The organism is Glycomyces sp. NPDC049804 (genome assembly GCF_040674615.1).
In the GTDB taxonomy this organism is placed as follows: Bacteria; Actinomycetota; Actinomycetes; order Mycobacteriales; family Micromonosporaceae; genus Glycomyces; species Glycomyces niveus.
The window spans coordinates 159,568-497,019 of record NZ_JBFAMQ010000001.1 but is presented as its reverse complement, the minus strand read 5'-3'; the positions used below and the strand labels follow the sequence as shown (position 1 = coordinate 497,019).

General features: G+C 69.9%; 303 protein-coding genes, 2 tRNA genes, 1 other RNA gene, 5 pseudogenes and 1 riboswitch (1 of these 312 only partly in view). Of the genes and pseudogenes, 115 read left to right on the top strand and 196 right to left on the bottom strand.

The features are described from left to right. Positions 1–548: 548 nt before the first annotated feature. Both AB0K52_RS02290 and AB0K52_RS02285 read right to left on the bottom strand, forming a co-directional pair. The gene (locus tag AB0K52_RS02290; RefSeq protein ID WP_363524914.1) at positions 549–3,164 is read right to left on the bottom strand and encodes a bifunctional [glutamine synthetase] adenylyltransferase/[glutamine synthetase]-adenylyl-L-tyrosine phosphorylase; all 2,616 of its coding nucleotides are present in this window, start codon (positions 3,162–3,164) and stop codon (positions 549–551) included. Next, entirely contained in the window at positions 3,157–3,840 is a 684-nt protein-coding gene (locus AB0K52_RS02285; protein WP_363524911.1) for a type 1 glutamine amidotransferase, read from the bottom strand. Before AB0K52_RS02285 ends, AB0K52_RS02290 begins: the two co-directional genes overlap by 8 nt. 197 nt (positions 3,841–4,037) lie before the next feature. On the opposite strand from AB0K52_RS02285, the gene AB0K52_RS02280 reads away from it, so the two are divergent. After that, on the top strand, positions 4,038–4,184 hold the full coding sequence (locus AB0K52_RS02280) for a helix-turn-helix domain-containing protein (protein WP_363525066.1): 147 nt from the start codon (positions 4,038–4,040) through the stop codon (positions 4,182–4,184). Positions 4,185–4,384: 200 nt separating this feature from the next. Further along, the gene (locus AB0K52_RS02275) at positions 4,385–4,636 is read left to right on the top strand and encodes a zinc ribbon domain-containing protein (protein WP_363525063.1); all 252 of its coding nucleotides are present in this window, start codon (positions 4,385–4,387) and stop codon (positions 4,634–4,636) included. 130 nt (positions 4,637–4,766) lie between these two features. On the opposite strand, the gene glnA is transcribed toward AB0K52_RS02275, so the two are convergent. Further along, positions 4,767–6,119 (bottom strand): type I glutamate--ammonia ligase, encoded by a 1,353-nt coding sequence (gene glnA, locus AB0K52_RS02270; RefSeq protein ID WP_208495181.1) that lies wholly within the window; start codon positions 6,117–6,119, stop codon positions 4,767–4,769. A 138-nt stretch (positions 6,120–6,257) separates the two neighbouring features. On the opposite strand from glnA, the gene AB0K52_RS02265 reads away from it, so the two are divergent. Further along, on the top strand, positions 6,258–6,962 hold the full coding sequence (locus AB0K52_RS02265; RefSeq protein ID WP_363524908.1) for an MOSC domain-containing protein: 705 nt from the start codon (positions 6,258–6,260) through the stop codon (positions 6,960–6,962). A gap of 116 nt (positions 6,963–7,078) precedes the next feature. On the opposite strand, the gene AB0K52_RS02260 is transcribed toward AB0K52_RS02265, so the two are convergent. The 4 genes from AB0K52_RS02260 to AB0K52_RS02245 all read right to left on the bottom strand — a co-directional run bounded on the left by AB0K52_RS02260 (position 7,079) and on the right by AB0K52_RS02245 (position 11,383). Then, a complete protein-coding gene (locus AB0K52_RS02260) occupies positions 7,079–7,762 on the bottom strand; it encodes a hydrolase (RefSeq protein ID WP_363524905.1) in 684 nt (227 codons plus the stop codon). 61 nt (positions 7,763–7,823) lie between these two features. Next, positions 7,824–8,684, bottom strand: a complete 861-nt coding sequence (gene panB, locus AB0K52_RS02255) for a 3-methyl-2-oxobutanoate hydroxymethyltransferase (protein WP_363524902.1) — start codon at positions 8,682–8,684, stop codon at positions 7,824–7,826. A gap of 143 nt (positions 8,685–8,827) precedes the next feature. Then, a complete protein-coding gene (locus AB0K52_RS02250) occupies positions 8,828–10,564 on the bottom strand; it encodes an NAD+ synthase (protein WP_363524899.1) in 1,737 nt (578 codons plus the stop codon). A 60-nt stretch (positions 10,565–10,624) separates the two neighbouring features. Further along, entirely contained in the window at positions 10,625–11,383 is a 759-nt protein-coding gene (locus tag AB0K52_RS02245; protein ID WP_363524896.1) for a sulfite exporter TauE/SafE family protein, read from the bottom strand. A 31-nt stretch (positions 11,384–11,414) separates the two neighbouring features. Here AB0K52_RS02245 and rnpB point away from each other — a divergent pair. Continuing rightward, positions 11,415–11,801: RNase P RNA component class A (gene rnpB, locus AB0K52_RS02240), an RNA gene on the top strand. Positions 11,802–11,832: 31 nt separating this feature from the next. Next, a complete protein-coding gene (locus AB0K52_RS02235; protein ID WP_363524893.1) occupies positions 11,833–12,612 on the top strand; it encodes a hypothetical protein in 780 nt (259 codons plus the stop codon). Here AB0K52_RS02235 and AB0K52_RS02230 read toward each other — a convergent pair. The 3 genes from AB0K52_RS02230 to AB0K52_RS02220 form a co-directional block, all read right to left on the bottom strand. Beyond that, a complete protein-coding gene (locus tag AB0K52_RS02230) occupies positions 12,609–13,043 on the bottom strand; it encodes an NUDIX domain-containing protein (protein WP_363525060.1) in 435 nt (144 codons plus the stop codon). The genes AB0K52_RS02235 and AB0K52_RS02230 overlap by 4 nt on opposite strands. Positions 13,044–13,243: 200 nt before the next feature. Beyond that, positions 13,244–13,690, bottom strand: a complete 447-nt coding sequence (locus AB0K52_RS02225) for a cytochrome c oxidase subunit 4 (RefSeq protein ID WP_208495189.1) — start codon at positions 13,688–13,690, stop codon at positions 13,244–13,246. A gap of 10 nt (positions 13,691–13,700) precedes the next feature. Continuing rightward, entirely contained in the window at positions 13,701–14,621 is a 921-nt protein-coding gene (locus tag AB0K52_RS02220; protein WP_363524890.1) for a cytochrome c oxidase subunit II, read from the bottom strand. Between the two features lie 141 nt (positions 14,622–14,762). Here AB0K52_RS02220 and AB0K52_RS02215 point away from each other — a divergent pair, with 141 nt between their 5' ends. After that, positions 14,763–15,878 (top strand): aminotransferase class V-fold PLP-dependent enzyme, encoded by a 1,116-nt coding sequence (locus AB0K52_RS02215; protein ID WP_363524887.1) that lies wholly within the window; start codon positions 14,763–14,765, stop codon positions 15,876–15,878. Positions 15,879–16,044: 166 nt separating this feature from the next. Then, entirely contained in the window at positions 16,045–16,653 is a 609-nt protein-coding gene (locus AB0K52_RS02210) for a superoxide dismutase (protein WP_363524884.1), read from the top strand. 219 nt (positions 16,654–16,872) lie between these two features. Here the strand turns inward: AB0K52_RS02210 and AB0K52_RS02205 are convergent. Beyond that, positions 16,873–17,451, bottom strand: a pseudogene (locus AB0K52_RS02205) (TetR/AcrR family transcriptional regulator); the annotation flags it as partial. A gap of 62 nt (positions 17,452–17,513) precedes the next feature. Between AB0K52_RS02205 and AB0K52_RS02200 the strand changes: the two are divergent. Both AB0K52_RS02200 and AB0K52_RS02195 read left to right on the top strand, forming a co-directional pair. After that, positions 17,514–17,984: a GNAT family N-acetyltransferase gene (locus tag AB0K52_RS02200; protein ID WP_363524881.1), complete on the top strand. Its 471-nt coding sequence runs from the start codon at positions 17,514–17,516 to the stop codon at positions 17,982–17,984. Positions 17,985–18,134: 150 nt separating this feature from the next. Continuing rightward, entirely contained in the window at positions 18,135–18,557 is a 423-nt protein-coding gene (locus AB0K52_RS02195; RefSeq protein ID WP_363524878.1) for a hypothetical protein, read from the top strand. A 96-nt stretch (positions 18,558–18,653) separates the two neighbouring features. On the opposite strand, the gene AB0K52_RS02190 is transcribed toward AB0K52_RS02195, so the two are convergent. The 9 genes from AB0K52_RS02190 to AB0K52_RS02150 all read right to left on the bottom strand — a co-directional run bounded on the left by AB0K52_RS02190 (position 18,654) and on the right by AB0K52_RS02150 (position 29,210). Beyond that, positions 18,654–20,291 (bottom strand): hypothetical protein, encoded by a 1,638-nt coding sequence (locus AB0K52_RS02190; protein WP_363524875.1) that lies wholly within the window; start codon positions 20,289–20,291, stop codon positions 18,654–18,656. A 354-nt stretch (positions 20,292–20,645) separates the two neighbouring features. Further along, entirely contained in the window at positions 20,646–21,686 is a 1,041-nt protein-coding gene (locus AB0K52_RS02185; RefSeq protein ID WP_363524872.1) for a dipeptide ABC transporter ATP-binding protein, read from the bottom strand. Next, the gene (locus tag AB0K52_RS02180; RefSeq protein ID WP_363525057.1) at positions 21,676–22,701 is read right to left on the bottom strand and encodes an ABC transporter ATP-binding protein; all 1,026 of its coding nucleotides are present in this window, start codon (positions 22,699–22,701) and stop codon (positions 21,676–21,678) included. Before AB0K52_RS02180 ends, AB0K52_RS02185 begins: the two co-directional genes overlap by 11 nt. A gap of 17 nt (positions 22,702–22,718) precedes the next feature. Continuing rightward, positions 22,719–23,639, bottom strand: a complete 921-nt coding sequence (locus tag AB0K52_RS02175) for an ABC transporter permease (protein WP_363524869.1) — start codon at positions 23,637–23,639, stop codon at positions 22,719–22,721. Further along, positions 23,632–24,642 carry an ABC transporter permease gene (locus AB0K52_RS02170; protein WP_363524867.1) on the bottom strand — a complete coding sequence of 337 codons (1,011 nt, stop codon included), beginning with the start codon at positions 24,640–24,642 and terminating at the stop codon, positions 23,632–23,634. The genes AB0K52_RS02175 and AB0K52_RS02170 overlap by 8 nt, the downstream gene beginning before the upstream one ends. A 95-nt stretch (positions 24,643–24,737) precedes the next feature. Beyond that, on the bottom strand, positions 24,738–26,402 hold the full coding sequence (locus AB0K52_RS02165; RefSeq protein ID WP_363525054.1) for an ABC transporter substrate-binding protein: 1,665 nt from the start codon (positions 26,400–26,402) through the stop codon (positions 24,738–24,740). Between the two features lie 247 nt (positions 26,403–26,649). Continuing rightward, positions 26,650–27,354, bottom strand: coding sequence for a PfkB family carbohydrate kinase (locus AB0K52_RS02160; protein ID WP_363524864.1), 705 nt, complete (start codon positions 27,352–27,354; stop codon positions 26,650–26,652). 184 nt (positions 27,355–27,538) lie between these two features. Beyond that, positions 27,539–27,910, bottom strand: coding sequence for an iron-sulfur cluster insertion protein ErpA (gene erpA / locus AB0K52_RS02155; protein WP_208495201.1), 372 nt, complete (start codon positions 27,908–27,910; stop codon positions 27,539–27,541). 181 nt (positions 27,911–28,091) lie between these two features. Next, positions 28,092–29,210, bottom strand: coding sequence for a glycerate kinase (locus AB0K52_RS02150; protein ID WP_363524861.1), 1,119 nt, complete (start codon positions 29,208–29,210; stop codon positions 28,092–28,094). Between the two features lie 138 nt (positions 29,211–29,348). Between AB0K52_RS02150 and nadA the strand changes: the two genes are divergently transcribed. The 5 genes from nadA to AB0K52_RS02125 all read left to right on the top strand — a co-directional run bounded on the left by nadA (position 29,349) and on the right by AB0K52_RS02125 (position 35,299). After that, a complete protein-coding gene (gene nadA, locus AB0K52_RS02145; protein WP_363524858.1) occupies positions 29,349–30,515 on the top strand; it encodes a quinolinate synthase NadA in 1,167 nt (388 codons plus the stop codon). Positions 30,516–30,916: 401 nt separating this feature from the next. Continuing rightward, entirely contained in the window at positions 30,917–32,266 is a 1,350-nt protein-coding gene (murA, locus tag AB0K52_RS02140; RefSeq protein WP_363525051.1) for a UDP-N-acetylglucosamine 1-carboxyvinyltransferase, read from the top strand. Between the two features lie 93 nt (positions 32,267–32,359). Continuing rightward, positions 32,360–33,016 carry a DUF3043 domain-containing protein gene (locus AB0K52_RS02135; RefSeq protein WP_208495204.1) on the top strand — a complete coding sequence of 219 codons (657 nt, stop codon included), beginning with the start codon at positions 32,360–32,362 and terminating at the stop codon, positions 33,014–33,016. Positions 33,017–33,149: 133 nt separating this feature from the next. Then, positions 33,150–34,229: a WG repeat-containing protein gene (locus AB0K52_RS02130; protein ID WP_363524854.1), complete on the top strand. Its 1,080-nt coding sequence runs from the start codon at positions 33,150–33,152 to the stop codon at positions 34,227–34,229. A 74-nt stretch (positions 34,230–34,303) separates the two neighbouring features. Continuing rightward, complete coding sequence (locus AB0K52_RS02125; protein WP_363524851.1) at positions 34,304–35,299, top strand: aldo/keto reductase family protein; 996 nt, start codon at positions 34,304–34,306, stop codon at positions 35,297–35,299. Here the strand turns inward: AB0K52_RS02125 and miaA are convergent. Further along, positions 35,296–36,204, bottom strand: a complete 909-nt coding sequence (gene miaA, locus AB0K52_RS02120) for a tRNA (adenosine(37)-N6)-dimethylallyltransferase MiaA (RefSeq protein ID WP_363524848.1) — start codon at positions 36,202–36,204, stop codon at positions 35,296–35,298. The two genes, AB0K52_RS02125 and miaA, sit on opposite strands and share 4 nt — an antisense overlap. Positions 36,205–36,369: 165 nt before the next feature. Here miaA and AB0K52_RS02115 point away from each other — a divergent pair, with 165 nt between their 5' ends. The 5 genes from AB0K52_RS02115 to AB0K52_RS02095 all read left to right on the top strand — a co-directional run bounded on the left by AB0K52_RS02115 (position 36,370) and on the right by AB0K52_RS02095 (position 43,642). Beyond that, positions 36,370–37,587: a DUF349 domain-containing protein gene (locus tag AB0K52_RS02115; protein ID WP_208495208.1), complete on the top strand. Its 1,218-nt coding sequence runs from the start codon at positions 36,370–36,372 to the stop codon at positions 37,585–37,587. A 298-nt stretch (positions 37,588–37,885) separates the two neighbouring features. Next, the gene (locus AB0K52_RS02110; RefSeq protein WP_363524845.1) at positions 37,886–38,644 is read left to right on the top strand and encodes a tyrosine-protein phosphatase; all 759 of its coding nucleotides are present in this window, start codon (positions 37,886–37,888) and stop codon (positions 38,642–38,644) included. A gap of 280 nt (positions 38,645–38,924) precedes the next feature. Next, positions 38,925–40,718 (top strand): ABC transporter ATP-binding protein, encoded by a 1,794-nt coding sequence (locus AB0K52_RS02105; RefSeq protein ID WP_363524842.1) that lies wholly within the window; start codon positions 38,925–38,927, stop codon positions 40,716–40,718. Then, positions 40,715–42,574 (top strand): ABC transporter ATP-binding protein, encoded by a 1,860-nt coding sequence (locus AB0K52_RS02100; RefSeq protein WP_363524839.1) that lies wholly within the window; start codon positions 40,715–40,717, stop codon positions 42,572–42,574. The genes AB0K52_RS02105 and AB0K52_RS02100 overlap by 4 nt, the downstream gene beginning before the upstream one ends. Before the next feature lie 165 nt (positions 42,575–42,739). Then, positions 42,740–43,642 carry an NADP-dependent oxidoreductase gene (locus tag AB0K52_RS02095; protein WP_363524836.1) on the top strand — a complete coding sequence of 301 codons (903 nt, stop codon included), beginning with the start codon at positions 42,740–42,742 and terminating at the stop codon, positions 43,640–43,642. 31 nt (positions 43,643–43,673) lie between these two features. Here AB0K52_RS02095 and AB0K52_RS02090 read toward each other — a convergent pair whose 3' ends face one another. The 8 genes from AB0K52_RS02090 to AB0K52_RS02055 form a co-directional block, all read right to left on the bottom strand. After that, complete coding sequence (locus AB0K52_RS02090) at positions 43,674–44,480, bottom strand: methyltransferase domain-containing protein (protein WP_363524833.1); 807 nt, start codon at positions 44,478–44,480, stop codon at positions 43,674–43,676. Between the two features lie 34 nt (positions 44,481–44,514). Further along, positions 44,515–45,522, bottom strand: a complete 1,008-nt coding sequence (locus AB0K52_RS02085; RefSeq protein WP_363524830.1) for a HEAT repeat domain-containing protein — start codon at positions 45,520–45,522, stop codon at positions 44,515–44,517. 4 nt (positions 45,523–45,526) lie between these two features. Next, positions 45,527–46,192, bottom strand: a complete 666-nt coding sequence (locus AB0K52_RS02080; RefSeq protein WP_363524827.1) for a HEAT repeat domain-containing protein — start codon at positions 46,190–46,192, stop codon at positions 45,527–45,529. Positions 46,193–46,246: 54 nt separating this feature from the next. Continuing rightward, positions 46,247–46,684 (bottom strand): type II toxin-antitoxin system VapC family toxin, encoded by a 438-nt coding sequence (locus AB0K52_RS02075; RefSeq protein WP_363524824.1) that lies wholly within the window; start codon positions 46,682–46,684, stop codon positions 46,247–46,249. Next, on the bottom strand, positions 46,681–47,001 hold the full coding sequence (locus tag AB0K52_RS02070; RefSeq protein WP_363524821.1) for a toxin-antitoxin system HicB family antitoxin: 321 nt from the start codon (positions 46,999–47,001) through the stop codon (positions 46,681–46,683). Before AB0K52_RS02070 ends, AB0K52_RS02075 begins: the two co-directional genes overlap by 4 nt. Before the next feature lie 35 nt (positions 47,002–47,036). Continuing rightward, positions 47,037–48,542: a tRNA (N6-isopentenyl adenosine(37)-C2)-methylthiotransferase MiaB gene (gene miaB, locus AB0K52_RS02065; RefSeq protein ID WP_363524818.1), complete on the bottom strand. Its 1,506-nt coding sequence runs from the start codon at positions 48,540–48,542 to the stop codon at positions 47,037–47,039. Positions 48,543–48,609: 67 nt separating this feature from the next. Further along, positions 48,610–48,984 (bottom strand): cupin domain-containing protein, encoded by a 375-nt coding sequence (locus tag AB0K52_RS02060; RefSeq protein ID WP_363524815.1) that lies wholly within the window; start codon positions 48,982–48,984, stop codon positions 48,610–48,612. A gap of 142 nt (positions 48,985–49,126) precedes the next feature. Continuing rightward, positions 49,127–50,173 carry an aldo/keto reductase gene (locus AB0K52_RS02055; protein ID WP_363524812.1) on the bottom strand — a complete coding sequence of 349 codons (1,047 nt, stop codon included), beginning with the start codon at positions 50,171–50,173 and terminating at the stop codon, positions 49,127–49,129. A 90-nt stretch (positions 50,174–50,263) separates the two neighbouring features. Here AB0K52_RS02055 and AB0K52_RS02050 point away from each other — a divergent pair, with 90 nt between their 5' ends. Then, entirely contained in the window at positions 50,264–50,875 is a 612-nt protein-coding gene (locus AB0K52_RS02050) for a TetR/AcrR family transcriptional regulator (protein WP_363524809.1), read from the top strand. A 312-nt stretch (positions 50,876–51,187) separates the two neighbouring features. On the opposite strand, the pseudogene AB0K52_RS02045 reads toward AB0K52_RS02050, so the two are convergent. The 20 genes and pseudogenes from AB0K52_RS02045 to hemE form a co-directional block, all read right to left on the bottom strand. Then, positions 51,188–51,409, bottom strand: a pseudogene (locus AB0K52_RS02045) (transposase); the annotation flags it as partial. Positions 51,410–51,601: 192 nt separating this feature from the next. Continuing rightward, positions 51,602–52,846, bottom strand: coding sequence for a hypothetical protein (locus AB0K52_RS02040; protein ID WP_363524806.1), 1,245 nt, complete (start codon positions 52,844–52,846; stop codon positions 51,602–51,604). Beyond that, positions 52,836–53,597, bottom strand: coding sequence for a hypothetical protein (locus tag AB0K52_RS02035; protein ID WP_363524803.1), 762 nt, complete (start codon positions 53,595–53,597; stop codon positions 52,836–52,838). Before AB0K52_RS02035 ends, AB0K52_RS02040 begins: the two co-directional genes overlap by 11 nt. Positions 53,598–53,601: 4 nt before the next feature. Beyond that, entirely contained in the window at positions 53,602–54,093 is a 492-nt protein-coding gene (locus AB0K52_RS02030; RefSeq protein WP_363524801.1) for a hypothetical protein, read from the bottom strand. 2 nt (positions 54,094–54,095) lie between these two features. After that, the gene (locus AB0K52_RS02025; RefSeq protein WP_363524798.1) at positions 54,096–54,410 is read right to left on the bottom strand and encodes a YbaB/EbfC family nucleoid-associated protein; all 315 of its coding nucleotides are present in this window, start codon (positions 54,408–54,410) and stop codon (positions 54,096–54,098) included. Then, the gene (locus AB0K52_RS02020) at positions 54,407–54,700 is read right to left on the bottom strand and encodes a hypothetical protein (protein ID WP_363524796.1); all 294 of its coding nucleotides are present in this window, start codon (positions 54,698–54,700) and stop codon (positions 54,407–54,409) included. Before AB0K52_RS02020 ends, AB0K52_RS02025 begins: the two co-directional genes overlap by 4 nt. Positions 54,701–54,858: 158 nt before the next feature. Beyond that, complete coding sequence (locus AB0K52_RS02015; protein WP_363524793.1) at positions 54,859–56,523, bottom strand: hypothetical protein; 1,665 nt, start codon at positions 56,521–56,523, stop codon at positions 54,859–54,861. Between the two features lie 2 nt (positions 56,524–56,525). Next, entirely contained in the window at positions 56,526–57,266 is a 741-nt protein-coding gene (locus tag AB0K52_RS02010; RefSeq protein ID WP_363524790.1) for a hypothetical protein, read from the bottom strand. A gap of 15 nt (positions 57,267–57,281) precedes the next feature. Next, a complete protein-coding gene (locus AB0K52_RS02005) occupies positions 57,282–57,626 on the bottom strand; it encodes a hypothetical protein (RefSeq protein ID WP_363524787.1) in 345 nt (114 codons plus the stop codon). An 878-nt stretch (positions 57,627–58,504) separates the two neighbouring features. Next, positions 58,505–59,515 (bottom strand): ketol-acid reductoisomerase, encoded by a 1,011-nt coding sequence (gene ilvC, locus AB0K52_RS02000; protein WP_363524785.1) that lies wholly within the window; start codon positions 59,513–59,515, stop codon positions 58,505–58,507. Between the two features lie 18 nt (positions 59,516–59,533). After that, entirely contained in the window at positions 59,534–60,055 is a 522-nt protein-coding gene (ilvN, locus tag AB0K52_RS01995; RefSeq protein ID WP_205324813.1) for an acetolactate synthase small subunit, read from the bottom strand. Continuing rightward, positions 60,055–61,911, bottom strand: coding sequence for an acetolactate synthase large subunit (locus tag AB0K52_RS01990; protein WP_363524782.1), 1,857 nt, complete (start codon positions 61,909–61,911; stop codon positions 60,055–60,057). Before AB0K52_RS01990 ends, ilvN begins: the two co-directional genes overlap by 1 nt. Before the next feature lie 226 nt (positions 61,912–62,137). After that, on the bottom strand, positions 62,138–64,900 hold the full coding sequence (locus tag AB0K52_RS01985; protein ID WP_363524779.1) for an EAL domain-containing protein: 2,763 nt from the start codon (positions 64,898–64,900) through the stop codon (positions 62,138–62,140). Between the two features lie 136 nt (positions 64,901–65,036). After that, entirely contained in the window at positions 65,037–66,908 is a 1,872-nt protein-coding gene (locus AB0K52_RS01980) for a hypothetical protein (protein ID WP_363524776.1), read from the bottom strand. 104 nt (positions 66,909–67,012) lie between these two features. Continuing rightward, on the bottom strand, positions 67,013–68,857 hold the full coding sequence (ilvD, locus tag AB0K52_RS01975) for a dihydroxy-acid dehydratase (RefSeq protein WP_363524773.1): 1,845 nt from the start codon (positions 68,855–68,857) through the stop codon (positions 67,013–67,015). An 83-nt stretch (positions 68,858–68,940) separates the two neighbouring features. After that, positions 68,941–69,366, bottom strand: coding sequence for a S24/S26 family peptidase (locus AB0K52_RS01970; protein ID WP_363524770.1), 426 nt, complete (start codon positions 69,364–69,366; stop codon positions 68,941–68,943). Further along, a complete protein-coding gene (locus tag AB0K52_RS01965; protein ID WP_363524767.1) occupies positions 69,353–69,559 on the bottom strand; it encodes a hypothetical protein in 207 nt (68 codons plus the stop codon). The genes AB0K52_RS01970 and AB0K52_RS01965 overlap by 14 nt, the downstream gene beginning before the upstream one ends. After that, the gene (gene hemQ / locus AB0K52_RS01960; RefSeq protein WP_363524764.1) at positions 69,559–70,272 is read right to left on the bottom strand and encodes a hydrogen peroxide-dependent heme synthase; all 714 of its coding nucleotides are present in this window, start codon (positions 70,270–70,272) and stop codon (positions 69,559–69,561) included. Before hemQ ends, AB0K52_RS01965 begins: the two co-directional genes overlap by 1 nt. A gap of 12 nt (positions 70,273–70,284) precedes the next feature. Then, positions 70,285–71,694 carry a protoporphyrinogen oxidase gene (gene hemG, locus AB0K52_RS01955; protein ID WP_363524761.1) on the bottom strand — a complete coding sequence of 470 codons (1,410 nt, stop codon included), beginning with the start codon at positions 71,692–71,694 and terminating at the stop codon, positions 70,285–70,287. After that, positions 71,691–72,746: a uroporphyrinogen decarboxylase gene (hemE, locus tag AB0K52_RS01950; protein WP_363524759.1), complete on the bottom strand. Its 1,056-nt coding sequence runs from the start codon at positions 72,744–72,746 to the stop codon at positions 71,691–71,693. Before hemE ends, hemG begins: the two co-directional genes overlap by 4 nt. 256 nt (positions 72,747–73,002) lie before the next feature. On the opposite strand from hemE, the gene AB0K52_RS01945 reads away from it, so the two are divergent. From AB0K52_RS01945 to AB0K52_RS01925, 5 genes are all read left to right on the top strand, one after another. Continuing rightward, the gene (locus AB0K52_RS01945; RefSeq protein WP_363524756.1) at positions 73,003–74,217 is read left to right on the top strand and encodes an HRDC domain-containing protein; all 1,215 of its coding nucleotides are present in this window, start codon (positions 73,003–73,005) and stop codon (positions 74,215–74,217) included. Positions 74,218–74,405: 188 nt separating this feature from the next. After that, positions 74,406–75,596: a thiolase family protein gene (locus AB0K52_RS01940; RefSeq protein WP_363524753.1), complete on the top strand. Its 1,191-nt coding sequence runs from the start codon at positions 74,406–74,408 to the stop codon at positions 75,594–75,596. Next, positions 75,596–77,680: a 3-hydroxyacyl-CoA dehydrogenase NAD-binding domain-containing protein gene (locus AB0K52_RS01935; RefSeq protein WP_363524750.1), complete on the top strand. Its 2,085-nt coding sequence runs from the start codon at positions 75,596–75,598 to the stop codon at positions 77,678–77,680. Before AB0K52_RS01940 ends, AB0K52_RS01935 begins: the two co-directional genes overlap by 1 nt. A 243-nt stretch (positions 77,681–77,923) precedes the next feature. Then, positions 77,924–78,763 (top strand): hypothetical protein, encoded by an 840-nt coding sequence (locus tag AB0K52_RS01930; RefSeq protein WP_363524747.1) that lies wholly within the window; start codon positions 77,924–77,926, stop codon positions 78,761–78,763. Between the two features lie 265 nt (positions 78,764–79,028). Beyond that, the gene (locus AB0K52_RS01925) at positions 79,029–81,701 is read left to right on the top strand and encodes a proline-rich domain-containing protein (protein WP_363524744.1); all 2,673 of its coding nucleotides are present in this window, start codon (positions 79,029–79,031) and stop codon (positions 81,699–81,701) included. A 218-nt stretch (positions 81,702–81,919) separates the two neighbouring features. On the opposite strand, the gene dxs is transcribed toward AB0K52_RS01925, so the two are convergent. After that, a complete protein-coding gene (gene dxs / locus AB0K52_RS01920) occupies positions 81,920–83,824 on the bottom strand; it encodes a 1-deoxy-D-xylulose-5-phosphate synthase (RefSeq protein ID WP_363525048.1) in 1,905 nt (634 codons plus the stop codon). A 318-nt stretch (positions 83,825–84,142) separates the two neighbouring features. On the opposite strand from dxs, the gene AB0K52_RS01915 reads away from it, so the two are divergent. The 6 genes from AB0K52_RS01915 (at position 84,143) to AB0K52_RS01890 (ending at position 91,762) form a co-directional block, all read left to right on the top strand. After that, positions 84,143–85,042 (top strand): hypothetical protein, encoded by a 900-nt coding sequence (locus AB0K52_RS01915; protein ID WP_363524741.1) that lies wholly within the window; start codon positions 84,143–84,145, stop codon positions 85,040–85,042. Positions 85,043–85,322: 280 nt separating this feature from the next. Then, positions 85,323–86,363 carry a betaine/proline/choline family ABC transporter ATP-binding protein gene (locus AB0K52_RS01910; protein WP_363524739.1) on the top strand — a complete coding sequence of 347 codons (1,041 nt, stop codon included), beginning with the start codon at positions 85,323–85,325 and terminating at the stop codon, positions 86,361–86,363. After that, complete coding sequence (locus AB0K52_RS01905) at positions 86,360–87,259, top strand: ABC transporter permease subunit (protein ID WP_363524736.1); 900 nt, start codon at positions 86,360–86,362, stop codon at positions 87,257–87,259. Before AB0K52_RS01910 ends, AB0K52_RS01905 begins: the two co-directional genes overlap by 4 nt. 55 nt (positions 87,260–87,314) lie before the next feature. Continuing rightward, positions 87,315–88,226, top strand: a complete 912-nt coding sequence (locus tag AB0K52_RS01900; protein ID WP_363524734.1) for a glycine betaine ABC transporter substrate-binding protein — start codon at positions 87,315–87,317, stop codon at positions 88,224–88,226. Between the two features lie 333 nt (positions 88,227–88,559). Then, the gene (locus AB0K52_RS01895) at positions 88,560–90,236 is read left to right on the top strand and encodes an RICIN domain-containing protein (RefSeq protein ID WP_363524731.1); all 1,677 of its coding nucleotides are present in this window, start codon (positions 88,560–88,562) and stop codon (positions 90,234–90,236) included. A 380-nt stretch (positions 90,237–90,616) separates the two neighbouring features. Next, positions 90,617–91,762 carry a DUF5685 family protein gene (locus AB0K52_RS01890; protein ID WP_363525045.1) on the top strand — a complete coding sequence of 382 codons (1,146 nt, stop codon included), beginning with the start codon at positions 90,617–90,619 and terminating at the stop codon, positions 91,760–91,762. Positions 91,763–91,774: 12 nt separating this feature from the next. Here the strand turns inward: AB0K52_RS01890 and AB0K52_RS01885 are convergent, their stop codons facing one another. From AB0K52_RS01885 to AB0K52_RS01870, 4 genes are all read right to left on the bottom strand, one after another. After that, positions 91,775–92,554, bottom strand: a complete 780-nt coding sequence (locus AB0K52_RS01885) for a hypothetical protein (RefSeq protein WP_363524728.1) — start codon at positions 92,552–92,554, stop codon at positions 91,775–91,777. Positions 92,555–92,627: 73 nt separating this feature from the next. Continuing rightward, entirely contained in the window at positions 92,628–93,809 is a 1,182-nt protein-coding gene (locus AB0K52_RS01880) for a TRAM domain-containing protein (protein WP_363524725.1), read from the bottom strand. A gap of 94 nt (positions 93,810–93,903) precedes the next feature. Next, a complete protein-coding gene (locus AB0K52_RS01875; RefSeq protein ID WP_363524722.1) occupies positions 93,904–95,877 on the bottom strand; it encodes an APC family permease in 1,974 nt (657 codons plus the stop codon). A 139-nt stretch (positions 95,878–96,016) separates the two neighbouring features. Then, a complete protein-coding gene (locus AB0K52_RS01870; protein WP_363524719.1) occupies positions 96,017–97,057 on the bottom strand; it encodes an LD-carboxypeptidase in 1,041 nt (346 codons plus the stop codon). Positions 97,058–97,230: 173 nt separating this feature from the next. Between AB0K52_RS01870 and AB0K52_RS01865 the strand changes: the two genes are divergently transcribed. From AB0K52_RS01865 to AB0K52_RS01855, 3 genes are all read left to right on the top strand, one after another. Next, entirely contained in the window at positions 97,231–97,899 is a 669-nt protein-coding gene (locus AB0K52_RS01865) for a TrkA family potassium uptake protein (protein ID WP_363525042.1), read from the top strand. After that, positions 97,896–98,561, top strand: coding sequence for a TrkA family potassium uptake protein (locus tag AB0K52_RS01860; RefSeq protein WP_363524717.1), 666 nt, complete (start codon positions 97,896–97,898; stop codon positions 98,559–98,561). The genes AB0K52_RS01865 and AB0K52_RS01860 overlap by 4 nt, the downstream gene beginning before the upstream one ends. Positions 98,562–98,660: 99 nt before the next feature. Beyond that, positions 98,661–99,776, top strand: coding sequence for a lytic polysaccharide monooxygenase (locus AB0K52_RS01855; RefSeq protein ID WP_363524714.1), 1,116 nt, complete (start codon positions 98,661–98,663; stop codon positions 99,774–99,776). A gap of 47 nt (positions 99,777–99,823) precedes the next feature. Here AB0K52_RS01855 and AB0K52_RS01850 read toward each other — a convergent pair whose 3' ends face one another. The 4 genes from AB0K52_RS01850 to dut are packed head-to-tail and all read right to left on the bottom strand — an operon-like array spanning position 99,824 to position 102,185. Further along, positions 99,824–100,549, bottom strand: a complete 726-nt coding sequence (locus tag AB0K52_RS01850) for a DUF3159 domain-containing protein (RefSeq protein WP_363524712.1) — start codon at positions 100,547–100,549, stop codon at positions 99,824–99,826. Positions 100,550–100,583: 34 nt separating this feature from the next. Next, a complete protein-coding gene (locus tag AB0K52_RS01845) occupies positions 100,584–100,967 on the bottom strand; it encodes an OB-fold nucleic acid binding domain-containing protein (RefSeq protein ID WP_243900865.1) in 384 nt (127 codons plus the stop codon). An 8-nt stretch (positions 100,968–100,975) separates the two neighbouring features. Continuing rightward, on the bottom strand, positions 100,976–101,716 hold the full coding sequence (locus tag AB0K52_RS01840; protein ID WP_363524709.1) for a DUF3710 domain-containing protein: 741 nt from the start codon (positions 101,714–101,716) through the stop codon (positions 100,976–100,978). Beyond that, positions 101,709–102,185 carry a dUTP diphosphatase gene (gene dut, locus AB0K52_RS01835; RefSeq protein ID WP_363524706.1) on the bottom strand — a complete coding sequence of 159 codons (477 nt, stop codon included), beginning with the start codon at positions 102,183–102,185 and terminating at the stop codon, positions 101,709–101,711. Before dut ends, AB0K52_RS01840 begins: the two co-directional genes overlap by 8 nt. 66 nt (positions 102,186–102,251) lie before the next feature. Here dut and AB0K52_RS01830 point away from each other — a divergent pair, with 66 nt between their 5' ends. Then, entirely contained in the window at positions 102,252–102,731 is a 480-nt protein-coding gene (locus AB0K52_RS01830; protein ID WP_363524703.1) for a DUF3093 domain-containing protein, read from the top strand. A 118-nt stretch (positions 102,732–102,849) separates the two neighbouring features. Here AB0K52_RS01830 and AB0K52_RS01825 read toward each other — a convergent pair whose 3' ends face one another. Then, a complete protein-coding gene (locus AB0K52_RS01825) occupies positions 102,850–103,146 on the bottom strand; it encodes a DUF4193 domain-containing protein (RefSeq protein ID WP_208495249.1) in 297 nt (98 codons plus the stop codon). 348 nt (positions 103,147–103,494) lie between these two features. Between AB0K52_RS01825 and AB0K52_RS01820 the strand changes: the two genes are divergently transcribed. The 3 genes from AB0K52_RS01820 to AB0K52_RS01810 all read left to right on the top strand — a co-directional run bounded on the left by AB0K52_RS01820 (position 103,495) and on the right by AB0K52_RS01810 (position 106,352). Beyond that, positions 103,495–104,007, top strand: a complete 513-nt coding sequence (locus AB0K52_RS01820) for a LytR C-terminal domain-containing protein (RefSeq protein ID WP_363524699.1) — start codon at positions 103,495–103,497, stop codon at positions 104,005–104,007. Positions 104,008–104,223: 216 nt separating this feature from the next. After that, positions 104,224–105,813, top strand: a complete 1,590-nt coding sequence (locus tag AB0K52_RS01815) for an RNA polymerase sigma factor (RefSeq protein WP_363524696.1) — start codon at positions 104,224–104,226, stop codon at positions 105,811–105,813. A 299-nt stretch (positions 105,814–106,112) separates the two neighbouring features. Further along, positions 106,113–106,352, top strand: coding sequence for a hypothetical protein (locus tag AB0K52_RS01810; RefSeq protein WP_091053111.1), 240 nt, complete (start codon positions 106,113–106,115; stop codon positions 106,350–106,352). A 132-nt stretch (positions 106,353–106,484) separates the two neighbouring features. Here AB0K52_RS01810 and AB0K52_RS01805 read toward each other — a convergent pair whose 3' ends face one another. Then, a complete protein-coding gene (locus AB0K52_RS01805) occupies positions 106,485–108,197 on the bottom strand; it encodes a DEAD/DEAH box helicase (RefSeq protein ID WP_363524693.1) in 1,713 nt (570 codons plus the stop codon). 60 nt (positions 108,198–108,257) lie between these two features. After that, positions 108,258–108,680: a D-aminoacyl-tRNA deacylase gene (dtd, locus tag AB0K52_RS01800; protein ID WP_363524691.1), complete on the bottom strand. Its 423-nt coding sequence runs from the start codon at positions 108,678–108,680 to the stop codon at positions 108,258–108,260. 41 nt (positions 108,681–108,721) lie between these two features. Between dtd and AB0K52_RS01795 the strand changes: the two genes are divergently transcribed. From AB0K52_RS01795 to AB0K52_RS01775, 5 genes are all read left to right on the top strand, one after another. Continuing rightward, complete coding sequence (locus tag AB0K52_RS01795; protein ID WP_363524688.1) at positions 108,722–109,045, top strand: DUF3099 domain-containing protein; 324 nt, start codon at positions 108,722–108,724, stop codon at positions 109,043–109,045. A 145-nt stretch (positions 109,046–109,190) separates the two neighbouring features. Further along, complete coding sequence (locus tag AB0K52_RS01790) at positions 109,191–109,412, top strand: DUF3039 domain-containing protein (RefSeq protein WP_243900914.1); 222 nt, start codon at positions 109,191–109,193, stop codon at positions 109,410–109,412. An 82-nt stretch (positions 109,413–109,494) separates the two neighbouring features. After that, positions 109,495–110,127: a TRIC cation channel family protein gene (locus AB0K52_RS01785; RefSeq protein ID WP_363524686.1), complete on the top strand. Its 633-nt coding sequence runs from the start codon at positions 109,495–109,497 to the stop codon at positions 110,125–110,127. A 149-nt stretch (positions 110,128–110,276) separates the two neighbouring features. Then, on the top strand, positions 110,277–111,245 hold the full coding sequence (locus AB0K52_RS01780; RefSeq protein ID WP_208495255.1) for a sigma-70 family RNA polymerase sigma factor: 969 nt from the start codon (positions 110,277–110,279) through the stop codon (positions 111,243–111,245). Between the two features lie 180 nt (positions 111,246–111,425). Beyond that, positions 111,426–112,112 carry a metal-dependent transcriptional regulator gene (locus AB0K52_RS01775; RefSeq protein ID WP_363524683.1) on the top strand — a complete coding sequence of 229 codons (687 nt, stop codon included), beginning with the start codon at positions 111,426–111,428 and terminating at the stop codon, positions 112,110–112,112. Positions 112,113–112,372: 260 nt separating this feature from the next. On the opposite strand, the gene AB0K52_RS01770 is transcribed toward AB0K52_RS01775, so the two are convergent. From AB0K52_RS01770 to AB0K52_RS01760, 3 genes are read right to left on the bottom strand one after another with little or no spacing between them, the layout of a single operon-like run. Then, positions 112,373–112,984, bottom strand: coding sequence for a hypothetical protein (locus AB0K52_RS01770; protein WP_363524680.1), 612 nt, complete (start codon positions 112,982–112,984; stop codon positions 112,373–112,375). Continuing rightward, the gene (locus tag AB0K52_RS01765; RefSeq protein ID WP_363524677.1) at positions 112,981–113,793 is read right to left on the bottom strand and encodes a sulfurtransferase; all 813 of its coding nucleotides are present in this window, start codon (positions 113,791–113,793) and stop codon (positions 112,981–112,983) included. Before AB0K52_RS01765 ends, AB0K52_RS01770 begins: the two co-directional genes overlap by 4 nt. A 10-nt stretch (positions 113,794–113,803) precedes the next feature. After that, entirely contained in the window at positions 113,804–114,259 is a 456-nt protein-coding gene (locus tag AB0K52_RS01760) for a bifunctional diaminohydroxyphosphoribosylaminopyrimidine deaminase/5-amino-6-(5-phosphoribosylamino)uracil reductase RibD (protein ID WP_363524674.1), read from the bottom strand. Between the two features lie 250 nt (positions 114,260–114,509). Here AB0K52_RS01760 and AB0K52_RS01755 point away from each other — a divergent pair, with 250 nt between their 5' ends. The 5 genes from AB0K52_RS01755 to AB0K52_RS01735 are packed head-to-tail and all read left to right on the top strand — an operon-like array spanning position 114,510 to position 121,497. Continuing rightward, positions 114,510–115,778: an MCP four helix bundle domain-containing protein gene (locus AB0K52_RS01755; protein ID WP_363524671.1), complete on the top strand. Its 1,269-nt coding sequence runs from the start codon at positions 114,510–114,512 to the stop codon at positions 115,776–115,778. After that, positions 115,775–116,731: a glutamate ABC transporter substrate-binding protein gene (locus tag AB0K52_RS01750; RefSeq protein ID WP_363524668.1), complete on the top strand. Its 957-nt coding sequence runs from the start codon at positions 115,775–115,777 to the stop codon at positions 116,729–116,731. Before AB0K52_RS01755 ends, AB0K52_RS01750 begins: the two co-directional genes overlap by 4 nt. Positions 116,732–116,740: 9 nt before the next feature. Continuing rightward, entirely contained in the window at positions 116,741–119,227 is a 2,487-nt protein-coding gene (locus AB0K52_RS01745) for a tetratricopeptide repeat protein (protein WP_363524665.1), read from the top strand. A 12-nt stretch (positions 119,228–119,239) separates the two neighbouring features. Further along, positions 119,240–120,307, top strand: a complete 1,068-nt coding sequence (locus tag AB0K52_RS01740; protein ID WP_363524662.1) for a PP2C family serine/threonine-protein phosphatase — start codon at positions 119,240–119,242, stop codon at positions 120,305–120,307. Continuing rightward, positions 120,304–121,497 carry an FHA domain-containing protein gene (locus AB0K52_RS01735; protein ID WP_363524659.1) on the top strand — a complete coding sequence of 398 codons (1,194 nt, stop codon included), beginning with the start codon at positions 120,304–120,306 and terminating at the stop codon, positions 121,495–121,497. The genes AB0K52_RS01740 and AB0K52_RS01735 overlap by 4 nt, the downstream gene beginning before the upstream one ends. 49 nt (positions 121,498–121,546) lie before the next feature. Here the strand turns inward: AB0K52_RS01735 and AB0K52_RS01730 are convergent, their stop codons facing one another. The 5 genes from AB0K52_RS01730 to nrdR all read right to left on the bottom strand — a co-directional run bounded on the left by AB0K52_RS01730 (position 121,547) and on the right by nrdR (position 129,097). After that, entirely contained in the window at positions 121,547–122,371 is an 825-nt protein-coding gene (locus AB0K52_RS01730; RefSeq protein WP_363524656.1) for an alpha/beta hydrolase family protein, read from the bottom strand. Positions 122,372–122,453: 82 nt separating this feature from the next. Continuing rightward, on the bottom strand, positions 122,454–123,035 hold the full coding sequence (locus tag AB0K52_RS01725) for a TetR/AcrR family transcriptional regulator (RefSeq protein WP_363524653.1): 582 nt from the start codon (positions 123,033–123,035) through the stop codon (positions 122,454–122,456). 76 nt (positions 123,036–123,111) lie between these two features. Continuing rightward, positions 123,112–124,368 (bottom strand): Hsp70 family protein, encoded by a 1,257-nt coding sequence (locus AB0K52_RS01720; RefSeq protein WP_363524650.1) that lies wholly within the window; start codon positions 124,366–124,368, stop codon positions 123,112–123,114. A 162-nt stretch (positions 124,369–124,530) separates the two neighbouring features. Beyond that, entirely contained in the window at positions 124,531–128,559 is a 4,029-nt protein-coding gene (locus AB0K52_RS01715) for a vitamin B12-dependent ribonucleotide reductase (protein ID WP_363524647.1), read from the bottom strand. Between the two features lie 61 nt (positions 128,560–128,620). Beyond that, positions 128,621–129,097, bottom strand: coding sequence for a transcriptional regulator NrdR (gene nrdR, locus AB0K52_RS01710; RefSeq protein ID WP_363524644.1), 477 nt, complete (start codon positions 129,095–129,097; stop codon positions 128,621–128,623). 404 nt (positions 129,098–129,501) lie between these two features. Here nrdR and lexA point away from each other — a divergent pair, with 404 nt between their 5' ends. Next, the gene (lexA, locus tag AB0K52_RS01705; RefSeq protein WP_208495270.1) at positions 129,502–130,158 is read left to right on the top strand and encodes a transcriptional repressor LexA; all 657 of its coding nucleotides are present in this window, start codon (positions 129,502–129,504) and stop codon (positions 130,156–130,158) included. A 105-nt stretch (positions 130,159–130,263) separates the two neighbouring features. Here lexA and AB0K52_RS01700 read toward each other — a convergent pair whose 3' ends face one another. Then, positions 130,264–131,928, bottom strand: a complete 1,665-nt coding sequence (locus AB0K52_RS01700) for a hypothetical protein (protein ID WP_363524641.1) — start codon at positions 131,926–131,928, stop codon at positions 130,264–130,266. A gap of 71 nt (positions 131,929–131,999) precedes the next feature. Next, the gene (gene hflX / locus AB0K52_RS01695; RefSeq protein ID WP_363524638.1) at positions 132,000–133,400 is read right to left on the bottom strand and encodes a GTPase HflX; all 1,401 of its coding nucleotides are present in this window, start codon (positions 133,398–133,400) and stop codon (positions 132,000–132,002) included. A gap of 273 nt (positions 133,401–133,673) precedes the next feature. Between hflX and AB0K52_RS01690 the strand changes: the two genes are divergently transcribed. Beyond that, positions 133,674–135,062 (top strand): NAD-dependent malic enzyme, encoded by a 1,389-nt coding sequence (locus tag AB0K52_RS01690; protein ID WP_363524635.1) that lies wholly within the window; start codon positions 133,674–133,676, stop codon positions 135,060–135,062. Positions 135,063–135,256: 194 nt separating this feature from the next. Here AB0K52_RS01690 and dapF read toward each other — a convergent pair whose 3' ends face one another. Next, entirely contained in the window at positions 135,257–136,039 is a 783-nt protein-coding gene (dapF, locus tag AB0K52_RS01685) for a diaminopimelate epimerase (protein ID WP_363525038.1), read from the bottom strand. Positions 136,040–136,089: 50 nt separating this feature from the next. Here dapF and AB0K52_RS01680 point away from each other — a divergent pair, with 50 nt between their 5' ends. The 3 genes from AB0K52_RS01680 to AB0K52_RS01670 are packed head-to-tail and all read left to right on the top strand — an operon-like array spanning position 136,090 to position 140,750. Continuing rightward, a complete protein-coding gene (locus AB0K52_RS01680) occupies positions 136,090–137,217 on the top strand; it encodes a nicotinate-nucleotide--dimethylbenzimidazole phosphoribosyltransferase (protein ID WP_363524632.1) in 1,128 nt (375 codons plus the stop codon). Beyond that, a complete protein-coding gene (locus AB0K52_RS01675) occupies positions 137,214–137,996 on the top strand; it encodes a hypothetical protein (protein WP_363524629.1) in 783 nt (260 codons plus the stop codon). The genes AB0K52_RS01680 and AB0K52_RS01675 overlap by 4 nt, the downstream gene beginning before the upstream one ends. A gap of 39 nt (positions 137,997–138,035) precedes the next feature. Then, positions 138,036–140,750 carry an AAA domain-containing protein gene (locus AB0K52_RS01670; protein ID WP_363524626.1) on the top strand — a complete coding sequence of 905 codons (2,715 nt, stop codon included), beginning with the start codon at positions 138,036–138,038 and terminating at the stop codon, positions 140,748–140,750. A gap of 179 nt (positions 140,751–140,929) precedes the next feature. On the opposite strand, the gene AB0K52_RS01665 is transcribed toward AB0K52_RS01670, so the two are convergent. Continuing rightward, positions 140,930–141,646, bottom strand: a complete 717-nt coding sequence (locus AB0K52_RS01665) for an HAD family hydrolase (RefSeq protein WP_363524624.1) — start codon at positions 141,644–141,646, stop codon at positions 140,930–140,932. A gap of 79 nt (positions 141,647–141,725) precedes the next feature. Between AB0K52_RS01665 and AB0K52_RS01660 the strand changes: the two genes are divergently transcribed. Further along, the gene (locus AB0K52_RS01660) at positions 141,726–142,208 is read left to right on the top strand and encodes an NUDIX hydrolase (protein ID WP_363524621.1); all 483 of its coding nucleotides are present in this window, start codon (positions 141,726–141,728) and stop codon (positions 142,206–142,208) included. Positions 142,209–142,218: 10 nt separating this feature from the next. Beyond that, on the top strand, positions 142,219–142,695 hold the full coding sequence (locus tag AB0K52_RS01655; RefSeq protein ID WP_363524618.1) for an NUDIX hydrolase: 477 nt from the start codon (positions 142,219–142,221) through the stop codon (positions 142,693–142,695). 75 nt (positions 142,696–142,770) lie between these two features. Here AB0K52_RS01655 and AB0K52_RS01650 read toward each other — a convergent pair whose 3' ends face one another. After that, entirely contained in the window at positions 142,771–143,742 is a 972-nt protein-coding gene (locus AB0K52_RS01650) for a bile acid:sodium symporter family protein (protein ID WP_363524615.1), read from the bottom strand. 191 nt (positions 143,743–143,933) lie between these two features. Next, on the bottom strand, positions 143,934–146,387 hold the full coding sequence (locus tag AB0K52_RS01645; RefSeq protein ID WP_363524612.1) for a glycoside hydrolase family 2 protein: 2,454 nt from the start codon (positions 146,385–146,387) through the stop codon (positions 143,934–143,936). 221 nt (positions 146,388–146,608) lie between these two features. On the opposite strand from AB0K52_RS01645, the gene AB0K52_RS01640 reads away from it, so the two are divergent. Next, positions 146,609–147,658: a LacI family DNA-binding transcriptional regulator gene (locus AB0K52_RS01640; RefSeq protein ID WP_363524609.1), complete on the top strand. Its 1,050-nt coding sequence runs from the start codon at positions 146,609–146,611 to the stop codon at positions 147,656–147,658. 123 nt (positions 147,659–147,781) lie between these two features. After that, positions 147,782–149,191 carry a cellulase family glycosylhydrolase gene (locus AB0K52_RS01635; protein WP_363524606.1) on the top strand — a complete coding sequence of 470 codons (1,410 nt, stop codon included), beginning with the start codon at positions 147,782–147,784 and terminating at the stop codon, positions 149,189–149,191. Between the two features lie 79 nt (positions 149,192–149,270). On the opposite strand, the gene AB0K52_RS01630 is transcribed toward AB0K52_RS01635, so the two are convergent. Next, the gene (locus AB0K52_RS01630) at positions 149,271–149,480 is read right to left on the bottom strand and encodes a hypothetical protein (protein WP_363524603.1); all 210 of its coding nucleotides are present in this window, start codon (positions 149,478–149,480) and stop codon (positions 149,271–149,273) included. A 213-nt stretch (positions 149,481–149,693) separates the two neighbouring features. Here AB0K52_RS01630 and AB0K52_RS01625 point away from each other — a divergent pair, with 213 nt between their 5' ends. Beyond that, complete coding sequence (locus AB0K52_RS01625) at positions 149,694–150,923, top strand: hypothetical protein (protein ID WP_363524600.1); 1,230 nt, start codon at positions 149,694–149,696, stop codon at positions 150,921–150,923. Between the two features lie 489 nt (positions 150,924–151,412). On the opposite strand, the gene AB0K52_RS01620 is transcribed toward AB0K52_RS01625, so the two are convergent. The 4 genes from AB0K52_RS01620 to AB0K52_RS01605 form a co-directional block, all read right to left on the bottom strand. Next, complete coding sequence (locus tag AB0K52_RS01620; RefSeq protein WP_307792886.1) at positions 151,413–152,201, bottom strand: aminoglycoside phosphotransferase family protein; 789 nt, start codon at positions 152,199–152,201, stop codon at positions 151,413–151,415. A gap of 40 nt (positions 152,202–152,241) precedes the next feature. Beyond that, complete coding sequence (ftsY, locus tag AB0K52_RS01615) at positions 152,242–153,384, bottom strand: signal recognition particle-docking protein FtsY (RefSeq protein WP_363525034.1); 1,143 nt, start codon at positions 153,382–153,384, stop codon at positions 152,242–152,244. Positions 153,385–153,443: 59 nt separating this feature from the next. Then, complete coding sequence (gene smc, locus AB0K52_RS01610; RefSeq protein ID WP_363524596.1) at positions 153,444–156,989, bottom strand: chromosome segregation protein SMC; 3,546 nt, start codon at positions 156,987–156,989, stop codon at positions 153,444–153,446. A 198-nt stretch (positions 156,990–157,187) separates the two neighbouring features. Then, positions 157,188–157,376, bottom strand: a complete 189-nt coding sequence (locus AB0K52_RS01605) for a hypothetical protein (protein WP_208495287.1) — start codon at positions 157,374–157,376, stop codon at positions 157,188–157,190. 349 nt (positions 157,377–157,725) lie between these two features. Between AB0K52_RS01605 and AB0K52_RS01600 the strand changes: the two genes are divergently transcribed. The 3 genes from AB0K52_RS01600 to mutM all read left to right on the top strand — a co-directional run bounded on the left by AB0K52_RS01600 (position 157,726) and on the right by mutM (position 160,136). Then, on the top strand, positions 157,726–158,466 hold the full coding sequence (locus AB0K52_RS01600; protein ID WP_363524592.1) for a CAP domain-containing protein: 741 nt from the start codon (positions 157,726–157,728) through the stop codon (positions 158,464–158,466). A 173-nt stretch (positions 158,467–158,639) separates the two neighbouring features. Continuing rightward, complete coding sequence (locus AB0K52_RS01595; protein ID WP_363525031.1) at positions 158,640–159,263, top strand: response regulator transcription factor; 624 nt, start codon at positions 158,640–158,642, stop codon at positions 159,261–159,263. Positions 159,264–159,305: 42 nt separating this feature from the next. Then, the gene (gene mutM, locus AB0K52_RS01590; RefSeq protein WP_363524589.1) at positions 159,306–160,136 is read left to right on the top strand and encodes a bifunctional DNA-formamidopyrimidine glycosylase/DNA-(apurinic or apyrimidinic site) lyase; all 831 of its coding nucleotides are present in this window, start codon (positions 159,306–159,308) and stop codon (positions 160,134–160,136) included. A gap of 228 nt (positions 160,137–160,364) precedes the next feature. On the opposite strand, the gene rnc is transcribed toward mutM, so the two are convergent. The 9 genes from rnc to AB0K52_RS01545 all read right to left on the bottom strand — a co-directional run bounded on the left by rnc (position 160,365) and on the right by AB0K52_RS01545 (position 169,042). After that, positions 160,365–161,081, bottom strand: coding sequence for a ribonuclease III (gene rnc / locus AB0K52_RS01585; protein WP_208495291.1), 717 nt, complete (start codon positions 161,079–161,081; stop codon positions 160,365–160,367). Positions 161,082–161,093: 12 nt separating this feature from the next. Next, positions 161,094–161,267: a 50S ribosomal protein L32 gene (rpmF, locus tag AB0K52_RS01580; RefSeq protein ID WP_208495292.1), complete on the bottom strand. Its 174-nt coding sequence runs from the start codon at positions 161,265–161,267 to the stop codon at positions 161,094–161,096. Between the two features lie 33 nt (positions 161,268–161,300). Next, positions 161,301–161,870, bottom strand: a complete 570-nt coding sequence (locus AB0K52_RS01575) for a YceD family protein (RefSeq protein ID WP_363524585.1) — start codon at positions 161,868–161,870, stop codon at positions 161,301–161,303. Between the two features lie 155 nt (positions 161,871–162,025). Further along, positions 162,026–162,538, bottom strand: a complete 513-nt coding sequence (locus AB0K52_RS01570) for a hypothetical protein (RefSeq protein ID WP_363525028.1) — start codon at positions 162,536–162,538, stop codon at positions 162,026–162,028. 62 nt (positions 162,539–162,600) lie between these two features. Then, the gene (gene coaD / locus AB0K52_RS01565; RefSeq protein ID WP_208495295.1) at positions 162,601–163,092 is read right to left on the bottom strand and encodes a pantetheine-phosphate adenylyltransferase; all 492 of its coding nucleotides are present in this window, start codon (positions 163,090–163,092) and stop codon (positions 162,601–162,603) included. Then, positions 163,089–163,646: a 16S rRNA (guanine(966)-N(2))-methyltransferase RsmD gene (gene rsmD, locus AB0K52_RS01560; RefSeq protein WP_363524582.1), complete on the bottom strand. Its 558-nt coding sequence runs from the start codon at positions 163,644–163,646 to the stop codon at positions 163,089–163,091. The genes coaD and rsmD overlap by 4 nt, the downstream gene beginning before the upstream one ends. A 286-nt stretch (positions 163,647–163,932) precedes the next feature. Beyond that, positions 163,933–166,125, bottom strand: coding sequence for an ATP-dependent DNA helicase RecG (gene recG / locus AB0K52_RS01555; RefSeq protein WP_363524579.1), 2,193 nt, complete (start codon positions 166,123–166,125; stop codon positions 163,933–163,935). Continuing rightward, entirely contained in the window at positions 166,122–167,747 is a 1,626-nt protein-coding gene (locus AB0K52_RS01550; RefSeq protein ID WP_363524576.1) for a DAK2 domain-containing protein, read from the bottom strand. Before AB0K52_RS01550 ends, recG begins: the two co-directional genes overlap by 4 nt. Positions 167,748–167,869: 122 nt before the next feature. Beyond that, complete coding sequence (locus AB0K52_RS01545; protein ID WP_363524573.1) at positions 167,870–169,042, bottom strand: hypothetical protein; 1,173 nt, start codon at positions 169,040–169,042, stop codon at positions 167,870–167,872. Between the two features lie 377 nt (positions 169,043–169,419). On the opposite strand from AB0K52_RS01545, the gene rpmB reads away from it, so the two are divergent. Beyond that, positions 169,420–169,611: a 50S ribosomal protein L28 gene (gene rpmB, locus AB0K52_RS01540; protein ID WP_030157716.1), complete on the top strand. Its 192-nt coding sequence runs from the start codon at positions 169,420–169,422 to the stop codon at positions 169,609–169,611. 198 nt (positions 169,612–169,809) lie between these two features. Here rpmB and AB0K52_RS01535 read toward each other — a convergent pair whose 3' ends face one another. Beyond that, a complete protein-coding gene (locus tag AB0K52_RS01535) occupies positions 169,810–170,760 on the bottom strand; it encodes a thiamine-phosphate kinase (RefSeq protein WP_363524570.1) in 951 nt (316 codons plus the stop codon). 143 nt (positions 170,761–170,903) lie between these two features. On the opposite strand from AB0K52_RS01535, the gene AB0K52_RS01530 reads away from it, so the two are divergent. The 3 genes from AB0K52_RS01530 to AB0K52_RS01520 are packed head-to-tail and all read left to right on the top strand — an operon-like array spanning position 170,904 to position 172,269. After that, the gene (locus AB0K52_RS01530) at positions 170,904–171,137 is read left to right on the top strand and encodes an Lrp/AsnC ligand binding domain-containing protein (RefSeq protein WP_363524567.1); all 234 of its coding nucleotides are present in this window, start codon (positions 170,904–170,906) and stop codon (positions 171,135–171,137) included. Between the two features lie 8 nt (positions 171,138–171,145). After that, positions 171,146–171,685, top strand: coding sequence for a DUF3515 family protein (locus AB0K52_RS01525; protein ID WP_363524564.1), 540 nt, complete (start codon positions 171,146–171,148; stop codon positions 171,683–171,685). Further along, the gene (locus AB0K52_RS01520; protein ID WP_363524561.1) at positions 171,682–172,269 is read left to right on the top strand and encodes a DNA-3-methyladenine glycosylase; all 588 of its coding nucleotides are present in this window, start codon (positions 171,682–171,684) and stop codon (positions 172,267–172,269) included. Before AB0K52_RS01525 ends, AB0K52_RS01520 begins: the two co-directional genes overlap by 4 nt. Before the next feature lie 85 nt (positions 172,270–172,354). Here the strand turns inward: AB0K52_RS01520 and AB0K52_RS01515 are convergent, their stop codons facing one another. Next, positions 172,355–174,232: a hypothetical protein gene (locus tag AB0K52_RS01515; protein WP_363524558.1), complete on the bottom strand. Its 1,878-nt coding sequence runs from the start codon at positions 174,230–174,232 to the stop codon at positions 172,355–172,357. A 204-nt stretch (positions 174,233–174,436) separates the two neighbouring features. Between AB0K52_RS01515 and AB0K52_RS01510 the strand changes: the two genes are divergently transcribed. From AB0K52_RS01510 to AB0K52_RS01485, 6 genes and pseudogenes are all read left to right on the top strand, one after another. Then, complete coding sequence (locus AB0K52_RS01510; protein ID WP_363524555.1) at positions 174,437–176,083, top strand: Wzz/FepE/Etk N-terminal domain-containing protein; 1,647 nt, start codon at positions 174,437–174,439, stop codon at positions 176,081–176,083. Next, a complete protein-coding gene (locus AB0K52_RS01505) occupies positions 176,080–177,468 on the top strand; it encodes a hypothetical protein (RefSeq protein WP_363524552.1) in 1,389 nt (462 codons plus the stop codon). Before AB0K52_RS01510 ends, AB0K52_RS01505 begins: the two co-directional genes overlap by 4 nt. Next, positions 177,465–178,697, top strand: coding sequence for a hypothetical protein (locus AB0K52_RS01500; protein WP_363524549.1), 1,233 nt, complete (start codon positions 177,465–177,467; stop codon positions 178,695–178,697). Before AB0K52_RS01505 ends, AB0K52_RS01500 begins: the two co-directional genes overlap by 4 nt. Further along, entirely contained in the window at positions 178,697–179,581 is an 885-nt protein-coding gene (locus AB0K52_RS01495) for a sulfotransferase (RefSeq protein WP_363524546.1), read from the top strand. Before AB0K52_RS01500 ends, AB0K52_RS01495 begins: the two co-directional genes overlap by 1 nt. Then, on the top strand, positions 179,569–181,041 hold the full coding sequence (locus tag AB0K52_RS01490; RefSeq protein ID WP_363524543.1) for a polysaccharide biosynthesis C-terminal domain-containing protein: 1,473 nt from the start codon (positions 179,569–179,571) through the stop codon (positions 181,039–181,041). The genes AB0K52_RS01495 and AB0K52_RS01490 overlap by 13 nt, the downstream gene beginning before the upstream one ends. A gap of 214 nt (positions 181,042–181,255) precedes the next feature. Next, positions 181,256–181,588: pseudogene (locus tag AB0K52_RS01485) on the top strand (SAM-dependent methyltransferase); the annotation flags it as partial. A 198-nt stretch (positions 181,589–181,786) separates the two neighbouring features. On the opposite strand, the gene AB0K52_RS01480 reads toward AB0K52_RS01485, so the two are convergent. Continuing rightward, a complete protein-coding gene (locus tag AB0K52_RS01480) occupies positions 181,787–182,548 on the bottom strand; it encodes a WecB/TagA/CpsF family glycosyltransferase (protein ID WP_363524540.1) in 762 nt (253 codons plus the stop codon). 258 nt (positions 182,549–182,806) lie between these two features. Between AB0K52_RS01480 and AB0K52_RS01475 the strand changes: the two genes are divergently transcribed. Together AB0K52_RS01475 and AB0K52_RS01470 are read left to right on the top strand one after the other, a co-directional pair. Continuing rightward, positions 182,807–183,826, top strand: coding sequence for a sulfotransferase (locus tag AB0K52_RS01475; protein WP_363524537.1), 1,020 nt, complete (start codon positions 182,807–182,809; stop codon positions 183,824–183,826). Further along, positions 183,819–184,724: a glycosyltransferase family 2 protein gene (locus tag AB0K52_RS01470; RefSeq protein ID WP_363524534.1), complete on the top strand. Its 906-nt coding sequence runs from the start codon at positions 183,819–183,821 to the stop codon at positions 184,722–184,724. The genes AB0K52_RS01475 and AB0K52_RS01470 overlap by 8 nt, the downstream gene beginning before the upstream one ends. 63 nt (positions 184,725–184,787) lie before the next feature. Here the strand turns inward: AB0K52_RS01470 and atpD are convergent, their stop codons facing one another. From atpD to argS, 20 genes are all read right to left on the bottom strand, one after another. Next, entirely contained in the window at positions 184,788–186,215 is a 1,428-nt protein-coding gene (gene atpD, locus AB0K52_RS01465) for a F0F1 ATP synthase subunit beta (RefSeq protein ID WP_363524531.1), read from the bottom strand. A 2-nt stretch (positions 186,216–186,217) separates the two neighbouring features. Beyond that, entirely contained in the window at positions 186,218–187,156 is a 939-nt protein-coding gene (locus AB0K52_RS01460; protein ID WP_363524528.1) for a F0F1 ATP synthase subunit gamma, read from the bottom strand. A gap of 2 nt (positions 187,157–187,158) precedes the next feature. Then, entirely contained in the window at positions 187,159–188,793 is a 1,635-nt protein-coding gene (gene atpA / locus AB0K52_RS01455) for a F0F1 ATP synthase subunit alpha (RefSeq protein WP_363524525.1), read from the bottom strand. A 34-nt stretch (positions 188,794–188,827) separates the two neighbouring features. Further along, entirely contained in the window at positions 188,828–189,649 is an 822-nt protein-coding gene (locus tag AB0K52_RS01450; protein ID WP_363524522.1) for a F0F1 ATP synthase subunit delta, read from the bottom strand. Further along, positions 189,649–190,191 carry a F0F1 ATP synthase subunit B gene (locus AB0K52_RS01445; RefSeq protein ID WP_363524519.1) on the bottom strand — a complete coding sequence of 181 codons (543 nt, stop codon included), beginning with the start codon at positions 190,189–190,191 and terminating at the stop codon, positions 189,649–189,651. Before AB0K52_RS01445 ends, AB0K52_RS01450 begins: the two co-directional genes overlap by 1 nt. Positions 190,192–190,212: 21 nt before the next feature. Continuing rightward, entirely contained in the window at positions 190,213–190,419 is a 207-nt protein-coding gene (locus AB0K52_RS01440) for a F0F1 ATP synthase subunit C (RefSeq protein WP_208495318.1), read from the bottom strand. 131 nt (positions 190,420–190,550) lie between these two features. Further along, positions 190,551–191,363, bottom strand: coding sequence for a F0F1 ATP synthase subunit A (gene atpB, locus AB0K52_RS01435; RefSeq protein WP_208495319.1), 813 nt, complete (start codon positions 191,361–191,363; stop codon positions 190,551–190,553). Between the two features lie 33 nt (positions 191,364–191,396). Further along, positions 191,397–191,615, bottom strand: coding sequence for an AtpZ/AtpI family protein (locus AB0K52_RS01430; RefSeq protein WP_208495320.1), 219 nt, complete (start codon positions 191,613–191,615; stop codon positions 191,397–191,399). A 127-nt stretch (positions 191,616–191,742) separates the two neighbouring features. Next, a complete protein-coding gene (locus AB0K52_RS01425) occupies positions 191,743–192,144 on the bottom strand; it encodes a hypothetical protein (RefSeq protein ID WP_363524514.1) in 402 nt (133 codons plus the stop codon). Beyond that, on the bottom strand, positions 192,144–192,692 hold the full coding sequence (locus AB0K52_RS01420) for a phosphotyrosine protein phosphatase (protein WP_363524511.1): 549 nt from the start codon (positions 192,690–192,692) through the stop codon (positions 192,144–192,146). Before AB0K52_RS01420 ends, AB0K52_RS01425 begins: the two co-directional genes overlap by 1 nt. Then, on the bottom strand, positions 192,689–193,435 hold the full coding sequence (locus AB0K52_RS01415) for an L-threonylcarbamoyladenylate synthase (protein WP_363524508.1): 747 nt from the start codon (positions 193,433–193,435) through the stop codon (positions 192,689–192,691). Before AB0K52_RS01415 ends, AB0K52_RS01420 begins: the two co-directional genes overlap by 4 nt. Further along, a complete protein-coding gene (gene prmC / locus AB0K52_RS01410) occupies positions 193,432–194,250 on the bottom strand; it encodes a peptide chain release factor N(5)-glutamine methyltransferase (protein ID WP_363524505.1) in 819 nt (272 codons plus the stop codon). The genes AB0K52_RS01415 and prmC overlap by 4 nt, the downstream gene beginning before the upstream one ends. Before the next feature lie 38 nt (positions 194,251–194,288). Beyond that, positions 194,289–195,374 carry a peptide chain release factor 1 gene (gene prfA, locus AB0K52_RS01405; RefSeq protein ID WP_208495324.1) on the bottom strand — a complete coding sequence of 362 codons (1,086 nt, stop codon included), beginning with the start codon at positions 195,372–195,374 and terminating at the stop codon, positions 194,289–194,291. 92 nt (positions 195,375–195,466) lie between these two features. Beyond that, positions 195,467–195,700 carry a 50S ribosomal protein L31 gene (gene rpmE / locus AB0K52_RS01400; protein WP_208495325.1) on the bottom strand — a complete coding sequence of 78 codons (234 nt, stop codon included), beginning with the start codon at positions 195,698–195,700 and terminating at the stop codon, positions 195,467–195,469. A 196-nt stretch (positions 195,701–195,896) separates the two neighbouring features. Then, positions 195,897–197,843, bottom strand: coding sequence for a transcription termination factor Rho (gene rho / locus AB0K52_RS01395; protein WP_363524500.1), 1,947 nt, complete (start codon positions 197,841–197,843; stop codon positions 195,897–195,899). Between the two features lie 574 nt (positions 197,844–198,417). Continuing rightward, on the bottom strand, positions 198,418–199,320 hold the full coding sequence (gene thrB / locus AB0K52_RS01390; RefSeq protein ID WP_363524497.1) for a homoserine kinase: 903 nt from the start codon (positions 199,318–199,320) through the stop codon (positions 198,418–198,420). Further along, positions 199,321–200,376, bottom strand: coding sequence for a threonine synthase (thrC, locus tag AB0K52_RS01385; protein ID WP_363525025.1), 1,056 nt, complete (start codon positions 200,374–200,376; stop codon positions 199,321–199,323). Positions 200,377–200,397: 21 nt separating this feature from the next. Next, positions 200,398–201,675: a homoserine dehydrogenase gene (locus AB0K52_RS01380; RefSeq protein ID WP_208495327.1), complete on the bottom strand. Its 1,278-nt coding sequence runs from the start codon at positions 201,673–201,675 to the stop codon at positions 200,398–200,400. A gap of 35 nt (positions 201,676–201,710) precedes the next feature. Continuing rightward, positions 201,711–203,114: a diaminopimelate decarboxylase gene (gene lysA / locus AB0K52_RS01375; protein ID WP_363524494.1), complete on the bottom strand. Its 1,404-nt coding sequence runs from the start codon at positions 203,112–203,114 to the stop codon at positions 201,711–201,713. Further along, on the bottom strand, positions 203,114–204,763 hold the full coding sequence (argS, locus tag AB0K52_RS01370; RefSeq protein ID WP_363524492.1) for an arginine--tRNA ligase: 1,650 nt from the start codon (positions 204,761–204,763) through the stop codon (positions 203,114–203,116). Before argS ends, lysA begins: the two co-directional genes overlap by 1 nt. Positions 204,764–204,867: 104 nt before the next feature. On the opposite strand from argS, the gene AB0K52_RS01365 reads away from it, so the two are divergent. From AB0K52_RS01365 to AB0K52_RS01345, 5 genes are all read left to right on the top strand, one after another. Further along, on the top strand, positions 204,868–205,560 hold the full coding sequence (locus tag AB0K52_RS01365) for a DUF3105 domain-containing protein (RefSeq protein WP_363524489.1): 693 nt from the start codon (positions 204,868–204,870) through the stop codon (positions 205,558–205,560). Between the two features lie 152 nt (positions 205,561–205,712). Further along, on the top strand, positions 205,713–206,561 hold the full coding sequence (locus tag AB0K52_RS01360; RefSeq protein ID WP_363524486.1) for a DUF3105 domain-containing protein: 849 nt from the start codon (positions 205,713–205,715) through the stop codon (positions 206,559–206,561). Between the two features lie 89 nt (positions 206,562–206,650). Continuing rightward, entirely contained in the window at positions 206,651–207,271 is a 621-nt protein-coding gene (locus tag AB0K52_RS01355; protein WP_363524483.1) for a DUF305 domain-containing protein, read from the top strand. A 10-nt stretch (positions 207,272–207,281) separates the two neighbouring features. After that, a complete protein-coding gene (locus tag AB0K52_RS01350) occupies positions 207,282–208,028 on the top strand; it encodes a hypothetical protein (protein WP_363524481.1) in 747 nt (248 codons plus the stop codon). Positions 208,029–208,084: 56 nt separating this feature from the next. Next, a complete protein-coding gene (locus AB0K52_RS01345) occupies positions 208,085–208,429 on the top strand; it encodes an MmcQ/YjbR family DNA-binding protein (RefSeq protein ID WP_363524478.1) in 345 nt (114 codons plus the stop codon). A 49-nt stretch (positions 208,430–208,478) separates the two neighbouring features. Here AB0K52_RS01345 and AB0K52_RS01340 read toward each other — a convergent pair whose 3' ends face one another. From AB0K52_RS01340 to glmU, 17 genes are all read right to left on the bottom strand, one after another. Next, entirely contained in the window at positions 208,479–209,354 is an 876-nt protein-coding gene (locus tag AB0K52_RS01340) for a hypothetical protein (RefSeq protein WP_363524475.1), read from the bottom strand. 146 nt (positions 209,355–209,500) lie between these two features. Further along, positions 209,501–210,778 (bottom strand): sulfate adenylyltransferase subunit CysN, encoded by a 1,278-nt coding sequence (gene cysN / locus AB0K52_RS01335; RefSeq protein ID WP_208495336.1) that lies wholly within the window; start codon positions 210,776–210,778, stop codon positions 209,501–209,503. Further along, positions 210,778–211,689: a sulfate adenylyltransferase subunit CysD gene (gene cysD / locus AB0K52_RS01330; RefSeq protein ID WP_363525022.1), complete on the bottom strand. Its 912-nt coding sequence runs from the start codon at positions 211,687–211,689 to the stop codon at positions 210,778–210,780. The genes cysN and cysD overlap by 1 nt, the downstream gene beginning before the upstream one ends. A gap of 67 nt (positions 211,690–211,756) precedes the next feature. After that, positions 211,757–212,581: a 3'(2'),5'-bisphosphate nucleotidase CysQ gene (locus AB0K52_RS01325; protein ID WP_363524472.1), complete on the bottom strand. Its 825-nt coding sequence runs from the start codon at positions 212,579–212,581 to the stop codon at positions 211,757–211,759. A 107-nt stretch (positions 212,582–212,688) separates the two neighbouring features. Then, positions 212,689–213,228, bottom strand: a complete 540-nt coding sequence (locus AB0K52_RS01320) for a hypothetical protein (RefSeq protein WP_363524470.1) — start codon at positions 213,226–213,228, stop codon at positions 212,689–212,691. A 150-nt stretch (positions 213,229–213,378) separates the two neighbouring features. Next, positions 213,379–214,041: a hypothetical protein gene (locus AB0K52_RS01315; protein WP_363524467.1), complete on the bottom strand. Its 663-nt coding sequence runs from the start codon at positions 214,039–214,041 to the stop codon at positions 213,379–213,381. 1 nt (position 214,042) lies between these two features. Then, a complete protein-coding gene (locus tag AB0K52_RS01310) occupies positions 214,043–215,440 on the bottom strand; it encodes a type VII secretion target (protein ID WP_363524464.1) in 1,398 nt (465 codons plus the stop codon). Between the two features lie 20 nt (positions 215,441–215,460). Further along, entirely contained in the window at positions 215,461–215,823 is a 363-nt protein-coding gene (locus AB0K52_RS01305; RefSeq protein WP_363524462.1) for a YbaB/EbfC family nucleoid-associated protein, read from the bottom strand. Continuing rightward, positions 215,820–216,134 carry a YbaB/EbfC family nucleoid-associated protein gene (locus AB0K52_RS01300; protein WP_363524459.1) on the bottom strand — a complete coding sequence of 105 codons (315 nt, stop codon included), beginning with the start codon at positions 216,132–216,134 and terminating at the stop codon, positions 215,820–215,822. Before AB0K52_RS01300 ends, AB0K52_RS01305 begins: the two co-directional genes overlap by 4 nt. A 237-nt stretch (positions 216,135–216,371) precedes the next feature. Next, positions 216,372–218,120, bottom strand: coding sequence for a hypothetical protein (locus tag AB0K52_RS01295; protein WP_363524456.1), 1,749 nt, complete (start codon positions 218,118–218,120; stop codon positions 216,372–216,374). 2 nt (positions 218,121–218,122) lie between these two features. Continuing rightward, positions 218,123–218,848: a hypothetical protein gene (locus tag AB0K52_RS01290; RefSeq protein ID WP_363524453.1), complete on the bottom strand. Its 726-nt coding sequence runs from the start codon at positions 218,846–218,848 to the stop codon at positions 218,123–218,125. Between the two features lie 13 nt (positions 218,849–218,861). Then, entirely contained in the window at positions 218,862–219,197 is a 336-nt protein-coding gene (locus AB0K52_RS01285) for a hypothetical protein (protein ID WP_363524450.1), read from the bottom strand. Between the two features lie 163 nt (positions 219,198–219,360). Beyond that, on the bottom strand, positions 219,361–220,866 hold the full coding sequence (locus AB0K52_RS01280; RefSeq protein ID WP_363524447.1) for a sugar transferase: 1,506 nt from the start codon (positions 220,864–220,866) through the stop codon (positions 219,361–219,363). Between the two features lie 112 nt (positions 220,867–220,978). After that, positions 220,979–221,572 carry an aminoacyl-tRNA hydrolase gene (gene pth / locus AB0K52_RS01275; RefSeq protein ID WP_363524444.1) on the bottom strand — a complete coding sequence of 198 codons (594 nt, stop codon included), beginning with the start codon at positions 221,570–221,572 and terminating at the stop codon, positions 220,979–220,981. Positions 221,573–221,581: 9 nt separating this feature from the next. Next, positions 221,582–222,196, bottom strand: a complete 615-nt coding sequence (locus tag AB0K52_RS01270) for a 50S ribosomal protein L25/general stress protein Ctc (protein ID WP_363524441.1) — start codon at positions 222,194–222,196, stop codon at positions 221,582–221,584. Between the two features lie 201 nt (positions 222,197–222,397). Next, a complete protein-coding gene (locus AB0K52_RS01265) occupies positions 222,398–223,381 on the bottom strand; it encodes a ribose-phosphate diphosphokinase (protein ID WP_208495346.1) in 984 nt (327 codons plus the stop codon). Positions 223,382–223,483: 102 nt separating this feature from the next. Next, positions 223,484–224,923, bottom strand: coding sequence for a bifunctional UDP-N-acetylglucosamine diphosphorylase/glucosamine-1-phosphate N-acetyltransferase GlmU (glmU, locus tag AB0K52_RS01260; RefSeq protein ID WP_363524438.1), 1,440 nt, complete (start codon positions 224,921–224,923; stop codon positions 223,484–223,486). Between the two features lie 167 nt (positions 224,924–225,090). Here glmU and AB0K52_RS01255 point away from each other — a divergent pair, with 167 nt between their 5' ends. Genes AB0K52_RS01255 through AB0K52_RS01240 form a run of 4 tightly spaced genes read left to right on the top strand, consistent with a single transcriptional unit; the run spans position 225,091 to position 229,310 of the window. Further along, a complete protein-coding gene (locus AB0K52_RS01255; protein WP_363524435.1) occupies positions 225,091–226,188 on the top strand; it encodes a substrate-binding domain-containing protein in 1,098 nt (365 codons plus the stop codon). 9 nt (positions 226,189–226,197) lie between these two features. Next, complete coding sequence (locus AB0K52_RS01250) at positions 226,198–226,965, top strand: ATP-binding cassette domain-containing protein (protein ID WP_363524433.1); 768 nt, start codon at positions 226,198–226,200, stop codon at positions 226,963–226,965. Further along, positions 226,962–228,224, top strand: coding sequence for an ABC transporter permease (locus AB0K52_RS01245; protein ID WP_363524430.1), 1,263 nt, complete (start codon positions 226,962–226,964; stop codon positions 228,222–228,224). The genes AB0K52_RS01250 and AB0K52_RS01245 overlap by 4 nt, the downstream gene beginning before the upstream one ends. A 3-nt stretch (positions 228,225–228,227) precedes the next feature. Beyond that, on the top strand, positions 228,228–229,310 hold the full coding sequence (locus tag AB0K52_RS01240; protein ID WP_363524427.1) for an ROK family protein: 1,083 nt from the start codon (positions 228,228–228,230) through the stop codon (positions 229,308–229,310). A gap of 12 nt (positions 229,311–229,322) precedes the next feature. Here the strand turns inward: AB0K52_RS01240 and AB0K52_RS01235 are convergent. From AB0K52_RS01235 to AB0K52_RS01155, 17 genes and pseudogenes are all read right to left on the bottom strand, one after another. Further along, positions 229,323–229,394, bottom strand: a tRNA-Gln gene (locus AB0K52_RS01235). 86 nt (positions 229,395–229,480) lie between these two features. Continuing rightward, a complete protein-coding gene (locus AB0K52_RS01230; protein ID WP_363524425.1) occupies positions 229,481–230,164 on the bottom strand; it encodes a hypothetical protein in 684 nt (227 codons plus the stop codon). Positions 230,165–230,226: 62 nt separating this feature from the next. Then, complete coding sequence (locus AB0K52_RS01225) at positions 230,227–230,913, bottom strand: hypothetical protein (RefSeq protein WP_363524422.1); 687 nt, start codon at positions 230,911–230,913, stop codon at positions 230,227–230,229. Between the two features lie 76 nt (positions 230,914–230,989). After that, positions 230,990–231,859, bottom strand: a complete 870-nt coding sequence (locus AB0K52_RS01220) for a LemA family protein (RefSeq protein WP_363524419.1) — start codon at positions 231,857–231,859, stop codon at positions 230,990–230,992. Between the two features lie 80 nt (positions 231,860–231,939). Continuing rightward, entirely contained in the window at positions 231,940–233,268 is a 1,329-nt protein-coding gene (glmM, locus tag AB0K52_RS01215) for a phosphoglucosamine mutase (RefSeq protein WP_363524417.1), read from the bottom strand. Between the two features lie 148 nt (positions 233,269–233,416). Continuing rightward, positions 233,417–233,959 carry a 30S ribosomal protein S9 gene (gene rpsI, locus AB0K52_RS01210; RefSeq protein WP_208495356.1) on the bottom strand — a complete coding sequence of 181 codons (543 nt, stop codon included), beginning with the start codon at positions 233,957–233,959 and terminating at the stop codon, positions 233,417–233,419. A 25-nt stretch (positions 233,960–233,984) separates the two neighbouring features. Further along, positions 233,985–234,428 (bottom strand): 50S ribosomal protein L13, encoded by a 444-nt coding sequence (rplM, locus tag AB0K52_RS01205; RefSeq protein ID WP_208495357.1) that lies wholly within the window; start codon positions 234,426–234,428, stop codon positions 233,985–233,987. Positions 234,429–234,746: 318 nt separating this feature from the next. Next, entirely contained in the window at positions 234,747–236,345 is a 1,599-nt protein-coding gene (thiC, locus tag AB0K52_RS01200; protein ID WP_363524413.1) for a phosphomethylpyrimidine synthase ThiC, read from the bottom strand. 339 nt (positions 236,346–236,684) lie between these two features. Next, positions 236,685–237,524, bottom strand: coding sequence for a bifunctional hydroxymethylpyrimidine kinase/phosphomethylpyrimidine kinase (gene thiD / locus AB0K52_RS01195; RefSeq protein WP_363524410.1), 840 nt, complete (start codon positions 237,522–237,524; stop codon positions 236,685–236,687). Continuing rightward, a complete protein-coding gene (locus AB0K52_RS01190; RefSeq protein WP_363524408.1) occupies positions 237,521–238,309 on the bottom strand; it encodes a thiazole synthase in 789 nt (262 codons plus the stop codon). The genes thiD and AB0K52_RS01190 overlap by 4 nt, the downstream gene beginning before the upstream one ends. Position 238,310: 1 nt before the next feature. After that, positions 238,311–238,502, bottom strand: coding sequence for a sulfur carrier protein ThiS (gene thiS, locus AB0K52_RS01185; protein WP_208495361.1), 192 nt, complete (start codon positions 238,500–238,502; stop codon positions 238,311–238,313). Then, positions 238,499–240,319 (bottom strand): FAD-dependent oxidoreductase, encoded by a 1,821-nt coding sequence (locus AB0K52_RS01180; RefSeq protein WP_363524405.1) that lies wholly within the window; start codon positions 240,317–240,319, stop codon positions 238,499–238,501. The genes thiS and AB0K52_RS01180 overlap by 4 nt, the downstream gene beginning before the upstream one ends. A 200-nt stretch (positions 240,320–240,519) precedes the next feature. After that, a pseudogene (gene thiE / locus AB0K52_RS01175) lies at positions 240,520–241,137 on the bottom strand (thiamine phosphate synthase); the annotation flags it as partial. Continuing rightward, positions 241,128–241,238: riboswitch (TPP riboswitch) on the bottom strand. Its footprint overlaps the pseudogene before it by 10 nt. A 92-nt stretch (positions 241,239–241,330) precedes the next feature. Continuing rightward, the gene (locus tag AB0K52_RS01170) at positions 241,331–242,620 is read right to left on the bottom strand and encodes a family 1 glycosylhydrolase (RefSeq protein ID WP_363524402.1); all 1,290 of its coding nucleotides are present in this window, start codon (positions 242,618–242,620) and stop codon (positions 241,331–241,333) included. Next, complete coding sequence (locus AB0K52_RS01165) at positions 242,617–243,462, bottom strand: carbohydrate ABC transporter permease (RefSeq protein WP_363524399.1); 846 nt, start codon at positions 243,460–243,462, stop codon at positions 242,617–242,619. The genes AB0K52_RS01170 and AB0K52_RS01165 overlap by 4 nt, the downstream gene beginning before the upstream one ends. Next, complete coding sequence (locus tag AB0K52_RS01160; protein WP_363524397.1) at positions 243,459–244,409, bottom strand: sugar ABC transporter permease; 951 nt, start codon at positions 244,407–244,409, stop codon at positions 243,459–243,461. The genes AB0K52_RS01165 and AB0K52_RS01160 overlap by 4 nt, the downstream gene beginning before the upstream one ends. Positions 244,410–244,487: 78 nt before the next feature. Then, positions 244,488–245,744, bottom strand: coding sequence for an extracellular solute-binding protein (locus AB0K52_RS01155; RefSeq protein ID WP_363524394.1), 1,257 nt, complete (start codon positions 245,742–245,744; stop codon positions 244,488–244,490). A gap of 275 nt (positions 245,745–246,019) precedes the next feature. On the opposite strand from AB0K52_RS01155, the gene AB0K52_RS01150 reads away from it, so the two are divergent. Continuing rightward, the gene (locus AB0K52_RS01150; RefSeq protein ID WP_363524391.1) at positions 246,020–248,119 is read left to right on the top strand and encodes an RICIN domain-containing protein; all 2,100 of its coding nucleotides are present in this window, start codon (positions 246,020–246,022) and stop codon (positions 248,117–248,119) included. A 176-nt stretch (positions 248,120–248,295) separates the two neighbouring features. Here AB0K52_RS01150 and AB0K52_RS01145 read toward each other — a convergent pair whose 3' ends face one another. Continuing rightward, positions 248,296–249,309 (bottom strand): LacI family DNA-binding transcriptional regulator, encoded by a 1,014-nt coding sequence (locus AB0K52_RS01145; RefSeq protein WP_363524388.1) that lies wholly within the window; start codon positions 249,307–249,309, stop codon positions 248,296–248,298. Between the two features lie 165 nt (positions 249,310–249,474). On the opposite strand from AB0K52_RS01145, the gene AB0K52_RS01140 reads away from it, so the two are divergent. Beyond that, positions 249,475–250,944: a family 43 glycosylhydrolase gene (locus AB0K52_RS01140; RefSeq protein WP_363524385.1), complete on the top strand. Its 1,470-nt coding sequence runs from the start codon at positions 249,475–249,477 to the stop codon at positions 250,942–250,944. A 48-nt stretch (positions 250,945–250,992) separates the two neighbouring features. Here the strand turns inward: AB0K52_RS01140 and AB0K52_RS01135 are convergent, their stop codons facing one another. Next, complete coding sequence (locus AB0K52_RS01135) at positions 250,993–251,610, bottom strand: methyltransferase (protein ID WP_363524383.1); 618 nt, start codon at positions 251,608–251,610, stop codon at positions 250,993–250,995. A gap of 202 nt (positions 251,611–251,812) precedes the next feature. Here AB0K52_RS01135 and AB0K52_RS01130 point away from each other — a divergent pair, with 202 nt between their 5' ends. Together AB0K52_RS01130 and AB0K52_RS01125 are read left to right on the top strand one after the other, a co-directional pair. Beyond that, complete coding sequence (locus AB0K52_RS01130) at positions 251,813–252,805, top strand: hypothetical protein (protein ID WP_363524380.1); 993 nt, start codon at positions 251,813–251,815, stop codon at positions 252,803–252,805. A 458-nt stretch (positions 252,806–253,263) separates the two neighbouring features. Beyond that, a complete protein-coding gene (locus AB0K52_RS01125) occupies positions 253,264–254,292 on the top strand; it encodes a proprotein convertase P-domain-containing protein (protein WP_363524378.1) in 1,029 nt (342 codons plus the stop codon). Between the two features lie 81 nt (positions 254,293–254,373). Here AB0K52_RS01125 and AB0K52_RS01120 read toward each other — a convergent pair whose 3' ends face one another. The 16 genes and pseudogenes from AB0K52_RS01120 to AB0K52_RS01045 form a co-directional block, all read right to left on the bottom strand. Next, positions 254,374–255,447, bottom strand: a complete 1,074-nt coding sequence (locus tag AB0K52_RS01120; RefSeq protein WP_363525019.1) for a cytochrome d ubiquinol oxidase subunit II — start codon at positions 255,445–255,447, stop codon at positions 254,374–254,376. Beyond that, the gene (locus AB0K52_RS01115; RefSeq protein WP_363524375.1) at positions 255,447–256,928 is read right to left on the bottom strand and encodes a cytochrome ubiquinol oxidase subunit I; all 1,482 of its coding nucleotides are present in this window, start codon (positions 256,926–256,928) and stop codon (positions 255,447–255,449) included. Before AB0K52_RS01115 ends, AB0K52_RS01120 begins: the two co-directional genes overlap by 1 nt. A gap of 253 nt (positions 256,929–257,181) precedes the next feature. Further along, entirely contained in the window at positions 257,182–258,231 is a 1,050-nt protein-coding gene (locus tag AB0K52_RS01110; RefSeq protein WP_363524372.1) for a glycerophosphodiester phosphodiesterase family protein, read from the bottom strand. Positions 258,232–258,309: 78 nt separating this feature from the next. After that, positions 258,310–258,690 carry a group 1 truncated hemoglobin gene (locus tag AB0K52_RS01105; RefSeq protein WP_363524370.1) on the bottom strand — a complete coding sequence of 127 codons (381 nt, stop codon included), beginning with the start codon at positions 258,688–258,690 and terminating at the stop codon, positions 258,310–258,312. Between the two features lie 308 nt (positions 258,691–258,998). Further along, positions 258,999–261,053 (bottom strand): HNH endonuclease, encoded by a 2,055-nt coding sequence (locus tag AB0K52_RS01100; protein ID WP_363524367.1) that lies wholly within the window; start codon positions 261,051–261,053, stop codon positions 258,999–259,001. A 490-nt stretch (positions 261,054–261,543) separates the two neighbouring features. Further along, positions 261,544–262,368: a tRNA pseudouridine(38-40) synthase TruA gene (truA, locus tag AB0K52_RS01095; RefSeq protein ID WP_363524365.1), complete on the bottom strand. Its 825-nt coding sequence runs from the start codon at positions 262,366–262,368 to the stop codon at positions 261,544–261,546. A gap of 76 nt (positions 262,369–262,444) precedes the next feature. Further along, positions 262,445–262,792, bottom strand: a pseudogene (gene rplQ, locus AB0K52_RS01090) (50S ribosomal protein L17); the annotation flags it as partial. A 68-nt stretch (positions 262,793–262,860) separates the two neighbouring features. Continuing rightward, on the bottom strand, positions 262,861–263,907 hold the full coding sequence (locus tag AB0K52_RS01085; RefSeq protein ID WP_208495377.1) for a DNA-directed RNA polymerase subunit alpha: 1,047 nt from the start codon (positions 263,905–263,907) through the stop codon (positions 262,861–262,863). An 85-nt stretch (positions 263,908–263,992) separates the two neighbouring features. Beyond that, the gene (rpsK, locus tag AB0K52_RS01080) at positions 263,993–264,391 is read right to left on the bottom strand and encodes a 30S ribosomal protein S11 (RefSeq protein WP_091053358.1); all 399 of its coding nucleotides are present in this window, start codon (positions 264,389–264,391) and stop codon (positions 263,993–263,995) included. Positions 264,392–264,402: 11 nt separating this feature from the next. Next, on the bottom strand, positions 264,403–264,777 hold the full coding sequence (gene rpsM, locus AB0K52_RS01075; RefSeq protein ID WP_208495378.1) for a 30S ribosomal protein S13: 375 nt from the start codon (positions 264,775–264,777) through the stop codon (positions 264,403–264,405). Between the two features lie 170 nt (positions 264,778–264,947). Beyond that, complete coding sequence (gene rpmJ, locus AB0K52_RS01070) at positions 264,948–265,064, bottom strand: 50S ribosomal protein L36 (RefSeq protein WP_081913453.1); 117 nt, start codon at positions 265,062–265,064, stop codon at positions 264,948–264,950. Positions 265,065–265,091: 27 nt separating this feature from the next. Further along, entirely contained in the window at positions 265,092–265,313 is a 222-nt protein-coding gene (infA, locus tag AB0K52_RS01065; protein WP_026929479.1) for a translation initiation factor IF-1, read from the bottom strand. 324 nt (positions 265,314–265,637) lie between these two features. Continuing rightward, positions 265,638–266,282, bottom strand: coding sequence for a 30S ribosomal protein S4 (gene rpsD, locus AB0K52_RS01060; RefSeq protein ID WP_363524359.1), 645 nt, complete (start codon positions 266,280–266,282; stop codon positions 265,638–265,640). Between the two features lie 157 nt (positions 266,283–266,439). Then, a complete protein-coding gene (locus tag AB0K52_RS01055; protein WP_363524356.1) occupies positions 266,440–267,501 on the bottom strand; it encodes a D-alanine--D-alanine ligase family protein in 1,062 nt (353 codons plus the stop codon). Next, positions 267,498–268,499 carry an NAD(P)H-dependent glycerol-3-phosphate dehydrogenase gene (locus AB0K52_RS01050; RefSeq protein ID WP_363524354.1) on the bottom strand — a complete coding sequence of 334 codons (1,002 nt, stop codon included), beginning with the start codon at positions 268,497–268,499 and terminating at the stop codon, positions 267,498–267,500. The genes AB0K52_RS01055 and AB0K52_RS01050 overlap by 4 nt, the downstream gene beginning before the upstream one ends. An 11-nt stretch (positions 268,500–268,510) precedes the next feature. Then, on the bottom strand, positions 268,511–269,281 hold the full coding sequence (locus AB0K52_RS01045; RefSeq protein WP_363524351.1) for a lysophospholipid acyltransferase family protein: 771 nt from the start codon (positions 269,279–269,281) through the stop codon (positions 268,511–268,513). Between the two features lie 335 nt (positions 269,282–269,616). Here AB0K52_RS01045 and AB0K52_RS01040 point away from each other — a divergent pair, with 335 nt between their 5' ends. The 4 genes from AB0K52_RS01040 (at position 269,617) to AB0K52_RS01025 (ending at position 272,746) form a co-directional block, all read left to right on the top strand. Then, a complete protein-coding gene (locus AB0K52_RS01040; protein WP_208495383.1) occupies positions 269,617–269,844 on the top strand; it encodes a hypothetical protein in 228 nt (75 codons plus the stop codon). A 71-nt stretch (positions 269,845–269,915) separates the two neighbouring features. Beyond that, positions 269,916–270,128, top strand: a complete 213-nt coding sequence (locus tag AB0K52_RS01035) for a cold-shock protein (protein WP_363524348.1) — start codon at positions 269,916–269,918, stop codon at positions 270,126–270,128. Positions 270,129–270,202: 74 nt separating this feature from the next. After that, a complete protein-coding gene (locus AB0K52_RS01030; protein WP_363524345.1) occupies positions 270,203–271,120 on the top strand; it encodes an NUDIX hydrolase in 918 nt (305 codons plus the stop codon). A 342-nt stretch (positions 271,121–271,462) separates the two neighbouring features. Further along, complete coding sequence (locus tag AB0K52_RS01025; RefSeq protein WP_363524342.1) at positions 271,463–272,746, top strand: D-arabinono-1,4-lactone oxidase; 1,284 nt, start codon at positions 271,463–271,465, stop codon at positions 272,744–272,746. Between the two features lie 128 nt (positions 272,747–272,874). Here the strand turns inward: AB0K52_RS01025 and AB0K52_RS01020 are convergent, their stop codons facing one another. The 3 genes from AB0K52_RS01020 to leuC form a co-directional block, all read right to left on the bottom strand. Continuing rightward, positions 272,875–273,429, bottom strand: a complete 555-nt coding sequence (locus AB0K52_RS01020) for an HU family DNA-binding protein (protein WP_363524339.1) — start codon at positions 273,427–273,429, stop codon at positions 272,875–272,877. A gap of 240 nt (positions 273,430–273,669) precedes the next feature. Continuing rightward, positions 273,670–274,269 carry a 3-isopropylmalate dehydratase small subunit gene (gene leuD / locus AB0K52_RS01015; protein ID WP_363524336.1) on the bottom strand — a complete coding sequence of 200 codons (600 nt, stop codon included), beginning with the start codon at positions 274,267–274,269 and terminating at the stop codon, positions 273,670–273,672. Between the two features lie 15 nt (positions 274,270–274,284). Next, on the bottom strand, positions 274,285–275,712 hold the full coding sequence (gene leuC, locus AB0K52_RS01010; RefSeq protein ID WP_208495387.1) for a 3-isopropylmalate dehydratase large subunit: 1,428 nt from the start codon (positions 275,710–275,712) through the stop codon (positions 274,285–274,287). A gap of 67 nt (positions 275,713–275,779) precedes the next feature. Between leuC and AB0K52_RS01005 the strand changes: the two genes are divergently transcribed. The 3 genes from AB0K52_RS01005 to AB0K52_RS00995 all read left to right on the top strand — a co-directional run bounded on the left by AB0K52_RS01005 (position 275,780) and on the right by AB0K52_RS00995 (position 277,307). Continuing rightward, positions 275,780–276,466: an IclR family transcriptional regulator gene (locus AB0K52_RS01005; RefSeq protein ID WP_344469158.1), complete on the top strand. Its 687-nt coding sequence runs from the start codon at positions 275,780–275,782 to the stop codon at positions 276,464–276,466. Between the two features lie 179 nt (positions 276,467–276,645). Next, complete coding sequence (locus tag AB0K52_RS01000) at positions 276,646–276,903, top strand: type II toxin-antitoxin system Phd/YefM family antitoxin (protein ID WP_363524332.1); 258 nt, start codon at positions 276,646–276,648, stop codon at positions 276,901–276,903. After that, positions 276,900–277,307: a type II toxin-antitoxin system VapC family toxin gene (locus AB0K52_RS00995; RefSeq protein ID WP_363524329.1), complete on the top strand. Its 408-nt coding sequence runs from the start codon at positions 276,900–276,902 to the stop codon at positions 277,305–277,307. Before AB0K52_RS01000 ends, AB0K52_RS00995 begins: the two co-directional genes overlap by 4 nt. On the opposite strand, the gene AB0K52_RS00990 is transcribed toward AB0K52_RS00995, so the two are convergent. The 7 genes from AB0K52_RS00990 to hppD form a co-directional block, all read right to left on the bottom strand. After that, complete coding sequence (locus AB0K52_RS00990; RefSeq protein WP_363524326.1) at positions 277,291–277,560, bottom strand: hypothetical protein; 270 nt, start codon at positions 277,558–277,560, stop codon at positions 277,291–277,293. The two genes, AB0K52_RS00995 and AB0K52_RS00990, sit on opposite strands and share 17 nt — an antisense overlap. A gap of 187 nt (positions 277,561–277,747) precedes the next feature. Further along, complete coding sequence (hutH, locus tag AB0K52_RS00985; RefSeq protein ID WP_363524323.1) at positions 277,748–279,286, bottom strand: histidine ammonia-lyase; 1,539 nt, start codon at positions 279,284–279,286, stop codon at positions 277,748–277,750. Between the two features lie 9 nt (positions 279,287–279,295). Further along, the gene (gene hutI / locus AB0K52_RS00980) at positions 279,296–280,453 is read right to left on the bottom strand and encodes an imidazolonepropionase (RefSeq protein ID WP_363524320.1); all 1,158 of its coding nucleotides are present in this window, start codon (positions 280,451–280,453) and stop codon (positions 279,296–279,298) included. Next, positions 280,450–281,745, bottom strand: coding sequence for a formimidoylglutamate deiminase (locus AB0K52_RS00975; RefSeq protein WP_363524317.1), 1,296 nt, complete (start codon positions 281,743–281,745; stop codon positions 280,450–280,452). Before AB0K52_RS00975 ends, hutI begins: the two co-directional genes overlap by 4 nt. Then, positions 281,739–282,974 carry an allantoate amidohydrolase gene (locus AB0K52_RS00970; RefSeq protein WP_363524314.1) on the bottom strand — a complete coding sequence of 412 codons (1,236 nt, stop codon included), beginning with the start codon at positions 282,972–282,974 and terminating at the stop codon, positions 281,739–281,741. The genes AB0K52_RS00975 and AB0K52_RS00970 overlap by 7 nt, the downstream gene beginning before the upstream one ends. Positions 282,975–283,007: 33 nt before the next feature. Then, a complete protein-coding gene (hutU, locus tag AB0K52_RS00965) occupies positions 283,008–284,645 on the bottom strand; it encodes a urocanate hydratase (RefSeq protein WP_363524311.1) in 1,638 nt (545 codons plus the stop codon). Positions 284,646–284,675: 30 nt separating this feature from the next. Then, entirely contained in the window at positions 284,676–285,839 is a 1,164-nt protein-coding gene (gene hppD, locus AB0K52_RS00960; RefSeq protein WP_363524308.1) for a 4-hydroxyphenylpyruvate dioxygenase, read from the bottom strand. 161 nt (positions 285,840–286,000) lie between these two features. Here hppD and AB0K52_RS00955 point away from each other — a divergent pair, with 161 nt between their 5' ends. Then, positions 286,001–286,501: an Lrp/AsnC family transcriptional regulator gene (locus AB0K52_RS00955; protein WP_363524305.1), complete on the top strand. Its 501-nt coding sequence runs from the start codon at positions 286,001–286,003 to the stop codon at positions 286,499–286,501. Between the two features lie 167 nt (positions 286,502–286,668). Here AB0K52_RS00955 and fahA read toward each other — a convergent pair whose 3' ends face one another. Further along, positions 286,669–287,892: a fumarylacetoacetase gene (fahA, locus tag AB0K52_RS00950; RefSeq protein WP_363524302.1), complete on the bottom strand. Its 1,224-nt coding sequence runs from the start codon at positions 287,890–287,892 to the stop codon at positions 286,669–286,671. Further along, positions 287,889–288,683, bottom strand: coding sequence for a hypothetical protein (locus AB0K52_RS00945; RefSeq protein WP_363524299.1), 795 nt, complete (start codon positions 288,681–288,683; stop codon positions 287,889–287,891). The genes fahA and AB0K52_RS00945 overlap by 4 nt, the downstream gene beginning before the upstream one ends. 188 nt (positions 288,684–288,871) lie before the next feature. Here AB0K52_RS00945 and AB0K52_RS00940 point away from each other — a divergent pair, with 188 nt between their 5' ends. Further along, positions 288,872–290,062: a homogentisate 1,2-dioxygenase gene (locus AB0K52_RS00940; RefSeq protein ID WP_363524296.1), complete on the top strand. Its 1,191-nt coding sequence runs from the start codon at positions 288,872–288,874 to the stop codon at positions 290,060–290,062. Between the two features lie 35 nt (positions 290,063–290,097). On the opposite strand, the gene AB0K52_RS00935 is transcribed toward AB0K52_RS00940, so the two are convergent. Next, positions 290,098–290,382, bottom strand: a complete 285-nt coding sequence (locus tag AB0K52_RS00935; protein WP_363524293.1) for a MafI family immunity protein — start codon at positions 290,380–290,382, stop codon at positions 290,098–290,100. Between the two features lie 19 nt (positions 290,383–290,401). After that, positions 290,402–297,319 carry an RHS repeat-associated core domain-containing protein gene (locus AB0K52_RS00930; protein WP_363524290.1) on the bottom strand — a complete coding sequence of 2,306 codons (6,918 nt, stop codon included), beginning with the start codon at positions 297,317–297,319 and terminating at the stop codon, positions 290,402–290,404. Between the two features lie 211 nt (positions 297,320–297,530). On the opposite strand from AB0K52_RS00930, the gene AB0K52_RS00925 reads away from it, so the two are divergent. Both AB0K52_RS00925 and AB0K52_RS00920 read left to right on the top strand, forming a co-directional pair. Continuing rightward, positions 297,531–300,593 carry a LamG-like jellyroll fold domain-containing protein gene (locus tag AB0K52_RS00925; RefSeq protein ID WP_363524287.1) on the top strand — a complete coding sequence of 1,021 codons (3,063 nt, stop codon included), beginning with the start codon at positions 297,531–297,533 and terminating at the stop codon, positions 300,591–300,593. Beyond that, a complete protein-coding gene (locus AB0K52_RS00920; RefSeq protein ID WP_363524284.1) occupies positions 300,554–303,460 on the top strand; it encodes a LamG-like jellyroll fold domain-containing protein in 2,907 nt (968 codons plus the stop codon). The genes AB0K52_RS00925 and AB0K52_RS00920 overlap by 40 nt, the downstream gene beginning before the upstream one ends. 57 nt (positions 303,461–303,517) lie before the next feature. Here the strand turns inward: AB0K52_RS00920 and AB0K52_RS00915 are convergent, their stop codons facing one another. After that, complete coding sequence (locus AB0K52_RS00915) at positions 303,518–304,051, bottom strand: NUDIX hydrolase (RefSeq protein WP_363524282.1); 534 nt, start codon at positions 304,049–304,051, stop codon at positions 303,518–303,520. Positions 304,052–304,165: 114 nt separating this feature from the next. On the opposite strand from AB0K52_RS00915, the gene AB0K52_RS00910 reads away from it, so the two are divergent. Continuing rightward, complete coding sequence (locus AB0K52_RS00910) at positions 304,166–305,098, top strand: NADP-dependent oxidoreductase (RefSeq protein ID WP_363525016.1); 933 nt, start codon at positions 304,166–304,168, stop codon at positions 305,096–305,098. Between the two features lie 44 nt (positions 305,099–305,142). Here AB0K52_RS00910 and AB0K52_RS00905 read toward each other — a convergent pair whose 3' ends face one another. Further along, positions 305,143–306,354: a DUF418 domain-containing protein gene (locus AB0K52_RS00905; protein ID WP_363524279.1), complete on the bottom strand. Its 1,212-nt coding sequence runs from the start codon at positions 306,352–306,354 to the stop codon at positions 305,143–305,145. 128 nt (positions 306,355–306,482) lie between these two features. Here AB0K52_RS00905 and AB0K52_RS00900 point away from each other — a divergent pair, with 128 nt between their 5' ends. Next, positions 306,483–307,226 (top strand): TetR/AcrR family transcriptional regulator, encoded by a 744-nt coding sequence (locus tag AB0K52_RS00900; protein ID WP_363524276.1) that lies wholly within the window; start codon positions 306,483–306,485, stop codon positions 307,224–307,226. Here the strand turns inward: AB0K52_RS00900 and AB0K52_RS00895 are convergent. Continuing rightward, positions 307,213–308,115, bottom strand: coding sequence for a LysR family transcriptional regulator (locus AB0K52_RS00895; RefSeq protein ID WP_363524273.1), 903 nt, complete (start codon positions 308,113–308,115; stop codon positions 307,213–307,215). The two genes, AB0K52_RS00900 and AB0K52_RS00895, sit on opposite strands and share 14 nt — an antisense overlap. 86 nt (positions 308,116–308,201) lie before the next feature. Here AB0K52_RS00895 and AB0K52_RS00890 point away from each other — a divergent pair, with 86 nt between their 5' ends. The 3 genes from AB0K52_RS00890 to AB0K52_RS00880 all read left to right on the top strand — a co-directional run bounded on the left by AB0K52_RS00890 (position 308,202) and on the right by AB0K52_RS00880 (position 311,907). Further along, complete coding sequence (locus AB0K52_RS00890) at positions 308,202–308,621, top strand: hypothetical protein (protein WP_363524270.1); 420 nt, start codon at positions 308,202–308,204, stop codon at positions 308,619–308,621. Continuing rightward, positions 308,614–310,191, top strand: a complete 1,578-nt coding sequence (locus AB0K52_RS00885) for a multicopper oxidase domain-containing protein (protein WP_363524267.1) — start codon at positions 308,614–308,616, stop codon at positions 310,189–310,191. The genes AB0K52_RS00890 and AB0K52_RS00885 overlap by 8 nt, the downstream gene beginning before the upstream one ends. A 228-nt stretch (positions 310,192–310,419) precedes the next feature. Continuing rightward, positions 310,420–311,907: a non-reducing end alpha-L-arabinofuranosidase family hydrolase gene (locus AB0K52_RS00880; protein ID WP_363524264.1), complete on the top strand. Its 1,488-nt coding sequence runs from the start codon at positions 310,420–310,422 to the stop codon at positions 311,905–311,907. A gap of 53 nt (positions 311,908–311,960) precedes the next feature. Here AB0K52_RS00880 and AB0K52_RS00875 read toward each other — a convergent pair whose 3' ends face one another. After that, positions 311,961–315,731, bottom strand: coding sequence for a glycoside hydrolase family 2 TIM barrel-domain containing protein (locus AB0K52_RS00875; RefSeq protein ID WP_363524262.1), 3,771 nt, complete (start codon positions 315,729–315,731; stop codon positions 311,961–311,963). A 123-nt stretch (positions 315,732–315,854) separates the two neighbouring features. After that, complete coding sequence (locus AB0K52_RS00870) at positions 315,855–317,129, bottom strand: lectin (protein WP_363525013.1); 1,275 nt, start codon at positions 317,127–317,129, stop codon at positions 315,855–315,857. A gap of 283 nt (positions 317,130–317,412) precedes the next feature. Between AB0K52_RS00870 and AB0K52_RS00865 the strand changes: the two genes are divergently transcribed. The 3 genes from AB0K52_RS00865 (at position 317,413) to AB0K52_RS00855 (ending at position 321,192) form a co-directional block, all read left to right on the top strand. Beyond that, positions 317,413–318,087: an alpha-ketoglutarate-dependent dioxygenase AlkB gene (locus AB0K52_RS00865; protein WP_363524259.1), complete on the top strand. Its 675-nt coding sequence runs from the start codon at positions 317,413–317,415 to the stop codon at positions 318,085–318,087. Between the two features lie 130 nt (positions 318,088–318,217). Continuing rightward, entirely contained in the window at positions 318,218–320,158 is a 1,941-nt protein-coding gene (locus AB0K52_RS00860; protein WP_363524257.1) for a hypothetical protein, read from the top strand. Between the two features lie 149 nt (positions 320,159–320,307). Then, the gene (locus AB0K52_RS00855; RefSeq protein WP_363524255.1) at positions 320,308–321,192 is read left to right on the top strand and encodes a sulfotransferase domain-containing protein; all 885 of its coding nucleotides are present in this window, start codon (positions 320,308–320,310) and stop codon (positions 321,190–321,192) included. 515 nt (positions 321,193–321,707) lie between these two features. On the opposite strand, the gene AB0K52_RS00850 is transcribed toward AB0K52_RS00855, so the two are convergent. After that, positions 321,708–322,190, bottom strand: coding sequence for a TFIIB-type zinc ribbon-containing protein (locus AB0K52_RS00850; RefSeq protein ID WP_363524253.1), 483 nt, complete (start codon positions 322,188–322,190; stop codon positions 321,708–321,710). A 232-nt stretch (positions 322,191–322,422) separates the two neighbouring features. On the opposite strand from AB0K52_RS00850, the gene AB0K52_RS00845 reads away from it, so the two are divergent. Next, positions 322,423–322,776, top strand: coding sequence for a recombinase family protein (locus AB0K52_RS00845; RefSeq protein WP_363525011.1), 354 nt, complete (start codon positions 322,423–322,425; stop codon positions 322,774–322,776). A gap of 287 nt (positions 322,777–323,063) precedes the next feature. Here the strand turns inward: AB0K52_RS00845 and AB0K52_RS00840 are convergent. After that, positions 323,064–323,138, bottom strand: a tRNA-Gln gene (locus tag AB0K52_RS00840). Positions 323,139–323,363: 225 nt separating this feature from the next. Between AB0K52_RS00840 and AB0K52_RS00835 the strand changes: the two genes are divergently transcribed. Both AB0K52_RS00835 and AB0K52_RS00830 read left to right on the top strand, forming a co-directional pair. After that, positions 323,364–323,876 carry a SigE family RNA polymerase sigma factor gene (locus AB0K52_RS00835; RefSeq protein ID WP_363524250.1) on the top strand — a complete coding sequence of 171 codons (513 nt, stop codon included), beginning with the start codon at positions 323,364–323,366 and terminating at the stop codon, positions 323,874–323,876. A 20-nt stretch (positions 323,877–323,896) separates the two neighbouring features. Continuing rightward, on the top strand, positions 323,897–325,501 hold the full coding sequence (locus AB0K52_RS00830; protein ID WP_363524247.1) for a hypothetical protein: 1,605 nt from the start codon (positions 323,897–323,899) through the stop codon (positions 325,499–325,501). Between the two features lie 89 nt (positions 325,502–325,590). Here the strand turns inward: AB0K52_RS00830 and thpD are convergent, their stop codons facing one another. The 6 genes from thpD to AB0K52_RS00800 form a co-directional block, all read right to left on the bottom strand. Beyond that, the gene (thpD, locus tag AB0K52_RS00825) at positions 325,591–326,478 is read right to left on the bottom strand and encodes an ectoine hydroxylase (protein WP_363524244.1); all 888 of its coding nucleotides are present in this window, start codon (positions 326,476–326,478) and stop codon (positions 325,591–325,593) included. A 60-nt stretch (positions 326,479–326,538) separates the two neighbouring features. Beyond that, positions 326,539–326,952 (bottom strand): ectoine synthase, encoded by a 414-nt coding sequence (locus AB0K52_RS00820; RefSeq protein ID WP_363524241.1) that lies wholly within the window; start codon positions 326,950–326,952, stop codon positions 326,539–326,541. Next, complete coding sequence (gene ectB, locus AB0K52_RS00815; RefSeq protein WP_363524238.1) at positions 326,949–328,223, bottom strand: diaminobutyrate--2-oxoglutarate transaminase; 1,275 nt, start codon at positions 328,221–328,223, stop codon at positions 326,949–326,951. The genes AB0K52_RS00820 and ectB overlap by 4 nt, the downstream gene beginning before the upstream one ends. Before the next feature lie 116 nt (positions 328,224–328,339). Further along, positions 328,340–328,933, bottom strand: a complete 594-nt coding sequence (ectA, locus tag AB0K52_RS00810; protein WP_363524235.1) for a diaminobutyrate acetyltransferase — start codon at positions 328,931–328,933, stop codon at positions 328,340–328,342. 75 nt (positions 328,934–329,008) lie between these two features. Next, positions 329,009–329,959, bottom strand: coding sequence for a MazG family protein (locus tag AB0K52_RS00805; protein ID WP_363524232.1), 951 nt, complete (start codon positions 329,957–329,959; stop codon positions 329,009–329,011). Beyond that, on the bottom strand, positions 329,956–330,546 hold the full coding sequence (locus AB0K52_RS00800) for a hypothetical protein (protein ID WP_363524229.1): 591 nt from the start codon (positions 330,544–330,546) through the stop codon (positions 329,956–329,958). Before AB0K52_RS00800 ends, AB0K52_RS00805 begins: the two co-directional genes overlap by 4 nt. 230 nt (positions 330,547–330,776) lie before the next feature. Here AB0K52_RS00800 and AB0K52_RS00795 point away from each other — a divergent pair, with 230 nt between their 5' ends. Further along, a complete protein-coding gene (locus AB0K52_RS00795; protein WP_363524226.1) occupies positions 330,777–331,178 on the top strand; it encodes a hypothetical protein in 402 nt (133 codons plus the stop codon). 98 nt (positions 331,179–331,276) lie between these two features. Here AB0K52_RS00795 and AB0K52_RS00790 read toward each other — a convergent pair whose 3' ends face one another. Continuing rightward, the gene (locus AB0K52_RS00790; RefSeq protein WP_363524223.1) at positions 331,277–331,528 is read right to left on the bottom strand and encodes a hypothetical protein; all 252 of its coding nucleotides are present in this window, start codon (positions 331,526–331,528) and stop codon (positions 331,277–331,279) included. After that, on the bottom strand, positions 331,521–331,736 hold the full coding sequence (locus AB0K52_RS00785; protein WP_363524220.1) for a hypothetical protein: 216 nt from the start codon (positions 331,734–331,736) through the stop codon (positions 331,521–331,523). Before AB0K52_RS00785 ends, AB0K52_RS00790 begins: the two co-directional genes overlap by 8 nt. A 320-nt stretch (positions 331,737–332,056) precedes the next feature. On the opposite strand from AB0K52_RS00785, the gene AB0K52_RS00780 reads away from it, so the two are divergent. Then, complete coding sequence (locus AB0K52_RS00780; protein WP_363524217.1) at positions 332,057–332,869, top strand: helix-turn-helix transcriptional regulator; 813 nt, start codon at positions 332,057–332,059, stop codon at positions 332,867–332,869. Continuing rightward, positions 332,866–333,111 carry a DUF397 domain-containing protein gene (locus tag AB0K52_RS00775; protein WP_363524214.1) on the top strand — a complete coding sequence of 82 codons (246 nt, stop codon included), beginning with the start codon at positions 332,866–332,868 and terminating at the stop codon, positions 333,109–333,111. Before AB0K52_RS00780 ends, AB0K52_RS00775 begins: the two co-directional genes overlap by 4 nt. Before the next feature lie 53 nt (positions 333,112–333,164). Here AB0K52_RS00775 and AB0K52_RS00770 read toward each other — a convergent pair whose 3' ends face one another. Next, entirely contained in the window at positions 333,165–333,722 is a 558-nt protein-coding gene (locus AB0K52_RS00770; RefSeq protein WP_363524211.1) for a helix-turn-helix domain-containing protein, read from the bottom strand. 114 nt (positions 333,723–333,836) lie between these two features. Here AB0K52_RS00770 and AB0K52_RS00765 point away from each other — a divergent pair, with 114 nt between their 5' ends. Together AB0K52_RS00765 and AB0K52_RS00760 are read left to right on the top strand one after the other, a co-directional pair. Continuing rightward, complete coding sequence (locus AB0K52_RS00765) at positions 333,837–334,259, top strand: nuclear transport factor 2 family protein (protein ID WP_363524208.1); 423 nt, start codon at positions 333,837–333,839, stop codon at positions 334,257–334,259. A gap of 75 nt (positions 334,260–334,334) precedes the next feature. Further along, complete coding sequence (locus AB0K52_RS00760) at positions 334,335–335,618, top strand: hypothetical protein (protein ID WP_363524205.1); 1,284 nt, start codon at positions 334,335–334,337, stop codon at positions 335,616–335,618. Between the two features lie 44 nt (positions 335,619–335,662). Here the strand turns inward: AB0K52_RS00760 and AB0K52_RS00755 are convergent, their stop codons facing one another. Continuing rightward, a complete protein-coding gene (locus AB0K52_RS00755; protein ID WP_363524202.1) occupies positions 335,663–336,226 on the bottom strand; it encodes a helix-turn-helix domain-containing protein in 564 nt (187 codons plus the stop codon). A gap of 89 nt (positions 336,227–336,315) precedes the next feature. On the opposite strand from AB0K52_RS00755, the gene AB0K52_RS00750 reads away from it, so the two are divergent. Both AB0K52_RS00750 and AB0K52_RS00745 read left to right on the top strand, forming a co-directional pair. After that, on the top strand, positions 336,316–336,957 hold the full coding sequence (locus AB0K52_RS00750; RefSeq protein ID WP_363524199.1) for an NAD(P)H-dependent oxidoreductase: 642 nt from the start codon (positions 336,316–336,318) through the stop codon (positions 336,955–336,957). After that, positions 336,954–337,274 carry a multidrug efflux SMR transporter gene (locus AB0K52_RS00745; protein ID WP_363524196.1) on the top strand — a complete coding sequence of 107 codons (321 nt, stop codon included), beginning with the start codon at positions 336,954–336,956 and terminating at the stop codon, positions 337,272–337,274. The genes AB0K52_RS00750 and AB0K52_RS00745 overlap by 4 nt, the downstream gene beginning before the upstream one ends. Before the next feature lies 1 nt (position 337,275). Here AB0K52_RS00745 and AB0K52_RS00740 read toward each other — a convergent pair whose 3' ends face one another. Continuing rightward, a protein-coding gene (locus AB0K52_RS00740) for a hypothetical protein (RefSeq protein WP_363524193.1) crosses the window boundary here: on the bottom strand, positions 337,276–337,452 show its 3' end. Its footprint extends 423 nt past the window's final position; 177 of the gene's 600 nt are visible here — the last part of the coding sequence; its start codon lies off the right edge, out of view — the gene reads right to left on this strand; its stop codon occupies positions 337,276–337,278.

The following is a 337,452-nucleotide window of genomic DNA, read 5'->3' as shown; positions in this document are numbered from 1 at the left end:
CGGCCTCAACGCCTCAACGCCTCAACGCCTCAACGCCTCAACGCCTCAACGCCTCAACGCCTCAACGCCTCAACGCCTCAACGCCTCAACGCCTCAACGCCTCAACCACATCGTCACGGCTCCATGCGCGATTTTGCCCGCCGCCGACAGGCCGTCCCTAGCCCCCACCCACCACAAGAGGGGAAGATACTGTCACGGCGATCATCGCCCGCCCCACCGACAAGAACCGCCGCCAAACGAACCCTAGCGCCTGGAGTTCACCGGATCGGGTGAACGGTCAGGTCTCGTGGCAGCGGAACGGTTCCGAAGAAGCGCGGGCTCGCGGAAGCCGGCAGCGCAGTGCGCACCGCGGCGCCTGATCGCCACCGGCGAACGGTCGTCCCCGCGTTCCCCGGTCGCCGGCCGCTGGTCGCCAGTCGCCAGTCGCCAGTCGCCAGTCAGTGTTCCCGGTCCCCGGTCAGCGGTCGCCGGTCAGTGTTTCCCGGACCCCGGTCCCGGGTCAGCGGTCAGCGGTCAGCGGTCAGCGGTCAGCGGTCAGCGGTCAGCGGTCAGGATCCGTAGACGATGCGCTGGGCCGCGTCGTGGGCGCGGCGGGTGAGTCGGCGGTAGTGGTTGAGGAACTGCTCGGTGCCCTCGCCGAAGCCGAGGGTCTGGGCCAGCGCCGCGAGCTCAGGCCCCGAGCGCGGCAGGTCATCGCGCGGCACGCCGCGCGCGAGCGTCATGTCGTTGCGCACCCGCGACACGAACTCCCACGCCTCGCGCAGCGCCGCCAGGTCTTCGCCGCTCAGGTACCCTGCTGCCGCGGCGGCCTCCAGGGTCGGCACGGTCCGGGTCGTGTGCAGCGTCGCGTCCTCGCCGTGCTCGAGCTGGAGGAGCTGCGCGGTCCACTCGATGTCGACCAGTCCCCCGCGCCCGAGTTTGGTGTGGCCGTTGGGGTCCGCGCCGCGCGGGAGCCGCTCTGATTCGACGCGGGCCTTCACGCGCCGGAACTCGATCCGCTCATGCTCGCTGAGCCCGCCGGGCCGGTACCGCACCTTGTCGGCGAACGCCGTCCACGCCTCGCACAGCTCCGGGTCCCCCGCCACCGGCCGCGCCCGCAGCAGCGCCTGGCGCTCCCACAGCCGCGCCCTATCGGCGTAATACCGCTGGTACGCAGCGAAACTCGGCGTGATCGGACCGCCCTTGCCCTCGGGCCGCAGATCGAGATCGACCTGGAGCGGCGGGTCGGCGGTCGGCGCCGCCAGAAGGGTCCGCACCGCTTCGACGATGCGGGTGGCGGCCTTGCGCCCGGCGTCACTCGTTCCAGTGTGGATGAACACGACGTCGGCGTCGGAGGCGAAGCCGGTCTCGCGTCCCCCCAAGCGGCCCATGCCGATCACGGCGATCGGCGGCGCGTCGGGCACGTTCCGTGAGGCGATGTGGAGGGCCGAGTCGAGCACCGCGTCGGTGAGGTCGGAGAGGGCCAGTCCGACGGCCTGGTCGTCGAGGAGCCCGAGGAGGTCGGCGGCGGCGACACGGATGAGTTCGCGGCGGCGGATCGCGCGCACCGCTCCGATCGCGGCCGTCGGCTCGGCGTGCCGCGCGGCGGCCTGGCTCATGCCCATCGTCAGCTCGGCCCGCGAGCGCGGCGTCAGGTCGGCGTTGTCGGAGAGGTACCGGAGCGACTGCGGCACATGCAGCAGCAGGCTCGTGAAGTAGCGGGACGTGCCGAGGAGGCGGGCGAGCCGCACCGCCGCCGGGCCGCCGTCGCGCAGCAGCCGCAGGTACCAGGGCGTGGAGCCGAGCTTGTCGGAGACCTGCCGGTACGCGAGGAGTCCGCGGTCGGGTTCGGGCGAGTCGGCGAGCTCGTGGAGGACGACCGGCAGCAGCGCGCGTTGCACTGTGGCCGTGCGGGAGACGCCGGCGGTGAGCTGCTTGATGTGGGTGAGCGCGCTCGCAGGGTCGGCGAAGCCGAGCACGGCGAGACGCGAGGCGGCCTCGGACTCGGTCATGCGCAGCTCGTGCGTGGGCACGCGCGTCACGGCGTCGAGCAGGGGCTTGTAGAGGAGCTTCTCGTGCAGGCGGCGCGCGGTTGCCGCGTGCGCGCGCCACGCCGCGAGGAACGCCTCGTCGGTCTGGTATCCGAGGGTCCGGGCGAGGTGGTGGAGCGGTTCGCCGCCTTCGGGGACGCGGTGGGTGCGCAGGAGCCGCTGGAGTTGGAGGCGGTGCTCGACGGTGCGCAGGAAGGTGTACGTGTCGGCGAGTTCGTCGCCGTCACGGCGGGAGAGGAAGCCCGCGGCCACAAGGACTTCGAGCGCTTCCAATGTGGATCGCACGCGAAGGGTCGCGTCGCCGCGGCCGTGCACGAGCTGGAGCAGCTGCACCGCGAACTCGATGTCGCGCAGGCCGCCCGGACCGAGTTTGATCTCGAAGCGCCGTTCGGCGCGCGGCACCGACTCGGCGACCTTGCGGCGCATGTCGCGGATGTCGGCGACGACGCCGGGCCGGTCGGCCGCGCCCCAGATGAACGGCTGCACGGCCGCGAGCCAGTCGAGCCCGAGCTGCAGGTCCCCCGCGGCGGGCCGGGCCTTCAAGAGCGCCTGGAACTCCCAGGTGCGCGCCCAGTCCTTGAGGTAGGCGAGGTACGAGTCGACCGAGCGCACGAGCGCGCCGTGGCGGCCCTCGGGGCGCAGGCCCGCGTCGACGGGCCAGGTCGCGGGACCGACGATCTGGATCATGCGGGCGGCCTGGCGGGTGGCGAGGTCGAGGTCGCCTTCCGCGACGAACACGACGTCCACATCGGAGACGTAGTTGAGCTCCTCGGCGCCGGTCTTGCCCATGGCGACGACCGCCAGGCGGGTGTCACCGGGGATCTCGGCGCGCGCGAGTGCGAGGCCGCGGGCGAGCACCGCGTCCGCCAGTCGCGAGAGCGCGCCCGAGGTGGCCCGCAGGTCCGCGCCGCCGGTGAGGTCGCGCGCGGCGATCCGCAGCAGGTTGGCCTTCCACGCCCGGTTCAGCTCGGGCGCGGCCGCGTCCCGGATGCGGGCGAGGCCGGCGTCCTCGTCCTCGGTGAGCGCGGTCTCGACCTCAGGGTGGGCACGCAGGAAGTCGGCCAGCGCGTTGCTCGCCTCGACGACGGCTTGGCGGGCCTCGTCGGCCTCGGCGCTCTTCTCGGACTCAGGCATCGAGGACCGGCAGCGCCTTCCGCTCGCCGGCGGCGACGCGCGCGAACCGCTGGAGGATCGGCTTCCAGGTGTTGACGATGTGCTCGTCGACCTCGGCGGCCTTGGCGAGGGCGGATTCGTCGAAGTCGCCGAACCCGGCCAGCTGCTCGGGGGTGAACTCGAAGTGGGACTGGACGCCCCAGGCGGTGTCGCGGATGCGGAAGATCTCGAGCGCGCCCTGCGGGGAGGCGGCGAGGAGGGTGGCCTCCGGCGGGAGTTCGACGAGTTCCTGGCGGCGCCAGCGGATCACGTCGATCGTCATGGGCGCGGGGCCGAAGATGAGGTCGCGTCCGGCGGCGTCGCGCTTGGCGAGCATGCGCGGGCCGAAGGGCTCGTCGCGGTCCTCGACGACGCCGCCGAAGGCGGCGGCGAGCATGCGCGCGGAGGAGCAGACGGCGAAGACGGGGGTGGTGTCGGCGACGGCGGTCTCCATGAGCCCGCCGAGTTCGTCGCTCCAGTCCTTGCCGCGTCCGCCCCCGAGGGCGATGAGGGCGTCGTGCCCTCCGGCGGAGTTCGGTACGGCCTCACCGAGGTGGGGCCGTACCGTGTCGAGTTCCATTCCGGCCTCGGCGAGCCAGGCGGCGGCTCGGCCGAGACCCTGGGCGGGGTCGTTCTCGATGACGAGTGCGGTGCTCACCCGTCCATGCTAATCGGTTACCCGATCTATGCAATGCGGCTCCGGTGCGGGCTTCAGAGTCGAACTCTGGCCCGTGGTGCAAATTGCTTGAGCACGGCCATGACCCTGAATCCGCTTCACATCGCTGCGCTGTTCGTTAAGCAGTCGTGCAGCTCCGGTACCGATATCGGATCTACCCGACGAAACCGCAGCGAGCGATGCTCGCGCGGACGTTCGGGTGCGTGCGCACGGTTTGGAACGACGCTGTCGCTGCGAGGAGGAACGCGCATCGGCTGGGCCTGCCGTTTCCGTCGACCGCCTTCCTCGACAAGGCGTTGATAACGGCCGCGAAGCGTACCCCCTGAGCGAGCTTGGCTGGCCGAGGTCTCGGCCGTGCCGCTGCAGCAGGCACTGCGGGACTGCGGGACTGCGGGACTGCGGGACTGCGGGACTGCGGGACTGCGGGACTGCGGGACTGCCACTCGGCCTATCGCAACTTCTTTGACATGTCAAGGTCCCGGCTCGGGGGCCTGCGTCGAAATCGGTGCGTGACGCCGCGTTCGGCATGTTCCTGGCTCGGCTCGAATCGAAGTCCGCGAGGACAGGCCGGACCTTCGTCAAGATTGACCGGTTCTTCCCTTCGACCCGGTTGTGCTCGAGTTGTGGAGCGCTGGCCGGTCCCAGGGGGCCGGCGGGGCTCCGCATCCGCACTTGGGAACGCGGATGCGGAGCTCGACATGATCGGGATGTGAACGCCGAAATCAACATCAGACGCGAAGGCAAGCGTCTCGCGGCCGCCGGACAGGCGGACACGTAAAACGCCTGCGGAGTCTGCGTCGGACCCGGGAGACCGGGCAGCGGGCGTTGAACCAGGAACCCACCCGTAGACGGGCCGCGATCCACGGCCCGCAAGCCGGGAAAATGCCGTCGACTAACGGCAGAGGATGTCAAAGATTGATGTACCGCTTGCGTTCGAAGGCCGTCACCTGGGTGCGGTAGTCCTCCCACTCCTGGCGCTTGTTCTTCAGGAAGTAGTCGAAGACGTGCTCGCCGAGGATCTCGGGGACGAGCTCGGAGGACTCCATGGCGTCGAGGGCCTCGGAGAGGTTCGACGGGAGCGGCTGGTAGCCGGCGGCGGTGCGCTCCTTGTTGGTGAGCGCGGAGACGTCGTCCTCGGTGCCCGGGGGCAGCTCGTAGCCTTCCTCGATGCCCTTGAGCCCGGCGCCGAGGAGCACGGCGTAGGCGAGGTACGGGTTGGTCGCGGAATCGAGCGAGCGAATCTCGACGCGGGCCGAGTTGGGCTTGCCGTAGGCGGGGACGCGCACGAGCGCGGAGCGGTTGGCCTTGCCCCAGGAGACGTACGAGGGCGCCTCGGAGATCTGGCCGGGCTGCGGGCTGGTGAAGAGCCGCTTGTAGGAGTTGACCCACTGGTTGGTGATCGCGGTGAACTCGGGCGCGTGGCGCAGGAGCCCGGCGATGAAGGCCTTCGCGGTCTTGGAGAGGCGCTGCTCGTCGCCCGGGTCGTGGAAGGCGTTGTCCTCGCCTTCGAAGAGCGAGAGGTGGCTGTGCATGCCGGAGCCGGGCTGCGTGTTGTACGGCTTGGGCATGAAGGAGGCGGTGACGCCGGAGGTGAGCGCGACCTCCTTGATGGTGTGCCGGAACGTCATGATGTTGTCGGCGGTGGTGAGCGCGTCGGCGTAGCGGAGGTCGATCTCCTGCTGGCCGGGGGCGACCTCGTGGTGGGAGAACTCGACGGAGATGCCGATGCGCTCGAGGGCGAGGATCGCCTGGCGGCGGAAGTCGCGGGCCACGGAGTGCGTGGTGTGGTCGAAGTAGCCGCCGTCGTCGACGGGCTCGGGCTTGTCGCCGGTCTCCGGGAAGATGTCCTTGAACAGGAAGAACTCGATCTCGGGGTGCACGTAGAAGGTGAACCCGCGGTCGGCGGCCTTGGAGAGGGCGCGGCGGAGCACGTGGCGCGGGTCGGCCCAGGACGGTGCGCCTTCGGGGGTGAGGATGTCGCAGAACATGCGGGCGGACTCGCCGATGCCGCGGCCTTCGAACGGGAACACCTGGAACGTGGTGGGGTCGGGCATGGCGACCATGTCCGATTCGTAGACGCGTGCGAAGCCCTCGATGGCGGAGCCGTCGAAGCCGATGCCCTCGTCGAACGCGGACTCGAGCTCGGCGGGCGCGACGCTCACGGACTTGAGCGTGCCGAGGACGTCCGTGAACCACAGCCGCACGAAGCGGATGTCGCGTTCTTCGAGCGTGCGAAGCACGAACTCCTTCTGGCGTTCCATGGTGTCCTCCTAGATCCTGGGGCCGCAATTGTCTCACCTGTTTATGTCATCGACGTTAACCGGCCTGAGCGTGCTTGCGAGCGTGAACTGAATGTGGTAAACGGCGGCAGGAACGTGAGTCTAGGTACAGTTGCACGCATGTTCGCAGGCGAGATCAAAGGATTGTGGCGCTACCCCGTGACGGGCATGCGGGGCGAGTCGCTGCGGTCGGCCGTGGTCGACTTCGACGGACTGGCCGGGGACCGGCTGTTCCGGCTGTTCGAGCCGGGCGAGGACAAGTCCTTGTGGGGCGGCAGCCACCCGAAGCTCATGGGCTGGGAGGCGGCGTGGCCCGCGCAGTGCGGCTGCGCCGACGCGGTGTCGGGCGTGCCGGTGCTGTACGAGCCGGGCGGGGCCGCCTGGGCCTCCGATGAAGCCGGGCTCCCCGAGCGACTGGCCGAGACGATCGATGCCGAGAAGGGCGTCGAATTGCGGAAGGTCAATGGAGCCAACGGACGGATGCTCGTGGTCTTCGAGTCCAGCGTGCGGCGGTTGGGCGAGCAGCTGGGCCGCGAGGTCGACGTGATGCGGTTCCGCCCGAACGTGATCGTGGACGCCGATCTGGAGCCCTTCGCGGAGACGGCGATCGAGCCCGGCGCGGCGATCCGCTTGGGCGACCACGAGTTCACCCTCGACAAGCCGTGCGAGCGGTGCGTACTCCCGAGCTGGACCCCGGACGGCACCAACGTCCGCGACATGGGCCTGCACAAGCACATCATCACTGAGCTGGGCAATCACTTCGGCGTCTACGTGCGGACCAGCGATTCGGCCACGATCAGGGTCGGCGACCGGATCGCCGCGTAGCGCTCCGTGAAAGGCAAGGGCGCCCTGAGCCGGGGATCGGTCGGCTCAGGGCGCATTCCCAGCATAAGGCGTGGGTGCGACAAGCTGGGTTCACGCGGCGCGCTTCCCGGCGGGCCTCACTTCCGCTCGGTCACCCAGCGGTGGATGAACGGGTACAGCTCCTCAAGGGACGGCGCCGCCGCGGTGGCGCGCGGCCAGGGCCGCCCGTAGTGGTCGATGTACGCGGTCGCGCAGCCGCGGTCGGCGGCGGGGGCGAGGTCGTTGCGGGGGATGTCGCCGATGCTGAGCAGGGCCTCGGCCGGGCGCTCCTCGAGCAGCTCGTCGAGGATCGAGTCCATGCTCTCGGGCTTGCCCGCGTCGCCGATCACGTGGTCGAAGAGGCCGTCCAGCCCGAGGCGCTCGAGCGAGGGCTCGAGGCTCGACGCGGGAGCGTTCGTCACCAGCGCCACTTCGACGCCGCGCGGCAGGCCCCACACGAACTCCTGGAAGCCCTTCGGTGCCCAGATCGCGAACTCGCCGGCGGCCATGCGCTTGCGGGTCTCGGCGTACGCCTCGGCGCGGATCAGGTCGTCGACGCCGAACTCGCCCGCGAGGCGGCGCACGGCGTTGTCGGCGTCGTAGGCGTCGAAAGTGGAGGCGGTCGTGGGCTTGCCGGCGACGAACGCGGCGTGCGCGGCCAGGAAGGCGCGCTCGTCCTCGCGGTCGAGGTGGGAGGCCACGAGGCGGGCGTAATGGGTGGCGTGCTCGGTGCCGAGCCGCACGGTGCCGTCGTAGTCGAACAGCAGGATGGCGTCGTTCACGTACTGAGACGCTACGCGAAAGGCCGCCCCGCCCAAAGGGCAAGGCGACCAGACTCACGACTTATTCGAAGCTGTGGGCCTTCGTGGGGAACTCCCCGGCCCGCACCTCGTCGGCGAAGGCCTTCGCGGCGTTCTGCAGGACGTCGGCGACCTCCGCGTAGCGCTTGACGAACCGCTGCGGGCGGCCGCGGCGGAGCCCGGCCATGTCCTGCCAGACGAGGACCTGCGCGTCCGTGTCGGGCCCGGCCCCGATGCCGATGGTGGGGATCGGGATCTGCTTGGTGATCTCGGCGGCGACCGAGGCGGTGACCATCTCGAGGACCACGGCGAACGCCCCGGCGTCGGCCACGGCGTGCGCGTCGGCCTCGACCTCGGCGGCCTGGGCGTCGCGGCCCTGCACCCGGTAGCCGCCGACCGCGTGCTCGCTCTGCGGCGTGAACCCGATGTGGGCCATGACGGGGATGCCCGCGCTGGTGAGGGCCCGGATCTGGTCGGCCATGCGGCGGCCGCCTTCGAGCTTGACGGCGTGGGCGCCGGCCTTCATGAACCGCACGGCGGTCTCGAGGGCCTGCGCTGGTCCGGCCTCGTAGGAGCCGAACGGCATGTCGGCGACGACGAGGGTCCGCTCGGTCGAGCGGGCGACGGCCGCCACCAGCGGCACGAGCTCGTCGAGCGAGACCTGGAGGGTCGTCTCGTAGCCGTAGACGTTGTTGGCGGCCGAGTCGCCGACGAGCAGCGCCGGGATGCCGGCCTCGTCGAAGAGCGCGGCCGTGTACATGTCGTAGGAGGTCAGCATCGCCCACTTCTCGCCGCGCTCTTTGGCTTCGATGAGGTGGCGGGTGCGGACGCGTTTGACGTTCTTGCCCGGCCCGTACAGGCTCGGGATCTCGTCGGGGGAAGTGTTCGTCGATGCGGACGTCATCGTCGTGCTCCTGAATCTCCTCGTGGCCGGCCTCGCCGGTCCCCGGGCATTACCGATCCAAACTAACGCTCGTCGATGTCCTTGTCATCCGTCGAAGCGTTGCTGTGACAAATCACCCGGGGCGCCGGCCCCGGGTGAGACGACTACTTCCCGCGGAAGTGGTTGGTGATCGGGAGTCTGCGGTCGCGGCCGAAGGACTTCACCGTGATCTTCGTGCCCGGCGCCGACTGGCGGCGCTTGTACTCGGCGCGGTCGACGAGCCCGGCGATGCGCTCGACCACGTCGGCCGGGTAGCCCTGCTCGACGAGGTCCTCGCGGCCCGCGTCGCCGTCCACGTAGCCGACGAGGATGCCGTCGAGCACCGCGTAGTCCGGCAGCGAATCGGAGTCGAGCTGGTCGGGGCGCAGTTCCGCGCTCGGCGGCTTCAGGATGATGTTCTCGGGGATCGGCTCGGTCTCGCCCAGGCCCCGGGCCTTCTCGTTGCGCCAGTTCGCCAGCTCGTAGACCAGCGTCTTGAGCACGTCCTTGATCGGCGCGAAGCCGCCGCACGAGTCGCCGTACAGGGTCGAGTAGCCGACGGCGTACTCGCTCTTGTTGCCCGCCGCGAGCACGAGGTGCCCGTGCTGGTTCGACAGGGACATCCAGATCACGCCGCGCACGCGGGCCTGCAGGTTCTCCAAGGCCAGTCCCGAGACGGCGATCTCGGAGAGGTAGGTGTCGACGATCGGCTGGATCGGCTCCACGACATGGTGGAGGCCGCAGCGCTCGGCGAGGTCGGCCGCGTCGTCGAGCGAGTGCTGCGACGAGAACTGGCTGGGGTTCGCGACCGTGTAGACGCGGTCGCCGCCGATCGCGTCGCGGGCGAGTACCGCGGTGACGGCCGAGTCGATGCCGCCCGAGAGGCCGAGCAGGACCGACGGGAAGCCGTTCTTGTTCACATAGTCGGCCAGGCCGAGGCGCAGGGCCTCCCAGACCTCCTCGAGGCGGTCGAAGTCGGGCGCGAAGGACGGCTCGATGCGCGTCTCGACCGTCGCGGGCTCCTCGGAGAGGACGTGCAGCGACGTGCTCATCAGCGACGACGAGTGGTTCGCGATGCCGCGGCCGCCCGCGGCGGCGCATTCGACGTCCGTGACCAGCAGCTCGGAGGCGAAGCGGCGGGCGCTCGAGATGATCGAGCCGTCGGCGCCGACGATCATCGTGCCGCCGTCGAACACCAGGTCGTCCTGGCCGCCGACGGTGTTCAGGTACGCGACCGGGGCGCCCACCTGCGCGGCGCGCTCGGTGACGACGGCGATGCGCCGCTCGTGCTTGCCCTGCTCGTACGGCGAGGCGTTGATGTTGATCACGAGGCCGGCGCCGGCCTCCTCGGCGACGGTGAACGGCACGCCGCCCCACACGTCCTCGCAGACGGTGAAGGCCACGTCGACCCCGCCGATGCGGGCGAGGTGCAGCTCATGGCCCGCGACGAACCAGCGGTCCTCGTCGAAGACCCCGTAGTTCGGAAGATGGTGCTTGTAGTAGCGGAACAGGACCTTGCCGTCCTGAAGCAGCGCCAACGCATTGCGGATGCCGTGACCTGTGGTGGAGCCGACGGGGCCGTCCGCGTCCAGATATCCGACGGCGACGGGCAGCGATCCGTTCCCGTCCGCGGCGAGTTCTTCGGCGAGGCGGACGAGGCGGTCGCGGCTGGCCTCCACGAACGAGTGGCGCAGCGCGAGGTCCTCGACCGGGTAGCCGGTGAGGGACTGCTCGCCGGTCGCGAGCAGGTGCGCCCCGGCGGCCGCGGCCGCGGAGGCGGCCCGGCGGATGAGGTCGGCGTTGTGGTCGAGGTCGCCCACGATGGGGTTGTCCTGGGCGAGTGCGATTCGGAGCGTCGGCATAGGCCTATTCTTCCGCGCCCGCACCGGCCCCGTCACCGGAGTTCCGGGAAGTGGTCTGGATCAGAGCGAGCGGACCAGCAGGACCCCGGAGAGCACGAGGCCGTAGACGACGATCGCGATCCGAAGCGGCCGTTCGGGAATGCGCTGGAAGACCCGGGCCCCGACGTACCCTCCGATGAACGTCGCGGGCACGAGCACCCCGATCGCCCACCACGCGACGTCGGCCCAGACGCCGTACATGACCGTGGTCACGACGCCCACGAGCATCGTGCAGAAGTTCTTGAGCGCGCCCACGCGGCCGAGCGTCTCGGAGACGCCCATGGCGATCACGGCCATGAGGATGAGCCCCAGCGCGGCGTTGAAGTACGAGCCGTAGAGGCACCCGGCGAACACGCCGATGTGGAGGACCGCGGGGTGGAGCGCGCGGCCGCCGTTGAGCTTGGTGACCTTCCGGTTCACCCACGGGCCGATCGCCATGAGCACGGTCGCGGCGAGCACCAGGAACGGCACGATCGCCTCGAACACCGAGTGCGGGGTGTTGAGCAGCAGCAGCGCCCCGCACGCCGACGCGACGAGCGCGGTGGGGATGAGCAGCAGCGCCCGGCGCTTCTGGCCCCTGAGGTTCTCGCGGGACCCGACCGCGGCGGCGGCGTAGGCGGGGGCGACGGCGATGCCGTTCGTGGCGTTCGCCTGGAGCGGCGGGACGCCGACCGCCATGAGCGTCGGGTAGGTGATGAGCGAGCCGCCTCCGGCCACGGCGTTGAGGCCGCCGCCGAGGAGGCCGGCGAGCAGCAGAGCGGAGACCTGGAGCAGATTCATGGCTCAGGCAGCGTACGCTTGACCGCTGGAACGAGTCGGCCAGGCGGTCGCGGCGGATGCGGGAGACCACATCCGGCGAGGAACGTCCGGGCTCCACAGGGCAGGGTGGTTGCTAACGGCAACCCGGGGCGACCCGCGGGACAGTGCCACAGAAAGCAGACCGCCAGTCTCGACTGGTAAGGGTGAAACGGTGGTGTAAGAGACCACCAGCGCCGCCGGTGACGGCGACGGCTCGGTAAACCCCACCCGGAGCAAGGTCAAGAGGAGCCGCGAGGCTCTGCGTGAAGGTCCGAGGGCGGCCCGCCCGAACCCCGCCAGGGGTGCCTTCACGGGTAGACCGCTCGAGCGCGTCGGCGACGGCGCGCCTAGATGGATGACCGCTCAACGACAGAACCCGGCGTATCGGTCGGCTCGTTCCACTGCTTGTACCCCGAGTGTGAGGGCGGTTGATGTTCGAGGTCGTGGGTGCGAGCAGGGCCGGCGGGGCGGCGGCCAATGAGGATTCGTTTCGGCACGGGGATTCGTGGGCGCTGGTCCTGGACGGGATCACGCGGTATCCCGATGACGGTTGCGTGCATGATGTGCCGTGGTACGTCGAGGGGCTGGGGGCGGCGGTCGCCGCCCGGGTCGGGGACTCGCGGATCGGGTTGAAGGCGGTGCTGGCGGAGGCCATCGAGGCGGTGAGCGCCCGGCATGCGGGGACGTGCGATCTGGGGAATCCGGTGACGCCGGGGGCGACGGTGGGGATCGTCCGGGTCGCGGGTGCGAGCGTCGAGTGGCTGGTGCTCGGGGATTGCGAGGTCTCCAGGCGCGGGCGGGACCCGTACATCGAAGGGAAGTCCGACGGGAGGCTGCTGCGCGTGCCGGACCGGCCTGAGTCGGTGGACGTGGGCGGAGTCTGGCGGTGGCCGGTCGAGTACGTCGCGCGGGTGCGCAATCGCGAGGGCGGGTACTGGGTGGCGGCGGCCGATCCGGGGGCGGCGGCAATGGCGTTCACCGGGTCCTGGCCGGTGGAGTCGGCCGATGAGCTGCTGCTCTGCACTGACGGGCTGACCAGGTTGCATGCGCATCCGGAGTACACGTCGCACCTCATGTTCGAGGTGGCGGCGGCGGAGGGCGTGGAGGCGCTGATCGATCTCGTGCGGGAGTTCGAGGAGCACCACCCCGCGGCCGGCGGGTGGTCGAAGCGCCATGATGACGCGACCGGGGTGCTGGTGCGGCTCCGCTAGTCGGCCAGGGGGCCGAGGCCGTAGTGGGCGAGGAGTTTCGCGGTCGCGCGGGTCATGTCGGGGAGGTCGTCGACGGGGTGCCAGCCGGCGTCCCAGACCTCGTGGCCGTCGACGAGGATCTGGGTGGCCTCGGGGTCGCGTTCGAGGTGGAAGACGTTGTCGACCCAGCGTCCGGAGGTGTGGACGACCGCGCACGGGTTGGCGGGGACGAGCTCGGCGAGGTCGGCTTCGATGCCGGTCTCCTCGGCGAGTTCGCGGCGGGCGCCCTCGATGGGCTGCTCGCGGCGGTTGAGGAGGCCCGCGGGGAGCGTCCAGCGCTTGCCGGGGGGCTGGCGGAGCATGAGCAGCCGTTCGCGTCCGGCGTCCATGACGAGGACGACCGATCCGAGCGTGTAGGTCGGCGTGGCGATCCGCACGATCCGGCGCCGCATCGGGTGCGGCAGGTTGTAGAACACGACTCCGGCGAGGCGCCGCAGCAGCGGCGCCTTCCGGCGCTGCACAGAGGGAGTCACCGCCACACCCTACCCAGGGGGTCCGAAACGGTGTGCAGGCGGCGTGGCGGACCCGTTGGGGCGCCGGAAGACACGACGACGGCCCGGCGCTGTCGCGCCGGGCCGTGGTCGGAAGTGCGCTACTGCGGGCCGAGCTTGCGGGTGCCCGTGTAGTACTCGAAGGTGAGGCCGCCGACGGCGAAGAGGATCGCGACGCCGCCCGCGAACATCATCCACGGGAGCCAGAACACGACGCCGAGACCGGCGAACACGGCGGTGAACGCCAGGCCCAGCGGCCAGTACGAGCCGGGGCTGAAGAAGCCGACCTCGCCCGAGACGTCGGAGATCTCGCCGTCGGGGCGGTCCTCCGGGCGCGGGTCGATGCGGCGGGAGATCACCCAGAACACCAGCCACACCATGCCGGTGAGCAGGCCCGAGAAGATCAGGGCGACGGTGCCGACCCATTCGACCTCGCCCGGCACGCCGTAAGCGGGGTTCTCGTTGTACCAGGTGACGTACCCGTAGATGGCCGCGAAGATGAACATCGAGACCATCACGATGAAAAAGAGGCGGTTCTCAGTCTTCATTGGTGCTCCCCTAGCTCGCTTCGCCAGTGGCCTGGTCGGTGTCGAACGGGTGGGTCGTGACGGCGTAGGGCTCCTGGCCGATGGACTCCAGCGCCTCCGGCGTGGTCATGCCCTCGACGCGGGCGTTCACGAACGCCTCGTAGTCCTCGGGCGAGACGACGCGCATCTCGAAGTTCATGAAGGCGTGGTAGGCGCCGCAGAGCTCGGCGCAGCGGCCCACGAAGGTGCCCTCGGAGTTGAAGTCGACCTCCCAGCGGGTGGTCTGCGCGTCCGAGCCCGGGATGAGGTCGCGCTTGAAGAGCAGGTCGGGGACCCAGAAGGAGTGGATGACGTCCTCGGCGGTGCCGACGAAGCGGACATCGTCCTCGTTGGGGACCACGATGACCGGGATGTAGCCCGAGTCGCCGGTCTCGGTGACGGGCTGGCCGTCGGCGCCGACGAGCGGTTCGCACTCGCTGTCGGAGTAGGTGAACTGCCAGTTCCACTTGAACGCGGTCACGTTGGTGCAGGACTTGGGGTCCTCGCTCATCTCGGTGACGTTGTCCTGCACGACCACGGTGTAGTAGAAGAGGACGCCGATGAGCACGAACGGGAGCGCCGTGAAGGTGAGCTCGGCGGGCAGGTTGTACTTGGTCTGGCGGGGCAGCTCGGTGTCGCTGTCCTTCTTCTTGTAGGCGGCGATGCACCAGAAGGTCAGGCCCCAGACGATGACGCCGACCGCGAGCGCGGCGACCGTGGATCCGATCCACAGGTCGAACATCTGCTCGGACTGGGTCGTGGGGCGCGTGCGCGGCCAGCCCAGGTAGAACGCGTCGTCAAGGCTGCACCCCGCGAGCACGATCGGGAGCAGCGCGGCGATCCCGGTGAGACCTATCGCGCGGCGGGCTCGGCCGCGACGTTCTCGGGACGGTTTTCCGACCACCTGTCTCATGCCTTTCTCAGCGCTCGGCTCCGCGTCCGCCGCCGGGCGGGCGGCAAGGCGCAGATCTTGACGGCAAGAGCCTACTGCTTGGCCCGGGCCCGGGAGTGCAAGGGGTTGGGTTCGCGGCGGGATGTCTTCTACATTTGACAGGTGACCGACACGTACTTCGACGGCGCGACCGCGCAGCCGCCCCATCCGGCGGCCCGCGATGCTTATGCTGCGGCTTTGTCGGAGGGCTGGGCGGGGCCGGGCAGACTGTACACATTGGGCCGGCGGTCGCGGATGCTGCTGGAGGCGGCCCGCCAGTCGGCGGCCGCGTCCCTGGGCGTGAGCCCTGATGAGGTCACTTTCACATCGAGCGGGACACAAGCCGTGCATGCGGGCCTACTCGGCGTCATCGCCGCGCGGAGCGAGCCGGGGCCGCTGGTGCACAGCGCGGTGGAGCACTCGTCGGTGCTGCACGCGGCCGCGTGGCACGAGCGTTCGGGCGGGGCCGTCGTCTCGGTGCCGGTGGACCGGCTGGGGCGCGTGGACGCCGACCCGCTGGCCGGGATCGAGGACGCGTCGGTGCTGGCCGTGCAGAGCGCGAACCACGAGGTGGGCACCCGCCAGCCGATCGCCGAGATCGCGGCGAACGCCGACGGCGTGCCGCTGGTGGTGGACGCGGCGGCGAGCCTGCCGTGGGAGCCGGTGCCCGAGGGGTGGTCGGTGCTGGCCGCCAGCGCCCGGAAGTGGGGCGGGCTGGCGGGGGCCGGGATCCTCGTGGTGAGGAAGGGGACGCGCTGGCGCAACCCGTTCCCCGGGGAGGACGCTTCTATCCGGGAGGCGATCGGCGAGGTCGACGTGCCGGCGGCGGTGGCCGCGGCGGCGTCGCTGCGGGCGGTGGCGGCCGAGCGCGGGGAGCTGTCGAAGCGGGCGCGGGCGATGACCGAGCGGATCCGCGAGCACATCGCCGAGACGGTGCCGGAGGTGGAGCTGCCTGGCGATCCGGTGGACCGGTTGCCGCACATCGTCACGTTCTCGTGCCTCGGGGTGGACGGCGAGGTGCTGCTGACGGAGTTGAACCGGGCGGGGTTCGCGGTGTCGTCGGGTTCGGCGTGCGCTTCGACGCGGCTGCGGCCTTCGCATGTGCTGCAGGCGATGGGGGTGCTCAGTCACGGGAACGTGCGGGTGTCGCTGCATCGGGAGACCACTGAGGATGAGGTGGACCGGTTCCTGGAGGTGCTGCCGGGGATCGTGGAGGGCATTCGGCGGCTGTCGCGCTGAGCCCTGGTTGGGGTTGCGGGCCTTGGGTTTTCGAGGGTCGTTCGGACTCTGGTCCTAAGACGATGGGGATCACGGGGCGACCCGTGCCCGGTGCTATTGCACATGACTTGCAACTGTGAAAGTGTGGCGACAACATTCGCACCGCCGATGATTGAGAGAGGCGACGATGACCGTCTACACGCTGCCCGACCTGCCCTACGACTACGGTTCGCTGGAGCCGCACATCAACGGGCACATCCTGGAGCTGCACCACGACAAGCACCACGCCGCTTACGTCAAGGGCGCCAACGACATGCTCGAGCGCATCGACGAGGCGCGCGAGAAGGGCGACTTCACCGGCATCGTGGGCCTGGAGAAGACCCTCGCGTTCAACGTCTCGGGGCACGTGCTGCACTCCCTGTACTGGGAGAACATGAGTCCGGACGGCGGCGGTCGCCCGGAGGGCGAGCTGGCCGAGGCGATCGACGAGCACTTCGGGTCGTTCGAGGGCTTCCACGGGCAGCTCTCGGCGGCGACGACGCTCGTGCAGGGGTCGGGCTGGGGCGTGCTGTCGTACGAGCCGACCTCGAAGCGGCTCATCGTGGAGCAGGTCTACGACCACCACGGGAACGTCGCGCAGTCCTCGGTGCCGCTGCTGGCGTTCGACGCGTGGGAGCACGCGTACTACCTGCAGTACAAGAACGTCCGCCCGGACTTCGTGAAGGCGATGTGGGAGGTCGTGAACTGGCAGGACGTGGCGGCGCGATACGCGGCGGCGACCGCGAAGGCCGCTTAGCGGGCCTCGTGACGGGCCGCTTCGGGGCGGCCGTCCCCAACCCCCACCCTCCCGAGAGGGGCAGAGAAGGTAGGCCCAGCCTGGCAGCCGGGTCCGACAAGAATCCGCGCTGCCAGGCCGTTCCCGCCGGAACTTCACCCGGAGGCGGGAAGCGAGGCGAGGGCTCCGCGCCTTCCGAGCGCGTAAGGCCGGACCGAGTCCCAGTGCTTCGAGCATCTGGTCGAGCGCCGCCTCTTGGGCGGCCGGGCTGTAGGTCTGGGGGTCGAAGCAGGCGAGTTGGGCGGCGCCTTCGGCGACGCTCATCAGGGCGAAAGCGGCGGTGGCGACCCGTGCGCTCCCCCAGTCGGGGGCCGAGGCGGCCACGAGGCGGGAGACGCGGTCGCGCCGGGCCCGGTTGTTCTTGCGGTGCAAGCTGATGAGCTCGTTGTCGCCGACCGAGGCCGCGAGGAAGCCCGTCCAGACCAGGGCCTCCTGGGCGGCGTCCGCGTCGAGCGCCATGCCCTGGGCGAGAATCGCCCGGAGGGCCTCTCGCGGTGTCGCGGCCTCGGCTTCGAGGCGTTCGACACGGCCTCGGGTGCGCTCGTGCAGCAGGTCCCGGGCGTGGGCCAAGAGGGCCTTGCGGCCGGGGAAGCGGTGCATCACGAGACCCGTGGTGCATCCGGCCGCGGCGGCGACGGCGCGGATCGTGAGGTGCTCGATCCCCTTGCCTGCCAGGGTGCTCCAGACGGCCTCGGAGATCCGCTCCTGCTGCGCCTCGTGATCGGCTCGGCGTGCGATGGCCCGCTCCCCTCGTAGCATCCTGTCGTAACAAGTGTTACCGTAACATCTGTTACGACCACTGCGACGGCGAGGACCCCACCATGCAGACCACCGCCTCCTGGACCATCGAAGCCCGCGACTGGGAAGACCGGCAAGGCATCGCGCTGCGCGCCGGCCAGCGCGCCGAGCTCGACGAGCGCTACGGCTGCGACGACCACGAGCCCGGCCCGCTGCCGTCCGCCCAGGACGTCGCGGTGTTCCTCATGGCCTTCGGACCGGACGGCGCCGCGATCGGCTGCGGCGCGCTCCGCGAGCTCGACGCCGAGTCCGCCGAGATCAAGCGCATGTACGTCGTCCCCGGTTCGCGGGGCTCCGGCGTCGCCGCCGCCCTGCTCGCCGCGCTCGAGGACGCCGCCCGCGACCGGGGCTGGACCACCGTGAAGCTCGAGACCGGCGACGAGCAGCCCGAGGCGATCCGCTTCTACGAGCGCGAGGGCTACCACCGCATCCCGCGCTTCGGCCACTACGCCGACTGGGACATCTCGGTCTGCTACGCGAAGTCCCTCCGCTAGCGATCCGCTGCATCGCGGGCCGCCGGCCGCTTGCAGCAAGGCCGCCCATGACCTCCTCGAAGCCTGGGTGCGGGTACCGGGGAGCACCTAGGCTCGGCGGTGGGCCGCGCGCACCCGAAGGCGCGGCCGCCGAGCCGAGAGGAGCCGACCATGGGAAGACCCGACGCGCCGCGGCCTGAGGACGCCCCGAACCGACTCGACGACGAGGGCCGCAAGACCGGCCTGTGGGCCGAGGAGGACGCCCACGGCGGCTTCGTCGTCGGCGAGTACGTCGCGGGCCAGCGCGAGGGCATCTGGCGCCACTACGCGGACGACGGTCGCCTGCGCTCCGAGGGCGGGTACGCGGACGGGCTCCTGCACGGGCAGTGGACGTGGTGGCGCGCGAACCGCCAGCTGCTGCAGCGCGGCGACTTCGACCACGAGAAGCGCCACGGGCTCTGGGAGCGCTGGACGGCCGAGGGCGCGCTCATCGACAGCGGCCGCTACGAGCAGGACGAGAAGGTCGGCGAGTGGCACTACTACCACCCCGACGGCACGATCAAGAGGACGACGGTCCACAAGCCCCGCAAGTGACAGCGCCGCAGTTGACCGGGCCGCGAGTGCGCGGCGGCCGGTGTACGAGGGCGGCCCCGCCGAGGCGGGGCCGCCCTCGTGCACGGGCGGCGGTGCTCAGTCTTCCTGCGTCCCGGTGAGGACCGATCCGCGGCTCCCCTCCCCCATCGAGCCCACGTTGGTCCGCGCGCCCTCTCCCACCGCGCCGACGAACAGCGTGCCGCCCGCCTCGTTGGTCAGGGCGTACACGACCTTGATCTCCTTCGCGACCTTGCCGATGTGCTGCTCGAGATCCGTGGGGTCGATGGCCGTCCCGCAGTGCTCCTTCACGGTCTCCAGTGCGTGCCCGATCAGTTCCAGGACGTTGCGTTCGGCCTTGAACGGCTGGTTCATCAACGGCACGGGATCGGAGCCGAATTCGCGCAGTCCCTGGAGGGGCCCGCAGTCCTCGTAGCCCGGTTTGAGACTCCTGCCCGCCCAGCGCCCGGTCCGCTGCAGCCAGCCCCACACCGTTCGGCGGAGGCTGACCGGCGTTTGCGGAACCAGCAGCGGCGCAACGAGGAACCCGACCACCATGGAAGAGGCGACGAGTCCGATCCGCTTGCCCGGCCCGCCTCTGAACAGGTCGTAGCGGCGGTCGGTGCGGAACAGCGTGTGCGGCCGGAACTCGAGGTACAGCGATTCCGCGCTCACCAGGAACCGGCAGAGCACGTTGGTCACCAGCTCGCCTCGCTCGTCCGTCAACTGGAGCCGCAGGTACGCCCGCTGCCCCATTTCGGGGTCGGCGCGGACTTCGGCGAAGTCCTTGAACTTGCGCCCCTTGACCTTCCACCGCTTGAGCCAGTACACCGGTTTCGTGACAAGGGAGTCCGGCACCTGGATCTGCTCGATCACCTCCAGGCGGGTCGTGGCGCCGTGTCCCGCGTCCTCGTCGGTGAGCGAGGCGAAGCGGGCCTTGACGGCCGCGATGAGGCCCTCGACGTCCGGGGCGGGCTGCGGTCGCCCGGCGGCGTCGACCAGCGGCACGTGGATCTCCCGGCCGAAGGGTTCCTCCTTGCCGAAGCCGGTGAAGCGGTCCCCGGGGTTCCCGCGGTGGATCACGATCTCCGAGCGCTGGATGCGGTCGAGGTCGTCGGCCCGCGGGGACCAGAGCGACCACGGATCGCGCTTCTTCGGGATCCGGAGGATGCGGATCGCGCGGTACAGGGCCATCGCCGAAACGACCGCTCCCAGCGTGAGGACGTCGGGCCCGGGGAACTCGTACCGCCAGTTCAGGCCGAAGTACTCTCGCCACGTCGTCACGAGCGCCCAGGTGCTGACAAGCAGGAGGGCGAGCAGCGCCATGTCCTTGCGGTTGAGCATCCTGGCCACTTCGAACTGCACGGGCGAATGCAGCCGGGTCGCGGTTCGCTGGACCGCCCAGGCCACGATGAGCCAGCATCCCATCGTGAGGAAGAGGTTCATCCGTTCTTGGTCGGTGGCGCCGTTGACGCGCCAGACGAGGCAGGAGACGACGAGCAGCATGGTGACGCCGTCGATGGTCCGGGCGCGGCGGGCGTGCCGGGCGATCAGCGACAGGTCGACGCCGGGGCTGGGAGCGAGTGCGCGGTCGCGTCGCGAGCTGTCGTCGAGGACCTTGTTCCTGAACGCGGGGTCCGTGTACGAGGCCACGGAGAGATTGGTGGTCGCATCGCTCGCGCGATCCGACGCGGGCCCGCCGATCCCGAAGGGCCGGCGGGAGGTGGCGTTCTCCATCGCGAGACGGTCCGGTCACCGGCCTCGCGGTGCGGCTGCCGGGCGGATTATCGCGCCGATGGACCTGGACGGATGGCATTGGAGTTCGCACGATGCGTATCGGCGTGCAGTCATGAATCAACTCCCTGAGTCGGAACCCGATGAGGAACGCGCGCAACTGTTCGATCGGTAATGCCGAATCCACAACGCAGTAGAATGTTACCGACCAGTTTATTGTCACGCCTACAAAAGGTAGGGGCGTTCAGTCTATCGCGAGGATCGATCAGCTCCCTCTCGCGGTCGGGAAAGAATAGCAGCGGCCGACCCATCATCCTCTTTGGAGAGAACGAGCGGCGGCCGCCCAGCGCCCGCAGGCTATTTCACGGCGTGGGTGACGTCCCTCTCCTCGGCGTAGAAGCAGGCGGTCGGATGCGTGCCCTTGTCGCCCACCGCGAGCGTGGGGACCTCCTCGGCGCAGTCGGCGGCCGCCTTCCAGCAGCGGGTGCGGAAGCGGCAGCCCGAGGGCGGGTTGATCGGGGACGGGACGTCGCCTTGGAGGACGATCTCGTCGCGCTGGCCGCGCAGGTCCGGGTCGGGGACCGGGACGGCCGAGAGGAGCGCCTGCGTGTAAGGGTGGCGGGGGTGGTCGTAGATGTCGCGGCCGGTGCCGCGCTCGACGACCTTGCCGAGGTACATGACCGCGACCTCGTCGGCGATGTGGCGCACCACCGAGAGGTCGTGGGCGATGAACACGTACGCCAGGCCCAGCTCGTCCTGCAGCCGCTCCAGGAGGTTGATGACCTGCCCCTGGATCGAGACGTCCAGGGCGCTCACCGGTTCGTCGCAGACGAGCACCTGCGGGCGCAGGGCCAGCGCGCGGGCGATGCCGATGCGCTGGCGCTGGCCGCCGGAGAACTGGTGCGGGTAGCGGCTCACATGGTCGGGGCTGAGCCCGACCATGTCGAGCAGCTCTTTGACCTCGTTGGCGCGCTTGGCCTTGGGGATGACGTCGGGGTGGATCTCGAAGGGCTCGCCGACGATGTCGCCCACGGTCATGCGCGGGTTGAGCGAGGTGTACGGGTCCTGGAAGACCAGTTGGACGTCCTTGCGGAACGGCCGGATCCTGCGGGCCGAGAGGTTCCCGATCTCATTGCCGTGCAGTTTGATCGAACCCGAGGTGGGGGCCTCGAGGCCGACGAGGAGCTTCGCGAGCGTCGACTTGCCGCAGCCGGACTCGCCGACCACGCCGAGGGTCTTGCCCGGGAAGAGCCGCAGGTCCACGCCGTCCACGGCCTGCACCTTCCCGACGGTGCGCTTGACGACGACGCCGCGCTGGATCGGGTAGTGCTTCACCAGGTCCGTGGCCTCCAGGACCGGCTCGGTGCTCGTGTCCGCTTGGCCCAGTTCAGCGTTCATCGGCGTAGACCTCCTCGGCGAAGTGGCAGCGGCTGCCGTGGTTCTCAGACGGTTCGAGCCACGGCGGGACCTCCGCGGCGCACTGGTCCTCGGCGGCGAAGCAGCGCGGATGGAACGGGCAGCCGCTCGGCAGGCTCGCCGGGTTCGGCGGCAGGCCGCGGATGACCTCGAGCTCCTGGCCGACCGTGTCGACGCGCGGGACCGCCCGCAGCAGCGACTTCGTGTACGGATGGGCGGGGCGCTTGAACGCGTCGCGGATGCCGGCGCGCTCGACCACCTCCCCCGCGTACATGACCGCCACGTCGTCGGCGACGTCGGCGACCACGCCGAGGTCGTGGGTGATGAGGATCAGGCCCATGTGCCGCTCGGCCTGGATGCGCTTGAGCAGCCGCATGATCTGGGCCTGGACCGTGACGTCGAGGGCCGTGGTGGGCTCGTCGGCGATGAGGATCTCCGGGTCGAGCGCGAGCGCCATCGCGATCATGACGCGCTGGCGCATGCCGCCGGAGAACTGGTGCGGGTAGTCCCCGACCCGGCGCTTCGCGTCGGGGATGCCGACGAGGTCGAGCATCTCGACCGCCTTCTTCCTGGCGTCGGCGCGGCTGAGGCCGCGGTGGACGCGGAAGAGCTCGCCGATCTGGAAGCCGACCGACCAGAGCGGGTTCAGGGCCGAGAGGGCGTCCTGGAAGACGATCGCGATGTGGTTGCCGCGCACGGTCCGGCGCATGTCCTCGTCCTGCTTCAGGAGGTCGACGCCGTGGAGGAGGACGCGGCCGCCGGTGATGTGGCCGGGCGGCGTGTCGAGGATGCCCATGATCGCCTGGGAGGTCACGGACTTGCCCGAGCCGGACTCGCCGACGACGGCGAGCGTGCGGCCCTGCTCGAGGGTGAAGCTCGCCGAGCGGACGGCCGGGATCCGCCTGCCGCGCACCTGGAACTCGACGCGCAGGGCGTCCACTTCGAGCAGCGGGGCGTTCAGGTCGGCGCCCGGGAGGGTGTCGCCGATGACGCGCATGGTCTCTGCCACCGGTCTCACCTCAGCTTCGGGTCGAGGGCGTCGCGCAGGGCGTCGCCGAAGGTCGCGAACGCGAACACGGTCAGGATGAGCAGGGCGAGCGGCCAGGCGAAGAGGTAGACGTACCCTCCGCCGGCCCACTCGGTGCCTTTGGAGAGGAGCACGCCCCAGCTGGTGGCGGGCGGTTGGACGCCGATGCCGAGGACCGCCAGGGCCGCCTCGGTGACGATGATGCCGCCGATCGTGGTCGGGACGACGGCCGTGACCGGGACGATCGCGTTCGGCAGGAGGTGCCGGAACATGATGCGGCGGTCGCTCGCGCCGAGGCATTTGGCGGCGACCACGTAGTCCAGGTTCTTCGTCTCCAATGTGGCCGCCCGGGTGTAGCGGCAGAACTCCATCCAGCCGAACAGCGTGAGCGCGATCGCCGGGGCGGCGATCGTCCCCACGAGGGTGTCGGCCGACACGCGCCCGCGGAAGAGGCTCAGGATCAGGATGGCGCCCATGAGCATCGGGATGACGATGAAGACGTCGAGGGACCGCGAGATGAGGGCGTCGATCCACCCGCCGTAGTAGCCGGAGAGCAGTCCGAGCACCAGCCCGACCAGTACCGAGACGACGATGACGCTGAGCGCCAGCGCGATCGTGGGCCTCGTGCCGTGGACGAGGGTGGAGGCGAAGTCGCAGCCGAACGCGTCGGTGCCCATCGGGTGGTCGCCGGTGAACCAGGTGTCGGGACGCAGTTTCGCCTCGCGTCCCAGGCACACGGTCGGGTCCTTGTCGGTGAACAGCCCCGGGAACGCCGCCATGGCGAACACGAACAGCAGCACCGCGGTGGCGATGATGACATCGGGGCGCCGGCGCATGGTGCGGAAGGCGTCCGACCACAGGGACGCCTGGCGTTCCTGGGCGGCGATCGGCGCGGTCAGCTCACTCATAGCGGATCCTGGGGTCGAGTGCGGCGTAGAGGAGGTCGACGATGAGGCTCACGAAGACCACGACGAAGGCCGAGACGGTGAGCCCGACGATGACGAGGTTGCCCTCTTGGCGCTGCACCGCCTGGAAGATCATCCGGCCCATGCCCGGGATGCCCATGACGCCCTCGGTGAGCACGGCCCCGGAGAGCATGAACGCGAACAGGAAGCCGATGCCGGTGACGATCGGGATCATCGAGTTGCGGATGACGTGCACGATCGTGATGCGCATCGGCTTGAGCCCCTTGGCCTTCGCGGTGCGCACGAAGTCCGAGCCGAGGTTCTCCAGCTGGGCGGCGCGGATGAGCCGGGTCATGGTCGCGAGGCCGACGGTCCCGACGATGATGCCGGGGATGATGATCGTCGTCCACGGGTAGTCGGCGTTGTAGTTCGGTCTGAACACCTGGCCCATGAAGGATTCGGTGCCCCAGATGTCCCTGGCCCAGCGGGTGAGCGGCACCGCCACGATGTAGACGTAGGACAGCAGGATGAGGAAGACGGGGACGGAGTCGGCCAGGATCGTGGTCCCGCGCACGGTGTGGTCGATGAACTTGCCCCGGTGCCGGGCTGCCCAGGTGCCGAGCACCATCGAGACGACGACGAGCGTGATCGTCGCGAACACGAACAGCCGCAGCGTGTTCGGGATGTAGATCCCGAGGAGCTGGCCGACGTCGCGGTTGCCGTTGAGGGTGGTGCCGAAGTCGCCTCGGGCGAAGTTCTGGAGGCGGTCGACGAACGGCGCCAGGCACGGGTCGCCCACGCGCTCATAGCATTTGTTGTCGAGCCCGTAGAGCCGTTCGACCTGGGCGAGCATGCCCGGGTCGGGCGTGCGGTCCCCGCCGAAGAACAGCAGCGCGGGATTGCCCCTGACCTGGACGGACAGCGCCGTCAGGTAGTGCAGCAGGAAGAGCACGATCCCGAGGGTGAGGAGGGATTGGAGGAGGCGTCTGATGATGTAGCGTCCCATGGTTCTTTCCAAGTCCAGAGCCGCCGAGGGGGCCCGCCGCGGGTCTGCTCGCGCAGCCGCGGCGGGTGCCCCCGGGCGGTCTTCAGTTGTAGGCGCTACTCGACGACGGTGACTTCTCGGAGCTCGCAGTCGCCGCCCGGCCCGCTGTAGATCGGGTGGACGTACACGTTCTCGAGCCGGTCGGTGTAGAAGTAGTTGAAGCGCTCGCCGAAGACCGGGACGCTCGGCATGTCCTCGGCGAGGATCGCCTCGGCCTCGGCGTAGAGGGCCACGGCCTCGTCGAGGGTCGCCGCGGAGCCCGCTTCGGCGATCTTGGCGTCGTACTCGGCGTTCTCCCAGCCCTGGTCGTTGACCGAGGGGCCGCCGCCGTAGATCGGCTCCAGGTAGTTCTCGTTGAGGTTGTAGTCCGGGCCCCAGCCGGAGCGGAACGGCCCGTCGAGGTTGTGCTCCTCGCGGGTGGCGAGGAACTCGGGGAAGTCCATGGTGACGAGCTCGTACTCGATGCCGAGGCTGTCCTTGATGGAGTCGCCGATGGCGCGGAAGATGTCGACGTTGTCGTTGGAGTCGTTCACCCAGATCTTCAGCTTCTCGCCCTCGGGCCAGCCTCCGGCCTGTGCGAGCAGGTCGGCGGCGGCGGCGGGGTCGTAGACGCAGTACTCGCCGCAGGAGTGCGTGCCGCCGCCGAGGATGGAGTCGGGGACCCACTGGTCGAGCGGGTAGAAGCGCTCGGGGCCGACCACGTTCGCGACGCCTTCGCGGTCAATGGCCATCGAGAAGGCGCGGCGCAGGTTGACGTCCTGGAACTTCGGGTCGTAGAGCGGGAATCCGAGCATCAGGATGCTCGGGTCGTCCTGCTGGATGTGCCGCTCGCTCAGGTCGGGGTCGTTCATGGCGTTCTCGTAGTCGGCCGCGGTCGGGCGGCAGACGTCGATGTCACCGGTCAGGAAGTCCGCCCAGCAGTCGTCGCCTTCGAGGTAGACCTTCCAGTTGACCTGGTCGATCTGAGCGGGCATGTCGCCCTTGTAGTCCTCCCAGCGGACCACGGTGCCGCCGTTCTCGACGTCGTACGGCTCTTCGAACATGAAGGGGCCGTTGCCGATCGGCTTGGCCTCGCAGGCTTCGAGGTCGGCCAGGCACTCCTCGGCCACCGGGTAGAACGCCTCGTATCCGAGCATCGTGGGGAAGCCGATGAAGGGCGCGGTCAGCTTGACCTCGATGGTGAGGTCGTCGACCGCGGTCACGCCCGAGAGGTGGGTGGTCTCGATCGGCGCCCACTCGGGGACCTCGGGGTCGGCCCACTGGTCTTCGGGCAGCGGGTCGGGGTTCATCTCCGCCCAGCCCTCGAAGGTCCCGAAGAAGTAGTTCAGCGGGAGCGAGTTGGAGGCGTAGGCGGTGCGGTCCCAGGAGCGGATGAACGCGTCGGCGTTGACCGGCTCCCCGTTGTGGAAGGTCAGGCCGTCCTTGATCTTGATGGTCCAGGTCTGGTTGTCGGGAGAGGAGATTCCTTCGGCCACCAGGTTCTTCGGCTCACCGGTCTCACGGTCGTAGTAGACGAGGCCGTCGTAGACGTTCTTGATGATCCGGTAGCCCTCGGACTCGCCGGAGCCTCCGGGGACGAGGCTGCGGATCTCGCCGATCTGCATGTTGACGGCGCCGCCGCTGCCGCCGCCCTCACCGTCGACGTCGCCTTCGTCTCCGGCGCAGGCGGCGGTCGCCACCGTCATCCCGGCGGCGGCAAGCGCCGCCACCGTCATTCGCATTCGTTTCACGAGGGTCTCCAGAGCGTGTGAGTGGGTCGTGGGATAACTCACACCATGGCGCACAACACCATCAAAAGATAGAGTGCGTTGTGAAATCGTTACCATGCAGACGGTTGTCGGAGACCTTGGGCTGCAATTATTTCGTCCGTATTGCCTGCGGAATCCCAATTAATGAGACACGTGTTTCCGCTGTGCACCCTAGGGACGCTTGATCACTGCGCGTCCACACTCCATTGCGCTCGTGGACTCAATCCGGCAGGAGGTACGCCGACGCCTCAGCCGCGGCGGCCGGTCCGTAGGACTGCTCCAGGCGGTGGACGAACTCGACCGGGTTGACCGCATACCCTTGCGGCCCCACGGTTTCGAGGGCCAGCGCGGTCATCTGGGAGCCGACCTCGGCGGCCCGCCGCAGGCCCATGCCCCAGCCCAGTCCGGCCAGGAGGCCGGCGGTGAAGGCGTCGGCCGAGCCGGCGGGGTCGATCATCTCGCGGTTGCGCGCGAAGGGGACTCGGATGCGGTCCATGTCGTGGCCGGCGATCTCGACGCCGTCCTGGTCGAGCGTGGTGACGCGGACGCGCACGCGCTCGAGGATCTCGTCGTCGCTCAGGCCGGTGGTGGCCTGGAGGAGCTGGTAGCGCTCCTGGGTCGAGACGAGGAACTTGGCGCCGGTGAGGAACTCGACGGCTTCGTCGCCTTCGAGGTCGCCGGGGTCGGCGCTGAACTCGAGGCCGAGGTCGCGGCACTGGTCGGCGTAGGCGTGCATGGCCTTGGCCTCGCCGGGTCCGATGTGGACGAGGCGGAGGGTGCCGCCGCGCTCCATGACCTCGATGAGGTCGAGTTCGTCGCCGTCGATCACGACCGGCTCTTGGCCGAGCCGGGTCATGCCGTGGCCGACCGTCTCAGCGGTCGCTCCGGTGACGGCGGTCTTCATGCCTTGCAAGACGAGTGGCACTGGGATTGTCCTCGTTCAGTCGGGGACGCGAATGATGTGTCGGATGGAAGCGCCGCTGGCGCATCGAGATCGGGCGGTGGGGCCCGTGGTGGGAGCAGCCAGCCTAGCGCATGGCTCAGCCCGGCCGATCCGGAGATCGACCGGGCTGACGGTGCTCTGTAACGACAGCTCGAACCGATCCCTCTTAGTGGAAGGAGTCGCCGCAGGCGCAGGAGCCCTGGGCGTTCGGGTTGTCGATGGTGAAGCCCTGCGCGTCGATGCGGTCGGCGAAGTCGATGCTCGCGCCGATGAGGTAGGGGATGCTCATCTTGTCGACCACGACGCCGAAGCCCTCGTAGTCCTGGACGGTGTCGCCGTCGCGCACGTCGGTGTCGAAGTACAGGCCGTAGCGCAGACCGGAGCAGCCGCCGGGGCTGACCTCGACGCGGAGGCGCAGGCCCTCCTCGCCTTCCTGCTCGATCAGGGCCTTGACCTTGGTAGCGGCCGCGTCCGTGAGCACGACGCCGACCTTGGTGGCGTTGTCCTTGACGTCATCGGTCTGCTGAGTGGCGCTCACTAGCAACTCCCTCGTGGTGTGTGCGAGATCCGAGTCGATCGGGTCCCTTCGACAGGTCAACAGTACCCAACGGGTGGAGGGTCGGCGTTATTCCCACCGCGGAGCGAAGGGAATCTGCGACACAGTCCGGAGGTCACTCACCCGCAGGTGACGTGTTCTGATGACCAGTCCTCGACCGTACCTACTCCGGCCATTCCTTCGCCACCTTCTCGGCGAGGGAGGTGAGGCCTTCGACCGGTTCGCGCATGGCGGCCTCGGGGCTGCCGAGGAGGGCGGCGACGGAGTGGACGCCGGCGAGGTCGGGGTGCACGTCGTTGGAAAGCTCGGTGAGGTCGGAGCGGCCGGCGAGGACCAGGCAGGGCTTGCCGTGGGCGGCCGCGCCGGCGGCGACTTCGGCGGCGAGCTTGCCGCGCAGGCTCTGCGCGTCGAAGGAGCCTTCGCCGCTGATGACGAGGTCGGCTTCGGCGATCTTGGCGTCGAGGCCGATGGCGTCGCAGGTGAGGCGCGCACCGGATTCGCGGCGGCCGCCGAGGAGGAAGAACGCGAAGCCGAGACCGCCGGCCGCGCCGGCGCCGGGGAGTTCGGAGGCGCCGACCGGGCCGAGGCGGCGTTCGGCGAGTTCGGCGAAGGAGGAGAGGGACATCTCCAGGAACGGCAGCGCGGTGCCGGTGGCGCCCTTCTGCGGGCCGAACATGTAGGTCGCGCCGTGGGGGCCGAGGAGCGGGGAGTCGACGTCGGTGGCCGCGATGAACTCGACGCCGCGGGTGCGGGCGTGGCCTTCGATGCCGGCGGCGGCGGAGAGGACGCCGCCGCCGTAGGGCAGCGCGGCGCCGGTCGCGTCGAGGAGGGTGAGGCCGAGCGCGGTGAGCATCCCCGCTCCGGCGTCGTTGGTGGCGGAGCCGCCCAGTCCGACGACGATGCGGCGGGCGCCGGTCTCGACGGCGTCGGCGACGATGAGGCCGAGGCCGTAGCTGGTGGTGCGGCGGGGGTCGCGTTCGGCGGCGTCGAGGAGGTGGAGGCCGCACGCGGCGGCGGACTCGATGTAGGCGGTCTCGCCGTCGCGCAGGTAGTCGGCTTTGACGGGGCGGCCCAGGGGGTCGCAGGTCTCGACGGTGCGGCGGACCGCGCCGGGGAGGGCGTGGGCGAGGACGTCGACGAAGCCGGGGCCGCCGTCGGCGAGCGGCAGCGTGGTCACGGTGTCGCCGGGGCGGGCGCGGCGCCAGCCCGCGGCGACGGCGTCGGCGGCTTCGGCGGCGCTCATGGTGCCGGCGAACTTGTCGGGAGCTATGAGGATGCGCACACCCAGAGCCTAGCGGAGGCCCGGACGCTGGGTGTAACCGCTTTCCGACACTGGGGCGCGCCCACCCTGTGGACGGCTTGTCCGGATGGCGGATTCAGGCGTCCCGAGAAGGGCTCGAAAAGGATTAACATTGCCGCCATGACGGGCTTCAACGAACCTGCTTCCACTCAGACCGCGCTCCTGCTCCTGGGACGCGGCACCGACTCCGGCTCCGAGCGCGGCGTCGACTGCCCCGGTGAGCTGCCCGCGCCCTCCGACCCCGACCTGGTCGAGCGCGCCCGCGCCGCCAAGGAGGCCCTGGGCGGCAACGTCTTCATCCTGGGCCACCACTACCAGCGCGACGAGGTGATCCAGTTCGCCGACGTCACCGGTGACTCGTTCAAGCTCGCCCAGCAGGCCGCCGCGCGGCCCGACGCCGAGTACATCCTGTTCTGCGGCGTGCACTTCATGGCCGAGAGCGCCGACATCCTCACCGGCGACCACCAGCGGGTGATCCTCCCCGACATGGCCGCGGGCTGCTCCATGGCCGACATGGCCACCGCCTCGCAGGTCGAGCAGTGCTGGGAAGACCTCAAGCGCATCGGGATCGCCGAGACGACGGTGCCGGTGACGTACATGAACTCGACCGCCGCGATCAAGGGCTTCGTCGGCCGCGAGGGCGGCCTGGTGTGCACCTCCTCGAACGCCGAGCGGGCGCTGCGGTGGGCCTACGAGCAGGGCGAGAAGGTCCTGTTCCTGCCCGACCAGCACCTGGGCCGCAACACGATGGTCCGCGACATGGGCTACTCGCTCGAGGACTGCGTGCTCTACAACCCGCACAAGCCGAACGGCGGCCTCACCGACGAGGAGCTGCGGAACGCCAAGATCATCCTGTGGAAGGGCCACTGCTCGGTCCACGGGCGGTTCACGCTCGAGTGCGTCGAGGAGATGCGCCGCCTCGACCCCGAGGTCAACATCCTGGTGCACCCCGAGTGCAAGCACGAGGTCGTCGAGGCCGCGGACTACGTCGGCTCGACCGAGTACATCATCAAGAAGCTCGAAGCGGCCGAGCCCGGCTCGTCGTGGGCCATCGGCACCGAGCTGAACCTGGTGCGGCGCTTGGCGAACCAGTTCCCGGACAAGAAGATCTCGTTCCTGGACAAGACGGTCTGCTACTGCTCGACCATGAACCGGATCGACCTGCCCCACCTGGTGTGGGCGCTCGAAGAGCTCGTGGCCGGGCGGGTCCCGAACACCATCACCGTGGACGAGGCGACCGCCGCGCACGCGCGCGAGGCGCTCGACCGGATGCTCGCGCTGCCGTAACGCGCGCCGCACCGATGCAACCCCCGTCGCGGGCCGCGGCGTGTCTTCTGAGGGCGCGCTTCGGCCCGCGCGGGCGTTCGGCACACGCCTTGCACGGCCCGTCCGTTCACGGCTTCCGGATGCGGAGCCAGGTGCGCATGATCACCGTGGGTTATGTCGCTACCTGGGAGTTTTTCCCGTGGCCGTTCCGTTATCGTTGGTCCGCCGCGTAGATTAACGGCTTGCAGGCGCGGCCCGGAGTGTGAACCCCAGGCGTACGGCGCGATGCGGCCCGCACTCCAAGTTCCCGGCTTCAGTCCCAGAACTCCACCCACCGAGGAGACCTCTTGAGCAGCACCGACGCCACCCCCGAATCCACACCTTCCGAAACCGCCCGTGTCGAGGCTGCGCCTTCCGAGGACATGCTGATCATCCACGGCGGCACCCCCCTCGAAGGCGAGGTCCTGGTCCGCGGTGCGAAGAACCTGGTCTCCAAGGCCATGGTCGCCGCCCTCCTGGGCACCTCCCCCTCGGTCCTGCGCTCGGTGCCGGCGATCCGCGACGTGGAGGTCGTGACGGGCCTGCTGCGCGTCCACGGGGTCGACGTCGAGCTCGACGGCGACACGCTGTACATGGACCCCACCTCGGTCGAGTCCGCCGGCGTCGAGGAGATCAACGTCCACGCCGGGACCAGCCGCATCCCGATCCTCCTGTGCGGGCCCCTCCTGCACCGCCTGGGCCGCGCCTTCATCCCCGACCTCGGCGGGTGCAACATCGGCGGCCGCCCCATCGACTTCCACCTCGACGCCCTCCGCAAGTTCGGCGCGGTCGTCGAGAAGAGCGCCGACGGCACGCACCTGTCGGCCCCCAACGGCCTCCACGGCATCCGCTACGAGCTCGAGTACCCGTCGGTGGGCGCGACCGAGCAGGTGCTCCTCACGGCCGTGATGGCCAAGGGCACCACCGAACTGCGCAACGCCGCGATCGAGCCGGAGATCATCGACCTCATCTGCATCCTGCAGAAGATGGGCGCGATCATCAAGGTCCACACCAACCGCGTCATCGAGATCGTGGGCGTGGACGAGCTCAAGGGCTACTCGCACCGGGCCCTGCCCGACCGCATCGAGGCCGCGTCGTGGGCCTCGGCGGCGCTCGCCACCCAGGGCAGCGTGTTCGTGCGCGGCGCCCAGCAGGCCGACATGATGACCTTCCTCAACGTGTTCCGCTCCATCGGCGGCGCGTACGAGGTGGACGACGACCCGATCGAGGGCGGCATCCGCTTCTGGCACCCGGGCACCCCGCTCAAGCCCGTCGCGCTCGAGACCGACGTGCACCCCGGCCTCATGACCGACTGGCAGCAGCCGATCGTCGTGGCGCTCACCCAGGCCGACGGCCTGTCGATCATGCACGAGACCGTGTACGAGAACCGCTTCGGCTACACCTCCGAGCTGCGCCGCATGGGCGCCAACATCGAGCTGTACTCCGACTGCCTGGGCGGCACGCCGTGCCGCTGGGGCCGCCGCAACTTCCTGCACTCGGCCGTCATCGCCGGGCCCTCGAAGCTGCACGCCGCCGACCTGCAGATCCCGGACCTGCGCGCCGGGTTCAGCCACCTCATCGCCGCGATGGCCGCCGAGGGCACCTCGCGCGTCTACGGCGTCGACCGCTACATCACGCGCGGCTACGAGAACTTCGAGGCGAAACTCCTCGGCCTCGGCGCGAAGATCGAGCGGCCGGCCCCGGCCTCGGCGCAGCCTGCAAGCCGCAAGTGAGCCTGCGGACGAGCTGAGACGGAGCCGGTCGAGAACGCGTAGGTATGCTTGGGGAGCAGCATCCCGCAGCGAGTCGAGGAAGGCCTTAAGTCCGTGGCGAAGAAGTCCGTGCAGGCGGAGACACCTGCTCCCGAGGAGACCCAGACGGCTTCCGCCACCGACAAGAAGGGGAAGGCCACTCCCAAGCGGCCGAACCAGTCCAAGGCGCGCCCGCCGGTCAACCCGCCGCTGACGGCGAAGGAGAAGCGGGAGGCCCAGAAGAAGGCCGGCCCGCTCACCAAGGAGCAGAAGAAGCAGGCCCGGGAGGACATGCGCAACGAGCGCGCGCGCATCGCCGAGGGCCAGTGGAAGGGCGACCCGCTCTTCGACAAGTACCACCTGCCCCGCGACCGCGGCGCCGAGCGGCTGCTCGTGCGCGACATCGTCGACTCGCGCTGGTCCTTCGGCCAGTACTACATGTTCGGCGCGTTCGGCATCCTGATCCTCTCGACCTCCGGTTCGGTGCAGCTGCAGAGCTACCTGTTCATCGCGCTCATCGCGCTGACGGCCGTCATCGTGCTCGAGTCGGTGCTGCTCTCGCGGCGCGTGAAGCGCATCGTGTCGAAGCGCTTCCCGAAGTCCGAGCAGCGCAAGGGCGGCCTCTACTGGTACGCGATCCAGCGGAGCATCATGCCCCGCTCGATGCGCAACCCGCGCCCCCGCATGAGCTACAAGGCGAAGGAAGACGACCTCGGCAAGGTCGTCAAGTAAGGTGTGACGGGTCTGCCCGACCCGTCCGCCTTTGCACCGGTCCGGCCCGGGATCGTTCTGCTGTCGTCCCCGGGTCGTCCATGGCTTACCCTCGAAATGTCGTAGCCCTCTCTGACCCCGGAAAGTAGTCAACGTGGTGGATGTCGCGGCGGACTTGCGGGCGGGGCTGTTCCGCGCCCTCGGCCCACTCGATCGCGCCACCATGCGGCACGCGATCGCCGACACCGTAGCCCTCCAGCACCTCCGCGAGGAGGCCTCGATGCGGCTCGCCCGGGCCGCCGCCGAGGCCGACCAGTCCCGGCTGCTCGGCGTGCGGGCCGTGATCCTGCGCGTGCTCGGCGACTTCGACGGCGCCGAGGTGGACGCCGCGGCCGCCGTCAAGTACGCCGAGGCCGTCGGCGCCGACCTGCTCCTGGCCCCCGCACGGGCCCGCCTCGCGCAGGTGCTGCGCGTGCGGGGCCGCTACGAGGAGGCCGACCAGCTGTTCGCCCTCGCCGAGGCCGGAGAGCTGCCCCGGACGCTCACGGGCGCGGTGCGGGCCTACGCGGGGCTCTCGTGCATCGCGCAGGGGCGCATCACCGAATCGCTCATCCACGTGCAGCGCGCCTCCGAGCAGAACCCGCACGGGTTCGTCATGCAGATCGTCGAGACCGCGCTCTCGCTCATCGAGGAGCACGCCGCGAAGGCCGGGTTCGGGCCGTCGCCGCGCGGCTGGCCCGAACGCGCCGGCCACCCCGCGCCCGAGCGGTTCCAGGACCCCCAGACCGGCCGCTTCGGCTACCTCGGCGCGGACGGGCGGCCCGTCGTGCAGGCCGCGTTCAGCCAGGCCGGGGACTTCCGCGGCGGCGTCGCGGCCGTGTGCCAGGCCGACTGGGGCGCGATCGACCGCACCGGCACCGTCGTCGTGCCGATGCTCTACAGCTCCATGGAGAGCCCGACCACGGACGGGCGCACCGTCACCGGATTCGTCAACGGCGTCGCCGTCGCCTCCCAGCGCGGGCGCGTGCTCGTCGTCCACAAGACCGGGCGCGTGGTCGTGCCCCCGCGCTACCAGCGCGTCGAGGTGCACCCGTCCGGGTTCCTCGCCTCCGACGGGTACTCGTGGGGCGCACTCGGCCTGGACGGCAACGAGATCGTGCCGGTGCGGGTGGATCGGGCCGAGGCGCTGCGCACGCTGGACGCGGCCGTGTCGATCGACGACGGGCCACTGTAAACGCACAGCGTGCGCGCATCCTCTGTGATCTTGGAGGCTTTGACGCTAGCCGCTCGGCAGGTAATCTCTTTCGCATGGAGTTTCGTCATCTCGGCCGCTCAGGCCTCGTCATTTCCGAACTGGTCTACGGCAACTGGATCACCCACGGCGGGCAGGTGGAAGAGGACGCCGCCGTCGCGTGCGTCAACGCCGCCCTCGACGCCGGCATCACCACCTTCGACACCGCCGACGTCTACGCGCAGGGCGCCGCTGAGGAAGTCCTCGGCCGTGCGCTGAAGGACCAGCGCCGCGACGGGCTGGAGATCTTCACCAAGGTCTACTGGCCGATGGGCCCGGGCAAGAACGACCGCGGCCTCTCGGCCAAGCACATCAAGGAGTCCATCGACAACTCGCTGCGGCGCCTGCAGACCGACCGCGTCGAGCTCTACCAGGCCCACCGCTGGGACGTCGAGACCCCGCTCGAGGAGACCATGCAGGCGTTCGCGGACGTGGTCCACTCCGGCAAGGCCCACTACATCGGCGTCTCCGAGTGGACCGCCGACCAGATCCGTGCCGGCGCCGAGCTCGCCAAGGAGCTGAAGATCCAGCTCGTGTCGAGCCAGCCGCAGTACTCGGCCCTGTGGCGGGTCATCGAGGCCGAGGTCGTCCCGGCCTCCGAGGAGCTGGGCATCGGCCAGATCGTCTGGTCCCCGCTGGCCGGCGGCATCCTCTCCGGCAAGTACAAGCCGGGCCAGGCCGCTCCGGCGGGCTCGCGCGGCGCCGACCCGAAGTTCGGGCGGTTCGTCGAGGGCTGGATGAACGACGACGTGCTCGAGCGGGTCCAGCAGCTCGGCCCGATCGCCGAGGAGCAGGGCCTCACCATCGCCCAGCTGAGCCTGGCGTGGGTGCTGCAGAACTCGAACGTCTCGGCCGCGATCATCGGCGCCACCCGCCCCGAGCAGGTCCAGGAGAACGTCAAGGCCGTCGGCGTCAAGCTCGACGACGAGGTCCTGGAGAAGATCAACAAGCTCCTCGAGCCGGTCGCCGTGACCGACCCGAAGGAGACCACGGCTCCGAACCCCCGCGCCTAGCGCCGGGCGACGCCCGCGTGCGCTCGGATCGTCTCGAGGGCACGCGGCACGAGCTCCGGATCGGCCGCATCGAACCATTCGATGCGGCCGTCTCTTTTGAACCAGGAGCGCTGGCGGCGCACGAAGCGGCGCGTGCCCTGCACGGTGAGGCGGAAGGCCTCGGCCTCGTCGTACTCCCCCGCGAAGTGCGCGAGGACCTGCTGGTAGCCGAGGGCGCGCGACGCCGTACGGCCGTCGCGCAGGCCCTGTGACTCGAGTTCACGGACCTCGGCGAGGAGGCCGGCGTCCCACATGGTCTGGACGCGGCGCTCGATGCGCTCGTCGAGGACCGCCGTGTCGAGGTCGACGCCGATGCGGACCGCTTCGATGTGGGCCTTGGGCTCGGGCAGGCTCGCGGTGAAGGAGCCGGTGAGCTCGACGACTTCGAGCGCGCGCACCACGCGGCGGCCGTTCGAGGGCAGGATGGCCTGCGCGGCGGTGGCGTCGAGGGCCTTGAGGCGCTCCCAGAGGGCGGTCGAGCCCTCGCGTTCGAGGTCGGCTTCGAGGCGGGCGCGGATCTCGGGGTCGGTGCCGGGGAAGTCCATCTCGTCCAACGCGGCCTGAATGTAGAGGCCGGAGCCGCCGACGAGGACCGGGCGCTTCCCGCGGGCGCGGATGCCGGCGATCGCCTCGCGGGCGAGGCGCTGGTAACTGGCCACATCGGCCGGTTCGGTGACATCGAGGACGTCGAAGACATGGTGCGGGACACCGCGCTTCTCGGACTCGGTGATCTTCGCGGTGCCGATGTCCATGCCCCGGTAGAGCTGCATCGAGTCGGCGTTGACGACCTCGCCGTCCAGGGCTTGGGCCAGCGCCACCGAGAGGGCGGTCTTCCCCGCTGCGGTGGGGCCTACGACCGCGATCACCGGCGGCTGTAGGGTGGGGAGGCTGCCAGCGTGCGATGCAGAGCCCAACAGAACGACCCCTTCGGTTCAAGTGTCGGCACCACCCGGCTGGCGGCGACCCGTCAACCACCGTAAGGTACGGGAAGTACGTCCCTAAGTTCGTGTGAAGGATTTGAGATTACCGCGATGAGTGACCTCGGAGACTGGACCAGCTTCGGCCGCGTTGACGCCGACGGCACGGTCTATGTGAAAACCTCCTCCGGCGAGCGCGCGGTCGGCTCCTGGCAGGCCGGCTCCACCGAGGAGGGCCTCGCGCACTTCGCGCGCAAGTACGCCGACCTCGTGGTCGAAGTCGATCTCATCGCCGCCCGCCTGAACTCGGAGTCCGCCGACGTCGAGCAGGCCGCCTCGCAGCTGCGCAAGCTCCGCGAAGGCCTCGACACCGCGGCCGTGGTCGGGGACGTCGACGCCCTCGCCGCGCGCCTCGACGGCCTCTCGAAGCACGCCGAGGACAAGCTCGGCGAGTTCAAGGCCGCGAAGGACGCCGAGCGCGCCGAAGCGGTCGCCGCCAAGGAGGCCCTGGTGGCCGAGGCGGAGGAGCTCGCGGCGAAGGACAGCCACTGGAAGGCCTCGGGCGCGCGCTTCTCGGAGATCATCGAGGAGTGGAAGGCGATCCACGGGGTCGACCGCAAGACCGACCAGAAGCTGTGGCGCCGGTTCTCGGCCGCGCGCGACACCTTCACGCGCCACCGCGGCGCGTACTTCTCGCAGCTCGACGCCGAGCGCAAGGTCATCGGGTCGAAGAAGGAAGAGCTGATCGCCCGCGCCGAGGCGCTGTCGACCTCGACCGACTGGGGACCCACGGCCGACGCGCTCAAGGGCCTCATGGCCGAGTGGAAGGACGCCGGGCGGCTCGCGCCCGACGCCGAGCAGAAGGCCTGGAAGCGGTTCCGGGCCGCGCAGGACGTGTTCTTCAACGCCCGCTCGGAGGTGTTCTCGGCCCGCGACGCGGAGCTCGAGGCCAACCAGGCGGCGAAGGAAGAGCTCCTGAAGCAGGCCGAGGCGCTGGACATCGAGGCCGACCCGAAGGCCGCGCAGAACGCGTTCCGCGAGCTGCAGGCCGGCTGGCACGACATCGGCGCGGTCCCCCGCAAGAACCAGGCCAAGCTGCAGCGGCGCCTGCGCAACGTCGAGGACAAGCTCCGCGACGCGCTGGACACCGCCTGGCGCAAGGTCCCGGTCGAGAAGAACCCGCTGCTGCTCCAGATGCGCCAGCAGGTCGCCGAGGCCGAGGAGAAGCTGGAGCGCGCGAAGGCCGACGGGAACGCGGGCCGCATCAAGAAGGCGGAAGCGGACCTGGCGAGCAAGAAGCAGTTCCTGCAGCTTGCGGAAGGAACCAAGTAGCACAGCCTGCAGCTTGCGGAGGGAACCAAGTAGCACAGCCTGCAGCTTGCGGAGGGAACCAAGTAGCACAGCCTGCAGCTTGCGGAAGGACCGAGTAGCACCGCTTGCGGTCGGCTGAGGGCTCCGAGTAGGCGAAACCTGCCGTTGGCCCGGGGTTCGTGGAAACGCGTCAGCGCGTTCGCGGACCGATCGGGATAATGGGACAGGGCTACAACGGCGTGGACCGAGAGGTTCACGCCGTTCGCTTTGTCCCGGCCGTTCCCCGCAGCGCACCCCGTCGACAGGAAGGCAGCCGCACATGGTCCTCGAGCACAACCCGCTGGAGACGCTCCCCCCGCAGTTCATCCCGACCGAGAACATCTTCAACCTCCGCGACGTCGGCGGCTGGAACGCGGCCGGAGGCAAGAAGGTCAAGACCGGCCAGGTCTACCGCTCCGACAACTTCGGCAACGCGACCGAGGCCGATCTCGACCACGTCGTGAACCACCTGGGGATCAGGCACGTGATCGACCTGCGCCGGGCCGAGGAGTGGGAGGAGTCGGACCGCTTCCCCCACACCGACGGGGTCGATTTCCACCACTTCGAGATGCTCCACATCAAGTGGGAGCACATCGGCCTGCGGGCGACCGGCCTCTCGGACGAGGCGGAGCTCATCGAGTTCCTGCGCCACCGCTACACCGGGATGATGGAGTCCGGGTACAAGTCCGTGCGCGACACGCTCGAGGTGATCGCGAGCGGCGACCCGGTGGTCTTCCACTGCATGGCCGGGAAGGACCGCACCGGGATCATCGCGGCCGTGCTCCTCTCGATCCTCGGGGTCGACGACGAGGACATCGCCGCCGACTACCAGTTGACGCGCCACGGTTCGGCGCGCTGGCGCGTGTGGCGGGACGCCAAGTTCGGCAAGCCCACCATCGAGGGCGGCCTGGACGTCCCGGCGGAGGCGATGCGCCAGACGATCGCGGAGATGAACGCGCGCTTCGGTTCCCTCGAGCGGTACGCGGAGGCGACCGGCTTCAAGGACGCGGACCGCCTGCGAGCACTGCTGCTCGAGTAGCCGCTTTCTTGGTGATTGCCCCGACACTTTCGGTGTCGGGGCCTCGTTCTTGTCGGACCCGGGCCGCAGGATCGAAGCGGGCCGGGGGGCACTACCCACCCTGGGCGGGTGGAAGGCGCGGCTCGGCGAGCACGGCCGCCCGCGTCGCCCGCCACCCGCCTTCCGCGAACGCCCGTCGGGCCCCGTCACCTACCGGTCGGCAGGTGAAAATCGATTGCCCGGTGTCGTACCCTGCTCGTACGGTGGTCGGGTGGGCTCAGAGCGGTTGAAAACTCCAGAAGTGTCCGAACCAGACGATCTCGAGCCACAGGAACCGCCAACCGCCGAGAAGACGGCGCTGACGAACCTGTGGCGCATCAAGAAGTACCTCTACCCGTACCGGTACCGGCTGGCGCTGCTGTGGACGATGGTCCTGCTGAACATCGCCTCCGGCCTGGCCATCCCCCCGCTGGTGGGCAGGGCCATCGACGGCCCGATCCACGACGGCGACATGCAGGGCCTGTGGGTCATCGTCGGATGCATCGCGCTCCTGGGCGCGGCCGACGCCGTCCTCCAGCTCGTCCGCCGCTACATGCAGACCACGACCGCCATGGCGATCGAGGCGGACATGCGGGCCGGCCTCTACGAGCACCTCCAGCGGCTCCACACCGGCTTCCACGACCGCTGGCAGACCGGGCAGCTCCTCGCCCGCGTCACCTCCGACCTCGGCATGATCCGGCGGTTCTTCGCCGGCGGCCTGGTCTTCGCGATCACCTCGATCGGCATGATCGTGATCATCCTGGCGCAGCTGCTGTTCATCGAATGGCGGCTCGCGCTCATCGTCGCGGCCTCGGCCGTGCCGCTGTTCCTCATCGGCCGCAAGTTCTTCCGGGAGTACCTGCCCGCAGCGCGGTCCGAACAGGACCAGTCCGGCGAGGTCTCGAGCGCCGCGGAGGAGTCGGCGCTCGGCATCCGGGCGATCAAGGCGCTCGGGCGCGGGCCGCTCATGGCCGCGCGCTTCGAGAAGGAGGCCGCCGAGCTGCGCGACCGGGGCGTCAACAAGAGCCTCATCGCGTCCCGCTCCTGGTCGGGCTATGACGCGATCGCCACCACGGCGGTCGGCGCGGTCCTCGTCTTCGGCTCGATGATGGTCGCCGAAGGGCGGATGACCGTGGGCGACCTGACCGCGTTCGTCATGCTGCAGCTCGCGCTGCTGTGGCCGATCGAGGCCTCGGGCTGGGTCATGGCCCACGGCAACGAGGCCATGACCGCCGCCGACCGCGTCTACGAGGTCTTCGACACCGAACCGGCCATCAAGGACCGGCCCGGCGCGAAGGCCGTCGACCGCGGCGAAGTGCGCGGCGAACTCGTCTTCGAGGACGTGCGGTTCGGCTACGAGGACGACTCGCGCGACATCCTGCGCGGCGTGAACCTGCGGGTCAAGCCGGGCGAGACCGTGGCGATCGCAGGCAAGACCGGGTCGGGCAAGTCCACGCTCGTGTCGCTGCCGTCGCGTCTGAACGACCCGACCGGGGGCCGCATCCTCCTGGACGGCACCGACATCCGCGACCTGCGGCTCGCCAACCTGCGCTCGGTGGTGACCACCGCGTTCGAGGAGGCGACCCTGTTCTCGATGAGCGTGCGCGAGAACCTGGCGCTCGGCCGCCCCGACTCGGACGAGGCCGATCTCGAAGAGGCCCTTCGGGTCGCGCAGGCCGAGTTCGTGCACGACCTGCCGTACGGGCTCGACACCCGCATCGGCGAGCAGGGCCTCTCGCTCTCCGGCGGCCAGCGCCAGCGCCTCGCGCTCGCGCGGGCCGTGGTGGTGCGTCCGGCGGTGCTGGTGCTCGACGACCCGCTGTCGGCGCTCGACGTGCACACCGAAGAGCTGGTGGAGAAGGCGCTCGCGCAGGTGCTGCGCGGGACCACCGCGCTGGTCGTGGTGCACCGGCCGTCGACGGTGGCGCTCGCCGACCGCGTGGCGCTGCTGCACGAGGGCCGCATCGCGGCGTTCGGGAAGCATTCGGAGCTGATGGCCTCGAGCCCGGAGTACGTCGACGTGCTCTCGGCGGAGTCGGAGGAGGTGGCGGCGTGACGGTTACCGATAAGCCCGCCGACAAGCACGTGTCGTGGCGGGGCCAGGCGGAGTCGGCGGAGGCCGACCGCACGAGCGCCGAAGTGGACGACGCGGCGGCGATCAAGGAGCTGCGGGCGCAGTCGCGGCGCCTGCTGGGGTCGATGCTGCGGCCGCATAAGAAGGCGATCGGGTTCCTGTGCCTGATCCTGGTGGTGCAGAACTTCACGAGCATGGCGACGCCGCTGCTGGTGATGTTCGGGATCGACAACGCGATCCCGGCGATCAGCGAGCGCGGCGACTACTCGGTGCTGATCGGCATCGCCGTGGCGTTCGCGGTCGTCGCGATCACGAAGTACGTGTGCGTGCGGCTGTACATCGCGCAGTCGGCGAAGGTCGGCAACGCGATGCTGTTCTCGTTGCGGCTCAGGGTGTTCCGCAAGTTCCAGGACCTGTCGGTGTCGTTCCACGAGCGGTTCACGTCGGGCCGGGTGACGGCGCGGCAGAGCTCCGACATGGAGTCGATCCGGGAGATGACCGAGAACGGCGTCGACGACCTGGTGCTCGCAGGGTTGAACGTCGTCACGATCACCGTGGTCATGCTGGTGATCGACCCGCGGCTGGCGGCGGTGACGCTGCTGACGTTCCCGCTGATGTTCCTGCTGGGCCGCTGGTTCAACCGGGTGTCGACGCTGGCGTACCGGCGCGCGCGCGAGACCGTGGCGCTGCTCATCGTCTACTTCGTGGAGTCGATGGGCGGGGTGCGCGCGGTGCAGGCGTACCGGCGCGAGGAGCGCGACCGGGAGCTGTTCGCGGGGTTGAACATCGACAACCGCTTCGCGCAGGCCAAGGGCCACCAGCAGAACGCGTTCATGTCCGGCGGGATGCGGGCGATCGGCCACCTGGCGACCGTGGTGGTGCTGGTGTTCGGCGGCTGGCAGGTCATGCAGGGCAACACCGAGGTCGGTGTGCTCGCGGCGTTCCTGCTGTACATGAAGCGGTTCTTCGACCCGCTGAACGAGCTGGTGCAGTTCTACAACGTGCTGCAGTCGGCGACGTCGGCGCTCGAGAAGGTCTCCGGCGTGCTGGACGAGGAGATCGAGGTGGCCGAACCGGAGTCGCCGCGGTCGATCGAGTCGCCGCACGGCGAGCTGCGCTTCGACGACGTGCGCTTCCAGTACCGGGAGGACCAGGCGGTGCTGCCGGGCCTGGACCTGCGCATCCCGGGCGGGCAGACGCTGGCGCTGGTGGGCGCGACGGGCGCGGGCAAGACGACGATCGCGAAGCTCGTGAGCCGCTTCTACGACCCGAAGTCGGGCGCGGTGTCGCTCGACGGCGTGGACCTGCGGGATCTGAGCGAGCGGGACCTGCGCGAGAACATCGTGATGATCACGCAGGAGAACTTCCTGTTCAACGGCACGATCGCGGAGAACATCGAGCTGGGCCGGCCCGGTTCGAGCCGCGAGCGGATCGAGGAGGCCGCGAAGGTCGTGGGCGCGCACGAGTTCATCGAGGCGCTGCCCGAGGGGTACGACACGCACGTGCGCAAGCGCGGCGGTCGGCTCTCGGCGGGCCAGCGGCAGCTCGTGGTGTTCGCGCGGGCGTTCCTGGCCGATCCGCGGGTGCTGATCCTGGACGAGGCGACCTCCTCGCTCGACATCCCCTCGGAGCGGCTGGTGCAGCGGGCGCTGCGCACGATCCTGGCGGACCGGACGGCGATCATCATCGCGCACCGGTTGTCCACGGTGGAGATCGCGGATCGGGTGCTCGTGCTGGAGCACGGCCGCGTGATCGAGGACGGCCGCCCGGAGGAGCTGATCGACCGCGGCGGCGAGTACGCGACGCTGCACCGCCAGTGGGCGGACAGCCTCGTCTGATGCCGCGCCCCGCGGTTATTCCGCGGATCGCGAAGAGCGTGAGTGATCACGAACGGCGGCGCACCGGAATGCCCGGGGCCCGGCGAGGGGTTGGCACACGAGTAGTCAACCTCCCGCACGGGGCCCCGGGTTCTCCTGGGCCGCATACCGAAAGGCAAGTACGCCATGTTCGCCCTCACCTTCTCCGAATACGGACCCTCCGACGTGCTCGCCGTGACCGACGTGCCGGAGCCGCACGCCGGGCCGGGCCAGATCCGCATCAAGGTCCGCACCGCGGCGGTCAACCCGATCGACTGGAAGATCCGCGCCGGTTATCTCCAGGAGCTCTTCCCGGTCGACTTCCCCGGCATTCCCGGGTGGGACTCCGCGGGCGTCGTGGACGAGGTCGGCGAAGGCGTCACCGGCGTCGCGGTCGGCGACGAGGTCATCGGGTACGGCCCGACCGCGCAGGCCGAGTACGTGGTCGTGGAGCACTTCACCGCGAAGCCCGCGGCGATGAGCTGGGAGCTCGCGGCCGGCATCCCCACCGCCGCCGAGACCGCGGTGCGCTCGCTCGAACTGCTCGGGCTCGAGGCGGGCCGGACCCTGCTGATCGAAGGCGCGGCCGGGGCGGTGGGCAGCGCCGCGGCGCAGTTCGCGGTCGCCAAGGGCCTCAATGTGATCGGCACCGCGAGCGAGGGCAACCACGCGTATCTGCGTTCGATCGGTGTGCAGCCCACGGTATACGGCGAGGGCCTGGCCGAGCGGGTGGCCGCGCTGGCCCCTGCCGGAGTGGACGGCGCGATCGACGCGGTGGGCGCCGGCTCGCTCCCCGAGCTGGCGGCGATCACGGGCGCGCCGAAGCAGGTCGTGACGATCGCGGACTTCTCCGAGTCGGTTCCGGACGCCCAGGTGACGACCCGCTCCAGCGCGTTCCACGCGCTCGCCGAGGCGGTCGCGCTCTTCGAGGCCGGCAAGTTCGATCTGCGCATCGACTCGGTCCGCGAGCTCGCCGACGCGGCGAAGGCCCAGGACGCGAGCCAGTCCGGGCACGCGGCAGGGAAGATCATCCTGAACATCGCGCGCTAGGCCCAGGGGCCGGGGCGGAGGCGCCCCGGCCTCATCCGCGGGCGGTGACGAGGAAGTAGTCGACCCAGCCGTTCTCGTAGCAGCCCAGCCAGTTGCGGCCCCAGGAGTCGCGGTGCTCGGTCTGGGCGACCCATCGGTCGAACTGGCGCCACACGTGCTCGCCGATCGGGGTCACCGCGACCTCTTGGAATCCGGCGGCGGCGAGGTCGGCGGCGAACTCCCCCACCGGCCGCACGACGTCGACGCCGGAGGCGACGGTCTCGAGCAGGCCGGGGAGTCGCGAGGTGTCCGCGCCGTCGGGCGCGAAGAACGTCGCGGTGGCGAAGCGGCCGCCGGGGGCTAGGACCCGGTGGGCCTCGCGGGCCATCGCGGCGAGGTCGTCCACGTGCTGGAGCATCTCGACGGCGTAGACGCCGTCGAATTCGCCGTCGCCCCAAGGGATCGCGGTGACGGAGCCCTCGTGGTACGAGAGCCGGTCGGGCAGTTCGCCCAGGGCGGCGGCGTTGGTCTCGGCGGCCCGGGCGAGCTGCGCGGGCGAGCGGTCGAGCCCGGCGACCCGCGCGTCGAACTCGCGGGCGATCAGTGCGGCCCCGACGCCGATCCCGGAGCCGAGCTCCAGGAAGCGCTGCCCCGCTTGGGGTTCGAGGCGCGAGACGACTTGGCGGTACAACTCGGCCTGGCTCGCGGTGCGCTCGGCGAGGGTGATCTCCCGGCCGGGTTCGACCTCGCCCCAGTAGCCGTAGTTGATGAACGATCCCGAGAAGATCGTGAAGGAGCCGAGATCGAGCTCCCCGTACATGAAGTCGCGCTGCGCCTGGACGTCGGTTACGGGTTCCATACCGCTCGATTCTGGCATGAATCGCGCGCCCGGGTCAGTCGCCGTGCGGGGCCTGGGCTTCGATGACGCCGGCGAGGGCGGCGGCGGTGCGGGCGACCGTGGCGTCCGGGTCGTGGACGCGGGCGCGGAGCGATTCGAGGGCGATGGCGCGCGGCATCTCGGCGAGGGCTTGGACGAGTCGCAGCCGCGCGGCGGGGTCGGCGGCGGCGAGGGCGCCGTCAAGGAGTCGTTCGATCGCGGCCGCGTGCTGCGGCTCGTCTGCCAACGCCCCCAGCACTTCGGCGGCTTCGACGTCGTTCCCGCCCGCGACGATCATGGCGACCAGGGCCGGCGCGGCCCCGGCTTCGCCACGCGCGCCGAGTGCGAGCGCGGCGCGCCCGCGCACCTGCGGGTCCGGATCGGCCAGCGCGGAAGCGAGCAGTTCAGTGGCCGCGTCGGCGGGGATCTCGGCGAGCACCTGGACCGCTCGCCGCCTCACTTCGGGGTCCTCGGACGCCAGGCCCGGGGAGAGGCTGGCCACCGCGTCGGCGTCGGCGCGGGCCAGCGCCCAGCGGAGGGCGCCGGCCACGTGCGGGTCGGCTTCGGTGAGGAGCGCTTTGGCGAGGACCGGTGCGGGCGCGTCCGCCTCGGGGTTGAGGATCGCCTGCTGTCGTCTTGCGGCGCTGGGGGAAGCGAGGCCGCGCAGGAGTTCGACGATGCGCAGGACCGCCTCCCAGCCGGCGGGTTCGGACGCGTCGACCGCGCGGAGTCGATCGAGGAGCTCCTGCTCGCGGGCCAGGCGCCGTTCGGTCGCGCGGATGAGGTCGCCGATGAGCTCGGACGGGGCGAACTCCGGGTCGGCGAGGACCTGGCCGATCTGGCGCAGCGAGAGGCCCAGGGTCCGCAGGGACTCGACGTGGAAGATCCGCTGGATGTCCGCCTCGGCGTACTCGCGGTACCCGCCGACGGTGCGACCGGTGGGCCGCACGAGCCCCAGGGACTCGTAGTGCCGGAGCATCCGGGCGCTCACCCCGGAGCGGCGTGCGACCTCACCGATCAGCATCTGCTCAGCCTTCCCGTTCGACGCCGAGCGCGTGGATCCGCTTGGCTTCCTTCACGTCGGGTTCGAACGCGGCCTCGGGGTCGCGCAGGAGCCGTTCGGTGGCGGACGCATGGGCGGCGACGACCGGGTCGTCACTGTCCATGGCGCGCCGCAGGACCGGTTCGATGGTCTCGCCGAGGGCGGCGAGCGCCCGGCTGAGGCTGCGCTGCACGTCGCGGCCGCCGCGGCCGAGCTGGGCGGCCAGCGTCTCGGCGAGGTCCCGTTCCCGGCCTTCGGGGACGACCGAGACGGCGGCGCGCCACGCGGCCCGGGCGACCTCGTCGTCCTGGTCGCGCAGGAGTCCCGGGGTGATCGCGGGCCAGGCGCGCTCGTCCCCGATCTTGGACAGGGTGTGCAGCGCTTGGCTGCGCGCCTGGGGGATCGGCGACGCGGTTTCGGCGAGCAGGCGCGGGACGGTGAGGTCCGGCGGGAGCCGGGTCAGGGCCCAGGTGAGCATGTCGCGCACGTAGAAGTCGGGTTCGACGGCGCAGCGGGCCGTGAGGGCCTCGAGCAGGCCCGGGTCGGGATCGGTGCCGATCGCGAGCGCGGCCTTGAGGCGCGTCGACGGGGCGCTGGCGGCCAGTGCCGCGGTGAGCTGGGTGTTCGTGGTTTCCGTGTCGATGGGGACCACCTCCTGGACACCAGTGAACGCCTTGACACCGTGTCAATGTCAAGCCTCGGTGATCTAGACGAGGGTGAACCCGCGGAGTTCGGCCACGGCGGCCTGCTCCTTGTCCCGGGAGGCGAACGCGTAGGGTTCGCCCGCCGCGAGGTCGGGGAGCAGGAGGGCGGCGGTGGCGATGTGCCAGGCGTCCATGGCGCGGATGCCGTGGGTGGCGACGATCTCGAAGGCCTCGCGTTCGACCTCCTCCTGGGGCGCGGTGATGACGGTGATCGGGCCGTCGGGGCCCGTGTCAGCGCGCCAGATGTCGAGGAGCTGGTCTTTGTCCCGCCGTTTGGCGCGGGCGGTGCGCACGAGCGCTCCCGCGACCTCGATGCGGGTCCAGGAGCCCGTGACCACGACGATGTCGGGGTCGCGCAGGAGCTTCAGCGCCTCGCGGTGGCCGCGCTCGTCGGGCAGGTACGAGCGGGCCAGCACCGACGAGTCGGCGTAGACGATCACAGGAGGCGGTCCCGGTCCTCGTCGAGGATCGAGTCGAGGGTCGGGCCGACGCCCCGCATGGCGTCGAGGACGCGGGCGCGCAGCGCTTCGACCTCGCCTGAGGGGGTCGCTTCCTTCGCGATCTTCAGGTGCGGGGCCAGCATGCCGAGGGCGGCGGCCTTCGCCCGGACCTTCTCGGTCTCGGTGCGGCCGTCGGTCTCGCCGATGACGGAGAGGATCTCGTTCGCGATCGCGTTGACCGACCGGTGCTCACGCTTCGCCCGTTCGGTGAGGCGAGCGTGGAGATCGTCGTCAACACGCAAGAGCAGCTGTTTCATGACTCGATGATAGCACTCTCATGGAGGTGATATCACTAGCAGGCGCAGCCGGGTCCTTCCTGCTTCGGGAGCGGCTTCCGGCCGATGCCCGGCATGCCGAGGCTGACGCCGGGGAGCTTGGTGGCCTTGCCGGCGGCCCAGGCGTCGCCCGCCCTGGTGGCGCGGTGGGTCAGGACCTCGCCGTCGGCGACCAGGTGGTGCGGCGCGCCGTAGGTGACGACCGTGGTGACGACGTCGCCGGGGCGCACGCCTTCGGCGTTGCCGGTCGGGTCGGTCTCGCTGGGCGTGACCGCGAAGTGGACGAGGCGGCCGTCGCGGGCGCGGCCCGAGAGGCGGCCGGTGGCGGCGTCCTTGCGGCCGTCCCCGACGGTGACGAGGACTTCGACCTCGGTGCCCTCGAGCTTGCGGTTCTCCTCCCAGGAGACGCGCTCCTGCAGGGCCACCAGGCGCTCGTAGCGCTCCTGCACCACGGCCTTGGGGATCTGGTCCTCCATCGTCGCGGCCGGGGTGCCGGGGCGGATCGAGTACTGGAAGGTGAAGGCGCTGGAGAAGCGGGCCTTCTCGACCACGTCGAGGGTGGCCTGGAAGTCCTCCTCGGTCTCGCCGGGGAAGCCGACGATGATGTCGGTGGTGATGGCCGCGTCCGGCATGGCCTCGCGGACGTCGGCGATGATCTGCAGGTACTTCTCGGAGCGGTAGGAGCGGCGCATCTCCTTGAGGACCCGGTCCGAGCCGGACTGCAGCGGCATGTGGAGCGAGTGGCAGACGTTCGGAGTCTCGGCCATCGCCGCGATCACGTCGTCGGTGAAGTTCTTCGGGTGCGGGCTGGTGAAGCGCACGCGCTCCAGGCCCTCGATCTCGCCGCACGCGCGCAGGAGCTTGCCGAACGCGAGCTTGTCGCCGAACTCGACCCCGTAGGTGTTGACGTTCTGGCCCAGGAGGGTGACCTCCGAGACGCCCTCGTCGACCAGGGCCTGGACCTCGGCCAGGATCTCGCCGGGGCGGCGGTCCTTCTCCTTGCCGCGCAGGCTCGGCACGATGCAGAACGTGCAGGTGTTGTTGCAGCCCACAGAGATCGAGACCCAGCCGGAGTAGGTGGAATCGCGCTTGGTGGGGAGGGCGGAGGGGAACGTCTCGAGGGACTCGAGGATCTCGACCTCGGCCTCCTGGTTGTGGCGGGCCCGCTCCAGGAGCACCGGCAGCGAGCCGATGTTGTGCGTGCCGAAGACGGCGTCGACCCAGGGGGCGCGCTTGACGATCTCGCCGCGGTCCTTCTGGGCGAGGCAGCCGCCGACGGCGATCTGCATGTCGGGGTTCTCGCGCTTGGCGGGGGCGAGGTGGCTGAGGTTGCCGTACAGCTTGTTGTCGGCGTTCTCGCGCACCGCGCACGTGTTGAACACGACCAGGTCGGGCGCGGCGTCCGCTGCGGCCGGCACGTACCCGGCCTCTTCGAGCAGACCCCCGATGCGCTCGGAGTCGTGCACGTTCATCTGACAGCCGTACGTCTTCACCTGGTACGTCTTCACCGCTTGGTCAACCACCCACCTAGCTTAACGAGCGCCCGCGAGCGCCCCCATCGAGCGACCGGTGCTCACTGCCACAGCGGCGTCAGCCCGCGGCCTTCATGTTCTTCATGACCACGTCGATCGTCTGCTGCAGCTCCTCCGTGGGGCTGAACTCGACGAGCTCGGTGTCCTTGTAGATGACCGGCGTGTGCCCGGGGCCCACGTGGTAGGCGTCCCCGGTCGTGAAGGTCTCGTCGCCGTCGGCGGTCTTGTAGGTGACCTTGCCTTTGAACACGTAGCCCCAGTGCGGGCACTGGCAGCGGTCGTCGGGCAGACCCTTGAAGAACTCGGTGAGGTCCGCGTCGGCGGTGTACGCCTCGAAACCGATGGTGTAACCGGTGTCGAGTTCGGTGTAGTGGCCTTCGAAGCCCTGGTCGGAAATGGTCTCCGCGGCTTCGGCCTTCGATGTCTTCGGCATGGTCGCCCCTCCTCCGGATGCGGTCTGAGCGCGCGAAGCGACGCGCTGCGCGCTGGCGGATTCCCGGGAGGTACGCCTCCATCATCGGCCCGCGGGGAGGGGCCGGGCGTCGATCGGTGAAAACGCCCGGCCCCGTTCGCGGTCACTCGGCAGGAGGGATGAGCGGCGGGTTGAGGCGGGCGAAGCCCGCTTGGACCTCGTACGGGTAGTAGGGGTAGGGCGCGGTGCGGGCGCTGGCCTTGTCGAGGCGGGCGACCTGGTCGGCGGTGAGCTCCCAGCCGATCGCGCCGAGGTTGTCCTGGAGCTGGCGCTCGTCGCGGGCGCCGATGATGACCGAGGCGACGGTGGGGCGGCACAGGAGCCAGTTGAGGGCGATCTGCGGAACGGTCTTCCCGGTCTCCTCGCTGAGCTGGTCGAGGACGTCGACCACGTCGTAGAGGAGTTCGTCGTCGACGGGCGGGCCCCACTGGGCGGTCTCGTGGAGGCGGCTGCCCTCCGGGAGGGGCCTTCCGCGCCGGATCTTGCCGGTGAGGCGGCCCCAGCCGAGAGGGCTCCAGACGACCGCGCCCACACCCTGGTCATGGCCGAGGGGCATGAGCTCCCACTCGTAGTCGCGGCCGACGAGCGAGTAGTACACCTGATGGGCCGCGTAGCGGGTCCAGCCGTGCGCGTCGGCGGCGGCGAGAGACTTCATGAGCTGCCAGCCCGCGAAGTTCGAGACGCCGATGTAGCGGAGCTTGCCGGCCTTCACGAGGCCGTCGAGGGCGGCGACGGTCTCCTCCACGGGCGTGCCCGCGTCGAAGGCGTGGAGCTGGAACAGGTCGATGTAGTCGGTGCCGAGGCGCTCGAGGGCGTGGTCGACGGCGGTGACGAGGCGGGCGCGGCCGGTGCCGGCGTCCTGCGGGCCCTCCCCTGTCGGCAGCCCGGCCTTCGTGGAGATGAGGGCCTTGTCCCTGCGGCCCTTGAGGGCCTGGCCGAGGACGCGTTCGGATTCGCCGTCGGAGTAGACGTCGGCGGAGTCGAACATGGTGACCCCGGCGTCGAGGGCCATGTCGACCATGCGGCGGGCCTGGGCGGCGTCCGCGTCGCCCCAGGCGCTGAAGAGCGGGCCGCGCCCGCCGAAGGTGCCCGCGCCGAAGCTGAGGGCGGGGACGTGGAGGCCTGAGGCGCCGAGCCTGCGGTATTCCATGACGGTTCCCTTCTAAAGGTTCTGGAGTTCCGTTAAGAACTTCGACTAAGCTAGCCCGTGAACCGCCTTTAACGCAACTGGAGTCCCGTTATGAGTGACGAGCGTCCCGAACCCGGCACTGTGAGGCCCGGCGGCCGCACCGCGAAGACCCGAGAGGCCGTCCTCCGCGCCGCCGGCGACGCCCTCGCCGAAGACGGCTTCGACCGCCTCGACCTCGCCGAGATCGCCCGCCGCGCCGGCGTCGGCAAGACCACCGTCTACCGCCGCTGGGGCACCGTGCCCGGACTCGTCGCCGACCTCCTCACCGAGATGGCCGCCGAATCCCTGCCCCGCACCGAGACCGGCTCCCTCCTGGGCGACCTCACCGCCCAGGCCCGCCTCGTCCAGTCCACATTGAGCGATCCCCGCCAGGGCCCGCTCTTCAAGGCCCTCATCACCGCCGCCGCCTGCGATGCCCAGACCGCCGAGGCCCTCCACCGCTTCTACCGCACCCGCACCGAGGAGTGGGCGCCCTGCGTCACCGCCGCCGTCGAACGCGGCGAGGTCCCCGAGGGCACCGACCCCCACGAGGTCATCCGCGCGGTCTCCGCGCCGCTCTACTACCGCCTCCTGGTCGACGGCTCCCCCGTCGACCGACCCACCGCCGACCGAGCCGCACAAGCAGCTGTGACCGCGGCAAAGGCGGGAACCTTCATCGCCTGACGCAGGCCCGCCACGCGAAACTCGACCAGGCGCGAGGACGCCAGTCGATAGCCGTTGGCCGCCTTCCGCTTCGATGAGGTCGAACTTTGAGCGGGCAGCGACAAAGTGGTTCCTTATCCCGTAGGCGGCCGGACTTCGTCAGCCCGGCCCGTATCTATTGAGGTTCAATCGGGCGGCGACAAAGAGCCAGCACCAGATCGAGGCGCTGTTCCGGCTGCCAGCTCCGGTTCGGATGCGGTTCAGGCGGGCGGCGACAACGAGGTCTGAGGGAGGCGCGGGTGTGCAGTGCGGCCGCCAGGCAGCGCCTCGCAACCGGTCGCGCGGGTTGTCGAGTTCGACCAGGCCGACACCGGTCTGCACGGTCTTCTTCGGGGTGCCGTTGCGGTGGTTGCTGCGTCCGGTCGCGGCGGAGGCGGCGCCGTCGCTCTTGGCGAAGCCGAGGTGCTCGGTCATCTCCGCTTCAAGCGCGGCCTGGATGACGTTCTTCGTTTTCTGGGCGGGCAGCCCGTCCGGGCCGGTCAGGTCCAGGCCCCTCGGCCCGGGCCTACTCGACCAGTTCCTCGGCGATCCGCACGTCCAAGCCGCCACGCGAGGCAATGAGGTCGGTCTGAATTCCGTTGTCGTTCAAGATGATCCTTTCCCAGCCGAAGCAAGAGACTACTTCAGCATCTCTGGATTACCCTGCCCCCAACGTTTCCTACACTCCCCGTCAGCTGCGCGTCACCGCTATCGATTCGATTCGGCGATGAGTCGTTCTGACTCGGACCAGATCTGCACGGCTACGTCCTCGGCTATGAACTCGGACCCGAAGTGTGTCTGGCCGGCGCAAACGATGCGCACGACGTGCATGCTGTCGACCAGGAAGCTGAACTCGAAGCTGCCGCCGTCGAGCTCGGTCGCGTAGACCTGAGGTGACGAGGGGGCTGCTTCAACCGGCGCTTCGAAGATCTCTGAGGCCTCCGACCGCTCAGCGGCGAGCCCGGGCTCTCCCCATACCCACGGTTCAAGGTGCACCGAGACTGCGACGTCGAACCGCTCTTGCGATGCGGCAGGCGTTGTGCCATACGTGTACAGGATCTTCCAGGCGCGATAGCAATCGGAATCCGTGTCGAAGCGGTCTGACCAACTGGCGCCAGGAGCGTACTCGGCGATCTCGGTGTCGTCGAGAAAATCGGCTTCACGTTCGCGGAAGACCGCGTCCACAGCTTCCGTCACAACACACCAGTCAACGGCGCCGGTCTCGTCCTGCCGATGAGCGTCAGGATCGCCGAGCGCTTCTTCGAGCTGGCCAGGCACAGTACCGTCCGGGTCCAGCTGCTCCGCGTAGACCATGGCCGCGCGGTCCTCCAGGTACTCCAGCATGTCCAGTCGCACAGCGGGAGAGATCCAACCCTCCTGCTCTTGCGGCGGCGACTGCACAATGACGCTGATGCGGACCTCATCCCCGGATCTGACCAGACCCACCTCGGAGAAGGAGCGTTCCTCGTCGGTACTGAAATCCGGGTTCCGCCACACGCAGTAGGAGCCGAAGTCGGAGCTGTACTTCGTGGTCGCCCTGGTTGAGGGGAGCAGCAGTTCGCATTCACGCGCGTTCTCGTCGAGATCGCGCTTCTCAGCGTAGCCGCCGTCGTAGTCCGACCGCTCCACCGCGATTCGGATGGTCCACTCACCGGTCCCATTGCCGCCGTCTGCGAGCAATGATGCCCCGTGACATGCATCTTCGGCATCGGATTCCCCCGCCTTAAACTCGCCCGGCATCTCGGCGAGGATCACATCGATCCCGGCTCTGCAGTTGAACTCTCCTACACCGCCTAGCAGCCACGGATCATCGAACCGCGGCCCGATCATCAAGTCCCGTGCTACTGCACCGGCCGAGATGAGTAGGGCTAGCACGATCGGCACGCAAATCGCCAGCATCAGGCGCCGCTTCTCCAGCCCCGAGCTGGGTCGGCCCTCGCGGTCAGCCTTCACCGGTAACCTCTTCGGCGCTCCGCTCGCCCTCCCCGTCAAGCGGGTAGCTGTCGGTCGCACCGTAGGTGTGGTCATCCCAGTCGATCTCGTCGTCGGAGTCTGGCCCTCGTGAATCTCCTTCATAGGGAGTGCCGCCAACGGTGGGCACCCAGCTGGAGGTCATGAGGGATTCGTAGGTGCTCAGTGACGTCACTTCTGCCCCGAACTGCTCGGCAGTGGTCATCACTGCCTCGGTGAAGTCGGAGAGCAGTGCGTAAGGGTCCCAGAAATGGAAGAGCACCTTGATGTCGTTCCAGGCGGTCTTCCCGCCGAATCCCACGATGTGTTCACTGAAAGCGTTGTAGACGTCAGCTACGAGTGCTTCCAGACTGTCGATGTAATCGTCTATCGACCCGACATGGGCGGTGGCGGTGTCCTTGAGTGCCAGAAGGTAACTCCACAGTCCGGTCGAGGTTCCATCACCGCAGTAGCTGAGGAATGCCTCGGCGTCTCCGGTTGTCCAGGCGTCCTCAAGATCAGTGAAGCTCTGGTCGTTGAACAGGTACTCGAAGGCCGATCCGGCTTCGGAGAGCTGCCGAATGGTCTTGGCGCGTTCCTTCAAATTGTCGTAGTTGATGGCACCGAACCAGCCGAGAATCGTGCTGGGCACCTCGTCTTCGCTCAAGCCCATCTCATAGCCCCAGGCGTCCGCTGCGGCGATGTCTTCGATGTACTTCGCATCGCACATCGCCTCCGCAATCGGGTTTCCCATGCCGTCACCAGTCCCTATCGTGGTAGTCGATCTCGCTGTTCTGCGCCGCGATCTCAGTTGCGGCGGCGTCGTCGCTGTCGCGCCAGCTCTGCGCCACGGCGTACAGGTTTTCAGCCAGTCGCTCCAGCTCTTCGGCTGCCCGTTCGAGGTCGGTCACTCGGCCCATGACTCCCATGTTCCATTCATGCGACATCGCGTGGGCGAACGGGGATATGCCGGTATCTCCTGGTGATGCTCCGAGATCCACCCCGGGCGGAGGCCCTGCTTCTGCGGAGTACTGAACCTGTCCGAGGTCGAGCGGTTCGAATGCGAAGTCGGTTCCATCGGTCACCGCAGCTCGGGTGCCGACCGGAGGCTCTGGGTAGCCTTCACCTGCCAGGCCACCGCTCTCCATCGGCTTGCCGTCGAGGTTAGAGCGGTACTCCTTGAATACTGTCGCCATGACCTCGCAGTGTTCTGCAAAGACGTCGATCTTGTCGGGCTCGACATTCGCCATGGTCAGGCTCCATTCCTACGAGATTCGGAAAGTCCCCTCATCGCCTCGTCACGTTGCGCGCGAGCATCGGCGAAAGCGGTGTTGTAGGCCTGAACGAGCTCCCGCTCCAGCACGTCCCTGATGTCCTGCCCAGCGGGATGGATCTCGAAAGACAGCAGTTCAAGGTTCGGGCCGACGGAGATGGCGACGGCGCCGCTCGGGGACTCGTAACGGGAGCCGGGGAACACCTGAGCGCGCTCCGCGCGGATCTCAGCGATCCGGGAACGGGTTCGGCTCGCCCATGCGCCGATAGCTGCCGACAGGTCGGAGGATGTCATCGGCTTCCCAGCCTCTCTTGCAGCAGCCGTACGGTGGCGCGTTGCGCTGTCTGCCGCATCTCCTCCAGCAAGGCGGTGGTCTTCTCGGAGATCTCCTCCTCATACTCGAATACCGCTTCGGGCAGGCTGAGTTGAGTAAGGCGGCCGGTCAGAGACATGGTCGCTGAGACCGTCGGCGGCGGAGTCTTTCCGTGAAATTCGCAGGTATCGAGGTACGCGGCGAGATCGTTGACCTCGTCGGCACGAGCGGTGTCAGGCTCGTCGATGTAGACAGTATGCGTGGGGGCCATCTTGTCTTCCTTGCTCAGTTGCTGCTCATAAGGTCGAGGACATGTCGGGCAGCTCAGTGGTGGGGATATCCGTGCCCGCCCGGCGTGAGTTTGCGACGGAGCCGGGCGGGCACAGGCTCATGAGGCGGGGCCAAGAACTCATGGGGTTTGCTGCGTTGCTATGCGTAGGGGTCGTTGTCCTCGTCCGGCGCGCGACCCCAGACGTCTTCGTCCTCAGTGAGCCAGGTCCCCTTGCCGCTGGTTTCCTCCTCTGAAGCGCCCGGTGCGCCACGGCCCCCGCCGGACATCATTGAGGCCCCGCCTCGGCCCGTGCCTCCGGCTTTTCCGGGTGCACCGCGACCAGTCGCACCCGTGGTTCCAGCGCCACGGCCGCCTCCGGCTCCTCCGCCGACCATGCCTCCCATGCCACCGGCACCGCCGCCCATGCGGCCGCCGAAACCGCCGAGTGCCGTGCCGCCCATGCCGCCAGCGCCAGGTGCGGAGCCGAAGCTGCCTCCAGCGCCACCGAGACCGGTGCCGCCAGTGCTGAATCCTCCGGGGCCACCGCCGAGCCCGCCCGCACCACCGGAGGCGAGACCGCCGGAGACGTCGTCAGGGTCGGTACCTGCACTGTCCCAGGGGTTCTCGTCATTGAGTCCGGTGTCCGGGGTGGTGGAGTAGCCGTTCCAGCCAGTGGTTCCGCTGGGGTTGCTGGTGCTGTTGAGGGCAGACAGCGAGGAGGGTTCGGCGGGCGAGTTCATGGATGAGGTGCCACCGGTCCCCGAGGTGTCGGGGGCACCGCCGTAGTTGCCGGAGTCGAGCCCGCCTGAGCGGTTGAGGTTCGTGTCGTTGTTGTCGAACGTCGTCTCTTCGGCCGGTGCGTAGTCGGTCTGGAGTGTGGCCGCTTCAGTGGAGGCGGTGGACTCGCGAGTGGTGATCTCGCCGTTGACTTCGGCGGCACGGGCTTGGTAGTCGGCGGTGCCGGTCGTCCCGAGGTCGCTCGCATAGCCGTCGGCGTCTTCTTGTGCGCGTTCGGTAGCCATCTGCCGAGCTTCGGATTCCTCCATCCCGGCTGCGGTGTACTCGTTGTACCAAGACTGGTATTGCTGTTCCTGGTAGTCGTTCACCTCCTCGATAATGCCGGGGTCAAACCCGGCGGTCTCGAGCGCGTGCGCGGTCTCGTCGTTGGCGTGGACTTCGCAGGAGGGAAAGAACGGCGGCCGGATGTGGATCTTGTGCGAGCAGCCGGCGGCGTCTTCGAGCCAGAACTTCGGAGCGGGGTAGACGATCGCCTGCTCCCCTTGCTGCGCGTAGATCACATTCGATTTCTCGGTGAGTACACCGATGATGCCCTCGGACTCTGACTCGCCGATGTCCTTGACGACGGTCGCGAAGTTCCGGAGGACCGTAGATACTTCGTCTTCGAACGCGTCGTAGTCCGAGCCGGTCCAGTCCTCCGCGAGCGTCTCCAGGCCCGATTTCAGCGCTGCCCGGATCTCAATGATCGGGGTGCGGATCTCCATCCATTCGTCGGCGATCGTATCGAGCGCGTGATCTTGCGGGTTCGCGGGCCGGATCGAGGCGACGAGCGCGTTGATGTCCTGGTCGTTTGGCAGTGCGACGTCATCTCGGGCCGTCGTCAGGTTGGAGGTTCCGGCTCTCCTCGGAACCGCCGACATGAGGTTGACCCAGGCCGGTTCGGCTGGGTCCTGCACATGGTTAGGGCAGTCGCCGTTTTCACAAGAGGCGTTTACCAGCAGCGTCTGGCCGCCTGGGTCCGCGACAGAGCCGGAGGTGGTCTGGCCGTACGGGGTGGCGGTGAACTCGGCTTCTTCTCCTGCCATGGCTACTGCTCGCTTTCGATCTTGGCACGGAGGTCGGTCTGTATCTGGGACATGTAGTCGTTGACCACCCAGTCGACCAGTTCGTCCTCGGTAAAGGGGTATACCGCCTCTTGATCGGAGCTCAGGCCCGGATCGTCGTCGACGTACATCGAGATGTAGAGAATCCAGTCTCCGGACCTGCCATAGGCGTCGACGTACTTGCTGTTGTCGTCGCTGGAGGTTTCGTAGAAGCTCTCGTCCCACTCACCGGCAAGTTCACCTGTCGTGTCGACAACATGAGAGGTGCCCCAGTCGGTTGACTTCGAGTCTTCGTAGCGCTGCAAACGCTCGGCGAAGTTCTCTGAGGCGATCTCCTCGCTTTCCCAAGGCACGACGCCCATCTGTACCGTCGCGGTGCCAGTCTCGGAAACGCTGAGGTCGTCGTCTCCGATCGTGGCGGTCGCGAGACTGAGGGTGCCGGAACAGGTGAGGGCTTCGCCGTCCATGCCTTCGCCCATGGCGGCGTCAATCAGGCCGTCACCGTCGATTCCTTCGGCCCCAAGGTAGTCCTGGAGGGGTTGGAGGTTGTCGAGAGCCCAGCAGCCCTTCCAGTCATCCATCACGGCGACGGTTCCCGAGCCTTCGATTGGGGCGGAGGAACTATCAGTGCCGCTGGGGTCCTCGGCGCCGGAGCATCCGGTCAGGAGTAGCGCTGCGGCACCGGTCGAGGCGGCAGCTTTGAGCAGCATGGCATTGCGGGTCATCGAGTGCTCCTCGTTTTAGGGCAGCGGCGTCGCGCCGTCGATGTTGTTGTCGACCGTGTTCATGTCGGTCGCGGCGAGTTCGTCGGACTCGTCGGAGAGGTCGCCGGAGGCATTGAGGGTGTCGATGATGCCGTTCAGGGCACCGCGAAGCGCCTGAAGGTTGTTCCAGGTTCCTTCGTGGAAGGCGGTGTAGCTTTCGCGGGCGGCATCGGCACCGTCCATGGAGCCGAAGGCGGGCATCTTGCCAAGCTTTCCGGTCGTCTCAAGCTGGGTGATGACCTCGGCTTCGAGGCGTTCGAGCTGGGCCTGGACGGTGTCGCGGTAGGCGCGCAGGGCATCGCTGTCGAGTTGTCTAGCCACTGGTGGGGTTCCTCCAAGGATGGGGGAGTTTGGGGAGCGAACCACATTGTAATCACTTGCCGTCCGTCCGTGTGCCCGCGATAACGCGCGGGGCTCAGCAGTTCGTCCGCCTCCGTGGTCCGCTCACCGACCAGCCGTCGGCAGACAGCTTGGAGTCCACCTCATGTGGAATTGTAATTAATTGCGACAGTTTCAAAGTCATTAAATGTTGGCAAATGTCGTGAGTAGTGCCCCAAAGCGAAAGGCGGCGCTCCGCGCGACTTGACCGGTACAGGTGAGCATCCAGTGAACCTGAATCTTGCGATGCCCAGAAAACATCCTGGGAGCGTTCCCAAAATTGCCTATAGATAGTGAGCGATGTTTTTCCCGAGGCTCGTGGTGAGGTTGCCGGTTGCAGTTGACCTGGTGGTCTCGGAACGAGTGGGGGCGGACAGCTCTTGCTCGGGGAGGTTCGTGTTGAGACCTGCGGAGGGTCGCGAGCGTCGATACGGGACTGCTCGTGACCTGGTCAGTTGTCGTTTCTGGCTGTTTCGACGACTGGCTATTCGATGTGCTCTACAACAACGAGAAGGAGAATCCGGTGAGCACTTTCAGTGAAAGTAACATGCTCGCTCCGTTTAGGGGCGGGCCGGGGGAGGTTGCCGTGATGCTGTGGCCGGGAGGTCAAAAAACGACCCGAGGCCCGCTGCCGCCCTATTGTCGCTGCCCGCCGAATCCAGACCAAATCAGGCAATCAGGCAATCAGGCAATCACGCAAGCGCGGATGCCGACATAGGCAAGAGGCCGGGAGCCGCATTGCGGCTCCCGGCCTCTTCGGCCTGCTCAGATCTGTTGAGACTCAGGCGGTCTCGGTGCTGATCCTCTGGATCGCTCCGAGGCTACGCCGTCTCAGTGATCTTGCGCTGAACCCAGGGCATCAGAGCGCGCATCTTGGCGCCGGTCTCTTCGATCTGGTGGTCAGCCTGCTCCTGCTGGAGCTTCTTGTAGTTCTCGCGCTTCTCGGACTCGGCGACCCATTCCTTGGCGAAGGTGCCGTCCTGGATCTCGCCCAGGATGCGCTTCATCTCGGCCTTGGTGTCGGCGTTGACGACGCGCGGGCCGCGGGTGAGCCCGCCGTACTCGGCGGTGTCGGAGACGGAGTACCACATGTTGGCGATGCCGCCCTCGTAGATCATGTCCACGATCAGCTTGAGCTCGTGCAGGCACTCGAAGTACGCGGCCTCGGGGGCGTAGCCCGCCTCGACCAGGGTCTCGAAGCCGGCCTTGATGAGCTCGGCGGCACCGCCGCACAGCACGGCCTGCTCGCCGAACAGGTCGGTCTCGGTCTCCTCCTTGAAGGTGGTCTTCAGGACGCCCGCGCGGGTGCCGCCGATCGCCTTCGCGTAGGAGAGCGCCACGGCCTGCGTGTTGCCCGACGGGTCCTGCTCCACCGCGATGAGCGCGGGGACGCCCTTGCCGTCCACGAACTGGCGGCGGACCATGTGGCCCGGGCCCTTCGGGGCGACCATGGCGACGTTCACGTCCGCCGGGGCCTGGATCAGGTCGTAGCGGATGTTGAAGCCGTGGCCGAAGAACAGGCTGTTCCCGGCGGACAGGTTCGGGGCGATCTCGTCGGCGTACAGCTTGGCCTGCACGGTGTCCGGAACGAGGATCATGATGACGTCGGCCCACGCGGCGGCTTCGGCCGGAGTGAGCACCTTCAGGCCCGCCTCCTCGGCCTTCGGACGCGACTTCGAGCCCTCCTGCAGGCCGATGACGACCTCGACGCCGGAATCGCGGAGGCTCAGCGAGTGGGCGTGGCCCTGCGAGCCGTAGCCGAGGACGGCGACCTTCTTGCCCTGGATGAGGGCCAGATCGGCGTCGTCGTCGTAGAACACTTCAGCGGACATGTACTGCTTCCTTCGTTACTAGCTGTTCGGAGAGACGTATCGCGACAGCGACGCCATCGACTTGGCGCCGCGCCCGAGCGCGACCGTCCCCGACTGGACGAGCTCCTTGATCCCGAACGGCTCGAGGACTTCCAGGAACGCCTCGATCTTGTCGGAGTTCCCGGTGACCTCGAAGGTGACCGTGTCGGGTGTGACGTCGACCGAGCGGGCTTTGAACAGCTCGGCGGCGGCGATCACCTGGCCGCGGGTGGCGGCGTCGGCGCGGACCTTCACCAGCAGCAGTTCGCGCTGCACGGAGGAGCCCGCTTCCAGTTCCACGATCTTCAGGACGTGGATCAGCTTGTTGAGCTGCTTGGTGACCTGCTCCAGCGAGCCCGCCTCGACGTCCACCACGATGGTGATGCGGCTGACGCCGGGGTGCTCGGTCTCGCCGACGGCGAGGGAGTCGATGTTGAAACCGCGCCTGGAGAACAGGGCGGCCACGCGGGCGAGCACACCCGGCTTGTTCTCGACGAGGACTGAAAGGGTGTGGGTGCTCATCAGATCTGCCCCTCGTCGTCGAAGTTCGGGCGCACGTCGCGCGCGTACAGGATCTCGTCGTTGGAGACGCCCGCCGGGACCATCGGCCACACCATGGCGTCGGGCCCGACGGTGAAGTCGACCACGACCGGGCGGTCGTTGATCGCGTTGGCCTGCTTGATGACGTCGTCGACCTCTTCGACGGTGTCGGCGCGCAGGCCGACGCAGCCGAGGGCTTCGGCGAGCTTCACGAAGTCCGGCACGCGCGGCGAGGCCTCGGAGTGGTGCGTGGACAGGTTGGTGTTGGAGTAGCGCTGCTCGTAGAACAGGGTCTGCCACTGGCGCACCATGCCCAGGTTGCCGTTGTTGATGACCGCGACCTTGATCGGGATGCCCTCGACCGCGCAGGTCGCCAGCTCCTGGTTGGTCATCTGGAAGCAGCCGTCGCCGTCGATCGCCCACACGGTGCGCTCCATGCGGCCCATCTTGGCGCCCATGGCCGCCGGGACGGCGAAGCCCATGGTGCCCAGGCCGCCCGAGTTGAGGAACGTGCCCGGCTTCTCGTACTTGACGAACTGGCTGGCCCACATCTGGTGCTGGCCGACGCCGGCGGTCCAGATCGTGTCGTCGGGGGCGAGCGCGCCCAGGCGCTCGATCACGTACTGCGGGGCGGGCAGGCCGTCGTCGAGGTCGGTGTAGCCCAGCGGGTACCGGCCGCGCAGGTCGTCGAGGGTCTCCCACCAGGTCTTCAGGCGCTCCTTGCCGCCGTCCTCATAGGCCTCGATCATCGCGGCGATGGCGGCCTTGCAGTCGCCCACGATCGGCACGTCCGCTTCGCGGTTCTTGCCGATCTCGGCCGGGTCGATGTCGACGTGGACGATCTTCGCCTCGGGGGCGAAGGTCGCGAGCTTGCCGGTGACGCGGTCGTCGAAGCGGGCGCCCAGCGCCACCAGGAGGTCGGACTTCTGCAGGGCGTGCACCGCGGGCACGGTGCCGTGCATGCCGGGCATGCCCAGGTGCTGCGGGTGCGAGTCGGGGAAGGCCCCGCGCGCCATCAGGGTCGTCACGACGGGGGCGCCGGTGAGCTCGGCGAGCGCCAGCAGCTCGGCGTGCGCGCCGGACTTGACGACGCCGCCGCCCACGTACAGCACGGGCTTCTTGGCCTCGGCGATGAGCGAGGCGGCCTCGCGGATCTGCTTGCCGTGCGGCTGCGTCGTGGGCCGGTAGCCCGGCAGGTCCATCTTGGGCGGCCACGCGAACGGCGCGCTGCCGCTGAGGATGTCCTTGGGGATGTCGACCAGGACCGGGCCGGGGCGGCCGCTGGCGGCCACGTGGAAGGCCTCGGCGAGCACGCGCGGGATCTCCTCGCCCGAGGTCACCAGGTACGAGTGCTTGGTGATCGGCATCGTGATGCCCACGATGTCGGCCTCCTGGAACGCGTCGGTGCCGATCGCGGTCGAGGCGACCTGGCCGGTGATGGCCACGATCGGGACGGAGTCCATGTGCGCGTCGGCCAGCGGGGTCACGAGGTTGGTCGCGCCGGGGCCGGAGGTGGCCATGCACACGCCGACCTTGCCGGTGGCGAGGGCGTAGCCCTGGGCCGCGTGGCCCGCGCCCTGCTCGTGGCGGACGAGGACGTGGCGCACCTGCTCGGAGTCGAGAAGCGGGTCGTAGGCCGGGAGGATCGCGCCGCCCGGGATGCCGAAGACGGCCTCGACCTCGAGCTCTTCGAGCGCGCGGACGACGGCCTGCGCGCCGGTGAGGACGGGGGCGGCGGAAGCGCCGATGGGAGGAGCCGGCTTGGGGGCCTTCGGCCTGGCGGGCTGAGCTTTGGCAGCCTGCGGCCCTGGCTTCGGTGCCTTCACTGGTGTGCTCATGTCCTTCGTCCAATAGGGAGATGTGGCTGGTTCGACATGCGGTGTCGTTCCCCGGGCAGAAAAAATCGCCCGCGTGCTAGACGCACGGGGCGAGCGCACCGTCGGAGAACGACGGTGCGCTAGATAAGTACTACGACGAGCGGCCGCGCGGCGGGCGCGGTCGCGATGCTCAGGTCGTAGTTCTGCTTCGGCACGCTCCCCAGGATGCACGATTCCGGCCCGTGAGTCAACTTTTCTCAGACTCCGGGACGTCGTTCGGCGTGTCGTCGGGGGCGTCGGCGTCCGCCGGCGCGGTCGCGGGTTCGATCACGTCGGCGGGGGCGCGCTGGGCGGTCAGCGCGGGCGGCTGCGCCCGCGGGTCGTCGGCGAGCCAGCGCGTCAGGTCGTCCGGTTCCATCGGCTTGGCGAGCAGGTAGCCCTGCACGAGCGGGGCCTTGGCGGCGATCATGGCGTTGAGCTGGGTGTCGGTCTCGACGCCTTCGGCGATGACCTCCATGCCGAGGATGCGGCCGAGGGCGACGGTGATGGCGGCGAGGGGGCCGACGCCGCCGTCGTCCTTGGCGATGAGGTCGCGGTCGATCTTGATGATGTCGACCGGGAGGCGCTCGAGCTGGCCGAGGGAGGAGTAGCCGGAGCCGAAGTCGTCCAGGGCGATCCGCACGCCCGCGCCGCGCAGGGCGCTGAGCTGGGCGACGAGGGTGTTCAGCTGGTGGGAGAAGTCGTGCTCGGTCACTTCGAGGACGAGGCGGCGGGCCGGGACGCCGGCGGCGATGAGGGCGGTGTTGACCTCGGTGGCGAACAGGTGGGTGTGGAGCTCTTTGACGGAGACGTTGACGGAGATCCAGGCTTTGATGCCGGCGGCGGACCAGGCGGCGAGCTGTTCGGCGGCGCGGTTGACGGTCCAGACGGCGAGGTCCTGGGTGAGGCCGGACTCGGTGGCGGCGGGGATGAACTCGCCGGGGCTGACGTGGCCGAGGCGGGGGTGGTGCCAGCGCATGAGGGCTTCGGCGCCGACGATGGAGCGGTCGGCGGTGGAGAAGACGGGCTGGAAGACGAGGCGGAGCTCGTCGCGGCGGATGGCGCCGCGCAGTTCTTGGGTGAGTTCGTTCTTGCGGCGGACTTTGCGGTCGAATTCGGCGTCGTAGGTGGCGTGGCGGTTCTTGCCGGCCTGTTTGGCGGCGCGGAGGGCGAGGTCGGCGTTGCGGAGCAGGATCTCGGGGTCGCCGAAGCCTTCGGCGGCGGTGGCGATGCCGACGGAGCCGGTGGTGAAGACCGTGGACTCGTCGTGGAAGTCGTAGGGCTCGCCGAGGCGGGCGACGAGGGCTTTGGCGGTGGCGACGGCTTCGGACCAGCTGGCGCGCAGGAGGATCGCGAATTCGTCGCCGCCGAGGCGGGCGCCGACGTCGGTGGGGCGCAGGAGTTCCTTGATGCGGCGGGAGACTTCGACGAGGAGTTCGTCGCCGAAGTCGTGGCCGCGGGTGTCGTTGACGTTCTTGAAGCCGTCGAGGTCGAGCAGGAGCAGCGCGGTCTGGTGCTCTTCGGCGCTGACGCCGTCTTCGAGGCTCTGGAGGAGCGCGCGGCGGTTGGCGAGGCCGGTGAGGGGGTCGGTGTAGGCCATGCGGGCGAGTTCGGTCTCGAGGCTCCTGCGGGCGCCGACGTCTTCGACGCGGGCGACGAGGCCGCGCACTTGAGGCTTGCCGCGCAGGTCGGTGACGACGGTCTCGGTGTGGCGCCAGCGGCGGGCGGAGTCGCGGACGCGGAGGTTGAGGGAGACCTGGTTGGCGTGGCTGATGCCGTCGAGGAGGGTGCGGAGGTCTTCTTCGGCGGAGCGGCGGTCGTCGATGTGGACGAGGTCGAGGAAGGACGCGCCGATGCAGCCGCCGGAGTCGGTGGCGGGCCGCCAGGCGGAGTCCTCGGGGTGCCAGGTGACGGTCAGGTCGGGGTCGAGGACGAGGACGGTGTCGGAGGCGACGCCGACGATCGCGGAGAGCTTGCGCTGGCGGGCGGCGGCTTCGCCGGTGACGCGGCGGACGTCGAAGTAGGTGAGGACGAGGCGCGCGGCGAGGGCGCCGGCGGCGGCGAGGGCGAGGAGCGCGGCGTCGAGCGGGAGGGCGCCGGCGTAGGCGCCGTTGAAGAGGACCGCGGCGGCGGCGAGCCCGGCCGCGCCGCCCATGACGGCGTAGTGGACGCCGGGGTAGTTCGGTTTGTCGATGGGGGCGGGCTTCTGGGTGCGGGCGAGGTAGGTGACGCCGAGGAGGGCGGCGCAGGTGGCGACCCAGGCGACGGACCACCACAGGATGCGCACGTCGGGGCGGTCCCACTGCCAGGTGGTGAAGGTGGCCATGCCGGTGGTGTGGACGGCGAAGACGGCGAGGTAGGCGAGGGCGTGGCGGCGTCGCCAGCGCTGGATGCGGAAGGTGGTGGTGACGCCGACGCCGAGCATCACGATGCCCATCATGGACGGGATGACGATGGCGAGGTCGCCGTCGGAGAGGTGCCCGCGGTACTGCTGGAAGAGGGGCCGGGCGAGGAGGAGCCAGCACGCGAAGAGGAAGCAGAGGCCGACGAACGCGCCGTCGACGAGGCGGCGCTGCACCGCTTGCGGGTCCCAGCCGTTGTCGGGGAGGCGCAGGAGCGCGAGGGACCAGAGGACGACCGCGGTGCTGAGGACGATGCCCGCCGCGAGGTCGCCCGCGCCGCCGGGGAGCCAGCAGGCGGCCGCGATCCCCGCGGCGATGGACTGGATGCCGGCGGCGAGGAGCTGGTAGGTGACGCGGCGGCCGGGGGCGATGCGTCCGGCGGCGCGCCACATGAGCAGGCCGGCGCAGGCGGCGCCGATGCTGCCGAGGACGGCCGCGGAGGCGGGTTCGACGCGCTGGAGGCCGGAGTCGACGGCTACGACGACGGCGGCGGTGAGGACGGAGCACCACACGGCGGCGGTCGCGAACCACGACAGCAGCTGCCGGACGCGGCGGGGGGTTGGCGCCATCCACAGACCCAATCGTAGGAAACCTCGTGCTTAACAGGATGCCGCATCCTCGTACCGATCCGTATCGGCCCCTCCGAAAGTGCATGAGGCGGTGCGGCGGGCGGGTACGGGAGTCCGACTTGGCAGGGATCGGGGCTTACGCGGCCTGTCCGTCGGCGGCGGTCGGCGTGCCGGGCGGCGCGGCGAGGGCGTTCGGGGCCGTTGCGGCGGGCAGGGATTCACGGAGTCGGGTGAGGGCGGCGCGGACGGCGACGGCCTGTTCGGCCGCTTCGCGCTCCTTGAGCTCGGCGTCGTCGCGGGCCTTGACGAGGGCGGCGCGGGCGTCGGCGAGCTGCTCGTCGCGTCGGACGCGCTGCTGGGCGGCTTTGGCGGTGTCGCGGCGGTGGATCACGATCGGGAAGAGCGCGGCGAGGACGAAGATGAGGGTCGCGAACCACTGGCCGGGGATGAGCATGAGGAGGCCGACCAGGACGAGGCCCGCGGCGATCGACGCGGTGAGCGGCTTCGAAGGTCCGGCGGTGTCGAAGGCCTGGCCGATGCGGCGTTCGACGACGGCGAGCTGGTCGGGGTCGTGGCCGTCGCTGGTGACCGCGATGAGTTCGCCGCGACGGCGCACGGTGACGGTGGGCTTCTCGGTGGTGTCGAGCGCGGCTTCGATGCGGTCGAGGCGTTCGCGGAGGACCGGTGCGGCGAGGCCGAGGGCGATGCGGCGCAGCGGGATCGGCGCCTCGGGGTCGAAGAGGTCGCGGCGGACGAGTTCGGCGAGGTCCCCGACCGGGTCGGCCCAGGAGCGCTGGTCGTCTTCGCGCCCTTCGGAAGACGGGTCGAGCTCGGCCATCTGCCGGACCAGCGGCAGCTCGGCCGCGCTCGGTTCCTCGATGAGTGCTTGGAGGTAGGAGCGCCAGGCGGTGTCGTCGCGGTCGGTGGGCTCGTCGAGCGCCGGTTCGCCGTTCCCGGCCTCGGGCGCGCCTGCCGCATCGCTGAGGGCGGCATCGGTGGCGAGCGGTCCGGCCGGCGCGGCTGTGTCGTCGAGGCGCAGCGCGCCCGCTTGCGCGCTGAGCGGCCCGGCCGGTGAGGCGGTGAGGATCGAGGCGTCATGCGGCGGCCCGCTCGCGGCGTCGCCTTCGGCTCGAGCCTCCCGCTCAGGTACCTCGGTGAGATGGGCGTGCAGGGCCGTGAGCGCTTCGAGCCGCGTCGGCCGCTGCTTGCCGACCGCGCCGAACCGCGCGATCGCCTCGTCCCACGTCGCGAGTGCTTCGTCGTCGAGCGCGTCGGGGTCGAACCGCTCGGCCAGCAGCGGGGCGATCTGCGCTTCGGCGCCGGGACCGAACTCCCCCAGGGCCGCCTGCACCCACAGCGTCCGCCAGGCCCGGGCGATCTGGCCGGGTTCGGCTGCGCCGAGGTCGGCGGGCTCGCTCAGCAGTCGCAGTGCGGCCGCGTCGATGAGGGCGGGCTGGTCGAAGCATCGGCCGATCGCGAGGCTGAACAGCTCGGTCCGGACCGCGTCGCGCTCGCGCGCGGCCTCGAGGCCCGTTCTGAAGTCCGCGAAGGCGTTCCCGGCGGTCCGCTGCCGCGGCGCCCGGTCGCGCAGCACCAGCGGCAGTACAGCGGCCGCAGCGGACGGCAGCCAGTAGCCGGGCACGTCCTCGAAGCCGCGCAGGACCGGCTCGCGGCCCTCCGCCAGGGCGCGCACGGTGTTGCGGATCTCCTTGCGCGCCTGGTACTCGTCGAACTCGACCTGCTGGAACCGCAACTCGGTCCAGCGGAACAGCGTGTCGAGCCGCGAGTCCATGCGGGCGGCGGTCGAGGAGATCCGCTGGTCGAGCTTGGCCTCCGCGGCCCGGCGTTCCCGTTCGAGCCGGCGGGTCCGCGCGCGCTGCTGCTCGATCGCGGCTTCCTGCGCCCGCTCGCGCCCGGAGTCCGTCCAGTACCAGGTCTGCAGGGGCTCGCTGGTGTACGAGTAGTCGCTGGAGTACGAGGTGTCGCCTGACGAGTGGCTGTCGCTCATTGCGGGCGCTCCGGGGCAGAGGGGACCGTGGGCCGCTTCATTGTGCCCGGAGCGCGCCAACGGCGGGGTCCCCGAGAAGGGACCCCGCCGCCGACGGCCTAGCGCTAGTTCACTTTGCGGACCGCGCCGTCGCTGGCCGGGGTGGCCATCGCGGCGTACGCCTGCAGGGCGCGGGAGACCACGCGGTCGCGGGAGACCGGCGTGTACGGCTGCTCGCGCTTCTCCTGGGCCACACGGCGTTCGGCCAGGACCGAGTCGTCGACCTTCAGCTCGAGCTTCCGGGCCGGGATGTCGATCTCGATGATGTCGCCGTTCTCGACCAGGGCGATCAGGCCCTCGCCCGCGGCCTCGGGGCTGACGTGCCCGATCGAGAGGCCGGAGGTGCCGCCCGAGAAGCGGCCGTCGGTGATCAGCGCGCACTTGCGGCCCAGGCCGCGGCCCTTGAGGAACGAGGTCGGGTACAGCATCTCCTGCATGCCGGGGCCGCCCTTGGGGCCCTCGTAGCGGATGACGACGACCTCGCCCTCGACCACGGACTTGTCGAGGATGCCCTGGACCGCGTCGTCCTGCGACTCGAAAACGTGGGCCGGACCGGTGAAGGTCCAGTTCTCCTCGGGCACGCCCGCCACCTTGACGACGCAGCCGTCCTCGGCGAGGTTCCCGAACAGGACCGCCAGGCCGCCGTCCTTGGTGTAGGCGTGCTCGACGGAGCGGATGCAGCCGTCCTCGGCGTCCGTGTCCAGGGTCTTCCAGCGGTTCGAGGTCGAGAACGCCTGCGTGGTCCGGACGTTGCCGGGCGCGGCGTGGTACAGCTCGATCGCCTCGGGCGCGGGCGACTCGGCGCGGATGTCCCACTTGCCGAGCCATGCGGCCAGGGTCGGGGCGTGGATCGAGCCGACGTCCTCGTGGAGCAGGCCGCCGCGGTAGAGCTCGCCGAGGATCGCGGGGATGCCGCCGGCGCGGTGCACGTCCTCCATGTGGTACTTCGCGGAGTTCGGGGCGACCTTCGACAGGCACGGGACGCGGCGCGAGACCGCGTCGATGTCGGCGACGTTGAAGTCCAGCTCGGCCTCGCGGGCGGCCGCGAGCAGGTGCAGGATCGTGTTCGTGGAGCCGCCCATGGCGACGTCGAGCGCCATCGCGTTCTCGAAGGCCTGCTTCGTCGCGATCGAGCGCGGCAGGACCGACTCGTCGTCCTGCTCGTAGTAGCGGCGGGCCAGGTCCATCACGACGCGCCCGGCCTCTTCGAAGAGGGCGCGGCGGGCCGTGTGGGTGGCGAGGGTCGAGCCGTTGCCCGGCAGGGACAGGCCCAGCGCCTCGGTGAGGCAGTTCATCGAGTTCGCGGTGAACATGCCCGAGCAGGAGCCGCACGTCGGACAGGCGTTCTCCTCCATCTGGCGCAGCTGCGCGTCGGAGACGTCGTCGTTCGCGGCGGCGATCATCGGGTCGATGAGGTCGAGCTTCTGCGTGACGATCCCGTCGTTGTCGATCGTCTTGCCGGCCTCCATGGGCCCGCCGGAGACGAAGACGACCGGGATGTTCAGGCGCAGGGCGGCCATGAGCATGCCGGGGGTGATCTTGTCGCAGTTCGAGATGCACACGAGCGCGTCGGCGCAGTGGGCGTTGACCATGTACTCGACCGAGTCGGCGATGATCTCGCGCGACGGCAGCGAGTAGAGCATCCCGGAGTGGCCCATCGCGATGCCGTCGTCGACGGCGATCGTGTGGAACTCCTTGGAGACGCCCCCGGCCGCGGCGATGGACTCGGCGACGATGTCGCCCATGTTCTTCAGGTGCACGTGCCCGGGGACGAACTGCGTGTACGAGTTGGCGATGGCCACGATCGGCTTGCCGAAATCGGAGTCGGTCATGCCCGTTGCGCGCCACAGCGCGCGAGCGCCCGCCATCTGGCGGCCGTGAGTGGAAGTACGAGATCGAAGCGCTGGCATGGGTCAAGTCTGCCACGTCCCGAATGGCGGGAAGATTCGCCCGGACCTTAGGACTGCCTAAGGTCCGCGCAGGTGGACGCGGGTCAGAACGTGCGGATGACTGAACCAACGATCAGGTTCCCAGGGCACGGCCCGTGCCGGCGCGAGTCCTCCCCCGCCGGGTTGTCCGAGAGGAGGAAGTAGTGCCCGGGCGGGACCGCCTCGCCGGAGCCGGGCATCGGCTCGTCCGGCCCGGCTGCGACGCGTTTCACCCACCAGGGTGCTCGAGCGCGTTTCGCCTCGGCCCAGCCGAGCTGCGGATCGGGCGCGGCCACCACGACGATGTCGCCGGTCGCGATCCGGCTCGTGCGCTTGGCCAGCACCTCCTGGCCGTCGCGCAGCGCCGGCTCCATCGAGACGCCCTCGACCTTGACGAGCAGCCAGCGGCGCCGCAGCTGCCGCACCGACTCGGCCATGAGCGCCGCGACAACGACCAGCGCAACGACGAAGAACCAGCTAGAAGAGGTCATCGATGCCGCCGTCGTCGGACTCCTCCGGCCGCTTCTTGCGGAAGCGCTCGAACACCGAGAACGAGGTCAGGCCGAGCGCGGCCGTCATCGCGAGGATCGCGTACAGCGCCGCGACGATCAGCAGCCCGATGAACGCGAACTGGACGATCAGCAGGCCGCCGAACCCGGCGGCGGCTCCGTCTGCGAGCACCACTACGGCAGGTCGTTGATGATGTCGGTGATGCTCCGGCGCTTGCCCGTGAAAAACGGGATCTCCTCGCGCACATGGCGTCGCGCGCCGGAGGCGCGCAGCTCGCGCATGAGGTCCACGATGCGGTGCAGCTCGTCCGCTTCGAAGGCGAGGATCCACTCGTAGTCGCCGAGGGAGAAGGCCGGGACGGTGTTGGCGCGCACGTCCGGGAAGTCGCGGGCCATCTGGCCGTGCTCGCGCAGCAGGTCGCGGCGCTCCTCGTCCGGGAGCAGGTACCACTCGTAGGACCGCACGAACGGGTAGACGGACACGTAGCCCTTCGGGTCCTCGGTGAGGAACGCCGGGAGGTGGCTGCGGTTGAACTCGGCGGGGCGGTGCAGCGCCATGTTCGACCAGACCGGCGCGAAGTGGCGGCCGAACGCGGTGCGGCGGAAGTCCGCGTAGGCCTTCTGCAGCTGGTCGCTGGACTCGGCGTGCCACCAGACCATGAGGTCGGCGTCGGCGCGCATCCCGGTCAGGTCGTAGGTGCCGCGCACGGTCACGCCCTGGTCGCCGCAGTGCTTCGCGAAGAACGCCTCCGTGTCGCTGGCGAGGTCCTGCCGGATCGAGGGCATGGGCTCCTCGACGCGGAACACCGACCACAGCGTGTAGCGGATGGTCTCGTTCAGTTCCTTGATCCGCTGCGCGTTCGGGTTGTTCCCCTGGTGTTCAGCCACGTTGCGGCCCTTCTAGTGCGAGTGCGTCAACTGTTCTGCGATGGTAGTGGCCGCCTTCTGGCCCGACGCGATGCACGCCGCGATGCCGACGCCGTCGACGGCCGCGCCGGCGATGGCGATGTTCGGGTGCGCCGCGAGCGCTTCGCGGGCGGCGGCGACGCGGGCGACGTGGCCCGGCGCGTACTGCGGGAGGGCGCCGCCCCAGCGGTCGATGCGCTGCTCGACGGGTTCGGGCAGGCGCTGGCCGAGGTGCTCGCCGAGTTCGCGCAGGGCGGTCTTGGCGAGGGTGGCGTCGTCGTACTGGAGCAGGGCCTCCTCGCCGAGGCGGCCCATGGAGACGCGCACGATCTGGCGGCGGCGTCCCAGGTGCGGCCATTTCTTGCTGGCGAAGGTGGCGGCCTTGACGGTCTTGCCTTCCGATGCGGGGGTGAGGAACCCGGAGCGCTCGGGCAGGTCGACCTTGTCGAATGCGAAGGCGGCCAAGGCGACCGAGGCGTAGGCGACGCCCGAGAGGGCGGCGGCGGCCTGGGGTTCGACGGCGCGCAGGAGCACGGCGGCCGGGGACGCGGGCACGGCGAGGATCACCGCGTCGGCGGTGATCTTGATCGGATCGGGCACCGGTCCGGCGATGACCTCCCAGCCGTAGGGGGTCTGGCGGAGTTCGCGCACGGTCATGCCGAGGCGCACTTCGGCGCGGGCCGTGGCGGAGGTGGCGGTGACGAGCCGCTCGAGGCCGCCGTCGACCGTCGCGAACACGGGCGTGCGGGGGGCCTCGCTCGCCGGCCGCTTGATCTCGTTCACCGCATCGGTAAGGCGCGCATGGCGTTCGAGCGCGGCGGCGAGCTGGGGCATGACGGCGCGCACGGAGAGCCGGTCGACGTCGCCGGCGTAGACGCCGCCGAGCATCGGGGCGACGAGCCGGTCGAGCACTTCGTCGCCGAGGCGCGAGCGGACCAGCGCGCCGACGGAGATGTCCCCGCCCGCTTCGAGGATCGGGAGGCCGTTGTCGGGGCGTTCCTTGGCGTTCGCGATGGCGGCGACATCGGCCGGGTCGCCGGGGATGCCCATCATGTGCCCGGCCGGGAAGTCGAGGAGTTCGCCCCCGATGCTCAAGGCGGGCTTGGCGTCGGAGGGGTAGACGAGCGCGTCGCCCAGGCCGACGGCCTCGGCCAGCGCGATGGCCTCGGGCCGGGCGGCGAGGAGCGATTCGGCGCCGGTCTCGACCGGGCGTCCGGCGAAGTCGACGGTGTGGATCTTGCCGCCCAGGCGCATCGCCTGCTCGGCGACGATGATCTCGGCGTCGGGGCCGAGGAGGTCGCGGAGGCGGTGCGCGGCGGCGAGGCCGGTGATGCCGCCGCCGACGATGAGGACCCGGGTGCGGCCGGGCGTGCCCGTCACGCGGGCGGGCGTCATGGGGCTCATCGGGCGGTGACCTCGTGCACGTGGTCGACGACGAGCTTGAGCTTGGCGGGGTCGGTCTCGGGGAGGACGCCGTGGCCGAGGTTGAAGATGTGGCCCTTGGCGCCCTTGGCGGCTTCGAGCACGGCGTCGGTCTCGGCGATGAGGGCGTCGTCCTCGGCGAAAAGCATTGCCGGGTCGAGGTTGCCTTGGAGGACCTTGTCCGGCAGGCGCTTCGCGGCGAATCTTCTTGTAACACTGTCGAGGGGGATGCGGTAGTCGATCCCGAGGACTTCGGCGCCGGTCTCGGTCATCGCTTCGAGGAGGTGGCCGGTGCCGACGCCGAAGTGGATGCGCGGCACGGACTGCGCGACACCCATGAGGGCGGCGGTGGAGTGCGGCAGCGCGAAGCGGCGGTAGTCGGCCTCGGAGAGCGCCCCGGCCCAGGAGTCGAAGAGCTGCACGGCCTGCGCGCCGGCCTCGACCTGGACGCGGAGGAACTCGCCGCAGATGGCGGCGAGGCGGGAGGCGATGCCGTGCCAGATCTCAGGCCGGGACTTCATGAGCGCCTTGGTCTTCGCGTGGTCGCGGCTGGGGCCGCCCTCGATGAGGTAGGAGGCGAGCGTGAAGGGCGCGCCGGCGAAGCCGATGAGCGGGGTGTCGCCGAGTTCCTTGACGAGCAGGCCGATGGCCTCGGTGATGTAGGGGACGTCGCAGGGGTCGAGGTTGCGCAGGCGCTTGACGTCGTCCTCGGTGCGGAAGGGCTCGGCGACGACGGGGCCGACGCCGGGGACGATCTTGACGTCGACGCCGATGGCGGCGAGGGGCACGACGATGTCGGAGAAGAAGATCGCGGCGTCCACGCCGTAGCGGCGGACCGGCTGCATGGTGATCTCGGTGACGAGCTCGGGGGTGCTGCAGGCCTCGAGCATGGTGGTGCCTTCGCGGACCTGCTTGTACTCGGGGAGCGAGCGCCCCGCCTGGCGCATGAACCAGACGGGCGTGTGGGCCGGCGCTTCGCCGCGGCAGGCCGCGAGGAACGGGGACGCTGTGGGAACCGCTGCTGCGTTGGACACGGGGCAATCCTTTCACGCCGACCGCACGCCCGCCCGCAGCGGCGAGTGCGATGTGGCCCGCACCGGAGGGGTCGCGTTCGGTGGCGTCCGGCTGCGATGTGCCCCGCACTCGAACGCGGGGTGTGGCGGGGCACCCGTCCCGCGGCCGTCCATCATGGAGGGCAAATAGGGCGATTAGCCCACTATCGGGTGGAAATCGGTCTCCAGCGCGGCGGGGCAGTAGCGCGCGCAGGTTACCTGGCCGTACGGTGAACGTGTGACCGATCCCCAGCCCGAGACCGAAGCCGAACTCCTCACCGAGCCGCGTGAAGGCATGCCGCCGCTCATCCAGACCTCCGGCGAACTCGCCGAGGCCGCCGCGCGCCTCGAGGCCGGGTCCGGTCCCATCGCGATCGACACCGAGCGCGCCTCCGGCTTCCGCTACTCGGGCCGGGCGTACCTGATCCAGCTGCGCCGCGCGGGCGCCGGCTCGGTCCTGGTCGACCCCATCCCGATCGAGGACCTCGGGCCGCTGCGCCGCGCGCTCACCGGCCCCGAGTGGATCCTGCACGCCGCCAGCCAGGACCTGCCGTGCCTGGAGGAGCTCGAGCTGCGGCCGACGAAGCTGTTCGACACCGAGCTGGCCGCGCGCCTGTGCAACTTCGAGAAGGTCGGGCTCGCTTCGATCACCGAGCAGCTGCTCGGGTACCGCCTGGAGAAGCAGCACTCGGCGGCCGACTGGTCCTCGCGCCCGCTCCCCCACGACTGGCTCGTCTACGCCGCGCTCGACGTTGAGCTGCTCATCGAGCTGCGCGGCAAGCTCGCGGCCGAGCTCGCCAAGCAGGGCAAGGCCGTGTGGGCGGACGCCGAGTTCGAGCACGTGCGACTGGCCGGCCCACCGAAGCCGCGCAAGGAGCCGTGGCGGCGCACCTCCGGCATCCACAAGGTGCGCGGCGCGAAGGCCCTCGGCCGGGTGCGCGCGGTGTGGGAGGCCCGGGACAACCTGGCCCGCAAGCTCGACCGCGCCCCGGGCAAGGTCCTGCCGGACGCGGCGATCGTCGAGGCCGCCACCGCCGACCCGACCGACTTCGCGGAGCTGATGAGCCTGCCCGGGTTCCGGCGGCGCGGCGGGCGCACGAACGCGCGGCTGTGGCTCGCGGCCCTCGCCGACGCGCGCCTGGTCCCGAACGACGAGCTGCCGTCCACGACCCCGCCCCAGGACGGCCCGCCCGCGACGCACCGCTGGGCCGACCGCGACCCGGTCGCGGCCGAGCGCCTCGCCGCCGCCCGCGAGGTCGTCGCCGTGGCCGCCGAGCAGCACAACCTCCCCGCCGAGAACCTCATCGCCCCCGCGCTCGTGCGCGGCCTGGCCTGGGAGCCCCCGAAGAAGGTCACCGAGAAGCACGTCCGCACCGTCCTCACCGAAGGCGGCGCCCGCGCCTGGCAGGTGGACCTCCTCGCCGAAGGCCTCGCCAAGGCCCTCGAGGCCTGATCCCCCGCTCTGCCGGCCCGCTCGCGAGCGGGCCGTTCGGCGTGCCCGCCACCTGCGTTCATGCACGGTTCGCCGCCGCTTCGGCACTAGGCTGGGTGGGGCAGTGACATCGAACTTACTTGCGGGTAACATTCGTTGTGACGTTGCACTCTCAACAACGACGCTGCATACCCAAAGGAGGGGCTGGCGTGAACGACACCATCCGCGATGTCGTCTTCGTCGACGGGGTACGGACCCCGTTCGGCAAGGCGGGCAAACTCTTCGAAGAGACCCGCGCCGACGACATGATCATCCGCTGCATCAGGTCGCTGCTGCGCCGCAACCCGGGGCTGCCGCCTGAGCGGGTCGACGAAGTGGCCCTCGCGGCCACCACGCAGATCGGGGACCAGGGCCTCACGCTCGGCCGCACCGCCGCGCTCCTGGCCGGACTCCCGAAGTCCGTCCCCGGCTACTCCATCGACCGCATGTGCGCGGGCGCGATGACCGCGGTGACCAGCGTGTCCTCCGCGATCGCCGCCCGCCAGTACGACATCGCCATCGCCGGCGGCGTCGAGTCGATGTCGAACCACCCGATGGGCGAAGGCGTGGACCCCAACCCGCGCATCATCGCCGAGAAGCTGGTCGACCCCGAGGCGCTCAACATGGGCAACACGGCCGAGAACCTGCACGACCTCTACCCGCACATCACCAAGGAGCGGGCCGACGCCTACGCCGTGGGCACCCAGCAGCGGTACGCCGCCGCCGTGGAGCGCCTGAGCGCCGACGTCACCACCATGGCCGCGCGCTCCACCGACGACGGCTGGACCGTCGCCACCGCCGACGAGCTGCCGCGCCCGGGGACCACCCTGGAAGGCCTCGCCGGCCTGCGGACGCCGTTCCGCCCGCACGGCCGCGTCACCGCCGGCACCTCCGCGCCGCTCACCGACGGCGCCACCGCGTGCCTCCTGGCCGACGCCGAGACCGCCGCCGAACTCGGCCTCCCGGTCGCCATGAAGATGATCGGCTTCGCCTTCGCCGGCGTCGACCCCGAGACCATGGGCTCGGGTCCGATCCCCGCCACCGAGAAGGCCCTCGCGCGCGCCGGGCTCTCCATCGACGACATCGGCCTGTTCGAGATCAACGAGGCCTTCGCCGTCCAGGTCCTGGCCTTCCTCGACCACTTCAAGATCGCCGACGACGACCCGCGCGTCAACCCGTGGGGCGGCGCGATCGCCATGGGCCACCCGCTCGCCTCCTCCGGCGTGCGCCTCATGACGCAGCTCGCCCGCGAGTTCGCCGTGCACCCCGAGGTGCGCTACGGCATCACCACCATGTGCGTCGGCCTCGGCCAGGGCGGCACGGTCATCTGGGAGAACCCGAACTTCAAGGGGGCCAAGTAATGTACGCGACTCCGCTCGACCTTCCCGACTTCGAGGAAGAGGTCGTCACCGAGGCCCACGTCCGCTACCTGGAGCCCCGCGGGCTCGGCGGCAAGGCCGCGCTCATCACGCTCGACAACGGCTACGACCACACCAAGCCCAGCTCCTTCGGGCCCGGCGGCCTCAAGAACCTGTGGCTCGCCCTGGACGAGGTCGAGGCCGAGGCGGACGTCAAGCTGATCGCCGTGACCGGGAAGCCGTTCATCTTCCTGGCCGGGGCCGACATCAAGCTCATGCCGAACCTCAAGTCCCGCGAGCAGGGCCTGGCCCTGGCGCAGGCCGGACACGCGGTCTACAAGCGGCTCAAGGACTCCGCGGTCCCCACGTTCGCGTTCATCAACGGCGTCGCCCTCGGCGGCGGCTTCGAACTGGCGCTGCACTGCCACTACCGCACCGTCGCCGCCAGCGCGAACGGCCTGGGCCTGCCCGAGGTCTCCATCGGGCTCATCCCCGGCTGGGGCGGCTCGCAGATCCTGCCGAACCTCATCGGGGTCGAGAAGGCCGCGCAGGTCATCGTCGGGAACCCGTTGAACCAGAACAAGATGCTGCGCGGCACGGACCTCGTGCCGATGGGCATCGCCGACGCGCAGTTCGAGTCCGCGGACTTCCTGGAGGAGTCGCTCGAGTGGGCCGTCAAGGTCGCCACGGGCGAGACCGCCGTGGAGCGCCCGGAGATCGACCGCTCGGTGTGGCCGGCGGTGATCGCGGGGGCGCGGCAGCTGGTGGACGAGAAGGTCCACAATGCTTCGGCCGCGGCCGTGCGGGCGCTCGACCTGCTGGAGCTGGCGCAGACCGCCACGTTCGAGGAGGGCTCGCTCGCCGAGGACGAGGCGCTGGCCGATCTGGAGGCGGGGCCGCAGTTCCAGGCGAGCATCTACGCGTTCAACCTGGTCCGGGCCCTCGGCAAGCGCCCTGAGGGCGCGCCGAGCCCGGGGCTGGCGAAGGAGATCGGCAAGGTCGGCGTGGTCGGGGCCGGGCTCATGGCCGGGCAGATCGCGCTCATGTTCGCGCGCCGCCTCGAGGTGCCCGTGGTGATGACGGACCTGGACGAGGAGCGGGCCCAGAAGGGCCTCGCCTATGTGCGGGCCGAGATCGACAAGCTCGAGGCGAAGGGCCGCGCGTCCAGGCTGAAGGCCGCGAAGCTGCGGTCGCTGGTGTCGGCGAGCGCGGACAAGTCCGTGTACGCGGACTGCGACCTGGTGATCGAGGCGGTCTTCGAGGAGCTGGGCGTCAAGCAGGCGGTGTTCGCCGAGATCGAGCCGATCGTCTCGGAGGAGTGCCTGCTGGTCACCAACACCTCGGGGCTGTCGATCACGGCGATGGGCTCGAAGCTGTCGCGGCCGGAGCGCCTGGTGGGCATGCACTTCTTCAACCCGGTGGCGGTCATGCCGCTGGTCGAGGTCATCGCGACCGACAAGACCGACGACGCGACGCTGGCGACGGCGTACGCCGTGGCGAAGAAGCTGAAGAAGACCGCGGTGGGCTCGGCGGACCGGCCGGCGTTCATCGTGAACCGCCTGCTGGGCCGGATGCTGGCCGAGGTCACGGGCGCGGTGGACGCGGGTACGCCGATCGAGGTCGCGGACGTGGCGCTCGACGAGCTGGGGCTGCCGATGCGGCCGTTCGCGCTGCTGGAGCTCGTGGGCCTGCGGGTGGCCTGGCACCTGTGCCAGCACCTGAACGAGGACCTGGGGCCGCGGTTCCCGGCGTCGCAGAACCTGCGGCGCATGGCGGAGGCGGACTTCCCCGTGTTCGACGCTTCGGCGAAGGGCAAGGGGCGCCTGACCGACGAGGCGAAGGGCCTGATCGAGCTGGGCGGCGAGGCGTCCTCGGCCGCGGAGGTCAAGGAGCGGGTGCTCAAGGGCCTGGCCGAGGAGGTCAGGTTCATGCTCGACGAGGGCGTGGTGCCGTCGCCGAAGCAGGTGGACCTGGCGATGATCATGGGGGCGGGTTTCCCGTTCTGGCTGGGCGGGCTGACGCCCTACCTGGACCGCGAGGGGATTTCGGCCGCCGTGTCGGGATCGCCGTTCGCGGCGAACGCTTAGGTGAGCGCGGTCACATTATCTTTGCGCCGAGCCCCGACTCGTCCGAAAGGCTGAGCCGGGGCTCGTCCCGTGTCCGGAGGGGACCCGGGGGCACGTCGGATGTGCCCGCACACATACCGCGATAGAGTCGGTACCGGGCATTTGCCGTGGGCGCATATTACTGGCCGGTTACCCCGCGGCTCCTTCGGAAAACGCGGAACCGAGCGGCTTAGACCTGGCTTTCCGTCCCCCTACGGTTGCCCAGTGCAAATTCGCAAGATCATCGAAGGCGTGACCGGTTCGGTCCGGAGCGCCGCGGCCGGAATGTCCGAGCGGTCGAGCAGATTCTTCACCGGCAGCGAGGGCGAGCACCACCGCGTCCGCCGCCTCGCCGTCGTCGGCACCGCGGCAGCCGTCTTCACCGTCTCCGGCGCCACCGCAGCATGGGCCATCAGCAACAGCGGCGAGCAGGTGCCCGTCACCGAGATCGCCGCCGAAGCCCCCGCCGGGACGACCGAGGCCCCCGTCGCCACCAAGGCCCCCGCGACCACCAAATCCCCCGCCATCAAGGAACCGGTCCCCGAGGCGACCACCGAAGAGGCCCCCGCCGAGGAGCCGGCCGCGCCGGAGCCCGAGAAGGAGCCCACCGGGCCCGTCGACATCGAGGTCGGCGACCTCGACGACGAGCAGGAGGCCAACGCGGTCACCATCATCGAGACCGGCAAGGAGCTCGGCTTCGACGAGCAGGGCTGGGCCGTCGCCCTCGCCACCGCGATGCAGGAGGCGAAGCTCTACAACGCCGCCTCCGAGGCCGTCCCGGAGAGCTTCGACTACACCGACTCCGAGGTCACCTACTCCGACCACGACTCGGTCGGCCTGTTCCAGCAGCGCACCTCCATGGGCTGGGGCTCCATCGAAGAGCTGATGGACCCCGCGACCTCCGCGAGCAAGTTCTACAACACCCTCGCCGACGTCGACGGCTGGCAGAGCATGTCGATCGCCTCGGCCGCCCAGGCCGTGCAGGTCTCGGCCTTCCCGGACTACTACGCCCAGTGGGAGGGCCTGGCCTACGACATCATCGACGCTTACAACAGCGCCAGCTGATGGAGCGGCACTAGCACTTTTCCCTCCTCCCGATGGAACGGGGTCCCGCTGCTGCGAGCGGGGCCCCGTTCCTCTGTCCGTCCCCGCCCGAAGGCCCCGCGTCCGCGACACGGGGCCTTCGGTCGTCTCCGAGTGATCCGTTTAGAGGATTCCTGAAAGAATGACCTCGGATGCGGGGCCAGAATGCAATGCCCGTTGTGGCGGTCCTACAAAACGCGTCCGTTTTGCCCTGAACCGAAGTTGACAGGACTTGCACACTGTGCACATGAACACGTACAACTGCCCCCGCTGCGGCAGCCCTTCCACGGCCGACCGGTGCCCGGTCTGCGGCCGCGGACCCGAGCCGCTGCTCGCGCGGCTCGGGGAGCTCGACGCGGTCCTGGCGGCGATGCCCGTGACCCTCAAGAGCCGCGCGGCCGTCGAGGCCGAGCGCGTCGACGTGCTGCAAGGGCTCACGCAGGTCGCCGCCCGCCACCTCGCCGAAGCCGAACGCCAGGCCGCCCAGTCGCCCGCCCCCGCCGTCCCGAGCCCGGCGCCGCAGACGCCGGACGGGCCGGTCACCGGCCCGTTGGCCCCGCCCGTCACGGGGCCGCAGGCCGGTCCCGTCACGCCGGCGGGCGGCGCCCCGCGGGTGGCGCCGTCGACACCGCTGCCGCCCTACCCGGTGCTCCCGCAGGGACCGGCCGCGCACACGCCGCCCGCCGGGGCGTTCCCGCCCGCCCGCGAACGCGGCGAGGTCCGCTCCAAGACCGTCCAGACCGTGCTCCTCAGCCTCGGCGGGCTCCTCGTGGCCGCCGCGCTCATCATCTTCACCGCCGTCGCCTGGCGGAACATGGGCAACAGCGGACGCGCCGCCGTCCTCGGCGGCGTCACACTGCTGCTCCTCGCCGTCCCCTTCGCGCTCAAGCGCTACCGCCTGTGGGCGACCGCCGAGACCTTCGCGGCCCTCGCCTCCCTGGCGCTCTGGTGCACCACGCTCGCCGGGTACTACCTCTACCGGCCGCCCGGCGCCGACTTCGGCCCCGAGACGGTGGGGGCATGGACGGCCGGAGTGCTCGTGGTGCTCACCGCCTACCGCGCCGCCGCGCGCCTGACGGCGACCAGCTGGGCCATGCTGCCGCTCGCGCTCATCGGCGCCTCGTACGCCGCCGCCGGGAGCATCGGCACGGCCGTCGTCCTCATGCTCGCCATCGCCGCCACCCTCGGAGCGGCCTCCTGGATCACCGGGAAGCAGCCCGGCCATTACGCGAAGTCGGACCTGTGGGCCGGGCGGCTCCTCACCTGCGCCGCCGTCATCGCCGCCTGCTCCGCGGGGCTGCGCGCGGCCTTCGGCGTCGCCGACCCCGTGGTCCCGGCGATCGCGGCCGCCGTCGCGGCCCTGGCCGCCGCCAACCTCGTCGGCGTCTACCTCGCCCGCCGCCTCGGCGTCACCCTCAACACCATGCTCATCGCCGGATCGGCCGCCGCCTCGCTCGTCCTGTGCGCGTGGGTCCTCGCGGCCCGGTCCGGCTCGCCCGAGCTCGTCATCCCGTCGCTCGCGCTCTTCGCCGCCGGCTTCCTCCCGTTCGTCACACCCGAGTCCCGCCGGAGCGCATGGGCGTTCAGCACGGCCGTGACCGCCGGGCTCGCCGCGGTGGCCGTGTTCGCCACCGTCGCCTTCGACGCCCCCGACCTGAGCGCGTACTTCGCGGCGTTCCTCGCCGCCCGCCTGCTCGCCCCCGTGCTCGCCGAACCGCTCGGCAGCGCGTTCCGCTCCGCGTCGCTCGTCGTCGGCACCGGCACCGCCCTGGTCACCTCGCTGGTGGCCCTCGGCGGCCTCGGCTACCTGTTCTGGGGCAGCGACTTCGGCTGGCCGCTGTACGACGCCGAAGTCCCGATCGTGCTGGTGGCCTTCGCGTTCGCCACCGTGCTCCTGCCGCGCCGGTTCAGGGTCGACGCGATCGCGCTCGCCTTGACGTTCGCGGTCGAGTCCGCCGCGATCCTCTGGTGGGACCAGGACCCGGCCCGCTTCGACGCGGTGCCGACCGTCGCCCTCATGGTGTGCGGCGCGATCGGCCTGGCCGCGGCCCTGTTCTCGCGCACGCTCACCGGCCGGTGCTCCGGCTGGGTCGCCGTCGCCGTGTGGGCGCCGCTCGCCGGCGCGGCCGCGGACGCCAGCGACACGCTCGACCCCGGCGACGGCTGGATTCCGCTGTGGCTCACCGTCACCGCCGCCTCGATGCTCGTCATCGCCGTCGGCGCCCCGCGCCGCAGCCGCCCCGACCGGGTGCTCGCGGCGGTCCTCGCCCACGTGCTCGGCGGGACCAGCGCGGTGCTCGGCTGGTTCGGCGAGATCTTCGACTGGACCTCGGACGCCCACGGCGAGCTCATCCCCGCCGCGCAGTTCGGGATCTACGCGCTCGCCCTCGCCGGGGCGGCGATCATGGCCCCGGTCCGCAAGTGGGGCTATGTGATCGCGTCCCTGTGCACCGGCACGCTCGGCTGGTGGTCGATGCTCATCGCGCTCGAGGTCGGCACGCTCGAGTTCTACACCGCCCCGCCCGCCGCGGTCCTGTTCCTCATCGGACTGTGGCGGCTCGAGCGGCGGCCCGAGACGGGATCGTGGTCGACGCTCGCACTGCCGATCCTCGTCGGCATCGCGCCGAGCCTGATCACGGCGATCGAAGGGGGCGAAGAGGTCCGGCGCGTCGGCGTCGGCGCCGCCGCGATCGCGGTCATCATCGCCGGGCTCGCGCGGCGGTGGCAGGCGCCGCTGGTGCTCGGCTCGATCGCCTTGGCGGTCATGACGATCAATGAGCTGACGCTGCTGGGCGGCCGCATCCCGGTGTGGATCCCGCCCGCCATCGGCGGCGCCATCCTCATCACCGTGGGCGCCACCTTCGAACGCCGCCGCCGCGACCTGCGCCGCATCCGCGACTCCTTGAAGGCGATGCGGTAAGAGGCGAGTGAAAAGCGGCCGGTCCTGCGGGACCGGCCGCTTCGCGCGTCTACCGTCCCCAACCCCCCACCCGCCGCTGGAGGGGAGAAGACTGTAGCGGCCATCGTCCCGCCCGGGTACGACAAGAACCGGTCCCGGCGGCCGGATTGTCACCCGAACGAGTGAAACGCGCCGGGGGCGCGGCACTCCGCCGCGACCAGGACCGGCCGCTTCGGGTCTCAGTGGTGGTGGTGGGCTTCGGCTTCGCCGCGACGGTGGACTTCGGCGGCGAGACGTTCGGCGATCGCCTCCGGGGTGAGGCCGAGATCGGCGAGGAGCTGGGCGCGGGTGCCATGGGGGTGCCAGCCGCGTTCGACGGCGAAGTCCACCAGCGGGGTCTCGTCGCCGGAGTCGCGCAGGGACTGCGCGAGCGCGTCGCCGAAGCCGCCGGTGCGGATGCCGTCCTCGAGCGTCGCCACCAGCGGGTACTGCCCAGCGAGCTTCACAAGCGCGTCAGGGACCGGCGAGATCCAGCGCGGGTCGACGACTGTGGCCCGGATGCCCTGCTCCGCAAGGAGAGCGGCGGCCGCGACCGCGGTCGCGGCGAACGAGCCGCAGGCGACGATGAGCAGTTCGTCGTCCTCGTGCTTGACGAGCACGTCGAGTCCTTCGTGGACATCGACCGCCTCGATGTCGGCCTCCGGGATGGCCCCGGTCGGGAAGCGCAGCATCGTCGGGCCGTCGTCGACCGAGAGCGCCTCGGCCAGCTCCTCGCGCAGCGACGCGGCGTCGCGCGGCGCCGCGATGCGCAGGCCCGGCACCACCCGGAAGATCGAGGTGTCCCAGATGCCGTAGTGGCTCGGCCCGTCGGGGCCGGTGATCCCGGCGCGGTCGAGCACGAACGTGACCGGCAGCCTGTGCATGGCGACGTCGAGGACCGTCTGGTCGAACGCGCGGTTCATGAACGTGGAGTAGACCGCCACGACCGGGTGCATGCCGTTCATCGCCAGGCCCGCAGCCGAAGTGACCGCGTGCTGCTCGGCGATGCCGACGTCGAAGACCCGCTCGGGATGGCGCTTCATGAGCTTGTCGACCCCGGTCGGGCCGGGCATCGCGGCGGTGATGGCCACGACCTCGGGCCGCAGGTTCGCCTGCGCCACCAGCTCGTCGGCGAACACGCCGGTCCAGCGGCGCTTCGAGGCGGCGATCGGCTCGCCCGTGATGGGGTCGAAAGCGGCGGAAGGGGCGTGCATCTGCTCGGCCTCGTCGGCGCGGGCGGGGGCCCAGCCGTGGCCCTTCTCGGTGAGGGCGTGGACGATCACGGGGCCGCCGAAGCGCTTCGCGCGGTCCAGGGCCTCGCTGAGCTCGGCGATGTTGTGGCCGTCGACGGGGCCGACGTACTTGATGCCGAGGTCCGAGAACATGCCCTGCGGGGCGAGGGCGTCCTTGAGGCCGGTCTTGGCGGCGTGCAGGCCCTGGTAGGCGGCGCGGCCGAAGACGGGGATGCGCTCGACGAGCTCCTGGATCTTCTTGAGCGCGGGCTCGTAGCCGGGGTTGAGGCGCAGGCCGGAGAGGCGCTTGGCGAGGCCGCCGACGGTGGGCGCGTACGAGCGGCCGTTGTCGTTGACGACGATGACGAGCTTGAGGTCGTCGCGGGCCGCGATGTTGTTCAGGGCCTCCCAGCACATGCCGCCGGTGAGCGCGCCGTCGCCGACGAGGGCCACGACGTGCCGGTCGGATCCGCTGAGCGCGTGGGCCTTCGCGAGGCCGTCGGCGTAGGAGAGGGCCGTGGAGGCGTGCGAGTTCTCGACGAGGTCGTGCGGGGACTCGGCCTGGCTGGGGTAGCCGGTGAGGCCGCCGCGCCCGCGCAGGCCGCCGAACTGGGAGGCGCGGCCGGTCAGCGCCTTGTGGACGTACGACTGGTGCCCGGTGTCGTACACGATCTGGTCGTGCGGGGAGTCGAAGACCCGGTGGATGGCCATGGTCAGCTCGACGACGCCGAGGTTGGGGCCGATGTGGCCGCCGGTCCTGGCGACGGCGCCGACGAGGAATTCGCGGATCTCCTCGGCGAGCCGGGGGAGCTCGTCCTCGTCCAGCGACTTGAAATCGGCCAGCCTGCCGATGCCGGACAGCAGCGGGCCCATCTCGGGTTCGTCGTGCGGGTTCATAAGGGGGAAGTCTATCGGTGGCACCGTGCGGGCGGTAGCTGCGCGAGTGCGCTGGGATGTGCCTCATGGGCCCGCGCCGGGCGTGATCCGCGCGGCACGGCACGCGAAGCGATGTCACGGTTCGCTCAATCGGCGGCGACGCCGCCGGCGGCGTCCGAGGCCCGGTGGGATCCGTCGTGATTTCATCCGGACGGGGGACGCAGGCGCTTTCTGTCGGATAGCTGTCACTCACCGAAAAGGACACGCCGTGCGAAAAGCCGGGCCGGTCCGTGATCGAAATGTGATCATCCCAACATGGACCTCATCGACCTGCACCAGAACACGGAATGGCCCGCGCGCCTCGACCAGGTGTTGAGCTCCAACCCGGTGGACTGGGCCGGCCGGCGCCAGAGCGTCCAGTCCGCCGCCCCGCCCGGACTGGCGCGGCTCCAGCGCATGTCGGCCGTGCCGCGCTTCGACCTCGACGCGGTCGCCCCGGACGTCTACGAAAGCATCCTGGAGGATGCCCTCATCGCGGCCGCGCGCGGCGGCGCGGCCTACACCGAGCTGCGGTTGCCGCAGGAGTCGGTGGTCTACCCGCAGTTCATGGAGCGGTTCACGGCGGCCTGCGAGCGGGTCGCCGCGGCGCACCCGGGGTTCGAGGCCGGCGCGGTGCTGAGCATGAACCTGTGGGACCCGATGCTGCGGGAGCTGTGCGACGCGTTCGCGGACGCGGCGGCGGCGGGCCTGGCGGGCATCGAGATCATCTACGTTCCCTATGCGGCCGAAGCGGACTGGACGCGGGGCCGGATCGTGGCCGAGGCGGCGGGGGCGGCAGGCCTGGGCGTGACGGTCCCGGCGGGGGCGTTCAACGCCTCGAACCTGGCGCAGCTCGCCGAGATCGAGCAGATCGGCCGGATCGGGCACGCCGTGGGCGCGGCGAGCGACCCGGGGATCATGCGGCTGCTGGCCGACCGCGGCGTGACCGTCGAGGTGTGCCTGACCTCGGCCGTGGTCCTGGGCATGGTCGCGAAGCTCGAGGACCACCCGCTCCCCCGGTTCCTGGAGGCGGGCATGGCGGTCGTGCTGGGCACCGACTCGCCGATGCGGATGGGCACCGACATCGCGGGCGAGTACGACAAGGCGCGGGCGCTGGGTCTGAGCGAGACGGACCTGGCGGTCATGACGGCGCGGGCGAGGGCGGCGCGGCTCTGACACGGGCCCCGCCCATCGGCCCGAACGGTCACGGTTAGGCCTCAGTTTGGTCACCCGATGGTGTCAATTCTTCAGAACGTCAGATTGTCGACAATCAAACCAGCCTTCATTAGACATACCATGTCAAGGCGATGAGCTGCGAAAACGTCGCGCTCGCACGTCTCGTGTTGACCTTCTCACGCATTGCTCGGGTTGAAAAAGCACAGGTGTTGACTAGTGTTTCACCGGTTCCCCCGCCCCACCCGCCCGGCGGCACAGCCCCCTGCTGCGAAAGGACGAGATGTCAGCGATAGCAGTCGATTCCCTGTACAAGGTCTTCGGCAAAGGCGCCCGAAGCGCCGTCGCCCAGCTGAAGAGCGGCACCCCGCGCGACCAGCTGGCCAAGCACGTGACGGCCGCGGTGATCGACCACAACTGGTCGATCGAGCCCGGCGAGATCTTCGTCGTCATGGGCCTCTCCGGTTCCGGCAAGTCGACGCTCATCCGGATGCTCAACGGGCTCATCAAGCCCACGTCCGGCACGATCCGCATCGGCGGCGTCGAGCTCGGTTCGCTCTCCAACCGGGAGCTGCGCCGCCTGCGCCGCGAGAAGATCAGCATGGTCTTCCAGCACTTCGCGCTGCTGCCCCACCGCAGCGTCGTCGAGAATGTCGCGTTCGGCCTGGAGATCAAGGGCCTCAGCAAGACCGAGCGGCTGGAGCGCGCAAGGGAGGCCGTCGAGCTCGTGGGCCTGACCGGCCACGAGGACAAGCTCCCCGCCCAGCTCTCCGGCGGCATGAGGCAGCGGGTCGGCCTGGCCCGCGCGCTCGCGGCCGACACCGAGATCCTGCTCATGGACGAGGCCTTCAGCGCCCTGGACCCGCTCATCCGCCAGGAGATGCAGGACCAGCTGCTCGACCTGCAGTCGAAGCTCGGCAAGACCATCGTCTTCATCACCCACGACCTCAACGAGGCCATGCGGATCGGCGACCGGATCGCCATCTGCGACGGCCAGGTGAAGCAGCTGGGCACCGCCGAGGACATCCTCCTGCGCCCGGCCGACGAGTACGTCGCCGAGTTCACCGCCGACGTCGACCGCACCCGCGTGCTCACCGCCGAGGCCGTCATGGAGCCGTGCGCGGGCCGCGACACCAGCGAGTTCCCGCAGGTCGAATCGGACGTTCCCGTGACCGAGCTCTACCAGCCGGTCCTGAACTCCAAGGCCCCCTTGCTGGTCGTGGACGACAACGCCGACCCGCTCGGGGTCGTCACGCCCCGGTCCATCATCAAGTCGCTGTCGCACCCCGCCGGCGACACGGCAGAGGAGCGCCAGCCCGCATGATCGAATACCTCCGCAACTGGTTCTGGACCTACGTCTGGAAGCCCCTGCCCGACATGCCGTTCGGCGACTGGATGGAGTCGTTCATCCGCTGGGCGCGGGACGCGTGGGCCGCCGGGTTCGACGCCGTCGACACCGGGCTCGAGTTCCTCTACGCGCACCTCGCCGACGGACTGCTCTGGCTTCCTTCGGGGGTCATGGTGCTGCTGTTCGCCGCGGCCGCGTGGGCCGCGAAGGGCTGGAAGCTCGGCGTCGGCATCGGCCTGGGCATGTTCGTCGTCGCGTGGACCCCGTACTGGGAGCAGACGATGCAGACGCTCTCGATGGTCCTCGTCTCGGCCGCGATCGCGATCCTCCTGGCGGTGCCGCTGGGCGTCGCCGCGGCCGAGAGCAGGGCGTTCTCGGCGATCGCGCGGCCGGTGCTCGACTTCATGCAGACGCTGCCGGCGTTCGTGTACCTCATCCCGGTCGTGATGCTGTTCAGCGTGGGCGTGGTCCCCGGGATCATCGCCACGATCATCTTCGCCATGCCGCCGGGCGTGCGCCTCACCGAACTCGGCCTGCGCCAAGTGGACTCCGAGGTCGTCGAGGCTGGGCAGGCGTTCGGCGCCTCGCCCGCGCGCATCCTCGCGCGCATCAAGCTGCCGCTCGCGCTGCCCACGATCATGGCCGGGCTCAACCAGGTCATCATGCTCGCACTGTCCATGGTGGTCATCGCGGGCCTGGTGGGCGGCGGAGGCCTCGGCTCGGTCATCTCCGGGTCCCTGGGCCGCTTGGACATCGCCGCCGGGTTCAACGCCGGACTCGCCGTCGTGCTCCTGGCGATCCTGCTCGACCGCGTGACGCAGGGCCTGTCCGAGCGCACGCCGGTGGCGCGGGCCGCGAAGCTCGCCCGCTAGTCCCCCGAACACCCCGCACACCAGGCGCACGCCCCCGCGCCGGAGAGAAGGAATCATGCAACGACGTTCGATCATCAAGGGCGCCATGGCCACCGGCGTCGCGACACCGCTGGTGCTCGCGGGCTGCTCGGTGGAAGAGGAGCCCGGCGACGCCGCGGCCGAAGGCGTCGACTTCGGCCTGGCGAAGGGCGAGGGCGAGATCAAGATCGGCTACATCAACTGGGACGAGGCGGTCGTCGCCACCGAGCTGTGGCGCCAGGCGCTCACGGCCTCGGGGTACACCGTCACCGCCCAGGAGTTCACCGAGGTCGGCCCGTTGTTCGAGGGACTGTCCTCGGGCGACCTCGACGTGTTCCTCGACGGCTGGCTGCCGATCACGCACCAGACCTACATGGCGACCTACGGGGACCGGCTCGAGCAGCTTGGCGCCTGGAACGAGAACGCGGCGCTCACCGTCGCCGTTCCCGCCTATGTGGACGTCGAGTCGCTGGCCGACCTCAACGCGAACGCGGACCTGTTCGGCGGCCGGATCGTCGGCATCGAGGCCAGCGCGGGCCTGACCGAGGCGGTGCAGAACAGCGCCGTCCCGACGTACGGCATCACCGACCTGACGTTGGAGACCTCGTCGACGACGGCGATGCTCACCGAGCTCGACAGCGCGATCGCGGCCGAGGAGCCGATCGTGGTGACGCTGTGGCAGCCGCACTGGGCGTATGCGAAGTACGACTTGAAGAACCTGGCCGACCCGGAGGTGACGCTGGGCGAGGCCGAGACGATCAACACGTTGGCGCGCCTGGGGTTCAGCGAGGAGTTCAAGGACGTGGCGGAGGCGCTGGGCACGTTCGCGATGAGCGACGAGCAGCTGGCGGACCTGGAGAACGCGGTGTTCTCGGAGCACGGCGGCGACGTTCAGGCGGGCGTGACGGCCTGGCTGGGGAAGAACGAGTTCTCGGCACTGGTCGCTTAGGCGGCCCCGCGGACCGCGCAGAGCGGGAGTGGCGCCGGGGCCGTGCCCCGCGGCAGGAACGAGGACTCGCCGACCTCCAGCGCCGCTCTCGCCCGCGCGTGCGGGTCGCCGTCCCCACAGGCGGCGGCCCGGGCCGGGCCGGCGAGCGACAGGCGTGGCTCGCCGGCCGGGCCCGAAGTGCGGTCCGGGTTCCGGCTCGACTTCGTCCGTTCATATTGAAATACGTTTATATTTCGTTTAACATGGCGTACGGCACCCGATTCCCCGGCCCGGATGCCGCAGGCAGCGGTGGCATTCCCCGGCATCGCGCACCGCATGGCGCATTGGAGCACCATGTCGTCCACATCCGTTGACAACCCGGCCCCGACCGGCCCTTCACTCCCCCGCCGGCGCCTCTTCCAGGGCGCAGCGGCCGCGGGCGGCTTCGCCGCCTTCGGCACCGCCGCGGTCGCGCGGGCCCAGACCGACGTCGGCGTCCAGGCCGTGCATCCCGGGATGCTGCACACCCAGGCCGACATCGACCGCATGTACGCGCGGGTCAGCGCCGACCAGGAGCCGTGGCGCAGCGGCTGGGAGCGGCTCATCGCCAACGGCCACGCCCAGTCCACGTGGACCGCCCGGCCCACCGCCACCATCATCCGCGGCGGCGACGGCCAGAACTACCCGCAGCTCTACAACGACATCCACGCCGCGTACCAGAACGCGCTGCGCTGGCGCGTCTCCGGCGACACGGCCCACCGCGACAAGGCCGTCCAGATCCTCAACGCCTGGTCATCCACATTGGAGGTCGTAACCGGCAACGCCGACCGGTTCCTGGCGGCCGGGATCTACGGGTACCAGTTCTGCTGCGCCGCCGACCTCGTGCGCGGCGCGCCCGGATTCGACCTGGGCGCGTTCCAGGACATGATGACGAGCGTCTTCCTGCCCATGAACGAGCACTTCCTCGCCGACCACAACGACGCCTGCATCACCAACTACTGGGCGAACTGGGACCTGTGCAACATGTGCAGCATCCTGTCGATCGGCATCGTCTGCGACGACGGCGCGCTCATCGACCGGGCCGTCGACTACTTCTGGAACGGCGAGGGCAACGGCTCGATCCACAACGCGATCCCGTTCGTGCACAGCGGGTTCCTCGCGCAGTGGCAGGAGTCCGGGCGCGACCAGGGGCACTCGATCATGGGCATCGGGCTCATGTCGAGCTTCATGGAGATGGCCTGGAACCAGGGCATCGACCTCTACTCGGCCCGCGACCTCGCGTTCGCCAAGGCCGCCGAGTACGTGGCGCGCTACAACCTCGGCTACGACGACCTGCCGTTCACCAAGTACACCTGGGGCACCGGCCAGAGCTGCGCGTACAGCGAGCAGACCGCGATGGGCTCGGGCGGGCGCGGCCAGCTGCGGCCGGTGTGGGAGATGGTCTACCACCACTACAGCGTCAGGCGCGGGCTGCGGATGCCGAACGTCGCGCGCATGGCGGCCCTGGTGCGCGCCGAAGGCGGCGGCGGGGACTACGGCACCACCTCGGGCGGGTTCGACACCCTCGGGTTCGGCACGCTCGCCCACACCCGGCCGACCCCGGCGGTCGTCTCCGGCGGCGTGTACACGCTCATGGCCGAGCGATCCGGGAAGTGCCTCGACAACGGCTCGGTCACCACCGAGGGCGCCCAGGTGATGCAGTGGGCGGACAACGGCGGGAACTGGCAGCGGTGGCGGGTCACCGACGTCGGCAGCGGCTACCACAAGCTGGTGAACCTCCACTCCGGCAAGGCGCTCGACAACTGCTCGCTGACCGGCGACGGCGGCAAGGTCGTGCAGTGGACCGACAACGGGGGCGCGCCGCAGCGGTGGCGCATCACCGACGTGGGCGGCGGGGCCGTCAAGCTCGTGTGCCAGCACTCGGGCAAGGCCCTCGACAACGGCAACGGCGAGGCGAACGGCGGCCTCGGCATCCAATGGACCGACACCGGCGGGGTCCAGCAGCGCTGGAACCTGAAGCGGGTCGCCTAGGCGGGGACGGCGGGGGGCGGCACCGGCCCCCCGCCGTCCTCTCGGTCTGACCAGGCAGGACACGTCGTACCGGGCCGGTGGCGCGCCCGCGTGAGCCGCCGAAACACCCACGGGATCCATGCGAAACTGCTAATATGTCAGTGCGCTTCGCGGGCCGCCCCCCTCGCCGAGCGCCCGACAGCCTTGATGCCTCCCGCACGCGACCGCCGACCCGTCCTCGGCGGTCGCGTCACGCCGCGCCGCCGCACCGCCCGGGCCTGGACGGCGTACCCACCGCATTGCGCCGCACCGATACCATCCGCGCATACCGATTCGCACCCAGCGGCGGACCGCGCTCACCCCCGGCCCGCCGCCGAGCGCTAGGAGACCACTTGTTCGGCATGCTCGCGCCCTGCCCCTCCCGCACCCCCGACGATCTCAAACCACGCTGGATGGGGCACTTCTGCGGCCTCTGCCTCGAACTCCGCGACGACGCGGGCCATTTCGCCCGGCTCACCACCAACTACGACGCCCTCGCCCTCTCCGTGCTCGTCGAAGCCCAGCAGGGCGACGACGCCGACAGCCGCGACGCCGGGCCGTGCGCCCTGCGCGGCATGCGCCGCCAGCGCGTCGCCACCGGCGAGGGCCCCCGCCTCGCCGCAACCGCCTCGCTGCTCCTCGCGTCCGCGAAGATCCGCGACCACGTGGAGGACGGCGACGGCCTCGCCGCCCGGCCGGGCGCGCGCGGCATCGCGGGCCTGACCGCGGACCGCTTGCGCGCCAAGGCGACGGCGATCAGCGGCTCGATCGGTCTGGACACCGCGCCGCTGTTCGCGGCCATCGAGGGCCAGCGCGGCGCCGAGGCCGACGCGGGGCTCGGGACGCCGCTCACGGCCGTGACCGCGCCGACCGAGTCGGCCACGGCCGCGCTGTTCGCGCACGCGGCGCACCTGGGCGGCCGGCCGGAGAACACCGAGGCGTTCCGCACCGCCGGAGCGGCGTTCGGCCGACTGGCGCACCTGCTCGACGCGGCCGACGACTTCGAGGAGGACGCCGAGCGCGGGGCGTGGAACCCGCTGGCCGCCACCGGTTCGGGGATCGAGGACGCGCGCTCGCTGGCGCGCGGGGCGCTCGCGGACATGAAGCGGGCCTTGCAGTCCGCGCGGATCGTGGACGCGACGCTGACGGAGCTGCTGCTGGACCGGTATGCGCGCCATGCGTTCTCGAAGACGTTCGGGTCGTCGTGCTCGACCCACCGGCCCCCGGCGGCCGAGCGGCGCGGGTACCGGGAGCGGCGCGACTACCGCAAGGAGCGCCGCTACGAGCGCCGCAGCCGCTACGACCACGCCTACTACCGGCCTGAGCCGCGGAACTTCTTCGCGGGGCTCTGCGCGTTCACGGTGCTGTGCTGCACGTGCCAGATGTGCTGCCGCGAGGAGTACGAGGGCCCGTGGTCGCGGCGGCGCCGCGAGGGCTGCTGCCGCGACTGCGACTGCTGCGACTGCTGCCCTTGCGACGGCGACTGCTGCGGGTGCGGCTGCGACTGAGCCGCTTCGGTGCTACTGCGGCGGCTGGGGCCAGCCGGGGTTCGCGGCCCGAGGGCCGGGCTGGGCCGGCGGCTGGTGCCCGCCGGCCGCGGGCGGCGGGGCCAGGCCCGGCTGCGGCGCGGCGTCCCTCCACTGGGGAGGCGGCGGCTGGTAGCCGGGGAAGACGTGGTCGTCGGGGCCGGCCTGCGGCTCCTCGTTCTTGGCGGACTGGTTGCCGGGCAGGCGGAGCCAGGCGGCGACCGGCTTGCTGAAGACCAGGCCGAGCACGCACAGGACGGCGAGGAGCTGGACGATGGCGAAGGGCACCTTGACCACGCCGATGAAGCCGCACACCGCGTTGAGGCCGAGGAGGCCCAGTCCGATGTAGAACACGGCGCGCGGGTCCTGGAACCCGAAGCGGCCCAAGCGCTCCCGTGCGACCGCCCAGATGAGGACGATCACGGCAGCGAGGACGATCGCGCTGAAGACGAGGGTGAGCACGATCCCGGCCGCGGAGTCGAGGAACGACGCGAGCAGGGCCGAGAACGCCAGCGACACCACCGTGAGCAGCACGGCGGCGGCGAAGTAGACCCACAGCAGCTGGAGCATCCACGTGACCTGCTTGGGGCGGCCCTCCAAGGGCAGGATCCCCCAGCGCTGCCAGAACGTGGGCGCGGGCGGGAGCACCGGTCCGGTCGGCTGCCCGGCCGCGAACGTCCCGTACGGGTCGTGCGGCCGGTACTGGAAGGACGGTGCGCCGGGCGCGTGCTGCGGCTGCGGTTCAGGCCCGGTCGCGTAGGGAGGGTTGGTCATCGATCGGCTCCGAGGAGAAGGTCGGGGTGCGGTGATCAAGTTATCGCAACGCCCGCGATGACGCGGCCCCCGGTCAGCGGTAGACGGGTTCGAACAGCGCGATCGTCTCGAAGTGCTGGGTCATCGGGAACGCGTCGAAGGCGCGGATGCGGGTGAGCTCGTAGCCTTCGATCGCGAGGTCCTTGGCGTCGCGGGCGAGCGCGCCCGCGTCGCAGGCCACGTAGCAGATCGCGCGCGGCCGCGCTTCGCCCAGGGCCACGACCACTTCGGGCCCGGCGCCGCTGCGCGGCGGGTCGAGCACGACGAGGTCGATCGAGCCGAGGTCGGGGATGATCGAGGCGACGTCGCTCTCGAGCGCGCCGGCGTTCTGGTACGGCGCGAGGTTCGCGGCGGTGCGCGAGGACGGCGCGTTCTCGATGGCCATGACCCGTCCGGTGTCGCCGACGGCGGCGGCGAGCCCGGCGGCGAAGAGCCCGGCCCCGGCGTACAGGTCCCACGCGGCCTCGCCCTCCCGCGGGTCGAGGAAGTCGAGGGCGCAGGCGAGGAAGGTGGGCGCGGCGGCCGGGTGGACCTGCCAGAAGCCGTCGAAGCCGAGCTCGAATTCGTGCTCGCCGACGTTCTGGTGCACGAGTTTGGGGCCGCTCTTGTGGTGCGGGCGGGCGGTGCGGCGCAGCTGGGTGTAGACGGCGAGCTCGTCGTCGTTCGAGTCGACGACGCCGACGGCGCCCATGCCCTCCCAGCGCTTGGCGAGGAGGTCGGATTCGCGGATGCGCTCGGTGGCGATGGCGCACCGGTCGATGTGGATGAGGTCGTGGGACTTGTGGCGGCGCAGGCCGGGGCGGCCGGCGTCGTCGACGGCGTACTGCATGCGGGTGCGCCAGCCGAGCGCGCCCTCCTCCCAGGGCAGTTCCTCGACTTCGACGCCTTCGAGCTTGGCGGGGTCGACGCCGCCGATGCGGGTGAGCTGGTCGGTGAGGACGCGGGCCTTGAGGCGGCGCTGGGCGGCGGGGGCGGCGTGCTGGAAGTCGCAGCCGCCGCACTTGCCGGGTCCGGCGTAGGGGCAGGGGAGTTCGACGCGGTCGGGCGAGGCCTCGATGATCTCCACGGCGTCGGCGAACGCGAACCGCTTCTTGCGCTCGCCCACTTCGATGCGGACGGTCTCGCCGGGGAGGGCGTGGCGGACGAAGTACACCTCGCCGTCGACTCTGGCGACGCAGTGGCCTCCGGCGGCGACGTCTTCTACGGTGACGATCATCGTCCTCATCCTCACGGGTTGCTCTGCGGCGCCGGGCTCGGCGGGCCGCACGTCAGGGTACAGGTGACGGGCGCCTCGCCATCTGCGACAGTGCTCATCTGCGGACGCGTCTGAGGGGCGGCGGCTCGGTGCTCTCGCCGAGGATCCAGGGCACGATGCAGATCATGACGCCCGGCTCGTACTTGAGCTGGCGGCGGATCGCCTTGGTGGTCTGGTTGTGGAGCAGGTTCGTGGACCAGTTGAAGTAGCCGCGGGCGAGGCGCCCGGGCTGCGGCCCCTGCCCGACCACGTATTCGGGCAGGTAGACGGTGACGACGTCGCGGGGCGCGTCGCGGCGCAGGGCCTTGACGTAGTCGACGATCGGGCCGGTGATCTCGCGGTACGGGGAGTCGACGACGGTGAGCGGCACCTTGATGGCGCGCCGCTCCCATTCGGCGAGGAGGTGGCGGGACGCGGCGGCGTCGACGTTCACCGAGAGGCCGGTGATGGTGTCCGGCCGGGTCGCCTTGGCGTAGGAGAGCATCCGCATGAGCGGCAGGTTGACGCTGGAGACGAGCACGATCGCGTGGCTGCGGGCGGGCAGGCGCGGTTTGCCCGGCGGCAGCTCGACCTCGTCGCGCACCGCCGTGTAGTGCTGGGCGATGAAGCGCATGAGCAGGTAGCAGCCGCCGATGATGAGCACGGCGATCCAGCCGCCGCGCCGGTAGTCGGTGAGGGCCACGACCACGAGCACGACGGCGCACGCGACGGCCGCGAGCATCGCGGTGGCGAGGGCGCGGCTCGCGCGGGAGCGGCGGGCGGCGTCGCGTTCGACGCCGAGGACGCGCCGCCAGTGCCGGACCATGGCGGCGTTGGCGAGGACCATCGACAGGAAGACGCCGACGATGTACAGGCCCATGAGTTCGAAGGTGCGGCCGCCGAAGAGGATCACCAGGAGCGCGGCGGCGACGGCGAGGATGAGGATGCCGTTGGAGTAGACGAGGCGGTCGCCGCGCTTGTGGAGCTGGCGCGGCAGCAGCGAGTCCTCCGCGAAGACCGAGGCGAGCTGCGGGAACCCGACGAACGCGGTGTTCGCGGCGAGGAGGAGGACGCCGGCGGTGGCGAGCATGATCGGGGTGACGGCCGCGGGCGAGGCGTCGAAGGCGGTGTCGGCGAGCTGCGCGAGCAGCGGGTGCTGGAGGTACCCGGCCGGGCCCGGCCCGGTGTCGGACCGGGCACCGAAGAGGTAGGCGAGGACCACGAGGCCGACGAAGAGCGCGACGGTCGCGCCGCCGACCGAGGTGATCGCTGCGGCGGCGTTGCGGCCGCGCGGAGGCCGGAAGAAGCGGACGCGGGTCGTGAACGTCTCGATGCCGGTCACGGCCACCGATCCGGCCGCCAAAGCCCTGGCGCACAGGATGAACAGGGCCGCCGAGGTCCACTCGCGGTCCTCGGCGGTGGCGGTCTCGGCGGAGGCGGCGGCGAGGTCGTCGCCCGCGCCGATGCGCACGAAGCCGACGATGAGGAGCGCGGCCACGCCGGCGACGAACGCGACCGTGACGCCGGCGGCGAAGCGGCCCGAGACCCGCAGGCCGCGCAGGTTGACGGCCGCCAGGACCACGATCGCGGCGGCCGCGACCCACTCGCGCCACGGGTCGAGGCCGGGCAGGACCACATTGAGCGCGGCGACGGCGGCGGAGACCGAGACGGCGACGGTGAGGATGTAGTCGAGGACCAGCGCGGCGGCGGTGAGGCGGCCCGCGCCGGGGCCGAAGTTCGCGGCGACGACCCGGTAGTCCCCGCCGCCGCCGGGGTAGGCCTGCACGGTGTACCGGTAGGAGGCGATGACGGTGACCATGACGGCGGCGACGGCCAGGCCCGTCCACACCGAGTACGCGTAGGCGGCCGTCCCGGCGGTGCCGAGGACGAGGAAGACCTGCTCGGGGGCGTATGCGAGCGAGGAGATGGGGTTGACCGCGAGCAGGGGGATCGCGTACCGCTTGGACAGCGCGAGGGAGGGCGGCTGCTGCCCGGAGGCGAACGGCTCGCCCACGAGCAGCCGCTTGAAGACGGACAAGGACCGGGTCACAGGATCTGACATTACCGGCCCGGCGCGGGCCGCATGAGCGTCGGACGCACATGCGGCCCTGGCGGGCGCGCTCGCCGCGCGGAGGGTCGCCGCCGGCGCGTGGCCGGGACCCGCGGCGGGCGGGTCCCGCCGCTGGCCGCTACTCGCCTACGGCCGCTTCGATCGTCAGCGTTCCGGCGTCGGTGTCGAGGACGGCTTCGGTGCCCAGCGGCATGACGCGCGGGTCGAGGCCGTGGCCGACCTTGAGGCCGCCGAGGACGGGGATGCCGAGGCCGCCGAGGCGGTCCATGAGGACCTCGTTCATCGTCCACTCGCCGGGCTTGTACTCGTCGTGCTCGTTCGGGGTGAACTGGCCGACGGCGATCCCGGCGAGGCCGTCGAAGTGCCCGGCGCGCGTGAAGCGGGTGAGCATCCCGTCGATGCGGTAGCGGTATTCGTCGGTGTCCTCGATGAAGAGGATCGCGCCGTCGAAGTCCGGCAGGTGGTTGTCGTCGGGTTCGGCGTCGAGCAGGGAGAGGTTGCCGCCGTAGAGGGGGCCGCTCGCGGTGCCGGGGACCTCGACGGCCGCGGTGGGCTCGGCCGGGTCGCGGGTGAGGACGACCGGGTCGGTCGACATGAGCGCGCTGCGCAGCGACTCGGCGGTCGCGGCGGTGTTGTTGGACGACCAGGCCATCATCGGCGAGTGCAGGCTCGAGATGCCGGTGTGGTGGTTGGCGGCCAGGTGCAGCGCGGTGATGTCGGAGTAGCCGACGATGAGCTTCGGATGGTCCTCGAGGCCCGAGAAGTCCACTTCGTCGATGATGCGGGTGGTGCCGTAGCCGCCGCGGGCGGTCATGAGCGCCTTCGCCTCCGGGTGGTCGAGCGCGTACTGGAGGTCGGCGAGGCGGTCGGCGTCGGGCGCGGAGAGGTAGCCGAACGTGTCGAGCGCGTGCTCGGTCAGCTCGACCCGCAGCCCCCAGCTCTCGAGGAGGGCGATGCCCTTGCCGACGGCCGCGGCCGTCGTCGGGCCGCCCGGGGCGGGGACGACGACGAGGTCGCCGGGGACGAGCTTCGCGGGTTTGCAGGACTCGGACTTCTCGGCGGCGGCCGGAGCGGCGACCGCGGCGGCGGCCACGGCGCCCGCGGCGATGCCGCCGATGAGGGCGCGGCGGGAGAGGGAGGGACGGGAGTGGTCGAGCATCGGGTCTCCTCGGGTTGTGTGACGTTCCGATAGCTAGACGCTTTTGGACTGTCGTCTGCATACCTCCTTGGCCGGTTTTTTCTGAGTGTTCACCGGAGTCGATGCGTCCGGCCCGGGCGTCCGGGCGGCGCGGTATCGTCACGGGATCAGCGTTTGAACGAGGGGTGAGCCGGGTGCATGTGGTGATCATGGGCTGCGGCCGCGTGGGTTCGTCCCTGGCGCGGAGCCTGGTGGAGCGCGGGCACACGATCGGGATCATCGACCAGAACCCGAAGGCGTTCCGCCGCTTGGGCCCCGACTTCGACGAGACCACGGTGCGCGGCGTCGGCTTCGACCGCGAGGTCCTGGCGAAGGCCGGCATCAACCGGGCCGACGCGTTCGTCTCGGTCTCCTCGGGCGACAACTCGAACATCATCGCCGCGCGGGTCGCCCGCGAGAACTACGGCGTCCCCAAGGTCATCGCCCGCATCTACGACCCCCAGCGCGCGAGCGTCTATGAGCGCCTTGGCATCCCGACCGTGGCGACGGTGCGGTGGACGGCCGACCGGCTGCTGCGCCACCTGCTCCCGGAGGACCAGGAGCCGCTGTGGCGCGACCCGACCGCGACCCTGTCGATGGTCGAGATCGTGTGCGACGAGGCCTGGTACGGCAACGCGCTGGCCCTCCTGGAGCAGGCGACCGGGCACCGGGTGGCGTACGTGACCCGGTTCGGGCGCGCGACCCTGCCGACCCCCTCGACGGTGCTGCAGGACGGCGACCAGGTGTACATGCTCGTCGCCGACGGGGACGAGGCCCGCATCCGCGAGATCGCGGGCGCCGCCCCGCAGGGAGGTGCCGCATGAGGGTCGCCATCGCCGGGGCCGGGAACGTCGGCCGGTCGATCGCCGCGGAGCTGGTCGGCAACGGCCACCAGGTGCTGCTCATCGAGCGCGACCCCGACTCGATGCGGCCGGAGCGGGTCCCGGAGGCCGAGTGGCTGCTCGCGGACGCGTGCGAGCTGGAGAACCTGCGCCAGGCGCACCTCGAAGGCTGCGACGTGGCCGTGGCCGCCACCGGGGACGACAAGGTGAACCTCGTGGTGAGCCTGCTGTCGAAGACCGAGTTCGCGGTGCCGCGCGTGGTCGCGCGCGTGAACCGGGCCGAGAACGAGTGGCTGTTCAACGAGGAGTGGGGCGTGGACGTCTCGGTGTCCAAGCCGCGGCTGCTCGCCGCGCTCGTGGAAGAGGCCGTGAGCGTCGGCGACCTGGTGCGGCTCTTGACCTTCCGCCAGTCGCAGGCGAACCTCGTCGAGATCACGCTGCCGCTCGAGGCGCCGCACGTGGGCAGCCGCGTCGCGGAGGTGCCGCTGCCGCACGACGTGGCGCTCGTGGCGATCCTGCGCGGCCGCCGTGTCATCGCGCCGAGCCCCGACGACACCCTCGAGGCGGGCGACGAGCTCGTGTTCGTGTGCAATGAGGACGCCGAGGACGCGACCCGCTCGGTCTTCCTGGGAAAACGCCGCTGAAAACACACCGCGCAAACCTGGCCCTTCGGGCTTTACAGGCGCGAGCATCGCGAGATACATTGAAAGTTCTCAATGTTCCTATTATTTGGGAGCGCTTTCATGTTGCACCTCAGAAGATTCGGAGCCACCCTCCGAAGCACACCGCGGCGGCGGAGCCTCCGCAGCCTCATCGTCCTCGTCGCCGCGCTCTTCGCGGCCGGGGCCGCGGCGGTCGTGTTCATCCAGCCCGCCTCCAGCCACGGCACCGCCATCGGCCCCTCCTCGCGCCACTACGGCTGCTGGGAGCGGTGGGGCTCGGACTTCCAGAACCCGGACATGGCCCAAGAGGACCCCATGTGCTGGGCCGCCTGGCAGAACGACCCCAACGCCATGTGGAACTGGAACGGCCTCTACCGCGAACAGGTCGGCGGCAACCACCAGGGGGCCCTCCCCGACAACCAGTTGTGCTCGGGCGGACGGACGGGCGGCACCCGGTATGCGCCCCTCGACGACCCCGGCGCCTGGAAGACCACCAAGGTGAACTCGAACTTCACGTTCACCAACTGGGACCAGGCGAACCACGGCGCGGACTACTACCGCATCTACGTCACCAAGCAGGGGTACGACGCCCAGACCGACGCGCTCGACTGGGCCGACCTCGAACTGCTGGAGGAGACGCCGAAGATCCTCCCCGGCGAGGGCCGCACGCCCCCGTCGGGCGGCGGCACCCTCGTCGACATCGACGTCTCCGCGCCCGGGCGCACCGGCCACCACATCGTCTTCATGATCTGGCAGGCCAGCCACTTCGACCAGACCTTCTACTCCTGCTCCGACGTGTGGTTCGGCGAAGGCCAGCCCACCGAGCAGCCGACGGACCCGACCACCGCCCCGACCAGCGGCGGCCCCACCGAGGAGCCCACCACGGGCGGCCCGGCCGGGATCGCCTGCGCCGCGACGGCGACGGTCAACAGCTGGGGCTCGGGCGCCACGGTCACCGTGAAGGTGGCCAACACCGGGACGCAGGCCATCCACAACTGGATGCTGCACTGGCAGATGCCGAGCGGCGTGACGCTCGGCGACATCTGGAACGCCTCGCACTCCACGATGGGCACCTCCGAGATGGCGGCGCCCGTCGACTGGAACAAGGCGATCCCCGTCGGCGGTTCCGTCGAGTTCGGGTTCAACGTCTCCGGAGCGCTCGCCGGCGCGCCGGCGTTCGAGTGCTTCCCGAGTTAGACAGCGCGAAGGCGCGGTGCCCGCGGGCACCGCGCCTTCGCCGCGTCTCAGTCCGCGTCCGGCGCGGCCGCCTCGACGGACCGCATCCTGCGGCGCACCGCCCAGATCGTGAAGGCCGTCAACGCGATCGTCACCGGCCAGCCGCCGAAGAGCGTGACCAGGCCGAGCGCGTTGTCGTAGTCCAGGTAGTACAGCCAGATGCGGGCCGCGTTCTTGAGGAGGAACACGATGCCCCACAGGATCGTCAGGCGGCTCAGGATGTCGACGAGCGGCTTGTTCTGCCGCCACTCCTTCTTGCCGCCCTGGGCGACCACGGCGTAGATCCAGCCGATGATCGGGTGGCGCACCAGCGCCGAGACGATGAGCAGCACGCCGTAGATCGAGCCCTGGATGATGCCGGGCAGGTAGAAGTTGCGCGCGTCCGTCGAGCGCCAGGCGAGGAACGCGCCGAGCGCGATCCCGAAGAGGCCGTTGAGCGCGTGGCGGATCGACTCCTTGCGCGCGGCGCGCCACCCGGCGATCGCGAACGCGCTCGCGGCCGAGATGATGATGGACCATTGGAGCCCGGTCAGCGGCCCCATCTGGTCGGGCAGCAGCGGGTTGAGCACCACGAACAAGGTGATCGGGACGGCCGCCTCCACGACGCCCTTGACACCGCCGAGCTGCTGGGACAGCTGCTCGGTGAACGGCGGGAGCTCATCGCCGTCGGCCTCGCGGCGCTCGGCCTGCTTCGGCGCGTTCTCGGTCTCGTGGGCCGGCGTCTCGGTGCTCAATGCGGGCCTTCCAGGTCGTGTGGCTGGTCCGCGCTCAGGGGCGCAGTTCGTAGGACGGGTTGTAGACGACGAGTCGACCGTCGCCCAGCTGGGCCACGCGGCCTCGGGCGACGAGCCTCGTCCCGGCCTCAAGGCCCACGATACGCCGTCGCCCCATCCAGACCAATGCGACCTGTCCGGTGCCGTCGAAGAGTTCCGCCTCCACGGAGGGGGAACGGCCGTCGGTGCGGAGCACGACGGTCCTCAGCCGACCGGCGACCGCGGCGAGCTGCCGCGGTTCGAGCCGTTCGATCGGGGTGGTGTCGGCGTCGAGGGTGTCGGCGGACGACGTGCGGCGGATCTCGTCGGCGAACAGCTCCTGCGAAGGCGCCGCGATCCGCTTCAGCCAGTCCTTGACGCGCGCGGCGGCGGGGGCCACGTCCTCCCCTACCGCTTGGGGCGCGGGGAGGGCTTGCGGCGGACCTGCGGGCGGGGGGTGTCGCCGGCCGCGATGATGGCGCGGTTGCCGTCGCCGCCTTCGGCCTTGCGCTGCGCGATGCGCGCGGCGGCCTCCTCGGCCATCTTCGGCGGGAGCTTGAGCGGCAGGGGCTCGCGCACCGGCATGGCGATCGAGCCGCGGTCGATCACGAGGAGGCGCAGGGCCTCGTCGAGCTCGGGGGCGGCGTCCTCGTCGAGGGCGCGCTGGCCCTGGAAGGTGGCCTGCACGAACCAGCGGGGGCCGTCGACGCCGCAGAACCGCACCGAGTTGGTGCCGTTCTTGGAGGCGACCTTGGCGATGAGCTCGGTGCCCCAGCGGCCCTCGACCTCCTCGACCTGGCCGCCCTGGCCGGTGACCTGGGCGGTGAGCTCGCCGCGGAACTCGTCCCAGATGCCCTCGGTGCGGGGCGCGGCGCGCACGAGCAGCTGGAGCGCGGAGGCGCCAGTGGTGAGCAGGACCTGGCTGATGTTGCCCTTGGCGTCGGTCTGGGCCTGGAAGCCCACGCCCTTGGGGACGGGGAGGCGGATCGCTCCCAGGTCGATGCGGCGGACGTCGTCGTCGGGGGCGTCGCTCACGTCGAACGGGCCTTCGGTGGCCTCCTGCTCGAAGGACTCCCCGCTCTCGGCCAGGGAGTCGAGGACGGCGCCCTCGGCGGGGCGCTGCTTCTTCGACTTTCGCCGCTTAAACACGTTCGCTCTCCTCTGCAAGTCGGCGGTGCCCGCCGGTGGACCCGTGGCCGCTCGCGCCGCGCTGCGTCGGCGCGAGGTCGTCGACCTCGGTGAAACGGGCTCGCACAACCGGTTGGACTACCAATTGTGCGACACGGTCCCCGCGTTCGATGACGGCGGTCCGCTCCGGGTCGAGGTTCACGAGGTTGATCTTGATCTCACCGCGGTAGCCGGAGTCGATCGTGCCGGGCGCGTTGACGATGGTCACGCCGAGGCGGTGGGCGAGCCCGGAGCGCGGGTTCGTGTAGCCGACGTGCCCGTCCGGGATGGCCACGGCGACGCCGGTGCCGACGAGGGCCCGCTGACCGGGGGCCAGGGTGACGCCTTCGGCGGCGTACAGGTCGGCGCCCGCGTCGCCGGGGTGGGCGTAGGCGGGCAGGGGCAGCTCGGGGTCGAGCCGCTTGATCGCGACCGGGATCTCGGCGGTCATCGGGTTCCTCTCACTCGCGGCGCACGCCTCGGGGGCCGTGCAAGTTGCGGGGATATGGTCTCAGATATGAGGAGTGGGGAACGGTACGCCGAGCGCATGCGACTGCCGGTGGCGGGCTGGCTCGCCGTGATCGTGCTGGCGGTGCTCGCCGGGGCGCTGTCGAACTTCGGCGACCTGCGCTGGTGGCGCGTCACCGCGAGCGTCGCGCTCATGGTCGCCGTGGTGCTGGGCGCGGTGTGGCTGTGCCGCCTGCGGGTGAGCGTCGCGGAGCGGGACGGCGAGGTGTGGCTGCACGTCGACGACGCGAAGCTGCCGATGTCGGCCGTCGCCGAGGTGCAGGTGCTCGAGGGCACCGCGTACGCGGACGCCTTGGGCGTGGCCCTGCATCCGCTGGCGTTCGTGGTGCAGCGGCCGTGGATCGGCCGGGGTGTGCGGCTCGTGCTCGACGACCCTGAGGATCCGACTCCTTACTGGCTCGTCTCATCACGCCGTCCCGACCGCCTCAAGGCGGCCCTGACGGCCTCCCGGGAGCCGGTGGAGGCTTAGTGGCCGGATGAGCGAGACGGCCCGCAGGAGGCATCCTGCGAGCCGTGCGCTATCCGAGGGGCACCGTTCGGGGCGGCACTGGTCGCCGCGGGCCGGGCCGTCATGGACGGCTCGGGCGCTACGCGCAGTCCTTGCAGATCGGCTGCCCGTTCTTCTCCTTGGCGAACTGGCTGCGGTGGTGGACCAGGAAGCAGCTGGAGCATCGGAACTCGTCCTGCTGCATCGGCAGGACCTTCACCGAGAGCTCCTCGTCGCCCAGGTCGGCGCCCGGCAGCTCGAAGTTCTCGGCCACCTCGGCCTCGTCGACGTCCACCGACCCCGATTGATCGGTGCGGCCCTTGGCAAGGGCGTCGATGCCGTCGGTCCCGGCGGACTCTTCCTTGTCGCGGCGCGGGGCGTCGTAGTCGGTTGCCATTCTTTTCCACTCCCATTGGTTTGCTCTTGCGGAGCCGAGCACGGCGGGTTGCCGCTGGAGTGTTCGGGTGACACAGCGGCCCGGCTCGGGTTCCTGGCGGGTTTCGGTTCCGTCCCTGCAGGCGGCGTACCTTACCGCGTGCAGTCCATTCCTATACACGACGGCCCCGCCTTTTTCATCCCCATTGTGGCGAGAAACACTTCTGTGTCGAGCGCAGCGAGTGTACCGCCTCTCGCCCACGAAGACGACCCGCGCACGATAGCCTTTCGCATGGCAACGTTCGCGGGCCGTCGGCTCGTCTAAGTGCAGGACGTTCGTTGGCACCATTGGAGACTCGGGGAGGCAGCCGTGCGTATCGCTCGTATCCGCGCGTTGACGGTTCTGTGCGCATTGGCGCTGGTGGCGGGCCTGGTGACGTTCTGGGCGATCCAGAACGACTCGCAGACCTCCGCGAACGGGGACTGCCCGCCCGGCGCGGTCGTGATCAAGACCGACGACATCCCCAAGCCCGAGGAGATCGAGCTGGTCGTCCTCAACGGCACCGACCGGGACGGGCTTGCCGACCAGGCCGCGCTCCAGCTCGAGGACCGGGGCTTCGTCGTCACCGAGACGGGGGACGCCGACGAGTCCTACGACGGCACCGCGCTCGTGTACTTCGGCCCCGAGCAGTACGCGGCCGGCGTCCACGCCCACGCGTACTTCTACCAAGGCACCCAGGCCTTCGACATCGACTGGGACAAGCCGATCACCATCGTCCTGGGCGACGACTTCCAAGAGGTCCGCTCGGCCTCCGACGCGCGCCAGTCCTTCGCGCAGGGCGGGCTCGGCACGCCGCCCGAGGGCACCTGCACGGTAGAATAGAGCGCCGTCACACCCCACGTGCTGCGACACATCGACACTGAAAATGCGGAAACACAGCTCGAAACGGCACCACGGACGGGCCGAAGGCGAATTTCGGCGCTACAATTCACGCCTGCCCGGTCGTTGTGCCGACCTGGGCTGCCGACCCAATATCCAACGCTCACCCGCTATGGAGCCCGGCTGCGCCGTGCCCGCCATTGCCTCGGAAGGTTGCTCGTGACTGACGCACGTCCCACCGGCACAGACGTCAATTCCCTGACCGACTCGCTGCTCGCTCTGGCCCGAGAGAGCAACGGGCAGCTGACGTCCGCGACGGTCGCCCAGGTTCTGGAGTCGGTGCAGGCCTCCCCCGCCGAAGGCAAGAAGGTGCTCCGCGCCCTGGCCGAGGCCGAGGTGACCGTGGTCGTGGACGGCTCCGCCTCCACGCGCAAGCGCGTCCCCGCCGCCCGCACCGCCACCTCCTCCCGGACCACCACCGCGAAGACCGCCAAGAAGGCCGCGGTGAAGAAGACGGCCAAGAAGGCCGCCGCCGCCCCCGCCGCTGAAGAAGCGGGCGAGGAGGCCCCGGTCAAGAAGGCCGCCAAGAAGACCGCTAAGAAGGCCGTCGCCAAGAAGGCGGTCAAGAAGGCCGCCGCCAAGAAGCCCGTCGAGGGCGAAGAGCCCGACGAGGCCGACCTCGCGGCCGCCGAGGACGACGACGCGTTGGCGGAAGCCGCCGCGGCCGCGCCCGCCAAGAAGGCCACCCGCAAGAAGGCCGCCAAGAAGGCCACCGCCCGCGGCAAGTCCAAGAAGGACGGCGAAGAGGACGAAGAGGGCGACGACTTCGAGTGGGACGAGGAGGACTCGGAGGCGCTCAAGCAGGCCCGCAAGGACGCCGAGATGACCGCCTCGGCCGACTCGGTCCGCGCCTACCTCAAGCAGATCGGCAAGGTCCCGCTCCTCAACGCGGCCCAGGAGGTCGAGCTCGCCAAGCGCATCGAGGCCGGCCTCTACGCCGTCGAGCGCCTCAAGCTCCTCCGCGAGGCCGGCGAGGAGATCCCCACGCAGATGCGCCGGGACCTCGAGTGGATCGTCCGCGACGGCGACCGCGCCAAGGACCACCTCCTCGAGGCGAACCTCCGCCTCGTCGTCTCCCTCGCCAAGCGCTACACCGGCCGCGGCATGGCGTTCCTGGACCTCATCCAGGAAGGCAACCTCGGCCTCATCCGCGCCGTCGAGAAGTTCGACTACACCAAGGGCTACAAGTTCTCCACGTACGCCACCTGGTGGATCCGGCAGGCGATCACCCGCGCCATGGCCGACCAGGCGCGGACCATCCGCATACCGGTCCACATGGTCGAGGTCATCAACAAGCTCGGCCGCATCCAGCGCGAGCTGCTGCAGGACCTCGGGCGCGAGCCCAGCCCGGACGAGCTCGCCAAGGAGATGGACATCTCCCCGGAGAAGGTCCTCGAGATCCAGCAGTACGCGCGCGAGCCGATCAGCCTCGACCAGACCATCGGCGACGAGGGCGACAGCCAGCTCGGCGACTTCATCGAGGACTCCGAGGCCATCGTGGCCGTCGACGCGGTCTCCTTCTCGCTCCTCCAGGGCCAGCTCCAGCAAGTGCTGCAGACCCTCTCCGAGCGCGAGGCGGGCGTCGTCCGGCTCCGGTTCGGCCTCACCGACGGCCAGCCGCGCACCCTCGACGAGATCGGCCAGGTCTACGGGGTCACCCGCGAGCGCATCCGCCAGATCGAGTCGAAGACCATGTCGAAGCTGCGGCACCCGTCGCGCTCGCAGGTGCTCCGCGACTATCTCGATTAGTCCTGTTTCGCTCCCGGCGTAACTGGAAACCCCAAGGGGCAGCACGGCTCCGAGCAGCGGTGTATCACCCGAACGGGTAGGTGTCCAAAGCTCGTGCCGGGTTGTCGATCGCCGTTATGTGGGCTACGGTGTGGAGCAACCATCGCACCGATGCCCCGAGTGAGCCGAGTCTCAGTCGGGAACTGTCGGGAAGAGGTAGTACAGTGCAGGCGTTGAACGGAACGAGCCGGTCAACAGGCCGGCTTTAGAGATCCACTGCCGTGCAGAGCACGGCGACCGAACGCAGCGGAGGACCTGGTATGACATCCACCCTGACGCCCCCGCCCCAGACGGAGGAACGTCCGATCGCGGGCGAGCGCTGCGACCGGTGCAGTGCCGCGGCAAAGCTTCGCGTGACCCTGGCCGAAGGCGGCGACCTCGTCTTCTGCGGCCACCACGCGAACCAGTTCGCCGAGAAGCTCGTCCCGATCGCCATCGACTTCACCGCCGACCCCGAATTCGAGTGGCGCGGCACCGACCTCATGGCCTCGGAGAACTAGCGCGCACAGGCTTACAAGCTTCCAAAGGGCCCGGGCGGAGGTTTCGTCCGGGCCCTGATTCGATTCCAAGAAGACGGCAATGGGCCGCCCAAGAGGGCGGCCAATTGCCGTTTGCCGTTGCGAGGCCCCGGCTCACCACGAACGAATGACGGCGATCCGCTCTTCCAGCTGCTCGATGGTCGCCTGCGCGCTCGGGGGCCCACCGCAGGTCGAGCGGAGCTTCGCGTGGATCTTCCCGTGCGGCTCGTTCGTCGCGAACGAGCGGGCGCCCACGAGCGCGTTCAACTGCTTGCGGAGCTTCAACCGCTTCTGCGCGTTGGTCATCGCCGGCTCGGTCTGCGGCCGCTCCACGGTCTCGGTGCGGGTCCCCGACTTCTGCTTCGCCATCTGCTCGCGCTGGCGCTTCTGCAGCAGGAGGTGCACCTGCTCCTGGGTCAGCAGGCCCGGCAGGCCCAGGTACTCCTGCTCCTCGGCGCTCCCGGCCTCGACCGGCAGGCCGAACGAGCCGCCGTCGAAGATCACCTGGTCGAGTTCCGCGTTCGACTCCAGGGTCTCGCGCTGGCCGCCGAGTTCGGTGCCCTCGTTGAGGACCCGCTGCGCCTGCTCGAGCAGCAGCTCCGGATCCTCGTCCTGCGACTTGGGCTTGATGACGTGGTCGCGGTCGGCCTCGAGGTTCTCGGCGAGGCTCAGCAGCGGGATCACGCTCGGCAGGAACACCGAGGCGGTCTCGCCGGGGCGCCGCGACCGCACGAAGCGGCCGATGGCCTGCGCGAAGTACAGCGGCGTGTGCGCGTTCGTGGCGTAGACGCCGACCGCGAGGCGGGGGATGTCGACGCCCTCGGAGACCATGCGGACCGCCACGAGCCACTCCTCTTCGGACTCGGCGAACTTCGCGATCTTGTCCGAGGAGCCCGCGTCGTCGGAGAGGACGATCGTGGCGCTCTTCCCGGTGACGCGTTTGAGGATCCCCGCGTAGGCGCGGGCGCTGTTCTGGTCCGAGGCGATGATGAGCCCGCCCGCGTCGGGGATGCCCGCCGAGCGCAGTGACGAGAGCCGCCGGTCGGCGGCCCGGATGACCTGCTTGATCCACTCGCCTTCAGGATCGAGCGCGGTGCGCCAGGCCTGGCTCGTGAGGTCCTTCGTGAGCGGCTGGCCGAGCCGCACGGCCAGCTCGTCCCCCGCGCTCGTGCGCCACTTCGCCTGGCCCGAGTAGGCCATGAACATGACCGGGCGCACGACGCCGTCGGCGAGCGCGTCCCGGTAGCCGTAGAGCGCGTCGGCGCGCGAGCGCATGGCGCCGTCGGCCTCCTGCTCGTACTCGACGAACGGGATCGGGTTGTCGTCGCTGCGGAACGGGGTGCCGGTGAGGGCGAGGCGGCGTTCGGCCTCGTCGAAGGCGGTCTTGACGCCGTCGCCCCAGGAGCGGGCGTCGCCGGCGTGGTGGATCTCGTCGAGGATGACGAGCGTGCGGCGCGCGAGGGTGCGGCGGCGGTGGACGGCCGGGTCGGCGCCGATCTGGGCGTAGGTGAGGACCACGCCGTGGTAGTCGGCGGCACTGTGGACGTCGGCGTTGCGGAAGGCCGGGTCGAGCTGGATGCCGAAGCGGGCGGCCGCGCCGGACCACTGGGCCTTGAGGTGCTCGGTGGGGGCGACGACGGTGACGGTGTCGACGGTGCCGTCGGCGAGCAGGTCGTAGGCGATGCGCAGCGCGAAGGTGGTCTTGCCGGCGCCGGGCGTCGCCACGGCGAGGAAGTCGCGTGATTGACCCCGGTGGTAGGCGACCATGGCCTTGCGCTGCCAGACCCGAAGCGAGGGAAGCGTTTCGGGCGGGGCGGCCGGGATCATGCGGGCTCCTCTCGGACGGTTTCGGACCCGGTTGATTTTAGGCGGCGAGGCGGATCACGTTCACCGCTCCAGGAGGATCGTGTTCGGGCCGACGTTGACACTGCGGACGAGCATCATGGCGCCGAACTTGCCGGTCTCGACGCGCGCGCCGAGGCCGCGGAGGTGGGCGGCGACGGCCTCCACCAGGGGTTCGGCGACGGGGCCGGGGGCGGCGCTGTTCCAGGAGGGGCGGCGGCCCTTGCGGGTGTCGGCGTAGAGGGTGAACTGGCTGACCAGGAGGATCGGCGCGTCCAGATCGGATGCCGAGAGCTCGTCGCGCATGATGCGCATGGACCAGATCTTCTCGGCGATCCACCTGACTTCCGCGGGACCATCCGTGTGGGTGACGCCCAGGAGGACGAGGAGGCCCTCCCCGATCGCGCCCACGCTGGTGCCCTCGACGGTGACTTCGGCTTCGCTGACGGTCTGCACGACTGCTTTCATGCCCCAGATCCTCCCGCACCGGCCAGGCGTAGGCTCGAAGGGTGGCAAGGCGTGAGAAGGCGACCAGCATCACCGACGCGGCGATGTCCCTCGACGAGGAGCGGCGGTACCGGACGATCCGGTACGTCGTGATGATGTCGATCCGCGGGCTGCTGGTGATCGTGCTCGGCATCCTGGTGATGGCCGAGGCCCCGCTGCTGTGGCTGTGGCTGGCGCTCGGCATCGTCGGGATGGCGGTCCTGCCCTGGCTGGCGGTGCTGCTGGCGAACGACCGCCTGGCGCGCAAGCCGGGCGTGTTCACCAGGCACCAGCGGCGGGCACAGACCCTCGAGGCGCCCGAGCACCGGATGATCGATTCGGAGTGAGCGACCTCGACGAGGCTTGCGAGTCGCGAATTCGTGAAGTCGTGGCAAGATTGACGGGATCTTGCGCGCTGATGAGGAGTGAGTTGCCGTGAGCGAACTTCCCACCACCGGGGGCTCTGACGGGTCCGGCGGTTCTGGTTCGACCCTGCTCGAAGAGCAGACCCAGACCAACCCGAACTACACGTACGAGGACGGCGACGAGGAGCGGTTCTCGCACTACGTGCCCAAGGACAAGCTCATGGCCGCGATGGTCGACGGCATCCCGGTGAAGGCGCTGTGCGGGAAGATGTGGGTCCCCACCCGCGACCCCGACCGCTTCCCGATCTGCCCGAACTGCAAGGACATCTACGAGAAGATGAAGGCTTAAGGGCTTTCCTTCCCGCGCGTCGCGGCTCTCACCTTTGGGAAGATCGGCGATGTGATGGGGCGCTGCCTGCTATAACGCACGGGTGGAGCCTGCAGATTTCGACCCTTCCGCCTTGATGCTGGTCGCCGAGCTCGTCGGCACCGCGGTGTTCGCCGCCTCCGGCGCGAGCGCCGCGGTCGGCAAGCGGTTGGACCTGTTCGGCGTGGTCGTCATCGGCGTCCTGTGCGCGCTCGGGGGCGGCGCGATCCGCGACGTCCTCATCGGCGCCGACCTCCTCCTGCTCACCGACTGGCGGTACCCGCTCGTGGCGCTCGTCGCGTCCCTGTTCGTGTTCCGGTTCCACCCCGCGCTCTCGCGGATGCGCCCGACGATGCTCGTGCTCGACGCGGCCGGCCTGGCGCTGTTCACCGTGGTCGGGACCCAGAAGGGGCTCGATTTCGATCTCGCGGTCTACGCGGCTTGCATCGTGGGAGTACTCTCCGGAATCGGCGGGGGCATCCTGCGCGACGTGCTGAGCCAGGAGATCCCGGCGGTGCTCCGCGAGGACTTCTACGCGATGGCGGCCGCGGTCGGCGCGATCATCGTCGCGGTGGGGGCCCGGTGGGAGTCCGTGATCGGCCACTGGACGCTCGCGCTGGCGGCGATCGCGGTCACGTTTGTTGTACGGCTGCTGGCCATCAGGTTTCGGTGGCAGGCCCCGAAACCGAATTTCTGATCCTGTCTCCCGGGTTCGTGCCACCCTTCGCCCTGGGGGATCAGAATCCTTGAAAACCGCTGCAAGCTGGTATCCCGAAGCCCGGTGCCCACCGGGTATGGCGCGGCATCAACCCACGCGCCGAGGGTCTCCAGCGAAAGGCGAATTCGATGGCACCTGTCGACAGCATCCGCCAGCGTCCGACGAGGCGACCGGCGCAGCGCGCGACCGAATACTCCGGCGACCCCGTTCGCGCCTATCTGAACGGCATCGGCAAGCACCGGCTGCTCACCGCCTCCGAAGAGGTCGAGTGCGCCAAGGCCATCGAGGCCGGCCTCATGGCCGAGTGCCGCATCAGCGAGGTCACCGACCCCGATCTCCGCAGCGACCTGGCCCGCGTCGCGGCCGAGGGCCGCGCGGCCAAGCAGCGCATGCTCGAGTCGAACCTGCGCCTCGTCGTCTCCGTCGCCAAGCGCTACTCCGGCGCCGGCCTGAGCCTGCTCGACCTCATCCAGGAGGGCAACCTCGGCCTCATCCGCGCCGTCGAGAAGTTCGACTACCAGAAGGGGTACAAGTTCTCCACGTACGCCACCTGGTGGATCCGGCAGGCCATCAACCGGGCCGTCACCGACCAGTCCCGCACCATCCGCGTGCCCGCCCACACGGTGGACCAGATCAAGCGGATGAACCGGGTGCGCCAGGACCTCATGGTCGAGCTGGGCCGCGAGCCCCGCTACGAGGAGATCGCCGAGGAGCTCGACGTCACCCCGGGCAAGGTGCTCGAGCTCATGTCCTACGACCGCGAGCCGGTGAGCCTCGATCAGACCGTGGGCGAGGACGACTCGACCGCGCTGGGCGACCTCGTGGCGCACCTGCCGCGCGAGCACGGCACCGATGACGCCGTGTCGTACGCGCTGTTGCGCCGCCACATCGCGAACGTCCTGGCCTCGCTGCCCGAGCGGGAACAAACCGTGCTGCGACTGCGTTTCGGCATTGACGACGGGCGCCAGCGCACCCTCGAAGAGGTCTCCGCGGACTTCGGGCTCTCCCGGGAGCGCGTCCGCCAGATCGAGAAGAACGCGCTGCACCGCCTGCGCCAGCCCGACTACGCCGGGCGCCTCGCCGAATATGTGGCGTGATCGATCCTGACGGCCCGGTTCGGCGGGTCGCTTTGGGGCGTGAGCGCCCCGTACGTCCGGATGGCTGATTGAGGCCGCGGCGGTTCGGCCGTATACCATTGGTGGTGACAGGGGGTCTGGCGGCTACTCGACCCACCCCGCTCGGTGCCCTGCGGGCGGACAAAGTGAAGGAACGAAGCTGTGACCACGGACCTCGTCGACACCACTGAGATGTACCTGCGCACGATCCTCGAGCTCGAGGAGGAGGGCGTCCCGGCGCTGCGCGCCCGGATCGCCGAACGGCTCGAGCAGAGCGGCCCGACGGTCTCGCAGACCGTGGGCCGGATGCAGCGCCACGGCCTGCTCAACGTCAAGAGCGACCGGCACCTGGAGCTCACCGAGGAGGGCCGCCGGCAGGCGGTCGCGGTGATGCGCAAGCACCGGCTGGCCGAGCGGCTGCTGGTCGACGTCATCGGCATGTCCTACGTGGAGGCCCACGATGAGGCCTGCAAGTGGGAGCACGTGATGAGCGACTCGGTCGAGAAGCGCGTCTACGAACTGCTCGAGCACCCCACCCGCTCGCCGTACGGCAACACGATCCCCGGGCTCAAGGAGCTCGACGCCTCGGCCGAGGCGGAGGGCCGCGAGGCCGACGAGCGGCCGCTGAGCGTGGTCTCCCCCGGTTCGAAGGTGCGGGTGACGCGCCTGTGCGAGTCGGCCCAGACGCACCCGGAGCTGCTCTCCTCGCTGCACGAGGCGGGCGTGGACCCCGGCGCCGAGGTCGCGATCGACCGCGTGGACGGCGAGGTCGCGGTGACCTCGAGCACCGACACGATCCGGCTCTCGACCGACGACGCCGCCAAGATCTTCGGCGCTCCGGCCCAGTAGCTTACGGCCGCAACGGTTTGCGGCCTTCAGAAGACCACGCTTGCGAGTCTTGACCCCGGTCGTACCGGGGAGTAGTCTGAACAAAGCGTGCAAACGTTTCCATTTCCCCCACAAGGGTGCGACCGGTGGAGACGTCTGCGCCCGAAACCGCACTCCGCACCTGAGCGCCCTCCTCGCACCCCCGGCGAGGAGGGCGCTCGCCATGCGGCGCAAGGAAACGGCCGCCGAGCGAGCTCGGCGGCCGTTCTCGATCGCCTTCGTCAGCCTGACTCGGCGTGGGCGGTCGCGATGCCCTTGGCGAGTTCGGTGAAGCCGCCGACGAGTTCGTTCACCGCGGCGGGGTCGGTGTCGACCGGCGTGGTGTAGCGCATCTCGAAGATCGTGCCGCCGTCGTACCAGCCCATCTCGAGGGCCGGGCCCGCGCCCGTGTCCTCGGTGTGGACGATCCAGTACGCGGCCTCGCCGAGGCCGTCGACGCTCTCGGTGCCGTCGGCGAGCTGCTCCTCGTAGACCTCGACGCTCGCCTCGGTGCCGATGACGAAGAGCGTCAGGTCCGGGTAGGCGGCCTCGCCGGTCTGGACGGCGCAGGTGAGCTGGGCGGGGGCCTCTTCGCCCTCGGCCTCGCCGGGGCCGCCCGAGGCGAAGCGGAAGTCCTCGCCCGTAACGGAGTTGAGGGTCGCGCCGTCGATGAGCGGGCACGCGCCCGCGGCGTCGGCCAGGTCGAGTTCGACCGGGGCGGACGAGGCGGACTCTTCACTCGACTCGTTCGCGGCGGTGTCGACCGGCTCCTCGCCCGAGGGCGTGCCGTCGTCGCTGCAGGCCGCCAGCGCGAGCAGGAGGGCGGCGGGAACCGCGAGCAGTGCGCGCTTCATCGCTCCTCCCCCGCTGCCGGCGTCACCGAGGTGGCCACATCGCGGCCGCGCGAGACCCAGTCGCTCCACGAGCCGATGTACACCGGCGGTGTGGGGAGCCCTGCGGCGGTCACGGCGAGCGCGGTGCGGGCGGCACCGACGCCGGAGCCGCAGTAGTAGGCGGCGTCCGGGTGGGGCGCGTAGCGTTCGCGCAGCCGGTCGGGGTCGCTGAGGTCGTCTTCGCCGAGGAAGAGGTTGATCGCGCCGGGGACGTGGCCGGCGACGGGGTCGACCGGTTCCATTTCGCCGCGGTAGCGCTCGGGGGCGCGCACGTCGACCAGTTCGCGGGTGGCGGCCCATTCGGCGGCGCCTTCGGCGTCGAGCATCGGGAGGTGGCCGGGGCGCACCGTGGCGGTGCCCGGCTTGGGCTGCACCGCTGCGGTCTCGATGGGGAGTCCGGCGCCGGTCCAGGCTTTGAAGCCGCCTTCGAGGACCTGCACGCGGTCGATGCCGGCCCAGCGGAGGGTCCACCAGGTGCGGGCGGCGGCCATGCCGTCGCCGTCGTCGTAGACGAGCACATGGGAGTCGTCGTCGATCCCTGCGCGGCGCAGGACCGCTTGGAGCGCTTCGGGTTCGGGGAGCGGGTGGCGTCCGCCGACGGGGCCGGCGGGGCCGCAGACGTCCCGGTCGAAGTCGAGCCGGACGGCGCCGGGCAGGTGCCCGGCGGCGTAGTCGGCTTCCCGCGAGGGTCCCCCGAGCGTCCAACGGACGTCGAGCCGGACCGATCCTTGCAGTTCGGCGGCCGCTGCGGCGCCGATCAATGGCCTCATGGTCCCCAGATTAACGGAGGTGCGCGTTCGGGCGTTCGGCCGCGTCGGCGAATTCGGGCATCACGGCCACAACCACGCCGTTCTCCCGCAGTATCGCGTCGCCGCCGGGCGTGTCGACGAAGGTGAGCGGTTCGCCGAGCGCGTAGACGACGCGGGCGATCCCGGCGGCGATGAGCAGGCGGGCGCACGGGTCGGGGCGGGAGGAGCGGTGGCCGCAGGGCTCCATGGAGGAGTAGGCGGTCGCGCCGCGCGCGGCGTCACCGGCGTGGCGGAGGGCGACCTCCTCGGCGTGGTCGCTCGGCTCCTCGGCGCGCGAGTAGCCTTCGCCGACGGCGCGGCCGTCCTTGACGAGGACGGCGCCGACGCTGAAGGCGGTGGTCGAGGGCGGGCATCGCTCGGCGAGGGCGACGGCGCGCGCCATCCAGCGCGCGTCGTCCTCTGTGGAATACACTTCGGCGTTCGGCACGGTCCCACCGTACCGCCGGAGGGCCGTTCCAGAAGCCGCGAGGCGGTAGTCACCGGACCTTGCCGGGGGCCGATACCATGTGGGAGTCCCCCGACACTCCAGCCACGTCAGACGTGCGCGCGGCGAACGATTCCAGAGGCCCGCGGGTCGCCGATCAAGTGAGGTGCAGTAGTTGTCCGTCCAGTCCCCTCCCGCTCCGACACAGGCGCCCAGCGCTCCTGCTGCAACCGGGCAGCGACGGTTCGACCGCTTGCTGGCCGCGCTGCGGTTCACGCCCGGGCAGCTGCGCGGCGTGCTCGCCGTGATCGCGGCGCTCGTCCTCGGGGCCGGGATCACCGGCATGACCGCGATCCTCGCGAAGTCGGCCGTCATCGAGGAGACCACCAGCCAGTCCGGGCGGCTCTCCGTGGCCGCCCTGTCGCTGTACCAGGCGCTCTCGCAGGCCGACGCGACCGCGGCGTCCTCATATCTGACGGCGGGCACGCCCTCCGACGAGATGAACGAGACGTACCGCGAGGCGATGCGCGACGCGACCGTGGCACTCGCCACGGCCGCAGGAGAAGTGAAGACCCCGGCCGACACCGCGCTGGTCGCCGAGCTCAACGCCCGCCTGCCCGTGTACACCGGGCTGGTGGAGACCGCGCGGACCTTCAACCGGCTCGGTGAGCCAGTCGGCGCGACCTACCAGGAGCAGGCCTCCACGCTCATGCGCGAGGAGATGCTGCCGAAGGCGCACGACCTGCAGGAGAACTCGCTCGGGCAGCTCAAGGAGTCGCGCTCGGACGCCGCGGCGTTCCCGTGGATCGCCGCGGTCCTCACGGCCGCCGCGCTCGGCACGCTGGTGTGGGCCCAGTTCTGGCTCACCCGCAAGACGAACCGCGTGTTCAACCTCGGGCTCGTGGGCAGCACGGTGCTGCTGGTGGCCTTCGCCGGCTGGCTGGCGATGGCGTCGCTGGCGTCGGCGAGCCACACCACCAGGTCCCATGAGGACGGTTCGGCGCCGCTGGAGCTACTGGCCGAGGCCGAGATCACCGCCCAGCAGGCGCGCGCCGAGGAATCGCTCGTGCTCATCGCCCGCGGCGAGGACCAGCAGGCCGCCGAGCGGTTCGAGGAGCACTTCAAGGCCCTGGCCGACCCGGGGCAGCTGCTCGACCGGCTCGACGAGGCGTTCGCCTCGGACCCTGAGCTGTCGAAGAACATCGACACCGCCCGCGAAGCCGCCGACACGTGGCGGGCCGGGCACGACGAGGTCGTCAAGCTCGCCCAGGGCGGCAAGTACAACGAGGCCGTCGAACTCGTCGTCGGCGAGGGCGACACGAGCCTGTGGGCGTCCTTCACGACCCTCAACGACGCGCTGACCGAGGCGACCGACATCAGCGCCGACCGCTTCGCCGAGGCCACCAACGACGCCCAGCGGTCCCTCTCGGGCGCCGCGGCCGGGCTCGCGGCCCTCGCACTCGGCGCGCTCATCTGCGCCGCGGTCGGCATCCAGCTGCGAGTGGCGGAGTACTACGCATGATTCGACACCAGATCCGGTTCGCGGCCGCGGCCGCCGCCTGCCTCGTCCTCGCAGCGTGCTCGCAGCCCGCCGACATGGGGCCGCCGCAGGTCGACGTCCCCACGCCGCTGCCGTCCGGGATCAACTTCTCCCCCGAGATCGACACCGCGCCCGTCGACGAGAGCTGCCAGCCGCTCGCGTCCTACAACCCCGGCTCGACCACGGTCGAACAGGCGGTCGCGCAGCTGGACGACCCCGAGCAGATCACCATCGGCGTCAGCCAGTCGACGAACCTCATGGGCTACATCGACCCCGAGACGAACACCCCCGCCGGGTTCGACATCGACATCGCCACGGCCGTCGCCCAGTCGATCCTCGGCGCCGACGCGAACATCCGCTTCGTCCCCATGACCTCCGGGGAACGCGAGCCCGCCGTCAACGACGACCGAGTCGACATGGTCGTGCGCACCATGACCATGAACTGCAAGCGCTGGGCGAACGTGGAGTTCTCCGCCGAGTACTTCCACGCCGGGCAGCGCCTCCTCGTCCCCACCGCCTCCGGCATCACCGGCCTCGCCGACCTCGCCGACGACCACCTCGTGTGCACCGGCGACGGCTCGACCTCGGTGCGCACCATCGCCGAGCAGTCCGCCGCGCAGGCGGTGACCGTGCCCGACTTCAACGACTGCCTGGTCCTCCTCCAGCAGGGCACCGTCGACGCCATCACCAGCGACGACACCATCCTCGCGGGCATGGCCGTCCAGGACCCGACGCTCGAGGTCGTCGGCGACGCGTTCTCCCAGGAGCCCTACGGGATCGCCGTCCAGAAGGGCAACACCGACCTCGCCCGCTACATCAACGCCGCCCTCGCGCAGATCATCGCGAACGGCACCTGGCAGACCGCCTACGACAAGTGGCTCAAAGGACCGCTGGGCGTCGCCGGCGCCCCGCCGAGCCCCCAGTACCGGGATTAGGGAGCGCCCATGAGCGACCAGCAGCCGCCGCCGGAGCACACCCAGCGCTACATTCCCGGCGCGTACCAGCCCGAGGCCGAGGCCACCGACACCGTCAGCATCCGCAAGCGTCTCAACACGCCGCCCGCGGTGCCGCCGCAGCCGGGCTTCGCGCCCCCGCCCCCCGGCCCGCCCGGGACGAACGCCGTGCCGCCCCAGCCGGCGATGCAGCCGTCCGCGCCGCCGGCCGTGCAGCCGAACCCGATGGCGCCCACGGCGTCCCCGCTCGCGCCGAACTCGGCCCCGCCGATGCCCTCCCCCGCCGCGCCGCCGGTCTCGCCGCCGCTGCCGCAGCCCGGGACGCAGGGCATCGCACCCGCCGGGGCCGTGGCCTCCCCGCCGCCGGCCCCCTACCGGGCGCCCGCCGCCCCGCTGCCGCAGCCGATCACCGGCCCCGTCACGCGCTCCACGACCACCAGCACCCGCCAGCGCGGGGGCCTCTCGGACATGCCGCCGGTGCCGCCGCGCGACCCCGCCGAAGCGGTCATGGACCACCCGCAGGTGCCCGAGCACAAGCGGTTCTGCTCCGCGTGCGGCAAGCCAGTCGGGCGGCCGCAGGCCGGGCGCGCGGGCCGCGTCGAGGGCTTCTGCGCGCACTGCCGCACCCGGTACTGGTTCACGCCCGCGCTCAGCCCCGGCGACGTCCTCTCCGACCGCTACGAAGTGCTCGGCGCGATCGCGCACGGCGGCCTCGGCTGGATCTACCTCGCCAACGACAAGAACTTCGCCGACGACCTGACGCAGCGCTGGGTCGTCATCAAGGGCCTCATCAACACTTCGGACGAGGACGCGATCGAGGCCGCGATCAACGAGCGGCGCTTCCTCGTCGGCATCGACCACCCCAACGTGGTCGACATCCACGACTTCGTCACCGCCGCCGACCCCCGTTCGGGGCAGCTCCAGTCGTACATCGTCATGGAGTACCTGGCCGGGAAGTCGCTGCGGGACATCAGAGACGCGGTCGACGAGAACGGCGAGCGCCACCCGCTGCCGCTGGAGCAGGTGCTCACCTACACCGCCGAGCTGCTGCCCGCGTTCAGCTACCTGCACGACCGGGGCCTGCTGTTCTGCGACTTCAAGCCCGACAACATGATCCACGTCGAGACCTGGCTCAAGCTCATCGACCTCGGCGCGGTGCGCCACGTCGACGACATGGAGTCGGCGATCTACGGCACGCCCGGGTACTCGGTGCCGAACGACGAGATCCTCTCCGTCGGCCCCTCGGTGACCTCGGACCTGTACACGATCGGCCGCTCGATGGCCGTGCTCGCCTTGGACTTCAAGGGGTTCACGAGCACCTACCGCGACAAGCTGCCGCCGGCCGCCGAAGCGCCCGTGTTCAACGAGTTCGGGGCGTTCCACCGGCTGCTGCTGCGCGCCACGCACGCCGACCCGCGCTCGCGGTTCCAGGACGCCGACGAGATGCGCACCCAGGTGCGCGGCGTCCTGCACGAGGTGCAGTCGGTGCAGAAGGGCGAGCCGCGGTTCGAGCCCTCGACGCTGTTCAGCGGCGAGCAGTCGGTGTTCGGCGAACCGGACGTCGAGTACGACCTGCACGCCGTGGGCGACCCGTTCGACGTGGCGCACGCGCTGCCCACGCCGATGGTCGACCTCGCCGACCCCATGGCCGCGTTCCTCGCGACCCTGCAGGCGACCGACGCGGCCGGCATCATCGCCGAGCTCAACGCCGCGCCCGCGCAGAGCCCCGAGGTGCAGCTGCGGCGCGTGCGCACCCTCGTCAACGCCGGCGACCTGCACCAGGCCGCCGCGGCGCTCGACCAGTTCGCGCAGCGCGAGGGCAACACCTGGCAGGTCACCTGGCTGCGCGGCACGATCTCGCTGCTCGCGGCCGACTTCCACACGGCCGCAGCCCATTTCGACGCCGTCTACTCGCACCTCCCCGGAGAGCTGGCGCCCCGCCTGGCGCTGGCGGCGTGCGCCGAGCTGGCGGGCCGCCGGGACCTGGCGCTGCCGCACTACACGCGGATCTGGACCTGCGACCACCGGTTCGTCTCGGCCGCTTACGGCCGGGCGCGGCTGCTCGACATCGAGGGGAACTCGACGGAGGCGATCACGACGCTGCACCAGGTCCCGAAGACCTCGGCGCAGTACGGGATCGCGCAGACCGCGGCGATCCAGACGGCGCTGCACTCGCGCACCGCGCCGCCGTCGCTGCTCGACCTGCACCACATGGCGGGGCGGCTCGACGAGCTCAAGCTCGAACCGCGGCGGCGCCACCTCGTGTCGACCCGGATCCTGCACCTGGCGCTGGACACGGTGCTGCGCACCGGGCCCGCGCACGAGCCGCGCGTGTTCGGCGCGCAGCCGGAGGAGCGGGAGCTGCGCCTGGCGCTGGAGCGGACCTACCGCGACCTCGCCCACGCCTGCACCCGCCGCGAGGACCAGGTGTACTACTTCGACCTGGCGAACGCCCACCGCCCCCGCACGATGCTGTAGCGAAGGAGCTTTATGCAGCCCTCACCCACCCTGGGCGCCGCGAAGCGTTGCACCGCTTGCGGCCTCCCCGCCGACATCGGCCGCTACTGCGAGGATTGCGGCGGCGACCTGGAGGAGTTCGCCGTCCCGGCCGAGCAGGCCCTCTGGCTCTCCTCCGTCGCCGTCGAAGAGAACCCGGAGCACCCGGGCGGCTCCGACGACCACCTGTCGTTCGGGCTGCCGGGGATCGGCGCGGCCACCGATGTGGGCAAGCGCCACCACTACAACCAGGACTCGATCGCGATCGCGCTCGCCGACGACGGGCGCAAGATCGCCGTCGTCTGCGACGGCGTCTCGGGGGCCTCGGACTCCGAGCGCGCGTCACTCGCAGGGGTGGAAGCGGCGGTGACGGAGATCCGCGCGGCGCTCGCCGAGGGCCTCTCGGCGGAGGACGCGTCGCGGCGCGGGGTGGGCGCGGCCCACTCGGCGGTGGCCGCGGTCGGGAAGCAGTACCCGAACTCGCCGCCGTCCTCGACGTACGTCTCGGCGGTCGTCGAGGGGAACCAGGCGATCCTGTGCTGGGTGGGCGATTCCCGTGCGTACTGGGCCGGCGAGAAGGAGGCGAGATGCCTCACGGTCGACGACACGATCCAGGCGCGCCTCGAGTACCAGGGGGTCGACCCGGCGGACGAGCGGTACAAGAACCCGTACGCCAAGGCCCTGCTCGCGTGGCTCGGCGCGGACGCGCCGACGCTCAACCCGAACCTCCTCCGGGTGGAGCTCGGCGGGGGTCATGTCGTAGTGTGCAGCGATGGTCTGTCGCGCTATTTCAATGACGATCACGACCTTCTGCCACTGCCGGACGGCAGCGTTGGCGACAAGGCGGTAGCGTTGACACGACAAGCGCTCGCCAACGGCGGGCACGACAACATCAGTGTCGCGGTGGTGGAACTCGAATCCCCCGGTTCGGTCCCGGCCGAAGGGCATGCCCAGGAGCATGCCGGCCAGGGCAATCCGGGTGAGGACGGGGAGTCCGCCGCGCAGCCTGGTGTCGTCAGCGAGGCCGAGTACACCCAAATGCTTGGAGGGGGACGACCTTGACCTACCAGCCGACCTACGGCGGTGCCCCACAGCCGGGCGGGTACCAGTGCGCCTGCGGGGCCTTCCCGCAAGCCCAGTTCTGCGAGCAGTGCGGAACGCCCAACCCGGCATGGCAGCAAGGCCAGCCCCCGCAGTCGCCGGCCTTCGGCCAGGGCTACGCGCCGAACGACCCTTACGGACAGCCGCAGGACCCGTACGGCCAGCAGCCGCAGCAGGGCTACGGGCAGGACCCGTACGGCCAGCCGCAGCAGCAGGACCCTTACGGGCAGCCTCAGCAGGGCTACGGCCAGCAGGACCCCTACGGGCAGCCCTCGCAGCCGCAGGACCCTTACGGGCAGCCTCAGCAGGGCTACGGCCAGCCGCAGGACCCGTACGGTCAGCAGCCGCAGCAGGGCTACGGGCAGGACCCGTACGGCCAGCCGCAGCAGCAGGATCCCTACGGGCAGCCTCAGCAGGGCTACGGCCAGCAGGACCCCTACGGGCAGCCGCAGCAGCAGGACCCTTACGGGCAGCAGCCCGGCTACGGCCAGCCCGACCCTTACGGCCAGCCCCAGCAGCAGGACCCCTACGGGCAGCCGCAGCAGGGCTACGGGCAGGACCCGTACGCGCAGCAGGCCTACGGCGCCGCGCCGACCTCGGCCCCGCCCGGACCGCCTCCGGGCGTCCCGGCCGCGCCGTTCGGCGCCCCGACCTCCGCGCCGCCCGCCACGGCGACCGGCGGGTTCTCCATGCCGGACGCGCAGCCGAGCGACCTCGCCTCCAACTACGCCCCGCCCGGCCAGGCGGCCACCCGCTGGGGTGTCGCCGTCACCGCCGACCAGGGCTACTTCAACAAGGTCGCGGCCTCCGACGGGGCCTCGCAGCTGCAGTACCCGTCGTTCGCGAAGCCGCGCCGCTTCCCGCTCGACAAGCCCGACCTGACGATCGGCCGCTACAGCGCCAAGCGCGGCGTCACCCCGGACATCGACCTGTCCGGCGACGTGGCCGACCCGGGCGTCAGCGCGCAGCACGCGAAGCTGTTCTCCAAGCCCGACGGCTCGTGGACGATCATGGACGTCGGTTCCTCGAACGGCACGTTCCTCAACGGCTCCGACGAGCCGCTGGCGCCGAACGTGGAGTTCCCAGTGACCGACGGCACCTACATCAACATCGGGGCGTGGACGCGCCTGACGGTCCACTACGAGGGCTAAGACGCGAAACGAAGAGGCCGGGTCCGCTGGACCCGGCCTATTTGTTTCACTACTGCGCCAAGAACTCCCGCACCCGGAAGCTGACGGCCGGGTTGAGCAGCACCTTGCGGTGGCCCAGGCCCGTGGTCGCCATGAGCTCGGCGTTCGGCCACGCGTCGGCGAGCGTCTGCCCGTGCCGGAACGGGTTGGGGCGGTCGCCCTTGTCGTGCACGATGAGCACCGGGGACTCGACTTCGACGCCCTTCAGGGAGAGGTCTTCGAGTTTCACGCCCGCCTTGGCCTCGCCCAGGGGCACCAGCCGCTCGAAGATGCGCGGCCCGATCGGAACGATCGCGCCGATCGTGTCGCGGAAACCCTCCTCGCCGCCGATGAACGGTGCGAGCATCGCCAAGCGCACTCCGCGGAAGTCGATGCCGCTCTGGACCATCGCGTGGATCGAGCTGAGCGCGCCGAGTGAGTGGGCCGCGACCGCGTGGGGCTTGCCGAACTTCTCCAAGACCACGTTCATCGCCTCGATGAGGTGCACACCGCTCGCGTGCCGCTCACCCCACGGACCGGGCCCGGAGTTGCCGTGGCTGAGGGCATCGAAGGCGACGACGCGGAAGCCGGAGGCGACTAGGTTCGCCGCGATGAACTTGAAGTCACCGGTCGAGCCGCCCCAGCCGTGCACGAGATACACGAGAGGCCCCTCTCCCCAATCGAATCCCCACAGCGTGGAGCTGAGGCACTCGAGCTCGAACACGTTCGCGCCGGCCGGGGCCTCGCCGCGCAGGCGCTTCTCAGGACCCGCCGGCAGCCGGAACCACAGCTCGCACAGGATCTTCGCCGCCCGGTCGGGCGCGACGCGCTCGGCCGCGGCGAAGCCGGACCGCACATACCAGGGAGCACGAACGGTCGTGCTTTTCTTTTTCGCCGCGGGGGCTTGGGCAGTGGACGCCATGGGTCGGCCTTCCTGGTCAGCTCTGGAGACTGTCGATCAGTCGGTTGAACGCCGTCCACGCGCGGTCGGCGGCGTCGGGATAGGACAGGATGCGGCTCATCCAGTTGTAGGACAACAGAATGCCGAACACCTCCTGTGCCACCTGGAAGACGTCGGTGTCTTCGGGGAACTCGCCCTGGGACACCGCCGTGGCGGCGATCCGGGCCAGCGAGTCGAGCAGCTCGCGCTGCTCCGAGGCCATGAAGTCGTGCAGCGGCCCCGGCAGGTCGTCGAACTCGGCGGCGGCGGCCAGGAACAGGCAGCCGCCCGGATGCGAGTACCACTGCATCCAGTACTCGACGATGGCCTGCAGCCGGGCGATCCCGCGCGGCTTCGCGAGCGCGGGCCGGATCACCTCGTCGATGAACTGCTCCCCGTTGCGCTGCATGCAGGCCAGCTGCAGCGCCTCCTTCGACTTGAAGTGCGCGTACAGCCCCGACTTCGACATGTCCGCCGCGGCGGCCAGCGAGCCGATGGTCAGCCCGGACAGCCCCGAGTAGCGGGCCATCCGGACCGCTTCGTCGAGGATCGCCTGCCTCGTCATCTCGCCTTTGCGCACGACCTAAAAATAGCACGATCGTGCTGGAAACTCTACGGGGAACATCGGGGCCTTGCGCCGGCTCACACGACGGGCCCTAGACGTCGCAGTCGCTCGCCTCGCCGCTGTAGGAGAACGTCACCGAGACCGTCTCCGAGAGCGCCCGCGTCGCCCCCGGCGCGGGCGACTGGTCGATGATCTCGCAGTCCTCGTGCGACCAGTCGAAGACGCCGCGCTGCTCTCCCGTCTGCTCGACCCCCGCGAAACCCGCGTCCTCCACGGCCTGGTGCGCCTCCGCGGTCGACATCCCGACCACGTTCGGCACCGAACCGGTCGGCGCGCTCTCGGTCGTCGGGTCCGACTCGGACGAGGCCTCGTCCTCGACCGGCTCCTCCGGACCGAGCTCGGTCTCGTCCGGCGTGGGCGACTCCGAGGGGGTCGCGCCGGCCTCCTCGGATGCGGGCTCGGCGGGCTCGGCGGAGGCGGCGGCAAGGGTCTCCGAAGTGGCTGCGGCGGCGGTGCTCTCGTCGGCGGCGACGTCGTCTCCGGCGGAGTCGCCGTCGCCGAGCTGGGAACCGAACGCGGCGCCAGCGCCCACGACGACCAGGAGCGCGGCGGCCAGCACGACCGCGCGGCCCTGGCCGCGGCGGCGCAGCGGGGCCTCCTGCTCGTCGACGAACGGCAGCTCGCGGGTCGCGACGGGCGCCGCTTCCGCAAGGAGAACTTTGGCGTTGGGGGCGGCGAGCACCGGCTCGACGCCGAACCGGCGGCGCAGCGTCGTGGCCGCGAGCGGCGTGCGGGCCGCGCCGCCGGCCATGAGCAGGCCCGCGAGCTCGGCAGGATGGACGCCCGCCTCGGCGAGGGTCTCCTCCATGACATCGGCGGTCGACTCGACCAGCTCGCCGACGCGGGACTCGAACTCCTCGCGGGTGAGCGGCATCTTGATGTCGGCCTCGGGCAGGGTGATCACGGTGAAGTCCCGCTCGGAGAGCTCCTCGCGCGCCCGCGTGATCTTCTCGAGCAGCCGCGCGCGCAGCTGCCGGTCGGCGGCCTCGGCGGGGTCGGCGATGCGGGACCAAAGGCGGACGCCCGCGTCGGGGTGGCGGCCCGACAGGTAGGCGAGGAGCAGGCCGTCGAACTCGGCGCCGCCTATCGGCTCGGTGCGCTCGGCGATAACGACGACATCGCCTTCGACGCGGCGGACGACGGCGGCGTGGAACGAGGACCGGCCGAGCCGGTAGACCGCGAAGGCGGCGCCGGAGGCGAGGGGCCCTCCGGTCGCACTGCTGAGACTTGCCGTGGCGGCCCCGGGGTCGATCCGGACCGGTGATGCGGCCGGGGGGACGTTGTGCATAGACCCGAGTCTATGACCGCGGCACCTGACGCCTTCGACCCGTCTTGATCTGTTTTGAGGGCCCTACGCTGCGCAATCGATACTTTCGCGAATCGGGCGCGGGGCAAGGAAAGCGGCGGGGCCGGGGGTCGAAACCCCCGGCCCCGCCTCACTGTCGGCGAGCTAGCTGCAACCGCTCGTGGCCCCGCAGCCCTCGCAGGCGTAGCAGGAGCCGGCCGGGCGCATCTTGGTGCCGCAGTTCATGCACAGCGGCGCGTCGGCGCTGCGGGCCTGCGCCGAGTGGAGGAGGTCCTTGCGGGACTTCTTCGACTCGATCTGGATCCGCTCGGCCACAGCCTCCTCGATGGGGGCGGACGCGCGCAGGGCGTCGAGGTCGACCTCGTGCACCTTCGCGGGGTCGTCCCCGTTCAGCTCGGCGGTGCGCTCGGCGGTGGTGAGGATGCCGAGCGCGGCGCGCTCCTCGTACGGCAGGTAGTCCAGCGCCAGGCGGCGGAAGATGTAGTCCACCAGCGACGAGGCCATGCGGATGTCCGGGTCGTCGGTCATGCCCGCCGGCTCGAAGCGCATGTTGGTGAACTTCTCGACGTACTTCTCAAGCGGCACACCGTACTGCAGCGCGATCGAGATCGACACCGACAGCGCGTCCATGACGCCCGCGAGGGTCGAGCCCTGCTTCGACATCTTGAGGAAGACCTCGCCGAGGCCGTCGTCCGGGTAGGACGAGGAGGTCATGTACCCCTCCGCGCCACCGACCGAGAACGAGATCGTCTGGGACGGGCGCTTCTTCGGCAGCTTCCGGCGGACCGGGCCGTGGGTCGCGACCGTCTCGATCGCCTTCTCCACGGCCTCCTCGACCGCCTGCTCGACTTCCTTCTTCTTGGCGGACAGCGGCTGCCCGACCTTGCAGTTGTCGCGGTAGATCGCGAGCGCCTTGAGGCCGAGCTTCCAGCCCTGGTAGTAGACCTCTTCGACGTCCTCGACGGTGGCCGACTCCGGCAGGTTCACGGTCTTGGAGATCGCGCCCGAGAGGAACGGCTGCACGGCCGCCATCATGAGCACGTGGCCCATCGGCGCGATGGACCGCTCGCCCATGGCGCAGTCGAACACCGAGTAGTGCTCTTCGCGCAGCGCCGGAGCGCCGATGACGTGCCCGTGCTCGGCGATGTACGCGACGATCGCATCGCGGTCGGCCGCGTTGTAGCCCAGGCAGTCGAGCGCGCGCGGCACCGTCTGGTTGACGATCTCCATGGAGCCGCCGCCGACCAGCTTCTTGTGCTTGACGAGCGCGAGGTCAGGCTCGATTCCCGTTGTGTCGCAGTCCATTGCGAACGAGATCGTGCCAGTCGGGGCGAGCAGACTGGCCTGCGCGTTGCGCCAGCCGTTGACGGCTCCGAGCTCGTTGCCGTGGCCCCACTCGGACTTCGCGGCCTCGATGATCTGCGTGTCGACGTCGCCGAAGGTCCGCACGGTCTCGGCGGCCTCGGCGTGCTTGTGCATGACCCGCTGGTGCGGCTCGGCGTTGATCGCATAACCCGCGTACGGACCGACGACGCCCGCGATCTCCGCGGAGCGCCGGTACGAGACCGCGGTCATCAATGCGGTGATCGCCGCGGCCAACGAACGGCCCTCGTCAGAGTCGTAGGCGTGGCCCGACGCCATCAGCAAGGCGCCCAGGTTCGAGTAGCCGATGCCGAGTTGCCGGAAGTCGCGGGTGTTGCGGCCGATGGCCTCGGTCGGGAAGTCCGCGAACGAGATCGAGATCTCCATGGCCGTGAAGACGGTCTCGACGGCCTTGGTGAACATCTCGACGTCGAACGAGCCGTCCTCGCCCAGGAACTTCATCAGGTTGAGGCTGGCCAGGTTGCACGAGGAGTCGTCAATGCTCATGTACTCCGAGCAGTTCGCGACCACGACGCCGTTCACGATGTACGAGTGGTTGCGCGGCTCGGTGAGGTTGAACGTGGTCTCGAAACCGACGCTTTCGCGGCTGACAAGGCGGACGGTCCGGTCCGTGTCGTGCCGGGTCTTGAAGTCGAGCACCGAAGCGAGCTTGGCGCGCTTGCCTTCGAGCCCGAAGCTGATCAGCGCCGCGAACTCGACCATCGACGGGCCGGAGATCCGCAGGTCGAAGAACGGGCCTTCCGAGGCGTACTCGACCTCGGTGCCGTTCTTCTTCGTGTACCGGAACTTCGCGTCCTTGGACTCGGTGCGGTAGATCCGGGCGCTGATACCGAGGGAGCCCAGCGTCTCCTGAACGCCGAGGAGCAATTCCTCGGACTTGCTGCTGAGGCCGACATAGCGGGACCCGTTCGGCAGCTCGACGACGCAGCCGTCGGCGTCGAAGAGGCCCTGGAGGAAGGCGGTGAGCGTCTCCTCGTCGGCTTCAAGCATCGACGACGGGAAGACCTTCTCGGCCGAGCGCCCGCTGGAGAGCCCGAGGGCCTTGAAGAACTCGGCCACGCCCGCCCGCTTCGCCCGCAGCTGCTGCGTGCCATTCGCCTGGATGCTGGGCTTGCTCAGGTGCCCGGTCAGCCGCTCGAGCAGGCGCTGGTGGCGCGGCAGCAGTTCGCGTTGCTCGGCTTCCGTGCCGTAGACGGTGACGACACCCTGGTCAGTGACGCAGCCGTCGCCGACGAGCCATCCGGTGAAGTGCGCCAGATCAGCCTCGTCGTCCCATTTGCGCGGCAGGCGAAGCGCCGAACCGGCCCGCTCGGCGACGGCGACGGCACCTTCCGGCAGCTGCGTCGTCGCGGCGGAGCGCGGCGCGTACTGGTTGGAGCGGACGACCTTGTCCTCGGGCTGCAGCTGCTCGGCGTGGACCCAGCCGCGGTTCTGCGTCCAGACCCGGTGGTTCGGGGTGCAGCGCAGGCGGGAGCCGTCCGAGAATCGCAGCTCGATGATCTCGTTGGTGCCGGTGACCATGTACCGCACCGGGTTCGTGGCGATGACGCGGTCGGCAGGGTCGTTCTCGGCGGTGACGTCGTTGGTGAAGACCGCGAAGGTCTCGCCTTCAGCAGAGCGGCGCACGAGGTCGCCGATGGCGATGAGGCCCTTGTCCGTCACGACGCGCTGATCGGCCGGGAAGCACGGGTTCGAGGTGCGGATGCGGTCCGTGTTCGGGTTCGTGTGCCAATCGTTGATGGTGTCGTCGTACTGGATGCCGGGGTCGGCGCACTCCCACGCGGCCTCGGAGAGCTTCCGGAAGATCTTCCGGGCGTCCTTGCGGGCCAGCTCCTTGCCGTCGAGGCGTCCGGTCACGGCGAAGTCGCCGCCGGTCTCGAAGGCGTGCATGAACTCGTCGGAGACGCGCACCGAGTTGTTGGCATTCTGGTACTGGACGGAGACGATGTCCTTGCCGCCGAGGTCGACGTCGAAGCCGGCGTCGCGGAGGGCGCGGATCTTGTCCTCCTCACGAGCCTTCGTCTCGATGAACTCTTCGATGTCGGGGTGGTCGACGTCGAGGATGACCATCTTCGCTGCGCGGCGGGTCGCTCCGCCGGACTTGATCGTTCCGGCCGAGGCGTCGGCACCGCGCATGAAGCTCACCGGGCCGGAGGCGTTGCCGCCGCTGGAGAGCAGTTCAGAGGAGGCGCGGATCTTCGACAGGTTCACGCCCGCGCCAGAGCCGCCCTTGAAGATCAGGCCTTCCTCGCGGTACCAGTTGAGGATCGAGTCCATCGTGTCGTCGACGCTGAGCAAGAAGCATGCGCTCACCTGCTGCGGCGCAGCCGTGCCGACGTTGAACCAGACCGGCGAGTTGAAGCTGAAGTACTGGTGGAGCAGGAGCCAGGTGAGCTCGTCGGCGAAGATCTGGGCGTCCTCGGCGGTGGCGAAGTAGCCGTTCTTGTCGCCGGCGGCGTGGTAGGTCTGCACGACGCGGTCGATGACCTGCTTGAGGCTCTGCTCGCGCTGCGGGGTGCCGAGGGCGCCGCGGAAGTACTTCGAGGTGACGATCTGGGTGGCGTTGATGCTCCAGAACTCCGGGAACTCGACGCCACGCTGCTCGAAGTTGATCGAGCCGTCGCGCCAGTTGGTCATGACGACGTCGCGCGACTCCCACTTGACCTCGTCGTACGGGTGCACCCCCGGGGTGGTGAAGACGCGCTCGACCTTGAGGCCCGGCGCCTTGGTCGTGGTCTTCTTCGCTGCGGTCCTGGTCGCGCCTTCGGCGGCCTTCGTGGTCTTCGGCATGTTCCTCGCCCCTGTCTGCTCATGCCTGGTCATGGGAATCGGATGGGTGTGCTTGCGGTGCTTAGGGGTTGGCGGTGGCGCTGTTGCGAGCGGCGTGCTCCTCGCGCAGCTGCGCGATGGCGGCCTCGAAGTCCTCGAGGGACTCGAAGTCCTGGTAGACGCTGGCGAAGCGGAGGTACGCGACCTCGTCGAGCCGGCGCAGCGGCTTGAGGATGGCCAGCCCCACTTCATGGGCGGGCACCTCGGCCACGCCCTTGGAGCGGATCTCGTCTTCCACGGCCTGGGCCAGCTTCGCCACGTCGTCGGCGTCGACCGGGCGGCCCTGGCAGGCCTTGAGGACGCCGGAGGCGACCTTCCCGCGACTGAACGGCTCGGTGGCGCCGCTGCGCTTGACGACCGCCAGGATCGATTCCTCGACCGTGGTGAACCGCTTCTCGCACTGCTGGCAGACCCGGCGGCGACGGATGATCTTCCCGTCCTCGGCCTCGCGGGAATCGACTACGCGGCTGTCGGGATGGCGACAGTACGGGCAACGCATCTCGCTAGTCTCCTTACTCTGGCCATCGTCTCGCAGCGGTCCGACATTCCGGTTGGGGTTCCGCTGCGCCAATGGCCGTGCTTGGGAGGAAGAGTCCGCCCCTCACCGTTCCGACAGGTGGTGAAACCCCAACACCTAGTGAGTGACGATATAGCAAACCACAAGATCTTGTGTCAAGGATAGCGCAGATCGCGGTGTCGATCACGGGTGGAGTTCGGGGGCGGGCCTCAGTCAACCAGCGGCCGCCGGACTATCGTTCACCCGTACGGGTGAACCTGGGTCAAAACACATTCCGAGCAGCGCGGCGACACGCCGGTGTCGCACGAATGTTTGACTTGACACAGCACCTGAGTTACATTGTCGGAATCAGACATACCGTCCCATTTGTCTAACGGGAGCCTCCTGTGGCTAGCGAGACCACAACAGCCCGACCGAAAACGCGCAAGCTCACGCGTCGGCAGCAGCAAGTCCTCGAGTACATCGAGGAGTTCATCAACAACAAGGGATACCCCCCGAGCGTCCGGGAGATCGGCGCCGAAGTCGGGCTCGCCTCGGCCTCGTCCGTCGCCTACCAGATGAAACAGCTCGAACGGAAGGGCTACCTCAACCGCCTGGCCGGCCGGCCGCGCGCGGTCGGCGTCCGCCAGTCCACCCCGGGCGGCGTGCAGACCTGCTCGCAGCACCCGCGGCCGCGCTACGTGCCGATGGTCGGCGAGATCGCCGCCGGGCAGCCGATCCTGGCCGAGGAGCGCGACTACGACGTCATGCCCCTGCCGGCCGAGTTCGTCGGCGAAGGCGTGCACTTCCTCCTGCGCGTCAAGGGCGACTCGATGGTCGAAGCGGCCATCACCGACGGCGACTGGGTGGTCGTGCGCCAGCAGCCCGACGCCCTGAACGGCGAGATCGTGGCCGCCATGATCGACGGCGAGGCGACGGTCAAGACCTGGAAGCGCAAGAACGGCAAGCCGTGGCTGCTCCCGGCCAACTCCCTGTACGAACCGATCGACGCCTCAGAGGCCGAGATCCTCGGCCGCGTCGTGGCCGTCCTCCGGAAGATCTAGCTCCGCCGCCTGCGGGCAGCGGTCGCACCGCAGCGCTCGGGAGCAGTGCATGACGCGCTGCTCCGGGCGCCGCAGGACGCTCGAGCAGTCACCCCCGAAGGGCTCCTAGCGCCCCCGGCCGTACGTCGTGCCGCCACCCTCGGGCGGACCCCAGAACTCGTCCTCCGGCTCGCCGGAACGCTGGTTTCCAGCCCCGTAGACGCTCCCCTGCCCAGCGGGCGGGGTGGCGGGCCGGGCGCCGTAGACGTTCCCTGAGGGCTCCGGACGGGCCCCGAAGTCCGGGCCCGCGCCGCCGTTGTCGTAGACGCTCCCCTGGCCGCCGCGCTCGAACGCGCCGTACTGCGGTTCCTCGCGGGCCGCGCCGTAGACGCTCCCCTGCCCGGCGGGCGGGGTCGCGGGACGAGCCCCGTAGACGTTCCCCGACGGTTCCGAGCGCGCGCCGCCGTAGACCGAGCCGGTGGACTCGGGCCGGGCCGGGCTCGCGCCGTACACGTTCCCCGAAGGCTCGGGCCGGGCGCCGCCGTAGACGCTGCCGGTGCCACCGCGCGCGACCTGGCTGAGATCCGGGTCGGGCTGGCCGGCGTCGAGGCCGAGGTCGATCGGGTCGTCGTCGTAGACGGCGCCGCGGTCGTTCCCGAACAAGGACTCCTCGCGCGCGAAGCCGAGCTCCGCCGCGTCGTCCTCGCCGCCCTGGCCCTCGTTCTGCTTGCGGTACTTGCGGATGATGATGATGCCGAAGACCATCACCGCCATGCCCAGGATCGCGATGGCGGCCAGGATCTTCACGATCGTGCCCACACCCAGGTCGATGATGCGGTCGACCAGGCTCGGCCCTTCCTCGGCCGCACCGCCGCCCGCGGCTTCGTCACTGGCGGCGGGCTCCTCGGCGGCCGGAGCGGCCGGGGTGTACCGGGTGAGGGTTCCGACGGTGCCGTCGCCGTCAGCGGAGGCGAGGGTGATGAAGTTGCCGTCGGCGTCGTAGGCGACGCCCTGCGCGGTGCCCTCGTCGGCGATCGGCGTGATCTGCGGGGTGCCCTCGGTCAGCGTCGTGATCACATCGCCGTCGACGGTCCACTCGTACACGGCGCTCTCGGTGCGCAGGGCGACCTTCGAGCCGTCCGCGTTGATGGCCGCGCCGGTCACCGAACCCCCCTCGGAGAGCTCAACCGTGCCGACGCTGTCCATGGGAGTGTTCTCGGTCTGGTTGTCGCCCGGCGGGTAGTAGAGGTTGGTCTGCCCGTCCGCCGCGGTGAAGAACAGCGGCTTCTTGTCCCCGGAGTCCGGGATCACGAACGCCTCGACCTCTTCGGCCGCATCCGGGAAGACATAGCGATAGGCCACGTTGTTGTCGAAGTTGTCGACCTCGATCTGGTTCACCGTGATCCAGTCGCGGTCCGTCGCACCGCCCGTGTCGCCCACCCACAGGAAGCCGTTGGCGTCGAGCGCCAGCGCCTGCGGATCGCGCGGCTGGTGGTCGATGAAGACCTCGTCGGCGTCGCGGGGATTGCAGTCCTCGCCGACGCGCAGCACCGACAGCGTGCTGTCCTGGTTGTCGGCCGAGGAGACGATCCACCAGCCGTCGCCGTCGGCGGCCGCCGCGATGCCGGCCGGGCTGGCCAGTCGGGGGTCGTGCAGGTCGCACACCACTTCCCCGCCGCCCTCTTCTTGGGCGTAGACGGGGGGCGCGGCCGTGACCAGGACAGCCGCTCCGGCTGCCCCGGCGACGATCCGCGCAGGCAGGGCCAGACGACCCACACGGCGCTCTCGCATCAGGCAAGTGTTCCAGAACACGGGGGGTACCGGCCACGCCCCCCGAGGGACATGTCCAATACCACTGGAATTCAGTCGGTTTCCAGGACGAACGCTCGCAATTCACCGGCCAGCGCGTCGTCTACGCGGGCCGTGACGACGGTGCCGTCGCCGCGGTGCTCGGTCGAGAGGACCTCGCCGCGCGAGCGAAGGCGCGAGACGAGGTCGCCTCGCACGTACGGGATGCAGACGGTCAGGGTCGTGTCCGGCTGCGGCAGTGCCTGCTCGATGGCGGCGCGGAGCTTGTCGATGCCTTCGCCGGAGTGGGCGGAGACGAAGACCGCGTCGGGCCAGTCGGAGCGCAGCTGCAGGACGTCGTCGGGCGCGACCAGGTCGAGCTTGTTGACGACCACGAGTTCCGGGATCTCCTCGGCCCCGACCTCGGCGAGCACCTCGCGGACCGCTTCGGCCTGGCCGAGCGGGTCGGGGTGCGAGCCGTCGATGACGTGGACGATGAGGTCGGCTTCCGCGACCTCCTCGAGGGTGGAGCGGAAGGCCTCGACGAGCGCGTGCGGCAGGTGCCGGACGAACCCGACCGTGTCGGTCACGGTGTACTCGCGGCCCTCGCTCGTGCGGGAGCGCCGCGTCGAGGTGTCGAGGGTGGCGAACAGCGCGTCCTGGACGAGGATGCCCGCGCCGGTGAGGGCGTTGAGCAGGCTCGACTTGCCCGCGTTGGTGTAGCCGGCGATGGCGACGCCGGGCACGCGGTTGCGGGTGCGCGAGTCGCGCTTGGTCTCGCGGGTGACGGTGAGCTTGGCGAGTTCGCGGCGGAGCTTGGCGACCTTCGCGCGGATGCGCCGGCGGTCAGTCTCGAGCTTCGTCTCACCGGGGCCGCGCAGGCCCACGCCGCCGTTCGAGCCGCCCTGGCGGCTCATGGCGTCGCCCCAGCCGCGCAGGCGCGGCAGCAGGTACTGGAGTTGGGCGAGTTCGACCTGGGCCTTGCCCTCGGCGCTCTTCGCGTGCTGGGCGAAGATGTCGAGGATCAGGGCGGTGCGGTCGATGACCTTGACGTTGATGGCCTTCTCGAGGGCGATCAGCTGGCCCGGGGACAGTTCGCCGTCGGCGATGACCGTGTCGGCGCCGAGCGCTTCGACGGTGTCCTTGACCTCGCGGACCTTGCCGGAGCCGATGAAGGTGCCGGCGTCGGGCTTGGAGCGGCGCTGGATGAGGCCGTCGACGACCTCGGAACCGGCGGTCTCGGCGAGCTGCGCGAGTTCGGCGAGGGAGTTCTCGGCGTCGTCGATGGTGCCTTCGGTCCAGACGCCGACGAGGACGACGCGCTCGAGGCGAAGGCGGCGGTACTCGGCGTCGGTGACGTCTTCGAGTTCGGTCGAGGCGAGCCCGGCGACGCGCCGCAGCGCTTGGCGGGCTTCCAGGTCCAGTTCGCCCGTCGAGGGGGCGGCGGTGGACGGGAAGTCTTCTTGGGAGTTCATGTGCTCTTCGTGCATCACCACAAGCTTGACACGCCTGAGGGACAAGATCGAGTGATTATGGCCCCGCGCTCGCCGCGGGCCGCCGGACCCGTTCGGAGAATTGTTCTTAATGTTCATCGGCCCGGTGGTTCCATGATTCGGACCTGCGTGGACATCAGTGCTGGTCGGAGCCGTCACGCCGGGCCCGGGCGCGGGCGGGCCGGGCGCGCGCGGTGGCATGATTCAGGTGTACCGACCCTTGCGTCCACGACGTGGTGACCGATTAGGAGTGGCATGACTGCTGCGCGTCTTCCCAGTGCCGGGTTCTCGATCACGGTCCGGCTGGCCCTCTCGGCCGACCCGGGCGCGGCGGGCCGCCTCGCCACCGTCGTAGGGCAGGCCGGCGCGATCGTCACCGCCCTCGACGTGGTCGCCTCCGACAACAAGCGCATGACCGTCGACCTCACGTGCGACACCTCCGACGCCGCGCACGCCGAGCAGGTCACGAACATCCTCGAGGCCATGCCGGACTTCGACGTGAAGAAGGTTTCCGACCGGACCTTCCTCGTCCACCTCGGCGGCAAGATCGAGGTCACCCCCAAGGTGCCGCTGCGCAACCGCGACGACCTGTCGATGGCGTACACGCCCGGTGTGGCCCGGGTGTGCATGGCGATCGCCGAGAACCCCGACGACGCCCGCCGGCTCACCATCAAGCGGAACACGGTCGCGGTCGTGACCGACGGGTCGGCGGTGCTCGGCCTGGGCAACATCGGCCCTGCCGCGGCGATGCCGGTCATGGAGGGCAAGGCGGCGCTGTTCAAGAAGTTCGGCGACGTCGACGCGTGGCCGGTGTGCCTGGACACGCAGGACACCGACGAGATCGTCAACATCGTGGCGGCGCTCGCGCCCACGTACGGCGGCATCAACCTCGAGGACATCGCCGCGCCGCGCTGCTTCGAGATCGAGGCGCGGCTGCGCGAGCGGCTGGACATCCCGGTGTTCCACGACGACCAGCACGGCACCGCGATCGTGGTGCTGGCGGCGCTCACCAACGCGCTGCGCGTGGTGGGCAAGGAGTTCGCGGACGTGCGCGCGACCGTCGTGGGCTGCGGCGCGGCCGGGACGGCGATCATGCGGCTGCTCGAGAAGGCCGGGATCGGCGACATCATCCCGGTCGACCGGGACGGGGCGCTGCACTCGGGCATGGAGTGCGAGAACGAGACCTGGAAGTGGCTCGGCGAGCACTTCAACAAGACGGACTACAGCGGCGACCTCTCAGGCGCGGTCGAGGGCTCGGACGTGTTCATCGGGGTGAGCGCGCCGAACATCCTCAAGGGCTCCGACGTGGCGAAGATGGCGAAGGACCCGATCGTGTTCGCGCTGGCGAACCCGGACCCGGAGATCAGCCCGACTGAGGCGGCGCGGTACGCGGCGATCGTGGCGACCGGGCGTTCGGACCAGCCGAACCAGATCAACAACGTGCTGGCGTTCCCGGGCGTCTTCCGGGGGCTGCTGGACGCGCAGGCGCGCGACTGGAACGACGACGCGGCCCTGGCGGCGGCGACGGCCATCGCCGACTGCGTCGGCGAGGAGAAGGTCAACGCGACCTACATCGTGCCGAGCGTCTTCGACCCCAATGTGGCCCCGGCGGTGGCGGCCGCGGTGAAGCGGGTCATGCGTTAGGCCGTCCGCGCCTCGCGTCGGAATCGTGACGCGACTAACGCCCCGGAGACCACTGGTTTCCGGGGCGTTCTGTCGTACCCGGCCGCGATGATGGCGACAGCCCCTCTTGGGAGGGTGGGGGCTTGTGGACGGTATCCCCGACACGCCTCACGTTCACGTTTCGCTCGCCCGCCTCGCGGCGGTCCGCCTTGGCGCTAAACGCGGAAGGCGCCCTCGGCGACGATCACGGCGGGACCGGTGAGGAACAGGGTCTCTTCGGTGACCGTGATGGTGAGCGTCCCGCCCGGCACGTCCACTTTGCACACGCCGGTCTCCTGGCCCGCGTGCCGCAGCGCCACCGCGCCGACGGCGCACGCCCCGGTGCCGCAGGAGGCGGTCTCGCCGACGCCGCGCTCGTGGACGCGCATCCGCACATGCGGCGCCGTCCCGACCACGAACTCCACGTTCACGCCGTGCGGGAACACCCCCGTGTCGTAACGCGGCTGGTGGTACAGCTCCAGCGCCTCGAGCTCCGCCTCGTCGCCGAGGTGGCACACCAGGTGCGGGTTGCCCATCGACACGGCCTGGCCGGGCCACGTGAACCCCTCGACCGAAGCCTGCGAGGTCGGACCGAACGCGGCCGAACCCATGTCCACCCGCAGCTCATCGCCCTCGACGTGCACGGTCTTGATCCCCGCCCGCGTCGCCACGGGGACCGCCGGCCCCTCCGCGAGGCCCTTCTCGAGCAGGTAGCGCACGAAGACGCGCACGCCGTTGCCGCACGTCTCGGCGATCGAGCCGTCGGCGTTGCGGTAGTCCATGAACCACTGGGCGGCCGGGTCCTCCGAGGGCGCGACGCGCAGCAGCCCGTCGCCGCCGATCCCGAACCGGCGGTCGCACAGCAGGGCCACCTGGGCGTCCTTCAGCGGGAGCGCGTCCTGGAGGTCGGGCACGATCACGAAGTCGTTCCCCGTGCCGTGTCCCTTGGCGAAGTCGATGGTGGTCACTAGGCAATTGTGCCCCACGGCTCCCGCGCTAGGCTTCTGCCGTGACTGAGACGACCGACGCCGGGCCCCTCGCCGACCTGAAAGCGAAGTTCCCCAACGGGGTGTGGACCACGCGCGCCAACGCGCGGCTCCAGGACGCCCTCATCGAAGGCGCCGGCCTCGGCCGCCTCCAGCCCGCCGTCGGCTGGGCCGCGCGCATGCAGGCCACCGAGGCGCCTCGGCCGTTCGCGTCGCCGCAGATGCTGCTCTTCGCGGGCGAGTACCCGCCGGGCTGGGACGCCGGCGACTACGCCCCCGTCGAAGAGCAGGCCGCCGCATTGGAGAACGGCGAAGGCGCCCTCGCCGAGCAGGCCTCGCGCGCCGGCCTGCCCGTCACGGTCGTCCGCACGCCTCCGAGCGAGGGCGTCGAAGGCCCCCTCCTCGATGAGACCGAGCTCGACGAGGCCCTGCGCCTCGGCCGCGAGTCCGCCGACCGCGCGATCGACGCCGGCGCGGACCTCCTCCTCATCGCGGGCCTCGGCGCGGGCGCCGCGACCGCCTCGGTCGCCGTCTGCTCGTTCATCGCGAAGGAGGACATCACGACCTACCAGCCGCAACTGCGCGCCCCCGGCGGCACCGTCGCCGACGGCGCCTGGATGGGCCGCATCGCCGCCCTGCGCAACCACCTCGCGTTCAACCGCGGTTTCAAGCGCAGCCCCGAAGCGCTCGTCTCGCGCCTCGGCGGGGCGCAGCTCGGCGCGATGGCCGCCGCGATCTTCACCGCCGCCACCCGTTCCACCGCGATCCTGATCGACGGCCCGGCCGCCGTCGCCGCCATGATGATCGCCCGCGACTACGGCCTCGCCGCCCCCAAGTGGTGCTACGCGCCGAACCGCTCGGCCCACCCGGTCGTCGTCAAACTCGCCAAGCAGGGCGGCCTCGCCGACGACCTCGGCTTCGAGCTCGACCTCCCCGACGCCGTCGCGCTCCCGCTCGGCTGGGAGCTCCTGCAGCAGAGCCTGCGGCTCTCGCAGTCGCTCCCGATGCCCGCCAAGGAAGAACCGGAGCCCGCCCCGGCAGCGGCCGCGCCGGCGGAGGACACCGCCGAGGCCGCACCGGTAGAAGAGACCGCCGCCGCGACCGACCCGGCCGAGATCGAAGCGATCGAGGAGAAGTCCGCCGAAGCATGACCGGCGCCGATCCCCGCGCGCTCGTCGAGGCGCTGAACGACTGGGCGCTGGGCGCCGACTGGGTGGACTGGGTCGAGATCGGCGGCTCCATCGGCCGGGGCGCGGGGGACGAACTCTCCGATGTAGACGCAGGCATCGGCGTGGACGCCCTCGCCGAGCACCCGGGCCGCATCGATCAGGCGCGCACCGCCATCTCCGCGTTCGCACCCGTCGCCGCGTCCCTCACCCAGCCCATGGGCGACGCCGTGCACCTTGTCTGCGTCTACGAGGACGGCCGCCAGCTCTCCCTCGTCGTCTTCGATGCCGAAGCCCGGCAGGGCCTTCCGCCGCAGGCCGTGGCGACCGTCGACAAGTCCGGCCGCCTCAGCCGCACCCTCGACCGCGGCCGCTGGGACGCCGACGACGCGACCGTCCGCGAATGGGCCTTCCTCGCCTGGATCGCCATCGGCGACGCCGCCCGCCACCGCCTCCGCGGCCGCACCTGGCGGGCCCTCCACGCCCTCACCGAAGCCCGCGACCACCTCTGGAAGCTCTGGGCCCACGCCGACGGCCTGACCTATCCGATGTTCGGCGCCATCACCGTCGAGAACGCGGACGCCGCCCTTCCCGAGGGCATCGAGCAGACCCACCCCGCCGACCTCGGCACCGCGTCGATCCACCACGCCCTCACGGCCCTCACCCGCCTGCTCGAGCCCTACACCGCAGGCGATCTCGAAGCGCTGGCCACCACGATCCGGCGCCGCCTCGCCCTCCTCGAGGACCAAGGAACGACAGCGTGACCAGTGAAAACAGGTGAGCGGCCGGTAGACTCGGCCCCCATGAGCGCCGCCCGCGTCCTCCTCGCCCTCACCGACCTCGCCCCGCAGCCCACGCAGCAGCGGCTGCAGCGCGACCACCTCGGCGACCAGCACGCCTGGGGCGACCTCGCCGCCGTGCGCGAGGGCGCGGAACTCGCCAAATACGACGAGCTCCACCGCGACGAGCGGCTCCTCCGCCAAGGCTGGGGCGTGGTCATGGGCCGCACCGAGATCGACGGCAAGACGCGCCGCGTGCAGCTCCCCCTGGTCAGCCGACCCGTCCGGCTCCAGCCCGACCCGGCCAGCGCGTTCCGGCAGATCGTGGTCCCCGCCGGCGACGTCGAGGTCCACAGCAGCCTCGAAGGCACCGAACTCGGTGCGCGGCTCGAAGCCGCGTTCGACCCCGAGACCCCCTCGGCGCCCGAGCAGGACTTCGGTTGGCTGTCGGAGGCCGCCGCAGCGGCCGGCTTCGACGCCACGGTCGCGCAGCGCATCCCGACGCAGGCCGAACGCGACCGCCTGGTGGTCGTCCCGTCTGCGGTGGTCTACATCGCCCCCGAGATCGACCCCGCTTCACTGGCGACCGGCCTGCGCGACTGGGCGAAACGGCCGGGCATCGACCGCACCGCGCTCGCGGCGATGTACGACCCCGCCGACACCGCCCCCGACACCGACGCCCGGCCGCCGCGCTGCCCGTTGCCGCTCAGCGGCGAGCAGACCGACGCCGTCGTCCAGGCCCGCACCGCCCCGGTCACCGTCATCGCGGGCGCGCCCGGCTGCGGCAAGAGCCACACGCTCGCTGCGATCGCCTTGGACGCCATAGCCAACGGGCAGTCGGTGCTCATCGCCGCCCAATCCGTCCACGCCGCCGACGTCCTCGCCGAACTCCTCGACCGCCACCCTGGACCGCTGCCGGTCCACTTCGGCGACTCCGAGCGACGCGACCGGTTCCTGACCCGGCTCGGCTCGGGCACCGGCAAGGGGCACAAGCGCCGCGAGGTCGAACGCCACCAGGACGCCGCCGCCGAGGCCGTCGAATACGCCGCGCGTGTCGAAGCGGAGATCGCGACCTGGCTCGACCTCGAAACCCGACGCGGCCGCGTGCAGGACCTGCCGCTGTTCCTCCTCGACGACTTCCCCGGGCTCCGCGAGGCCGACCTGGACGAGGCGCAGCGGCTCCTGGACCGCTCCCGCCGCGACGACGGCTGGTGGCAGCGGCTGCGGGCCGGCCTCGCCGCCAAGCGCCTGCGACGCCTCGCCGGCGCCGAAGGCAGCGCCACCGCGCTGGCCCGGGCCGTCCGCGCCGCCCGCGACCAGCGCGACGCCGCTCGCCTGGCCGCGGCCGGAGGCCTGCGGCTCGCACCGCTCTGGAACAGCCTTGAAGCGGCCGATCTCGCTGCGGCAGCGGCGATCGGCCGCGCGCTCGACATCGAGACGGGCTCCGCCGAGCGCCGGAACGCGGCCGCGCGCAAGGCCCTCGCCGAACTCGCGACCGCGCTGCGCGCGGGCAACCGTCCGCAGCGGCGGTCGCGGCTGGACGGCATCGACGTCGCGGCCCTGCTGCGCGCCATGCCGCTGTGGATCGGCACGGTGGCCGACGTGGAGGACGTGCTCCCGGCCCGCGCGGGCATGTTCGACCTCGTGATCCTCGACGAGGCCTCCCACATCAACCAGCTGCGCGCCGCCCCGGTGCTGGCCCGGGCGCGCCGTGCGGTGGTCGCGGGCGATCCGCGGCAGCTGCGGTTCGTCTCGTTCGCGAGTGCGGCGAAGACCGAGGACGTCCTCTCGCGGCATGGGCTCTCGGACCGCCTGGGGCAGTTGGACATCGGCAAGGTGAGCGCGTACGACCTGGCGTGCGGGGCGGGGCCGGTGGTGGAGTTGACCGAGCATCACCGCAGCGTGCCGCATCTCATCGGGTTCTCGGCGGCGAAGTTCTACCACGGCCGGGTCGAACCGGCGACCAGGCATCCGCGCAACCACGAGGCCGACGCGATCACCGTCCACCGGGTGGCGGCGAAGTCCTCAAAGGACGGCGTCATCAAGGTGGAGGTCGCGCGCTCGCTCGACCTCCTCGGCGAGCTGGTCGACTCGGGGGCGACCGGCCTGGCCGTGATCTCGCCGTTCCGGGCGCAGGCGGAGGCGATCGAGGCGGCGATCCTGAAGCGGTTCGATCTGGAGACGATCCGCCGCCACCGTATGCGGACCGGCACGGTGCACGCCTTCCAGGGCAGCGAGGCGGACACGGTGGTCATCGCCCTCGGCGTCGCAGAAGGGGATGCGGCGGGCCGCCGCCGGTTCGCGGCGGGTCCGAACCTGTTCAACGTGATGGTGACGCGGGCGCGCGGCCATCTGCACCTCGTCACGGCCGTCGGTGATCCTGACGGGCTGATCGGGGAATTCCTGCGGTACGCCGATCAGCCCCCGCGCGCGCCGGCCGGCGGCGGTCCGGTCGGCGAGTGGACGGCGAAGGTCGCCGATGCGCTCGACGGCGCGGAGGTGCCGGTGCGCGTGGCGTATCCCGTGGGGCACTGGACGGTCGACCTGGTAGTCGGCGACGCCGAGCGGGCCGTCGGCGTGATCGCCGAGGTCCACCCGGACGGCCCGGCGGCGCACACGGCCCGCCACCGGGCCTTGCGCCGCGCGGGCTGGCGCGTGGCGGAGGCATATCCGTCCGCCTACGGCGACGATCCTTCGCGGGCCGCGATCGACGTGCTGTCGGAGGTCGGGGGCGGCTAGTCCCGCTGCTCGGCTCTGCGGATCCGGCCCCAGGAGACCACGAGCTGCATGCCGAGCAGATTGACGATCCGCGCCCCCGTAGACGAGGGCCGCGCCCTCGAACCCCAGAAAGGCCGTCCCGGGGCCGCCGACGAATGCGCCGAGGAGCCCCAGCATGATCATGACGACGGCCGCGACCGTCAGCCAGCCGCCTTCTCTGCGCGGTTGAGCGCCTTCGCTACTTCGCTCCCGATCTGTTCTGTCGGTGCGCGTAACGAGTTCGCGGCGTACTTGATGGCTTCGGCGACCGAGTCGGCGATGCGGGTGGGCGCGTACTCGGTCGGCGCCCATTCGCGGCCGAGGTGGAGCCAGACGCTGCGGAGACCAAGGCGGTGGGCGCCGAGGATGTCGGCCTCGTCGCGGTCGCCGATCATCCAGGCGCGGTTGAGCGAGGCGCCGACCGCCGCGGCGGCCGCGTGGAAGATCCCGGGCTCGGGCTTGCGGAAGCCCACGCCTTCACTCACCACGGTCGCGTCGACCAGCTGGCCCAGCCCGGCGGCGGCGACCTTTCCGGTCTGCTGCGCGACCGCGCCGTTGGTGACGATCACGACCTGGTGCCCGGCCGCGCGAACCTCACGCAGCGCTTCGGCGGTCGACGGCTCGATCCGCGCGTGCTCGCGGGCGCCGCGACGCAGGAAGGCGATCACCTCGTCCTCTTCGAGCCCCACCGGGTACCGCTCGACGATCGCCTGCGCGACGGTCGAACGGGTGGCGTGCCCGGACGCGTCGACGCCCATCACCCAGTCGACGTCCTCGGCCGGGAACCGATGCGCCGCAAGGAATTCCGTCACACCGAGCCGAAAGGCCCCGTCGCGGTCGATGAGCGTGTTGTCCAGGTCGATCATCACGAGGGTCATGCCCAGGATGCTACGGAGCGACCGGACGTCGCGGCAAACGCGTTCCCAACCGCGGCTCCGAAACCGGTAGCGTCGCGGCATGACCGGACTCCCGCAATCGCTCCTCGACGGCTTCGCGACCTCCTACGCGGTGGTGTGCGCCTTCGCGACCGACCCCGCAGGCCGCCTCCTCGTCGTCAAGCCGACCTACCGCGAGGAGTGGCAGTTCGTCGGCGGCATGGTGGACCGCGGCGAGTCGCCGCACGAGGCGTGCGCGCGCGAGGTCGAGGAGGAGATCGGCATCGACCTCCCGGTGGGCGACCTGCTCGTGCTCGACTACGTCCCCGACCACGGGTTCGTCTCCGCCCCGATGACCATCTACGTCTTCGACTGCGGCACGGTCGCCGAACCGGACCTGATCCGCCTGCAGGAGGATGAGATCGAGGCCTACGACTTCCTCCCGGTCGAGGCCGCCGCGGCGAAGTTCCACCCCACCAACGGCCCCCGGGTGCGCCTCGCGGCGGAAGCCCGCCGCGCCGCGCGAACAAGGTACGTGCCCCACGGCGGTCCGGTTCCCCGATAGGGTCATCGCCATGTCCCCCAGTGATTGGGTGCCGCCGCACGAGTGGTTCGCGAGCCGGCCGAAGAACCTCGCTGCTGCCTGCGCACTGTTCACCGACGCGAGCGGGCGCGTCCTGGTCGTGAAGCCGCACTACCGCGACCACTGGCTCTTCGTCGGCGGGCAGCTCGATGAGGGCGAGACCCCCGAGCAGGCGTGCCGCCGCGAGGTCAAGGAGGAGATCGGGCTCGACGTCGAGCTCGGCGACCTCCTCGTCGTGGACTGGACGCAGGCGACCGCCGAGCGGCCGTTCCCGCTGCTCGTCTTCATATTCGACGGCGGGACGCTCGATCCGGAGCAGATCCGACTCGACCGCGATGAACTCGTCGAGTTCCGCTTCCTCCCGGCCGACGAGGCGCGGCGGCTCCTGTCCGCCAACGGGCAGCGGCGGATGCCGGTCGCGCTCGAGGCCAAGCGGACCGGCGCCACTGTCTACCGCTCGGACGGCTAGCGCGGCGGCTCGCTGATCGCGTCGGGTCGCAACGCCGAACGGCCCCGCGCGACGCGGGGCCGTTGCAGCGCAACGCTAGGACTCGACCGCTTCGCGGTCCTCCTCGGCGTCCTGCACCGGGCGGCGGGACCAGTAGGCGGCCAGCAGTGACCCGGAGATGTTGTGCCACAACGAGAACACCGCCGCAGGAAGGGCCGCGACCGGGTTGAAGTGGGCCGTCGCCAGCGCGGCGGCGAGGCCGGAGTTCTGCATGCCGACCTCGATGCTGACGGCGCGGCGGCCGGTGGCGGGCAGGCGGCCGAGCTTGGCGAGCGCGTAGCCGAGCGCGAGGCCGAATCCGTTGTGGAGCACCACGGCGAGTACGACGAGCGCGCCGACCTCGAGCAGGGCGTCGGCGCTGCCGGCGACCACGGCCATCACGACGAGGGTGATGCCGAGGACCGAGACGAGCGGGAGCGCGTCGAGGACCTTGTCGATGAGGCGCGGCGCGAAGCGGCGCAGGAGGAGGCCGACGACGACGGGGACGAGCACGATCTGGATGATCGAGACGAAGAGGCCGCCCGCGTCGATCGGGAGGAATTCGCCTGCGAGCCAGAGCACCAGGACCGGGGTCAGGAGCGGGGCGAGGAGGGTCGAGACCGAGGTCATCGCGACGGAGAGCGCGGTGTCGCCTTTGGACAGGTAGACCATGACGTTCGAGGCGGTGCCGCCTGGCGCGGCGCCGACGAGGATCATGCCGACGGCGAGCATGGACTCCATGTCGAAGGCCCGCGCGAGGCCGTATCCGGCGAGGGGCATGACGAGGTACTGGGCGATGACGCCGGTGACGACGGGCCAGGGGCGCCTGCCGATGATCGTGAAGTCCTTGGGCTGCAAGGTCATGCCCATGCCGAGCATGATGACCATGAGGAGGTGCGGGACGGCTTGGCCGAGCGGGGCGAAGGCGCTCGGGGTCGCGAAGGCGACTGCGGCGGCGGCGAGCACGATGGCGGGGAGCCAGGTGCCGGTGAGGTCGCCGACGCGTTGGAGCGGGGTCCGTTGGTTCATCGGGGATTCGCTTTCCGCTGGGCCGCTTGGGGCGTCGGGGAGCAGGGTCGCGAGGGGCGGGGCGTCAGGGACGGCTGACACTCTACTCGCCCGCCGAGGGTTGGGAATCTGATTCCCAGAGTGCCGGCGCCTGAAGTCGGATGAACAGGCGCGCGGGCGGTCTCACCAGTCCGCCCGCGCGCCCGGTCCGGTCAGTCGTTGACGGCCCGCAGGACGGGCTTCGCGGTCAGCGCCTGCCGGAGTTCGGGCGAGGCGGCGATGGCCTCGCTGGTGACGGTGAAGGTGGCGTGCTCGCCGGGGAGGAGCGTGATGAGGGCCTTGTCGACCTGCGCCTCCGGGTCGAGCCGGTCGACGAAGAGGCACAGGTCGCGCAGGACGCTCTCGGCGTGGACGGTGACGGCGACTCCGCCCTCGGCTGCGGCGACCTCGGTGGTGTACTGGGCCTTCGGCCAGTCCATGTCCTTGTCCTCCTTGGTGAACCAGGCCGCGCGCGGGAACTCTTCGCGGCCGGTCACGAGGAATTCGCCGTCCTTGGGGATCGCTCCGGGTTCGAGTTCGAGCACGGCGGTGTCCCGCGCGTCGATCGCCATCTCCACGAGCGCGCGGCCGATGATGCGGCCTTCGGGGTTGCACTTCCAGAAGCCGATCACGCCGTTCCAGGCGTCGGGGGCGTCGTTGACGACGACCATGTTCAGGCCGTCGCCCTCGGGCTGGAAGGTCACCATGCGCTCGGCGAAGGCGTCCCGCAGCGCGTACCAGAGCGGCTTGAGGCGCTCCTCGCCGTCGATCGCGGCCCAGGAGGTGACGGGCCAGCAGTCGTTGAGCTGCCACACGATCGCGCCGGTGCAGTACGGCTGGAGGGAGCGGAACCGCTCGAGGCCGAGGCGGATCGCGCGGGCTTGGTTGACCTGCGTGTAGTACAGCCAGTCGTCGAAGTCGCGCACGGGCGGCAGGTGGGCGTCGAGGCCGCGCTGGAGCTTGGCCTGGCCGTTCTCGGCCTTCTGGTGCCAGAGCATCGCGGGGCTGTCGGCGTCGAGCGGCTCGTCGGTGACCATGCGCCGCACCGTGGCCCAGGTGGGCGGGGCCTGGTAGCCGAACTCGGCGACGAAGCGCGGCTTCCAGTCGCGGTAGCGGGTGTAGTCGAGCTCGTTCCACACGTCCCAGATGTGGACGGTGCCGTGCGCCTGCTCGTTCGGGTGCCGTTCGCGTGTGCCGGAGTAGGGGCTGCCGGGCCAGTACGGGCGGGTGCCGTCCACTTCGGCCACGAGCTTGGGGAGGAGGTCGTGGTAGTACCCGGCGCCCCAGGTGCGGTCGCCGAGGCGGCCCTGCCAGTCCCAGTCGTGCCAGCCCCACAGGTTCTCGTTGTTGCCCGTCCAGGTGACCAGGCTCGGATGCGGGGCGAGGCGGGCGAGGTTGTCGCGAGCCTCGGCCTCCACTTCGGACCAGAAGGGCTCCTCCTCGGGATAGGCGGCGCACGCGAACGGGAAGTCCTGGCCCACGAGGAGGCCGAGCCCGTCGCAGATCCGGTAGAACGCCTCGGACTCGTACACGCCGCCGCCCCACACGCGGATGTAGTTGACCCCGGCCGCGACCGCTTGGCGCAGGCGCCGTTCGATCCGCGCGGGGTCGATGCGGCCGAACAGCGCCTCGTCGGGGATCCAGTTGACGCCCTTGATCCAGACCGCTTCGCCGTTGACCTTCAGGCGGTACGGGCGGCCGTCCGCGTCGGGCTCGGTGTCGAGTTCGACGGTGCGGAAGCCGATCCGGCGCTCCCACGAGTCGAGCTCCTCGCCGCCGGCGACGGCGGTGACCGTCGCCTCGTACAGGGCCCGCCGGCCGTAGCCGTGCGGGTGCCACCGCTCCGGGGCCTCGACTTCGAGCCGCACGGTCGCGGTGTCGCTGCCCGCGGGGACCTGGACGTTCGCCTCGGCGACGACGTGCCCGTCGCCGTCGGCCGGGTCGCGTCCGACGGCGCACTCGAGGACGACCTCGGTCTCGGCGGCCCTGCGCAGGCGCACCTCGAGTTCGACGACGCCGACGCCGTCCTCAAGGGAGACTCGCGGCAGGACCTCCTCGATGCGCGCGGTGTTCCAGCACTCCAAGCGCACCGGCCGCCAGATCCCGGCGCCGGCGAGGTTCGGGCCCCAGTCCCAGCCGAAGTTGCAGGCGGCCTTGCGGATGAAGTTGCCGGGCTCGGGGTAGGCGTTCGGCCGGTCGCCGAGCCGGTCCCGCTGCGCCTCGGCGTACGTGTACGGGGCGGTGAAGTGGACCTCGAGTTCGTTGGCGCCCTCGCGGATCGCGCCGCGGACGTCGAAGCGGTAGCGGCGGTGCATGTTCGCGGTCTCGCCGACGACGGTGCCGTCGAGGCTCACCCGGGCCACGGTGTCGAGCCCGTCGAAGACCAGGTCGATCCCGTCCCAGTCGCCGTGATGGTCGAACGAGGTCCGGTAGGTCCAGTCGCTGCGGCCGACCCAGGCCAGGTCGCGCTCGGCCTCGTCCGTGTAAGGGTCGCCGATGAGCCCGGCGGCCAGCAGGTCGGCCACCACCTCGCCGGGCACGGCCGCCGGCGTCGCGGTGACGGCCACCGGGGCACCGGGGTCGCCGGTGACGGTCCAGCCCTCGTGCAGGGTTCGCTTGGCGCTCAAAGAGACTCCTATGCGTTGGTCGACGGGCGGGCGCGGTGCGCCGCGCACCGGTCGGGCTCGTGACTTCCGCCCGAGAGGTCACCGCCCATGATGCCGCGCCGCTGCCTCCCGCACGGGCGAAGAGTAGCTTAACCGGATAAGCAGGCCGTACGCTACAGTCGGTGCACCGGCGACGCATCCCATGCGCGGCCGTGCCCGCAGCACACCTGAGAGGACCACCGATGACCAGGCGAGTCACCATCGCCGACATCGCCGCCGCGGCGGGCGTGTCGAAGGGCGCGGTCTCCTACGCCCTCAACGGAAGGCCCGGCGTCTCCGAGGCCACGCGCACGAAGATCCTCGCCATCGCCGCCGAGATGGGGTTCGTCCCCAACCGCGCCGCCCGCTCCCTCTCGGTCTCCTCCGCCCAGACCGTCGGCATCGCACTGCGCCGCCCCGCCCGCACCATCGGCATCGAGCCGTACTTCATGGAACTCATCAGCGGCATCGAAGCGACCCTCTCGGGCGGGTCCTTCGGCCTGACCCTGCAGATCGTCGGCACCGTCGAGGAGGAGCTCGAGGTCTACCGGCGCTGGTGGGCCGAGCGGCGCGTCGACGGGGTCTTCCTGTGCGACCTCGGCACCAGCGACCTGCGACTCGACTTCGTCGCCGACCTCGGCCTCCCCGCTGTGGCCGTGGGCGGCCCGGTCGAGGGCGCGCGGTTCCCCGCCGTCTGGCACGACGACGTGGAACCCAGCCGCGACATCCTCGAGTACCTGTACACCCTGGGCCACCGGCGCGTCGCCCGCATCGCGGGCATCCCCGGCCTGCTGCACACCGCGATCCGCGACGAGGCCTACGCCGAGACCGCGGCCGGCCTCGACTTCGAGTCCGCCACCATGGTCCACAGCGACTACACCGGCGAGCAGGGCGCCCAGATCACCAGGCGGCTGCTCAGCTCCGCCAACCGCCCTACCGCGATCGTCTACGACAACGACGTCATGGCCGTGGCGGGCCTCGGCGTCGCCCACGAGCTCGGCCTCGAGATCCCCGAGCAGCTCTCCCTCGTCGCCTGGGACGACTCGCCGCTGTGCCGCCTCACCCACCCCGCCCTCACCTCGCTCACCCGGGACATCCCCGCCTACGGCGCCAAATGCGCCGAAGTGCTCCTGACGCTGATCGGCGGGGCCGACGCGGGCGCGCCCCCGGGACCCGAGGCCCGCACTTTCTCGGTTCAGTGCAAGTCCGCCCAACTGTCCCCCCGCGGCTCGACCGGTCCCGCCCCCGTCTGAACTGCGGTGCGCCGCAAGCCAATCTCGGAACACGTCTTGAACCCCATCAATATTTATGATTCTCTATGTGGAGGTGTTGATTAACCGCTTCACCTGCAACCCGGATCTACAGATGGGATCGACATGGAACACGGCACCTCCGACGCCGCCCCGGCACGGCGTCGAACGTCCGGTCGCCGCCGCATGCGCAAGTGGCTCATGGCCGTCGCCGCCGCGCTCGCCGTCGTCTTCGCGGGCGTGTGGCAGCTCGTCCCCGCGGGCGCGCAGCCGACCGGCGGCTTCTCGATCGACGGCACGCAACTCATCGACGCCAACGGCAACCCGTTCATCATGCGCGGCTCCACCCACCCCGACGTCTGGTACCAGGGCGAGTTCGCGAGCTTCGGCGAGATCTCCGACCTCGGCGCCAACACCGTCCGCGTCGTCCTCGGCTCGGGCCAGCGCAACTGGGGCGTCACCAGCGCCGCCCGCGTGCAGCAGATCGTCGACGAGTGCAAGGCGCAGCGCCTCATCTGCGTCCTCGAAGTGCACGACACCACCGGCTACGGCGAGGAGGCGGGCGCGGCCACCCTCGACCAGGCCGTCACCTACTGGGAGGGCCTGCACTCCGTCCTCGAGGGCGAAGAGGCCTACGTGCTCATCAACATCGGCAACGAGCCGATCGGCAACACCGACCCCGCGCAGTGGACGCAGGCGACGGTGAACGCCGTGGACCGCATGCGCGACATCGGCTTCGAGCACACCCTCGTCGTGGACGCGCCGAACTGGGGCCAGGACTGGACCAACACCATGCGGGCCAACGCCCCCACGGTGGCGGCGGCCGACCCGCTCGGCAACACCCTGTTCTCGGTGCACATGTACCAGGTGTACACCTCCCCCCAGACCGTCATCGACTACTTCGACGCGTTCGAGGCGATGAACCTGCCGCTCATCGTCGGCGAGTACGCCGACACCCACCAGGGTTCCACGGTCGCGTGGGAGACCATCCAGTCCGAGGCGCACCAGCGCGGCATCGGCTGGATCGCGTGGTCGTACTCGGGCAACTCGGACCCGATCCTCGACCAGGTGCTCGGCTTCGACCCCGACCAGATGACCACCTACGGCCAGCGGGTCTTCAACTCCACCTACGGCATCGGGAACACCGCCGAGCGCGCCACGGTCTACGGCGACGACCCCGACCCGACCACCCCGACCTCGAGCCCCACCGAGAACCCGACCACGGGCGGCCCCGCCGAGGGCGACTGCACCGCGAAGATCAACGTGGTCAGCTCCTGGAGCGGCGGCTGGCAGGGGAACGTCAGCATCACCGCCGACCAGGGCGCGGTCGACGGCTGGCGGGTGACCTGGACGTGGGCCGGGGCCACCCGGATCACCAGCAGCTGGAACGCCGACCTGACGGCCTCGGGCGCGAGTGTGACCGCGGAGGACGTGGGCTGGAACGCCGCCGTCGCCGGCGGCCAGAGCCGCGAGGTCTTCGGGTTCATCGCCTCCAGCCCGACCGGCACTCCGGCCGTGACCTGCGAATCTATCTAGTGCGGAGATGAGCGACGGGCGGCGGACCAGATGGTCCGCCGCCCGTTGCAGTACGACGCTGTCCGACTCGAACCGGCGCTTAGCCGTTCTTGGTCGGGAGCTGGAACTTGCCGACCCCGCCCTTCGGCATCTGGGAGCGGACGCTGCCCTTCTTGTTGCCGATGGCCTTGTGGCCGGTCTTCTCGGCCTTCTTGCCGCGGGCGAGCGCACGGCGCTGCTCGCGGTTCAAGGGCTCTTCAGCGGTGGCTTCTTCAGCGGCTTCTTCGGCCTTGGGAGCTTCGGCGGTCATACGCTTCCCCTTTTCGGGTAGAGAGTGAAGAGACGTGAGCGCGAAACGGAGTCAAACTCGACGTCTCGAGAACTGGCACTCAGTCGTATTGGCGGCCTCATCGACGGAGGCGGCCGAATCTCTTCTAAAAGATCATGCCGCCCACTCTAGCGGCTGCGCGTCCCGGGCACAACGGGCTTTGCGACGCGCCGAGCGGTGACTACCCTCATACGCATGAGCCGGAACCCTCCCGCGAGCCTCCCGCGCGTGCGCACCGCCGCGCAGGACGCGATGCGCGGCGCCCGCTGGTGGACACTCCTGGACCTCGAGCGCAACCTCCGGGCCGACACCGAGTTCTGGCGCGACCTCTGGGCGCCCTCGCTCGCCATCGCCGCCCACAAGGTCGGGCTCAAGGGCGCGCGGTCGCGCTTGGACGAGGCGATCGAAGCCGGGTTCCACCAGATCGACCTGTTCGAGCCCGAGCTCTCGGCGGCGTTCGGCAAGGACCCGGACTGGGAGCAGGTCCTCGAGCGCGCCCGCGCGAACGTGCCCGAGCCGGCCCTGCGGATCACGGCCTGGCCCGAGCCGGGCCCGGGCGCGCCGCTGCGCCTCGACCGCCCCGAGCCCCACCGCGAACCGCAGCTGCTGCCGCGCCTGCCGAAGCCCCTGCCGGGCGCGTGGGACACCGCCAAGCGGCTACTGGGGTGGACGGCGGGGCTGTGGCGGCACGCCAACACCCGCATCAACGCCGGCGACGCGCTCGACGTGCTCGAGCAGGTCGCGAACGGCGCCCGCTACTCGTGCGTCGAGTACTCGATCGTGCTCGCGCAGGGGCTCAACGTCCTCCGCGTCCCGGCCCGCCGCGTGTGGCTGCGGCGCGGGGACTACCACGACGGCGTGGGGCAGGGCCATGCCGTGGCCGAGGCCTGGATCGACGACCTCGACCAGTGGGTGCTGCTCGACGGCCAGCACGGCGCGTACTGGGCCGACGAGGACGGCCGGCCGCTGAGCCTGCCCGAACTCCAGGCGCGCGAACGCCCCGCGCGGCCGGTGCACGTCGGGCCCCGCGAGCTAATGAAGGACCCGGGCCTGTGGGCGGCGTACTTCCGGCACGCCTCGGTCACCGGGATCGCTTGGGAGCCCGAGGGTTTCGTGCCGGTCTTCCAGGACGGCCAGGTGCTCGCGACCGAGCGGCTCGTCCGCGACAGCGGCGGAGCCTACCCCCGCCTCTCCGACCTCGCCGTCGGCGTCACCGGTCTCGCCGGCTCCCCGGCGGTCGAGCTGAAGCCGGTGCACCCGTACGCGATCGGCGGCACCTGGAACGGCGAGGTCATCGCCGCGCACGGACGCCAGCGCTTCGCTCAAGCGCTCGACCGCGAACCGGGCGAGCACAAAGCGGCGATCGCGGCCCTGACGCCTTACGGCCCCTTGGCCTCCCGCGAACTGCGCTGGACCGCCGCCTAGCGGTCGACTCGCCCGGCGGCTCCGGCAATGCCGTGTCACGGCGGCCTCGTGCGGCGCCGCGCGCCACGCGCCACGCGCCGATCGGATCGAACCGCCCACTGCACGTGATATTGGCATTTTGCTATGTATTGACAGGTAAGCGGTCGCCCGGTAGGTTTGCTTTCACTTCCCTCAACACCATCAGGAAGCCGCATCTCGGCGGCGCCCACCAGATCTGCGAACAGCGACCGAATCCTTCCGCCGCCGACTGGGAGCGCTCCACCTTTGCGTTCCGCGCCCCTGAGGCCTTGCGGCGCAGGCGAAGACCCCCGGCCCCCGGCTCGTCGGCGGGTCTTCGCCGCGCCAGGGCACGGACCGGCCTGTCCGGTGAATCAAGGAGCGGCGGCTTCCGCGTCCGTTGGTTCGCTCGCAAGGCGGAAGGCTCCCCGAAGACGCAGCCGAGCGGGCGAACGGGCCGGACAGCGACCGGTCTGATGCAGAGGGCAGGACCTAGCGCAGCGCCTCGTCCAGGATGTACCGCTCGGCGTCCAGCAGCCGCAGGTCCCGCGCGGGGCGGCGCAGGTGTCCCTTCTCGACGATCCGCTCGAACGCGGGGTCGCCCGCCTGGGCCATCCGCCGGATGCCCTCGATGTGGTCCACGATCCGCTTGCGGATCACCTTGATGAACCGCTGCCGGTCGCGGTCGGAGAGGCCGTACGCGTCCGCGAACATCCGCAGCCGCCGCGCCCGGTCGGGCTTCTTCCAGCCCAGCGTGATCGAGTCCCGGTCGGTGAAGATCGGCACCCAGGTCCAGGCCGCGTACGCGACGTCGTAGATCCGCGCGCCCGGGCTCGCCAGGTCGAAGTCGATGAGCGAGAGGGTCCCGTCCGGCCGCCACACCACGTTGTGCGGCGCGGCGTCGTGGTGGCAGATGACCTCGGTGTCCGGCGGCGGCGGCCCGAACGACCGCCAGGTCGCGCCCTGCGGCGGGCGGAAGCCGTACTGCGCGTCGTGGAACATCCGCAGCATCTTCGCGACCGCGGCCATGGTCTCGTCGGTCGTCCAGTGCGGCGCCAGCGGGTACTTGCCCGGCTCGCCCTCGACGAACGACAGCACCTCCCGGGCGTGCTCGTCGATGCCGAGCACCCGCGGCGCGCCGGTGAAACCGGCCCCGTCGAGGTGCCGCAGCAGCGCGTGCACCGCAGGCGTCCAGGGTCCCGTGTTCCGGCGGACGGTGTCGCCCAGCCGGACGACCGTGCTCGTGTTGCCGCCGATCAGCGGAATCTCGTCTTGGCTCACCGGTCCCCGCAGTGCCTGCCGTGGTCGTTGAAAAGGGGTGTCAGGACTCGTCGCCGTCGCCGGTGCCGCCATCGACGATGGCGTCCACGAACGCTCCGACTTCGAACGGGGCCAGGTCGTCCGGCCCCTCCCCGAGTCCGACCAGCTTAACCGGTACCCCCAACTGCCGCTGAACCGCGATCACGATCCCGCCCTTGGCGCTGCCGTCGAGTTTGGTGAGCACGATGCCGGTGACGTCGCAGACCTCGCCGAAGACCTTCGCCTGCTGCAACCCGTTCTGCCCCGTCGTGGCGTCGAGCACGAGCAGGGTCTCCGCGACCGGGCCCTGCTTCTCGATGACCCGCTTGACCTTCCCGAGCTCGTCCATCAGCCCGGCCTTGTTCTGGAGCCGCCCGGCGGTGTCGACCAGGACGACGTCCGCGCCCTCCTCGGCCCCGGCCTTCACCGCGTCGAACGCGACCGAGGCGGGGTCGGCGCCCTCGCCGCGGCGCACCACCTTCGCACCCACGCGCGAACCCCAGGTCTCGAGCTGCTCGGCGGCGGCCGCGCGGAACGTGTCCGCCGCGCCCATGAGCACCGTCTGGCCCTCGGCGATGAGCACGCGGGCGACGCGGCCGCACGTCGTGGTCTTGCCGGAGCCGTTGACCCCGACCATCATGATCACGGCCGGGCCCGCGCCCGACGGCGAGACCGTCGCGATCGAGCGGTCGAGCTCCGGCTCCAGGACGGCCGTCAGCTCGGCCTTCAGCAGGCGGCGCAGCTCCTCGGGGTCGCGGGTGCCGAGGACCTTGACGCGCTCGCGCAGCCGCCCGACCACCGCGGTCGTGTCCGCGATGCCGACGTCGGCGGTCAGCAGGGTCTCCTCGACCTCGTCCCACACGTCGTCGTCGAGTTTGTCGCTCGCCAGCAGCGCCAGCAGGCCCTTCCCGAGCGCGTTGTTCGAGCGCGCCAGGCGCGAGCGCATCCGGACCAGGCGGCCCTCGACCGGCTCGGGCTTCTCGATGGCGGGCCCGGCCGGCTTCGGGGCCTCCGCCTCCGGTTCAGCCTCCTTGGGGGCCTCGACCCGCGGTTCCTCGGCCGGAGCCTCGACTTGCGGCGCCTTCGAGCGGGACGCGCGAACGCCGATCGCGATGCCGACCGCCGCTGCGATCACGACGACGGCCGCGACCAGCCAGATCCACAGGTTGTCCACAGGAAAGTCCTCCACAGGTTCGAGTGCACGACCACTGTACTGGGGCGCGCTCAGTCCTCTTCGCGGGAGAACTTCTGGCTGATGACCTGCGTGACACCCGCGCGCATCGTCACGCCGTACAGGGCGTCGCCGATCTCCATCGTGCGCTTCTGGTGCGTGATGATGAGCAGCTGCGAGTTCTCCTGCAGCTGGCGCAGCAGGTCGAGCAGGCGGCCCAGGTTCACGTCGTCGAGCGCCGCCTCCACCTCGTCCATCAGGTAGAACGGGCTGGGGCGGGCGCGGAAGATCGCCACCAGCAGCGCCAGCGCGGTCAGCGACCGCTCGCCGCCCGAGAGCAGCGAGAGCCGCTTGACCTTCTTGCCGGGCGGGCGGGCCTCGACCTCGACGCCGGTGCGCAGCAGGTCGTCGGGGTCGGTGAGCAGGATGCGGCCCTCGCCGCCGGGGAAGACGGTCTGGAAGACCATCTCGAACTCGCGGGCGGTGTCGGCGAACGCCTCCGCGAAGACCTGCTGGATGCGGTCGTCCACTTCCTTGACGACCGTGGTGAGGTCGGCGCGGGTCTTCTTGACGTCCTCGAGCTGCTCGTTGAGGAACTTGTACCGCTCCTCGAGGGCCGCGAACTCCTCGAGCGCGAGCGGGTTGACCTTGCCGAGGAGCTTGAGCTCGCGCTCGCCGCGGGCGGCGCGCTTCTCCATGGTGGCGCGGTCGAACTCGTACGGCTCGGGCTCGGGCCTCCCCTTCTCGAGCGCGGCGTTGACCTCTTCGGCGCTGGGCGGCACGGGCTGGTCGGGGCCGTACTCGGCGAGCAGGGTCTCGATGTCGACGCCGAACTCGGCGCCGGCCTTCTCCTCGAGCTGCTCGATGCGCAGGCGCTGCTCGGCGCGGGCGACCTCGTCGCGGTGCGCGGCGGAGGTGATGCGCTCGAGTTCGGCGGCGGTGGCGGAGGCGCGGGTGCGGAGGTCGGCGAGGGCGGCTTCGCGGCGGGCCTGCTCGGCGCCGATGCGGTCGCGTTCGATCGCCGCGGCCTCGAGGGAGTCGGTGAGCTGGACGCCGGCGTTCTCGGCGGCTTCGGCGACGAGCGCGGCCACTTTGGCGCCGCGGGCGCGGGCGGCGCGGCGGGCTTCGGCGCGGGCGCGGGCGGCGCGCTCGGACTGGGCCTGGCGGGCGAGCGCGTCGGCGCGGCCGGCCAGCGCGGAGGCGCGCTCTTCGGCGGTGCGGACGGAGAGGCGGGTCTCCATCTCGTTCTGGCGGGCGGCGTCAAGGGCGCGGGAGAGGACGTCGCGCTCGTCGGTCGAGGGCTCTTCGATCTCGGGGAGCGCTTCGAGTTCCTCGAGCTGCGCTTCGAGTCCTTCGAGGCCGGCGGTGTCGGTCTCGCGGGCGGCCTGGGCGCGGTCCTTGGCCTGCTGGAGGCGGGCGACCTCGGCTTCGGCGCTGCGGGCGGCGGCGCCGAGTTCGGCGAGGCGGCGGGCGACGACGGAGTGGGCGGCCTCGGCCTGGCGCTGCGCGGTGCGCACGGCTTCGGCGGCGGCTTCGGCTTCGGCGTGGGCCTCGCGGGCGGCCTCGAGCTGCTCGCCCAGCTGGGCGGCGCTGGACTCGGCGCCGAGCTTGCGGTCGCGGGCTTCATCGACGGCGGCCTGGATCTCGATGTACGACTGGGCTTTCGCGGAGCCGCCGAAGGCTTCGGCCGCGCCGAGCACGTCGCCGTCGCGGGTGACGGCGATGAGCCGGGGGTGCGCGGCGACGGTGGCGCAGGCGGCCTCGAGGTCGTCGGCGATCACCATTCGGGCGAGGACCGTGCGGAGCGCGCCCGCGAGTTCGGCGGGGGCGGTGACGATGTCGGCGACGGCCCTGAACCCGGGCGGGATCGTGATCTCGGCGGCGGACCCTCCGATGAGGAACGACGCTTGGCCGCCGTCCTCGTCGCGGAGCAGCCGCAGTGCTTCGGCGGCGCTGGCGGGGTCGGCGACGGCGATGGCGTCGGCGAGGCGGCCGAGCGCGGCCGCGAGCACGGCTTCGTAGCCGGGCTCGACGGTGAGGAGCGCAGCGACCGACCCGAGCACGCCCGGCACGGCGTCGGCGCGGGCGAGCAGCGCGGCGGCGCCGTCCTTGCGGCGCAGGCCGACGGCGAGGGCCTCTTCGCGCGCGGCCCACTGGGTGGCCTCGCGGTCGGCTTCGCGCTCGGCGGCCTGGAGCCGGTCCACTTCGGCCTTGGCGGCGGCGACGCGGGCCTTGGCTTCGGCGACGGCCTCGTCGAACTCGGCGTTCGACTCGACCGCTTCGTTCTCGGCCTCGGCTTCGGCGTGCGCCTCGGCGGCGGCTTCGGCGCGTTCGCGGGCCTCGGCGAGGGCGATGCTGGCGCGTTCGAGCTCTTCGGCCGCGGCGGCGGTGCGGGTCTGGAGCGAGTCGACGCGGCCGCGCAGCGTGGCGAGGGCTTCGCGGCGCTCGGCGGCGGCCTTCACGGCGGTGACGATGCGCTGCTCGGCTTCGGCGAGCGCGGTCTCGGTCTCCTCGCGGGCCTCGACGGCGGAGGCGAGGCGTTCGGAGTCCTCGGCGATGGACTCGCGCAGTTCGACCTCCTGCTCGCGGATGCGCTCGGCCTCGGTCTCGAGGACGTCGGGGTCGCGTCCGGCGCGGTCGTCGCCGGTGTCCTCCGAGAGGTAGCGGCGGCGCTCGGCGGCGAGCTGCGCGGTCGAGCGGAGCCGCTCGGCGACGGCCTGGAGGCGGTACCAGGTCTCCTGGAGGCGGGCCAGGCGCGGCTTGTCGGCGGCGTGCGCGGCCTCGACCTCGCCCACTTGGGCGGCGAGGCGTTCGTGCTCGTCGGCGAGGACGGCCTTGCGCTCCTTGAGGGCCTCTTCGTCGGCGAGGTCCTTGGCGATGTTGCCGCGCAGGGAGGTGAGGTCGTCGGCGAGGAGGCGCAGGCGGGCCTCGCGCAGGTCCATCTGGATGGTCTGGGCGCGGCGGGCGAGTTCGGCCTGGCGGCCGAGGGGCTTGAGCTGGCGGCGCAGCTCGCCGGTGAGGTCGGCGAGGCGGTCGAGGTTGCCCTGCATGCCCTCGAGCTTGCGGAGGGCCTTCTCCTTGCGCTTGCGGTGCTTGAGGACGCCGGCGGCCTCTTCGATGAACGCGCGGCGGTCCTCGGGGCGGGCGTGCAGATAGGAGTCGAGCTTGCCCTGGCCGACCAGGACGTGCATCTCGCGGCCGATGCCGGCGTCGGAGAGGAGGTCCTGCACGTCGAGGAGGCGGCAGCGGTCGCCGTTGATCTCGTACTCGCCCTCGCCGGAGCGGAACATGCGGCGGGTGATCGAGACCTCGGAGTAGTCGATGGGGATGGCGCCGTCGGAGTTGTCGATCGTGAGGGTGACCTCGGCGCGGCCGAGCGCGGGGCGGCCGGTGGTGCCGGCGAAGATGACGTCCTCCATCTTGCCGCCGCGCAGGGACTTCGCGCCCTGCTCGCCGAGGACCCAGGCGATGGCGTCGACGACATTGGACTTCCCGGAGCCGTTCGGGCCCACGACGCAGGTGATGCCCGGTTCGAAGCGCAGGGTCGTGGCCGAGGCGAAGGACTTGAAGCCCTTCAGCGTGAGGCTCTTCAGGTACAACGGTCGCTCCGGGCTGGTGTGCTGCGGTTCGGGTGCGGGACCGTCCCAGCCTACAAGGCGCTCGTCAGGGAGGGTGGCATATCAAAGGCCCCAAAGGGGACGAACCGGGAAGGGGGTGGGGAAAAGCGGTCCAGACATGACAATGCGCGCCGGCTGTCCCGCAGCAGGCGCGCTGATGTTTCGTTGTCGCGAGACGAACTAAGTCAACGCGGGCTCTTGCAGCCGCATCAACTCCTCGACATGATCGTGCTCGATCTCGTCCTCACGGGCCCGCATCTCGGCGAGCTCGGACTCGAGGTTGCGTACTCGCGCGCGTAGCTGGACCACTTCTTCGAGCAGGCGCTTGTTCGGAGCCTGGCCGAGGTGGCCGTAGAGGGCTTTCGCCATGGTTTCTCCTTGCGATCACGTCGGGTGGTGGCGTTGGCGTACGCACCACGAAAACGTCGCATTTGCTGAGTGAATTTTTTTAGCCGCTGGGGCCGATTGCCCCTAGCCGGACCAGTGGAGCACGGCTCGTGAACACTGGCCGTCTCCTGACATCATCCGCCTAATCGACGGTTCTCGTCAAGCTTTGCACATGCTTTGCCCACTGGATTCGACGGGGGTCACACCCGAGGGGGGTCCCTCACGCCTGCGCGCGCCCGATCGACGCGTGCGCGGCCCGCCGGAACCTGGTAGGGTCCCCGCAAATCCGAATGATTTCCACGTAACCCCACGTGACGAGGCCCGTACCCCCATGCGAAGACTTCAGGGCGGTCGCCACCGCGACCGCGCCGAACTCCGCCGCCGGATGCTCATGGTCATCCCCGCGGTCTTCGGCCTCACCGCGGGAGCGACGTCACTGTGGGCGCTCGGATCGCCACTCGACGGCATCGCCGCCTCCGACGCCGACCCCGCCACGGCAGCCGTCGAGACGACCGGTGCCGAGGAGCCCGCCTCGCCTGAGGCCCGAGTGGAGGACGCGCCCGGCGAAGCCGGCATGCGCACGCAAGCGGCCGAGGAAGTCCCCACCACCGAGACGCCCGAGGAAACCTCCGCGGCACCGGCCGAATCGGACGAAGGCGACTCCGGCGGCGACGAGAACGAAGGCCCGACAGGCGAATACGCCGACGTCGAAGCCGCCGTGGCCGACCTCGTCGACCAGGAGCGGGCCGAAGCCGGCTGCGGCGCACTGGAACGCGACGACCGCCTCGACGCCGCCGCGCGCCTCCACGCCGAGGACATGGCCGCCAACGACTACTTCGACCACACCTCCCAGGACGGCCGCGGCCCCACCGAGCGCGCCGCCGAGCAGGGCTACGAAGGCGGCGTCGGCGAGAACATCGCCGCCGGCTACCCCGACGCCGCGTCCGTCATGGAGGGCTGGATGAACTCCGAAGGCCACCGCGCCAACATCCTCAACTGCGATTACGACGTGCTGGGCGTCGGCGTGGCCGACCGCGACGGCACCCTCTACTGGGTCCAGAACTTCGGCTGAGGAGCCTGCATTATCGCAGGTGAAAGGCACCCGAACCTCTTACTGTCGTGCATCCGACTCAACGCTGGACGGGGCGATTACCAGCAGTCATGCTGGGGTGGCCGCCCGCTGAGGCGCGCATCTGGGGAGGCGACCGAAAATACCTGAAGGACGAGGTGCCAACCGTGCGTGTCATGCTGTACGACCCGAACCGGGTCTTCTCCGCCAGCATTCGACCCCTGCTCCACCGACGCGGTGACATCCCAGTCGAGGCCAGGACCGCGAAAGCGCTCGTGGCCGCGGATGCGCAGATCGACTGCTGCCTGGTCGCCCTCGAGGCGGTCTCCCGGAACCGGGTCCTGACCGACTGCAAGCGACCGGTCTTCCTCATCACCGACCGCGAGGACGGCTCCGTCCTCCGCAAAGCCGTCTCGGTCTCGGCCGCCGGCATAGCCAACACCCACATCATGCCCGGGGACCTGCTCGACGCGATCGACCGCGGCCTACTCAGCCCGCCCTATTACGACCCGCAGCTGCTGCGCGCGGCCCTCCAGCCCGCCCCGCTCCTCGGCGAGCACGACGCGCTCGAACTCGCACACCACCTGACGCCCCGGGAGGACGACGTCCTGCGCCGCATCGTCCGCGGCGAGCCCACGGCCCAGATGGCCACCCAGATGGGCGTATCCGTGTCGACCGTCCGCTCGCACGTCCAGAACGTGCTCGGCAAGCTCGGCGTGAACTCCCGCCTCGCGGCCATCGCCTTCGCCATCAACTACGGCATCGACACCGTCAGGGAGAAGCACCCGCAGCTCAGCTGAGCCGCCCGGGCCCCGCGCGGCCGGGGGGACCATACTTGAGGGGTGCCAGAGCTTCCCGAAGTAGAGACCGTCCGCCGCGGGGTCGACGAGGCCTTCCGCGGCGGACTCATCCGCGCCGCCGAGGTCTACAACCCCCGGACCGTGCGCCGCCACGCCACCGGCATCGACGACTTCCAGCTGAGCCTCAAGGGCCTGCAGGTCACCGGCAGCGGAAGGCGCGGCAAGTTCATGTGGCTGACCCTCGACGACGGCCGGGCGCTCGTGTGCCACCTGGGCATGAGCGGCCAGCTGCACGTCGTGACCGACGGCCGCGAGGCGCACAAGCACCTCCGCGGCCGGCTCAGGTTCGCCGACGAGCGCGAGCTGTGGTTCATCGACCAGCGCACCTTCGGGTACTGGGACCTCGCCGAACTCGACGACGCGGTGCCGAAGACCATGGCGCACATCGCCCCCGACGTGTTCGAGGCCCAGTTCGACGCGACGCTGGCCGCCGAGCGGCTGCTGCGGCGGACCATCGAGGTCAAGAAGGCCCTGCTCGACCAGACCTGGATCAGCGGCGTCGGCAACATCTACGCCGACGAGGCCCTGTGGCGGGCGCGGCTGCGCGGGCGCCGGAGCGGCGACTCGCTCTCGAAGCGCAAGGCCCTCGAGCTGCTCGGGCGTGTGAAGGACGTGCTCACCGAATCACTGGCGGTCGGCGGCACCTCCTTCGACGAGCTGTACGTCGACGCCCGCGGCGAGGCCGGCTACTTCGCCCGCGAACTCGCCGTCTACGGCCGCGCCGGCCAGCCGTGCAAACGCTGCGGCACCGCGATCAAGCGCGAAGTCATCGGCGACCGCTCGGCCCATTACTGCCCGAAGTGCCAGCGCTGACCCACGCCCCACTCGCTGCGGCCGTCACGGCCATTGCGTCATGCTTTCGGGTGGCATTCCGGCCCGCGGTGCCGTCCGCGGGCCGTTCTTGTCGGCCCGCCCCGGGACGATCGCCCCATACGATCCTTCCCCTCCAGTGGTGGGTGGGGGCTGTGGACGGCCGAACGGCGCAGCGCCAAACGCGAGGGGCGGCACCGAAGATCGGTGCCGCCCCTCGCGATGCAGGCCTTAACGCTGTTTGACGCCCAAGCGCTCGGACAGCACTTGCCAAGCGAGCTTGGCGGCGATCTGCTCGGCGTCCTTCTTCGAACCGCCGGAGCCGTCGCCGAACTCCTCGCCCGCCACGACCGCCCAAGCGGTGAACTGCTTGGCGTGGTCGGGACCCGACTCGGTGATCCGGTACTCGGGCACGCCGAGACCGGAGTCCGCCGTCAGCTCCTGGAGGCTGGTCTTCCAGTCCAGGGCCGCGCCCTGGCCGGCCGCGGCCTCCATGAGCGGGTCGAAGAACCGGTGCACCACGACCTTGGCGGTCTCCACGCCGTACTGCAGGTAGACCGCGCCGAGCAGCGCTTCCACCGCGTCGGCGAGGATCGAGTTCTTGCCGCGCCCGCCCGAGGTCTCCTCGCCCTTGCCGAGCAGGAGGTACGGGCCGATGCCGCCCGCGCCCATGCGACGCGCCACACCGGCCAGCGCCTTCATGTTCACCACCGACGCGCGCAGGCGCGCGAGCTGCCCTTCGGGCAGGTCGGGGTGGTCCTGGTAGAGCGCAGTGGTGACCACCAGGCTGAGCACGGAGTCCCCGAGGAACTCCAGGCGCTCGTTGGTGGGCAGTCCGCCGTGCTCGTAGGCGTAGGACCGGTGCGTCAGGGCGAGACGCAGCAGTTCGGGGTCGATATCTCGGACCCCGAACACCGCTTCGAAATGTTGTACTGCCTTGTCGCCCATGCGCGGGAGGACTTAGGCCTCGAGGACCTGACGGCCCCTGTACGTGCCGCAGACCTCGCAGACCTGGTGGCCGCGCTTCTTGGCGTGGCACTGCGGGCACTCGACCAGCTGGACGGCGACAGCCTTCCACTGCGACCGACGGTGCCGGGTGTTGCTGCGCGACATACGACGCTTCGGAACAGCCACTTCAGAACTCCATACCTATACGCTTACGCTGTGCTATTTCGGTTCGCCGTCATTGTCGGCGAGCCGAAGCTTCTCCAAGCCCGCCCAACGGGGGTCCACGGTCTCGTGAACGTGGTCGTCGGGCAGTTCATCCCAGGGGACGCCGCATTCGGCGCACAATCCCGGGCAGTCAGGTCGGCACAGCGGGGTGACTGGCATCGCCAGCACCAGCGCGTCCCGGACCGCAGGCTCCAGATCGAGCAGGTCCCCCTCGAGCCGCATGATCTCGTCGGCCTCGGTGGTCGCTTCGGTGACGGAGCCTTCATAAGCGTACAGCTCCTGCACCTGGACGCTGAGAGCGTCCTGCACGGGTGCGAGGCACCTCGCACACTCGCCTTCGGCGACCGCCTCGACCTGGCCGCTGGCGAGCACGCCTTCGCTGACGCCGGTGAGGTGGATGTCGAGATCGAGGACCGCGCCCTTGGGGACCGCGAACACGTCCTCGAGGCCGTAGGCCTCGGGGGCGGGGATCTCGCGCGCGATGTGCATCATCGTGCCCGCGCCACGCAGCTCCGCGGTGTCGAACACCAGCGGCGCGGCGGGATCCAGAGCGGTCGTGGTCATGGGTGTCTTGCGGTCCTTCGATAGGGAGGTGCGCCTCGATCGAGGCCGACCGGTAATGCTACATCAACGGCGGCACCGGCCCCAACCCAGGTAGCGGGCACCGTGACGCAGCTCAGGGCATGCGGACGCGCCGACCGTGTCCCTGGACATCACACCTAGAGCTGCGGCAGCGGCTTCTCTTCTTCGACGGGCTCCTGCGGCGAGGGCGCGAAGGTGCCGATCTCCCGGAGGGTGTGCATCTTGTCGCGGCCGCGCTCGACGCCCGAGAGGGCGCGGTGCAGGAACTGCTCGAAGTTCGCGAGCGTGGTGTCGACGTACTCGTCGACCTCGTCGCGCAGGCGCTGGGCCTCGCCGCGGGCCTCCGCGATGATGCGGTTGCCCTCGTGCTCGGCGGAGACGGTGATCTCGTGGCGGGAGACGAGCCGCGCGTGCTCGGTCTCGCCCTCGGTGATGATCCGCTCGGCCTCGCGCTCGCCGGCGTCGATGATCTTGTCGCGCTCCTGGAGCATGGCCTCGGCGCGGCGGAGGTCGCCGGGGAGTTCGTTCTGGAGCTCTTCGAGCATGGCGATCATCTCGGCCCGGTCCACTTTGCAGGCCCGGGACATGGGCACGGCCTTGGCCTGCTCCACGTAGGCGATGATCTCTTCGATCCGGTCGAGCGCACCCACCGATTTGCTCCCGTCGATGTCTGTCATGGGGACATTGTCCCGGATGAGGGTGGAAAGTGTGGCTATTCCTGCCGCAAGCGTTCGATAAGTCGTGATTGGACGATTTCAGGCACGTGCGATGAGACATCGCCGCCCCATTTCGTCACGTCCTTGACCATCGAGGACGACAGGAAGGAGTAGAGGGGGTTGGTCGGGATGAAGACCGTCTCGATCCCCGCCAACCCGTAGTTCATCTGGGCCATCTGAAGTTCGTAGTCGAAGTCGGAGGCCGCGCGCACGCCTCGGACGAGCACCCCGGCGCCGTGCTCCTTGCAGAAGTCGACGACGAGTCCCTGGAAGGACGCGATGCGGACATTGGGAATGTCCGCGGTGGTCTCGCGAAGGAGCTCCACCCGTTCCTCGACGCTGAAGAGCGCGTTCTTGGAGGCGTTGTGGAAGACCGCGACCCAGACTTCATCGTACAGCTGGGCGGCGCGTCCGAAGATGTCGAGATGACCGTAGGTCACCGGATCGAATGACCCGGAGCAGGCGGCGATTCGGGCTTCAGGTTTCACAGGGCGTGACCGTAGCAAAGGGCCGTCGTGCCGTAACGGCGGACGCGGTCTTCTGCGATCTCGCGCGGCCACGGGACGGAGGCGTCCTTCCCGCCGCGTTCGACGACCACGTCGGCGTCCTCGGCGAGCCAGCCGTACCCGACCAGCGCTTCCAGCACTTGCGCGATGGCGAGGTCGGTGACGGCGTACGGCGGGTCGGCGAAGACGATGTCGTACGGCTCGCTCGGGGCGGTCTGCAGCGCCTTCTCGACAGGGGCGCAGATCACGTCCGCGCCCGTGACGCCGAGATCGGCGATGTTCTTGCGCAGGAGCTTCGCGGTGAGTGCGTGCGACTCGACGAACAGCGCCGCGGAGGCGCCGCGCGAGAGCGCTTCGAGCCCGACCGCGCCGGACCCGGCGTACAGGTCGGCGAAGCGCAGGCCGTCGAGGTCGCCGCCGGGGGCGAGCGAGTTGAACAGCGCTTCACGGACCCGGTCGGAGGTCGGCCGGGTGCGGTCCCCCGGGGGCGTGGCGAGGCGGCGGCCCTTGAGGCTGCCGGCGATGATCCTAGTCATTTGCCCCAACAATAATCGGGCCCAGCGCCACCCGCAGCCTGCCGGGGCCCTGCGCGGACCGCTGGCGCGGGCGGCCGTCGTCCGAACCGCAGCCTGCCGGTGCCCGACCGGGAATGACGACTGCTCGCGTCCGCGGCGATGTCGGACCACTGTGGGAGAGTCATCGCATTTCTTCGGTCGGGTGCAGGCGGATGCGGGTGGGAAGGGACACGCCCTACGCCCCGAGCGCAGCGAGGGCGCCGGCCCCGCCGCGGCCCCCCGAGCCCTCCCCCGACCCTGGGCGCTCTCAGCCCTTCTCCAGGAACTCGCCGCGGTCGGCCGCGAGGTCGTCGACGAGTTCAGCCAGGCCCGGTTCGCCCTTGAGCTGCGGGTCCGCGGCGATGAGCGCGGTCGCCTCGGCGCGGGCCGCCTCGATGATGTCCGCGTCCTTGAGCAGCGACAAGAGCTTCACGTGCGACTTCATGCCCGACTGGGCGGCGCCGAGCACGTCGCCTTCGCGGCGCTGCTCCAGGTCGAGTTCGGCCAGCGCGAACCCGTCGGTGGTGGAGGCGACGGCGTCGAGGCGTTCGCGCGACGAGGTGCCCTCGGCGGCTTCGCTCACGAGGAGGCACAGGCCCGGGTGGGCGCCGCGGCCGACGCGGCCGCGGAGCTGGTGGAGCTGGGAGATGCCGAAGCGTTCGGCGTCGAGCACGACCATCGCGGTCGCGTTGGGCACGTTGACGCCCACTTCGATGACCGTGGTCGCCACGAGGACGTCGATCTCGCCCGCCGCGTAGGCGCGCATGACGCGGTCCTTCTCATCGGCGTCGAGGCGGCCGTGCAGCAGGCCGAGGCTGAGGTCCTGGAGCGGGCCGCCGCGCAGGTGCTCGATGACGTCGACGACCGCGAGCGGCGGGCGCTTGTCGCCGTTGCCGCCGCCGTCTTCGACGTCGTCTCCTCCGATGCGCGGGCAGACGACGTAGGCCTGGCGTCCCGCGGCGACCTCTTCGCGCACGCGGTTCCAGGTGCGGGTCATCCACCGCTGGTCGGTGTAGGGCACCACATGCGTGGCGATGGGGGTGCGGCCGGCGGGGAGCTCGGTGAGGCGGCTGGTCTCGAGGTCGCCGTAGACGGTCATGGCGACGGTGCGCGGGATCGGCGTGGCGGTCATGACGAGCGTGTGCGGGGTGCGCTTCGCCTTGGCGCGCAAGGCGTCCCGCTGCTCGACGCCGAAGCGGTGCTGCTCGTCGACGACGACGAAGCCGAGGTCGGCGAAGTCGACGCCGTCGTAGAGGAGGGCGTGCGTGCCGATGACGATCCCGGCCGTGTTGGTCTTGACCTCGTCGAGCACGGTGCGGCGCTGCGCGGCGGTCGCGGAGCCGGTGAGGAGGGCGACGCGGGTCGCCTCCGGAGGGGCGCCGAGTTCGCCGCCGCGGGCGAGGTCGCCGAGCATGTCGGCGATCGACCGGTGGTGCTGCGCGGCGAGGACTTCGGTGGGGGCGAGGAGCGCGGCCTGGCCGCCGTGGGCGACGACCTGGAGCATGGCGCGCAGGGCGACGAGGGTCTTGCCGGAGCCGACGTCGCCTTGGAGGAGCCGGTGCATGGGGTGCTCGCCGGCGAGTTCGGCGGCGATCTCGTCGCCTACCTGGCGCTGGCCCTCGGTGAGCGCGAACGGGAGCCGGGCGTCGAACGCGTCGAGGAGGGCGCCGCCGCGCGCGTAGGCGGTGGCGGCGTCCCCGGCGGCTTCGGCTTTGCGGCGCACGAGCACGGCCTGCATCACCAGGGCCTCTTGCCATTTGAGGCGCTTCTTGGCCGCGCCGAGGGCCTCATGGGACTCGGGGCGGTGGATCTGGCGCAGCGCGGTGCCGTAGCCGAGGAGCTTCAGCTCCTCGCGCAGCGCGCGCGGGAACGGGTCGGGCGGGGTGGGGACCAGGTCGAGGACGGTGTGGATGGCCTTGGCGATGTTCCAGGACGGGAGCTCGGCCGTCGCGGGGTAGACGGGGATGAGGGTCCCGGCGAACTCCTGGATGGCGCTGCCGGGGTCGGCGGCGTCCTCGGCGAGGAGCTGGTACTGCGGCGAGTTGAGCTGGAGGCGGCCGCGGAACTGGGCGACCTTGCCCGCGAAGAGGCCCCAGCGTCCGGCGACGAGTTCCTTGGCGCGCCAGGCCTGGTTGAAGAACGTGAGGGTGAGGGTGCGCCCCGCCTCGTCGGCGACGATCACTTCGAGGAGGTCGCGGGGTTTGCCGCCGGGTCTGGCGCCGCGTCCGCGTCCTTTGGGGACGAAGGACTTCTGGACGGCGGCGCGCACCTGCGCGGCGACGGTGACGTCCTCGCCGATCTCCAGCGCGCCGAGGTCGGTGCGCTCGCCGCGCTGGGCGTAGCGGAAGGGGTAGTGGCCGATGAGGTCACCGACGGTCTCGAGGCCGAGGCCGTCCTTGAGCGCTTCCCAGGTCTTCTTGCCCAGGACCTCGCGCAGCCGGGTGTCCAGCCCAATGGTCATTCGGCTCCTAGCAGCAGCAGCGGTTCGTCGTCTCCGGCGGGCAGCTGCTGGATCTCCACCAGCGGCCACGCCTCCCGGACATGATCGCTCAAGGCTGTGACAATCCCGGCGTTCGAACCGGCGCCGGGCAGGACGGTGAGGAGTTCGGCGCCGTCGGCGCAGAGCCGGTCGGCGAGGTCGCGGGCGGCCTCGACCGGGTCGGCCGCCGCGTGCTTGACGAGGTCGCGGACGACGACGGCGAAATCCTTGTCGCCCTTGCGGACTTCGCCCGTGCGGCAGGCCTCGACCGCCTCGGCCATGGCGGTGACGTCGTCGTCGAACTCCCGCTCGGGATCGTGGACGGCGACGGCGGCGACCGCTTGGACGACGGTGGCGGCGGGGATCGAGGCGGCCTGTCGGTCTTCGCTCCGGGCGGACTCGACGGCGCGGTGGACGGCGCGGTCGGCGTCAGGGCCGGTGAGCACGACGACGCTCGCGGCGCCGTCGTCGAACGCGGCGGCGAGCTCGGCGCCGACGGTCGCGGCGGTCGCCGTGCGGCAGCCCTCGCCCTGCAGGAAGGCGCGCATGCTCGCGGCGGCGGTGACGACGACGAGGGCGCGCTGCGGCTCCTCGGGGACCGGGGCCTGGTGGTGGCGCGCCGGGGCGGCGTGCATGCGGGCGCTCGCGTGGTGGCCGCCGAGGGTGTCGTCGAAGCGGGTCACGGAGATGCGGTGGACGCGGCCGCGCTCGATCCCGGCCTCGATGGCCGCGCCGATGTCGTTGACGTGCACGTGGACGTTGAAAGTGGTGACGTCCTTCGCGGCGCGCGAGCCGATGATGACCACCGAGTCGCCGAGCGCGGTGAGGCGGTGGCGCAGGTCCGCGGCGGCCGCCGCGTTCGCTTCGAGGAGGTACTGGACCTCGTAGCCGTAGACCTCCGAGCCGGTCTCGCGCGGGACCTCCTCGACCTCGGAGACGGTGCGCACGCGGTGGCGTTCGAGGAGGTCGAGCGCGCCGGTCGAGACCGAGCCGGTGAGCGTCTCGACGAGCGCTTCGAGGATCACGGTGAGCGCGAGCCCTCCGGCGTCCACGACTCCGGCACGGGCGAGCGCGGGCAGCTGCCCGGGGGTGGCCGCGACGGCTTCCGAGGCGGCCTCGGCGGCGGCGCGGGAGGCCGAGACGAGGCCGAACGGCGCGGCCTTCCCCGCGGCCGAGGCCGCGGCCTCGGCGACGGTGAGGATGGTGCCGGCGGTCGGGACGGCGACGGCCCCGGTGGCGGCGTCGGTCGCGGCGCGCAGCCCGGCGGCGAAGCCCTTGGCGTCGATCTCGTCGCTGTCCCAGACGTCGGCGAGGCCGCGGAGCATCTGGGCGAGGATCACGCCGGAGTTGCCGCGGGCCGAGAGGAGCGCGCGCCCGGCGGCCTCGTCGAGGAGCGGTTCGAGGGCGAGCCCGGGCGTGCCGCCCTGGAACGCGGCCTGGAGGGTCGCGACCATGTTCGTGGCCGTGTCGGAGTCGGCGACGGGGAAGACGTTGAGTTCGTCGACGCTGCGCCGGTGGCGGGTCAGCGTGTCGATGGCGCGTGCGGCCCACTCGCGCATGATGTCGGCGTCGAGGAGCTGTCGTCCGGTTTCAGGGATTTCCACCACGGGCTAAGAGAATACGCCCTCGCAGGGCCGTTGCGGGGGTTCGGACGGCGGAAAAAGGGACCGGCCCGCGCGCTCTCGCGCGCGGGCCGGTCGATGCCTTGCCGTCTCGGAGCCTCGGGCTACGAGCCGAAGCTGAGGCTGCCGCGGGCCGCCTCCAGGGCCTCGACCTGGTCGGCGGAGGCCGACCCGGCGAAGCCGACGTAGCCGTCCCCGTTCTCGATGATCGCGGTCATCACCGTCAGGTCGCCGACGGTGAAGGTGCTGAACTGCGCCGAGCGGGCGTCGACCCGGTACTGGACGGTCTGGGCGCCTTCGGCGGCGCCGCCGGCCCAGGTCGCGGCCAGGTTCTGCAGGTTGGTGGCGATGTCGGGCAGCGGCACGTCGGGGCCGGCGCCGATCGCGGCCGGGTCGAGCGCGCCGAAGAACACCGTCGGGCCGGAGCCTCCCAGGACGAGGCCGGTCGGCGTCGTGAACCCGGCGGGCGGGTCGGTCGCCTCGGTGGAGCCCTCGGGGGCGAGGATGCTCAGCCCGGAGGCCTCGTCGGCGACGACGTTCCCGGCGGTCGCGTCGGGCGACTGGCTCTCGACGGCCTGGCTGCTCTCGATGGTGCCTTCGGTGCCGTTGCGGTTGTCGAGCGGGTTGAAGAGGATGAAGCCGCCGACGCCGAGGGCCAGCGCGATGACCACGATCCCGGCGACGATGAGCCACATCGGGCCCTTGCCGCCCTTCTTCTTGTTCTTGCGCTGGATCGTGTCGGGCGCGCCCCACGGCTGCGCGCCGCCGCCCGAGACGGGCACGAGCTGGCCGCCCTGGGGGCCGAACTGGCCGCCGAACGGGGGCTGGCCGACCGGGGACGAGACGGGCATGCCGGAGGCGGGGATCGACGACACGGGGGGCATCCCGGAGACCGGCATGCCCGAGACGGGCATGCCGCCGGAGGGCCCGAACGGGTCGGAGACCGAGGGCGGCGGCGGGGACGCCTGGAACGGCTGCTGCGGCTGCGGGGGCATGCCCTGGAAGGCCTGCTGCTGCGGCGCGTCGAACGGGGAGACGGGAACGCCCGGGGGCGGACCGTACTGCTGGGGCGACGGCTGGCCGGGGCCGCCGACGTACTTGACGGTCCCGTCCTCTTCGACCGGGACGCCCTGCCGGCCCGACTGCGCCATGCGCTGACTCTCCGGCGACCAGGGCGCCTGCTCCTCCTGCGGAGGCTGCTCGTTCGGTCGGTACACCGGGGGCTGTTGCTGCGGCGGCTGCCAGCCGTCGGCAGGCTGCTGCGGGGTGTGGCTCATGTTCGACTCACCAAAGAAGATATGGGCATCGGCACATCATGTGTATGCGGCCAGCCTACGGGATCTGAACCCATCCTAGAGTCACCAACGGTAGCCGACCGCGGCAGCCGCCACAGCGCAGCGCCGCCGCGGATCGTCCTGGGAGGACCGACGAACCGGCGCGATCCGGGCTTGGGTCCGGTTGCGGCGCAGGTGTTCCGCCCGGGGAGGACCGGACCCGTGCCCGGGCCGTCCCGGCCGCCGGAGGCGAGGCCTCCGGGGGCTGTGGCGCAGGTCCCGCCACCTGGATGGCCGGCGCTCCGCCGGGTCCGTTAGAATTACGGGGTTGCCCGCCGTCGGGGTGGGCCGAATGAACGTCAATGCAGGAGTTTTGGATTATGTCGAGCGTGTGTGAAGTCTGCGCCAAGCGCCCGGGCTTCGGCAACAACGTCCCGTGGTCCCACAAGAAGACCCGTCGTCGTTGGAACCCGAACCTGCAGACCATCCGCATCGCGACTGGCTCCGGTGACAACAAGCGCCGCGCCAAGGTCTGCACTTCGTGCATCAAGGCCGGCAAGGTCACCCGCTAAGGGCTGACGCCGCGAAGTCTTACGCCGCCGGGGCACCGCCCCGGCGGCGCTTTGTCGTACCCGGAAGCGGGCACCGCGACCGCCTGAGGCGATCGCGACGACCATCGTGCGATTCGGCGGCCGTCGCCGACTCCGTGCGGGGACGCCGGACCCGGGGTGCGTGGGTGGGTCCGGCGTTCAGGGGCGACCGCCGGCCTCCTACTCCTTCGTGAAGTGCTCCCAGCCGGTCGGGCCGGTCCAGCGGTGGCCGTCAACCGTCACGCCGGCGCCTTCGGTCACGGTGCCGATGCGGCGCCAGCCTTCGGGGAGGAGCACGTCGGGCGGGAAGACCCCCGCGAGCGCGTGGTCCTCGCCGCCGCTGAGGAGCCAGCGGCGGGCGTCGGCGCCGAGTGCTTCGGCGGCGTTGCGCATCGGTTCGGGCACCGGGAGGGCGGCGGTGTCGACGTCGATGGCGACGCCGGAGTCGTCGGCGACGTGCCCGACGTCGGCGAGGAGCCCGTCGGAGACGTCGATCATGGCGTGCACCCCCATGAGGGCGGCGTCACGTCCGGCCGGGTACGGCGGCTGCGGCCTGCGGTAGGCGCCCACGAGCGCGCCCGGCGAGCGGAAGCCGCGCGAGAGCACGTTGAGGCCGGCGGCGGCCCAGCCGATCCGGCCGGCCAGCGCGAGCACGTCGCCGGGCCGGGCGCCGGATCGGGTGACCGGTTCGCGGCCTTCGAGGTCGCCGAGGGCGGTCACGGTGACGGTGAGGAGGTCGCCGCGGGTGGTGTCGCCGCCTATGACGGCCGCGCCGACGGCGGCGGCTTCGGCGGCGAGGCCCGAGGCGAGCCCTTCGAGCCATTCGGCGGGGAGGTCCTGCGGGGCGGCGACGGCGGCGAGGAGCGCGGTGGGGCGGGCGCCCATGGCGGCGATGTCGGCGAAGTTGGCGGCGGCGGCCTTGTGCCCGACGTCGGCGGCGGAGCACCAGTCGCGGCGGAAGTGGTTGCCTTCGACGAGCATGTCGGTGCAGGCGACCACGCGTCCGTCGGGGACGGTGACGACGGCGGCGTCGTCGCCGGGGCCGAGGACGACGGCGGGGGTGGTCGCGAAGTGGCGCGTGAAGCGCTCGATGAGGCGGAACTCGCCGACCTCGGCGACGGTCTCACTCACGTGGGGCTCATTCCTCGGCATTTGAAGGTCGCTGGATGACTGGGTAATCTTCGCTCAAGGGCGTTCGCGAAGCGGTCAGGCCCGCCCGTGTCGGGTCGGGCCTCACGATCCCGTTCCGCCCTTGCTCCTGAGGGGACTGCCGCATGGTGCAGGCGTACATCCTGGTTCAGACCGAGGTCGGCATGGCCGACCAGGTCGCCGAGGCCGTCACCGCGCTAGAGGGCGTGGTCCGGGTCGACATCGTCACCGGCCCGTACGACGTGGTCGTGCTCACCGAGGCCGCCTCCGCGGACCATCTGCGGGCGCTCGTGGTGAGTAGAGTCCAGCGGGTGGCGGGCATTACCCGCACGTTGACCTGTTCGATTCTCGACACCTGAGGAGCGCGGTGGGTTCCGAGAAGAAGTCGCGGCTTCCGGCGGTCGTGGCGACCGTCGTGGCGCTGCCCGTGGCCGTCGTCGCCGGTGTGCTGGTGTTCAACGCGATCGCGCCCGAGGCGGAGCCGGAGCACGAGGACCTGTCGCCGGTGTCGGTCGAGGCGCCCGCGCTGAGCGAAGCGGACGCGGTGATCTGCCTGGCGCTCACGGCGACCGCGCCGGAGCGGGCAGGCGGCCTGCAGGCGCGGCCGGTCGAGGGCGGCGCGGGCGCGGCGGAGTCGGTCATGGCGTACGGCGACCCGGCGGCGGTGGCGACCTGCGGGGTCGAGCCCGTGGCGGTCGCGGACACGGCGCTGGTCTACAAGCTCAACGGGGTCTGCTGGTACTCGGACGAGGCGGGCCTGGAGTGGACGACGCTGGACCGGCAGGTGCCGGTCGGCGTGAGCGTGCCGGAGGCGAACGAGCAGCCGGTCGACGTCTTGAACGACCTCTCGACGGTGATCGCGGCGAAGATCCCGGCGGCCGCCGAAGCGCCGACCGGCTGCGCGTGAGGACTGCGCTCGAGCGCGCGTTCTTCGCGCGCGATTCGGTCAAGGTGGCCCCTGAGCTGCTGGGCTGCCTGGTGGCCGCGAACGGCGTGACCGTGCGGCTGACCGAGGTCGAGGCCTACCGCGAGGACGACCCCGCTTCGCATTCCTTCCGCGGCGAGACGAAGCGAACGGCCGTCATGTTCGGCCCGCCCGGGTTCCTCTACGTCTATTTCACCTACGGGATGCATTTCTGCGCGAACCTCGTGTGCGGCCCTGACGGCTCCGGCGCGGCGGTGCTGCTGCGGGCCGGCGAGGTCGTGGCCGGCGTCGAGACGGCGCGCGGGCGGCGCGGCGCGAAGGTGCCCGACCGGGACCTCGCGCGCGGTCCGGCGCGGCTCGCGCAGGCGATGGGCTGGGGCCGCGAGGACGACGGCCGCGACATGGTCGGCGCGGTCCTGCAGGGCACGGGCGCGGCGGCGGTCGCGGCCGGGCCGCGCACCGGCATCACGAAAGCGGCCGACACGGACTGGCGGTTCTGGATCCCCGGCGACCGCTTCGTCTCCCCGTACAAGCGCCACCCGAAGGCGCCTCGGGCGGAGGGCTGAGCCCGCGCCACGGTGCCGCTGCCCGAGTGCGGGCGTGGACGGCCCCGCGGGCGCCCGGTGCGCGTTCGTCGCCGCCGCCGCAGCGCTACTTCGGCCGTGAGGCGGGGTCCAGGTCGAGCCTTACGTCGAGGTACGGCGAACGCATCAATGTCCTGAAGGCTTCCAGCGCATCCGCATCCTGGTCTACTTCGGAATTGCGGCCTTCGGCGTTCGGCGACGAGAAGTAGACGATCGCCTTCAGCCGCGGATAGTGCGCCATCTGGTCCATCGCGGCTTCGAACACCGTCTGCTGATGGCCCGGATGATCATCGTGGGTGAAGACGCCCCACTCGGCGAGCATCATCGGTTTGTCCGGGTGCTGCTCGGCGACCCAGTGGTAGTAGCCGGGCCAGCCGTATTCGGGATGGGCCGTGTCAAGCAGTTCGCCGAAATCGAACCGGCCGTCGTCCTTGAGGGTCTGGCCGTATCCCGACAGGCCGATCCAGTCGACCACGTCCTCACCGGGGTACAGGTCGTCGTGCCACGGCACCTCGACCCATTTGAGGTAACCCATGTAGTTCATGACGGACACGAGGTTGTCCACGCCGTTCGCGCGCAGGCGTTCGATGACATAGCGGTACATGGCCGCGTAGTCCTTGGCCTCCATGCCCGAGCCGGGCCGGTCGACGACGTCGTTCTCGGGTTCATGGTGGACGGTGAAGAAGAACGGCTTGTCGAAGCTCGCGTTGATATGCGCGGCGAGCCGGTCCAGGTAGGCGTCCACTTCCGGGTCGCCCGCCGCGATCTCGGCCCATTTCGCCATCTGCGGCTTCCAGTTGATGAACAGGGTCCGCGGGCGCTCCGGGTCTTCGGTCAGCGCGATCTGGTCCTTGGTGGGGAACAGCTTGTCGTCGGCCCGCTCGTACGCATGGTAGATCTGCTGTGTGCGCTCTACTGTGGCCTCGAATTCGAGGAAGGCGTCTTCCTTGTCCTGCGAGGTCTTCCCTCCGGCGGCGGCGCCGATCAGGGTCCCGCAGTTGGGCACGAGCTTCTCGTTCGTGACGCATTCGCTGAAGGTGTCCACAGCCTGGCCGGACTCCGGCTGCAGCGGCGGGCCGGAGACTGCCGGAGTCGGCGACTCACCCGAACCGGGATCCGGTTGCGAGGGCGGGCCGGAGACCGCCGGAGTCGGCGACTCACCCGAACCGGGATCCGGTTGCGAGGGCGGGCCGGAGACCGCCGGAGTCGGCGACTCACCCGAACCGGGATCCGGCGGGAGCGTCCCGGGAGGCGTGGTCGGTGCGGCGGTCGGCCCCTGGCTCAACGGCGCCGGGCTCACCGGCGGCACTTGTGAGATGGTGCGCAGACGCGGCCCCGTCTCGTACTCGGTGCCCGCGAACTCGAGGTACGAGTCGCGGTCGGGGGTCGTCACCGCGAATCCGTAGCGGCCCGGAGCGTTGATCGCGCCGGTCACATCGAAGACCACTTCGGTGGTGCCCGCGTCGACATGGACCGCGTCCCACACCGCGCCGTACGGCGGGGCCGTGTCGGCGGTGAGGGAGCACAGGCAGGCCACCGAGCGCACAGAGGCGACCTCGACGATCATGCCCTCGCCGTCGGGCGGGACGGCGACGGGCAGGCGCAGCTCGGCCGTGTGATCGGGCCGGATCGTGGACTCGTCGAGTGCGAACTGGAGGTGCGAGACGGCGATGCCGAGGCCCGTGGCATAGCCGACGGGCAGCACGGCGGGGGACTCGGGTGCCGGGACGGTGATCTCGCTGGCGATGAAGGTGGCTTCGAGCGGCTCGTGATCGTAGGTCCCGTTCCCGTCCTGCCAGGCCTCGTCGACGTCGACGCCCGGGCGGTCCCCGGTGCCGACCCCGTAGCCGATCACGAAGCCCGCCAGCACCAGCGGGAGCACCGCCAGGACGGTCACGATGCCGCGGCCCGCCCGGAGGCTCCGGCGAGTTTCGGTGTCGCTCATCGCCCACCTTCTTCCGTCCAATGTGATCCGTACTCAAATGCTGCGATTTACGATATCAACGACCATAATGGTTTTTACTAGTCTGCTCTCACAAACACAACCTTCGCCCCGCGCATGGCGCGCCTCAAGCCCGCCCGGCCGTCACCTCGCGGTCGAGTCGCTCGTTACTCAATCGAGATCCCGTGAACGAGAAAGGCCTTCGCGTTGAGGACCCCTGCCGCCCGCACGCTCGCCGATTACGGCGTCATCGTCCGCCGTTCCTGGTGGCTCATCATCGGAACGGTGGCCGCGGCGCTGGCCGCCGGGTTCGCCTACACCTCGCTGAGCGAGGAGGTCTACGAGTCCACGTCCTCGATCCTGGTGCTGCCCACCGCGAGCGACACGGAGGTGGCCGGCGCCCGCACCGCCGGGCAGGTCAACCTCGACACCGAGGCCCAGCTCGTCAAGTCCACCGAGGTCGCCGTGGCCGCCGCCGAAGCGCTCGGCTCGGCGGACGCCGACGACCTCGTCTCGCGCGTGTCGGTCACCGTGCCGCCCAACACGGCCGTACTCGAGATCGCCTTCCGCGCCGGCGACGCCGAAGCCGCCAAGGCCGGGGCCGTCGCGTTCAGCGAGGCGTACCTCGAGCACCGCCGCGCCGGGGCCACCGCCTCGCTCGAAAGCGCGATCGCCGCCGACACCGTCGAGCTCGACGCGGTCAAGGCCGACATCGCGGCCGCCGAAGCCGAGCTGTCCGGGATGGACTCGGGCGAGAACGGCCGGTCCCGGCTCGAAGCCGAACTCGACGGGCTGCAGCAGCAGGCCGACGAGATCGAGGCCGAAATCGCCGGGATCGAGGCCCAGCAGGGCGCGGTCTCGCCCGGCCGCGTCATCAACCAGGCCTCCGTGCCCGGCAAGCCCGTGAGCCCCAACGCGATGTTCAACCTCGCCGCCGCGCTCGGCATCGGCCTGCCGCTCGGCCTCATCCTCGCGTGGGCCCGGCACCGCCTGGCCCGCAAGGTCGCCTACCCGACCGACCTGGTCGAACGGTGCGAACTCGACGTGCTCGCCTCCGTGCCCCCGACCGTGAAGTTCCAGCGCCGCGAGGTCTTCGGCGCCTACAGCCCCGGCGGCCGGGTCTTCTCCCAGCTCAGGAATGTCGTCTCCGCGCAGTTGACGCACGACCGGCGCGTCATCGTCGTCGCGGGCGTGGCCCCCGGTCCCGCCGCGAGCGTCGTCGCCGCGAACCTCGCCACCGCGATGGCGCGGGCGGGCGACCGCGCCACCGCCGTCGCCGCCAACCCGAGCACCACCGTGGGCCTGCCGGAGCTGTTCGGCACGGACTCCGTGCCGGGCCTCGCCGACGTCTGGTCCGGCCGGGTCGACCTCGCGGTGGCCACGCAGGCCGCGCCGCGCCAGCCCAGCCTCAACGTGATCGGCCCCGGCGCCGCCGCCCGGGCCACCGGGCCGACCAGCGAGGCCGCCGCCGAGACGTTCTCGAAGCTCGCCGAAGCCGGGCGCTTCGTGGTCGTGGACGCCCCGCCGCTGTCGTGCAGCGCCGACGCGCAGCTGCTCGCCGGGCACGCCGACGCGGTGATCCTCGCCGTCCAGTCCGGCCGCGACTCGATCGGCGAGACCGCCGCGGCCGCGCTGGCCATGCGGCAGATCGACACGCCGCTGCTGGGCGCGGTCCTGCTTCCGAGCGTGCTCGGCCCGATGAACACCGTGCCGCTGCCGGGCGCGCGCCGCGAGGCGCCGCACACGCCGGCGGTGTCCGAGGACGAGACGCCCACGGACTCGCTCGAGCCGGTCGAGGACCTGGAGACCACGCAGGTCATCCCCGCGGTCCGCTCCGCGGTCGAGCCGCGATGACGCTCCTCGCGGCCGCCCGGTCCGCCGGGCGCGGCCGGCTCGACCTGCAGGCGCGAGAGGCCCGGGAGGGCGCCTCGCTCACCTGGCTCCTCGCGGGCTTCCCGCTGTGGTGGGCGCTCGGCATGGGCGTCCTCGTGATCCCGTTCGTGGCGGCCGTCGCGGCGGTGAAGCTGGTGCGGCGCAGGTCGATCGCCGTGCCGCCCGCGTTCGGGTGGTGGCTGCTGTTCCTTCTCGCGGTCACGCTGAGCCTCGCGAACCTCGGGGTCGACCCGCCCGGGACCGTGCCCGAGACGTGGTTCTCGAGCCTGCCCGGGGCGACGTTCAGGTTCGGCTTCTACTGCTGCTGCACCCTCATCGCCTTGTGGGCGTACAACCTGGTGGTCGAGGGCAAGCTCCGGCGGGAGCGGCTGATCCGGCTGCTGGGCTGGCTGTTCGTCGTCACCGTCGCGGGCGGGTTCCTCGGCACGTTCTTCGGGTCGTTCGAGTACACGTCGCCGGTGGAGGCGCTGCTGCCGAAGGCCGTCGCGAAGGACGGCTTCGTGCAGTCCCTCGTGCACCCGGCCGCCGCGCAGACCATGGACTTCCTCGGCTACGAGACGCCGCGCCCGGCCGCGCCCTGGGGCTACACGAACACGTGGGGCAACAACTTCGCGATCACCGCCGTCTGGTTCGCCATCGCCGCGTTCTGCACGCCCGTGAAGACGAAGTGGCGCATCGCCGCCGTCGTCCTGCTCGTCGCCTCGCTCGTGCCCGCCGTGTACTCGATGAACCGCGGCCTGTGGCTCGGGCTCGCCGCCATCGCGGTCTTCGCGGCCCTGCGGCTGCTCGTCTCCGGCAGACCGGGCGGCATGCTCGCCCTCGCGGGAGCCGGCTGCGCCGCGGTGCTGCTCGTGGTCCTGACGCCATTGGGGACGGTGGTGCAGACCCGGCTCGACAACGGGCACTCCGACGACGGCCGGGCGTTCTCCTCGGAGCGCGCCACGGCACTCGTCGTCGAGCACTCCCCCGTGATCGGCTTCGGATCGACGCGCAAGACGCTCGGCTCGGGCGAGTCGATCGCGGTCGGCCCCACCCCCGAATGCCCCCGCTGCGGCGGGCGCACCCTCGGCGGGAACGGGCAGCTGTGGCAGGTCATGTTCGCCCACGGGATCCTCGGCACCGTCACCTACCTCGGGTTCGCGCTCGCGGTGCTGTGGCGGTTCCGGCACGACCACACCGCGGTCGGCATCGCCGGGAGCGCCGTCGTCGGCTTCTCGCTGATCACGATGTTCTACTACAACGCCCTCGTGACGCCGCTCCTGTTCACCCTGCTCAGCTACGTCCTCCTCGCCACGGGCCGCCCGCCCGGGGTTCCACACCACGGCCCAGAGACGGAGAACCGATGAGCCGAGCCCTGAAGACCACCGACGACCTGCGCAGGCGCGCGACCTACCTCGCGGAGGTGGTCGACCAGCTGTACCCCGGTGCGGCGCAAGGCGACGCTCCGCGCCCGTACATCGTGGTGCCCGGCCGCCGCAAGCCGCGCGTGCTCATCCCGGCGGCCGATCGCAAGGTCGCCGCCGCCGCGCTCCACCGCTACGCCCGGCCCGCCGCGCGCGGCGCGCGTCTCAAGCGCGACGCCGCCGTGTGGGCGCTGCGCCTCGGCCTCGACCGGATGCTGCTGCCGCACCGCATCAAGGTCGGCGGTGCCGAGGGCATCGACGACCACCTCGCCACGGTGCTCGGCCACGAGGTCCATCTGAGCGTCCATATCGGTCCGGCGCGGGCGAACCGCAAGCCGGTGCTGCAGATCCTCAACGGGGACGCCGAGACGGTCGCCTTCGCCAAGCTCGGGGTCAACCCGCTGACCCGCGAGCTCGTCGAGGCCGAGACGAACGCGACGCGGCGCCTCAGCGAGTTCTGCGACCTGCGGCTGCTGCGAGTGCCCGAACTCCTGCACGCCGGGAACTGGAACGGCCACAACCTGATGGTGACCTCGGCGCTCCCGTCCTGGGACGCCCCGTCGGACCTCGGGCCCTCCCGCCGCACCGCCGCCATGCGCGAACTCGCCGACGCGTGCGGCACCGCCCGCTCGCCGCTCGGCGAGTCCGACTACGCGGTGCGGCTCCGCGGCCGGCTCAAGGACCTCACCGACCGCGGCGAGACCGACGCGGACACGCTCCAGACCGCGGGCGAGACCCTGCTCGACCGGTACGCCGGCACGGAGCTGACCTTCGGCGCGTGGCACGGCGACTGGTCGCCGTGGAACACCCGCGAGACCGAGGACCTGGTCTACCTGTGGGACCTCGAGCGGTTCGAGACCGGCGTCCCGTACGGGTTCGACGCCGCCCACTACCGGCTCCAGGACCACATCGTCACCCGCGGGGCCGACCCGACCACGGCCGTCCTCGGTCTCGTGGCCGAAGCGCCGTCCATCCTGGCGCCCATGGGCGTCGCGCCCGGCGAGGCCGAGCCGACCGCGCTGCTGTACCTCGTCGACCTCGCCGCCCGCTACATGGGCGACCAGGCCGAGCGGGCCGGCGCGGCGCTCGGCGCCCTCGGCCGCTGGCTCCTGCCCACCCTGCTGCGGCACATCGCCCGCCAGCGCACCGCTTCCGAGACGGGAGGCCAGTGATGAGCCCGAGGTCGCTCCGCGAGCGCATCCCGAGCCAGTTGAAGGCCGTCGTCGGCCACTCCTCCCGCACGTTCGGGCGGTTGACGGCGTCATCGCGCATGCTGCCGGGCCTGCTGATCTGCGGCGGCCAGCGCTGCGGCACCACGTCCCTGTACCGGGCGCTCGCGCAGCACCCGGCGATCATGAAGCCGGTGTTCCACAAGGGCGTGCACTACTTCGACACCGGTTACGACAAGGGCATGGCCTGGTACCGGGGGCACTTCCCGACGCAGGCGGCCTCGCGGCGGATCGCCGACCACACCGGGCTCGCGCCGGTCGCGTTCGAGTCGAGCCCGTACTACCTGTACCACCCGCTCGCGGCGGAGCGGTTCGCGCGGGACCTGCCGGGGGTCAAGGTGATCGTGCTCGTGCGCGACCCGGTCGAGCGGGCGTGGTCGCACCACGCGCACGAGGTGGCGCGCGGGTTCGAGCCGATCGCGGACTTCGAGGAGGCCGTCGCCGCGGAGGCGGGGCGGCTCGAGGGCAAGGAGGCGGCGCTGCGGGCCGACCCGTCGCTGTACGACTTCGACCACCAGCACCACGCGTACACGGCGCGCGGCCAATATACGGACTTCCTTGAGCCGCTCGCGAACCAGGTGGGCCGGGACCGGGTGCTGGTGCTCGACTCGGGCGAGTTCTTCTCCCGGCCGGAGGACGCGTTCGAGCGCGTGCTGCGGTTCCTGGGGCTGCCGTGGCTCGGCGAGTTCTCGTTCGCGCGGCACAACGCGCGCGGGCGCCCTTCGCCGATGTCCGCGGCCCTGCGCGAGCAGTTGACCGAGCACTACGGGCCCTATGACGAGCGGCTCGCCGACTGGCTTGGGGGCGTGCCGAGTTGGCGTCGCTGACGGCCGCCGCGGGTACCGCGGCCGTCGAGGAGGCGGGCCGCGAGGAACTGCGCGGCACCGCCCGCGGCGGGCTCGTCAACCTCGTCGGCGCGGCGGTGTCCGGGCTCGGGGGGCTGGCGGTCACGTGGCTCGCGGCGGTGGCGCTCTCCCCCGCCGAGGCGGGCGCGTTCTTCACGGCGACGTCGGTCTTCCTGCTGGCGGGCGCGATCGCGCGGCTCGGCACGCCGACGGGGCTCGTGTACTGGGTGGCGCGCCTGCACCAGAACGGGCGGGACGGCGCGGTCGGGTCGGTGCTCAAGCTGGGGCTGTGGCCCGCGGCGATCGTGTCGATGGCGGCGGCGTTCGGGCTGCTGCTGGCCGCGCCGATGTTCGCGAGCCCGGACCTGGTGCGGCTCATCGCGGTGTTCCTGCCCGCGTCGGTCGCGATGGACGCGCTGCTCGCGGCGACCCGCGGGTACCGGCTCATGGGGCCGTCGGTGCTCATCGACAAGCTGGGGCGCACCGTCGCGCAGCTGGTCGGGTTGGGCGCGATCGCGTTGGCGGGCACGGCGTCGCCCTTGACCATCACGTTCGCGTGGGTGCTGCCGTACCTGCCGGCGGCGCTCGCGGCGGGCTGGTACCTGCTGCGGCGGCACCGCCGTTCGCGCCCTGACCAGGGGTTCCCGGACCGGGTCTCGGCCCGGGCGTTCTGGGGGTTCACGGCGCCGCGCGCGGCGGCGGGCGTGGCGCAGCTGGGGCTGCAGCGGCTCGACATCATCATGGTCGCGGCGCTCGCGGGGCTCGGCCCGGCGGCGGTGTACACGGTCGCGACCCGGTTCGTGATCGTGGGGCAGATGGCCTCGGGCGCGGTCGGGCAGTCGGTGCAGCCGCGCGCGGCCGCGGCGATGGCCGCCGGGAAGCCCGCGGCGGCGCGGTCGCTGTACCAGGCGTCGACGGCGTGGATCGTGGCGCTCACCTGGCCGGTGTACCTGGGCGTGGGGCTGCTCGCGGACTGGTACCTGCGGCTGTTCGGCGGCGAGTACGTCGGCGGCGACGCGCGGCTCGTGGTGTGGATCCTGGTGCCCGCGATGATGGTCAGCTCGGCGTGCGGCGTGGTCGACTCGATGCTGGCGATGGCCGGCAGGACCTCGTGGCAGTTGGTCGACGTCTCGATTTCACTCGTGGTCAATGTGGGGTTGAACCTCGCGTTGATCCCTTCGATGGGGGTAGTCGGCGCGGCGATCGCGTGGTCGGCGGCCGTTCTGGTCAATAATTTGGTTCCACTCGCGCAACTGTGGCGCACGTTCGGCTTGCACCCGTTCGGGGCGTTGACGAGGCGGGCGCTGTTCGCGGCCGGTCTCGGATTCGGGGTCCTGCCGCTGGTTGTCTCGCCACTAGGCCCATTTCTGACGGCGGCCGCGCTCGCGGCCGCGGGCCTCGCGTGGGCGGTGGCGCTGCTGCGCTACCGGAACCGGATCTGACCTTGAAAGGGAATTCGTGGCCAGCAACTACACCGAGGTGTTCCAGGACCCGACCGCGGTAGAGAAGTACGCCGAGCGCACCTACGCCCCGGGCACGTTCTCGTCGATCGTCTCCACCCGCCAGGCCGGGTGGCTGCGCGGCTTCGTGCCGAACGCGTTCGCGACCCGGCCGACGCACCACGACTTCGCTTGCGGCACCGGCCGCGTCTCGCGGATGCTCGCGGGGCTGGTCGCGGTCTCGCACGGCTACGACACCTCCGAGGCCATGCTGCAGAAGGGCCGCGAGCTGGGCACGCCCGGCTACGCGCACCTGGTGCGGCCGGGCCTGGCCGCGCCCGAGGTCGACCCGGGGCGCCCGGCGCTGGTGACGGCGTTCCGGTTCGTGCTCAATGTGGACCTGCACCTGCGCGACCAGCTGATGGACTTCGCCTCGGCCGCGCTGCCGGACGCGGACGCGGGGCTGCTGCTCGTGGAGAACCACGGCAACGCCTCGTCGCTGCGGCACCTGCGCAAGACCTTCGGGCGCCTCGACGCGAGCACGTGGTTCCAGGAGCTCTCGCACCAGGAGATGCGGGACCTGTTCGCGCGCCACGGCTTCGAGCTGGTCGGCATGCAGGGCTTCACGCTGTTCACCCAGGGCTGCTACCGCGCGCCGTGGGGCTGGGCCGCCAGGGCCGCGGACGCCGCGCTGGCGTCCCCGCTGTCGAAGCGGGCCACTGACGTGGTCTACATCGCCCGCCGACGCTTAGCGGGCGCCGCGGCGACGTTCCCGGCAGGCCTCCGCGAGGAGGCGCACGGCTTCGGGAACGTCGTCCTTGAGGTAGCGGCGGACGAGGCGGCGCGGCTCGGAGAGCATCCGGAAGACCCATTCGGTGCCCGTGCGCTGCATCCATTTCGGGGCGCGGCGGCGGTATCCGGCGATGAAGTCGATGCTCGCGCCGCACCCGAGGAACCACGCGGCGGGGGCGGCCGAGCGCAGGCGCACCATCACATGCTCCTGCTTGGGGAAGCCGAGGCCGACGTAGACGAGGTCGGGGGCGGCGCTCTCGACGCGTTCGACGAGCGCGCGCCACTGCGACTCGTCCTTGTCGAAGCCCATGGGCGGGCACCACGCGCCGACCACTTTGAGGCCCGGGTAGCGGGCTTCGAGGAGGTCGGCGGCGCGCTCGGTGGGCCGCGCGGCGGCGTCCGGCGTGCCGCCCAGGAGGGCCACGCGCAGGCCGCGGGTCGCGGCGGCCGCGGAGAGCGACCAGACGAGGTCCGAGCCCGCCACGCGGGCGGGAAGCGGCGTTCCGGCCACTTTGGAGGCCCACACGAGGGGCGCGCCGTCGGCGACGACGAGGTCCGAGGCGGCGATGACGGCGCGCAGCTCGCGGCTCCGGCGGGCCGCGGCGACGATGTCCACGTTCGGGGTCACGATCTGACCGCCCCGCCCGGCCTCGAGCGCGTCGAGCACGCGTGCGACCGCCCCTGCTTCGGTGACCGGATCGATGGCGATGCCGCCCACGGACACTCGCTTCGCGGGCCCTGAGGTCGGCCGAGGTGTCGCGCCGCTGCCGCGGTCCGCGCGGGAAGGGCCCAAACGCTCCATGCGATCAGACGTTAGAGGTCCGCGTGCGATTTTCCGGGAATTTTGGCGACAGGGCGTGTCCCCCACCCCACCCCTCGTCGTTATACGAATCATCAAGGGGCGCCTGCAGGTTTCCGAGCCAGGCTCGGATCGCGGCCCCGGAGGCAGCGAAGCACCAGGGTGAGCGAGGGTTCAGTGAGCGTGAAGATCGCCGACACGGCCGAGCGGTCCGAGAACCGCGTCAAAGTGGTCTTCATCGGGGGTCTCGGTCGCAGCGGTACGACGCTCCTCGAACGCCTGCTCGGTCAGCTCCCCGGCGTCGTCCCCCTCGGCGAGATCACCCACCTGTGGGAACGGGACCTCGTCGGCAACGAGATGTGCGCGTGCGGGGCCGCCTTCTCGCACTGCGAGTTCTGGCAGCGGATCGGCGAGCGGGCCTTCGGGTCATGGGAGCACGTCGACGTCGAGCGGCTCAACGCCCTCAAGGCCACAGTGGACCGCACCCGGCACATCCCCGCGCTCGCGGCCAAGCGCCTCGCGCCCGCCCAGCACCAGCTCGTCACCGAGTACGCCGAGTACTTCGAGAAGATCTACACCGCCGCCGCCAAGGACACGCGCGCGCAGGTCGTCGTCGACTCCTCCAAGCACGCCTCGCTCGCGTACTGCCTGCGCTGGTCCCCCAAGATCGACCTGCGGGTGCTGCACGTCGTGCGCGACTCGCGCGGCGTCGCCTACTCGTGGACCAAGAAGGTCGCCCGCCCCGAGTCGCCCACGGGCGACCAGATGACCCGCTACTCCCCCGCGAAGGCCGCGATGCTGTGGAACGCGCAGAACGCCGCGTTCAGCCTCCTGGCCCGCCGCGGCGTGCCGGTGCGCCGGGTCCGGTACGAGCGGATCATCCAGCGCCCGCGCAAAGTGATCGCGTCCCTGGGCCGGTTCTGCGGTCTGGACCTGACCGAATCGGACTACAACTTCATCGGGGACGGCTGGGCCGACCTCGGCCCCAGCCACTCGGCGGCCGGCAACCCGATGCGGTTCACCGTGGGGCGCATCCCGATCTACCCCGACGAGGCCTGGACCGAGGACCTGCCCGAGAGCACCCGGCGCATGGTCTCCACCCTCACCCGGCCCCTCCTGGGCCGCTACGGCTACCTCGACGAAGAGGAGACCCCTGTGGACGAACCCGTTCTGGAAGAGGTGACCGCCCGTGACTGACTGGCCGTCGGTGGGCGTCGTGATCCCCACGCACAACCGCCCCCAGCAGGTGCGCGCGGCGCTGCGCTCGGTGCTGACCCAGTTCTACCCCGGCGAACTCGAAGTGATCGTCGTCTTCGACCGAGCCAAAGTGGACGAGGACCTCGCGGCGGACGGCAAGCGGCCCGTGCGCGTGGTCAAGAACGAGCGCACGCCCGGCCTCGCCGGGGCCCGCAACACCGGGATCACCGGGCTGGACACCGATCTCGTGGCGTTCCTCGACGACGACGACGAATGGCTCCCGGGCAAGCTCGCCGCGCAGGTGACCGCGCTCGGCACCGAGGCCGAGCTGTGCACCACCGCGATCGAGGTCGACTACCGCGGCCGCCGCAACTCCCGGCTCGCGCAGAAGACCATGGTGCGCCACGTCGACCTGCTCCGCTCGCGCATGATGATGCTGCACTCCTCCACGTTCCTGTTCCGCCGCTCCGCGCTCCTGGGCGGGCTCGGCCTCGTCGCCGAAGACGCGCCCGGCAGCCAGAACGAGGACTGGGACATGCTCCTGCGGGCCTCCAGGCGCCGCCCCATCGCCCACGTCGACGTCCCGTACGCCCTCGTCAACTGGGCCGGCTCGCACTTCGAGACCCGCTGGGACACCAAGATCTCCTCACTGCGGTGGATACTCGACCGCCACCCGGAGATCCACGGCAGCCCCGAGGGCGCCGCCCGCGTCTACGGCCAGATCGCCTGCTGGCACGCCGCCACCGGCGACCGCAAGGAAGCCCTCCGCTGGGCGCTGCGCGCCACGAAGGCCAACCCGAGCGAGCCCCGCGCCGCCGTCGCCGCCGCCGCGGCGGCGGGCATCGTCGGCGTCCCCGCCGTCATGGCCGCCCTGCACCGCCGCGGCCGCGGCATCTAGACCACGGAAAAGCGGCCCCGGAACCGAAGTTCCGGGGCCGCTTTCGATAAGCATCGCAATAGGTCAGCCCTTCTTGCGCAGCTCCTCTTCGTTCTTGTGCAGGTCGTCGAGGCCACCGCACATGAAGAACGCCTGCTCGGGGAAGTGGTCGTACTCGCCCTCAGCGATCTTCTTGAAGGCCTCGACGGTCTCCTTGACGGGGACGAACGAGCCCTCGACGCCGGTGAACTGCTTCGCCGCGAACGTGTTCTGCGACAGGAAGCGCTCGATGCGGCGCGCGCGGCCCACGACGAGCTTGTCCTCTTCCGAGAGCTCGTCCATGCCGAGGATGGCGATGATGTCCTGCAGCTCGTTGTACTTCTGCAGGATCTGCTTCACCGTCGACGCCACCGCGTAGTGCTCCGCACCGACGACCTCGGGCTCCAGAATGCGGGAGTTCGAGGCGAGCGGGTCGATCGCCGGGTAGATGCCCTTGTCGGAGATCTTCCGCTCGAGGTTCGTCGTCGCGTCCAGGTGGGTGAACGCGGTGAACGGCGCCGGGTCGGTGTAGTCGTCCGCGGGGACGTACACGGCCTGCATCGAGGTGATGGCCTTGCCGCGCAGCGAGGTGATGCGCTCCTGGAGCTCACCCATCTCGTCCGCCAGGGTCGGCTGGTAGCCCACGGCCGAGGGCATGCGGCCCAGCAGCGCGGAGGTCTCCGAACCGGCCTGCGTGAACCGGAAGATGTTGTCGATGAAGAGCAGCACCTCCTGGTTCTTGACGTCGCGGAAGTACTCGGCCATCGTCAGGGCCGACAGGGCGACGCGCAGACGCACGCCCGGCGGCTCGTCCATCTGGCCGTAGACCAGCGAGGTCTTCGGGAGGACGCCGGCCTCGGCCATCTCGGCGATGAGGTCGTTGCCCTCACGGGTGCGCTCGCCGACACCGGCGAACACCGAAGAACCACCGAAGTTCTGGGCGACGCGGATGATCATCTCCTGGATGAGCACCGTCTTGCCCACGCCGGCGCCGCCGAACAGGCCGATCTTGCCGCCCTTGACGTACGGGGCGAGGAGGTCGATGGCCTTGATGCCGGTCTCCAGCATCTCGGTCTTCGGCTCCAGCTGCGCGAACGCCGGGGCGTGGCGGTGGATCTCCCAGTAGTCGTCGGCCTCGAGCGTCTCGCCCTCAGCCAGGTTCAGGCACTCACCGAGGACGTTGAACACCTTGCCCTTGATGCCGTCGCCGACCGGGACCTTGATCTGCGCACCGGTGTCGCGGACCTCGGTGCCGCGGACCATGCCGTCGGTCGGGGCCATGCAGATGCCACGGACTCGGTTGTCGCCCAGGTGCTGGGCGACCTCGAGGGTCACGGTCTTCTTCTGGCCCCCGTACTCGATGTCCACATGCAGTGCATTGAAGATCGCCGGGATGGCGTTTCGAGGGAACTCGACGTCGACGACCGGCCCGATGACCCGTACGACGCGCCCCACTCCTTGAGTGTCAGTCATCGTTACTCTCTTCCTGCGGCGGAAAGGGCACTGGCCCCACCCACGATTTCGCTGATCTCCTGCGTGATCGCCGCCTGCCGCGCCGCGTTCGCGCTCCGCCGCAGGGTCTTGATCAATTCATCGGCATTGTCGGAAGCCGCCTTCATGGCCCGACGCTTCGACGCCAACTCGCTCGCCGCGGCATCGATCAGCGCCGCGTAGATGCGAGTCGTCAAGTACTTCGGCAGCAGCGCGTCGAGCAGCGCTTCCGGGTTCGGCTCGAACTCGTAGTCGGGAAGGAGCACGTGCTCTTCGAGCTCGGACTCCTCCACCTCTTCGACCTCGAGGGGAGCCAATTGCCGCGGTTCAGGGGTCTGCGTCAGCAGCGAGACGAACTTGGTGTGGACGATGTGCAGTTCGTCGACACCAAGGATACCGTCCGCTCCGGCGTCGTCACCCACGTCGTCGGCGCCGGACATGAACGCCGCGAGCAGCGTCCGCGTGATCTCCTGCGCGTCCGAGACCTTCGGCAACTGGGAGAACCCGGTCCACGAGTGGACGATCGGGCGGGAACGGAACCGGTAGTAGTCGACGCCCTTGCGGCCGGCGACGTACAGGACCGGCTGCTTGCCCTCCTCGGCGAGCCGGGAGACCAACTGCTCGGCCGTGCGGATGACGTTCGCGTTGTACGCGCCGCACATCCCCTTGTCGGCCGTGACCACCAGGACGCCCGCCCGGCGCACCTGCGGCCGCGGTTGCAGCAGCGGGTGGTTGATCGACGCGTTGCTCGCGAGCGAGGTCATCACGCCGGTCATGGCCCGGGCGTACGGCAGCGAAGCCGCCACCCGGTCCTGCGCCTTGGCGATGCGGCTGGTCGCGACCAGCTCCTGCGCCTTGGTGATCTTCTTGATGGACTGGGTCGACTTCAGCCGCTTGCGCAAAGTACGAAGCTGCGCTGACATGGCTAACCCTTCTTGACGCGCTTGACGGTCTCGACGTCGACGTCGCCCTCGAGGGCGTCTTCGGCGGCGTCGGTCACGTGAAGGTCGTCGGCGGTGGCCTTGAACATCTGCTTGAACTTGGCGATGGCGCGCTTGAGGGTGTCCTCGATGTCGCCCGAGACCTTGTCCTTGCCCACGGTGAGCTGCGCGACGAGGTCCTTGTGGTTGGCGCGCATGTAGGTCAGGAACTCGTTCTCGAAGCGGCGGATCTCGCCGACCGGGATATCGTCGAGCGCACCCGAGGTGCCCGCCCAGATCGAGATGGTCTCCTCGCCCATCGGGAACGGCTCGGCCACACCCTGCTTGAGGAGCTCGACCAGGCGCAGACCGCGGTCCAGCTGGGCCTTCGACGCGGCGTCCAGGTCCGACGCGAAGGCGGCGAACGCCTCCAGGTCGCGGTACTGGGCCAGGTCCAGGCGGAGCGAACCGGCGACCGAGCGCATGCCCTTGGTCTGCGCGGCGCCACCGACACGGGAGACGGACGTACCGACGTTGATCGCCGGACGCACACCCGAGTTGAACAGGCCCTCTTCGAGGAAGACCTGGCCGTCGGTGATCGAGATGACGTTGGTCGGGATGAACTGCGAGATGTCGCCGGCCTTGGTCTCGATGATCGGCAGACCGGTCAGCGAACCGCCGCCCAGCTCCTCCGAGAGCTTCGCGCAGCGCTCCAGCAGACGGGAGTGCAGGTAGAAGACGTCACCGGGGAAGGCCTCGCGGCCCGGGGGACGACGCAGCAGCAGCGACACGGTGCGGTACGCCTCGGCCTGCTTCGAGAGGTCGTCGAAGACGATGAGGACGTGCTTGCCGCCGTACATCCAGTGCTGGCCGATGGCCGAACCGGTGTAGGGGGCCAGGTACTTCAGGCCCGCGGGCTCGTCGGCGTTGGCCGCCACGATGGTGGTGTACTCCATCGCGCCGTGCTCTTCGAGCATGCCCTTGATGCCGGCGACGGTGGAGCCCTTCTGGCCGACCGCGACGTAGATGCAGCGCAGCTGCTTGTTCGGGTCGCCCGACTCCCAGTTCGCCCGCTGGTTGATGATCGTGTCGATCGCGACCTGCGTCTTGCCGGTCTTGCGGTCGCCGATGATCAGCTGGCGCTGGCCGCGGCCGATCGGGGTCATCGAGTCGATGGCCTTGATACCGGTCTCGACCGGCTCGAACACCGACTGGCGGTTGATGACGTTCGGGGCCTGGGCCTCGAGCTCGCGCTCGGTCTCGGCCTCGATCGGACCGAGGTCGTCGATCGGGTTGCCCAGGGCGTCGACGACGCGGCCCAGGAACTTGTCGCCGACCGGGACCGAGAGGACCTTGCCGGTGCGCTTGACGGACTGTCCCTCGCCGACCTTGGTCGGGTCGCCCAGGAGGACGGCGCCGATCTCGCGGACGTCGAGGTTCAGGGCCAGGCCCATCACGCCGCCCTCGAACTCCAGGAGCTCGTTGGCCATGACGGAGGGCAGGCCCTCGACGACGGCGATGCCGTCGCCGGCGCTGGTGACGGTACCGACCTCTTCGCGGGTGATCTCCGGCCGGTACGACGAGACGTAGGCGTCGAGCGCGCTACGGATCTCGTCAGAGGAGATGGTCAATTCAGCCATCTGAACGTTTACCTTTCTGTAATTACCGGCTGGATCAGCGTCCGGCCAAGGCTTGGCGGGCTTCGTCGAGGCGGCGCGAGACGGAGCCGTCCCACAGGTCCGAGCCGACTTGCACTCGGATGCCCCCGACGATCGCGGGGTCGACCGTGACCTTGAGCGCCGCAGGGCGCCCGTAGACCAGGCTGAGCTTGGCGGCGAGCTGGCGCTCCCCGGCCTCGTCGAGCGGCTTCGCCACGGTCACATAGGCCACCGTCTCGTCGCGGGCCGCCGCGGCGGCCTCGACCAGGTGGGCCAGTGAGGCGTGGAAGCTGCGACCGCCGATGCCGTAGGCGGCGGCGGTCGCGAGCTTCACGGTCACCGGCTCGGCCTTGCCCTCGAGCAGGTTCTCGATCAGCGAGGCCCGGCCCTTCGGGTCGGTGCCGGAGGCACCGAGCACCGCGGCGAGTTCGGCGTCACCGTCGACGAGCCGCCCGAAGCGGAACAGCTCGTCCTCGACGTTCGCCAGGGTCCCTTCCTTGGTCGCGGCGAGCAGCAGCGCCGCGACGGCGATCTGCTCGGTGCCGTCGGCCAGTTCGGACGGGGTGCCCCAGCGGCCGCGCACGAGCGTGGCCACCACGTCGGCGGCGGTCGCGCCCACCTGGGCCGCGATGAGCCCGCGGACCAGGCCCTCCCGGTCGTCCGCCGTGCGGGCGGGGTCGGACAGGGCGCGACGCAGCCGAGGCTGGTCGACGAGGAACCTCGTCACTCCCAGCAGCTGATCGCCGCACTCGGTGAGCTGCTCGGCCGAGTGGCCGGAGGCAGCGGCCTCCAGCACGGCCCGGCCGGCCTCGATGCTTTCGCGTCCAGTCGTCGACATCAGCGCGCTCCGCTCGTCTCGGCCGTCTCGTCGGAGATCTGGGACAGGAACTGGTCCACAGTCGCCGTCGTGTCGGCGTCGCCGGCGAGGCGCTGACCGATGATCTTCCCGGCCAGGTCAACGGCCAGGTTCCCGACCTCGCTGCGCAGCTCGCGGACGAGCTGCTGGCGAGAGGCCTCGACCTGCGCGTGGCCGGCCGCGATGACGCGGTTGGCCTCTTCGCGGGCGGAGACGAGGATCTCCTCCTTGGCGGCCACCGCGTCGGCACGGGCCTCGTCGCGGATCGCGGCGGCCTCCTCCTGCGCGGCGGCGAGCTTGCGGCGGTACTCCTCGAGCGTCTGGTTGGCCTCTTCTTGAGCCCGCTCAGCCCGCTCGATGCCGCCTTCGATCGCGTCCACTCGTGCCTCGAAGGTCTTCTCCATCATGGGGAAGACGAACTTCATGAGCACGAAGCACAGCAGACCGAAGGCGATGGCGCCGACGAGGATCTCTTGCCAGATCGGGAAGAGGATCGCCGTGCCTCCTTCGGCGGCGTGAATCATGTTCGCTCCGTAAGGTGGTGGTTAGGAGTTGATGAACGCGAGGACCAGGCCGAACAGGGCCAGAACCTCGACGAGGGCGAAGCCCATGAACAGCATCGGGCGGGTGATACCGGCCGACTCGGGCTGACGAGCGGTGGCGGTGATCCACGCGGCGAAGATCAGGGCGACACCGATACCGGGGCCGATCGCAGCGAGGCCGTAACCGACGACGTTGAGGCTGCCTTCCATGGCGTTTTTCTCCTAGGTGTCAGCGTGGCGTGTCCGTCACGCGCACGTTGTTCTTCAATTGCGAAAACTGTGTGGGGCGGGGTTCATCGGCTCGCGAGCTTCGCCGTGGCCGGCGGAAGCTCGGGGAGCGTCTAGTGCTCGTCCGCGAGGGACCCCTGGATGTACATGCCCGTCAGCAGGGTGAACACGTAGGCCTGCAGCAGGATGACGATGAGCTCGAAGAAGGTCATCGCGATGCCCATGGCGAACGAGAAGACCGACAGGCCCTGCACGAAGATGTTGCTCGCGTTGAGCATCTCGAAGCCGCCAAGGATGAACACCAGCAGGATGAGGTGGCCGGCGAACATGTTCGCGAAGAGCCGCAGTGCCAGAGTGACCGGTCGCAGGATGATGTTCTGCAGGAACTCGATCGGAATCAGCAGCGGGTAGATGAACCAGGGGGCCCCCGGGGGCACGCAGGTCATCTTGAGGAAGCCGATGAAGCCGTGCTTCTTGAAGCCGACGAACATGTAGATCGCCCAGGAGAGCACGCCGAGCATCAGCGGGAACGCGATGTGCGAGTTCGGGGAGATCTGGATGCCGGGCACGATGGCCCAGAAGTTCATGACGAGGATGAAGAGGAAGAGCGTCGCGAGGTAGGGCGCGAATCGCACGCCTTCCTTCTTGCCCATCTGGTCGATGGCGACGGTGTTCCGGATGAAGCCATAGGCGGATTCGGCGATCCACTGCTTCTTGGTCGGCACGATCTGGGGCTTGCGGTACGCCCACAGGAAGAAGACGATCAAGACCGCCACAGAGGCCCACACCGCGAAGGTGATGGTGGTGAACATGTGAGCGAGGGCGGTGTCGCTGAGCCCGGTGAACCAGTCACGGAAGTCAAAGTTGTGAAGGCCGGGCGGAAAGTGGGAGTCCCCTTCGGCCAGCACGGTGGCTGAGTCGGTCACGCGAGTCACGCCTCTCAGTCAGTGTCGGTCAAGTTACGGCGACATCTGCTTGATCAGCAGGTAGATCCCTGCTGCAGCACCGACAAGCATCCCTACCAGGAGCCCGACTTTGGGCAGTTCGAGCCAAAGGTCGACCAGGTATCCGAGACCACCCCAGAAGATGAGCCCGGACAGCAGATATCCCAGCGCGCGCCAGCCCATGTCCGAACCGTCCGGCTGGGGCTTGCGATCGGGGGGTTCCATGTCGGCCATGTCGAGCTGAACTCTAACAGCTACTACACAGGAACTGCCCAGCGGGTTCGCTGAGATGAGCGCCATCCGTGCAGAGTTGTCAACCTCTAAGAAACACCGCGTGTCGCGTGGAGGCGTCAAGAATTCGTCAAGATCGCGAATCGAGCTCGATATAGGGGATTTTGGCCTTGTAGGCCCAGACGACCTGGGTGGCGAGCCAGGCGACGGCGCCGCCGATCACTCCGTAGGCGAAGGGCAGCAGGGCGTCGGGCACGGCCGTTCTGACGATCGAGAGGATCGTCAGGACCAGCGCCAGTTTGACCGAATAAGTGATCAACGCCATAGGCAGAGTGAGACGCAGGTCAAAGGTCTCCGCCAGTGCGACCGCCGCCGCAGAACCCGCGAAACCCAAGGCGGCCAAGGCTACTCCTGCCGGAGCGGCCCACGCGCCGGTGCCTCCGGCTGTGATCCCGCCGACGACCACGGCGAGGACCGCCGCGATTCCCGCGGCGAAGAGGCACGGCTTCAAGAAGCCCTTGACCTTGCCCATCAGCGCGCTTCCAACGCGGCCGCGACGGGCTTCAGCGCCGCCTCGAGCTGGTCGGCGATCTGCGAATAGACCTCCTGGCGCATCCCCCAGGGGTCGGCGAGGTCGATCTCCTCGTAGTCGCCGCGCCGGGCGTCGGCCGCGTCGACGAGCGCCTTGCCGCGCACGGCGATGTCGCCGTCGGGCAGGGTCGCGGCGAGGTCGGCGGCCATCGGCCCGAACGAGCGTACGAGGAAGGTCTTGCCGGAAGCCTCGGGGAACCGCTCGGCGATGTAGTCGAGGTGCCCGGTCGTGGCCACGAGGATGAGGTCCGAGGCCTCCACGTGCTCGCGCAGGAGGTGCCTCGCGCGGTGGCCGTCGGGGTCGAAGCCGCGCGACTCGAGCTCGGTCATCGCGTTGTTCTGCATGTTCTCGCCCTCGTGGTAGGCCGAGATGCCCGCGCCGTGGTTGTACACGTCCTCGCCGGTGAGCCCGGCGAGGACGCGCTCGGACATGGGCGACCGGCAGATGTTGCCGGTGCACACGTGCAGCACGGTGAAGAGCGAGGTCACTCGTCGGCCTTCGCTTCGGCGGACTCCGCGGCGGCTTCGGCCGGCTCGGCCTCGTCCGCTTCGGGCTCGTCGTCTTCCGGTCCTTGGCCGGGGCCGTAGCCGTCGCGGTCGAGGGTCTCGGGCACGATCTTGCGGATCTGCTCGAGACTCAGCGCGCCCAGACGCAGGATCTGCGGCGGGTGGGCCACGCAGTCGATGATCGTCGACGGCTCGTTGTCCTCGCTCGGGCCGGCCTCCAGGTACACGGAGACGTCGGAGCCGAGCTGCGCCTTCGCGTCGCCGGCGGTCTCGGCCGGCGGCTGGCCGGTCTTGTTCGCCGAGGACACGGCCATCGGGCCGGTCTCCTTGAGCAGTTCGAGCGCGAGCGGGTGCAGCGGCATGCGCACCGCGACCGTGCCGTCCGTGTCACCGAGGTCCCAGGTCAGGGACGGGGTGTACGGCACGACGATGGTCAGCGGCCCGGGCCAGAACGCCTCGATGAGCTCCTTGGCGGAGTCCGGGATGTCGGAGGCGATCCCGTCGAGCGCCCGCTTCGAGCCGATGAGGACCGGCGGCGCCATGTCGCGCCCGCGGCCTTTGGCGGCGAGCAGCGCCTTGACGGCCGTGGGATTGAACGCGTCGCAGCCGATGCCGTAGACGGTGTCGGTGGGAATGACGACGAGCCGACCGCCGGTCACGGCCCTGGCCGCGGACTTCAATCCGGTCGCGCGGTCCTTGATCTTCCTGCAATTGAACAGCCTCACGGCGACAAGCCTAGCCTTCCCGTCGCGAACCTCGGGCGGCCCGCCAGGTCGTCGTGGTCCTCGGTCTCGGTGAACCCGCTGACACCCAGGATCGCCGGCGCGGCCTTCCCGTGCGTGTCGTCGTGCTCGAAGCCGAACCAGCCCCCGGGCTTGAGCCAGCCCGCCGCGCGCACGGCGAGCGGCTGGATCACGGCCAGGCCCGCTTCGTCGGCGTAGACCGCGCCGGACGGGTCGAAGTCGACCTCGGGCGCGACCTCGATCTCGAACGGGACGTACGGCGGGTTCGCGGTGACGAGGTCCACGGTCCCGTCGAGTTCGGCGAGCGTCCCGGCGGCGGTCGCGTCGGCCAGGACCGGGGTTGCACCGGTGCCCTCGAGGTTCGATTCGAGCCATTCGAAGGCGTCGGGGTCGATCTCGACGGCCCACACCGTCGCGTCGGGCCGCTCGGTCGCGATCGCGTGCGCGACCGCCCCGGAGCCGGAGCAGGCGTCGATCACGATGCCGCCCTTCGGCAGGTGCGCGAGCGCCCAGTCCACGAGCAGTTCGGTCTCGGGCCGGGGCACGAACACCCCCGGCCCGACCGCGAGCTCGCCGTAGCGGAACGCGGCCGAACCGGTCAGGTGCTGCAGCGGCTCGCGGGTGCAGCGTCTCTCAACGAGACCGGCGAATACGAGCCCCTGGGCGAAAGTCGGTCGGTCGGCGATCAGCAATTGGCTTCGCCTCAGCCCCGCCACATGAGCGGCGAGCAGTTCAGCATCCACGCGAGGCGAAGGGACTCCTGCCGCGGCAAGCAACGCCGCCGCCTCTGCGATCATCTCCGGCCATGGTTTGACAGGCGGCTGCTCCGTCGGCATTACTCGGAGCCGCGGGCCATGCGCTCGGCGCGGTCGGCGGCGGCGAGGGCGTCCAGGACCTCGTCGAGCGCGCCGTCCATGACCTGGTCGAGGTTGTAGGCGGTGAAGCCGACCCGGTGGTCGGTGAGCCGGTTCTGCGGGAAGTTGTAGGTGCGGATGCGCTCGGAGCGGTCCGCGGTGCGCACCTGGGAGAGGCGGGCGGCGCCGGCCGCGGCGGCGGCCTCCTCCTGCTGCTTCGCGAGGAGCCGGGCGCGGAGCACCTTGATCGCGGCTTCCTTGTTCTGCAGCTGGCTCTTCTCGTTCTGGCTGGTCACGACCACGCCCGTGGGCACGTGCGTGAGGCGCACCGCGGAGTCGGTGGTGTTGACCGACTGGCCGCCGGGGCCGGAGGAGCGGTAGACGTCGACCCGCACGTCGTTCATGTTCAGCTCGAAGTCGACCTCTTCGGCCTCGGGCATGACCACGACCGCCGCGGCGGAGGTGTGCACCCGGCCCTGCGACTCGGTCACGGGCACGCGCTGCACGCGGTGCACGCCGCCCTCGAACTTCATGCGCGACCACACGCCGTTGCCGCCCTCGGGCGTGCCCTTGGTGCGCACGGCGATCGAGGAGTCCTTGATGCCGCCGAGGTCGGTGGGCACCATCTCGAGGGTCTCGACGGCCCAGCCCAGGCGCTCGAAGTACCGCAGGTACATGCGCATGAGGTCCCCGGCGAACAGGCCGGACTCCTCGCCGCCCGCGCCCGCCTTGATCTCGATGATCACGTCCTTGGCGTCGTCGGGGTCGCGCGGGACCAGCAGCTCGGCGAGTTTCGACTCGAGCTCGGGGATGCGCTTGCGGATGCTCTCGGCCTCGTCCGCGAAGTCGGAGTCCTCCTTCGCCAGCTCCTCGGCGGTCTCGAGGTCCTCTTTCGCGGTCGCGATGTCCTCGGCGGTCTTCGCGATCGGCGAGAGCTCGGCGTAGCGGCGCCCGACCCGCCGCGCCTGGGCCTGGTCGGCGTGCAGGGCGGGGTCGCCCATCTGGACTTCCAGGTCGCGGAATTCGGCGAGGAGCGATTCCAGGCGGTTGTCGGCAGCGGTCGTCATTGCGGTTCCTTAAAGAGAGCAGTGCCAGAGGACATTCAAGTACGAAAAAACGCAGCGCCCGCGTCAAAGGACACGAGCGCTGCGCGGCAAAGCTACTTGGCGGCCTGAGCAGCCTTCTCCTGGGTCTTGGCGTAGCGGGCCTTGAACTTGGCCACGCGACCGCCGGTGTCGAGGATGCGCTGCTTGCCGGTGTAGAACGGGTGGCACTTGTTGCAGGTCGCAGCCTGGATCTTGCCACTGGCGACCGTCGACCGGGTGGTGAACGCGTTCCCGCAGGAGCAGGTCACCTCGGTGACGACGTACTGAGGGTGGATCCCGTCTTTCATGACTTCCCTTTCATGGCGGCCGCCGGGTCGGCCGCCGCAGCGGCCGTGAACCGGAACCGGTAAGGCCCCGAGGGGCTCATTCTGGACTTCGGGCGGGCTCGCAAGCTCGCCCTGGTGGATGCGCGACCTGCGCACCAGCTCTCCATAGTAAGGCGTGAGGCCGCTCTCAACCAGAGCAGCCTCACGTCTTGCACACTTACTCGCCGGGCGTGTTCTTGACGATCTGCATCAGGAACTCGGCGTTCGTCTGCGTCTTCTTCAACCGGTCGATCAGCAGGTCGATCGCCTGCTGCGGGTCCAGCGAGGACAGGACCCGGCGGAGCTTCAGCATGACCGCCTGCTCCTCGGGGCTCATCATGAGCTCGTCCTTGCGGGTACTCGACTGGTGGACGTCGATCGCGGGCCACGTGCGCTTCTCGGCGATCTTGCGGTCGAGCTTGAGCTCGGCGTTGCCCGTGCCCTTGAACTCCTCGAAGATCACCGTGTCGCCCATGGAGCCGGTCTCGACCAGCGCCGTGCCGATGATGGTCAGCGACCCGCCGTGCTCGATGTTCCGCGCCGCGCCCAGGAAGCGCTTCGGCGGGTAGAGCGCGGTGGAGTCGATACCACCGGACAGGATGCGACCCGACGCGGGCGACGAGTTGTTGTACGCGCGGCCCAGGCGGGTGATCGAGTCGAGCAGCACGACCACGTCGTGGCCGAGTTCGACCAGGCGCTTGGCGCGCTCGATCGCGAGCTCGGCGACCGTGGTGTGGTCCGACGGCGGACGGTCGAAGGTCGAGGCGATGACCTCGCCCTTCACCGAGCGCTGCATGTCGGTGACCTCTTCGGGCCGCTCGTCCGCGAGGACCACCATGAGGTGGCACTCGGGGTTGTTCGTGGTGATCGCGTTGGCGATCGCCTGCAGCACCATCGTCTTGCCGGCCTTGGGCGGGGAGACGATGAGGGCGCGCTGGCCCTTGCCGATCGGGGCCACCAGGTCGATGACGCGGGTGGTGATCGCGTTCGGCTCGGTCTCCAGGCGCAGGCGCTCCTGCGGGTACAGCGGCGTGAGCTTGTAGAACTCGTCGCGCTTCTTCGCGTCGTCGGGGCTCATCCCGTTGACGGTGTCGAGGCGCACGAGCGGGTTGTACTTCTCGCGGCGCTGCTGCTGCTTGCCGCCCTGGCCGTTCGGCTCCTCGCCGCCGCGGCTGGGCTTGACGGCGCCGGTGATGGCGTCGCCGCGGCGCAGGCGGTACTTGCGGACCTGCGACATCGAGACGTACACGTCGTCCGGGCCGGCGAGGTAGCCGGTGGTGCGGATGAACGCGTAGTTGTCGAGGATGTCGAGGATGCCCGCGACGGGAACGAGCTGCTCGTCGTTCTGCTGCGGCTGGCGGTCGCGCTGCTCGGCCTCGTCGCGTCCGCCGCGCTGGCGGCGGTCGGAGCGGTCGCGGCGCTTGCGGCGGCGGCCGTCGCCGTCGCCGTCACGGGGGCCGCGGTCGTCGTAGCCGTCGTCCTCGCGGCGCTCGCGGGTCTCGGTGCGGGCCTCGGACTGCTCGGCGCGCTCCTGGCGGTCTTCGCGGCGGCCGTTCTCGCGGCCGCCGTCACGGCCGGCTTCGCGGTTGTCGCGCCCGTTCTCACGGGAGCGGCGGCGGCGCTGCGGGCGGTCCTCTTCGGACTCGATCACGGCGACGCCGGACGACTGGGCTTCGGACTCAACGGCTTCGGTCTGACGCTCTTCGCGGCGGCGCGGCTGCGGCGGGCCGGCCGGGCGGGTCGCCCGGCGGGCGGCGGTGCCGCCCTTGGCCTCTGCACTCTCGGAGCCGGCGCCGGCGGGCGCGGCGTCGACAGTGGTCGACGGGGCCTCGGCGTTGGGCGTTTGGTCAGAGTCAGGCACTGGCGGGGCCTCCTTTTCCGCGCTGGCACCGCCGGGCTGCGAGCCCGCATCCTGCCGTTCCTGGATGGCGGCGATCAGCTCGCTCTTGCGCATCCGGCCAACGCCGGTGATGCCGAGCGATTGCGCCATCTGCTGGAGCTCGGGCATCAGCATAGAGGCCAGACCGGTTCCTGCCCGACGGCGCTTCTTGGTCTCCGGAAGCTCTTCCGAAGCCGAAGCCGCATCGCTCATCCGGTCCGACGTCGTGCCGGTGGTGTCGCTCAATGGATTCCTTCCCTGGCGGAACTTCGAAGTGGATTCGAGGAGTTTCCGCGTCTTTCAAATAGCCGCAATGCCGATGTTCTGGTCTGCGTCTCGCCATCGCTTCGGCCGCTTTCGGCCATGCTGCGGCCTCGGCGGTTGGAAGACGACGGTTGACACTGGGTGCAACACCCCTGGGCTGTCCGCTGAGCAGACGGTCCTGATCGTGGTGAACAGCCTCTGGGCCTGCGACTGGACGGCTTGCGTCGAATGATCGTGCACGGTGTGAGACACGTGATTGCGATCTCCGCTGATTGCGATCCTCGCCTTTGCGATCCGATCCGGGCGGAGGCCCGGCGCCACAAGCGGACAGCGACTGTTCCTTGGTCGAAACCGTGCCATGCCACGCTGGAGCTATGCAAAGTCACAAATCCATGGTTGAGGGTGATGACCCAAACAAGAGATCAGGCGTGCGCTGGATGCGCCGCAGCTGTTGTGACTACAAGCATAAGCAAGGCTTCGAGCAGTCACGACACCGGGTGGTCGTCTAACTGGAATGGTAGCGCACTCTCGCCATTCCCGACAACGGACCCGAGGATCACTCGTTCGGGGAGGTCGCGACCTGTACCGCCCCGTCGGCGACTTCCAGGCGCATCGCCTCGAAGCCCGCGGGGACTTCGGGGACGCGCGCGTCGTCGACCGTCAGGGCGAGCACGGTCGGACCCGCACCGGAGATCGCCGCGGCGATGCCGGCGGAGCGCAGCGCCCTCAGCAGATGCGTGCTCTCCGGCATTCCCTTGGCCCGGTACGACTGGTGGAGCCGGTCGTCCGTGGCCTCGAACAGCCGGGAGGGGTGGTGGGTGATCGCGGCGGCGAGCAGCGCGGACCGGGAGAGGTTGAAGACCGCGTCGGTGTGCGGGACCTTCTCGGGCAGCGCGGCGCGGGCGACCGCGGTCAGGCCCTTGGACTGCGGCACGAACGCCCACGGGTGGACGCGCGGCGACGGGTCGAGGCTGATCGCCTTCGCACCGTCCTCAGTGGTGTAGGCGATGGTGAAGCCGCCGAGGAGGCACGGGGCCACGTTGTCCGGGTGGCCCTCGATCTCGCTGGCGAGGACCAACTTCTGCGTGCGGGTCATGCCGGCGCCGGCGAGCGCGTCGGCGAGCATGATGCCCGCGACGATCGCCGCCGAGGAGGAACCGAGCCCGCGGGCGTGCGGGATCCGGTTGCGACACTTGATCTTCAGGCCGGGGGCCGAGAGGCCGAGGTGCTTGAAGGTGCGCAGCATCGTGGCGGCGACGAGGTGGCGCTCGTCGAGGGGCACGGTGCCCTCGCCTTCGCCCTGGACTTCGACGGCGATCGCGGTGCCGCTGGTGGCCTCGGCCGTGACCTCGTCGCAGAGGTCGAGCGCGAGGCCCAGCGAGTCGAAGCCGGGGCCGAGGTTGGCTGAGGTGGCCGGGACGCGCACGGTGGCGCGGGGCCCAGTTGCGAAGGCCTCCAACTACAGCCCCAGCGCGGTGGCGGTCTTGGCCACGTCGACCGGGACGGTCTGCGGCTGCGGCGCGGTGGAGACCGCCCAGTCGGGGTCCTTGAGCCCGTTGCCGGTCACGGTGCAGACGATCGTCTGTCCCTTCTCGACCCAACCGGCCTCGGCCTGCTTGAGCAGGCCCGCCACCGAAGCGGCGGAGCCGAGTTCCACGAAGACGCCTTCGTTGCGGGCGAGCAGCATGTACGCGGCGTGGATCTCCCGGTCGGTGACGGCGATGATCTTGCCGCCCGACTCCTTCTCGGCGTCCAGGGCCTTGGTCCAGGACGCGGGGTTGCCGATGCGGATCGCGGTGGCGATCGTCTGCGGGTGCTCCACGACGTGGCCCTCGACGATCGGCGCGGCGCCCGCGGCCTGCACGCCGAGCATGCGGGGGCGCTTGGTGGCGTTGCCGTCCTCGGCGTCCTCGGTGTAGCCCATCCAGTAGGCGCTGATGTTCCCGGCGTTGCCGACCGGCAGCACGTGGAGGTCCGGGGCGTCGCCGAGGACCTGCACGATCTCGAACGCGGCGGTCTTCTGGCCCTGGAGGCGCACCGGGTTGATCGAGTTGACGAGCGCCACCGGGTAGTCCTGCGAGAGCTTGTCCGCGACCATGAGGCAGTCGTCGAAGTTGCCCTCGAGCTGGATGAGCTTCGCGCCGTGGACCAGGGCCTGCGCGAGCTTGCCCAGGGCGATCTTCCCGGCCGGGACGAGCACGGCGCAGGTGATCCCGGCGCGCGCGGCGTACGCGGCCGCCGAAGCGGAGGTGTTGCCGGTCGAGGCGCAGATGACGGCCTTCGCGCCGTCCTCGACGGCCTTCGAGACCGCGAGCGTCATGCCGCGGTCCTTGAACGAACCGGTCGGGTTGAGGCCTTCGACCTTGAGGAAGACGTCGCAGCCGGTCTTCGCGGAGAGGACCGGGGCGGGCAGCAGAGGGGTGCCGCCCTCTTGCAGGGTGACGACGGGGGTGGCGTCGGTGACCGGCAGCCGGTCGCGGAATTCCTCGATGAGGCCGCGCCACCCCGGGCGCATGCTCGATGCGGACATCGGGTCCTATTCTCCTTCGACGCGCATGACCGAGGCGACTTGGTGCACCGAGGTCAGTTGCGACAGTTCCTCCACGGTGTCCGACAACTGCTTGTCGGCGGCCGTGTGGGTGACGACCACGAGCCGGGCCTCATCGCCCTGGCCGGATTGATGGACGGTGGCCAGGCTGACGCCGTGGTGGGCGAAGGTGGCCGCCACGCGGGCGAGCACGCCGGGCTCGTCGACCACGTCGAGGCTGACGTGGTACCGGGTGCGGGCCTCGCCGATGGGTTTCACCGGGAGGTCCTGGTAGGCGGCCTCGGGCGGGAACGCGGTCATCCCGCCCCGCTTGTTGCGCGCCACGGCCACGATATCGCCGAGCACGGCCGAGGCGGTCTCGGTGCCGCCCGCTCCCGCTCCGTAGAACATGAGGCGGCCGGCGGACTCGGCCTCGACGAACACGGCGTTGTACGCGCCGTTGACGTTCGCGAGCGGGTGCGTCGCCGGGATCATCGCCGGGTGGACGCGCACGGACACGCCGTCGGCCTCCCGGGTGGCGATGCAGAGGGGCTTGACGACCCGTCCCTGGGCGGCGGCGGACGCGATGTCGGCGGCGGAGACGTCCCGGATGCCCTCGCGGTAGACGTCGCCCAGGTCGATGTGGGTGTGGAACGCGAGTGAGGCGATGAGCGCGGCCTTCGCGGCGGCGTCGTAGTTGTCGACGTCGGCGGTCGGGTCGGCCTCGGCGTAGCCGAGCTCGGTGGCCTCCCCCAGGGCCTCCTCGAACGCGGCGCCGGTCTGCGTCATCTGGCTGAGGATGTAGTTCGTGGTGCCGTTGACGATGCCGAGCACGCGGTTGATCGTGTCGCCGTGCAGCGACTCGCGCAGCGGGCGCATCAGCGGGATCGCGGCCGCGGCGGCGGCCTCGTAGTACAGGTCCGCGCCGCCGGCCTTCGCGGCGGCCGACAGGGCCGGGCCGTCCTCGGCGAGCAGGGCCTTGTTCGCGGTCACGACCGACTTGCCCTCGGCCAGCGCGGTGGTGATCCAGGTGCGGGCGGGCTCGATGCCGCCGGCGACCTCGACGACGATGTCCACGTCGGGGCGTTTGACGAGGCCGAGCGCGTCGGTGGTGAACAGGTCCTTCTCGACCGGCAGGTGCGAGCGGTCGCGGTCGAGGCGGCGGACGGCGATGCCGACGATCTCGACCGGTTCCCCTACTCGGGACGCCAGCTCCTCCCCGCGCGTTCGCATGAGGCGCACGACTTCACTGCCGACGTTGCCGCATCCGAGTAGCGCGAGTTTCATCGCTGGTGTCCCTCTTCCTCTTGGTGTGGGCGTGTCTAGCCGACGTCGAGCCGTAGCAGGTCGTCGACGGTTTCACGCGCCAGGATCACACGCGCCTCGCCGTTCCGGACGGCGACGACCGGGGGGCGGGGCACGTGGTTGTAGTTCGAGCCCATGGAGCGGCAGTAGGCGCCGGTTCCAGGGACCGCGATCAGGTCGCCCGGCGCGACGTCGGCCGGGAGGAATTCATCTTTAACAACAATGTCGCCGGCTTCGCAATGCTTTCCCACTACTCGGGCGAGTGCGGGCGTGGCGCCGGACGAGCGGGAGGCGAGCGTCGCTGAGTAGGTGGCGTCGTAGAGGGCGGTGCGGATGTTGTCGCTGATGCCGCCGTCGACGGAGACGTAGAGGCGGGCGGCGTCTCCCGCGAGGGTGACGGGCTTGACGGTGCCGACCTCGTAGAGGGTGAACATGGCGGGGCCGATGAGGCTGCGCCCGGGCTCGATGGAGAGGCGCGGGACGTCGATGCCGGCGGCGGCGCACTCCTCGTCGACGATCTTGCGCAGGGACGCGGCGATGTCGGCGGGCGCCTGCGGGTCGTCCTGGCTGGTGTAGGCCATGCCGAAGCCGCCGCCGAGGTCCATCTCGGGGATGGAGACGCCGAAGTCGTCCTGGAGCTTCGCGTGGAGGCGGGCGACGCGGGCGGCGGAGATCTCGAACGCGGCGGTGTCGAAGATCTGGGAGCCGATGTGCGAGTGCAGGCCGAGGAGGTCGAGGTGCGCGGCGTTGATGACGCGGCTCGCGGCCTCGTAGGCGGCGCCTCCGGCGAGGGAGAAGCCGAACTTCTGGTCCTCGTGGGCGGTGGCGATGAACTCGTGCGTGTGCGCTTCGACGCCGACGTTGACGCGGACCATGACGTTGGCGCGCGTGCCCAGTTCGGCGGCGATCGCTTCGAGGCGCTCGATCTCGGTGAAGGAGTCGGCGACGATGCGGCCGAGGCCGAGTTCGACGGCCTGGCGCAGTTCGGCGAGCGACTTGTTGTTGCCGTGGAGGCCGAGCTTGGCCGGTTCGAGCCCGGCGGCCAGCGCGACGGCGAGTTCGCCGGCGGTGCAGACGTCGACGAAGAGGCCTTCTTCGGCGGCGGCGCGGAGCACGGCCTTGGAGCAGAAGGCCTTGGAGGCGTAGAAGACGTCGGCGCCTTCGAAGGCCTCGGTCCAGGCGCGGCAGCGGGCGCGGAAGTCGTCTTCGTCGAAGACGTACGCGGGCGTGCCGAACTCAGCGGCGAGCTTCTCGACGGAGAGGCCGCCGATGTGGAGGACGCCGTCGTCGGCGCGTTCGACGTTCGCGGCCCACAGCTGCGGCATGAGCGTGTTGACGTCGTCGGGCACGCCGAGCCAGCCGGGGCGCAGCGCGGAGTAATCGAAGTCGCCGTGCAGTGCGCCGGCTTCGTGGGTCCGCATTACATCCGCTCCGGGGCGGAGACGCCGAGCAGGCCGAGGGCGTTGGCGAGGACGACGCGGGTGGCGTCGACGACCCAGAGGCGGGCCTGGTTGACCGGGGTGGTCTCCTCGTCGGGGAACGGCAGGACGCGGCAGTCGTGCTGGAACCGGTGGTAGGCGGCGGCCAGCTCTTCGGCGTACCGGGCGACCCGGTGGGGCTCGCGCAGCTCGGCGGCGGTCGCGACAACGGCCGGGAACTCGGCGAGGGCCTTGAGCAGGTCGGACTCGCGCGGGTGGCTCAGGAGCGAGGCGTCGTAGCCCTCGCCCTTCTCGACGCCGCGCTCGGCGGCGTTGCGGAGCACGCCGGAGGTTCGGGCGTGCGCGTACTGCACGTAGTAGACCGGGTTCTCGTTGCCGTGCTTGGTCCACAGGTCGATGTCGAGGTCGATCGTCGAGTCGGCGGAGTAGCGGGTGAGCGCGTACCGGGCGGCGTCGACGCCGACGGCCTCGACCACGTCATTGAGGGTGATCATGTTCCCGGCCCGCTTGGAGAGCCGGATCGGCTCGCCGTTCTTGAGCAGGTTGACGAACTGGCCGATCAGGATCTCGAGGGTGCCCGGCTCGTCGCCGAACGCCTGGCTGATGGCCTGCATGCGGCCGACGTAGCCGTGGTGGTCGGCGCCGAGCATGAGCACGAGCTTCTCGAAGCCGCGCTCGCGCTTGTCGAGGTAGTAGGCGCAGTCGGCGGCGAAGTAGGTCCAGCCGCCCTTGGAGTTCTTGAGGACCCGGTCCTTGTCGTCGCCGAAGTCGGTGGTGCGCAGCCACAGTGCGCCATCGGCTTCGAAGACGTGGCCGAGCTCGGTCAGCCGCTCGACGGCCTTCTCGAGTTCGCCCCGGTCGTGCAGGTCCTTCTCGCTGAAGAACACGTCGAAGTGAGTGCCGAAGTCGGCCAGGGTGCCCTTGATCTCCTCGAGCATCAGCTCGAGGCCGACGGTCCGGAAGACATCGAGCGGGTTCTCGGCGTCGAGCGCGTCGGGCCGCCGCTTGAGGACGTCGGCCGCGATGTCGTCGATGTACGCGCCGACGTAGCCGTTCTCCGGGGTCGGCTCGCCCTTGGCGCGGGCCAGGAGGGACCCGGCGAAGTGCTCGACCTGCGCGCCCGCGTCGTTGACGTAGTACTCGGCGGTGAGCTTCGCGCCGGAGGCGCGCATGACCCGGGCGAGCGAGTCGCCCATGGCGGCCCACCGGGTCCCGCCGGCGTGGATCGGGCCGGTCGGGTTGGCGGACACGAACTCGAGGTTGGCGTAGACGCCGTCCATGGAGTTGTTGGTGCCGAAGGAGTCGCCCGCGGCGACGATCTTCCCGGCGATCTCGCCCGCGGCGGCCGCGTCGAGGGTGATGTTGAGGAAGCCGGGGCCGGCGATGTCGACCTTGGCGACGCCTTCGGTCGCGGCCAGGAGCTCGGCGATCTTCTCGGCGAGCGCGCGCGGGTTCGTGCCGGCCTTCTTGGCGGTCTGCAGCGCGATGTTGGAGGCGTAGTCGCCGTGCTTGGGGTCCCTGGGTCGCTCCACCGCCGTCTGGGCGGGCAGTACGGCGGCGTCCAGGCCCAGGGCCTCGAACGCGGTGCGCGTAGCGGACAGCACTTTCTCTGCGAGCGTCTCAGGAGTCACCCGGTAATCGTAGACGCCGCCCTTCCGCGCCCGCGAGTGATAAACCCCCTTGTGGCCTGCACGGGTAGGTTGCTTCTGTGCAACCACGACGGAAGGCTTCGAACATGCGCCCGCCTCAGTACCGCTGGACCGCCCTCGCCGCCGCCCTCGCGCTCAGCGCGCTGGCCGGATGCACCCTCGACCAGGGCGGGGACGCGGGCGACGGCTCCGCGGCCGAGCAGACGACCGCCGCCGGGCCGGGCGAACTCGAAGGGGTGGAGAGCTTCTACGGCGAGTACGGCGACTACGTCGGCGTGATGACGGCGATCCAGGACGGGAAGACCACGGCCGAGGATCTGGAGTTCCCGTTCGTGGCGCAGCAGGAGCACGTGGACACCCTGAACACCTGGGACGGCCAGAACCCGGTGTACGACCTGCAGCCGCCGGCGGGCGGGAACCACCTCTCGGTGTGGCAGACGTGCAACGGCTCGGTGTACGACGGCCCGGTCGTCGACGGGAACGCGGTCCACTCGATGGAGCACGGCGCGGTGTGGCTCACCTATGACCCCGACCTCGTCGAGCCGGCCGATGTGGAGGCGCTGGCGCTGCTGATCAGCGCCCGCGACTACTCCCTGATGAGCCCGTACCCGGGTCAGGGGGTGGCGGTGTCGCTCCAGTCGTGGGGGAACCGGTACCAGACCGAGGACCCGTCCGATCCGAGGATCAGCGAGTACCTGGACGTGTACGTCCTGAACGAGCGGTTCAACCCTGAGCCGAACGCGACCTGCTCCGGCGGTGTGACGACGACCGCGCCTTAGGCGGGTCGCCGGAAGTCGGTTCGGGGCGCGCTCTAAGGGAGTGCCCTGGGCCGACCGGGTAAGGTGGCGTACGCGAGTGGACTTCACACCGGGCCCTCCCCGGCTCCGCTCCGGCTCATCCCGAACTCGACGAATAAGGCTCTCCCCGCGATATGGCATCGAAGAAGCAGACCGCCAGCAAGGGCTCCGGCAAGAGCACCGGCAAAGGCGCAGTCGTTGAAAAAGGCCCGGCCGCCAAGAAGGACGCAGCCAAGGGCGACACCAAGGGCGGCCTGAGCAAGTCCTCGGCGCCCGCGAACGCCCGCCGCGGCCGCGCCGTGCAGGTCAAGCAGCCGAAGCCGTGGGGCCTGATCTGGACCTTCACCGGCGTCGGCGTCGTCGCCCTCGGCCTCATCGGGGCCGCGGTGTTCGTCGTCTGGGATCGCAGCCAGCCGCCGGAAGGGGTCACCGACTTCTACGGCGAGTACAAGAACTACTCCGAGGTCACCGCTGCGCTTCAGGACGGCGACATCAAGGAGGAGGACCTCGAGAACCCGTGGGTCGTCCAGCAGACCCACATCGACGGCGAGGACCCCATGGCGGTCCCCGAGTACGAGATCACCCCGCCCGCGGGCGGCAACCACCTCAGCCAGTGGCAGACGTGCACCGGCTCGGTGTACGACGCGCCGATCATGGACGGCAACGCCGTCCACTCCCTCGAGCACGGCGCGGTGTGGCTCACCTACGACCCGGCGCTGGTCGACGGCGACGGCATCGAGGTGCTCGCCAAGAAGGTCGAGGGCCGCGACTTCTCCCTCATGAGCCCCTACCCGGAGATGGGCGTGGCGGTCTCGGTGCAGGCGTGGGGCGTCCAGTACAAGACGGACGACATCAACGACCCGAAGATCGACGAGTTCATGGACTTCTACATCCAGAACGCCGACAACGCGGCCGAGCCGGGCGCCCAGTGCGCCAACGGTCTGACCACGACCACGGCCGACCAGCAGATGCCGACCGGCTGACGGACGCGAACCTTTCGGGGCGACGCTCGTTAGGCAAGTAGGACGCGGGCGCTCTTATTCGGGGAGCGCCCGCCAAGAGAGGAACACGAATGAGCCGCTTGTGGCGGAGGCCTGCACTGCTGATCGCGATCACCGCGGTCCTCATGCTGACCGCAGGACTCGCGGTCGGCTGGGTGGCGGGCACCTCCGCCCCCGGCAACGACTCCGTCGAGGCCGGATTCGCGCGCGACATGCAGACGCACCACCAGCAAGCCGTCGAGATGGCCATGTACGAGTGGGCGAACGGCTCTGACACGGCGATGCGGACGATCGCGTACGACATCGCCACCACGCAGTCCACCGAGATCGGCATGTACCGGACGTGGCTGCGCGACTGGGGCGTCGAGCTCTCCAGCGGCGAGCCGATGGCGTGGGCGGGCGACGAGCACGCCCACGACAGCGCCGAGACCGGCGGGCTCATGCCGGGCATGGCCACCGACGAGCAGATGGAGGAGTTCAAGTCCCTCACCGGGGCCGAAGCCGACGTCATGTTCGCGGACCTCATGATCGCCCACCACGTCGGCGGCGTCGACATGGCCCGGGCCGCGCTCGATCGCACCGACAACGAACTGGTCGAGACCGCCGCGCGGCGCACGATCAGCAACCAGCAGTCCGAGATCGAGAATCTCGAGAACCACCGCGACAACATCCTGAACGCCGTCGAAGAGTAGGAATGCGGCTGTGAGCGACCAGTGGGGGCCTCGATACGGCGACCCGTCGCACCCGACCACGGGGGAACTCCCCCGCGTCGGCGACGGCCGCACCGACGAGCAGCGCACGATCCAGGTCGACACGGTCGCCGACCCGCCGCCGCGCCAGGAATCGCGCTCGCGCTACCGCTACAGCTGGGAGACCTCGGCATCCCAGGAACCCGAGCCCGAAAGCCGCTTCTCCGAACCGTCGTCCTCCTACGGTTCAGGCCAAGACTTCACCTCGCACAGCCCTTCCCAGCCCCGCGAGCAGTCGGCCCCGCGCCCTGAAACGGGCTTCAGCAACTGGTCGGTCCCCCGGGTCGGCCGCGAGAGCTCGGCGTCCGGCCTCACCGGCGAGCACTCCCGCCCGAGCCTGAGCGGCTACCGCCCGGGCGACACCGCCCAGTTCGCCCGCGTCGGCGACGGCGTCCGCGGCTCGGTCGGCCCCGTCTCCGTCCAGGTCGACCACGTCCGCGTCGACAACGGCGTCAACGGCGACACGCAGCTCCTCGACACGTCCAACTTCCGGCGCCCCCAGCCCGAGGAAATCCCGCCCGCCGAGCAGGCCCCCCAGCCCGAACCGGGCACCGGCTCCCTGCCCGCCATGCGCCACCAGGTCATCCCCGACTGGACCCAGACCCCGCTGCGCCTCCTCGCCGCCGCGGTCGTCGCCACCGCGGTCCTCGGCGCCTCCGCCGCGACCCTCATCTCGATCGGCAACTGGATCAACCCCTGATCCACCCCTCCGTGTCACACCCGTGCGGGACCATGGTGGTGACGAGAGGAGTCCTGATGCCGACCTGGGACGACGTAGTGGCCATCGCGAAACGCCTCCCCGAAGTCGAGGAGACGACCAGCTGGCAGACCCCCTCGCTCAAAGTCAAGGGCCGCTTCTTCGCCCGCCTCCGCACCGAGGCCGAAGGCGGCCTCGCCCTCGTCTGCGACCCCAGCGAGAAAGCCGCCCTCCTCGCCTCCGCCGACCCCGCCTTCTACACCACGCCCCACTACGACGGCTACGCCATGATCCTCATCCACCTCGACCGCATCGACGAACCCCGCCTCACCGACCTCATCGAAGACGCCTGGCTGATCAAAGCCCCCGTCGGACTCCGCAAGACCTACGAGCGGCGGCAGTGAAAAAGGGGCCGACCGCAGCTGCGGTCGGCCCCAAGGCCAAAGGTGCTCGTCAGCCGAAGATCTCCTCCGCGGAGGAGGCACTGAAGGCACTGGTGAACCAGCGGTCCGCCTGCTCCGGATCGGTGCAGGCGAGAATGCGCTCCCGTACGGCCTCAGAGACCTCGATACCACGGAGCTCGAACATCTCGAGTACGGCTTCGGCTTTGCCGCGCGCCATGCCGCGCGCTTCGCCTCGTGCCTCGCCCTTGAGTTCCAACCTGCCTGCAGGGCTCTCGAGGTACTCCCGGTAGGTCATGCTCATGTAGTCCTCCAAGACGTCGCATGCTTCGGTCGATAGAAGTTGCAGCGCCCATCCAGCATACTGCTGCCGGTCCGGCTCGGAAAGCTCGATGAGCCTCCGGCCGAGCCGGTGGGCGACGCGTTCGGCCTGCGGTCCGCCGCAGGCCGCCTTGAGAATCAGGATCTCCACCGTTTCCTTGGAGTGGTCCTCGTCGATCTCCAGAAGATCCTCCGGGTTGATGACATCAGGAAGCAGGGTGAAGCCGGGCGGTCCGATTTCGATCGCCCTCCGCGCCCAGTCCGCCGTTGCCGCGTCGGTGCAGATCGCGAGCAGCCGCACCGGGCACCGGAGACGGGCCCGGAGGATCGTCACGTACATCGGCCAGCTGAAATGCTTCCGATCGTCCTTGCCGCGCTGGACTTCGATGATGACGGCGAAGACCGGTACCCCGGCCTCGTTGCGGAACACGGTCGCGTTGTCGCAGTTGAGTTCGAGCGGGTCGTTGTTGGTGAGCGCCTCCGATTCGGGCAATACGCTGGCGTACGCGGGGATCGCAGCGCCGAGTGTCTTGACGAGCAGTTCTGCCGCGAGTTCCGGGCGGGCCTGGAACAGGCGGATGGGGACCTCATGTGAATGGGTGACCATGACATGAAACGTTATTGGAGCGCAGCGCGCGATTCATGCATTGACTCTGCTACACGCAAGTGAAGCTGAGTGACCGTCGTCATGATCGGAGCAAAGGAATCGGGGCCGACCGCAGATGCGGTCGGCCCCGATTTCGCTTGCGGCGCTTAGACGATGATGCCGGCGCCCACGGTGCGGTTGTCGGATTCGTCGATGATGATGAAGCCGCCGGTGGCGCGGTTGCGGCGGTAGTCGTCGCACAGGAGCGGCTTGGTCGTGCGAAGCGTGACGCGGCCGATCTCGTTGAGCTTCAGCTCGGTCGCGGCCTCGTCGCGGTGGAGCGTGTTGACGTCGAGCTGATACTGCACGTCCTTGACGATCGCGCGCACGTCGGCGGTGGTGTGCTTGATGGCGTACTTGCCGCGCAGCTTCAGCGGCCGCGACTCGTCCATCCAGCAGACCATCGCCTCGATGTCCTGCGAGACGCGGGCCTGGTTGCCGGGGCGGCAGAGCATGTCGCCGCGGGAGACGTCCAGCTCGTCCTCGAGGCGCACGGTGACGCTCAAGGGCGGGAAGGCCTCTTCGAGCGGGCCGTCGGCCGTCTCGATCGAGGCGATGCGGGACGTGAAGCCGCTCGGCAGCACCATGACCTCGTCGCCGGGCTTCATGACGCCGGAGGCGACCTGGCCGGCGTAGCCGCGGAAGTCGTGGTTGTCGTTGGAGTGCGGCCGGATCACGTGCTGGACCGGGAAGCGCACGTCCACGAGGTTGCGGTCCGAGGCGATGTGCACCTTCTCCAGATGGTGGAGCAGGCTCGGGCCCTGGAACCAGGGCATGTTCTCGGAGCGGTTGACCACGTTGTCGCCCTTGAGGGCCGAGATCGGGATGACCGTCAGGTCCGGCACCTCGAGCTTGGTGGCGAACGCCTTGAACTCGTTCTCGATCTTCTTGAAGACGGCCTCGTCGTAGTCCACGAGGTCCATCTTGTTGACGCACAGGACCATGTGCGGCACGCGCAGCAGCGAGCACAGGAACGCGTGGCGGCGCGACTGCTCCACGAGGCCCTTGCGGGCGTCGACCAGGATCAGCGCGAGGTCGGCGGTCGAGGCGCCGGTGACCATGTTGCGCGTGTACTGGATGTGGCCGGGGGTGTCCGCGATGATGAACTTGCGCTCGGGCGTGGAGAAGTACCGGTACGCGACATCGATCGTGATGCCCTGCTCGCGCTCGGAGCGCAGCCCGTCGGTGAGCAGGGCGAGGTCGGTGTACTCGTCGCCGCGGCCGGCGCTGACGGCCTCGACGGCGTCCCACTGGTCGTCGAAGAGCGCCTTCGAGTCGAACAGGAGGCGGCCGATGAGGGTCGACTTGCCGTCGTCCACCGAACCGGCCGTGGCGAAGCGCAGCAGCTCGTGCGTGTCCTCGCGGGAGGTCAGGGTGTCCGTCATTAGAAGTAGCCTTCCCGTTTCCGGTCTTCCATCGCGGCCTCGGAGGTCTTGTCGTCACCGCGGGTCGCGCCGCGCTCGGTGATGCGCGTGGCCGCGACCTCGTCGATGATCTCGTCGATCGTGGTCGCGTCCGAGCGGACGCCGGCCGTCAGTGTCGCGTCGCCGACGGTGCGGTAGCGGATCTTCTCCGAGAAGACCTCCTCGCCCTCGCGCGGCCGGATGAACTCGTTGACGGCGTAGAGCATGCCGCCGCGGTCCACGACCTCGCGCTCGGCGGCGAAGTACACGTCGGGGAGCGGGATGTCCTCGGCGCCGATGTAGCGCCAGACGTCGAGCTCGGTCCAGTTCGACAGCGGGAACACGCGGATCTGCTCGCCCGGGTGGACCCGGCCGTTGTACAGGTTCCACAGTTCGGGACGCTGGTTCTTGGGGTCCCACTGGCCGAAGTCGTCGCGGAAGGAGAACACGCGCTCCTTGGCGCGGGCCTTCTCCTCGTCGCGACGGGCGCCGCCGAAGAGGGCGTCGAACTGGTACTTCTCGGCCGCTTCCAGGAGCACGGGGGTCTGGATGCGGTTGCGGGTGCCGTCCGGCGGCTCGGTGACCATGCCCCGGTCGATCGCGTCCTGGACGGAGGCGACGAGGAGCTGGACGCCGGTCTCGGCCACGCGGCGGTCGCGGTACTCGATGACCTCGGCGAAGTTCTGGCCGGTGTCGACGTGCATGACCGGGAAGGGGATGGGTGCGGGGGCGAAGGCCTTCTGCGCCAAGTGCAGCATGACGATGGAGTCCTTGCCGCCGGAGAAGAGCAGCACGGGCCGCTGACAGGTGGCCGCGACTTCACGGAAGATGAAGATCGCCTCGGCCTCCAGCGCGGCGATGTGGCTGATGCGGTAGTCGCTCACCGGCGCAATGCTCCTCTCGGCTGACCCCGGTTCTGGGGTGTTCGGTTGTCGTAGGGTCCGGTCGGGAACCGGGTGGTCAGTTCGTCCCTTGGATGGCCTCGAGCGCGGGCCCGGCCAGGTCGGGGCGGCAGACCAGCAGGTCCGGAAGGTACGGGTCGGCATTGTTGTACCGCAGCGGGGCGCCATCGATCCGCGTGGCGTGCCAGCCGGAGGCCAGAGCCACCCCTACGGGTGCGGCGGAGTCCCATTCGAACTGCCCGCCGGCGTGCACATAAGCGTCAACTGTACCGGCGACCACGGCCATGACCTTGGCTCCGGCCGACCCCATCGGGACGAGTTCCGCCCCGAGCGCGGCGGCCACGGCCTCGGCTTCAGCCGGTGGTCTGGTGCGGGACACGGCGATCCGGGGCTTCCCCTCGCGGGGCGCGGGCACCGCGTACACCTCATCGGTGCGCAACGTCACACCCTGCGCAGGGAGCGCTACAGCCGAAGCCGTCAGCCCATGACCCCGTTCCCACAATGCGACATGCACGGCCCAGTCGTCACGACCTGCCTCGGAGTACTCGCGCGTCCCATCAAGTGGATCGATGATCCACACCCGGTCGGCGCTCAGCCGCTCGGTACCTACCCGCCCGGCCTCGCCCTTGCCCTCCTCGGAGAGCACGGCATCCCCAGGCCGCTCGGCGGCGAGGCGCCCCAGCAGGTAGTCATTGGCCCTGTTGTCCCCGGCGGCCTTGAGCGCCTTGGGGTCGGCGAAGCCCATCTCCTCCCGGAGCTTGAGCAGCAACTCCCCCGCCCCGGTCGCCAGCTCCGCCGCGAACGCGACATCACCAGGCGAAGCGGCCTCGGGCGCAGCGGTAGGAACTCCGGTCGCCGAAGCGGAGTCAGGGGCGTCATGCATGCGCGCCAGTCTACGCTGCAGCCCAACCACGCCCAAATATTGGGCCACCCGATCCCGACATGCGGAAACCCCTCGCGTTTCCAGCCCGCCCGAATCCGAGGCGCCCCTCAGGCCAGAAGACCGAGCACGGACCCGTCCTGAAACGCGATCCGGTGGTAGTCCGCCTTGACGCAGTTCGTCGGCTTCTCCTTGTGCACACCCTGGTATTGCGCGACCGACGAGGAGAACTCCACGACCGTCGAACAGGCCATCGGATAAGCGGGAAACTCCTCCTTCCCCCGCAACGTCCGCCCCAGATCCCTGAGCCCGTCCATGAACGACGGCTCCTTCAGACTCGGATCGGCAGGCACCAGCTTGAAAACGGTGAGACGCCGATCGGTGAGAACGACACCCGCCTTCGGCGAGACCAACCCATCGGCGACCTGCACGGCCAGTCCCGCCGCCAACGGGCTCTTCACAACCGCGCCCACCCTCGGCTTGCCCTCCTCCCCCGTCGGCTTACGGCGAACCTCCCGGCCGGGCACCTCGAAACTGAACGTGAACGCGTCCCTCACCGCGAACACCACGATCGACTCGCCAGACACCAAGAACCCGCCGTCCAACACAGCCGGCAAATCCCGCCCAATCTGAAAATCCCGGTACTTCATAGAGGCTCCCTCGACCCATAGTTCATCCCACCCGGCGCGATGACGACCACCGCCGACTGGAGACCACCCACAGCTGCGGGCTTTCGCTCCGCCGGTACAGGGCCGACGAGCACTTGAGGCGCGTGGGTCATTCGTCCTCCCACTCGGTGATCATGCATGTCGCCCCCGGGTCGGACCCGGGTCGATGTCGAAGCCGGATTCGTCGGACAGGAGCACCCGGTGATACATCGCGCTCCGAGGCCGGTACTTCCGCGAAAAACGGCGTTCAGCGTGGGGTTGGTAGCGGATCTGCGCGGCTGCGACTTCGAATTCGACCTGAAATCGCATCGGCTCAGCGGGACGGCCGACCCGATTCCGCAGTTCGAGGAACGGCTCGCGCTGGCCGGACTCGAGCAGCGAAGTGAAGGACACCACCGCGAACCGACGATCGGTCAGCAGCCAAAGGCCCTGATCAGACCCATGCGAGGGCTGTGAGCGAACAACCGCCGTGCAGTCCGGTGTCCCGCCGAAGACGATCACGGTCGGCAGCCGCTTCCGCCTCGGATAATTCGAGAAGTCGAAGTCGGAAAGGCAAGCGGAGAACTCGGCGATCCGGAGGAAAACCGTCCACACGGCTTTGACGGGAGCAAGAAGCACTCGCAGCGGCCCGCGACGGCGGGGCTTCCCATTCTCCCGCAGCCCGTCGACGAAATAGGATTCCTCTGCCCGCTGTGCCGTCCACCGGACGACCTCACCGGGATGCAGATAGCGCTCGTGCAAGAGAGCGATGCCGTCACTGGCGGGATCGAACGCCCGGTACTCTCCCACGGCCACGCTAACTCCCGATCTGTGCCGCAGCACCGTCGAGGTCGCTCTGGGATTCCGAGTCAGCTTGCTCGTAGGTGTCCGCGCAGTCCCGAAGCTTGGAAGCCTCCCCCCGGATCGCTTCTGCAAGTCCGTCAATCTGCTCGATGAGGGTCGCGCACCCTTCAGCGTACGGTTGCTCGAAGAAGAGCCCGGTAAGTCCCCAGGTCATTTCTGCCGCGCCGGCTTCAGCGGCCGCAGTCGAAATCGCATCGGCGTTCGGCGCTCGATTGTCGAGGGCCGATGCGGCTGCGCGCAGCTCCGCCGGATCGACCGCATAGCCGTCGTACGAGCCGCTGGAAGCCTCGGTGATGGTCCCGGTTCGATCCGGGACTGTGGCGACCAGCCCTTGGACGATGTTCTCCCACTCGGCCGCAGCAGCGGCTCCGAGTCCCTTACCTGCGGAGAGCAACACGTTCACCCAGATCTTCGCGCGCAGCGGGTCCTTGAAGCCGATTTTGAAGAGTCCGACCTGCATGGTCTCGAACGCCTGCTTGCCGAGTCGGAACTTCTTCGTTCCGCGCAGAAGCATTCTTGCGGCTTTGATGGCGGCGCTCAGGAGAAACACTGCGACGGAGCCGCCTGCGGTCACGGTGGCCGTGGCCAGCGCCACCAGACCGCGGGTGATCAGCCAGGCCACCAGCTCGGAAAGGATCGCCTGTATGACCTCGTACACCGTGATCGCGAGCAGCCGCGCCCAATCGAGAAGCTGAGCCATGCTTCCGGCTCCGTGAGCGATCGCCCGTGCCGACGCGGCGACCCCTCCGATCTCGTTGCTGGCCCGGTCCGCCGCTTCCCCATCCCAGGTCTGGAGGTTGCCGTCGACGTCAGCGATGATCTCATCGTCGAGTGCATCAGGTGCGGTTTGCACCTGCGTCAACAGGTCCACCTGGCGCTGCATCTCGCCGTCGTCGCCGGTCACCATGAGCACCAGGTCGTCCAAGGGCTGGACCAAGTCCATGACAATGGTGACCCCGGCGCTCGCGAGCGCGTAGATCGGGTCCTTCATGAACTTGAATGCGTCCATGGTCAGGCCCGTCATGAGGCCGGTCAGCTCAGAACCGACGTCCTTCGCCGCGGTGTCGCCCGACAAAGCCTGATCGATTGCGTCGGCGGCAGAGGTGAATCTCTTGACGAACGGAACCTGGGTCGAGGTGTGCGAGCCGGCCTCGTAGCCGGATGCCTCCGTGTACTGGCTGATATCGGAGCCGTACTGCTCTGCGTTATCGTCCCCCGGGCCGTAGATAGCCGCCTCGGCACCGTCAAGTGCTTGGTCTCCGTATGGAATTCCTGAGGCGTCGACCCCGGCTTCATCGAGGCGCTGTCGGAGGACGGAATCGTCCTGTGCGTGGGATTCGTTGTCTGACATAAGGATCTCCGGGGTCCGGCTCAAGTGCGGTATTGATTGAGGATGGCTTGCACATCGAGCGTCTCGCCGAGCAGACGCTTGGCCATCTCAGCCGCCCTGTCCGCATGGACCTGCTTCGCATGCATCACTGTCTGACGGATGTGTTCGCCCAGAGCGTTTCTGAATCGCATCGCGTACTCATGGATTTCCACCTCGTCCACAAGGCCGTCGCTGTCGAGCTTGACTCGAATGAAGCCGTCTTCGGAGTGGACCTCCACTGCCTCAGCGCATAGCTCCCCCTGCAGCGCTTCGAGTTTGGAGAGCATCTGCTCGGCGCTCTGTTCCATCTGCTCGAGGCGGGCCAGCATCTCATGCGGTCTCGGTCGGTCGGCGCCGCCGGTCATGCGTTGTCCTTCTCATCCTTGGCAGCCGAGCGCACGAACTGCTCGCCCAGCATCGATCGAACGATTTCCTGCGCCTTCACGTCAACCGATCGCTCCGCTGCACGGATCGTCTCGGCCACGATCGGCCCCAGTTCGGCAGCGGAGAACTCGAAAGCCTGCAAGCCCAGGTCGATTTTGCGAATCCGGCCTCCTGCTCCGACGATGACTCGGATCGCGCCGTCTTCAGCGACGACGTCTGCTTCGATCTCGGTGATCGCTCGTTGGAGTCGGGCAGACCTATCGGCGAGGTCTGAGGGTTCGTTGTTCAGCACGAATGAAATCCATCCAGTCGGTCGCGCGCGAGGACCCCATTGGAACGCTTCCATATGTCGGGATATCACTCAAGACGTGCGATCGTTTTGACACGCAAGAGAAGGCGATCATGCCCGCCCGACGTGAGTTTGCGACGGAATCGGGCGGGCACGAGTCGATCGAGGCATGAAACCTCAGCCGTGGGAGGGTCTCTCCCTTACGGCTTGGTTTCGTGCCCTTGCGTTTGCGCTCGATACTTACACGAGCGGGTCGTTCTCGTCGTTGAAGCGGGCGAGGCCCCAGATGTCCTCGTCTTCGGTGAGCCAGGTACCGGTGTTGGCTTCCTCGTCGTCGCCCACGCCGTTCGCGCCGCGGCCGCCGCCCATCATGCCGCCGGCGCCGGCGCCCGCACGGCCACCCGCTCCAGCGGCCTTGCCGAAGAGGCCCTGGCCCTTGCCGACACCGCCCGCACCGGCGCCACGGCCCGCGCCCCCCGCTCCGGTCATGCCCGTCATGCTGCCGGCGCCGCCAGTGGCGGGACCGAAGAGCCCGGAACCGGGGCCGAGGCCACCGCCGCCCGCACCCATGCCGCCGCCGCCAGCGCCGGTGCCGAGGCCCGGACCCGTCAGCGTGCCGGAACCGGCACCGAGGCCCCCGCCCGAGGCGAGACCGCCGGAGGTGTCCTCGTCATCGTCGGTGGAGGACTCCCACGGGTTGAGTCCGGTGTCGGTTCCGGTGTTGGAGCCGCTCGGGACGTTGCCGCCACCGAAGTTGTTCGAAGTTGCGGGCGGGGTCAGACCAGCGCTGCCGGAACTGTTGACGGAGCCGTTCCAGTCACCGCCACCGGGCGGCGAGTAGCCGGAACCGCTCAGGTCGCCTGCAGATTCGCGGAAGGTCGTGTCCCCGGACGGCTGCACCGTCGGGACGAACTCGGACGCGGAGGTCTCGGCGTCCTGCCAGCGGGCGGTGACTGAATCGTTCTGTTCCGCCGCGCGTGCCTCATAGTCTTGCGAGCCTTCCGCGTAGTCCTGCTGGGCACGCTCATTCGCGTCCTGCCGAGCCAGCTGCTCGGCCTGAGCGCGCAGAGAGGACTCCTGAGAAGGGGTCAGCGTGGTCGCTTCGGCCTTCTCCTCGGCATCCATGCCCTTCGTGTCGACGCCGTTGACGTGCTCGGCCTTGAGGCGCGTGTAGTGGTACTCGGTTTGGTCGACGACATACTCGTTCAGCTCGTTGGTGTACTCACCGTCGAACCCGCCCATTTCCATGGCGCCCTTGACGCCGTCATCCTCGCCATCGAGTGCGCAACCGTCGCTGATCTCGCACTCGCCGGAGTGGAACGGGGGACGGACGTGGATCTTGGTGTCGGTGAAGAGGCTGCCCTCGTCCTCGACCCAGTACTGGGGCGCGGGGTAAGGCAGCTCGCCGGAGCCGCCACCCTGGAGGTTGTAGATCTCGTCGCCTTTTTGGTTGAGCAGGCCAACCATGCCGGTGGTTTCCGTACCGATGTCAGAAGAGATCTGCTCGCAGTTTGCGAACACCGCCTCCATCTGCTCTGCGAAGGCATCGAAGTCGTTGCCCTGCCAGCCATTCGACAGCTCGGTCAGCTTGGATCGGAGGATCGGCGCGACGGCGGTGCCTTCGTTGTCGGTGAAGTCGTTGTTGAACATCCCCCACTTGAGCGCGATTTCCTTGAGCGCGTATTTGTCGGGGTCAGCGGGCCGGACTTGGGCCACCAAGGACTGAACCTCGTCCTGGCTGGGAGCGGCGGTGCCTGTGGCAACGCATTTCAAGTTCGAGATCTGGCCCGCTACGGGAATCGCCGAGACCAACTTGACCCATGCGTCCTCGGCAGGGTTGTGGGTGTTCTGGCAATCGCCGTTAGGGCAGGGGTCGCCACCGAGATAGGCACCGTCCGCCATCGACTGTTGACTGTCAATGGCTTCTTGACCTGCAAGGTCGGCGTTGCCTGCGTAGTCCTCGGTCTGGAATTCGATGTTGTCGCCCATGACTACTGAACCTCCGCAATCCGGTCGTTGACGGTCTGGTTGACCTCAGGAAGATAGGTATCGACGAACCACTGGTTCAGTTCGTCACTGGTGAACTGGTACGCCGGAGTGCCCTCGTTCCGCAGGCCGAAGTCGGCGCCGTAGTTCAGCTGAATGTGGAAGACCCACTGGCCATCGCGCGCGATCACTTCCACGTTTGGGCTCTCAGCGCTGCCGGTCCAGGAGATCAAGGCTCCCTGATCCCAAGGATCGCCGAACTCTTCAGCCTGCGCGTCAGTGCCCTTGGCCGCCTCCGACTCTGCGGTTGCGACACGGTCTTCGTAGGCGGTCGTGGCCTGCTCTTCGCTCTCAGTGGGAACAATCTTGACCTTGATCTCGCCGCCGCCCATGGTGCTGGCGTACTCGTCTGCGGCGGAGATGCTGATGAGATCGTTGCAGCCGATGGACTCGGGATCCCAGGTGTTGCCGATCTCAGCACTGCTCGGTTCGCCACCAGTGCTGGTAGATGATCCGTATCCCTCAATCCCCATGTACTCCGTAATGGGCTGGAGGTTGCTGAGGACTTCACACGCGTCCCAGGAAGACATCTCGTCGTAAACGGCGTTGCCGCCACCGTCACCGTTGGCGTCGCCAGAGGTGTCGCCGCCTCGTTCGACGAGACTGCAGCCGCTGAGAAGGAGTGCCGCGGTGCCGGTCGCGGCGAGGATTTTGAAAGCAGAGGACTTCATCAGGTCCGGTGTCCTAAGAGTTGTTCTCGACGTCGGATTGGCTGGCGTTGAACTCGGTCAGGTTCAATTCTTCGGCATCGGTGTGGACACCCAGCGACTCGTTGATGGTCACGATCGCGCCGTATAGATCCGCGCGTAGCTTCTGCAGGTTGTTCCACACCTCTTCGTGGGCTGCCGCGTAGTCGCGGCGGGCCTGCTGCGACGAGTCGAGGAGACCGAACCCGGGCTCGACTCCCAACTCCTCACCAGTACGAAGCAGCTGGAGCTTCTCAGTCACGAAGTTGAAGCGCGCCGCGAGTTCGTCGCGGTACGCCTCCAGGTAGGCGGGATCGAGAATGCGCTGAGCCACGGCGGGGACCTCCGGGGTGTATTCGGGCGAAAGTTCTGCAAAACCGTCTCGATTTTAACGGTTCGATGCAACACCGTGTGACCGCGGTGTTCTCGCGTCTTCGCCGGCGCGGAAGCGAAAGCCCCGCCCGGCTGAGCCGGGCGGGGCGTCGACCGTTTCCGGGTCAGTAGGCGCCCTGCGGGCGCAGGATGGCGGTCACCGTGCGGAGCAGGATCACGAAGTCCAGGGAGAGGTTCCAGTGCTCGACGTAGCGGAGGTCGAGGCGCACGGCCTCTTCCCAAGGGAGGTCGGAGCGGCCGGAGACCTGCCAGAGGCCGGTCATGCCGGGTTTCACGGCGAGGCGGCGGCGCATGTCGGATTCGTAGGCGGCGACTTCGATGGCGAGCGGGGGGCGGGGGCCGACGAGGCTCATGTCTCCTCTGAGGACGTTGACGAGTTGGGGGAACTCGTCGATGGAGAAGCGGCGCAGGTATTTGCCGACTTTGGTGATGCGGGGGTCGTCCTTCATTTTGAAGAGGACGCCGTCGCCTTCGTTGAGGTGGGCGATCTCCGCGAGGCGGCGTTCGGCGTCGAGGTGCATGGTGCGGAACTTCCAGATCGTGAACGGCTGGCCGTCCTTGCCGATGCGCTCCTGTTTGAAGAGGGCGGGACCGGCTGAGGTGCAGCGGATCAGGAAGGCGGCGGTGAGGAGGAGCGGGGAGAGCGCGAGCAGGAGCATGGCGGCGCCGATGCGGTCGACGGCTTCTTTGGCGAGGCGGCGGACGCCGGTGAGGCGGGCGTGGTCGAGATGGAGCATGGGGAGGCCGTCGACGGGGCGGACGGTGGTGCGGTCGCCGGCGACGTCGACGAGGGCGGAGGCGACGATGAGGTCGACTTCGCTGCGTTCGAGCTTCCAGGCGAGGCGGCGGAGGGCCTGGCCGTCGATTTCGGGGCAGCCCAGGACGATCACCGTGTCGGCGCGTTCGGCGGCGACGGCTTCGGCGATGCGGTCGAAGCTGCCGCGGATGCGGGTGTCGAAGTCCAGGAGTGCGCCGCGGGGCTCGTCGGTGGGCAGGCAGGCCGCGACGACGTTGAGGCCGTGGTAGTGCTCGCGGCGGAGCTGGACGATGAGGGCGGCGACGGAGGACTCGTGGCCGACGAGGACGACGCGCTTCATGCAGCGGCCGCCGCGGCGCATGCGGTGGAGCCATTTGCGCCAGCCGAATCGGGCGACGGTGGAACAGGCTGCGGCCGTGGGGATCGCGATGAGGACGAACACGCGGGACGTGGGCAGCTCGAGTCCATAGGAGACGATGGCGACGGCGGCGGTGAGCGCGACGGCGGCGTGGACGATGCGCTGGTACTCCTCGGTGCCGACGAAGAGGTAGCGCTTCTCGAAGGCGCGGGAGAGGCCGAGCGCCGCGATCCACACCGCGGGCAGGGCGATCAGGGCGAGGGCGTAGACGCGGGTGCCGTCGTTGACGTGGCCGAAGCGGGCGAAGAAGGCCAGGGCCGCGCCGAGGATGCCGGCGGTGACGTCGGAGGCGATGATGCCCGCGAAGTACTTGCGCTGCCAGGTGGGCGGGCCGCCGTAGGGCCGGGTCGCTTGGGGTCCTATGGAATAGACGCGTCCCCTGGCAGGGAGGTCGTGCACGCCTTCGGAAGCCGTCGAGTCCGCAACCACTGTCATGCCCGGATAACGAGCGACGGGACGTTGGGTGACGGGATTGTCACCCTGCGGAGTACGTGAGATTCAGTCCACTGGGGAGGTCAAGCGGGAGGCGCGTTACCGGGGCGCCGGTTCAATTCTGCTTCGCGGCGTTGAACTGGTTCTGCGCCAGCACGAAGCCCTTTTCGATGATCGCCTCGACCGCGTCGGCGGCGAGTTCGATGTTGAGTTCGACCTCGGGGCGCTCGGCTTTGGCGAAGTCCTTGAGGACGAAGTCGGCGGCGTCCTGGCGGCCCGGCGGGCGGCCGATGCCGAAGCGGATGCGGGCGTAGTCCTTGGTGCCCAGGGACTTCGTGAGGGAGCGGAGGCCGTTGTGGCCGCCCTCGCCGCCGCCGCGCTTGAGGCGGAGTTCGCCGAACGGGACGTCGAGCTCGTCGTGGACGGCGATCACCGATTCGGGCGGGACCCCGAAGTACTGGGCGAGCGGTGCCACGGATTCGCCGACGAGGTTCATGTACGTCAGCGGTTTGACGAGAATGACGCGAGGCCCGCCTACCCCCAAGCGGGCCTCGCAGACTTCGGCGCGGGCCTTGCGGGCCACGGCGAAACGGGCGCCGACGCGCCGGGCGAGCGCGTCGGCGACCATGAAACCGACATTGTGGCGGTTCGCGGCGTACTTCGGTCCGGGGTTGCCCAGGCCGGCCACGAGCGTCGGGGTGTCGGTCATGTCGAGTGCTTACTCGGCGGCGGCTTCGGCCGGGGCTTCCTCGGCCTCGGCGGCCTCTTCGTCCTCGGCCGGGGCCTCGCCGCGCGGCTCGCTCACGGTGACGACGGTCTGCTCACCGTCGGTGAGGATGACGACGCCCTCGGGCGCGGTGATCTCGGAGACGATGCGCTGCGAACCGATGGCCAGGCCCTCGAGGTCCACCTCGATGGACTCGGGGATGTGGGTCGCCTCGGCCTCGACGGACAGAGCGGTGAGCTCGTGCACGACCAGGCCGCCCTTCTCCACCTCACCGGTGAAGGACAGCGGGACCTCGGTGGTGACCTTCTCGCCGCGGCGGACGATCAGCAGGTCGGCGTGGACGATCTCGTCGCGCAGCGGGTCGCGCTGGATGTCCTTGGGGATCACCAGCTCGCGGGTGCCGTCGGTGACCTCGATCGCGATGAGCTGGTTGGCGCCGCCCTTGCGGATGGCGGCGGCGAGCTCGAGCGAGGGAAGGGAAATGTGGAGCGGCTTCTCGCCGTGGCCGTAGACCACCGCGGGAACCTTTCCAGCCCGGCGCGTACGGCGGGCACCGCCCTTCCCGAAGTCAGTGCGAGGCTCGGCGCTGATACGAACTTCGGACACGGAAATACTCCCCTGTTTTTTAGCAACATTTCATGCGGCGCTCGACGCTCACGTCGGCATTCAGAAGGGCACAGCAGCCCTGAAAAGACCTACGCCTTTGCGTCGATTACGGCGCCCTCTGGAGGACACCCTCGCCGTCGGCAACCCCACCAGAGTACTACGCGCGTCAGATCAGGCTTGACACGGGCGTCGATATGTGACTTACGAGAGACCGCCGAAGAGGGTGGTGACCGAGCCGTCGTTGAAGACCTCCCAGATGGCCTTCGCGACGAGCGGCGCGATGGACAGGGTGGTGATCTTCTCCAGGTCCTGGGCTTCCTTGGGGAGCGGGAGGGTGTTGGTGACGATGACCTCGCTGACGGGGGCCTTGGCGAGGCGCTCGACGGCGGGGCCGGACATGATCGCGTGCGTGGAGGCGATCACGATGTCCTCGACGCCGGACTCGGCGAGCATCTCGGCCGCGGAGCAGATGGTGCCGGCGGTGTCGATCATGTCGTCGATGAGAAGACAGGTGCGCCCCTCGACGTCGCCGACGACCTTGTGCGCGACGACCTGGTTGGGCTTGAGCGGGTCGCGGGTCTTGTGCACGAACGCGATCGGGCAGCCGCCGAGCCGGTCGGACCAGCGCTCGGCGAGGCGCACGCGGCCGGTGTCGGGAGAGACCACGGCCATCTGGCGGTCGGCGTACTTCTCCTCGACGTAGCGGGCGAGGGTGCCCATGGCGAAGAGGTGGTCGACGGGGCCGTCGAAGAAGCCCTGGATCTGGGCGGTGTGGAGGTCCACGGTGAGGATGCGGTCGGCGCCGGCGGTCTTGAGCAGGTCGGCCATGAGGCGCGCGGAGATGGGCTCGCGGCCGCGGTGCTTCTTGTCCTGGCGCGCGTACGGGTAGAACGGCAGCACGACGGTGATGCGCTTGGCCGAGCCGCGCTTGAGCGCGTCGATCATGATGAGGGTCTCCATGACCCACTCGTTGATCGGGGCGGGCATGGACTGCACGACGAAGGCGTCGCAGCCGCGGACCGACTCCTGGTAGCGCACGAAGAGCTCGCCGTTGGCGAAGGAGTAGGCGCTCATCGGGGTCGGCGCGACCCCGAGGTGCTTGCCGATCTCCTCGGCCAGCTCCGGGTAGGCACGCCCGGAGAACAACATGAGCATCTTGGAGTTGACAGCGGACATGCTCGCCATGACGTGGGCTCCCCCAGTAGGTCGTCTCACCTGAACCTCGACGGTTCCAGTGTCCCCGACCCGGCCCCGAAGCGCGAGGGGACCGGGTCGTTTAGTGTCCCGTCACGCTTCCGACACTCCCGCCTCACCCTTCGCACGCCTGGCTGCCTTGTCGGAGACGGTGCCGGGGCGCTTGCGCGCCACCCAGTCTCCGATGGCGGTCTGGCGGGCGCGGGCCACGGCGAGGTCGCCGGGCGCGACGTCCTTGACGATGGTCGAGCCGGCGGCCACGTACGCGCCGGCGCCGATGTCGACCGGCGAGACGAGCACGGCGTCGCAGCCGATGAAGGCGCCTTCGCCGATCTCGGTGCGGTGCTTCTGGACGCCGTCGTAGTTGACGACGATGACGCCGCAGCCGATGTTGGCCTCGGCGCCCACGGTGACGTCGCCGAGGTAGGCGAGGTGCGCGGCCTTGGCACCGGCGCCGATCTCGGCGTTCTTGGTCTCGACGAACGCGCCGATCTTGGCGTTCTCGGCGAGCTTCGAGGCCGGGCGCAGGTGCGCGAACGGGCCGACGTGGGCGCCTTCGCTGATGTGCGACTGGTCGGCGTGCGAGCGGACGACGACGGCGTCGGCGCCGACGATGGTGTCCGTCAGCGTCGTGTCGGGGCCGATCTCGGCCCCGGAGTCGACGGCGGTGGCGCCTTTGAGCTGCACGTTCGGGTGGAGGTGGACGTCGGGGGCGACCTTGGCGGTGGCGTCGATCCAGGTCGTCGCCGGGTCGTCCATGGTGACGCCGGACTTCATCAGCTCGGTGTTGATGCGGCCCTGGAGGATGCGGCGGAGGTCGGCGAGCTGGGCGCGGTCGTTGCAGCCCAGGGTCTCGGTCGGGTCGTCGACGACGACCGCGCCGACGGCGTGGCCGGCCTCGCGGGCGAGCTCGATGATGTCGGTGAGGTAGTACTCGCCCTGGTCGTTGGCGGTGCTCAGGCGCGAGAGCTGCTCGCGCAGGATCTGGGCGTCGACGGCGAAGGTGCCGGAGTTGATCTCGCGGATGGCGAGCTCGTCGGCGTCGGCATCGCGGTGCTCGACGTTGCGCAGGACGTTGCCCTCGTTGTCGCGCACGATGCGGCCGAGGCCGGTGGGGTCGTCGACGACGGCGGTGAGGACCGTGACGGCGTTGCCCTTCTTCTCGTGGACCTCCACGAGTTCGGCGATCGAGGTCGAGCGCAGCAGCGGCGCGTCGCCGAACGCGACGATCACCGTGCCGGTGAGGTCGGGGTTGGCGTCCATCGCGACCTGCACGGCGTGGCCGGTGCCGAGCTGCTTGTCCTGGAAGACCGTGGTGGCCTCGGGGGCGACCTCGGCGAGGTGGGCGCGCACCTGGTCGGCGGCGGCGCCGACGACCACGATCTGGCGCTGCGGGCCGACGGCCTTGACGCTGCGGAGGACGTGGCCCACCAGGGAGCGGCCGAGCACTTCGTGCAGGACCTTCGGTTTGGAGGACTTCATGCGGGTGCCCAGGCCAGCGGCCAGGATGATCGCCGAACGCTCACTGCTCATGATGGGCCATCGTAGTCGGTGGCCGCGTGGCGAACGGCTCGACCCGGGGACCCGCGTCGTCACCGAATCGTTACGAATGGAACACGTTCTCCATCGCCCCGATACTTGTGCGAGCTGCGTCACTCATCATATGTTGCAGACAACAACAAACCTCGGAGGCACCTCTCATGCACCTTCCCAGCAGCTCCAAACCACGACTCGCGATCGCCGCCGCCGCCGGCGCGGTGCTCGCCCTGACCCTCACCGCCTGCGGGCAGGACGGCGGCGGTGGCAGCGACGACAAGCCGCTCATCGGCGTCATCCTCCCCGACTCCGCGTCCTCTGACCGGTGGGAGACCGCCGACCGCAAATACCTCGAAGCCGCCTTCAAGGCCGCCGGCGTCGACTACGACATCCAGAACGCCCAGGGCAGCCGCGAGGACTTCCAGACCATCGCCGACCAGATGCTCACTAAGGGCGCCGACGTCCTCGTCACCGTGAACCTCGACTCCGGCACCGGAAAGACCGTCATCGAGAAGGCCAAGTCCCAGGGCGTGGCCACCATCGACTACGACCGGCTCACCGAGGACGGCGGCGCCGACTACTACGTGAGCTTCGACAACGAGCAGGTCGGCGTCCTCCAGGGCGAAGGCCTCGTCGGATGCCTCGAAGGCGCCGAGAAGCCGCTCATCGCCGAACTCAACGGCTCCCCCACCGACAACAACGCGACCCTGTTCAAGGCCGGCTACGACTCGATCCTCGACCCGCTGTACGCCGACGGGACCTTCGAGAAGGGCCCGGACGAGTGGGTGCCCGACTGGGACAACGCCCAGGGCGGCACGCTCTTCGAGCAGATGCTCACCGACACCGGCACCCAGGTCGACGGCGTGCTCGCCGCCAACGACGGCCTCGCGCACGCGGTCATCACCGTCCTCGAGCGCAACAACCTCAACGGCACCGTGCCCGTCACCGGTCAGGACGCCACCATCCAGGGCCTGCAGAACATCCTCACCGGCGACCAGTGCATGACCGTCTACAAGGCGATCGAGCAGGAGGCCAACGCCGCCGCCGAACTCGCCGTGGCCCTCGCCAACGGCGAGCAGCCGACGACCGACGCCAGCGTCACCGACCCCGTCAGCGGGGCCGAGGTCGCCTCCGTGCTCCTCGAGCCCGTCGCCATCACCATCGAGAACATCCAGGTCGTCGTCGACGACGGCTTCGCCGACCCGGCCGAGCTGTGCGCCGGCGAGTACGCGGCGCTCTGCACCGAGCACGGCATCGGATAGGGGCCCTACGTGCTGCTCGAACTCACCGGACTCTCGAAGCGCTTCGGACCGGTTGAAGTCCTCTCCGACGTCGATCTCGCGATCGACGCCGGAGAGGTCTGCGCCCTCGTCGGCGACAACGGCGCCGGCAAGTCCACACTGGTCAAATGCGTGGCGGGCATCCACGGCATCGACGGCGGCGCCATCGCCGTCGACGGCGAGGCCCGCACCATCTCCGGGCCGCGCGACGCCGCGGCCCTCGGCATCGAGGTCGTCTACCAGGACCTCGCGCTGTGCGACAACCTCGACGTCGTCGAGAACCTGTTCCTCGGCCGGGAGCAGCGCCGCGGCCTCGTCCTCGACGACGACGCCATGGAGCAGCTCGCCGCCGAGACGCTCTCCTCGCTCGCGGTGCGCACCATCAGGAACCTGCGCCAGCCCGTCGCGAGCCTCTCCGGCGGACAGCGCCAGACCGTCGCCATCGCCAAAGCGGTCCTGTGGAACTCGCGCCTGGTGATCCTCGACGAGCCGACCGCCGCGCTCGGCGTCGCCCAGACCCGCCAGGTGCTCGAACTCATCCGGCGCCTAGCCGACCAGGGCCTGGCCGTCCTCTACATCTCCCACAACCTGAACGACGTGTTCGCCGTCGCCGACCGGATCGCCGCGCTCTACCTGGGCCGCATGGCGGCCGTGCTCGACGCCGCCGACGCCACGCAGTCGCAGGTGGTCGAACTCATCACCAGCGGCCGGTCCGGTTCCCTCGGGCTCGGCGCCGACACGAATGGAGCCCGGTCGTGAGCACGCAGGTAGAGACCCGGCCGGAGGCCGGGACGGAGCCGAGCGCGGTGCGCGCGGTCGCCGACCATGTGAAGGGGTACTGGGCGGAGGTGCGCTCGGGCGAGGTCGGGGCGCTGCCGGCCGTCGCCGGGATCATCGCGCTGTGCGTGTTCTTCGGGATCTCGCAGCCGGTGTTCCTCTCGGTGGGGAACCTCGCGAACCTGTTCGGTCAGGGCGCGGCCGTCGCGTGCATCGCGATGGGGCTCGTGTTCGTGCTCGTCATCGGGGAGATCGACCTGTCGGCGGGGTTCGCGTCGGGCGTGTGCGCGGCGATCATGGCGGTGATCCTCACGGACTGGGGGATGCCGTGGCCGCTCGCGATCGGCGCGGCGATCGCCACCGGCGTGGTGATCGGGCTGCTGCTGGGGACGCTGGTGGTGAAGCTCGGCATCCCGTCGTTCGTCGTGACGCTCGCGGCGTTCCTGGCGTTCCAGGGGATCGTGCTCATGATCCTCGAGGAGGGCAGCAACATCACGATCCACGACGAGACGGTGAAGGCCGTCGCGGGCGGGAACCTCGAGCGCTGGCAGGGCTGGACGCTGCTGGTGCTCACGATCGCCGCGTACGCCGGGCTGCAGCTGAACCGGTGGCGGCGGCGGGTGGCGCGGTCGCTCGTGCACGAGCCGCTCGCGGTCGTGGTCGCGCGCATCGCGGCGCTGGGGGCGCTGCTGACGGCGACGGTGTTCCTGCTCAACCTGGAGCGCTCGGCGAACCCGCAGATCATCTCGCTCACCGGGGTGCCGGTGGTGATCGTGATCCTCGGGGCGCTGTTCGCGGTGTGGACGTTCGTGTTGCACCGCACCAGGTTCGGGCGGCACCTGTACGCGGTCGGCGGGAACCGGGAGGCGGCGGTGCGCGCGGGCGTGAACGTCGACCGGGTGCGCATCGCGGCGTTCGTCATCTGCTCGGGCATGGCCGCGATCGGCGGCATCGTGGCGGCGTCGCGCGCGGCCTCGGTCGACCCCAACACGGGCGGGTCCAATGTGCTGCTGCTTTCTGTAGGGGCTGCTGTGATCGGCGGTGCTAGCCTCTTCGGTGGCAAGGGCACGGTGCGGGCCGCCCTGCTGGGAGGAGCGGTGGTGGCGATCATCAACAACGGCATGGGCCTGATGGGGCTGAGTGCCGGGGTGCGGTTCGGCGTCACCGGCGCGGTGCTGCTGCTCGCGGCGGGCGTCGACGCCATGTCCCGGGGCCGGGGCAAGCTCTTCGGCAGGCACTGACCGGTGGCCCTGCCCCCGGCGGTGGAGCTGCGGCGGCGCAACCGCGCGGCACTGCTCGAACAGCTCCACCGGCACGGCCCCCAGACCCGCGCCGCGCTCACGGAAGCGTTGGAGCTCAACCGGTCCACGATCGGCGCGCTGGCGACCGACCTGGCCGAGTCGGGGCATCTCCAGGAGACGACGGGGCAGTCGACCGGTTCGGCCGGTCGGCCCTCGACGCTCGTGGCGTGCGTGCCGCGGTCGATCACGGTCGCGGCGGTGGAGATCCGCGCGGACCGGTTGCGGTTCGCGCTGGTGGGGCTCGGCGGGGAAGTGCTGGAGCGGTCGGAGTCGGCGCTCGAGGAGGGCGCCGATCCGATCGAGGCGGTCGCGGTGATCATCGGCGGGACGGCCTCGGCCGCGGCGGTGGCCTCGGTGCCGGGCCTGGTCGACGAGGGCGCGGTCGCGCACTCGACGGAGCTGGGCTGGATCGACCGTGACGCGGCCGCCGAGCTGAAGGCGGCGACGGGCCGGGAGTGGCGGGTGGTCGACACGGCGACGGCCGCGGCGGTCGGCGAATGGTCGCGCGGCGACGCGGGCGAGGCCCGCAAGCTCCTCTACCTGCACGGCGGCCGGGGCCTGACGGCCGGTCTCGTGATCGAGGGCCGCGCGCAGCGCGGCGGCTCGATCCAGTTGGGGCACATCGTGGTCGAGCCCGGCGGCCGCGAATGCGTGTGCGGCCTGCGGGGGTGCCTGGACGCGGAGATGGAGGCCTTCGGCCTCGCCGACGGCATCGAGGACGCGACGCTCGCGGCGGGCATGGGCGACGCCGCGGCCCGGGACCGGCTGCGCCGCTCGGGAGAGGATCTCGGCCGGGCCCTGGGCGCGGTCGTGACGGCGACGGGCCCTGACGAGATCCTGTTCGGCGGCTGGCTCCGCGAGCTGTACCTCTCGACCGCCGCCCCGGTCCGCTCGGCGCTCGCGGAGACGACCCTCCCCCACCTGCGTTCGCGACTGCGGCTGCGCACACCGGTCCTGGGCGACGAAGGCGCCCTCATCGGAGCGGCGGAATCGGGCTTCGCCGCGGTCTTCGAGGAGATGCGCTGAGAGGGGATCCGGCTGGCCCGCCAGGACTCGAACCTGAAATGACTGAACCAAAATCAGTAGTGTTGCCAATTACACCACGGGCCATCGCGGGCAGCGCCCGCTATCGGCGGCCCGCGCGCAGCCATTCTAGCAGTCGGGGCCCGGAGCGCCGTCGGCCTCCGCTGGGGTCCTCACTCCTCCGACCAGACGTGCGCGGGCACCTGGGCGAGCACCTGGTGGAGGAAGTCCGCGTAGTAGAACGCCTCATCGAGCGCCAAGCCGCCCTTGCGGAACGTCATCAGCCACGCGCCCTCGAAGCGCCACCGGATCACGTGCGCCCGGGGGTCGGCGAGCATCCACTCCATAGTGCGCGGGTGGATCACGTCGTAGGCGAACCGAGGGCTGGGGGACGCGATCTTGAACTTGTCGTTGAACGCCTGGTTCTCGAAGGCGATGTCCTTGTCGAACCGGCGGGTCAGGAAGTTCTCGTGGCTCACGTCGAGCACCGGCCGCAAGGCCGGGAGGTCGATCGCCACGAGCTGGTAGTCGTGCGTCCGCTCCTCCTTGCCGCTGCCGGTCTTGAACCGGTAGTGGAAGAAATGCAGGTGCCGCCCTTTGAACGTGCCCCGGAAGACGTCGAGCGCCCGGTGCGAATGCCCCGCGGCGAACGGCGGCCGCCGCGTGATGCCCAGTGCCGACGGGTCCTCCGGCCAGTACTGGAAGCGGTGGTGGGCCGCCCAGGCCGCGCACTGTGCGATGCGGCGCTGTCGGGCCCGGCGGCCGAGCACGATCACCAGCGCCACGATCCCGCCGGGCACGGCGAGGCACAGCGTCGGGAAGAGGATCGTGCCGAACACCGCGGCCGCGGTCGACATGGCGCCCTCCTTGCGGTGCCGACGGGAAAGGGCCGCGTCGTGCGACGCGGCCCCCGGGGCTGCTAGTTGTTCGACCAGACGTGCCGGGGCACCTGGGCGAGGACGTCGATGAGGAAGTCCGCGTAGAAGAAGACCTCTTCGAGCTTGAGCGCGCCCGACCGGAAGGTCATGAGCCACGGCCCCTCGAAGCGCCACGGGTAGGAGCGGGCGCGCTGGTCCTGCAGCATCCACTCCATGGTGCGGGCGTGGATCACGTCGTACGCGAACCGCCGGTTCGGGGACTTGATCCGGAAGAAGTCGTTGAACGCCTGGTTCTCGAAGTCGATGTCCTTCGCGAAGCGCTTGGTCAGGAAGTTCTCCTGGCCGATGTCCAGCAGCGGCCGCGCCGTGGGCAGGCCGATCGCGACCACCTGGTGGTTGTGCGTCTGCGACTCCTTGCCGTGGCCGGTCGTGTACCGGTACTGGAAGAACACGATGTGCACGTTCTTGTACATGCCGCGGAAGACGTCGATGCCCTTGCGGGAGTGGCCCTCGTTGAACGGCGCCTCGGTCGAGAGGCCGGTCACCGAGTTGTCGCCGGGCTCGTAGTGGAAGCCGTACTGGGCCGCCCAGGCCCGGTACATCGCGATCTTCTTCTGCCGTGCGCGCCAGGCGAAGTACGCGCCGACGCCGACCACGACGAGGCACAGTACCCAAGCCCACCAGGGCATGTCGCTACTGCTGCTCGAGGCGAGCAGTGTCTCGTTCACTGGGGTGATTCCTTCTTACGGGCTGGCTAGCTTACGGCTCGCAAGCGTCGCCGAGAGCGGGGGACCGGACCGCGGGCTAGCGGCCGTAGGGCGGCTGGCCGTAACCGGGCTGCTGCGGCTGCTGGGGCTGCTGCGGGTAGCCGGGCTGCGGCGCGGGCTGGCCGTGGCCGGGCTGCGGGGCGCCGTAACCGGGCGGGGGCTGCTGCCCGTAGCCGGGCTGCGGGGCGGGCTGCCCGTAGCCGGGCTGGGGCTGCTGCTGGTAGCCGACCTGCTGCGGCTGGCCGTACGGCATCTGGCCGGGCGCGGGCTGCGGCGGCATCTGCTGCTGGGCCGGGGGCTGCTGCATGTAGGCGGGCTGGCCCATGTCGCGCATCTTCGGAGCCGTGCGGGCGGCCGGGTTGTCGAGCTCGAAGTACTCCTCGGGCTTGAACCCGCCCATCTTCGCGGAGATCGAACCGGGGAAGACCTGCAGTGCGGTGTTGTACTCGCGCACGTTCGCGTTGTAGAACCGGCGCGGGGCCGCGATGCGGTTCTCGGTCTCGGTGATCTCCTGCTGGAGCTGGAGGAAGTTCTGGTTGGTCTGCAGGGCGGGGTAGGCCTCCTGCATGTGGATCACGCCGCGGATGGCGTTCCCGAGCTGGCCTTCGGCCTGGCCCTGCTGGGCGTGGCCGGCGTTCGGGTCCTGCCGGGTCTGCATGGCCATGGCGCGCGCCTCGGCGACCTGCCGCAGCGTGGCGTTCTCGGAGCCCGCGGCCTGCTGCACGACGTACATCAGGTTGTCCAGCAGGTCGTACCGGCGCTGGAGCTCGACATCGATCTGCGCCCAAGACTCCTGGGTGATGTTGCGCATCCGCACCAGTTTGTTGCGACCGCCGATGGCGATGAAGACCAGGATCAGGCCGATCAGCAACAGGAGGATCAGGATCCAGACGATTGGGTTGCTCATAGAGCGTGAGCTTAGTGCATCTATGCCAGCGGGAGGGCACCGCTCGAGTGCCCTCCCGCTGCTCAGAAATATGGTCGGAATCAGCCCATCGCGTGCTCGACGACCGCAACGAGCTCGGCCGCGACGGTCTGCGCCACCGGCTCCTCGGAGGCCTCGACCATGACGCGCACCAGCGGCTCGGTACCGGAGGGGCGCAACAGAACCCGGCCGTCGGCGCCGAGCTTCGACTGCCACAGCGCGACCGCGCTGCGCACGTCGGCATGGTCGATCACGGACTTGTCCGTCACCCGCACGTTCACGAGCACCTGCGGCGCGGGGGTGAACACCGAGGCGAGGTCGGCGAGGGACCTGCCCGTGGCGGCCATCCGCGCCAGCAGCAGGATCGCGGTGAGCGTCCCGTCGCCGGTGGTGGCGTGGTCGGAGACGATGATGTGCCCCGACTGCTCGCCGCCGAGCGAGTACCCGCCTTCCGCGAGGCGCTCGAGCACGTACCGGTCGCCGACCCCGGTGACCTCGAGCTTGATCCCGGCCGTGCCCATGGCCTGGTGCAGGCCGAGGTTGCTCATGACGGTGGTGACGAGCGTGTCGCCGCGCAGCTGCCCGGCCTCGCGCATGGCGATCGCCAGGATCGCCATGATCGCGTCGCCGTCGACGTCGTTGCCGTCCGCGTCGACCGCGAGGCAGCGGTCGGCGTCGCCGTCGAGCGCGATGCCGGCGTGCGCGCCGTGCTCGACGACGGCCGCGCGCAGGCCGTCCATGTGCGTCGACCCGCAGTTCTCGTTGATGTTGAGCCCGTCGGGGTCCGCATTGATGAGGACGACTTCGGCGCCCGCCCGGCGCAGGGCCTCGGGGGCCGCGCCGGTGGCGGCGCCGTTCGCGGGGTCGAGCACGACCTTCAGGCCGTTCAGCGGGTGCGGCACGGCCGCGACCAGGTGCTCGATATACGACTCGACGGGGTCGACCGAGCGGACGATGCGGCCCACGCCGTCGCCTTGCGGCAGCGGCGCGGGGTCGCCCATGGCCGCCTCGATGGCGTCCTCGACCTCGTCGGGGAGCTTGCGGCCGCCGGCCGCGAAGAACTTGATGCCGTTGTCCGGCATGGGATTGTGCGAGGCCGAGACCATGACGCCGAAGTCGGCGCCGGTCAGGGCCGTCAGGTGCGCGACCGCGGGCGTGGGAAGGATGCCCAGGTCGATGACTTTCACGCCCGCCGCGGCGAGCCCGGCGGCGCTGGCTGCGGCGAGCATCTCGCCGGAGGCGCGGGGGTCGCGGCCGATGACGGCGACGGCGCGGCGGTCGGTGGCGCCGAGGACGCGCGCGGCCGCGATGTTGAGGCGGAGTGCCAGGTCGGGCGTGAGGTCGGCGTTCGCCCGCCCCCGTACGCCGTCGGTGCCGAACAGTCGTGACACAGTGTGGCTTCCCATCGTTGTGGCATAAAAAAACGGGGGCCGCCGAGGATGTCCTCCTCGGCAGCCCCGTCGCTTGTGCAGACTAGCGTGTTCCCCCGGCCGTGCAAACCCGCGGATGGCGGGCCGCCCTGCGGCCGGGGCGGGCGCGCTAGCGCTTCGAGTACTGCGGTGCCTTGCGGGCCTTCTTGAGGCCGTACTTCTTCGATTCCTTCTCGCGGGCGTCGCGGGTCAGGAACCCGGCGGCCTTGAGGGCCGGGCGGGTGTTCGGGTCGATCTCGACCAGGGCCCGGGCGATGCCGAGGCGGAGCGCGCCGGCCTGGCCGGTGGCGCCGCCGCCGTGGATGTTCACCAGGACGTCGAAGTTGTCGCCGGCCTCGACGGTCACGAAGGGCTCGGCCACGGTCTGCTGGTGGACCTTGCTCGGGAAGTAGTCCTCGAGGGTCTTGCCGTTGACGACGTACTTGCCGGTGCCGGCGACCAGGCGGACGCGGGCGATGGCGCGCTTGCGGCGGCCCACGGTCTGGATCGCGCGGTCGGCGGGGACCACCGGGATGCTCGGCACGGACGGCGCGGCGGCGACGTCGGCGGGGACCTCGGGGATCTCGACGGGGGCCTCGACGGCCTCGGGGGCCTCGGTCTCGACGACCTCGGCGGCTTCGGTGGCCTCGGTGGCCTGGATCTCGTCACTCATGTGGATGCTCCTGTTCCGCCCGCGCCTACTGCGCGATCTTCTTGATCTCGTACGGCTTCGGCTGCTGGGCGGTGTGCGGGTGGCCGGGGCCCGCGTAGACCTTCAGCTTCTTGGACACGGCGCGGCCGAGCTTGTTCTTCGGCAGCATGCCGAAGACGGCCTTCTCGACGACCTTGTGGGGGGCCTTCTCCATGAAGTCGGCGTACGACTTCTCCTTGAGACCGCCCGGGAAGCCGGAGTGGCGGTAGGCCTTCTTGGTCTGGAGCTTGTTCCGGGTCAGGACGACCTTCTCGGCGTTCACGATGATGACGTAGTCACCGGTGTCCGCGTTCGGCGCGAAGGTCGGCTTGTGCTTGCCTCGGAGCAGATCGGCAGCGTGCGTCGCGAGCCGGCCCAACACCACGTCGGTCGCGTCGATCACGAGCCACTGCGGGTCAATGTCACCCGGCTTAGGGCTGTACGTGCGCACAGGTTTACCTAGCTTTCGTTGTCGGTGTGGAACGAATCCCGCAGCTGAGGGCGGGACCGCCTGAATCCCCGGCCTCGGCGAAGCTTGCGAGCCGTAAATCGACTCAGCCTGAAGCGGCGCACCCGCCGCTGCGCGGCCGGTGTGGGATTCGTTGGACAGTGCTTCGGCGGTGCGGCCCGGAGGGGCCTCGCGCGGATGCACTCGAACAACAGCTGCCTAGTCTACGTGGTGGTGGCGGCCGCCCTGAAGGCGGCCGCCGTGACCTCGGCTACAGCGCGCGGCGCGCCCGCCGGATCATGGATCCTGCGGGAAACAGGGTCACGATCCGTCGGCGGCGGCGAGCGGCAGGTACACGCGGTTGCCCTGGGCGGCGAACTCGTCGCTCTTCTCGGCCATGCCCTTCGCCGCGTACTCCTTCAGCTCCTGGCTGATCTTCATCGAGCAGAACTTCGGGCCGCACATCGAGCAGAAGTGCGCGGTCTTCGCGGGCTCGGCGGGCAGGGTCTCGTCGTGGTACTCGCGGGCCCTGTCGGGGTCGAGCGAGAGGTTGAACTGGTCCTGCCAGCGGAACTCGAAGCGGGCCTTGGAGAGCGCGTCGTCCCATTCCTGGGCCTTCGGGTGGCCTTTGGCCAGGTCGGCGGCGTGCGCGGCGATCTTGTAGGCGATCACGCCGTCCTTGACGTCCTCCCGGTTCGGCAGCCCCAGGTGCTCCTTGGGGGTGACGTAGCAGAGCATCGCGGTGCCGAACCAGCCGATCATGGCCGCGCCGATCGCGGAGGTGATGTGGTCGTAGGCGGGCGCGACGTCGGTGGTGAGCGGGCCGAGCGTGTAGAACGGAGCCTCGCCGCAGATCTCCTGCTGGAGGTCGACGTTCTCCTTGATCTTGTGCATCGGGACGTGGCCGGGGCCCTCGACCATGACCTGGACGTCGTACTCCCACGCGATGTGGGTGAGCTCACCGAGGGTGCGGAGCTCGGCGAACTGGGCCTCGTCGTTGGCGTCGGCGATCGAGCCGGGGCGCAGGCCGTCGCCGAGGGAGAAGGCGATGTCGTACTTCGCGAAGATCTCGCACAGCTCGCGGTAGTGCGTGTAGAGGAAGTTCTCCTCGTGGTGGGCCAGGCACCAGGCGGCCATGATCGAGCCGCCGCGCGAGACGATGCCGGTGACGCGCTGGGCGGCGAGCGGGACGTAGCGCAGGAGGACCCCGGCGTGGACCGTCATGTAGTCGACGCCCTGCTCGGCCTGCTCGATGATGGTGTCGCGGTAGACCTCCCAGGTGAGCTTCACCGGGTCGCCGTTGACCTTCTCGAGGGCCTGGTAGAGCGGGACGGTGCCGATCGGGACCGGGGAGTTCCGCATGATGTGCTCGCGGGTCTCGTGGATGTGCTTGCCGGTGGAGAGGTCCATCACGGTGTCCGCGCCCCACTTGGTGGCCCAGGTGAGCTTCTCGACCTCGGCGGCGACGGAGTCGGAGACCGCGGAGGTGCCGATGTTCGCGTTGATCTTGGTGAGGAAGTTCTTGCCGATGATCATCGGCTCGGTCTCGGGGTGGTTGACGTTCGCGGGCAGGATCGCGCGGCCCGCGGCGATCTCGGCGCGCACGAACTCGGCGTCGAGGCCCTCGCGGACGGCGACGTACGCCATCTCGGGGGTGACGATGCCCTGCTTGGCGTAGTGCAGCTGGGTGGGGCAGTCGAGCTCGGCGCCGCCGTGCTCGATCCTGCTGGTCGCGGCGTCGCGGCGCTCGGCGATCCACACCTCGCGCAGCTTCGGCAGCCCGACCTCGGGGTCGGAGCCGGGGCCGGAGGTGTCGTAGAGCCGGATCGGCTCCTCGCCGCCGCTCAGCTCGACCTGAGTGAACGGCACCTGGATGTCGGGCCGCGGCCCTTCGACGTAGACCTTGCTTCTGGCGTTCATGCTGTCTCCTGAGAACTCTCGAAACCGTGCACGCGCCCGCCGGTCGAGCCGGGAGCGCGGAGAACGCGCCCACCGGCGAGACCGGCGACGCAAGCGCCGGCCGGCCGATCCGGCGGCGCGAAAACTGTCAGACCCCGCGGGCACCATCGGATTCGGGGCGATCGCGAACGCGACCCCGACTCACGACGAACCCGCTCGCGGCGGCATCGGAGCCAGAGCGGGAGCCCGCCCCGCAACGACGCCCGATGCGCGGCGGCCGCCGCGCATCGGCACCGGCTCCGGCACCAGCGCCTGCACGCGAGGCCACCGATCGCGAGCACCGACCCATGCGGCCCCCGCTCACAGGACCGTGTGCTTGCGGGCGTGATGGTGGTCGATCGGACCGGGGCCGGAGCCGAGCCGCCAGTCGGCGGCGGCCTGCAGCGCATCGGCCACATACGCCTTCGCGCCGCCGATCGCCTGCACCAGCGGGTGCTCCAGCGCGAGCCGGGCCGCGATCGCGGCCGCCAGCGTGCAGCCGGTGCCGTGGCTGTTGCGCGTCTCGACCCGCGGCATCCGCAGGTCGACCATGTGGCCGTCGCACCACAGCACGTCGACCACTGCCGCCGCCTCCCCCGAGGCGACCGCCTCGAGATGGCCGCCCTTGACGAGGACCGCACGCGGCCCGAAGGTCGCCAGCGCCCGCGCCGCCTCGCGCATGTCCGCGAGGTCCTCGACCTCCCGGCCGAGCAGTTGCCGGGCCTCGATCAGGTTGGGCGTCAGGACGGTCGCGAGCGGCCCGAGCTCGCCGAGGTAGGCGGCGGGGTCGCCGTCGTAGAGCGGGTCGCCGCTGCTGGTGACCATGACCGGGTCGACCACGAGGTTCGGGAGCCGGTCGGCCTGGCCGTATTCGGCGACGAGGGCGAGCATCTCGGTGCTGCCGAGCATCCCGGTCTTCACCGCGGCCACCGAGAAGTCGCTCAGCACGGCGTCGAGCTGCGCCCGGACGAGACCGGGCGAGACGCCTTCGGCGGCGGTGACGCCGCGGGTGTTCTGGGCGGTGATCGCGGTGACGGCGCTCGTGCCGTGCACGTCGTGGGCGGCGAAGGTATGCAGGTCGGCCTGGACGCCGGCGCCGCCGCCCGAGTCGGAGCCCGCGATCGTCAAGGCGACCGGCGGTTGCGGATGGCGGCGCTTCACAGGTCGGCCATCCCTTCGAAGCTCGAGGACGCGTTCGCCAAGTGGCGCTTGGGGATGCGCCCGGCCAGGCGGGCGGCGCGGCCGGCGTTCACGGCGTCGCGCATGGCGGCGGCCATGAGCGCGGGGTCGGCCGCGCGGGTGACGGCGGTGGCGAGGAGCACGGCCGAGCAGCCGAGCTCCATGGCGAGCGCGGCGTCGGAGGCGGTGCCGATGCCGGCGTCGCAGATGACCGGGACGTCGGCGTGTTCGCAGATCAGCGCGAGGTTGTGCGGGTTGCGCACGCCGAGGCCGGTGCCGATGGGCGCGGCGAGGGGCATGACCGCGGCGCATCCGGCGTCTTCGAGGCGGCGGGCGAGCACGGGGTCGTCGCTGGTGTACGGGAGGACGGTGAAGCCGTCGGCGACAAGGGTCTCGGCGGCGTCGAGGAGTTCGACGGAGTCGGGGAGGAGGGTGTCCTCGTCACCGATCACCTCGAGTTTGATCCAGTTCGTGCCGAAGGCCTCGCGGGCGAGTTTGGCGGTGCGCACGGCTTGTTCGGCGGTGAAGCATCCGGCTGTGTTGGGGAGGAGCTCGACGCCGCACTGCTCGATGACATCCAGAATGGAGCCCGTGGCCGCGGGGTCGACTCGGCGGAGCGCGACGGTGACGAGCTCGGTCCCGGAGGCGGTGATCGCCTCGGCGAGTTGCGCGTGATTGGCGGCGCCGCCGGTGCCGAGGATGAGGCGCGAGGTGAAGGTCTTGTCGGCGATCTTCAGATCGGCGTCGGATGTGATGCGCTGGTCCATGTCAGCCTCCTTGAGTCGCGGTGAGCACTTCGACGGCGTCTCCGTCGGCGAGCGGCCGGTCCCATTCCGACCGCGGCACGACTTCCCCGTTCAGGGCGACGGCAATGCCGCGCCGCGCGCTGGTGACGGCCGCAACGGCGTCAGTGATGGTGGCGATGCCTTCGCGCGCTTCGCCATTGACTTCGATGCTCATGAGTCGGCCTCCTGAGTGGAAATGTCATCGGTCACTGCGAGCCCGCGCTCGAGCCTGGAGCCCCCGGCAGTGTCAGACCTCGCGGGCACCATGGATTCAGGGGCGCTCGCCAATCGCGACCCAGAGGGACGACCCGCGCCCTCGAACCGCGCGGACAGGTCACTGCCCGACCCGGACCCCGGAGCCCCGGCCGTGTCAGACCCCGAAGGCACCATGGAATCGGGGGCGCTCGCCAATCGCGACCCAGACGGCCGGCGCACGCCCTCGAACCGCGCAGCCAGGCCACGGTCCGACCCGGGCTCGCGAGCCTCGGCGGTGTCAGACCCCTCGGGCACCATGGAATCGGGGGCGCTCGCCAATCGCGACCCGGAGGGCCGGCCCGCGCCCTCCAACGGAATCGGCGCGTCCTCGCCGCTGCCATGCTCAGGGCCGGATGCCCCGACGGTGTCGGACCCTTCTGCCATCCTGGATTCGGGGGCGCTCGCGAATCGCGACCCTGAGGGACGGCCCCCGCCCTCGAACCGCCGCGGGTCGAAGGCCGCCGGGACCGCTTGCTCATCCCCGGCGAGCAGTGCGGCGACCGCGCTGGCCGTGGCCGGGATCAGTGCGATGCCGTTGCGGTAGTGGCCGGTCGCGGCGATCGTGCGGGCGTCAAGGCGGCCGATGAGCGGCAGGTTGTCAGGGGTGCCGGGCCGGAATCCGACGCTCACTTCGTCGAGGTGGTATTCCGCGATCTCGGGCACGAGCTCGATCGCCCGCCGCAGCAGATCGTGCACGACACCGGCGGTGCCGGTGCGCCGGTCGAACCCGCGCTCGTCGCTCGACGCGCCCACCACGACCTCCCCGCTCTCGCGGGTCACGATGTAGATCGGGTGGCCTTTCACGAAGCCGCGCACGGTAGTCCGCGGCAGCGGCTGGCCGCCGACCGCCCGCAGCCGCAACACGGCCCCGCGCACCGGCCGCACAGGCAGCGACCACCCGATATCGGGATCGCCGGAACCGCCGACGCGCGCCGCAGCAGCCACCGGGTTCCGGCCGCGCGCCTCAGCGACGGTTCCGCGGTCGCTGCGCTCCGCGGTTCTCGAGTGCTCGCCGCCTGCTTCGGAGAAGGCGCCGCTCGCGATCGCGGCGCGCGACTCGAGCTCAGCGCCGCTCACGCGAGTGCCTCGCCCGGGGGTACCTGTGTCACCGGGTTCGGTGCCCGCAAGAGCACTCGCGCCTGCACCGGAGAAGTTCGCCGACCCGCATCCGGCCGCGATGACCACTTGGTCGGCGTCGAGCGCGACGAGGTCTCCAACCGACTCGGCCCGCAGTTCGACGCCGGCGCGCTGGGCCGCGATCAGCAGTGCGTCATGCACTGCCCGCGGATCGACCGCGCGGTCCTCCGGCGCGAGCACGCCGCCGCGCACCCTGTGGCTGAGCAGCGGCTCGACCTTGCGGGCGGCGCGCGCGGTGAGCGGTTCGACGTTCCTTGCGGTGAAGCGGTAGAGCTCGGTCTGGCGGTCGACTTCGGCGCGGTCGCCGTCCTCGACGCCGACCACGAGCGTCGGCACGTCGCGGAAACCGACATCGAGGCCGGAGGCCGCTTCGAGTTCGCGCGCGAAGCCGGGCCAGGCGTCGGCCGAGGCGGCCATGAACGGGCCGAGGGCTTCCTCGCCGTAGTGGGATTCGGTGACGGGCGCGATCATGCCCGCGGCCACGCGCGAGGCACCCGAGCCAGGGTCGGGGTCGTACACGACGACCTCGGCGCCGGACTGGGCGGCCCGCCACGCGACGGCGAGCCCGATCGAGCCGGCGCCGACGATGGCGATGCGCATCAGGCTTCGCCCGCCCCTCGCGGGGAGCCGGCATCGGGCGAGATCGAGCCTTTGAGCCGATCGTGCGCCCGGCTCGCGGTGTTCGGCTGCGTGCCGGTCGCGAAGGCGCCCTGGGCACGCCGCTCGCCTGTGACCGGGCCGTGGCGGTCCGGTTCCCCGGCAGCGTCGCTTCGGCCGCGAGAGGTTGTCGCGCTCTCCCCCACGGCTGCAAGGAGTTCCGCCGTGGCCTCCTGCGGGTCCGCGGCACCCGACACCGCGCCGACGACCGCCACGCCATGAGCTCCGGCCTCGCGGCACCGCTTCGCCCGTTCGGCCGTGATGCCGCCGATCGCGATCACCGGCAGGTCGACCGCCTCGCACACCGCGGCCAGGCCTTCGAGCCCGATCGGTTGCGGCAGACCGGTCTTGGTCGTCGTGCCCCAGACCGGGCCGACGCCGAGATACGTCGCCCCGGCGCGGCGGGCCGCGCGCGCCGACTCGGGGTCGCGGGCGGTGCCGCCGATGATGGAGGCGGCGGGGAGGATGCGGCGGGCGGCGTCGATAGGGAGGTCGTCCGCGCCGAGGTGGACGCCGTCGGCGCCGATCGCTTCGGCGATGTGTACGCGATCGTTGACCAGGCACCACGCGCCGTACTGGGCGCAGAGCGCGGCGATCGCGGTGGCGAGGTCGAACGCGGCCCGGTCGGTGTAGTGGTCCTCGGGACGCACCTGGACGAGCTTCGCCCCGGCCGCCAGTGCCGCCTCGACGGCGGCGAGCGGCGCGAAGGTCTCGCGGGTGTCGGTGATGACGTGAAGCCGGGGTAGACGAGTAGCGCGCATAGCTCCTTCTCCCTGCGCCAGCATGATCTGGATCAGGTTCGACGGTCGGGACTACTCAGTCCCCTCTCAGCCCGATGCATCGGACTCCCGTGGGTGGTTATTCGTTTGCGGCCGCTACGCTACGTCATCGCGAGCGGCCCTCGCAAGTGCGGTGTCAGGAAGTGGACACCGTCCGTCCGGCCCGCCGGGCCGGTCACCCGCCGAGCGCGTGGCGCCGGAAGCGGTCGACGATCTCGGTGCGGACCCGCTCGAGGCCGGTCGCGGTCTCCTCGAGCCGCCACAGCCCCATGGTGAGCCGGTGCGCCTCGCGCGGCAGCTCGGAATGGCGGTAGGTCCACTCGTACATGTCGAACAGGGGCCACCACGTGTATCCGATGACCGGGACGCCGGCGGCGCGCAGGTCGTGCAGGGCCGCAACGGATTCGTCGAGCCAGTCGATGCGTTCTTTGACCGAGCCGGTCACGCACGTCTCGGTGAGCATCACGGGCGCCCCGTACCGGGCGTGGGCCTCGCGGATGAGCTCGTTCATGCCGGCGACGCCGTCGTCGCGGGTCGGGCGGGGGTCGCGGAAGCCGCCGCCGTGGAAGACCCCGGCTTCGAAGACCTCGGTGGAGTGTCGCGGGTAGTAGTTGACGCCCATGACGTCCGGGTGCACGGGCGCTTCGGTGAACCACGCGAAGTCGTCGTCGCCGAACCCGTTGGCGCGCAGGTGGGGCGCAAGTGGATGGTCGGCGCCGACGCGGCCGGTGACGAGGTCTTCGACGAGGAAGACCTGCTCTTTGAGGCGGGCGGCGTGGTCGCGGTGCTCGGGGGCGTCGATGTCGCCGACGTAGCGCATGCCGGCGTCGACGTGGACGAAGACGGCGCGGTCGCCGAGGACGTCGGCCATGGCGCGCTGGGCGAGCACGAAGCCGCGCGCGAGCTGCCCGGCCATGGTCGTGAGTCCCTGCGGCCCTGAGAGGTAGGGGGGCCAGTAGGCGTATTCGCCGGAGAACAGGGCGTGGATCATGGGCTCGTTGACCGGCGTGTAGTCGGCGACGCCGAGGTGCGCGTAGCGTTCCGCGACGGCCGCTGAGTATTCGGCGACGAGCTTCGGGTAGTCGGGGTTGGCGAACTGGTTCTCGAGCCACAGTGGCGTGCCGTAGTGCATGAGGTCCACAATGGGCCGCAGGTGCAGTTCGGCGTACCGGTCCATGACGCGGTCGACCCAGGACCAGTCCCAGCGGCCGGGTTCGGGCTGGACGCGGTGCCAGGGGACCCCCCAGCGCACCAGTTCGGCGCCGGCCTCGACGGCGAGGCCGAGGTCGTCGTGCCACCGCCCGTAGTGCTCGGTGAGCTCGTACTCGTCGATCGGCCGCTCGCCCGGTCCGGCTTGGGGCACGAAGGTGTCCTCGACACCTACGGCGAAGTGGAAGCCGCCGTCGCTGTGCCATTGTGCGGCGCCGCGAGCGTCGCCGAGGGGCCCAGTGGGTGAACCGGTCATTTGAGTCCTGTCGTTGCGATGTTCTCGATGAAGCGCCGCTGGATGAAGAGGAACGCGATGACGAGCGGGAGGATCGCGATGAGCGAGCCGGCCATCATCACGCCGTGGGGCACGATGCCGCTGGGCCCGGTGAGCTGCGTCAGGCCGGAGGTGATCGTGCCCATCTCGGCGTCGGTGGTGAACACCAGCGGCCACAGCAGGTCGTTCCAGTTGTTGACGAAGGTGAAGAGCCCCAGGGTGAGCAGGGCGGGGACGGCGTTGGGGAGCACCACGGAGCGGAAGATCCGGAACTCCCCCGCGCCGTCGATGCGCGCGGCCTGGTCGATGTCGCGGGGGAGCGCGAGGAAGAACTGGCGCAGGAAGAAGATCCCGAAGGCGTCGGCGGCGCGCGGCGCGATGAGCCCGGTGTACGTGTTGACCCAGCCGAGGTCGGCCACGAGCTGGTAGAGCGGGATCAGCGTGGCCTGGAAGGGGATCATCAGCGTCGCGATGATGGCGACGAGGAGGACCTTCCGGCCGGTGAAGTCCAAGCGCGCCAAGGCGTACGCGGCGAGCGAGTCGAAGACGAGCGCGAAGAGCGTGACACCGCCGGCGAAGACGAAGCTGTTGCCCACGAGCCGCGCGAACGGCAGCTCGGAGGTGACCGTCTGGAGGTTCGCGAGCGTCCAGTCGTCCGGGAGCAGGCTCGGCGGGTAGGCGTTGACCTCGGCCGCGGGTTTGAACGCGGTGAGCACGATGATCGCGATCGGCAGCAGCACGACGGCGGTGACGCCGACGAACGCGAGCGTCGCGAGCACAGTGGAGGGCTTGAGGTCGCGCAGGGAGCGGCGGGCGGTGCTCATGCCAGGTCCTTTTCTTTGCGGCCGAAGAACACGAACTGCACGAGGCTCAGCACGAGCGTCGCCGCGAGCAGCACATAGGACAGCGCTGACGCGAAGCCGATGTCGAGCTTGCGGAAACCGGACTCGTAGATCTCCATGACGAGGGTCTGCGTGCTGCCGTAGGGGCCGCCGCCGGTCATGACGTAGATCTGGTCGAAGGCCTGGAGGGCGGCGATCATCGCGAAGATGAGCACGAACGCCATCGTGTTGGACAGCAGCGGGAGGGTGACGTTGCGCAGGCGCGAGAAGGCGCCGGCGCCGTCCATGCGGGCGGCCTCGTAGATCGAGGGCGGGATGTCCTGCAGGCCCGCCAGGAAGATCACGAAGTAGAAGCCGAAGAGCTTCCAGACGGCGACGAGCACGACCATCGGCATGGCCAGGGTCGGGTCCTCGAGGACGTTGCCGATCTGGATGCCGAACCCGCGCAGCCAGTAGTTGAGGAGCCCCACCTGCGGGTCCACGAGGTAGCTCCAGGCGAAGGCCGCCACGGAGAACGAGACCACGAACGGCACGAACAGGGCGGTGCGGAAGAAGCCGCGGAAGGGCAGGCGCGGGTTGTTGAGCAGCAGCGCCAGCCCGAGCGCGGCGACGACCGCGAGCGGGGTGAACAGCACGGTGTAGAGCGCGGTGTTCGTGACGGCGTTGAGGATGTCGGGGTCGGTGAAGACGCCGATGTAGTTCTCCAGGCCCACGAACTCGGGCTCGCCGAAGCCGCTGGCGTCCGTGAAGGACAGCCGCAGGGCCGAGAGCATCGGCCAGACGGTGAACGCGCCCAGGATGATCAGGGCCGGGGCGAGGAACGCGAAGGCGGTGGCGCCGCGGCGCAGCGGGCTCTCGGTCGCGCGGCGGCGCCCGCCCAGCGGCGCTGGCGGCCGGTACCGGTGTCGCGTCGGTCGTGCGGTGGTCATGGTCTCCTTCACTCCCCTTGGGACGGCGGGGACGCCGAGGGGCGGCGTCCCCGCCGGTCTGTCCGGATAGGACCGGTGCTAGCCGAGCGCGTTCTGGATGGTGCCCTGCGCCTCGGCGAGCAGGCCGGCGATGTCCTCGCCCGCGATGGCGCGCTGGGTCAGCTCGTCCACGGCGGCGAGCACGTCGACGCTGTTGACGACGCCGGGGAGCAGCGGGCGCCCGAGGTCGGCGATCTCGGTGAGCGAGGCGACGACCGGGTTGGAGTTGACGGCCTCGGCCGGGACGTCGGTGCGCAGGGGCGGCCAGCCGGAGCCGAGAGACCAGGCGGCGGCGTTCTCGTCGTTGAGGAAGAACGCGAAGAACTTCTCGGCGGCGGCGCGGGCGTTGTCGTCCGCGTCGACCGTGACGGCCATCGAGACGCCGATGGCGGAGGCGGCCTGGGCGGCGGGACCGGCCGGGATCGGCGCGATCGCGCAGTCGATGCCGTTCTCGGCGGCGATCGAGGCCATCCACGGGCCGCCGATGGTCATGGCGGCCTTGCCCGCGCCGAACAGCTCGTCGGCGCCGACGCCGTCGATGCCGGTGGGCGAGATCTTGTCGTCCACGATGGCCTTGCGCCAGTACTCGAGGGTCGCGGCGTTCTCGGGCGAGTCGATGACCGCGTCCACCTCCTCCTTGACGATGTCGCCGCCGTTGCCGTAGAACAGCGAGGGCCACAGGCCGTTCGCGACGGTGGCGTGGTCGGGCAGGACCACCCCGTACTGCTCGGGGGTGCCGTCGCCGTCCTCGTCGATCGTGAGCCGCTTGGCGGCGGCGACCCACTCGTCCCAGGTGCCCGGGAAGTCGGTCACGCCGCCGGCCTCGAAGAGCGCGGTGTTGTAGTAGACCGCCAGCGGCACGAAGCCGGTCGGGACGCCGTACTTGGTGCCCTCGACCTCGATCATCGAGACCGCGCCCGGGATGAGGTTCGCCGTGTTCGAGGAGTCGTCGGCGTAGAAGCCGGTGAGCTCGGCGAACGCGCCCTTGTCGGCGTAGACCGGCAGGCGCTCGGCCGGCATGGCGACGATGTCGGGGCCCTCGCCGGCGGACAGCGCCGTCAGGAGGGTGTCGTCGATGCTGGCCCAGGTCTTGACCTCGGTGTTGATCGTGATGTCGCTCTGCGAGGCGTTGAAGTCGTCGACGATGCCCTGGAGCACGTCGCCGTCGGCCTCGGTGTAGCCGTGCCAGAAGGTCAGGGTCGCCGGGCCGCCGGTCTCGCCGTTCGAGCACGCGGAGCCGAGGAGCGCCAGCGCGGCGCCGCCGGCGCCGCCCAAGAGGACCGTCTTGCGTTTCATGTTCAGTTCCCTCCCAACGCGACTGCGCTGTCTGATGAGTGGTGTGCATTCCTACAACGTCGAGGGGGTCCTGTACTGGGGAACCGTCTTGTACAACGTTGTAAGTCTGGGAATCGTACGCACGCCCCGCCGCGCCTGTCAACGCGACCCCCCGTTCGTTTCCACTTCGTTTCCAATCCGTGATCAGATCCGTGAGCAGGGGCTTGACCAGCGGGCATTGATGGTCTTACGATGTCCCGCACGCATGATACAACGTTGTAAAGATTGGGAGTCCCATGCGAAGCCCTCAACTCCTCGGCCTCAAGCGCGGCGGCGCGATATTCGCCGCCGCGGCCTTCCTCCTCACCGTGGTCGCCGCCTCGATCGGCTGGGCTCCCGCCCCCGCCGCGGCGGTGACCACCGGCAACGGCGCGCTCGTCTACGCGCCCGCCGCCGGCTCCTCGTTCAACCCCGAAGGCGGCGCCCCCGCCGGGACCACCTACGCCAAGATCATCGTGCTGAAGAACAGCGGCGCCTCGAACGGCACGCAGCTGGTCACCTTCGACCAGCTCGTGCTCCAGAACGGCGTGCAGGTCTATCCGATCTACCGCAGCACCAACGACGGCGCGAGCTGGACCAAGGTCGCCGACGTCAACCCGAGCGCGACCTTCCCGGCCTTCACCCGCACCGCCCAGCCGTTCCTCTACGAGGTCACCCAGACCACCGGCGACCTCACCGCGGGCACCATCCTCCTCGCGGGCATGATCATGCCCGAGGACCGATCGGTCAGCCGCCTCGTGGTGTACAAGAGCACCAACCAGGGCACCAGCTGGAGCTACCTGAGCACCATCGACACCGGCGGTCCGGCCGTCTACGACCCGACGCCCTCCTCGACCACCACCACCGTGTGGGAGCCCTCGCTCGCGATCGACGGCAACGGCGGCCTCGCCGCGTACTTCTCCGACGAGCGCCAGAAGGCGAACGGGGTCCTCCAGGCGGTGTCCTACCGCCGCTCGACCGACGGCGGCAAGACCTGGGGCTCGCTGGTCAACGTCTCGGCGCCGACCAACCAGAGCGACCGCCCCGGCATGATCACCGTGACCAAGCTCCCCGACGGCCGCTACATGGCGACCTTCGAGGTCGTCAACCGCCCCAGCCAGTCCCAGAACACCGCGCCGGTCTACTACAAGATCTCGGCCGACGGCCTCAACTGGGGCACGACCACCAGCATCGGCACGCAGATCAAGCTCGCGAACGGCCGCAGCATCGGCTCCTCGCCGTACGTCAAGTGGGTGCCCACCGGCGGCCCCAAGGGCATGGTCGTGGTGGCCTCGAAGTGGTCGCTCGACGGCAGCGGCAACATCGACGGCGGCCAGAACTTCTACGTCAACTACAACCTCGGTGAAGGCCCGTGGGAGCGGCTGCCGATGGCGGTCACCTACGACGCCAGCGACACCCAGGGCGGCAGCTTCTCCGGCTTCGCGCAGGGCATCGACTACAGCGCCGACGGCCGGACCCTCTATCAGGCCGTGAACGTCGAGAACACCGTCTCGGACCTCAACGACATCCGCGTGGGCTCGATCCCGCTCGACGCCCAGCAGTACGAGGCGGAGAACGCGACCCTCAACGACGTCTCGACCGTCGCGCATGTGCAGGCCGCCAACGGCTCCAAGGTCGGCAACATCAACAACGCCGGCAGCTACGTCCAGTTCACCGTGAACGTGCCGACCGCCGGGACCTACACGATGAACGTCCGGTACGACAACGGCTTCGGCTCGACCGCGACCCACTCGGTGAGCGTCAACGGCGGCGGCGGCTCGTCCATCAGCTACCCGGCCACTGTGGACTGGGGTCGATACGCGTGGGCGCAGAAGACGGTCACGCTCAACGCCGGCACCAACACGATCCGCTTCACCAAGGGCACCAACTTCGCCGAGCTCGACACGATCCACCTGTACTCGAGCACGGCGCTGGCCCCGGTCTTCCAGCTTCAGAACCGCAACAGCGGCAAGTACCTGGAGATCTTGAGCGCCTTGACGACCGACGGCGCGGCCGCGGGCCAGTGGGGCGACACGAACAACGCGACCCAGCGGTGGACCGTCAGCGGCGGCGCCACCGTGCAGCTGACCAACCGCAACAGCGGCAAGCTCCTCGAGATCCCCTCGGCGCAGACCGCCGACGGGGTGGACGCGGTCCAGTGGGGCCCGACCGGGAGCTCGACGCAGTCGTGGAACGCCGCGACCAGCGGCGGCTGGTGGACGTTCGCGAACGCCAACAGCGGCAAGCTGCTCGAGGTCACGGGCTGCTCCACCGCTGACGGCGCGATCGTGCAGCAGTGGACCGCCAACGGCGCCGCATGCCAGCAGTGGCGGCTCGTGAAAGAGGGCATCCAATAGCAGGCCGACGGGAGCGGCGGGGCACTGCGACCCCGCCGCTCCCGGATGGCGCGGAAACCCGGCTCGCACGGCGACGCAGCGGATCCGCCGCGCGCCCGCGGCTCGGTCGGCGGCCGTCGCTCGGCCCCGCGGCGGCTCCGGCGCTCAAGTCGGCGGGGCCGTGGCGCGCCCGGCCGTCAGCTCCTCGGAGCGGACTCGCGCTCGACGATCGTGAAGTCCGCCAGCTCGGTCCGCGGCGGCTGCTTCGGCCCGGTCTCGGCGATGCGCTCGAGCAGCGTCCCGAGCGCGGTGCGCGCCAGCCACTCCCGGCCGGGGTCCACTGTGGTGAGCGAGGGAATCGAGTAGGCGGCCTCGTCGAGGTCGTCGAAGCCGATCACGGCCACGTCCTCGGGGACGCGGCGGCCGGCCTCCTGGAGCACGCGCATCGCGCCGAGCGCCATCGTGTCGTTGAAGCCGAAGACCGCGTCGAACGGCACGTCGCGGTCGAGCAGCTCGTGCATCGCGCGGGCGCCGTCGGCGCGGTGCCACAGGGTCGCCCGGACCACCAGCGCGGGGTCGTACGGCACGCCGTGCGCGGCCAGCGCCTCGCGGTAGCCGCGCAGGCGGAGCCGGGCCGAGCCCATGACCTCGCCCTCGTGCTCGCCGATGACGGCGATGCGGCGGCGGCCCGAGTCGAGCAGGTACTCGGTGGCGGCGCGGGCGGCCTCGGTGTTGCGCATCGTGACGTGGTCGCAGGGCCAGTCGAAGGTCCGCTCGCCCAGGAGCACCAGGGGGAACGGCACGTCGAGCGCTTCGGCGTCCTCCTGGCCCATGCCGAGGGGGCTGAGGATGAGGCCGTCGGTCATGCTCAGGCGGGGGCTGCGCAGCAGCGCGAGTTCGCGGTCGCGGTCGCCGCCGGTCTGCTCCACGACGACGGTGAGGCCGGACTCCTCGGCGGCGGCGATGACCATACCGGCGAGCTCGGCGAAGTAGCTCAGGTTGAGTTCGGGGACGGCGAGCGCGACGGTGTCGGTGCGGCCGGAGCGCAGGCTCCGGGCGTTCAGGTTCGGCTTGTAGCCGAGCTCGGCGATCGCGCGCTCGACCTTCTCCCTGGTGGCAGGGCGGACGTGCGGGTAGTCGTTGATGACGTTCGAAACGGTCTTGAATGAGACGCCCGCCAGTTTCGCGACATCGCGCAAGGTCGCCGCCATCTGCACCTCCTCTGTCCGCCGAAATTCTACAACGATGCAAAAGGGTCCTGCCGGACCGCTCCCGCGAGACCGCTTCCCGGGGGGAACCGGCGCCTAGTTTATCCGCGCATTTCCATCAACCGATGGGTCGGCCACGGCCGACCGCTCTCACACTCGGAGGCACTGATGTCCACAGCCCTACTGCGGCGGGGCCGCTCGCTGCTGGCGTTCGCCGCGGCGGCCGCCATGGCCGCCCTCGGCCTCGTCGCCGCGACCCCCGCGCCCGCTCAAGGAGCGGTCCCCACCGGCGTCTGGTTCACCATCACCAGCGCCCACTCCCACCTCGCCCTCGACATCGAGGGCGCCTCCACCGCCGCCGGCGCCGAGCTGGTCCAGTGGGGCCGCGACGCCGGCACGAACCAGCAGTTCCGGTTCGTCGACGCGGGGACCGGCTACTACAAGATCCAGGCCCGTCATTCGAACCTCGTGCTCGACGTGTGGGGCTGGAACACCGCCGACGGGGCGACGATCGCCCAGGCGACCGACCAGAACTTCACCAACCAGCAGTGGTCGGTCACCGAGCACTCGGACGGCTCGTTCAGCTTCGTCAACCGCTTCTCGGGCAAGGCCCTCGACCTCTGGGAGTGGTCCACGGTCGAAGGCGGCCGCATCTCGCAGTTCACCTACAACGGCCTGAACGCGCAGAAGTGGTTCCTCAGCGAGGCCGCGAACACCGGTGTCGCCAACCCGATCCGCGCCAACGGGGCCGACCCGTGGATCGAGTACTTCGACGGCTACTACTACATGTCCACCACGACCTGGGACTCCACTGTGGTCATGCGCCGGGCCACGACCCTGGCCGGGCTCAAGACCGCCGCCGACTCCGTGGTCTGGAACGACTCGGGGAACGCGAGCCGCTGCTGCTCGCACTGGGCGCCGGAGTTCCACCGCATCGGCGGCGTCTGGTACCTCATGTACACCTCGGGGAACTCGCAGACGAATTTCGACGGCCAGCGCCTCCACGTGCTCCGCTCGACCTCCTCGACCCCGATGGGGCCGTATGAGTTCATGGGCACGCCGCTGCCGAACCAGTGGAACATCGACGGCTCGTACCTGGAGCTCAACGGCTCGCTGTACCTGCTGTGGTCGGAGTGGGTCGGCGCGAACCAGTCGATCCGGATCGCGCTGATGTCCAACCCGTGGACCGTGACCGGCTCGCAGGTGACCATCGCGACCCCGTCGCTGCCGTGGGAGACGGTGGGCGCCAACGTGAACGAGGCGCCGGTCGTGCTGCAGCACGGCGGGAAGACCTTCATCGTCTTCTCGGCCTCGTCGTGCACCACGGACGACTACAAGCTGGGCCTGCTGACATACGACGGCGGCTCGGTGCTCTCGGCGTCCTCCTGGGACAAGAGCCCGAACCCGGTGCTGTCGCAGGGCAACGGCGTGTTCGGCCCCGGCCACAACGGCTTCTTCACCTCGCCGGACGGCACGCAGCAGTGGATCGTGTACCACGGCAACCCGCAGAGCGGCCAGGGCTGCGGCTCGTTCCGCGAGACCCGGGTGCAGCCGTTCACGTTCAACGCGGACGGGACGCCGAACTTCGGCACGCCCGTGGCGAGCGGGATCGTCCTGAACCCGCCTTCGGGCGAGTGACGGCCGATCCCTGATCGGGGGGCGGCGCGCGCCGGAAGGGGCGCGCCGCTACCGCTCGGTGTGCTCGACCTTGAGGACGCGGTAGCCGTTCGCGCTCGCGTGCTTGTCGACCGCCCAGCCCTGCTCGGCGAGCCAGCGCGCGAGCGAGTCGGCGCCGAGGTGCTTGGAGACGACGAGCCAGGCCACGCCGTCGTCCTTCAGCCGCGGCAGCCAGGTCTGGAGGAGTTCGTGCAGGGCCTCCTTGCCTACCTTGATGGGCGGGTTGGACCAGATCTCGTCGAAGCGCACGTCGGCCGGGACGTCCTCGGGCGCGGCGGCGTGCACGGTGCCGGGGGCCTTCTCGGTGTTGCGGCGGGTGAGGTCGAGGGCGCGGCGGTTGACGTCGACGGCCCAGACCTCGGCGTCGCCGCGCTGGGCGAGCACGGCGCTGATGGGGCCGTAGCCGCAGCCGAGGTCGAGGAAGGTGCCGGCGGTCTCGGGCGGCACGACCTTGTTGAGCAGCACGCTGGTGCCGGGGTCGAGGCGGTTGCCGGAGAAGACGCCGGTGGAGGTGGTCAGCTCGTAGTCGACGCCGTCGAGCGAGAACTCGACGGTGCGCTCGCGGTCCTCGACGGCGGGCTGCTCGCTGAAGTAGTGCTCTGGCTGGTCGGCTGGGCCTTTGGACATGTCCCCCATTGTCGCGCGCCGGGTCGGGCCGGGTCGCCGGGATCGGCCGGTTAGAGACGTGCGCCGTCGCGGCGCCCCGGCGGACTGCGTGACACGCGCCATGCCGCGGGGTGTCACCCGCGGAGATGAACGCCGCTCGCCCCGTCCATCTCCCGGGGGAACGTTTCCCGGTTTCGGCGGTTTCCGGGTCTAAGCTGCCTCCATGGCACATGGCCCGTCACCGTTCGGAGTCCCCCAGGAGACGCAGGCGCACCGGCCTCCGGACGATCCAGGTTTCGATTGGGCGGAGTACGACGAGCGCTCGCAGATGCGCGCGCCCACGGCGCGGCTGAGCCCCGAGGACCGCACGCCGACCGTGCGGCTCGGCGGCCCCGCGCTGCCGCCCGCGCGGCGCTCGCCGGAAGAGGAGATGGAGGCGCACCTGGACCAGATCCAGGCCTCGCGCCCCCTGCGCCGCGCCGCGCAGCGCGCCCGCCGCCGCACGAGGTGGTGGCTCGTCGCGCTCGCGACGGTGAGCGGGCTCGCGGTCGCCGCGGCCTGCGGGGCGGGGGCGTTCATCGTGCTCCGCGAGGGCGAGCCGGACCCGGCCGCGCCGAGTGCGGAGGCCGCGGCCGACCAGCCTTCTACAGTGGACGAGACGGCGGGCGCGCCCGAGGTGGTCGACCCGATCGCCAGCCGCGAGACCGACGCGGACCCGATCTCGGTCGAGGAGCTGTTCGGCGCGAACGCGATCAGCCCCGCGGGCGGGTCCGGCGCGTACGAAGTCCTTGCGACCGAAGCGCTCTCGAAATGCGCCGACGCCGGGCTCGACGAGCTGGCGGAGCTGCTCGAGGACGCGGACTGCACGCAGACGGTGCGCGCGACGCTCATCAACCCCGACGGCGAGTACGCGGCGACGGCAGGGGTGCTCAACCTCGCCGACGCCGAGGAGGCGGACGCCCTGCGCGCCGCGATCGAAGCGGGCCTCGAAGGCGGCTTCGCGGCGCTGCGCACCGACGGCGAGGCCGAGGAGCTGGGCCGGGCCGCGACCATGGTCGGGTACAACACCTACGGGCACTATCTGATGTACGTGGTCATCGGCCGCACCGACGGCGAACCGATCGAAGAGGCCTCGGACCCGGTGCGCGCCATCGTGAGCGACCTCGTCGACGTCTGGTTCGTCGACCAGCTCAACCCGAGGCGCGACGTCCAGTAGCGGCCGGCCCGCGAACGTGAACCGAGGGTCCCGGGCAAAAGGGCGCCCGGGTTCAACCGATGCCATTGCCCCGCAGGGGTAGGGCGTCCGACCGCGACTGCGAACATGAACGGGCGCGTCCCGGCAAATCGGACATTCGCAGGCGCCCCCGATTCGACGATCGCACGCGCCGCCGACACCGGTCGCCGACCCCGCCTCGGCTCGCCTTTCGAACCTCCACGACCGCCCGCGCGTTCACGTGCGGGCGGTCGTCGTTGTGCGGCAAGGGGCTTCGGCGAACGTTCGCCGCCTCGATCCCGACCGGGCCGTGTCGGGAATGTGAACAATCTACTGTGAGTATTGCCATAGCCGATCATCCCATGATTTGATCAATCCAGGCCTGCGACCCGTCCCCGGCAGGCCCGTTCTTCCCCCTGGCCGGCCCCCGGCCTCCCATCGCCTCACCTCAGGAGTCGAACATGCCTTCCTGGACCCTCACCGCCCGCCGGAGCCTCGCCGCGCTCGCCGCGGCAGCGCTGGCCGTCCTCTCGCTCGTCGTCCTCGACGCCGCGCCCGCCGAAGCCGTCCGGCCGCCGGGCATCCCCTCCACCGCCACCGCGCAGAGCGAGCTCAACGCGCTCACCGTCGCCGCCGAGTCCCACGGCTCGACCTACGACCGCGACCTGTTCCCGCACTGGAAGTCCGTAAGCGGCACCGGCAGCTGCACCGCCCGCCAGCACGTCCTCAAGCGCGACGGCCAGAACGTCGTCACCAGCGACGGCTGCCAGCCCACCTCCGGCAACTGGCAGTCCGACTTCGACAACACCTGGACCACCTCGGTCTCCAACGCCACCATCGACCACGTCGTGGCCCTCTCCGAGGCCTGGGCTTCCGGCGCCTGGTCCTGGACGACCGCGCAGCGCCAGGCCTTCGCCAACGACATCAACTCCCCGCAGCTGTGGATCGCCACCACCTCCGCGAACTCCTCCAAGAGCGACTACGACCCCGCCGAGTGGATGCCCGTCAACACCACCGGCCTGCGCTGCGACTACGTCAAGGCCTGGACCCACGTCAAGTACCTCTACAACCTGAGCGTCGACTCGGCCGAGAAGACCGCGATCCAGTCGCACCTCAACACCTACTGCGGCTCCTCCGGCGGCACGCCCACGAACTGCAACGGTGCGAAGACCACCGCCGCCGCGATCCCCGAGGGCTCCCCGCTGAACTCCACGATCGCCCTGTCCTGCACTGGCACCGCGTCGGCCACGAGCTCGGTGACCGTCAGCATCACCCACCCGTACAGCGGCGACATCACCATCGCCCTCATCGCACCTGACGGCACGAGCCGCACCCTCAAGGCCGCCGGCGGCTCGGGCGCGAACATCAACACGACCTACAGCGTCAACCTGTCCACCGAGAACCGTTCGGGCACATGGACGCTGCGGGTCACGGACACCTACTCCGGCGGCTCCAGCGGCACCCTGAACAGCTGGTCGCTCAGCATCTAGCGGCAAGCGCACCAAGGAGGGCCGGGCGCTGGCGCCCGGCCCTCCTCCATCCACCGCGAGTGCGAAGTCCTCCCGCAGCGGTCAGCTCCCCAGCCGACCGCTCCAATGCGAGGCGCCGCTGCCGGCCCCCTCGCCCGCTTGGACGCCGCCGCGCGCCTCCCCGTTCCATTCGGGCGACTGCGTCAGATAGAACAGGTACGCCAGCGCGGGGCCGACGATCACCGCCGCGATGCCCACGGCCACCAGCAGCCCCTGCAACGTCGCGGTCGCGCCCGCGCCTTCGGCGATGCTCACCTGGTCGACGAGCACCCACGGGTACTGCCCGATCCCCCACCCGGCCATGACCGCCGCGACCGCGACCACCGCGCTCAGCCGCGCCGGGCCGAAGCGCCCCCGCCACAAGAGGACCAGCGTCGCGATGCCGCCGAGCGCCGAGAGGGCCATCACCGGCGCGGCGCGGCCGGTCAGGCCGTCCCAGAACGTCGGCGCGTCGTGCTCGATCGGGATGAGCCCGGCGAAGACGACGATCCCGGTGCCGAGACCGACCACGAGGGACCTGATGCGGAGCCGCGCGGCCAGCGCCGTCTCGCCGCGCCGGGCCGCGTCGGCGGTCAGGAACGTCGCGGCGAGGAACGCGCAGGTGCCGACCGAGATGACCCCGGTGAACAGCGCCGTCGGGTTGATCCACGACGACCACGGGTCGCCGTCGCCGCCGGCCGGGACCCGGCCCGAGGCGAGGGCGCCGACGATGGTGCCGAGGAAGAACGGCGCGAGCACCGAGGAGGTCGCGAAGACGACCCCGAAGAGCTTGGCCTGCCACAGGGTCTCGCTGTACTTGCGGAACGCGAAGCTCGCGCCGCGCAGGACGATGCCGACCAGGGCGAGCACGAACGGCACGTAGAGGGTGGTCATCGCGGCGGCGAACGACTCGGGGAACCCGGTCCACCACATGACCATCACGTAGATGAGCCAGACGTGGTTGGCCTCCCAGACGGGGCCGATGCTGTGGTCGATGAGCGTCCGCAGCGGGGCGCCGCGGCGGGCGCCGCCCGCGGTGAGGTCGTGGAAGCCCGAGCCGAAGTCCGCGCCGCCGAAGAGGGCGTAGGCGACGACGCCGGCGAAGAGCGCGGCGGCGACGGCGAATTCGAGGGTCATCATTTCGCGGCCTCCCGCTCGGCGCCGGCGTTCTCGGCGGTGCAGTCCTTCTCGTCGGCGCAGTCGCGGATCTCGGCCGGCCCGTCCGCGGCGAGCAGCTTCGGCCCGTAGGGGCTCGGCAGGTCGGCGGCGCCTTCGCGCCAGCGGCGGGCCATGGAGCGGAGGATGGCGATCGCGGCGACCGTCATGCCGCCGTAGAGGAGCACCGAGCCGCCGTAGACGAGCCAGAGCCCGCCCGCGTGGTCGGCCGCGGCCTCAGGCGTGCGCATGACGCCGTAGACGATCCACGGCTGCCGCCCGACCTCGGTGGCGATCCACCCGGCTTCCATCGCGGTGACCGCGAGGAGGCCCGAGACCGCCATGAACCGCAGGAACCACCGGTTCCTGAGCAGGTCGACCTTGCGCCAGCGCAGGAACCAGTACAGCGCGACGGTGGCCAGGAGCAGGAAGCCGATGCCGACCATCGCCTGGAACGAGTAGTGCGCGAAGTTGACCGGCGGCTCGTCCTCTTCGGGGAACTGGTCGAGCCCCGGCACGGGTTCGGTGAAGGAGTTGAGCGCGGCGACCGAGCTGAGGTAGGGGATCTCGATGGCCCATTTGACTTCGCCGTCGATGTAGACGCCTCCGATGGTGAGCGGCGTGGCGCCGTCGGCGGTCTCGTCGGCGAACTCGAACGCGGCGAGTTTCGCGGGCTGGCGCTCGGCCAGGTCGTGGCCGAGGAAGTGCCCGGCGAAGGGCTGGGCGAGGGCGGCGATGGTCGCGAACGCGAACGGCACCATGAACCCGAGCCGGTGGTAGCGGTCGCGGCGGCCCTTGAGCATGCCCGCGGCGTAGACGGCGGCGATGGAGAAGCCCGCGACCATGTACGCGGCGAGCCACATGTGGGCGAAGGCGAGGAACGCGTGCTGGTTGAACAGCACCGCCCACGGCTCGATGTTCACGACCTCGCCGCCCGCGATGTCGAAGCCCGTGGGGGCGTTCATCCAGGCGTTCACCGCGAGCACGCAGTAGGTGCCGATGACGCCGGTGATCGCCATGGGCAGCACCATGAGCAGGTGCAGTCTCGGGGGCATCTTGCCCCAGCCGTATAGGTAGATGCCGAGGAAGATCGCCTCGAGGAAGAACGCGAGGCCTTCGAAGGCGAAGGGGAGGCCGAGCACGTCGCCGAAGGTGCCCATGAGGCCGGGCCACAGGAGGCCCATCTCGAAGCTGAGCACGGTGCCGGAGACGGCGCCGATCGCGAAGAGCACGGCGGAGGCCTTGCCCCAGCGCTTGGCGAGGTTGAGCGCGACCGGGTCGTTCTTGCGGATGCCGCGCAGGTGCATCACGAAGATGATGGCGGGGAAGGCGACCCCGAAGCAGGCCAGGATGATGTGCCATCCGAGGGACAGCGCCATCTGCTGGCGCGCGGGCATGAGGCCCGCGGGGTCGGCGGCGGCGACCACATCGGACGCCTGGGCGAGGAGCTGGGTTGCATCCATGCCTTGAAGCTACGGCGCCGGCATCCCGGAAGCACGTTCTTGTGAATGCTTTCACAAGGCCTCGGAAGGTGAGATCGAACGTGTTCAAAAACGTCAAGACCAGCGAATACGCACCCGGACCTCGGCATCCGGCCGAGCGGCTAGGACGCCGAGGCCGCAGCGCTCAATTTTCTCCGGACGGGCTCCGCAGGCGTCGCGGCGCGCCGCCCGGACCGAGCGGCGCCGCGCCGCGCGGTCCCTCAGGCATCGGCCGCTACCGCTCGCAGTACCGCTTCGGCAGCCGGAGGCCGTGGTCGCGCATGACCTCCCGGAGCACGTCCGGGTAGTCGGTGATGATGCCGTCCACGCCGTCGTCGATGAGCTTGCGCATCGTCGCCTCGTCGTCGACCGTCCACGGTACGACCTCGATCCCGTACTCGTGGGCGTGGTCGACCATCGCCTCGGTCACGTACGGCACGTAGTCCGGGTCGGTGACCTTCCCGTTCTGCGGCGTGCCGTGCACCGGCGAGAACGCGTCCGCGCCGAACGAGTCGACCGCCGCGACCGGGTCGCCCCCGAAGTCGTCGATGTCGAGGCCGCCCAGCCAAGGCGACGCCCCGGCCTGCCCGGTCTGCAGGAACGAGATGTTCGTCAGCGCCACGATCGGCAGCTCCGGCGCGGTCTCGCGCATGAGCATCAGCGCGCCCCAGTCGAAGCTCTGGATCGTCACCTGCCGCCCGATCCGCGCCTCGCGGATGTCCGCGACCACGGTCTCGACGAACGCCTCCCGCGGCGCGGTCTCGTGCGGCGCACCGGCCTCGACCTTCGTCTCGATGTTGAGCTTCACCCCGCGCGCGCGGTACTCGCGCACCAGGTCGAACACCTCGCTCAGCAGCGGCATCGGCTCGCCCGGGTGCGTCTGCTGGTCCGGGTGCGCGGCCTGCGCGAGGCTGCCGCAGTCGAGCGTTCGCACCTGCTCGAGCGTCAGGTCCTTGACGTACTTCCCGACATACGGGTACTCCGGGTCGCCCTCGGACGCGGGCGCGGTGTCGAGGCACTTCGCGCCGCTCACCCGCCGGTCGTGCGTGACGACCGCGAAGCCGTCCTCGGTGATCTGCACGTCCAGCTCGAGCGTGCTCACCCCGAGCTCGAGCGCGTTCGCGAAGGCGGGCAGCGTGCTCTCCACGACGAGCCCGAGCCCGCCGCGATGGGCCTGCAGGTCGAAGTCGCGCTGGGGCCGGGCTTCGGCGGGGCTGGGCACGGCGATGAACAGCGCCGTCGCGGCGACGGCCGCCACGGCGCCGGCGGTGAGGTAGCGTCTCATGCCACTCAGGGTGGCGGCGGCGCGTGACCTGTCGGTGAACGCCGCCCGAGCGGTACAGGTCCGACCGGTGCACACCGGTCAGCCGGTGACGATGTCCCCCTTGAGCGGGGCGAGCCGACCGGCGATGGCGCCTATCGTGTCGCCGTCCACCCCCGCTTCGGCGAGCGACGCCGCGAGGTGTTCCACAACGCGGTCGAAGTCGGCGGCGGTGATGTCGAGGCCCTCGTGGGCGCTCGCCATCGAGCGGCCGCTGTAGGGCCGAGTGCCGCCGAGCGCCTGCGCGACGAATCGGGCCTGGTGCCGCTTGAGCCGGTCCATGTCGACCGCGGTGAAGTAGCCCGCGAGCAGTTCGTCGCCGAGGACCTTGCCGTAGAAGATCTCCACGACCGCCTCGACGGCGGCGTCCCCGCCGATCTGCTCGAAGATCGTGGTGGTGCTTTCGGCTGGTGTGTCGGTCATACCCTCGATGCTCGACATCGGCCGCTTCCATGCGATAGCGGTTCGATTGGATCGCCGTAACTTGCGTCTCCACAACTCCGATGGCGACAAATGCGATGTCGGAAACGCACTGTTCACATCACGACTCCTGAACCTTCTCCCGCGCAGCCGATCCGGGCCTACCTCCCAGTCTTCCCTGCCTCGTCTGGACCCCGAGACTCCGATGTGCGATTGGCCATTGAGGCCTGGGGCAAGCGGACAGCGACGGCGATTCGGGGTGTACCTCGGACGACGCTCCGGCAGCCAGGTCCGATTCGGATGCAGTGCAGTCAGGCAGGTCGCATTCCTCTCGGGGCGGCTGCAGGCCTTGTAGCTCGTCTGGTCCACGCTGCAATCGGGCGGCGACGACGGTGTGGCGGCGGGGATCGGTCTCTCTCCGTCTTCCTGTCCGATCCTGCCGAGGTTCGGACGGACAGCGACAAGGGGGTCTGATCGCGTTGGGACGGTGCTCGGTTCTCCGGCCGGGGTGGGTGGCCGTTCAAGCGGGCAGCGACAACAAGGTCCCATTGCGCTCGGGCCACACCTCGGCTCCCAGGCTGGATCGGGTTGCGGTTCAATCGGGCAGCGACAACGAGGTGCCATTGCCTTTGGGCCGCACCTCGGCTCTCCGGTGGAAGGTCCCTGCGGTTCAATCGGGCAGCGACAACGAGGTGCCATTGCCTTTGGGTCGGTGCTCGGCTCTCCGCTTGGAATGGGTTGCGGTTCAGGCGGCAGCGACAGGAAGGTGTGTGGCGGGGCGGGATTCCGGCTCTGGGCATGCGGAGGGGCCCGAACCCATGCGGGTCGGGCTGCGCTGATTGGTGTTTGCTGCGCTTTCCCCCCAGCAGTCGCCCGCTGGGGCAGCCTAAGACTGGCACTGGTGCGGATGCCCTGAACTTCTCTCGGCATTTGGCCTTGGCCGCCTTGATAGCCGCCAGGCATCGATCTCTCTCGATGGCTTCGGCGAGGGCATCCAGATCGGGCTTCATGGCCTCGGACCATTCGGTCCGGTAGAGGCCGGTCGGGAACACCTCCCATTCGGTGCCCTCGTTCTCGGCATCCATGTCGGCATCGGTGCGCCAGTCAGAGCAGCCGCAGCCTTCACTGTCGTTACCGCCCTGACCGTCGTGGCCTTCGTGGTGGGTGATGACCGCCTGACCGGGGCCGGTCTTCCCCACTCTCCAACCCGGGGTGTGGATGCGGCCGTGATGGAACCGGCACAGCAGGATCAGGTTCTCAGCGACCGTCGGCCCGCCGTCAGCCCAATGCTGGATGTGGTGGGCCTCGGTCCACGCCACCGGCCGGTCGCAGCCCTGCCAAGCGCAGCCTTCCGGTTGTTCCAGTTCGAGCTTGCGGCGCAGGGCGGCATTGGGCAGGCGCAGGGCCCGGCCCAGCTCGACCGCTTCGCCGGTCTGGTAGTTGAAGACCGAGGGGATGACCCCGGCCTCGCAGACCAGCAGCCGGGCTCGCGCGACCGAGATGGGTTGGCCTTCGAGGAGGGGCAGGCGGCCGGTGTCCTTGCCTTGCAGGGTCTCGATGTCCACGGTCAGGTCGAGGGTGGCGGTGTGGCCGTGGCGGGTGGCGGCCCGGGGTGAGGAGCCGTACCCGGCGAGGAGCTGGTGGAAGGCCTCGGCGTGCCGGTTCGCTTGGGCGGGAAGGAGGCCTTCCTCTTCCTGGTCTTCCTGGCGGGGTGGCGGGCAGGCAGTCTGCAGGTACTTGTCGAGCAGACGCCCGGTCGCCTCGCACAGCTGGCCTTCCAGGGCCCACATGCCGTTGGCCTGCGGGGTCAGCTCGAGGCGCTGCATCGACTGCTCGCCCAGCTCATCGAACAGCTCGGACTCCTCGGCGATCGAGGCCCAGAGCTCATCGAGGTGACGGCGCAGCTCGGTGAAGGTGGCGTGTGCGCAGTACTGGGCGACTATCGCCTCAGGAGTCGCGCACACCACCGAGGCATCGAAAGGGGAGGGGGCCGGGGTCTGGAAGGGGGTGCGGGCGAACAGGCGCATGGCCGGGGTCTGCTCGAGCTGGCGGACGGCATAGGCGACCTGATCGATCCTCGCCGCTCCGGACACCGCCGCCTGGGCCAGGAGGCGGAACTTCCCCGACAGGCGGGCGATGGCCGCGATGTCAGCGGCCGTGCGGTTGTGGAAGTCGAACTGGGAGACCAGCAGATCGCGCAGGGCCGAGAACCCGAACACCGAGCGGTGCAGACCCTGCTCCTTCATCTCGATCACGGCGGCGAGGACCTGGGCGTGCTGGGCGTTGATCAAAGAGGCGGCGTCATCGAGAGCGGAGCGGATGGCGGCTGCGCGTCTGGAGCCCGGGGTGTGGGTGCAGCTGCTCATCGGGGGCTCGCCTCCTTCCACCGTTCTCGAATGGTCTAACTGTTTTCGCTTGCGTGTTCGTACTTCAATGATGACAGGCGCGGGGTGGTGGTGTCATCACTCAATGGGGTGATTTATCCATGAGGGACACTCGCGTTGCGCGCGGACCGACTGCGGTGCAGGGTGATCCGGGCGCGGCGCGCTGCCTGGCGGCCGCACTGCACACCCGCGCCTCCCTCAGACCTCGTTGTCGCTGCCCGATTGAACCGCGTCCCAGTCAGGGCTGACAGCCGGAAGAGTGCCCCAATGTGGTGCTGCCTCGTTGTCGCTGCCCGATTGAACCGCATCCAAATCAGGGCCGGAGTCCGGAATAGTGCCCCAATGTGGTGCTGCCTCGTTGTCGCTGCCCGATTGAACCTCAACGGCATCAGCCCGGGCGGCCGCAGTCTCTCCAGCAGCTGCCGAACCTGCGCTCAGGGGAAGCAGAGCAGTCCGATTCCCGGCTCAATCGCTACAACGTGCGGACCCGGCGCGTCAGGTCCACGCGCGCTTGCCAGTCCTTCGGGTCCTCCGAGTACGAGACCTCGAGCAGGGTCAGACCGTGCGGGCCGACGACATGGACGTCGTTGGCGCGCTCGCCGTGGGTGAGGATCGCCGCCAGCCAGTCCTCGTCGCGACGGCCGTCGCCCACCGCGAGGGCCGCGCCCACGAGGCTGCGAACCATCGAGTGGCAGAACGCGTCCGCGCGCACCGTCGCGACCGCCACGCCGTCCTCGTCCCGAGCCCAGTCGTACTGCTGCAGTTCACGGATCGTCGTCGCGCCCTCGCGCTGCTTGCAGAAGCCCACGAAATCGTGCTCGCCGATGAGGCGCTGGCACGCCGCGTGCATCCGCTCCACGTCGATCGGCCGCTGCCAGGCCAGGGTGTCCAAGCGCCGCAAGGGGTTCACGCCCCAGGTCGCGTCGGCGACCCGGTACCGGTACCGCCGCCACTGCGCCGCGAAGCGCGCGTTGAACGAGGGGTCGACGGCCTCGACCGAGGTCGCCCGCACATCGGCCGGGAGGATACCGCGCAGCCGCCACAGCAGCTTCTCCCCCACGGCCTCCCACTTCGCGGTCGGCACGTCCACATGCACGACCTGGCCCGTCGCGTGGACGCCCGCGTCGGTCCGCCCGGCCACGGTGAAGTCGGCGATCTCGCCGAACAGCAGCTCCAGGGCGCGGATGACCTCCGAGGCGACCGTCCGCAGCCCCGGCTGCAGCGCCCAGCCCGAGAACGCGGCCCCGTCGTAGGCGACGCCGAGCCGCAGCCGCGTCCTGTCCACAACCTCGTCCACAGCGATGTCCTCCCGGATAAAGCGAACCGCGCGCAGAGCATCGCCCTGCGCGCGGTTCGACCGACTCTGCTTAGTCGACCAGCTCGATGATCGCCATCGGAGCGTTGTCGCCCTTGCGGTTCCCGGCCTTGATGATCCGGGTGTAGCCGCCCTCGCGGTTCGCGAAGCGGGGCGCGACCTGCTCGAACAGGTCGTGCGTGGCGTCCTTGTTGCGCAGCTTGGCCAGCGCCAGACGGCGGTGGTGCAGCGTGCCCTTCTTGCCGTACGTGATGAGACGCTCGGCGTAGGGGCGCAGGCGGCGGGCCTTGGTCACCGTGGTGGTGATGCTGCCGTGCTCGAACAGGGAGGCCGCGAGGCCCGAGAGCATGAGCTTCTCGTGCGCCGGCGAACCGCCCAGACGCGGGCCCTTGGTGGGCTTAGGCATTTCTAACTCCAATTGCGTTGTCGCGGCCGGCCGTCTTACGGAACCGACCGCCAGAAAAATCGAGCGGTTTAGAGCTCTTCGGTCTCGCGGAGATCTTCACCGTCTTCTTCGTACTCGTCGTGTTCGGCGACCGGCGACCCGCCGTAGGCCACAGCGGCCTCGCTCGGGTCGAAGGTGCCGGGCGAGTCCTTCAGGCTCAGGCCCATGCCGGCGAGCTTCATCTTGACCTCGTCGATCGACTTCTGCCCGAAATTCCTTATATCGAGCAGGTCGGCCTCGGTGCGGTTGATGAGTTCGCCAACGGTGTTGACGCCCTCGCGCTTGAGGCAGTTGTAGGACCGGACGGTCATGTCCAGGTCCTCGATCGGCAGGGCCAGATCGGCGGCGAGCTGCTGGTCGGCCGGGCTGGGCCCGACGTCGATGCCCTCGGCCTCGGTGTCGAGCTCGCGGTACAGGCCGAACAGCTCCACCAGGGTGGAGCCGGCCGACGCCAGCGCGGTGCGCGGCGTGGTGGACGGCTTGCTCTCGACGTCGACGGTGAGCTTGTCGAAGTCGGTGCGCTGCTCGACGCGGGTCGCGTCGACGGAGTAGGCCACCTTGAGCACGGGCGAGTAGATCGAGTCGACCGGGATGCGGCCGATCTCGTTGGTCTCGCCCTTGTTGGCCGGGGACGAGACGTAGCCCCGGCCGCGCTCCACCACGAACTCCATGTCGATGCGGCCCTTCGAGTTCAGGGTCGCGAGCTTGAGTTCGGGGTTGTGGACCTGCACGCCGGCGGGCGGCTGGATGTCCCCGGCGAGGACCTCGCCCGGGCCTTCCTTGCGCAGGTACATGGTGGCCGGCTCGTCGTTCTCCGAGGAGACGCAGATCTGCTTGACGTTCAGCACCAGTTCGACGACGTCTTCTTTCACGCCGGGAATGGTGGAGAACTCGTGCAGGACGCCGTCGATCTTGATCGACGTGACCGCTGCGCCCGGGATGGACGACAGCAGCGTGCGCCGCAGCGAGTTGCCGAGCGTGTAGCCGAAACCGGGCTCCAGGGGTTCGATGGTGAACTTGGAGCGGGTCGGGCTGATCTGCTGCTCGGTAAGCGTGGGCCGCTGAGTGATAAGCACTTTTCGGTGTTTCCTTTGTTCGGGGCGCCCGCTATTTGACGCCTAGACACATGGATCTCGGTGACGTTCTCCGCTGAAGCGGCCGTTAGACGCGGCGGCGCTTCGGGGGACGGCAGCCGTTGTGGGGCTGCGGGGTGACGTCGTTGATCGAGCCGACCTCGAGGCCGACGGCCTGGAGGGAGCGGATCGCGGTCTCGCGGCCCGAGCCCGGGCCCTTGACGTAGACGTCGACCTTGCGCATGCCGTTGTCCATCGCACGGCGGGCGGCGGCCTCGGCGGCCATCTGCGCGGCGTACGGGGTGGACTTGCGCGAGCCCTTGAATCCGACCTGGCCCGAGGAGGCCCAGGAGATCACGGCACCGGTCGGGTCGGTGATCGACACGATGGTGTTGTTGAAGGTGCTCTTGATGTGGGCGTGCCCGTGGGGCACGTTCTTCTTCTTGGCGCGCGGGTTCTTGGAACCGCCGCGAGTCTTAGGTGGCATCAGCTGGTCTCCTAACGTGCCTTCTTCTTGCCCGCGACGGTCTTCTTCGGACCCTTGCGAGTACGGGCGTTGGTCTTGGTCCGCTGACCGTGGACCGGAAGGCCGTAGCGGTGACGGAGACCCTGGTAGCAGTTGATCTCGATCTTGCGGCGAATGTCCGCCTGCACCTCGCGGCGCAGGTCACCTTCGACCTGGTAGTGCTCTTCGATGTGGTCGCGGAGCTGCACCAGTTCTTCGTCGGTGAGGTCCTTGACGCGCTTGTCGCGGTCGAGGCCGGTCGCCGCGATCGTCTCAAGCGAGCGCGTGCGGCCGATGCCGAAAATGTAGGTGAGTGCGATCTCCAGGCGCTTGTCGCGCGGGAGGTCGACTCCAACCAGGCGTGCCATACAGGCGTACTCCTAGTGTTGTCGGAGGTCTGACCACTGCCTTCTCGCCGGGGTTCTGATTCCCCTGCCCTGATGGGCGATGCGAGCCCCGGCCTCCGAGCCGAGGGTTGTGCTGGCGCACTGGCGGCGGTTTCCCCTACTGGGGCCTTTCATTGCTGGCGTTGTGCTGCTTAGCCCTGACGCTGCTTGTGACGCGGGTCGGACGAGCAGATAACCATCACTCGTCCGTGCCTGCGGATCACGCGGCAGTTCTTGCAGATCACTTTGACGCTCGGCTTGACTTTCACGAGTCCTACTTACGTGTAGTCGTCAGGTCAGCGGTAGCGGTAGACAATCCGCCCGCGCGACAGGTCGTACGGCGAGAGCTCCACCACGACCCGGTCCTCGGGGAGGATTCGGATGTAGTTCTGGCGCATCTTGCCACTGATGTGGGCGAGTACCTTGTGGCCGTTGGTGAGCTCCACCCGGAACATAGCGTTCGGGAGGGACTCGACGACCTTGCCCTCAATCTCGATGGCACCGTCTTTTTTCGGCATGTCCTCCGCTACCGTGACAACTCGGTCTGAAAACCCCGCACCTATGACAGGTCGGAGCTACTGGCACGCCGACCCTGGGTCGGGTCGGCATTGGAATGGCGCGGCGCTTCGCCAACGGCGTCCGAGTACACGGCGACACCCGGAGCGCATGGCTACCCACATGGGGACGCACTGCACCACTGAGCGAGTCTACTCGCGTCCCAATACCGCCTACCAGGGGGTTGACCGTGACGGAGGGCACTGGACAGAGAGCGGAGCGCCGCCCGGAGACCCGGGCGGCACTCACCGCTCGGCTGAGCTTCAGCCGAGTGAGACTCGCGTGCGTTACTTCGAGTAGTACTCGACGATGAGCTGCTCGTCGCAGATCACGGGGATCTGCTTGCGCTCGGGCACCGAGAGGAAGCGGGCGATCAGGCCTTCGAGGTGGGCCTCGATGTAAGCCGGAGTCGTCTCGCCCGCCCAGGCGCCGGCGGCGGCCAGCTGGAACGGCGTGGTCTCGCGGGACTTCTTGCGAACCTGCACGAAGTCGCCGGCCTTGAGCCGGTAGGACGCGATGTCGACCTTGCGGCCGTTCACGGTGAAGTGGCCGTGGTTGACGAACTGGCGCGCCTGGTAGATGGTGCGCGCGAACCCGGCGCGGAGCACGAAGGCGTCCAGGCGGGACTCGAGCAGGCCGACCAGGACCTCACCGGTCTTGCCGGGCTTGCGCACGGCCTCGGCGTAGGTGTTCCGCAGCTGACGCTCAGAGATGTTGTACTGGGCGCGCAGACGCTGCTTCTCGACGAGCTGGTTCTTGTAGTCCGATTCCTTCTTGCGGCCGCGGCCGTGCTGCCCCGGAGGGTAGGGACGGCGCTCCATGTACTTGGCGGCCTTCGGCGTCAGAGCGATGCCGAGGGATCGGGAAAGCTTGACTTTCGCCTTAGCTTGCAATGATCTCTCCAGTAATTCATGCGTTGCCTCGAACGACATACGAGGCATCATACGTCCCTGACCAGCAGAAACGCGTGAGTGTAGCGCGCTCAGGGATGCACCTGGAGACTGTTGTTCGAGAACACAGCCAGGGCCTGGCGCGCACACGGGTGTACGGTGGCCGGCTCCAGCGAGCCGGAGATGGCCGGAGTCCAGGTTACGCGGCCTCTTTGCCGCCGCCCACCCGGGCTGCGGCAAGAGTGACCAGGCGCTCCACGAGCTCGCCGTACGAGATGCCGTAGGCGGCGAAGGCCTGCGGCACGCCGCTCATCGGCGTCATGCCCGGCATGGTGTTCACCTCGTTGAGGTACACCACACCGTCCTCGCCGAGGAAGCAGTCGACGCGGGCGAGGTCGCGGCAGTCCAGGAGCCGGAAGACCTTGCGGGCGAGGGCCTGGGCCTGCTCGGCCACGCCCTCGGGGTAGTCGGGGCGGAGGTTGAACGGCTCGGGGTTGTCGAGGTACTTGGCGTCGAAGTCGAACCAGCCGTCTTCACCCATGGCGAGCACTTCGAGCGGGAAGGTGATCTCGAGGTCGCCGTCCAGGGTCTCGACGACGCCCATCTCGATCTCGCGGGCGTTCTGGAAGGCCGCTTCGAAGACGACCTTGTCGTCGACCTCGCGGGCCTTCGCCACCGCTTCGGCGAGTTCGGCGCCCGAGTTGACCTTGCTGATGCCGAGGCTCGAGCCGGCGCGCGCGGGCTTGACGAAGATCGGGAGGCCGAGCCTGCCGATGACCGCTTCGGCGTCGAGCTCCTCGCCGGGCTTGAGGACGTCGAACGCGCCCTGCGGGACGCCTTCGGCCGCGAGGAGCCGCTTGCTGAACTCCTTGTCCATGCACAGTGAGCTGGAGAGCACGCCGGAGCCGACGTACGGCGTCCCGGCCATCTCGAACAGGCCCTGGATGGTGCCGTCCTCGCCGAAGGGGCCGTGCAGGACCGGGAAGAGGACGTCGGCGACCGGCTGCGCGCCGGGGCCGAGGTCGATCGCGACGGCCTTGCCCGCTTCGGCGGTCACTTCGGGGAGGGCGTCGGGAGCGTCGATCGCGAACGCGACGTCGGGCGAGAGCTCGACCCATTCGCCGCTGCGGGTGATGCCGATGGTGGTGACGTCGAAACCCCTGTCGCGCAGCGCCTTGGCCACACCGGAGCCGGATGCGCAGGAGACGGGCTGTTCCACGCTGCGCCCGCCGAAGAACACGGCGACGGTCGGTTTAGTCATTTGTCGGACCTCAAACTGTCGGTTTCGGGTTTGGTCTCGCGTCCCATGAGTTCGGCGACCGCGGCTCTGGGGTCGAGTCCCTCGTGGCAGACCCGCTCCACGGCGTCGCAGATCGGCATCTCCACGCCCACTTTGCGGGCGAGGTCGGTGATGGAACGGCAGCTCTTGACGCCCTCGGCGGTCTGCTTGGTGACGCGCGCGGCCTCTTCGAGGGTCGCGCCGAGCCCCAGCTGCTCGCCGAAGGTGTGGTTGCGCGACAGCGGGGACGAGCAGGTCGCGACCAGGTCGCCGAGGCCGGCGAGCCCGGCGAACGTGGTCGGGTCCGCGCCCAGCCGCGTGCCGAGGCGGGTGGTCTCGGCCAGGCCCCGGGTGATGATCGTGGCCTTCGTGTTGTCGCCCATGCCCATGCCCGCGGCCATGCCGTAGGCGAGGGCGATGACGTTCTTGACCGCGCCGCCGAGCTCGCAGCCGACCACGTCGGTGTTCGTGTACGGGCGGAAGTAGGAGGTGGTGACGGCCTTCTGCACGTCGACGGCCCGGCCGTGGTCGATGCACGCGACGACGGAGGCCGTGGGCTGCTGCTCGGCGATCTCGCGCGCGAGGTTCGGGCCCGACAGGACCGCGATGCGCGACTGGTGCGCCCCGGTGACCTCGGCGATGACCTCGGTCATGCGCATCGTGGTGCCGAGCTCGATGCCCTTCATGAGGCTCAGGAGGGTCGCGACCGGCTCGAGGTGCTCGGCCCACGCCGCGAGGTTGCCGCGCAGGGTCTGGCTCGGCACGGACAGGACCACGAGGTCGGCCCCGCGCAGCGCCTCGGCCGCGTCGGCGGTGGCGCTCACCAGGCCCGGCAGCTCGATGTCCGGGAAGTAGTCCGGGTTGCGGTGCTCGGCGTTGATCGCCTCGGCGACCTCGGCCCGCCTGGCCCACACCGTGACCGGTGTGCCCGCGTCGGCGAGGATCTTGGCGAACACGGTCCCCCAGGAACCGGCCCCCATGACGGCTGCTCTCACTCGGAAGACCCGCTTTCTTCAGTTCGCTGCTGCCGGGGGTCGAACAGAGGGGGTGCTTCCTGGCCGCGGATCTCGGCGAGGCCCGCGCGCAGGTCCTCCATGATCCGGTCGGTCACCTCGACGAGGTCGTCCCGCGTGGGTTCCTTGTCCCGCCAAGGGGAGAGGTCGACCGGCGGGAGCGCCCGGACGGTGACGGGCTTGCGGCCGAGCTTGAACTTGGGGTCGCGCTTGCGGTCGTGGATGCCGAGGGCGCCCCACTGCACGATCGGGATCACGGGCGCGCCGGACTCGAGGGCGAGGCGGGCGACGCCGGTCTTGCCGCGCATGGGCCAGCGGTCGGGCTCCTTCGTGACCGTGCCTTCGGGAGCCATGATCACCACGTGCCCCTGGGCGAGCTGGTCTTCGAGGATGCGGAGCGAGTCGGCGGCCTCGGCGCTGCCGCGCTTGACCGGGATCTGCCCGGCGCGCTTGAGGATCGCGCCGACGACCGGGACGCGGACGATCGACTCCTTGAGCAGGAACCGCGGGTGGCGTCCGGCGTTGTACACGTAGTGGACGACGAGGATCGGGTCGATGTCCGAGTAGTGGTTCCACACCAGGATCGCGGGGCCCTTGAGCGGGATGTGCTCCATGCCGGACCAGGACCGCTTGCTGAGCCCCAGGATCGCGCCCTTGACGATGTTGGCGTAGACGCGGACGTCGGGCGACAGGGCGTCACCCCCGCGGCGGCGGAAGGTGTACTGCGCCTCGGGCCTCGGCTCGGTCACCTGTGGGCTCGCTTTCTCGGGGAGGGCTCGGCCGCATGGGCTCGGCCTGTGCCGTCGTGTACGGGATCGTCAGTGCATTGCACTCTAACGCCCGCGCCACGCCCTTCAGGCGACGGTAAGCAAAGCGTGGGGTTTGACTCCCCGCCGCGGGGCGGCCCGCTACGTCGCGTGAACCCCCAGGTACGCGCCGCGCCGAGCGGTGCGCGCGGACCGGTCCCGGCGGTACCCGAGGGTTGCGCCGGACCCGCTATGATGTCATCATAGAGTCACAATGACATCTACCCTGCCGACCGGACGGGCCGGCTCGGATTTCGACTCGACTCGGAGTGAGTGACATGAACTGGCGTCTCTTCGGCTGGCTCGCGGCCCTGTTCGGCGGCGCGGTCCTCGCGGTCATCATCGTGGTGAACGTGATCCAATTCGTGCTCGGGGCGATCGGCGGCATCCTCGCCTTCATCTTCAACTTCGCCCTCTTCATCGCCATCGTCGGCGGCGTCGTCTGGCTCGGCCTCAAGGCCAAGAAGGCCCTCGGCGGCCGCAACAACCCCCAGATCCGGAAGTAGTCCCGGAAAAGCGGCACCGCCGGAAGCGGCAGCGCCTGGAATTCAGGGCCCGCATGGGCCAAGCTGGGACCATGCAGGGCACCGTCTCCAACTTCAACGAGGACGCCTCCGGCGAGGTCGTCCTCGACAGTCCTCCCGAACTGAGCGGCCGCCGCGTCGGTTTCGACGCGGCGGCCTTCGCCGTCTCCGGCCTGCGGTTCCTCCGCGTCGGCCAGCGCGTCGACCTCGACACCGACGCCGAGGGGCGCGTCGTCGCCGTCCGGATCCCCACGATGCGCTCCTAGACGCGGCGGGCCGCGTTACCCCGCGCGAGTGGCACACTTCCCGCGATTGGGTGAGTCCCAGTACCGTATGAAGCGTGAGTGTGGAACAGGACACTGTCGGGAACGGGGCGCCGCAGAGGCAGATCGCCGCCGCTGGCGGCCTGTTGTGGCGCAACGGCGAGCGCGGCCTCGTGGAAGTGATCGCCGTGTGGCGGCCCAAGGTCGGGAACTGGTCGCTGCCGAAGGGCAAGCTCGACCCCGGCGAGCACCCGCTCACGGCGGCGTGCCGGGAGGTCGAGGAGGAGACCGGGATCCCGGTCATCCCGCAGATGCGGCTGTGCCGGGCCTCGTACGTGCTGCCCAATCCCGCGGGCGACGTGCTGAAGTACGTCGACTACTGGTCGATGCGCACGGAGAAGCCGGATGCGGCCTTCACCGCGGACGAGGAGATCGGCGAGCGGCGCTGGATCACCCTCGCCGAGGCGCGGGAGGCGCTGACGCGGCCGCGGGACCAGCAGGTGCTCAAGGCGTTCGCGGCGCTGCCGGCGGTGACCGCGACGGTGATCCTGGTGGCTCCGGCGGAGGCCGAGCAGGACTGGGACGGGCCGGAGGTGGCCCGGCCGCTGAGTCGGCGCGGCCAGGACCAGGCGGTGCGGGTGGCGGCGCTCGCGGCGCTGTACCAGCCGGACCGGGCGTTCAGCGCGACCGGGCGGGCGAGCGTGCAGACGGTGGAGCCGATCGCGCAGGCGGTGCGGTGCCGCCTCAGCGGGGACTCGGCGTTCGACACCGAAGCGCACGAACGCAACCCTGAGCGCTCGGGCAACCGCCTCCGTGAACTCGCGGGCGGCGGCGGCGCGGCGATCGTCTGCGCCGAGCCGGAAGTCGTGAGCGACACGGTCGCGATCCTCGCCGACGAAGACGGGGTGGAGACCCCTGACGTCTCGACGAGGCCGGGCGAGGCATGGGTGCTGTCCCTGTCAGGCCAGAAGCTCGTGGGCGTGGAGCGCCTCTAGGAGGCCGGTTCGCGGGCACGGGGAGAGCCGCTGAGGGCCGTGTTTCGGGCCCCCGGTCAATAACCCTGGCACGGGGGTATGACATTTCGCCGCTGGCGGTGACGGCCGTCATGACACGGTCGGGCTTGTCGTACCCGTGCGGGAGGGTGATCGCATTGCTTCGGTCGGGTGCAGGCGGATGCGGGCGGGAAGGGGCATGCCCTATGCCCGTGACCGCGTCTTTCCCGTCCCTCGGGCGGCTCTCGCTCCTCTCACTGCGTTCGCGGTACCGTTGGCCGCCTCATTGCACCGTGCGCGCCGCAGCCCGCCCTGCGGGGCGCACTGACTAGGAGGAATGCCGCCGTGCCGGACGAAGCCCCCACCGCCCTGCAGAACTGGGCCGGGAACATCGCCTTCTCCCCCAGCCGCTTCGAGGCCCCCGCCACGCTCGACGAGGCGCGCAAGGCCGTCGCGGCCGCGCCGCGCCTGCGCGTGCTGGGCTCGGGCCACTCGTTCAACGCGATCGCGGCCTCCGACGCGACGATGATCTCCCTCGCGGGCATCGAGCCCGAGGTGAACGTCAACGCCCTGGCGGGCACGGTCCGCGCCTCGGGCTGGATCACGTACGCCGCGTTGAGCGACGCCGTGCACCGCGCCGGCTACGCGCTGCACAACATGGCGTCCCTGCCGCACATCTCCGTCGCCGGGTCCATCGCGACCGGCACGCACGGTTCGGGCGACCGCAACGGGAACCTCGCGACCGCCGTGGCCGCCGTCGAGTTCATCGGCCCCGACGGGGAGCTGCGCACGGTCGCGCGCGGCGACGCGGACTTCCCCGGTTCCGTGGTCCACCTGGGCGCATTGGGCGTCGTGCACGCGGTGACCCTGGACCTCCTGCCGGGCTTCGAGATGCGCCAGTACGTCTACGACGGCCTCGCGTTCGACCGGGCCGTGGCGCACTTCGACGAGCTCACCTCGTCGGCGTACAGCACGAGCCTGTTCACCGCGTGGGGCGCGGCGCCGGTGTTCCAGTACTGGGTCAAGCAGCGCACCGCCGACCAGACCCACCCGTTCCCGCAGGCGAACTGGTTCGGGGCGCCGCTGGCGGACGGGAAGCGGCACCCGGTGCCGGGCGTCGACCCGGAGGCGTGCACGGTGCAGCAGGGCCAGACCGGCCCGTGGCACGAGCGCCTGCCGCACTTCAAGCCCGAGTTCACGCCCAGCGCGGGCGACGAGCTGCAGTCGGAGTTCCTGATCGACCGGGCGGACGCGCCCGCGGCGCTGGAGGCGCTGGCGGGGATCGGGGAGGCGCTCGGTTCGGTCGTGCAGATCTGCGAGGTGCGCACGATGGCGGCGGACGACCTGTGGCTCTCTCCCGCATTCGGGCGCGACACTGTGGGCCTGCATTTCACTTGGGTGAGTGACTTCTCGGCGGTCGCTCCGGTGATGGCGGCGGCGGAGGCGGCTTTGGAACCGTTCTCACCGCGGCCGCATTGGGGCAAATTGTTTTCGATACCAATGAGTGATGTCCGCTCGCGTTATCCGCGAATGGGCGACTGGGAGAAACTTCGCGCTCGTGTCGATCCAGAGGGGAAGTTCGCCAATGACTTCTCGGACGCAGTCGCGGGCGGTGCCGCGAACGAGTGAAGCGTGCCGTCCGAGGCGCCCTTCCGTGTAAAGCAGCGAGGGCATTCAGGTGGCTCCTGAATGCCCTCTTCCCCGTGCGAGTCGGACGGGGGCCTCACCGTGCCCCGAACCGGTTCGGGGCCGCGGCATCAGCGCCCGCGCCTCGTGGTCTTCTTCGCCGCGGTCTTCTTCGCGGCGGGCTTCGCCGCGGTCTTGCGCACGGCCTTCTTCGCGGTCGAGGCCTTCTTGGCCGTCGTCTTCTTCGCCGCGGTCTTCTTGGCCCCCACGCGGCTCGTGGCGGTCGACCGGGTCGCCGTGGAGGCGGCCCGCGTGGTCTTCTTCGCGGCCGTCTTCTTGGCCGCGGTCTTCTTCGCGGTGGCCTTCTTCGCCGGCGCGGCCTTCTTGGCGGTCGCGGACTTGGCGGCCTTGCGCTTGCCGGTCACGAGCTCCTTGAAGCCGGTGCCCGGGCGGAACGCGGGGACCACGGTCTTCTTGACCTTCACCGCTTCGCCCGTGCGCGGGTTGCGGGCCATGCGAGCGGCGCGCTGGCGCTTCTCGAAGACGCCGAAACCGGCGAAGGAGACTTTCTCCCCTTTCACCACCGCGCGCTGTATCTCGTCGATCGCGACATCCACGACTTCTTTCGCGGCGGCCCGGTCGCCAGTGCGTGCGGCGATCCGTTCGACGAACTCTGCCTTGTTCACGAGTCCTACCCTCCCGATAGTCCTTGAAGCCATACCAGCTTGTTAAGCGCACGTTATGACGTTTCGAAAGCGAACGCAACTGTTTCCGCGAAAATAGACCCGTTGTGTCGCAGGGAATTTTTATTCAGGTGCCCGAAATCGACGCTCGCAACCCCGTTGGGAGGGACCCGAACACGCCTGGAGCCGGTGGCATCGCCACCGGCTCCGTACGTGAGGTCTAACTGGATCGGCCTGCGGACACTAGACCTGAACGGGGAGAGTCCTAGGCCGCCAAGCGTCCCGGTTCGACTCGAAGCCCGCGATCTTGTCCTCGTCGCGCAGCGTCAGGGCCACGTCGTCGAGGCCTTCCATCATGCGCCAGCGCAGGAACTCGTCGAACTCGAAGCCCCAGGTGCGGTCGCCCGCACGGACTTCGCAGGCCACGAGGTCGACGGTGATCTCCGACTCCGGGTGCGTTTCGGCCAGGAGCCACAGCTCCTCGACGGCCGCCTCGGGCAGCTCCACAGTCAACAGACCGTTCTTGAGCGAGTTGCCGCGGAAGATGTCTCCGAAGCGCGGGGCGATGACCGCCTTGAACCCGTAGTCCTTCAGGGCCCAGACGGCGTGCTCGCGCGAGGAGCCGGTGCCGAACTCGGTGCCGGTGACCAGGATCGTGGCGTTCGCGTACTCGGGCTGGTTGAGGAGGAACTTCTCGTCCTCGCGCCACTCCGCGAACAGGCCGTCCTCGAAGCCGGTCTTGGTGACCCGCTTGAGGTACACGGCCGGGATGATCTGGTCGGTGTCGACGTTCGAGCGCCGCAGCGGCGCGACGCGGCCGGTGTGGGTCGTGAACTTGTCCATGATTCCCTGCCCTTCCTACAGATCCGCCGGGCTGGCGAGGTGGCCGGTGACGGCCGTGGCGGCGGCGACGGCCGGGCTCACCAGGTGCGTGCGCCCGCCCTTGCCTTGGCGGCCCTCGAAGTTGCGGTTCGAGGTGGAGGCGGCGCGCTGGCCGGGCGTCAGCTGGTCCGGGTTCATGCCCAGGCACATCGAGCAGCCCGCGAAGCGCCAGTCGGCGCCCGCTTCGATGAAGACCTTGTCGAGGCCTTCGGCGATGGCCTGCTCGCGGACCTTGGCGGAGCCGGGCACGACCATCATGTTGACGCCTTCGGCGACCTTGCGGCCCTTGATGACCTCGGCGGCGGTGCGCAGGTCCTCGATGCGGCCGTTGGTGCACGAGCCGAGGAAGACGACGTCGACGCCGATCTCGCGCATCGGCGTGCCCGCCTGGAGGCCCATGTACTCCAGGGCGCCCGCGGCGGTGGTGCGCGCGATCGGGTCCGCGAAGTCCTCGGGGGCGGGGACGTTGCCTGAGAGCTCGACGCCCTGCCCGGGGTTGGTGCCCCAGGTGACGAACGGGCTCAGGGAGGCCGCGTCGATGACGATCTCCTTGTCGAAGACGGCGCCCTCGTCGGTCTTGAGCGTGCTCCAGTACTCGACGGCGGCGTCCCAGTCCTCGCCCTTGGGCGCGTGCGCGCGGCCCTTGACGTAGGCGGCGGTCTTCTCGTCAGGCGCGATCATGCCGGCCTTGGCGCCCCACTCGATCGACATGTTGCACACCGTCATGCGGCCTTCCATCGACAGCTCTTCGATGGCCTGGCCGCGGTATTCGACGATGTGGCCCTTGCCGCCGCCGGTGCCGGTGATGGAGATGACCTTGAGGATCAGGTCCTTCGCCGAGACGCCTTCGGGCAGCGAGCCGTTCACGGTGACGGCCATGAACTTCGGCTTGGCCTGCGGCAGGGTCTGCGTGGCGAGCACGTGCTCGACCTCGCTGGTGCCGATGCCGAACGCGATCGAGCCGAACGCGCCGTGGGTCGAGGTGTGGGAGTCGCCGCACACGACGGTCATGCCCGGCTGGGTAAGTCCCAGCTGGGGTCCCACGACGTGGACGACACCCTGGTTCTCGTCACCGAGCGAGTGGATGCGGACGCCGAATTCCTCGCAGTTGGCGCGGAGCGTCTCGATCTGCTTGCGGCTGGTCGGGTCCGCGATGGTGAAGAGGTTGTCGGTGGGCGTGTTGTGGTCCTCGGTCGCGATCGTGAGATCGGTCCGGCGGACCTTCCGCCCGGCCTGCCGCAGGCCGTCGAAGGCCTGGGGGCTGGTCACCTCGTGGAGGAGGTGCAGGTCGATGTAGAGCAGGTCGGGTTGCTGGCCGCCCGTGCGTACCACGTGGGCGTCCCAGACCTTCTGCGCGAGGGTGCGCGGTGCCGTTCCCTCGGATTCGTGTGGTGTAGGTGACATCTCTGTTCCCAGTCGTTGGACTTCTCGAAATATGGGAGGTAATGTTCAGCTCGTGAGAACGAATACTATCAGCGGAGTCGGCGTCCTTGACAAGGCGGTGCTCATCCTCACGGCTTGCACCAACGGCGCCAGCCTGGCTGAGCTCGTGCACGAGACCGGTCTGCCCCGGGCCACGGCCCACCGGCTCGCGCAGGCCCTCGAAGCCCACGAGATGCTGCAACGCGACCACGAGGGCCGCTGGCGCCCCGGCCCGAAACTCGGCGAGCTCGCCGGGTCCACGGCCGACGTCCTCCTCAGTGCCGCCGAACCGGTGCTCAACCTCCTCCGCGACCAGACGGGCGAATCGACCCAGCTCTACCGCAGGCGGGCCGACGAACGCGTCTGCGTGGCCGCCGCCGAGCGCGCCTCCGGGCTGCGCGACACGGTGCCCGTCGGCGCAGGCCTCCCGATGACGGCCGGCTCGGGCGCGCAGGTACTGCTCGCCTGGGAGCCGCCGGAGGGGATCCTGCCGCTGCTGCCCAAGTGCCGCTTCTCGTCGAAGACGCTCGCCGAGGTCCGGCGCCGCGGCTTCGCCCAGTCGGTCGCCGAGCGCGAGCCCGGTGTGGTCAGCGTCTCAGCCCCGGTCAGGGACAAGACCGGCCGCGTCGTCGCCGCCATCTCGGTGTCCGGCCCGATAGAGCGCCTGGGACGCCGCCCGGGCGACCGCCTCGGCATGGCCGTCATCCGAGCCGGCCAGAAGCTCTCCGGCCTCTGACCCTCAATTGTCAACCCCTCAACGGCCCGGCGGCCCCAAACCGCCGGGCCGTTCCACGTATCGATGAGAGGCCGCCCACAGGACCGCGACTCTAGGTCGCGAGATTCGTTGAGCAGGCCATGAACGTGCTAAATTATGGTCAGACTGGTCAGAATTCCGGAGCGAACGGAGGCGGCCTCGTGCACTGGCAGGTCCAAGACGCCAAGAAGCGCTTCAGCGAGCTGGTCCGCGCGACCAAAACCGAAGGCGCCCAGTTCATCACCCGCCACGGTCGCGAAGAGGCGGTGATCCTGAGCATGGAGGACTACCGCAGGCTCGCTGGCGCGCCTTCCTTCAAGACTTTGCTGCGGGAACCGCCGTACCTCGACGACCTCCCCGACACCTCCGACCTCAGGAGCGAACTGCCCCGCGAACAGGACCTGGGGTTCGACCTGTGAAATACCTGCTCGACACCAACGTGCTGAGCGAGCTGCGCCGGCCCGAGCCGGACCGGAGCGTCATGCACTGGTACGACTCGACAGCCGACGCCGACCTGCACCTGAGCGTGATGACGATCGGCGAGTTCCGGAAGGGCCTGGCCCGCCTCCGCCGCAAGGACCCCGATCGCGCTGCGGCGCTGGCCCTGTGGCTCGACCACCTGCTCGCGCCGTACGCGTCACGGATCCTGCCGGTCACGCCGGACGTCGCCAACGTCTGGGGCGAACTCAATGACCCTGACCCGCTCCCCGTCATCGACGCATTCATTGCGGCAACTGCGATCGTCCACGACATGGTCCTGGTGACCCGCAATGTCAAAGATTTCCAGCGAACCGGCGTGCGCCTGCTCAACCCGTTCGACTGACGCGGGTCCGGCGGAGCCGCTCGGCCGCAATCTGCACGCCCTCGAGCGACGCGGCGTCGATGTACACGCCACGGCTCGCCAGTTCAGCCGGGGCCGCCTCGACGATGAACTCACGAAAGGCCGCCGACCGGCGACCGGCGAGATCTTCGATCAGGAACCAGGACTGGTCAAGGAAACGCTCCGGTCGGCGGGCCCTATCCGGCACCGCAACCTCGACTCGGTTGCAGACGAACTCGGCGATCCCTGCGAGCATCGCGTCCCATCGGTCGTTGCCGACCGACTCGGGTTCGCGACCGAATCAGCGACCGCTCCCCTGCGAACTCCGAAAACGTCGTCGCAGAACCAAGCCGCCAGCCGCAACCCACGGTCGAGTTCATGAGCGGCGATAGCCTCTCGGATCGCTCCCGCCGTTCCCTGCATCGTCAGTGGTTCCCGGACCATCAGCGGAGCGTACCGATGACAGTTTCGATTTCGGCTCTCAGGGTTGCGCCTTCGACGAGGTATTTCACCTGTTCGATGACCGGGGCGAGGAACTGGTCGGGGCCGGGTTTGCCGGCGATCGGGGCCACGGCCGCGATCGCGACTCGGGCGGCCGGAGACGGGATCAGGGGTTCGCGGAGTTGGAGGCCTTGGACCCCGGCGAGGAATTCCACGGCGAGGAGGGTGGCGAGGTTGTCGATGATCGTCCGGAGCTTGCAGGCCGCCGCCCAGCCCATCGAGACGTGGTCCTCCTGCATGCCGGAGGTCGGGACCGAGTCGACCGAGGCGGGGGCGGCGAGGCGGCGGTTCTCCGCGACGATGCCCGCGGCCGTGTACTGGGCGATCATGAGCCCGGAGTTCACACCCGGGTCGGGGCTGAGGAACGCGGGCAGGCCGCGGTTGCGGGTGACGTCGAGCAGGCGGTCCACGCGGCGCTCGGAGATCGAGCCCACGTCGGCCGCCGCGATCCCGAGGAAGTCGGCCGCGTAGCCGAGCGGCGCGCCGTGGAAGTTCCCGGTCGACTCGACCCGGCCGTCCGGCAGGACCACGGGGTTGTCGACGACCGAGCGCAGCTCCTGGGCCGCCACGGTCTCGGCGTAGGCGAGCACGTCGCGGGCCGCGCCGGCGACCTGCGGGGCGCAGCGCATCGAATAGGCGTCCTGGACGGCGTGCGCGAGGTCGTTGCGGTGGGAGTCCATGACCTCGGAGTCCTGGAGCAGCCGGTGGATGTTCGCGGCGCTCTTCGCCTGGCCCGGCTGGGGCCGGATCGCGTGCAGTTCCGGCTGGAACGGCCGGTCCGACCCGAGCATGGCCTCATTGGACAGCGCGGCGCACACGTCGGCCATCGTCAAGAGGTGGCGCAGGTCGGCGACGGCCAGGACGAGCATCCCCAGCATGCCGTCCGTGCCGTTGATGAGGGCCAGACCCTCCTTGGACGACAACGTGATCGGGGTCAGGTTCGCGCGTTCGAGGACCGGTCCGGCCTCGAGGCGGGTGCCGTCGGCGGCGCGGACCCAGCCTTCGCCCAGCATGACCAGCGCGCAGTGCGCGAGCGGCGCGAGGTCGCCCGAAGCGCCGAGTGAACCGTGGCGCGGGACCCACGGCGTGATGTCCGCGTTCAGAAGTGCGGCGAGCGCGTCGGCGACCTCGGGGCGGACCCCCGAGCGGCCCATGGCGAGCGAGCGCAGGCGCAGGAGCATCATCGCGCGCACGACCTCGTCCGGCATCGGGTCCCCCACGCCGGCCGAGTGCGAGCGGATGAGGGCGTGCTGCAGTTCGGCGCGGCGCTCAGGCGCCACGAAGGTGTTCGCGAGCGCGCCGAAGCCGGTCGAGACGCCGTACACGGGGCGGCCTTCGCGCTCGATGGCGTCCACGATCGCCCGACTCGCGGCCATGGCCTCGCGGGCCTCGGCGTCGATCACCACGCGGGCGCGGTCGCGGGCGACCGCGATGACCTCCTCGGGGGTGACCGGGACCGGCTTGATGTGGACAGTGGACATCGTTCCTCCTCAACTGATGACGACGCCGTCGTGGACGACCGTGCCGACTAGGGGCGTCCCGGGCCGGTAGGCCAGATGGACGTGGCTGGGGGCGTCGAGCACGACGAGGTCGGCGCGGGCGCCGACCGCGATGCGGCCGAGGTCGGCGCGGCGCAGCGCCTTCGCCCCGCCCGCGGTCGCGGCGGTGAGCGCTTCGGCGGGGGTCATGCGCATCTCGCGCACCGCGAGCGCGATGCAGAACGCCATGCTGCTGGTGAAGGACGAGCCCGGGTTGCAGTCGGTCGCGAGCGCGACCTGGGCCCCGGCGTCGATGAGGCGGCGCGCGTCCGGGTACGGGGAGCGGGTCGAGAACTCCGCGCCCGGCAGCAGGGTCGCCACGGTGGTGCCGCCGACGAGGGCGTCCACGTCCGCGTCGGTGAGGTGCGTGCAGTGGTCGGCCGAGGCCGCGCCGAGTTCGACGGCGAGCCGCACGCCGGGGCCGGCGGTGAGCTGGTTGGCATGGACGCGCAGGGCGAGGCCGGCCGCGGCGCTCGCGGTGAGCACCGCGCGGGCCTGGTCGCCGTCGAAGGCGCCGCGCTCGCAGAACACGTCGGCCCATTTGGCGTGCGGCGCGCAGGCGTCGAGCATCCGGCCGCATACGAGCGCGGTGTACTCGTCTGCGCTCATCAAAGCACCGTCGGCTCCGGCGGGGACGGTGTGCGCGCCGAGGTACGTGGTCTCGGCGGTGAACTCGGAGGCGATGCGCAGTGAGCGGGCCTCGTCCTCGACGGTGAGCCCGTAGCCGGACTTGATCTCCACTGTGGTCGTCCCCTGTCGCAGCATCTCCGCGGTGAGGCGGGCGGCGTTGGCGCGCAGCGCGTCGTCGTCGGCGGCGCGGGTCGCGGCGACGGTGGTGCGGATGCCGCCGCCGGTGTACGGCTCGCCGCTCATGCGGGCGGCGAACTCGGCGCTGCGGTCGCCCGCGAAGACGAGGTGGGCGTGGCTGTCGACGAAGCCGGGGACGACCGCGCGGCCGCCCGCGTCGAGGCGTTCGTCCGCTTCGGGCGCTTGGGCGTCGGGGCCGATCCAGACGATGCGGTCGTCGTCGGCGACGACCGCGGCGTCGTGGAGGACGCCGTCCTTGTCGGCGGTGAAGAGCTCGCCGATGTTCGCGATGAGGAGGCTCATGCCCACAGCCCCTTGATCTCGGCGGCGAGTTCGGCGCCGGCGTCGATGCGCAGGTGCCTGCCGCCCGCCACGATGCGGCGGCCGTCCGCGACCACGTCGGTGACGTCGGCGGCGGTGGCGGCGTAGACGACCCCGGACGGGTCGATCCCGGCGGTGCGCGGCGAATCGAGGCCGACCGTGACCAGGTCGGCCCGCGCGCCGACCTCGATGCGGCCCGCGTCGGCCCAGCCGAGGCCGGCGTGGTCGGTCATCGCGTCGAGGAGCTCCGCTGCGGTGAACCGGCCGCGCTCCTCGCTGACGAGCCGTTCGTGCATCTCCATCGCGCGCGCCTCCTCGAACATGTCCACAACGGCGTTGCTGTCGGTGCCGAGCGAGAGCCGCACGCCCGCTTCGGCGAGCGCCCGCGCCGGGCCGAGGCCGTCGGCGAGGTCGCGTTCGGTCGTGGGGCAGAAGCACGCGGTCGTGCCCGATCGGCGCAGCAGGTCGATGTCGTGCCCGGCCAGGTGGGTGGCGTGGACGGCGGTGAGGTCGGGTCCGAGGAGGCCGCAGCGCTCGAGCAGTTCGGTGGGGCTGCATCCGTGTTCGAGGCGGCAGGACGCGTTCTCGGAGCGCTGCTCGGAGAGGTGCACGTGGACCGGGCGGCCCTCGGTCGAGCACGCGAACGCCGCGATCGCCTCGTCGGGGACGGCCCGCACCGAGTGCACCGCGCCGCCGATCACCGCGTGGTCGGGCGGGGCGAGCTTGTCGACGCGGTCGAGCCAGGCCTCCAGGCTCCCGTCGCCGAACCGCCGCTGCGCTGGCTCGAGCGGCAGCCCGAACCCGCCCGCCAGGTACAGCGTGTCGAGCAGCGTGATGCGGATGCCGGCGTCGGCGGCCGCCTGGATCAGCGCCTCCCCCATGGCGTTCGGGTCCGCGTACGGCCGCCCGCCCGGCGCGTGGTGCAGGTAGTGGAACTCCCCCACCGCCGTGATCCCGGCCAGCGCCATCTCGGCGTAGACCGCGCGCGCCAGCCGGTGGTACGAGTCGGGGTCGAGGCGCTCGGACAGGGCGTACATGCCTTCGCGCCAGGTCCAGAACGTGCCCGGCCCGGCGTGGGTGCGCCCGCGCAGCGCACGGTGGAACGCGTGCGAGTGCGCGTTCGCGAACCCCGGGAGGGTCACGCCCGCGAGGACGTCGCCGCGCCTGCGGCTGCCGGGCTTGACCGAGGCGATGCGGCCGTCGGCGACCTCGATCGCCACCGAGTCGGCCGGGCCGGCCGGGAGCAGGGCGTGCTCGGCCCAGAACGTCAGCACGCGAGGTCCCGCAGCACGGCCGCGAGCGCGGCGACGCCCGCGGCGCAGTCCTCGTCGCTCGCGGCCTCGCCCGGCGCATGGGAGACGCCGCTCGGGTTGCGCACGAACAGCATCGCGGTCGGCACATGCGCGGAGAGGACGCCCGCGTCGTGGCCGGCGGCGGTCGGCAGCACGGGCGCGCCGCCGAGGAGTTCGGCGATGCGCTCGCGCAGGGCGGCGTCGAACTCGACGATCGGCGACTCGGACTCGGCGCTCATCGCGACCTCGGTGCCGTCCCGGCCCGCCCGTTCGGTCACTTTGGACTCGAAGCCGCTCAGGATCTCGCTGAGGACCGCGTCGTCGGGGGCGCGCACGTCGAGCCAGGCCGTGACGGTGGAGGCGATCGCGTTGGTGGCGTTCGGCTCCGCCTCGACCCGGCCGACCGTGGCGACGCCGCCGGCGAGGCGGGCCTCCTTGCGGGCGGCGAGGACCGCGAACGCGAAGGTGAGCATCGGGTCGCGCCGGTCGGGCAGGCGGGTCGTCCCGGCGTGGTCGGCGACGCCGGTGAAGGTGACGCGCCAGCGGCCGTGGGGCCAGATCGCGCTGGCGACGGCGACCGGGGCCTCGCCGCCGTCGAGGGCGCGGCCCTGTTCGATGTGGAGTTCGATGAAGGCCGCGATCCGCCGGAGCCGTTCGGGGTCGGGTCCGATGAGGTCGGGCTCGGCTCCGGCGGCGTTCATGGCCTCGGCGAGCGTGATGCCGTCGGGGTCGGTGAGCGCGCGGGCGCGTTCGGGGTCGATGGCGCCGGTCATGAGGCGCGAGCCAAGGCAGGGGACGCCGAAGCGCCCGCCTTCCTCTTCGGTGAACGCGGCGATGCCTATGGGCCGCTTCGGTTCCGCTCCGGCGGCCCGGAGCGCGTCGATCGCGAGGAAGCCGGAGACGATGCCGAGCGGGCCGTCGTAGGCGCCGCCGTGCGGGACGGCGTCGAAGTGGCTGCCGGTCAGGACCGCGCCGTCCGGGTGCGGGGCGTCGGGGTCGATGACCTGCTCCTTCGCCGCGTCCCACCAGGCGTAGAGGTTGCCGTTGCGGTCCTCCTCGTAGCGCAGGCCGCGCCGCTTCGCCTGGGCGTGGAACCACTGGCGCAGCTCGAGGTCGGTTTCGGTCCAGGAGAACCGCAGGTAGCCGCCCGAGTCGGCGCGGCCGATCGGCTCGATTTCATTCCAAAGTCGACGGAACTCGCCCGTGTCCATGTCAATCCCCGTTCGCAGATGCGGCCGCCGGTCTCAGGACTCCCTCACCGGCACGCGGATGCCGTGGTCCTCCGCGACCGCTTCGGCCTCTTCGTAACCGGCGTCCACGTGCCGGATGACGCCCATGGCCGGGTCGTTCGCGAGGACCCGCGCGAGCTTCTCGGCCGCGAGCGCGGTCCCGTCGGCGACGGTGACCTGCCCGGCGTGGATGGAGCGGCCGATGCCGACGCCGCCGCCGTGGTGGATCGAGACCCAGCTGGCGCCCGAGGCGGTGTTGACGAGGGCGTTGAGCAGCGGCCAGTCCGCGATGGCGTCCGATCCGTCCTTCATGCCCTCGGTCTCGCGGTAGGGGCTCGCGACGGAGCCGCAGTCGAGATGGTCGCGGCCGATCACGATGGGGGCCTTGACGATCCCCTCGGCGACGAGTTCGTTGAACCGGACGCCGGCGACGTCCCGTTCGCCGTGGCCGAGCCAGCAGATGCGGGCCGGGAGGCCTTGGAAGGCGACGCGCTCGCGGGCGAGGGTGATCCAGCGGTGGAGGCTGCGGTTCTCCGGGAAGAGGTCGAGCACGGCCTGATCGGTGGCGGCGATGTCCGCCGGGTCGCCCGAGAGCGCGGCCCATCGGAAGGGGCCCTTGCCTTCGCAGAACAGCGGCCGGATGTACGCGGGCACGAACCCGGGGAACGCGAAGGCGCGCTTGCAGCCGCCGAGGAAGGCCTCGCTGCGGATGGAGTTGCCGTAGTCGAAGACCTCGGCGCCGGCGTCGAGGAAGCCGACCATCGCGGCCACGTGGTGGGCCATGGACTCCCTGGCCCGGTCGGTGAAGCCGTCCGCGTCGGCCCGCGCGAGTTCGGCCGCCTCGGCGTAGTCGACGCCGACGGGCACATAGGACAGCGGGTCGTGGGCGGAGGTCTGGTCGGTGACGATGTCGATCGCGACGCCGCGCCGCAGCAGCTCGGGGAAGACCTCGGCGGCGTTGCCGACGACGCCGATCGACTTGGCCTCGCCGCTGCGCTTGGCGGCTTCGGCCTGCGCGATCGCGTCGTCCAGATCGGAGGCGACCGTGTCGAGGTAGCGGGTGCGCACGCGGCGTTCGAGCCGCTCGGGGTCGACCTCGACGATGAGGCACACGCCGCCGTTCATCGTGACGGCGAGCGGCTGCGCGCCGCCCATGCCGCCGCACCCGGCCGTCAGCGTGAGCGTCCCTTTGAGACTGCCGCTGAAGCGCTTCTCGGCGACGGCCGCGAAGGTCTCGTACGTGCCCTGCAGGATGCCCTGCGTGCCGATGTAGATCCACGAACCGGCCGTCATCTGCCCGTACATGGTCAGCCCCAGCGACTCGAGCCGCCGGAACTCGGGCCAGGAGGCCCAGTCGGGCACCAGGTTCGAGTTCGCGATGAGCACGCGCGGCGCCCACTCGTGGGTGCGCATGACGCCGACCGCGCGGCCGCTCTGCACCAGCAGCGTCTCGTCCGCTTCGAGGGTGAGGAGTGTGCGCAGGATGGCCTTGAGGTCGCCGCGGCTGCGCGCGGCCTTGCCGGTGCCGCCGTAGACCACCAGGTCCTCGGGGCGCTCGGCCACCTCGGGGTCGAGGTTGTTCTGGAGCATCCGGTAGGCCGCCTCCGCCTGCCAGGTCTTGCAGTGCAGGTCGATGCCGTGTGGTGCGTGCATGTATCGCCTCCCCGTCAGTGCCGTCGAAGATCAGAGGTTGCCGCGCTTGGCCTGCTCCTTCTCCAAGGCCTCGAAGAGCGCCTTGAAGTTGCCTTTGCCGAAGCTGAGCGAGCCGTGCCGCTCGATGATCTCGTAGAACATTGTCGGACGGTCCTGCTGCGGTTTGGTGAAGATCTGGAGCATATAGCCGTCCTCGTCGCGGTCGACCAGGACGCGCCGCGCCTGCAGCTCCTCGATCGGCACCCGCACCTCGCCGATGCGTTCGCGCAGCTCAGGGTCCTCATAGTAGGCGTCCGGAGCCTCCAGGAACTCGACGCCGCGCTCGCGCATGGCGTCGACGGCCGCGAGGATGTCGGTGGTCGCGAGCGCGATGTGCTGGACGCCGGGGCCGCCGTAGAACTCCAGGTACTCGTCGATCTGGGACTTCTTCTTGCCCTCGGCGGGCTCGTTGATCGGGAACTTGATCTTGCGCGTGCCGTTGGCGACGACCTTGCTCATGAGCGCCGAGTACTCGGTGGCGATGGCGTCGTCGACGAACTCCACGATGTTCGTGAAGCCCATGACCCGCTCGTAGTAGGCCACCCACTCGCGCATCCTGCCCAGCTCGACGTTGCCCACGACGTGGTCGATCGCCTGGAAGAACCGCTTCTCAGGCGGCGCGACCATGGGCTCGGCCGGAACGAAGCCGGGCAGGAACGGGCCGTCGTAACGGGACCGGTCGATGAGGACGTTCCGGGTCTCGCCGTAGGTGCCGATCACCGCGCGGCGGACTGTGCCGTGCTCGTCGGTGAGGTCGTGCGGCTCCTCGACCGGTATGGCGCCCTGCTTGATCGCGTGCCGGTAGTTGGCGTCCACATCGGGCACTTCGAGGGCGACTTCGACGACCCCGTCGCCGTGGGCGGCGTAGTGCCGGGTGGCCTCGGCCTCGGCGGTGACGCCGCCGGCGAGGACGAAGACGACGCCGCCGGACTTGAGCGCGTACTCGGCGTGCTCACGGTGGCCCTGCTCGGGGCCGCGGTAGGCGACCAGGGTCATTCCGAACGCGGTGGAGTAGTAGTGGGCGGCCTGGCGGGCGTTGCCGACGTAGTAGCGGACGTGGTCCCAGCCCTTGATCGGGAAGGCGTCCTCGCGGATGTCGTGCTCCACGGCTCCGACCAGATCGGCGTCGCTGGAGCGGTTGGCAGTGTCGACCATGGCGGCCTCCTCGTCAACAGTGCGCGTTCCCGGCTCGCAAGCGTCGCCGGACGAGCGGTCGACTTGATCATTGTTCAGATCCTGGGACTGGGCAAGCAGTACCCGCACGGCTGGTCAACTTGCGCAGATCTTCCAGAATGACGGCGCATACACTGGCCAATATGACCAAGGAAGTGGGAATCGACGCGCTCGACGCCAGACTCATCGAACTGCTCGAGGCCGAGCCGCGGATCGGGGTGCTCGAGTGCTCGCGGCGGCTCGGCGTGGCGCGCGGGACGGTGCAGGCGCGGCTCGACAAGCTGACCGAGCGGGCGGTGGTGCGCGACTTCGGGCCGCGGGTCGAGCCCGCGGCGCTCGGCTATCCGGTGACGGCCTTCGTGACCCTCGAGCTGCGGCAGGCGGTCGGGCACGAGCACATGGCGCAGCGGCTCGCCCGGATCCCCGAAGTGCTCGAGGCGCATACGGTCACGGGCCAGGGCGACATGCTGTGCCGGATCGTCGCGCGCACGAACGCGGAGCTGCAGGGCGTGATCGACCGGGTCCTCGCCAGCGAGGGCGTCCAGCGCGCCACCACGGTGATCGCCCTGGCCGAGCAGATCCCCTACCGGACGCTGCCGCTGGTCAAGCAGGCAGCGGGCACACCACCCCGCTCCGGCGACTGATCCCGCGGAGGCCGCGCACCGCACCCGCGCTCGCCCGATCGAGTGAATCCCCGACGGGCAATCCCTTTCCGACCGGATGCTTGTCGGACCCGCCTGGGACGCTCGGGGCCATACTGCTTCTTCCCCTCTCGGGAGGGTGGGGGTTCGTGGACGGCCGATCGCGGGCGTCAGGTCTTCGCGGGCAGGATCGTGCCCGACACCTCGCCCAGGCCGATCTCGCCGCCGCTGGCGCTGCGGGCGGTCGCGGTGATGACGACCGTGTCGCCGTCCTCGAGGAACTGCCGCGTCTCGCCTTCCCCGACCGCGACCGGGTCCCTCCCGCCCCAGGTCAGCTCCAGGAACGAGCCGCGCTGGTCGGGCTCCGGACCGGAGACCGTCCCGGAGGCGAACAGGTCGCCGGTGCGCAGCGACGCGCCGTTCACCGTCATGTGCGCCAGCATCTGCGCCGGCGTCCAGTACATGCCCGCGAACGGCGGCCGCGCGACCTCGGTCCCGTTCCAGCGCACCGACATCCGCAGGTCGTACCCGAACCGCGCGGCCTCCTGCAGGTAGGCGAGCGGCACCGGGTCCTGCACGGGCGCAGCGGTCTTCGCGCCCGCCAGCGCGTCGAGCGGGGTCACCCAGTGCGCGATCGAGGTGGCGAAGGACTTGCCGAGGAACGGCCCGAGCGGCACGTACTCCCAGGCCTGGATGTCGCGGGCGGACCAGTCGTTGACGAGGACCGCGCCGAACACGTGCTCGGCGAAGTCGTCGGGGCTCACCGGGGTGCCCAGCTCGGAGCCGACGCCGACGACGAACCCGACCTCGGTCTCGATGTCGAGGCGCGCGGTCGGCCCGAATTCCAGGGGCGCGTCCTTCGCTTTGCGCTGCCCGCGCGGGCGCACGATCGGCGTCCCCGACGGCACGACGGTCCCGGCCCGGCCGTGGTAGCCGACCGGGAGGTGCTTCCAGTTGGGCAGCAACGGCTCCGAGTCGGGGCGGAAGAGCCGGCCGAGGTTCGCGGCGTGCTCCTCGGAGGCGTAGAAGTCCACATAGTCCGCCACATGGAACGGCAGGTGCATGCGGGCCTTGGCGACCGGCGTCAGGAGGGTCGCGGACTGGTCCTGGTGGCGGCGGTCGCTCAGCAGCTCGGTGAGCTGGTGGCGCACGAGCCGCCACGCGGGCGGGCCCATGGCCATGAAGCCGTTCAGGGCGTGCTCGTGGAACGCGGGCCGGATCCACGGCAGGAAGAACGTGCCGGTCGCGAGCGCGCGCAGGTCGAGGATCTGGTCGCCGATGCGCACGCCGATGCGCGCGGCCGGGTCCTTGGCGGTGGAGAAGACGCCGTACGGGAGGTGGTCGAGGCCGAAGGGGCCGTCGTCGGCCCCTTCGACCCAGCTGGTGGCGGTCATGCGGGGTCTCCTCGGTGCAGCAGCTGGAGCCGTGTGAGGTCGGCGAGCGGTTCCTCGATGCTGCACGAGCCGTACCCGGTCCAGAGGGCGCGGGGGCGGTGCAGGACGCGGCGGGCGCGGTCGGCGAGGTCGAGTTCGTCGGTCTCGGCGAGGGTGCGGGCGAGCGCTTCGGTGGGGGCGCCGTCGGCGGCTTCGGCGGCGGCGACCAGGACGTTCAGGAAGCCGTGGTGCTCGAAGCCGGTCTCGGGGTCGCGGTGGCGCGCGGCCTGGTGGAGGCCGGCGGTGAGCTTGAACTGGAGGCCGCGGACGCGGCAGCCGGTGATCGTCTCGGCGAGCGTCTCGGGGTCGGGGAAGAACTCGGCGGCGAGGCCGCCGGTGCGGAACTTCGGGGTGAAGCCGGTGGCGCGCACGGCGTCGAGGGCGTCGGGGCCGAACGGCAGTTCGGCGTAGACGGGCTTGCCCCAGGCGGGCGCGGTCTTCGCGAGGTGCTCGAGGGCGTGCCGGGACTCGTAGTGCATGACGGTGACCTGCGGCGGGAGTGCGGCGACGTCGTGTGCGACCTGCTCGAGGTCGCCGTCGACCACGACGCCGATGGCGAGTTCGCCGCGTCCGGGTTCGAGGTCGGCGAGGCGCGACTGGGGCACGAGCAACGGCCCGATCATGGCCTCGTACCAGGACTGGCGGTACCCGCGGTGGGCGGGCACGGCCACCGCCATGGGCGCGCTGCCGGGCGGGAAGAGCGCCGCGTCGTCGATGAGGCCCCGCAGCATCGCGGGTATCGGTCCGGCCATGCTGCCGAGCCTAAGGCCTTTCGGCGGCCCGGGTCCAGCGCTCCGCGCAGCCGGTGCGCGATCGGGCGAGCGCCGCGCGCGGGTGCGCGCGGACCGGCCGAAACGGAACGGCCGGAAGGCTATCCTCAGGACATAGCCGCCGAACGGGCGACACCTTCGCCCGCGAGCGAACCGACAAAGGAGTCGACGTGCCGTTCTACCGTTCCGTCGGGCAGATCCCCGACAAGCGACACACGCAGTTCCGCCAGGACGACGGGAGCCTGTACTCCGAGGAGCTGATGGGCCAGGAGGGGTTCTCCTCCGATTCGTCGCTGCTCTACCACCGGTACCGGCCGACGGCGATCTCCTCCAGCACCGAGCACCGGCCCGAGAGGGCCGAGCCGGTCCCGAACCACCCGCTCAAGCCCCGGCACTTCCGCACGCACAAGCTCGACGGCGCGGGCGACGCGGTCTTCGGCCGCGACCACCTGTTGTCCAATGCGGACTGCCGGATCTCGTACGCGCTCGCCACCGAGCCTTCCCCTCTGTACCGCAACGCGATCGGCGACGAGTGCATCTATGTGGAGTCCGGCGAGGCACACGTCGAGACCTCGTTCGGCGCGATCGACATCGGCCAAGGCGACTACTTGATCATGCCGATGTCCACGATCTACCGGATCATTCCCACCGGCAGCGAACCGCTCCGCACGCTCGTCGTGGAGTCGACGGGCCACATCACGCCGCCGAAGCGGTACCTCTCCGTACGGGGCCAGTTCCTCGAGCACAGCCCGTACTGCGAGCGCGACCTCCGCAGCCCGGTCGAGCCGCTGCTGGTCGACGGCGAGAACGTCGACGTGTACGTGCAGCACCGCGGCCGCGGGTCGGCGACGCTCTGGACCAAGTTCACGTACGCCCACCACCCGTTCGACGTGGTCGGCTGGGACGGCTGCCTCTACCCCTGGGTGTTCTCGATCCACGACTTCGAGCCGATCACCGGCCGCATCCACCAGCCCCCGCCCGCGCACCAGGTCTTCCAGGGCCCGAACTTCGTCATCTGCAACTTCGTGCCGCGCAAAGTGGACTACCACCCGGACGCGATCCCGGTGCCCTACAACCACCACAACGTCGACTCCGACGAGGTGATGTTCTACTGCGGCGGCAACTACGAGGCCCGCCGCGGCTCCGGCATCGAGCAGGGCTCAATCTCCCTGCACCCCTCGGGCTTCACCCACGGCCCGCAGCCGGGCGCGCCCGAACGCTCCATCGGCGCCGACTACTTCGACGAGCTCGCCGTCATGGTCGACACCTTCCGCCCCCTCGAACTCTGCCAGCCCGCCCTCGACGTCGAGGACACGAACTACGCCTGGACCTGGAACCGCGACCCAAACGCGTCATCATGATGGCAGTGGATCCGGCGGCTTCGCGGAGCTTTATGCTAGTCGTTTATGCCAACTTGGCCGCCACTATCACTGACCAGACCACTGAGGTTTCGAACTGCGACTTCCAGCCCTAGTTCATCGCCCATGGTTTCCAGGCTATTGAAGTAATCCGAGGTGATTTCCAATTCATCCTCGTGGATCCATGCGCAGATGAGCTCAAGAGCCAACCCCTCCTCGCCCGCTCTTACCAGATCCAAGACGTCCTCGGTGACTTCCTCTCGTGAAATCGGCGACTGTCTAAGTAGTCTGATCAGACCAGCGCTGATCTCCTGGGAATTCAATGCATCCTCCGTCGATTTCTCATTTCTTCGGATTGAAAGGGAAACCTGTGACGATTCGGTCAATGGCCGGTTGATAGATGACTCGAATATTAACGCCATCAACCAGCCCTTCGACTTTCCACTTCGAAGGACTTCCGTTCCCTTCAAAGAGGGAACCACGCTTCCCCGATTGCTGCGTCCACGTACTATTAGGGCTCGTGGCGACTTCAGCAATGCTGTTGAGGATACGATCGGTATCCCAATCTGCCGGGAAAACGGACTTGCCCGAGTTTCCAGGCCACTTGTGCCCGCCACCAGTCTTGTCGCCACTGATGATATGGTACTGCTCCTGCCCACCGATCAGGTTGCGACCGGTTTCATCTGCTTCTGAACCGCAGTTGTGGGTAAGGAAGTCGGTGTTGGCTGTAGTAACTGAGAAGGTGTGGTCCTCAGCAACGGTGAGGTTGTAGACCGTCGTGAAGGCGGCGTGGACTTCGATCGCGGTGATCTGGGTCCAGGTTCCTGCGCTGGTGCGGAGGAACTGGCCGGCCTTGAGGTCGATCGCGTCGTGCCAGTCCCCTGGCATCGCCGATTCGGGGTTCTCGCTGAGGTCGGACTCGTTTGCCGCCCAGATCGGGTGACCGTCGGTGGCCGTCACGGTGTCATCGGTCTTGCCGTCGCCGTCGGTGTCGATGCTGATGCCGACGAGAATTCGCGCCCCGGTGCCTTCGATGCCGATCAGGACTTCGCGGGCAGCCGTTTCTCCGGTCTCTTCATCGGTGGCGAGGACCTGGTCGCCCGGTTCGACTTCGCTGATGGGTTTGGTGGTTCCATCGGCCATCACGACCCTGGCTTCGGCGGTGAAGGAGTTGCCGATGTTGCATGAGGGCGCATCGCTGCCGCCTCCTGACTCCAGGCGCTTCCTAGCCCGTTCGGTGGCCTCCTCGACAGCGTCGTTGTAGCGCTTCATGGTGCTGCGCGCCCAAGACAACTTCTCCTGGAAGTTCGTGACCGCCTTGTAGATCTTTTTAGCGGCCTTGAACAGCTTGCCTGCGAGCTTGGCGACCTTCGCCCAGGGGATGAGGTCCATCAAGAGCGATGCGCAGGCCATCATGTCGCCGGCACCGACGCACGACATGATGTCGTTGACGCCGATCAGGTCGAGCAGGATCTCCGCGCCGACGTCGATGACGACATCGACGATCGAGGTGTTCAGAATGTCCTGCGCCGCTTCGGCGTCCTGCTGCAGGTCCTCGTCGATGTCGCGTTCGGCGTCGGCCCTAGCGCGCTGGTCGTCGGTGACCGCGCCAGTGCCCCGGCCCGCGCCGCAGGCCGCGGACGTGCCCGCGTACCTCTGGCAGTCCTCCTTGCTGCGCAGATCCTTGTGGTTCGAGTAGTAGGAGCAGTCTCCGTCGATGCAGGAGCCGTTGCTGTTGTAGCCCGGGGCCAACCCCGAAGGGTCGGAGAAGGACACCGGCGAATGGTTCGCGTAGGCGTAGCCGCCCATCTGCTGCGAGTCGGTCGGATTGATCAGGGGGTCCGCAGATATGAAGCGCCCCAGCAACGGGTCGTATTCTCTGGCGCCCAGGTGCGTCAGCCCGGAGGGGTCCTTCGTCGCTCCGAGGAATCCGCGCTCGTCGACCCATGAGCCGGGCGGTGTCCCCCGCTCGTTGCCGTAGATGTCGAAGTAGCGCACCTGGACCGCGTGCGAGTCCATGTCGACCGCGGCGGTGGAGGTGCCCTGGAGGTCGGCTCCGAGCCACGACAGGTTGTCGTCGTTGGTGCGGATCGCCACCTGGCTGCCGCCGTGCGCGTAGTAGCGGGACGCGCTGAGCGTTCCGTCTGCGGCCTTCACGACCTCCATGCCCGGGAGGTACACCGTCATGGTGCCGTCCGGGTCGGTCCTGGCGATCCGGCTGCCGTCGGCGGTGTAGTCGTAGTCCGTGGCCTTGCCTGCAACGGAACTCGTCTCGAGCTCGCCTTCTTGCGACCACGTCAGCGTCTGGGCGGCGCCGTTCGCGTCGGGGCGGGAGGTCGTGTTCCCGGCCGTGTCGTACGCGTACGAGAGCGTCTTGGTGCCGGAGGCGTCGGTGACGGTCGCCGAGGTGACCGTGTGCGGCTGGGGCGCTTCGTACTTGTAGCCGATCGTCTCACCGGCTAGGTGATCGACCTGGCCGGTGCGGTTGCCCGAGTCGTCGAAGGTCCAGGACTGCCAGTAGGGGGCGACGCCGCCGACCTGGCTCGGGGCGGTCGGCTCGGCGTCGCAAGAGGCCGGAGTCGCGCCGGTCCACGCGTCGGTGATGCGCTTCAAGTAGTCGTACGCGAAACACTGGGTGTCCGAGCCGAGGTTCGACTGGTTGTCGATCGAGGTGATCAGGCCGCCATCGGTGTACTCGTACGTCAGGTCGGAGATCACGTGGTCGGGGCCGGTCGAGATCTCGAAGCTCGACCCGGTCATGCGCCGCGTGCCGTCTTCATAGGTGAAGGCCTGCCAGGCGACCGGGGCCTCCGCGACGTTCGGGCCGTCCGGGTCCATCGTCATCTGAGCGATCTCGGCGTACTTCGTGTACGTCGAGTCGGAGACGTACCACTGCCGCGGAGAGTAAGTAGTCTGCGGCAGGCCGAGGTCGGAGTAGGTGGTCACCACTTCTTCCGCGGCCAGGCCGCCGGCGGCCGGGTAGGTCACCTGGGCGACCGACCCGTCCCGGTTGTAGGTGTACCGGAAGTCGAAGGAGCGGTCGAGCGCCCCGAAGTTCCCGTCCAGCGTGTAGCGGACGCCGACCGGGCGGCTCGCCGCGTCGTAGCCGAGGACCCTCGTCTTGTAGAGGTTGCCCGCCTCGTCCCAAGACGAGGTGGTGGCGGGGAGCCCGATGCCGAACAGGTCGTACTCGTAGGCCTCCATGAGGTCGCCGTCGAAGGCGTCCTTCATGACGTACAGGACGCGGCCGAGCTCGTCGTACTCGTACCAGACGCTCTTGCCGCGAGAGTCGGTGACCGATTCGGTGAGGCCGTTGTCGTAGTAGGTCGTCTCGGTGCGGCCGGTGTCAGGGTCATTGACCGCGGTCTGGCGGCCCATGAGGTCGTACTCATAGGTCCACTCGTTGCCGCCGGTGTCGGTCATCGACTTCAGGCGGTCGGCGTGGTCGTACTCGTAGCTGATCGAGTCGAACGCGCCCGCCGGGTCGGCGGTGTGGAGGTTCCGCACCTCGACGGTGTTGCCGCCTTCGTCGACGATCGAGGTGGCCGCGCGTCCATCAGGGTCGACGACGGTGACGGCTTCGCCGTCGTACACGGTGGTGGTCCGGTACTGCTCGATGCCGTGCGACGAGAAGACCTCGGCCGTGACACGGCCGGCCGTGTCGTATTCGAACGCCGTCATTCCTGGGATGTCGTTGTCCGAGGCGAAGAACTGCTCAGTGGAGGGCGCGGCATCGTTGTAGTACGCACCGTACTGCTTGTGGACGAGTCCCCGGGTGTCGTAGACGGTGTCGGTGAGGATGCGGCCGCCGTCGGGCGCCGGAATCTGGGTCTGGCGCGAGCGCATCAAGCCGTCGAAGAGCTCGATCGTGGTCGTGTACGTGCTGTTGGCGTTGATGCCGTGGGTGACGGTTGCCGAGGCCTTGTCGCTGCGCAGCAGGTATTCGAACTTCGCAGCGGGCCCGTACCCGGCGGCCTTCGTGCGGTCGGGCGTCCAGCCGGCGACGAGCCTGCCGAGCGCGTCGTACTGCATCTCGGTCAGATTGTTGTTGGCGTCGAGCGACTGCTTGACGTTGCCGCGGAGCGGGTCGAGGGTCTGGGTGCTCGAGTGGCCCAGGACGTTCGTCGACGTCACCTGGGTGACCGGTCCGCCGGTGGCGGGCGTGTAGACCGTGGTGGTGACGTTGCCGTCCACATCGGTCGAAGTACGGCCGCGGCCGTACTCGTCGACGGTGATCGAGCCGGTGACCAGGTAGACGGGGGCGCCGTTCGCGTAGTCCTTCGCCGTCTCGGTCTTGGTGATGTCGCCCTTCGTAGGGGCGGTCGTGTGCGTCGTCGCGCCGTCGTAGTAGACGCGCTCATCGGAGATGAGATCGGCCGGGAACGCAGGCGTGGTGTCGGAGCAGGTCGTCGAGAGCGTCTGCGTCCGGACCGGGAGATTTACGATCCACTTAGATGTGTTGCGCGCGTATGTGATCTTGACGCACTGCTCGTCTCCGGTGACGCTCGCGTCGCCCGAGGACTCCGTGGAGATCGCCATCCCGTAGGAGTCGTACTTCGTCGCCGTGGTCACCGTCCGCCAAGTGCCGTCGGCGAGCACTGAGGACGATGCGACGACGCTGGTTCCGGTGTGGCGTGCGTGGACCGTGGCCCAATCGCGCACTCGGGTGGCCGTGGGCTCCGAGCGCCAAGGAGTCGTGACCGTCTTCGAGATCGGTGCCCCGTCGAGGAATGTGGTCTCGGTCCGGGGGCGGCCGGCGAACTCGTCGTGGTCGGTGATGCCGTCGACCGAGACGTTCGTCGTGCTGCCGTTCGGCAGCTTCTGCCCGTGGAGGCCTCGGAAGTACGTGGTCTCGGTGACCATCTTTTCATCGGAGCCGTCGCCGGTCACCGTCCGCACAGCCGAGTATCCGCGGTACTCGGACCACGTCTTGTATTCCGGATCGGTGAGGCCGTCGTCGTCGGTGTAGCGCCAAGCGGGCTTGCCGATGTACTGGTAGTTGCTGGTGACCGGCGGCGAACCGCCGGTCGAATCGATGTCGGCGACTTTGGTGACGACGTACTTGTGATACCAGTCGTACTCGGGCGTGCCGCCGTTGTCCTCCGCGGTCTTCACGATGACCGGCATGCACCGCATGTCGTTGTTCTCGGGAGAGGAGGGCATGACGCCGGTCTTGGCATCGCACTCGGTGTCGGTGTAGTCGATCGTGGTGATGCCGCCGGTGCCGTTGCGGATCGCGGAGATCCGGAACCAGTTCATCGGCGCTTTCGTGTCCAGGGTCTTCTGGACGCGGTTGTAGAGCTGGATGCCGTCGAAGGTGACCTGCGGCAGGGCGATCGGATCGCCACCAGCCAGTCCCGTCCGGGTGATCCCGTCGAGCCAGAGCCCTGCACGCGTGGAGTCGCCCGGGTCGGGCCAGGACTGGGCCAGCGCCCATTTGTCGACACCGGTCCAGGTCCCGCCGGTGTAGACCTGCGTGGTGACCGACGCGAGGCGCTGATCGGTGAAGAAGGTCGGCGAGTAGATGGTCTCGCAGTCGGCGGCCGTGCCGTCGCAGTACTGGTCGAGCGGGACGTCGGGCCAGTTCTCGGGGTGGTCGTAGTCGCAGGTCGAACCCGCGAGGCAGCGGTCGGCGAGGTCGAATACGACGCGGTTGACGGCTCCCGCGTAGGCGTCGCCGGAGCGGAGTCCGTAGTCGATGCGGCTCAGGTTCGCGCCGCGGTCGTAGGCGACCGGCTTCGTGTCGTCGAGGTTGAGCAGGTAGTGGTTGGATTCGCCCTCGTAGAAGTACGCCATGGCGTTGTTGTGGGGGTCGACCACCCAGTCGAGCCGCCAGCGCCAGGCCTGCTGGCACCAGGAGTCGGCGAACGCGGTGGCGTGGCAGGGTTCGTCGGAGTGGTTGCCGAAGACGGGAACGGTGGAGGTGGACTCGGTCTCGGCGTCGCCGGTCCCGTAGCCGGGCAGGCGGTTCAAGCCGAAGAAGTACTGGACGCCCGCACCCGTGGTGACCTTCCAGTACTCACCGTTGTCGTCGCCGTTGTTCGCGCCGGAGAGCTTTTCGACCTTCGAGGCGTCGTCGTTCTTGATCTTCCACTTGCCGGTCTCGTCATCTCGGACGAGCTCCCCGCCGGAGCCGTTGAGCGAGAGGACGGCGTTGTCAGTGGCCCAGCACTGGTCGCCTCCGGTCTCGGCTTCGGGAGGGTTGTTGGCGCCGTCCTTGTCGTCCATCTGGCAGGCGGTGTAGTTGCGCTCGATGTAGCCCGGGTCGAAGGAGAAGCCTTCGCCGATGGTGGACGGCTGGTTGTTCGTGGATTCGTTGCGGCCGTCGACGGCCGAGGACGAGTAGGCGAACGCGATCGAGGGGTCGAGGCCGCCGACGGAGGAGGGGGTGTCGATCGGGTAGGACCAGGAGAAGTCGCCGGTGGGGTTGCCTGCGGACCAGGTGGACGAGGGGGCGAGGCTGGTGGCGGCGAAGGTGCCGTTCGCGCCGGAGGCCGATGCGGCGAGGGTGACGGACGCGGTCGCGGAGGACTGGGCGTGGCCGCCTTCAGTGTCGGACGAGGGGGCGAGGTAGCCTCCACCGCTGCCGGTGGGTCGGAGTGCGATCTCGGTGGTCAGGGTGGCGTCGATCGCGTTGTGGACCACGGGGATCTCGGTGCCGGCGGCGTCGTATGCCTTCAGGCGGTCGTCCCAGTCGGCGCCGCCGGCGTTCCGGTAGGCGCTGTAGTCGAAGACGGCTTCGACGGTTCCGGATTCGGATGATCCGTCGGTGCGTTCGAGGTTCCACTCGAGGCCGTCGACGGCCGAAGCGGCGGCGAGTTCGACTCGTATACTCGACGGAGCGTTCTCATCGATCGCACTCAGGGTGACGCCGAGTTCGGGGATTTCGACCGGCTCATCGGGCTCGAGATCGACCTGGACCGATGTCAGCGGCGGAAACAGTGGCTGCTGGTCGCCCTCGAGAATGCGGTCTTCGGTGTCGTCCGCTGGCAGATCGAGTTCACCTGGTTCGAAATCGACACCAGGAACGGACAATTCCTGGTCAATCCCTTCAGGACGGTACTCCGGTTCCCAAACCCCCACCCACATGAGGAACCCCGCGGCGAGCGCGGCAAGGCCGGCGAACGTGATGCCGCGCTTGACCAGCATCTTTCGCGAAGACTGCCAGGGCATCTCGACCCTATCCGCGATCGCGGACAGCTTCAATGCAGCTTTGGCATTGGGGCGCTTGGAATCAGACATGCGGGGGGCGTCGTCCACTGGGGCTCCTGGAGGGGTGCATGAAGTTGTTTCGGACGGGACTGTAGCAGAGTCCTCACAGACCAATCAACCCCTTCGCGGCGAATCCCTACTTGAGCCCATTTGGTGGGACATCGTCTGTCCTTGTCGAACAGTCCTCTGGCATACTCTCCGCAGCCGCGCGCTCGCACCGAGCCGCGGCAACCCCGAACCAATCGAATAGGGAGCCCCCTTGCGATCCATACCCCGCAGGCCGATCGCGCTGCGCCTGACGGCTTTGGCCGCTGGCGCCGCGGCACTGTCGGTCTTCATCACCCCGCCGCCTGTGTTCGCGCAGGAGACCCCCGCAGAAGGCGTTCCACCGGGATCCGACTCCTCGGCGACCGAGACCGAGACCGAGATCTCGGACGCGGTCACCGAAGCCGCGGAAACCGGTGTGAACGTGGAGATCGATTCGCTCGCAGGCGCATCGTCGGAGGTGTTCGCCGCCCCTGACGGCACCTTCGTCGAAGAGATCGCATTGGAGCCCTACCAGGCGCAGACCGACGACGGGACCTGGGCGGAGATCGACAACACACTGGTCGATTCGGGGACGGGAGCCTTCGTGCCCAAGAATTCCGATCTCGGCATAGAGCTGTCCGCGGGCGGGACCAGCGACCTGGTCACCGTCACTGACGTCCACGGCCGCACCGTGACCTACACCTGGCACGAGGCGCTGCCGACGCCCACGGTCACAGGTGACACCGCGGTCTACGGCGAGGTCCTCCCCGGCGTGGACTTGAAGGTGCGGGCGACGAACACCGGCTTCGCGAAGGTCTTCGAGGTGAAGACCCCTGAGGCCGCGGCCTCCGCGGAGGTGGCGAGCATCGAGCTCGGGCTGGTGCTCGACGGTTTCACCGCCGCGGTAGGCGCCACCGGTGCGCTGGAGATCAGCGACTACGAGGGCAATGTGGTCTTCGGCGGGCCGACGCCGCTGATGTGGGACTCGGCCGTGGGCGACGACGGCGTGGGAGACGCGGTCAGCGACGGCTGGTCCCCCGCCACGTATTCGATGAGCGCCACCGTGGGGACGACGTTCGCGAACGGCGTGCTCACGCTGGTTCCCGACGCTGCCATGCTCGCGGACCCGGCGGCGGTCTACCCGATCCGGATCGACCCGGAGGTCGTGAAACTCGATTCGAGCGCGTGGGCGATGGTCTCGGACTACTCGTCCTACCGCAACCGCAGCTACTACAACGGCGGATCGTTCGAGAAGGACCCCAACGGAACCGCGCGACTCGGCCGGGCGCACAAATCCGACGGCTCGATGGAGCAGACCTGGCGTCTGGCATTCGAGTTCAACACGTCCAAGTTCCGCGGCAAGGACATCATCGACGCGAACCTGCGCATGACCATGACGTACTCGTGGATGCGCTCGTGCGACGGCATCTCGGCAACCGCCGACCTGCATGAACTCGACGCGGGGAACCTCAAGAACTGGACTTGGAACGACCAGGGCAGCTGGGGCACGAAGATCGCGTCCCGCGACGAGGGCATCGCCTCCGGCTGCGGCGCGCCGAGAGAACTCTGGACAGACGTCACGGACTACGTCCAGGAGGTGGCGAACTCCAGCGACAAGAAGATCCAGTTCGGCCTGCGCTCCTCGTCGGAATCCTGCGGCGACCAGTGCCCGAGCTTCCGCCGCTTCGGGCCCGAGAAGGTCGGCGACGGCCGCACCGGCTTCTACCTGAGCGTCAAGTACAACACCGCTCCGAACAAGCCCGGCTCGTTCACGATCGACGGCCAGTCCTGCACCCCCGGAAAGACCGTGAAGCTCGGCGCCGGCACGTCATGGACGGTGACCGCCAAGCTCTCCGACGACGAGGGCGACAACATGAACGGCGTCCTGAGTTGGAAGGACCAGGTCTCCGGGACCACGAAGACCTGGAACTCCTCCGGCGCCGACGCGGCGAGGGCCACCTGGACCGTGCACGCCTCCGACGTGACCGGCCAGACCTACGTCGCGACAGTGGCGGCCAAGGACAGCCGTGCCACAGGAGCGAGCGCGGGCGGATGCACCGTGCTCATCGACACGACGCCGCCGGTCAAGCCGACGGTCGTGTCCACGGACTACCCGGCCGACGGCAAACTGTACGGGGCCGTGGGCAAGACGGGCCGTTTCACGATCGACTCGACGTCGGCGGACACCGCCGGATACTCCTGGAGCATGCAGGACGCGTACGGGGACAACACCGCTCCGGTGTCGACGCTTGGCGCACCGGCGACGATCGCACTGGACCCGACCACCAGCGGCCAGCAGACCCTGAGCGTCTGGGCGTACGACCAGCACGGGAACGTCTCGGCCAAGACCTCGTACACCTTCAGCGTCAACCCGAACGGTTCCCCGGTCGCGCACTGGAAGCTCGACGAGTCCGAGGGTGCGACGGCCGCGGACACCAACTATCCCGGCTACCCCACTGACGCCTCTTGGCCACTGACGCTCACGAACGGCGCGTGGACCGGCGGCACCGCCGCGGACGCCGCCGACGACCACCTGCGGTACCTCACGTTCGACGGCGACGACCAGGCGGCCACGACAGCGCCCGTCATCGCCACGAACTCCTCGTACACCGTTTCGGCGTGGGTGAGAATCCATGAGACCGATGTGGACTACACGATCGCTTCGCAAGACGGCCTGGTCAACTCGGCGTTCATGCTCAAGTACGACGGCGAGAGCCACAAGTTCCTGATGGTGGCCTCGAACCAGGACTCGACGGCCTCCGGTCTCCTGGCGGTCTCGGCCGGGTCGACCGTCACCGCGCAAGCGGGGGTCTGGTACCACGTCACTGGGGTCTTCTCGTACGCGGAGCAGAAAGTGAAGCTCTATGTGGACGGACAACTCCAGAACACCGCCGCCTTCGGCGACGAATGGCGGTCGACGAAGGGCTTCGTCCTCGGACGCGACCTCTGGGCGGGCAAGAAGGGCACCTACTACGCCGGCGACGTCGACGACGTGAAGGTCTGGGACCGGGAGGTCCCGATCGGGGAGATCCAGCGCCTGGGCCAGCACGCCGAAGGCATCTGGGACTTCGAGACGGTCTCGACCGACTCGTATCCGGACGTCTCCGGCGGCGGCAACTACCTCAACGGCGCGGGCTCGATCGAACTCGTCGAAGGGTTCCAGGGCACTGCCGCGGGCTTCAACGGCAGCACGCCACCGCGACCGTCGGCCGCAAGGTCCTCACCACCAACGGGGACTTCACCATCGGCGCTTGGGTGCGGCTCGAACGCGACGGCAGCAGCGCGAACGTGGTGAGCCAGGACGGCGTCAACACCGGCGCCTTCTACTTCGGTTATGTCGAGGGACGCGACAGGTGGTCGTTCCGGGCCGTCAACGCCGACGTCGCCAGCGGATACACGTGGACCCAACTCGACGCCGACACCCCGGTCCAGATCGGGCAGTGGACGCACCTCGCCGTCACCTACGAGGCGTCGACCGGAACCGCGTCGATCTACGTCAACGGCCTGCCGGCCGGACAGAAGACCGGGTTCGCCCTGTGGGCCTCCTCCGGGGACCTCCGGGTCGGCTCGGTACTGCACCGAGGCGCGGTCGCCGACCACTGGGCCGGCGCGATCGACAACCTCAACGTGAACTCGGGCGTCTTCGACGACCAGCAGATCAAGGCGCTCGCCGACGGCACCGTCCGCGAGACCCGCAGCGAGCTGATCACCGGCGACTTCAACGGCGACGGCTTCGACGACGCCCTGACGGTGGTCGAATCCGAAGGCGTGTACTCCGATATCTACCTGATGAAGAACGACCGCGCCGGAAACCTGGTGCGATCTACTGACCCGGTGTTCGAGTCCGACGCGCTCAACCTCGATGCCACGCGCGACTGGCGTGTGAGCGACGCGGTCTGGCGTTCTGGGGACGTCAACGGCGACGGGCGCGACGACCTCGTCGTCGCGGTGCCCGGCGACGAGCACTTCGAAGTCTGGGCGGTGCCCGCCTGCGGACCGCGGGACCGGGTCTGCACCAAGGATGGGGGGACGTTCAGCTTCAACACCGCCAAGCGCCTCGACCTGACCGCCGCAGCCGGATGGGAGCTCGCCGAAACGCAGATCCAGTTGGAGGACCTCTCCGGCGACCAGGGCGACGACCTCGTGCTCATGCGCGGAGACGGCAAGACCGCCTACTCCATCTGGAGGGTGAAGCTCCTCGACGAGCATGGCAGGTTCGGGTTCGGCACGCCGACCCAGATCGCCACGGGCACAGGGGACTCACGCCTGATCGAACTGGCGGTCGGCGACTTCGACAGCGACTGGTGGGGCGACGTGGTCGAGATCCGGACCGGCGCCGACGGCAGTGCGGACCTGTACGTCCGCTACGGTTCGAAGGACGGTCTCGGGGTGCCTGTGTACGCATTGGACACCCCGAACAACTGGGACACCGAACGCGATGACGTGACGGTCACCGACTTCACCGGTGACGGACTGCCCGACCTGGTGGCCTCCTACCGTTTCGCCAACCGGGTCCGGCTCCAAGCCGTCGCCACCCTGCCGGACAGGGGCGGCTTCGAACCGAACCGCGCACTGGGTTACTCGACGAGCTGCACCGGCTGCGCTTCCTATCTGACCCCGTGGGTGCACACCGACATCGCCGGAGCCGACGTCAACGGCGACTCCAAGGACGACCTCGTCACGTTGCGAGCAGGCACCGGAGGCGACATCGGCGCACTCTGGACACGGTTCTCGTCGGGCACCTTGATCGACAATCCGAAACCGACCTGGGCGGACGCGCACACCTGCTTCGGCACCGAAGGCGACGTCAACGGCGACGGGTACCGCGACACGGTGCTGCCGCTGTCGGATTACGACGTGAACGGCGTCGTGAACGCCGGCGCGTTCTACTTCGTGGACGGCGCCACCGGCAAGGCGAGTCTGGTGCACCAGGGCACCGCCAACGTCGAAGGCGGTCCCGAAGCCGAGGACCTGTTCGGCTTCTCGGTCGCAACCTATGACGCGGACGGCGACGGCTGCTCGGACATCGTCGTCGGCATCCCAGGCGAGAACGGCATCGGCTACGCCCAGGTCCTACCTGGATCGCCGGAGGGCATCGACACCGGCGCCGACTACCTCCTGGCCCAGAACACGAACGGCATGCCCGGTGCCAATGAAGCCGGCGACCAGTTCGGGTACTCGGTCACCGCGACGAACCGCAATGACGGCACCCCCGTGCTGATCATCGGCAGCCCCGGCGAGGACGTCCAGACCGACACCACGGGCGCCTACCGAGACGGCGACACCGAGATCGCCGAAGTCGTCGACGGTGGCGCGATCGTCTACCTCACCGGCGATTCGAAGGCGTGGGTCGACCAGAACACGGCCGGGGTGGGAGGCGCAGTCGAAGCGGGAGACCAGTTCGGCTGGTCGATCGCCGCGACGCCGACCCGGTTCATCGTCGGCGCACCATACGAGGACGGCGGCCCCGACCAGCTGGCCAACGGCGGTGGGACGCTCCTGTTCACGCACGAGACCTCCGCTGAGGGCAAGCCGGTCAATACCCACTGGATCGACCAGGCGGACGCCGTGTTGAACTCCGCGATCGAAGCCGGGGACGCGCTCGGCTACGACGTCGCCGCGATCGACTACTGGCCGAGCGGCGGCGGTGTCGGTTCGACGAACACCGCCTTCGCGATATCCGTTCCGTGGGAGGACCTCGCCGACAACACGGTGGCCAACTCGGGTTCGGTGCACTTGATCCACATGGATTCGGCCGGAGCCATCACCTCGGGCACCAACTACTCGCAGGGCACGACCCTCGGTGACAGTCCGGAAGCCTCCGACCATCTCGGCACGAGTGTCAGCCTGTACAACACCAATCCGATGATCGCGGCGAACAACAGCCGCCTGCAACTGGCGATCGGGGTCCCGGACGAGAACTTCGATACGTCGGACGACGACGGCTTGGTTCACGTCACGGGAGCCGCGGTTCCCACGGCCGACATCGACACCTTGATCAAGGACCCGTCGTCGAACGCGAACGGCAAGTTCGGGACCAATGTCGCGATGTCCACCAACGGCATCTACATGACCGCACCGGGCACCGGCACCGTGAACTGCCTCGCCTGGACCGCCGTTCCCGCCACCTCGCAGCAGATCGTGACCGCCCCGCCGGTCTAGGAGAGTCAGGAGTGAATGGAAGAGCCGCCGGGTGGCTACCCGGCGGCTCTTCGCTTGTCAGGCGCGGGATTCCAGGCGGGCGGCGAGCTCGGGGCTGTCGAGGTCGGTGGCGGGGCGCCATTCGGCGGCGTGGACTTCTTCGGTGCGGGGGTTGAGGGCGGCGTCGGCGCAGTGGAAGAGGTAGCGGACGTCGTAGTGCCAGTGGGCGTCTTCGTTCCTGCGCGGGTTGGCGGGGATGGGGTGGACGTCGATGTGGATGGGGACCGGGTCGGCGAGGGTGAGGGCCGAGGGTTCGATGCCGGTCTCTTCGACGGCTTCGCGGAAGGCGGCCGAGGGGAGCGAGTCGTCGGCGGGTTCGATGTGGCCGCCGGGCTGGAACCAGCGGCCGATGGTCCTGTGGTGGACGAGGAGGACCTCGCCCGCGTCGTTGACGAGGATCGCCGAGGCGGTGACGTGGCCGGGCATGGTCGTGCGATCGAAGCCTTCCGGGCCGGTGAGGGCGAAGAGCGGCCTGATCGACTCGGCGTCCTCGGGCCAGCGGACGAGGTAGGCGGCGAGCTGGTCTTTGAGATGAGCGATCGCGATGGGCACCGCCGTATTCTGCCAGCGACGGCGGCCGGGGGCGGCGGGGCCCGCCGGGCCTAGAATCGAGCCCTATCCGTACACCAGTGCCGACAGACAAGGACCCCCGCCGTGCCCGAGATGATGCGCGCCGTGACCCAACAGCGACTCGGTGGGCCGGAGGTGCTGGAGTTGACCGAGGTCGAGCGGCCGGATCCGTATTACGGGGAGATCCAGGTGCGGGTCCGCGCGGCGGGCGTCAACCCCGTCGACCCGGCCGCCCGCGAAATCGGGCTCTACATCGGACAGCCGCCGTTCATCCTCGGCTGGGACGTCTCCGGCGTCGTGGAGAAGGTCGGCATCGGCGTCACCCGCTTCAAGCCCGGCGACGAGGTCTTCGGCATGCCCCGCTTCCCGCACCAGGCGGGCACGCACGCCGAGTACGTCACCGCGCCGAGCCGTCAGTTCGCCCGCAAGCCGGCCTCGCTCTCGCACATCGAGGCCGCCGGGCTGCCGCTGTGCGGACTCACCGCCTGGCAGGCCCTGGTGGACAACTCGCAGCTGCGGGCCGGCCAGCGCGTGCTCATCCACGCCGCCGCCGGGGGCATCGGCCACCTGGCCGTGCAGATCGCCAAGTCCATCGGCGCCCATGTCATCGCCACCGCGAGCGCCGGGAAGCACGACTTCGTGCGCGGGCTGGGCGCCGACGAGGTGATCGACTACAAGGCCGTCGACTTCGCGGCTGTCGTCAAGGACGTGGACGTCGCCTTGACCACCCTCTCCGGCGACTACGCGGAGCGCTCGGTCTCGGTGATCCGCGACGGCGGCGTCCTCGCCCAGCTCTACTACTCCCTGCGGGACGCCGAGTTCCCCGAGGCGGTCGCGCGCGGCATCCGCACCGACTTCATGCTCGTCGAACCCGACCTGATCGGCCTGCAGGGCCTGGCCCGCCTCGCCGACGCGGGCGAACTGCGGGTCCATGTCGCCGAGACGTTCCCGCTCGAGGACTTCGCCAAGGCCCATGAGGCGATGGAGCACGGCAGCGCCACCGGGAAGCTCGTGCTCACCGTCGACTGAAGACGATGGGGCCCGCCGCTTGGCGGGCCCCGCATCGAGGGCGATCAGCGCTTGCGGCCGTAGGTGAGCCGCCGCAGCAGCGTCTCGGCCGGACCGCGGTGGCCGCGGCGGTGCGCCGCATAGGCGCCCCACACGGTCAACGCCCAGACCGCGAGCGCGCAGGCCTGCGAGACGAGCAGCGGGCTGCCGGTCCGGTCGTCCAGGCCGAGGAGGAACGGCGTCGCGAGGACCAGCCACGCCGCCGACTGGAACAGGTAGCCGCTCAGCGACCGCTGCCCGAGCGCGCTCACCGCGGTCACGAGCGTCCCGGCGGGCTTGCGGGCGAGGACGTGCGCGAGGAGGCCGAACACGGCCGCGTAGCCGACGCCGCCGAAGAAGCCGGAGGTCTCGTACAGGAGCTTCATCGCGGCCGCGGTGCCTTCATTGGCGTGCAGGAAGCCGCCGCTGAGCAGCGCCATCGGCATCCCGGCCGCGACGGCGACGGTGATGCCGCCGATCGCGGTCCAGCGCAGGAGCGGCAGGTGCCGTTCGGGCTCCTCGAGGAGGCGGCTGCGGCCGGCCCAGGCGCCGACCCAGACCATGAGGATCATCGGCAGCAGCGTCGCGGTGTGCACGGGCCACTCGGCGAGCCGCTCGCCCACCGAGGCGAGGTACGTGCCGGCCTCCACGGAACCGAAGGGCGAGACGGGGATCGCGGCGTCGCCCGCCTGGAACCCGAATGCCACGGCCGCGGCGAGCACGAGGATGTAGAGCCCGCCGACCGCGAGGTACCAGGGCGCGAGGCGGTGCACCTTGTCGGTGCGCTGCAGGAGTAGCAGGGTGAACGCGATGCCGATGAGCCCGTAAGCGCCGAGGAAGTCGCCTGAGTAGAGCAGCACGCCGTGGGCGGCGCCGAAGACGAAGAGCCAGGCGTTGCGGCGCAGGAGGACCCGCCTCACCTGGCCGGGGGTCGCGCCCGCTTCGGCCTGGCGGCGGGCGAGCTGGACGAGGCCGTAGCCGAACATGATCGCGAACAGCGGGAACGCCCGCGCATGGATGAACTCGACCATGAAGAAGTTGTAGAAGCGCTCGAAGCCGCGCGGGTCGGTCTCGACGCCGGGCGCGCTGGCGAGGAAGTAGCCGGCGCTGTTGGCGAGGGCGATGAACAGGAGCATGGCGCCGCGGGCGAGGTCGGGGGCGAGCGCCCTTTCGGTGGGGCGGACGGGGCCGCGGCGGATGCGCGGCTCGGTGGGCGCGGGTGTGGCGGTGGCGGTCATGTCGATCCTTCGGGGTCTCGCGATCGGTTGAATTAATATCCCTGAGATACTATCCTTGAGATATTAATAGCATGTGCGATGATGTCGCGCAAGCCCGGGCGACGGAGGGACGGAGGTGGCCGCGGCGCATGGACGAGGCGGCAGTGCCGGATGAGCTGGCGAGACTGTGGCGCATCCCTACGGAGTCGCGCCGCGGGCGGCCCGCGAAGCTCGACGTCGGCCAGGTCGTGGACGCGGCCGTCGCGCTCGCCGACCGCGAAGGGCTCGCGGCGGCGACGTTGCCGCGGGTCGCCGAAGCCCTCGGCGTCACGAAGATGTCCCTCTACCGGCACGTCGGATCGAAGGACGAGCTGCTGGTCCTCATGCAGGACGCGGCGTCCGGCCCGGTTCCATCCTCATTGGACGGCACGGGTCCGTGGCGGGAGCGGCTGCGGCTGTGGGCCTCCGAGCAGCGCGCGCTCTTCGCCCGGCACCCGTGGCTGGCCGCCTCGCCCGTCTCGGGACCGCCCAAGGGCCCCCACCTGATCGGCTGGTTCGACGCCGGGCTGCGGGCCCTGCGGACCACGGAGCTCGACTGGGCGGCGAGGGTCGGCGCGGTCATGCTCGTGGGCGAGTACGTTCGCGGCAACGCTCAACTGGCGCAAGGCCTCGAGGCCGGCCGGGCCGGCTCGGGCCAGGACCAGGCGGCGGCCGAGCAGGCCTACGGCAGGGCGATGTTCGCCCTCGTCTCGCCCGAGCGCTTCCCCGACGCGGCCGCGCTGTTCGCCTCGGCCACCTTCGAGGACACCGGCGAGGACACCGCGGACACGGACTTCTTCTCCGGCCTGGACCTCATCCTCGACGGCGTCGCCGCCGCGGTCAAGCGCGCCTAGGGCCCACCCCGGCCCCGCCGTCCCAGTCCCACTCGGCGATCTGAGCGCGCATGAGCCGCGCCGCCGCGGGCAGCCGGTCCTCGCCCGCCCAGTGCAGGCTGAGCGTGCGGTTGCAGTGCGGGTGGTCGACGGCCACCCATGCGACGCCAGGCTCGGGAAGGGCGAAGCGGGCGATCTCCGGGAAGAGACTCAGGCCGAGCCCGGCGCCCACGAGCGTGTAGGTGGCGGCGGGCTCGTCGATCTCGCAGACGATCCGCGGTTCGAGGTTGCGGTCGGCGAAGAGCCAGTCGAGCAGGCGCCGCTGCCACTGGCCGGGCCGGGTGATGACGAACGGCTCGGCGGCCAGGTCCTCGACCGCCACGCGCGGCTCGGCCGCGAGGCGGTGGCGCGCTGGCGTCGCCAGCCAGACCTGCTCGACATGGACCACCTGGGACGCGATGCGCGGCGCGCTCACCGGCTGCGAAGCGAGGCAGAGGTCGACCTCGCCGGACCGCAGCGCCTGCTCCATCTCGTGGGGCGCCATCTGGTGGAGCCGCACGTCGACATCGGGGTGCGCGGCCTTGAACGCCGCGATCGGGCCGGTGAGCGGCAGGAACGTCTCCGAGGCGAGCCGCACGCTGCCCGCGCCGCCGAGCGCGGCCTCCGCCACGGCCCGGCGCCCGGCTTCGAGTTCGCCCAGGGCGCGCTCCACATAGTCGCGGAACAGCGCACCGGTCGCGTTGAGCCGCAGGCGGCCCGCGCGGTCGAACAGCGGCGTGCCGAGCTCGGCTTCGAGGCGCGCGATGGTGCGGCTGAGCGCGGGCTGGGCGACGCGGAGCTCCGCGGCGGCCCGGCTGAGGTGCTCCTCACGTGCGACCGTGAGGAACTGGTGCAGGGCGTTCAGGTCCATCGACGTCCTCTCATGCCTCCAGGGTTATAACACCATAGCGATATTGGTCTTTGCTGTCTTAACCGAGCAGTCATATCGTCGACGGCGTGGAACCAAGAACCCTGCAATCGCGGACGGCCGCCAGCGGCTGGGTGCTGCGCGCGACGGCGACGCTCCTCCTCATCGGCGGCTTCGGTCAGCCGGTGTTCGCGGGCGTGTACCTGAGCGGCGACTTCGACGGGCTCTCATGGCATGTGGTGGGCGCGGACCTGATGTCCTACCTCGGCCTCGCGCAGCTCGGCGCGGCCCTCGCGGTATGGATCCGGGTGCGCCGGGCCTGGCCGTTCTGGGCGTCGCTCGGACTGCTGGTCGGGGTGTCGGCCCAGTACGTCGCCGGGATGGAAGGAGCACTCTGGCTGCACCTGCCCCTCGGCGTGGCGCTCATCGCCGGCATCGCCATCGTGGTCGCGGCGCTGTGGATGCGCCCGCTCCCCCGCCGCCGCAAGGAGGCGGGCACCGATGGCTGACCCGATCTCGCGGCGGCGGCTGCTCGGCATCGGCGCGGGACTCGGCGCCGTCGCCGCCGGCGGCCTGGCCCTCTCGGCCGAGTGGGCGAGGCGACCCGCTGAGACCGGCGACGAGCTGTTGAGCGAAGTGCCGCTGCCCCAGGCGTTCACGGTCCCGCTGCCCCTGCCGCAGGTGCTCGAGCCCGTCGCGTCCACCGCCGAGGGCGACCGGTACGAGATGGTGCAGATGGAGGCGGAAGCCGAGATCGTCCCCGGCTTCACGACTCGACTGTGGACGTACAACGGGACCTTCCCCGGCCCGACGATCGAATCGCGGCGCGGACGCCATGTCACTGTGGCGCACCGCAACGAGCTGCCCGTCCCCACCGTCGTCCACCTCCATGGCGGACGCACTCCCGCCTCGTCCGACGGCTACCCGACCGACCTCGTCCTTCCCCAGGACTGGTCCGAGACGGCAGGGCACGGCCACTGCGGGCACATGGCCGACGACCTCGCCGTGGTCACGGACGTCCAGCGCGAGTACGGGTTCCCGCTCGACCAGCGCGCCGCGATGCTCTGGTACCACGACCACCGCATGGACTTCACCGCCCCGGCGATCTGGCGCGGCCTCGCCGGGCTCCACTTCGTGCGCGACGACGTCGAGGACGCGCTCGACCTGCCGCGCGGCGACCACGAGATCCCGCTGATGATCACCGATCGGGCCTTCGACCGCGACGGCCAGCTCAAGTACCCGTCGCTCGATCCGACGCTGACCGGCGAGATCGGCGTCGAGAAGCGGTTCACGGCGGGCGTCCTCGGCGACCTGGTCCTCGTGAACGGCGCGCCTTGGCCGGTCCACGAGGTCGACTCGGGACTCTACCGGCTGCGGGTCCTCAACGCCTCCAACGCGAGGCACTACGAGCTCGAAGTGGTCACCGACGCCGGCCGGCGTCTCCCGCTCGTCCAGGTCGGTTCCGACCAAGGGCTCCTGGCGGCCCCAGTGCGGCACGAGCGCCTGCCTATGGCTCCGGCCGAACGCTACGACGTGCTGCTCGACCTCGGCGGACTGCCGGTCGGTTCGAAAGTCCGCCTGGCGAACCGCCTCGGCGAGGGCGGCACGAAGGACGTCATGCAGTTCCACGTCGTCCGCGCGGGCCGGCGCGCCGCGATCCCGGAGACCCTCGCGGCCGACCTGCCGGAGTGGGACCGTTCGGAGGCGGTCGCGGTGCGGGACTTCGCGTTCCGCGCGGGCCGCGTGAACGGCCGCCACGGCTGGGTCATCGACGGCCTCCCGTTCGACCCCAACCGCACCGACGTCACGACCCGCCTCGGCGACGTCGAGGTCTGGCGGCTCGTCGCCGACGTCCACCACCCGGTCCACCTCCACCTCGTAGGCTTCCGCGTCCTCTCCCGCGGCGGCGGCGCGCCCCTCCCGCATGACGCGGGACTCAAGGACACGATCGCCCTGCGCCCCGGGGAGTCCGCCGAGATCATCACCCGCTTCGACGGGTACCGCGGCCGCTACCTCTTCCACTGCCACAACGCCGAACACGAAGACATGGGCATGATGGCCAACCTCGAGGTGACCTGAGGAAACCCACCTCATCCGCGGCCCGCGGGCCGGTGCACAGCGCCGGCCCGCGGGCCGCACCCCGCTCCAGTGATCGCTCATATCGATCTATTTACATATGACGAGGCTTTTGGCTATCCTGTGTGCACACAAAAGTTTCGGCGCAGCCTCCGAAACTTTCGACAGCTGGAGATGTTAGCGATACCACCGGCCATGGCCACCATGGCCACGAGCAGAAAGACAGCCCCCATGAGTCAGACCACTCGATGGCGGTCGCGGATCGCGATGCTGGCGGCGACGCTGGCCGCGGCCCTGGCCGCCGCAACGTTGACGGCCGCCCCGGCAGAGGCCGCCCCGCTGCCCTCGAACTTCCAATGGACCTCGACGGGCGCGCTCGTCGCCCCGCAGCAGACCGCCCCCGGCCGCACCCTGGTGTCCATCAAGGACCCCTCGGTGGTCCAAGTCGACGGCAAGTACTACGTGTACGCCACCACCGCCGACACCAACGGCGGCTGGTCCCTCACCTCCTTCGGCGGCTTCACCGACTGGAACCAGGCCGGGCAGGCGAGGCAGACGCACCTCTCCACGACCGCGGTCGGCGGCGGCTACCGCGCCGCCCCGCAGGTGTTCTACTTCGAGCCCAAGAACCAGTGGTACCTCCTGTACCAGACCGGCCTGCCGTCGTTCTCGACCCTGACGCACCCGTCGCAGCCGACGAGCGCCTCGGCGCCGAAGAACTTCATGTCCAACCACGGCATCGCCGACGCCAACTCGTCGTACATCCTCGACTACTGGATCATCTGCGACGACGTGAACTGCTACCTGTTCTTCAACAACGACAAGCAGGAGTTCTACCGCGCCCAGACCACGGTGGCGAACTTCCCGAACGGCTTCGGCAACGTCCAGATGTTCATGAAGGGCTCCAGCCAGAGCCTCTTCGAGGGCACGAACGTCTACAAGGTCGGCGACTCCGGCCAGTACATGCTCATCGTCGAGGGCATCGGCTCGGGCGGCACCCGCTACTTCCGGTCCTGGACCTCGAACAAGCTCAACGCGAACTTCAACGAGTGGGTCCCGCTGGCGGACACCCAGTCGAACCCCTTCGCCGGCGCCGCCAACGTCTCCTTCCCCGGCGGCACCTGGACGCGCGACATCAGCCACGGCGAGATGCTCCGCGGGGGCAACCAGACCATGGAAATCGATACATGCAAGATGCAGTTCCTCTACCAAGGACGCAACCCCAGCTCCGACGGTATGGAGTACTCGCAGCTCCCCTACCGGCTCGGCCTCATCACCCATACCAACCCGACCGCCGACTGCGGCGGCTCGGGCGGGGGCGACGACTCCGGGCAGCTGCGCAACACGGGCTCCAACCGCTGCCTGGACGTCCCGAACCAGTCGACCACGAACGGCACCCAGCTCCAGATCTACGACTGCTGGTCGGGCGCCAACCAGCAGTGGACCTACACCGCCGCCGGTGAGCTGAGCGTCTACTCCGGCACCACCCGCAAGTGCCTCGACGCCTCAGGCGGCTCGACGGCGAACGGAACAGCGGCGATCATCTGGTCCTGCCACGGCGGCGCGAACCAGCGCTGGACCAAGAACGCCAACGGCACCTTCTCCAACGCCGCCTCCGGCCTCTGCCTCGACGTAGCCGGGGCCGCCACCGCCAACGGCACCAAAGTCCAGCTCTGGTCCTGCCACACCGGCGCCAACCAGCAGTGGACCCTTACCTAGACAAGTGAAAACGATGACCGGGCGGCCCGAAGGCCGCCCGGTCTTTTGCGTTCTCAGACGCGTTGGAGGGCGAACAGCTGGTTGGCGCCGCCGGTGATGTTCCACTGGGAGATGCGGGTGCCGTCGGCGGTGGCGGCGCCCCAGACGTCCATCGCCAGGCCGCTGGCGCGGTTGACGAAGCTGACGGTGCCGCCGCCGTGGTCGACGACCGTCCATTGTTGAGCGGTAGAGGAGGCGGCGATCGGCTGCTGGGTGATGTCCGCGCCGGTGCCCGTGCCGGCCGCTTGCAGGACGAGCCCCGAGTGCCGGGCCCTGATCCGCCAGTACCCGCCGCCGGCGTCGATGAAGTCGAACTGCTGGTTCGAGCCGCTGCCGGGCGTCCACTGGATCAGCATGGCGCCGGCGGCGGTGGAGGCGCCGGTGATGTCGGCCGCCTTGCCGCTGTGCTGGGCCGCGAGGCGGTAATGCACGCCCGGCTCCACCGGCCCGGAGCTGCCGCCGCCCGTCTCGGTGGGCTTGCGGGACAGCGCCAGCGCCTGGCCGACGGCGGGCAGCGGCCGGAGCCGGTAGGTGTAGGAGTAGTCCCGGCTGGGGAACAGTTTGTACTGGTCGAGCGGCTGCGCGCCCCAGCTGTTGTCGCCGCCCACGCCGGTCTGCCGGTAGTTCAGGCGCAGCACCACGTCCTGGCGCGGGGTCAGCTGGTAGTCGTGGCGGGCGCTGCCGGACAGGTCCTCGGGCGTGAAGTGGGAGGCGTTGACCTCCAGCAGCGGCTCACCGGTCGCGAGCAGGCCGCGCCCGGAGCCGTCGACCAGGGCGACCCAGCGGACGTCGGTCTTGTTGCCGTTCTCCTGCGGCCGCAGGTATCCGGTCCACTGCTCGGCGACCGTGGAGGCGTAGACGCCGACGTCGGAGCCGGTGCGGCGGTCCCAGTGGTTCTCCTCGGGGCCGCGCCCGTAGTAGTGCATGTGCTCGAGCGCGGAGGGCAGGAACAGGATCGTGCCGACCTCCGGGATGTAGGGCAGGGTCGACGAGCCGGGGTGGAGGTGGCTGTCCACTTTGATCTCGCCGTTGCCGTAGACGGTGTAGGTCGTGCGGAAGGTCGACTGGGTGCTCGTCGGAAGGGTGCCGGTGACGGTGATCCGCCGGGACCGGTCGGAGGGGCGCTCGAGGACGACGCCGGTGACGGTGCGGTTGCGTCCGGCCGCGCGCCAGGTGCCGTTGCGGGTCGGGTGGCCGTTGCCGCGGTCGTTGTCGGTCGGCGCGCGCCAGAAGTTCGGCGCCGGGCCGGAGGTCACCAGTCGCATCCCCATCGCCTCCCAGGAGGCGATCTCGCCGGTCGCCTTCGCGAAGGCGACGGTGAAGCCGTTGCCGCTGATGGTGATCCGGTCGCTCGTCTGGGAGTCGGTCAGCGTCGGCACGTCCGTGAGCGGGACGGGTACGACCGGCGGGCTGTCGAAGTCGACCGGGAGCTGCTGGGCGGCGACCTCGAATCCGGCGTCGGCCCAGGCGGTCGCGGACTTGAGCGTGAACGACAGCTCGAGGAAGTGCTCGGTGCCGGGCGCGATCGACGCCGGGCGCTGGATCGGGACGCGGATCGACTTGGCCGACTGCGGCGGGATGTCGAGCTGCGCGGCCGTGAGGCGCCCGCTCTGGATCACCGCGCCGTCGGCGACGAGCGCCCAGGCGCCGTCGAACTCGTTCGCGTTGCGGAAGGCGAACTCGTTGGTGATCCGCACGTCCCCGGCGGCGAGGTCCGTTCCGGCGGCGGTGTTGATCTCCTGGTAGACGCGTTTGACCTCGGCGGCCTTGCCGCTCGCTTCGCGTTCGGCGGAGACGATGCCGTTGCCGCAGAAGTTGCCGTCGTTGGGATTGTCGCCCCAGTCGCCGCCGTACGCGAGGTAGGTCGCCCCGCCGCCGAGCGGGATCGACCAGCGCAGACTCTGGTCGGTGAAGTCCCAGATGTAGCCGCCCTGCAGGACCGGGTACTGGCGGATGACGTCCCAGTACTCCTTGAGGTTGCCGTTGGAGTTGCCCATGCCGTGGGAGTACTCGACGAGGATGTAGGGCCGGGTGTCGCGGGTGTCGAGGGCGCGGTCGCGGATGCCGGCGGCGGTGTTGTACATCTGCGAGCGGATGTCGCTGACGGCGGCCCGGTTGTCGCCTTCGTACTGGACGATGCGGGTGGGGTCGGCGGCCTTGATCCAGTCGCGCATGGCGACGAAGTTGGAGCCGCCGCCGGCTTCGTTCCCGAGGGACCACATGACGACCGAGGGGTGGTTCTTGTCGCGGTGGACCATCTGGGCGGCGCGGTCGATGACGGCGGTGGTCCAGGCCGAGTTCGAGGCGGGGTAGTTGTCCCTCACCCCGTGGGTCTCGAGGTTGGCCTCGTCCATGACGTACATGCCGTACTCGTCGGCGAGGTCGTACCAGTCGGGGTGGTTGGGGTAGTGGGAGGTGCGCATCGCGTTGATGTTGAGCCGCTTCATGACCTTGATGTCGCGGATCATGTCGTCGCGGGTGAGGGCCGCTCCCCGGTCGGGGTCCATCTCGTGCCGGTTGACGCCGCGCAGGGAGACCGGGCGGCCGTTGATGCGCATGAGGCCGTCGCGGATCGCGAACTCGCGGAAGCCGACCCGCGTCGAGACGGTCTGGGTGACGGCGCCGGAGGGGTCGCGGAGGCGGAGGACGGCGGTGTAGAGGTTCGGGTGTTCGGCCGACCAGAGCTTCGGGCCGGTGACGGCTTTGGTGCCGCGGGCGACGGCGTCCCGGCCCGCTGTGACGGAGCCGATGTCGACCTGCGCGGTGAGCGGCGCGGCCCAGACCGGTTGGCCGCCGGCGTCGTAGAGCTGGGTCTCGACGGTGTAGGTGCCGGACTGCTGGGCTCCCTTGTTGCGGACCGAGGCGGCGACCGCCAGGTCGGCGTTGGTGTAGCCGTCGCGCAGCGGGGTGTCGATCTTGAAGTCGCGCAGGTGGATCGTGGGGAGCGAGTAGAGGAAGACCGGCCGGAAGATCCCGGAGAGGCGGATCATGTCCTGGTCTTCGAGCCAGTCGCCGTCGGGGAAGCGGTAGACCTCGACGGCGATGAGGTTGGCGCCGGGGCGGACGTGGGCGGTGACGTCGAATTCGGACGGGGTGTAGGAGCCTTCCCGGTAGCCGACCTTGGTGCCGTTGACCCACAGGTAGAACCCGGATTTGACGCCTTCGAAGTGGAGGAGGACCCGGCGGCCCTGCCAGGAGCTGGGGAGGTCGAAGGTGCGGCGGTACTGGCCGACGGGGTTGAACCGGGTGGGCGCGAAGGGCGGCTGGGCGTTCTCGTTCTGGCCGTTGGCGCCCCACCAGGGGTAGGTGAAGTTGAGGTAGATGGGGAAGTCGTAGCCGGCGAGCTGCCAGTTGGCGGGGACCGGCATGGTGTCCCAGTCGGTGTCGTCGCGGTCGGTGCGCCAGAACTCGGCGTCGCGGTCGGCGGGCCGCTCGGCGTGCTGGAAGCGCCAGTCGCCGTCGAGGTCGAGCCGGTAGGGCGAGTCGGTGCGGTCGGCGCGCAGGGCCTGCGGGAGGTCGCCGTAGGGCATGAGGGTGGCGTGCGGGGGTTCGGAGCCGACCTCGAAGATCCCGATGTTGTTGTTCCACTCGGGGTAGCCGTTGGGCGGATCGGTCCATGCGGCCGTGACGCCTTCGGGCGCGGCCTGCGCTGCGGGCCGGCCTTCGGCCGGGGCGGTGGACGCTTCGGCCGCAGCGGGGACCGTAGCGCTCCCAAGGGCGGCGAGGCCGCTCCCCAGGATGGTTCGGCGGCGTGCGCGGGCACGCCTGGCGGATGCATCGGACATGAGGGTCTCCTAGGGCTTCAGGCGCGCTGCGGTTCGGATTGCGTGCCGGCTGATGGGTTCCGGGGAGCGGGTTGCGGGGAACGGGGGCCGGGGTGCGCCCCCGCTCCGGTTCGGGTGTTCGGCTCAGCCGACCGTCCAGCGCTGGTTGGCGCCGCCGTTGCAGGTCCAGAGGACGACCCTGGTGCCGTTGGCGGTCGCGTTCCCCGAGGCGTCCAGGCAGAGTCCTGATTGGGCACTGGTGATGGTGCCGTTCGAGTTGACGTTCCACCTCTGGTTCGCGCCGCCGTGGCAGTCCCAGATGATGGCCCTGGTGCCGGGGGCGGTCGCGCCGCCTTCGGCGTCGAGGCACTTGCCGCCGTAGACGCGCAGTTCACCGGCGGCGGTCCTGGTCCACTGCTGGTTGGCCGCGCCGTTGCAGTCCCACAGCTGCAGTTGGGCGCCGTTGCTCTGGGACTGGCCCGCCACGTCGAGGCAGCGCGACGACTGCGCGCCGACGATCTGGCCGTCGCCGCCGCCCGGGTCGCCGGAGCCGAACTGGGAGAAGAAGTTCCAGGTCACTCCCGAGGTCCAGGTCTCCCAGCCGTCTTCATAGGTCCCGTCGATCGGCCCGGGGGTGTGGCCGCCGTCGAACGCGGCCCACTGGACCGGGTAGCCGGCCCGGCAGCCGGAGTAGCTGGTGACGATGTGCGTCCGGCTGCCGGAGGCGGGCTCGGGCGCGTTCTGCGGGGTGCAGCCGTTGTTGGCGACGAACCGGTCGCGCAGCGAGCGCCCCGCAGAGATGTTGAGGACGTTGTCGCCGATGCCGTGGATGCCGAGGTAGGCGATCGGCTGGGTGCCGCCGCTGCATCCGCTGAGCTGCCCGCCCGCGTAGACCGCGACCGCGCGGAAGACCGTCGCCCGCGAGCAGGCCAGGGAGTAGCTCATGCCGCCGCCGTAGCTGAAGCCGAGGGCGAAGCGCTGCGCGGTGTCGACGCAGAGGCCGGACTCGATGCGCGCGATCATGTCGTCGACGAAGGTGACGTCCCGGCCGCCCGAGTTGGCCCAGCCGTTGCCGATGCCCTGCGGCGCGACGAAGATGGCGCTGTTGTTCGACAGGCGCTGGAGGCCGTAGTAGGACCACAGCTGGCCGTCGGTGCCGCCGCCGGCCACGTCGCCGGCCGTGCCGCCGTTCCAGTGGAACGCGAAGATCAGCGGGTAGCTCCGGCTGCTGTCGTAGTTGTCGGGGACCCGCAGGATGAACGAGCGGTTCGTGCCCCCGCTCTGGATCGTGTGCGTGCCGCTCGACAAGGTCGGAGCGCTCCCACAACCCGCGCTCGCCGCGAGCGGCGCGACCTCCGCGGCCGGATCGGCGGCCTGCGCCGACGGCGCGCCGAGCACCCCGACGACCGCCACGACCATCGCGCCGATCAGCGCCGCCAGCCGGCCCGGGGCGTACCAGCTCCCCGGCGCGGACCGTTCTCTTCTATTCCGCAACACAGCCGCTTCTCCTTGTGCGCCATGAAGACCAAAGCCTTCAATCGAAATACATCAATGTAATGATTCATCGTACTTACATATGATGTATGACGTCAAGAGACCGTTTCGAACACGGACAAAACGCGCGCACCCCCGCTACGGGGCCATGCTCATCCGACCTTTGCGGCGGGCGGCGATGTCGGCGCCCCCGGTTAGGCTCGGAGACATGGACGGCGAGCTGTTCCCGAGGGACCGCACCGAGGTCGCCCCGGGTGCGGTGCTGCTGCCGGACTGGCTCGACGAGCGACGTCAGCGTGAGCTGGTCGCGGCATGCCGCGAATGGGCCCGGCCCCCGGCCGGCATGCGCACCGTGCGCACTCCGGGCGGCGGCGTCATGTCAGCGAAAGTGGTGTGCCTCGGCTGGCACTGGCGCCCGTACCACTTCTCGAAGACGGCCGACGACGGCGCTCTGGTCAAGCCGTTCCCGCCCGAACTCCGCGAGCTCGCCCGCCAGGCGATCGAGGCCTACGGCGCTCCGGGCGACGGGCTCGAATACGACATGGCGCTGCTCAACTTCTACGACGCCAAGGCGCACATGGGCATGCACCAGGACAAGGACGAGCTGTCGAAGGCCCCGGTCATCTCGCTGAGCCTCGGCGACACGTGCGTCTTCCGCTTCGGGAACACCGAATCGCGCTCGCGGCCCTACACCGACCTGGAACTGCGCAGCGGCGACCTCTTCATCTTCGGAGGCCCATCGCGCCTCGCGTTCCACGGCGTACCGCGCATCCTGCCCGGCACCGCCCCCAGCAGCCTCGGCCTCACCGGCCGCCTCAACCTGACCCTCCGCGCCACCGGCCTCGGCTCGCCGGCCGAGCAGGGTGATCTCGAGCGCGCCTGACCGCAGGTTCAAGCCCGGAGCAGTGTGATGACCGCCACATACCTCGTATGCAACACTTGAAGCCGACGCCTTCGTCTGGAAAGTGAGCGGAATTACCCGTTCCGTCTATTTCCGACTCGAAGGACCCGTCATGTTGCGACGAAGAACCCTGGCCTCCACAGCCGCGGCGGCCACCCTCTGCGGCGTGCTCGCCGCCGGGGGCGCGGCAGCCGAACCCCGGCAGTCTGCGCTCCCCGCACCGGATCTCGACACCGTCACCCTGCCCACCGGCGACCAGGTGCGGCTCATGCCCAGCGGCGCTCTCGGGTTCTCCCCCGCAGCGGGCCGCGACCACATCGGTTTCACCGTGCTCCCGGCCGCCGACGGCATCGGCACCATCGTCATGCCCAGCGACATGGCCGGAGAAATCCTCGCGGGCACCGAGGACGCCCGCCGCTACAACGTCACCGACCTCATCGAGCACGGCCGCACCGACGCCGCCGCCGTCGCCGAGCGCGACCTCTCGACGTACGCCCCTCTCGCGCTGGCCGGGGGCGACGCCGAGGACCCGAACCTCACGGTCCACGTCGGCGACCACACCGGTGCCGTCCCCGACGACGGCTATGTCGCCTGGTACGACGTGACCGACCATGAAAACAACGGCACACTCGACCTCGACGCGAGCGGCACCATCAGCGGCGAACTCGAACCCGGCGACTACCTCCTCCAGCACGCGGTCTGGAACTACGGCGCCAACGACGCGTTCACCGAGTACGTCTTCGGCATCGGCCACGTGACCATCGGCGACGAGCCCACGGAACTCGTCCTCGACGGCACCGCAGCGTCGCTCGTCACCGTCGATGTCGAACGGCCCGGCGCCGAGATCGACAACGACATCACGAATGTCGTCGCCACGCGGGCCGACGGCCACTACGTCGGCCACGGCTCCTTCGGCAACGGAAACACCGCCCTCTACCTCATGCCCGAGGTCGACGTCCCCGGCTACGACCTCGGCTTCTGGTATCAGACCACGCTCACGGGGGTGGACGACGCCGGGGCGTACCAGTACAACCTCGCGTTCGCCGAGCCCGACGGCTTTCCCGCCGACACGGCGTACGCGGTGTACGACGAGAAACTCGCGGCCGTCGCGACCGAGTACACCGGCTTCGGCGAAGCCGTCGAAGGCCGCACCTGCGACCGCGGCAACCACACCCGCGAGGATCTCAGCGCCGACATGTGCATCTTCGTCGACACCCCCTTCCCCTCGCGGCGGCTGAACCTCTACACCACCGGGCCCGACATCACATGGAGCACCAGCACCACAGGCGGCGTCTTCGACCCCGAGACCGGGGATGTGATCGACGGCTTCATGGAGAGGACCGAGGGCACTGTGTACACGCCGGGCGAGACCGAACGGACCTTTCCGCGCGGCCCCCTGACGGCCGGAGCCGCCGACGCCATCGTCGCCAATACCGAGGGGCTCGTCAGCCTTGACATGTCTGTTCCCCTGGGTGCCAGCGGCAATGGCGAAGCGGTCTTCCTCATCGGCTACAACGGCGACGTCGAGCTGCGCCGCGACGGCCAGCGGGTGGGCACGGTCTCCGGGATCGACCCTCGTGACGGTTTCGGCTTTGACCTCGCCGAGGCCGGCCGCTACGACCTCAGCATCGGCGGCTCCCGCGAGCCGCTTAGCGGGCCGTACGCCTTCAAATCCTTCATCGACTGGAGCTTCGACTTCGACCCGGCCGCAGTCGAACCCGGCACGGAGCAGGAACTCGTCCTCCCGGCCCTGGTGCTCACCGCCCCGGACGTCGTGGGCGGGTCGACGCCGAACCGCGTCCAGCCGGTCACCGTCGAATTGGTCGACGCCGACGGCGACCGGCTCGAAGCCGCGGCGATGGGCCTCGAAGTCTCCTATGACGGGAACACCTGGAGCCCAGTCGAACTCGACACCGACCTCGCCGCCGGCACCGCTACCGCCACTCTCCACCACCCTGCGGACGCCAAGCACGTATCGGTCCGCATGACCGCCACCGATGCCGCAGGCGTCGAAGTCGTGCAGAAGACCATCGCGGCCTATGGCCTGAGCTGACCCACCGCCGTGCTCCGGGCATGGAAGGGCCCGGAGCACGGCGGCACCGCCATGACCTGCTGCAAGAAACTCGCCAATTGAGACAAGGGCCAATACCGCTGCGGCACTTGGCGCGCGGCAGTGAGCTGGCGACGCCCTACACTCTTGCGGTGAACCCGCACCGCTACCACTCTGCGATGGAAGACAGTCACCGCTGGCTGGACTTCCCGATGCGCGATGATGACATCGTCATCTGCACCCGTTCCAAACATGGCACCACCTGGATGCAGATGATCTGCGCTCTCCTGGTGTTCCAAACTCCCGACCTTCCTGCACCGCTCCCCGAGCTCTCTCCATGGCTTGACTGGACGATAGCGCCCAAGGACGCGGTGTTCGCCGAGCTCGAAGAGCAGCTGCACCGCCGGTTCATCAAGACCCACACGCCGCTCGACGGCATTCCGATCCACCCGGCCGCCCGCTACATCGTGGTGGCCCGGCACCCGCTTGACGCCGCCGTGTCCCTCTACCACCAGGGCTCCAACCTGAACCGAGAACGCATCGCAGAACTCACCGGTGTACCCGTACCCGGATCCAAGACGACACAGCGACCGGAACTCCGTGACTGGCTGGTGGGCTGGACGCTGGCGGGCAACGATCCGCGGAAGTTTCCTGACATATTCCCGGGCGTGATGGCGCACCTGAGCGACGCATGGACACGGCGAGCGGAGCCGAACATCCTCTTGGTCCACTACGCGGACCTCTCCGCCGATCTCGAACACGAGATGCGGCGCATCGCCGACTGGCTCGAAATCGAGGTGCCCGAGTCTTGCTGGGCCGAGTTGGTACAGGCGGCGGGCTTCGCGGAAATGAAGGCGAAGGCCGAGAGGACGGCACCGGATCCGTTGGGGCTCATGCGAAGCCGCGACGCGTTTTTCCGCCGAGGCGAATCGGGCGCGGCCGCAGAGCTGCTGAGCGCTGAAGAACTGGTCGCATACGAAGCGCGAGTGGAGACGCTCATCCCGAAGGATTTGGCGGACTGGCTCCACCGGCCATAGCCATTCCGCGGCGCCTATCTCTGCCGTCTTCGCCGGTAGTGGCTTTGCTTGGCCTGGTGCTGTTTTCGTCGTCTCCAGCGTGACAAACCGAGGATTCGATCGTTATCCCGTTGGGGTGCAAGCAGAAACGCGTAGACCAGTCGCCGAAGCTCGCGGACGGTCAGCGGTAAAGGTAAACCACATAGGTTTACATTTCCGGGCATGGCATTTGCATTTAATCGCTCCGCGGCGAGCGGTGCAGAGAACATGGAGGAGATGATCGAGGGCGACGTACGGGCCCGCTTCGCCTACACCCAGCTCTTCGCGCAGCACCTCCAAGCGCACCCCACACGGCGCGGCCGCGCGAAACTGCACCATTGCAGGAATCGCGGACTCCAGTCTCACGATCGCAGACATGGCACCTCCTTCGAGGTACTGCCCATGACCGCCGCTTGGAACAACTGTCCATCCCTCGCGTCGGCCGTCGTAGAGATGTTCTCACCTGTCGCAAGAACCTCGCCAACCGAACCATGCCCTTAGCGTGTCGAAGGCGTGTTCTCCGGCAACCGCGTCCGCAGCTTCGCCAGCGCGCGGAGGAGGTCTTCGCGGTTCTTGCCGGATTTGATCCAGGCAGGGAGCCTGCTAGCGGTGGTGCTGTTGAACGGACTGGTCTCGCGGACCCCGGCGGCGACGTAGTCCTCCAAGAAACTGAGGTGCTCCTCGTTCACCGCCCACAGTCGCTCCCCTCGGAAGTCGACCTCGAGCCAGAGCGGAGCCCACTTCTGGCGCTTCGGCTTCCTCCACGAGTCGGAGACGGTTGGTTCCTTGACCCAGCCGCAGCCTCGGCAGCGCAGGCGCAGCAAGCGAAGGTCTGAACGGTAGGTGCCGACGTAGCGGTTGCACTCGGGGCACATGACGACCTGTGGGGGCTCGGACTTGACTTCCTTCGGCTTGCGACGCAGTTCAGAGGTGTACGCGCAAGATCCGCAGGTCACTCCAACTTTGCGGCGAACCGCCATGCCGTCGCACCTCGGGCAGTGCACGAGCGCATGGTCATATCCGCCCATGTACTTGACAGGCTGATCCGACTCGACGAACCTTGCCAACTTCCGTCTCATGCCCAGCCCCCCTCGTAGTCCGATGTTCCGGAGCCTAACGAGTCGTCTGGACATCTGTCGCCTTGGTTTTCGGCTGTCGAAAAGGCCGTTCTTGATCCTGCTTCGCTATTGGCGCAAAGGGTAGAAGCCCAGGCTGTACAGATCGATCGCGGCGAGGCATCGCGTTTCGCGGATGCACCGGGACACTGCGGATGCGGCGATCACACGGCGGGAGCTCAAGAAGCGTGGGGCTCAGCTGGTCTCGATCATGGACTACACCGAGGACACCCACATCGGCGATCTCGTGGCCACGATCCTCGATGGGGTCAACGAGTACCAGTCGCGGGCGTCGGGTGCGGACGTGGCCTACAAGATGAGTGCGAAGGCCGCCAATGGCGGTACGCCATATCAGGCGCCTATCGGATACCGGAACGCTGGCAAGACCGTCGGAGGCCGGGAGGTTCGGACCGTGGTCGTGGACGTTAGCGGTCTCCCTTCCTTCGGATGATGTTCGAGCTGTATGCGAGCGGGACGTACTCGCTCAAGCGAGCGGGAACGGCTGGAGCGTCGGCAGGATCAGCTTCTGGAGCTCGTCGGTGACCCTGACTGGCCGCAGGGTTCTTCGGGCGGCTCTTTGTCGCGGTAGAAGATGGGGATCCGGTGCCTCGGGTTATTGATAACCAAGTCACTGAGCTGCTGGAACCGATGGTTTCAGCCACGAGGAGTCGCATGGGAGCCGTCGGGGCAAAACAAAAGGCCCGCTCAGCGGGCCTGTCTGTTTGGATAAGACCAATTTGGCTGGGGTACCTGGACTCGAACCAAGAACAACTGAACCAGAATCAGCCGTGTTGCCAATTACACCATACCCCAATGGTGTGTTAGCGCCTCGAAGCTTGCGGCGCCGACGGGATGTAACTGTACCGGATGCGCAGCGGCGGCTACAAACGGGTTCCTGTGATGGGGGCAACGTGGGGGATTCGGGGCAGGTGAGGGGCAACCTCAGGGGCGGATTCGGCGTAGTAGGCGTGTCGGGCCACGCCGAATCCACCACACCGCGGCCGGCCCGGCCCCGACCCGTCATCTGAAAGAGGCCCCGTGAAGACCAAGGAGCAGCAAGAGGCCGAGTTCCGTTCCTTCGCCATCGCCCAGCGCGAGAGCCTGCGCAGGTACGCGTACCTGCTCTGCGGGGACTGGTTCGAGGCCGACGACATCGTGCAGAAGGCGCTCACGAAGATGTTCGCGGCATGGCGGCGCGTCGAGCCGGGCGGCGCTCCGGCGTACGTCCGCAAGATCGTCACCAACGTGTACATCTCCCATCGGCGCCTGGCCTGGGTTCGCCGCGAGCGGACCAGCTCCGAACTGCCCGTTCTGGAACTCGACCGTCCACAAGAGGCTGTGGACGTGCGGTTGGAGCTGGTGGCGGCGTTGAACCTGCTGCCCGCCAGGCAACGCGCGACGCTCGTACTCCGGTACTGGGAGCAATTGTCCGTCGATGAGACCGCGACCGCCATGAGCTGTTCGCCGGGAACCGTGAAGAGCCAGTCCGCCAAGGGCCTGCGCAAGCTCAAGGAGCTCCTTCACGACTCCCCCGTCCTGGCCCGGGTCTAGCGGAAGAAAGTTGAAGACCGATGAATCTGCAAGACGATCCAGGGGCGATGTTCCGCACCGTCCTGCCCGAAGCCCCGCCCCCGCCCGCTGAACTCGACCTCGACCAGATCGTGCGCGACGGCTACCGCGCGCGCCGCCGCCACCGCGCCCTCCTCGGCGGCGCCGCGACCACCGGGGTGATGGCCGTTGCCGCTCTCCTCGTCATCGGCGTGGTCGGCCTGCCGATCGGCGAGGCCGACTCTGCTGAGGACCGGACGCAGAGCGCCGACCCGCCCGCGGCCGAGGAGATCGACCCGATGATGGCCGGGTATCCGTACGCCGCCGACTGGGGCTGGGGGGACGCCGCCGGCGGCTTCACCTCGAACTCCGCCCATAGCGAGGAGCTGATGACGGTCAAGGAGGCGGCTACCGCGGCGTTCGGTCAGCTGCTCGTCGACGGCGGTGTGTGGGAGGACCCCTCGAATCCCGCGCCGGAGGAGGACTGCTCGTGGATCACCGAAGAGGGCGGTTCGCAAGCGGAGTTCGACGACTGCATGGCCGAGCAGGGGGGCATGCCCGTCGGCGGGACCCAGACCGAGGGGAACTACGGCCAGACCTACCTCCGCGGCTACGGCGGCCGGGAGACTGAAGAGCTCGAGACGACGCTCCGCACCATCTTCGAGTTCCGCGTCATGCTGCCCGGCGGCTGGACCGGCGAGCCGGGTCCTGTCACCGAGCAGGTGTTCCCGCAGTTCCTCATCAGCGACGGACCGTACTTCACCGACGAGGCGCCCTCGTTCTCGACCAGGGGGATCGAAGGCGGCGGCACGCTCATGATCGCCGACCACGACTGCGCCGCCGAGGTCGCGATCGTCTATCCCAACGGCACGGGCCTGCGCGCCACCTGGAACAACTGCGAGGGCGAAGACCACCCGTTCGACATCGAGGCCCTCATCAACGCCGCGCTCGAAATGCCGGAGCTGACGTTCGACACCTCGGAGCTGACGCCGGTCGGCGCCCTCAACGAGGTGCCGATGGGCTGGGTGTACGACGAGGACGAGTGGGCGAACTCCCCCGAGGCCTCGATCATGGCCGCCGACACGTACGCCGCCGCTGCGACTTCGCTCCAGGAGGCGTTCCCGGGAGCGACCCTCAGCGAGGGCGACGCGGTGTCGCTGGGCGCGATGGAGCGGGGGGCGGTCATGAAGCGCTCGTACTCGGGCTCGGGCACGCTGCCCATCGAGACCACGATCGACGAGACGACCGGCGACGTCGACTTCGAGCTGCGGTACTACCTGCCCGGCGGGTGGCTTCCCGGCTATTCCGAGACCGGCCATTGGGACGGGCACAACACCGTCTGCAAGGAGGACTACGTCTGCACGACCGCCGCGGACGAGGACGGCGGTCTCTGGGCGTACGAGGAGTACGAGCGGCGGGACGAGCCCGGTCCCGGTGAGGACTGGGAGGCCACGACCAGCCACGACATGTACGTGACGTACTACTCGCCCGACGGCTGGGCGGTCGGCACCTGGGTGCAGTGGACCGACGACGCGCCGATCGACGCCGAACTCCTGACCGAGCTCCTGCGGGCCATGCCCGCCCCCCTCTACGACCAGGACGACGTGCCCGAGATCCCGGCCGGCTAGGACGCTCGCCCCCAGCACGACCGAGGCGCGGGTCCGGCTCATCGAGCCGGGCCCGCGCCTTCCCCCGTCGCGGCAGCGCTGCGCGCCGCCTAGTCCAGGACGGTCCAGTCGCGGGAGCCGAGGTACTCGGGGCGGTGCTTCTCGGCCGCGAACGGCGCTTCCAGGGCGTTCTCGACGCTGTTGAACACGATGAACAGGTTCGAGCGCGGGAACGGCGTGATGTTCCCGTTCGAGCCGTGCATGCAGTTCGAGTCGAACCAGATCGCCGAGCCGGCGGGGCCGGTGAACTGGTGGATGCCGTGCTTGTCGGCGAGCATCCGCAGCGAGTCGTGGTCGGGCGTGCCGACCTCCTGCTTGACCAGCGAGGCCTTGTGGTTGTCCGCGGGGGTCGCGCCGACGCACGAGACGAACGTCTGGTGCGAGCCCGGCATGATCATCAGCGAGCCGTTGAAGTGGTAGTTCTCGGTCAGCGCCAGGGAGAGGCTGACCGCGCGCATCCGCGGCATGCCGTCCTCGGCGTGCCAGGTCTCGAAGTCCGAGTGCCATTCGAACGGCGCACCGCCGAACCCGGGCTTGTAGTTGACGCGGCTCTGGTGCACGTACACGTCCGAGCCCAGGATCTGGCGGGCGATCCCGGCGATCCGCTCGTCGCGGATGAGCTCGGCGAAGTGCGCCGAGAGGCGGTGCACGTCGAAGACCGAGCGGATCTCGTCGGTGCTGCGCTCGCGGATGACGCGCTCGTCGCCGTCGAGGGCCGGGTCGCGGAGGATCTGGTTCAATTCGGTCTGGGCAGCGGCGAGCTCGCCCGGTTCGAGCAGTGCCTCGATCGCGGTGAACCCGTCGAGTTCGTGCGCGCCGAGCTGCACGTCGTCGAGCGGCCCGTCGCCGGGCTTGCCCCACACGGCGGGGTCCTCGGTGCGGTAGACCAGGCGCGGCTCCTTGAAGCGCCGCGTCGGGTAGAGGTCGGTGGACTGCATGGTCGTTCGCTCCTCACTGCGCCGCAAGGCGAGCGGCGCGCTGATCGGCAGTTCGGTGAGCTAGTCGTCTTCGGTGAGCAGGGGGTAGGTGCCGTCGGCGTCGTGCACCTCGCGGCCGGTGACCGGCGGGTTGAACACGCACACGCACCGCAGGTCCTCCTCGATGTCGAGCGTGTGCCGCTCGCCGCCGTTGAGCAGGTACATGGTGCCCGGGGTGAGGGCGTGCACGTCCCCGGTCTCGTGGTCGCGGAGCTTGCCGGAGCCTTCGATGACGTACACGGCCTCGGTGTGGTTGGCGTACCGCATCGTGGTGGAGGTCCCGGCGAACAGGACGGTGTCGTGCAGCGAGAACCCGACCTTGTCGCGGGCGAGCAGCAGCCGGCGCGAGCGCCACGTGCCGCGGGCCTGGTCGCGGTCGTGCCCTTCGACGTCCGCGTCCGTGCCGATGAGGTCCTGGAGTCGTCTGACGATCATGCGGACCCCTTCGCGGCAGCTTCCTTCGCCACGGTCGCAACGGCTTCGCGGACGATGCCGACGCCCTCTTCGAAGTCGGCGCGGCTCGTGGTGAGCGGCGGGAGGAACTTCACGACCTCGTCCTCGGCGCCGGAGGTCTCCATGAGCAGGCCGTTCGCGAAGGCCTCCTGGCAGACCTGGCCCGCGTGCGCCGGGTCCTCGAAGACCATGCCGCGCGCGAGGCCGCGCCCGCGCGTGGAGACGCCGAGTTCGGCGTGGCTGGCGGCGATGTCGCTCAGCTCGGCGTCGAGCCACGCGGCGTCGCGGTCGACCCCCGCGGTGAACTCGTCGTCGCGCCAGAACGTCTCGAGCGCGGCGGTGGCGGTGACGAACGCGGGCGCGAACCCGCGGAAGGTCCCGTTGTGCTCCCCCGGCTCCCACACGTCCAGGTGCGGCTTCATGAGGGTCAGCGCGAACGGCAGTCCCATGCCGGACAAGGACTTCGAGAGGGTCACGATGTCCGGGTAGATCCCGGAGCGCTCAAACGAGAAGAACGGTCCCGTTCGCCCGCAACCCATCTGGATGTCGTCGACGATGAACAGCATGTCGTGCTCGCGGCACAGGTCCTGGAGCCCGCGCAGCCAGGTGTCGGAGGCGACGTTGATGCCGCCTTCGCCCTGCACGGTCTCCACGATCACGGCCGCGGGCTGGTCGAGCCCGGACCCCGAGTCCTCCAGGAGGCTGCGCAGCCACAGGAAGTCGGGGGTCTGGCCGTCCATGTAGTTGTCGTAGGGCATGGTCGCGGCGTTGTTGAGCGGCACGCCCGCGCCGCCGCGCTTCATCGAGTTCCCGGTGACCGCGAGGGCGCCGAGGGTCATGCCGTGGAAGCCGTTCGTGAACGACACGACGGTCTCGCGGCCGGTGTACTTGCGCGCCAGCTTGAGCGCCGCCTCGACGGCGTTGTTCCCCGCGGGGCCGGGGAACTGGACCTTGTAGTCGAGGTTCCTGGGGGCGAGCACGATGTCGCGGAACGTCTCCAGGAAGGTGCGCTTGGCGCCGGAGTAGGCGTCGAGGGTGTGGACGACGTTGTCCTCGGCGAGGTAGCCCAGGAGGGCTTCCTTGAGCGCGGGGTGGTTGTGCCCGTAGTTGAGCGAGCCCGCACCGGCGAAGAAGTCGATGTACGACCTTCCCTGCTCGTCGTCGATGCGGCTGCCCTTGGCGGTGGTGAACACCGTGGGCCAGTTGCGGCAGTAGGAGCGGACTTCTGATTCGACCTGTTCGAAAACCTGCATGATCTCTCTGGGTCGGCCTGGTTGGCTGTCCTCCGCTTCCCGGCGCCCGCTGCTTGGGTTCGGACGCCGGGCGCATACCCGGGCCGGCACATGTCGGTGCCCGGGTAGGGCCGGGCTCAGTCCGGCAGCGCGCCTTCGAGCGTCCGCGCCGGGCCTGCGAGCGGTCCGATGCGGTGGAGCACTTCCGGTTCGTGGCCGGAACCGAGCTCTTGCTCAGAGAACAGCACGTCGCGCGTCAGGTCCGCGCCGTTCGCCTCGGCGAACGACTCGAACAGGCGCATCGACGCTTTGTTGTCCGGAGTCACCGTCGTCTCGACGTAGCGGACTCCGTTGGAGCGCATGCGAAGGACCGCGTGGTCCAGCATGCGCCGCGCCAGTCCCCGGCGGCGGAAGCCGGGCGCGACCGCGACCTGCCAGACGAAGTACACGTCCGGCGCGTCGGGCCTGCGGTAGCCGGTGACGAATCCCGCGATCACGCCGAGCGGATCGCGGGCGACGACGCTGGTGGCCGCGAAGTCGCGGCACCACAGCACGTACGCGTACCTGCTGTTGACGTCGAGGTTCCCCGCCTCGCGGGCGAGGTTCCAGAGTTCGGCCCCTTCGGTCGGGGTCGGCGAGCCGAAGCTCAGGTCCCCGTCGGGATCGATGTAGTCCTTGACCTGGGTGGCCGGGCTTTTGAGGCCTTTGTCACTTGCGTCACCGGATGGCATGCGACCGACCGTAGCAAAGAATGCCACGATTGTTAAGCCCACCGGGACGATATTGTGAAGTTGCGAATAAATGATCTAGCGTTCGATGTCCTCCGCGACATGCCCGAGCGGGTCGAGGCGCTCGAGCCCCGCCCGTTCGGTGATCGACTTGCGGAGCGCCAGTTCGGGGTCCACACCGGCGGCCCGCGCCGCGGCGACGGCGGCGAGCAGGAAGTCCCCCACCTCGTCGGCCTCGAGCTTAATGTCGGCCGGGAACTCGGGCAGCTCCAGCGGCTCGCCCTGGTCGTGGAACCGCTCGATGACCTTGGCGGCCAACGACAACGACGGCAGCTGCCGCGAGACGCCGTCGGCCGGGTGGTCCCGGTGCGGCTTCTCGGCGGCCTTCGCCTCGTTCCAGTGCTGGTAGAGGTCGTCCGGGTCGGCGTCGCCCCACACGTGCGGATGGCGGCGGATGATCTTCTCCACCAGGTCGCCCGCCACATCGTCGATGTCGAAGTCCTCGGCGAGGGAGGCGTGCAGGAGCGGCTGGAACAGCAGGTCGCCGAGTTCCTCGCGCAGCTCGTCCGGGTCGCCGCCGCTGATCGCGTCCAGGACCTCGTACGACTCCTCGAGCAGGTACGGGCCGAGCGACTCGTGCGTCTGCTCCTTGTGCCACGGGCAGCCGTCCTCCTCGGCGTGCAGCCGCGCCACGGCCTCGACCAGGTCGAGCAGGCGCGCACCGGGCGGATCCCAAGAGCCGTAGACGACTTCGAGCTCGACCTCCCCGCCCGCCACGTACTCGGCGAGCGCTTCGCGCAGCTCCTCGTCGCCCTCCTCGCCGACGATCCACACCCCGCCGGTCTCGATGAACTCGGCGGCGTCCTCCACGAGCTCGACGTCGATCCCCGCGTCGCGCACGGCCTCGACGGTCGGACTCTCGAAGAACGCGGCCACGGCCTCGGCGTCCTGCAGGGCGTCCCACGCCTCAACGGTGAGCAGCCCGGCGGGGATGCGCGGGGAGGTCAGGAGCCAGGTGATCTCGCTCAACGCTGCGGCACCTCGACCTTGAAGACGCCGATCAGCGGGCTGATGTCGATCGTGCCGTAGCGCGGGTTCACGGACACGTCGTACTCGGCGATGTACCCGTTCAGGTCGTCAGCGAGCCCGGCCTGCTGCTGGCCCCACGCGCGCACGACCTCCTCGATCACCATCGGGTCGGACTGCGCGGCCATGGTGAACTCCATGAACTGCTCCTGGGTGAGCCCTTCGGAGGTCGCCCATTCCTCGACCACCCGCTGCAGCAGGTTCTGGTCGGGCATCACGGTCGCCATGAGCACATCGTCTTCGGTCTCGGTCAGCTCGCGGGGCTCGGCCGCCTCGGTGAGCTCGTCGTAGTACTTCCCGGCCTCGATGAGCTGGGCCTCGAGCTCGTTCGCCGCGCCGTGCGTGTCCGGGGCCTCCAGCCCGATGGCCCGGCCGAGCTCGGCCACGAGCACGATGGCGGCGGCCTGGGTCCGGCTGTCCCCGTAGCTGATGTCGGCGAGGGTCGCCCCCTGCTCGAGGTACGAGTCGATCTCGCCTTCCACATAACCGTCGAGTGTGGCCTCCGTGACGCGCTGGTCGCCGACGAACATCGCGGCCCCCTGCTCACTTCCGCAGGCCCCCAAGGCCAAAAGCCCGACCGACGCCACCGCGACAAGCCTGAGTTTGCGCACAGCAATTCCCTTCCGCTCGACTGCCCCTGTGACCTTAGCCTCACCCAAGATTCCTCCACAATCCCCCCACCCCGCCCGATCCAGGAGGCCTGTCCGAATTCCGACATGAGGGTTCACTAAATGAGTCAGCTTCGCTACTTTTCGCAGTCATGTCGAGAAAGAAGCAATCGTTCCTCGTGAAGAACTGGGGCTACCTCCTCCTGGTGCTCGCGATCGTCTTCTGGGCGAGCCGGGATATCGGCCCCGGAATGGCACTGATCGCCTTCCTGTTCACCGGGGCCTGGATGCTCGTCGGGGTCCCGGTCTGGTGCGGCGCGGAGACCAGGAAGGGCTTGAGCTGCCGCAAGAACTCCTACGGGCTCCTCTTGGGCTGCTCCTACAATCAGCATCGCTGGCAGAAACTGCAGGACCTGTTCAACGTCAAGCGGATCCGCGAAGCGTTCGCCGGCTGGTTCACCGGGCCGCAGAACCGCATCGCCGTCTGCGGGCTCGCCTTGTCCGTGCTCGGAACGTTCGTCACCCTGACGCAGTTCCTCATGGCCTTGAAGTAGGGAAGAGGACGGGCCGACCGGTCCCCACCAGATCGGTCGGCCCTGCAAGGGCGCTCGCGGCGGCTCGGGCCTGGGGCCGGGCCGGGGCGCTCCCCTTTTCAGTGGTGCTTCTTGACGACCTTGCGGGTCTCGGCGACGATCCACGGGCACCAGCGGTCGCGGTTCCAAGCGCCGTGCCAGTAGGGCGATTCGCCGATGCCCTCCTCGAAGGTCGCGGCCGGATTCGGGCCGCCGCCGTTGTCGCGGCAGTCGACGCGGATCACGTTCGGGTCCTTGACGGTCTGGTAGACCATGAAGGTGGCGGGGCCGCGCTGGAACTCGCCGAGGTACTTGTCTCCGGTCTTAGCCATTGCACAGCCGCACATTCCCGGACGCCGGTGGCTTGCCGTTGTAGAAGACCATGAACGCCTGGTCCTTGCACCAGGACTTCCATTCGGCGCTGGCCGAGCGCCAGCCGTCTCCCCATGTGGCCCTGAGGTTCCAGGACGCCAGGCCCGAGACGATCACCACGATGTCCGCCGGGTCCCCGCCCGAGTACACCTGGAACGAGTCGGGCACATCGGCACTCGACGCGCGGACCGTGAATTGGCACTGCCCGTCACTGAATCGACCCCGAGTCAGCGGGTCCTGCGCGCCCTGCCGCGCACTCAGTTCTTCTCGCATCACTCGATCTCCTCCCATCCGCTTCAGCGGTGTTGAGTCGAGAGTAGGGAGAAGCGGGGACAGTCTCAAGGCGAAAGGCCAGGTAGGACTGTTGGCAATCCGACAGTGAAAAACGTTGGGACACAATCATGTGGAAGTATGGTCTGCCAAACTGCCACCCGGAACTCGCGACTGCTTGAGGTTGCACAATCCGTTGCGATTGCGATACTGAGTTGATGTCAACAGCATCTGAACTTCGCAGGCAAGTCGGTCGAGAGCTTGCGGCGCAACGGGAACTGGCGGGCATCAAAGTCACCGACAATGAGGCGGCCGCGATCGTAGGGTCCACCCGGACACTCAAACGACTCGAAGCCGGAATCAGGGTCAGAGTCACCTTCGTGGTGATCGGCCGACTCGCCGAGTATTACGGCGCACCCAGGCATACGCGGTTCGAGCTGGAGCGCATCTGGCGGTTCGTGGACGATGAGATCTGGGCGCAGCCGAGTCACGCGGTCGAGAACTCGGGATGGGATGCCTACCTGGAGTTCGAGCGCCTGGCGGTCGGCGTCGCTCAATACGAAACGATGGTGCCGCCCGGTTTGTGTCAGACCGAAGGGTTCATGCGCCGACTTTTCGATCAAGGCGGGGAGTCTCGCGAGGATATCCCCTCTCTGATCGAGGATCGACTTGCGCGGCAGGTGGAATTCGAGCGACGCCTCCACGATGGGAGGGTCGAATGGCGAGTCCTGCTGAGCGAAGCGGTGCTTCATCAAGGATGCGATGGGGAGCAGCTGAATCGCATGTGTGAAATGGATGAGCTCGAAAACGTGACCATCCGATACCTGCCCTTCGCGGGCGGGCCGTATCGGCTGTTGCACGTGCCGTTCTCCGTACTATCCTTCAGAAACCCAGAGGATCCCACCATGGTGTATCTGGAAAATCCGTACGAGCGCCGGTTCTACGAGAACAACGCTGCTGTGGGGAAGTTCCACCAGATCATCGGAGGAGGGATCCAACGAGCCAAGTCTTTGAAGGAGTTCCAGCGATGAGCCAGGATGGGTGGCGCAAGTCGAGCCGGAGCCAAGGCCCGAACACCGACTGCGTTGAGCTCCGAGTCGCCCCGTGGCGCAAGTCGAGCCGGAGCGACGGCACCGCTAACAGCAACTGCGTGGAAGCTCGCCCGGCAGGCACCGGCTTCCAGGTCCGTGACAGCAAGCTGGGCGATGACTCCCCGATCTTCGATCTGAAGACCGCCGATTTCACCGCGCTGCTCCAGCGAGCCGACCGGTAGCCCAACCGAAAAATGCCAACGGCCCCGCCTCATCGGCGGGGCCGTTCGCTCGTTCATAGGTCAGTTCCTTGCGCCTGCAGTCCATTCCGGATGAACCCGGTGAGACGGCGTGCATGGGCAGGGCCGTCGGCGGCGCTCGCGGCGGCGTTGGCGAGTGCGAGCAGGTCGGCGGCGGTGAGGTCGTCGCGTATCGCGCGCGCTTCGTGCGCCCGCTCGACCAGGCGCTCGGCTATGGCGCGGATCGAAGCATGCCAGCGGTCGAAGAGGGCCGTTCGCCGGGTCGAGTGCGGCTCGGTGCCGGCGAAGGCGAGGGTGCCCTTGTCCGCGATGTGCGCGGCCAGCGCGTCGAGCCAAGTGAACAGGGCATCGCCTGCGTCGGGCGCGTCGGCGTGCATCTGCCCCAGAGCGCACAGCTCGGCGACCTCGTCTTCGTAGACGGCGATGAGCAGGTCCGCGCGGGTGGGGAAATGACGGTAGAGGGTGGCGTTGCCGACGCCGGCCCGCCTCGCGATCCGGTCGAGGGCGACTTCGGGGCCGTGCTGGTCGAACAACTCCTTGGCCGCTGTGATCAGCAGTTCAGCGTTGCGCGCGGCATCGGATCGCGGGGCCATTGACCACTCCTTGCCATAAACGGGGATCTCCCCGTATATTGTACGGATCGTGAAACGGGGAGCTCCCCGGATCAGCGGAGCCCCTGCCCGCCAAGCTGCTTGGAAGGACGCCCCATGACCATCTCTGCAGACGACCGGGCGGCCGTCTTCGACCTCCTGGCCATGCACGGCCACCTCATCGACGCCGGTGAGCTCGACCGACTCGGCGAAATCCTCACCTGCGACGCGATCTACGACGTCACCAGCCTCGGCGCGCCCGCCCTCGAGGGCATCGACGCGATCCGGGAGGCCGCCTTGACACTGGGCGCGGGAAACCCGGTGGGCCACCTGGTGACCAACACCGTGCTCAGCGAGGCCCCCGATGGGAGCATTCGCGCCCGCTCCAAGGGGCTCGGAGTGAACGCCGACGGCACCGCCGGCACCGTGACCTATCTGGACACCGTCGTGCGCACCGGAGAGGGTTGGCGGATCGGGTACCGCGAAGTCATCGCCCACTCCTCCCCGCTGGGCGGGAAGGGAGGTGGTGCCGCGAGGTGAGCACGGGTTGCGGTCGGTTCATACACTGTGGGTGTTTCTTCGTCAGTGCCCGGCAAGAAAGCAGACATCCCCATCATGAAGCTCAGAGCAGCGCTGTGCTGTCTGGCCGCCTCAGGACTGTTCCTGAGCGCGTGCAGCAAAGACGACGCGACCATCGATGAACCGACCAAGGAGGCCGTGGCCTCTGAAGCGGCCGAGGAGGAAGTGAACGCCGAGGCGTTCGACCCGCCCATGCAGTTCAACACCGGGGCGGGGGTGCCGCTGCCGGAAGAGGCCGGCGCGGGGAACATCAACATGGCCGGGAGTGCCGTCAAGCCGCTCCCGGTGGTGCTGTCGGGGACCAAGGCGTTCATCGCCGTGGCGAACGAGCTGCAGATCGTGGACACCCGCACCGCCGAGGTGCTGCCGGCGGTCGTGCCGCAGTCCGGCACGCCGATGGACCCGGCGCTGACCGTGTTCGCGGGCGACAACCCGATCCAGGCCCCGATCGTCGTTGACGTGGGCGGCAAGGAGCTCGTGGTGGTGCCGTTCCTGACCACCGGCGAGGCCGCGGGCACTGCCGTTGCGCGCCAGAGCCTCGAGGTGATCGCGGTGGACCCGGCGACGGGTGAGCAGGCGTTCAGCGTGGTGCATGAGCTGCCGCTCGCGGAGGACGGTTCCACGTACGAGAACGCGGTCGCCAAGGGCGCGACCGATGGCGTGGTCGTGGTCGACCTCGACATCTACGCCGGTTACACGGTCGCCGTGGATCTGAACAAGCAGGCCGTGGCGTGGGAGGCGGTCTTCTCGACCTCGGCGGTCGCGGGTGACACCGTGGTCGGCAACCCCGGCGAGCGGGAGCTCAACCGGCACTTCGGCGGGCTGTCGATCGTCGACGGCTCCGTGAAGTGGGACGACCCGGACTTCGGTTACGAGACCGTGGGTCCGGCCGGGTCGAAGTACGTCTACGGCTTCGGCGGCTGGGACCACATCGACGGCGGACTGTACTTGGTGGAGGCCGCGACCGGGAAGGTCACGAGCCTCAAGGCCGAGGAGCAGGACTCGGGCTCCTGCCGGTTCGACGGGCAGACCACGCTGGTCTGCAACGACACCTGGGGCTGGCTCGGAGCGGTGAACACCGAGACCGGCCAGTTCGTGTGGGAGCAGGAGCCGTCGGCCGAGCGCGCGAGCGTGGGGATCACCGCCGTGTTCCACGGCGCGATCTACGGCAGCACGGAGAACGGTCCGGTGGTGCTCGACGCGCTCACCGGTGCCGACGCCGAGACAGCTCCGGGCGTGGCCCCGTGGGTCGTGAACGAGTACGCGGCGCTCGCGGCGGACCCGAACGGCGGCGTCTCCGCTTACCCTGCCATTGCGTGACATGGGGTCCGGGCTGCCCGGACCCCCTCGGCGCTCTGTCTCCTTCAGCCCGGTCGTTCTTCGACGACCGTGGCGAGGCGGGACAGGGCGCCTTTTATTTTGGCCAGTGAGAGCCCTTGGGCGCGTTGGTGTTTGAAGACCTCGGGGGCGAGCGGGGCGAGGAGGGCGTCCGCGAGCGCTTCGGGAGCGGGGATCCGGGCCTCACGGAGGAGCGAGAGGACGTGCGCGCGCCAGAAGCCGTGGGCGCCGATCTCGAAGCGGCGGCCGCCGATCTCGGTGGCGAGGGCGAGGTCGCCGTGGGCTTCGAGGAGGTCGGCCATGGCGGCGTAGAAGGCGGCGAGGCGGTCGGCGGGGGGTCCGCCGGGGCCGAGGGGCGGGGGGCCGCTCATCAGCTCGCGTTGGAGGGCCGTCTCGTGCTCGTCGAGGAGGGCGACGGCGATGGAGGCGACGTCGGGGTAGCGGCGGTAGAGGGTGCCGCGACCGACGCCGGCGGCTTTCGCGATGTCGTCCATGGTGACCGCGCGCGGGTCCTTGGCGGCGAAGACCTCGGCGGCGGCGGCGAGCACTTTGGCGCGGTTGCGGGCGGCGTCGGCGCGCTCTTCCTTCATGGTGGCGATCCTAACAGTAACTGGACACGGTGACCGGTTACGATCGATAGTTAAGTGGACATCATGTCCAGTTAATCGGAGGAGGAACCGTGCTGCTGCATCTCGACGCCAGTGCCCGCCGCAACTCGTTCAGCCGCGAGGTCGGCGACACCGTCGCCGCCGCTTGGAGGGCGGCCCATCCTGAGCGCGCATACGTGCACCGGGATCTCGCCGCCGATCCGCCGCCGCCGATCGGCGAGGCGTGGACCGAGCTGTGCGATTACGTGCTGGAGCACCAGATCACCGATCCCGCGCGGTACGCGGAGGCGGTGCGCACGCCGGAGCAGGCGAAGGCCTGGGCCGTGGTGGAGCCGCTGCTGGCCGAGCTGGTGGCGGCCGAGACGGTGCTGATCGCGGCGCCGATGTACAACTTCTCGATCCCGGCGGCGTTGAAGGCGTGGATCGACCAGGTGACGTTCCCGCGGATGTCGTTGGCGGGCACGAAGTTCGTGGTCGCCTATGCGCGCGGCGGGGCATACGGGCCGGGCACGCCGCGGGAGCCGTTCGACCATCACGAGCGGTATCTCAGGGACTTCTTCGCGGGGCATTTCGCGGTGGAGGACGCCGTGTTCGTAGGCTCGGAGATGGTGAACGCGCTGGTCGATCCGGCTTTGGCCGGGCGGCGGGAGGAGCACGAGCGGTCGCGGGCGGCCGCGTTGGCGGCGGCGCGGTCGATCGGGGGCGGGCGGTGAGCTGGTGGTGGCTGCTCGCGGCGGGGGTCGTGGAGATCGCCTGGGCGATGAGCATCAAGCCGACCGAGGGGTTCACGCGGCTGTGGCCGACGGTGCTGTCGGTCGTGCTGATGGGGCTCGCGGCGTTCCTGCTGTCGGTCGCGGTGAGGGACTTGCCGACCGGGACGGCGTATGCGGTGTTCACGGGGATCGGCGCGGTGGGCGCGGTGGTGCTGGGGATCATCGTCAACCGGGACCCGGTGACCGCGGGGCGCATCGCGGCGCTCGTGCTGATCTCGAGCGGGGTGGTGCTGGCGCGGGTCACGAGTCCCGAGTAGGTCAGTCGGCGTCGGCTTCGTTGGGGTCGTGGGCGACCGGGGCGCGGCGGCGGCGCCGGGGGCGCGGCCGGGGGCGGCGGAGGCCTTGGATCTGGTCGATCTCGTACCGCACGTACCAGGGCTCCCAGCCGCCTTGGCGGAACCATTGGCGGGCGCTGCGGGCGGCGAGGCCGCCGAG

Bases quoted from the DNA above. Each gene is read 5' to 3' on its own strand.
- AB0K52_RS02235 (WP_363524893.1), top strand. From the start codon at position 11,833: ATGTTCGAGGTCGTGGGTGCGAGCAGGGCCGGCGGGGCGGCGGCCAAT.
- AB0K52_RS01665 (WP_363524624.1), bottom strand. From the start codon at position 141,646: ATGACCCTCGTGATGATCGACCTGGACAACACGCTCATCGACCGCGAC.
- AB0K52_RS01715 (WP_363524647.1), bottom strand. From the start codon at position 128,559: ATGCCGAAGACCACGAAGGCCGCCGAAGGCGCGACCAGGACCGCAGCG.
- AB0K52_RS00820 (WP_363524241.1), bottom strand. From the start codon at position 326,952: ATGATCGTCAGACGACTCCAGGACCTCATCGGCACGGACGCGGACGTC.
- hemG (WP_363524761.1), bottom strand. From the start codon at position 71,694: ATGAGCCCCATGACGCCCGCCCGCGTGACGGGCACGCCCGGCCGCACC.
- AB0K52_RS02055 (WP_363524812.1), bottom strand. From the start codon at position 50,173: ATGGAATACCGCAGGCTCGGCGCCTCAGGCCTCCACGTCCCCGCCCTC.
- rpsM (WP_208495378.1), bottom strand. From the start codon at position 264,777: ATGGCACGCCTGGTTGGAGTCGACCTCCCGCGCGACAAGCGCCTGGAG.
- dxs (WP_363525048.1), bottom strand. From the start codon at position 83,824: ATGGGCCCGCTGCTGTCCGGCATCGGCAGGCTGGCCGATTTCAAGTCG.
- AB0K52_RS01295 (WP_363524456.1), bottom strand. From the start codon at position 218,120: ATGGGCGACAACATCGAATTCCAGACCGAGGACTACGCAGGCAACGCC.
- AB0K52_RS01495 (WP_363524546.1), top strand. From the start codon at position 178,697: ATGAGCCCGAGGTCGCTCCGCGAGCGCATCCCGAGCCAGTTGAAGGCC.
- AB0K52_RS01765 (WP_363524677.1), bottom strand. From the start codon at position 113,793: ATGAGGCCATTGATCGGCGCCGCAGCGGCCGCCGAACTGCAAGGATCG.
- rsmD (WP_363524582.1), bottom strand. From the start codon at position 163,646: ATGACTAGGATCATCGCCGGCAGCCTCAAGGGCCGCCGCCTCGCCACG.
- AB0K52_RS02195 (WP_363524878.1), top strand. From the start codon at position 18,135: ATGGGAAGACCCGACGCGCCGCGGCCTGAGGACGCCCCGAACCGACTC.
- AB0K52_RS02175 (WP_363524869.1), bottom strand. From the start codon at position 23,639: ATGAGTGAGCTGACCGCGCCGATCGCCGCCCAGGAACGCCAGGCGTCC.
- AB0K52_RS01905 (WP_363524736.1), top strand. From the start codon at position 86,360: ATGATCGAATACCTCCGCAACTGGTTCTGGACCTACGTCTGGAAGCCC.
- murA (WP_363525051.1), top strand. From the start codon at position 30,917: ATGCTGATCATCCACGGCGGCACCCCCCTCGAAGGCGAGGTCCTGGTC.
- AB0K52_RS00865 (WP_363524259.1), top strand. From the start codon at position 317,413: ATGGACGGCGAGCTGTTCCCGAGGGACCGCACCGAGGTCGCCCCGGGT.
- rpsI (WP_208495356.1), bottom strand. From the start codon at position 233,959: ATGAGTGACGAGATCCAGGCCACCGAGGCCACCGAAGCCGCCGAGGTC.
- ilvN (WP_205324813.1), bottom strand. From the start codon at position 60,055: ATGAGCACCCACACCCTTTCAGTCCTCGTCGAGAACAAGCCGGGTGTG.
- hutI (WP_363524320.1), bottom strand. From the start codon at position 280,453: ATGAGCCTCCTCATCGCGAACATCGGCGAGCTCTTCACCGCCGACAAG.
- AB0K52_RS02230 (WP_363525060.1), bottom strand. From the start codon at position 13,043: ATGCGGCGCCGGATCGTGCGGATCGCCACGCCGACCTACACGCTCGGA.
- AB0K52_RS01305 (WP_363524462.1), bottom strand. From the start codon at position 215,823: ATGACCGGCGGCGCCGACCGACCGAGACCGCATGAGATGCTGGCCCGC.
- AB0K52_RS02110 (WP_363524845.1), top strand. From the start codon at position 37,886: ATGGTCCTCGAGCACAACCCGCTGGAGACGCTCCCCCCGCAGTTCATC.
- AB0K52_RS02200 (WP_363524881.1), top strand. From the start codon at position 17,514: ATGCAGACCACCGCCTCCTGGACCATCGAAGCCCGCGACTGGGAAGAC.
- nrdR (WP_363524644.1), bottom strand. From the start codon at position 129,097: ATGCGTTGCCCGTACTGTCGCCATCCCGACAGCCGCGTAGTCGATTCC.
- leuC (WP_208495387.1), bottom strand. From the start codon at position 275,712: ATGTCACCTACACCACACGAATCCGAGGGAACGGCACCGCGCACCCTC.
- AB0K52_RS00760 (WP_363524205.1), top strand. From the start codon at position 334,335: ATGAAGCTCAGAGCAGCGCTGTGCTGTCTGGCCGCCTCAGGACTGTTC.
- AB0K52_RS02170 (WP_363524867.1), bottom strand. From the start codon at position 24,642: ATGGGACGCTACATCATCAGACGCCTCCTCCAATCCCTCCTCACCCTC.
- AB0K52_RS01460 (WP_363524528.1), bottom strand. From the start codon at position 187,156: ATGTCAGCGCAGCTTCGTACTTTGCGCAAGCGGCTGAAGTCGACCCAG.
- rpsK (WP_091053358.1), bottom strand. From the start codon at position 264,391: ATGCCACCTAAGACTCGCGGCGGTTCCAAGAACCCGCGCGCCAAGAAG.
- AB0K52_RS01870 (WP_363524719.1), bottom strand. From the start codon at position 97,057: ATGCTCGACCACTCCCGTCCCTCCCTCTCCCGCCGCGCCCTCATCGGC.
- AB0K52_RS02030 (WP_363524801.1), bottom strand. From the start codon at position 54,093: ATGGCGAATGTCGAGCCCGACAAGATCGACGTCTTTGCAGAACACTGC.
- glnA (WP_208495181.1), bottom strand. From the start codon at position 6,119: ATGGAACGCCAGAAGGAGTTCGTGCTTCGCACGCTCGAAGAACGCGAC.
- AB0K52_RS01230 (WP_363524425.1), bottom strand. From the start codon at position 230,164: ATGTCGACCGCGGCCGCGGTGTTCGGCACGATCCTCTTCCCGACGCTG.
- AB0K52_RS01980 (WP_363524776.1), bottom strand. From the start codon at position 66,908: ATGAGCGACAGCCACTCGTCAGGCGACACCTCGTACTCCAGCGACTAC.
- AB0K52_RS01040 (WP_208495383.1), top strand. From the start codon at position 269,617: ATGAACTGGCGTCTCTTCGGCTGGCTCGCGGCCCTGTTCGGCGGCGCG.
- AB0K52_RS01180 (WP_363524405.1), bottom strand. From the start codon at position 240,319: ATGCGCATCGCCATCGTCGGCGCCGGCTCGATCGGGCTCGCCGTCGCG.
- AB0K52_RS01770 (WP_363524680.1), bottom strand. From the start codon at position 112,984: ATGAAGCGCGCACTGCTCGCGGTTCCCGCCGCCCTCCTGCTCGCGCTG.
- AB0K52_RS01035 (WP_363524348.1), top strand. From the start codon at position 269,916: ATGCAGGGCACCGTCTCCAACTTCAACGAGGACGCCTCCGGCGAGGTC.
- AB0K52_RS01895 (WP_363524731.1), top strand. From the start codon at position 88,560: ATGTCGTCCACATCCGTTGACAACCCGGCCCCGACCGGCCCTTCACTC.
- AB0K52_RS00770 (WP_363524211.1), bottom strand. From the start codon at position 333,722: ATGGCCCCGCGATCCGATGCCGCGCGCAACGCTGAACTGCTGATCACA.
- glmU (WP_363524438.1), bottom strand. From the start codon at position 224,923: ATGAGCAGTGAGCGTTCGGCGATCATCCTGGCCGCTGGCCTGGGCACC.
- AB0K52_RS01605 (WP_208495287.1), bottom strand. From the start codon at position 157,376: ATGGCGAAAGCCCTCTACGGCCACCTCGGCCAGGCTCCGAACAAGCGC.
- AB0K52_RS00955 (WP_363524305.1), top strand. From the start codon at position 286,001: ATGACCAAGGAAGTGGGAATCGACGCGCTCGACGCCAGACTCATCGAA.
- AB0K52_RS00790 (WP_363524223.1), bottom strand. From the start codon at position 331,528: ATGGCTAAGACCGGAGACAAGTACCTCGGCGAGTTCCAGCGCGGCCCC.
- fahA (WP_363524302.1), bottom strand. From the start codon at position 287,892: ATGACCGCCACCAGCTGGGTCGAAGGGGCCGACGACGGCCCCTTCGGC.
- AB0K52_RS01810 (WP_091053111.1), top strand. From the start codon at position 106,113: ATGACATCCACCCTGACGCCCCCGCCCCAGACGGAGGAACGTCCGATC.
- leuD (WP_363524336.1), bottom strand. From the start codon at position 274,269: ATGGACAAGTTCACGACCCACACCGGCCGCGTCGCGCCGCTGCGGCGC.
- AB0K52_RS00860 (WP_363524257.1), top strand. From the start codon at position 318,218: ATGTTGCGACGAAGAACCCTGGCCTCCACAGCCGCGGCGGCCACCCTC.
- AB0K52_RS01170 (WP_363524402.1), bottom strand. From the start codon at position 242,620: ATGACCGGTTCACCCACTGGGCCCCTCGGCGACGCTCGCGGCGCCGCA.
- AB0K52_RS01290 (WP_363524453.1), bottom strand. From the start codon at position 218,848: ATGAAGTCCTCTGCTTTCAAAATCCTCGCCGCGACCGGCACCGCGGCA.
- hutH (WP_363524323.1), bottom strand. From the start codon at position 279,286: ATGTCCACTGTCCACATCAAGCCGGTCCCGGTCACCCCCGAGGAGGTC.
- ilvD (WP_363524773.1), bottom strand. From the start codon at position 68,857: ATGCCAGCGCTTCGATCTCGTACTTCCACTCACGGCCGCCAGATGGCG.
- AB0K52_RS01900 (WP_363524734.1), top strand. From the start codon at position 87,315: ATGCAACGACGTTCGATCATCAAGGGCGCCATGGCCACCGGCGTCGCG.
- AB0K52_RS01105 (WP_363524370.1), bottom strand. From the start codon at position 258,690: ATGACCGACACACCAGCCGAAAGCACCACCACGATCTTCGAGCAGATC.
- AB0K52_RS01805 (WP_363524693.1), bottom strand. From the start codon at position 108,197: ATGATCCCGGCCGCCCCGCCCGAAACGCTTCCCTCGCTTCGGGTCTGG.
- AB0K52_RS01310 (WP_363524464.1), bottom strand. From the start codon at position 215,440: ATGTCAGACAACGAATCCCACGCACAGGACGATTCCGTCCTCCGACAG.
- AB0K52_RS01160 (WP_363524397.1), bottom strand. From the start codon at position 244,409: ATGACCACCGCACGACCGACGCGACACCGGTACCGGCCGCCAGCGCCG.
- prfA (WP_208495324.1), bottom strand. From the start codon at position 195,374: ATGACGACCGCTGCCGACAACCGCCTGGAATCGCTCCTCGCCGAATTC.
- pth (WP_363524444.1), bottom strand. From the start codon at position 221,572: ATGACCGACACCCCGACGCTCGTGGCCGGCCTGGGCAACCCCGGACCG.
- AB0K52_RS01265 (WP_208495346.1), bottom strand. From the start codon at position 223,381: ATGGCGAGCATGTCCGCTGTCAACTCCAAGATGCTCATGTTGTTCTCC.
- prmC (WP_363524505.1), bottom strand. From the start codon at position 194,250: ATGATCGCAGAGGCGGCGGCGTTGCTTGCCGCGGCAGGAGTCCCTTCG.
- AB0K52_RS00755 (WP_363524202.1), bottom strand. From the start codon at position 336,226: ATGAAGGAAGAGCGCGCCGACGCCGCCCGCAACCGCGCCAAAGTGCTC.
- AB0K52_RS02250 (WP_363524899.1), bottom strand. From the start codon at position 10,564: ATGCCGACGCTCCGAATCGCACTCGCCCAGGACAACCCCATCGTGGGC.
- AB0K52_RS02210 (WP_363524884.1), top strand. From the start codon at position 16,045: ATGACCGTCTACACGCTGCCCGACCTGCCCTACGACTACGGTTCGCTG.
- AB0K52_RS02035 (WP_363524803.1), bottom strand. From the start codon at position 53,597: ATGGGAAACCCGATTGCGGAGGCGATGTGCGATGCGAAGTACATCGAA.
- AB0K52_RS01635 (WP_363524606.1), top strand. From the start codon at position 147,782: ATGGAACACGGCACCTCCGACGCCGCCCCGGCACGGCGTCGAACGTCC.
- AB0K52_RS01365 (WP_363524489.1), top strand. From the start codon at position 204,868: ATGCGCCCGCCTCAGTACCGCTGGACCGCCCTCGCCGCCGCCCTCGCG.
- AB0K52_RS01700 (WP_363524641.1), bottom strand. From the start codon at position 131,928: ATGCGAGAGCGCCGTGTGGGTCGTCTGGCCCTGCCTGCGCGGATCGTC.
- ectA (WP_363524235.1), bottom strand. From the start codon at position 328,933: ATGCCATCCGGTGACGCAAGTGACAAAGGCCTCAAAAGCCCGGCCACC.
- AB0K52_RS02275 (WP_363525063.1), top strand. From the start codon at position 4,385: ATGTTCCTGGCTCGGCTCGAATCGAAGTCCGCGAGGACAGGCCGGACC.
- AB0K52_RS01575 (WP_363524585.1), bottom strand. From the start codon at position 161,870: ATGACCACGACCGCTCTGGATCCCGCCGCGCCGCTGGTGTTCGACACC.
- AB0K52_RS02015 (WP_363524793.1), bottom strand. From the start codon at position 56,523: ATGGCAGGAGAAGAAGCCGAGTTCACCGCCACCCCGTACGGCCAGACC.
- AB0K52_RS02180 (WP_363525057.1), bottom strand. From the start codon at position 22,701: ATGCGCGTCATCGGCGACACCCTCCCGGGCGCCGACCTGAACGCCCCG.
- panB (WP_363524902.1), bottom strand. From the start codon at position 8,684: ATGACGTCCGCATCGACGAACACTTCCCCCGACGAGATCCCGAGCCTG.
- AB0K52_RS01100 (WP_363524367.1), bottom strand. From the start codon at position 261,053: ATGAGCAGCTGCACCCACACCCCGGGCTCCAGACGCGCAGCCGCCATC.
- AB0K52_RS00800 (WP_363524229.1), bottom strand. From the start codon at position 330,546: ATGTTCGTCGGCGACCAGCGCGTCACGGAGGCCACACTCGACGGTTAT.
- AB0K52_RS01120 (WP_363525019.1), bottom strand. From the start codon at position 255,447: ATGACCCTCGAATTCGCCGTCGCCGCCGCGCTCTTCGCCGGCGTCGTC.
- AB0K52_RS02185 (WP_363524872.1), bottom strand. From the start codon at position 21,686: ATGAACGCTGAACTGGGCCAAGCGGACACGAGCACCGAGCCGGTCCTG.
- AB0K52_RS01340 (WP_363524475.1), bottom strand. From the start codon at position 209,354: ATGGTCACCCATTCACATGAGGTCCCCATCCGCCTGTTCCAGGCCCGC.
- AB0K52_RS01600 (WP_363524592.1), top strand. From the start codon at position 157,726: ATGCGAAGACTTCAGGGCGGTCGCCACCGCGACCGCGCCGAACTCCGC.
- AB0K52_RS00900 (WP_363524276.1), top strand. From the start codon at position 306,483: ATGGACGAGGCGGCAGTGCCGGATGAGCTGGCGAGACTGTGGCGCATC.
- rpsD (WP_363524359.1), bottom strand. From the start codon at position 266,282: ATGTCGTTCGAGGCAACGCATGAATTACTGGAGAGATCATTGCAAGCT.
- thpD (WP_363524244.1), bottom strand. From the start codon at position 326,478: ATGCAGTCCACCGACCTCTACCCGACGCGGCGCTTCAAGGAGCCGCGC.
- AB0K52_RS01985 (WP_363524779.1), bottom strand. From the start codon at position 64,900: ATGGCGCCAACCCCCCGCCGCGTCCGGCAGCTGCTGTCGTGGTTCGCG.
- AB0K52_RS02225 (WP_208495189.1), bottom strand. From the start codon at position 13,690: ATGAAGACTGAGAACCGCCTCTTTTTCATCGTGATGGTCTCGATGTTC.
- AB0K52_RS00870 (WP_363525013.1), bottom strand. From the start codon at position 317,129: ATGGTCGTGGCGGTCGTCGGGGTGCTCGGCGCGCCGTCGGCGCAGGCC.
- AB0K52_RS01740 (WP_363524662.1), top strand. From the start codon at position 119,240: ATGCAGCCCTCACCCACCCTGGGCGCCGCGAAGCGTTGCACCGCTTGC.
- AB0K52_RS00795 (WP_363524226.1), top strand. From the start codon at position 330,777: ATGTCGAGAAAGAAGCAATCGTTCCTCGTGAAGAACTGGGGCTACCTC.
- atpA (WP_363524525.1), bottom strand. From the start codon at position 188,793: ATGGCTGAATTGACCATCTCCTCTGACGAGATCCGTAGCGCGCTCGAC.
- AB0K52_RS01190 (WP_363524408.1), bottom strand. From the start codon at position 238,309: ATGGACCAGCGCATCACATCCGACGCCGATCTGAAGATCGCCGACAAG.
- AB0K52_RS01860 (WP_363524717.1), top strand. From the start codon at position 97,896: ATGAGGGTCGCCATCGCCGGGGCCGGGAACGTCGGCCGGTCGATCGCC.
- AB0K52_RS01355 (WP_363524483.1), top strand. From the start codon at position 206,651: ATGAGCCGCTTGTGGCGGAGGCCTGCACTGCTGATCGCGATCACCGCG.
- AB0K52_RS01825 (WP_208495249.1), bottom strand. From the start codon at position 103,146: ATGGCAACCGACTACGACGCCCCGCGCCGCGACAAGGAAGAGTCCGCC.
- ilvC (WP_363524785.1), bottom strand. From the start codon at position 59,515: ATGTCCGCTGAAGTGTTCTACGACGACGACGCCGATCTGGCCCTCATC.
- AB0K52_RS01500 (WP_363524549.1), top strand. From the start codon at position 177,465: ATGAGCCGAGCCCTGAAGACCACCGACGACCTGCGCAGGCGCGCGACC.
- AB0K52_RS02090 (WP_363524833.1), bottom strand. From the start codon at position 44,480: ATGGAACCCGTAACCGACGTCCAGGCGCAGCGCGACTTCATGTACGGG.
- AB0K52_RS01910 (WP_363524739.1), top strand. From the start codon at position 85,323: ATGTCAGCGATAGCAGTCGATTCCCTGTACAAGGTCTTCGGCAAAGGC.
- AB0K52_RS02070 (WP_363524821.1), bottom strand. From the start codon at position 47,001: ATGAAACAGCTGCTCTTGCGTGTTGACGACGATCTCCACGCTCGCCTC.
- AB0K52_RS02085 (WP_363524830.1), bottom strand. From the start codon at position 45,522: ATGCTGATCGGTGAGGTCGCACGCCGCTCCGGGGTGAGCGCCCGGATG.
- rpmB (WP_030157716.1), top strand. From the start codon at position 169,420: ATGTCGAGCGTGTGTGAAGTCTGCGCCAAGCGCCCGGGCTTCGGCAAC.
- AB0K52_RS00875 (WP_363524262.1), bottom strand. From the start codon at position 315,731: ATGTCCGATGCATCCGCCAGGCGTGCCCGCGCACGCCGCCGAACCATC.
- AB0K52_RS01255 (WP_363524435.1), top strand. From the start codon at position 225,091: ATGCACCTTCCCAGCAGCTCCAAACCACGACTCGCGATCGCCGCCGCC.
- AB0K52_RS01165 (WP_363524399.1), bottom strand. From the start codon at position 243,462: ATGAGCACCGCCCGCCGCTCCCTGCGCGACCTCAAGCCCTCCACTGTG.
- AB0K52_RS00905 (WP_363524279.1), bottom strand. From the start codon at position 306,354: ATGACCGCCACCGCCACACCCGCGCCCACCGAGCCGCGCATCCGCCGC.
- AB0K52_RS02245 (WP_363524896.1), bottom strand. From the start codon at position 11,383: ATGAATCTGCTCCAGGTCTCCGCTCTGCTGCTCGCCGGCCTCCTCGGC.
- AB0K52_RS00780 (WP_363524217.1), top strand. From the start codon at position 332,057: ATGTCAACAGCATCTGAACTTCGCAGGCAAGTCGGTCGAGAGCTTGCG.
- AB0K52_RS01640 (WP_363524609.1), top strand. From the start codon at position 146,609: ATGACCAGGCGAGTCACCATCGCCGACATCGCCGCCGCGGCGGGCGTG.
- AB0K52_RS01690 (WP_363524635.1), top strand. From the start codon at position 133,674: ATGACTGCTGCGCGTCTTCCCAGTGCCGGGTTCTCGATCACGGTCCGG.
- AB0K52_RS01670 (WP_363524626.1), top strand. From the start codon at position 138,036: ATGAGCGCCGCCCGCGTCCTCCTCGCCCTCACCGACCTCGCCCCGCAG.
- AB0K52_RS01440 (WP_208495318.1), bottom strand. From the start codon at position 190,419: ATGGAAGGCAGCCTCAACGTCGTCGGTTACGGCCTCGCTGCGATCGGC.
- AB0K52_RS02265 (WP_363524908.1), top strand. From the start codon at position 6,258: ATGTTCGCAGGCGAGATCAAAGGATTGTGGCGCTACCCCGTGACGGGC.
- AB0K52_RS00830 (WP_363524247.1), top strand. From the start codon at position 323,897: ATGAATCTGCAAGACGATCCAGGGGCGATGTTCCGCACCGTCCTGCCC.
- AB0K52_RS01325 (WP_363524472.1), bottom strand. From the start codon at position 212,581: ATGCATGACGCCCCTGACTCCGCTTCGGCGACCGGAGTTCCTACCGCT.
- AB0K52_RS02025 (WP_363524798.1), bottom strand. From the start codon at position 54,410: ATGACATCCTCCGACCTGTCGGCAGCTATCGGCGCATGGGCGAGCCGA.
- AB0K52_RS01545 (WP_363524573.1), bottom strand. From the start codon at position 169,042: ATGAGCCACACCCCGCAGCAGCCTGCCGACGGCTGGCAGCCGCCGCAG.
- AB0K52_RS01425 (WP_363524514.1), bottom strand. From the start codon at position 192,144: ATGGGCAAGGTCAAGGGCTTCTTGAAGCCGTGCCTCTTCGCCGCGGGA.
- AB0K52_RS01925 (WP_363524744.1), top strand. From the start codon at position 79,029: ATGAACACGTACAACTGCCCCCGCTGCGGCAGCCCTTCCACGGCCGAC.
- AB0K52_RS02280 (WP_363525066.1), top strand. From the start codon at position 4,038: ATGCTCGCGCGGACGTTCGGGTGCGTGCGCACGGTTTGGAACGACGCT.
- ectB (WP_363524238.1), bottom strand. From the start codon at position 328,223: ATGCAGGTTTTCGAACAGGTCGAATCAGAAGTCCGCTCCTACTGCCGC.
- AB0K52_RS01915 (WP_363524741.1), top strand. From the start codon at position 84,143: ATGGACCTCATCGACCTGCACCAGAACACGGAATGGCCCGCGCGCCTC.
- dtd (WP_363524691.1), bottom strand. From the start codon at position 108,680: ATGAAAGCAGTCGTGCAGACCGTCAGCGAAGCCGAAGTCACCGTCGAG.
- AB0K52_RS01515 (WP_363524558.1), bottom strand. From the start codon at position 174,232: ATGAGCGACACCGAAACTCGCCGGAGCCTCCGGGCGGGCCGCGGCATC.
- AB0K52_RS01345 (WP_363524478.1), top strand. From the start codon at position 208,085: ATGCCGACCTGGGACGACGTAGTGGCCATCGCGAAACGCCTCCCCGAA.
- AB0K52_RS00885 (WP_363524267.1), top strand. From the start codon at position 308,614: ATGGCTGACCCGATCTCGCGGCGGCGGCTGCTCGGCATCGGCGCGGGA.
- AB0K52_RS02165 (WP_363525054.1), bottom strand. From the start codon at position 26,402: ATGCGAATGACGGTGGCGGCGCTTGCCGCCGCCGGGATGACGGTGGCG.
- AB0K52_RS02115 (WP_208495208.1), top strand. From the start codon at position 36,370: ATGAGTGACCTCGGAGACTGGACCAGCTTCGGCCGCGTTGACGCCGAC.
- cysN (WP_208495336.1), bottom strand. From the start codon at position 210,778: ATGACGGACACCCTGACCTCCCGCGAGGACACGCACGAGCTGCTGCGC.
- thiC (WP_363524413.1), bottom strand. From the start codon at position 236,345: ATGAACGCCAGAAGCAAGGTCTACGTCGAAGGGCCGCGGCCCGACATC.
- AB0K52_RS01145 (WP_363524388.1), bottom strand. From the start codon at position 249,309: ATGGCGGCGACCTTGCGCGATGTCGCGAAACTGGCGGGCGTCTCATTC.
- AB0K52_RS01885 (WP_363524728.1), bottom strand. From the start codon at position 92,554: ATGACCAACCCTCCCTACGCGACCGGGCCTGAACCGCAGCCGCAGCAC.
- dut (WP_363524706.1), bottom strand. From the start codon at position 102,185: ATGACCGCCGAGATCCCGGTCGCGATCAAGCGGCTCGACCCCGAGCTG.
- hutU (WP_363524311.1), bottom strand. From the start codon at position 284,645: ATGCACGCACCACACGGCATCGACCTGCACTGCAAGACCTGGCAGGCG.
- thiS (WP_208495361.1), bottom strand. From the start codon at position 238,502: ATGAGCATCGAAGTCAATGGCGAAGCGCGCGAAGGCATCGCCACCATC.
- AB0K52_RS01675 (WP_363524629.1), top strand. From the start codon at position 137,214: ATGACCGGCGCCGATCCCCGCGCGCTCGTCGAGGCGCTGAACGACTGG.
- AB0K52_RS01830 (WP_363524703.1), top strand. From the start codon at position 102,252: ATGAGGAGTGGGGAACGGTACGCCGAGCGCATGCGACTGCCGGTGGCG.
- AB0K52_RS02290 (WP_363524914.1), bottom strand. From the start codon at position 3,164: ATGCCTGAGTCCGAGAAGAGCGCCGAGGCCGACGAGGCCCGCCAAGCC.
- rnc (WP_208495291.1), bottom strand. From the start codon at position 161,081: ATGGGCGACAAGGCAGTACAACATTTCGAAGCGGTGTTCGGGGTCCGA.
- hppD (WP_363524308.1), bottom strand. From the start codon at position 285,839: ATGGTCGACACTGCCAACCGCTCCAGCGACGCCGATCTGGTCGGAGCC.
- AB0K52_RS01445 (WP_363524519.1), bottom strand. From the start codon at position 190,191: ATGATTCACGCCGCCGAAGGAGGCACGGCGATCCTCTTCCCGATCTGG.
- AB0K52_RS01430 (WP_208495320.1), bottom strand. From the start codon at position 191,615: ATGGCCGACATGGAACCCCCCGATCGCAAGCCCCAGCCGGACGGTTCG.
- AB0K52_RS01505 (WP_363524552.1), top strand. From the start codon at position 176,080: ATGACGCTCCTCGCGGCCGCCCGGTCCGCCGGGCGCGGCCGGCTCGAC.
- AB0K52_RS00765 (WP_363524208.1), top strand. From the start codon at position 333,837: ATGACCATCTCTGCAGACGACCGGGCGGCCGTCTTCGACCTCCTGGCC.
- AB0K52_RS01890 (WP_363525045.1), top strand. From the start codon at position 90,617: ATGCTCGCGCCCTGCCCCTCCCGCACCCCCGACGATCTCAAACCACGC.
- AB0K52_RS02125 (WP_363524851.1), top strand. From the start codon at position 34,304: ATGGAGTTTCGTCATCTCGGCCGCTCAGGCCTCGTCATTTCCGAACTG.
- AB0K52_RS01130 (WP_363524380.1), top strand. From the start codon at position 251,813: ATGGCACATGGCCCGTCACCGTTCGGAGTCCCCCAGGAGACGCAGGCG.
- AB0K52_RS02050 (WP_363524809.1), top strand. From the start codon at position 50,264: ATGAGTGACGAGCGTCCCGAACCCGGCACTGTGAGGCCCGGCGGCCGC.
- AB0K52_RS02095 (WP_363524836.1), top strand. From the start codon at position 42,740: ATGTTCGCCCTCACCTTCTCCGAATACGGACCCTCCGACGTGCTCGCC.
- AB0K52_RS01990 (WP_363524782.1), bottom strand. From the start codon at position 61,911: ATGAGCACACCAGTGAAGGCACCGAAGCCAGGGCCGCAGGCTGCCAAA.
- AB0K52_RS01220 (WP_363524419.1), bottom strand. From the start codon at position 231,859: ATGAGCAACCCAATCGTCTGGATCCTGATCCTCCTGTTGCTGATCGGC.
- AB0K52_RS01970 (WP_363524770.1), bottom strand. From the start codon at position 69,366: ATGACCTCTTCTAGCTGGTTCTTCGTCGTTGCGCTGGTCGTTGTCGCG.
- hflX (WP_363524638.1), bottom strand. From the start codon at position 133,400: ATGAACTCCCAAGAAGACTTCCCGTCCACCGCCGCCCCCTCGACGGGC.
- AB0K52_RS00910 (WP_363525016.1), top strand. From the start codon at position 304,166: ATGCGCGCCGTGACCCAACAGCGACTCGGTGGGCCGGAGGTGCTGGAG.
- AB0K52_RS00970 (WP_363524314.1), bottom strand. From the start codon at position 282,974: ATGGACACGGGCGAGTTCCGTCGACTTTGGAATGAAATCGAGCCGATC.
- AB0K52_RS01140 (WP_363524385.1), top strand. From the start codon at position 249,475: ATGTCCACAGCCCTACTGCGGCGGGGCCGCTCGCTGCTGGCGTTCGCC.
- AB0K52_RS01650 (WP_363524615.1), bottom strand. From the start codon at position 143,742: ATGAACCAACGGACCCCGCTCCAACGCGTCGGCGACCTCACCGGCACC.
- AB0K52_RS01655 (WP_363524618.1), top strand. From the start codon at position 142,219: ATGTCCCCCAGTGATTGGGTGCCGCCGCACGAGTGGTTCGCGAGCCGG.
- AB0K52_RS01660 (WP_363524621.1), top strand. From the start codon at position 141,726: ATGACCGGACTCCCGCAATCGCTCCTCGACGGCTTCGCGACCTCCTAC.
- atpD (WP_363524531.1), bottom strand. From the start codon at position 186,215: ATGACTGACACTCAAGGAGTGGGGCGCGTCGTACGGGTCATCGGGCCG.
- AB0K52_RS02010 (WP_363524790.1), bottom strand. From the start codon at position 57,266: ATGACCCGCAATGCCATGCTGCTCAAAGCTGCCGCCTCGACCGGTGCC.
- AB0K52_RS02220 (WP_363524890.1), bottom strand. From the start codon at position 14,621: ATGAGACAGGTGGTCGGAAAACCGTCCCGAGAACGTCGCGGCCGAGCC.
- lysA (WP_363524494.1), bottom strand. From the start codon at position 203,114: ATGCGGACCCACGAAGCCGGCGCACTGCACGGCGACTTCGATTACTCC.
- AB0K52_RS01055 (WP_363524356.1), bottom strand. From the start codon at position 267,501: ATGACTAAACCGACCGTCGCCGTGTTCTTCGGCGGGCGCAGCGTGGAA.
- AB0K52_RS00850 (WP_363524253.1), bottom strand. From the start codon at position 322,190: ATGGCGGTTCGCCGCAAAGTTGGAGTGACCTGCGGATCTTGCGCGTAC.
- AB0K52_RS02060 (WP_363524815.1), bottom strand. From the start codon at position 48,984: ATGCCGAAGACATCGAAGGCCGAAGCCGCGGAGACCATTTCCGACCAG.
- AB0K52_RS01360 (WP_363524486.1), top strand. From the start codon at position 205,713: ATGGCATCGAAGAAGCAGACCGCCAGCAAGGGCTCCGGCAAGAGCACC.
- AB0K52_RS01135 (WP_363524383.1), bottom strand. From the start codon at position 251,610: ATGTCCAAAGGCCCAGCCGACCAGCCAGAGCACTACTTCAGCGAGCAG.
- AB0K52_RS01115 (WP_363524375.1), bottom strand. From the start codon at position 256,928: ATGGATGCAACCCAGCTCCTCGCCCAGGCGTCCGATGTGGTCGCCGCC.
- AB0K52_RS00895 (WP_363524273.1), bottom strand. From the start codon at position 308,115: ATGGACCTGAACGCCCTGCACCAGTTCCTCACGGTCGCACGTGAGGAG.
- AB0K52_RS00945 (WP_363524299.1), bottom strand. From the start codon at position 288,683: ATGGCCGGACCGATACCCGCGATGCTGCGGGGCCTCATCGACGACGCG.
- AB0K52_RS01530 (WP_363524567.1), top strand. From the start codon at position 170,904: ATGGTGCAGGCGTACATCCTGGTTCAGACCGAGGTCGGCATGGCCGAC.
- AB0K52_RS00880 (WP_363524264.1), top strand. From the start codon at position 310,420: ATGAGTCAGACCACTCGATGGCGGTCGCGGATCGCGATGCTGGCGGCG.
- AB0K52_RS01855 (WP_363524714.1), top strand. From the start codon at position 98,661: ATGTTGCACCTCAGAAGATTCGGAGCCACCCTCCGAAGCACACCGCGG.
- nadA (WP_363524858.1), top strand. From the start codon at position 29,349: ATGACGGGCTTCAACGAACCTGCTTCCACTCAGACCGCGCTCCTGCTC.
- AB0K52_RS01880 (WP_363524725.1), bottom strand. From the start codon at position 93,809: ATGATCGTCACCGTAGAAGACGTCGCCGCCGGAGGCCACTGCGTCGCC.
- AB0K52_RS02020 (WP_363524796.1), bottom strand. From the start codon at position 54,700: ATGGCCCCCACGCATACTGTCTACATCGACGAGCCTGACACCGCTCGT.
- AB0K52_RS01050 (WP_363524354.1), bottom strand. From the start codon at position 268,499: ATGGGGGCCGGTTCCTGGGGGACCGTGTTCGCCAAGATCCTCGCCGAC.
- AB0K52_RS00990 (WP_363524326.1), bottom strand. From the start codon at position 277,560: ATGCTCGCAGGGATCGCCGAGTTCGTCTGCAACCGAGTCGAGGTTGCG.
- rpmE (WP_208495325.1), bottom strand. From the start codon at position 195,700: ATGAAAGACGGGATCCACCCTCAGTACGTCGTCACCGAGGTGACCTGC.
- AB0K52_RS01750 (WP_363524668.1), top strand. From the start codon at position 115,775: ATGATTCGACACCAGATCCGGTTCGCGGCCGCGGCCGCCGCCTGCCTC.
- AB0K52_RS01935 (WP_363524750.1), top strand. From the start codon at position 75,596: ATGTACGCGACTCCGCTCGACCTTCCCGACTTCGAGGAAGAGGTCGTC.
- AB0K52_RS01450 (WP_363524522.1), bottom strand. From the start codon at position 189,649: ATGTCGACGACTGGACGCGAAAGCATCGAGGCCGGCCGGGCCGTGCTG.
- AB0K52_RS01320 (WP_363524470.1), bottom strand. From the start codon at position 213,228: ATGAAGTACCGGGATTTTCAGATTGGGCGGGATTTGCCGGCTGTGTTG.
- AB0K52_RS01625 (WP_363524600.1), top strand. From the start codon at position 149,694: ATGAGCCGGAACCCTCCCGCGAGCCTCCCGCGCGTGCGCACCGCCGCG.
- infA (WP_026929479.1), bottom strand. From the start codon at position 265,313: ATGCCGAAAAAAGACGGTGCCATCGAGATTGAGGGCAAGGTCGTCGAG.
- thrC (WP_363525025.1), bottom strand. From the start codon at position 200,376: ATGCGCCCGGGGTGGCGCGGCCTCATCGAGGAATTCCGCGACCGGCTG.
- AB0K52_RS01150 (WP_363524391.1), top strand. From the start codon at position 246,020: ATGCGAAGCCCTCAACTCCTCGGCCTCAAGCGCGGCGGCGCGATATTC.
- AB0K52_RS01745 (WP_363524665.1), top strand. From the start codon at position 116,741: ATGAGCGACCAGCAGCCGCCGCCGGAGCACACCCAGCGCTACATTCCC.
- AB0K52_RS01155 (WP_363524394.1), bottom strand. From the start codon at position 245,744: ATGAAACGCAAGACGGTCCTCTTGGGCGGCGCCGGCGGCGCCGCGCTG.
- AB0K52_RS01380 (WP_208495327.1), bottom strand. From the start codon at position 201,675: ATGAAACTCGCGCTACTCGGATGCGGCAACGTCGGCAGTGAAGTCGTG.
- AB0K52_RS01125 (WP_363524378.1), top strand. From the start codon at position 253,264: ATGCCTTCCTGGACCCTCACCGCCCGCCGGAGCCTCGCCGCGCTCGCC.
- AB0K52_RS01110 (WP_363524372.1), bottom strand. From the start codon at position 258,231: ATGAGACGCTACCTCACCGCCGGCGCCGTGGCGGCCGTCGCCGCGACG.
- AB0K52_RS00775 (WP_363524214.1), top strand. From the start codon at position 332,866: ATGAGCCAGGATGGGTGGCGCAAGTCGAGCCGGAGCCAAGGCCCGAAC.
- AB0K52_RS02190 (WP_363524875.1), bottom strand. From the start codon at position 20,291: ATGGAGAACGCCACCTCCCGCCGGCCCTTCGGGATCGGCGGGCCCGCG.
- AB0K52_RS01280 (WP_363524447.1), bottom strand. From the start codon at position 220,866: ATGACAGTGGTTGCGGACTCGACGGCTTCCGAAGGCGTGCACGACCTC.
- recG (WP_363524579.1), bottom strand. From the start codon at position 166,125: ATGACCATTGGGCTGGACACCCGGCTGCGCGAGGTCCTGGGCAAGAAG.
- AB0K52_RS01630 (WP_363524603.1), bottom strand. From the start codon at position 149,480: ATGACCGCCGAAGCTCCCAAGGCCGAAGAAGCCGCTGAAGAAGCCACC.
- AB0K52_RS01720 (WP_363524650.1), bottom strand. From the start codon at position 124,368: ATGCACAACGTCCCCCCGGCCGCATCACCGGTCCGGATCGACCCCGGG.
- AB0K52_RS01595 (WP_363525031.1), top strand. From the start codon at position 158,640: ATGCTGTACGACCCGAACCGGGTCTTCTCCGCCAGCATTCGACCCCTG.
- AB0K52_RS01780 (WP_208495255.1), top strand. From the start codon at position 110,277: ATGGCACCTGTCGACAGCATCCGCCAGCGTCCGACGAGGCGACCGGCG.